At 60.5% G+C, this 461,373-nt stretch carries 367 protein-coding genes, 2 tRNA genes, 20 pseudogenes and 2 riboswitches (2 of these 391 cut by a window edge); of the genes and pseudogenes, 199 read left to right on the top strand and 190 right to left on the bottom strand.

What is annotated here, in order from left to right; genetic code table 11:
* The 3 genes from AB7M32_RS16710 to AB7M32_RS16700 all read right to left on the bottom strand — a co-directional run.
* Positions 1 to 634 carry the 5' portion of an amino acid ABC transporter permease gene (locus AB7M32_RS16710; protein WP_060742708.1) on the bottom strand. Its footprint begins 143 nt before the window's first position, so the window shows 634 of its 777 coding nt (coding positions 1-634); it begins with the start codon at positions 632 to 634; its stop codon lies off the left edge, out of view.
* A 12-nt stretch (positions 635 to 646) separates the two neighbouring features.
* Positions 647 to 1,453: an ABC transporter substrate-binding protein gene (locus AB7M32_RS16705; protein ID WP_454250606.1), complete on the bottom strand. Its 807-nt coding sequence runs from the start codon at positions 1,451 to 1,453 to the stop codon at positions 647 to 649.
* Between the two features lie 76 nt (positions 1,454 to 1,529).
* Complete coding sequence (locus AB7M32_RS16700; protein ID WP_072410018.1) at positions 1,530 to 2,198, bottom strand: GntR family transcriptional regulator; 669 nt, start codon at positions 2,196 to 2,198, stop codon at positions 1,530 to 1,532.
* On the opposite strand from AB7M32_RS16700, the gene AB7M32_RS16695 reads away from it, so the two are divergent.
* Positions 2,197 to 2,319, top strand: a complete 123-nt coding sequence (locus tag AB7M32_RS16695) for a hypothetical protein (protein ID WP_454250605.1) — start codon at positions 2,197 to 2,199, stop codon at positions 2,317 to 2,319. The genes AB7M32_RS16700 and AB7M32_RS16695 overlap by 2 nt on opposite strands.
* A 117-nt stretch (positions 2,320 to 2,436) precedes the next feature.
* On the opposite strand, the gene AB7M32_RS16690 is transcribed toward AB7M32_RS16695, so the two are convergent.
* The 10 genes from AB7M32_RS16690 to AB7M32_RS16645 form a co-directional block, all read right to left on the bottom strand.
* Positions 2,437 to 3,378: a helix-turn-helix domain-containing protein gene (locus AB7M32_RS16690; RefSeq protein WP_454250604.1), complete on the bottom strand. Its 942-nt coding sequence runs from the start codon at positions 3,376 to 3,378 to the stop codon at positions 2,437 to 2,439.
* Positions 3,379 to 3,557: 179 nt separating this feature from the next.
* Entirely contained in the window at positions 3,558 to 4,322 is a 765-nt protein-coding gene (locus AB7M32_RS16685; RefSeq protein ID WP_454250603.1) for a 2-keto-4-pentenoate hydratase, read from the bottom strand.
* Complete coding sequence (locus AB7M32_RS16680; RefSeq protein ID WP_454250602.1) at positions 4,319 to 5,926, bottom strand: bifunctional 3-(3-hydroxy-phenyl)propionate/3-hydroxycinnamic acid hydroxylase; 1,608 nt, start codon at positions 5,924 to 5,926, stop codon at positions 4,319 to 4,321. The genes AB7M32_RS16685 and AB7M32_RS16680 overlap by 4 nt, the downstream gene beginning before the upstream one ends.
* Before the next feature lie 2 nt (positions 5,927 to 5,928).
* Positions 5,929 to 6,792 carry an alpha/beta fold hydrolase gene (locus AB7M32_RS16675; RefSeq protein WP_454250601.1) on the bottom strand — a complete coding sequence of 288 codons (864 nt, stop codon included), beginning with the start codon at positions 6,790 to 6,792 and terminating at the stop codon, positions 5,929 to 5,931.
* Positions 6,793 to 6,818: 26 nt separating this feature from the next.
* Entirely contained in the window at positions 6,819 to 7,421 is a 603-nt protein-coding gene (locus AB7M32_RS16670; protein WP_072410008.1) for an amino acid synthesis family protein, read from the bottom strand.
* Between the two features lie 13 nt (positions 7,422 to 7,434).
* Positions 7,435 to 7,884 (bottom strand): VOC family protein, encoded by a 450-nt coding sequence (locus tag AB7M32_RS16665; protein WP_060742716.1) that lies wholly within the window; start codon positions 7,882 to 7,884, stop codon positions 7,435 to 7,437.
* Positions 7,885 to 7,895: 11 nt separating this feature from the next.
* Positions 7,896 to 8,936, bottom strand: a complete 1,041-nt coding sequence (locus AB7M32_RS16660; protein WP_454250600.1) for a YCF48-related protein — start codon at positions 8,934 to 8,936, stop codon at positions 7,896 to 7,898.
* Between the two features lie 12 nt (positions 8,937 to 8,948).
* Entirely contained in the window at positions 8,949 to 9,743 is a 795-nt protein-coding gene (locus AB7M32_RS16655) for an SDR family NAD(P)-dependent oxidoreductase (protein WP_092445563.1), read from the bottom strand.
* 26 nt (positions 9,744 to 9,769) lie between these two features.
* A complete protein-coding gene (locus AB7M32_RS16650; RefSeq protein ID WP_454250599.1) occupies positions 9,770 to 11,260 on the bottom strand; it encodes an aldehyde dehydrogenase family protein in 1,491 nt (496 codons plus the stop codon).
* Between the two features lie 10 nt (positions 11,261 to 11,270).
* Positions 11,271 to 12,812 (bottom strand): acetolactate synthase large subunit, encoded by a 1,542-nt coding sequence (locus AB7M32_RS16645; protein ID WP_454250598.1) that lies wholly within the window; start codon positions 12,810 to 12,812, stop codon positions 11,271 to 11,273.
* A gap of 273 nt (positions 12,813 to 13,085) precedes the next feature.
* Between AB7M32_RS16645 and AB7M32_RS16640 the strand changes: the two genes are divergently transcribed.
* Complete coding sequence (locus tag AB7M32_RS16640; RefSeq protein ID WP_060742721.1) at positions 13,086 to 13,838, top strand: IclR family transcriptional regulator; 753 nt, start codon at positions 13,086 to 13,088, stop codon at positions 13,836 to 13,838.
* Positions 13,839 to 14,053: 215 nt separating this feature from the next.
* Here AB7M32_RS16640 and AB7M32_RS16635 read toward each other — a convergent pair whose 3' ends face one another.
* From AB7M32_RS16635 to AB7M32_RS16620, 4 genes are all read right to left on the bottom strand, one after another.
* Complete coding sequence (locus tag AB7M32_RS16635; protein ID WP_454250597.1) at positions 14,054 to 15,379, bottom strand: hypothetical protein; 1,326 nt, start codon at positions 15,377 to 15,379, stop codon at positions 14,054 to 14,056.
* 81 nt (positions 15,380 to 15,460) lie between these two features.
* Positions 15,461 to 16,810, bottom strand: a complete 1,350-nt coding sequence (locus AB7M32_RS16630) for an aminotransferase class III-fold pyridoxal phosphate-dependent enzyme (RefSeq protein WP_454250596.1) — start codon at positions 16,808 to 16,810, stop codon at positions 15,461 to 15,463.
* Between the two features lie 11 nt (positions 16,811 to 16,821).
* The gene (locus tag AB7M32_RS16625; protein WP_454250595.1) at positions 16,822 to 18,243 is read right to left on the bottom strand and encodes an aldehyde dehydrogenase family protein; all 1,422 of its coding nucleotides are present in this window, start codon (positions 18,241 to 18,243) and stop codon (positions 16,822 to 16,824) included.
* A gap of 82 nt (positions 18,244 to 18,325) precedes the next feature.
* Positions 18,326 to 19,774 (bottom strand): APC family permease, encoded by a 1,449-nt coding sequence (locus AB7M32_RS16620; protein WP_454250594.1) that lies wholly within the window; start codon positions 19,772 to 19,774, stop codon positions 18,326 to 18,328.
* 479 nt (positions 19,775 to 20,253) lie between these two features.
* Here AB7M32_RS16620 and AB7M32_RS16615 point away from each other — a divergent pair.
* From AB7M32_RS16615 to AB7M32_RS16600, 4 genes and pseudogenes are all read left to right on the top strand, one after another.
* A pseudogene (locus AB7M32_RS16615) lies at positions 20,254 to 21,447 on the top strand (PDC sensor domain-containing protein); the annotation flags it as partial.
* Between the two features lie 102 nt (positions 21,448 to 21,549).
* The gene (locus tag AB7M32_RS16610) at positions 21,550 to 22,305 is read left to right on the top strand and encodes a methyl-accepting chemotaxis protein (protein WP_371857821.1); all 756 of its coding nucleotides are present in this window, start codon (positions 21,550 to 21,552) and stop codon (positions 22,303 to 22,305) included.
* A gap of 101 nt (positions 22,306 to 22,406) precedes the next feature.
* Positions 22,407 to 23,576, top strand: coding sequence for an efflux RND transporter periplasmic adaptor subunit (locus AB7M32_RS16605; RefSeq protein WP_454250593.1), 1,170 nt, complete (start codon positions 22,407 to 22,409; stop codon positions 23,574 to 23,576).
* A 3-nt stretch (positions 23,577 to 23,579) separates the two neighbouring features.
* The gene (locus tag AB7M32_RS16600) at positions 23,580 to 26,675 is read left to right on the top strand and encodes a multidrug efflux RND transporter permease subunit (RefSeq protein WP_454250592.1); all 3,096 of its coding nucleotides are present in this window, start codon (positions 23,580 to 23,582) and stop codon (positions 26,673 to 26,675) included.
* 938 nt (positions 26,676 to 27,613) lie between these two features.
* Here the strand turns inward: AB7M32_RS16600 and AB7M32_RS16595 are convergent.
* The 4 genes from AB7M32_RS16595 to AB7M32_RS16580 form a co-directional block, all read right to left on the bottom strand.
* Positions 27,614 to 28,462, bottom strand: a complete 849-nt coding sequence (locus AB7M32_RS16595) for an ureidoglycolate lyase (protein ID WP_454250591.1) — start codon at positions 28,460 to 28,462, stop codon at positions 27,614 to 27,616.
* 30 nt (positions 28,463 to 28,492) lie between these two features.
* On the bottom strand, positions 28,493 to 29,233 hold the full coding sequence (locus AB7M32_RS16590) for an SDR family oxidoreductase (RefSeq protein ID WP_454250590.1): 741 nt from the start codon (positions 29,231 to 29,233) through the stop codon (positions 28,493 to 28,495).
* On the bottom strand, positions 29,230 to 30,609 hold the full coding sequence (locus AB7M32_RS16585) for an MFS transporter (RefSeq protein WP_454250589.1): 1,380 nt from the start codon (positions 30,607 to 30,609) through the stop codon (positions 29,230 to 29,232). Before AB7M32_RS16585 ends, AB7M32_RS16590 begins: the two co-directional genes overlap by 4 nt.
* A gap of 325 nt (positions 30,610 to 30,934) precedes the next feature.
* The gene (locus tag AB7M32_RS16580; RefSeq protein ID WP_072404995.1) at positions 30,935 to 31,873 is read right to left on the bottom strand and encodes a LysR family transcriptional regulator; all 939 of its coding nucleotides are present in this window, start codon (positions 31,871 to 31,873) and stop codon (positions 30,935 to 30,937) included.
* A 114-nt stretch (positions 31,874 to 31,987) separates the two neighbouring features.
* On the opposite strand from AB7M32_RS16580, the gene AB7M32_RS16575 reads away from it, so the two are divergent.
* The 3 genes from AB7M32_RS16575 (at position 31,988) to AB7M32_RS16565 (ending at position 35,357) form a co-directional block, all read left to right on the top strand.
* A complete protein-coding gene (locus tag AB7M32_RS16575) occupies positions 31,988 to 33,169 on the top strand; it encodes a fumarylacetoacetate hydrolase family protein (RefSeq protein WP_454250588.1) in 1,182 nt (393 codons plus the stop codon).
* Between the two features lie 47 nt (positions 33,170 to 33,216).
* The gene (locus AB7M32_RS16570) at positions 33,217 to 35,001 is read left to right on the top strand and encodes an IlvD/Edd family dehydratase (RefSeq protein WP_454250587.1); all 1,785 of its coding nucleotides are present in this window, start codon (positions 33,217 to 33,219) and stop codon (positions 34,999 to 35,001) included.
* Between the two features lie 137 nt (positions 35,002 to 35,138).
* Positions 35,139 to 35,357 carry a tautomerase family protein gene (locus tag AB7M32_RS16565; protein WP_003200762.1) on the top strand — a complete coding sequence of 73 codons (219 nt, stop codon included), beginning with the start codon at positions 35,139 to 35,141 and terminating at the stop codon, positions 35,355 to 35,357.
* 134 nt (positions 35,358 to 35,491) lie between these two features.
* On the opposite strand, the gene AB7M32_RS16560 is transcribed toward AB7M32_RS16565, so the two are convergent.
* From AB7M32_RS16560 to AB7M32_RS16550, 3 genes are all read right to left on the bottom strand, one after another.
* The gene (locus AB7M32_RS16560; RefSeq protein WP_454250586.1) at positions 35,492 to 37,714 is read right to left on the bottom strand and encodes a TonB-dependent receptor; all 2,223 of its coding nucleotides are present in this window, start codon (positions 37,712 to 37,714) and stop codon (positions 35,492 to 35,494) included.
* Between the two features lie 111 nt (positions 37,715 to 37,825).
* Complete coding sequence (locus AB7M32_RS16555) at positions 37,826 to 38,230, bottom strand: transcriptional regulator (protein WP_454250585.1); 405 nt, start codon at positions 38,228 to 38,230, stop codon at positions 37,826 to 37,828.
* 26 nt (positions 38,231 to 38,256) lie between these two features.
* Positions 38,257 to 39,147, bottom strand: a complete 891-nt coding sequence (locus AB7M32_RS16550) for an HpcH/HpaI aldolase/citrate lyase family protein (RefSeq protein WP_454250584.1) — start codon at positions 39,145 to 39,147, stop codon at positions 38,257 to 38,259.
* A 602-nt stretch (positions 39,148 to 39,749) separates the two neighbouring features.
* Here AB7M32_RS16550 and AB7M32_RS16545 point away from each other — a divergent pair.
* The 12 genes from AB7M32_RS16545 (at position 39,750) to AB7M32_RS16490 (ending at position 55,799) form a co-directional block, all read left to right on the top strand.
* Positions 39,750 to 41,144: an alanine racemase gene (locus tag AB7M32_RS16545; protein ID WP_454250583.1), complete on the top strand. Its 1,395-nt coding sequence runs from the start codon at positions 39,750 to 39,752 to the stop codon at positions 41,142 to 41,144.
* A gap of 14 nt (positions 41,145 to 41,158) precedes the next feature.
* Positions 41,159 to 42,202 carry a PLP-dependent cysteine synthase family protein gene (locus AB7M32_RS16540; RefSeq protein ID WP_454250582.1) on the top strand — a complete coding sequence of 348 codons (1,044 nt, stop codon included), beginning with the start codon at positions 41,159 to 41,161 and terminating at the stop codon, positions 42,200 to 42,202.
* Positions 42,203 to 42,230: 28 nt separating this feature from the next.
* Positions 42,231 to 43,379 (top strand): NAD/NADP octopine/nopaline dehydrogenase family protein, encoded by a 1,149-nt coding sequence (locus AB7M32_RS16535; protein WP_454250581.1) that lies wholly within the window; start codon positions 42,231 to 42,233, stop codon positions 43,377 to 43,379.
* A gap of 45 nt (positions 43,380 to 43,424) precedes the next feature.
* Positions 43,425 to 45,272, top strand: coding sequence for an IucA/IucC family protein (locus AB7M32_RS16530; protein WP_454250580.1), 1,848 nt, complete (start codon positions 43,425 to 43,427; stop codon positions 45,270 to 45,272).
* Between the two features lie 16 nt (positions 45,273 to 45,288).
* On the top strand, positions 45,289 to 46,533 hold the full coding sequence (locus AB7M32_RS16525; RefSeq protein WP_454250579.1) for an MFS transporter: 1,245 nt from the start codon (positions 45,289 to 45,291) through the stop codon (positions 46,531 to 46,533).
* A gap of 15 nt (positions 46,534 to 46,548) precedes the next feature.
* Positions 46,549 to 47,733 (top strand): aminotransferase class V-fold PLP-dependent enzyme, encoded by a 1,185-nt coding sequence (locus tag AB7M32_RS16520; RefSeq protein ID WP_454250578.1) that lies wholly within the window; start codon positions 46,549 to 46,551, stop codon positions 47,731 to 47,733.
* Between the two features lie 1,002 nt (positions 47,734 to 48,735).
* Positions 48,736 to 49,251 (top strand): sigma-70 family RNA polymerase sigma factor, encoded by a 516-nt coding sequence (locus tag AB7M32_RS16515; protein WP_072405012.1) that lies wholly within the window; start codon positions 48,736 to 48,738, stop codon positions 49,249 to 49,251.
* Positions 49,252 to 50,229 (top strand): FecR domain-containing protein, encoded by a 978-nt coding sequence (locus AB7M32_RS16510; protein WP_454250577.1) that lies wholly within the window; start codon positions 49,252 to 49,254, stop codon positions 50,227 to 50,229.
* 99 nt (positions 50,230 to 50,328) lie between these two features.
* A complete protein-coding gene (locus AB7M32_RS16505; protein WP_454250576.1) occupies positions 50,329 to 52,740 on the top strand; it encodes a TonB-dependent siderophore receptor in 2,412 nt (803 codons plus the stop codon).
* Between the two features lie 64 nt (positions 52,741 to 52,804).
* Complete coding sequence (locus AB7M32_RS16500) at positions 52,805 to 53,992, top strand: ABC transporter substrate-binding protein (RefSeq protein ID WP_454250575.1); 1,188 nt, start codon at positions 52,805 to 52,807, stop codon at positions 53,990 to 53,992.
* Positions 53,989 to 55,050, top strand: a complete 1,062-nt coding sequence (locus tag AB7M32_RS16495) for a FecCD family ABC transporter permease (protein ID WP_454250574.1) — start codon at positions 53,989 to 53,991, stop codon at positions 55,048 to 55,050. The genes AB7M32_RS16500 and AB7M32_RS16495 overlap by 4 nt, the downstream gene beginning before the upstream one ends.
* Entirely contained in the window at positions 55,044 to 55,799 is a 756-nt protein-coding gene (locus AB7M32_RS16490) for an ABC transporter ATP-binding protein (RefSeq protein WP_454250573.1), read from the top strand. Before AB7M32_RS16495 ends, AB7M32_RS16490 begins: the two co-directional genes overlap by 7 nt.
* A gap of 25 nt (positions 55,800 to 55,824) precedes the next feature.
* On the opposite strand, the pseudogene AB7M32_RS16485 reads toward AB7M32_RS16490, so the two are convergent.
* Positions 55,825 to 55,917 (bottom strand): annotated as a pseudogene (locus AB7M32_RS16485) (hypothetical protein); the annotation flags it as partial.
* Positions 55,918 to 56,014: 97 nt separating this feature from the next.
* Between AB7M32_RS16485 and AB7M32_RS16480 the strand changes: the two are divergent.
* The 3 genes from AB7M32_RS16480 to AB7M32_RS16470 are packed head-to-tail and all read left to right on the top strand — an operon-like array spanning position 56,015 to position 58,861.
* Positions 56,015 to 56,812 (top strand): MipA/OmpV family protein, encoded by a 798-nt coding sequence (locus AB7M32_RS16480; RefSeq protein WP_454250572.1) that lies wholly within the window; start codon positions 56,015 to 56,017, stop codon positions 56,810 to 56,812.
* Positions 56,812 to 57,498, top strand: a complete 687-nt coding sequence (locus AB7M32_RS16475) for a response regulator transcription factor (protein ID WP_454250571.1) — start codon at positions 56,812 to 56,814, stop codon at positions 57,496 to 57,498. Before AB7M32_RS16480 ends, AB7M32_RS16475 begins: the two co-directional genes overlap by 1 nt.
* Entirely contained in the window at positions 57,491 to 58,861 is a 1,371-nt protein-coding gene (locus AB7M32_RS16470; protein WP_454250570.1) for a sensor histidine kinase, read from the top strand. Before AB7M32_RS16475 ends, AB7M32_RS16470 begins: the two co-directional genes overlap by 8 nt.
* A gap of 33 nt (positions 58,862 to 58,894) precedes the next feature.
* On the opposite strand, the gene AB7M32_RS16465 is transcribed toward AB7M32_RS16470, so the two are convergent.
* The 5 genes from AB7M32_RS16465 to AB7M32_RS16445 all read right to left on the bottom strand — a co-directional run bounded on the left by AB7M32_RS16465 (position 58,895) and on the right by AB7M32_RS16445 (position 65,662).
* Positions 58,895 to 60,169 carry an MFS transporter gene (locus AB7M32_RS16465; protein ID WP_454250569.1) on the bottom strand — a complete coding sequence of 425 codons (1,275 nt, stop codon included), beginning with the start codon at positions 60,167 to 60,169 and terminating at the stop codon, positions 58,895 to 58,897.
* Between the two features lie 247 nt (positions 60,170 to 60,416).
* Positions 60,417 to 61,670 carry an OprD family porin gene (locus AB7M32_RS16460; RefSeq protein WP_454250568.1) on the bottom strand — a complete coding sequence of 418 codons (1,254 nt, stop codon included), beginning with the start codon at positions 61,668 to 61,670 and terminating at the stop codon, positions 60,417 to 60,419.
* Between the two features lie 95 nt (positions 61,671 to 61,765).
* On the bottom strand, positions 61,766 to 63,070 hold the full coding sequence (locus AB7M32_RS16455; protein ID WP_454250567.1) for a CitMHS family transporter: 1,305 nt from the start codon (positions 63,068 to 63,070) through the stop codon (positions 61,766 to 61,768).
* Between the two features lie 142 nt (positions 63,071 to 63,212).
* On the bottom strand, positions 63,213 to 64,538 hold the full coding sequence (locus AB7M32_RS16450) for a dicarboxylate/amino acid:cation symporter (RefSeq protein WP_454250566.1): 1,326 nt from the start codon (positions 64,536 to 64,538) through the stop codon (positions 63,213 to 63,215).
* A 41-nt stretch (positions 64,539 to 64,579) separates the two neighbouring features.
* Positions 64,580 to 65,662 carry a 4-oxalomesaconate tautomerase gene (locus AB7M32_RS16445; protein WP_072405023.1) on the bottom strand — a complete coding sequence of 361 codons (1,083 nt, stop codon included), beginning with the start codon at positions 65,660 to 65,662 and terminating at the stop codon, positions 64,580 to 64,582.
* 167 nt (positions 65,663 to 65,829) lie between these two features.
* Between AB7M32_RS16445 and AB7M32_RS16440 the strand changes: the two genes are divergently transcribed.
* A complete protein-coding gene (locus tag AB7M32_RS16440; protein ID WP_003200706.1) occupies positions 65,830 to 66,720 on the top strand; it encodes a LysR family transcriptional regulator in 891 nt (296 codons plus the stop codon).
* 27 nt (positions 66,721 to 66,747) lie between these two features.
* On the opposite strand, the gene AB7M32_RS16435 is transcribed toward AB7M32_RS16440, so the two are convergent.
* Together AB7M32_RS16435 and AB7M32_RS16430 are read right to left on the bottom strand one after the other, a co-directional pair.
* Entirely contained in the window at positions 66,748 to 67,653 is a 906-nt protein-coding gene (locus tag AB7M32_RS16435) for an EamA family transporter (protein ID WP_454250565.1), read from the bottom strand.
* Positions 67,650 to 68,867 carry an MFS transporter gene (locus AB7M32_RS16430; protein ID WP_454252152.1) on the bottom strand — a complete coding sequence of 406 codons (1,218 nt, stop codon included), beginning with the start codon at positions 68,865 to 68,867 and terminating at the stop codon, positions 67,650 to 67,652. Before AB7M32_RS16430 ends, AB7M32_RS16435 begins: the two co-directional genes overlap by 4 nt.
* 275 nt (positions 68,868 to 69,142) lie before the next feature.
* Between AB7M32_RS16430 and AB7M32_RS16425 the strand changes: the two genes are divergently transcribed.
* The gene (locus AB7M32_RS16425; RefSeq protein WP_454250564.1) at positions 69,143 to 69,601 is read left to right on the top strand and encodes a winged helix-turn-helix transcriptional regulator; all 459 of its coding nucleotides are present in this window, start codon (positions 69,143 to 69,145) and stop codon (positions 69,599 to 69,601) included.
* A gap of 6 nt (positions 69,602 to 69,607) precedes the next feature.
* On the opposite strand, the gene AB7M32_RS16420 is transcribed toward AB7M32_RS16425, so the two are convergent.
* A complete protein-coding gene (locus AB7M32_RS16420) occupies positions 69,608 to 70,483 on the bottom strand; it encodes a LysR family transcriptional regulator (protein ID WP_454250563.1) in 876 nt (291 codons plus the stop codon).
* 142 nt (positions 70,484 to 70,625) lie between these two features.
* On the opposite strand from AB7M32_RS16420, the gene AB7M32_RS16415 reads away from it, so the two are divergent.
* Positions 70,626 to 71,495: an NmrA/HSCARG family protein gene (locus AB7M32_RS16415; protein WP_454250562.1), complete on the top strand. Its 870-nt coding sequence runs from the start codon at positions 70,626 to 70,628 to the stop codon at positions 71,493 to 71,495.
* A gap of 42 nt (positions 71,496 to 71,537) precedes the next feature.
* Here the strand turns inward: AB7M32_RS16415 and AB7M32_RS16410 are convergent, their stop codons facing one another.
* Positions 71,538 to 71,807 carry a YceK/YidQ family lipoprotein gene (locus AB7M32_RS16410; protein WP_092474144.1) on the bottom strand — a complete coding sequence of 90 codons (270 nt, stop codon included), beginning with the start codon at positions 71,805 to 71,807 and terminating at the stop codon, positions 71,538 to 71,540.
* Positions 71,808 to 71,857: 50 nt separating this feature from the next.
* Complete coding sequence (locus AB7M32_RS16405; protein ID WP_454250561.1) at positions 71,858 to 72,916, bottom strand: M28 family peptidase; 1,059 nt, start codon at positions 72,914 to 72,916, stop codon at positions 71,858 to 71,860.
* A 235-nt stretch (positions 72,917 to 73,151) separates the two neighbouring features.
* Here AB7M32_RS16405 and AB7M32_RS16400 point away from each other — a divergent pair, with 235 nt between their 5' ends.
* Positions 73,152 to 74,372 (top strand): multidrug effflux MFS transporter, encoded by a 1,221-nt coding sequence (locus AB7M32_RS16400; protein WP_454250560.1) that lies wholly within the window; start codon positions 73,152 to 73,154, stop codon positions 74,370 to 74,372.
* Positions 74,373 to 74,427: 55 nt separating this feature from the next.
* On the opposite strand, the gene AB7M32_RS16395 is transcribed toward AB7M32_RS16400, so the two are convergent.
* Positions 74,428 to 75,633, bottom strand: coding sequence for a DSD1 family PLP-dependent enzyme (locus tag AB7M32_RS16395; protein WP_454252151.1), 1,206 nt, complete (start codon positions 75,631 to 75,633; stop codon positions 74,428 to 74,430).
* Positions 75,634 to 76,038: 405 nt separating this feature from the next.
* Here AB7M32_RS16395 and AB7M32_RS16390 point away from each other — a divergent pair, with 405 nt between their 5' ends.
* Complete coding sequence (locus AB7M32_RS16390) at positions 76,039 to 76,527, top strand: hypothetical protein (RefSeq protein WP_454250559.1); 489 nt, start codon at positions 76,039 to 76,041, stop codon at positions 76,525 to 76,527.
* Between the two features lie 238 nt (positions 76,528 to 76,765).
* Here the strand turns inward: AB7M32_RS16390 and ydiJ are convergent.
* Positions 76,766 to 79,915: pseudogene (ydiJ, locus tag AB7M32_RS16385) on the bottom strand (D-2-hydroxyglutarate dehydrogenase YdiJ); the annotation flags it as partial.
* Between the two features lie 157 nt (positions 79,916 to 80,072).
* Here ydiJ and AB7M32_RS16380 point away from each other — a divergent pair.
* The gene (locus tag AB7M32_RS16380; RefSeq protein ID WP_454250558.1) at positions 80,073 to 80,975 is read left to right on the top strand and encodes a LysR substrate-binding domain-containing protein; all 903 of its coding nucleotides are present in this window, start codon (positions 80,073 to 80,075) and stop codon (positions 80,973 to 80,975) included.
* Between the two features lie 8 nt (positions 80,976 to 80,983).
* Here AB7M32_RS16380 and AB7M32_RS16375 read toward each other — a convergent pair whose 3' ends face one another.
* From AB7M32_RS16375 to AB7M32_RS16360, 4 genes are all read right to left on the bottom strand, one after another.
* Positions 80,984 to 82,726, bottom strand: coding sequence for an OPT family oligopeptide transporter (locus AB7M32_RS16375; RefSeq protein WP_454250557.1), 1,743 nt, complete (start codon positions 82,724 to 82,726; stop codon positions 80,984 to 80,986).
* A gap of 314 nt (positions 82,727 to 83,040) precedes the next feature.
* Positions 83,041 to 83,448: a VOC family protein gene (locus AB7M32_RS16370; RefSeq protein ID WP_454250556.1), complete on the bottom strand. Its 408-nt coding sequence runs from the start codon at positions 83,446 to 83,448 to the stop codon at positions 83,041 to 83,043.
* A gap of 23 nt (positions 83,449 to 83,471) precedes the next feature.
* On the bottom strand, positions 83,472 to 83,897 hold the full coding sequence (locus tag AB7M32_RS16365) for a YciI family protein (protein ID WP_454250555.1): 426 nt from the start codon (positions 83,895 to 83,897) through the stop codon (positions 83,472 to 83,474).
* Positions 83,898 to 84,051: 154 nt separating this feature from the next.
* Positions 84,052 to 85,071, bottom strand: a complete 1,020-nt coding sequence (locus tag AB7M32_RS16360; RefSeq protein WP_454252150.1) for a substrate-binding domain-containing protein — start codon at positions 85,069 to 85,071, stop codon at positions 84,052 to 84,054.
* Between the two features lie 305 nt (positions 85,072 to 85,376).
* Here AB7M32_RS16360 and AB7M32_RS16355 point away from each other — a divergent pair, with 305 nt between their 5' ends.
* Positions 85,377 to 86,273: a LysR substrate-binding domain-containing protein gene (locus AB7M32_RS16355; RefSeq protein ID WP_454250554.1), complete on the top strand. Its 897-nt coding sequence runs from the start codon at positions 85,377 to 85,379 to the stop codon at positions 86,271 to 86,273.
* Here the strand turns inward: AB7M32_RS16355 and AB7M32_RS16350 are convergent.
* Positions 86,267 to 87,175 carry an MBL fold metallo-hydrolase gene (locus AB7M32_RS16350; protein WP_072405067.1) on the bottom strand — a complete coding sequence of 303 codons (909 nt, stop codon included), beginning with the start codon at positions 87,173 to 87,175 and terminating at the stop codon, positions 86,267 to 86,269. The genes AB7M32_RS16355 and AB7M32_RS16350 overlap by 7 nt on opposite strands.
* Positions 87,176 to 87,198: 23 nt before the next feature.
* On the opposite strand from AB7M32_RS16350, the gene AB7M32_RS16345 reads away from it, so the two are divergent.
* On the top strand, positions 87,199 to 87,522 hold the full coding sequence (locus AB7M32_RS16345; protein ID WP_454250553.1) for an ester cyclase: 324 nt from the start codon (positions 87,199 to 87,201) through the stop codon (positions 87,520 to 87,522).
* Positions 87,523 to 87,570: 48 nt separating this feature from the next.
* Positions 87,571 to 88,821, top strand: a complete 1,251-nt coding sequence (locus AB7M32_RS16340; protein ID WP_454250552.1) for an MFS transporter — start codon at positions 87,571 to 87,573, stop codon at positions 88,819 to 88,821.
* A gap of 76 nt (positions 88,822 to 88,897) precedes the next feature.
* Here AB7M32_RS16340 and AB7M32_RS16335 read toward each other — a convergent pair whose 3' ends face one another.
* A complete protein-coding gene (locus tag AB7M32_RS16335) occupies positions 88,898 to 90,889 on the bottom strand; it encodes a sigma-54 interaction domain-containing protein (protein WP_454250551.1) in 1,992 nt (663 codons plus the stop codon).
* A gap of 184 nt (positions 90,890 to 91,073) precedes the next feature.
* Here AB7M32_RS16335 and AB7M32_RS16330 point away from each other — a divergent pair, with 184 nt between their 5' ends.
* The 3 genes from AB7M32_RS16330 to AB7M32_RS16320 all read left to right on the top strand — a co-directional run bounded on the left by AB7M32_RS16330 (position 91,074) and on the right by AB7M32_RS16320 (position 93,891).
* Positions 91,074 to 92,096 carry a Gfo/Idh/MocA family oxidoreductase gene (locus AB7M32_RS16330; RefSeq protein WP_454250550.1) on the top strand — a complete coding sequence of 341 codons (1,023 nt, stop codon included), beginning with the start codon at positions 91,074 to 91,076 and terminating at the stop codon, positions 92,094 to 92,096.
* Positions 92,093 to 92,884, top strand: a complete 792-nt coding sequence (locus AB7M32_RS16325) for a TIM barrel protein (RefSeq protein WP_454250549.1) — start codon at positions 92,093 to 92,095, stop codon at positions 92,882 to 92,884. Before AB7M32_RS16330 ends, AB7M32_RS16325 begins: the two co-directional genes overlap by 4 nt.
* 80 nt (positions 92,885 to 92,964) lie before the next feature.
* Complete coding sequence (locus tag AB7M32_RS16320) at positions 92,965 to 93,891, top strand: sugar ABC transporter substrate-binding protein (protein WP_060742818.1); 927 nt, start codon at positions 92,965 to 92,967, stop codon at positions 93,889 to 93,891.
* Positions 93,892 to 94,011: 120 nt separating this feature from the next.
* Here the strand turns inward: AB7M32_RS16320 and AB7M32_RS16315 are convergent, their stop codons facing one another.
* Positions 94,012 to 94,887, bottom strand: coding sequence for a LysR family transcriptional regulator (locus tag AB7M32_RS16315; RefSeq protein WP_454250548.1), 876 nt, complete (start codon positions 94,885 to 94,887; stop codon positions 94,012 to 94,014).
* Between the two features lie 99 nt (positions 94,888 to 94,986).
* On the opposite strand from AB7M32_RS16315, the gene AB7M32_RS16310 reads away from it, so the two are divergent.
* Complete coding sequence (locus AB7M32_RS16310) at positions 94,987 to 96,156, top strand: mandelate racemase/muconate lactonizing enzyme family protein (RefSeq protein ID WP_454250547.1); 1,170 nt, start codon at positions 94,987 to 94,989, stop codon at positions 96,154 to 96,156.
* Positions 96,157 to 96,257: 101 nt separating this feature from the next.
* Positions 96,258 to 97,565: a C4-dicarboxylate transporter DctA gene (dctA, locus tag AB7M32_RS16305; protein WP_454250546.1), complete on the top strand. Its 1,308-nt coding sequence runs from the start codon at positions 96,258 to 96,260 to the stop codon at positions 97,563 to 97,565.
* Positions 97,566 to 97,649: 84 nt separating this feature from the next.
* On the opposite strand, the gene AB7M32_RS16300 is transcribed toward dctA, so the two are convergent.
* The 3 genes from AB7M32_RS16300 to gcvA form a co-directional block, all read right to left on the bottom strand.
* Entirely contained in the window at positions 97,650 to 98,411 is a 762-nt protein-coding gene (locus AB7M32_RS16300) for a glucose 1-dehydrogenase (protein ID WP_092165416.1), read from the bottom strand.
* A gap of 34 nt (positions 98,412 to 98,445) precedes the next feature.
* On the bottom strand, positions 98,446 to 99,273 hold the full coding sequence (locus AB7M32_RS16295; protein ID WP_454250545.1) for an EamA family transporter: 828 nt from the start codon (positions 99,271 to 99,273) through the stop codon (positions 98,446 to 98,448).
* 68 nt (positions 99,274 to 99,341) lie between these two features.
* Positions 99,342 to 100,247 carry a transcriptional regulator GcvA gene (gene gcvA / locus AB7M32_RS16290; RefSeq protein WP_072405070.1) on the bottom strand — a complete coding sequence of 302 codons (906 nt, stop codon included), beginning with the start codon at positions 100,245 to 100,247 and terminating at the stop codon, positions 99,342 to 99,344.
* An 830-nt stretch (positions 100,248 to 101,077) separates the two neighbouring features.
* Here gcvA and AB7M32_RS16285 point away from each other — a divergent pair.
* Positions 101,078 to 101,518 (top strand): hypothetical protein, encoded by a 441-nt coding sequence (locus tag AB7M32_RS16285; protein WP_454250544.1) that lies wholly within the window; start codon positions 101,078 to 101,080, stop codon positions 101,516 to 101,518.
* 30 nt (positions 101,519 to 101,548) lie between these two features.
* Positions 101,549 to 104,458, top strand: coding sequence for a DUF4132 domain-containing protein (locus AB7M32_RS16280; protein WP_454250543.1), 2,910 nt, complete (start codon positions 101,549 to 101,551; stop codon positions 104,456 to 104,458).
* Between the two features lie 53 nt (positions 104,459 to 104,511).
* Here AB7M32_RS16280 and AB7M32_RS16275 read toward each other — a convergent pair whose 3' ends face one another.
* A complete protein-coding gene (locus AB7M32_RS16275; protein WP_454250542.1) occupies positions 104,512 to 105,426 on the bottom strand; it encodes a LysR substrate-binding domain-containing protein in 915 nt (304 codons plus the stop codon).
* A 184-nt stretch (positions 105,427 to 105,610) separates the two neighbouring features.
* On the opposite strand from AB7M32_RS16275, the gene AB7M32_RS16270 reads away from it, so the two are divergent.
* The 7 genes from AB7M32_RS16270 to AB7M32_RS16240 all read left to right on the top strand — a co-directional run bounded on the left by AB7M32_RS16270 (position 105,611) and on the right by AB7M32_RS16240 (position 113,657).
* A complete protein-coding gene (locus AB7M32_RS16270) occupies positions 105,611 to 107,131 on the top strand; it encodes an ABC transporter substrate-binding protein (RefSeq protein ID WP_454250541.1) in 1,521 nt (506 codons plus the stop codon).
* A 105-nt stretch (positions 107,132 to 107,236) separates the two neighbouring features.
* Positions 107,237 to 108,154: an ABC transporter permease gene (locus tag AB7M32_RS16265; RefSeq protein WP_064053624.1), complete on the top strand. Its 918-nt coding sequence runs from the start codon at positions 107,237 to 107,239 to the stop codon at positions 108,152 to 108,154.
* A gap of 9 nt (positions 108,155 to 108,163) precedes the next feature.
* Positions 108,164 to 109,066, top strand: coding sequence for an ABC transporter permease (locus tag AB7M32_RS16260; protein ID WP_454250540.1), 903 nt, complete (start codon positions 108,164 to 108,166; stop codon positions 109,064 to 109,066).
* A gap of 16 nt (positions 109,067 to 109,082) precedes the next feature.
* Positions 109,083 to 110,099, top strand: coding sequence for an ABC transporter ATP-binding protein (locus tag AB7M32_RS16255; RefSeq protein WP_454250539.1), 1,017 nt, complete (start codon positions 109,083 to 109,085; stop codon positions 110,097 to 110,099).
* Entirely contained in the window at positions 110,096 to 111,085 is a 990-nt protein-coding gene (locus tag AB7M32_RS16250) for an ABC transporter ATP-binding protein (protein WP_454250538.1), read from the top strand. The genes AB7M32_RS16255 and AB7M32_RS16250 overlap by 4 nt, the downstream gene beginning before the upstream one ends.
* Complete coding sequence (locus AB7M32_RS16245; protein ID WP_454250537.1) at positions 111,082 to 112,506, top strand: M20 family metallopeptidase; 1,425 nt, start codon at positions 111,082 to 111,084, stop codon at positions 112,504 to 112,506. Before AB7M32_RS16250 ends, AB7M32_RS16245 begins: the two co-directional genes overlap by 4 nt.
* The gene (locus tag AB7M32_RS16240) at positions 112,503 to 113,657 is read left to right on the top strand and encodes a M20 family metallopeptidase (RefSeq protein WP_454250536.1); all 1,155 of its coding nucleotides are present in this window, start codon (positions 112,503 to 112,505) and stop codon (positions 113,655 to 113,657) included. Before AB7M32_RS16245 ends, AB7M32_RS16240 begins: the two co-directional genes overlap by 4 nt.
* A 1,039-nt stretch (positions 113,658 to 114,696) precedes the next feature.
* Here the strand turns inward: AB7M32_RS16240 and mdeB are convergent.
* The 4 genes from mdeB to AB7M32_RS16220 all read right to left on the bottom strand — a co-directional run bounded on the left by mdeB (position 114,697) and on the right by AB7M32_RS16220 (position 119,472).
* Complete coding sequence (gene mdeB, locus AB7M32_RS16235) at positions 114,697 to 117,393, bottom strand: alpha-ketoglutarate dehydrogenase (protein ID WP_454250535.1); 2,697 nt, start codon at positions 117,391 to 117,393, stop codon at positions 114,697 to 114,699.
* Positions 117,390 to 117,812: a hypothetical protein gene (locus tag AB7M32_RS16230; RefSeq protein WP_454250534.1), complete on the bottom strand. Its 423-nt coding sequence runs from the start codon at positions 117,810 to 117,812 to the stop codon at positions 117,390 to 117,392. Before AB7M32_RS16230 ends, mdeB begins: the two co-directional genes overlap by 4 nt.
* A 47-nt stretch (positions 117,813 to 117,859) precedes the next feature.
* Positions 117,860 to 118,318, bottom strand: a complete 459-nt coding sequence (locus AB7M32_RS16225; protein ID WP_454250533.1) for a transketolase — start codon at positions 118,316 to 118,318, stop codon at positions 117,860 to 117,862.
* A gap of 137 nt (positions 118,319 to 118,455) precedes the next feature.
* Positions 118,456 to 119,472, bottom strand: coding sequence for a 1-aminocyclopropane-1-carboxylate deaminase (locus AB7M32_RS16220; RefSeq protein WP_060742854.1), 1,017 nt, complete (start codon positions 119,470 to 119,472; stop codon positions 118,456 to 118,458).
* A 200-nt stretch (positions 119,473 to 119,672) separates the two neighbouring features.
* Here AB7M32_RS16220 and AB7M32_RS16215 point away from each other — a divergent pair, with 200 nt between their 5' ends.
* The gene (locus tag AB7M32_RS16215; protein ID WP_454250532.1) at positions 119,673 to 120,182 is read left to right on the top strand and encodes an Lrp/AsnC family transcriptional regulator; all 510 of its coding nucleotides are present in this window, start codon (positions 119,673 to 119,675) and stop codon (positions 120,180 to 120,182) included.
* Between the two features lie 36 nt (positions 120,183 to 120,218).
* Here AB7M32_RS16215 and AB7M32_RS16210 read toward each other — a convergent pair.
* The 5 genes and pseudogenes from AB7M32_RS16210 to AB7M32_RS16190 form a co-directional block, all read right to left on the bottom strand.
* Positions 120,219 to 120,560, bottom strand: a pseudogene (locus AB7M32_RS16210) (ATP-binding protein); the annotation flags it as partial.
* A 519-nt stretch (positions 120,561 to 121,079) separates the two neighbouring features.
* Positions 121,080 to 121,415: pseudogene (locus AB7M32_RS16205) on the bottom strand (response regulator transcription factor); the annotation flags it as partial.
* A 210-nt stretch (positions 121,416 to 121,625) separates the two neighbouring features.
* Positions 121,626 to 122,678 (bottom strand): annotated as a pseudogene (locus tag AB7M32_RS16200) (sensor histidine kinase); the annotation flags it as partial.
* Positions 122,679 to 123,964: 1,286 nt separating this feature from the next.
* On the bottom strand, positions 123,965 to 125,065 hold the full coding sequence (locus AB7M32_RS16195) for a substrate-binding domain-containing protein (RefSeq protein ID WP_454250531.1): 1,101 nt from the start codon (positions 125,063 to 125,065) through the stop codon (positions 123,965 to 123,967).
* A gap of 491 nt (positions 125,066 to 125,556) precedes the next feature.
* Positions 125,557 to 126,057 (bottom strand): Lrp/AsnC family transcriptional regulator, encoded by a 501-nt coding sequence (locus tag AB7M32_RS16190; protein WP_092168820.1) that lies wholly within the window; start codon positions 126,055 to 126,057, stop codon positions 125,557 to 125,559.
* A 119-nt stretch (positions 126,058 to 126,176) separates the two neighbouring features.
* Between AB7M32_RS16190 and AB7M32_RS16185 the strand changes: the two genes are divergently transcribed.
* The 3 genes from AB7M32_RS16185 to AB7M32_RS16175 all read left to right on the top strand — a co-directional run bounded on the left by AB7M32_RS16185 (position 126,177) and on the right by AB7M32_RS16175 (position 129,948).
* Positions 126,177 to 127,211 carry a histone deacetylase family protein gene (locus tag AB7M32_RS16185; RefSeq protein WP_092168823.1) on the top strand — a complete coding sequence of 345 codons (1,035 nt, stop codon included), beginning with the start codon at positions 126,177 to 126,179 and terminating at the stop codon, positions 127,209 to 127,211.
* A 50-nt stretch (positions 127,212 to 127,261) separates the two neighbouring features.
* Positions 127,262 to 128,317, top strand: coding sequence for an ornithine cyclodeaminase (locus AB7M32_RS16180; protein ID WP_092168826.1), 1,056 nt, complete (start codon positions 127,262 to 127,264; stop codon positions 128,315 to 128,317).
* Between the two features lie 176 nt (positions 128,318 to 128,493).
* Entirely contained in the window at positions 128,494 to 129,948 is a 1,455-nt protein-coding gene (locus AB7M32_RS16175; protein WP_092168829.1) for an amino acid permease, read from the top strand.
* A 44-nt stretch (positions 129,949 to 129,992) separates the two neighbouring features.
* Here AB7M32_RS16175 and AB7M32_RS16170 read toward each other — a convergent pair whose 3' ends face one another.
* Both AB7M32_RS16170 and AB7M32_RS16165 read right to left on the bottom strand, forming a co-directional pair.
* Positions 129,993 to 130,523 (bottom strand): DUF2867 domain-containing protein, encoded by a 531-nt coding sequence (locus tag AB7M32_RS16170; RefSeq protein ID WP_092168832.1) that lies wholly within the window; start codon positions 130,521 to 130,523, stop codon positions 129,993 to 129,995.
* A 113-nt stretch (positions 130,524 to 130,636) separates the two neighbouring features.
* Complete coding sequence (locus AB7M32_RS16165) at positions 130,637 to 131,263, bottom strand: DJ-1/PfpI family protein (protein ID WP_092169080.1); 627 nt, start codon at positions 131,261 to 131,263, stop codon at positions 130,637 to 130,639.
* 126 nt (positions 131,264 to 131,389) lie between these two features.
* Between AB7M32_RS16165 and AB7M32_RS16160 the strand changes: the two genes are divergently transcribed.
* On the top strand, positions 131,390 to 131,974 hold the full coding sequence (locus tag AB7M32_RS16160; protein ID WP_454250530.1) for a TetR/AcrR family transcriptional regulator: 585 nt from the start codon (positions 131,390 to 131,392) through the stop codon (positions 131,972 to 131,974).
* 31 nt (positions 131,975 to 132,005) lie between these two features.
* On the opposite strand, the gene AB7M32_RS16155 is transcribed toward AB7M32_RS16160, so the two are convergent.
* Both AB7M32_RS16155 and AB7M32_RS16150 read right to left on the bottom strand, forming a co-directional pair.
* Positions 132,006 to 132,635: a LysE family translocator gene (locus AB7M32_RS16155; RefSeq protein ID WP_454250529.1), complete on the bottom strand. Its 630-nt coding sequence runs from the start codon at positions 132,633 to 132,635 to the stop codon at positions 132,006 to 132,008.
* A gap of 260 nt (positions 132,636 to 132,895) precedes the next feature.
* Positions 132,896 to 133,522 (bottom strand): hydrolase, encoded by a 627-nt coding sequence (locus AB7M32_RS16150; protein ID WP_454250528.1) that lies wholly within the window; start codon positions 133,520 to 133,522, stop codon positions 132,896 to 132,898.
* A gap of 231 nt (positions 133,523 to 133,753) precedes the next feature.
* Between AB7M32_RS16150 and AB7M32_RS16145 the strand changes: the two genes are divergently transcribed.
* Complete coding sequence (locus AB7M32_RS16145; protein WP_454250527.1) at positions 133,754 to 134,650, top strand: LysR family transcriptional regulator; 897 nt, start codon at positions 133,754 to 133,756, stop codon at positions 134,648 to 134,650.
* 258 nt (positions 134,651 to 134,908) lie between these two features.
* On the opposite strand, the gene AB7M32_RS16140 is transcribed toward AB7M32_RS16145, so the two are convergent.
* Positions 134,909 to 135,691: an EAL domain-containing protein gene (locus AB7M32_RS16140; protein WP_454250526.1), complete on the bottom strand. Its 783-nt coding sequence runs from the start codon at positions 135,689 to 135,691 to the stop codon at positions 134,909 to 134,911.
* A 330-nt stretch (positions 135,692 to 136,021) separates the two neighbouring features.
* Between AB7M32_RS16140 and AB7M32_RS16135 the strand changes: the two genes are divergently transcribed.
* Both AB7M32_RS16135 and AB7M32_RS16130 read left to right on the top strand, forming a co-directional pair.
* Entirely contained in the window at positions 136,022 to 137,704 is a 1,683-nt protein-coding gene (locus AB7M32_RS16135) for a diguanylate cyclase (RefSeq protein ID WP_454250525.1), read from the top strand.
* Between the two features lie 304 nt (positions 137,705 to 138,008).
* Positions 138,009 to 138,779, top strand: a complete 771-nt coding sequence (locus tag AB7M32_RS16130) for an alpha/beta fold hydrolase (RefSeq protein WP_454250524.1) — start codon at positions 138,009 to 138,011, stop codon at positions 138,777 to 138,779.
* Between the two features lie 87 nt (positions 138,780 to 138,866).
* Here the strand turns inward: AB7M32_RS16130 and AB7M32_RS16125 are convergent, their stop codons facing one another.
* On the bottom strand, positions 138,867 to 139,730 hold the full coding sequence (locus AB7M32_RS16125) for an alpha/beta fold hydrolase (protein ID WP_454250523.1): 864 nt from the start codon (positions 139,728 to 139,730) through the stop codon (positions 138,867 to 138,869).
* A 176-nt stretch (positions 139,731 to 139,906) separates the two neighbouring features.
* Here AB7M32_RS16125 and AB7M32_RS16120 point away from each other — a divergent pair, with 176 nt between their 5' ends.
* On the top strand, positions 139,907 to 140,299 hold the full coding sequence (locus tag AB7M32_RS16120) for an ester cyclase (RefSeq protein ID WP_454250522.1): 393 nt from the start codon (positions 139,907 to 139,909) through the stop codon (positions 140,297 to 140,299).
* Positions 140,300 to 140,443: 144 nt separating this feature from the next.
* On the opposite strand, the gene treS is transcribed toward AB7M32_RS16120, so the two are convergent.
* Together treS and AB7M32_RS16110 are read right to left on the bottom strand one after the other, a co-directional pair.
* Positions 140,444 to 142,510 (bottom strand): maltose alpha-D-glucosyltransferase, encoded by a 2,067-nt coding sequence (gene treS, locus AB7M32_RS16115; protein ID WP_454252149.1) that lies wholly within the window; start codon positions 142,508 to 142,510, stop codon positions 140,444 to 140,446.
* A gap of 225 nt (positions 142,511 to 142,735) precedes the next feature.
* The gene (locus tag AB7M32_RS16110; protein WP_454252148.1) at positions 142,736 to 143,713 is read right to left on the bottom strand and encodes an AraC family transcriptional regulator; all 978 of its coding nucleotides are present in this window, start codon (positions 143,711 to 143,713) and stop codon (positions 142,736 to 142,738) included.
* A gap of 100 nt (positions 143,714 to 143,813) precedes the next feature.
* Between AB7M32_RS16110 and AB7M32_RS16105 the strand changes: the two genes are divergently transcribed.
* Positions 143,814 to 145,061, top strand: a complete 1,248-nt coding sequence (locus tag AB7M32_RS16105; protein WP_454250521.1) for an MFS transporter — start codon at positions 143,814 to 143,816, stop codon at positions 145,059 to 145,061.
* Between the two features lie 106 nt (positions 145,062 to 145,167).
* Here the strand turns inward: AB7M32_RS16105 and AB7M32_RS16100 are convergent, their stop codons facing one another.
* From AB7M32_RS16100 to AB7M32_RS16060, 9 genes are all read right to left on the bottom strand, one after another.
* The gene (locus AB7M32_RS16100; RefSeq protein WP_454250520.1) at positions 145,168 to 145,536 is read right to left on the bottom strand and encodes an L-rhamnose mutarotase; all 369 of its coding nucleotides are present in this window, start codon (positions 145,534 to 145,536) and stop codon (positions 145,168 to 145,170) included.
* The gene (locus tag AB7M32_RS16095) at positions 145,533 to 146,432 is read right to left on the bottom strand and encodes an amidohydrolase family protein (RefSeq protein WP_454250519.1); all 900 of its coding nucleotides are present in this window, start codon (positions 146,430 to 146,432) and stop codon (positions 145,533 to 145,535) included. The genes AB7M32_RS16100 and AB7M32_RS16095 overlap by 4 nt, the downstream gene beginning before the upstream one ends.
* Positions 146,429 to 147,445 (bottom strand): aldo/keto reductase, encoded by a 1,017-nt coding sequence (locus AB7M32_RS16090; protein WP_454250518.1) that lies wholly within the window; start codon positions 147,443 to 147,445, stop codon positions 146,429 to 146,431. Before AB7M32_RS16090 ends, AB7M32_RS16095 begins: the two co-directional genes overlap by 4 nt.
* 19 nt (positions 147,446 to 147,464) lie before the next feature.
* Entirely contained in the window at positions 147,465 to 148,409 is a 945-nt protein-coding gene (locus tag AB7M32_RS16085; RefSeq protein WP_454250517.1) for a substrate-binding domain-containing protein, read from the bottom strand.
* A 35-nt stretch (positions 148,410 to 148,444) separates the two neighbouring features.
* Complete coding sequence (locus AB7M32_RS16080; protein ID WP_454250516.1) at positions 148,445 to 149,485, bottom strand: ABC transporter permease; 1,041 nt, start codon at positions 149,483 to 149,485, stop codon at positions 148,445 to 148,447.
* Positions 149,482 to 151,026 carry a sugar ABC transporter ATP-binding protein gene (locus tag AB7M32_RS16075; protein WP_454250515.1) on the bottom strand — a complete coding sequence of 515 codons (1,545 nt, stop codon included), beginning with the start codon at positions 151,024 to 151,026 and terminating at the stop codon, positions 149,482 to 149,484. Before AB7M32_RS16075 ends, AB7M32_RS16080 begins: the two co-directional genes overlap by 4 nt.
* A gap of 207 nt (positions 151,027 to 151,233) precedes the next feature.
* Positions 151,234 to 152,652, bottom strand: coding sequence for an aldehyde dehydrogenase family protein (locus tag AB7M32_RS16070; RefSeq protein ID WP_454250514.1), 1,419 nt, complete (start codon positions 152,650 to 152,652; stop codon positions 151,234 to 151,236).
* A 93-nt stretch (positions 152,653 to 152,745) separates the two neighbouring features.
* A complete protein-coding gene (locus AB7M32_RS16065) occupies positions 152,746 to 153,495 on the bottom strand; it encodes a creatininase family protein (protein ID WP_454250513.1) in 750 nt (249 codons plus the stop codon).
* Between the two features lie 51 nt (positions 153,496 to 153,546).
* Complete coding sequence (locus AB7M32_RS16060; RefSeq protein ID WP_454250512.1) at positions 153,547 to 154,872, bottom strand: MFS transporter; 1,326 nt, start codon at positions 154,870 to 154,872, stop codon at positions 153,547 to 153,549.
* 133 nt (positions 154,873 to 155,005) lie between these two features.
* Here AB7M32_RS16060 and AB7M32_RS16055 point away from each other — a divergent pair, with 133 nt between their 5' ends.
* Positions 155,006 to 155,956, top strand: coding sequence for a LysR family transcriptional regulator (locus tag AB7M32_RS16055; protein WP_454250511.1), 951 nt, complete (start codon positions 155,006 to 155,008; stop codon positions 155,954 to 155,956).
* Positions 155,957 to 156,037: 81 nt separating this feature from the next.
* Here AB7M32_RS16055 and AB7M32_RS16050 read toward each other — a convergent pair whose 3' ends face one another.
* Entirely contained in the window at positions 156,038 to 157,204 is a 1,167-nt protein-coding gene (locus AB7M32_RS16050) for an MFS transporter (protein WP_454250510.1), read from the bottom strand.
* A 94-nt stretch (positions 157,205 to 157,298) separates the two neighbouring features.
* On the opposite strand from AB7M32_RS16050, the gene AB7M32_RS16045 reads away from it, so the two are divergent.
* Positions 157,299 to 158,192: a LysR family transcriptional regulator gene (locus AB7M32_RS16045; protein ID WP_454250509.1), complete on the top strand. Its 894-nt coding sequence runs from the start codon at positions 157,299 to 157,301 to the stop codon at positions 158,190 to 158,192.
* 76 nt (positions 158,193 to 158,268) lie between these two features.
* Here AB7M32_RS16045 and AB7M32_RS16040 read toward each other — a convergent pair whose 3' ends face one another.
* From AB7M32_RS16040 to AB7M32_RS16015, 6 genes are all read right to left on the bottom strand, one after another.
* Entirely contained in the window at positions 158,269 to 158,631 is a 363-nt protein-coding gene (locus tag AB7M32_RS16040) for a response regulator (RefSeq protein WP_454250508.1), read from the bottom strand.
* A 23-nt stretch (positions 158,632 to 158,654) separates the two neighbouring features.
* Positions 158,655 to 160,094, bottom strand: coding sequence for an ATPase domain-containing protein (locus AB7M32_RS16035; protein WP_454250507.1), 1,440 nt, complete (start codon positions 160,092 to 160,094; stop codon positions 158,655 to 158,657).
* Between the two features lie 178 nt (positions 160,095 to 160,272).
* Entirely contained in the window at positions 160,273 to 161,562 is a 1,290-nt protein-coding gene (locus AB7M32_RS16030; protein WP_454250506.1) for an NAD(P)/FAD-dependent oxidoreductase, read from the bottom strand.
* Positions 161,559 to 162,305 (bottom strand): amino acid ABC transporter ATP-binding protein, encoded by a 747-nt coding sequence (locus tag AB7M32_RS16025; protein WP_454250505.1) that lies wholly within the window; start codon positions 162,303 to 162,305, stop codon positions 161,559 to 161,561. Before AB7M32_RS16025 ends, AB7M32_RS16030 begins: the two co-directional genes overlap by 4 nt.
* Entirely contained in the window at positions 162,302 to 162,958 is a 657-nt protein-coding gene (locus AB7M32_RS16020; RefSeq protein WP_072405106.1) for an amino acid ABC transporter permease, read from the bottom strand. Before AB7M32_RS16020 ends, AB7M32_RS16025 begins: the two co-directional genes overlap by 4 nt.
* Positions 162,959 to 163,019: 61 nt before the next feature.
* Positions 163,020 to 163,778, bottom strand: coding sequence for an ABC transporter substrate-binding protein (locus tag AB7M32_RS16015; RefSeq protein WP_454250504.1), 759 nt, complete (start codon positions 163,776 to 163,778; stop codon positions 163,020 to 163,022).
* Positions 163,779 to 163,941: 163 nt separating this feature from the next.
* Between AB7M32_RS16015 and AB7M32_RS16010 the strand changes: the two genes are divergently transcribed.
* Positions 163,942 to 164,718, top strand: a complete 777-nt coding sequence (locus AB7M32_RS16010) for an IclR family transcriptional regulator (RefSeq protein ID WP_454250503.1) — start codon at positions 163,942 to 163,944, stop codon at positions 164,716 to 164,718.
* 252 nt (positions 164,719 to 164,970) lie between these two features.
* On the opposite strand, the gene AB7M32_RS16005 is transcribed toward AB7M32_RS16010, so the two are convergent.
* The gene (locus AB7M32_RS16005) at positions 164,971 to 165,936 is read right to left on the bottom strand and encodes a LysR family transcriptional regulator (RefSeq protein WP_454250502.1); all 966 of its coding nucleotides are present in this window, start codon (positions 165,934 to 165,936) and stop codon (positions 164,971 to 164,973) included.
* 295 nt (positions 165,937 to 166,231) lie between these two features.
* On the opposite strand from AB7M32_RS16005, the gene argH reads away from it, so the two are divergent.
* The 12 genes from argH (at position 166,232) to AB7M32_RS15945 (ending at position 179,446) form a co-directional block, all read left to right on the top strand.
* Positions 166,232 to 167,659, top strand: a complete 1,428-nt coding sequence (argH, locus tag AB7M32_RS16000; RefSeq protein ID WP_454250501.1) for an argininosuccinate lyase — start codon at positions 166,232 to 166,234, stop codon at positions 167,657 to 167,659.
* 73 nt (positions 167,660 to 167,732) lie between these two features.
* Entirely contained in the window at positions 167,733 to 168,611 is an 879-nt protein-coding gene (locus AB7M32_RS15995; protein WP_060742901.1) for an amino acid ABC transporter permease, read from the top strand.
* Positions 168,612 to 168,621: 10 nt separating this feature from the next.
* On the top strand, positions 168,622 to 169,386 hold the full coding sequence (locus AB7M32_RS15990) for an amino acid ABC transporter ATP-binding protein (RefSeq protein WP_008001408.1): 765 nt from the start codon (positions 168,622 to 168,624) through the stop codon (positions 169,384 to 169,386).
* Between the two features lie 39 nt (positions 169,387 to 169,425).
* The gene (locus AB7M32_RS15985) at positions 169,426 to 170,250 is read left to right on the top strand and encodes an ABC transporter substrate-binding protein (protein ID WP_454250500.1); all 825 of its coding nucleotides are present in this window, start codon (positions 169,426 to 169,428) and stop codon (positions 170,248 to 170,250) included.
* Between the two features lie 144 nt (positions 170,251 to 170,394).
* Entirely contained in the window at positions 170,395 to 171,237 is an 843-nt protein-coding gene (locus AB7M32_RS15980) for a polysaccharide deacetylase family protein (RefSeq protein ID WP_454250499.1), read from the top strand.
* Entirely contained in the window at positions 171,230 to 172,117 is an 888-nt protein-coding gene (locus AB7M32_RS15975) for a polysaccharide deacetylase family protein (protein WP_454250498.1), read from the top strand. The genes AB7M32_RS15980 and AB7M32_RS15975 overlap by 8 nt, the downstream gene beginning before the upstream one ends.
* A complete protein-coding gene (locus tag AB7M32_RS15970; RefSeq protein WP_454250497.1) occupies positions 172,114 to 173,463 on the top strand; it encodes an MmgE/PrpD family protein in 1,350 nt (449 codons plus the stop codon). The genes AB7M32_RS15975 and AB7M32_RS15970 overlap by 4 nt, the downstream gene beginning before the upstream one ends.
* 69 nt (positions 173,464 to 173,532) lie before the next feature.
* Positions 173,533 to 174,711, top strand: a complete 1,179-nt coding sequence (locus AB7M32_RS15965; protein WP_454250496.1) for an MFS transporter — start codon at positions 173,533 to 173,535, stop codon at positions 174,709 to 174,711.
* Positions 174,712 to 175,030: 319 nt separating this feature from the next.
* On the top strand, positions 175,031 to 175,882 hold the full coding sequence (locus AB7M32_RS15960) for a sugar phosphate isomerase/epimerase family protein (protein ID WP_454250495.1): 852 nt from the start codon (positions 175,031 to 175,033) through the stop codon (positions 175,880 to 175,882).
* A 13-nt stretch (positions 175,883 to 175,895) separates the two neighbouring features.
* Positions 175,896 to 176,948, top strand: coding sequence for an isopenicillin N synthase family dioxygenase (locus AB7M32_RS15955; RefSeq protein ID WP_454250494.1), 1,053 nt, complete (start codon positions 175,896 to 175,898; stop codon positions 176,946 to 176,948).
* 76 nt (positions 176,949 to 177,024) lie between these two features.
* Positions 177,025 to 177,831: an ABC transporter substrate-binding protein gene (locus AB7M32_RS15950; protein ID WP_371857782.1), complete on the top strand. Its 807-nt coding sequence runs from the start codon at positions 177,025 to 177,027 to the stop codon at positions 177,829 to 177,831.
* Between the two features lie 106 nt (positions 177,832 to 177,937).
* The gene (locus AB7M32_RS15945) at positions 177,938 to 179,446 is read left to right on the top strand and encodes an amino acid ABC transporter permease/ATP-binding protein (RefSeq protein ID WP_454250493.1); all 1,509 of its coding nucleotides are present in this window, start codon (positions 177,938 to 177,940) and stop codon (positions 179,444 to 179,446) included.
* Positions 179,447 to 179,541: 95 nt separating this feature from the next.
* Here the strand turns inward: AB7M32_RS15945 and AB7M32_RS15940 are convergent, their stop codons facing one another.
* Positions 179,542 to 179,997: a MarR family winged helix-turn-helix transcriptional regulator gene (locus AB7M32_RS15940; protein ID WP_454250492.1), complete on the bottom strand. Its 456-nt coding sequence runs from the start codon at positions 179,995 to 179,997 to the stop codon at positions 179,542 to 179,544.
* A gap of 93 nt (positions 179,998 to 180,090) precedes the next feature.
* Between AB7M32_RS15940 and AB7M32_RS15935 the strand changes: the two genes are divergently transcribed.
* The 7 genes from AB7M32_RS15935 (at position 180,091) to AB7M32_RS15905 (ending at position 187,815) form a co-directional block, all read left to right on the top strand.
* Positions 180,091 to 181,095 carry an aldo/keto reductase gene (locus AB7M32_RS15935; protein WP_454252147.1) on the top strand — a complete coding sequence of 335 codons (1,005 nt, stop codon included), beginning with the start codon at positions 180,091 to 180,093 and terminating at the stop codon, positions 181,093 to 181,095.
* A 281-nt stretch (positions 181,096 to 181,376) separates the two neighbouring features.
* Positions 181,377 to 182,132 carry a hypothetical protein gene (locus AB7M32_RS15930; RefSeq protein ID WP_454250491.1) on the top strand — a complete coding sequence of 252 codons (756 nt, stop codon included), beginning with the start codon at positions 181,377 to 181,379 and terminating at the stop codon, positions 182,130 to 182,132.
* A gap of 140 nt (positions 182,133 to 182,272) precedes the next feature.
* Entirely contained in the window at positions 182,273 to 183,964 is a 1,692-nt protein-coding gene (locus AB7M32_RS15925) for a thiamine pyrophosphate-binding protein (protein ID WP_454250490.1), read from the top strand.
* 112 nt (positions 183,965 to 184,076) lie between these two features.
* Positions 184,077 to 184,877 carry a helix-turn-helix domain-containing protein gene (locus tag AB7M32_RS15920; RefSeq protein WP_454250489.1) on the top strand — a complete coding sequence of 267 codons (801 nt, stop codon included), beginning with the start codon at positions 184,077 to 184,079 and terminating at the stop codon, positions 184,875 to 184,877.
* 57 nt (positions 184,878 to 184,934) lie between these two features.
* Positions 184,935 to 186,359, top strand: coding sequence for an NAD(P)/FAD-dependent oxidoreductase (locus AB7M32_RS15915; protein ID WP_454250488.1), 1,425 nt, complete (start codon positions 184,935 to 184,937; stop codon positions 186,357 to 186,359).
* Positions 186,356 to 186,697, top strand: coding sequence for a cupin domain-containing protein (locus AB7M32_RS15910; protein ID WP_454250487.1), 342 nt, complete (start codon positions 186,356 to 186,358; stop codon positions 186,695 to 186,697). The genes AB7M32_RS15915 and AB7M32_RS15910 overlap by 4 nt, the downstream gene beginning before the upstream one ends.
* Before the next feature lie 44 nt (positions 186,698 to 186,741).
* On the top strand, positions 186,742 to 187,815 hold the full coding sequence (locus tag AB7M32_RS15905) for a polyamine ABC transporter substrate-binding protein (protein ID WP_454250486.1): 1,074 nt from the start codon (positions 186,742 to 186,744) through the stop codon (positions 187,813 to 187,815).
* Between the two features lie 52 nt (positions 187,816 to 187,867).
* Here AB7M32_RS15905 and AB7M32_RS15900 read toward each other — a convergent pair whose 3' ends face one another.
* Complete coding sequence (locus tag AB7M32_RS15900) at positions 187,868 to 188,617, bottom strand: SDR family oxidoreductase (protein WP_454250485.1); 750 nt, start codon at positions 188,615 to 188,617, stop codon at positions 187,868 to 187,870.
* Between the two features lie 99 nt (positions 188,618 to 188,716).
* On the opposite strand from AB7M32_RS15900, the gene AB7M32_RS15895 reads away from it, so the two are divergent.
* Positions 188,717 to 189,625 carry an AraC family transcriptional regulator gene (locus AB7M32_RS15895; protein ID WP_454250484.1) on the top strand — a complete coding sequence of 303 codons (909 nt, stop codon included), beginning with the start codon at positions 188,717 to 188,719 and terminating at the stop codon, positions 189,623 to 189,625.
* A gap of 52 nt (positions 189,626 to 189,677) precedes the next feature.
* Here AB7M32_RS15895 and AB7M32_RS15890 read toward each other — a convergent pair whose 3' ends face one another.
* Positions 189,678 to 190,571, bottom strand: a complete 894-nt coding sequence (locus AB7M32_RS15890) for a LysR family transcriptional regulator (protein ID WP_454250483.1) — start codon at positions 190,569 to 190,571, stop codon at positions 189,678 to 189,680.
* 121 nt (positions 190,572 to 190,692) lie between these two features.
* Between AB7M32_RS15890 and AB7M32_RS15885 the strand changes: the two genes are divergently transcribed.
* The 4 genes from AB7M32_RS15885 (at position 190,693) to AB7M32_RS15870 (ending at position 193,138) form a co-directional block, all read left to right on the top strand.
* Positions 190,693 to 191,136: a GFA family protein gene (locus AB7M32_RS15885; RefSeq protein ID WP_454250482.1), complete on the top strand. Its 444-nt coding sequence runs from the start codon at positions 190,693 to 190,695 to the stop codon at positions 191,134 to 191,136.
* Between the two features lie 216 nt (positions 191,137 to 191,352).
* On the top strand, positions 191,353 to 191,634 hold the full coding sequence (locus AB7M32_RS15880) for a hypothetical protein (protein ID WP_454250481.1): 282 nt from the start codon (positions 191,353 to 191,355) through the stop codon (positions 191,632 to 191,634).
* A gap of 240 nt (positions 191,635 to 191,874) precedes the next feature.
* Positions 191,875 to 192,462: a DUF805 domain-containing protein gene (locus AB7M32_RS15875; protein ID WP_454250480.1), complete on the top strand. Its 588-nt coding sequence runs from the start codon at positions 191,875 to 191,877 to the stop codon at positions 192,460 to 192,462.
* 376 nt (positions 192,463 to 192,838) lie between these two features.
* Positions 192,839 to 193,138 (top strand): hypothetical protein, encoded by a 300-nt coding sequence (locus AB7M32_RS15870; protein ID WP_454250479.1) that lies wholly within the window; start codon positions 192,839 to 192,841, stop codon positions 193,136 to 193,138.
* Between the two features lie 99 nt (positions 193,139 to 193,237).
* On the opposite strand, the gene AB7M32_RS15865 is transcribed toward AB7M32_RS15870, so the two are convergent.
* On the bottom strand, positions 193,238 to 194,152 hold the full coding sequence (locus AB7M32_RS15865) for a LysR family transcriptional regulator (RefSeq protein WP_454250478.1): 915 nt from the start codon (positions 194,150 to 194,152) through the stop codon (positions 193,238 to 193,240).
* 100 nt (positions 194,153 to 194,252) lie between these two features.
* A complete protein-coding gene (locus AB7M32_RS15860) occupies positions 194,253 to 195,452 on the bottom strand; it encodes an MFS transporter (protein WP_454250477.1) in 1,200 nt (399 codons plus the stop codon).
* Between the two features lie 311 nt (positions 195,453 to 195,763).
* Here AB7M32_RS15860 and AB7M32_RS15855 point away from each other — a divergent pair, with 311 nt between their 5' ends.
* From AB7M32_RS15855 to AB7M32_RS15835, 5 genes are all read left to right on the top strand, one after another.
* Complete coding sequence (locus AB7M32_RS15855) at positions 195,764 to 197,029, top strand: c-type cytochrome (RefSeq protein WP_454250476.1); 1,266 nt, start codon at positions 195,764 to 195,766, stop codon at positions 197,027 to 197,029.
* Positions 197,026 to 197,499, top strand: coding sequence for a (2Fe-2S)-binding protein (locus tag AB7M32_RS15850; RefSeq protein WP_454250475.1), 474 nt, complete (start codon positions 197,026 to 197,028; stop codon positions 197,497 to 197,499). Before AB7M32_RS15855 ends, AB7M32_RS15850 begins: the two co-directional genes overlap by 4 nt.
* A complete protein-coding gene (locus tag AB7M32_RS15845; protein ID WP_454250474.1) occupies positions 197,496 to 199,733 on the top strand; it encodes a molybdopterin cofactor-binding domain-containing protein in 2,238 nt (745 codons plus the stop codon). Before AB7M32_RS15850 ends, AB7M32_RS15845 begins: the two co-directional genes overlap by 4 nt.
* A gap of 148 nt (positions 199,734 to 199,881) precedes the next feature.
* Complete coding sequence (locus AB7M32_RS15840; protein ID WP_454250473.1) at positions 199,882 to 200,994, top strand: alkene reductase; 1,113 nt, start codon at positions 199,882 to 199,884, stop codon at positions 200,992 to 200,994.
* Between the two features lie 342 nt (positions 200,995 to 201,336).
* Entirely contained in the window at positions 201,337 to 202,002 is a 666-nt protein-coding gene (locus tag AB7M32_RS15835; RefSeq protein ID WP_454250472.1) for a polysaccharide lyase family 7 protein, read from the top strand.
* A 472-nt stretch (positions 202,003 to 202,474) separates the two neighbouring features.
* Here the strand turns inward: AB7M32_RS15835 and AB7M32_RS15830 are convergent, their stop codons facing one another.
* Entirely contained in the window at positions 202,475 to 203,257 is a 783-nt protein-coding gene (locus AB7M32_RS15830; RefSeq protein WP_454250471.1) for a DUF4253 domain-containing protein, read from the bottom strand.
* A gap of 216 nt (positions 203,258 to 203,473) precedes the next feature.
* Here AB7M32_RS15830 and AB7M32_RS15825 point away from each other — a divergent pair, with 216 nt between their 5' ends.
* Positions 203,474 to 205,024: a M10 family metallopeptidase C-terminal domain-containing protein gene (locus AB7M32_RS15825; protein WP_454250470.1), complete on the top strand. Its 1,551-nt coding sequence runs from the start codon at positions 203,474 to 203,476 to the stop codon at positions 205,022 to 205,024.
* 157 nt (positions 205,025 to 205,181) lie between these two features.
* Here the strand turns inward: AB7M32_RS15825 and AB7M32_RS15820 are convergent, their stop codons facing one another.
* A complete protein-coding gene (locus AB7M32_RS15820; protein ID WP_454250469.1) occupies positions 205,182 to 206,105 on the bottom strand; it encodes a LysR family transcriptional regulator in 924 nt (307 codons plus the stop codon).
* A 111-nt stretch (positions 206,106 to 206,216) separates the two neighbouring features.
* On the opposite strand from AB7M32_RS15820, the gene AB7M32_RS15815 reads away from it, so the two are divergent.
* A complete protein-coding gene (locus tag AB7M32_RS15815; RefSeq protein WP_454250468.1) occupies positions 206,217 to 207,044 on the top strand; it encodes an SDR family oxidoreductase in 828 nt (275 codons plus the stop codon).
* 57 nt (positions 207,045 to 207,101) lie between these two features.
* Here AB7M32_RS15815 and AB7M32_RS15810 read toward each other — a convergent pair.
* A pseudogene (locus AB7M32_RS15810) lies at positions 207,102 to 207,206 on the bottom strand (transposase domain-containing protein); the annotation flags it as partial.
* Between the two features lie 119 nt (positions 207,207 to 207,325).
* Between AB7M32_RS15810 and AB7M32_RS15805 the strand changes: the two are divergent.
* From AB7M32_RS15805 to AB7M32_RS15780, 6 genes are all read left to right on the top strand, one after another.
* Entirely contained in the window at positions 207,326 to 208,135 is an 810-nt protein-coding gene (locus AB7M32_RS15805) for an isocitrate lyase/PEP mutase family protein (protein WP_454250467.1), read from the top strand.
* Between the two features lie 403 nt (positions 208,136 to 208,538).
* Entirely contained in the window at positions 208,539 to 218,102 is a 9,564-nt protein-coding gene (locus AB7M32_RS15800; protein WP_454250466.1) for an amino acid adenylation domain-containing protein, read from the top strand.
* A complete protein-coding gene (locus AB7M32_RS15795; RefSeq protein WP_454250465.1) occupies positions 218,099 to 235,912 on the top strand; it encodes an amino acid adenylation domain-containing protein in 17,814 nt (5,937 codons plus the stop codon). The genes AB7M32_RS15800 and AB7M32_RS15795 overlap by 4 nt, the downstream gene beginning before the upstream one ends.
* On the top strand, positions 235,902 to 237,278 hold the full coding sequence (locus tag AB7M32_RS15790) for an MFS transporter (protein WP_454250464.1): 1,377 nt from the start codon (positions 235,902 to 235,904) through the stop codon (positions 237,276 to 237,278). The genes AB7M32_RS15795 and AB7M32_RS15790 overlap by 11 nt, the downstream gene beginning before the upstream one ends.
* Before the next feature lie 213 nt (positions 237,279 to 237,491).
* Positions 237,492 to 237,788: an ArsR/SmtB family transcription factor gene (locus AB7M32_RS15785; protein WP_072405141.1), complete on the top strand. Its 297-nt coding sequence runs from the start codon at positions 237,492 to 237,494 to the stop codon at positions 237,786 to 237,788.
* A gap of 55 nt (positions 237,789 to 237,843) precedes the next feature.
* On the top strand, positions 237,844 to 238,854 hold the full coding sequence (locus AB7M32_RS15780; protein WP_454250463.1) for a zinc-dependent alcohol dehydrogenase family protein: 1,011 nt from the start codon (positions 237,844 to 237,846) through the stop codon (positions 238,852 to 238,854).
* Positions 238,855 to 239,017: 163 nt separating this feature from the next.
* On the opposite strand, the gene AB7M32_RS15775 is transcribed toward AB7M32_RS15780, so the two are convergent.
* The 3 genes and pseudogenes from AB7M32_RS15775 to AB7M32_RS15765 form a co-directional block, all read right to left on the bottom strand.
* The gene (locus tag AB7M32_RS15775; RefSeq protein ID WP_454252146.1) at positions 239,018 to 239,806 is read right to left on the bottom strand and encodes a methyl-accepting chemotaxis protein; all 789 of its coding nucleotides are present in this window, start codon (positions 239,804 to 239,806) and stop codon (positions 239,018 to 239,020) included.
* 66 nt (positions 239,807 to 239,872) lie between these two features.
* Positions 239,873 to 240,628, bottom strand: a pseudogene (locus AB7M32_RS15770) (MCP four helix bundle domain-containing protein); the annotation flags it as partial.
* A gap of 310 nt (positions 240,629 to 240,938) precedes the next feature.
* Positions 240,939 to 241,181, bottom strand: a pseudogene (locus tag AB7M32_RS15765) (helix-turn-helix domain-containing protein); the annotation flags it as partial.
* On the opposite strand from AB7M32_RS15765, the gene AB7M32_RS15760 reads away from it, so the two are divergent.
* Positions 241,174 to 241,464: an ABC transporter permease gene (locus AB7M32_RS15760; RefSeq protein ID WP_454250462.1), complete on the top strand. Its 291-nt coding sequence runs from the start codon at positions 241,174 to 241,176 to the stop codon at positions 241,462 to 241,464. The pseudogene AB7M32_RS15765 and the gene AB7M32_RS15760 sit on opposite strands and share 8 nt — an antisense overlap.
* 47 nt (positions 241,465 to 241,511) lie before the next feature.
* Here the strand turns inward: AB7M32_RS15760 and AB7M32_RS15755 are convergent, their stop codons facing one another.
* Positions 241,512 to 242,351: an IclR family transcriptional regulator gene (locus tag AB7M32_RS15755; RefSeq protein ID WP_092198701.1), complete on the bottom strand. Its 840-nt coding sequence runs from the start codon at positions 242,349 to 242,351 to the stop codon at positions 241,512 to 241,514.
* A gap of 240 nt (positions 242,352 to 242,591) precedes the next feature.
* On the opposite strand from AB7M32_RS15755, the gene AB7M32_RS15750 reads away from it, so the two are divergent.
* From AB7M32_RS15750 to AB7M32_RS15715, 8 genes and pseudogenes are all read left to right on the top strand, one after another.
* Positions 242,592 to 242,930 carry a hypothetical protein gene (locus AB7M32_RS15750; RefSeq protein WP_454250461.1) on the top strand — a complete coding sequence of 113 codons (339 nt, stop codon included), beginning with the start codon at positions 242,592 to 242,594 and terminating at the stop codon, positions 242,928 to 242,930.
* A gap of 113 nt (positions 242,931 to 243,043) precedes the next feature.
* Positions 243,044 to 244,435 carry an MFS transporter gene (locus AB7M32_RS15745; protein ID WP_454250460.1) on the top strand — a complete coding sequence of 464 codons (1,392 nt, stop codon included), beginning with the start codon at positions 243,044 to 243,046 and terminating at the stop codon, positions 244,433 to 244,435.
* Between the two features lie 124 nt (positions 244,436 to 244,559).
* The gene (locus tag AB7M32_RS15740; RefSeq protein WP_454250459.1) at positions 244,560 to 245,489 is read left to right on the top strand and encodes a dihydrodipicolinate synthase family protein; all 930 of its coding nucleotides are present in this window, start codon (positions 244,560 to 244,562) and stop codon (positions 245,487 to 245,489) included.
* Between the two features lie 214 nt (positions 245,490 to 245,703).
* Positions 245,704 to 246,945: an OprD family porin gene (locus AB7M32_RS15735; RefSeq protein ID WP_454250458.1), complete on the top strand. Its 1,242-nt coding sequence runs from the start codon at positions 245,704 to 245,706 to the stop codon at positions 246,943 to 246,945.
* A 66-nt stretch (positions 246,946 to 247,011) separates the two neighbouring features.
* Positions 247,012 to 247,161 (top strand): annotated as a pseudogene (locus tag AB7M32_RS15730) (hypothetical protein); the annotation flags it as partial.
* A gap of 259 nt (positions 247,162 to 247,420) precedes the next feature.
* Positions 247,421 to 248,494, top strand: coding sequence for an HlyD family secretion protein (locus AB7M32_RS15725; RefSeq protein ID WP_454250457.1), 1,074 nt, complete (start codon positions 247,421 to 247,423; stop codon positions 248,492 to 248,494).
* A complete protein-coding gene (rbbA, locus tag AB7M32_RS15720) occupies positions 248,491 to 251,235 on the top strand; it encodes a ribosome-associated ATPase/putative transporter RbbA (protein WP_454250456.1) in 2,745 nt (914 codons plus the stop codon). The genes AB7M32_RS15725 and rbbA overlap by 4 nt, the downstream gene beginning before the upstream one ends.
* A 2-nt stretch (positions 251,236 to 251,237) precedes the next feature.
* Complete coding sequence (locus AB7M32_RS15715) at positions 251,238 to 252,362, top strand: ABC transporter permease (RefSeq protein WP_454250455.1); 1,125 nt, start codon at positions 251,238 to 251,240, stop codon at positions 252,360 to 252,362.
* Positions 252,363 to 252,543: 181 nt separating this feature from the next.
* On the opposite strand, the gene AB7M32_RS15710 is transcribed toward AB7M32_RS15715, so the two are convergent.
* A complete protein-coding gene (locus AB7M32_RS15710) occupies positions 252,544 to 252,798 on the bottom strand; it encodes an Lpp/OprI family alanine-zipper lipoprotein (RefSeq protein WP_454250454.1) in 255 nt (84 codons plus the stop codon).
* A gap of 287 nt (positions 252,799 to 253,085) precedes the next feature.
* Here AB7M32_RS15710 and AB7M32_RS15705 point away from each other — a divergent pair.
* From AB7M32_RS15705 to AB7M32_RS15690, 4 genes and pseudogenes are all read left to right on the top strand, one after another.
* A pseudogene (locus tag AB7M32_RS15705) lies at positions 253,086 to 253,184 on the top strand (AAA family ATPase); the annotation flags it as partial.
* A 106-nt stretch (positions 253,185 to 253,290) separates the two neighbouring features.
* Entirely contained in the window at positions 253,291 to 254,043 is a 753-nt protein-coding gene (locus AB7M32_RS15700) for a helix-turn-helix domain-containing protein (RefSeq protein WP_454250453.1), read from the top strand.
* Between the two features lie 130 nt (positions 254,044 to 254,173).
* A complete protein-coding gene (locus tag AB7M32_RS15695; RefSeq protein ID WP_454250452.1) occupies positions 254,174 to 254,335 on the top strand; it encodes a hypothetical protein in 162 nt (53 codons plus the stop codon).
* 88 nt (positions 254,336 to 254,423) lie between these two features.
* Positions 254,424 to 254,960 (top strand): Hsp20/alpha crystallin family protein, encoded by a 537-nt coding sequence (locus AB7M32_RS15690; protein WP_454250451.1) that lies wholly within the window; start codon positions 254,424 to 254,426, stop codon positions 254,958 to 254,960.
* A gap of 203 nt (positions 254,961 to 255,163) precedes the next feature.
* On the opposite strand, the gene AB7M32_RS15685 is transcribed toward AB7M32_RS15690, so the two are convergent.
* Positions 255,164 to 257,536, bottom strand: a complete 2,373-nt coding sequence (locus tag AB7M32_RS15685; protein WP_454250450.1) for a phosphoketolase family protein — start codon at positions 257,534 to 257,536, stop codon at positions 255,164 to 255,166.
* Between the two features lie 362 nt (positions 257,537 to 257,898).
* On the opposite strand from AB7M32_RS15685, the gene AB7M32_RS15680 reads away from it, so the two are divergent.
* Entirely contained in the window at positions 257,899 to 258,462 is a 564-nt protein-coding gene (locus tag AB7M32_RS15680) for an N-acetyltransferase family protein (protein WP_454250449.1), read from the top strand.
* A 70-nt stretch (positions 258,463 to 258,532) separates the two neighbouring features.
* Here AB7M32_RS15680 and AB7M32_RS15675 read toward each other — a convergent pair whose 3' ends face one another.
* The 7 genes and pseudogenes from AB7M32_RS15675 to AB7M32_RS15645 form a co-directional block, all read right to left on the bottom strand.
* Positions 258,533 to 258,778 (bottom strand): DUF7740 domain-containing protein, encoded by a 246-nt coding sequence (locus tag AB7M32_RS15675; RefSeq protein WP_454250448.1) that lies wholly within the window; start codon positions 258,776 to 258,778, stop codon positions 258,533 to 258,535.
* A 293-nt stretch (positions 258,779 to 259,071) separates the two neighbouring features.
* On the bottom strand, positions 259,072 to 266,931 hold the full coding sequence (locus AB7M32_RS15670; protein ID WP_454250447.1) for a calcium-binding protein: 7,860 nt from the start codon (positions 266,929 to 266,931) through the stop codon (positions 259,072 to 259,074).
* 17 nt (positions 266,932 to 266,948) lie between these two features.
* Positions 266,949 to 267,398 carry a hypothetical protein gene (locus AB7M32_RS15665; RefSeq protein ID WP_454250446.1) on the bottom strand — a complete coding sequence of 150 codons (450 nt, stop codon included), beginning with the start codon at positions 267,396 to 267,398 and terminating at the stop codon, positions 266,949 to 266,951.
* A 151-nt stretch (positions 267,399 to 267,549) separates the two neighbouring features.
* On the bottom strand, positions 267,550 to 268,971 hold the full coding sequence (locus AB7M32_RS15660) for an HlyD family type I secretion periplasmic adaptor subunit (RefSeq protein WP_454250445.1): 1,422 nt from the start codon (positions 268,969 to 268,971) through the stop codon (positions 267,550 to 267,552).
* Entirely contained in the window at positions 268,964 to 271,126 is a 2,163-nt protein-coding gene (locus tag AB7M32_RS15655; protein ID WP_454250444.1) for a type I secretion system permease/ATPase, read from the bottom strand. Before AB7M32_RS15655 ends, AB7M32_RS15660 begins: the two co-directional genes overlap by 8 nt.
* A 104-nt stretch (positions 271,127 to 271,230) precedes the next feature.
* Positions 271,231 to 272,640: a TolC family outer membrane protein gene (locus AB7M32_RS15650; protein WP_454250443.1), complete on the bottom strand. Its 1,410-nt coding sequence runs from the start codon at positions 272,638 to 272,640 to the stop codon at positions 271,231 to 271,233.
* Between the two features lie 754 nt (positions 272,641 to 273,394).
* Positions 273,395 to 273,591 (bottom strand): annotated as a pseudogene (locus AB7M32_RS15645) (IS5/IS1182 family transposase); the annotation flags it as partial.
* A 251-nt stretch (positions 273,592 to 273,842) separates the two neighbouring features.
* Here AB7M32_RS15645 and AB7M32_RS15640 point away from each other — a divergent pair.
* From AB7M32_RS15640 to AB7M32_RS15630, 3 genes and pseudogenes are all read left to right on the top strand, one after another.
* Complete coding sequence (locus AB7M32_RS15640; protein WP_454250442.1) at positions 273,843 to 274,487, top strand: hypothetical protein; 645 nt, start codon at positions 273,843 to 273,845, stop codon at positions 274,485 to 274,487.
* 101 nt (positions 274,488 to 274,588) lie between these two features.
* Positions 274,589 to 274,849: pseudogene (locus AB7M32_RS15635) on the top strand (transposase); the annotation flags it as partial.
* Positions 274,850 to 274,891: 42 nt separating this feature from the next.
* Positions 274,892 to 275,038, top strand: coding sequence for a hypothetical protein (locus tag AB7M32_RS15630; protein ID WP_454250441.1), 147 nt, complete (start codon positions 274,892 to 274,894; stop codon positions 275,036 to 275,038).
* 70 nt (positions 275,039 to 275,108) lie between these two features.
* On the opposite strand, the pseudogene AB7M32_RS15625 reads toward AB7M32_RS15630, so the two are convergent.
* The 9 genes and pseudogenes from AB7M32_RS15625 to AB7M32_RS15585 form a co-directional block, all read right to left on the bottom strand.
* A pseudogene (locus tag AB7M32_RS15625) lies at positions 275,109 to 275,312 on the bottom strand (Arm DNA-binding domain-containing protein); the annotation flags it as partial.
* Positions 275,313 to 275,600: 288 nt separating this feature from the next.
* Positions 275,601 to 276,983: a J domain-containing protein gene (locus tag AB7M32_RS15620; RefSeq protein WP_454250440.1), complete on the bottom strand. Its 1,383-nt coding sequence runs from the start codon at positions 276,981 to 276,983 to the stop codon at positions 275,601 to 275,603.
* Between the two features lie 6 nt (positions 276,984 to 276,989).
* Entirely contained in the window at positions 276,990 to 278,681 is a 1,692-nt protein-coding gene (locus AB7M32_RS15615; protein ID WP_454250439.1) for an Hsp70 family protein, read from the bottom strand.
* Between the two features lie 1,135 nt (positions 278,682 to 279,816).
* Positions 279,817 to 279,892: transfer RNA gene (locus AB7M32_RS15610), tRNA-Gly, on the bottom strand.
* A gap of 63 nt (positions 279,893 to 279,955) precedes the next feature.
* Positions 279,956 to 280,516, bottom strand: coding sequence for a CDP-diacylglycerol--glycerol-3-phosphate 3-phosphatidyltransferase (gene pgsA, locus AB7M32_RS15605; RefSeq protein ID WP_092198777.1), 561 nt, complete (start codon positions 280,514 to 280,516; stop codon positions 279,956 to 279,958).
* 32 nt (positions 280,517 to 280,548) lie between these two features.
* Positions 280,549 to 282,372, bottom strand: a complete 1,824-nt coding sequence (gene uvrC, locus AB7M32_RS15600; protein ID WP_454250438.1) for an excinuclease ABC subunit UvrC — start codon at positions 282,370 to 282,372, stop codon at positions 280,549 to 280,551.
* 2 nt (positions 282,373 to 282,374) lie between these two features.
* Complete coding sequence (gene gacA, locus AB7M32_RS15595; protein WP_003200277.1) at positions 282,375 to 283,016, bottom strand: response regulator transcription factor GacA; 642 nt, start codon at positions 283,014 to 283,016, stop codon at positions 282,375 to 282,377.
* Between the two features lie 127 nt (positions 283,017 to 283,143).
* The gene (locus AB7M32_RS15590; RefSeq protein WP_454250437.1) at positions 283,144 to 283,578 is read right to left on the bottom strand and encodes a GNAT family N-acetyltransferase; all 435 of its coding nucleotides are present in this window, start codon (positions 283,576 to 283,578) and stop codon (positions 283,144 to 283,146) included.
* Between the two features lie 7 nt (positions 283,579 to 283,585).
* Positions 283,586 to 284,347, bottom strand: coding sequence for a carbon-nitrogen hydrolase family protein (locus tag AB7M32_RS15585; RefSeq protein ID WP_454250436.1), 762 nt, complete (start codon positions 284,345 to 284,347; stop codon positions 283,586 to 283,588).
* Positions 284,348 to 284,502: 155 nt separating this feature from the next.
* Between AB7M32_RS15585 and AB7M32_RS15580 the strand changes: the two genes are divergently transcribed.
* Positions 284,503 to 284,631, top strand: a complete 129-nt coding sequence (locus tag AB7M32_RS15580) for a hypothetical protein (protein ID WP_454250435.1) — start codon at positions 284,503 to 284,505, stop codon at positions 284,629 to 284,631.
* A gap of 330 nt (positions 284,632 to 284,961) precedes the next feature.
* Positions 284,962 to 286,032: a 3-deoxy-7-phosphoheptulonate synthase gene (locus AB7M32_RS15575; RefSeq protein WP_454250434.1), complete on the top strand. Its 1,071-nt coding sequence runs from the start codon at positions 284,962 to 284,964 to the stop codon at positions 286,030 to 286,032.
* Positions 286,033 to 286,191: 159 nt separating this feature from the next.
* Here AB7M32_RS15575 and AB7M32_RS15570 read toward each other — a convergent pair whose 3' ends face one another.
* On the bottom strand, positions 286,192 to 287,253 hold the full coding sequence (locus AB7M32_RS15570; RefSeq protein WP_454250433.1) for a hypothetical protein: 1,062 nt from the start codon (positions 287,251 to 287,253) through the stop codon (positions 286,192 to 286,194).
* Positions 287,254 to 287,576: 323 nt separating this feature from the next.
* Here AB7M32_RS15570 and AB7M32_RS15565 point away from each other — a divergent pair, with 323 nt between their 5' ends.
* From AB7M32_RS15565 to AB7M32_RS15540, 6 genes are all read left to right on the top strand, one after another.
* Complete coding sequence (locus tag AB7M32_RS15565; RefSeq protein WP_454250432.1) at positions 287,577 to 288,446, top strand: lipase family alpha/beta hydrolase; 870 nt, start codon at positions 287,577 to 287,579, stop codon at positions 288,444 to 288,446.
* 96 nt (positions 288,447 to 288,542) lie between these two features.
* Positions 288,543 to 288,824 carry a peptidylprolyl isomerase gene (locus AB7M32_RS15560; RefSeq protein ID WP_072405155.1) on the top strand — a complete coding sequence of 94 codons (282 nt, stop codon included), beginning with the start codon at positions 288,543 to 288,545 and terminating at the stop codon, positions 288,822 to 288,824.
* Between the two features lie 128 nt (positions 288,825 to 288,952).
* A complete protein-coding gene (locus tag AB7M32_RS15555; protein ID WP_454250431.1) occupies positions 288,953 to 290,821 on the top strand; it encodes an extracellular solute-binding protein in 1,869 nt (622 codons plus the stop codon).
* Positions 290,821 to 291,879, top strand: coding sequence for a microcin C ABC transporter permease YejB (locus AB7M32_RS15550; protein ID WP_454250430.1), 1,059 nt, complete (start codon positions 290,821 to 290,823; stop codon positions 291,877 to 291,879). The genes AB7M32_RS15555 and AB7M32_RS15550 overlap by 1 nt, the downstream gene beginning before the upstream one ends.
* On the top strand, positions 291,879 to 292,901 hold the full coding sequence (locus tag AB7M32_RS15545) for an ABC transporter permease (RefSeq protein ID WP_072405158.1): 1,023 nt from the start codon (positions 291,879 to 291,881) through the stop codon (positions 292,899 to 292,901). Before AB7M32_RS15550 ends, AB7M32_RS15545 begins: the two co-directional genes overlap by 1 nt.
* Before the next feature lie 26 nt (positions 292,902 to 292,927).
* Positions 292,928 to 294,502 carry an ABC transporter ATP-binding protein gene (locus AB7M32_RS15540; protein ID WP_454252145.1) on the top strand — a complete coding sequence of 525 codons (1,575 nt, stop codon included), beginning with the start codon at positions 292,928 to 292,930 and terminating at the stop codon, positions 294,500 to 294,502.
* Positions 294,503 to 294,523: 21 nt separating this feature from the next.
* Here the strand turns inward: AB7M32_RS15540 and AB7M32_RS15535 are convergent.
* The 3 genes and pseudogenes from AB7M32_RS15535 to AB7M32_RS15525 all read right to left on the bottom strand — a co-directional run.
* Positions 294,524 to 294,970, bottom strand: a pseudogene (locus AB7M32_RS15535) (methyl-accepting chemotaxis protein); the annotation flags it as partial.
* 108 nt (positions 294,971 to 295,078) lie between these two features.
* A pseudogene (locus tag AB7M32_RS15530) lies at positions 295,079 to 295,858 on the bottom strand (PAS domain-containing protein); the annotation flags it as partial.
* Between the two features lie 159 nt (positions 295,859 to 296,017).
* Positions 296,018 to 296,233, bottom strand: a complete 216-nt coding sequence (locus tag AB7M32_RS15525; protein WP_454250429.1) for a TIGR02450 family Trp-rich protein — start codon at positions 296,231 to 296,233, stop codon at positions 296,018 to 296,020.
* A 176-nt stretch (positions 296,234 to 296,409) separates the two neighbouring features.
* Here AB7M32_RS15525 and AB7M32_RS15520 point away from each other — a divergent pair, with 176 nt between their 5' ends.
* From AB7M32_RS15520 to asnB, 6 genes are all read left to right on the top strand, one after another.
* Positions 296,410 to 297,825 (top strand): sigma-54 interaction domain-containing protein, encoded by a 1,416-nt coding sequence (locus AB7M32_RS15520; RefSeq protein ID WP_454250428.1) that lies wholly within the window; start codon positions 296,410 to 296,412, stop codon positions 297,823 to 297,825.
* 300 nt (positions 297,826 to 298,125) lie between these two features.
* Positions 298,126 to 299,517, top strand: a complete 1,392-nt coding sequence (locus tag AB7M32_RS15515) for a GntP family permease (protein WP_454250427.1) — start codon at positions 298,126 to 298,128, stop codon at positions 299,515 to 299,517.
* 7 nt (positions 299,518 to 299,524) lie between these two features.
* Complete coding sequence (locus tag AB7M32_RS15510; protein ID WP_454250426.1) at positions 299,525 to 300,301, top strand: 3-hydroxybutyrate dehydrogenase; 777 nt, start codon at positions 299,525 to 299,527, stop codon at positions 300,299 to 300,301.
* 189 nt (positions 300,302 to 300,490) lie between these two features.
* Positions 300,491 to 302,446 (top strand): acetoacetate--CoA ligase, encoded by a 1,956-nt coding sequence (locus tag AB7M32_RS15505; protein WP_454250425.1) that lies wholly within the window; start codon positions 300,491 to 300,493, stop codon positions 302,444 to 302,446.
* A 460-nt stretch (positions 302,447 to 302,906) separates the two neighbouring features.
* Entirely contained in the window at positions 302,907 to 304,259 is a 1,353-nt protein-coding gene (locus tag AB7M32_RS15500; protein WP_454250424.1) for an FAD-binding protein, read from the top strand.
* A gap of 87 nt (positions 304,260 to 304,346) precedes the next feature.
* Positions 304,347 to 306,035, top strand: a complete 1,689-nt coding sequence (gene asnB / locus AB7M32_RS15495; protein ID WP_454250423.1) for an asparagine synthase (glutamine-hydrolyzing) — start codon at positions 304,347 to 304,349, stop codon at positions 306,033 to 306,035.
* A gap of 43 nt (positions 306,036 to 306,078) precedes the next feature.
* Here asnB and AB7M32_RS15490 read toward each other — a convergent pair whose 3' ends face one another.
* On the bottom strand, positions 306,079 to 307,188 hold the full coding sequence (locus tag AB7M32_RS15490) for a PilT/PilU family type 4a pilus ATPase (protein WP_072405166.1): 1,110 nt from the start codon (positions 307,186 to 307,188) through the stop codon (positions 306,079 to 306,081).
* A 132-nt stretch (positions 307,189 to 307,320) separates the two neighbouring features.
* On the opposite strand from AB7M32_RS15490, the gene AB7M32_RS15485 reads away from it, so the two are divergent.
* On the top strand, positions 307,321 to 309,858 hold the full coding sequence (locus tag AB7M32_RS15485) for a PAS domain-containing protein (RefSeq protein WP_454250422.1): 2,538 nt from the start codon (positions 307,321 to 307,323) through the stop codon (positions 309,856 to 309,858).
* A gap of 48 nt (positions 309,859 to 309,906) precedes the next feature.
* Complete coding sequence (locus AB7M32_RS15480) at positions 309,907 to 310,182, top strand: peptidylprolyl isomerase (protein ID WP_019690952.1); 276 nt, start codon at positions 309,907 to 309,909, stop codon at positions 310,180 to 310,182.
* A gap of 124 nt (positions 310,183 to 310,306) precedes the next feature.
* On the opposite strand, the gene AB7M32_RS15475 is transcribed toward AB7M32_RS15480, so the two are convergent.
* The 15 genes and pseudogenes from AB7M32_RS15475 to cobW form a co-directional block, all read right to left on the bottom strand.
* Entirely contained in the window at positions 310,307 to 311,221 is a 915-nt protein-coding gene (locus tag AB7M32_RS15475; RefSeq protein ID WP_454250421.1) for a sugar kinase, read from the bottom strand.
* Between the two features lie 144 nt (positions 311,222 to 311,365).
* Positions 311,366 to 312,584, bottom strand: a pseudogene (locus AB7M32_RS15470) (amino acid deaminase).
* Positions 312,585 to 312,625: 41 nt separating this feature from the next.
* Positions 312,626 to 313,390 (bottom strand): IclR family transcriptional regulator, encoded by a 765-nt coding sequence (locus AB7M32_RS15465; RefSeq protein WP_058543922.1) that lies wholly within the window; start codon positions 313,388 to 313,390, stop codon positions 312,626 to 312,628.
* 140 nt (positions 313,391 to 313,530) lie between these two features.
* Positions 313,531 to 313,920, bottom strand: coding sequence for a RidA family protein (locus AB7M32_RS15460; RefSeq protein ID WP_072405170.1), 390 nt, complete (start codon positions 313,918 to 313,920; stop codon positions 313,531 to 313,533).
* Between the two features lie 42 nt (positions 313,921 to 313,962).
* A complete protein-coding gene (locus tag AB7M32_RS15455; protein WP_454250420.1) occupies positions 313,963 to 314,754 on the bottom strand; it encodes an amino acid ABC transporter ATP-binding protein in 792 nt (263 codons plus the stop codon).
* Positions 314,751 to 315,413, bottom strand: a complete 663-nt coding sequence (locus AB7M32_RS15450) for an amino acid ABC transporter permease (RefSeq protein WP_454250419.1) — start codon at positions 315,411 to 315,413, stop codon at positions 314,751 to 314,753. The genes AB7M32_RS15455 and AB7M32_RS15450 overlap by 4 nt, the downstream gene beginning before the upstream one ends.
* Before the next feature lie 9 nt (positions 315,414 to 315,422).
* The gene (locus AB7M32_RS15445; protein WP_018608019.1) at positions 315,423 to 316,085 is read right to left on the bottom strand and encodes an amino acid ABC transporter permease; all 663 of its coding nucleotides are present in this window, start codon (positions 316,083 to 316,085) and stop codon (positions 315,423 to 315,425) included.
* Positions 316,086 to 316,139: 54 nt separating this feature from the next.
* Positions 316,140 to 316,988 (bottom strand): transporter substrate-binding domain-containing protein, encoded by an 849-nt coding sequence (locus AB7M32_RS15440; protein ID WP_454250418.1) that lies wholly within the window; start codon positions 316,986 to 316,988, stop codon positions 316,140 to 316,142.
* 387 nt (positions 316,989 to 317,375) lie between these two features.
* Complete coding sequence (locus tag AB7M32_RS15435) at positions 317,376 to 317,717, bottom strand: YdcA family protein (protein ID WP_454250417.1); 342 nt, start codon at positions 317,715 to 317,717, stop codon at positions 317,376 to 317,378.
* A gap of 65 nt (positions 317,718 to 317,782) precedes the next feature.
* The gene (locus AB7M32_RS15430) at positions 317,783 to 318,031 is read right to left on the bottom strand and encodes a type II toxin-antitoxin system Phd/YefM family antitoxin (RefSeq protein WP_092255500.1); all 249 of its coding nucleotides are present in this window, start codon (positions 318,029 to 318,031) and stop codon (positions 317,783 to 317,785) included.
* A 64-nt stretch (positions 318,032 to 318,095) separates the two neighbouring features.
* On the bottom strand, positions 318,096 to 319,742 hold the full coding sequence (locus tag AB7M32_RS15425) for a phospholipase D-like domain-containing protein (protein WP_454250416.1): 1,647 nt from the start codon (positions 319,740 to 319,742) through the stop codon (positions 318,096 to 318,098).
* 194 nt (positions 319,743 to 319,936) lie between these two features.
* The gene (locus tag AB7M32_RS15420) at positions 319,937 to 320,494 is read right to left on the bottom strand and encodes a vWA domain-containing protein (protein WP_454252144.1); all 558 of its coding nucleotides are present in this window, start codon (positions 320,492 to 320,494) and stop codon (positions 319,937 to 319,939) included.
* A 101-nt stretch (positions 320,495 to 320,595) separates the two neighbouring features.
* Positions 320,596 to 321,597 carry an ATP-binding protein gene (locus tag AB7M32_RS15415; RefSeq protein ID WP_454250415.1) on the bottom strand — a complete coding sequence of 334 codons (1,002 nt, stop codon included), beginning with the start codon at positions 321,595 to 321,597 and terminating at the stop codon, positions 320,596 to 320,598.
* A 43-nt stretch (positions 321,598 to 321,640) separates the two neighbouring features.
* Positions 321,641 to 325,414 (bottom strand): cobaltochelatase subunit CobN, encoded by a 3,774-nt coding sequence (cobN, locus tag AB7M32_RS15410; RefSeq protein WP_454250414.1) that lies wholly within the window; start codon positions 325,412 to 325,414, stop codon positions 321,641 to 321,643.
* Positions 325,415 to 325,417: 3 nt separating this feature from the next.
* On the bottom strand, positions 325,418 to 326,482 hold the full coding sequence (cobW, locus tag AB7M32_RS15405; protein ID WP_454250413.1) for a cobalamin biosynthesis protein CobW: 1,065 nt from the start codon (positions 326,480 to 326,482) through the stop codon (positions 325,418 to 325,420).
* Positions 326,483 to 326,580: 98 nt separating this feature from the next.
* Positions 326,581 to 326,794: riboswitch (cobalamin riboswitch) on the bottom strand.
* A 178-nt stretch (positions 326,795 to 326,972) separates the two neighbouring features.
* A riboswitch (cobalamin riboswitch) is annotated at positions 326,973 to 327,195 on the top strand.
* Positions 327,196 to 327,296: 101 nt separating this feature from the next.
* Between cobW and AB7M32_RS15400 the strand changes: the two genes are divergently transcribed.
* From AB7M32_RS15400 to cobM, 4 genes are all read left to right on the top strand, one after another.
* On the top strand, positions 327,297 to 327,485 hold the full coding sequence (locus AB7M32_RS15400; protein WP_014338677.1) for a CbtB domain-containing protein: 189 nt from the start codon (positions 327,297 to 327,299) through the stop codon (positions 327,483 to 327,485).
* An 11-nt stretch (positions 327,486 to 327,496) separates the two neighbouring features.
* The gene (locus AB7M32_RS15395; protein ID WP_454250412.1) at positions 327,497 to 328,192 is read left to right on the top strand and encodes a CbtA family protein; all 696 of its coding nucleotides are present in this window, start codon (positions 327,497 to 327,499) and stop codon (positions 328,190 to 328,192) included.
* Positions 328,189 to 328,593: a cobalamin biosynthesis protein gene (locus AB7M32_RS15390; RefSeq protein WP_454250411.1), complete on the top strand. Its 405-nt coding sequence runs from the start codon at positions 328,189 to 328,191 to the stop codon at positions 328,591 to 328,593. The genes AB7M32_RS15395 and AB7M32_RS15390 overlap by 4 nt, the downstream gene beginning before the upstream one ends.
* A 77-nt stretch (positions 328,594 to 328,670) precedes the next feature.
* Positions 328,671 to 329,417 (top strand): precorrin-4 C(11)-methyltransferase, encoded by a 747-nt coding sequence (gene cobM, locus AB7M32_RS15385; protein WP_454250410.1) that lies wholly within the window; start codon positions 328,671 to 328,673, stop codon positions 329,415 to 329,417.
* Between the two features lie 306 nt (positions 329,418 to 329,723).
* Here cobM and nfuA read toward each other — a convergent pair whose 3' ends face one another.
* Entirely contained in the window at positions 329,724 to 330,308 is a 585-nt protein-coding gene (gene nfuA / locus AB7M32_RS15380) for a Fe-S biogenesis protein NfuA (RefSeq protein WP_003182850.1), read from the bottom strand.
* A gap of 115 nt (positions 330,309 to 330,423) precedes the next feature.
* Positions 330,424 to 332,715, bottom strand: coding sequence for a fatty acid cis/trans isomerase (locus AB7M32_RS15375; protein ID WP_454250409.1), 2,292 nt, complete (start codon positions 332,713 to 332,715; stop codon positions 330,424 to 330,426).
* A gap of 155 nt (positions 332,716 to 332,870) precedes the next feature.
* Between AB7M32_RS15375 and metH the strand changes: the two genes are divergently transcribed.
* The 4 genes from metH (at position 332,871) to AB7M32_RS15355 (ending at position 339,609) form a co-directional block, all read left to right on the top strand.
* Entirely contained in the window at positions 332,871 to 336,581 is a 3,711-nt protein-coding gene (gene metH / locus AB7M32_RS15370) for a methionine synthase (protein ID WP_454250408.1), read from the top strand.
* A gap of 126 nt (positions 336,582 to 336,707) precedes the next feature.
* Positions 336,708 to 336,926, top strand: coding sequence for a DUF2970 domain-containing protein (locus tag AB7M32_RS15365; RefSeq protein ID WP_092255470.1), 219 nt, complete (start codon positions 336,708 to 336,710; stop codon positions 336,924 to 336,926).
* 546 nt (positions 336,927 to 337,472) lie between these two features.
* On the top strand, positions 337,473 to 339,131 hold the full coding sequence (locus AB7M32_RS15360) for a nitrite/sulfite reductase (protein ID WP_060738120.1): 1,659 nt from the start codon (positions 337,473 to 337,475) through the stop codon (positions 339,129 to 339,131).
* A complete protein-coding gene (locus AB7M32_RS15355) occupies positions 339,115 to 339,609 on the top strand; it encodes a DUF934 domain-containing protein (RefSeq protein ID WP_058543993.1) in 495 nt (164 codons plus the stop codon). The genes AB7M32_RS15360 and AB7M32_RS15355 overlap by 17 nt, the downstream gene beginning before the upstream one ends.
* Positions 339,610 to 339,850: 241 nt before the next feature.
* Here AB7M32_RS15355 and sohB read toward each other — a convergent pair whose 3' ends face one another.
* Entirely contained in the window at positions 339,851 to 340,882 is a 1,032-nt protein-coding gene (gene sohB, locus AB7M32_RS15350) for a protease SohB (RefSeq protein WP_454250407.1), read from the bottom strand.
* A 226-nt stretch (positions 340,883 to 341,108) separates the two neighbouring features.
* Here sohB and AB7M32_RS15345 point away from each other — a divergent pair, with 226 nt between their 5' ends.
* From AB7M32_RS15345 to AB7M32_RS15330, 4 genes are all read left to right on the top strand, one after another.
* The gene (locus AB7M32_RS15345) at positions 341,109 to 341,819 is read left to right on the top strand and encodes a histidine phosphatase family protein (protein WP_158456672.1); all 711 of its coding nucleotides are present in this window, start codon (positions 341,109 to 341,111) and stop codon (positions 341,817 to 341,819) included.
* Positions 341,820 to 341,870: 51 nt separating this feature from the next.
* A complete protein-coding gene (locus AB7M32_RS15340; protein ID WP_454250406.1) occupies positions 341,871 to 342,188 on the top strand; it encodes an SCP2 sterol-binding domain-containing protein in 318 nt (105 codons plus the stop codon).
* Between the two features lie 214 nt (positions 342,189 to 342,402).
* Positions 342,403 to 344,121: a hydrogenase maturation protein gene (locus AB7M32_RS15335; RefSeq protein ID WP_454250405.1), complete on the top strand. Its 1,719-nt coding sequence runs from the start codon at positions 342,403 to 342,405 to the stop codon at positions 344,119 to 344,121.
* Positions 344,122 to 344,185: 64 nt separating this feature from the next.
* Positions 344,186 to 345,049, top strand: a complete 864-nt coding sequence (locus AB7M32_RS15330) for a LysR family transcriptional regulator (protein WP_454250404.1) — start codon at positions 344,186 to 344,188, stop codon at positions 345,047 to 345,049.
* 215 nt (positions 345,050 to 345,264) lie between these two features.
* Here AB7M32_RS15330 and AB7M32_RS15325 read toward each other — a convergent pair whose 3' ends face one another.
* The gene (locus tag AB7M32_RS15325) at positions 345,265 to 345,507 is read right to left on the bottom strand and encodes a YdcH family protein (RefSeq protein ID WP_454250403.1); all 243 of its coding nucleotides are present in this window, start codon (positions 345,505 to 345,507) and stop codon (positions 345,265 to 345,267) included.
* Positions 345,508 to 345,724: 217 nt separating this feature from the next.
* Here AB7M32_RS15325 and AB7M32_RS15320 point away from each other — a divergent pair, with 217 nt between their 5' ends.
* Positions 345,725 to 346,246: a DUF4142 domain-containing protein gene (locus AB7M32_RS15320; RefSeq protein ID WP_072405190.1), complete on the top strand. Its 522-nt coding sequence runs from the start codon at positions 345,725 to 345,727 to the stop codon at positions 346,244 to 346,246.
* Between the two features lie 99 nt (positions 346,247 to 346,345).
* Here AB7M32_RS15320 and AB7M32_RS15315 read toward each other — a convergent pair whose 3' ends face one another.
* The 3 genes from AB7M32_RS15315 to AB7M32_RS15305 form a co-directional block, all read right to left on the bottom strand.
* Positions 346,346 to 347,131, bottom strand: a complete 786-nt coding sequence (locus tag AB7M32_RS15315) for a pyrroline-5-carboxylate reductase family protein (RefSeq protein ID WP_454250402.1) — start codon at positions 347,129 to 347,131, stop codon at positions 346,346 to 346,348.
* A complete protein-coding gene (locus AB7M32_RS15310; RefSeq protein WP_072405192.1) occupies positions 347,121 to 347,825 on the bottom strand; it encodes a TetR/AcrR family transcriptional regulator in 705 nt (234 codons plus the stop codon). The genes AB7M32_RS15315 and AB7M32_RS15310 overlap by 11 nt, the downstream gene beginning before the upstream one ends.
* Positions 347,826 to 348,074: 249 nt before the next feature.
* Entirely contained in the window at positions 348,075 to 348,263 is a 189-nt protein-coding gene (locus AB7M32_RS15305; RefSeq protein WP_139271671.1) for a hypothetical protein, read from the bottom strand.
* 157 nt (positions 348,264 to 348,420) lie between these two features.
* Between AB7M32_RS15305 and choW the strand changes: the two genes are divergently transcribed.
* The 5 genes from choW to AB7M32_RS15280 all read left to right on the top strand — a co-directional run bounded on the left by choW (position 348,421) and on the right by AB7M32_RS15280 (position 353,999).
* Complete coding sequence (gene choW / locus AB7M32_RS15300; protein WP_454250401.1) at positions 348,421 to 349,269, top strand: choline ABC transporter permease subunit; 849 nt, start codon at positions 348,421 to 348,423, stop codon at positions 349,267 to 349,269.
* The gene (gene choV / locus AB7M32_RS15295; protein WP_454250400.1) at positions 349,266 to 350,489 is read left to right on the top strand and encodes a choline ABC transporter ATP-binding protein; all 1,224 of its coding nucleotides are present in this window, start codon (positions 349,266 to 349,268) and stop codon (positions 350,487 to 350,489) included. The genes choW and choV overlap by 4 nt, the downstream gene beginning before the upstream one ends.
* A 29-nt stretch (positions 350,490 to 350,518) precedes the next feature.
* Positions 350,519 to 351,457 carry a LysR substrate-binding domain-containing protein gene (locus AB7M32_RS15290; RefSeq protein ID WP_454250399.1) on the top strand — a complete coding sequence of 313 codons (939 nt, stop codon included), beginning with the start codon at positions 350,519 to 350,521 and terminating at the stop codon, positions 351,455 to 351,457.
* A 139-nt stretch (positions 351,458 to 351,596) separates the two neighbouring features.
* Complete coding sequence (locus tag AB7M32_RS15285) at positions 351,597 to 352,853, top strand: aromatic ring-hydroxylating oxygenase subunit alpha (RefSeq protein ID WP_454250398.1); 1,257 nt, start codon at positions 351,597 to 351,599, stop codon at positions 352,851 to 352,853.
* A gap of 9 nt (positions 352,854 to 352,862) precedes the next feature.
* Positions 352,863 to 353,999 (top strand): 2Fe-2S iron-sulfur cluster-binding protein, encoded by a 1,137-nt coding sequence (locus AB7M32_RS15280; RefSeq protein WP_454250397.1) that lies wholly within the window; start codon positions 352,863 to 352,865, stop codon positions 353,997 to 353,999.
* An 83-nt stretch (positions 354,000 to 354,082) separates the two neighbouring features.
* On the opposite strand, the gene AB7M32_RS15275 is transcribed toward AB7M32_RS15280, so the two are convergent.
* Positions 354,083 to 354,523 carry a hotdog fold domain-containing protein gene (locus AB7M32_RS15275; protein ID WP_454250396.1) on the bottom strand — a complete coding sequence of 147 codons (441 nt, stop codon included), beginning with the start codon at positions 354,521 to 354,523 and terminating at the stop codon, positions 354,083 to 354,085.
* A 163-nt stretch (positions 354,524 to 354,686) separates the two neighbouring features.
* Between AB7M32_RS15275 and AB7M32_RS15270 the strand changes: the two genes are divergently transcribed.
* From AB7M32_RS15270 to AB7M32_RS15260, 3 genes are all read left to right on the top strand, one after another.
* Positions 354,687 to 355,319 (top strand): TetR/AcrR family transcriptional regulator, encoded by a 633-nt coding sequence (locus tag AB7M32_RS15270; protein WP_454250395.1) that lies wholly within the window; start codon positions 354,687 to 354,689, stop codon positions 355,317 to 355,319.
* 204 nt (positions 355,320 to 355,523) lie between these two features.
* Positions 355,524 to 355,787, top strand: coding sequence for a hypothetical protein (locus tag AB7M32_RS15265; protein ID WP_072339727.1), 264 nt, complete (start codon positions 355,524 to 355,526; stop codon positions 355,785 to 355,787).
* Between the two features lie 9 nt (positions 355,788 to 355,796).
* On the top strand, positions 355,797 to 355,955 hold the full coding sequence (locus AB7M32_RS15260; RefSeq protein WP_454250394.1) for a hypothetical protein: 159 nt from the start codon (positions 355,797 to 355,799) through the stop codon (positions 355,953 to 355,955).
* Between the two features lie 142 nt (positions 355,956 to 356,097).
* Here AB7M32_RS15260 and AB7M32_RS15255 read toward each other — a convergent pair whose 3' ends face one another.
* Positions 356,098 to 356,361, bottom strand: coding sequence for a ribbon-helix-helix domain-containing protein (locus tag AB7M32_RS15255; protein ID WP_454252143.1), 264 nt, complete (start codon positions 356,359 to 356,361; stop codon positions 356,098 to 356,100).
* Between the two features lie 122 nt (positions 356,362 to 356,483).
* Between AB7M32_RS15255 and AB7M32_RS15250 the strand changes: the two genes are divergently transcribed.
* Positions 356,484 to 358,496, top strand: a complete 2,013-nt coding sequence (locus AB7M32_RS15250; RefSeq protein WP_454250393.1) for a DKNYY domain-containing protein — start codon at positions 356,484 to 356,486, stop codon at positions 358,494 to 358,496.
* A gap of 49 nt (positions 358,497 to 358,545) precedes the next feature.
* On the opposite strand, the gene AB7M32_RS15245 is transcribed toward AB7M32_RS15250, so the two are convergent.
* From AB7M32_RS15245 to AB7M32_RS15235, 3 genes are all read right to left on the bottom strand, one after another.
* Positions 358,546 to 359,316, bottom strand: coding sequence for a molybdopterin-dependent oxidoreductase (locus AB7M32_RS15245; protein WP_454250392.1), 771 nt, complete (start codon positions 359,314 to 359,316; stop codon positions 358,546 to 358,548).
* Positions 359,309 to 359,932, bottom strand: a complete 624-nt coding sequence (locus AB7M32_RS15240; protein ID WP_454250391.1) for a cytochrome b/b6 domain-containing protein — start codon at positions 359,930 to 359,932, stop codon at positions 359,309 to 359,311. The genes AB7M32_RS15245 and AB7M32_RS15240 overlap by 8 nt, the downstream gene beginning before the upstream one ends.
* Positions 359,933 to 360,004: 72 nt before the next feature.
* Positions 360,005 to 360,616, bottom strand: a complete 612-nt coding sequence (locus AB7M32_RS15235) for a hypothetical protein (protein ID WP_092170430.1) — start codon at positions 360,614 to 360,616, stop codon at positions 360,005 to 360,007.
* A 218-nt stretch (positions 360,617 to 360,834) separates the two neighbouring features.
* On the opposite strand from AB7M32_RS15235, the gene AB7M32_RS15230 reads away from it, so the two are divergent.
* Both AB7M32_RS15230 and AB7M32_RS15225 read left to right on the top strand, forming a co-directional pair.
* Complete coding sequence (locus AB7M32_RS15230; protein ID WP_072405205.1) at positions 360,835 to 361,530, top strand: heavy metal response regulator transcription factor; 696 nt, start codon at positions 360,835 to 360,837, stop codon at positions 361,528 to 361,530.
* Positions 361,503 to 362,897, top strand: coding sequence for a heavy metal sensor histidine kinase (locus AB7M32_RS15225; RefSeq protein ID WP_454250390.1), 1,395 nt, complete (start codon positions 361,503 to 361,505; stop codon positions 362,895 to 362,897). Before AB7M32_RS15230 ends, AB7M32_RS15225 begins: the two co-directional genes overlap by 28 nt.
* A gap of 20 nt (positions 362,898 to 362,917) precedes the next feature.
* Here AB7M32_RS15225 and AB7M32_RS15220 read toward each other — a convergent pair whose 3' ends face one another.
* Both AB7M32_RS15220 and AB7M32_RS15215 read right to left on the bottom strand, forming a co-directional pair.
* The gene (locus AB7M32_RS15220; RefSeq protein ID WP_454250389.1) at positions 362,918 to 363,676 is read right to left on the bottom strand and encodes an SDR family NAD(P)-dependent oxidoreductase; all 759 of its coding nucleotides are present in this window, start codon (positions 363,674 to 363,676) and stop codon (positions 362,918 to 362,920) included.
* A gap of 64 nt (positions 363,677 to 363,740) precedes the next feature.
* Positions 363,741 to 365,216, bottom strand: coding sequence for an MFS transporter (locus tag AB7M32_RS15215; RefSeq protein WP_454250388.1), 1,476 nt, complete (start codon positions 365,214 to 365,216; stop codon positions 363,741 to 363,743).
* A 348-nt stretch (positions 365,217 to 365,564) separates the two neighbouring features.
* On the opposite strand from AB7M32_RS15215, the gene AB7M32_RS15210 reads away from it, so the two are divergent.
* Positions 365,565 to 366,416: a LysR family transcriptional regulator gene (locus AB7M32_RS15210; protein WP_454250387.1), complete on the top strand. Its 852-nt coding sequence runs from the start codon at positions 365,565 to 365,567 to the stop codon at positions 366,414 to 366,416.
* A gap of 42 nt (positions 366,417 to 366,458) precedes the next feature.
* On the opposite strand, the pseudogene AB7M32_RS15205 reads toward AB7M32_RS15210, so the two are convergent.
* Positions 366,459 to 366,539: pseudogene (locus AB7M32_RS15205) on the bottom strand (hypothetical protein); the annotation flags it as partial.
* Between the two features lie 148 nt (positions 366,540 to 366,687).
* Here AB7M32_RS15205 and AB7M32_RS15200 point away from each other — a divergent pair.
* From AB7M32_RS15200 to AB7M32_RS15175, 6 genes and pseudogenes are all read left to right on the top strand, one after another.
* Positions 366,688 to 366,852, top strand: coding sequence for a hypothetical protein (locus AB7M32_RS15200; RefSeq protein ID WP_170866800.1), 165 nt, complete (start codon positions 366,688 to 366,690; stop codon positions 366,850 to 366,852).
* Positions 366,853 to 367,034: 182 nt separating this feature from the next.
* Positions 367,035 to 367,682, top strand: coding sequence for a hypothetical protein (locus AB7M32_RS15195; protein ID WP_454250386.1), 648 nt, complete (start codon positions 367,035 to 367,037; stop codon positions 367,680 to 367,682).
* Between the two features lie 485 nt (positions 367,683 to 368,167).
* A pseudogene (locus tag AB7M32_RS15190) lies at positions 368,168 to 368,451 on the top strand (integrase arm-type DNA-binding domain-containing protein); the annotation flags it as partial.
* A 311-nt stretch (positions 368,452 to 368,762) separates the two neighbouring features.
* Positions 368,763 to 371,186 (top strand): tellurite resistance TerB family protein, encoded by a 2,424-nt coding sequence (locus AB7M32_RS15185; RefSeq protein WP_454250385.1) that lies wholly within the window; start codon positions 368,763 to 368,765, stop codon positions 371,184 to 371,186.
* On the top strand, positions 371,183 to 372,478 hold the full coding sequence (locus AB7M32_RS15180; RefSeq protein ID WP_454250384.1) for an ATP-binding protein: 1,296 nt from the start codon (positions 371,183 to 371,185) through the stop codon (positions 372,476 to 372,478). The genes AB7M32_RS15185 and AB7M32_RS15180 overlap by 4 nt, the downstream gene beginning before the upstream one ends.
* Complete coding sequence (locus AB7M32_RS15175; RefSeq protein ID WP_454250383.1) at positions 372,453 to 374,696, top strand: DEAD/DEAH box helicase; 2,244 nt, start codon at positions 372,453 to 372,455, stop codon at positions 374,694 to 374,696. Before AB7M32_RS15180 ends, AB7M32_RS15175 begins: the two co-directional genes overlap by 26 nt.
* A gap of 128 nt (positions 374,697 to 374,824) precedes the next feature.
* Here AB7M32_RS15175 and AB7M32_RS15170 read toward each other — a convergent pair whose 3' ends face one another.
* The 13 genes and pseudogenes from AB7M32_RS15170 to thrS all read right to left on the bottom strand — a co-directional run bounded on the left by AB7M32_RS15170 (position 374,825) and on the right by thrS (position 387,880).
* Positions 374,825 to 375,874, bottom strand: a complete 1,050-nt coding sequence (locus tag AB7M32_RS15170; protein WP_454250382.1) for a hypothetical protein — start codon at positions 375,872 to 375,874, stop codon at positions 374,825 to 374,827.
* Positions 375,874 to 377,418: a hypothetical protein gene (locus AB7M32_RS15165; RefSeq protein WP_454250381.1), complete on the bottom strand. Its 1,545-nt coding sequence runs from the start codon at positions 377,416 to 377,418 to the stop codon at positions 375,874 to 375,876. Before AB7M32_RS15165 ends, AB7M32_RS15170 begins: the two co-directional genes overlap by 1 nt.
* A complete protein-coding gene (locus AB7M32_RS15160) occupies positions 377,419 to 378,228 on the bottom strand; it encodes a hypothetical protein (RefSeq protein ID WP_454250380.1) in 810 nt (269 codons plus the stop codon). It lies immediately after the preceding gene.
* Positions 378,229 to 378,239: 11 nt separating this feature from the next.
* Positions 378,240 to 379,676: a hypothetical protein gene (locus AB7M32_RS15155; RefSeq protein ID WP_454250379.1), complete on the bottom strand. Its 1,437-nt coding sequence runs from the start codon at positions 379,674 to 379,676 to the stop codon at positions 378,240 to 378,242.
* 737 nt (positions 379,677 to 380,413) lie between these two features.
* A tRNA-Pro gene (locus AB7M32_RS15150) sits at positions 380,414 to 380,490 on the bottom strand.
* Between the two features lie 90 nt (positions 380,491 to 380,580).
* On the bottom strand, positions 380,581 to 380,937 hold the full coding sequence (locus tag AB7M32_RS15145) for a MerR family transcriptional regulator (RefSeq protein ID WP_003179985.1): 357 nt from the start codon (positions 380,935 to 380,937) through the stop codon (positions 380,581 to 380,583).
* On the bottom strand, positions 380,918 to 381,220 hold the full coding sequence (gene ihfA, locus AB7M32_RS15140; protein ID WP_002553164.1) for an integration host factor subunit alpha: 303 nt from the start codon (positions 381,218 to 381,220) through the stop codon (positions 380,918 to 380,920). The genes AB7M32_RS15145 and ihfA overlap by 20 nt, the downstream gene beginning before the upstream one ends.
* A gap of 3 nt (positions 381,221 to 381,223) precedes the next feature.
* Positions 381,224 to 383,603, bottom strand: a pseudogene (pheT, locus tag AB7M32_RS15135) (phenylalanine--tRNA ligase subunit beta).
* A 35-nt stretch (positions 383,604 to 383,638) separates the two neighbouring features.
* Positions 383,639 to 384,655, bottom strand: a complete 1,017-nt coding sequence (gene pheS / locus AB7M32_RS15130) for a phenylalanine--tRNA ligase subunit alpha (protein WP_092198998.1) — start codon at positions 384,653 to 384,655, stop codon at positions 383,639 to 383,641.
* Between the two features lie 109 nt (positions 384,656 to 384,764).
* Positions 384,765 to 385,121, bottom strand: a complete 357-nt coding sequence (gene rplT, locus AB7M32_RS15125) for a 50S ribosomal protein L20 (protein WP_002553161.1) — start codon at positions 385,119 to 385,121, stop codon at positions 384,765 to 384,767.
* Positions 385,122 to 385,151: 30 nt separating this feature from the next.
* Positions 385,152 to 385,346, bottom strand: a complete 195-nt coding sequence (rpmI, locus tag AB7M32_RS15120) for a 50S ribosomal protein L35 (protein WP_002553160.1) — start codon at positions 385,344 to 385,346, stop codon at positions 385,152 to 385,154.
* Positions 385,347 to 385,406: 60 nt separating this feature from the next.
* Positions 385,407 to 385,958, bottom strand: coding sequence for a translation initiation factor IF-3 (gene infC, locus AB7M32_RS15115; RefSeq protein ID WP_169432615.1), 552 nt, complete (start codon positions 385,956 to 385,958; stop codon positions 385,407 to 385,409).
* Positions 385,958 to 387,880 carry a threonine--tRNA ligase gene (thrS, locus tag AB7M32_RS15110; protein WP_014337550.1) on the bottom strand — a complete coding sequence of 641 codons (1,923 nt, stop codon included), beginning with the start codon at positions 387,878 to 387,880 and terminating at the stop codon, positions 385,958 to 385,960. Before thrS ends, infC begins: the two co-directional genes overlap by 1 nt.
* Positions 387,881 to 388,253: 373 nt before the next feature.
* Between thrS and AB7M32_RS15105 the strand changes: the two genes are divergently transcribed.
* From AB7M32_RS15105 to AB7M32_RS15095, 3 genes are read left to right on the top strand one after another with little or no spacing between them, the layout of a single operon-like run.
* A complete protein-coding gene (locus tag AB7M32_RS15105; RefSeq protein WP_454250378.1) occupies positions 388,254 to 388,556 on the top strand; it encodes a hypothetical protein in 303 nt (100 codons plus the stop codon).
* Complete coding sequence (locus AB7M32_RS15100) at positions 388,537 to 388,818, top strand: hypothetical protein (RefSeq protein ID WP_454250377.1); 282 nt, start codon at positions 388,537 to 388,539, stop codon at positions 388,816 to 388,818. Before AB7M32_RS15105 ends, AB7M32_RS15100 begins: the two co-directional genes overlap by 20 nt.
* A 26-nt stretch (positions 388,819 to 388,844) precedes the next feature.
* A complete protein-coding gene (locus AB7M32_RS15095; RefSeq protein WP_003179963.1) occupies positions 388,845 to 389,057 on the top strand; it encodes a cold-shock protein in 213 nt (70 codons plus the stop codon).
* Positions 389,058 to 389,124: 67 nt separating this feature from the next.
* On the opposite strand, the gene AB7M32_RS15090 is transcribed toward AB7M32_RS15095, so the two are convergent.
* Both AB7M32_RS15090 and AB7M32_RS15085 read right to left on the bottom strand, forming a co-directional pair.
* A complete protein-coding gene (locus AB7M32_RS15090; protein WP_072405214.1) occupies positions 389,125 to 389,439 on the bottom strand; it encodes an I78 family peptidase inhibitor in 315 nt (104 codons plus the stop codon).
* Between the two features lie 154 nt (positions 389,440 to 389,593).
* Complete coding sequence (locus AB7M32_RS15085; protein ID WP_454250376.1) at positions 389,594 to 389,899, bottom strand: hypothetical protein; 306 nt, start codon at positions 389,897 to 389,899, stop codon at positions 389,594 to 389,596.
* 130 nt (positions 389,900 to 390,029) lie between these two features.
* Here AB7M32_RS15085 and AB7M32_RS15080 point away from each other — a divergent pair, with 130 nt between their 5' ends.
* Entirely contained in the window at positions 390,030 to 390,227 is a 198-nt protein-coding gene (locus tag AB7M32_RS15080; RefSeq protein ID WP_092442149.1) for a hypothetical protein, read from the top strand.
* 48 nt (positions 390,228 to 390,275) lie between these two features.
* On the opposite strand, the gene AB7M32_RS15075 is transcribed toward AB7M32_RS15080, so the two are convergent.
* From AB7M32_RS15075 to AB7M32_RS15040, 8 genes are all read right to left on the bottom strand, one after another.
* Positions 390,276 to 391,304 (bottom strand): nucleoside hydrolase, encoded by a 1,029-nt coding sequence (locus AB7M32_RS15075; protein ID WP_072339745.1) that lies wholly within the window; start codon positions 391,302 to 391,304, stop codon positions 390,276 to 390,278.
* Positions 391,305 to 391,334: 30 nt separating this feature from the next.
* Positions 391,335 to 391,739 carry a D-ribose pyranase gene (rbsD, locus tag AB7M32_RS15070; RefSeq protein ID WP_092476886.1) on the bottom strand — a complete coding sequence of 135 codons (405 nt, stop codon included), beginning with the start codon at positions 391,737 to 391,739 and terminating at the stop codon, positions 391,335 to 391,337.
* Entirely contained in the window at positions 391,736 to 392,650 is a 915-nt protein-coding gene (gene rbsK / locus AB7M32_RS15065) for a ribokinase (RefSeq protein ID WP_454250375.1), read from the bottom strand. The genes rbsD and rbsK overlap by 4 nt, the downstream gene beginning before the upstream one ends.
* A 23-nt stretch (positions 392,651 to 392,673) precedes the next feature.
* Positions 392,674 to 393,693 (bottom strand): LacI family DNA-binding transcriptional regulator, encoded by a 1,020-nt coding sequence (locus tag AB7M32_RS15060; RefSeq protein ID WP_092175792.1) that lies wholly within the window; start codon positions 393,691 to 393,693, stop codon positions 392,674 to 392,676.
* 3 nt (positions 393,694 to 393,696) lie between these two features.
* A complete protein-coding gene (locus AB7M32_RS15055; protein WP_060738184.1) occupies positions 393,697 to 394,674 on the bottom strand; it encodes an ABC transporter permease in 978 nt (325 codons plus the stop codon).
* The gene (locus tag AB7M32_RS15050; RefSeq protein WP_454250374.1) at positions 394,671 to 396,224 is read right to left on the bottom strand and encodes a sugar ABC transporter ATP-binding protein; all 1,554 of its coding nucleotides are present in this window, start codon (positions 396,222 to 396,224) and stop codon (positions 394,671 to 394,673) included. Before AB7M32_RS15050 ends, AB7M32_RS15055 begins: the two co-directional genes overlap by 4 nt.
* 54 nt (positions 396,225 to 396,278) lie before the next feature.
* Entirely contained in the window at positions 396,279 to 397,238 is a 960-nt protein-coding gene (locus tag AB7M32_RS15045) for a substrate-binding domain-containing protein (protein ID WP_454250373.1), read from the bottom strand.
* 133 nt (positions 397,239 to 397,371) lie between these two features.
* Positions 397,372 to 397,824, bottom strand: coding sequence for a hypothetical protein (locus AB7M32_RS15040; RefSeq protein ID WP_072405221.1), 453 nt, complete (start codon positions 397,822 to 397,824; stop codon positions 397,372 to 397,374).
* 206 nt (positions 397,825 to 398,030) lie between these two features.
* On the opposite strand from AB7M32_RS15040, the gene AB7M32_RS15035 reads away from it, so the two are divergent.
* Both AB7M32_RS15035 and AB7M32_RS15030 read left to right on the top strand, forming a co-directional pair.
* Positions 398,031 to 398,330 (top strand): DUF1654 domain-containing protein, encoded by a 300-nt coding sequence (locus AB7M32_RS15035; RefSeq protein WP_053121397.1) that lies wholly within the window; start codon positions 398,031 to 398,033, stop codon positions 398,328 to 398,330.
* Between the two features lie 5 nt (positions 398,331 to 398,335).
* Positions 398,336 to 399,025: an endonuclease gene (locus AB7M32_RS15030; protein ID WP_072405223.1), complete on the top strand. Its 690-nt coding sequence runs from the start codon at positions 398,336 to 398,338 to the stop codon at positions 399,023 to 399,025.
* Positions 399,026 to 399,182: 157 nt separating this feature from the next.
* On the opposite strand, the gene AB7M32_RS15025 is transcribed toward AB7M32_RS15030, so the two are convergent.
* Complete coding sequence (locus tag AB7M32_RS15025; protein ID WP_454250372.1) at positions 399,183 to 399,548, bottom strand: SPOR domain-containing protein; 366 nt, start codon at positions 399,546 to 399,548, stop codon at positions 399,183 to 399,185.
* Positions 399,549 to 399,795: 247 nt separating this feature from the next.
* Between AB7M32_RS15025 and csrA the strand changes: the two genes are divergently transcribed.
* On the top strand, positions 399,796 to 399,990 hold the full coding sequence (gene csrA, locus AB7M32_RS15020; RefSeq protein ID WP_003179932.1) for a carbon storage regulator CsrA: 195 nt from the start codon (positions 399,796 to 399,798) through the stop codon (positions 399,988 to 399,990).
* A gap of 193 nt (positions 399,991 to 400,183) precedes the next feature.
* Here csrA and AB7M32_RS15015 read toward each other — a convergent pair whose 3' ends face one another.
* The 3 genes from AB7M32_RS15015 to AB7M32_RS15005 form a co-directional block, all read right to left on the bottom strand.
* The gene (locus AB7M32_RS15015; RefSeq protein ID WP_454250371.1) at positions 400,184 to 400,639 is read right to left on the bottom strand and encodes a DUF2214 family protein; all 456 of its coding nucleotides are present in this window, start codon (positions 400,637 to 400,639) and stop codon (positions 400,184 to 400,186) included.
* A gap of 348 nt (positions 400,640 to 400,987) precedes the next feature.
* On the bottom strand, positions 400,988 to 402,370 hold the full coding sequence (gene cysS, locus AB7M32_RS15010) for a cysteine--tRNA ligase (protein ID WP_072405226.1): 1,383 nt from the start codon (positions 402,368 to 402,370) through the stop codon (positions 400,988 to 400,990).
* A 20-nt stretch (positions 402,371 to 402,390) separates the two neighbouring features.
* Positions 402,391 to 404,091, bottom strand: coding sequence for a glutamine--tRNA ligase/YqeY domain fusion protein (locus AB7M32_RS15005; RefSeq protein WP_454250370.1), 1,701 nt, complete (start codon positions 404,089 to 404,091; stop codon positions 402,391 to 402,393).
* Positions 404,092 to 404,340: 249 nt separating this feature from the next.
* Here AB7M32_RS15005 and AB7M32_RS15000 point away from each other — a divergent pair, with 249 nt between their 5' ends.
* Positions 404,341 to 404,844 carry a peptidylprolyl isomerase gene (locus tag AB7M32_RS15000; RefSeq protein WP_072405388.1) on the top strand — a complete coding sequence of 168 codons (504 nt, stop codon included), beginning with the start codon at positions 404,341 to 404,343 and terminating at the stop codon, positions 404,842 to 404,844.
* Positions 404,841 to 405,611, top strand: coding sequence for a UDP-2,3-diacylglucosamine diphosphatase (lpxH, locus tag AB7M32_RS14995; protein WP_454250369.1), 771 nt, complete (start codon positions 404,841 to 404,843; stop codon positions 405,609 to 405,611). The genes AB7M32_RS15000 and lpxH overlap by 4 nt, the downstream gene beginning before the upstream one ends.
* A gap of 119 nt (positions 405,612 to 405,730) precedes the next feature.
* Here the strand turns inward: lpxH and AB7M32_RS14990 are convergent, their stop codons facing one another.
* The 7 genes from AB7M32_RS14990 to AB7M32_RS14960 form a co-directional block, all read right to left on the bottom strand.
* Positions 405,731 to 407,260, bottom strand: coding sequence for a DHA2 family efflux MFS transporter permease subunit (locus AB7M32_RS14990; RefSeq protein ID WP_092327410.1), 1,530 nt, complete (start codon positions 407,258 to 407,260; stop codon positions 405,731 to 405,733).
* 164 nt (positions 407,261 to 407,424) lie between these two features.
* Positions 407,425 to 408,624 (bottom strand): HlyD family efflux transporter periplasmic adaptor subunit, encoded by a 1,200-nt coding sequence (locus tag AB7M32_RS14985; protein WP_454250368.1) that lies wholly within the window; start codon positions 408,622 to 408,624, stop codon positions 407,425 to 407,427.
* A gap of 15 nt (positions 408,625 to 408,639) precedes the next feature.
* Complete coding sequence (locus AB7M32_RS14980) at positions 408,640 to 410,109, bottom strand: efflux transporter outer membrane subunit (RefSeq protein ID WP_072405231.1); 1,470 nt, start codon at positions 410,107 to 410,109, stop codon at positions 408,640 to 408,642.
* Positions 410,106 to 410,579, bottom strand: coding sequence for a MarR family winged helix-turn-helix transcriptional regulator (locus AB7M32_RS14975; RefSeq protein ID WP_186706617.1), 474 nt, complete (start codon positions 410,577 to 410,579; stop codon positions 410,106 to 410,108). The genes AB7M32_RS14980 and AB7M32_RS14975 overlap by 4 nt, the downstream gene beginning before the upstream one ends.
* Before the next feature lie 238 nt (positions 410,580 to 410,817).
* Entirely contained in the window at positions 410,818 to 414,504 is a 3,687-nt protein-coding gene (locus AB7M32_RS14970; RefSeq protein WP_454250367.1) for a translocation/assembly module TamB domain-containing protein, read from the bottom strand.
* Positions 414,501 to 416,228: an autotransporter assembly complex protein TamA gene (locus AB7M32_RS14965; protein ID WP_454250366.1), complete on the bottom strand. Its 1,728-nt coding sequence runs from the start codon at positions 416,226 to 416,228 to the stop codon at positions 414,501 to 414,503. Before AB7M32_RS14965 ends, AB7M32_RS14970 begins: the two co-directional genes overlap by 4 nt.
* A 65-nt stretch (positions 416,229 to 416,293) precedes the next feature.
* Positions 416,294 to 416,938: a GNAT family N-acetyltransferase gene (locus AB7M32_RS14960; RefSeq protein WP_454250365.1), complete on the bottom strand. Its 645-nt coding sequence runs from the start codon at positions 416,936 to 416,938 to the stop codon at positions 416,294 to 416,296.
* Between the two features lie 176 nt (positions 416,939 to 417,114).
* Between AB7M32_RS14960 and xthA the strand changes: the two genes are divergently transcribed.
* The 3 genes from xthA to AB7M32_RS14945 all read left to right on the top strand — a co-directional run bounded on the left by xthA (position 417,115) and on the right by AB7M32_RS14945 (position 420,288).
* Positions 417,115 to 417,927, top strand: coding sequence for an exodeoxyribonuclease III (xthA, locus tag AB7M32_RS14955; protein ID WP_454250364.1), 813 nt, complete (start codon positions 417,115 to 417,117; stop codon positions 417,925 to 417,927).
* A 200-nt stretch (positions 417,928 to 418,127) separates the two neighbouring features.
* Positions 418,128 to 419,462, top strand: coding sequence for a substrate-binding domain-containing protein (locus AB7M32_RS14950; RefSeq protein ID WP_454250363.1), 1,335 nt, complete (start codon positions 418,128 to 418,130; stop codon positions 419,460 to 419,462).
* A 484-nt stretch (positions 419,463 to 419,946) separates the two neighbouring features.
* Positions 419,947 to 420,288 carry a DUF6124 family protein gene (locus AB7M32_RS14945; RefSeq protein WP_454250362.1) on the top strand — a complete coding sequence of 114 codons (342 nt, stop codon included), beginning with the start codon at positions 419,947 to 419,949 and terminating at the stop codon, positions 420,286 to 420,288.
* A 134-nt stretch (positions 420,289 to 420,422) separates the two neighbouring features.
* Here the strand turns inward: AB7M32_RS14945 and AB7M32_RS14940 are convergent, their stop codons facing one another.
* Together AB7M32_RS14940 and AB7M32_RS14935 are read right to left on the bottom strand one after the other, a co-directional pair.
* Positions 420,423 to 421,661, bottom strand: a complete 1,239-nt coding sequence (locus tag AB7M32_RS14940) for a M20/M25/M40 family metallo-hydrolase (RefSeq protein WP_454250361.1) — start codon at positions 421,659 to 421,661, stop codon at positions 420,423 to 420,425.
* An 85-nt stretch (positions 421,662 to 421,746) separates the two neighbouring features.
* Complete coding sequence (locus AB7M32_RS14935; RefSeq protein ID WP_454250360.1) at positions 421,747 to 422,832, bottom strand: diguanylate cyclase; 1,086 nt, start codon at positions 422,830 to 422,832, stop codon at positions 421,747 to 421,749.
* A gap of 265 nt (positions 422,833 to 423,097) precedes the next feature.
* Here AB7M32_RS14935 and AB7M32_RS14930 point away from each other — a divergent pair, with 265 nt between their 5' ends.
* The 6 genes from AB7M32_RS14930 (at position 423,098) to AB7M32_RS14905 (ending at position 430,242) form a co-directional block, all read left to right on the top strand.
* Complete coding sequence (locus AB7M32_RS14930; protein WP_454250359.1) at positions 423,098 to 424,027, top strand: alpha/beta fold hydrolase; 930 nt, start codon at positions 423,098 to 423,100, stop codon at positions 424,025 to 424,027.
* 152 nt (positions 424,028 to 424,179) lie between these two features.
* On the top strand, positions 424,180 to 425,679 hold the full coding sequence (gene glcD, locus AB7M32_RS14925) for a glycolate oxidase subunit GlcD (RefSeq protein WP_454250358.1): 1,500 nt from the start codon (positions 424,180 to 424,182) through the stop codon (positions 425,677 to 425,679).
* Positions 425,679 to 426,737 (top strand): glycolate oxidase subunit GlcE, encoded by a 1,059-nt coding sequence (glcE, locus tag AB7M32_RS14920; RefSeq protein WP_454250357.1) that lies wholly within the window; start codon positions 425,679 to 425,681, stop codon positions 426,735 to 426,737. Before glcD ends, glcE begins: the two co-directional genes overlap by 1 nt.
* Position 426,738: 1 nt before the next feature.
* The gene (glcF, locus tag AB7M32_RS14915; RefSeq protein WP_454250356.1) at positions 426,739 to 427,959 is read left to right on the top strand and encodes a glycolate oxidase subunit GlcF; all 1,221 of its coding nucleotides are present in this window, start codon (positions 426,739 to 426,741) and stop codon (positions 427,957 to 427,959) included.
* A gap of 88 nt (positions 427,960 to 428,047) precedes the next feature.
* Positions 428,048 to 429,424 carry a 2-oxoadipate dioxygenase/decarboxylase HglS gene (gene hglS, locus AB7M32_RS14910; RefSeq protein ID WP_454250355.1) on the top strand — a complete coding sequence of 459 codons (1,377 nt, stop codon included), beginning with the start codon at positions 428,048 to 428,050 and terminating at the stop codon, positions 429,422 to 429,424.
* A 299-nt stretch (positions 429,425 to 429,723) separates the two neighbouring features.
* A complete protein-coding gene (locus AB7M32_RS14905; protein WP_092199102.1) occupies positions 429,724 to 430,242 on the top strand; it encodes an Hcp family type VI secretion system effector in 519 nt (172 codons plus the stop codon).
* Between the two features lie 336 nt (positions 430,243 to 430,578).
* On the opposite strand, the gene AB7M32_RS14900 is transcribed toward AB7M32_RS14905, so the two are convergent.
* From AB7M32_RS14900 to AB7M32_RS14875, 6 genes are all read right to left on the bottom strand, one after another.
* Complete coding sequence (locus tag AB7M32_RS14900) at positions 430,579 to 430,752, bottom strand: hypothetical protein (RefSeq protein WP_170866801.1); 174 nt, start codon at positions 430,750 to 430,752, stop codon at positions 430,579 to 430,581.
* Between the two features lie 26 nt (positions 430,753 to 430,778).
* A complete protein-coding gene (locus AB7M32_RS14895; RefSeq protein WP_158455372.1) occupies positions 430,779 to 431,021 on the bottom strand; it encodes a hypothetical protein in 243 nt (80 codons plus the stop codon).
* Between the two features lie 65 nt (positions 431,022 to 431,086).
* Positions 431,087 to 432,157 carry a lipocalin-like domain-containing protein gene (locus AB7M32_RS14890; RefSeq protein WP_454250354.1) on the bottom strand — a complete coding sequence of 357 codons (1,071 nt, stop codon included), beginning with the start codon at positions 432,155 to 432,157 and terminating at the stop codon, positions 431,087 to 431,089.
* A complete protein-coding gene (locus AB7M32_RS14885; protein ID WP_454252142.1) occupies positions 432,147 to 434,615 on the bottom strand; it encodes an FtsX-like permease family protein in 2,469 nt (822 codons plus the stop codon). Before AB7M32_RS14885 ends, AB7M32_RS14890 begins: the two co-directional genes overlap by 11 nt.
* A complete protein-coding gene (locus AB7M32_RS14880; protein ID WP_454250353.1) occupies positions 434,615 to 435,283 on the bottom strand; it encodes an ABC transporter ATP-binding protein in 669 nt (222 codons plus the stop codon). The genes AB7M32_RS14885 and AB7M32_RS14880 overlap by 1 nt, the downstream gene beginning before the upstream one ends.
* A gap of 292 nt (positions 435,284 to 435,575) precedes the next feature.
* Positions 435,576 to 437,273, bottom strand: a complete 1,698-nt coding sequence (locus AB7M32_RS14875) for a sulfatase-like hydrolase/transferase (protein ID WP_454250352.1) — start codon at positions 437,271 to 437,273, stop codon at positions 435,576 to 435,578.
* Positions 437,274 to 437,649: 376 nt separating this feature from the next.
* On the opposite strand from AB7M32_RS14875, the gene AB7M32_RS14870 reads away from it, so the two are divergent.
* From AB7M32_RS14870 to AB7M32_RS14785, 18 genes are all read left to right on the top strand, one after another.
* Entirely contained in the window at positions 437,650 to 439,014 is a 1,365-nt protein-coding gene (locus AB7M32_RS14870) for a UDP-glucose dehydrogenase family protein (protein WP_072405253.1), read from the top strand.
* Positions 439,011 to 440,066 carry an NAD-dependent epimerase gene (locus AB7M32_RS14865; RefSeq protein WP_454250351.1) on the top strand — a complete coding sequence of 352 codons (1,056 nt, stop codon included), beginning with the start codon at positions 439,011 to 439,013 and terminating at the stop codon, positions 440,064 to 440,066. The genes AB7M32_RS14870 and AB7M32_RS14865 overlap by 4 nt, the downstream gene beginning before the upstream one ends.
* On the top strand, positions 440,063 to 440,809 hold the full coding sequence (locus AB7M32_RS14860; protein WP_454250350.1) for a sugar transferase: 747 nt from the start codon (positions 440,063 to 440,065) through the stop codon (positions 440,807 to 440,809). The genes AB7M32_RS14865 and AB7M32_RS14860 overlap by 4 nt, the downstream gene beginning before the upstream one ends.
* Complete coding sequence (locus tag AB7M32_RS14855) at positions 440,810 to 441,454, top strand: CpsD/CapB family tyrosine-protein kinase (RefSeq protein ID WP_092327372.1); 645 nt, start codon at positions 440,810 to 440,812, stop codon at positions 441,452 to 441,454.
* Positions 441,455 to 441,474: 20 nt separating this feature from the next.
* A complete protein-coding gene (locus AB7M32_RS14850) occupies positions 441,475 to 442,530 on the top strand; it encodes a polysaccharide biosynthesis/export family protein (protein ID WP_454250349.1) in 1,056 nt (351 codons plus the stop codon).
* Between the two features lie 2 nt (positions 442,531 to 442,532).
* Positions 442,533 to 444,125, top strand: coding sequence for a GumC family protein (locus AB7M32_RS14845; RefSeq protein WP_072405258.1), 1,593 nt, complete (start codon positions 442,533 to 442,535; stop codon positions 444,123 to 444,125).
* Positions 444,122 to 445,225 (top strand): glycosyltransferase family 4 protein, encoded by a 1,104-nt coding sequence (locus AB7M32_RS14840; RefSeq protein ID WP_072405259.1) that lies wholly within the window; start codon positions 444,122 to 444,124, stop codon positions 445,223 to 445,225. Before AB7M32_RS14845 ends, AB7M32_RS14840 begins: the two co-directional genes overlap by 4 nt.
* Positions 445,222 to 446,592 (top strand): O-antigen ligase family protein, encoded by a 1,371-nt coding sequence (locus AB7M32_RS14835; RefSeq protein WP_454250348.1) that lies wholly within the window; start codon positions 445,222 to 445,224, stop codon positions 446,590 to 446,592. The genes AB7M32_RS14840 and AB7M32_RS14835 overlap by 4 nt, the downstream gene beginning before the upstream one ends.
* Positions 446,589 to 447,548, top strand: a complete 960-nt coding sequence (locus tag AB7M32_RS14830) for a glycosyltransferase (protein ID WP_454250347.1) — start codon at positions 446,589 to 446,591, stop codon at positions 447,546 to 447,548. The genes AB7M32_RS14835 and AB7M32_RS14830 overlap by 4 nt, the downstream gene beginning before the upstream one ends.
* A complete protein-coding gene (locus tag AB7M32_RS14825; RefSeq protein WP_454250346.1) occupies positions 447,541 to 448,677 on the top strand; it encodes a glycosyltransferase family 2 protein in 1,137 nt (378 codons plus the stop codon). The genes AB7M32_RS14830 and AB7M32_RS14825 overlap by 8 nt, the downstream gene beginning before the upstream one ends.
* Before the next feature lie 12 nt (positions 448,678 to 448,689).
* A complete protein-coding gene (locus AB7M32_RS14820) occupies positions 448,690 to 449,694 on the top strand; it encodes a polysaccharide deacetylase family protein (RefSeq protein WP_072405263.1) in 1,005 nt (334 codons plus the stop codon).
* On the top strand, positions 449,691 to 450,995 hold the full coding sequence (locus AB7M32_RS14815) for a lipopolysaccharide biosynthesis protein (protein ID WP_454250345.1): 1,305 nt from the start codon (positions 449,691 to 449,693) through the stop codon (positions 450,993 to 450,995). Before AB7M32_RS14820 ends, AB7M32_RS14815 begins: the two co-directional genes overlap by 4 nt.
* 215 nt (positions 450,996 to 451,210) lie before the next feature.
* A complete protein-coding gene (locus AB7M32_RS14810) occupies positions 451,211 to 453,106 on the top strand; it encodes a hypothetical protein (RefSeq protein WP_454252141.1) in 1,896 nt (631 codons plus the stop codon).
* Positions 453,103 to 453,792 carry an N-acetyltransferase family protein gene (locus AB7M32_RS14805; protein ID WP_454250344.1) on the top strand — a complete coding sequence of 230 codons (690 nt, stop codon included), beginning with the start codon at positions 453,103 to 453,105 and terminating at the stop codon, positions 453,790 to 453,792. The genes AB7M32_RS14810 and AB7M32_RS14805 overlap by 4 nt, the downstream gene beginning before the upstream one ends.
* An 82-nt stretch (positions 453,793 to 453,874) precedes the next feature.
* A complete protein-coding gene (locus AB7M32_RS14800; protein ID WP_454250343.1) occupies positions 453,875 to 454,564 on the top strand; it encodes an N-acetyltransferase in 690 nt (229 codons plus the stop codon).
* A 5-nt stretch (positions 454,565 to 454,569) separates the two neighbouring features.
* Positions 454,570 to 455,748: a GNAT family N-acetyltransferase gene (locus AB7M32_RS14795; RefSeq protein WP_454250342.1), complete on the top strand. Its 1,179-nt coding sequence runs from the start codon at positions 454,570 to 454,572 to the stop codon at positions 455,746 to 455,748.
* Entirely contained in the window at positions 455,720 to 456,511 is a 792-nt protein-coding gene (locus tag AB7M32_RS14790; RefSeq protein ID WP_454250341.1) for a carbohydrate deacetylase, read from the top strand. Before AB7M32_RS14795 ends, AB7M32_RS14790 begins: the two co-directional genes overlap by 29 nt.
* Before the next feature lie 145 nt (positions 456,512 to 456,656).
* Positions 456,657 to 457,595, top strand: a complete 939-nt coding sequence (locus AB7M32_RS14785) for an alpha/beta hydrolase (protein ID WP_454250340.1) — start codon at positions 456,657 to 456,659, stop codon at positions 457,593 to 457,595.
* Positions 457,596 to 457,764: 169 nt separating this feature from the next.
* Here AB7M32_RS14785 and AB7M32_RS14780 read toward each other — a convergent pair whose 3' ends face one another.
* Complete coding sequence (locus AB7M32_RS14780) at positions 457,765 to 458,478, bottom strand: FadR/GntR family transcriptional regulator (protein WP_454250339.1); 714 nt, start codon at positions 458,476 to 458,478, stop codon at positions 457,765 to 457,767.
* Positions 458,479 to 458,814: 336 nt separating this feature from the next.
* Here AB7M32_RS14780 and AB7M32_RS14775 point away from each other — a divergent pair, with 336 nt between their 5' ends.
* Together AB7M32_RS14775 and gudD are read left to right on the top strand one after the other, a co-directional pair.
* Positions 458,815 to 460,161, top strand: a complete 1,347-nt coding sequence (locus AB7M32_RS14775) for an MFS transporter (protein WP_454250338.1) — start codon at positions 458,815 to 458,817, stop codon at positions 460,159 to 460,161.
* 28 nt (positions 460,162 to 460,189) lie between these two features.
* Positions 460,190 to 461,373, top strand: the 5' portion of a protein-coding gene (gene gudD, locus AB7M32_RS14770; protein ID WP_454250337.1) for a glucarate dehydratase. Its footprint extends 160 nt past the window's final position; 1,184 of the gene's 1,344 nt are visible here — the first part of the coding sequence; the start codon lies at positions 460,190 to 460,192; the stop codon falls past the right edge of the window.

Raw genomic sequence — 461,373 nt, 5'->3', positions numbered from 1 at the left:
AGTAGATCGCCACCACCAGGTACAGCTCGAACACCCGGAACGTCGCCGACGTGACCATCTGGGTACTGAGCAGCAGTTCCTGGACGCCAATCACGCTGACCAGCGTGGTGTTCTTGAGCATCACGTTGAACTCGTTGCCCAGCGGCGGCACGATGACCCGGAACGCCTGGGGCAGGACAATGCGGCGCATCAATTTGGCGAAGGTCATGCCCAGGGAACGTCCGGCCTCGTATTGGCCCTTGTCCACCGCGCCGATGCCGGCGCGGATGATCTCGGCCATGTAGGCCCCCTCGTTGAGGCCCAGAGCAATGATCGCCGCCTGGATATTGCCGGGGATCACCAGGCCGAACAGGTCGATGTCTTCGAAGCGGAAAATCCCACCGGCGGCCAGCGCGGTATAGAGAAAGACGATTTGCACCAGCAACGGCGTGCCGCGCATCAGCCACACGTAAAAGCGCACCGGCAAATGCAGCAAGGGGTTGCTCGACAACCGCAGCAACGCGGCGGCCAGCCCCAGGGCACAGCCCAGCAGCATCGCCAGCACACTGATCAGGCAGGTCAGCCAGAGCCCGGTGAGATACACCCCACTAGGCTGCAGCAGGTACTGCCAGAACACATCCCAATTGAAATTCATCGATGGTTCACCTCAATCAAGTGTGTCACTGGCGACATGCCATTTGCCGAGCAGCTGGGTGTAGCTGCCGTCGCTGCGCATATCGTTGATCACCTGCTGCACGGCGGCGGTCAGTTGCGGATCGTCCTTGCGAATGCCCAGGCCGGTAAGAATCCGGCTGAAGGCCGGCACCCCTTCCTCAAACAGGTCGGGCGCCATGGTCGCGTAGTAACCGGCGGTTTCCACGGTGGTGCCGTAGGCGTCGACCTGACTGATGCGCAGGGCCTGGAAGGCATCGGTGTCGGTGTTGTAGACCACCAGCTTCATCGCCGGCTTGCCGGCCTTGGCCAGGGTTTCGTTCTCGGCGTCGAGCAGGGTCTTGATGGTGGAACCGTTGAGCACCGCGACCTTGTGCCCGGAGAGATCCGGCAGTGTCTTGAGGCCCTTCGGATTGCCCTTGGGCACCACCACCGCCTGGCTGGAATACATGTAGTTGACGATGTCGATCACCTCTCGGCGCTCGGGCTTGTCAAACAGCTGATCGACAATCATGTCGCACTGGCGGGCCAGCAATGCGGGGAGCAATCCGGAAAAGGGAATGACCCGCCACTCCACCTTCTTGTCACCCAGGCGCTTGGCGATTTCCAGCCCCAGGTCCACAGTCAATCCCTTGGGTTTCTGCGCCTCATCAAAAGACACCAGCGGCGGCGAATCCATGCCTGAGCAGTAGACGAGTTTGTCGACCTTGAGCAAACGCTCCGGGACAACGGGCGCGGCAACCGCCCACTGCGCACAGAAACCCAAGGATAAAGCGGCAACCAACAGGCGAGGCTTATGCATGACCAGACACTCCAGTTCAGTAGGTAACGGGCAGTACTCAAAGTCAGAACACGGGCAAGCTCGAGGCCTGCTCTCGTTATTTTTTCGATTGCAGGAACTCGATCAATTCAGGAACGGTGCCTTCGATGTGCGCACGCACCACCGCCTCGGCCTTCTCGGCATCGCCCGCACGCAGGGCATCGAGGATCAGCATGTGCTCCTGACGCGCACTCAGGGGCTTTTCCACATGCTGCAGCCATAGACGCATGGGCGCTTCGATCAGGGAATAAAGCGCGCTGATCTGCTTGAGCAATCGCGGACGACCGCTGAGGCTGCACAGGTATTCATGGAAGGCGCGATGGCGGCTGACCCACTCGGCGCTTTCCTCGCGGTAGTCGTCCATCTCGTCCAGCAAGCGTTCCAAGGCGGCCAACTGGCGCTCGCCAATGCGTGCTGTCGCGACACGGACCGCCAAGCCTTCCAGGGCGCTGCGCATTTCGAAGACTTCGTGCAGCTCATCGATGTCCAGGCCGCTGACAACCGCCCCGCGATTGGGCCGCAGGGTCACCAGACCCTGGGCATCCAGACGGCGAAAGGCCTCGCGCACCGGCATCCGGCTCATACCGATCTCGTTGGCAATGTCCTCGGCAATCAGCCGGTCGCCCTTGCGTAACCGACCGCCACAAATGGCATCGAGCAGGAAGTTGTAGGCCTCCTCCTCGGCAGTCATGGGCGGGCGTTCAGCGTACGTCGGAGCAAATTGCATGGCAGCACCTTCTGCATTTTTGTATCCAATTATCCATGGATTCAAAAAAGCAGAATGTGTGCCAACTTTTCACGCAATCGTGCAAGCGTTTGATTTGAAGGAATTTGCCGAGAAAAAATGACTGGCTGCCGTGCGTCCTGCCGCACGCTGGACTGTAGCCGTATGCTACCAAACCGCTCAGCGGCTGCCCTTTATGGGTGCAGGATGGCGCTTCGGTAACACCGTAAACGGCGGCTCATCATGCCGGCGCCCTGGGCGTATCCGAGGGTGACTCGCCAAACAGCGCCCGGTAATGGACCGCAAAATGGCTCAGGTGGAAAAACCCCATGGCCACGGCGATCTCACTGACGTTCAGCGCGGCCGCACGGGTCGTGATCAGTCGGCGGCGCACGGCATTGAGCCGCAAGTTGCGCAGGTACTCCACCGGGCGCATCCCGGTCACCGCCTGGAAACTGTTCTGCAGGGTCCTGCGGCTGACCCGCAATTGCTCGCACAAGTCGAGAATGCTCAAGGGCACATCGGCACTGGCGACCACCAACTCCTGGCAACGCTTGACCAGGTAGGCGCTGACGGCAAAATTGCCGCGCCGGCCGCGCACCTCGTCCGAGGCATGGCTGAACAGGTCGAGAAAGGCATTGAGCAGAACGTCTTCGAGGATTTTTTCCGAGGCGGGATTGACCGCGTCCGCCTGTTCCAAAAGGTGACGAAACAGTGGGTGGATGCGTTGTTGCACGCGGCGCAGTACCACCTCATCCACGCTGACCTGGGACACATTCTTCAAACGCTTGAGCTGTTCGCTCGACAGTTCGTAGGCTGCCAGCTTGGCGAACCGCACCGTGTCGACATTGGCCGCGAAGAAATGCGTACCCTCCGGGGCGTGCAAGACGAAGTCTTCGCCATCGCGCAACAACACGACGCTGTGGGCGCCCACCTGGTGCCCCTGGACCACCGGCGCACCACCCAACGACATGGCAATGCACAAGCGCCCTTTTGGCGCGCAACCGTGCTGCACCACCCGTTTATCCAGCACCTCCTGGAAGATCTGGAAACGTTCGGCGCATACCTGGCGCAGCTCGCTGGAAAGACATCCACGCCCGAGCTGATCATAGACTTGTTGCCAGCCCAGGATCGAGCCGGCGTGTTGCTGAGGATCATTGAAGGTACGGACTTCGGCGAACATGATCATTGTTCCTCGGTGGCGCTGCGTTTATTGCCTGGTACGGTTACTCAAGGACATCTACAACCCGTGGCGAGGGAGCTTGCTCCCGCTGGGCTGCGCAGCAGACCCATTTTTGTGAGCGCTTCGCACTCAAGCGGGAGCAAGCTCCCTCGCCACGGGCTCCTTTGGGTGAACAGTGCTTACTGCTGGAAAACCAAAGCCAGTTCCATGCCAAGCATGTACAACCGGTACTCGGCGGCCTTGATCTCCAAAGGTGCCAACAAAGAGCCGGAAAGCACCACCTGACCCGCTTCAACGCACTGCCCGTCAGCCAGCAAGCGCCGGACCAACCAGCACAGGTTGGCCACCGGCGTGTCCTCGCGCGCCAGGACATTCCCTTCGCCGCACGCCCCCCCGTCGCACTCCAGCCGATAGCTCACTTGAGGCAACTGATCGGCCTGGAAACGTACCCGCGACCCCAGGCAATACAGCCCTGCAGCGGCATTGTCGGCAAGAAACGCACCGACGCCGAAACGCCAGCCCTGCCAGCGGCAATCGGCAATTTCGAATGCCGGCGCGACTTCGGAGATGGCGGCGAGGATGTCCTCGTCGCTGTAGAAACCAGGCACCAGCGTACGCCCCAGGACAAACGCCAGCTCGATTTCCAACTTCGGCTGGATCAGCCGTGCGAGCGACACCCCACGGCCGGGTTCCACGACCATGGCATCGGTCAGTGCGCCCAATACCGGCTCATCAATACCGAAACGGTCCTGGGCGGCGCGGCCGGCGAAGGCCACTTTCCACCCGGTCAAGCGCTCACCGCCGGCCTGGCGTCGGCGTAGCGCCTCGCGCTGCAAGGTGTAGCCCGTCGACAGGTCGACGGCCTCTGGTTCCAACGAAGGCAAGGCGTGCACGGCCTGCGCGGCATCGTGAAGCCGGACCAACAGATGATCTTCACGGCTCATGAGAGTTGCTCCGCCAGTTTGCGCAACACGCCTTCGAGCCGCTCGGGTGTGGTGATCGCGGCCACGAACCGATCCGGCCGTACCACCACGACACAATCACGCACCTTGGCAAACCATTCGCCGAGGCGGTTATCGACGTCCTCGACACAAATGGCCCCGCCGGCAGACAAGGGTTGGTTGCGCCCCACGCCACTGCGCGAGCGATTGATCTGGATGAAGCGCGTCTCCCAGCGCGCCCACCAGGCGGCGGTTTCTTCGCTGAGCGGTTCGCTCGGGTCGACCCGATACCCCAGCACCGCATAGGAATGCCCCAGCACCTCGTCCAGGCGTCGGCGCTGGCCCTGGGCATCTTCGATGGACGGTTGGATGAACAACTGCCCGACCAGATCATCCTCATGCAGCTCGGCGCGCTCGTGATACACCAGGCCTTTGGTGATGGTCGCCTTGGGCTTGAACTTGAACTCCAGCAGGTGCGAACGCAGGTTGTCGACGCTGTTGACGGCCTGGAACAACCAGTCCCGCACACCCGCCATCAACGGGTTGGTCAGCCCCAGGACGGCGCCCATGTTGTCGGCCAACGCAATGAGATCGGTCGCATGCCCACGGCGCTCCTGGTCGTAACTGGCCAGAATCGCCGGCGACGCCCGCCCTTGGAGAATCGCGGCGAGCTTCCAGCTGACGTTGGCGACATCACGCAAGCCCGAATTGAGACCCTGCCCGGCCCAGGGCGGGGAAATATGCGCCGCATCCCCCACCAATGCCACACGGCCCTGGACAAAGCGCGCCGCGACCCGGGAATTATGGGTGTAGGCGCGGATCCGGATGATCTCCAGTTGGTCGACCGCATCGCCAATATGCCCACGGATCAAGTCCCGGATCGTCGCCTCTTCGCACATCCGGGCTTCGTCTTCGCCCTCCAGGAGCATGAACTCCCAGCGCCGTTGCTGATACGGCAGGTAGATGCAGACGAAAGGTCGCTGAGGGTCGGCATGCAAGGCGGTATACGGTGCATCGAGGGTGTCGTTGGCCGTATCGATCACCACCCATTTGCGCGGATGGGTCAGCCCCAGCAGTTCAATGCCGAGTTTCTTGCGCACGCTGGAGCGTCCGCCATCGGCACCGATCACGTACTGCGCCTGCAATTGATAGAGCTCGCCTCCGGCATCGCGCACCTGCAAGGTCACACCCTCGGCATCCTGCTCCAGATCGAGCATTTCATGGCCCTGGCGCAACTCGACAGTGGTGTGTTTGCCCAACTGCTCGCGCAATGTCGTTTCAAGCAACTGTTGCATGAAGATGTTGCGCATCGGCCAACCATAGTTCGCCGTGCTCGGCTTGACCTCGGCAAAACAGACGCCTCGCGCATTGTAGTAACGCAGGGGCACGTTGCAGATCATGTCGCGCGCGGCCAGTTCGGCGATACCGATGCCCTGCAACACCCGCAGCGCCTCGTCATCCATGCCCACCGCGCGGGGATACGGCAGGACGCCGTCAGCCAATTCAAGGACGATGCAGTCGATACCGTACAGCCCCATGTAATGAGCGGCCGTGATCCCGTTCGGGCCGCCGCCCACGATGACAACCTGGGTTTTCTCCTGCTTCATCGCTATTCACCGCTTTGTTGTTGTGGTTGTAGGCATTGGTCGTGCAAGTAGTCCATGACGACACGGTTGAACGTGTCCTCCTGGTCGTCATGGACATAATGGCTGGCATCGGCGATTTGCGCTGTATGCACGTGCGGATTGGCCTCTTTCATCGCCGCCAGGGTCGCCTCGGGCAGAAAATCGGAACGCGCCCCCCGAATGAACAACGTCGGGCAATCCAGCGCCCGGATCGCCGGCCACAGATCGGTCGGGGTGATGCTCAGGCGCGCCTGGGCAATGCCAGCCTGATCATGGCGCCAGCCGATGCCTGCCGGGGTTTCCTTCATCGAATGGGTCAACCTGGACGCCAGCCCCTGGGCGGACAGGCCGGGACGTGAGCGGCGCCAGAATTGCGCGGCACTTTCCCAGTCGGGAAACGACAGGGGCGTCTGGCTCATCTCACGACGGATGCGCTCGGCACCGTCGCCGCTGATCGACGAGCCGGGACCGATGTCTTCGATCACCAGGGCTTGCAGGCGTCCAGGATTGAGCCGGGCATACTCCAGCGCATTGGTGCCACCGAGGGAATGCCCCACCAGCACGAAACGCTCCAGCTCAAGGTGCGTGACCCAATCTTCCAGATCGCTGACATAGGCTTCGGTCCGGTAGCTGGAAGCCTCTGCCCAGTCGCTGTCGCCACGGCCGCGCTGGTCCAGGGCATGGCAACAGAATTGCTCGCCCAACGCATTGGCCAGGGACGCCCAGGTCTGGGCATAGGCCCGCAGCCCATGCAGCAACAGCACGGGAATGCCTGACGCGTTGCCCCACGACAAGTAGTGCAGGCGCATCCCCGAACGATTGGTGAAGAACTGACTGTTTGCAGACATTCGTTGGCTTCCCACGTCAGCGCACCTCAATACAGGCCGTCATTGCCCTTGACGTCAGCGGCCTGTAGGCCGCCCAGACGTGCATGCAAACGCCCGCGCGTGGCGAAGGCCCAGATGATGATCAACTCGTCGGCCGAGGGACCATCGCCGAACGACAGGGAAATGCTGTCGTAATGGGAGCGCACATACAGCGCGTCCTTGTGGGCCAGCGGCACGTCGATGGTCACGCCAGGCGCGCCACGCTTACCGGTGGAGGGCACCCAGGACTTGCCACCGCCCAATGCGACACGGATCGGATCCGCCGCCGGATTGGTCAGCAACGCATTGCCGTGCTCGTACTCGCCCTGGCTGCCCACCAGGCACGCCTTGCCGTAACTGACAATCTCATGCTCGCCGGCCAGGGCTTGGATACGCCGACCAAACTCCTGGCCCAGCAAGGGTGACGGCTCTATCAACTCGGCCAGGCTTTCGCTGAAACGTCCCGCGTATGGGTTGGCGATCACTGCCCCAATGGCGTACTTGAACAGCGGCTCGCCATCGGCCAACTGGCCGGTTTCGTTGGCCAGGGTTTCCTCGACGAAGCTGTACCATTTGCGGATGTGGTAACTGGCGAAATTCGCGGTTTTCATCAGACTTGCCTCTTTAAAGTGGGTCGAGATCGAAATGCCGGCTGGGAGCCCCAGCGGCCTTGAAGCGGGCCTTGCCGCGCTCGTCGTCGTGTTCGGACTCGAGGAAAAACTCCATGCGATTGCCATCGGGGTCGTTGAAGTACACGCCGTTGCCAATCTCGTGGTCGGTGATCTTCACCACCTCGACGCCCTTGTTCAGCAACATGCCGTAGAGCTTGCGCAGGGTGGTCATGTCGCCCGCGATCTCCAGCCCGTAGTGCTGCAGCCCCAGGCCGCCCTGGTGGGCGCCGGGCTCTGCGCGGAGCAACGCGATGTCGTGATGCTTGGCACCAAACGCCATCATGATCCAGCTTTCACCCCGGGCGCTTTCATGCATGCCCAGCACATCGGCGTACCAACGGGCCGACACTTCCGGGTCGCTCACGAACAACGACAGGTGAGTACGAACGACTTCGACTTTCATCGCGCGATACCTCAGTTCTTCTTGATGATGGATTGATGCCCGGACTTGATTTGCGCCACGGCGGGCGTCCAGAGCACATCAGCGATTTCACTGAATTCACGCCACTGCTTCTGCCAGCCGTCACCGCCATTCTCGGAAGTGAACAGATGCCCGTACTTGGTGCCGGCGACGATCTGGCGAGGCTCGGCAGGGTTCAAGGCTATCGCCCAGACACAGGAGTTGGGCTGTTGCGGCAGCGGCAGCACTTCCCAGCTGAGGGCGGCATTCCGGGAAACCAGGACCTTGCTGGTGGTGCCCGGGGTGCCGTCGGAGATGCTCAGGTAGAGCGTATCCTCACCGCCCAACGGTGCATTCATGGCGCGCACGTAATACAGGCCGAAGGCCTCCCGGGCGACGATGCCGGTCCAGGTCTGCCCCTCGTCGAGGCTGCGGTAAACGGCGTTGACGCACACCACGACGATGACCTTTTGCCCATGGTTGGGCAGGACCACGATGTTGTGCACGTCCGAGTTGAAGTCCCACAACAAGCGATCATCGACACGGGTCCAGCTCTCGCCACCGTCACGGCTGTGGAACAGCCCACCCTCTTCCAGGCCGAACCAGAGCTGGTTGCGGTCCGTCGGGTCGTAGGCGAAAGCCAGCAAGCGTGGACGACTGACGCCGTCGCAGAACTCCGGGATTTCCACAGGGGCACGATCCCAGTGCTGGCCACCGTCGAGGGTGCGCCACAGCACGGCGCGCGACGGCGCACCGGTGCCCACGAAAATACGCTGTGCATCCTGGGGATCCACCGCCACCTTCCAGACGGTCTGCCCGTTGAACGGCGAATCCACCCGCTGCCAATGGCCGCCGGTATCGCGGCTGATGCACAGGCCGACGTCGGTGCCGGCGTAGATCACCTCGGGCGTACCCGGATGGAAACTCAGGGATCGGGTGATCGCATCGAATTCCAGGTCCTGGCCCAGGCCCAGGCGATGCCAGGTACGGCCATCGTCGGCGCTGCGGATCACCGCTTGCCCTACGGTGGCGACCAAAAGGGTTCCGTTACTCATCACTGCTGCTCCTCAAATGAAGATGCCACGGGTCAAGCCGCCGTCGATGCCAATGGATTCCCCAGTCACGGCGCCCGCCTTGGGGGATGCGAGGAAACCGATCAGCCAGCCCATTTCGATGGGCGCCAGGGTGCGCCGGATCGGCGTCGCGTCGATGTAGCCCTGCTCTACCTGCTCAGGCGTCTTGCCCTGCTTGACCCCTTCGCGCTCGTACAGCTCCTGGATGTGCGGGGTGTCGACCACACCGGGGTGGATCAGGTTGACGGTGATGCCGGAGGGACCCAATTGGTCGGAGAGCGTCTTGGTCATGTGGGCGATGGCCAGGTTGCGCATGCCCGAGAGGACCTTGCTGCCACGCCCGGTCAAGCCTCCGATGTTGATGATGCGACCGAAGCCACCGGCCTTCATGTGCGGGGTTACCGCCTTGGCGCAACGGAAGTAGCCGATCACCTTGGTGTTGAGGTCCGAGAGCAATTCGTCGTCGCCGGCATGTTCGATGTCGTTGCGCACCACGCCGGACGGTGCCGCGGCGCCGTTGACCAGGATGTCGATGCGGCCAAAGTGCTTGTGGGCCGCCTCGACCATGTCGGACACCGCCGACATCTGGTTGGTGTCACAGAACAGCGGTAACACTTCGTTGCCGGTCTCGGCGGTGATTTCCTCGGCAGCTTGCTGAAGAAACTCCATGCGTCGCGCACAGATCACCACCTTGCAACCCTCCTGGGACAAAAAGCGCGCGACTTCCTTGCCAATGCCCATACCGCCGCCGGTGACGATCGCCACGCGGCCTTGCAATTCCAGATCCATAGCAGTTCCTCTTGTGATTATTCGGTTCAGGCCAGATCGACGAAGACACTCTTGGTTTCGGTGTAGGCATCGATCACGTTCTTACCCATTTCCCGTCCCCAGCCGGATTGCTTGTAGCCGCCAAATGGAGAGGCCGGGTCGACGACGTTCCAGCAGTTGATCCACACAGAACCGGCCTTCAACTGCGCCGCCACGCGATGGGCGGAGCGCAAGTCACGGGTCCAGAGACCGGCCGCCAGGCCATAAGGCGAGTCGTTGGCGCGCAGCACCAATTCATCAATGTCGGTCCAGCTCATGACGGTCAGTACCGGGCCGAAGATTTCTTCCCGGGCGACACAGGCGCGCTCGGCGCGGTCGAGAAACACGCTGGGGCGGATGAAGTGGCCGCGCTCCAGGTGGGCCGGCCGATCACCGCCGCAGATCAGTTCGGCGCCCTCTTCCTGGCCCCGTTGCAGGTAGCCGCGCACCGTGCCCAATTGCCGGGCCGAAACCAGCGGGCCCATGCTGCTGGCCGGATCCAGGCCTGGCCCCAGCACATGGGCGGCCGCGTGGCGCTGAAGTTCTTCAAGCACCTGGTCGAGGACGCTGGCGTGCACATACAGACGCGATCCGGCGGTGCAAACCTGGCCCTGGTTGTAGAAAATGCCATCGGCGGCGCCTTTGGCGGCCCGGACGATGTCGGCGTCCGGCAGGATGATGTTGGGGGACTTGCCCCCCAGTTCCAGGGAGACCTTCTTCATGTTGCCAGTGGCCGCCTGGGCGATCAGTCGTCCCACTTGGGTCGAGCCGGTGAAAGCGATCTTGTCCACGTCCGGGTGCTGGGCCAGCGGTGCACCGGTCTGCGCACCCAGGCCAGTGAGCAGGTTGACCACCCCGGCCGGGAAACCGGCGGCCTCGATCAACTGCACCAGGCGAATGGCAACCAGGGGCGTCTGCTCGGCGGGCTTGAGCACTGCCACACAACCGGTCGCCAGCACCGGGCCGAGCTTCCACACGCACATGGTCAGCGGGAAGTTCCACGGCACGATCAGCGCGCAGACGCCCACCGGCTCGCGCAAGGTGTAATTGAGCATCGGCGCGCCACTGGAGGGCGACACCGGCAGCGTGCTGCCTTCGATCTTGGTCGGCCAACCGGCGAAGTAACGAATGATGTTGGCCGCGCTGGCCGCTTCGCCCCGGGCCGCGCCGATTGGCTTGCCGTTTTCCAGGGTGATCAGTTGCGCCAACTCTTCGCGGTGCTGGTCGAGCAGTTCCGCCAGGCGAAACAACAGCAACCCGCGCTGGGCCGGGGACTGCTGCGCCCAGGTCCCCGTGAAGGCCGCGCGGGCGGCAGCGACGGCGGCATCCACGTCGCGTTCGCCACCTTCGGCGACTTCAGCCAGGGTGTGTTCAGTGGCCGGGTTTTCCACGGTAAACCGCCGGCCATCGGCGGCGTCCTGCCAAGTGCCGCCGATAAACAGACGCCCGGGTTGCGACAGGAACTTCTCGACCTCAGGTAACAATTGAATCGGGTTCATATCCACTCCTTCACAGCGCCATTTCGATCAGGCAAGGACCACCGTCGGCCTTGGCGTTGGCCAAGGCGCGTTGCAGCTCACCGTTGGTGTGCACAGTGCTGGCCGGCAAGCCGTAGCCCTTGGCCAGGGCCTTCCAATCGATGCGTGGGCGGTCCAGTACCGTCAGGCTCAGAGCCTCGGGGCCCAGCTCGGTCATGCCGAAGCGGCGCAGCTCGTTCTGCAGGATGGCGTAGCGGTGGTTGGCCGCGATCAGGATCACCACCGGCAGTTGCTCGCGGGCGATGCTCCATAAGGTCTGGATGGTGTACTGGGCACTGCCGTCCGATTGCAGGCAGAACACCTTGTTGCCACGCTCGGCCATGGCGGCGCCAAAGCCCACCGGGATGCCCTGGCCGATGGCCCCACCGGTGTTGGTCAGGACCCGATGCCGGGCGGCATGGGCCGAGGCGGTGAAGAACGGATAGCCGCACGTGCCGCCTTCCACCGAAACGATGCAGTCGTCCGGCAACGATGCCGCCAGCACCTGGCCCACCGACTGCGGTGTCAACGCGACTTCGCCGGGCGGCAGTTCGATACCGGTTGGCGTGGGCACGTAAGCCGGCGCCTCGAGCGCATCGGCCAGCGCAGTGAGCGCCCCGGCAACGTCGTCCCCCACCTCGGCCAGACACAGCAGGCGTTCACGCTCTGCCAGCCGGGAGGCAATGCCTTCGTAGCCGAAGTAGCTGATGGGCTCGGGGACGCCGGCGCAGACCACCGCGTCGTATTGGTCAAGGATCTCGATGGCCACTTCGGGGAAGTAAGGCAGGCGATCCAGGTCTGGCAGGCCACCGCCGCGATAACTCAGGCGCGGAAAGGTCTCGGCGAACAGGCGCACGCCCGGCAGTTGCGCCAAGCGCCCCGCCGCTTCCAGGCCGGCGACGGACAAGCCTTGATCGCCGACGATAAACACTAGGCGCCGACCATCGCGCAATGCCTGGGCGACCGCCTCGATCCGGTCACCGGCAAAACGCCGGACCGGAGCCTGCAATGCTGTGAAGGCTTTCTCGTGCCGTACGGTGTTGGCTTGCAGGTCCATCGGCAGAATCAGGCTGGCGATCTGGCCGTTGGCTTGCCAGGCGGCACGCACCGCCTCCTGGAAATCCTCACCGACGCCCGACGCCGTGCGCGAGGTCCGTACCCACTTGGAAACGCTGCCGGCCAACGCCTGGATGTCGCTGGCCAGCGGTGGATCGTAATTGACGTGCCAGGACGCATGATCGCCGATGACGTTGACGATCGGGGTGTTGGCGCGACGTGCGTTGTGCAGGTTGGCAATGCCATTGGCAAAGCCTGGGCCGAGGTGAGTCAGGGTCATCGCCGGCTTGCCGGCAATCCGGCCGTAACCGTCCGCCGCACCGGTGCATACCCCTTCGAACAAGGACAACACCGGCTTGAGGGCTGGCGCGCTGGCCATGGCTGCCACCAGGGGAATTTCAGTCGTTCCGGGATTGGCGAAGCAGTATTCGATACCGCTTGCCACCGCCGCCTTCACTATCAGTTGCGCACCATTCATTTCCAGCCCTCTTCATCGAGCGTTTGCAGTGGCTGAGATTTATCACACAGCACAATCGACAAAACAAGCTATTTTTATGCATTAAAATCATATTTTGAGATTAATGCATATTTTATGAAGGCAAACGACTGAAAATCCGCTTGTATTTCTCAAGCATTGAGCTACCGTGGCGACGCGCTCCTGAGCGAGTGCGCGGGCTTTTCATCAGCGCCGCGGCTACCTATAGTGCTCACCCAACGACCCCCTACGCGCCATTCCCCCTTTAGGAGCGAAATGAGCAGTCTGAGCAAAATGCTGAGTGTGCTGGACCTTTTCGGCCCGGCCACATTGAAGATCGACCCCGAGACCATCGCCGAGCGCATGGGCCTCTCACGGGCGACCGTGTACCGCTACGTCAAGGACTTGTGCGATGCCGGCCTGCTGGTGCGGGTGGATGCCGGCAGCTATGGCCTGGGGCCACGCATCATTGAGCTGGACTGGATGATGCGGCAGTACGACCCGATCCTCGTGGCAGGCCGCGAGTTGATGCACGAGCTGTCCGACGCCACTGGCCTGGCGGTGTTCGCCAGCGTTTTCTACGACGGCCGCATCATCAACACCTACATCGCCGAACCCAGTGACACCTACCAGTTCTCATTCGGTCGCGGCCAACCACTGCCGTTTTTTCGCGGTGCGCAATCCAAGGTATTGATCGCCTTCCAAAAGGGCCGGCGCCTGCAACGCCTGTTCGAAGAACACCTGGCCAACGACCCCGACAGCGGCCATGACTGGGCAAGCTTTTCCAAGGCCACGAAAAAAATCCGCAAGGATGGCTATTGCATGACCCACGACGAACTCAACCTGGGCCTCACCGGTATCGCGGCGCCGATCGTCAACCCGGAGCTCGACGAGGTGGTGGGCAGCCTTTCGGCCGTGGGCAGCACCCACAGCTTCAAGCTGCTGCGCCAGGAAACCGTGGTTGAAATGGTGATGGATACGACCCGGCGGATTGCCGAGCGGATGCATACCCAGCCTGCCGTCGGTTAGAAACCGGAGGTGCAGCCATATCAGTGTCCTGTGGCGAGGGAGCTAGCCCCTCTGGGCCGATTTACGGGATGACTGCAGGAGTTGAATTCACCCCAAATTCCCTGTGGGAGCGAGCTTGCTCGCGATTGCGGTGGATCAGTTGAGATGGGTGTTGATTGGGCCGCCGTCATCGCGAGCGAGCTCGCTCCCACAGGGTTTATCGAACACCCCCTGCCTCAGAACGGCACGGCCACCGTCACCTGGCTGTACACGTTGGTGCCGTTGCCCGTCACTTGATTGCCCCCCGTCGTTGCATCCCGATCCGGCCGGTAGAGGCCGATCAGCGGGGTGACGATCAAATGCTCGTTGACGGCCCACTCGACATACACATCCAGCTCACGGGCATCCAGGTTCAGGGCGTTGTCTTTACGTACGGTGTTGTAATCGAAGTACAACGCACCGAGGGTCAGGTTCTCCCGCGGCGTGGCTGTAAGGCCGACATGATGAATACCCGTGTTGCTGTTGAAGGGCCCGGCATAATTGCCCGCGACTTCACCCTGGAACCACGTGCCATAACCCGTGCTCTGCCCGGTGAACAGCGAATCCCACTTCTGCGAATAGCGGGTGTAGCGGTACGTCAGCTTGGGTGCCCAGGCGAGATCGGCAAAGGTGTAGCCGGCCTCGGCGTACCAGGCGTTCTGCGGGCCGGCGTCCTTGTCCTGCCAGGCGTATTCGAATGCCAGGCTGGCGTTCTCGATGCCCGCGTCGCCTTCACCACGAATGCTGTAGACGTCCATGCCCTTGCGTTGCTTCTGGAAATCGCTGGCCCACTGGTCGCTCACATCAAGGCCATGGATCCAGGTCAAGCCCAATGTCCCGGCCTTGGCGGTGTAGTCCAGCGTGCCAGCGGCCAGTTCGGTTTCGGCCTGGGCACGGTTGTCGGACTTGAGCCAGACCACACTGCCATGCAGCCCCTCCTGCCCGCCCAGACGCAATACGGCGGTCTGGTCGAAGGCGTGCCGGGCGGCCAGGTAATAGGCACCCCCGCGATTCAAGCGACCATCGGCAGGCCCTTTGCCCAGGTTCGGCCCGTCATCGTTGATCAAGAACCCCCTGCCCAGCTTGACCACCTGCCGGCCGCCGGAAATATCGACACCGTCCTGTCCCAGCACGGGGAACAGATCGGCGGAGCGCCAGCCCAGGTAAGCGTCTTCGATCTTCGTCGTGCGCTCGCTGCCCAGCGTGTTGCCGGCCGCGTCGCCGTCGCCCCAGGTGGCGGAACTGACCAGGCTGAACGCCCCGTAGGCGGTGCCATGGCCGGCCAGGCCCTGGTCGCCGCTGACGCCATACTTGATGAAGCCTTCGCGCCAGGTTGAACCGCCGGGCCGGCCGTCATAGTTCTTGCGGCTGTTGAAATGGCCGAACACCGCCAGCATGTCGGCGTTGAGGTGAGTGTCGTCATCGGCATACAACGCATAGGCCTGGACCTGACTCGCGGCGCAAAAGGCCAGCGTACAGGCAAGGCCACCGCCGAAAAATTCCATACGTGATAGGTTCCGCATGGCGGGAGCTCCTTGTGGTGCGCCTTTGAAGGCTGTCTTTATATTCAGGAGCCGGCGCAGCACGCTGCGCCGGCCTACAGGCTAGCGGCAGTCGGCGAGCGCGCTGTCCAACACACTGACCATCATGGCGGCCTCGTCGGAGGTGAGGGTCAGCGGTGGCGACATCACGATTTTGTTGCCTATCGGGCGCACCAGTACGCCGGCGCGGCGCGCGTGCTCGGCGATGCGTGAAGCCAGGCCGTTGGCCGGGTCAAGCGGCTCGCGGGTAACCTTGTCCGCCACCAGGTCCACGGCGATCATCAAACCCTTGCCGCGCACTTCGCCCACCACGGCATAACGTTCGGTCAGCGGCTGCAGGTGCTCCAGCAATTGGGCACCGACTTTCCCGGCATTGCCCGGCAAGTCCTCGGCTTCGACGATGTCCAGCACCGCCAGCGCCGCCGCACACGCCGTCGGGTGGCCGCTGTAGGTGTAGCCGTGCATGATCACGCTGCTGAAACCCGGGCCGTTCTCGATGGCATCGGCGATGCGCTGGTTGAACACCGTGGCGCCCATGGGGATGTAGCCGGCGGTGATGCCCTTGGCCAGGCACAGTACGTCGGGCGCGACGCCCCAGCCTCGACTGCCGAGCATGCAGCCGGTGCGGCCGAACCCCGTGACCACTTCATCGGCGATCAACAAGATGCCGTGGCGATCACAGACATCACGCAGCCTCTTCCAGTAATGCGCCGGCGGCACGATCACGCCACCGGCACCCTGCACCGGCTCGGCGACCAATGCGGCAATGGTCTGCGGACCCAGCAGCGCGATCTGGTCTTCCAACTGGCGAATACAGTGAGCGGTTAATTCTTCCGGATCGCGGCAGTCCCAGGGGTTGCGGTATAGCCACGGCGTATCGAGCAGATGACAGCCCGCCAACAGCGGCCCGTGGTTGTAGTGATAGACCCCATTGCCGCCCACGGAGGTGCCGCCCACGTGCACGCCATGGTAGCCATTGCGCAACGACAGGAAACGCGTGCGCCCTGGCTCGCCGCTGGCGATCCAGTATTGGCGGGCCATTTTCAGGGCCGTCTCGACCGCATCGGAACCGCCGGAACTGAACAGCACCCGCGCCATGTTTTCCTGGGCGAACATCGACGTCAGCCGCTCGGCCAGGTCGAACACCCGCGGATGGGCAATGCCGTCGAAGGTCTGGTAATAGGCCAGTTCGTCCAGTTGCGCGGCGATGGCCGCCTTCACCGAAGGCCGGTTATGGCCCACGTTCACGTTCCAGAGGCCGCCCACACCATCGAGCATGCGATGGCCCTCGATATCGGTGATGTAGTTGCCGTCGCCACGGGCAATGATCAACGTCTTGGAGCGGTTGGCTGGCGCCGAAGAACTCATTGGGTGCCAGAACTTCTTCTGTGCTGTCTTGTAGTGCTCGTACATGGTTGCAGTCCTCACTCTGTTTCACGCTTGCGTACGTACAACAGCTGCTGGCCGGTAAACTCCAGCAACCCTTCAAGGCCGAACTCGACGCCGAACCCGGACATTTTGCTGCCACCAAACGGCGTATTCGGCTGGATCTGCGCATGGCAATTGACCCAGGCCATGCCGCATTCCAGGCGACTGGCCAAGGCCTGTGCCTGCTCGCTGTCGCTGCCCCAGACCGACCCTCCCAGGCCCATATCGCCGGCATTGGCGCGGCGCAGGACATCCTCGACATCCTGATAGGCGATCAGGGGCAACACCGGACCGAACTGTTCCTCGTCCACCAGGCGCTGTCCGTCGGTCACATCGGCCACCAGCGTCGGCGGATAGAAAAAGCCCGGGCGGTCCAGCCGGGCACCGCCGCACAACACCCGCGCGCCCTGGGCACGAGCGTCCGCCACCAGTTCCTCAACCAGCATCAGCTGTTCGAGGTTCTGCACCGGGCCAAACGTGACCCCAGGCGCCAGGCCGTCACCCACCACCTGACGCCTGGCGATAACGGCCAGGGCCTCGGCAAAGGCCTCGTACTGGGATTGGTGGATGTACAAACGCTTGAGGGCGGCGCAGGTCTGCCCCATGTTCAGAAAGGCCGCCTGGAAAATGTCTTCGGCCACTGCCTCGACCGGCGTGCCGGGCAGCACGATGGCGGCATCGTTACCGCCCAGCTCCAGGGTCAGGCGCTTGAGGTTGCCAGCGGCGCCGCGCATCACGCTTTGGCCGGTGGCGGTCGAGCCGGTGAAGACGATCTTCTGGATGCCGGCATGGGCAGTGATCGCACTGCCAAAACCTTGTTCGCCGGTCACGCTATTGATCACGCCATGAGGGACATGGCGCGCGATGATCTCCACCAGGCGCAAAGTGCTCAGGGGGGTCAGGCTCGACGGCTTGCTGATCACGCAGTTGCCGGCCCGCAACGCCGGCATGATGTGCCAGACGGCGATCATGAATGGCCAGTTCCAGGGTGTGATCGATGCGACGACGCCCAACGGCTTGCGGTGCAGTTCAATACGCTGGCTCGGGGTCTCCTCCACCAACTCTACGGGGATCTGTTGTTCGGCGGCGTAACGCGTCCAGGCCACCGCGCCCATGACTTCGGAGAACGCCAGCTCCAGCGGCTTGCCCTGCTCCAGGACAATCAGCCGGGCCAACGACTCGGCGTCCTGCTCGATGTCCGCCGCGATGCTCAGCAGGCGCTGGCGGCGATCTTCATGGCTGCTGTATCGCCACTCGATAAAGGCCGACTGCGCCGCTTCGACGGCAAGGTCCAACTGGGCCAGGGAACCGGCCGCGCAACGGGCGAACACGGTGCCGGTCGCCGGATTGACCACGTCGAAGTGGCCGCTTTCGCCGTCGACCGGGGCCCCATTGATGAGCATTTGATAATCGTGCATAGCATCTTCCTTTCACGCGCTGCCGGACCGTCCCGAACGACAGCGCAGTTTTTTGTGTGGTTTGACGTGGTCGCGTGGCGCCCTAGAGCTTGTGGCTGCCCAACGCCATGAACCGCTCGGGTGAGGACTTGCGCAATCGGGCGGCGAGGAACACGCCCACAACCAGCGCGACGGGAATGACGGCGCAAAGGCCGTAGGACAACAGCTGGCTGGCGCCGGTCAGCACGTCGAAATGAATCACTGCAAGGACCAGGACCGCCAGCAATGCCAGGCACGAAAAGCCCGGAAGAATCCGACCGCGCCAGAGCCCCAGCTTCAACTCCGGGTGCGAACGGAAATAGACCCATACCGCCGCCGAGGTCAGGGCCATGAGCAGGATCACGCACAACGTGGCCAGGTTGGAGAACCAGGCGAACAATTGCAGGATCGGGTCGGCGTCCAGCGCGGCGAAGATCAGCACCACCACCGCTGCGATCAGGCTCTGCAGGACCGAGCCCATGTGCGGACTTTGGTGCACGCGGTGGGTGGTGCCCAACCGACTGTGCAGCAAACCGTCACGCCCGATGGCGTAGAAATAACGCGCCGCGGCGTTGTGGAACGCCAGCAACCCAGCGTAAATGCTGACCATGAACAGCACACGGATGATCTGGGTCAGGTGCGGGCCGACAAAGTGATCGGACATGCCGTAGATGAACGTGGTGGGATCCTGAAGCGCCTGCAAGGTCGGTACGATCTTGTCCGCGCCAACGCCAACCACCATCGCCCAGACCGACAGGGCATAAAAGCCACCGATCAACAGCACCGAGCTGTAGGTGGCGATGGGAATCGTACGGTGTGGGTTCCTGGCCTCCTCGCCGTAGATGGTGGTGGCCTCGAAGCCGATGAACGCCGCGAAGCAGAACAGCAAGCCGATGGACGGCGTGCCGCTGAACACATGGCTGCGATCGAACGAATCGAGATTGATGCCGCTGTCGCCACCGGTCTTGAGGATGGCGAAATCCAGCGTCAGGATCGCCAGGTACTCGGCAATGACCACCACCGACAGCACCCGGGCCGACAGGTCGATCTTGCGATAACCGAGAATCGCGATACTCGCCATCGCCAGGAGCGAATACGTCCACCAGGGCAAATCCAGGCCAAAGACACTGGCCATCGTGCCGCTGACCACGCCGCCGAACATGCCGTACAGCCCGACCTGGAGAATGTTGTAGGCAAACATCGCCAGCACCCCCGCCGCGCCGCCGGCCAGGCCACCCAGGCCGCGAGAAGTGAAGGCATAGAAACCACCGGCGTTGGTCAGGTGCCGGGACATGGCCGTGTAGCCTGCCGAGAAGGCCAGCAACACCAACAGCGCCAGGAGCAGCAACGCCGGCGTACCAGCGCCGTTGCCCAGCATGATGCCGATGGGGAAGCCACCGGCGATGACGCTCAAGGGGCTCGCTGCCGAAATCACAAAGAAGATGATGAAGCCGACGCCCAGGGCGCCGCGCTTCAACTCCGTCGAGCTGCTGATCGGGAAAGATACGCTCATTGTTCTTGACCTTATTGTATGAGGCAGTTGTTGCTGGATCGGAGACGGCCAGTTTCGCCGACGTCCAAAAGCTTATTGTTCTGCTTGCACGCTGGATTCGATGCTAGGCCCTTGCCAAAACCCTTCGCTATCCCAAAACGGCAGCATCCGAGGCGGCGCCCCAAAACAGGTCAGCCCAATGCTGTAACGCTGACCATGTCCCTGGACCAAACAACAAACTGTAGCGAGGGAGCTTGCTCCCGCTGGGCCGCGAAGCGCCCCCTCTTTTCTGGGCCTGCTGCGCAGTCCAGCGGGAGCAAGCTCCCTCGCCACAGGTTTTGTGTTTTCTTGGCGGAACCGCATTGCCCAACGCCTGGGCATAAAGGCTGCCGATTCGGGATAACCGGCAGGCGCTTCCTGCCGCAAGATAGCCTCGCCCGTCGCTCAAACAGTGCTGGGCACAGAACAATAAAAATCCCTAAGCGCAGGAAAATCTCAGCATGTTCTTCGCTCGTCTCTCTATCCAATGGCGGATCACGCTCCTGAGTGGGCTGTGCCTGCTGGCCGTCGTCGGAGCATTGACCGGTGCCTCCCTGTATCAGAACCAGCAAGGCGCAACACTGCTCAAGCAGCAAAGCAGCCAACTGCTCGGGCGCTCGGCCCTGGAAGGCCTGCAGGCACAGGCCCTGGCACACGGTCAGCGAGTGGAGCGCTTTTTCAGCGAAACCGCGATCTATGGGGAAGGTTTTGCCCAACAGGTCCTGCAACTGCGCGCCCAGGCGTGGAACGGGCGACTGACGCCAGGGCAACTGCGCCGGGACCTGATTGCTGCAACCCGCCAAGCGCTCCAGAACCGCGAAAAAATCCTTGGCTTCTACGTGGTGCTGTTTCCCGACGCGCTGGTTGGTGAAGACGCCGGTTTCATTGGCCAACGCGATCTTGCCGGCAATGAAAAAGGTCGCTTCGCCTTGTACTGGTCGCAAAGCCAACCCGGCCACTTGGTGCAGGAGGTGCTCAGCGAAGCCCAGATCAGCGCCAACACCGCACCACCGGGCAGCGAGCCGGCCAACGCCTGGTACGTCTGTCCGCAGACCCTGGGGCGCACCTGCGTGACAGAGCCCTACGCAATCGAGGTCGAAGGCCAGAAGACATTGATGAGCAGCATCTCCATACCGCTGCTGGACCAGGGCAACGTCATCGGCGTGGTGGGCATGGACATCAGCCTCGATACTCTCCAGCAACTGGCCGCCAGCCTGGCCAACGACCTGTATCCCGGCCACAGCGAGATCAATATTCTTTCCCCGTCAGGGCAAGTTGCCGGCCATAGCGGCACGGTTGACGGCACCTCGGTCGACGTTCGGCAAGCCGTGCAAACCGTTGCCGCCAATAGCCCCTGGCAATTGCAGATACGCGTACCTGAAGCCCTTGTGCAAGCACCAGCCCTGCACATGCAGGCGCAACTGGACGACAAGCATCTCCAGGCCAACTGGTTCAACCTCAGCCTGGGCTTGCTGGCTGCCGGCTTGGGACTGTTGCTCATCTGGCTCACCGCTTACGGCGTGACCCGGCCGCTGCTGAGGGTGGCGCATATGCTCGATGCGATTGTCGAAGGCGACGGCGACCTCACCCGACGCCTGCCCAACGACCGCCACGATGAATTGGGCCATCTGGCCAGGGGGTTCAACCGCTTCCTCGACAAGTTGCAGCCCATTATCCGCGATATCCAGCAAGCCTCCCTGGACACCCGCAACACCGCCGATACGTCAGCACAGGTGGCCCGGGAAGTCAGCGCCGGCATGCAAACGCAGTACCGGGAAGTCGAGCTGGCAGCGACCGCCTTGCATGAAATGAGCACCAGCGCCCAAGAGGTGGCTCGCCATTCCCACCAGGCGGCCGATGCCGCCACCGTCGCCGAAAGCGCCAGCCGATCGGGGCGGGAGTTGTTCGCCAACGCGGTCACCAGCATCGACAGCCTCGACCGGCGCCTGGCAACCACGCTCGAGCAAGTGCAGGCGCTGGCCGGCAACAGTCAACACATCGGCCAGGTGCTGGACGTGATTTGTGCCATTGCCCAGCAGACCAACCTGCTGGCCTTGAATGCCGCCATCGAAGCGGCCAGGGCCGGTGAACAGGGGCGCGGCTTCGCCGTGGTGGCCGACGAAGTTCGCCATCTGGCCAGCAACACCCAGAACTCGGTCGAGCAGATACGCACGGTGATCGAAGCGTTGCAACAGTTGAGCCAGGAGGTCGTGCACAGCACCCAACTGAGCCGCGAACAGGCCAGGGACAGTGTCGCTCAAGTCGAAAAGACCCATGTGGCGCTGCAACACATCACCGACGCCGTGGAAGTGATCGAACACATGAACCAACAGATCGCCAGCGCCGCCCTGGAGCAAAGCGCTGTCGTGGAAGACATCAGCCATCGCGTCAGCGACATTCGCGCAATCAGCGAAACCTTGACCAGCCGGATGGAAGAAGCGTCGCAGGCGAGCCACTCGTTGCATGCCATGGCCAACCATCAACAGCAGTTGGTGGGGCATTTTCGGATCTAGCGGCCTGTGCGCTTACACAATTTCACAGAGCGCCTACAAAGCTTCACCCCTGGCATTGGCTTCGATCCCTACCATGGGCGGCTCAATATTGGGGAAGCACCATGTCCAAGATTCCTTTCGTCACACTGGGTCTGTTGATCGGCGCGCTGCTGCTCAGTGGCTGTGATAGCGCTTCGAACCCGCAAGCCTCCGCCCCGCTGGCAAGCGTGCGTGTCGAAACGGTCCAGGCCCGGCCACTGTCGATCAGTAACGAGCTGAGCGGCCGGATCGCCGCGCCACGGGTCGCCGAAGTCCGGGCGCGGGTCGCCGGCGTGGTCTTGCAGCGGGTGTTTCACGAAGGCCGGGACGTCAAACAGGGCGAGGTGCTGTTTCGCATCGATCCGGCGCCGTTCAAGGCCGACCTGGACAGTGCCGAGGCGGCGTTGCGCAAGGCCGAGGCCAATGCGTTCCAGGCCCGCTTGCAGGCACAACGGTACGCCCAGTTGATCGACGACAAGGCGATCAGTGGCCAGGACTACGACAATGCCAGGGCCAATGTGCGCCAGACGGCCGCGGACGTCTCCGCCAGCAAGGCCGCGGTGGAACGGGCGAAACTGAACCTCGGGTATGCCACAGTGACCGCGCCGATATCCGGGCGCATCGGCCGAGCGCTGGTGACGGAAGGAGCCTTGGTCGGACAGAACGAAAGCACGCCGTTGGCGTTGATCCAGCAACTGGACCCGATCCACGCCGACCTCACGCAATCGACCCGCGAACTCAATGACCTGCGCCGCGCCTTTCGCGCAGGGCTTTTGCAAGCGGTCGGCCAGGGCCAGGCCAAGGCCACCTTGATCCAGGACGACGGCAGCCCTTACCCGCTGCCCGGCAAGTTGCTGTTCACCGACCTCAGCGTCGACCCGAGCACCGGCCAGATCACCCTGCGCAGCGAGTTCCCCAACCCCGACCTGGACCTGCTGCCGGGCAGTTTCGTCCGCGTGCGCCTGGAACAGGCGGTCAACAGCCAGGGCATCACCGTGCCGCAACGGGCCATCTTGCGCGACAGCGCCGGCATCGCCCAGGTGTTGCTGCTGGACGCCGAGCAGAAGGTCAGCCAGCAACCGGTGCAACTGGGCGCCGCGCAAAACGATCGCTGGGTCGTCACCCACGGTTTGAAACCCGGCGACCGCATCGTCATCGAAGGCCTGCAACACGCCCGTCCCGGCGAGCATGTCCGGATCGACGACTCTCCACTTCCCCTCGCCCAGGTTCCCGGGCCACAGGCAGGACACTAAGCCATGCCGCAATTTTTCATCGACCGTCCGGTATTCGCCTGGGTCGTCGCTTTGTTCATCCTGTTGTCCGGTGTCCTGGCCATCCCACAACTGCCGGTGGCGCAATACCCGGTGGTGGCCCCGCCACAAATCGAGATCTACACCGTCTACCCAGGCGCCTCGGCGCAAACCGTGGACGAAAGCGTGGTCAGCCTGATCGAGGAAGAACTCAACGGCGCCGACAACCTGCTGTATTTCGAATCCCAAAGCAGCCTGGGCAGCGCCACGATCACCGCGACCTTCCAGCCCGGTACCAACCCGGAACTGGCCCAGGTCGACGTGCAGAATCGCCTCAAAGCGGTGGAGTCACGCCTGCCGCAAGCGGTCACGCAGCAGGGCTTGCAAGTGGACAAAGTCTCCGCTGGCTTCCTGCTGCTGATCACCCTCACCTCCAGCGACGGCAAGCTCGACGACGTGGCCCTCAGCGATTACCTGGCGCGCAACGTGATGAACGAGATCAAGCGCCTGGACGGTGTCGGCAAGGCTCAATTGTACGGGGCCGAGCGCGCCATGCGGATCTGGATCGATCCGCAGAAACTCGTCGGTTTCAACCTGACCCCGGCCGATGTCAATGCCGCCATCGTGGCGCAGAACGCCCAGGTGTCGGCAGGCAGCCTGGGGGAGTTGCCGAGCCGCAGCACCCAGGAAATCACCGCGACCATCGTCGTCAAAGGCCAGCTCAACACGCCGCAAGAGTTCGCCGACATTGTGCTCAAGGCCAATCCCGATGGCTCGACGGTGCGCATCGCCGACGTGGCACGGGTGGAGATCGGCAGCCAGGAATACCAGTTTTCCACGCGCCTGAACGGCAAGCCGTCCACCGCAGTGGCGGTGCAACTGTCGCCGGGTGCCAATGCCCTGAACACCGCGACCCTGGTGCGCAACAAGATGGACGAGCTGTCGCGCTACTTCCCGGCCGGCGTGGAATACAAGATTCCCTACGACACCTCGCCGTTCGTCAAGGTCTCGATCACCAAGGTGATCTACACCCTCGGCGAGGCGATGTTGCTGGTGTTCGCGGTGATGTTCCTGTTCCTGCAGAACATTCGCTACACCCTGATCCCGACCCTGGTGGTGCCGGTAGCGCTGATGGGCACCTTCGCGACGATGCTCGCGCTGGGGTTCTCGATCAACGTGCTGACCATGTTCGGCATGGTGCTGGCCATCGGTATCCTGGTGGACGATGCCATCGTCGTGGTGGAGAACGTCGAGCGGATCATGGCCCAGGAAGGCTTGTCGCCCAAGGAGGCCACGCGCAAGGCCATGGGGCAGATCACTGGTGCGATCATTGGCATCACGCTGGTGCTGGTGGCGGTGTTCATTCCGATGGCGTTCATGCAGGGCTCGGTGGGGGTGATCTACCAGCAATTCTCGCTGTCAATGGCGACGTCGATCCTGTTCTCGGCCTTTCTCGCCCTGACCTTGACCCCGGCGCTTTGCGCGACCTTGCTCAAACCGGTCGCCCAAGGTCATCACCACGCCAAAAGCGGTTTCTTCGGCTGGTTCAACCGTGGCTTCGACCGCTTCGGCGACCGCTACCAGGGGTGGGTGGCCTATGCGGTGAAACGCAGCGGCCGTTATCTGCTGATCTACGGCGTGCTGCTGGTGGGCATGGGCCTGTTGTTCAGCCGCCTGCCCTCCTCGTTCCTGCCGGTGGAAGACCAAGGCTACACCATCACCGACATCCAGCTGCCACCGGGTGCGAGCAAAAACCGGACGGTGCAAGTGGTGGAGCAGATCGAAGCCCACAACGCCGGCGAGCCGGGGGTTGGCGACAGCACGATCATTCTCGGTTTCAGTTTTTCCGGCAGTGGGCAGAACGCCGCCCTAGCCTTCACCACCCTCAAGGACTGGTCGCAACGCGGTGCCGAGGATTCGGCGGCGTCGATTGCCGACCGCGCCAACCTGGCCCTGGGTCAAATCAAGGATGCCATGGCGTTCTCGGTGCTGCCGCCGCCCGTGGATGGCCTGGGCACCTCCAGCGGTTTCGAGTTCCGTTTGCAGGACCGTGGCGGACTCGGCCACGCCACCTTGATGCAGGCCCGCAGCGAACTGCTCGCCGCCGCCGAAAAAAGCCCGATGCTGATGAATGTGCGCGAAAGCGCCCTGGCGGAGGCGCCGCAGGTGCAACTGGAGGTCGACCGCAAGCAGGCCAATGCCCTGGGCATTTCCTTTGCCGATGTCGGCAGCGTGTTGTCCACGGCGGTGGGTTCGGCCTACATCAACGACTTCCCCAACCAGGGACGGATGCAGCGGGTGGTGGTCCAGGCCGAGGGCGACCAGCGCAGCCAGGTCGAGGACCTGCTGAAAATCCACGTGCGCAACAACAGCGGGAAAATGGTCCCGTTGTCGGCATTCGTCCAGGCCCGCTGGACCCAGGGACCGGCGCAATTGACCCGCTATAACGGTTATCCGGCGGTGAGCATTTCCGGCGAACCGGCACCGGGCTACAGCACCGGGCAAGCCATGGCCGAAATCGAACGGTTGGTGGGCCTGGGGCCGACGGGCCTGGGCCAGGAATGGACCGGGTTGTCCTTGCAGGAACGCTTGTCCGGCAGCCAGGCGCCGATCCTGTTGGGCCTGTCGCTGCTCGTGGTGTTCCTGTGCCTGGCGGCCCTGTACGAAAGCTGGTCGATCCCGACCTCGGTGCTGCTGGTGGTGCCACTGGGTGTGCTTGGTGCGGTATTGGCCGTGTCGTTGCGCGGCATGCCCAACGATGTGTTCTTCAAGATCGGGTTGATTACCATCATCGGCCTGTCGGCGAAGAACGCGATCCTGATCATCGAGTTCGCCAAGAGCCTGTACGACGAAGGCCACGACCTGATCGACGCCACGCTCCAGGCCGCACGCCTGCGCCTGCGACCGATCATCATGACCTCGCTGGCGTTCATCCTCGGTGTGGTACCGCTGGCGATTGCCACCGGTGCCAGCTCGGCGAGCCAGCAGGCCATCGGCACCGGGGTGATCGGCGGGATGATCACCGCCACGCTGGCGGTGGTGTTCGTGCCGGTGTTTTTCGTGGTGGTGATGAAGCGTGTCAGGCGTGTTGATCGGAAGTGAGGCCAGGCCGAGCCACCGCTATCGCGAGCAAGCCCGCTCCCACACTGGATCTTCAGCGGACACACTGTCCGCGTGCATCCGCAATCCCTCTGTTCTGTGGGAGCGGGCTTGCTCGCGAAGAGGCCAGCACATTCAACATCTTCATGGACTGTGACGCCGCCTTCGCGGGCAAGCCCGCTCCCACATTGGATCTTCAGCGGACACACTGTCCGCGTGCATCCGCAATCCCTCTGTTCTGTGGGAGCGGGCTTGCTCGCGAAGAGGCAAGCACATTCAACATCTTCATTGACTGTGACGCCGCCTTCGCGGGCAAGCCCGCTCCCACACTGGATCTTCAGCGGACACACTGTCCGCGTGCATCCGCAATCCTTCTGTTCTGTGGGAGCGAGCTTGCTCGCGAAGAGGCCAGCACATTCAACATTCTTCATTGACTGTGACGCCGCCTTCGCGAGCAAGCTCGCTCCCACACTGGATCTTCAGCGGACACACTGTCCGCGTGCATCCGCAATCCCTCTGTTCTGTGGGAGCGGGCTTGCTCGCGAAGAGGCCAGCACATTCAACATCTTCATGGACTGTGACGCCGCCTTCGCGAGCAAGCTCGCTCCCACACTGGATCGTCAGCGGACACACTGTCCGCGTGCATCCGCAATCCTTCTGTTCTGTGGGAGCGGGCTTGCTCGCGAAGAGGCCAGCACATTCAACATTCTTCATTGACTGTGACGCCGCCTTCGCGAGCAAGCTCGCTCCCACACTGGATCTTCAGCGGACACACTGTCCGCGTGCATCCGCAATCCTTCTGTTCTGTGGGAGCGAGCTTGCTCGCGAAGAGGCCAGCACATTCAACATCTTCATTGACTGTGACGCCGCCTTCGCGAGCAAGCTCGCTCCCACAGGGGCCTGAGGGGCCATAGATCAAACTGTGGGAGCGAGCCCAGCCATCAGTCCGCCTGCACCGTGACCTGACGCTGTTCGCCCAAGCCTTCGATTCCCAGGCGAATGGTCTGGCCCGGTCGCAGGAATACCGGGTCGGGCTTGATGCCCAAGCCGACGCCGGGCGGCGTGCCGGTGGAGATCACATCCCCCGGTTGCAGGCTCATGCAGCGGCTCAAGTAGGCAATCAGTTGCGGCACGCTGAAGATTAGCGTTCGGGTATTGCCGTTCTGGTGGCGGTGTCCGTCAACCTCCAGCCACAGATCCAGCGTATGCGGGTCGGCGATTTCATCCCGGGTCACCAGCCAGGGGCCGAGAGGGCCGAAGGTGTCGAAACCCTTGCCTTTGTCCCAGGTGCCGCCGCGCTCCAGTTGCCACTCGCGCTCGGACACATCGTTGATGACGCAGTAGCCGGCGACATGCTCCATGGCATTGGCTTCGTCGATGTAGCGCCCGCCTTTACCGATGACCACGCCCAGCTCGACTTCCCAATCGGTCTTGAGCGAGCCGCGCGGGATCTGAATGTCGTCGTTCGGCCCGCAGATGGCACTGGTCCATTTGTTGAAGATGATCGGCTCTTTCGGCACCTCCATGTTCGACTCGGCCGCGTGATCGGCGTAGTTCAGACCGATGCAGATGAACTTGCCGACCTGGCCGACGCAGGCACCGATGCGCGGCTGGCCGGCAACGAGCGGCAGGCTGCGCGGGTCGAGGGCGGCGAGCGCTGCCAAGCTGTCCGCGCCCAGGACCTGCCCAGCGATGTCCGGCACATGGCCGGAGAGGTCGCGCAGCTGATTGTCGGTATCCAGCAGCCCGGGTTTTTCCGAACCCTTTTCGCCGTAGCGCAATAGTTTCATGTCGTGCTCCTGCTCAAGTGAAGACCGATTTCAGAGGCTCATGCCACCGTCGATGACGTGAATGGTACCCGTGGTATAGGCAGAAGCATCGCTGCCCAGGTACACCGCCAACTGGGCGATCTCTTCAGTGCTGCCGATGCGCCCCATGGGCTGGCGGTCGAGGAACTGCCGATAGACCTGCGCCTCATCGACGCCCTGTTGCACGGCCTGATCGGCGATGCGCTGGCGCAGCGAAGGCGAGTCCACGGTGCCCGGGCAGATCGCGTTGCAGCGGATGCCCTGACTGACGAAGTCGATGGCGACAGCCTTGGTCAGACCCACCACCGCCGCCTTGCTGGCGGCATAGGCGAAGCGATTGGGCACGCCCTTGACGCTGGAGGCCACCGACGACATGTTGATGATCGAGCCGCCGCCACGGGCCAGCATCCCCGGAAGGAAGGCGCGGATCATGCGGTACATGGCCGTGACATTGAGGTCCATCGAGCGTGTCCAGGCTGCTTCGTCGCATTGCAGTATGTTGCCACTGTGCACATAGCCTGCGCAGTTGAACAGCACGTCGAGCCCGCCGATGCGCTCGCAGGCGGCGCTAATGGCGACGCTCGAGGTGACATCCAGGGGCATGGCGGTGACCTCTTCGATCCCCGCCAGCGCATGGATATCGATGTCCGTGGCAAACACCTCGGCCCCGGCCCGGGCGAAGGCAATGGCGCTGGCCAAGCCAATGCCCTGCCCCGCTGCCGTTACCAGAACGCGCTTGTTCTGCAGGTTCATGCGGTCTCCAGTTGCGCTGACGTGGCGGCGTGCTTGGGGGTCCTGCCGAGCATCGAAGCGGGGATGGCCAGGATCAGCCCGCCGCTGACCAAAAGACACAAGGCCAGTACATAAGTGCCGTTGTTGATATTACCCGTGAGGGTTTCGGCCACGGCGGTGATCATCGAGCCGGTGAAGCCCGACAGGTTGCCGATGGCGTTGATCATGCCGATGCCGGCGGCGGCGGCGACCCCCGACAGCACGGTGCCTGGCAGGGTCCAGAAAATCGGCATCAGGCTGAGAATCCCCGAAGCGGAGACGCTGAGAAAGAGCACCGACAGCACCAGATTGTCAGCGAAGAAGGCACTGAGGATCAGGCCGACGCCGCCAATGAATGCCGGGATCGCCGCATGCAAGCGCCGCTCACCGGTGCGGTTGGAGTGCCGGGCGTTGAGCAGCATCGCCACCACCGCCACCGAATAAGGGATGGCGGTGAGCAAACCGATGTGCAAGCTGTTGGTGATGCCGGTGCTCTTGATGATCGAAGGCATCCAGAACGCCAGGCCATAGAAACCGGTATTGAAGGTCAGCAGGATCAATACCAGCAACCACACCCGAGGGTTGAAGAACACTTCGCTCAACCGCGTGGCCTTGCCTTGGTTGTCGGTTTGCAGATTGGCCTTGAGCAGGGCTTTTTCCGCGACCGTCAGCCATTTGGCTTTGTCGATGTTATCGGCCAGGCAGACGATCACCACGAACGCCATGATGATCGACGGAATGCCTTCGATGAGCAGCATCCATTGCCAGCCCGACAGGCCATGCACCCCTTGCATGCTGTTCATCAGCCAGCCGGAGAGTATGCCGCCCAGGGTCAGGCTGACGGGCAGCGCCAGCAGGAACCCGGACATCACCCGGCTCTGCCGGTGGGTCGGAAACCAGTAGTTAAGGTAGAGGATCACACCAGGGAAAAAGCCGGCTTCGCAGATGCCCAACAGGAAGCGCAGCACATAGAACATCGTGCTCGATTCGATGTGGAAGAAAGCCGCCAGCGGCACGGTGTAGGCCACGGCCATGGAAATCACCGCCCAACTGAGCATGATCCGGGCGATCCAGAACCGTGCGCCAAAGCGATGCAGCAACAGGTTGCTGGGCACTTCGAAGAGGAAATAGCCCCAGAAAAACATACTGGCGCCCAAGGCATACACGGTGTTGCTGAATTGCAGCTCGTTGAGCATGTCGAGCTTGGCGAACCCGATGTTCACCCGATCGAGGTACGCTGCCATGTAGCACAACAGCAACACGGGCAGGATCCGCCAGATCACCTTGCGGTAGGTCCGGTCTTCGAAATCCGGTTCGCAAGCGGCCTGGGCGGGCAACGGCTCGGAGATGGTTTGCATGAGGTAACCCCTGATTGTTTTTATTGGGTCACGTCGAATGATTGACTCATCCGGCGATTGAACGAGGACTCTACTGTCGGGGATCGATTCTTCCCAATGGCATTTTTGGATTAGTCGATAACGTATTGTTATCGAGACTTGGGTTTGGCAAACGGGTTACTGCGTAGCCCAGCGGGAGCAAGCTCCCTCGCCACAGGGTTCAGTGCAAGCTGATCCGCCGCCATCGCGAGCATGTTCGCTCCCACAGGGGCGGGAGTGTGGCGAATCTTTCAGTCAACACAAAACAACTGTGGGAGCGAACATGCTCGCGATGGCGGCGGCACATTCAACCGCTCAGACGGGCGTTGTCCTTGAGAATCTCGGCGAACTCCAGCGCCGCACCTACCAGCGGTTCATCCTTTCGCGTGAGGATGCCGTAGTCCTGCGGCACCAGGTGTAGCGGGGTATCGAGGGTCTTGAGCTGGCCGCTTTCAAGCAACGGATCGACCATGGCATTGGGCAGCATGCCGATCATGGGCCCGCGTTGAAGCACCTGGAGAAAGGTCTGCATGGAAATGGTGTCGATGGTATTGCGCGGCATCCCTACCCCGGCCTCGGCGAAGGCCAGTTCCATGCGCGCACGGATCGGCGTGCCGACCGGGTAGAGAATCCACGGCAGGTCCACCAGTTGCTGCAGGGAGGTCGGCCCGGCGTTCGCCAGGGGATGGCGGTCATTGACCACGATGCAGAACGGTTCCGGGGCCAGGGGTTGGAAGTCGTAGCGCTGTTGCTGGCTTTGCTCGGTAAACCGGGCTACCGCCAGGTCGAGTTTTTTCTCTTCAAGCATCTTCATCAGATGGTTGCTGGTCTGCTCCACCACCTCGATGGACAGCAACGGCCAGCGTTGCTTGATCTGCAGGATCGCCTCGGGCAAGGCCACTGCCGTCGCGGCAAAGATACCGCCGACCTTGAGGTAGCCATGGCCGCCTTCGCGCAGGCTGCTGATTTGCTCGACGAACGAACGTGCATCGTTCAAGGCGATCTGCGCGTAACGCAGCACATGTTCGCCCAATGCGGTGGGCGGCATGCTCCGGGGGCGGCGCTCGAACAGAGCGAAGCCGAGCAGGCTTTCGATTTCCTTGAGCATCTTGCTCACGGCGGGCTGGCTGAGGTTCATCTGCTCGGCCGCCAAATGCATGTTGCAGGTGCGCCCCAAGGTATCGATCAATAACAGATGACGGAATTTGAGCCAGCCGCAGAAGCTGGAAAAAGACAGATCGGACATGGGCAATCCTCGGCGATGCAATAACCGGACGTTATCAGATACTGAATATATCTCATTGGAGTTCATCAACCGCGCGCCCTAGCTTGAAAGCTTTACGAACCAGGAAAACTGCCCATGTCGCTGATGCTTACTCCCGAGAACACCCTGCCCGTCGATGGCGTCGCCGGCACCCTCATCGGTCGTGCCTGGGTGCCTGGCCGTGTCGCCGGGCCTTCACCCGTCGTGCTGCGCAGTGATGGGGTGTTCGACCTGTCGGATCGTTTCGCGACCTTGAGCGATTTGCTGGAAACGTCCTCACCGTTGGCGGCGGTCAGGCAAACGCCCGGCACTTTCATCGCCAGCGTCGAAGCGCTGCTGGCCAACACCGGCATTCATGCCGATCCGGCCAAGCCGTTTCTGTTGCCGCCGCTGGACTTGCAAGTGATCAAGGCCGCCGGTGTGACCTTCGCCGCCAGCATGATCGAGCGGGTGATCGAGGAACAGGCAGGCGGCGACGCGGCAAGGGCCGAGGCGGTACGCGCCACCGTGCACAATGTGATCGGCGATAACCTGCGGGCGATCGTGCCGGGTTCCGAGCAAGCCATGCGCCTGAAAGCCTTGCTCATCGAACAGGGCATGTGGTCGCAGTACCTGGAAGTCGGCATCGGCCCGGATGCGGAGATCTTCACCAAAGCACCGGTCCTGGCCGCCGTGGGCAGCGGCAGCCAAATTGGCATTCATCCGATATCGCAATGGAACAACCCGGAACCGGAAGTGGTGCTGGCAGTAAACAGCCGTGGCCAGATCCACGGCGCCACCCTGGGCAATGACGTCAACCTGCGAGACATCGAAGGTCGCAGCGCGCTGTTGTTGAGCAAGGCCAAGGACAACAATGCGTCTTGCGCCATCGGGCCGTTCATTCGCCTGTTCGACGAGCACTTCAGCCTGGATGACGTACGCGCCTGCGTGGTCGACCTCCAGGTGCAAGGCGAAGATGGCTACCGCCTGCACGGTGCGAGTTCCATGAGCCAGATCAGCCGTGACCCGCAGGACCTGGCAAGCCAGACACTCAACGCCAACCACCAATATCCAGATGGTTTTGTACTGTTTCTCGGTACCCTGTTCGCCCCCACCGAAGACCGCGACCATCCCGGCAGCGGTTTCACCCACAAACGCGGAGACCGGGTCAGCATCAGCAGCCCATTGCTCGGCAGCCTGCATAACCAAGTGACCCACAGCTGCGACGCCGCCCCCTGGACCTTTGGCGTCAGCGCCTTGTTGCGCAACCTCGCCGCCCGCGGACTGCTGGGCCGCTGACGCTACGACCGTGATCGATTCATCCAATTACAAGAGAGACATGAATCATGAGTGACACGCCTAAACGCCGCCTGCGCAGCGAGCAATGGTTCAATGACCCGGCTCACGCGGACATGACCGCCCTGTATGTCGAACGCTACATGAACTACGGCATGACCCGCGAAGAGCTGCAATCGGGACGCCCGATCATCGGCATCGCCCAGACCGGCAGCGACCTGACCCCCTGCAACCGTCATCACCTGGAACTGGCCCAACGGGTCAAGGCCGGCATCCGTGACGCCGGTGGCATCCCCATGGAATTCCCGGTGCACCCGATCGCCGAACAGTCGCGTCGGCCCACCGCTGCCCTGGACCGCAACCTGGCCTACCTGGGCCTGGTGGAAATCCTCCACGGCTACCCATTGGACGGCGTGGTGCTCACCACCGGTTGCGACAAGACCACGCCCGCCTGCCTGATGGCGGCGGCGACCACCGACTTGCCCGCCATTGTCTTGTCCGGCGGGCCGATGCTCGACGGCCATCACAAAGGCGAGCTGATCGGCTCGGGCACTGTGCTCTGGCATGCGCGCAACCTGATGGCCGCCGGCGAGATCGATTACGAAGGCTTCATGGAAATGACCACCGCGGCATCGCCATCGGTGGGTCACTGCAACACCATGGGCACCGCCTTGTCGATGAACGCCCTGGCCGAAGCCTTGGGCATGTCGCTGCCCGGTTGCGCGAGCATTCCGGCGCCCTATCGCGAGCGCGGGCAAATGGCCTATGCCACCGGCAGGCGCATCTGCGAGTTGGTGCTGCAAGACATTCGTCCGTCACAGATCATGACCCGCCAGGCCTTCGAGAACGCCATCGCCGTCGCCTCGGCCCTGGGTGCTTCGAGTAACTGCCCGCCGCACCTGATCGCCATCGCTCGGCACATGGGCGTCGAACTGAGCCTGGATGACTGGCAACGGATTGGCGAGGACGTGCCGCTGCTGGTCAATTGCATGCCTGCGGGCAAATACCTGGGTGAAGGTTTCCATCGGGCCGGCGGTGTGCCCTCGGTCATGCACGAACTGCAAAAAGCCGGGCGCCTGCACGAAGACTGCGCCACGGTCAGCGGCAGGACCATCGGCGAAATCGTCAGCAGCAGCCTGACCAGCAACGCCGACGTGATCTATCCCTTCGATACCCCGCTCAAGCACCGTGCCGGCTTCATCGTGCTCAGCGGCAATTTCTTCGACAGCGCTATCATGAAGATGTCGGTGGTGGGCGAAGCGTTTCGCAAGACCTACCTGTCCGAGCCCGGTGCCGAGAACAGTTTCGAAGCCCGGGCCATCGTGTTCGAAGGACCGGAGGATTACCACGCCCGCATCGACGACCCGGCGCTGGACATCGACGAGCGCTGCATCCTCGTCATTCGCGGTGTGGGCACCGTGGGCTACCCCGGCAGTGCCGAGGTGGTGAACATGGCGCCACCGGCCGCGCTGATCAAACAAGGCATCGACTCCCTGCCCTGCCTGGGCGACGGTCGCCAGAGCGGCACCTCGGCGAGCCCATCGATCCTCAACATGTCCCCTGAAGCCGCCGTGGGCGGCGGCCTGGCATTGCTGCAAACCAACGACCGGCTGAAAGTGGACCTGAACACACGCACCGTGAACCTGCTGATCGACGACGAAGAGATGGCCCGGCGCCGACTCGAATGGACACCGAACATCCCACCGTCGCAAACACCCTGGCAGGAACTGTACCGGCAACTGGTCGGGCAATTGTCCACCGGAGGCTGCCTGGAGCCTGCCACGTTGCATCTGCGCGTGATCGCCCGCAGTGGCGAGCCGCGTCATTCGCACTGAGTCCAAGCGGTCGATTGTTCACGTACGTTGAATTCAGATGCCAATCCAGAAGGATTTATTCCACGGGCATAAAGGAGAAAGATGCGCGCCAGGGGCCATCGCCCCTGCCGAATCTTTCAACCCCACGGAGTCGATCCATGCCATTTGCCAACTACAAATTTCCCGAAGGAATCCTGGACCACGCCCGCAAGGAAGAGATCATCCATCGCACCACGGAAATGTTCGTCGAATACTTCGGCGAAGGGGTCCGTCCATTCACCATGGTCCTGGTCGAAGAGGTGGCAGACGGTGGCTGGGGGCGCGCCGATGAAACGCTGACGCTGGCAAAGATGGGGCTGCCTGCCAAAGGCCAATAATGCTGTTCGCTTAAGGTTGGTCTGGCCACAGGTTCATCGTTTTTCCTAAGTGAACAGCATTACCTTATATAGAAGAGATCGGGAAAGAAAAGTGAGAGGGGTGACCCTGTGCTAGAGCCACCCCTCGCCATGCCTCAGAAATCCACTGTGGCCGACAATTGCAATGTGCGCGGAGAACCTGGGGAGAAGGCGCCGTACGAGGCGACCCCCGACCAGTACTCGCGATCAAAGACGTTCTGAACCGTGGCTCGGAAAGTCGTCGGTCGACCTTCGATCTTGGTGGCGTAACGAGCACCGGCATCGAAGCGGGTCCAGGCATCCAGCTCCTGGGTGTTGGCCTGGTTCACGTATTGGCTGCTGGTGTAGATCGCGCCGCTGGTGAGGGTAAAGCCTTCCACCCAAGGGGTGTCCCATTCAGCCCACAGGTTGGCTTGCACGTCTGGCACGCCCACCGGCTTATTGCCACGGTTGGCCGCTGTGGCGGAATCCGTCAGCTCACCGTCGAGCAATGTCACGCCCCCCATCAAACGTGTGCCGGGGGCCACTTCGCCGAACACGCTCAGCTCCACGCCACGGTTGCGCTGTTCAGCCTGTACGGAGAAAACATTGTTCGCACCGAGTTCGCCACTGGGCTTCTCGATCTGGAACAGCGCCAGGGTGGTCATGAACGTGCCGTGCTCGTACTTGACCCCTATCTCATGCTGCTTGGATTCATAAGGTGCAAACGTTTCGCCGGAATTGGTCGCGTTGGCTGGGGCGGCGTCACCTTTACTCAGCCCCTCGACATAGTTGTAGTACAGCGACACGTCCTCCCAGGGTTTGACCACCACGCCGACCATCGGGGTCGTGGCACTGTCGTCATAACGGGAACTGACCGAGCCAGTCTCGCTGTAATTGCGTGACTCGACGTTCTGCCGGCGCAACCCCAAGGACAGTTGCAGACGGTCATCCAGTACCGACAAGGTGTCGGTCAAGGCGAAACCGGACAATTGCGACTCGGAAACGCGTAACACCCTGGGTGCATCGATGGCCGGCTTGGGCACGTCCACCGGGTGATAAATGTTCGAGGGGATAACTGCCCCCCGGTTGATGCCCCGGGACAGCTCATCCTGATAAGTGCTCGCCATCAGCGTGGTCGTGTGGCTGACAGGGCCGGTGTCGAATATCCCGCGGATCCCCACGTCGGCTGTCGAACGGTCCACGTTGAATTTGTAATACCCCGGCCTGTTGGTGATATCGCCTGCACTATTGATGATATCTGGCACCTGGTCGGACATTCGCTTGACGTCCGAACGACCGCCACCGGCGTGGGCAAACACCGTGACCGCGTCCGTCAGGTCGTATTCGCCACCCAGCAAGGCCGACTGCTCCTTGGTGTCGGACCAGCCCCATTTCTGTGACGCATTGGTACGACCGTTGGGGGCCGATGGGATTTCAACGCCAGGCGCGACGGTGAAGGGTCGCGAGGCGCCGTCAAAGCTCTCTTTCTGGCTGATGAAGTCGAGGTTCAAGCGCAAACGCTCGCCCCGATAATCCAGGGCGATAGCACCGATGTCGAGTTCGCGTTCCTGGTCGTCGATGGCCGTGTCGCCCCCCTCGAGGCTGCCGTTGAAGCGCACGCCGAACTGGTTTTCCGAGCCGAATCGACGGCTGACATCCAGATGCCCGCCCACTTGGGAATCGGACGCGTAGCTGCCGGTAAAGCGCGTCAGGTCTTCGTCCAACGGACGCTTGGGAACGATATTGATCACCCCGCCCACCCCGCTGTTTGGAGAAATACCGTACATCAGTGCACCCGGCCCCTTGAGCACTTCGACCCGTTCGGCGTAGTCGGTGAACACCCGGTAGTTGGGTGCCACGCCGTATACGCCGTCGTAGGCCAACTCGCCGAGGTTGCCCTCGCCGATGGGAAAACCACGGATGAAAAACGAATCGACGATGCCGCCCACCTGCCCAGTCGAGCGCACCGAAGGGTCTCGTTGCAGGGCGTCGGCCACGGTCACGGTTTGCAGGTCGGCCAGGGTCTTTTCGGTGTAGCTGGTCACGCTGAACGGTGTGTCCATCACGTCCTTGTTGCCCATCATCCCCAGGCGTGCACCACGCGCCACCTGACCGCCGGCCAGCGCCGGCGGCAGTGCGCCTGGGTCGTTGTGGGTGCCGCTGATGGTGGTGGCGTCAAGGGTCAAGCCTTGCCCGTTGTCCTTGGAGACGTCCAGGGTTTTATCGGCGGCAGGCGCCTGTTCGGGGGTTGCCGCCCAGGCGGTGGCGCTTCCTGCGACCAGAATGAAACTCAGCGTGGCGCTCCGAATCGCGAGGGATAACGCAGACTCACCACAAGGTCGACGTGCAACAGACATGGCTTAAGGATCCTTTCCAACGAGAGAAAATGGTAATCACTCCTATTGCCAGTCGACCTGCGGAAAAGTATCACCTCCCTGGGATTATTTTTTCAGACTGCACCGGATCCCTCAGGCATACAGGCGTTCCAGCGGTATCGCGACAACGGGCAGGGCCGGGTCGAACGCGTGCCGCGTGGTCTTGTAGGGGAACAGCTCGCCCCGGGCGATGGTGCTGAAAATCCGAGCCACCTCGAACGCCTTACCGGTCTGCCAATGCCGCACACACACCCGCGGATCCGCGTAGTCGAGCTGGATGCACGGGACCCGCTTCAAGCCCAATTGCAACGCCGCATTGAAGCGATGATTGCCGTCCATCACGATGCCTCGCGAACGCTCGACGATGATCGGTTCCAGCCAATGCCCGGCACGGATGATCGACTCCCGCAGCCATTGCACATTGGCCGGATCGACCTGCTCCGATTGCAGCACTTCGCACAGCGGTCGCAGCGCAATTTGATAACCCTGGTGTTCCATGGCGAATCTCCTGGTCGGCAGCGGGTTCAGCAGGCGTCGGCCTTGGCGGGCACCGCGTAGAGGCTGGCCACGTCCAGCAGGCGCTGGGCATGTTCGATGAGCGGCAGATCCACCATCTCGCCGTCCACCTGCACCGCATGGGAGCCGCTGGCCACGGCACGCATCACGCGATCGGCCCAGGCCAGTTGACCCGCATTGGGCAGGAAGGCCCGCTGGACCGTGTTCAATTGCGCGGGATGGATACACAGCTTGGCGCCAAAGCCCAGGGACCTTGCGTAATGCGCATCGTGGTTGACCATCGCCAGGTCGCTGATGGCCGGTGTCACACCATCGATCGGCGCAGGCAAACCGGTCGTGCGCGATGCCAGCACGATCCGATTGCGAGCGAACAGAAACGCCTCGGGCACCTGGCTGCAGTTGATGTCGAGGGAAAAATCCAGCGAACCGAACGCCAGGCGCGACAGCCCGGCAATGCCGGCAATCGCCTCGACCTGCTGCAAGCCCTTGGCCGTCTCGATGATGGCGACGATCTGCAACTCGGGCTGCCACGACAGCAACTGCTCGACCACTTGGCACAAGGCCTCGCCGTACTGCGCCTTGGGCAAGAAAATCCCCGCGCAACGCTCGGGATAGCGCATGTCTCCCAGCCATGTCAGGTCTTGGCGCAGGAAGGTGCTGTCAACGCTGTTCAGGCGGATGTAGCGCTGGCAAGCAACACTCGGCACGCTTTCCTGCCAAGCCCAAATGGCCGCTCGGGCCGCGGCTTTGCTGTCGGGATGAACGGCATCCTCGAGGTCGAGAATGATCGCATCTGGCGTCGCGTCGACCGCCTTGGCGAACCGTTCGGGGCGGTTGCCGGGAACGAACAGGTAGCTGATGGGAAGCGTGGCGACGGTATGGGGACGTTCAGTTGTCATGGAGCTCTCCTGGGGGTGCGTCAATGGTGATCAGCGAAAATTTCATGTACCTCAGGCAGGGAAATCCCGGTCTCGGCTGCGGCCTGTTCCAACGCTCCTTAATTCCTTTTCCATCAAGGCATTAAGGTATTTCTTCAACTGCGCAAGAACGCTTACAAGCACCTGCAAACAAGCGTTTATGCACGCTCGTTCAGCGAGTAATTATTTAAAATTTTTGAAAACCTTACTTGATAATCGTTCGCGTTAGCAATATGGTTCTCGCCATCGAGCTGATGCAAGCCAATCTTCAAAGGAAGTTTTCGTCATCACAGGAAGTGCATAGCAATGATGTCATTTGAATGCCAGTCATTGGCTGTTTAACACGGACCCGCCATCCGTCGATGGCGGCTATTCCGCTCTTCGGACAAACCTTAGGGAATGGGTTTCTTATGCCGTATTTCGTGAAATATTTATTACGTCCGGCCTGATGAATTTATCGTCAGGCTTGGTTTGGCTTACACCGCCAAATACTGAAATTTCTTACGCCTGAAAATTTACATCTGTCTCGACAACAGCGGTTGTCGAACTATGAAAAATGGCATGTTCGACGCCAGGGGTTAACTATGCCTAACGTTTCTACGCCACTATCCAACAACCGAACCAAAGTGCATCAACCCACACTATTGACGCCTCTACTCGACCCGGCGATCGGACAATTTATTCATGATCATCCACAAAGACTTATAGAACTTGTTTCACAACATGGATCGCCCCTCAACCTGATGTGGCCCCACGCATTTAAAGCCAATACGGCAGCGCTGCAGAGCGTGTTGAAGAAGTACGACGTGAATCACCTCATCCTCTATGGCGCCAAAGCCAACAAGTCCCAATGCCTGCTTCGCGCGGCAGAAGATTTAGGCATCGGCGTCGATGTGTCGAGCATCCACGAGCTGAATGCCGCCCGGCGCGCCGGCACGGCGGGAGCGCTTTTGTGCGCAACGGGGCCGGCCAAAACGGCTGTTTTCCACCGGGCACTGGTGGAGGCCGGTTCACTGATTTGTGTGGATTCACTGGAAGAATTCGCTCATCTCAAAACGCTGGTGAAAACCACACGCCCTCCCCTACAGGCCAGGGTTTTACTGCGTTACCGGCCGCTGAGCTGCCTGGCGAGCCGTTTCGGAATGGGCACCGATGACTTGCTGGAGTGCCTGCGACAATTGACCGAAGAAGGCGAACATTTTCACTTCGAAGGTTTCCATTTCCATCTGGGCGGCTACGGGTACGAAACCCGGGTACAGGCCTTCCGTGAGGTGACCGCCTTTGTCGAGGCGGCGCACGAGATGGGCTTGAATCCCAGCATGATCGACATGGGTGGAGGGCTGCCTATTCGTTATGTCGATCCCGAGATCTATAACAGTTTTCTGCAAAACGACAATAAACCCTCTCATTACTACAACCATTCAGTGCCCGAGTCGTTTTATCCCTATGGCGGCAGTTTGACGGCCAGCCAGTGGTTGGAACTTTTCCTGGAATCCGATCATTCATCCGATCATTCCATAGCGAATTACTTAAAGTCGCGCAATATCACCTTATCGTTGCAGCCTGGTCGTAGCCTGGTGGATCAAGCCGCCCTCTCGGTATTTCGAGTGACCCGCACCAAAAAGCTGGCCGACAATAAAACCGTGATCTTCGTCGAGGGTAGTAGTTTCAGTGCGTGTGAAACCTGGTTCGCGTCTGAATATCTGGTCGATCCCATCTTGATAAGCGCAACGCAATCGCCCCACAGCCCGACTCAAGCATATATCGCCGGCCATAGCTGCCTGGATGATGACGTCATCAGTTACCGACTTATCAACTTCGAATATTTACCCCAGCCCGGCGACTTATTGATCTACGCCAATACCGCCGGCTACCAGATGGATTTGCTGGAAAACGAATTCCATCGCCACCCCCTACCCCGTCGATTAATGGCGACTTGTTGTACACAAGGCCACTACGCGTTTTCACCTGACTACTAAAGGGAGTACTTCACATGATACTTAATAAAGTTTCCGATCTGATCGGTAATACCCCCATGCTGGGCATTGATATACCCGACACTCATGCCAGGCTGTTGCTCAAGATTGAAAAGAACAACCCCGGCGGCAGCATCAAGGACCGCATGGCGCGGAACATGGTACTGGCCGCGCTCAAGTCCGGACGCTTGAAGCCCGGCGGCGTGGTCGTGGAGTCCTCTTCCGGCAACACCGGCATCGGCCTGGCCATGGCCGCTGTCGAGTTCGGCCTGCATTTTATCGCCGTGGTCGACCACCACGCCGCCCAGGACAAGATCGCCGTCATGAAAGCGCTGGGCGCCGACGTTCGATTTGTCGCCGGCCACTATCGCGAGGATGAAGTCGCGGTAGTCGAGCGCCAACGGATGGCTGCCGAACTCGCGGAACAGATCCCGGGAGCGGTGTTCATGAACCAGTCGGACAACGCCGCCAATGCCGGCGGCTATAGCGACTTCGTGCGCGAAACCATTGCCCAGGTGGAAGGCAAGGTCGGCGCCTACGTCGGTTGTGTCGGCACCGGCGGCTCAATGACCGGCATCGCCCGCGGACTGAAACTGCACAACCCCGACACCGTGACCGTCGCCGTGGAACCCGCCGGTTCCATTGTCTTCGGTCATCCCGGCTATCCGTACTATCAATCCGGCACCGGTACCCCGGCCGGCGACACCGTGGGCCTGGTGCTCGACTACAGCTGCATCGACCTGGGCGTCCAGGTCACCGATTCCCAAGCCTTCGAAACCGCCCGCTATATCGCGCGCAACCTGGGGCTACTGGTGGGCGGCTCGACCGGCGGGGCGATTTTCAAGGCCTTGGAATTCATTCACAAAGGTGTGCTGACCGGCAATGTCGTGGTCCCGATCGCCGACGGCGGCGAGAAGTACCTGCACACCGTGTTCGACGATCGATGGCTGCAAGAGCGCGACTTGCTCGACCCAGGCGTCGCCGTGCAACTGGACGGCTGGCTGGGCAAGACCCAATGGCTGGAATCCAGTTCTGCGCCGCTGCAATTGAGTGTCGCATGACCCTCCACCCACACAGGAACGCCTCTTCATGAACGTGCTGAAAGTCGCCATTTGCGGCGGTGGCAGAACCGGCCATCTCAATACCGTCCTGTTCAAGCAATTGCCTGATGTCCAGGTGTCGCTGCTCACCAGCAATCAGGACATCGTCGACCACCACGCCTGCCACCCCCCCATGCAGGCGCTGATGCCGGATGGTTCGACGCTGAGCGCGCGGCCGGACCGGGTGACCACCGAGGCAAAAGTCGCCGTCGAGGACGCCGACCTCGTCATCATCACAGTGCCGGCCCATGCCCGGCCGCAGGTCCTGCAGGACATCGCCCCGCACCTGAGCACAACCAAGCCGGTGTACGTCGGCGCCATTCCAGGCTTCTGCGGTTTCGACTGGCTGGCCCAAGCCACACTGGCGGACAAACCAAACCTGGTGATCTGGGGCATGAAGGACGTCCCGCACACGGCGTTCGACCTGAAACCCGGACGCTCGGTAAAGATGGGCGGCGGCAAAAGCCAGCTGTATGTCGCCACCCACGCCCGGGAAACCCAGGCGTCGCGCCAGCAGCTCCAGCAAATGCTCAGCAGGCTGTACGGCCCTTGCGTGACCCTGCTCGACCATTACCTGGAGATCACCCTGACCCCAGGCAATCCGATCATGCACAGCTCGGTGATCTATGGCTTGATCGGCCCTTACGGCCAGTGGCACCGCAAGATCTTCCCGCAACGCCTGTGCTGGTGGACCGAGTGCCCGGAACTGGGCGCCTATTTCCTCGAACGCATGGATGAAGAAAGCCAGAACCTGTGCGCAGTCATCAGCCAGCGCATGGGCGTGGACCTGTCCTCGGTCAAGTCCTTGAAACAGGAGATCGTCGAGGCCTACGGCGAGCAGATCCGCGACCGCAGCAGCATGCTATCGATCCTGCGCACCAACCGGGCCTACAACGACATCCTGGCGCCCATGGTGCCGGCCGACGGCAACCGTCCCGGGTATGTGATCGAGCGCCAGAGCCGAGCCTTCAATGAAGACGTCGCCTATGGCCTGGTCCTGCTGGTGGAAATGGCCAAGCGCTTCGAACTGAAAGTCCCCTACATCGAGGAAGTCCTGCAGTGGAGCATCGCCTACATGGAAGGCTTGCGCGACTCGGCGCTGGACTACTTCCCGACCCACTGGCCGCGTTCGGCCTGAACCGGGCTTCACCCTCTTCTTATTCATCGACGAGCAGATACCGATATGGATGACTTCAAGACACTGGTCACTTATTCACGCAAAAACGCCATGCGACGCTTGGTTCGCTGCCTGTTTGCCGAGAACATCCTGGACCGTTCGGCCCTGAGCTTTTCCGCGGACGGCAGCGAGGCGACCTACCCGTTGAAAAATGCCCGGGCCCAGCTGTTTTTCTCGCAGATTACCCTGGCCCCCGCTGACACCTTGATCAGTGACGGCGACGTGGTCCTGCTGACCGACGAAGGCGTACGCCAAGTCATTCACAGCCATCAGGACTTGCTGGACGTGCTGCGCGACAGCTTCGACTTCGAACCCAGCGACGAAGGCGTGGCCGGCCTCAAGTCGGACATGGAAAACAGCCTGATGAACGATGCCCACGCCCGCCAGCATCGCCAGCAATGGAACGCGCGCCTGGCCCAGGCCGCCGAAAGCCACGGGCTCGCCAGCCTGACCGACTACTTGCGCCGACACACCAGCACCAAGGACGCCGCGATCCTGTTGGACCAATGGGGGTCGCTTGAAGGCCATCCGTATTATCCGACCTGGAAATCCCGTCCAGGCCTCAGCGATGCGGAAGTCGAACAACTGTCCCCCGAGTTCAACGCCCAGGTCCCCCTGCGCATCGCCGCGTTGCGCGCCGACATGGCCAAAAGTGAGAGCATGCCCCACGTCACCAGCTACCACCGATGGTTCGCCAGCAACTTCCCGGCGCAATGGGCACAATGGACCGCCGCCCTCAATGCCAAGGGCCTGGACGAAAACCAATGGCTGCCGCTGCCCATCCATGCCTGGCATCTCCAGGCCTACGTACTCAAGACCTTTGCCGCGGAAATCGAAGCCGGCATCCTGATCACCGAGGGCCCCGACCTCCAGACCCTGCCGACCATGTCCTATCGGACCATGATGCCGGTGCTGGACGCGACTGCGCCGCTGATCAAGTTGCCCATCGCCGTGTGGATGACCAGCGAGCTTCGCAGCCTGCAAGCCAAGTCGATCCACATGGGGCCGCGGATCAGCACGGTAATCACGAAAATCCTCGCCGCCGAAAACGGCTTCGACCAGCGCCTGGAGATCTTCCCGGAAGAGATCGGCGTACGGTACCGCAACGCGATCACCCAGGACGATGCTCCCGGACGACACCTGTCAGTGGTCTATCGCGCCAGCCGGGCGGCTTTCGAACGCAACGACGATTGCCTGCCCATCACCGTGGCCTCGCTGTTCACCCGCCTGCCCGGCGGTCGCCCGCTGTTTACCGATCTGATCGAGCGCGATGGGGCTCGGGCCGATGCCCAGGGCGTTGAAGACTGGTTCCGGCAGTACGCCGCCGTGGTCACCCACCCAGTGGTCGCGATCTACCTGATGTACGGCATCGGCCTCGAAGCCCATCAGCAAAACACCATGGTGCTGTTTGCCCCCGACGGCAAAGCGCGTAGCCTGCTGATCCGCGATTTCGGCGACGGCAGGACCTACGCGCCCCTGCTGGAGGCACGCGGGTACACCTTGCAACCTCATGTGCAGCCGGGCATCTTGCCGACCGTGTTCGTGGAAGATATCGAGCCGGTGCGCATGTTCGTGCTCGACGCGGCATTCCTCACTCACCTGCACGAGATCGCCTTGTGGCTGACACGGGAATACGGCTTGGACGACACACGACTGTGGCGTGTGTTGCGCGAGGAAACCGAGGCGGCGTTCGAAGCCGTGCGCGAGCGTGTCGCCGCGCCATTGTGGGAGGCTGAACGCCAGGCGTTCATCCACGACCCGTGGCCGACCCGGTCGTTGCTGCGCATGCACCTGTTGCAATACTCCAACTATCGTTTACAGCACACGCTGACCAACCCGCTTGCGAGCGTTTAACCACCGAGGCTGAGTCATGTCCCACGCAGGTGCCATCCAGGGTTCGAACGTCAGAATCCTGATTTACCTTCTATTCGCGATCCAGCTCATCTCCATGGGCGCGATGGAAATGAGCGGGCCGTTCTGGCCGGTCCACCTGCGCGGGCTGACGTCCTCGGAGTCGGTCTTCAGCTTCGCCAGCATCGCCGTGTATGTCGGGCCGATGCTGGGCATCATTCTGACCAGCGCCTTCTGGGGTCGTATCGGTGATCGCTACGGTCATAAGTTGATGATGATCCGCGCCCTGGCGGGCCTGTCATTGACCCAGCTCGGGCTGGCGCTGTGCAGCGATATCTGGGTCATCCTGGTGCTGCGCTTCCTGCAGGGCGCCTTTGCCGGGTACATCGCCCCGGCCCAGGCCTATGGCGTCAGCATCGAAGCCCCCTCGCGACGGGCGCGGCTGTTCGCGATCCTGCAAATATCCACCAACGTCGGCTCATTGCTCGGCGCGGTGGTCGGGGGCCTGATCCTCGACTATGCCACCTTCTTCTGGATCAACATCATTGCCTCGGCCCTGTGCGCGGTGTGCACGGTGGTGGCCGCCGTGACCTTGCCGGACGTGCCACCGGTGAAAAAAGCCGCGACCAGCCAGGCCCCGACGACCGTGAGCCGTACCGACAGCGTCTGGCAAGGATCGCCATTGTTGTCGTTGCTGTGGGTCATGGGCATCCTGCTGTTGGCCCGGATGCTGCCACAGACCTCATTCTCGTTGTATGTGAGCTCGGTATTCGACGTCAGCAACTCGGTGGTCGGCCTATGCTACGGCTTGCTGGCGCTGGGTTTCATCCTCTCGGCCACGGCCTGGTCGCGCTATTTCGAGCACCGTACCCAGCAGGACACCTTGCACCGCATCATCTACGTCGTGCTCGGTTGCATCGCCCTGACCGCCCTGGCGGGGGTCACGCGCAATGCCATCGTCTTTGTCGTCGTCTATTTCATCTGGGGGGTGCTGCTGGGGGCTACCACGCCGGTGCTGATGGCGTTGATCTCGAAATCCGCCGACAGCGCGCGCCAAGGCCAGGTGCTGGGCATTGCCCAGGGCACCGCGCAGTTCGCCTCGATCGCGGGCATCTCGGCCGGTGGGTTGCTCAGCCAGGTCTACGGCTTGCAGTACACCTATCTGTTCGTTTGCCTGGCCTATGTGTTGGCACTGATTCCCATCGTCGCCTTGCGGTACTGGCCCGCGAGCCTGCAAGCCAGCCCCGCCCCGCCCGGGGACTGATCAAGGAGTTTCCCTTTGAACATTGAACAACTGCGCGCCGATACACCCGGTGTCGCGCATCTGGTCCATTTCAACAACGCCGGTGCGGCACTGATGCCTGAACCGGTGATCGAGGCCGTGACCAACCACCTGCAACGGGAGGCGCGCCTCGGTGGTTACGAGGCCGCCGGGCAACAGGCCGCGGCGCTGGACAATGTCTACAACGCCATTGGCCGCTTGATCAACGCCCAGCCCGATGAAATCGCGGTGATCGAAAACGCCACCCGTGCCTGGGACATGGCCTTCTATTCGTTGCCGCTGCGGCCCGGCGATGTGGTCCTGACGTCCACCACCGAATACGCCGGCAACTACATCCCCTACCTGCAATTGAAAAAACTCCGCGGTATCGAGTTGCGGATCATCCCCAACGATGAGCACGGCCAAGTGTCGCTGCCGGCCCTCAAGACGCTGTTAGAGGATGATCGCGTCGCCTTGGTGTCCTTGCCGGTGATTGCCACCAACGGCGGACCGGTCCAACCCGTCGAACAGATCGGCGCCCTGGCACGGGCCGCCGGGGTGCTGTTTCTGCTCGATGCCTGCCAGGGGGTCGGGCAAATGCCGATCGATGTGAAACGCATCGGCTGCCACATGCTCGCCGCGACCAGCCGCAAGTACCTGCGTGGCCCCAGGGGCATGGGTTTTCTCTATGTCGAAAAGGCCCTGTGCCAGAACCTTGAGCCGGTTTTTCTCGACCTGCATGCCGCCTCGCTGCAGACACCTGACACGTTCAGCCTGCGTGGCGATGCCAAGCGCTTCGAGAACTGGGAGTGCAACGTGGCGGCCAAGCTGGGGCTCGGCGCGGCGGTGGACTACGCACTGGCCCAAGGCATCGAGCCGATGTGGCAGCGCATCCAACACCTGGCCAACCATTTGCGCGAACGCCTGGCGGTGATTCCGGCGGTCACGCTTCAAGACCAGGGCACGCTCCAATCCGGCATCGTAACGTTCACCCACCGACACGGCAGTGCGACACAGGTCCAGCAATGGTTGGCGGGCCAGGCCAAACGGATCAACGTCAGCACCTCGACGTTCCGCTCGACGATGCTCGACATGCAGCAACGCGACTTGCTGGAAGTCAGCCGCGCCTCCGTACACGCCTACAATACCGAAGCTGAAATCGACACCCTGGCGGCCGCGCTGACGCACCTGCCGCGCACCTGAGGGATGGTTCAGGGCTTTGCTCAAAAACGGTGGAAGCGAGCTTGCTCGCGATGGCGCCGGCACAGTCAACATCCCCGCAAGCTGACACACCGCTATCGCGAGCAAGCTCGCTCCCACAGGAGATTCAGGGTGTGTCTCAAATCTCATAATCATCCCGGAAAACGGTGGGAGCGAGCTTGCTCGCGATGGCGCCGGCACAGTCAACATCCCCGCAAGCTGACACACCGCTATCGCGAGCAAGCTCGCTCCCACAGGAGATTCAGGGTGTGTCTCAAATCTCATAATCATCCCGGAAAACGGTGGGAGCGAGCTTGCTCGCGATGGCGCCGGGGCACAGTCAACATCCCCGCAAGCTGACACACCGCTATCGCGAGCAAGCTCGCTCCCACAGGAGATTCAGGGTGTGTCTCAAATCTCATAATCATCCCCGAAAACGGTGGGAGCGAGCTTGCTCGCGATGGCGTCGGCACAGTCAACAACCCCGCAAGCTGACACACCGCTATCGCGAGCAAGCTCGCTCCCACAGGGGATTCAGGGTGTGTCTCAAATCTCATAATCATCCCCGAAAACGGTGGGAGCGAGCTTGCTCGCGATGGCGTCGGCACAGTCAACAACCCCGCAAGCTGACACACCGCTATCGCGAGCAAGCTCGCTCCCACGGGGGATTCAGGGTGTGTCTCAAATCTCATATTCATCCCGGAAAACGGTGGGAGCGAGCTTGCTCGCGATGGCGTCGGCACAGTCAACATCCCCGCAAGCTGACACACCGCTATCGCGAGCAAGCTCGCTCCCACAGGGGATTCAGGGTGTGTCTCAAATCTCATAATCATCCCGGAAAACGGTGGGAGCGAGCTTGCTCGCGATGGCGTCGGCACAGTCAACATCCCCGCAAGCTGACACACCGCTATCGCGAGCAAGCTCGCTCCCAATCGATGCCGCTTGCGTCGCGAGCAAGTTGTCCTTTAGCATTGGGAATACTTCTCAATTGCAAAAAACGCAGCCATGAGCGAAACCCTGCCCGCGAACAACGACCAGCATCTGCGCGTGATCGAAGACCTGTACGCCGGCCATCACGGCTGGCTGTACAACACGCTGAAGAAGAAGCTGGGCAACGCCATGGATGCGGCGGACCTGGCGCAAGATACCTTCACACGCATTCTCGCCTCCCAAGTCACGGCCATTGACCAGCCCCGGGCCTACCTGAGCTGCGTGGCCAAGGGCATTCTCATCAATTGGTATCAGCGCAAGGCCCTGGAACGTGCCTACCTGGAGGCGCTCGCGCATTTGCCGGCCCAGGAAGTGCCGTCCCCTGAATTGCGCTTTCTGGTGCTGGAAACCCTGCACGAAATCGACGCCATGCTCGACACCCTCCCGGCGCCGGTCAAGCGGGCATTCCTGCTGTCGCAGATCGGCGGCCTGAAATACGACGACATCGCCCAACAGCTGAACGTCTCGCTGATCACGGTCAAGCGCTACATGAAGCAGGCATTCGTACAGTGCCTGATGCTGGTGGAATGAATGCTCACTCGTCGCCGTGAGCCGCCGCTCGACCCCAAGGTCCTCGAAGAAGCCGCCGAGTGGCTGATGCGCTTGAGCGAAAGCGACCTCAGTGACACCGAGCGCGCCGAATGGGAATGTTGGCGGGCCAGCAGCCCCGAGCGCGGTCGGGCCTGGTCTCGTGCGCAATTGCTGCAAAGCAAGCTCGGCGGCTTGCCACGCGCATTGGCGATGTCGGCGCTGGATCGCCCAAGCAGCCCCGAACGGCGCGCGGCCCTCGGCAAACTGGCGTTGCTGCTGGCAGCGGTGCCTGTCGGTTGGGGCAGCTGGAAACTGGCGCAATCGCAGCAGTGGTCCGCCGACTACCGCACCGCCATCGGCGAGCGCCGCGAGTTGACCCTGGCCGACGGCTCTCACCTCACCCTCAATACCGGCACGGCCATCGACGTACTGTTCGACACCCGGCAGCGGCTCCTCCATGTGCGCGAAGGGGAAATCCTGGTGCAGACCGCGCCGGATGCCTCACCACAGGCTCGACCGTTCCTGGTCAGCACCCGCGAGGGCCGGATGCAGGCCCTGGGTACGCGGTTCATCGTGCGCCAACTGCCATCGCGCACCCATCTGGCGGTACTCGAAGGCGCGGTGCGGATTGAGTTGACCGAGGCTCGCCAGGCCGCGCCGCTCATCGTCAACGCCGGACAGCGCACCGACTTCTCGTCCCAGGCCTCCGGCCCGTTGACCCCGACGGATCGCCACGCCAGCGCCTGGACCCAAGGCATGCTGATGGCCGACAGGATGCGCCTGGCGGATTTCGCCGCCGAACTGGCGCGTTATCGCCGGGGCTTCGTGCGTTGCGATCCGGCCATTGCCGAGCTGCGGGTGTCCGGCGCTTTTCCCATCAGCGATACCCAGCGCACGCTCAACATGCTGGTGCAAACCTACCCGGTCCTGGTCACCGGTCATTTGAGCGGTTACTGGGTGACGCTCTCCCCGGCCTGACCCCACAAAAATTATTTGCTGCTCGGGTGATACTTTTTTTGATCTCAACTGGCAAAGAAAGGAATAACCATTTCATCTCGTCCATAGGGTCATCCATCCATGCTCGTTGCACGGCCCCTGCGTCCGGATCGTCCGTCCAAGCCCGTCATGCGCAGTGTGCTGTTGAGCCTTGCGCTGAGCACGGTCACCGGGTCGTTCGCCTTCGCCGCCGTGCCCGCGCAACTGGAAGCCGTCGCTCCCCGCACCTATGACATCGCCCCGGGGCCGCTCGGCCCTGCCCTGTCGCGCTTTGCGGTGACCGCCGGCATTGCCTTATCGTTCCAGCCCTCGATCACTGAGGGCCTGGTCAGCCCGGGGCTTTCCGGCACTTATCCGGCAACGCAAGCACTCACCCATTTGCTGGCCGACAGCGGCGTGGAAATGGTTGCCCGTGACGATGGCAGCTACACACTGGTGCTGCGCCAGGTGTCCCTGCCGCAGATCAGCGTCGACGCCGCCGGCAGACGCAGCAGCGGCCTGCCACCTACCGACGCCAACGGCCAGGTCGCCCGCGGCGCACGTCTCGGCCTGCTGGGCAACGCCGATGTGATGGATGCACCGTTCAGCGTCAGCAGCTACACCTCGACGATGATCAGGGATCAACAGGCGACCACCGTGGGCGACTTGCTGGAGCGCGACGCTTCGGTGCGCTCCACGGGCCAGGCGGGAGGCATCGTCGACTCGTTTTTCATCCGCGGTTTTCCGCTGGGGGAAGGCAACCTCGGGGAGTTGGCTTTCGACGGTGTGTATGGCGTGGCGTCCAATTACCGGGTGTTCACCGATTACGCCGAGCGCATCGAACTGGTCAAGGGGCCCGCCGCGCTGCTGTATGGCATGTCGCCCAACAGCGCCGTGGGCGGAGTGATCAACGTGGTCCCCAAGCGCGCCCTCGACGAGGACCTGACCCGATTCACCAGCCGCTACGCCACGAACTCGCAACTGGGCGGCCACCTCGACGTCAGTCGGCGCTTTGGTGAAGAACGCCGGTTCGGAATCAGGCTCAACGGTAGCCTGCAGCAGGGTGACACGGCCATCGACAAGCAGTCCCGAGACGTCAGTACCGGCGCCATGGCCCTGGATTACCAAGGGGATCGCCTGCGCATGACCCTGGACCTGATCAGCCAGGATGAAAAATTCGACGCCGCCTCCCGCCCTTTCCTGATCGACTCTGGCGTGCAAATCCCCTCCGCCGCCAACGGCCGCACCAGTGTCAGCCAGGACTGGGGGCGCTCCCGGGCCCGGGACAAGTCGGCGTTACTGAGTGGCGAGTACGACCTCAGCGACAATCTGACCCTGTTTGCCCACGCCGGCGGCGGAAAATCCGAGGTCGAGCGCATGTCCGACCAGACCCCGACCATCATCAACGCCGCCGGCGATACGTCGTCGGTTCCCGGTTATTACAAATTCAACGTCCAACGCTACACCGTCGATGCCGGCGCGCGCCTGGGCTTCGACACCGGGCCGGTCAGCCACCGCGCGGTGCTGCAAGTCAGCCGTTATCGCGATGAATTGTCCCGGGGCATTATTTCCGGCCCCGCCATCCTCTCGAACATCTATCACCCGGTCGACCGACCCAGGCCCAACCTCGCCGAACCTCACACGCCAAAAGTCTCCGAGAGCGAACTGTCGGGCGTCGCCCTGGCCGACACCTTGTCGGTGCTCGATGAACGCCTGCAAGTCACCCTCGGGTTGCGCCGGCAAAACATCCAGTCGGACAACTACAACGCCACCGTCGCCACCCCGTCCTACGACAAAACCAAGATCACACCACTGCTCGGTATCGTCGCCAAGCCCTGGGACCATGTCGCGCTGTACTACAACTACATCGAAGGCCTGAGCAAGGGCGACATCGCGCCGTCTGCCGCCACGAACGCCGAAGAGGTTTTTTCACCCTACATCTCCCGCCAGCAGGAGATCGGGGTCAAGGTCGACTACGAACGTTTCATGGCCACGCTGGCGCTGTTCCAGATCAAGAAACCCAGCGGTGAATTGTCGTCCGGGGTGTTTTCGGTCCAGGCCCAGCAACGCAACCGTGGCGTGGAACTGAACCTGTCCGGAGAGATTGCCCGGGGCACGCGCCTGCTCGGCGGCGTGACGCTACTCGATGGGGAACTGACCCGCACCAGCGTGACCGCCAACCGCGGCAATACACCAGTGGGCGTCCCCAAGGTCCAGGCCAACCTCTGGGCCGAATGGGACACCCCGGGCATCGACGGGCTGACACTGACCAGCGGTGCGATCTACACCGCCAGCCAGTACGTCGACCAGGCCAACACCCAGGAACTGGATGCCTGGACCCGCTTCGATGTCGGTGCCCGCTATGCCACGCGCATTGCCGAACGCCCCACGACATTTCGCGCCACGGTGCAGAACGTCTTTGACCGCGCCTATTGGTCGGGGGTCGCGTCCTATGGCGCGTTTTCCCAAGGCGCACCGCGCACGCTGTTGTTATCCGCCACCGTTGATTTCTGAAACCTGCGGGTCGGGGCGGCGACTTGCGCCGTTGTCCGGTCCGGCTTTTGTAAAGGCATGAACCATGGTTACCGTTTTTCGCCGCCCTCACACCCTTGCCGCCCTGCTGTTCGCCGGGCTGCTCGGTGTGTCGTTTCTTTCGCTGACGCCTCGCAACGCCCTGGCCGCCGAGGCGGACCCCGCCCTGGGCAGCGTGACCGACCTGCTCGGGCGCCAGGTCAAGGTCCACCTCCCGGTCAGGCGGGTGATCCTCGGCGAAGGTCGCCAGCTGTACCTGGTGGCGGCGCTGGACACGCAAAATCCCATCGAACGCATTGTCGGTTGGCGCAAGGACCTGATCCAGTCAGACCCGGACACCTACGGCGCCTACCTGCGCAAGTTTCCCGAGATTGCCAAGATCCCGACCTTCGGCGGGTTCGAGGACGGCACCTTTGACATCGAACAGGCGATCTCCCAGCGTCCGGATGTAATCATCCTCAATATCGAAGCCCAGCACGCCACCGAGGATGCGCGCTACATCGAGAAGCTCGACGCCTTGGGCATCCCGGTGGTCTACGTCGACTTTCGCAACAACCCGATGCAGAACACCGAGCCGACCATGCGCCTGTTCGGCCAACTGTTCGGCAAGCAAGCCCGTGCCGAAGCCTTCATCGATTTTCGCAACCAACAGATTCGACGGGTCACCGACGTCATTGAAGCACGCCACCCCGCCCGGCCCAAGGTCTTCATCGAGCGCATCGGCGGTTACACCGATGATTGCTGCCTGAGCTTCGGCAACGAGAATTTCGGCCTGTTCGTCGAAATGGCCGGTGGCGACAACATCGCCAAAGGCATCATCCCCACCACGTTCGGCCAGTTGAATGCCGAGCAAGTGGTAGTCGCCAACCCGGCGCAGGTGGTGGTCACCAGCGCCAACTGGGAAGCCTTTGCACCCGGTGGCCATTGGGTCGGCGTCGGCCCCGGGGCGGACATGGCCCAAGCCAGGAAAAAACTGGCGTGGTACACCCAGCGACCGGCCTACGCCGGCATCAAGGCCCAGGACGACCAGGCGTTCCACGCCATTTGGCACCAGTTCTACAACAGCCCCTATCAGTTCGTGGCCATCCAGCACTTGGCCAAGTGGTTTCACCCGACGTTGTTCGCCGACCTGGACCCGGACGCCTCGTTCCGTCAATTGCACGAGCAGTTCCTGCCGGTCCCTTATGAGCCGGGTTACGCCGTCAGCCTGGACCAGACTGAGGACAAGCCATGACGTCGTTGAACGAAACCCTGATGATGCAGCGTGACACCTACCGGCGCCTGGTGCTGCGCAAGCGGCTTATTCTCGGGGGACTCACGCTGTTGCTGATCTGCAGCGTCCTGCTCGATCTGGCCCTCGGGCCGGCACGCTACAGCCTCGACGAAGTGCTCGGCGCGCTGTTTTCACCGGACAGCGCATCGCCCCAGGTCCGCGTGGTGATGTGGGACATCCGCCTGCCCGTGGCGCTGATGGCCGTTGCGGTCGGCGCCGCGTTGTCGCTGGCCGGCGCGCAGATGCAGACGATCCTCAACAACCCGCTGGCCAGCCCGTTCACCCTGGGCATTTCCGCCGCCGCCAGTTTCGGTGCGGCCATGGGGCTGGCGTTTGGCGTGGCCTTGTTCCCGCTGGCGGCGCAGTACATGGTGCCGGTGAACGCGTTCATCATGGCCATGCTGTCGGCATTGCTGATCCACTTCCTGAGCCTGCGCCGCGGTGTCACCGCCGAGACCATCGTGCTGCTCGGCATCGCCCTGGTGTTCACCTTCAACGCGTTGCTGGCGCTGGTGCAATTCTTCGCCACCGAGCAAGCCGTGGCCGCCGTGGTGTTCTGGACGATGGGCAGCCTGACCAAAGCCACCTGGCCCAAGCTCGGGGTGATCTGCCTGGTGATTCTGGTCACCCTGCCGATTTTCGCCCGGCGCGCCTGGGCCTTGACCGCGCTGCGGCTGGGGGACGACAAGGCCGCGAGTTTCGGCATCAACGTGCGCAGCCTGCGCTTTCAGACGCTGATCATGGTCAGCCTGCTCGCCTCGTTCCCGGTGGCGTTCGTCGGCACGATCGGCTTCATCGGCCTGGTCGGCCCGCACATCGCGCGGATGCTGATCGGTGAAGACCAAAGGTTCTTCCTGCCGGCGTCCTTGTTGACCGGTGCACTGATTCTGTCCGCCAGTTCGGTGATCAGCAAAACCCTGATCCCTGGGGCCATTTTCCCTATCGGCGTGGTGACGTCGCTGATCGGCGTGCCCTTCTTCATATCCTTGATTCTCGGCGGGAAGAAAAACTCATGGTAACGATCCGGCTGGAGAATCTCGGGGCCCGCTATGGCCAGCGCACGGTCATTCACGGCGTGACCACGGCAGCTTTTGTCGGCGGCCAGGTGGTGGCGGTAGTCGGCCCCAACGCGGCGGGCAAATCCACCTTGTTCAAGCGCATGGCCGGATTGATCGACGGCCCCGGGCAGGTGGTCTTGGAGGGCTCGAAAAAGGGACCGCAGGGCATCAGCTACATGCCCCAGGGCTTGAACGCCAGCGCCCGGTTGACGGTGTACGAGTCGGTGCTGCTGGCGCGCAAGCAGCTCACGCCGGGCTGGGTCGTCCATGATGATGAACTGAAGCTGGTGGACGACATACTCGCCGCGCTGGGCATCACTGAGTTGTCGTTCCGTAATCTCGGAGAGCTCAGCGGCGGACAGCAGCAACTGGTGTCGATCGCCCAGACCCTGGTGCGCGAACCGGAAATCCTGTTGATGGATGAGCCGACCAGCGCCCTGGACATGCATCGGCAAGTCCAGGTGCTGAATTTCATGCGGGCCCTGGCGCGCCAACGCCAGGTCATTGTGTTCATCGCCATCCATGACCTGAACCAGGCGCTGCGCTTTGCCGACCAAGTGCTGGTCATCGCCGACAACACCGCCCAGGGCAGCGGCCCGAGCGCCGAGGTGATTACCGAGTCGATGCTGCGCCAGGTCTACAAGGTCGAAGCGCGGATCGAGCAGTGCAGCCGCGGCGAGCGCCACATCCTGATCGACGATATCGTTTGAACGCACAGCCGGGCCTTGCACAAGGCCCAGGACTTACCTGGATAACCAGGCCCACGATCTCGTTCACGTTACGATTGATGTCCTCGGACACCGCGCTCTGCTCTTCGGCTGCGCAGGCCTCAAGGTCAAGCTTTCGACAAATAACCGTAAGTATCCGGTAAGGGAAAACGCTCAACGATAGGCACGCATTTCATCCTGTCCCGTTGGAGCACCCCATGCATTTGCTGCGCTTAGCCGTTTCAACAATCCCGAGCCTGATCCTACTCACTGCGACCACGTCAGCGCTGGCCGCCCAGGCCACCGAACCTGAAACCGCCGAACCGTCTCCATCCTGGGGGCTGGGGTTCGGCGCCATCAGCAGCCAGCAGCCCTATACCGGTATCGATCGCGACAACAAGGCGATACCGCTGATCTACTTCGAGAACCAATACCTGCAGGTGTTCGGCCCCAACGCCGAGGTCAAGTTGTCGCAGGTCGAGATCAACGACACCCAGCAGATCGATTTCAGCCTCGTGGGCCAGTACGATTTCAGTGGCTATGATGTCGATGACTCGCGGGTTTTCGATGGCATGAGCGACCGTAAAAGCAGCTTCTGGGCCGGAGCAAAAGTGCAGTGGCACACCGACTGGGCAGACGCGCACGCCGAGTGGCTGGGGGATGTATCGGGCAACAGCAAGGGGCAGCGTTTCAACCTGGGCCTGGAGCGGACCTGGCGGCTCGATGACCATGTCACCCTCACGCCCCACGTAACGGCGATGTGGCAGGACAAGAAATACGTCGATTATTATTTTGGCGTGCGCGACAGTGAAGCCCGCATCGATCGCGCGGCCTATGATGGCAAGTCCGCCTTCAATACCGAATTTGGCGTCCGGGGAAACTACATGTTCGATAAGCACCACTCTGTGTTCCTCGATATCAAGGCAACCCGCTTCGCCAATGAGATCAAGGACAGCCCGCTGGTAGATCGTTCTACCGACAACAGCGCGCTGTTCGGCTACCTGTACCGCTTCTGATGAGCCGCATTCTGTTGGTCGAGGACCACGAACGCTTGGCCCTACTGGTCAGCACGGGATTGACGAACGCTGGGATCGCCGTCGATGTGATCAACCGCATGGACGGTGCATGGGCGGCCATCCAGCGGGTGCCCTACCAGGCGCTGATTCTCGATCGCGGCTTGCCGGACGGCGACGGGCTTGTCTTGTTGAAGCGCCTGCGCAGCGCCGGGCTTGGCTTGCCGTGCCTGGTGCTCACGGCACGGGATGCCCTGCATGATCGGGTACAGGGGCTCGATGCCGGTGCCGATGACTATCTGCCCAAGCCGTTTGCCATGGATGAAATGGTTGCCCGGGTGCGGGCTTTGCTGCGACGCCCCGTGGACTGTCGCCCACTGGCGCCCAGCCACGGAGACCTGAGCCTGCAACCCGATACCGGCACTATGTGTTGTGCGAATGAAAGCATTACCCTGGCGCCGGCGGAAATGCAGATCATGTTGCTGCTGTTGCGCAAGCCTGGGGAAGTCGTCCGCCGCCCCAGCATAGAGGCGGCGGGCTGGGGCTTGAGCGAGGCGGTCACGCCGAACGCCCTGGATGTGGCCCTGCACCGTATCCGCCGCAAGCTGCTTGCCATCGGCTCCCGCCAACGCATTGTCAACCTGCGAGGTCTCGGTTATGCGCTCCGCCAGGTCGACGTGGTTGAGTAGCCTCAGGTTCAAGGTGCTGCTGGCCTATATTGCCGGCGTGGCGCTGAGCATTCTGTTGATCGTGTCGGCGGCGTTGGCCCTGGTCAGCTCACAGAGCGACATCCTGTCGGTCATGAACATGGCCGAACGCACCCAGGAACTGGCGGAGAAACTCCAGTTCGATGCTGGCGGACGCCCGGTCGGACTCGACCCCAGCGAGGCGGATCGAATCTGGACCTTTGACAGCATGGGACAGGAGATCGGCTACCGTGTGCTGGATGCCTCGGCAAGCGTGGCCCTGGCGTCCACCGACGCGACCTTCTGGCCGGCGAGTGCCTCGCTGCGCCCTCTGGAGCATGAACCGTTCAAGTTCGAGCGCCAGGGCATCTTGATGTACGGTACCACCGCGCCAGTCGAACACGACGGCCAGACCTGGTTCCTGCAGCTTGCCGTCAGCGAACGGTTGATGGACCTCTTTCACGGGGCCTTCGCGCTGCCCTTCATGGGGGCCGGCATCGTTCTGTTCAGCCTGCTACTGCTCTTCGTCTTTGGCGCCTGCGCCTATGTCATCCTGGGTTATACGCTCAAGCCCTTGCGCGAAGTGTCCGAGTCGGCCGCGGCCATCTCGCCTCGCTCGCTGCATTCGCGCTTGCAGGTCAGCAGCGTCCCGTCCGAAATCGTGCCACTGGTGGACAGTTTCAATCGGGTCCTCCAGCGCCTGGAAAATGGCTACCGGATCCAGCAGGAATTTCTGGCCACAGCGGCGCACGAGCTGAAGACCCCGCTGGCGCTGATACGCGCGCAGATCGAATTGATGGCAGACAGTCCCGATCGCAACGCGCTCCTCAACGACGTGGCCCACATGACCCGCCAAGCCCAGCAACTACTGCTGTTGACCGAAACCAGTGAGGCCCAGAACTATAGGTTTGCCGCGGTCGAACTGGCCGATGTTGCAAGGGAGGCCACCGATTATTTGCAGCGCATGGCCGAAGCCGTCGAGGTGCGCCTGGTACTGGCCGAGGATTGCACGGGCGCTGCCCCCTGGCAGGCTGATCGCAGCGCCCTCTTCACCTTGCTGAAAAACCTGCTGGAGAACGCCCTCCAACACGCCCCTCGAGGCACGGAGGTGCGAGTGGACATCGGCAGGGATCACCTGAGCGTACGCGATTGGGGGCCCGGGGTTGATCGGGAGCAACTGCCCCAACTGTTCGTGCGCTTCTGGCGCGGCCCCCATCGCCGCGACCATGGCGCCGGCCTGGGCCTGACGATCTGCCAGGAAATCGCCCAGGCTCATGGCTGGACGCTTTCAGCCATGAGAGCGGAACCGGGCTTGCTGCTTCAGTTGTCTCGACGGGAACACGCCAGCGACCCCGCCCGGGCTTGAACAGAGCGGGGTCGAACCGGGGTGTACCCGGCCTCAGGCGACCCCGCCGTCGGGCACCGCAAGGGGGTCGGCCTGGGTCACGCGGCTTGGCCTTAAGGTCTCGGGCATCGCCAGCAACAAGCCGAATGCCAGCGCGGCAATCGCCGCCAGGGTCAGGAACGCTGCGCTGTAGCCAGCCCCTTGCACCACGAAGCCGGCCAGGCTGTTGCTCAACGCGGCGCCGAGCCCGAACACCGTCGACAACACCCCGAGGCTGACGTTGAAGCGCCCGGTGCCCTGGGTCAGGTCCTTGACCACCAGGGGAAACAGCGCGCCAAACAGCCCGGCACCGATACCGTCCAGCAATTGCACTGCCACCAACCAGTAGGGGTCGTCGGAGAGCACGTACAACACACCGCGGATGGGCAGGATCAGGAAGCCGGCCAGCAGCAACGGCTTGCGCCCCCAGGCATCGGCCTTGACGCCCACCAGCCACGCCATGGGCACCATGACCAGTTGCGCCGCAACGATACAAGCCGACGTCAGCGGCGTGGCCAGGTGCACATTGGCCTGGGCGAGCTTCTGGCTGACCAGCGGGAGCATCGCCGCGTTCGCCAAGTGGAACAGCCCGCAACAGATGGCGAACAACAGCAGCGTACGGTTATCCAGCAGGACCCGCAGCGTCGAGGGGACAGGGCCGTGAACCCGCTGCCCCGCCTCCAGGCCCCGGGCCACGTCATGGTCGATGGCCTGCGCGGACACGCAACCGACCGCCACGATGCTGGCCAATGCCATGGCGGCCATCAGGTAGAACACCGCGATGGGACCGAACAACCAGGCGAACCCGCCCGCCAGCAGCGCGGCGCAGGCATTGCCCGCGTGATTGAATGTTTCGTTGCGCCCGGTGCGCCGTGTAAAGGCCTTGGCGCCAGTTATGCCCAGGGAAATCGCCGCGATAGCCGGCGCAAAGACTGACGCTGCCACGGCGCCGATGGCCTGGGTCAATGCCACCAGGCCAAAGGACGACGTGAACGGAAGCACCAGGCAACCCAACGTCACCACCAAGGCCGCCACGGCCACCACGGCGCGCTTGCTGCGCACCCGGTCGATCAACGCGCCGGCGGGCGCCTGGGCGACGAGCCCGGCCATGGCCGCCACCGTCATCACCACGCCAATGCTGGCCGGGTCCCAGCGATGCACCGCCAGCAGGTAGATCGCCAGGTAAGGACCCAAACCATCGCGCACATCCGCGAGGAAAAAATTCAGGCCATCCAGGGAAAGGTTGTTGCGTCGGTCTCGGTTTCGATCCACAGCGGCCTCGACGGGCATTGCCCCAAAGAAAATTGACGCAATGATGTCGCAAAGAATCGAACCGGGCCACCGTGATGAGCGCGGGGCCACTGAGAAAACCGCGGCGAGGGAGCTTGCTCCCGCTGGGTCGCGAAGCGACCCCAAAACCTGCCGAACGCGTAACACAGACACACCGCACCCGCCGGTTCACGACTGCTTCGCAGCCGAGCGGGAGCAAGCTCCCTCGCCACAGATCCATCGTTTTTTCTTAGGTGGACTGCATGATCTACCAAAGAGCGATGTCGTAGGTAAAGTAGATCCGGTTGCTGTCACGGCCACGGGAAAAGTCCGAGCGATAGACGTAGTTTCGCAACTTCACCCCCACCCCCTTGAACGTCCCCTGCTGCACCACATAGGCGATCTCCGCGTCACGTTCCCACTCTTTGACCGTGGTGTCGGACTTACCGTCGTTACCGCTCAGATAGCGGGTGGAAAACGTCAGGCCGGGCACACCGAGGCGAGCGAAGTCGTAGCCGTAACCGAGCATCCAGGTCTTCTCGTCCTCTTCGATGAACTTGCCGATCCCGACGTTGCTGAAGGAGTACACCGTCGCGCCGCTGATGTAAGGCAGGCCCGCCTCGCCGCTGAGGGTCTGGTAACCGGCGCTCACTGTGTGACCGGCAACGGCGTAGGCCAGCGACCCGCTGAGCATGTCGTTGTCGATCTTGCCGCCGTAGGCCGACCCCGAATCGACGCTGTTGAAGTAGCGCAGGTCGCTGGTCAATACCCCGGCGCCCAGGGGCAGATCATGCTGGATGCCAACAAAGTTCTGTCGATAGAAATTCTCCAGCTCGCCATAGAAGTAACTCAGGCGGATGTGCTTGCCCAACTTGTAGTCGGCACCGGCATAGCTGAAGTCACCGGACTTATCGCCGCCGTAGCCGTCCGGCACGATGGGCATGCTGTCGCTCGAATCCCGCAGCTTGAAACGCTCCAGGTGCCCGCCGGTGACGGTGAGGTTGTCAATGTCATTGCTGCTGATCTGGGTGCCTTGGTAAGTCTGGGGCAACAGCCGCGCATCGTTGTAGACCAACACCGGGGTCTTGGGCAGCAAGGTGCCGTATTTGAGCGTGGTCTTGGCCACCCGGGCCTTGGCGGTCATGCCCGCACTGGCGAACTCGTCGGCGGCGCGACCGTCGTCATGCACCGGCAGCAGGCCGGTGCCACTGCGGCCACGCCCGGAGTCGAGCTTGACCCCGAGCAGGCCCAGGGCATCGACCCCGAAGCCGACGGTGCCCGGCGTAAAGCCTGACTGGTAATCCAGCAGGAAGCCCTGGGCCCATTCGGTGCGCTCACTCTTGGCGGTCCTTGCCGCCCGGGCGCTCATACCGTGCTCGTCGCGGAAGTTTTCGTTGAAGTAGACGTTACGCAATTGCAGCTTCAGCTTGCTGTCATCGATGAAACCTTCGGCGCTGGCCGTGGCCAGGGGCAACAGGCCAAGGATTGGAAGCAAAGCCCCGCGGGTCAGCAAAATGGTCATGTCTGGCTACTCGTTGTTGTTATTGGGCATGCACGCCTGCGCACTCCCCCCTCGCGGGGGGCGTGTCAGGCAGGAAAACAAGGTTGTCGGGGGAATCAGGAAAACAGCGTCAGTGCCCCGGTCAGCAGGGCCAGCGCGGTAATCACCAGGGACGTGAGCACCGCCCATTTGACGGTGGCTTTCTGGAAGTCGCCCAAGTCGCGGTCGACCATGCCCACCAGCAACAGGGTCGAGGCCACCAGCGGGCTCATCAGGTGCACCGGTTGGCCGAGAATGGAGGCCCGGGCAATTTCGACCGGATCAATTCCGTAGGCAGCCGCAGCGTTGGCCAGGATCGGCACGACACCGAAGTAGTAGGCATCGTTGGACAATACGAAGGTCAGCGGCATGCTGGTAATCGCCACCACCAGCGGGAACAGATGCCCCCAAGAAGGCGGAATCCAATCGACCAGGGTTTGCGCCAGCGCATCGACCATTTTCGTTCCGGAGAAGATCCCGGCGAAGATGCCCGCGGCAAACACCAACAGGACCACGGTCATGGCGTTGCCCGAATGGGCGAGAATGCGCTCCTTCTGAATATCCAGTTGCGGATAGTTGATCATCAGCGCCAGGACGAAACCGATCAGGAACAGAATCGCCGAGTGCATGAGCCCCATCACCAGCGCGACCATCACCGCGACCACCAGCAGCAGGTTGACGTAGGCCAGTTTCGGACGCTTGTGTGGCGTCTCCTCGATGATCGCGTTGATGTAGCAGTCACCGCCACCGCTTTGCAGCTGAACGTTGCCGATACGCTTGCGCTCGGCACGGCCCAGCAGGAAGGCCGTGAACACCACCCACATCGCACCGCCGATCATGGTCGGCAGCAACGGCACGAAGTACTCACCGGCATCCAGGCCCAGCGCTGCGATCGCACGGGTCGCCGGGCCGCCCCAAGGGGTCATGCCGCTCATGATGCTCAAGGAGAGCATGGAAATGGTCGCCAGGATCATCGGGTTCATGCCGATGCGCTTATACAGCGGCAGCATCGCGGCACAGGTGATCATGTAGGTCGTCGTACCGTCGCCGTCCAGCGCCACCAACAGCGACAGCAGCGCAGTGCCCACGGCGATTTTCATCGGGTCGCCATTGACCCGCTTGAGGATCTTGCGGATCAGCGGGTCGAACAGACCGGCGTCGATCATCAGGCCGAAAAACAGGATTGCGAACAACAGCAGTGCCGCCGAGGGCGCGACCATTTTCAGGCCGTCCAGCATCATCTTGCCGGTGGTCCCGCCAAAACCGCCGAGCACGGCAAAGACGATGGGCACTACCGTCAGGGCGACGATCGGGGACAACCGTTTGGTCATTATCAGGAAGGTGAAGACCACCACCATGGCCAAGCCAAGTAAAGCGAGCATATGTCAGATCTCTTGTTGTTATGAGTAGCTTGGCAGACACCCAGGCGCACGCTCTCCCACCCGCCAGACAACACGCTGAAGTGTGCCTGGCGTCGAGGTATTTACTGAGCTTGCGCGGTGCTGTCGAGTCAGCCGTGAGCGGCTAGATGTGTTTGGCGACCTTCGTGCCGTCCCAGCTCGAATCCGTCGCCGGGGTCTGTGTCAGGGCGGGTTTGCCATCCAGGGTCTGCAACAGCACTTCGCGGTCACAGGCATTCTCCGAGAGGGAGATCACCACGGTCGCGACGGCATTGCTCGCCAGGCTGGTCAACGCCCGCGCTTCGGACATGAACCGGTCGATCCCGATCAATAGGGCCAGGCCCGCCAGGGGAATGTCGTGGATGACCGTCAAGGTCGAGGCCAGGGCGACAAACCCACTGCCGGTCACACCCGCGGCACCCTTTGACGACAGCAGCATGATCGCCAACATGGTGATGACCTGGGTCAGCGTCAGGTCGATGTTGCAGGCCTGGGCAATGAAGATCGCCGCCAGCGACAGATAGATCGCCGTACCGTCGAGGTTGAACGAGTAGCCCGTCGGCAGTACCAGCCCCACGACCCCTTTCTTGCACCCCAAGGCCTGGAGTTTTTCCAACATCCGCGGCATTACCGGTTCGGTCGAGGACGTGCCGAGCACCACCAGGAACTCTTCGCGCAGGTAACGCAACAGCTTCCACAGGCTGAAACCGTGGGCGCGGCAAAGGCTGCCCAACACCACGAAGACGAAGAAGGCGCAGGCGATATACAAGGTCATGATCAGCTTGGCCAGCGAGCCCAGCGACGTGATGCCGTACTGCCCCACCGTGAAGGCCAAGGCCCCGAAAGCGCCAATCGGAGCGAAACGCATCAGGTAGGAGAAAATCTTGAACACCATGTGCGAAGCTGATTCCAGGACCTCCAGCACAGGCTTGCCGCGCTCGCCCAGGGACGATAGGGCAAAACCGCAGAGCACCGCGATAAACAGCACCGGCAACACCTCACCTTTATTGAAGGCGCCGATGAAGGTGTCGGGAATGATGTGCATGAAGAAGTCCACCACGCTCAGTTTCGCGGCGGATTCGGTGTACTGCGACAGCCCCTGGGTACTCAACTGCGTCGGGTCGATGTTCATGCCCGCGCCGGGCTTGAACAGGTAGACCGACACCAGGCCAATGATCAGGCTGATCACCGTCAGTGCCAGGAACAACAGCATGGTCTTGCTCAACAAACGCCCCAGCGAGCGCTTATCGCTCATACCGGCGATGCCAGTGACAATGGTGCAGAACACCACCGGCGCGATCATCATCTTGATCAGCTTGATGAAGGCATCGCCCAGCGGCTTCAAGGCAATTGCCTGTTGCGACCAGAAGTGCCCGACGACCACGCCCAGCAGCACGGCGCAGATGATCTGGAAGTAGAGCGATTTAACAACTTTCATGGCATCACCCATTTTTAGAATTGTTCTGATGCAAAAGACCCTGGCGGCCGGGGCTATCCGGCCAGCCGTTGGGACGCCGTGGCGTAGACGTAACCCGAGAAAAGCCGGCGCGCGGTACGTACTACCGAAGCCCGAATGGTCTCACCCTTTTCACCGGTGTAGGACAGTACGACATCAATACCGCCGCTTGGGTGTTCGATCCGAACCTGTTGCAAGCGCGGCTCACTGACGTTGCCGAGCAACTGTGCAACGACGCTGCCTTCGGTTACGCACGCCGTGGCCAGGCCGATGGAGCCGGTGATCGCCAGGGCGCGGTGACAGTTGTGCGGCATGAAATAACGCACCTGGACCGTCCCGCCGCACTTGGCCGGAGACACCAGCACCGGCTTGGGAATGACCTTGTCGCTGACATCACCCAGGCCCATCGCCAGGCCGGCTTTCAGCCGCAAGGACTCCAGCCGCTGCAGGAAGGCTTTATCGGCGTCCAGTTCGGCGGGGCTTTCATCGCCGCGTTTGCCGAGCTGGCTGGCCTCGACGATCATCATCGGCATCGCCATGTCGATGCAGGTCACCGGGATGCCGTCGATCAGGTCCAGGGGTTGCCCGGTCGGGAAGAGTTTCCCCGTCTTGCTGCCCGCCGCATCGAGAAACGTCAGTTGCACCGGAGCGGCTGTGCCAGGCACACCGTCGATGGCGGTGTCGCCTTCATAGCTGACCTTGCCTTGCGGGGTTTGCACTTCGGCATTCACGAAAGTCCCGGTGTTGAGGTTGCGAATGCGCACCCGGGTCAGATCGCCGGAAGGCTTGACCAGCCCCTGCTCGATGGCAAAGGGGCCGACGGCGCAGAGCATGTTGCCGCAGTTGGGGGCGGTATCGACACGACGCTGGGAAACCATGACCTGGACGAACAAATAATCGACATCCGCGTCTGGGTGCAGCGAGGGGCTGACGATCGCCACTTTGCTGGTTTGTGGGCTGCCACCACCGATGCCGTCGATTTCCAGCTCGTGGCCGGAGCCCATCAGGTTGAGCAGCAGCTCGTCACGTTCGGCGATGGCGACCGGCAGATCCCAGGCGAGGAACACTGGGCCTTTGGACGTACCGCCGCGCATTAGCACACAAGGAATTCGCTGCATGATCACTAACTCTTGTTGATCAATCTGGATAATTGATGCTCTGGACACAAGAGTGGCAAAGTTTGAAAAGTGTTTCCAATGCAAAGATCAGAGAGATTATTGCGTTTCACAAATGAATTACTTTACGATGATTTGCACAGCGCATCCCCTCTCCGGTGAGGTAGAACATGGAATATGAGCTCCAGGACATACGATCTTTCGTGAAAATCGCCGAACTGGGTAGTTTCCACGAAGCCGCCGATGCGCTGCATCTGTCGCAACCGGCCCTGAGCCGACGGATGAAAAAACTTGAGGAGGGCCTGGGAACCGCTTTGCTTGATCGCACAACCCGCAAGGTCAGCCTGACGAGTGTCGGCCGTGATTTCCTGCCCAAGGCGCGGCGCCTGCTGGATGATTTCGACGACTCGATTCTCAACATCCGCGAGCTGGCGGAGCGGCAGATCGGCCGGGTGACCCTGGCGTGCATCCCCACGGCGGCGTTCTATTTCCTGCCTTCGGTGATTCGCCTCTACAACGAGCGCTACCCGAAAATCCGCATCCGCCTGCTCGACCTCAGCGCCAACGAAGGGCTCGAAGCGGTACTACGCGGCGAAGCCGACTTCGGTATCAACATGATGAGCGGCCAGCACCCGGACATCGAGTTCGTGCCCCTGGTCAACGAACCCTTTGTGCTGGCCTGCCGACGAGACCATGAATTGGCTGAACGCAGTGCGGTCACCTGGTCGGAACTCAGCGACTATCGGCTGATCGGGGTCGGGCGCCTGAGCGGCAACCGCATGCTGCTGGACCACGCACTGTCGGGCCTGAGCTGGCGCCCGCAATGGTTCTACGAAGTGCAGCACTTGTCTACGTCGCTGGGACTGGTCGAGGCCGGCCTGGGCGTGTCGGCGATGCCCAGCCTGGCCATGCCGGCCGGGGATCATCCAACCCTGGTCAGCGTGCCGCTGATCGAGCCGGTGGTAAACCGCTCCCTGGGCCTGGTCTACCGCCGGGGCGCATCGCTCTCCCCGGCCGCGGAGAAATTCGTCTCGATCCTGCTTGAGCAGTGGCCGCAATGAAGCAAGGCCGAATCCCTGGATCGATGATCACCTTGAGAGATTGCCCGCTCGTTCCGAACGCTTGAACAGCGCAGTGAGGGCACGCTGTCCGTACAAGCCGACGCCAAGCCCGGACACGATGAGCACGACGGCAATGAGCTTGTTGAGTGACAGGCGCTCATCAAAAATCAGCACCGAACCCAGCAGGCCGAACACCGGTACCAGGAGCGACAAGGGCGCGACGGTCGACACCGGGTAGCGCTTGAGAAGCGAGTTCCACACCCAGTAGCCGAACAGTGTATTGGGGTAGACCTGGAACAGGATCGACAGGACGGCGCGGTAGTCGAGTTGATTCACCAGCGTGCTGTAGCCCGTCGAACCATTCACCGCGTAATCAAGCGCGAACAGCGGAATGGGCGAAAACGCGCTGGACCACACCAGGAACGCGAAGACCTGCGTAGTCTTGGCTTTTTTGCTGATGACGTTGGCCACACTCCAAGCCACCGCCCCCAGCAGCGCCAGGCACAGCCCCGCCGTGGTCACGGTGCCGTCAGCGATCGAGAGAATGCTCAACAAACCACAGCAAGCGATACCGATCCCCGCCAGTTGGTAGCGGGAAAGCGCTTCCTTGAAGATCCACGAGCCCAGCACAAGGGTGAAGAACGCGCTGAACTGCAGCACCAGCGATGCGATGCCGGCTGAAAGCCCGGCCTTGATGCCCATGTTGACGACACCCCAGAGTCCGATGCCGAAGACCAGGCCGTAGCCGATGATATAGCGCCACTGCACATCGGGTTTCGGAATGAAAAAGATCGCCGGCAGTGCGCAGAGCGTGAAGCGAATACCCGCCAGGATCAGCGGGTCAACGGCGATGAGGCCCAGCTTGATCACTGAGAAATTCACGCCCCATATGGCCGTTATCGAAATCGCGAGTAGCAGGTGTCCGGCTTTCATGCTGATCTTCCAGGCAGGGTCGTTGAAAAATGCATCGAGGCAATCCACAGCGCCAACGCGGCGAGGCTGATCGAGGCGCCCAACAGGCTGACCGCCATCCAGCCCCACAGCGCATAGACCTGGGTCGCAGCGGCCGCTCCCAGCGCGCTGCCCACCGAGTAGAAACACATGTACGCACCGACCATGCGACTTTGGGCGTCGGGCCGCGCGGCGAAAATCATGCTCTGGTTGGTGACGTGCACGGCTTGTACCGCGAAGTCGAGTAGCACCACGCCGCAGACCAGCGCGATCAGGGAGCTCTCGGTAAACGCGATGGGCAACCAGGAGAACGTCAGGAGCCCCAGCGACCAGCCGGTAACCCGTTGCCCCCAGCCCTGATCGGCCCAACGACCGGCGCTTCTGGCCGCCAGGGCACCGGCGACACCCGCCAGGCCAAACAGGCCGATGGCCGTGTGTGAAAGTGACAGCGGCGCGGCGCTCAACGGCAGCACCATCGCAGTCCACAGCACCGAAAAAGCGGCAAAGATCAGCAAGGCCAGCAGGCCTCGGGTCCGTAGCATCGGCTCGGTCACGAATAGCAGGAACAGCGAGCGGATAAGCGCCAGGTAGGGCTGCCGGTCACGGGGCGACGCAGCGGCGGGCACCACGGCCCAGAACACTGCCGCGATGGTCAGCATCAAGCCCGAGGAAACGAAATAAACCCCGCGCCAGCCCGCCAGATCGGCGATCGCCCCAGAGGTAAAGCGCGCCAGGAGAATCCCCAGGACAACGCCACTGGTGACGGTACCCACGGTCTGTCCTCGTTGGGAGGGCGAGGACAGCGCGGCGGCATAGGCCACCAGCACTTGGACGACCACCGCCAGCAACCCCATCACGACCATGGCGCCCAGCAAAGCCAACCAATGCCGGGCTGCGCCGACGGACGCCAGCGCGATGACAGACAACGCCAATTGGGCGAAAACCAGCCGTTTGCGGTCGACCCGGTCCCCCAGCGGGACGATGAACAGCAACCCCAGCGCGTACCCCACCTGGGTGGCCGTCACCACTCCCCCGATCAATCCGGAAGCGACGCCCAGGCTCTCGGCCATCGAGGCGAGCAAGGGCTGGGCAAAGTAGACATTGGCGACGGCCAGTGCGCAGGTCACGGAAAACAATAACGTGAGCGACGGCGAAAGCCCCGATGACCCCGTGTAGGAGCTGCCGAAGGCTGCGATCTTTTGATCTGTCGCTTGAGACTCAAGCGTCGAGGGAAAGATCGCAGCCTCGCTTCGCTCGTCAGCTCCTACACGCCGGCGAGAGCAAGCGCCCTCGTCACCCTGACTTTCCGAAGGCTGCTGGGTGAAACAGTCGGCCTCTGCTGTCATGCACGTCTCCTTGGCGCTAAACTGGTTTCAATTTAAAACCTGACTGAATTGTTGCTCGATCAGGTTTCAATTTGCAACCACAAAATTCCGGCCAACTTGGCAATGCTTTCCAGAGGGTCAATAAAATGGAAACCGCTTCATCGCAAAACAACGAATGCCCGGTCGCCAGGACACTGGATGTAATGGGTGATCGCTGGTCGCTGATGATCATCCGCGACGCATTCGACGACATCCGTCGATTCAGCGAATTTCAAAAGAGCCTGGGCGTGGCCAAGAACATTCTGGCTTCGCGACTCAAAGCCTTGGTCGAGGCCGGCGTGTTCGACATTCGACCCGCCTCGGATGGGAGCGCCTACAAGGAGTACGTCCTGACAGAGAAAGGCTGGGAGATCTTTCCGGTGGTGGTCAGCCTGCGGCAGTGGGGCGAACGTTTCCTGTTCGAGCCGGGGGAAACGCGTTCCGTGCTGTTGGACAACGCGTCCGGGCAAGCTCTCATGCCGATGGAGGTGCGCTCGGCTAGCGGTCAGAAACTCGGGCCGACCGATTGCCACAGGGTAAGACTCATGACCGACGACCTGACGTGAGCGTTCTTAGCCCTGCAAAACCAGGGACATGTCCGGATACCTGGCACACATGAAATCGACAAATGCCCGCACCTTCGGCGCAGCAAGACGTCGGGACGTGTGCAAGACCCACAGTTCAGCTTCTTTTCCCGATACCGTGCCCCACTGGACCAACTCGCCACTGGCCAGCTGGTTCCATGCCATCGACTGTGGGATAAGGGCCGCTCCACCACCGGCGATGGCCGCATCGCGGATCATCAGGAACGAAGAGAACCGCAGCCTGGGGATCGGTTCCAACACCAGGTGGCCGCCATCGAGTGTCCACTGGGTGGGCTCGAAACCGGACGCCACGATGCCGGGAACCGAGCGGATGGCCCCTGGTGCAGGCATTGGCAGCTCAGGCGCGGCCACCACGACCAGCCGGTCCTTGGCGAAACAGCGACCGACTAAATCGCTGTCCGGGCTGGGGTTGATCCGGATGGCGACATCAAATTGTTCCTCGACGAGATCCACCACACGATCCTCCGCGATGACCTCGATCGTGACGTCAGGGTAAGCCGCGCAAAACTCTGCGCCGATGCGTCCCATCGCCAGCTGCGAGAACAGGACCGGAGCAGCGACACGCAAGCGTCCGCGCGGCGTCGATACGCCCTCCTTCGCCGCCGCCATGGCTTCGGCCACCTCGGCCAGCGGCCCTTCGGCCCTGGCCATCAGCAACGCACCGGCCTCGGTAAGCTTCAGGCCGCGGGCGCTGCGCTCGATCAGCCTGACACCCAATTGCTCCTCAAGGTCGGCGATGCGGCGCGACAAGGTTGCCTTGGATATTCCGCTGGCACGGCTTGCCTTGCCCAACCCCTCGTTCGTGGCCACGAGGGCGAAATCGATCAGCGCGTTCAGGTTCATGGTGTTCCACTTTTGCAACGGAGTGTCTACATCCTGGGGTCTTCGATTTATTCCTGCAACACCCTATCGTTTATCCATCGCAACGGGCCGACCAGGTCGTAGCGGACTTTCTCACTTACCCACCCTTTGCAGGAGATTCAAAATGAGCATTCTCGTCACCGGTGCCACGGGCACCCTCGGTTCACTCATCATTCAACGCCTCGCCAGCGCAGGCGCCGAGGTCAAAGCCCTGGTGCGTCAGCCGGGCAAGGGCACTTTCCCGGTGGGCGTCACTGAAGTCGTTGCCGACCTCACCGACGTCCCTTCGCTGCGCAACGCACTGGCATCGGTGCGTACGCTGTTCCTGCTCAACGCTGTGACGCCCGACGAGGTGACGCAAGCCCTCATCACCTTGAACCTCGCTCGCGAGGCCGGCATCGAGCGCATCGTCTACCTGTCAGTGATCCATGCCGACAAGTTCACCTACGTGCCGCACTTCACCGGCAAGCACACGGTGGAGCGCATGATCGAAAGCCTCGACATCCCGGCGACCATCCTGCGCCCGGCTTACTTCATGCAAAACGAATTCATGGTCCAGCAGACGATTCAGGACCACTCGGTGTACTCGATGCCGATCGGCTCGGCGGGCGTGTCGATGATCGATACCCGGGACATCGCCGATATCGCCGCTGCCGAATTGCTGCGTCGCGACAAGGCACCTTCGGCCCTGGATCGGGTCACCCTGGAGTTGGTCGGCCCGCACGCATTGACCGGTACCGCCGTGGCGAAAATCTGGAGCGCCGCCCTGGGTCGCGAGGTCGCCTACGGCGGTGACGATGTGGTCGCCTTCGAAGCACAATTGGCGGCGTACGGCCCTGCCTGGCTGGCTTATGACATGCGCCTGATGATGTCCGGCATCCAGACGTTTGGCATGCAGGCCGCTGAAGGCACCGTGGAACGGCTCCAGGCGATTCTGGGACGCCCGCTGCGCACCTATGAAGACTTCGTTCGCGAGGCTGTCGCGGGGGGTTAAATCACTGGGACGAAGGAGCGGGTTCGAATCATTCAGAGAGGCCTACTCCTCGGCAGGCCTCATATGAAAAATCGTATAGGGCAGAATCAACGTATCGGCCACGACACTGAAAGGCAGGTCGATGATTGCAAACGGTGCCAGCGCGCGTGAATACACATCGTTGTCGTTCATCGAGCCCTTGATGATCTCGATATCGGTCGCCGCGCCGCAATAAGGCTGACGGCCGCAAAGCTGCCCCATGCCAAAGGTTTCGTTGGCCGTCGCGCATCCCCCCAGCAGCGCCATCGTCAAAGCCAGTAACACGATCCGCATGACGCTCTCTCCCCTGGAAAGACGGGACTGTAGCATCGATGGGGGACGACCTATAGGGGGCGGATCAGGTATTCGGTGAGTGTCGCCGCACATGCAACGATCCCCTCATGGAGCACCATTTCAAAGCCATGGGTATTTTCCGTCGGAATGGCGATACAACCCGCCCGAGCAGCCACGCCAGCACTCATGATGGCGCTCGCGTCGGAGGCAAAATCAACCAGGAGCGCTACTTGTGGATGATACCCCGAGCGCTGTGCGGCCTTTATCAGGGCATCCACGACAGAGCGGGTGTAATAGCCCTTCTGATCTCCGGTATTGATAATCGGGTCCGCCGATAAAACCGTTCCGTATTCCTCCAGTACCGGGCCCACCTCGACCGCGATGGTGGTGTCGCCCGGCACGCGGGAAGCGGCATAGAGCGCACCGGCGTTGGATTCCTCCTCAAGCGTCGTGCAGACGAACCAGACATCCTGCTTGAGCGCGTACCTTTTGTTTTTCAACTGCTGCGCTGTGGTGATCACCGCCGCCAATGGCGCCCGGTCATCCAGGAAGTGAGCAGCGACCGTGTCTTTTACCTGGAACGGCCGACGCCAGTGGCGGCTGAGCACCACGCGTACGCCAGGACGGACACCGGCGGCGGCCAGTTCTTCCTGGGAACAGCGGGTGATGACATGGACGTCGCTCCACTTCACCGCTCCCGACAGCACATCCCGCCCTTGGGCAGAACCACCACTGTTGTGCATGGAACCATAAGACAGTACGCCGCAGAGGCATTGGCCATCGCCGAGTATGTCTACCGGACAAACGCCAAAGCAGATGGGCTGGGCACCGCCTAGCGCGACGACTTCAAGGTTACCGTCGGGCCTTACTTTCTTCACGATCATGGCAATTTCATCAAGGTGGGCCATGACCCTGATGGGCTGTGCTTGCGAAGATCCCCGCGTAGCCTTGATCAGGCCCCGGACATTGCCAGCCTCGTCGACAGAAACTTCATCGCAATGTTTGCCCAACTCCCTCAGGCATATTTCCCGGACCTCGTCTTCCTGCCCGCCGGGACCTCGGGCCAGAAGCAACTCTTCGAGCAGGGGCAGAATGTCCATTGAAGACATCGGATCGGTTCCTGTCACAACGCTTGAAAAGCGTAGACTCACTCGCTTGCCGTCCGTTCAAAATCATCATCCGCACAAGCATCGCAGGTCAGTCCAGCCCTGAACGGAACGCAGCGGCTTCTTGAGACGACGACAATGAGTCCCACCTGCCCTCCAGATTTAGCTTGACGCAAGAGATGATGGTCATCATATTTACAAAATATTACGATCATCATTTATACACCGGAGAGCATGTATGGAAGCCAGAACTTCATTGGCGATCACCGGTAGGCAACCGCACGCCTCCACACAACCCCTGACCGGCAAAGTCGTGGCGCTGCTCGCAGGCCTGGCGGCGATCAGCATGCTCTCCACCAATATCATCCTCCCGGCGTTTGCGGCGATCGGTGAAGACCTGGGTGTGACCGCTCGCGAACTCGGCCTGACGCTGTCCAGCTTCTTCATCACATTCGCCTTGGGCCAACTGGTGGTCGGGCCACTGGCCGACCGCTACGGGCGCCAGAAACTGGTGCTGGGCGGCTTGTCGGTGTTCGTGGTCGGCACCGTCATCGCCGGCCTGGCCAGCACCCTCGATGTGCTGATCGCCGGACGCGTCGTGCAGGCGCTGGGCGTGTGCGCGGCCTCGGTGCTGTCCCGCGCCATCGCGCGGGATCTGTTCGAAGGCGAGACGCTCGCCCGCGCCCTGTCGCTGACGATGATCGCCACCGCCGCGGCACCGGGATTTTCGCCGTTGGCCGGCAGCGTATTGGCCGTCACGCTCGGCTGGCGTGCCATCTTCATTCTGGTGGGACTGGCCGCCGTGGTACTGGCGTTTTTCTACGTGCGCGACCTCGGAGAAACCCATCCCGCCGATCGCCGGGCGCCACACTCGGCCAAGAGCGTAGTGCTCGCCTATCGCCGATTGGTACTGGATAAGCGCTTCATCCTCCCAGCCCTCTCAATGAGCTTGCTGATGAGCGGCCTGTTCGCCTCGTTCGCGGCGGCGCCCGCCATCCTGATGCAAGGCATCGGCTTGACGTCGGTGCAGACCGGCCTGTATTTCGCCTCGACGGTATTCGTCGTGTTCGCAGCCGGCATGGCGGCCCCGCGCCTGGCCCATCGTCATGGCGCTCGAGTCATCACGCTCCTGGGCATCGCCTGCGCCATGATCGGCGGAGGCCTGCTTCTGGTAGGTCCGGCCGTGCCTGGCCTGGGGTGGTATGCCCTCTCGATGGTCACCTTCCTTTGGGGCATGGGCCTGGCCAATCCGCTGGGCACGGCAATCACCATGGGCCCTTTCGGCAAAGAAGCCGGGATGGCCTCCGCATTGCTAGGTTTTCTCTCCATGGGCGCGGCTGCGCTGACCACCTGGCTGGCCTCGGTCTTGAGCTTCGCACCGGTCACGACGCTGGGTGGAATCCAGGCGACGGCCTGCCTGATGGCGCTGGTGCTGTTTCTGTTGCGGGGCAAGCTCTGAGCAACCGCTTTGCCGGCCAAGCACGATGGAGGGTTTCCCCCGTGATAAGCGCCAGTCAATACACCGGCCAGGTCTCGACGATCTTGCCTGCGCGCACGGCCAACAAATCGCCAAACTGCAGCAGCACGGACTCAGTCTGGGTCGGCCGTAAAAACACCTGGTCTTCCACGCTCAGTCCCACGGCCGGTGAGCCGTTGACCATTTCCTGGTTGGAACTGCGGCCATAGAGTTCGTTACTTTGCAGCCCCGAGGGGGACTCGAACTCGGCCATCCAGTTGCCGCCATAGATGAAGAAGGTTCCGCGTTGATTCGGGTCCCACCAAGAGAACAAACGGGACTTGTCATCCAAAGCGGGAAAATTGACCGCCCCGGTGCTCTTCAACACCGGCGTTGCGATAAAGGCCGCCGGCACATGCTCGGCCAGCGATGGCAAGTCGTAATGCGTCGGCTTGAGAAACGCCGTCCCCACCGAGACCTCGCTGCTCAAGCGCTCCTGTTCGTGTATGCGGTAGCTGGGGCTGCCGGCGGTATTGAGCGTGAGCCCATCGTGCCAAAGCGCCGGAAAATGCTCACGTACGTAGTTCACATGACCGTTGTAAATGACCATCACCTGGTCGAACAACGCCTGGGACGAACCGAGGACCCGGGGCACGCCCATGCCGACAAACGGGTCATAGCCCATGAAGCCTGAAAATTCGAGATGCTGCGGATGGGCACTGATCAGCCTCAGCATCTCGCCGAGCACCGCGTGGTCAGCGACTCCGCCGCGATGCAGGCCGACATCCAGCTCGATATTGATCCGCATCCGGATGCCCAGGCCCTGGGCCAACATCAGGTAATCCATCAGCCGCTGCGGGGTGTCGAGCAGCCACTGCAATTGCCTGGAAGGGTCAAAGGTACCCTTGTGGGTTTGGTAGAACAGCTCGGCCGAGCGCACCGGCAAAGGCTTGCCGAGCAAGAGGTCGGCCTCGGGAAAGGTCACCGCATCCTGATTGAGGAACGGCTGGTGGAACGACATCAGCCGCTGGCTATCGGTCCGTTTGGCGATGTACGCCAACAACCCCGGTGACGGCAGGGACTTCTCCACCAGGCGCAAGTGTTTGCCGGCACGCTTGACCGATTGCATGACCACATCGATGTTGTGATCGAGCCTATCGAGGTCGATCAGCATCACCGGCCGCATCGGCCCATGGACCTTCAGCTCCTGGTTCAGCGTGTGGAAGTACTCGCTGTAGGGACTGCCCCGGTCGCTCGGACGCAACAGCGCGCCCGCCCCTGCCATCAACGCACCCACTCCCGCGGTGCCGAGCATAAAGGTTCTACGGTTCATCAGGACGCTCCTTCGCGCGCAGTCAGGTGCACGTTACGGCAGCGTTACTCCGGCGTTGAGGTTATGGGAGGCCAGAAAGGGGGCTTTAGCGGCCATGCTTTGCCGATGTCCAAAAGACCTGCCCTCCTGGGTGAGTGGCTGCAACTGGCTCGATCTGTTCATGCCTCCTCTTGGCGCCAGTTTTTCCAAAATATCCTGATGACATATTTGCGTCCGCGATGGCAAGCTTCCGACCGCAGCCCAGCCTCGTATGCAGCCGGGCAAGTCGTTCCTATCCGATGCCCGTCGCCATTCACCTCGGGCCCCATCACCTGTTATCCCAACAAGGATGTCCTCATGAAAATCTCTCTTGGTGTCGTCGCCCTGGCTGGCTGCCTGTCCACCGCCTCTGTCTTGGCTGCCGGCCCGAGCCACAGCGATCTGTTCAAGGCCCTGGCGCAGTGCCAGGCCAGTGCGCAACAGGTGAGCGAGTTCAACGGCCTGGTTGACGCGGAGCAAGTGTCGCTAACCAAGGATGAAGCGCACACCCCGTGGGGCGGTGGCGCCTGGCAAGCTTCCCCGGCGCTGACGGTGCACGGCGTGTCGTCGACCACCCTGGTGATGACCGACCGCTTCAGTTTCTTTCTCCAAGCCAAAAGCAGCAACCCGAAGGCCGACGCAGAGAAGCTCGCCAACGCCCTGAAACTGGAAAAGACGCTGGATACCGACGGCTACGTGGATTACCAGCGCAACCTCGACAATGGCGCGACCCTGCGCGTGGTCTCCACCGAAAACAAGGACAGCGATCTCTACGTGGGTTGCACCTATCAGCAAGACGCATCCTGAGACCAGGCGGTCTCGACAAAGCCTTCACCCGGTCGCAAGTTTGGGCCATACCCAGCCCCCTGTGGAAATTTGTGCCTATCGAAAGGCTCGGGCCTTACCCAGACCCCATGTGGGAGCGAGCTTGCTCGCGATGAGGCCCGCCCTGCCGACACTTCATCGCCTGAGCCACCGCCTTCGCGAGCAAGCTCGCTCCCACAGGGGATCTGTGCCTATCGAAAGGCTCGAGCCTTATTCAGACTCCATGTGGGAGCGAGCTTGCTCGCGATGAGGCCCGCCCTGCCGACACTTCACTGCCTGATCCACCGCCTTCGCGAGCAAGCTCGCTCCCACAGGGGGATCTGTGTCTATCTTTCACCCGCGCCAACAGCACCTGCAGGGGATGAAGCACCGTGACACCCTCTTGCCGCTTCACCTGGCTGCGGCAAGAGTACCCATCGGCAACCACCCTGCCCGACTGATTGAGTTTTTGCAGGAGCGGCTTCCAGGACTGCCCGTAGATGGTGTCGGACGTTCCAGCATTTCGCGCTTCATGCCCGTAGGTGCCCGACATCCCGCAACAGCCGCTGGCTTGCACTTGAAGCATCAGGCCCATGCGCTGGAAAATCTTCTGCCATTGCCCGATGCTGCCCGGCTCATTGGTCTTTTCCGTGCAATGGGGCAGGAAGTGGTAAGGCTCTCCCTCCTCCACTGCTGCATCTTCCGGCAGCGCATCAATCAGCCACTCCTGCGCGAGCAACACCTGGGGAGCGTTGCCGGTATCCAGTGTCTTGGCATACTCCTGTCGATAGACCAGGGTCATCGCCGGATCGAGCCCCACCAATGGCACTCGATACTGCTGGAGGCTGAGCAAGGTCTGGCCGTTGAAGCTGGCGGCCTTCTCGAACGCTCTCAGGAAACCCTGCACCTGAAGCGGTTTGCCGTTGGGCGCGTACGGGGCCAGGAAGACTCGGTAGCCCAGCCTCGAGATCAGCTCCACCCAGTCAACAAGCAAGGGCGTTTCAAAAAACCGGGTGAAAGCGTCCTGAACGAGGATGACACTTTTCTCGCGCTGCTCAGCGCTAAGTGCTTCCAGGCGTTTCGGAGTTGCCACCTCCACGTTCCAGCGCCGGCACACGGCGGCAAAATCCACCAGGCTGAGCAGCGGGCTATCGACCATCCCGGCTACACGTTCGAGCCCCCAGCGGATCGGCCGGGCACTCATCACGAAGTTGTACAGCCGCGGCATCTTGGCGAGATACGGAACCGTGTATTCCAGTGAGCCAATCAAGTAGTCCTTGAGGGGGCGCAGGTAGCGACTGTGATAAAGCTCAAGGAAACGCGAGCGAAACTCCGGCACATTCACTTTGACAGGACATTGGCCCGCGCAGGATTTGCAAGCCAGGCAACCGCTCATCGCCTCGTAGACTTCGTGGGAAAAATCTGGCTGCCCCATCTTCCGGGCCAGGCTATTCACGGCCCGACGCGCAACACCCTGCGCCCCGCCAGCCTCTCGAACCCGCTCGCTGGCCGCCAGTACATCGACACCCTGCTCGCCCTGCAACCTCAACCATTCCCGGATCAGCGAGGCCCGCCCCTTGGGCGAGTGAATGCGATTGCGCGTCGCCTTCCAGGACGGGCACATGGCGTCATCAGGGTCGAAGTTGTAGCACGCGCCATTGCCATTGCAATGAACCGCCGTGTCATAGCTTTGCCAGACACGTTCATCGATGGTGCGATCCAGGGCACCGCGCATGTCCACTTCATCGACGCGGGTCAATCGCGCGCCGGGCACTGTGCTCGGGGTGGCGATCTTGCCTGGGTTGAGTTGGTTGAATGGATCGAACGCCGCCTTGAGCGCTTGCAGTGCAGGGTACAAATCACCGAAGTAATCGGGCACGTATTGCGACCTCAAGCCCTTGCCATGTTCGCCCCACAACAGTCCGCCATACTGTTGCGTCAAGGCCGCGACCGCATCGGAAATCGGCCGGATCAAGGCGGCCTGGTCCGGGTCCTTCATGTCGAGGATCGGCCGTACATGCAAGACCCCGGCGTCGACGTGACCGAACATGCCGTACTGCAGGTCATGGCGATCGAGCAGTGCACGGAACGCCTGAATGAAGTCCGCCAGGTGTTCGGGTGGAACAGCGGTGTCTTCGACAAAGGGCTGGGGCCTGGCCTCGCCCTTGACGTTGCCCAATAACCCCACGGCGCGCTTGCGCATCGCATAGACACGTTTGAGCGCATCCGCGCCGATGGCCAGTGTGTGGCCCAAGCGGACAACGGAAGCATCGCGCTGCAGGTGCAGGACGAACTCATGAACCTGCTGCTGAACCGTCGCTTCATCATCCCCGATGAACTCGATGAGATTGATCCCCAGCGTCGGCGTATCAGGGTCTTCGGGGAAATACTCGGCGACGCCGTGCCAGACAATGTCCTTCATCGCCAGCATCAACACTTTCGAGTCCACGGTCTCGATCGACAGCGGCTGCATTGCCATCAACGCCTTTGCATCACGCAAGGCATCCATGAACCCGGCGTAACGCACGTTCACCAGGATGGAGTATTTCGGGATAGGCAGGACATTCAGTTTGGCCTCGACGATGAAGCCCAGGGACCCTTCGGAGCCGCAGAGAACGCTGTTCATATTGAAGCGCCCATCGGGTTCGCGCAGGTGGGCCAAGTCATAACCGGTCAGGCAACGGTTGAGTTTCGGGAAGGTGTCCCTGATCAGCTCGGCGTGGGTATCGGCAATGTCCAACGCGCACTGGTAGACCTCCCCCACCCGATCCCGGCGTTCGACCAGCGCCGATAACAGCGCGGCGTCGACGGCTGAACTGCTGAGACGATCACCGCCCAGCAACACCGTCGAAAGTTCGAGCACGTGATCGCGCGTCTTGCCGTAGGTGCAACTGCCCTGGCCACTCGCGTCCGTGTTGATCATGCCGCCGATGGTTGCGCGGTTAGACGCCGAGAGCTCGGGCGCAAAGAACAAACCGTAGGGCTTGAGCGCTGCGTTCAACTGATCCTTGACCACACCGCTCTGTACCCTGACCCAGCGTTCCTCGACATTGATGTCCAGGATGTTATTCAGATGGCGGGAAAGGTCGACCACCACACCATCGGTGAGCGATTGCCCGTTGGTGCCGGTGCCTCCACCGCGCGGCGTGAGCACGATTGCACGGTGCGCCGGTTCGGCGGCCAGGCGTGACAGGATCATCACGTCCTGTTCATCCAGGGGGAATACCGCCGCTTGGGGCAGGCGCTGGTAGATGGAATTGTCGGTGGCCAATACCGTCCGGTCGCCATGGTCGCGGGCAATCTCGCCTTGGAACCCCGCCACTTGGAGCGCATTCAGAAAAGCGTCATAGGTCGCTTTCTGGGGATCAGGAGGCGATAACCGGGCAATCATGATGTATTCCTACAGGCTGAAAAGCTAATCTATGCATTCACATTACGTATGCTCAGTACAAGACGTATCGAGCAGCTGCATAAGGTTTTCATGATTCTTGCCTGCCTATACGGTCGGAGCAAACGTAATTCCTGCTGTTTTTGCATGAGCTTTATGAATGAACCCTAGACGCCTGACACCCTCGATGTCGCTGCTGGTTGCCTTTGAGGCCGCCGCACGCCACGGCAGCTTCACCAAGGCCGCGGAAGAGTTGGCACTGACGCAAAGCGCCGTCAGCCGGCAGGTGCAGACCCTGGAGGCGCAACTTGAAATCGAACTCTTCCGCCGCGAAGGCCGAAAGATTGAATTGACCGCCGCCGGCGCGCTGTATCAGCACGAACTGGCGGCCGCGTTGGGGCGTATTCGAAGCGCAACGTTGCAGGCCATCGCCTACAAGAGCGACAGCGGCCCATTGAACCTGGCCGTGCTGCCAACCCTCGGTTCCAAATGGCTCCTGCCGCGGATGCATGAATTCTATGCCAGGCATCCGGACCTGCTGGTGCACATACATTCGAGGATCATCCGCGAGGACGTTCAATCCTCCACCCACGACATGAATGCAATCATCTGCGCGGGTTCGGGGGAGTGGCCTGGCTACATTGCACATCAGTTACTCACGGAAAAGCTGGTGGTGATCGCCAGTCCGACCGCACTGCCCGCGTACCGGGCGATGTCGCCGGCGAACGTTGCCGAGCATGCCTTGCTGAACGTTGTATCAAGGCCGGGCGTCTGGTCGGACTGGTTCGACAAGCACAACCTCGACCACCGCAACATGCGATCCGGCCCGAGCTTCGAACTCACGGCCCACCTGATCCAAGCCGTGTCGGCGGGGATCGGGATTGGGCTGGTTCCACAAATCCTGGTCCAGGATGAACTGAAGAGCGGCGACCTGGTTGCGCTGTTTGAACCAATGGAAAGTGGACGCCGCTATTACCTTGTCTACGCGAGCCGATACCAACACCTGCCGGCGTTGAAGGCCTTCAGTGCCTGGCTTCTGTCGTTGCCGTTTCCTGACAACTGAGGTCGCCCTCACCCATTGCCAAGCATCTGCCACAACGACGCCCCCACCCCGGTAATGCTCTCCCCGGCAATCAACCCCGCCGCCGCGGTAATGGCGAAGCGTTCCGTGAGGCTCGGCCAGCGACAGCTCACCAGCCACGTCAGCACCGCACCGAGCGCCATCATCAGGGACACCGAGGCCGGCAGGACGAAGGCCAGGCCCAAGGCCGCCGTGCTTGGCAGGTAGCGGGCCCGATGCGCCGGCAGCAGGCTGTCGAGGATCCCCAACAACAAACCAACCAAACCGCCGATGAAAATCGCCCAGCGAATGCTCGCTGACAATGAATCCAGGCCCAGGGTCAGGGTTTGCGCCACGGCCTTCCAGGTGGCGACCGCCGGGGCCGGCCACTCTTCGGTGAGCAGCATGGTTTGCGGGTCCGGGATCAGGGCCAGATAGGCCAGCACGCCGACGATGCTACCGATGAAAATGCCCAGGGTCTGGGCGATCAATTGCTTGCTCGGCGTGGCGCCAATCGCCCGTCCGACCTTGAAGTCGTTCATCAAGTCGGTGCACTGCCCGGCCGAACCACCGGCGGTGTTGGCGCTCATCAGGTTGATCGGCACCTGGCCCGGGGCGACGATGCCGAAACTCAGTTGGGACAATTGCCCGATGGCCCCGATCGGCGGAATACCCGTGGCTCCGACCACCCGGGCGGCCACTGCCGCCAGGCAGATCGCCAGGGGAATGGTCAACAAGGCCATCCACGGGTTGATACCGAACAACAGCACTTGCAGGCTGATCACCAAGATGATCGACAGCGCGAAACCGGCGGCAGGCCCAGGCTTGGGTATCGTCCAGATCGCCTCGCCGCCCGCCTTGGTGGACCGGTGCAATGCCCACAAGCGAATCGCCAGTGAGGCCAGGGTCGAACAGACCATCAGGCTCACCCCCGGCCAGAGCAACCACTCCACCAGCGCCGCGAACTGCGGACCGCTGCTGCCGTGCGGCAACTGCACCAGGCCCTGTTCCAACAGCCACGGCGCCAGCCCGCCCCACGCCAGCACAGCACCGAGCAACAGGGTCAGGCCCACGCGAATACCGATGATCCCGCCGAACCCCACCAACAGCAGCGAAGGGTCCGCGGTAAAGGTCAGGCGCTCCAGTTGAGCGCTCGGAGACCAGCGCGGGATGGCCCACATGAAGGTGTCGACCGCCTTGACCAACCCGGACAGCAACGCGGCGCTGAGCAGCACCTTCAAACGCGTCGCGGCTTCGTGGCCATGGTTGTAGATGTGCAGCAGCGTTTCCAGGGTGGCCATGCCTTCGGGAAACTTCAGCGCCTTGTCATTGAGCAGTGAGGGTCGCAGGTACCAGGCGATCCAGATCCCCAGGAAACTCACCGAAAAGACCCAGGCCACCATGGGAATGGCATCCAACTGCTGGCCGGTCAGCAGGGTGTAGGCCGGTATGGGCGCGACCAGCCCACCGGAAATGATCGACGCCGCGGCAGAAGCCACCGTCTGGTTGATGTTGCTTTCGTGCAGTGTCCAGGGCAGTCGCCCCACTGATCGACTGGCCAGGCCTTGCCAGATGCCATAGCCGATCAGCAAGGCAATGATCGACATGTTGAACGACCAACCGATCTTCAACCCGGCGTAGACATTGGAGGGTGTCAGCAGGATACCGAGGACAATCCCCGTGCTGACCGCGCGCGGGCTGAGCTCCCGTTCGACGGCGGCGTTCAAGGGGAATGTGGATGAGGTTGGGTGCATGCGAAGTCCTTATCGACACTGGGTCAGCCGCCAGATCAGGCTGATCCCTGTGGGAGCGAGCTTGCTCGCGATGACGGTGGATCAGTGACAGGGATAGAGACTGACACTCCGCCATCGCGAGCAAGCTCGCTCCCACAGGGTCATGTGAAGCGGCAACTCAATAACTGAACGCAGTATTGGCGCAAGGTTCACATGCCAAAGGGAAACCCTGGCAAGCGTGCTTGCCAGAATCGTCAACCCACGGGCAGGAAGTGAGGCATGTCGCGAGCGCCGCCAAGGGCCAGGCGGCGCATCGCGACCAGGCAGCGTTCGACTTATTGCTGGCCCTCGCAATTGACCATCCAGGCGACTCCGAAACGGTCTTCGAACATGGCAAAGCGTTCCGCCCAGAAGGTCTTGCCCAAGGGCATCTGCACGTGACCGCCCTCACTCAAACGCTCGAACAGCCGCTCGGCCTCCTTCACGCTGTTGACATTGAGGGAAATCGATACGCCTTGTGGCTTGCTATACGGCTGGCCCGGCGGGCAGTCGGACGCCATCAGGCTGAAATTGCCCACGGTCAGGCAGGTGTGCATGATCAGATTCGCGTCCTTGGGCATGCCGACGTCCTCAGGCGCCTCGGCATAGGACATGGAAAACAGATCGCCGCCAAGCACGTCCTTGTAAAACGCAAAGGCTTCCTTGCAGCGGCCGTTGAAGGTCAGGTAAGGGATGATTCTCATGCTGGGTTCTCCTGTCGTCGGCGTCACGATTGACCGGCCATCTGCGCCCGCAAGCGTTCTTCCTGCTCGCGCAATTCGGGGGTAAAGGACTCGCCGAACTCCTCGAGTTCGAAGATCTGGCGGATTTCGATTTCGCTGTCGCTGACCATCGGGTTCGGGCAACGCTTGACCCAGTCGATGGCCTCCTGCAATGACTGGACCTTGAAGATCCAGAAGCCGGCGATCAGCTCCTTGGTCTCGGCAAAGGGCCCATCGACGACAGTCCGGTTCTTGCCGGAAAACTGCACACGCACGCCTTCGGCACTGGGATGCAGGCCCTCACCGGCAAGCATCACCCCGGCCTTGACCAACTCTTCGTTGTAGGCGCCCATGGCGGCCAGCAGCTCTTCGCCGGGCATTTCACCGGCTTCCGACTCCGGGCTGGCCTTGACGATCACCATAAATCGCATGCTCGTATCTCCTGAGAATGGCCGCCCTTGTGGCGGCTCTACGGACTAATCGAATGGCAATGGTCGAAATCGACAGCTCGACGGGATTATTTTTCGATAGATCGCTGGCGGCCTGGGAGCCAAGGCTCCCCTGCCGTGAAGTCACGTCCAACGCTCAGGGATTCCACTGGAATCGATAGATGTCTCGATAACCATTGCTTGGGTCGTACAGGAGCTTCGTCCCGCCGTCCAAGGTGATATTGTCGGCGTTGACCAAGTGAACCGGTGCCACGAAGCCGCTCACCGGCTGGCCAGCCATCAGTCGGTTCAATTCATCGATCACTTGCCAGCCATGCACATTGAGCGGTTCGGCCACGGTGACGGTCTGGTAGTTTTTTTCCTGTATGCGCAAGAACGCCGAAGCGCTACCGTCACCGGCAGACAACAGACTGATGCCGTCGCGGGGTATCGCGGCGCTGGCCAAGGTGGCAACCGCATAGTCGAAATAGATATCGTTGATGGCCAGCGTATGGGTCCAACGCTTGCCATGGCGCTGAAGCAGTTCCGTGGTGATCGCCGGCATCTTCTCGCGACTTTCGGAGATCGCGACATCGCGCACCTCCAGCAACGAGCACTCCCGACAGGCTCGAATGACGCTTTCCATGGCCTTGGCTTTCGCCATCGCGATGCTGTACCTGGAGTCGGTCAGGATCACCACTCCGGCCTTTCCGTTCGACTGCGCCACTGCCGCCATTGCCGTGATGCGAGCCACTTCCAGCGGGTCGGTCGTGACGTTCATGGCCATCGACGTGCCAACAATCGGCCCGGGGCGCTCCCCGGCGTGCCAGCCCACCACCGGCACGCCCTTGTCGGCGAAGACGGCCAGCGCCGCCTTGTTTTCAAGGGCATCGGCGCCACACAGGATGAGCCCATCGGGGTTCGCCGCCAGGGCATCGGCAAAGGCCTTTGCACGGCCGGCCGAGGATCCTGCGCCATCGAATACCCTCAGCGTCCAGCCCATCGCCTTGGCAGCCTCGCGTGCGCCCTGGGCGACGCCTACAATGCCGCCGTTGCGCATATCTTCTGCGACAATGGCGATGCTCTTGCCGCGCTGGGCGCGCGGGCCGGACTCAGGACCGCTCCAGGGAACGGCGCCGAGGGTGGCCTTGGCCACCATTTCCTGCGCTTGGGTCACCGTCACCGTAGTGTCCGTCGCGGCTGGCAGGTTCTGGCCATACCCGGGCATTGCCGTGAAAAGACAGAACATCGTCATTGAAACTCTCCGGAGCAACCGGAACCTGGTCAAACAGGTTCGATCGCCGCGTGAGATGCCGGGTCTGGAGCCGATGGCGCGATCATAATGTGACATGGCGTCTCTTTTTATGGATGCAGCGTTTACGTTCGGTGTCCGAAAGGATAGTCGGCTCTGCTGTCATCGGCCCGAAAGGGAAATAGCAAGTTTGTAACATCCTTCCTGTCCCGGCCCTCACGAGAGATGAGATGACACTTCCTCCATTGCACAGTTTCAAGGTATTCGAAAGCGTGGCCCGCTTGGGCAGCCTGGCGGCGGCCGCGGTGGAGTTGCATGTCACCGTCGGCGCGGTGAGCCAGCAAGTCAAAGCCCTGCAGACCAGCCTCGGGGTGGAGTTGTTCGAAAAGCGCGGCCGTCAGCTGGTATTGACCAGTAACGGTCGCCAACTACAAAAGCGCGTTGCCAACGCCATGAGCGAGATCAGCGACGCGGTGGACGCCTTGCGCAGCGGGAACACGGATGAACCGGTACAGGTCGAAATCACCTTGTCCATTCCCCCGGCCGAAGGCGTGGAATGGCTCACCACGGCACTGCTGCGCTTCATGGAAGCCTCCCGCTCAGTGCGAATGAACGTGATCACCGCAGCGGGCATGCCGCAAGTGGACTGGCGCCGCGCCGATGTAGCAGTGGTCTATGGTGCGCCGCCCTGGCCAGGCTTATGGTGGCGGCTGCTGCATGGCATTTACATGACTCCGGTGTGCAGCCCACGATACTTGCGCGGTACCCAAGCCATTCACGAAGTCGCAGACCTGGCACGGCACCGACTGCTCCACGAAGACGATGGAAGCCAGTGGAAGCAATGGCTAGTCGAGGCCGGCTTCAGCCGTGGCGGCGTCGAGGATATCCACTTCGAAGACTTCGGCATGGTCTTGCAGGCCGCTCGGGACGGTTTTGGTGTGGCGCTGAGCGATGAACTCGTCTCCGCCCGGGACCTCGATCAAGGGCGCCTGGTACGGCCACTGCCGATCTCGGTGCAAGCGGTGCACAACTACTACGTGGCCTGCTCCGAGGCGACCCGTCAACGCCCGGAAATCCGCGCATTCATCGACTGGTTGCTGACCACCAGTGGGCAGTCCGATCAGTAGCCGTAACCCCGGCCGTCGTTGAAACGGATGTTGGTGAGGATGCTGATGTCCTTCTCCACCATATAAAGCTCGGAGCTCTTGATCAGTTCCGGATCGCTGAAGGCTTCACCCTTGGCGCGCCCGGCCTGGATCTGGACCATTTTGTCGCGGATCGCCCGCACATCGGCATAGGTCATGGCCGGTACCTGGGTCGGATCCTCGCCAGCGTGGGCACCATAGATGGCGGTCTGTTGATCAATCACCTTCAGTGTGGCGTCCAGAGAAGCGACGTAGTCCTTCAGGTTCCCCGCCAACAGCCAGGACGGATAGAGGTGGTCCCCGGCCAGCAGGATGTTGTGCGTCTCATCGTAAAGCGCCACTTCGTCCGGTGTGTGACCCGGCACGCTCATCAGGCGCACCTTGAGACCGCCCAGGTCAATCGTCTCGTCTGGCTGTATCAGCCGTGCCACCTTGAAAGGAGGCACGACCATGTGATCGATGTTGCCCAGGTATACCGGCTCCGGTACGTGGTAGAGGCTATCTTTTCCTTTGAACCGACGCGTGAACGGCGTATCCACCAGGTAGATGCTCTGAAAGTTATGCAGCCCGCCGAGGTGGTCGAAATGCAGGTGTGAAGGCAACATCGAGAGCGGCTTGTCAGTGATCCCGCGCGCTACTTCAGTTATGTCTTCCTTCTGGTTCGCCCCCGAATCAAACATCAATGCCTGGTTCGTCCCCACCAGCAGGTAGGAAAAGTTTTTCTGGTAGTAGTGGGGTTCGCCGATGGCGTAGAGGAAGTCCGTCAGCTTGTGTACCACGAATGCCGGACTGGCCGCCTCGGGAACGCCCTGCGCCTGAGTGACGAAGGGAATGCCGAGCAGCGTGAAACCAGCAAGAGCGAAGAGTTTGACGAGCGAGCGCATGGACTGCAGACCTTTTTAATCGAATGGACGGGCGACAGCGCAATGCTGTCGTACCTATCTCACCGTCTACGGTCCCGCCCATCAATGGACGATTTTTAAAGCGGGACACTTCAAGGCAACTAAAGCATCCAGCACGCGTATCGGAAAAAATCGCGGGAGATTTCCTGGGCCTTGCGGTTCATGAGGCACGGATCTCCTTCGCCGAGAACGTCTTCTACGCGTTCGAGGACAGCAGGATCCGCGAGGTCTGGTCGAGTATCGACAAACAAGCGAGCGAAGCTCTGCCGGAAAACCAATCCAAGAGGCAATTGTTCTCGACATCCATTGTTCGACGCACCACGAAGTGAGGACCCTGGCGAGCGCATAGTCTGTGAGCCACCTTGGAGGAGATGGCGATGACACACACCCGCTTTTTTGGAAAAACCGTACTGGCCTGCACGTTCATCCTGGCGATGATCGGTTGGGGAATCGGCTTCTATGGCCCACCGATTTACATGCAGGCGGTCATCGAGCGCACGGGTTGGCCAATCGCCCAGGTCTCGGCTGCCGTGACCTTGCACTTTCTCAGCGGCACGGTGGTCATCGCCAACCTGCCAAGACTTTATGCACGCTTCGGCATCCCCGCCGTCACCTTGCTTGGCAGCATCGTCCTGGGCATCGGCGTGAACCTCTGGGCGCAGGCCAACCAACCTTGGGTGCTGTATGCCGGTGCCGTCTGCTCGGGTATCGGCTGGGTGACATTGGGGGCCGCGGCCGTCAACACTCTCATCGCGCCGTGGTACGTCAAGGAAAGACCCAAGGCCTTGGGCAAAGCCTATAACGGCGCCAGCCTGGGAGGCGTGATCTTTTCGCCGCTGTGGGTGTGGCTGATCGAGCGTTTCGGCTTTGCCCCGGCGGCGGCGCTGATCAGCGTCATCGCCGTGCTGCTCATAGGCGCTTTCGCCTTTCTGGTCTTCAACAAAAACCCACAAGGCCTGGGACAACATCCCGACAATGCAGCCCCGCCGGAACCCGTGCCAATCAGCGCCAATGCTACGCCGTGGACCGCCATGCAGACGCTCAGGTCGGCCAGTTTCCGCACCCTGGCAGCCGGCATGTCCTTGGGGCTGTTCGCCCAGATCGGCTTGATCGCGCACCTGTACTCGATCCTGGTGGGACGCATGGGGGCGTATGACGCCTCATTCGCCATGGGCCTGGCCACCGCCAGTGCGATAGGCGGGCGATATGTCGCCGCACGCTTGATGACCCAAGGTATGAATCGCCGACAGCTGGCTTGCCTCGGTTACACCGTACAGATGCTGGGCACGCTGATGCTTCTGGGCCTGGACCTTCACCCGACAGTGGCCTGGATAGCCGTGGTGCTGATCGGTTCGGGCATTGGCAATGCCACCTCCTTGCCGCCGCTGATAGCACAGGCCGAGTTCAGCCGTGAACACACCGCCAGGGTGATCGCCCTGATGGTTGCGATCAGCCAGGCCACCTACGCCTTCGCCCCGGCCTTTTTTGGCCTGTTGCGTGCCGCCTTCACCGATCCGAATCACGCCATCGCCGCTGTCGTGACAGCGGCAGTCATCGTGCAGGTGCTGGCCATTTTGTCTTTCTATCGGGGCGTCCCCGCTCGCCCCTTCAAGAAAACCGTTTTCTGACCTTCACTTGGCCAGGCAATGCGTTGATCAGGCGGCAAACTGACCGCCCGTTTCGCCATCAGCGCTGCGCCAACCGCTAAGAACGAAACGCATCAACCTTGAGCCCAAATCGACTCATTTTGTTGTACAGCCCGCCACGCGACACATTCAACCGCTGAGCAGCCAGGCGGATATTTCCGCGCGTGTCCTTGAGGGCGGCGATGATGGCATTCATCTCATGAGTGCCCAGGTCCGGAGCCGTCCGCGGCTCAGGCACACCTACCCAAGGCGATGGCCGCCCTCGCTGCCTGATTTCCAGCGCAAGATCGCTCGGCTCGATCAGTTCGGTCAGCGCCAGGTTGGTCGCTCGCTCAATGACGTTTTCCAGCTCACGGACATTGCCCGGCCAGTGATAGGCGCCAAGCATCTCCAGCGCCCCTGGTGAAAGGTCCTGCATCGTCTTGCGTAGCGACCGGGCACACCGCGCGAGAAAATGCCGCGCCAGCAACGGCACATCTTCGCGGCGCATCCGCAGCGGCGGCACCGTCAGGTTCAGCACGTTGAGCCGGTAGTAAAGGTCCTCACGAAAGGCGCCCTCGGCCACCGCCTGGCTCAGGTTGCGATGTGTCGCAGCGATGATGCGAACGTTGACCCGCAGCGATTTCTTCGCCCCCACCCGTGTCACCTCGCCTTCCTGCAGGACACGCAGCAAGCTGACCTGCGCATCGAAGGACATGTCGCCGATTTCGTCGAGGAAGATCGTCCCGCCGTCGGCCAATTCGAACTTGCCCGCCGACCCACCGCGAGCCGATCCGGTGAAAGCGCCTTCGACATGACCGAACAACTCACTCTGCACCAGATCACGGGGAATGGCCCCGCAATTGACCGCCACGAAAGGCCCGCCACTACGGTCGCTGGCATTATGGATGGCCTGGGCGAACAGTTCCTTGCCCGTGCCGCTCTCACCGAGGATCAGCGTAGTGGAGTCGCTGCGACTGGCGATCCGGGCCAGGTGCAGTGCATCCTGAATCGCCTGTGAGCGGCCCAGGATGGTTTCGAAGGTATAGCTGGCCTGGGTGCCGATGATCCGCCGGGTGATTTCCCGGATGCGTCGGTTCTCGCGCAACGAAACAATCCGCCCACCTTGCTCCAGCGGACAGACCGACACCAGACAGGCCAGATGGCTGCGGTCGTGCAGTTCAAAGGTGCAATCCAGGTCCCGTACCCCTTCCCCGCCCCCGAACAGGACCGCATCGGTCAATTCGCTCTTGCCCAGGCTCTTGAACGGACTGCCGAGCAGGTCATGCCCCACGCGAAACAATTGTCGGGCGTAATGGTTGAGCGCCTTGATGCAACCGCGCTCATCCAATACCACCAACCCCTCGTTGAGCACTTCAAGGACGGTTTGTTGCTCCTCGAGCAAGGCTTGCAGTGTCATCTGCCTGGAGACGGCCTCGGCCGCGGCCTGGACGGTGCCCAGCGTATGGAAATGAAACCAGCCCGGCTCCGCCGTCAAGGTCAACATACCCAGCGTCCGGCCCTGGGCATCGCGGATTGGCGCGGCGGCACAATGCATGCGGCGCTGGCGCAGGCCAAGCCCGAAGTTCTCCTCGGCCAGCACATACACCAAACGGTCTTCGACGATCGCCAGACCGGTGCAGTTGGTGCCCTGTACCGATTCCAGCAGTCGACTGCCTATGGGGGTGAGGTCCAGGCCACAGAAGTACAACGTCGTGCCTTCGGCATCGGTCAGGTTGATATGGCCCCTGGGGTTATAAGCGAGCAAACCACGCATGACTTGCGCCGCCGCGGCGATCAGCAGCCGGTTGGCGGCCAGTGTCGCGGTCAGGTCGGCAGGCGCGACAAAACGGTACTCGCCATCTTCCGGATCGAGGCCGGCATTGACGCTGCGCAACCAGGACGCCCAAATCACCCGCCGGATCCCGGCAGGACGATCAATCTCCCCCCGCAAGCACGCCCGCCAGGCCTCATCCAGCGCAGTGCCGGGCCCTTCGTTCAGCGATGCAGGGCCCAGGGTGGTGAGGTAATCGCGGTCTTCGGCGCTCAACGCTGCAGGTTGCTGATCCATTATTCGGCCACGTGTTCATATTTTCGACATGTCAGTATAGACATGTCATTCAAATGAACAGCCATTCAAATTAAAACCTTTAAATATCAATAAGATAACTATTGGCACAGCGCTTGCTCCCTGGATGAACAGACGAGGACATTCTTACCGCCGAGTCGTAAAAACAATAAAGGGAGTCATGTTCATGAGCACATCCAAGATCCTGCGCCTGGGCCTTATCGGCGCTGGTCGCATGGGCAGTTTTCACGGCCTGACCGCCGCCCGGCACATCCCCGGCGCCTGCCTCGCCGCCATCGCCGATCCTACCCCTGGCCAGGCCGCACGCCTGGCAGCAGAACTGGACGTGCCGAAGGTCTATGCCGATCCACAGCAATTGCTGGATGATCCGGACATCGACGCCGTGCTGATTGCCGCCCCGGCACGCAGCCATGCCGAACTGGTGATCAGTGCGGCCCGGGCCGGCAAAGGGGTGTTCTGTGAAAAACCGATGGCCATCACCCTGGACGAAGCTGACCGCGCCATCGCCGCCGCTGCCGATGCACGGGTGACGCTACAAGTCGGCTTCAACCGCCGTTTTGCCAGAAGTTTCCGCACCGCTCATCTGGACGTCGTTGCCGGCCGGATCGGTACACCACAACTGCTGCGCTCGCTGACCCGCGACCCGGCGCTGAACAACCCGGCCGCGGCGCCGCAATGGGTGATCTTCCTGGAAACCCTGATCCATGACTTCGATACCCTGCGCTACCTGAATCCGGGTGCCGAGGCGGTTGAGGTTTTTGTGATGGCCGACGCCCTGATCGCCCCCGCCTACAAGGACAAAGGTTTTCTCGACACCGCGGTGGTCACCATCCGTTTCGACAATGGCGCCATCGCCACGGCCGAGGCCAACTTCCAGGCCGTGTATGGCTACGATGTCCGCGGCGAAGTGTTCGGCAGCGCTGGCATGCTGACCATGGGCAACGTCAACGACTCTGACTTGCTGCGATACCTGGCCGATGGGGTCCAGGCCGACACCCAGCGCATGGACACCGACTTGCTGCGTGATGCCTATGTGGCCGAGCTCAACCACTTCGCCAACTGCGTGCGCAGTGGAGAAAAACCCTTGGCCAGCGGTGAAGACGCGCGTGCGGCACTGGCCATTGCCCGTGCCTGTATCGAGTCCTTCCAGCAAGGCAAGACGGTGCGTGTGCAGGGAGCGCTTTCATGAGTTTCATACCGTTCAAACTAGCGATCAGCGCCGAGATGGTTTTCATCGACCTGCCCTTTATCGAACGGGTCAAACGCATCCATGCGTTGGGCTTCAGCGTCGAGATATGGAACTGGGCGAGCAAAGACATTCAAGCCCTCGCCGCGACCGGCGCGGACTTCACCTCCATGACCGGCTACCTCTCGGGCAATCTGACCGATCCCGAGGCGATCCGGCAGCTGCTCGACAGCGCCCAGGAGTCCTTGGCCGTCGCCGCTCAATTGGGTTGCCCGAGCCTGAACCTGCACGGCACCGGCCTGGATGCCCAGGGCTTGCCGATCAAACCCGTGACCCAGGCCACTGGCCGCATGTGGTTGAGCGCCTGCAAGACGCTGGAAAAAATCGCCCGCCTGGGCGAAGACGCGGGTCGGGTATTCCTGCTGGAAAACCTCAATACCGAAGTCGACCACCCCGGCACGCCGTTCGCCCGCGCTGACGATACCCTGGCGCTGATCGAAGCCGTGGGCAGCCCGCACCTGAAGATGAACCTGGACCTCTATCACGCGCAGATCGGCGAAGGAAACCTGATCGAACTGATCCAGCGCGCCGGCAGCGCCATCGGAGAAATCCAGGTCGCCGACGTTCCGGGACGCATGGAGCCCGGCACCGGTGAAATCCACTATCCCGCCATTGCCAGGGCCTTGTTCGGCATGGGATACAGCGGTGTCGTCGGCCTCGAAGGCTGGGCCAGCGGTGACAGCGAGGTCGCGCTGGAGCGTTTCCGGCAGGCCTTCACGCTTGATGGATAAAGCCGCGCCGAGTTCAAGACGTGCGGCAGATTTTCATCTCCTGGTGACGTACAACTCATAACAACAAAAGGAAAACCATCATGCGTCGTTGCACACTGCTTTTCGCCACCCTGCTGTTGCTGTTCAGCCAATGGGCCGCCGCCGAATACCGTATCGGCGTCAGCATCGCCAGGGTCGACGACAACTTCATGACCTATGTGCGTAACGGCCTGGACGAGGCCGCGAAAAAGGAAAACGTGCAGATCCAGTTCGAGGACGCCCAAGGCGATGTGGTGCGCCAACTCAACCAGGTCCAAGGTTTTATCAACCAGAAAGTGGATGCGGTCATTGTCCTGCCGGTAGACACCTCCGCCACGGCGAACATCACCCGCGCCGCGGTCGAAGCGAAGACGCCACTGGTCTACGTCAACCGTCACCCGGACGAGCGCACCTTGCCCAAAGGCGTCGTTACGGTGGCGTCCAATGACATTGAGGCCGGACAGCTGCAGATGCGCTACCTGGCCGAAAAGCTCGGAGGCAAGGGCAATCTGGCGATCATCATGGGCGACCTGGCGCAAAACGCCACCCACGACCGCACCGAAGGCGTCAAACAGGTGCTCAAGGACTATCCCGGCATCAAGATCGTCGAGCAGCAAAGTGCCGAGTGGCAGCGCAACAAAGGGATGGACTTGACCAGTAACTGGTTGCTGGCTGGCAGTCGGTTTGACGCCATCGTCGCCAACAACGACGAGATGGCCATCGGCGCCGCCATGGCCTTGCAGCAGGCCGGCAAAGCCAAGGGCGAGGTCGCCATCGTCGGTATCGACGGCCTGCCCGACGGCCTGGCGGCGATCAAGCGCGGGATGCTGGTCGCCTCGGTGTTCCAGGACCCCAAGGCCCAGGCGACCAGCGCGGTACAGGCAGCACTCAAGATGATCAAGGGAGAGCCGGTGGAAACGGACGTCTGGGTACCCTTTCAGTTGATCAAGCCTGAGCAGTTGGCGGTGTTTGAGCAACATTATAAGTAGCGACAAGCTCATCATTCCGCCGCGATCTCGACAAGGGATTAGCGGCGATCTGCCCAAACCCAAATCCCATTTCGCTCAGTCCTATTGGGCAACGCAGCGCGTCACATAAAACGCGCCTGGTCACGGCCCTACCCGAGCCCAGAACGCTTCGGCCGATTGACTAAGTGGCGCCGTTGGACGGGTCAGATGAATTTCCAGGGGGATATCCCAGCTTTCGTCGAGCGCCCGGACTAAGCGTCCATCCAGTATTTCCTGTTCGGTAAGGCTCTTGGGCAGCCAAGCCACACCCTTGCTTTCCAGGGCCATGGACATGAGTACCGCTGCGAGATGGCTGCTAAAAAGTGGTTTGAGGTGAAGGTAATCCCCTTTGCCACGCAATCTGTGAGCGACGATACGCCCCAATCCGGACTCATGGGTGTAAGCGAGGTAGGGCAATGCCGCAGGCGAGGTGCCGAAGTTAGCGGAAGCACTCGCAAGGGGAACGAGAACGTCCTCACCCACCTTCTTGCCAATGAACTGATCAGGGGCTAGCAGAGGAGGAACATCGGGATGGCGGTGGCACAGTAAAAACTGAACCTGACCGTGTATGAGCATCTGCTCACAGGCAGCCATGCTAGCCGAATGCAGTTGCACAGCCTCGATGGGAGCACCGCTCTCCGAGCTTCGAAGCCACTTTGGAAAAAATGTAAACGACAGGGAGTGAGTGGCCGCGAATTGAAGCGACTTGGCGGCCATTCCAGCGATCTCTTGAGCCTCGTTGCGCATTCTGTACAAGCGCCTGGCCGCCTCCTGAGCACTTGGCAAAATTTGCCTGCCTGCTTCGGTAAGCGTCGCGCCTTGAGGCGTTCGAACGAACAACTGCACTCCCATCCAGGTCTCCAATGACCGCACCCTGCGACTGAATGCGGGCTGGGTAACGTGCCGCGCCTCAGCCGCCCGAACGAAGCTGCCGTACTCCGCAAGCGCCGAGAAATCTTCAAGCCAAACGAGCTCCAAGGGCCATGCCTCCTGTGCATAGGGTGCGGCATTAATAGCATTGGGCGGGGGGCATCGCAACGAATAACGTGGGGCCATCAACAACAAGAGGAACCCGCCATGCGCATCGTAGACATTCGTGAAAAAACCGTTTCGATTGCCTCCCCAATCGCCAATGCCTATATCGATTTTTCGAAAATGACCTGCTCGGTCGTGGCTGTCATCACGGACGTGATTCGCGAGGGGAAGCCTGTCATCGGTTACGGTTTCAACTCCAATGGTCGCTATGGCCAAGGCGCCCTGATGCGTGATCGCTTCCTGGCACGAATCACGGAAGCGGATCCAGATACGCTCGTCGATCATGAGCACAACAACCTGGATCCGTTCGCCATCTGGAAGACCTTGATGACCAACGAAAAACCGGGTGGCCACGGCGAGCGCTCGGTCGCCGTTGGCACCATCGACATGGCGGTATGGGACGCCGTTGCCAAGATTGAAGGCAAACCGCTGTATCGCCTGCTGGCTGACCGCTACCGTAACGGTGTGGCCGATGACAAGGTCTGGGTCTATGCAGCGGGCGGCTACTACTACCCTGGCAAAGACCAGACCAAGCTCAAGGCGGAAATGCAGAGCTATCTGGATCGTGGCTACGATGTCGTCAAGATGAAGATTGGCGCGGTGCCGCTGGACGAGGATATCCGTCGTATCGAGGCGGTACTTGAAGTGGTTGGGGACGGTCGTCGACTGGCGGTCGATGCCAATGGTCGTTTCGATCTTCAGACCGGTATTGCCTACGCGGAAGCCATCAAGCAGTACAACCTCTTCTGGTACGAAGAGGTCGGCGACCCGCTGGACTACGCCTTGCAGGCCGAGCTTGCCAACCACTATGAACTGCCCATGGCGACCGGCGAAAACCTGTTCTCCCACCAGGACGCCCGCAACCTTCTGCGCCACGGCGGCATGCGCCCTGATCGTGACTACCTCCAGTTCGACTGTGCGTTGTCCTACGGGCTCGTGGAGTACATGCGCACCCTCAAGGTGATGGAGGAAATGGGTTGGTCTTCCCGCCGCGTAGTGCCTCACGGTGGTCACCAGATGTCCCTGAACATCGCCGCGGGCTTGCACCTGGGCGGCAACGAATCGTACCCCGATGTGTTCCAGCCCTTTGGCGGTTTTGCTGACGGCATCCGTGTCGAAAACGGTTATGTCGGCCTACCGGATATTCCAGGTGTTGGCTTCGAAGCCAAATCCGCTTTGTACGCCGTCATGCGTGAGCTGGGCGAAGGCTGATCCCTCTCCTTCTGCGGTCTTTCTGAAAAAGACCGCAGAATCAGGCGTCCGCCACTGACGCAAGCCACATGCCCATCACAAGAATAAAATGAGGTGCTTTCGTGGAAATCTCCAGAACCCGCTGGTACAGCCAGCTGTATGTGCAAGTGCTGATCGGCATCGTGATCGGTGCAGCAATCGGTTACTTCGCGCCCGATATCGGAGCCAAGCTCCAACCCTTCGCCGATGGCTTCATCAAGCTGATCAAAATGCTGTTGGCGCCCATTATCTTCGGTACTGTCGTCGTGGGTATCGCAAAAATGGGCAGCATCAAGGAGGTCGGACGGATTGGCGTAAAAGCGCTGGTCTATTTCGAGATCCTTTCAACCATCGCCTTGGTCGTTGGCCTCATTGTGGTCAACATCGTGAAGCCTGGTGTGGGTATGAACATCAACGCTAGCGCACTTGATGCAAGTGCTATTGGCAAATACAGCCAAGCGGCCAGTGAGCAAGGCGGCATCATTGATTTCTTTCTCAATATCATCCCGCCGACCTTCCTTGGCGCATTTTCCAACGGCGTCATGCTCCAGGTCATCCTGCTGTCGGTATTGATGGGTGTTGCCCTGGTTCAAATGGGCGAAACCAGCAAGCCGCTGATCAACACCATTGACCTGTTCCTGCAAGGGCTTTTCAAGGTTGTTGCAATGGTGATGCGCTTGGCGCCGATTGGTGCCGGTGCAGGTATGGCTTTCACCATTGGCAAGTACGGCATTGGTACCTTGCTGTCACTCGGCCAATTGCTGGTCGCGCTCTACACCACGACCTTGATTTTCATCGTGATCGTGCTGGGTACGGTGGCTAGATGGTCGGGCATGCCACTCATGCAATTCCTGCGTTATTTCAAGGATGAAATCCTCATCACGCTCGGTACCTGCTCCACCGAAGCCGTACTGCCGCGAATGATGGTCAAGCTCGAAAAGCTTGGCTGTAAAAAATCGGTAGTGGGCATGGTGTTGCCAACGGGGTACACCTTCAATGCGGACGGCACCTGCATCTATCTCACCATGGCCGCCATCTTTATCGCCCAGGCGACCAATACACCACTGAGCTTTATGGACCAGATGATTCTGCTGGGCGTATTCCTGCTGACTTCAAAAGGCTCGGCAGGCGTGGCGGGTGCGGGGTTCGTGACGCTGGCTGCAACACTCACAACCATCCACTCCATTCCTCTGGTAGGCCTGGTTTTGCTCTTGGGCATTGACCGGTTCCTGAACGAAGCGCGAGCCGTGACCAACCTGATCGGTAACGGCATCGGCACCATCGCCATTGCCAAGTGGGACAACTCGTTCGATATCGAGGCCTGCGAGCGTGAAATCGCTGCCATGAAACATGACAAGGCGGCAAGAAAGGCATTGCTGGCGCAAAAATAATCCGCAGAGCGTTCCGGTCATGCCGCTTCGAACACGGCATGACCGGTCGTGGTGCAGCGGCAATAATAGGACGCTGTCACCGGTCTACTTCCCTCCGGTCACATCCAGAAAGGTCCCCGTCACAAACGAAGCCTGCGGCCCCGCCAGCCAGAGAATGGCCCGCGCGACCTCCTCCGGTTGTCCGCCGCGCCCCATGGGGATCGTCTCCTTCACCCGGTCGACTCTGCCCGGCTCTCCCCCACTCGCATGCATCTGGGTATAGATATGCCCGGGTCGAACGCAGTTGACACGAATACCCTCCCGGGCCACTTCCTTGGCATAACCGGTCGTGAACGTTTCAACCGCACCCTTGGATGCTGCGTAGTCCACGTATTCATTCGGGCTACCGAGGCGGGCTGACGCCGAAGAGATATTGATGACCGCACCGCCACGCCCGCCATAACGGTAGGCCATGCGCCGGGTCGCGTGTTGCGCGCAGAGCATCGGGCCCAAGGTGTTGACCGCAAAGATTCGCTGCATGCGCTCGAAGCCAAGATCTTCCAAGCGAGATTGGCGTGCCAATATCGAAGCGTTGTTGACCAGCACATCGATTCGTCCGAAGCGCAGGTCAAGGGTGGCGAAGAGTTCGGCGACCTGTGCTGGGTCGGCGTTATCGGCACGCACAGCCAAGGCACGGCCCCCCTTGGCCTCGACTTGCGCTGCCACCGCCAACGCCGACGCCTCATCGGCGATGTAGGTCAGCACGACGTCATAACCTTGCTCAGCGGCCAGCAGAGCGGTCGCCGCCCCGATCCCGCGCCCGCCTCCGGTGATCAGGATCACGGGTTTTTGCGAACGGTCATTCATGGTCAATCCTCACAGCCAAATGAAAAAAGCAGCGTCAGCCGATCACCAGCGTACCGAGCGCAATCACGGCGCAGGCCAACAGCTTGCGCAAGGTCAATGCTTCGCCAAGAAATGCGTACCCGATCAAAGCGGCGAACATGACGCTGGTTTCGCGCAGGGCGGACACCGCTCCCATCGGGGCATGGGCCATGGCATAGATCACGACGCCGTAGGCCAGCAATGAAACCAGCCCGCCAGCGAAGGCCACGGCGATACCTGGCCGCAAGGCAAAGAGGCTTCTGGCATCTCGCAGTCCGATATAAACCAGGGGCATCATCACGCCCCACAACAGGCACATCCAGGCGGTGTAGGCCATGGGCGCCCCGGAGAGGCGAACACCTATGCCATCGACAACGCTGTAAGCGGCAATGAAAAAACCGGTTCCCAGTGCATAGGGCAAGTCAGGCAACGCCCGTTGGCGCCCGGTATACGCCAGCGAGAGGATTCCGGTCGACACCAACGCAATACCTAGCAGCCCACTCGGCGCCACGCGCTCACCCGCGAACAGCGAAGCGGCCAGGACAATCAGGATCGGGGATACACCGCGGGCGATTGGATAGGTCTGGCCCAGGTCGCCAGACTTGTAACTGCGCACCAGGAACAGGTTGTAACCCACGTGCAATACAGCGGAGAGTCCGGCGCAGAACCAGCTTGCACGGGCGGGCGGCGCCAGCAGCGCCGCCACGATGACGCTCGCCAAGGCTATCGCCATGCACATGATGGTCATGGACCACAAACGGTCGGCCCCCCCACGCAGCATGGCATTCCAACTGGCGTGTAGCAGCGCGGCGAACAAGACGAGGCAGATGATGTGTAAGGGCATGCATCATCCTAGACCGAGCGAGTCGCGCTAAAAAAGCGAAGTCTCTTCATCCCTGCATGAAGAAAACCTCATGTATAAGCGTGCTGAGCGTCCAGGGCCTGGGTCACCAGCCAACGACGAAAGCGGGTGATATGAGGCTGAGTCTCGATCCCTTTGGGGCATACGAAGTAATACGCCAGAGGCGATGCGCACGGCAGCTCGAAAAGCCTTTCAAGACGGCCGTCATTGAGTTCGGCTTCGACATGCCCGCTGCGTGCCAGCGCGATACCTTGTCCCAAGAGCGCCGCCTCGATGGTCATATTGGTATCTGCGTAGCGGATGCTTTCCTTCAAGGTCGTGACCTCGACGCCCACCTGGGCAAACCATTGCTCCCATTTCGGTACCAACGCTGCGCCATCGCGCGTCAGCAGTGGATAGCGCAGCAATTCGGCGGCCGTTTGAGGCGTACCAAAGCGTGCAAGCAATGCTGGGCTGGCGACAGGGAAAATCTGCTCGCGGAACAGGAATTCTGAGAACAGCGAAGGGAAATGCCCGTTGCCCAGGCGGATGGCCACGTCCGGGTCTGTCGTCGAGAAGTTGATGGGGCTATCGGTACTGTCCAGGGTAAGCAGGATTTCCGGATGCGCTTGCGCCAAATCAGGAAGCCTGGGCAGCAACCACTTCAAGGCGAAAGAATAGGTCGTGCTCACACTCAGCCGCTGCCGCCCGTTTTGCTCGCGCAAATCGGCCAGGGTGGCCTCGAGCTTCATGAAAAACTCCCGCACGATGGGCGCAAGCGCTGCGCCTGCCGAGGTCAGGTGCAGCGAGTTACCGCGATGAAACAGTTGCAGTCCCCAGAGCTGTTCCAAATGCTTGAGCTGGTGGCTCACTGCGCTCTGTGTGACATGCAACTCCTCTGCTGCCGCGGTGAACGTGGCGTGCCGCGTAGCGGCTTCAAAGGCGCGCAGGCTCGAAGAAGGAGGAAGGTTTCGCATGATGTTCCCTTCTATGAGTAAACGTTCATGCTAACGCCTTTGCATCTGTCGTTGTAGGCAAGCTGAGCAGCGACGGGCTCGCTGGCGCTGGGTCAGCCTGCAGTGTGGTTTTGAATGTGCCGACGCTATCGCGAGCAAGCTCGGCTCCCACAGGGTCTTCCACAGAGATTTCCGGGTGTTTATGGGCCCGCGTTCACCCTTCCCTTGTGCGCGGATGGCGCCAAGTTATTGGCATAAAAATCGATGAAATAAAAATATATTAATACAGCGACAGTTTCCCGACGCGCGGTACCAACGTGCCATTGCTGGCGATTTGAATCGAAGCTCATTATCCGCAGGTAACCCCCCGCTACACGTTAGGCCAGCCCACCTGGACTACAGGCTGTAATCACTCGCATCGCGCAAGGGAGCAATACTGAGATGATGACTGTTTACTTTGTTGTGATGACGATCTGCAGTGGCATTGAAGGCTGTATCGAGGAACGAAAACCAGGGCCTACCTTTGCGACCAGGGCAATGTGTATGGAGACGGCCAGAGTCATGGCGCCGCGCAAAGGTGTGAAGTTCAAATGTCGCAGCGAGCGTATGTGGGTGGTCGAGACGCCGCCAATGGAAGGCTACGGCAAAATCGTCTCCACCAAGAGCACAGTCCAGCCTTAGCATTACGGTTTTTCGCCGACAACAGAAGTTCATCGGCCGCTCGGCACAGGGAGGCTGACCGGCGAATATCGTAAAGATGAAAAGCGAGCGCGGCGCGATGAAATTTACTGCACACAGGGCTATGCTACGGTGCCATCCGCCCGGCTGGCCTGGTTTGCAAGGAATGCGTCATGGAGTTCGTGGTTCATAGCTATTGCCTGAAAGGCGCACGCCAAGAGCCTTTACTGCCCCCTGTTTCCCTGACACCGACCGCGTCGACCTTGACGGTCGCCGAGCTCATTCGCCTGACCGTTGCCGAACAGATCGCCGCGCTGTCGGTCCAGCACTGGCTGGCACACGTGTCGACGCGTGAAGTGCTCGACCGCCAATACCTGAGCGAGCGGGACATTCTTCGGCAAGCCAGTGAAGGCGCGGTGCTCATGCCCCAGGCCAGCGCGCCTGCAGAGCTGGATGTCGACGTTGAGGTCGAACGAGCCTTGAAGGGTTTTGAAAGCCGTGCGTTCCGCGTCCTGCACAACGGCGTCATGCTGCAAAGACTCGATGAGACAATCGAACTGAGTCCCCCTTCCACCCTCGCGTTTATCCGCTTGGTGCCGCTGCTTGGCGGTTGATCCTCGTCACTCACTTCTTCGGACCACATCATGCCGTCACGCCGTCCTGTGCCTGAACAAGCCACACGCCTCGCAGCACTGCGAGCATTCTGTGATAGAGCGCTGGATGACTATCCCGAGCTCAGCCACCATGACGAATTCGAGCCCGATTTCTGGGACGGTATCGACTTCCTGCGCCTGGCCGATGACTGGGTCAGGCAGCACCCCAAGGATGGACCCAAGGCACTGGCTGATGGTTTTGTGTTCCCGACCGTTTGGGACGATCTGGAGGACCGCCGCGATCAACGGCGCTACGGTCTGCAATATCGACTCTGCGATGCCTGGGTCACGGCTCACCCGGATGCCTATGCGCTGGAGCAAATCTGCGCGCGACTGCGGCACATGCTGCAATTTGCCTTCGAGGACAGTGACTATCCACTGCCCACTGACGAAGATGGCCCGGCCTACTACCGAAGAAGTCCGGACCAGGCCTGGGCCTTCCCCGATGTTCACGCTTGCATCCAGCGCCTGAGTGATTACCCGTCCACCCCGGCCTGGCAGACCTTCGCCGAATGGTTGCTGGACGGCAGCTGGAACCGCGAGCAGCCCCCTTCAACGTCGGGTGGTGAACAAAGGAAAATCGCCGATGCGTATATCTACGGGCACAAGGAAATCAGGCGCATCGCTCTGGATCTGATGGAAGCGGGTCGCCTCGATTACCCGCGCTTCGTCCGGGCGGCCAATACCTGGGGCCGCGCCATGATGTTCTACTCAGACGACACCGGACTGGACAGCGATGATGTGGACCTGAATCGGTACGTCGATGAAGATTTCGACGAGGACGACTCAAACGACGATGACCCGCAAGCCCCCGATGATGAGTCATCTCAGCCTGACGACACCCCCACCGAAGTGCCCTCGGAACTGGCGAACTTCACCGCTCGTTACGTCGAGGACGCCCTGGCTGGATTACCCGACAACGCCGAGCGGCTGGCTGACACCTTCCGCTCGGTCGAGGTGTATCAGACCCGCTGGTTGCTGCAGGCCTTGGCGGTCATCGAACGACTGGGCATGACGCCGGCCGACTTTGACAGCTTCGGCGATACGGCCGCGGTGCTCCAATGCTTCCTGCTGCTTCAGGACTTGCCCAAAAACCAATCGGCAGAGCTGCTCGCGGCGTTGTCCGGCTTTTCAAGAAATACCCTGCTGACCGCCCTGCCCTACGCCGGACAAGCCAGCCGGGTGGTGCTCGACGCGCTCGGCTGGAGCGATCTGCAAGCCTTCCAGCGTGAATACCTGAACATTGCCCTGGCACCTCGATCCGGCTGGGGCACCGACCTGCCCAATACGCTGGATGAAACCGTGGGTGTGGTGGACCGCTACCTGCTGGACAAGGCGCTGGCCGAGGCCGACCCAGACCACCTGCGCGAGTACCTCGCGGCGCTCGAACCCTCGCACTGGGCATTTCCCGAGACCCGTGTGCTGCTCGACGCCTACCAGGGCATCGGTCGAGCGGCGCTGGAAAAGAAGTTGACCCGCCATGCACAGGCGGCAATGCGCATCTATGGCTTGCTGCCGGTCACGGATTCGGACGACGTACGCCAGCGCTATCTGACACTCAAGAAACTGCACAAAGAGGTGCGTAAATACGGTGCTGAACGCCAGGCCAACTCCCACGCAGCGGTGCAGGCAGGCCTGGAAAACCTGGCGCGTGTCGCCGGCTACCCCTCGGCGATTCGCCTGGAATGGGCCATGGAATCGGAGATCGCCGAATCCGCCCTGACCGCCGCCACCATCGATGGCTATGACGTCACGCTCGTCATCGACGGCTTGTCACCCACGTTGCACATCTGCAAGGCCGCAAAGACGCTCAAAACCGCACCGCCTGCGATTCGCAAGAACGCAGACTTCATCGCCCTCAAAACGCAGCAGACCCAGCTCAAGGAGCAGATCGGCCGCTTCTGCCGCACCCTGGAAGCGATGATGAGCAGCGGCGAAACCCTGGCCCTGGACGACCTGAAATCGCTGTTGAAAATGCCCGCCGTTCGCCTGCTGCTGGAACAACTGATTGTGCAGGCCGACGATGCTGCGCTGGGCTGGCTCGATGTCGCAACGCTGACGGTGACTGACCTAGAAGGCCGCCAACACGTCGCTGAAAAGAGTCTGCGTATCGCTCACCCTTTTCATCTGTTCACGGCAGGACAACTGTCGGCCTGGCAGAAAGAGGTGGTGACCCATCGCCGCGTGCAACCGTTCAAGCAGGCCTTTCGCGAGTTGTACCTGCTCACACCGGCCGAGCGAGACACCGGCCTGTGGTCCAACCGCTTTGCCGGCCACCGCCTGAAAGCCAAAGTCGCCGCCCGGTTGCTACAGGTCCGCAACTGGTCGACCTCCAGCGTCGAGGACATCTATTACGAGAGCAAAGAGCACGGTATTTACGCCCTGTTCAACTTTCTGGATACCGGTCATTACCTCTCGGAAACAGAACACTTTACCTTCGACACGATTGCGTTCCACCGCGACCACAAAGCCATCCCCCTTGAGCAAGTGCCGCCGCTGCTGTTCTCGGAGGTCATGCGTGACGCCGACCTGCTGGTCTCCGTGGCCCACGCCGCAGACGACTACATCACCAGCCACGAAACCGTGCAACGACGCACCGAACTGGTCGGCGAGCTGATTCAAGGGCTAGGGTTGCGAAACGTTAAATGCGAAGGGCATTTTCTGCACATTACCGGCCAGCGTGCGAACTACCGCATTCATCTGGGCAGCGCCGCCATCCATATCGAACCCGGCAATTACCTGTGCATCGTGCCCGCAAGCAACAACGTCACGGAGTTCTACCTACCGTTCGCCGACACCGACAAGAAAATGGCCGAGGTGCTGAGCAAGATGTTTCTGTTGCTGGATGACATGAACATCACCGATAGCCTGATCCTGGAGCAAATACAGCGCGGCGGCTGATGGTCAAAAAAATCGAATGACGTCATTCAACGTTGACAACACACTCACCCGGCTCAGAGCTTGGCTTTCGCCAGATCCGCAATCAGAAAATCCCTGAATGCACAAACCGCTGCCGGTAAATTGCGTCCAGCCATGCTTTGCAGTTCGATGCGCCGCGCATGCATGCCTTCATCGAGGATCGGCAAACATTGCAGTGCCTTGTCCGCCACCTGCTTGTGCAAGGTCATTTCGCTGGCCAGGCTGATCCCCCCCTCTTCGCGGACGAAGCTATAGAGCGAGGCAACGTAATTAGTGGTCAACACCGGGTCGAACAACAACCCCTGTACACCGCAACAGATGTCGAACAGTTGCCGTATCGTGGTGTCGGCCTTGGGTAACGCAATGGGCCAGGGTTGCAGCTCAGCGAGGCTGACCGCTTCACGCCCGGCCAAAGGATGAGCGTTGGAGACCACGGCAAAAATCGCCCCGCTCAGGACATGTTCGACCTTGATTTCCTTTTGCGGCGTCAGGCTGAAGGTCATCGCCAGATCGGCTTCACCGGAACGAACCTTCTCGGTCGCTTCGGCAGGCGCACAGACCTCCAACGTGAAATGAATACCCTGATACTCACGCCGGAACGCGCTGATGGTCCTGGGCATGTATTCCAGCGCAAATCCTTCCGAGCAGGCCACATGCACATGACCTCGTTGCAGGCCATGCAGCTCGGTAATTTCCAGCACCACCTGCTCGGCCTCAAGCTGCGACTTGCGCGCATAAGCCGCCAGTCGTGCCCCCGCCTCGCTCAGCACCATGCCCCGGGCACGACGCTCGAACAGGTTGGCATCCAAGGCCAATTCAAGCTTGGCAATCTGCCGGCTCACCGCTGACGCCGCGACGTTCAGACGTACCGAGGCTTCGCTGATCGATCCGCATCGCGCCACTTCAAGAAAATAGCGCAGTGCCGTGGACTGCACACCATACAGTTGCATCGGCGCCCCAAGGTTTGCCTTTTCGGCAAAGGAAGTATCGAAATATTATTCTTGTGGCATTGATAGCCTTTCCCTACATTCGTGTCCAGATCAAAAAAAATACGACCTGGTTTTTTACCCTCCTTTACGCGTTTGCGATTCGCTGCCCTTTGATTCAACCACTCTCGCCAACGGAGACGACGGCATGGGCATCAAAGGTTTCGCCTGCATTATCGCGCTGATGGGCATCATCAGCAGTTTTCCGGCTCATGCCGGTAAAGCCAACGACACCCTGGTTTACGCTTCCGACAGCGAGCCTGAAAACATCAGCCCCTATCACAACGATCTACGCGAAGGCGTGATCCTCGGCCGGCTGATCTGGGACAACCTGATCTACCGCGATCCCAACAGCGGCGAATACCAGCCCATGTTGGCCACCCGCTGGACACAGGTCGACGACACCACCATCGACTTCGAGCTGCGCAAAGGCGTCAAATTTCACAACGGCGACGCCTTCACCGCCGACGACGTGGTGTTCACCCTCAACTACGTGGTGTCGCCCGAAGCGAAAGTCGTGACCGTGCAAAACGTAGACTGGATCAAGAGCGCCGAAAAAACCGGTGACTACAGCGTCCGCCTGTACTTGAAGAAGCCTTTCCCTCCGGCACTGGAATACCTGTCCAACGCCGTTCCGATGTTCCCCAAGCAGTACTTCGAGAAGGTCGGCCTGGCTGAGTTCAGCCGCAAGCCAATCGGTACCGGACCGTATAAAGCCGTGTCGGTGGTGGCTGGCGAAGGCGTGACCATGGAGATCAACAAGGACTACTTTCCAGACAGCCCACAAGGCAAGCCCCATATCGGTCACCTGAAATTCCGAGTGATCCCGGATGCAGAAACCCGCCTGGCCGAATTGATGACCGATGGTGTCGACTGGACCTGGCGCGTGACCTCGGATCAGGCAGTCGACCTCAAAGGCATGCCGAACCTGACCGTGACCAGCGGCGAAACCATGCGCATCGGCTTCCTGATTCTTGATGCTCGGGGCACCTCCACTGACAACTCGCCGATGAAAAACCTCAAGGTGCGTCAGGCCATCAACCATGCGATCAACCGCAATGCGCTGGCCACGCAATTGGTGGGTGGCGAAGCCAAGCCCTTGCAGGTTGCCTGTTATCCAGGCCAGTTCGGCTGCGATACCTCCGCGGCCACGGTCTACGACTACAACCCGGCCAAGGCCAAGGCACTGCTCGCCGAAGCCGGTTACCCAAATGGCTTCGAGACCGAAATCTTCGCTTATCGCGACCGTGATTACGTCGAAGCCATCATCGGCAACCTGCGCGCCGTGGGCATCAACGCCAAGCTGCGCTTCTTGAAGTACGCCGCCCTGCGCGATCAGCAACGTGGCGGCAAGGTGCCCATGTCGTTTCAGGCCTGGGGCTCGTTCTCGATCCTCGACACCTCGGCGTCGGCCGGCACCTGGTTCAAGGGCAACCCGGACGACAACATCAAGGATCCGCAAGTCCAGGGCTGGCTGCAGACCGCCGACAACGCCCTCGACCCGCAACTGCGCAAGGACAACTACCGCAAGGCCTTGCAGCGCATCAGCGAACAGGCGTACTGGGCGCCGCTGTTCAACTATTCGATGAACTACGCCTACACCTCCGAACTGGCGTTCACGTCGTACCCGGATGAGCTGCCGCGTTTCGTTCAGTCCAGCTGGAAGTGATCCGCAACCGAGCGGATTGATCGAGAGGTGCCGTGGCTTGCGGACCAACCCGCACCACGGACACCTCCTCACACCTGCCATCCATTGGATATGAGGAAACTTGCCATGCTTGGATTCCTTCTGCGCCGGCTGGGCATCGCTATTTGCGTCGCCATTACCGTGTCGGTGATCAGCTTTTCTCTGTTGCATCTATCCGGCGACCTGGCCACGGCCATTGGCGGACCGGAAGCCACCAGCGAACAGATCGAACAGATCCGCGTGCAATACGGTTTGAACAAACCGCTACCGACCCAGTACTTCAACTGGCTGGGTGATTTGCTGCGGCTGGACCTGGGCAACTCCTTTTTCTTTCAGGAATCGGTCTACAACCTCGTCGCCAGCCGCTTGCCAATTACCCTCGGCTTAGGGGCCATGGCGCTGGGCATCGCCTTACTGGTGGCGATTCCACTGGGCGTGCTGGCCGCGGTCAAACGCGACACCTGGATCGACCGACTGGCCTTGAGCATTGCCGTACTGGGCCAGGCCATGCCCAGTTTCTGGTTTGCGTTGATGCTGATCGTGGTGTTCGCCGTGACGCTCAAGTGGCTGCCGGTGTCTGGCAATTCGACCCTGCTGCACTTCGTCATGCCGGCCATCGCCTTGGGCTACTACGCGACGCCGGCCATCATGCGCCTGACCCGAGCCGGCATGCTTGATGTGCTCAGCTCCGATTACATCCGCACCGCCCGCGCCAAGGGCCTGCGTCCTGCCCGCGTGTTGTTCAAGCACGCACTGCGCAACGCCTTGATTCCGGTCGTGGCGCTGGCGGCGGTGGAGTTCGGTTTCATGCTCGGCGGTTCGGTGGTGATCGAAACCGTGTTCTCCCTGCAAGGCATCGGACAACTCGCCTGGGACGCCATCGCCCGTGATGACTTTCCGGTGGTACAGGCCGTGGTCCTGCTGATTGCGGTGATCTACATCATCCTCACCTTGCTGGCCGATGTGCTCAACGCACTGCTCGACCCGCGCATTCGTGTGCGCTAGGAGGCTTACATGAGCACCCCCACCACCCTCGCGATCAATGACTACCTGCCACCCCCCAGCAGCCTGAGCCGAGTACTCGGCAAGAGCTTTCGCCATCGTGGTTTCGCCATTGGCACGGTGTTGTTGCTGATCATCTTCACCGGCGCACTCTTCGCCCCGTGGCTGGCGCCTCATGACCCTTATGCGCAAGACGTGATGCTGCGCATGAAACCGCCGGCATGGATGGCCAACGGCACCTGGGAATACGCCCTCGGCACCGACAAGCTGGGCCGTGATTACCTGTCACGACTGCTCTACGGCGCACGTATCTCACTGTTCATCGGCATTGCGGCGGCGCTGATTTCCGGCTTTATCGGCACCGTCATGGGGCTGTTGGCGGGTTACTACGGCGGCAAGGTCGATGCGTTCATCAGCTACCTGATCACCACTCGGCTGGCAATGCCGGTCGTAATGGTCGCGCTGGCCTCGGCCTCGTTGATGGGCGGCTCGCTGAAAGTGGTCATCGTGCTGCTCGGCTGCCTGTTATGGGATCGCTTCGCGGTGGTGGTCAGGGCTTCGGTGCAACAGATTCGCGATGCTGAATATGTGGCGTCGGCCCAGGCGCTTGGCTGCTCGACCCTGCGCATTCTGGTCAGTGAAATTCTGCCCAACCTGGTCGGCGCGCTGATCGTCGTCGCGACGCTGGAAATGGCCCACGCGATCCTGCTGGAGTCGGCCCTGTCATTCCTTGGGGTTGGCGTGCAGCCACCGACGCCGTCATGGGGTTTGATGATCGCGGAAGGCAAACCCTACATGTTCTTTTCCCCATGGGTCATCGCCATTCCCGGCGTCGCCCTGATGATTCTGGTGCTGGGCATCAACCTGGTCGGCGATGGCCTGCGCGATCTGATCCTGCCCGACGGTCGCAACTGATTAGAGGAGTCCGGATATGGCACTACTCCATGTTGAAAACCTGCGCGTGGACATCCCCATGGGCAACAGCCCGACGCCGGATGACATGCTGCATGCCGTGCGCGGTCTGAGCTTTGAAGTCGAACGTGGTGAAATGTTGTGCATCGTCGGCGAATCCGGCTGCGGTAAATCCTTGACCTCGCTGGCGCTGATGGACCTGTTGCCACGCAAGGCCAAACGTACGGCGTCCCGGCTGACACTGGACGGTATCGATATGATCGGCCAGAGCGAACGGCACATGTGCGACCTGCGCGGAAACCGTCTGGCGATGATCTTCCAGGAGCCGATGACCTCGCTGAACCCGGCGTACAGCATTGGCGATCAGCTCAGCGAAGTGCTGACTCAGCATCGCAAGGTGTCACGCAAGGATGCCCTGGCTCGCGCCGCGCAAATGCTGGAGAAAGTCGGTATCAGCAATGCCACCGAACGCTTGCGCCAGTACCCGCATCAACTTTCAGGCGGTTTGCGCCAGCGGGTGATCATCGCCATGGCGTTGATGTGCGAACCGGACCTGATCATCGCCGATGAACCCACCACGGCCCTGGACGTGACCATCCAAGCGCAGATCCTGCGCTTGATCCGCGACATTCAGAAAGAACTCGGCCTGGCGGTGATTTTCATTACTCACGACCTTGGGCTGGTGGCACGGATCGCTGATCGGGTCGCGGTGATGTATGCCGGGGAAATCGTCGAAACCGCCCCTGCCCTGCAACTGTTCGAGAACCCGCAGCATCCGTACACCCGTGGTCTGCTGGCCAGTATTCCAATCCCTGGCCGGACCAAACCAGGCGAAGCCCTGGGTTCGATTCCAGGCCTGGTGCCAAGCCTGGTAGGTGAACAGCAAGGTTGCGCGTTCCGCAATCGTTGCGCTCAGGCGATACCGGCCTGCGCGCAAGACATCCCCGAAGTCGAGCAGGACGGTCACATGGCGCGCTGCCTGTTCGCCGCACCGGCCCCGGCACCGATTCGCCTTCTGGAGCGCGCAAGGTCATGAAAAAAGAGATTACGTTAGAGCTGTGTGACATCCGTCGCGAGTTTCGGATCAACAAGGGCTTTTTCAAACCTACCGCCATCCTGAAAGCCGTGGATGGTGTTTCCCTGCGCCTGATGCGTGGCGAAACCCTCGGCCTGGTAGGTGAGTCCGGTTGCGGAAAAAGTACCCTGGCAAAGCTACTGCTCGGTCTGTTGGCGCCGACCAGCGGCGACGTGCTGGTCAATGGCAAACATCTGGCGGCGACGGATCGCAAGGAAATGGCCCGGCACATCCAGCCGATATTCCAGGACCCGTATTCCTCGCTGAACCCACGCAAGACACTGCGGGAAATCATTACCCTGCCGCTGATCGTGCATGACATCGGCAGCCCCGCCGAGCGGCGCAAGAAGACCGAAGCGATGCTCGATGTGGTCGGCCTGCCCAAGCGGGTCATCGACAGCTATCCGAGCCAACTGTCCGGCGGCCAGCGGCAACGGGTAGCCATTGCCCGGGCGTTGATCATGCGCCCTGACGTGTTGATCTGCGACGAACCCACCTCGGCGCTGGACGTGTCGGTGCAGGCGCAGATTCTCAACCTGCTGCAAGACCTCAAGCGCGAATTCGGCCTGACCTATCTGCTGATCAGCCATAACCTGGCGGTCATCGAACACCTCGCCGACCGGGTCGCGGTGATGTACCTGGGGCGCATCGTCGAAGAGCGTACTCGCGAATCGTTGTTCGCTGAACCCGGCCACCCTTATACCCGCGCCTTGCTGGATTCGGTGCTCACGCCCGACCCGCGCCTGGGCATTCCCGAAATCGGCCTGCGCGGTTCCTTCCCCAATCCGATGTCACCGCCCTCCGGTTGCGCCTTCCATCCGCGCTGTCCGAGCTGCTTCGCGCCCTGCAAGACGGCCTACCCGGCCAATGATCCGATTATCGGCGGCAACGTGCGTTGCCACCTTCACGACAATCCCGCCCAAACACTGGAGCTTGTCCACTCATGAGTCGTTCACTGGCCATCAGCAACACCACCGAGCAATTTGATAACGGCGCGTTTTTCAGTTTGCTCGAACGCAGCGTCGCCTTGCACACCGAAAGCCAGGCAACGGACAGTCAACCCGAGTTGTATCGCTACCTCCATGACTTCATCACTCCGCATATCGCGGCGATGGGCTTCAGCGTCAAGATCTATGACAACCCGGTGGCAGAACGCGGTCCTTTCATGATCGCCACACGTATCGAGCATCCGGAACTGCCGACCGTGCTCAGCTACGGCCACGGCGATGTGGTGCGCGGCTATGAAGCCCAATGGCGTGAGGGCCTGTCGCCGTGGCAGGTCATTGCCGAAGGCGATCGCTGGTACGGCCGCGGCACGGCGGATAACAAAGGCCAGCACTTGATCAACCTGACCGCGCTGGAGCAAACCCTCAAGGCTCGCGACGGCAAGCTGGGGTTCAACGTCAAGCTGCTGCTGGAAATGGGCGAAGAAGAAGGCTCGCCGGGCTTGAGCGCGTTCTGTGCCGCCCACAGCGAAGAGCTTGCCGCGGATGTTTTCATCGCCTCGGACGGCCCGCGCCTGGCAGCGTCACGACCGACGATTTTTCTCGGCTCACGGGGGGTATTCAACTTCGAGCTGGTGGTCAATTTGCGCGAAGGCGCCCATCACTCCGGCAACTGGGGCGGGCTGCTGGCCAACCCTGGCATCATTCTGGCCAATGCCATCGCGAGCATGGTCGATGAACACGGTCGGGTGAAAGTGGCGGGCCTGATGCCCGAGACACTGCCTGAGCCGGTTCGCCAGGCATTGGCCGATATTGACGTCGGTGGCGGACCGGGCGATCCGGAAATCGACGCCAACTGGGGTAACCCCGAGCTCTCGCTGAGCGAAAAGGTGTTCGGCTGGAACACCCTCGATGTCATCGCCTTCAAGACCGGCAACCCGGACGCCCCCGTGCACGCGATCCCCGGCAAGGCCAATGCCCACTGCCATATCCGTTTCGTGGTGAACAGCGACTACACAACCTTTATCCCGGCTGTGCGTGCCCACCTGGATGCTCATGGTTTCAGCAATGTCGAGGTCAAGCAAAGCCACATTGAGGTGATGCATGCCACTCGGCTGGACCCGCAAAGTCCGTGGGTCAATTGGGCGCTCAGCTCCTTGGCGCAGACCACCGGCAAAAAACCCGCGCTGCTGCCAAACCTCGGCGGCTCGCTGCCCAACGATGTGTTCGCGGACGTGCTCGGCCTGCCAACCTTGTGGGTGCCGCACTCGTACCCGGCCTGCTCACAACATGCGCCGAACGAGCACTTGCTGGCACCGGTGGTCAAGGAAAGCCTGCAAATCATGGCCGGGCTGTTCTGGGACCTGGGCAACGACGCGGCACGGCTGACTCAGGCACATCAGTTGCGGGAGCAGGCGCAATGAGTGCCACTGCACAACAGGCGCTGGACTGGCTTGCCGACCAGCGCCACGCCATGGAGGCGTTGTTGCAGCGTATCGTCGACACCGACTCCAACAGCTATGACAAAGCGGGCGTCGACGCGGTGGGGGCGCTGCTCGCGGCTGAACTGGAAGCGGACGGCATTGTGCTCAAGCGCACGCCGGTCGATGGCTTTGGCGACGTGATGCTCGCCGAAGTGCCAGGCGAACCTGGAAAGCCGGTGTTGCTGCTGGGCCATCGCGACACGGTGTTCCCCAAAGGCACCACCGCGACGCGCGGCTACAGCCGCGATGGCGACCTCGCCTTTGGCCCCGGCGTCGCCGACATGAAAGGCGGCCTGGTGCTCAATTGCTTCGCCCTCAAGGCACTCAAGCGCGCCGGCCCGTTGCCCTATCCGGTGCAGGTCCTGTACACCGGTGATGAAGAAATCGGTTCCGGCAGCGCCAGGCCCCATATCGAACAGGCAGCCCGTGCCGCCCGCGCCGTGCTCAATACCGAACCTGGTCGGGCCAGCGGTAACGTGGTCAGCGCACGCAAAGGCGGCGCCACGCTGATCATCGAAGTCTTCGGTCGCGCGGCGCATGCCGGGGTCAACCATGCCGACGGCGCCAGCGCCATCGAGGCCCTGGCACGCAAGATCGTCAAGCTCCATGCCTTGACCGATTACTCGGCAGGCATCACGACTAACGTCGGCCTGATATCCGGCGGCACGTCCAGCAACACCGTCGCGCCTAGCGCCTGCGCGCGGCTGGACGTGCGCTTCATCGAACTCAAGCACTGGGATCAAATCCTTACGGCAATCCTGGCCATCGTCGCCGAAGAAGAACTGATCGGCACCCACGCCATCCTCAAGGAAGCGACCACCTTTCTACCGATGGAAGCCCGTCACAGCGAACGATTGCTGCACATCTACCAACAGAAATCCCTGGCACTGGGTTTCAGCGTCGAAGGCGAGTTCACCGGCGGTTGTGCCGACTCCGGGTTCACCGCCAGCCTGGGCATTCCAACCCTGTGTGGCCTCGGGCCGGTGGGTGGCAAAGTCCATACCGATCGTGAATATCTGGAGCTGGACACGCTGGTGCCTCGCGCCCAGGCGTTGGTGGCGACCATCCTGGCTGTTGGCGAGAGCAGTTGAGATAACGGGAGTCCAAAGCAAGAACACGAGCAGGACACACGTCCAGCCTCTATGTAGCTGAACCACCGCTATCGCGAGCAAGCTCGCTCCCACAGGGGGTTGCGGGTGCTCACAACATCTGCACACGACACAAAAACCTGTGGGAGCGAGCTTGCTCGCGATGAGGCCAGCAAGCCCAACATCCATGTAGCTGAACCACCGCTATCGCGAGCAAGCTCGCTCCCACAGGGGGTTGAGGGTGCTCACAACATCTGCACACGACACAAAAACCTGTGGGAGCGAGCTTGCTCGCGATGAGGCCAGCAAGCCCAACATCCATGCGACTGAACCACCGCCTTCGCGAGCAAGCTCGCTCCCACAGAGATTTGCAGGTGTTCACAGCATCTGCACACGACACAAAAACCTGTGGGAGCGAGCTTGCTCGCGATGAGGCCAGCAAGCCCAACATCCATGCGACTGAACCACCGCTATCGCGAGCAAGCTCGCTCCCACAGGGGGTTGCGGGTGCTCACAGCATCTGCACACGCCACAAAAACCTGTGGGAGCGAGCTTGCTCGCGATGAGGCCAGCAAGCCCAACATCCATGTAGCTGAACCACCGCTATCGCGAGCAAGCTCGCTCCCACAGGGGGTTGCGGGTGCTCACAGCATCTGCACACGACACAAAAACCTGTGGGAGCGAGCTTGCTCGCGATGAGGCCAGCAAGCCCAACATCCATGCGACTGAACCACCGCCTTCGCGAGCAAGCTCGCTCCCACAGGGGGTTGCGGGTGCTCACAACATCTGCACACGACACAAAAACCTGTGGGAGCGAGCTTGCTCGCGATGAGGCCAGCAAGCCCAACATCCATGCGACTGAACCACCGCCTTCGCGAGCAAGCTCGCTCCCACAGGGGGTTGCGGGTGCTCACAACATCTGCACACGACACAAAAACCTGTGGGAGCGAGCTTGCTCGCGATGAGGCCAGCAAGCCCAACATCCATGCGACTGAACCACCGCCTTCGCGAGCAAGCTCGCTCCCACAGGATGAAGCCGGTTTCAAGCGTCCCAGGGGGACACGGCGTCAACGTCAATGGCGTAGCGTTCAATGGCCTCGGCACAGACGCTGGCGTCCAGACGCCCCTCATGTACCAGTGAGGTCAGCGCACTCAAGACGATCTGATGGCGGTCTACTTCGAAGAACCTGCGCAGTTGGCTGCGGGTATCACTGCGGCCAAACCCGTCGGTGCCGAGCACGGTGTAGTGGCCATCGAGATAACTGGCAATCAACTGGGGCAAGGCGCGCACATAGTCGGTACAGGCAATGACGGACGCCGAGTCGTGGAGACATTCTTGAACATGACTGCGCTTGGCAGGTTGTCCGGGATGCAGTCGATTCCAGCGCTCCACTTCCCGTGCCTCCCTGGCCAATTCGGTGAAGCTGGTAACGCTCCAGACCTGACTGTCGATCCCCCAATCGCTCGCCAGCAATTCGGCAGCGACAATCACTTCGCCCAGGATGGCGCCGGAACCCAACAACTGAACACGTCCACGCGCCTCCTCGACTTCATGCCGGGCAAACAGATACATGCCCTTGATAACGGCCTGTTCTACACCTTCAGGAAGGTTGGGCTGCGGGTAGTTCTCGTTCATCAAGGTGACGTAATAAAACTCGTCCACCTGACGCTCCAGCATCTGGCGCATGCCGTGATCCAGGATCACCGCGAACTCGCCGGCGAATGCCGGATCGTAAGCCCGACAATTGGGGACCATCGCCGCCATCAGATGACTGTTGCCGTCCTGATGCTGCAGACCTTCGCCACCCAATGTCGTGCGGCCCGCGGTGGCACCGAGCAGAAAACCGCGGGCCCGTTGATCCGCCGCCGCCCAGATCAGGTCGCCGATGCGCTGGAAACCGAACATCGAGTAATAAATGTAGAACGGCAGCATCGGCAAACCATGCACCGAATAGCTGGTCGCGGCAGCAACCCAGGAACTGATCGCCCCTGCCTCGCTGATGCCCTCTTCGAGAATCTGCCCGTCCAGGGCTTCTCGATAACTGAGGATCGAACCAATGTCCTCCGGCTCATAACGCTGCCCCACGCTGGAATAAATACCGATCTGTTTGAACAGGCTGGCCATGCCGAACGTACGCGCTTCATCCGCCACGATCGGCACGATGCGCGGGCCCAGTTGCTTGTCCCGGAGCAAGCCGCTGAGCATCCGCACGAAGGCCATGGTGGTGGACATTTCCTTGCCTTGGGCGGCGATGGCGAACCCAGCGTAGCTGTTTACATCAGGTACGGCCAATGACTCGCTGGTCGAAGGCCGCGCCGGCATGTAGCCGCCCAACGCCTGGCGGCGTGCATGCAGGTAGCGCATTTCCGCGCTGTCGTCGCTCGGTTTGAAGAAGCTCAGGGAGATGGCCTGCTCATCGGTCAACGGCAGGTTGAAACGGTTGCGAAACGCGATCAACGCCTCATTGTCGAGTTTCTTCTGTTGATGCACGGTCATCTTGCCCTGCCCGGCGTCGCCCATGCCGAAGCCCTTCTTGGTCTGGGCCAGGATGACCGTAGGTTTCTTGCCCTCGAGCATCGCGCTTTGATACGCGGCAAAGATCTTCACCAGGTCATGACCACCGCGTTTGAGACGGTCGATCTGCTCGTCGCTCAGGCTTTGGGCCAAATGCGCCAGGGCTTCGTCCTGGCCGAAGAAATGCTCACGATTGAAGCGCCCATCCTTGGCCGCGAATGTCTGGAACTGGCCATCGACCGTGGCCGACAATGCCCTGACCAACGCGCCGTCTTTATCCTGGGCAAACAATCTGTCCCAGTCGGAACCCCACACCAGTTTGATCACGTTCCAACCCGCGCCGCCGAACAACGCCTCGAGCTCGTCGATGATGCGACCGTTGCCACGCACCGGGCCGTCCAGGCGCTGGAGGTTGCAGTTGATCACCCAGACCAGGTTGTCCAGCCCTTCGCGCGCCGCCAGGGTCAACGCCGACATGCTTTCCGGCTCATCCATTTCACCGTCGCCAAACACCCCCCAGACGGTTCGTCCCGAGGTCTCTTGCAGGCCGCGATGCTCCAGGTAACGCATGAAACGCGCCTGGTAGATCGAGCTGATCGGACCGATCCCCATGGAGCCCGTGGGGAACTGCCAGAAGTCCGGCATCAACCAGGGGTGCGGGTAGCTCGACAACCCCCGGGCGCCCTTGGCACGCGCGCCGATCTCCTGCCGATAGTGCTGCAGATCCTTTTCTTTCAGGCGCCCCTCGAGGAACGCCCGGGCATAGACGCCTGGCGCCGAGTGCGGTTGGTAGAACACCAGATCACCGCCGCCGGTCGGGGTGCGCGCCTTGAAGAAGTGATTGAAGCCCACTTCAAACAAATCCGCCGCGCTGGCGTAACTGGCGATGTGTCCGCCCAATTCGCCGTAGGCGTGATTGGCCCGGGCAACCATCGCCAGGGCATTCCAGCGCATGATCGATGCCAGACGCTCCTCGATGGCCAGATCCCCGGGAAACACCGGTTGCTGCTCAACGCTGATGGTATTGATGTAAGGCGTGCCATGGCTGGGCCGCCAACCGATGCCCGAAGTGCTGGCCACAGCCTGCAACATGTCGAGGATCTGTTTTGCCCGGCCCGTGCCGCCGTGGGCTGCGACGGAGAGCAAAGCCTCACGCCACTCGGCCATTTCTTCATCTTCGGCAGCCTGGACCGGCCATTGGGCATGGGAATCGGACAGGTTCATACGCAACTCCTACAGGTGTCGGGTATCACTTCAAGGTGGCGCGAATGGCTGCCTCGGGCGAGGCGTTTTACCTGCTCCATCGCGGCAATGACGGAGCGTTCGGCCGCCTCGTCTGGTGCGACTGGGTAGAGACATGGCTGACCAATGGAAAGGTCGTGCAAGAAGCGCTCATCCAGTTCACCGAGCACCACAAAACAGTAGTCACTCTTGGCCATTTGCACGCCAACGAGCTTGCCAGTCACAGTGCTCACCGTATCGACATGGATCAGCGCGACATTGTCAAAACAACTGAATCCCTGATGGATCAAATCAACATGATCGCTATCGAGTCCGCTCACGATGACCACGATACGCGTACAGCTGGAAGGCTCGCGCATCCACTTCATTGCGTGGGTACGACCCTCGGCGGTTCGGCTCATGAGCGTTGCCTTTCTGGGTTCAACAGGCGAATTGACGAGGACATGGGTTAAATGACGCCACGCGCCTGCAGCACGCTTTTCGCCAGACTCCGGGTCGCCGATAGCACCTCTTCCACCTGTCGATCCATCGCCGCAGTGGATGAGGTTATCGTTCCAAGTTCGACGACGCGCAGCGGGTGACCGCAGACGGATCCCAGCCAGGTCAGGCCAGGCACCGTGCCGACTTCCAGTAAAAAGCTGCCGTGGGGGACGCAGCGCAACAGTTGGCTGGCACAACACGCCTCGCCCCCGACAGACGGCTCCGGGCTGGAGCCGACCCGCAACCAGTCGCCCAGCAAAGCCTCGGATTGCTTGACGGCCAGATAAGCCACTTGGTCCCAGTCATCTATCGTCACGTGCAGCTTGTCGATCATGTACTTGGGCAGCGCGGCGCTGGTCACGATGACCACCCCGGCATCCGCCGAAGGTTCCTTGATCCAGACTGCGGATTGCGATATCGCATGCATGGCGGTACTCCCAGCGGTTGGGTTGCAGCGGCTCGCTCCGAGCGGCGATCCGACGATGAGGCCGTGACATTCAACATGAATGCCAACTGCCCCACCGCTTCGTGAGCAAGCGCTCGCCTACAGGTCACTGGCGTGAATCAGCCGTTGCGGAACAGGAAGCTGTAGGCATTCAGCGCCGGCGCCCCGCCCAAGTGCGCATAAAGCACTTTCGAGCCTTCGGGGAACTCGCCACGGCGGACCATTTCGATCATCCCGTGCATGGATTTTCCTTCGTACACCGGATCGGTCAGCACACCTTCCAGGCTGCCGCACAGGCGAATGGCTTCCAGCGTACCGTCGTTAGGCAAACCGTATTCCGGATAGGCAAACCGCGTATCGAGCACCACGTCTTCTTCGGTAATTTCGCGGCCCAACTCCACCAGTTCTGCGGTATGCCGGGCGATACGCAGAATCTGTGCCTTGGTTTTCTCTGGCTTGGCCGAGGCATCGATGCCGATCACGTTCTTCGAACGGCCGTCCGCGGCGAAGCCGACGACCATGCCGGCCTGGGTACTGCCGGTCACGGAACAGACCACGATGTAGTCGAACTTGAACCCCAGTTGTTTTTCCTGCTCCCGCACTTCCTCGGCAAAGCCCACGAACCCGAGGCCGCCATAGGGATGCTCGGAACAACCCGCCGGGATCGGGAACGGCTTGCCGCCCTGCTCCACGACATCGCTCATGGCCTTTTCCCAACTTGGCCGGATACCAATATCGAAACCTGCTGCGTCAAGCCGCACGTCAGCCCCCATGATGCGCGACATCTCGATGTTGCCCACCCGGTCATACACCGCGTCGGAATAGTTCACCCAGTTTTCCTGCACCAGCACGCACTTCATGCCCAAGTGGGCAGCGACCGCAGCGACCTGGCGGGTCTGGTTCGACTGAATGCCACCGATTGAAACCAACGTATCGCAGCCTTGTTCGATCGCTTCGGGAATCAGGTATTCGAGCTTGCGTGTCTTGTTCCCACCGAAGGCCAGGCCACTGTTGCAGTCTTCACGTTTGGCATACAGCTCGACCTTGCCACCCAGATGTTCACTGAGACGCTTCAAGGGCGTGATGGGAGAAGGACCGAAGGTCAACGGATAACGTTTAAAACGATTCAAGTTCATGACTCTGCTCCTCGATATTGGATATCCAAGCGCCAGACTGAAAGTGAAAAGGGCCACATTCCAGGCTCTTTCAGGAGGGGCTTCGATGAGTTCAATATTAAGAAGAATTCGAAAAATATGTGTTGCAAGTTTCCGCCACTTGGAAAAACATAATTTCCACTAAATCCCATAAAACATATTTTTAATGCGCGGAATTCAGCATGAAAGCAACAAATGCTCACAAGAAGACGACCACTGCGACCCCGGTGCCGCATCCACTGGATCGAACCGACCGCGCGATTCTCAAGGTGCTGCAACGAGATGCCTCGATCTCCAACGTGGCGCTTGCAGAGAAGGTGAAACTGAGTGCCCCGGCTTGCCTCAGGCGTGTCGAACGACTCAAGCAGGTCGGCCTGATCAAGGACATCGTCGCACTGCTGGACAATGAAGCGCTGGATGCGGGGATGGTGGTCTTGATCGGCGTGGTGCTGGACCGTTCCACACCGGAATCCTTCGCCGCATTCGAGGCGGCCGCACAAAAAGTGTCCGGCTGCATGGAATGCCATGTGGTGACGGGAGAGTTCGACTACTTCATGTTGATACGAACCAAGGACAGCAACAGCTTCAACCGGCTCCACGCGGAGCAACTGCTTTACCTGCCCGGGGTTCGCCAGATTCGCTCGTTCATGGGGTTGCGCCAGGTCTTGTCGACCACCCACATTCCCCTTTGAGGCTCCAATCAGACTGGGTAGGCATCGGTTCGGTATTCATCGCTTACTCAGCGAAGCATCGAGCGGAATATCAAGGGTAAAGGTTGCGCCCTGTCCAACCCCGTCGCTGTGCACGGACAAGCTGCCACCCATTTCCTGCGCAGCCAGCGCGCAGCTGTGCAGGCCAAAACCGTGACCGTCTTTGCGCGTCGTGAAGCCATGGGTAAAAATGCGCTTCAGGTGCTCAGGCGCAATCCCATTGCCGTTGTCGGCCACCGTGATGCGCAACACGGCCCCGTCAACGAGGGACGCGCTGAACGTGACGCATGGGCTGCGATCGATCACGCCGTCCAACGCCTGCTTGGCATTGCCGATCAGGTTCACCAGAATCAGCAGCACCCGGTGCCGGTCCAACGGCAGCAGGGGCAAGTCGGCAATGTCCTTGACCATCGTCACCTCCTGGCGCGCCAGTAATCCAGCACTCATGCGCAAGGCATCGTCGATCAACTCTGCAACCGGCACGGTCTCGACAATACTGACGGCAACGGCATAGGACTGCTGGGCAGCGACAATGGTTTTGATGTGGTCAATGCCTTTAGTGAGTTGCCCGAGCTCTTCGATGATGCTCCGTTGCTCTACCGCCACCACCTCCGCCAGCTTGAGCAGGTAGTCAGGCAGCATCTTTCCCTTGTGGTCTTTGGTGAGAAAATCGCTCAGGTCATGGACGTGCTCGTTCATCAGTTGAGCCACCTTGCCCAGCCCCTGGGCCTTGGAGGTGCGCATCTGGCTGCTGACCAGTTCTGCCGATACGTTCACGCTGTTGAGGACGTTGCCGACGTTGTGCAGCACAGTCGTAGCGATTTCGGCCATGCCCGCCTGACGGGATTTTGCGTGCAGTTCGGTTTGTACCTGGCTCATGCGCAGCGCCGCGCGTACGCGAGCCTTGAGTTCCAGCGGCGAAAAGGGTTTGGCGATGTAGTCATCGGCGCCACTCTCCAGCCCGGAGACGCAAGCCTCGCTACCGCCGCGGGCGGTCACCAGGATCACGGGTAAATGAGCAAAACCGGCGCTGGCTTTGATTCTGGCTGTCAGGCCGAAACCGTCGAGCTCCGGCATCATCACATCCGAAACCACGACATCGATGGGTCGAAGCTGCAGCAGCGCCCAAGCCTGCTCTCCATCGGTTGCGGTGGCGACGATATAATCGTCTTGCAAAAGCTCGCTGAGATAGCCCAGCATCTCCGGGCTGTCGTCGACCACCAGCACTCTGGATCGCGAGGCATGTTCCGGGGATTGCTCGTCGTCTACGCCTTGGATCAAAGCCCGGTCATTGCGACTGCCAAGGCGACCGTCATCGAAACGCAGGTGACGCTGCTCGGTTTTGCTTGTCGTGCTCGATGACGATCGCTCGTGCATCGTGCCGGCTTCGGTCGGTACGGTATTGGGTTCGGTCCCCAGCGGAAGTCGGACAAAGAAGCACGAACCCTGTCCAGGCTCGCTGTTGACACCGACTTCCCCCCCCATCAATTCGACCAGATCCTTGACCAGCGCGAGACCGATGCCTGTGCCGCTGTAGTGACGCGTGGCGGAATTGTCGATCTGGGAAAAACGCTGGAACAGCAGCGGGAGTTTGTCAGGCGCAATGCCAATCCCCGAATCCTGCACCGCGAGTTCAAATCGCTCGCCATCGAGCGGAGTGACGGCCAGGTGCACGGTGCCGCCAGCCGGTGTGAACTTGATGGCATTGCTCACCAGGTTGAGAAGAATCTTCTCGAAGTGTTGGGGGTCCAGGAACACCGTGCCGAGCGCGGGATCGATGCTGCAGGTCAAGGTGCAGCCTTTGCCCTCGGCCACCATGGCGGCGTCCTCGGCCAGCACACCCACCACCTTGTTCAAGTCAATGGGCGTTGAGCACAACTCGAACTTGCCCGCTTCGGCCTTGGAGAAATCGAGGATATCGTTCACCCGGTTCATCAAGCGCAATGCGTTGCGTTGGGCGCGGTCGATTTGCACATGCCAGTCCGCCGGCGGGGTGGGCGCCGCCGAGAGCTGCTCCAGCGGGGCGAGAATGAGGGTCAGGGGGGTGCGCAGTTCGTGGCTGACCGTGGCCACGAAATCGCTCTTTGCCTGGTTAGCCGTCTCGGCCTGGTTGCGCGCCTGAATGAGTTCGATGGCCTGCGCCTCCAGCACCTCGGTCTGATGGTGCAGCGCGTCGGTCCGTTCGGCGACCATTCTTTCCAAAGAGGCCTGGACTTGCTGTCGCTCGGCCTCGGCCTCGGCCTCCAACACCCGGATGCGCAGGGCATTCTCCTGGAACACCCGTACGGCGCGGGTCATGATTCCAATCTCGTCGCCGCGTCCGGCGCTGGCGATCTCGGCGTTCAGGTCGCCAGCCGCAAGCCGGCGCATGACCGAGGCCAGGGCCACGATGGGCTGCGCGACAAATCGCGACGTGCTCCAGGCGATGGCGCCGGCCAGCAGGATGGCGACGGTCCCTGCAACTATGGTCGCAAGCATGCCGCGATCATTGTGGACCACGGCGTCGGAACGCGCTTGACCTGCGAAGCGCGCCACCAACAGGCCGGCGCTCCGAGCCTCGTTGCGAACCTGGTCGCGCGCGTCGCTCAAGGCGTTGCTCGCCTGATGGAACCTGGCGAATGCCGCCCGGTAGCCGGCAATCTGCTCGCTGACCGTCAGAGGCGTAGCCTTGGCCTGCAGCCCCACGGACGCAGGGAGAACCCGAGAGAGCCGGGAGAGCTCGTCCAGGATGTGGCCGACAGAGCCGGCAACCTCGGCCGACGGAGACAGGCGAAACGACAAGGTCTGCGCCTCCAGGGTGGCAACACGCTCGGCGAAACGCTTGGACAACGCGGCGGCATTTCGCAGCAAACCGGTCGCTGCCTGAATGTCGCTGGCGTCATGGGCAACCTGTTGTTCCACTTCACCCAACATTGCCTCGAGCCGCTCGGCCGTATCCCCGACGGCGGCGAGATACCGCAAAGCCTCGCCTCCCCGGAGCTTGGGCGCCTCGCCAAGATGCTCGACCGCCGCGCTGGCAGCGTCGAGCGCCGTGGCCAACTGGTCCAGGACCTCCCTCTCCTGCGGTGCTCCCATCAACTCGCGCAATTGTTCGACCACGGGCCGGAGTGCCAAGCTGGCGTTGCGCGCAGTAGTGGCGGCCGTCCCGTCACCGGTCACCAGCATCCTGGCCACATTGGCGGTGATGATCCGTTCGCCGTTGCGCAGGATATCCAGGATGCGATGGGCGCTTTCGATGTCGCTCACCCGCGCCTCGTGCTCAGCGGTACGGGACTCAAGCCCCTTCAACCCATCGGCGATGCCCTGCTCGACGAGAATCGTCGCCTCTCGCATCCGGCTATAGTGGGCCGTCATGTTCTCCGTTTCGCCATCCATGGTCAGGCTCGCCGCCCGCAAGGCGGCGATCGCCGTAGCGAGCCTTTCCAGACTGCCCTTGAGCGATTGCGCCTCTGTCACCGCAATGGCGGAGAGGCCCGCGATAGCCGTCGCCACCATGCCTTCGGCCTGGGACAGGCTTTCCTGGTCGCGGGTGGCGATGAAATTTTCTACCCGCCCGGTGGCCCCGTTGACCGAGGCCAGAATTTCCGCGGAATGGCTGGCGGAATCCACCGCACGTACCATGCCGCGCAGACCGTAGAGGTTCACCAGCGACACCGCCAGCATCAGGAACACCAGCGCGGCGACCGCCAGGCCAATCCTGACGGCAATGGGCCTGTCCGTGGTGGGTCTGAATGTCGACATGGCGCCGCGCCCCCCGTCCGCCATTACTGCTTCGTCACCTCCGGCAAAGGCGTCGGCGGGGCCGTATCGTTGATGGCCGCGTCTATCATCGCCGCAACGGAAGCCTGGTCATAGGAAGGATTGGCGGCGCCGCCCACCGGCATAGTGGCGAGCCAGGCGTCCAGGTCTTTCCCATCGATACGCACCAGCGGCACCTCGACGAACTTCGGCACCTGCTTGCCCGCCAGAATCTGCTGGGCCACCCAGAACCCCACCTGGGAGACGCTTGGGGAGGCGGAGACCGAGACGGTCTCGTAGCCATTGGCATCGCGCTCCTGTTTCCACAGGGCAAGTTCGTCCTGACGATTTCCCATCACGATGATCGGCAAAGGGCGTCCTGCCGCCTTGAACGCCATGGCCGCGCCATAACCGTCGCCCCCTTGAGTCGCGACGGCATCGATGCTGGGCAGCGACGGCAGCGCCAGCGCCACCTCCTTGCGTGCCACGGAAGCGGTCCAGTTGCCGTAGACGGTCTTGGCGAACTTCAGGCCCGGATAGTCGCTGGCGGCCTTGCGAATGCCGTCGCTGATGTTTTTATCGGTGGCATCGCCGGCAATGCCGCGGATCTCCAACAGCGTTCCGTTCCCCTTGAGGCGCTCGGCGATATAATCCATTTCCACGCGGCCCATGGCGGACCAGTTGTAATCCACGGTATAGGCGCAGCTTTCGGTGACGAGGCTGGCCATGACCACCACCACGATGCCGGCGTTGCAGGCGTCGCGGATCACCCCGTTGAGGGCTGTGTCGGACGCAGCCAGGATGACGATGGCGTTCACGCCCTTGACGACCAGGTCCTGGATATGGGCCGCTTGTTCCGACGCCGAGTTGTTCGCGCTGACCACCGGAGCCTCGCGAATCAAGCCATCTTTTTGCGCCTGGGCCGCAATCTCCTGCCAGTTGCGCACCATCACCTTGCGAAAATCGCTGCCCGCGTAGGAATTGCTGAAAGCAATGCTATAGCTTGCGGTAGGGGCGCGGGCGACGCCGCCGTCGGCTGCGTGGACTGGACTGGCGGCAACCATCGCCAGCCCGGTCACATAGCCAGCGAAGCGCCACAAGCTTTTGTGGATCGGTTTGGTGTTCATGTTGTTCTCCATCGTGCTTGGGATTTACCAAAAGTAATCCACCTGCACCTGCCGACAGCCTGGATCGACTGTTTGATCTGGTTTGGAGAAGTCGGCCTGCAGATTGGAGATCGTCGTCCCTGTGAAATTGGAGCAGGTATTCAACTTGAGCTCGTAGTCGAGCGGCCTTTAACGGCCAGACTAAAAGTCTCACGCAAATGCTCACGAACTGACGATGGGTCGCCCAGGGATCAAAATGCGCCGATGGACACCTGTTACCAGATTGCTCATTCGGTCATTCCAACAATGGAACCGGACATGTAGAACCAGACACATACAGACTCCTTCCCTTGGCGGCCGATCACTGAAACCCATACATTGCCTGCAGTGGCAATGAGCATAGTCGCAACGAGCCCGCTTCGCTCGCGGCCGTGGAGGATTTCAGCCAACTGAGCGCCCCCACACGGTCACGCCGGCTACAACATCTGGATGGGCGAGCGCGGCATCAAGCTTTAGTCCCTGCTGGATTTGGGTATTGCTATGCGGTTGCTGGTCTTGACCTCGCGCAAGGCCAGACTGGACTGGATAGAGGCAATACCCACCTGGCGCCGTAGTACCTGCTCGATAAAGTCACTGTAGCTATCAAGATCCTCTGCCAGCACTTGCAGCACGTAATCGGCATCCCCGGTGATCTTGTGACAAGACAACACTTCAGGCAATTGCGCAATCACCGCTTCGAAGGCGTCAGGCGCATGATCGGCGTGGGTGGAAAAACGGATGTGCACGAACGCCATGATATCCAACCCCAGCATTCGGCGATCAAGGTTGGCCTGATAGCCCTTGATCACGCCCGCTTCCTCCATCCTCTTACGCCGTCGCCAGCAAGGCGTAAGGCTTAACGACAGGCGCTCACTGAGCTCGGCGTTGGAAATGCTCGCATCATCTTGCAGCAACTTGAGTATCGCCAAGTCAGTCTCGTCGAGGCTGATACGCTTGGATGATTTTTTCTGCATTTCGCAATTCCTGAGCAAAAACATCCGAAAAATCTAGCAGACCACGAATATAAAGCAAAGAAAGCGCCCCCGTAGCGGAACAGAATATTTGCACTGATTCAAATTGACGGATGCGCAGAATGTTTACAGTTTTCAGTGATTCCCATCGTTTGCACCATGGCACCGAATTGAAAGACGGCGTACTCAAGCCGTCATTCGAACAACCCAGCCGGGCCGATACTGTCCGTGATCGGGTCAAGCAGGTAGGTCTTGGCCTGATCGTCGAACCACGAGCATTTGACCGGGCGTGTTACGTCAATGCGCACAGCGAGCGCTACGTCAGTTTCCTTGAAAGCGCATGGTCACAATGGTGTGCGACTGGGCGTACTCACGATGCCTTGCCGCTGGTATGGCCAGTGCGCGATTTGTCCAACGATCAAGTCCCGACTTTCATCGACGGAAAACTCGGTTTCTTCGCCATGGATGCCGGGTCCCCGATTACTGCGACCACATGGCAAGCGGTAAAGACCAGCGCAGACATCGCCCTCACCGGCCTGGCGCTGATCGATGAAGGCCACGACAGTGCCTTCGCCCTGTGCCGCCCGCCCGGGCATCACGCAGCACGTGAATACATGGGCGGCTATTGCTATCTCAACAACGCTGCCATTGCCGCACAACAGGCCATCACTCAAGGCGCGAAACGTGTCGCGGTACTGGACGTCGACTTCCATCATGGCAACGGCACTCAAAACATCTTCTACGGGCGCAGCGACGTCATGTTCGTGTCGCTGCATGGCGAACCCACGGTGTCTTATCCGTACTACTCAGGTTTCAGTCACGAAGTCGGCGCCGGCCACGGCGAAGGTTACAACCTCAACTACCCGTTGCCGAAAAACACCACCTGGGAAAGCTATCGCAATGCCCTGCTCCACGCCTGCAAGAAACTCCAGCAATTCGCCCCTGAAGTGCTGGTCATTTCACTCGGCGTCGACACGTTCAAGGACGACCCCATCAGCCACTTCCTGCTGGAAAGCGAAGATTTCATCGGCATCGGCGAGCTGATAGCGGGTGTGGGCTGCCCCACTCTGTTCGTGATGGAGGGCGGCTATATGGTCGATGAAATTGGAATCAATGCGGTCAATGTGCTGCATGGTTTCGAGAGCAAGCGCACCTGAACCGTCCCCTGCCCCGCAATGTTTCTACTACTGAACCGGAGAATAAAAACATGACTCTTTTTATAGACGTCGATCATGCCGCACGCCTGTTCGCCACGGTGGGCATCCGCCGGGCAATCCGCGAAATGGCCGATTACATCGAAGCTGACTACTCACGCTGGGCGCAGTTTGATAAATCGCCCCGCACCGCCAATCATTCGGCCAACGGTGTGATCGAGTTGATGCCGACCGACGATGGCCAGCAGTACTCGTTCAAATACGTCAATGGTCATCCGGACAACGGTCGAAGCAACCTGCTGACAGTCATGGCCTTCGGTGTCCTGGCCGATGTCCACAGTGGTTATCCAACCCTGCTCAGCGAACTGACGCTGACCACCGCGGTACGCACCGCAGCGACCTCGGCCCTGGTCGCGAAGTCCCTGGCGCGTCCAGATGCAAGCAGCATGGCAATCATCGGCAATGGCGCCCAGAGCGAATTCCAGGCCCTCGCCTTCCATGAAATGCTCTCTATCAAGGAACTGCGGATATTCGATATCGATCGTGACGCCTCGCTCAAGCTCAAGCGCAACCTGTCCGCATTCCCGGATCTCGAGGTGATTCTGGCCAGCTCTGCACAGGAAGCGGTCAAGGGCGCAGACATCGTCACCACGGTCACCGCCGATAAAGCCTATGCAACGATTCTGACGCCCGAGATGATCGAACCCGGCATGCATATCAATGCCGTAGGTGGGGACTGTCCGGGGAAAACCGAACTGCACGCCGAGATCTTGCGCAATGCCCGGGTCATCGTTGAGTTTGAACCTCAGACCCGGATCGAGGGTGATATCCAGCAATTGGGAGCCGACTTCCCTGTCGTCGAGTTTTTCCGGATTGTTCAGGGCGCAATCCAGGGCCGCGAGAACGACGCACAGGTCACCGTGTTCGATTCGGTGGGTTTTGCCCTCGAAGACTTTTCGTCGCTGCGCTACGTGCTGGACCTGGCGCAGGAGCATGCAATCGGTGAGCGCATCCATCTGGTGCCGACACCCGCCAACATAAAAGACCTCTACCAAATTCTCGACCGGCAACCAGCGATCGCCCCTTCACGCCCGCGCGCAGTGAGTTGAAAGCCATAGGTGATGCCCCTGAGCAGAGTGCCAAGGGGCAACTCCCCCCTGCGAGTACGCGGCAAATCTCGCCGTCCGCAAGCCACCACCGTCAATAGCCGCTGCATCCCTAACAAGTACACAAGACATCCACCTTTCTGCCAAAACTCAAAAACATAAAATCAAGAGGTTTTGTAATGAAATCAATCCCATCAGGGCTGACTGAACAGCCCGCGCTGCAGCGCACGCTCAGCAACCGTCACATTCAATTAATGGCCATGGGAGGTGCCATCGGTACGGGCCTGTTCATGGGTTCCGGGAAGATCATCGCCCTCTCTGGCACGTCGATCATCCTCATCTATATGATCATCGGTCTGTTTGTTTATTTCGTCATGCGTGCCATGGGCGAAATGCTGCTCTCCAATTTGAACTTCAAAACCTTCGCAGATTTTGCCGGTGCCTACCTTGGCCCACGCGCGGCATTCTTTCTTGGCTGGTCGTATTGGCTGAGCTGGAGCGTTGCGGTGATAGGCGACGCCGTCGTTGTCGGCGGATTTTTCCAGTATTGGTTCCCCGATGTACCTGCCTGGATACCGGCCATCGGTATGCTGATGACACTGTTCGCATTGAATGTACTGACGGTCAGGCTTTTTGGTGAGGTAGAGTTCTGGTTCGCGATCATCAAGATCATTGCCGTCGTCACCCTGATTGGCGTCAGCCTCGTGCTGATTGCCAGCTCCTTTGTCTCACCCAGCGGTGTCACTGCCTCTCTGAACCATTTGCTGGATAAACAAGCCGCCTTTCCCAACGGTCTGTTCGGTTTCTTTGCCGGTTTCCAGATGGCAATCTTCTCCTTTGCCGGCACCGAACTGATTGGTACCGCAGCCGCCGAAACCCGTAACCCTGAGAAGACCCTGCCGAAAGCCATCAACTCGATTCCGCTGAGAATCATCCTGTTTTATGTGCTGGCACTGGCCTGCATTATTGCAGTGACTTCCTGGCAACAGGTTTCGCCCAGCAAAAGCCCTTTCGTCGAGCTGTTCCTGGTTGCCGGGTTTCCCGCAGCAGCAGGCATCGTCAACTTTGTGGTGCTGACGTCTGCCGCTTCCTCGGCCAACAGTGGCGTATTTTCGTCTAGCCGCATGCTGTTTGGCCTGGCCAATCAGGACAACGCCCCAGGGATTTTCCGACGTCTGTCGGGCAATAGCGTGCCTCTGCTGAGCCTGGCGTTCACCACATTGCTAATGCTGGTGGGCGTGTTGCTGCTTTTCATCGTTCCTGAAGTGATGACCGCATTCACCATTGTTTCTACTGTATCGGCCATCCTGGTGATTTTTACCTGGTCGACCATCCTTGCCTCGTATATCGCCTACCGCAAAAAGCGACCTGAGCTGCACGCCAAATCGGCTTACAAAATGCCCGGCGGCGTGCCAATGGCGTGGTTTTCCCTGGCGTTTCTGGGCTTTGTTCTTTGTCTGCTGGCATTGAGACCTGACACTCGTATTGCCTTGCTGGTCATGCCAGGGTGGTTCATTTGGTTGGCAATTGCTTATCAGGTGACCGATGCCAGGAAGACAAAATCCGCGCCTGGCAACAGCGAAGGTAACGCGCCTCCCCCGCGCAACATCACGCAGAGCGCGAACATCTCGTAAGCTGATTGCGGATAGATACCGAGAGAAGTACGGGTTGATCCGCCTCAGGGGCAGGTAGCCAGGGGCCAACCGACGCGCGCTGCACGCAGCAGGCTGGCCCTGACAACCAAGCGGTGAAATGGGGCAATAACGAAGATGTAGGCCCGGCCTAGTCGGTTGTGGCACTGGACCACGGTTGAAAAAACGAGTTGGCGACTGCCTTCTGGCTCTGTCTCCCCAGCACATAGGATCGATAGCCGGAAGTCGAGGTGCTTGTCGTCCTCTCCCAACACGATTTCAGTCTGGTTGGTGCTGTAGACCTTGAAGGGTCCAATCCGATGAGCAAGTGATGCCAGATGTCTGGCTGTCTTGAGACCAAAACAAGCAACGGCAATGTCTCGGACTTTCATCAGCCAGCCGATCCAGGATGGCTGGTGAGAGAGGATGAAGCGAGCCAGCAAATCCGGATCGCTGGATGTGCCCGCCGGGAGCCGAATCGCAAAAGCGTCCGCCAGGTCCATCGACTTGTAAAGGTGGGTGATGCCGGACCTCGAAGGGACTGGCACGGACATTATGAGCTCAAATTCTCGGGGCATCGGGGATCTCTCCTGAGTGCTGACGACTGATTGGACGACATGCCATGTCGCGTTTCTGGTTGCGATGGTTTGTCGTGAAACGTTCCTTGTCGCCCTGTGGGTGCGTGCCTGGTTTAGAAGTGGCTGGATGTTGTTGAGGCGCCCACTTTTCCTTGTCGGATACTGAGCCCGATCAAGGCATCATAGTGCGCTTGCTGTCCAGCGGGCAGAACAGGGCACAATGTCGCACGGCGCTTATCGATATCGAACCAGGATTCAACCAACCATCCCACCAGATAGAGCGCCGAAAGGCATCCGCCCGCGGTTGCAATGTTTCCCTGGCATACAAGAGGCTGATCCACGGGCTCGAGCCCCAGTGCTTGCAAGCTCGATCGTGCATCCGGGTGTGTAGTTGCCTGGCCGCTGAGCAGCCCGAGCCGTTCGAGAATGAAAGCGCCGGCACATATGGAGCCGATCCGCTGGCGCCTGGCGTCAAGTTCAAACGACGGCAGGAAATCCGGGGCGGCAAGTGCAGCGGGTACCCCTTCCTTGCCGCTGACGAACAATACCGCGTCGGCACTATTGGCCTCGGAAAGCGGACCGTGCACCGAAACAGGCAGACCGTGCGCCGACCGCACGACAGCACTGGAACCCAATATTCGGACGTGCCAGTCCTCAGTGTTGCGGCCTAGAATGTCCCACATCAGGAACAGGTCGATATCCGTGAATTGGTCGAAAGCAACCAGAACGATTTTCTTCAAGGCGAACTCCATGAAAAGTGCTGGCGTGCTAAACGCAACGGCCATCTTTGCGGGTGTTCGCAGCGTATCAACCGGTTGTGCACCATACACAGTCTGTATGGCACTCACTCTGGAGCGAAATAACGGGTGAAAAAACTAACTCGTCACCATTGGATCGCGGCTGGTTTTGAGGCCCTCGACCAAATAGGGCATGTTGGCGTTTCCGCCGAGAGTCTATCGCGCCGACTGGAGGTGACCCGCGGATCGTTCTATCACCATTTCCGCAATCGCGAAGACTTTGTCCGCACCTTGCTGACCGCTTGGGAAGAAGACTACACGGAGCGCATGCTCGCTTATGCGGCCCAGGGTCGCAGCGCGGGCGAAATCTTGAAACGCTACTTGAGCATTGCCGCGCAGAAACAACCTGGGCGGGAGGTTTCCATCCGGGCCTGGTCGCTGCACGATCCATTGGTAAGCGAGTTTCAGCAACGCGTTGACACAAGACGACTGGACTTCGCGATACAGTCGTGTCGCCGCTTGGTCCCTATGCCTGGCGAAGCGGAAGTGATTGGTCAGGTGGCCCATCTGTGCCTGATTGGCGGTCAACAGGCTGGGCTGCGGCATGATGCCGCTCGCTTCAACCGTTTCCTGCATCGAGCCTTTTCACTTTTCGAAGGGGCTCTTCCACCGTGGCGGGCCGATTCCCGCCCCCAAGCCGTCGATGACATTTAAGACCCCATCGACATGCAGTGCAGCATTCGGCTCAAGCCGGATTGGAAACAGCCAACTTGAGCCCAAACGCGACAAAAACACCGCCCGTGAGTCGGTCAAGCGCCTTCAGGGCCGCCGGGCGCTTCAGGAAGTTGCTCAGCGGCACCGTAGCCGCTACCAGAATGCCGAACCAGGCCAGCGTCAACAGCACGTGTAACACCGCAAGGAAGAAGGAGTAACTGGCCACGCTCGCGCCACTCGGGACAAACTGGGGGAGGAACGTGATGTAGAAGACACCTATCTTGGGGTTCAGCAGGTTCGTTAATAAACCGCGAACAAAGGCGCCACGCGCCGAGGCCGCCATATTCTCGTTCCCCTGCCCTTGCAGCGTTGTCCTGGGTCGCAGCAGCAGTTTTACACCCAACCAGACGAGATACGCGGCACCGACAATTTTCAGCGCAAGGTAAGCCCACTCCGAAGCTTGCAACAGGGCACCGAGGCCCAGTGATACCGCGGCTCCCCACACCAGACACCCGAGCACGATACCTATAGCAGCCATCACCGCCGACCGTCGACCACCGGTCGCTGTAGCGCGAAGCACCATGGCGGTGTCCACGCCGGGGGTCACCGTGAGCACTGACGCGGCAGCGATGAAGGCAAGCAGCAGGGATAGGTCGTTCATTTGGATGTCCAGGGCAGTCGGCAGCCGTACGGTTATCCACTCTAGTTAGCCACTTGGCGTTCGGTCAAACGTTCTGTAACCCGTCGGCCGAGGACCTGCACACCAGGAACATCTGAACTGCGATCCCCAGATCAAAACGACACCACATCGAGTCCGACAATCAGGTTGGCTCACCGCCCGCGTCAAGAATGAAGATGGCGACTTTCGCAAGCGCCACCCCCATCCTGTTTGCAGTTTTGTGAGTTGCGCCAGGGCGCCTTCTACAGCGCCTTCTCGGCGTTAAAACCGTCGAAGTTTTCGAAGACACCCATAAAGCCCGGGACAGCCGACTCCCGTGCCCAGTCGCGCTGGAGCTCGCAGTACATCTGCACACGGCTGATGAGTTTCGCACCCGCCTGCTCGATTCGTCGAAGGGCTGCCTCGTGCGCGGCGACTGACGTGCCACCGACCGCATCGACCGGCACATACACTTCATAGCCTTCCTGGATCGCGTCCAGTACCGGGAACGTCAGGCAGGCTTCGGTCCAGAGCGCGGTCATGATGAGTTTGCGGCGGCCGACGCCCTTGACTGCCTGCTTGAACTCAGTGTCCTCCCAGCTATTGATCGAGGTGCGGTCGTAAGTCGGCAGGTGGCCGAGCACGTCCTGCAACGCTTGGATCGGCGGTTTGTTGCGACCGGTCGCGACGTTGACCGTCGAATGAATGATAGGAAGGTTGTAGTTGACGGCCGCCTTGGCAACGCTGGTGATGTTGAACACGAGCTCGTCACGGGGCATCGAGCGAATCGAGGAGACCTGGATCGGCTGATAATCGATGATGATCAGCGCGCAATTCTCAGGCGACAACAGGTGGTCGGTATGGGGGTTGCGGATAGTCTCGCTTGTCATTGTCTGGTCCTTTTCTCAGTTGTCATACACGGTGCCAGAAAGCCAGCGCGCACTCGGATGGACGGGCATGGCCTTGACGAAGTGTCTACTGATGTTGTCAGTGGACTGGGTGTTTCCAGACAACATGCGCCACTGGCGACATTGCCCGGAAGCGAGGATTATGCTGTTGCCATTTTCGACGCAGTAGTCGCAACAGGCGGCTAGCTGTGTCGCACAAAGAGGAACGCTGCCTTGGATATGGAAGAGCTGCAAACATTCGTGGAAGTGGCTGACGCCGGGGGCGTTTCGCCTGCGGCGCTCCGGCTTGGGGTATCCAAATCGATCGTCAGCCGCAGGCTCGCCCGGCTTGAGGCGGAACTTGGCATCCAGTTGCTTGCACGAACCACCCGCGGGGCCGCCCTCACCGAAGCCGGGGCCACGTTCCGAGATTATGCGGCCAGGGTCTGCGCCGAAATCGAGGCAGCCAGAGAAACGATCCTGCCGACCGGCGCCCTGCGCGGTCGCTTACGCGTCGCGGCGCCGCTGTCTTTTGGCCCTACCCATTTCGCGCCCATGCTCGCGCAAATGGCCCACCGTCATCCCGAGCTTCATATCCAGACCTGCTACAGCGATCGCTTCGTTGATCTGATCGACGAGGGGTTCGATTGCGCGATACGCGTCGGGTATCTCCCGGATTCCAATTTGATTGCGAGGAAAATCGGCCCGATCTACACAAAGCTCGTCGCGAGCCCAGGCTACGTAAAAGCGCATGGGGCACCAGAGACGCCGGACGAGCTCATTGCCCACGAGGCTCTTCTGCAGGGTACCGAAGCGTGGCAATTCATGGTGGGTGACAAGGTCATCACGGCTCGTCCGCAGGGCCGCTTCAAGGCGGACAACGGCATAGCCCTCGTGGCCGCCGCCACCGCGGGACTCGGCATCGCGTACCTACCGGACTGCCTGACTTATGAACATGTGAACTCAGGGGCGCTCGTGCCGATCATGACCCGCTATCCACCACCCCCGGCAGGTGTATACGTGGTCCGTCCCCCAGGCCAGCATCCGGCACGGAAGATACGAATGCTTACAGAGCTGCTGATCGAGTCATTCGGACAGTCTCCGCACTTTGCGGGGCCTGCTCGTATTTGATCGCAGCAACGATCACCACTGGCTGTCCATCTCGTGACTCAAGCGATTGAGGGCTACCTGTCGCCTGCCTCCGCTGACGCCCCTGAACTCAATGGCTTACGGCGGGGAGTGATGCCAACCTGCCTGTACATTTTTTGAGCGTCCGTTGAAACCCTTTGCCTACCTGGCATCAGCGCGGTTATCCACAGACATACTCACGGATTTCTTGGATAACTGGAGCGCTCCTGCCGTAGCGAATCTCTGGAGTCGAGCCCGCCTCTACCGCACACCGTCATCAAAGCATCCAGCCGGGAGATGACCGACCGCGGGCCTTGCATACAGATAGCCTTGCATCAGTTCGATCCCCATGCCTAACAGCGTCGAGCTTTCTTCACGGGTCTCGACACCTTCGGCGATGACCAGGATATCCAGGCGCATGGCGACCAGGATGATGCCTTCGACGATCGCTTGTTTGACCGAGTCTCGATCGATGTCTCGGGTCAGTGCCATGTCAATCTTCAGCACCTGCGGCTGGAACATGGCCAGCAGGTTAAGGCCCGAATAGCCCGCGCCAAAATCGTCGACGGCGGTAATGAAACCCTGACGCTCGTACTCCACGAAAATCGATTTGAGGTGATCAGGGTCTACCACCTTCTCGCCTTCGGTCACTTCGAACATGAGCCTCTCTGGGGGGAAATGGGTCAGGCGCGCCGCTTCAAGGGTGGCCCGGATACACGTCTCTGGCCGGTATACGGCGTTGGGCAGGAAATTGATGCTCAGCAAGCAATCGGGAATGTCCAGCAGCCCCAGCCTTGCGGCTTCTTCGATGGCCTTCACCCGGCAAGCCTGGTCGAATCGGTAGCGGTTGCTGTCGTTCACAAGCCCCAGAATGTAGCCAGCCGATTCGCCGTTGATGCCCCTGACCAACGCTTCATACGCAAATGCAGCACGTGTCCGCACGTTGAAAATAGGCTGGAAGGCCATGGTGAAATCAAACCCCAACGCCTCATGGTTGCGGCATTCGGCGCAGCCGAGCGATTGGAACGGAGGGCGTTTCGTCATGATCAATATTCCGTGGCGGTCGTGATAGATCCCTGCGGGTACAAGGAACTGTAGCCGACACCACTTGCATCGGCGCGGGCCGAAGTTTCTGAAGCACTATAGGCCGGTCCCCAGACGCTCACCTTGATCGGTACGATAGGTATACCTGGCCTTTCCGGCTAAAATGCGTAGATTCCACCACCCGCCAGGGACGAATTCGTCAAGCCGCGTAAAGCCGCGCGTCTTCTCAGCGGATAAACAATCTTTTGACCGTCGAACGGTTTTAGCGTGATACACCTACGCCATTAACCTTACTTGCCGATAAAGATGTGAATCCCATTGGAGCTGACGATGCCCCATCGCACACCCAGACTTCTCCTTGCAGCAGCTACTGCCACGTTGGTCATGTCCGTCACGGCCGCAGTAGGTCCGTTTACCCTGTTCTGGACGAATGAGACGCGTAACGAACGCAACCTGGTAGAAAAGCAGCTGGACAACATTCGCACGGTGCAAAGTTTGCTCGTGGATGCGGAGACGGGCGAGCGCGGGTATGCATTAACGGGGATGGAGACATTTCTGCGGCCTTATTACCTCGCCACGTCGCAGCTTCCCGGCGCGATCAAGCAGCTTCGTGAGAACTATCGAAACGATTCGTCCGCTGAAATTGCCAAGGTGGAGGGCTTCATCGAGAAGTCCGCACTCAAGCTGGACCACCTGGACATGGTGATCAAGCTGCGCAGCACCCAGGGTGCTGCTGCGACGGTGGCGGAAATCGCTACGGGTAACGGCAAGCACCTCATGGACCAGGTCCGCAACCTGGGAGGCGAGCTGATTCAAGCAGAAGTCGAGGAAGTGGCTATTCTGGACAACCAGCTCAACGCCAACTTGCGTTGGGCCGTCGCCGTTTCCATCGCAAGCTTCCTGCTTACGCTTGTGCTGGGCCGTTTCATTTACGTGTCCATGCGTCAGACCATAAAGCGCCAAGCCGAATCGACGGCTAGCGCGCTTTCTTCAAGCACCCAACTGGGCAAAAGCCTGAAAAACCTTAAGCGGCGCAATGCAGAAATAGGCTTGCTCGCAGAAATGGCCCGCCTACTCCAGACCGAGATGAGCCAAGAGGAGACGCTCCAGCTGGTCAGCACTTACTGCCAACAGTTGCTGGAAGGCAGTAGTGGAACGCTGTACCTGTACCGCAATTCGGCTGATGCTTTGCAACCGGCTGCAAGCTGGGGCCACGTCGAGGCTCAATCAGATGTCCTCATCGGCCCCAAAGACTGTTGGGCCATACGGCGAGGCCATCCCCATGTGGTTGAACATCGTCATGAGCTGCGTTGCGCCCACTACTCAGACAAATCAGAGTTCGACGATGGCGACATTCACTGGTGCCTGCCGCTGATAGCCTACGGAGAAACACTGGGGCTCTTGCATATCCAGCATGCTGGCGGGAATAGCGATAAGGAAATCAGCCGCCAGTTTGCGGAAGCTGCCGCGGAGCAAACCGCGCTAGCGCTGGCGAACGGCAGGATGCGCCAGGTCCTGCAAGTCCAGTCGATTAAAGATCCGCTGACGGGTCTGTATAACCGTCGTTTCATGGAGGAGACGCTCAAGCGCGAACTCTCCAAAGCCACTCGAGACGCAGCGGACCTGAGCGTCATCATGCTCGACCTGGACAACTTCAAAAAACTGAACGACATCCATGGTCATGCTGCGGGTGACGCGGTATTGCGAAGCACGGCATCCTTGATCATGAAGTCAATCAGAGCCACCGATGTCGCCTGCCGGTTTGGTGGAGAAGAGCTGATCGTCATATTGCCGGATTGCTCCATTGAAGACGCTCTCCTGCGAGCCGAATCCATCCGGGATTCGCTGGAAAGCATGAGCCCTACGGATGGAATGCAGACGTTCAGCGTTACCGCATCCTTTGGCGTGGCCTCGACGACGCGTAACGGGACCGATCAAGCCCTATTGCTGCAAGCAGCGGACGCCGCGCTGTATAAGGCCAAGCGCGGGGGGAAAAACCGCGTAGCCTCGTAATCGGTCATAGGGAGGAGAGAACGTAAGCCGCCTCAGAAGCGGCGGCCCCTCTTTCTCCAATCGCCGTCGCAACGCCTATATGCCCTTAGGCAAAGTGCCCCTGATGCCCTCACCTCGCACCCTCAAAAAATTTAATTAAAAACAATCACTTATACAAATCTTGAATTTATTCTTAAAAAATATCTTGCGCGCAAACATTTTAGACGATAACTTTATCGCAACTGGTTAGCGCGCAAACAGTTACCGCGCAACACAGCAGCCAAATCTGGCAACCGCCCTTTTCTTCTCTTACAGGTAGTTACTCATGAAAAAGATTCTTTCTGGCCTGGCCTTCGCCACCGCTTTCGCAGCCACTGGTTTTGCAAACGCAGCTGACGTCAAACCCACCGTGGTCTTGGTCCATGGCGCTTTCGCCGACTCGTCGAGCTGGAACGGCGTGGTCAAGATTCTGGAAAAGGACGGTTATCCGGTCATCGCGGCGGCGAACCCGCTGCGTGGCGTCAGCAGTGATGCACAATCGGTGGCAAGCATCGTCAAGAACATCAAGACACCGGTGGTTCTGGTCGGCCACTCCTATGGCGGTGCGGTGATCAGCGAGGCGGCATATGGCAATCAGAACGTGAAGAGCCTGGTGTATGTAGCAGCGTTCACCCCGGAAGCTGGCGAGACCGCGGCAGAACTGTCTGGACGATTCCCGGGCGGCACCCTCGCCTCGGCCTTGTCGACCCCGGTCGAGCTGGCTGATGGCGGCAAGGATCTCTACATCCAACAGGATAAATTCCACGATCAGTTCGCAGCCGATGTTACTGAGGCTGAAGCTCGCCTGATGGCGGCTGGCCAACGTCCCATCACCGTCGCCGCGCTGAACGAAGCTGCCACGGATCCTGCCTGGAAAACCATTCCGTCCTGGTTCGTGTACGGCGACAAGGATAAGAACATTCCCCCTCAGGCCATGGCGTTCATGGCGGAGCGTGCGCACTCCAAGCAGACCGTCGTGGTTAAAGGCGCCTCCCATGTGGTGATGGTTTCCAACCCGAAGGTGGTGGCAAACCTGATCGAAAAAGCTGCGCAATAAACGCAATTGGCAACACGAGGCCCGCGCATGCGGGCCTTTTGCCGTTGCCTGGGTCACATTGAGCTTTTCGCCGGCCGGTCACAATACTCATCGCCCGGAGAAAAAAGCCTCCAATGCGCAAGCCAACTCGACCGGCGCCTCTTCGGCGATGTGATGACCACTGTCAATGCCGGCACCGGTGACTTTCTGTTCTGCCCACGGCGCCCAAACCGCAAGCACATCGCCATAGAGTTCCTCCAGATCATCCTGCAACGACCAAATAACATGGAGCGGGCATTGAAGCTTGCGACCAGCCTGGCGGTCTTCCTTGTCGTGCAGATGGTCCAGCTCGATTCCTGCGCGGTAATCACCGAGCATCCCGATCACGGTTTCGGGGTCGTGAATCGCGGCCTGAAAGTCCTCATAATTTTCTTGCCCCATAGCCTCTGCGTCTCCCCCGTACCAAGCCTTTGGATTCGCGAGAATGGCCCTTTCTGGCTTGTCAGGCTGGGCATAGAAAAACCAGTGCCACCATTTGGACGCGAACCGTGCCCCACATCGTTCAAGCGCTTCCAGGATGGGCACGCCATCCAGAATGGCCAACTTCAGCACCCGTGACGGATGGTCTAGCGCTGCGCGAAAAGCAGTGTAACTGCCTCGGTCATGGCCCGCTAAGTAGAACTTATCGAACCCAAGGCTCTCCATGAGCGCCACGCAATCCCGGCCCTTCGCTCGCTTCGAAAAAGCTTCGTAGCCTTGAGAGTTCGTCGGCTTACTGGACCTGCCAAACCCTCTCAAGTCTGGGCAGACCACCGTAAAAGATCTGGCCAGCAGCGGTGCAACCTTATGCCAGGTGGTGTGGGTACGGGGGTGACCATGAAGCAACAATAACGGCGGGCCAGAGCCACCGTAACGAACGCGCAAAGTCGCCTCGGGCAAGCTGATCATTTCCAGCTGGAAACCTTCGAACATAATCCCCCCGTGATGAATGCTTTTCACTACACACAATAGATCAAGGTAGTGTTCGGGTACCGTTTACGCAGTTATCTTCGCGTTTCGTCCCAAGGGTGAGCCTGACTTTGCTGTCAGCCTGACACTCGCTAAGATCGCAGAAAGGCAAGAACAGACATGCGGAGGAGAATCACCCCATGACCTCGAACCTCGCCGATCTTTATAGCGACTACATCGCCTGCCTGAACGCGCAGGACTGGGAAAATCTGGGTCATTTCGTGCACCCGGATGTGGTTCACAACGCGAGACCATTAGGATTGCATGGCTATCGAAGCATGCTGGAAGCGGATTATCGGGCGATCCCTGACTTGCGCTTTGCAATTGAATTCCTGGTGATCGACCCACCTAAATTGGCGGCTCGCCTGGCCTTCAATTGCACGCCGGTTGGGGAGTTTCTGGGCCTGGCGGTGAATGGGGCACGCATCGCCTTCGCCGAAAACGTCTTCTACGGGTTCGAGGACGGCAGGATTCGCGAGGTCTGGTCGGTCATCGACAAGGCAGCGATCGAAGCTCAGCTCCGATCAGCGTAGGGGATGCCTCAAGGCTGCAGGTTATCCAGGCCTGCTCCCCCATGGGTGACGGAGCAGAGCATAGACAAAGCCTTGACTAAGTCTGACCAGATCTTATGGCATGGCTGGGTGGTTGAGCGATCAACCACCTCGCTTTCCCAAGCCCTAGATCATCGGTGAGCTGCTCACCACCCTTAGCGCCAACCCTTCGAACGCATCCAGCGTAATGGTGAATTCGCCCTCAGGCGTAAGGTCGCCTTCGACCCGCTCATTGATGATGTCGACCACCGGCCCCGGTGCGATATTGGGCAGGTGCAGGGTTTCAGTGATCGGGGTCGAACCGAAGTTCAGCGCGGTGATTTGCGTGCCTTTGCCGGCCGGCAATTCGTGAACCATGATCAGCAGTCCCGGATGCTCGACGTCCGGAATCAATATCTGGCGACTGGCGGCGATGTCATAGGCACGGCGCGCAGCGAGGATTTTGCGCAGCTGCGAGACGAACGAATCCGGATCTTTCAACTGGCTTGGCAAGCTGCCGTATAAGGTCTTCGGACGTGGCATCTGGCCGGCCGACAATGCCGCATCAGGGTTGAGGTCCACCAAGTCGTAGGCACCGCGATGAATCCAGCGCGTGTCGCCGTCGCCCATCAGATGCTCGACCTGTTCGGCCGGCAACGGCAATGCGCCGACCAGGTCCCAGCCAGACAATGCGAACACGCCGGGTTGCATCGCGTTGTACATCACCAGCAGCAGATGAACCTGGCGAATCTGTTGGATATCCGCCGTCGTAATGGTGTCGAGATCGCGAATCCCCAGCGCTGCGGTGATGATGCTCGCGGTGGTGCAGGACACGCCGTTGGTGACGAATTTCAGATTGTAAGGCGCATGCTCGCCAGTGAGGCGTTCGTACATCTGCTCGCGGATGTGCTCGCGCAGGATGCTGCCGGGAAAGGTCTGGCCCTGATAGAGGTAAGTATCGTGCGCGTGCAGGGTCCAGAAGTGCACCAACTCCAGGGTCAATTCATCATGATTCTGCAACGCATGAATCAGCGAGCCTGGATCGATGCCGAGGGTGTGCATCTGCCGCAGCATCAAGCGCAGGAACTCGGCGTCGCCCATCAGCAAGGCGTGCTGGTAGGCGGGTCGGGTGATGAAGTCGTAGGAGAGATCCGCCCCTCCATGGGACATGGCGGCGATATCGTCCACGGTCAGGTTCAGCTCTTGGAAACTGAAGCCGCCGGCCTTGCGAATCGCTCCAGCGAGCAACTGGTTTCCGGTGATCGATAGCGGATGGCTTTCGGACCAGGCGGTACCCTCGAGTTTGCGCTCGACGCCAAGAAATCCGTTGGCGTCCAGACGCAGGATTTTCGCCCCCGAGACATCGATGGCATGCAGCGCGTCCCCGATGATCATCTGCTGAGCGGCAAAGGTCGGGTCCAGCCAGTTCAGCGAAGGTTGCCCTTCCTTGAAGTAATGCAGGTAGACCCAACGGCGCGGCTTGCCGTCAACGCCCATCACCACCGGTGTCGCACTCCAATCGGTTTCCTTGACCCCTGGTTCGAAGAAGATCACCCGTTGCAACTGCCCGACGATGTAGTGCTTGTCCCGCAGAACGTCGACCTGCTGCGGGGTGAGGTTCTGCGCATCGCGCCCCTCGGCAATGTCGGGCAGCAGCGGCCAATCCTCCTCGCGGATCTCCACCATGTGGTAGAGCCCCGGATAATCTTCATACGCCATCTCGGCCAAACGAAAATCCGCGCCTTTGCCGGTATGAGACGGGATGACATCCTCGATGACGACCGCATTGTGCGCGGCGGCCATTCGGGTCAATGCTTGCAACTGCGCCTCGGTACCCAATTGCGGGTCGAGCTCGAAACTGATGCGGTCAAAATTGCCGTCGATCGTAGGTGTGTAGTCAGTGCCCGAAAGGCCACCGGACCTTTTCAAAGGGCCATTGTGGATGCCCTGGATACCGATTCTCGACAGAGCATGCCATAAGGTTTCATCCCCCAGCGCTTCAAGCACAGTGCCATTTTCGCCGGTAACGATGGAGGCCGGATACGCGGTGAACCACACCGAAGCCAATGCCGAGGCATCGCGAGGCCGAGTATGCGCATAGGGCTGCTGCCACATTCGGCCCTGGCCCGAGTAGAGCTTGGCGCGCTTCCTCGCAGCATTGAGCATCGATTGTTCGACCAGCCAGTCGACATGATTTTTCTCGGCTGCCGTCATGGACACAATCACCTCCGTCATGGAAAAAACCGCAGTCGCCCCTCTCCAACCGAGGCGCCGCTCGTTTTCATATGAGGCCACCACACGACATTCGTTGCATCGAATCAGGAGAAAGCCTGCGAGGCACAATCGGCCAGGCCAGAGCGAAGCTCGATCGGTTTCAAACCAGCAGCCAGGGGCTCATCGTCAATGCCGTTGCAGTCGGCCGGACCTACCTGGCGCCATTCACTCCGCGAGCTCACTGCTTCGACGTGTCTGTCGACTGGCCCCTGGTGGCTGGCCGTTGATGCGCTTGAATGCACGGCTGAATGCCGCTTGTGAGGTATAGCCCAAGCGTTGTGCGACGGCATCGATCGACAGGTTGTCCTGCGTCAGCCATTGGCTGGCGATCCGCATCCGCAGTTCGGTCGCGTATCGCAATGGAGGTACGCCAATGGTGGCCTGGAACCGTTGGGCGAACACGGAGCGCGAAACATGGGATTCGGCCGCCAGCTCGGCCACCGTCCACTCGCGCCCGGGTTGGCGATGCAACGCAAGGATAGAGCGTGCCAGGCGCGGATCTCGCAGCGCAGCCATGAGCCCTTGCGCATTTTCCGAACCCTGCTCGACCCAACCCCGTACGAACAAGGAGGCAGCGACTTCCGCAAGCCGAGCCATGATCCCGGCATACCCGATGCGTCCGGCGCAGATCTCACCCTTGATCGAGTCGAGTATCGTTCCCAGCCCTGGATAACGTTGACCACCGGTGTCCGCCACCATGACATTCGGCATCAGCTTGCCTAACGCCCGCATGCCGCCAAGGTCGAACTCCATGCAGCCATAGAACAGGATCGTACTGGGCGTGGAAAGTGTGCTCGGACAAGTGTTCACACCGCTGACAGCCTCGCCCAAGGGGGCGGCATCAAGTTGGTCGATAGGCTGGACCGTGACATCCACGGCGGATAGCAGTTCGTGCCCATGGCCTTGCGGCACCAAGACCGCGTCACCTGCCGAGAGGTGATGTATCGCGCCATCGCCTGTACGCAGGATGGCCGTACCCACCGCCAGATAATGAAAGTAGGCATGGGCCGATTTGTGTTCGAAACCCAAGCCAAAGCTCGGACCCGTTTGAACACGGCGGTACTGAACACCGCGCAACCGCATTCCCGTGAGCAGTTCGCTAATCAGCTCAGAAGACAGAGCGAATTGTGCTGATTCAGTCATGTTAGGTGTTTCGATCAAAAGACTAAGAGTTAGCATCATAGATCATCCTGACGCTCAGCCCTAGAGTGTGTCTCACGATCACTTTCCAAGGATGCTTGAGATGAGTAGCAATGCGTTTGATGCCGCACCTGGCAGCGTCACTGGAGCAGAGCCGGCGGCCCCGGCATGGACGGCGGTTTTTTCCCTGGCCATGGGCGTCTTTGGCCTGCTGACGGCTGAATACCTTCCAGCCAGTTTGCTAACGCCGATGGCTTCGGACTTGAGCGTCTCCGAAGCGATGGCCGGACAGGCCGTGACCGTCACCGCCGTGGTTGCGTTGTTTGCCGGGCTCTTGGTGCCTGGTCTTACTCGCAAGCTTGACCGGCGCACCGTCTTGCTCGGTTTCTCCGCGCTGATGATTGCCTCCAACTTGCTGGTGGCCATGTCATCGAGTCTGGTGGTCCTGTTGTTGATGCGAGTGCTGCTTGGCATCGCGTTGGGCGGGTTCTGGAGCATGGCGGCTGCCGTGGCCATGCGGTTGGTACCGGCGAAATGGGTGCCCCGGGCGCTGTCCATCATCTTCAGCGGCATCGCCGTGGGAACAGTGGTTTCCGTTCCGCTGGGCAGCTACTTGGGCGGTCTCTTCGGCTGGCGCAGTGCCTTTTACGCGGCAGCGGCGGTCGGGGTGCTGACGTTGATCTTCCAATGGTTCACCCTACCCCGCATGGCGCCTCGGAAAATGGCACGCACAGCCTCCGTGCTGGAATTGCTCCGCCGTCCCGGCATTGCCATTGGCATGCTCGGATGCGTGCTCGCGCACACAGGTCAATACGCACTGTTCACCTACATCCGCCCGGCACTTGAAAGCGTTGTACCCATCGACACCGATGGCCTGGCTTTAATCCTATTGGGCTTCGGCGCCGCCAATTTCGTTGGCACACTCGTGGCGGGTTGGCTGATGGAGCGTAGCTTGCGCCTGACATTGATCCTTATGCCGGCCTTGGTAGCCGTGGCCGCGTTTGCCATGATCTCGCTTCCTCTCCAGGCACCGGGACTGGCACTTGCAGTCGCCCTCTGGGGCCTGGCTTTCGGCGGAGTGCCGGTTGCCTGGTCGAATTGGGTGGCCCGCGCGGTTCCGGATCAAGCCGAAACCGCAGGCGGGATGGTCGTCGCCGCGGTGCAGTCGTCAATCGCCGCGGGCGCTGCGCTCGGTGGGTTGGTCTTCGGCTTTGGCGGCGTAATGGGCGTGTTCATCATCGCAGGCGCGGTGATGCTGCTGGCGGCTCTGATGATTGCGCTTCGTGTTCGAGTGGAATTGCCGAAGCCTGCCGGAGGCGAACTTTCAGGACATTCCCGACTTGCGCTTTGAAATCGAATGTCTGCGAGCGCGGCAATTCGGGGCCAGATGCCGCAAACCAGAGTAATCGCCGCGGGGCTGTCTCATTCTTCGCAGACAGCCCCCTACAGACTGCTATTTACACTCGCGGTTGTTGGACACCGTCGCAGGAGAGCAATGCTGTGCTTAGCTTGAAAAGCTCCTTGGACAGTTGCCATTTTCCTTCTACGGATCCTGGCATTGCACACTGATAGCGCCACATCAGTTGTTCCCATTCCTGCACTTTCAGGTTGCTGCCTTCCATGGCCGCCAAGCGCTCAAAAGAGAAGTCATCGCCTGCTTCCAAAAGCATGATCAAGCGATTTTGATAGCGCCAGATGGTCATGTCTTCCACACCCGCCAGGCGCAAATGATTCAACACCTCAGGCCACACCGCCTGGTGATGAATTTCATATTCCGCGATCAGCGCGGGGTCATCCTTGAGATCGAGTACTTGGCAATATCTCATTTTGGGCAGGCCGGGTCAGTGTCCAGTTGTTGGTCGGGCGCAGGGCGAGCGCAATCGATCCGATAAACAAGACAGGCGTTCATACCCATGATCAATTCGGTGCCCTCGCGTATCGATCGAGTCTCATGTTCATCCAGGTACTTGCGAGTCATCGCCCACCACGCGAAGTAATCCGAAGCAAGATTGATCACGGGCCAATCGCTGCCCCACATCACCCGCCGTGTACCAAATGACTCGAGGACGTTATCCATGTAGGGTTGCAGTGCCTGGGCACCGTCGCCTTGCGCGGCTTCAGTGAGCAGGCCCGACAGCTTGCAGTACACATTGGGCAGCGCTGCCAGACGCTGGAGGTCACGGGACCAGGGTTCGGTCTGCCGACTCGCGATATCCGGCTTTCCCGCGTGGTCTATCACGATCCTCAATGCACGATTACGCTCGGCCATGGCCACTACCCCGTCAAGGTGCTTGGGCAAAACCAGGACATCAAGACTGAGATCGTGCTCTACAAGTGCATCTAAAGCGGCTTGAATCTGGCCATCCTCGATCCAATTGTGGGCCGGCAGCGCTTGCAACATGGCACGCACGCCCTTGAATTTGGGGTGCCCCGCCAAGCGTGCTATCTCCCGTACTGCAGTGGTTGACGTCAGATCGATCCACCCCACTACACCCAAGATGCTGTCGTGTCGATCAGCCAACTCCAGCAAGAAATGTGTATCGCCCAAGTGAGGGTTCGATTGAACGGCGACGGTTCCATCGATGCCGCATTCGCGCAGGTGTCCAATCAAGTTGTCAGGCGTGAAGTCCTTGAAGATTGGGGCCAGGTCCGCCGAGGGCCAATCCCCATGGCCGCTGTCGAGGCGCCAGTAATGTTGATGGGCGTCGATGCAAAGCGTCATAGGGCACCTTGGGGCAGTGGCGCATCAGCATCGATCAACTCGCGCGCTTGAAGCGTCTTCCAGAAAGCCTCTGGGATGTCCTGCTCGAACCACGCGATACTCCGGTCGAGTTGCTGCGGCGTGCGTGTACCCACCACACAAGACACCACCGCGGGATGCGCCATGGGAAACTGCAACGCTGCCGCAGGCAGGGGCACCTCGAACTCTTCGCAGACTGTTTTCAGCGCTTGGACTTTCGCGATCACCGCGGCGGGCGCTTCGCCATAATCAAAGTGCGTGCCGCCGGCAAGAATGCCTGAATTGAATACGCCACCGACGACAATTGAATTGCCCTGTCCCAAGCATTTGTTCATCAGTGGTGCGAGGCTTTGCTGATCAAGCAACGTGTAGCGTCCGGCCAGCAATGTGCAGTCCAGCTGGCATTCGTTCATGCTGTCTTGCACGACCTCCCATTCGTTCACGCCCAAACCAATGGCCGCAATCGCTCCGCCCTCACGCAGGCTTTCGAGCGCCCGAAAGCCGCCGCCTCTGGTCAACTGATCCCAGTGAAACTGGTGTCGTTCGCCATGGGTAAGCCGCCCGATATCATGCACGTACAGGATGTCTATCCGGCAGACTCCTAGACGTTGGAGGCTATCTTCATAAGAGCGCATGATTGCGTCATATCCATAGTCGTACACTGGCCGGAAAGGCAGCGGATTGGCCCAGCCATCGTCCCCATTGCGTACTGAACCATCCGCGCGCAGCAGCCGACCGACTTTAGTGCTCAAGATAAAATCCGCTCGCGGGCGCTCGGCTAACTCAGTGCCGACCCGGCGTTCGGAGCGGCTGTATCCATAAAAGGGGGCCGTATCGTAGTAACGGATTCCCCGATTCCAAGCGGCTTGCAGCGTTTGCGTCGCCTGATCCGCGGACACCTCCCGGTAGAGGCCACCCACTTGTGAACACCCCAAGCCAAACACCCCTATTTCCAGCGAGCTTCCGGGAAGCCATCGTTTTTCGGAGATTTTCAAGTTCGCTCACTCCTTCCGATCAGTACAGGACGTTCCGAGCCTCTGCACTGTCGATGTTCGATTTATCGATCAGAAGTACGCCGGTATCGATGTTCTTGGGCACTGCGGTCCCTGCGATGACCTTGGCGACTGCGGTGACCGAATCGAGCCCCATCTTGTAGGAGCTTTGGACGATGATGGAATCGAGGGTGCCGTCCTTTACAAAGTTCTGCAGGTCTTCGTTACCGTCAAATCCGATGGCCATGAGTTTTCCGGCTTTTCCGGCTTGTGCGATACCGCGCGCCATTCCCACGGCCGTCGGCTCGTTGGCCCCATAAATACCTTTAAGATCGGGATTCGACGCCAGCACGTCGGTGGTTTGATTGAGCGCATTGGCCATCTGGGACTGGGAGTAAAACGGGCCCACGATAGTCAAGTTCGAGTGCTGCTTTATGTAGTTTATAAAGCCCCCCACTCGTCCAATCTCGGATCCCGCTCCAGGCACGTAGGACATCACTGCAATCTTGCCTGTCTTTCCCACTTTTTCGATCATGCGCTGCGCACAGAGCTCACCGGCCCTGGTGTTATCCGTCGAGAGAAAAGATTGATAATAAGCATCGCCGTCAGTAGAAATCGTTGAGTCGATGAGTACCACCGGGATATGCGCTTCCCACGCTTGTTTGATTGCAGGCACCAAGGCGTCCGGATCGGCAGCGGCCAGGACAATCCCGGAAACCTTGCGGTTGACCGCGTTGACCACCATGTTCACTTCATCCGCTACCGCCGACTCGGATGCGGGTCCCTGAAAGGTGACCGTCATGTTCGGCAATTCCTTTGCGGCCGCCTGGGCACCTTTTTGAACATTCTGCCAATAGTTGGAGTTTGCACTTTTAACGATAACCGCAATTTCTCCGTTATTTGCCAGCGTGGTGGTGGACGTGAACAAGACAGCCATGACGACCGCAATCAAGTTGAGCTTTTTCATCGAAATCGATTCCTTATTGTTGTCAGTGCTTTGGTTTATCTTTTTCGGTTTCTAAGTTGGTCGACACACACCGTCAGCAAGATGACCAGCCCGATGATGATCTGCTGGGTAAAGCTGGAGACACCCAACATGTTCAAGCCATTGCGCAAAATGCCGATGGTGAACGCACCAATGATGGTGCCGGACACGCTGCCGATACCGCCGGACAAGGAAGTACCACCAATGACCGCACTGGCAATGGCATCGAGTTCATACATGACACCTTCATTTGGCTGTGCGGAAACTAACCGCGACATCAGTACACAGCCCGTCAAACCCGCGAGCACACCGGACAATACGTAAGTGAACAAGGTCACCCGGTTAACATTTACTCCGGACAATCTTGCGGCTTCCACATTGGAGCCGACAGCGTAGATGTGTCGCCCCAGGCGTGTACGGCTCAAGATCATCCAAAGCCCGATGGCCAAGCCGATCATGATCACTACCGGGTATGGAATGCCGGGAAAAATGACATTCGGAAAGCCATTGGCACCGATGTTCTCTATACGAAAAAGCGTTCCATTACCCAGCGTACCGAACCCTTTGCCCAGCCCCGAGACAGGCTGCGCATCCGTCAGACGCAAAGCGAGCCCCCTGGCAACCAGCATCATCCCCAACGTGGCAATGAAGGGTGGAAGCTTCAATCGAGTGATGAAAACACCGTTGATGGCCCCGCACGTTCCGCCTACCAGCAGGCCGACCAGGATTCCAACAGGAATCGAGGCCCCGGCCTTGATGGCCAGCGCATTGGCTACACCTGCCAACGCCAATACCGAGCCCACCGAAAGATCGATACCGCCGGTGATAATGACAGCGGTAGCGCCAAGCCCAAGGAAAGCAATAGAGGTGACCTGCAGCGCCACGCTCATACCGTTGCCCATCGACAAGAACGCCTCGCTGGTACTCGCGAATACGACAATGAGGGCAAACAGGCTGGCCAAGGCGCCGAACTTTTGCAAAAGTTCTTTGCGTCGATCGGTATTGATAGCGTTTGCGGTGACGGGTTCTGCAGGCTTATCGATACTTAGGTCATTCATTTGGAATACCCCGACGCGTAGTGCATGATTTCTTCTTGTGATGTACTGCGGGCGTCAAGTTCGCCGGTTGCACGTCCCTCGTGGAAGACCAGGATTCGATCACTCATACCCAGTAGTTCGGGAAGCTCGGAACTGATCAGAACAATCCCGATGCCTTGCGACGCCAGCTTGTCCATGAGTTGGTAAATGGCATACTTCGCACCGACGTCTATGCCCCGGGTAGGCTCGTCGAAAAACAGAATCCTAGAGTTTCGAAACAGCCATTTACCGATGACCACTTTTTGCTGATTGCCACCCGAAAGATAGCGGGTAACCTGATTGGGCGAAGGGGTGCGGATGCCGAGGCTGTCGATGTAGCCGCGCGCGGCCTTGTCTTCATCCTTGAAGCGAATGAAGCCAAACGCGTTACACACCGCCCCCATGTTTGCCAACGTAATGTTGCTTGCAAGGGACATCTTCAAGGCCAGGCCGTCACTCTTGCGATCTTCTGACAGGTAAGCGATTCCGTGCCGGATAGCGTCCTGTGGTTTTTTGATCGTAACGGGTTTGCCAAAAAGCTCCAGACTGCCTGTGTCCAGAGGATCCGCGCCGAAAATAGCCCGTGCGATCTCAGTTCTGCCTGCGCCCATCAGCCCTGCAAACCCAAGAATTTCGCCCTTGCGAAGCTCGAAATCAATCGACTGGAACGCGCCTTTTCGACTGAAATTACTGACTTTGAGTAATACCTCTTTAGTAGGCACACTCGTTCGCAGAGGAAACTTTTCCTTCAACGACCGACCTACCATGTCAGCGACGATAGTATCGACCGTGGTGTCGCAGAACAGAGAAGTAGACACATAACAACCGTCTCGCATGACGGTGACCCTGTCGACGATATGTTGCATTTCGTCCAAGCGATGCGAGATGTAAAGCATGCCGACGCCCTGCGCTTTCAATTCTTTGATCACTCGAAAAAGCTGTGCCGTTTCCGTTTCAGTCAACGATGAGGTGGGTTCGTCAAGGATTAACACCCGTGCATTTAGCGACAGGGCCTTGGCGATCTCGACCATCTGTTGCTGGGCGACGGAAAGCTTGTTGACCAACTTGTCGGGATCAATATCGACCCCTAAACGTTGAAGACACTCACGTGTGTCTGAAAGCAGTTTGCGCCGATCAATGAAACCCAATCTCACCGGTTCTCTTGCCAAGTACACGTTTTCGGCAACCGACAGGTGCGGTACCAGATTCAGCTCTTGGTGGATGATTGCAATGCCAACCCGCTCGGCATCACTGACCGACTTAAACGTTCGCTCTTCACCCAGGTAGGTAATGGTCCCTTCGTCAGGAGTCAGTTGCCCGCTGATGACTTTCATCAGGGTCGATTTGCCGGCGCCATTCTCTCCGCATATCGCGTGCACCTCTCCTGCATTGAGGCTGAGTGAGACGCCGTTCAGCGCAAGCACCCCAGGGAAACGCTTGACGATGTTTTCCAGGCGCAGACAAGGGAGAGCCGAGGCTGGTTCAACGGCAGGCCCGGCGGCCCGAGAAGACGAGACATTCAAGGTGGCGTTCTCATTTATTTTTATTAAGGTCTACAGACCCATTAGAAAATGCACTCCCCGCAATCTACGCTTGAGAAAAATTATTGGCAAGACCAATTTAGTATTTGCAAAATTGGACAGACCAGTTTGAATTCTGGAAGATCAGGACGATTTCCGTGGTCGAAGTCATCGAACCATCGGAGTCGAACTGATCCCGGAAAAGCCGGGCTAATTCGACACGATACTTTTCGCCTCAAGAAACGCTTCCAGCCCAAGGACGCCGAACTCCCGCCCGACACCGGACTGCTTGACCCCGCCGAACGGCGCAAGCAGCTCTGGTGCGATTCTGTTGATCAACACCGAGCCGGCCTGCAGCCGGGCCGCCAGGCTTCGCGCACGTTCCGGTTGCCGGGAAAACACATAGGCCTGCAAGCCGTAGATACTGGCGTTGGCGATGTCGATCGCCTGCTCTTGCGAGTCATACGCAATGATCGATAGTACCGGGCCAAAAATCTCCTCTTGCGCGATGTCCATGTCACTGTTGACGTCGGCAAAGACCGTGGGCCTGACGAAATAGCCTTTGTCCAGGCCCATCGGTCTGCCCTCGCCACCGGTGATCAGCCTTGCGCCCTGCGTCTGCCCGCGGCGGATGAAACCTTGAACACGGTCGAATTGGGCCCGATTGACCAGGGGCCCGATTACGGTGGTCGGATCCTGCGGATTGCCGACGACCATCGCTGCGACCAGCCCTTTCACGCGGTCAATGATGTCCTCGGCGTGCGCGCGCGGCACCAGCAGACGCGTGCCGGCAACACAGGCCTGACCGTTGTTCATGAACGCCGCATTCAGTGCCAGGGGAATGGCAGTGTCGAGATCGGCGTCATCGAGGACGATAGAGGCCGATTTCCCCGTGAGCGACAGACTCACTCGCTTCATGGTCTCGATACCGGCGCGGGCAATGAGCTTGCCGGTCGCGGTGGACCCGGTGAATGAAATTTTCGCAATGTGTGGGCTGGTGCTGATTTCGTCACCGACATCACTACCGCGCCCCAATAGAATGTTAAAAACCCCCTTGGGCAAATCAGCGCGATGCAACGCCTGGGCAAGCACGTCGGTCTGCAGAGGACTCAACTCGCTCGGTTTGATGACCGAGGCACAGCCGGCCGCAATGGCCGACGCCAATTTGCTGCATATCGTCCCGGCGGTGCTGTTCCAGGGGGCAATCAGCGCCGCGACTCCAACGGGCTCCATCACCACGCTGGCGTCACCGACCGAACGAACCAGGTCATAGTTTTTCAACACCTGCGCCGCATTGGCAAATGACAGAGAAGCGTAGCGACTGACCCATTGCGCACGCGCAAACGGCGCGCCGTACTCTTCGATGGCGGTATCGCGAATTTCATTTGCGCTCGCCAGAACGGCAGCCTGCAACCGCTCGAGCATGTCGATACGCTCAGCCTTGGAGGTGCGGCCCATCGCGACTTGAGCACGCGAAGCCGCCGCGATGGCACGCCTGGCATCTTCACGATCAGCCAAGGTGACCGTCCCGATGACCGCCTCGGTCGCCGGGTTGATGCATTGCACCGTTTCATTTCCCTGAACGCAAACGAATGCTCCGTCAATGTAACTATGATTGATCTTCCACATCATGGCGTACCTGATCGACTGCGGTTTCCCCGCGATGAGCACCAACGCCGGGTATGCCCAGGCGTTGGTCAGGTGGAATAAAACTCGCGCGGCTCAACCCGGCATCGGCTCACGGCTGAAGGCTTGCACCTCCCGCACCAGACTTTGTGCTGCCATCATCACTAGCTGCCGGCCTTTTTCCGGTGACGCTTGCGCCGGGTCCGATCCCATGCGGCCATCCGGATGACGGGCGCGGAAATCGACAGCCTCTCGAATGGGGCCCCAATTGGCGATCTGTGGCGAGTAGTCAGCCGACTTGATGGCGTCAGGATAGGCCCACTGGGTCACGGCAATTTCCGAAGGCGTCGCATGAACGCCGTGTCCTGTCGGGAACTGGTCTTTCGCCAGCTCATTGATGCCTTCCAGATCCCACCAGTTGCACAACTTCAAGGCGAAACCGGCCGGGCGACGTGCAAAACTCGCTTCGGCGTAGAGCTCCGAGAACGCCGCTTCAATCGACGCGATGTTGCCGCCGTGGCCATTGAGAAAAAAGATTTTCTCAAAGCCGTGGGCAGCCAGGGAGCGAGTCCAGTCACCGATGGCGGCGATGAATGTCGAAGGCCTGAGCGAGATCGTTCCCGGGAAACCAAGATGATGCTGGGCCATTCCGATGTTGAAGGTCGGGGCAATCAGGATTTCCGCTGCCTCATGCGCCTGATGGGCGATGATTTCGGGGCACATCCAATCCGTCCCCAGCAGTCCGGTAGGCCCGTGCTGCTCGTTGGAACCAATCGGGATGACGACGGTACGACTGCGCTGGAGAAATTTTTCGATTTCGACCCAGGTCGATTGATGTAAAAGCATCTGCGTTCTCTCTATTGAAAGGTTCCTTGCGGAACACGATGGGTGTGAAGTTCAAAGCGCCCGTTCAACCTGCGGGGCATCCAAAACCCGGGCGCGATGCACCAGCGGTTTGCTTGCGATGATCACGAATGCGGCGCACAGAAACACGCCGCCGACAACGACGATGCCAGGGTTCATGCTTGCCGTTGATGTCTTTGCCCAACCGATCACCGCAGGGCCCCAAAAACCGCCACACAGACCGATGGTGTTGATCAGAGCGATGCCGCCCGCTGCCGCTTCACCCTTGATGAGTTCAGAGGGCATCGCCCACAAGACCGTGTAGGCCATGAACATCATGGCGATCGCCAGCGTCAGCAGAACCATTGATAACATCAGGTTCCCATCGGCAACAGGATACAAAAGTATCAGTATCGCCCCGACGCCTGCCGGAACCGCGCAGTGGTAACGGCGCTCGCCGAAACGGTCCGAGCGGCGCCCGATCCAGTACATGCCTGCTGCCGCTGCCACATAGGGCATGGCGGCGCACCAACCCAGCTGCATCATGTCGTGGATGCCTTGCGCCTTAAGGATCGCCGGGAGCCAGAAGCTCATGGCGTAGATAGAAAAAATGATGCAGAAGTAGGCGCATGCCAGGACGTAGATCCTGCGATCGCGCAACACGGCTCTGAATGAGTGGGAGCCGCCCTGGGAAGCGCCCAGTTCACGCTGCAGCATTTGCTTTTCCTCCACGCTCAGCCAGCGAGCCTCGGCGGGATGGTTGCAAAGGTAAAAATAAGCAAAAGCACCGAGCAACACGCAGGGCAAACCTTCGATCAGGAACATCCATTGCCACCCCGCAAGGCCACCCACGCCTTCGAACGTGGAGATCAACCATGCCGAAAGCGGACCGCCAACAATGCCGCCCGCCGGACCCGCGATGAACACGATCGCAATGGCCCGGGCCATGCGCTTGGGGCCGTACCAGCAAGACAGGTAATAAATCATTCCCGGCGCGAAACCGGCCTCAAAAACACCGAGCAGAAACCGCATGGCGTAGAACATCGGCACGTCGCGCACGAATAGCATGCAGGCCGATGTGATACCCCATAACACCAGAATGCGACTGAAGGTTTTCCTCGCCCCCACTCGCGGCAGCATCAGGTTGCTGGGTAGCTCGAACAGCACATACCCCAAAAAGAACACACCTGCGCCGACACCATAAGCGGCGTCGGACAGCCCAAGGTCGTTTTGCATCTGCAGTTTGGCAAAGCCGACGTTTATGCGATCCAGATAGGCGAAGACGTAGCAAACGAACAAGAGTGGCAACAGGCGCCAATTCAGTTTGCGGTACAACGTTGCGAGGGTGGCATTGTCTGCGGCGGGCACGATGGTCGACATGCGAGTCTCCAACTTTTCTTGTTGAGCTGACGTGTCGAAAGATGTTGCGCCGACAGCGCAAATAGCAGCAAGAGCAACTATGTTCGTGTACCGTTGCCCTACAAGCAACACACAATCTCGACGGACACGGCTCATGCGCGAAATCAACCAGCAACGCTTGCGGTATTTTCATGAGGTGCTGACCCATGGATCGATCCGTGGCGCGGCAGACAGCATCAACACTTCTCCATCAGTGATCACGCGTCAGATCAAACTGCTGGAACAAGAATTGGGCACGCGGCTGTTTGAACGCCAGGCTCGTGGCGTACAGCCCACCGAGGCTGCCGCGCACCTGCTGGAATTCTGGCGCGGCTATCGATCGCACCAGGAAAAGCTTGAAGACCGGCTCCAGGCGATCAAGGGGCTACAGCTGGGACACGTACGCGTCGTCATCAGCGAAGGCTACGTCGATACGTTGGTTGACCACGTGCTCGCGCCGTTCTGCAAACAGTACCCCAAGCTCGATATCAGGCTGGACATACTGCCCGTCGACGACGTCCTCAACGAGATCGCGGAAAATCGCGCGCATATCGGCCTGGCCTACAACCCCCCTCCCCATGCTCACATCGACTATCAAGCGACCTCCCGTCAGCCCGTGATGCTGCTGGTTCGCCCGGACCATCCATTGGCCTTGAAAGGGGCAATGGCAACCGTCGCCGACTTGCTGGACTGCCAACTGGTGCTGACCCCGACCACCTTCGGTATCGGTCATGCGCTGAAAATGCTCGAGTACGCCGAGAAGATCGAGATCCGTCCGGCGCTGGTCAGCAACTCGTTGGCCGCCCTCAAGCGCCTTGTTGCATCCGGCGAGTTTGCGTCGTTGCTGGGCGAGGTGGCGGCCTATCGGGAAATCGCCCAGGGCAGCCTCGCGGCCGTGGCCGTCGACCATCCACTGTTCCAAGGGGTCGAGGCAAAACTGCTGGTCAAATCCGGACGCCCGCTGGCGGCCCCCGCTCAAGAACTGCTGAACTGGATGTTGCAGCGTTTGCCGATGTTCGCTTCCGGGGAAGGACAAAAGCAATTGATCGATTGTGCAGTGGTTTGATTTTGTCTCTGGGGATCCGCCAGTGGGTGTAACCGCTCGATGGCCAAGCAGACTGGCGACTGACGGCTCCTCACATCATCGTCACGCAACCGCCGTTGCAGCCGTTCTGGAACGCCAGGCAAAAACCAGCACCATCAGCAGCCCCAGCCCCGCCATTGCCGCTCCGGCCAGGGAAATCGCCGGATACCCCAACCCGGTATTGATCACCGCTCCGCCCAGCGCCGCACCTATCGCGTTGCCAAGGTTGAAGGCACCGATGTTCACTGCCGAAGCCAGATTGGGTGCGTCCTTGGCGGCTTCCATCACGCGCATTTGCAGCGGAGGTACCAAGGCAAAACTGGCGATGCCCCAGATCAAGATGGCAACCGCAGCCGGCAGCGGCCAACGCATCAGGACGGTGAACGCCAGCAAGACGAGAATCAGCACGCTCAGTGAAACGATCAGGGTGCGGTCTATCGAGCGGTCGGCGGCCTTGCCACCCCACATGTTGCCCAGCGTCAACCCCACACCGAACAGCACCAGCATGGCGGTGATGTAAGCGGTGGACCCGTGGGTCTCGTTACTGAGGATCGGCGCGATGTAAGTGAAGACGGTAAACATTGCACCCGAGCCGACGACGGTCAGGGCCAACGCCCCCAACACCGGGCCACGGCCCAGTACCCGGATTTCAGCCAGCACACCGACGCCTTGCGACATTTTCAGGTTGGGCAAGGCGAACCACAGCGCGGCCATGGTCACCCCGCCGAGGCCGGTGATACCCCAGAATGCCGTGCGCCAGCCGAACAGTTCGCCAAACCAGGTGGCCAGCGGCACGCCGCCGATGGTCGCCAGGGTCAGGCCCATGAACATGGCCGCAACCGCCCCGGCACGTTTGTCCGGGGCGACTACGCTGGCGGCGACGATGGAGCCCACGCCAAAGAACGCACCGTGGTTCAGTGAGGTCACCACCCTGGCGACCATGAGGCTGTAGTAATCGGTCGCCAGGGCTGACATCAGATTACCCAGGGTGAAAATCGCCATGAGTCCGATCAGCAAATAGCGCCGAGGGATCCTGCCGGTGGTCAGGGTCATCAGCGGCGCGCCGAGCAGGACGCCCAGGGCGTAGGCACTGACCAACAGACCGGCGGCGGGAATGGAAACGCCGAGATCCGCAGCGATGCCCGGCAACATGCCCATGGGGGCGAACTCGGTAACGCCGATGCCAAAGGCACCGATGGCGAGTGCGACAAGTGGTGGATTGATACGCATGGTAGGCTCCTTATCTATGCCGCCAATGCTACGATCCAGTCTTTTCAGGCGGTAGATAGCATTTCTGGCAATCACCTTTGCGTAAGAGGCACAAATGGACTTCAACGGCAGGTCAGGTGAAATGAGCGTGTTCGCCACCGTGGCGCAGGAAGGCAGCCTGTCAGCCGCCGCGCGTGCATTGGGGCTGACACCCTCGGCGGTCAGTCGGATCATCGCGCGTACCGAACAACGCCTGGGTACCCGCCTGCTGTTGCGCACCACCCGGGCGATCGCCTTCACCGCCGAGGGCGAGGCTTTCCTGCGCGGCGCCCGGCGTATCCTGGCCGACATGGACGAGGTCGAAGAAGCCATCGCCGACCAGGGCGTACCCAGGGGCCGATTGCGGGTCAGCGCCGCTCTTGGTCATGGGCGGCAGGCCATCGTTCCTTTGGTGGCAGCATTCAGCGCCCGCTACCCGAACATTGTCGTCGACCTCACCCTCGGCGACGAAGTCGTCGACATTCTCGGCGGCCAGGCCGACGTGGCGGTACGCTTCGGCCATCTGCCGGACAGCCCGCTGACCGCTCGCAGGATCGGCGACACCGGCCAGGTCGTAGTGGCATCGCCCGAGTACCTGCAGCGCCACGGTATCCCCCAGGAGCCCGAAGACCTGCTACGACACAACTGCCTGCGCTTCAACTTCCGGCGTGCCGAACCCAACTGGCCGTTCATCCGCGACGCAAGGGAGTTTTCCCTGAAGGTCAGTGGCAACATCGAATGCAGCAGTGGTGAAGCACTGGCACAATTCGCACGAGTAGGTGCCGGCATTGCCCGTATCGGCGAATTCACCGTGAGCGAGGATCTGCAGCGCGGTGACCTGATACCGCTGCTGGAAGCCTGGAACCCAGGCGACCGGGAACCGATTCACGTGGTGTTCGCAGGGGGCTCGGCAATGCCGGCGCGGGTGCGGGTGTTCGTGGATTTCCTGCTGGAACATCACAGGATGTGAGCGGTGGCATCACCGAAAGCGACCGTGATCACACGCGCACCTTTCCATCTGGCAAGCTGCGCCCCTAGATGCCCTATCACTCTGCAACCAGGAGCCTCTTCACCTCGGCGACAATCGAGGCTATGTCGAATGGCTTGGGCAGCACGGCATCAAACAAATCCGATCTCTTCATACCCACGTGAGCCTGGGCGCCGCTCATCAAGATGATCGGCAAACCTTTGACGGACGGCAGGGCTCGCACGGCCGTGGCGAATTCAAGACCATCCATGACCGGCATCATGAAGTCAGTGATGATCAGGGCTGGACGTTCTCTTTCCAGCACTTCCAGTCCCTTTTGACCATTGCTGGCTTTTACGACCATGAAGCCCTCGTCCTCTAGCGCAAAACTGAGGATGTCAGCGATCAAATACTCGTCGTCGACGACCAGGATGGTGGTCATGTTAATTCAACCCGCTCAAAGACTTATGAAATTGAACCAGGCAATGACTCAGCTGCGACTGAAGGTTCATTTTTCAAAGCCTTTTCAAGGAAAACATCTTGATCCCGGATGACCACCTCGAATCGCGAGGGGTCATAAGCGCTGTCTCGTACCTTAAGAATGGAGAGCGTCCTTCTTAGTTCAGAGCGATCCTCAAGGAAGCGCATGAGCATCAGGTTATCGACGATGCTGGACAGGTCCGAGTTCGGTGAACTGACCTCGGAACCGAATAAATCTCGCATCTCCCAAGAGGCGAACACCGTAACGCCCCGGGATCGCAGCTCGTTCATCAGCGCACTGTAGAAATCCGTAATCCGCGCCGGATTTGTCGAAGTCCGCGTCATGCCGCTCAGGCTATCGATGAACAGGCGCTTGATACCCTTTTCCTTGACGATGTTCAGCAGCCGTGCGCCGAGTCCATCCAGCAAGCCTTCGGTGGTGGGCTGCCAGGCAATGCTCAACGCACCGCTTTTTTCCATGTCTTCGATATCGATGCCCAGGGAGAGGCCTTTGAGGCGCAGTCGCTGCGGGCTTTCATAGAATCCAAAATGCAAGCCAGGAGCATCTGTCGTCGACTTGGCGAGGAATTTGAGACCCAGCGTCGTTTTACCAATCCCCGAAGGACCGATGACCAGGGACACGCTGGAGCTGTGCAAGCCCCCGCCCAATATGTCATCCAGGGAATCAATCCCGCTGGCAATACGCGTCATGTCGGCACTGTCGGGGGCGGAAGGACGGCTGTAGAGGCTTTCCAGGCGCGGATAGACAACCAAACCGTCGTCGTTGATTTCACATTCGTGAAGACCGGTCAGCGCACTGCTGCCGCGTGTCTTGCGCAGTTGAATGCGCCGTACAGAACGCGTGCCGAACAGCTCTTCGCCCATTTCGATGACACCGTCCACCATCGTGTGCTCGGGGCTACCGTCGTCGAGCCGCGAACTGGTGAGGAACAACACGGTGCAACCGGCGAAAGCGGCATGTCCCTGCAGCTCTGAGATGAACTTCTTGGTGTCGATAGGCGAATCGGCCTTGGAGCGCGCATTGAGCAGACCATCGACAACCATCACGGTCGCCTTTTGCCGACTGATCTCCCGTCGAAGCAGTTTCACGACTTCATCCAGGCCTTCGTTTTCCAGCGTGTCGAAGGCGCTGACAAATTGGATTTCGGCGCCGACTTTGGATGAGTCGAAAAAGCTCAGCGTAGAAAGAAACTGGAAAAGTCGATCATGTGATTCGGCCAGCAGCGTGGCGACTAAAACACGTCCGCCACTGCGGGCATGATGGAATCCAAGTTGGTTCGCGAGGATCGTCTTGCCTGAACCTGGGCGTCCTTGGATTATGTATGAAGCACCCGCGACCAGCCCTCCCTGGAGCAGCGCGTCGAGTCCTTCGATTCCGCTTTGAAGGCGTTTTAGCTTTTCCACAATGCGACCCTGATCAGAAAAAACAGGCTGTTAAAGCCGAATGGATGGGATGCTAACGCCATTTCCACTCCGGAGCCATTCAGGCTGAATGGAAAGTTGGCTTGGGGTCGCTCGCCTTGGACCGATACGACTCCACCGACAACGCCCGACCGGTACCCGCGGCGTCTTCAATAAGCGCTCAAAACAAGGCATCCAATACCCGGTAATAGCTGATCCCGGCAGCAAGATAAAGCCGCTGCAACGCATGAAACGGAACTCGCCGCAGTGGCATGACCGGGAACGGGAAGTCCTGCGTCGCCCCTGAGAGCTTCGCGGCCAGATGCTTGCCTAACGCCGTGGACAGGGCGATGCCGCGGCCGTTGTAGCCGAGCAAGACCGACAGCCCCGGTGCCGGATCATGCACATGAGGAAGAAAACTTTGCGTCAGCGCGACCCGACCACTCCAGCGGTACTCGACAGGCACATCCGCCACTTGCGCAAACAGCGCCCCCAGCGAACGCTCCAGGTGCGCCCAGTCACGCTGCCGGGAAGGTTCCGAGAACGGTCCTCGCCCTCCCAGAAGCAAACGGCCCTGGGCATCCAGCTTGAAGTACAGCAGCAAACGCCGTGAGTCCGAACAGACCTCGCCACCGGGCAGGATGGTCTTGCGGATCGCCGGCGGGAGCGGACGGGTCGCGATGATGAAGCTGTTGGCCGCGACGACGGTCTGGCGCAACCCGGGCCACAGGTCGTCGGTATAGCCATCGGTGGCCAATAACACCCGTTGCGCACTGACCTTGAATCCTTGCGCGGTGGACAACAGCCAGCCTGATCGCTGCCGCTGCAGCCCCGTGACGCGGCTGTGGCCATGGATCATTGCGCCCTGCCCCACGGCGGCCTTTGCCAGGCCACGGGCATAACTCAATGGATGCAAGCTGCCGGCCCGTGGATCGACCCACCCCCCCAGGTAATTCTCGGTACCGATACGTTGGCTGACCGAGGCCCGGTCCAACAGCTCCACCTTGACGCCTCGGCGTTGCCATTGCTCGGCGCGCTGCTCGATGGTCTTCATCGCGGTGGTTGAACAGGCCGGTTGAATCCAGCCTTTCTGGGTGGCATCACACTCGATCCCGTACTGGCGAATCAGCGCAAACACTTCGTCAGCGGCTGACCCGGCCACCTCGATCATCGCTTCGGCACGGGCCGGGCCAAACTTGGCGAGCAATTGATCCGGGTCGAACTTCAGCCCGGGAATCACCTGCCCGCCGTTGCGCCCCGACGCGCCCCAGCCTGGCTCCCCCGTATCCAGCACACAGACGCTGACACCCGCTTCGGCCAATCGTAAAGCCGTCACCAAACCGGTATAGCCAGCCCCCACGATGGCCACATCCACTTGCTTGTCTTCGGCCAAGGCCGGGGTTTGCACCGCCGGTGTGGCCGTCGCGGCCCAGAGCGAGGCCGGCAGTTGCGGGGCGAAAGGTGCATTCATGCCGGCACCTCCCCGCTGTGGTTGAGCAGTCGGCGAAGAAAGTCCTGTGTGCGAGGATGCGTCGGCGTACTCAGTACTTCCCCGGCGGGTCCTGACTCGACGATCTTGCCGCTGTGAAGAAAACAGACCTTGTCGGCGACGTCTCGAGCGAAGGCCATTTCGTGCGTCACCACGATCATGGTCATGCCCTCATCGGCCAGATTGCGCATCACCGCCAACACTTCGCCGACCAACTCCGGATCGAGGGCCGAGGTTGGTTCGTCGAAGAGGATCGCCTGGGGGTTCATTGCCAACGCCCGGGCAATGGCGACACGTTGCTGCTGCCCCCCGGAGAGTTCATCCGGGTAGGCATTCATCCGATGGGACAAGCCGACCTTTTCCATGAGCGCCTCGGCATTCTTGCGCGCCACCTGAGGGTTCTCCTTCTTTACATAGATCGGCCCTTCCATGACATTTTCCAGGGCCGTGCGGTGCGGGAACAGATTGAAGCGCTGGAAGACCATCGCCACCCGAGTGCGAATGTCGTGGATGCTCCTGGCATTGCGGTCGACACGTTCATCGCCGATCAGGACCTCGCCCTGGTCATAACTTTCCAAGCCGTTGATGCAACGCAGCAACGTGGACTTCCCCGACCCCGAAGGGCCAATCAGGCACACCACTTCACCGCTCTTGACCTGCAAATCGATGCCTTCGAGGACCGGCACGCTGCCGTAACGCTTGTGAATGCCCTTGATCTCGATCATGACGTTCTCCGGGTGCTGAAGCGTGCTTCCAGACGACGCAGCGCAAAGGACAGCGGCAGGCTCATCGCCAGGTAGAGCAATGCCACCAGGGTGTAGACCGTCATGTTCTCGAAGGTCGAAGAGGCGATCAGTTGCCCCGCGCGAGTCATCTCGGCCACGGTGATGGTGGAGACCAGCGACGAGTCCTTGAGCATCATGACCAGGGTGTTGCCGTAAGGCGGCAAGGCGATGCGGAATGCCTGGGGCAGCACCACTCGCCGCATCACCATCGCACCGCGCATCCCCAAGGATTCCGCCGCCTCGATCTGCCCTTGCTGGATCGCCTGGATACCGGCCCGGAAGTTCTCCGCCTGATAGGCCGAATAAGCGATTCCCAGGCCAATGACACCGGCTTGCATGGCCGTCAGTTGAATGCCGAATTCCGGCAGGACGAAATAGATATAAAACAGCTGCACAATGATCGGCAGCCCCCGGATGATGTTCACCACGCTGATGGCGAACAACGCGATCGTACGTATTTTCGAGACCATCATCAGGGCCAGGAGCAGGCCGATCAGCGAGCTGAGTACAAACGACCCGGCCGTCACTTGAAGAGTGACCACCGCCCCTTTGAGCAAGATAGGGAGGAAGTCCAACGCATTCTGGAGAATCATAAAAGCTACCCACGGAACAATGAGTGGACCCGCCCGCCATCGCAGGCGGTCGACAAAACCATCAGTTGAGCTTCCACTTCTCGATGATCCGTTCGAGGGAACCATCAGCCTTGATCGCAGCGATGCCTTTGTTGACCTGCTCCAGTGTTGCGCTGTCGCCCTTGCGCACGATCAGGCAAACGTCCCCCACCACCACCGGCTGATAGCTCTGTACCAGGTGCACCTTGTTCTGGGTGCCCTGGGCCAATTGGTAGGCGACGATCGGGCGATCGGCGAAACCCGCCTTGATACGACCGAGGGCCAGGTCGCGCATCAGGTCGGGGATCGAGTCATAGCCACGGACTTCCTTGAAGACGCCACGCTTGTTCAGCTCATCGATGAACACGGTGCCGACCTGGGCGCCGACAACTTCGCCGGCAAAATCCTCCATGCGGGTGTACGCGGTCTGGTCGTCGGCCTTGACGATCAGCCCCTCGCCATAGGTGAAGACTGGATCGGAATACTGCACCACCTTTTCCCGCGCCGGCGTGCGGAGCATGGCGGCAGAAATCAGGTCGATCTTGTTTGAAGTCAGTGACGGGATCAGCGAGGCGAAGGTGGTCTGCTGGATCTCCACCTCGAAGCCGCCAGCCTTGGCCACCGCCTGCGCGGCGTCGATCATCATGCCCTGAATACTCTGGCTCTTGACGTCGAGAAAGGTGAAGGGAATCCCCGTTGCGGTTGCGCCGACCTTGTAGACGGGCTCGGCGACGGCGTTGGCTGAAGCGATGCCAGCAGCCAGGGCAACAACGAACGTGAGTGCACGAAAGCGAGTAAGCATGGCGTATCTCCCATTGGACGCTTTTATTGTCTTAAGTCCGGTAAGGGTTGCCCCATAGGAATGGCAGGAGGCTCAAAATGACTGTAAAGCGATTTACAAAAATCGTAAAGAGATTTATAAGTATCGAATATCGATACTCAAAGCGCAGAATATAAGGATTTCCATGAGCGATACCCCTCATCCGCTGTTCAATCAGTCATTGGAAAAAGGCCTGGCGGTGCTGCGAGCGTTCAACGCAGCCCGGCGCACGATGAACCTGGCGGATATCGCTCAAGCGGCAGAGATCAATAAAAGCTCGGCGCAACGCATGATCCATACCCTCGAAGAGCTGGGTTATGTGCGCAAGCACCCGCAGACCAAACGCTTTCAGTTGACCCCGAAGGTCATGGAGATCGGCTACAACTACTTGGCCGCCGACACATTGGTGGACGTGGCCAACCCGTTCCTTGCCGAGTTGGCACAGGCTACCGGGGAAACGACTAACCTGACCGAGCCCGACGGGCTGGACATGGTGTACGTGGCACGCTTCGTGGCGCCGAAATTCATCCCTATCCACATGCCCATCGGCAGCCGGATCCCGATGTACTGCACCGGTTCCGGACGGGCCTTCCTGAGTGCCCAGCCCGACGACGAACTCGTTGCCGCACTGCAAGCCAGCGAGCGCAAACGCCATACCCAGTACACCCTGACCGAGATCGACGACATCATCGAGCAGATCGAGACCACACGGCGCAGGGGCTACGCCACGAACAAGGAAGAGTTGTTTCTTGGCGACATGGCCATCGCCGCGCCGATCATTGGCAGCCAGGGCCTGCCGGTCGCAGCCGTGCATGTGGTGGTGCCAACAAGTCGCTGGAGCATGGAGGAAGCCGAGCGCAAGCTGGCGCCTGCAGTGATCGAATGTGCACGGGCGATTCGCTCTTCGATACGAACCCTTTAGCAGATTGACCCCATGGACAGCCGCCGTTTCCCTTGCACAAATCCAACTATGACCGCCGTCACTTAGAGGGTCGGACTGCGCATACTGGATGGGGTGATTGAACCGCAGGATAGTTCAACTGGGCGCCCTTCCAACGGAACACGCCGGAGCAGGTAGCGGTGTTTGAACGAGAACAGCGCCAACGGTGTGATGGTGCAACTTACCTATCACTGGGGTTGCCGCCAAGGTTCGTGAGTGACTACCCCATAAACATCAAACCGAAGCCTTCAGATCCACCCCCAGTGCCTGGGCAAAAGCCTTGACCAAGGGGCTGCGCACAGTGTTGTGACGCAGTATCAGACTGAACGGCGTGACGATGTTGATCAGGTCCGGACACACGGCGCGAAACTCTCCCCGCGCCACCATCGATGCGGCGTAATGCTGGGGCAGGAACCCGAGGAAACGCCCCGTCTTGATCAGCAACGCCACGGCTTCCACTTGGGTGGCCGAGGCGGAAAAGCTGTCGTAGTGCGCAAATTTCAGTTTATCGCGATGAATCGCGTAGCGATGGTTGACGCATTCGTACTCCTTGAGCACATGTTCCCCCATGTCCTCGTCCGCCATGGAGAACAACGGGTGGCCAAGTGCGCAATAGACCTGCGAACGTTCTTCATAAAGTTCGTAGTAATCGAACTCTTCGCGTTTTTGATAAATCGGTACGATCCCCGCTACCAACCGCCCTTCAACGACACCTCTTTCGACTTCATCGAGTTGTGAAGCCTGAAGTTGAAACCGGACCTTGGGCGACTGTTCATTCATTTGCCTGAGCGCAGCAACTAACGGGGAATTATCATCCGAGATAGTATTATCAATAACCCCCACACCAAGATCACCAACAAGTTCGTTTTGCGCTGAACTAAGGCGATCACGAAAGTTGTCGACCGAGGCAAATAAGTCTATCGACGCCTGATACACCAGGCGCCCTTCTTCCGTCAGGTGAAAGCCCTCGCGCCCGCGTGTGCAAAGGCGCATCCCGATACGGATTTCCAAGTCGGAAATCTGTTTGCTGATGGCTGCCAGCCCCACGTTCAGCTCATTTTGTGCAGCACTGAAGCCTCCCGCCTCGACCACGGCCTTGAACACTTTGAGCAATTTGAAGTCCAGCCCGCTGAGGGCCAACGGTGCCCTTTGCGGGGTTCTTGGCGGCGGGTTTCCGGAATTGGAAAGTGGGGTTTCCATAATGCTTATTTACCTCTGGCGCGCTATTCAACAACCTGTGCCCAACAACAAGAACAAGCTGGTCCAATAATAATGAACACAGAAAACCAAGCTTGGCAACCGCCAATAAATCCCGAACGTCAGCGCCAAAACGCTGGTCGCGAAACATCAAAAGCTGACAGTTTGATCAGCGCTCGAACCGATGCAACTGCCCTCTTGAAAACTGCTCTGGCCTGACTTCGCTCGCTGATTTTCGTAGCGACGTCGTGGCCTGGAGTAACTGTTTCAGTTCGCGTAACCGACGAGGAAAACAACAATGTCTCAAACCACCGACCGACTCTGGGGTGCTCGCTTCAAATGCGGCCCTTCCGAAGCCTTGGCGGCCCTGTCCCGTTGCCCTGAGCGCTATTTCCGGCTCACCCCGTACGACCTCGCCGGCTCCAAGGCCCATGCCCGGGAATTGCAGCGCGCCGGACTGCTGAGCGAACAAGAAACCCAGGCCATGCTCGACGCCCTGGAACGCATCGGCGCGGACTATCGCGCCGGGAGCATCGCCCCGACCCTGGATGATGAAGACGTCCACACGTTCATCGAGCGCCTGCTGACCGAACGGCTTGGCGCCCTGGGTGGCAAGCTGCGTGCCGGCCGTTCGCGCAACGACCAGACCGCCAATGACCTGCGGCTGTTCCTGCGTGACCACGTACGCACCGTGGCCGTTGAAGTGTTGGGCCTGCAACAGGCGCTGGTGGAACAGGCCGAGCAACACATCGAAAGCATCTGTCCCGGCTTCACCCACCTGCAACAAGCGCAACCGATCGTGTTTGCTCACCACCTGCTGGCCCACGCCCAGTCGATGCTACGCGACGTACAGCGGTTGATGGACTGGGACGCACGGACGTCGCTGTCGCCACTCGGTGCGGCGGCCATGGCGGGCTCGGCGATCGCTCGCCTACCTCAGCAATCGGCAAAGGAAATGGGCTACAGCGGCGTCTGCGAAAACTCCATCGACGCCGTGGCCAGCCGCGATCATGTCGCCGAGTTTCTGTTCATCGCCAGCATGCTCGGCATCAATATCTCGCGCCTTGCCGAAGAGTTCTGCCTGTGGTCGTCGCGGCAATTTCGCTGGGTCGCACTGGACGATGCCTACGCCACCGGCAGCTCGATCATGCCGCAGAAGAAGAATCCGGACATCGCCGAACTGGCACGAGGCAAGGCCGGTCGCCTGATCGGCAACCTGACCGGCCTGCTCTCCACGCTTAAATCCTTGCCACTGTCCTACAACCGTGACTTGAGCGAAGACAAGAACGGCGTGCTCGACAGCGTCGACACGCTGCTACTGGTGCTGCCCGCCATGGCGGGCATGGTGGCGACCATGAAAGTCAACGTCGAGGAATTGCGCCGCCAGGCACCGCTGGGCTTCACCCTCGCCACCGAAGTTGCCGATTGGCTGGCGGTGCGCGGCGTGCCGTTCAAGGAAGCTCACGAAATCACCGGTGCGTTGGTCCAGGCGTGCGAGAAACACGACATCGAACTGTGGGAGGCCTCCCCCGCTCTGCTGGCGGAAATCGATCCGCGCCTCACCCCAGAGGTACGCGAAAGCCTGACCCTCGAAGCCGCCATCGCTGCACGCAATGGCTGGGGCGGGACCGCGCCACAACAGGTACGCGAACAGATCGGGCGCTTGAAAACCGCCCTCGCCACCCAGCAGCAATGGACCGAGGACTATCAGGGCTTCCGCCTCTGAACAACACACCGAACCTGTGGGAGCGAGCTTGCTCCCACAGCGATAGCGCCGAAACCGAGTACGGAGAAACAACATGAGCCAGACACAGGCAGAACGACTCCAGGCGGAGCGCAAGCTGGCGGAAAACCAGTTTGACATTACCCAGTACGATCATGTGCCCCGGCGCTACTACGGGCGGATCTTCTTCGCCACGCTGATCGTTATCGCCCTTGTTGGCCTGGTGCGCGCCTTCGCCGAAGGCAAGATCGAATGGTCGTACATCGGCCAGTTCCTGACCTCCGAGGCGATCATGTGGGGCTTGCTCAACACCATCGTCATGGCCGTATTGGCCATGGCGCTGGGCATCGTGTTCGGCGTGATCACTGCGATCATGCGCATGTCGGCCAACCCGATCCTGCGCTATGTGGCCGTGACCTATACCTGGCTGTTTCGCGGCACGCCGCTGATTCTGCAACTGCTCCTGTGGTTCAACCTGGCACTGATCTTCCCCACCATCGGTATTCCCGGCCTGTTCGAAATGGACACCGTGAGCCTGATGACCCCGTTCGCGGCGGCCTTGCTGGGCTTGAGCATCAACCAGGGCGCCTACACCGCCGAAGTGGTGCGCGCCGGCCTGCTCTCGGTGGACACCGGGCAATATGAGGCTGCCAAATCGATCGGTATGCCACGTCTGCAAGCGCTGCGCCGAATCATTCTGCCCCAGGCCATGCGGATCATTATTCCGCCGGTAGGCAACGAGTTCATCGGCATGGTGAAGATGACCTCGCTGGCGAGCGTCATCCAATACTCGGAATTGCTCTACAACGCCCAGAACATCTACTACGCCAACGCCCGCGTGATGGAGCTGCTGATCGTCGCCGGCATCTGGTACCTGGCCACCGTCACCGTCCTGTCCTTTGGTCAGAGTCGCCTGGAGCGTCGTTTCGCCCGCGGCGCCGGCAAGCGTTCCTGAGGAGTTCCCCATGAGAAGCATCGTCAAGGCCGTGAGCCTGAATAAATATTACGACCAGTTCCACGCGCTCAAGGACATCAACATCGAAGTCGAGCAAGGCGAAGTGCTGTGCATCATCGGCCCGTCCGGCTCGGGAAAAAGCACCTTGCTGCGCTGCGTCAACCAGTTGGAAAAAATCGACAAGGGCGGCCTGTGGGTCGACGGCGAACTGGTGGGCTACCGGATCGTCGGCAACAAGCTGCACGAACTCAACGAAACCCAGATCGCCCGCCAGCGGCTGTCCACCGGCATGGTGTTTCAACGGTTCAACCTGTTCCCGCACATGACCGTGTTGCAGAACATCATCGAAGGGCCGTGCCAGGTGCTCAAGCGCTCCCCCAAAGAGGCGAATGAGGAGGCGCTGGAATTGCTCGCCCGCGTCGGTCTGGCGGACAAGCGCAACAGCTACCCGATCGAGCTTTCGGGCGGCCAGCAGCAACGCGTGGCGATCGCTCGCGCATTGGCTATGCGTCCCAAGCTGATGCTGTTCGATGAACCCACTTCGGCACTCGACCCGGAACTGGTCGGTGAGGTGCTGTCGGTGATGCGCGATCTTGCGCAGACCGGCATGACCATGATCGTCGTCACCCATGAACTGGGCTTCGCTCGCGAAGTTTCCAATCGCATGGTGTTCATGGACGGCGGGCAGATCGTGGAGGCTGGAAGCCCCGAAGAAATACTAATAAGTCCGCAAAACCCTCGCACCCAAAGCTTCATTTCTGCCGTTCGAACCTAAGCGTCCGTTGACGCTCACAACACTCATAAGAGAACGACCATGAAGAACTTCTTTATCCCCGCAGTACTCGCAGGTGTCATGGCATCCGGCTTTATCGTCGCAGCCGAATTGCCGGCAAGCATCAAGGCCAAGGGCGAAATCGTCGTGGCGATCATGCCGAACTACCCACCGATGGACTTCAAGGACCCGGCCACCAACACCCTCACCGGCTTTGACTATGACCTGGGCAATGCCCTGGCCGAGCGCCTGGGTGTGAAGATCAAATGGCAGGAAACCGGCTTCGAACAAATGATCAACGCCCTGACCACCGACCGCGTGGACATGGTGCTGTCGGGCATGACCGACACCGTAGAACGTCAGGCCAGCGTGACCTTCATCGACTACTTCACCAGTGGTCCGCAGTTCTACACCTTGCAGAAAAACAAGGACACCAACGAGATCCTCGACCTGTGCGGCAAGAAGGTCGGCACCAGCCGCCGCACCACCTTTCCAGCGGAAATCGCCGAGTGGAGCAAGGCCAACTGTGAGGCCGCCGGCAAGCCGGGGATCAACGTGGTCGGCACCGAAGGCTCGGCCGATGCCCGGGCGCAACTGCGTCAGAGCCGCATCGATGCAGCCATGCAGGGCAGCGAAACCCTGCCTTACCTCAAGACCCAGGAAAAGGACATGTACAAGACCGTGGGCCTGCCGATCTCCGAGCAGTACACCGGCATGGGCGTGAGCAAGAAGAAACCTGAGCTCAGTGAAGCGGTGAAGGTCGCGCTGCAAAGCATGATCGATGACGGCAGCTACCAGGCGATCCTGAAGAAATGGGATCTGGAACTGGGGGCGATCAAAACCGTGACCATCAACGCCGGGAAGTGATCGCACAGGCCATTCGATTGCGATGTGGCAACGGGCTTGCTTGCGAGTGGTTCAACGTCAATGTTGCCTGACTCGACGCCATCGCGAACAAGCCCGCTTCCACAACAGCGTCTGGTATCTACGAATAAAGATGGAGCGCAACCGATGCCCTCTTCACCTACCTGGCCCGCGCCGCACAAGGCTTGCCTGGCCCTCGCCTTCGATCTCGATGGCCCGACCGGTGATGCCATGCTCAACGGCTCGATCTGGCGCAAACCCGAGTACTTCGGGTTTGGTGGCTATGGCCCTTACCGGGCCCTACCGCGCCTGCTCGATGTGCTCGACGAGTTCCGGATCCCGACGACATTCTTCGTCCCCGCCTGGGTCGTGGAGAACTGGCCGAGACAATGCCAGGCGATTGTCGAGCGTGGGCATGAAGTGGCTTATCACGGCTACAAACACGAATCCTTTTATGCCCTGACACTGGATCGGCAAAAAGAGGTGATGCAGATCTCCCGCGAGGTGTTCTGGAAACACCTGCACATCCGTGCAGAAGGTTTTCGCACGCCATCCGGCGACTGGCGCGCCGAAACCCCTGCCATGCTGGTGGAAGCCGGCGTGACCTATTCCAGCAGCATGCGCGGCGATGACCGACCGTACCTGGTGGACGTACCGGGTTTCGATACGCCGCTGGTGGAAATCCCAGGCCGATGGGAAATGGACGATTATGCGTCCCTCGCCTACACCCGCGCGCCGAACTTTCCTTCCGGATTGGACCGTACGGCCAGTTACGCGCTGACCCTGGACAACTGGTGCCGCGAATATGACGGCGCGATGGACGAAGGGTTGTGCCTGACCACCCTCTTCCACCCAAAGATCATTGGTAAACCGGGACGCATCCTGCTGCTGGAACAGCTTTTCGAGCACATGCGTCGGCGCGATGACGTGTGGTTCGCCACCTGCCGCGACGTCGCCCACTTCTGGTTGAAGGAGCACCGCCATGGTTGATTCCCCCATCTGGCCGGAAGGCTATCGCTGCGCTGTGGTACTGACCGTCGATTACAACGACATCCACGGCATCCTCACGCAAGCCCCGGAAGTTGCCGGGCGGGACAAAACCTTGTCGGTATGGCGCTACGGTACCCAACGCGGCGTGGCACGCTTGCTCGGCCTGTTCAAGGAACTCGGGGTCTGCAGCAGTTGGTTCGTTCCCGGCATCGTTGCCGAGGAAAACCCAGCGCTCATCCAGGCGATCCAGGGCGACGGTCATGAGATCGCCTGCGCCGGTTACCGTCATCAGGATTACGATGCGCTAGACCTGGACGCCCAGGGCGCCGATGTCGCCAGGGGCTGCGAGACCCTGGCCAGGCTGACCGGCAAGCGCCCGGTCGGCTTTCGAATCCCGGCGGGCAATGGTGCGCCGGGATTCATCGGCGCGTTGAAGGATCAAGGCATCCGCTGGTCCTCCTCATGGCGCGGCGACGACTTGCCATTCGCTCACCCGACCGCGCCCGGTGTCATTGAAGTGCCGCTGCATTATGAGCTGGAGGACGAGCCTTACTTCGCCTTCAACTTGAGCCCGGCGGTGCCACCGGCACAATCACGGATCGCCTCCTACAGCCACACCCTGGGCAACCTGCAAATGGATTTCGCCGGTTTTCACCGATTCGGCCTGTGCTACGTGCTTCGCCTGCACCCGGAAATCATCGCCACGCCGGGACGGATAGGCGTGTTGCGCGCGCTGATCGAGGGCATTCAACAGCACGATGACGTGTGGATCGCCACCGGCGCCGAGGTCGCGCAATGGTGGGCGAACAGCGCGGCGCCGGCGGCTGAGGATCATCCCGCCTCGGTGTACGAGCGCCATTACCGGAATTACGTCTCATGAGCGAACGTTTGCAACGGTTGGCGCAATTCTGTGTCGATCTGCGGTTTGAAGATCTATCGCCTGGGTTGGTAGCGCAAGCCAAGCGACACATTCTCGATACGTTCGGCGCAACGTTGGCTGGCGCCGAGAGCGATGTCACCAAACAGGCACACAAGGTGTTCGCCGGTGAAGCGGGCGAGGTACCGGTTTGGGGAACCGATCTGCAGGTCTGCGCGGGCCCGGCAGCGATGCTGAACGGCATCGCCGCCCATGCGCTGGAGCTGGACGACACCGGTGGTTGCGACCACTCCGGGGCCGTCGTGCTGCCGGCGGCGATGGCGGCAGTTTCGCTGCGCGCACGGCCCGTGAGTGGGCGTGAATTCATCAGCGCCGTCGTGATCGGCTATGAGGTTGGCCGTCGAGTGCTCGAAGCCTGCGGCGGCTATAGCGCCCACAATGGCGCCGGCTGGCACTCCACCGCGACCTGTGGGGTGTTCGGCGCAGCCGCCGCCAGTGCGCGCATCCTGGGTCTGGATACGCGGCAAACCCTCGCGGCACTGGGCATTGCCGGCAGCTTCAGCGGTGGCCTGTGGGCCTTCATTCACGACGGCTCGCACAGCAAGAAGCTGCACAGCGGGCGCGCCGCAGAAGGTGGCCTGTTGGCTGCGCGGTTCACCCAACAAGGCATCAGCGGGCCGACGCAGTTATTCGATGACGTCTGGGGCGGTTTTCTGAACACCCTTGCCCCAGCGACTTCAAGGCCCGAGGCGCTGGATGCAGAGCTCGGCGTGAACTGGAAGCTCGCCCGCTGCTCGATCAAACCCCATGCCTCCTGTCGTGGCACTCATTCGGCCATCGATGCCCTCGGCCAGCTGTTGGAGCAGTTGAAGGTACCCGTCGACCAGGTCGAAAACGTGCACGTCGGGCTGAGCGGTTTTCTTCACGGCATGTGTGGCGGCCGGGATGTCACCCGCCTCGCAGCGGCGCAAATGAGCCTGCCCTATGCCCTCGCCGCGCGGTTGGTGCATGGGCATTGCCGACTGCACGCTTATGACGATCGGCAACGCAATGATCCGCTGGTGATTCAGTGCATGTCGCGCATCCAGCTTGAAGTGGACCCGCGACTGGATGAGGATGGCGAGCCTGTGGTGACGCTGCGGACCGTGGACGGCCGGCAGGCAAGCCTGTGTGTGGAAGTGCCCTTGGGAGCGCCGGGCAATCCACTTGCCGATGAGGCCCTGGATGAGAAGTTCTTCAGTTTGACGACGCGGGTAATGCCGCAGGAGCGGGCTGCGGAACTACTGAAGCGACTGCGACGCATGGAAGACCTGGAATCGATACGTACGCTGGAACGGTGGCTGGGTTGATCATGGTATTGACGGCTCGGGCCTCATCGCGGTGTACGCCAACAATCTGAATAAGGACATTTGCCCCCCGTGGCCACTTACTCCCTCGTTATTCGGCGCTTGATGATCGCTTCGCTGACCATCGTGGTCAGCCGCGCCATTACCAGCCCTTTGCTCACGTTGTTCCTGAGCAACAAGCTGGGCCTCAATCAACAAGATGTCGGCTTGCTGCTGGGCATCGCGGTGTTCATCGCCACCCTGCTGGCCCTGTACGGCGGCTACATCATCGATCGCCTGGAAAAGCGCCGGCTGCTGATCCTGGCGATGCTTTCCAGCGCCGTGGGTTTCGTCCTGCTGACCTTTGCCGAAAACCTCTACCTGACCACCCTGACCGTGGTGATCACCGAAACCGCGTCGGCCCTGTTTCTGATCGGCTCCAAAGCGATCCTCAGCGAAAACCTGCCCATCGGCCAGCGCGCCAAAGCGTTTTCCCTGCGCTACACCCTGACCAACATCGGCTACGCCACCGGCCCCATGCTCGGCGTGGTGATTGCGGGGGTCTACCCGATCGCGCCATTCCTGATCGCCGCAGGCATCGCGTTCTCCAGCATCTTTCTGATGATGGGCATCCCCGGCGATGGAGCGCCGACAGCAGCCATGGGTCCACCGCCCAGTTTTCTCAAGACCCTGAAGACCCTGAAAAACGACCGCACCCTGATCATGTTCACCTGCGGCTGCCTGCTCAGCACCGTAGTGCACGGACGCTTCACGCTGTATCTGTCGCAATACCTGCTGGTCACCCACGACGCCAAGCGTGCACTGGAGATCATGGCTGCCCTGCTCGCCTGCAACGCCATTACTGTCATCCTGCTGCAATACCAGATCGGTCGGTTCCTCGATCGCCAGAAGCTGCGCTACTGGATCGCTGCGGGCACCAGCCTGTTCATGCTTGGCCTGATCGGATTCAGCCTGGCGGACGACATGCTGAGTTGGTGCGTGGCGATGTTCATTTTCACGCTCGGTGAAATGATCATCTACCCGGCCGAATTTCTCTTCGTCGATACCCTGGCCCCGGAAGAACTGCGCGGCAGCTACTACGGTGCCCAGAACCTGGCCGCCCTCGGCGGCGCCCTGAGTCCGGTGATCTGCGGATACCTGCTGATACAGACCCCGGCACCGACGATGTTCTATGCCTTGAGCGCCTTGACTGCGATGGGTGGGCTGCTGTGTTTCATGAGCGGGCGCCGGATGGCGGTCGTGCAGAAGTGATTCATGGAACGGCATCTTAGCTGCAAGATGACTCGGCAGCTGGTCAACGCGCCAGGTTCCGGAGCACCGGATCGATGACTGACGATCAGCGCCGTGGCCAGTGATCAATAGTTTAGAAATCTCTGAACTATCTTTTTGCGCTTCCCTATTCTTTCCGCCAACCGCCCCTCCCTACTATTGACGGCAACAAAGGAGCCTTTCCATAGAGATGCGGCCCGAAGATTGCCTTTTCTGATTGTCACTGCCGTTCGTTGTGCGTTTCGGTTAGCGCCGCAACGTCGCCGTGTCAATCATGCGAAGGAACCTTTGGAGCAGATCGATGAAGCTGGAAATATTCCGAACGTTGTGGGGTTACACCGCGAGCAAGGCACAAGCCCTCGATGAGTTGCTTGAAGCAGGGTTCGATGGCATGGAAGCCCGCCTGCCCATGACCGCCAGCGAACGTGCCGAGTTCGCAGCCTTTCTACGCATCAACAAAGTCAGCTATATCAGCACCATCTTCAGCGCCTACGACGTTCTGCCGGAACAGTCGGCAACCGTCGACGAACACCTTCTGGACCTCGACAAGAAACTCGGCTGGGCGGCTGAGTTGGCGCCGCGCTTCGTCAATCTGCTGGCTGGCAACGACCGCTGGCCGCTGGCCCAGCAAGTCGACTTCTTTGGTCGCGCGATGGACCTCGCGGGCAAGCATGGCCAGGTGTGCGCTTTTGAAACCCATCGCGCTCGCTCGTTATTCAACCCCTGGGTCACCCTCGAACTGATTCGTCAATTGCCGGACCTGCGCTTCACCAGCGACATCAGTCATTGGGTCGTTACCTGCGAGCGCCTGCTCAACGATCCGGAAGACGACCTCAGCGCCTTCGTCGAACGCGTTCACCATATTCAAGCCCGAGTCGGTTATGACCAGGGACCGCAAGTGCCCCACCCCGCCGCCCCCGAGTACAGCCAAGCGCTTGCCTTCCATCAGCAGCATTGGGAGGCCATCTGGCGATCCCAGGAAAAACGCGGGTATCAGGTCAGCACGCTGACACCGGAGTTCGGCGCCGACGGCTATCTGCATCACCTGCCCTTCACCAACGTGCCGGTGGCCGATCTGTGGTCGCTGAACGTGTGGATGGCAAACACCGAGCGCGAGCATTTTCGACGTTTCGCCCGCACCTCAACCCGATAAGGAGTGCTGCCTCATGCCTGACAACACGCCAACGACCGCCAACTTCAATCGCATTCCGGTGGTGGATATCGCCGGGCTGTTCAGCGACGACATCACCCAGCGCCAGGCAGTGGCCGAAGAACTGGGTAACGCCGCCCGCGCAGTCGGTTTCCTGTACATCAAGAACCACGGCATCGAGTCGTCACTGATCGACGGCTTGCGTCAAGCGGCGAAGGACCTGTTCGCACAATCGCTTGAGTACAAAATGCAGCATTACATCGGCACTTCACGCAGCCACAAGGGGTTTGTGCCTGAAGGTGAAGAGGTCTATGCCAAAGGCAAACCGGATCACAAGGAAGCTTTCGATATCGGTTTCGAAGTGGGCGAAGACGATCCACTGGTCATTGCCGGCACGCCATTGATCGGGGCCAACGAATGGCCGGACTTGCCGGGTTTCCGTCCCGCCGTCGAAGCTTACTACGCCGCGGTGTTTGCATTAGGTCGTCGCTTGTTCAAGGGTTTCGCCCTCGCTTTGGGCCTGGAGGAAGACTATTTCGAGGCACTGGTGACTCGCCCACCGTCGAAGCTGCGCCTGATTCATTACCCGTTTGACCTGGCGGCTCAAGACGCGCCCGGCATTGGCGCGCATACCGACTACGAATGCTTCACCATTTTGCTTGCCGACAAGCCAGGCCTCGAGGTGATGAACGATCAGGGGCAATGGATCGATGCGCCGCCCATGGACGGTACGTTTGTGGTCAACATCGGCGACATGCTGGAGGTCATGACCGCAGGTGCATTCGTCGCTACGGCTCACCGAGTGCGAACCGTCAGCGAAGAGCGCTACTCGTTCCCACTCTTCTATGCGTGCGACTTCCATACGCAAATCAAGCCACTGCCGCAGTTTCTTGAAGGCGGTAAGGATTACGAGGAAATCACCATCGGTGAGCACATGTTTGGCCAAGCGTTGCAAACCTATCAATACCTGCGCCGCAAGGTCGAACGCGGCGAACTCAAACTGTACGAGCGCGCGCGCAAGCCATCGAGCTTCGGTCACTTGAAGAGCCAGACGCAGGAAGCGTCCTGATGCAACCCTCGACCCGTTCCAAAACAGCCCTGTTTCAAAACCAGTCCAATCCTACTTTTTCGACGTGGAGTCACCGATGATGCGCAACCCAATGAACATTGCTGTCCGCTTGTCCCTGCTGGCCTTCGCGATCCTCGGTGCGGCAGGAGCCCACGCAGCCACGACGGTGTCACCCGGCGTCCTCAAGGTCGGCATGGAAATCACCTATCCGCCCTTCGAATCATACGACGAACAAAAAAATGTCGTCGGCTCCGACCCCGAACTGGCGCGATTACTCGCCAAACATCTGGACCTCAAGGCTGACTTCGTTGACACCAAATTTTCCAACCTGCTTCTGAGCCTTAACGCCGGTCACTATGACGCGATCATCTCGGGCATGTACATCACGCCCCAACGGCAGACGCAAGCGCAAACCATCCCATACGCCAAGACCGGCGCAGCGATCATGGTGCTGAAGGACAGCCCGCTGAAACCGAAAGTACCGGAAGACCTCTGCGGCCTGAAAGTCGGCCTGGAAAAAGGCACCACTTGGGTGACGCAATTCAACAAACTCTCGACCGATTACTGCGTCCCGAATAACAAGGGCGCGATCATGGTCAGCGAATTCCCGTCCGCACCTGAAGTGACCCAAGCGCTGCTCTCCGGCAACGTGCAGGCTCAGGTGGAGATCGACGGCGCCGCCGGCATGATCGCAGAACGTACCAAAGGCCGGGTTGTGATCAGCACCGAGCACTCGATCTACCAGCAGACACTGGGTATTTACGTCAAAAAGGACAACGACGCGCTCTATCAGGCGCTGCTCAAGGCCTTTGATGCGACGAAAGCGTCGGGTGAATACGCCGCCCTGTTGAAAAAGTACAACCTGGAAGAACCGACTAACTGACTCAGTGCAGCCCTGTGGGAGCGAGGCCGCTCCCACAATCGGCGGCTTTCGCTTGACTGCCCGGCATAGGTGAAGCCTCCGTCGACGCCAGCAGTTGGAGGTACACATGCAATTTGAATGGCCCTACTTTTTTTCTCTGTTTTCGGTCTCGGACTTCTGGAAAGCCTGCATTACGGTGGTGGAACTCAGCACGCTGGCCTGGTTTATCGGCATGCTGCTGGGCTTCCTGCTGGCTTCGGCCAAGCTTTCGGCCACGCGTTGGGTGAGCGTGCCGGCATCGGTTTATATCTGGTTCTTTCGCAGCGTGCCGCTGCTCGTACTGGTGGTGTTCGTCTATAACCTGCCGCAGATGTTCCCGGTCACCCGTGGAGTATTGTCCAATCCTTTCTATTCCGGCCTGTTGGCACTGGTGGTGACCGAGGCGGCGTACATGGCGGAAATTCATCGTGGCGGCTTGATATCCGTTGCCAAAGGCCAGAAAGAAGCCGGCCGTGCACTGGGCATCGGCCTGATCGGTCTGCAGCGCCTGATCGTGATCCCACAGGCGTTCCGCATTTCCCTGCCGACATTGATCAACGAATACATCACCGTGGTGAAACTGACCTCGCTGGTCTCGGTGATTTCCTTGACCGAACTGCTGACCGTGGGCCAGCGTCTTTACGCGCAAAACTTCCTGGTCATGGAAACCCTGTCGGCTGTGGCGGTGTATTACGTGCTGATCGTGACCGTGCTCGGCTGGCTGTTTCATTGGCTGGAGCAACACCTGGAGCTCAACAACCGCAAACCACAAACGCTGGATGACATCAGCCTGCGGCGTCTACGCGCGTCACGGGCAGCGCCCTCTCCGGCAGACGCTCGTACAGCATCAGGGCCTGGCTCGGCCCCCGCACTGCAACTGATCAACATTCACAAGCGCTACGGCCAGCACACCGTGCTCAAGGGCATCAACCTTGATGTCAACGTGGGTCAGGTGATTTCCATTATCGGTCCGTCGGGATCGGGAAAAACCTCGCTGATTCGGACCGTCAACGCCTTGGAAAGCATCGACCAGGGCGAGATCATTCTATTCGGCGAAAGTTATATCCACGCCGGTGACAACACCAACACACAACAAGTACGCCACGGGGTACAACGCATCGGCATGGTATTCCAGAGTTTCAATCTGTTTCCCCATCGCACCATTCTCGACAACGTCACCCTCGCGCCGCGTTATCACGGCCGCGACAAGTCCATCAGCGAGCAGCGCGCCTACGCGCTGCTGGACAAGGTCGGGCTGCTGGCGCACGCGCAAAAGTATCCGCATCAGTTGTCAGGCGGTCAGCAACAACGCGTGGCAATCGCCCGCGCATTAGCGATGGATCCCCACATCATGCTGTTCGATGAGCCTACTTCAGCCCTTGACCCGGAACTGGTCGGCGATGTGCTCAAGGTGATCAGCGACCTGGCAAAAGAAGGCATGACCATGTTGATCGTGACCCATGAAATGGACTTCGCCATGTCAATTTCCGACAGGGTAGTTTTCATGGAGGATGGCCTGGTCAAACTGGATGCGGCACCTGGGATGATCCGAGCCGATCAGTGCGGCGAGAGAATCAAAAAATTCATGAGGGTTTGAACTCGGTGTGATTGGGTCCTGACACTCGAGATGGGATATCCGTCAAGCACGCTGGTTTTCCCACCCACCTTATGCGTTGCGAAGCTGCTGGCGAGTCATTCTGATGGGGACTCATCAAGATCGTCGTCAAGGCTCGCAATGCATGCGTCGAGCAATTCGTGCAATACCGCCACGCGTTCCACGCCGAGTAGACCATTGAGTGCTCGCTGTGCCTCCTTCCACGCCCGCTGGCCTTCGGTTTGCTTTACGCGTCCAGCCTCGGTCGCTTCGACAAGGCGACTGCGGGCATCGCCTCCTGCACCAATCTCCAGCCACCCCTGAGCGGTCAGGGACTGCATGTTTCGGGTCAAGGTCGAATTATCCATCTGCATTTGCCTGGCCAGATCACTCGGCCGAATAGGCCCCAGCCTGACGACATGGGACAACAGTGCGTACTGCGTATTCTTCAGGCCGGACTCGGCGACGTAGCGGTCGTAGTGACGCGTCACCATGCGATTGAGCTGGCGGAGCTTCAGATTGGTGCAGCCCTGTGGCTTGATAGTGTTTTTCATACGGTCTATTGTACCTGCAATACTTGCATATACAATTTTCTTTGCACCGACACTATCTGAAAAGATCGTTCCGACTTGATCAATGGTGAAAATATGAAATATGCATCCTTCGGCAAAACAGGACTGAGTGTGTCCCAGGTCGTGCTTGGGACGGGCAACTTTGGCACAGGCTGGGGCTACGGCGCGGATCCCGATGTCAGCACGGCAATCTTTAACGCCTACGCGGAGGCCGGCGGCAACTTCATCGATGGAGCAGATATCTACCAGTTCGGAGAGTCCGAGGAGCTGCTCGGAACCCTTCTGAAGGGCCGACGCGAGCGTTTCGTCCTGGCGACCAAGTACACCCAAGGCGCGCAGCCAAATGCCGATCGCCTCGTCACTGGCAATAGTCGTAAAGCCATGGTGGCCTCGGTAGAGGCGAGCCTGAAGCGACTCAGAACCGATCGCATCGATCTCTACTGGGTGCATTGGCCGGATAATGTCACACCCATCGAAGAAATTGTCCGTGGGTTCGAAGATCTCGCCCGCGCGGGTAAGATTCTTTATGCCGGCCTCTCCAACTTTCCTGCTTGGCGGCTATCGCGAGCAGTCACCCTCGCCGAACTCACCCACTCGGTGCCGATCGCCGCGGCGCAATTCGAACATAGCCTGGTCCACCGCGACCCCGAGGTTGATCTGTTCCCGGCTTCGCATGCGTTGGGATTGGGTATCGTCACTTGGTCGCCACTCGGCGGAGGCATGCTGACCGGTAAGTACCGCAAGGGCGAGAAAGGACGCGCCGAGGGCCTCGGTGGCAAGGTGTTCCAAGCAGAGAATAGCGAGCAGCGTACACAGGTCCTCGACACGGTCATCGCCATCGCCAACGAACTGGGCGTCAGCCCCGGTCAGGTCGCCATCGCCTGGTCCGGCACGCACGGGTCGTTGCCCATCATCGGCCCGCGCTCGCTTGAGCAATTGACCGACAACCTCGCAGCCCTGTCGGTCGAACTGTCAGCCGAGCAGATTCATCGACTCGACACCGTTAGCAGCTTGTCTCCTTCGATGCCAGCAAGGACAGCGACCCCTTGGGCTTGCGGAGCAGCGCAGATCGTGGCCTGAACGTGGGTGGGTGATGCAAGCCGACGACAAGAAGGCCAGACTCAACTGTATCCCTCACCCACCCTGCCCCCTTATCGCCTGACATGTTCCTGTCAGCCTCCCGTCACCCTGACGTCAGATCGTTGCGCCTAAAGTAACGCCAGGCTTGCTCCCGCGGCGCCAGCGTGAACCCGCGGGAGCAAGCCTGCTCGCTCCCGCAGGAACTTGGCTTAACCAGAGATTCTGCACCCGAGGTTGCCTTTTGTTGGAGCTCTTGTCATCAGCCGGAAGGAGAAACGCAGATGAACCACCCTGACGGGCACGACGGCGCGCTTGATCAATTCATCTGGCCATCGCCAGACGGTATCCTGGACCGTAAAGACCTGTTGCTTCGCCTGCGCGCCGAACAGCGATTCATGGCCGAACAGGACTCTGCATGCAGGCTCGATCAACGAGACTACCTGCTTTCCCTGATCGATTCGGTATCAACACGGGCCGACGGCGCCGCGCAACGCTCAGGTTTCGATGCCCGGCGAATGCGTAGCGTCATCACCGAAGCGGCCACGCGAAGCCATTGGGGCAAGCCTTCAGGCGGACGCCGAACCCAGGGCATCGCCGCACACTGCGATGCGCAGACTTGCATGGCCGCGGTACTCGATGTCGAGCTGAGCGACGAGGGCCGCTTGATTGTGCATGACACGGTGTTTGTCGTTGACCTGGGCGCTATAGAGAACCCCGGTCGCCTGCGCGCCCAGCTTGAAGGCGCGTGCCTGATGGGGGTCGCATTCGTGGCATCTGCTGAATTTGGTGTGACGGCGGCTGATCTGTGCCCGACGATCGCCCACCGACCCCGCTGGCCACTCGTCTCATGGCTGCCAGGGCACATCGCGGTACACTTGATCAACCCAACGGGTGCCCTCCAAGCCTGCCAGCCCAGCCAACTGAGCTACGTACCCATCGTCCGGGCCTTGTGCAATGCGATTTGCAAAGCCTCGGACAAGCGTACCAGCGATTTGCCGCTCAGAAGCCCGTTGCTCGAAAGAATGGGCGGACGTTAAGTCACTGACGGGCTTCAAATCAAACCCAGCGTCAGGGCTTGCAGCGTCGTCGCCGCATGGGTAGTGCATTGCCATTTGGCAATCCGATAGCCATGAAAGCAGGGTAAATTATCTCTTCCAAATACGTGAGGTTTCGCGCCATGCCTTCAACTCCCTGTGTCCCGTCCGGCATCCGTGGGCAACGCGGCGCGGACCTGCTCGTAGAAGTACTGCGCAGCGAAGGCGTTCGCCATGTCTTCGGCAATCCGGGAACAACGGAGCTGCCGTTGCTCGATGCGCTCTCGGGCGTCTCCGATATTCACTACGTGCTCGGTCTCCAGGAGGCCTCCGTCGTGGCGATGGCCGACGGTTATGCCCAGGCATCCGGCCGCCCCGGTTTCGTCAACCTTCATACAGCAGGAGGCCTTGGCAATGCGATGGGCGCTATCCTGAACGCGAAGATGGCGAACACGCCGCTGGTGATCACCGCGGGCCAACAGGATACCCGCCATGGCGTGACCGACCCGCTGCTTCATGGCGATCTGGTCAGCCTGGCCCGACCGAGCGTCAAATGGGCGGAGGAAATCCAGCACCCCGAACATATCCCGATGCTGCTGCGTCGCGCTCTTCAGGACTGCCGCACGGGGCCGACCGGCCCGGTTTTCCTTTCGCTGCCGATCAACGTGCTGGAGCAGCACACCGATGCCGATGCTGGCCAGCCGTCGCGAATCGAACGAGGTGCGGTGACCGCGGCGATTGACCCGTTGGCTGACGCGTTAGCGACGGTTGCTCCCGGCCGCCTGGCGATTATCCTCGGGGAGGAGGTCTTCCAGTCGAATGCGCAAGTGGAAGCGGTGAGACTCGCTGAAGCACTCGGCGCGCCGGTCTTCGGGCCATCCTGGCCCGGGCATATCCCCTTCCCCACCGCTCATCCTCAATGGCACGGAGCCTTGTCACCCAAAGCTGCCGATATCCGCGAAACGTTCGCTGACTTCGATGCGGTCTTGCTTCTCGGCGGCCATTCGCTGATCAGTTACCAATACTCGCAAGGCCCGGCGATTCCCCCTCATTGCCGTCTCATTCAATTGACCGGCGATGGCCACCAACTGGGCAGAGTGCATGGAACGGCGCTGGGTTTGATAGGCGACATCAAGCTGTCCTTGCAGTTGTTGCTGCCGTTACTGGATCAGGCACTGGCCCCGCACAGCCAGGCCATCGCGACGCTGCGAAACGTCGCTGCACACGAGCGCAGGACCCGCCGAATCGAAGTGGCCGAGCGCGCGAAGCGCGAATTCAATACGCCCGTGACAACGCCTTTCGTTGCGGCCCATGAAGCTGTCCGGGCAATCGGCCCTGACGTGTGGATCGTCGACGAAGCGCCGGTCACCATCGCTCATGTGCGTGCGTGCCTGGATTCGCATTCGGCTCGCCAGTACCTGTTTACGCGGAGCGCCATCCTTGGCTGGGGCATGCCGGCGGCTGTCGGTACATCCCTTGGCCTGGACCGCGCCCCAGTGGTCTGCCTGGTCGGCGATGGCTCGGCGATGTATTCGCCCCAAGCGCTTTGGACAGCGGCACACGAGCGTTTGCCCGTCACCTTTGTGGTCATGAACAATGGCGAATACAACATCCTGAAAAACTACGCGCGCAACCAGGCGCACTACCGAAGTGCCGGTACGAACCAGTTCATCGGCATGGACATCCGGGACCCGGCCATCGACTTCCAGGCCCTCGCCTCCTCCCTGGGGGTTGCTTCGCGCAGGGTCGAGCGCGCCAGGGATATTGCTGAAGCGGTCGAGGATGGCATTCGCTCAGGCCGCCCCAACCTCATCGAATTGCCGATCATGGCTTGAAGCTAACGGGCGTTCACCTTTGGCGGCCTCAGGTATGAGGCGGCTGTATTTGTTCAGTGAGCCACTGCAGGGCTAGACTGGCGCCAGCCCCAGTCGTCACGCCGGTCAGCCAATGCATCTCCTTCCGCCAGATACCGCCGAACAGACAACGTTGACCCTCGAAGTGGTGCTGCGTTACCACATGGCGTGGAAACGCCGCGACTTGGAGGCGATTCTCGCGATTTATCACCCGCAAGTGCAGTACAACGATTTCTTCCAGAACCGCAGCATGGGCCTGACCGAGTTGCGCGCTTATATCACCAGCACGTTACCGCGCCATCCCGACGAGTATCTTGAACACAACGACCGCATCCGTGCAGATGGCTGTACCGCATTCATCCAGTACCAGACAGCTCTGAAAGGCAGTGGCGAGCGGGTGGTTTTTCGCACCAGTGAAGCAATCACGGTATGTGATGGCCTGATCCTTCGCATAAACGAATATGCCTCACTGGTGCGCGACAGCGAGCCCCAGACTGGGCGCCACGCGCCCGCCATCAGTAAACTGGGTCTCTCGGCGCGTCAGCTGACGTTCATGGCGCGAGACTTGGCCGACTATTTTACGCGCCAGCAGCCATTCCTCGACCCGGATCTGGACCTTGCACGGATTGCCGGCGCCACCGGGTACAGTCGTAATCAGCTGTCTTACCTACTGAATCAAGTGCTGGGACAAAGCTTCTATCGCTACGTGACCCAAGCACGGTTGGCCTACCTGCTTGAGCGCCTCGTCAATCACGATGAAAACGCGCCCATCGATGCCCTTGCGGCGAGTGCCGGATTCAATTCCACCTCGGCGTTCTACAAGGCCTTCCGTAGTCATACCGGCTGTACACCCAAGGCATGGTTGAAAGCCAATTGCGCGCGTACCCGCAGATAACACAGCCCCCGTCACAGCGCATTAATCTCTGTCGGCAATCAACCGATGGAGCATGGGATGTCTGGCTGGGGTGGTGTGAGTTTGTGGATGGAGCAACTCGGCGAGGCGCTGACGCCGCGCCCGGCGTTGCATCAGGATCTGCAAGTAGACGTTGTGATTATCGGCGCCGGTTACAGTGGCCTCTGGGCGGCCTATTACCTTAAACAGCAAGCACCGCACCTGAACATCGTCATCGTTGAAGCACAGATTGCCGGCTTCGGCGCCTCCGGTCGCAATGGCGGCTGGTTGATGGGCAACCTGCTGGGCGAAGACCGGCTCCTGGGCCCACTACCTGCCGCGCAACGTCACGCAGGCTACCAACTGCTGCATGCAATCCCCGACGAGGTGGTGCGCGTGTGCCACCTCGAAGGCATCGATTGCGAACTGCGCAAAGGCGGCGTGCTGTACTGCGCGGCGCGTTATCCCGAGCAAGAACGGCGCCTGCGCGAACAGCTCGATGCAGTCCGCGGGCAAGGCCTGGGTGAAGACGACTACCGCTGGTTGAGCCCTCAGGCCTTGCGTGAACAGTTAAATGTGGCCCAGGCGTACGGCGCCCTGTACTCACCTCACTGCGCGACCATCCAGCCTGCACGGTTGGTACGGGGTCTGGCCGAAGCCGTCGAACGGATGGGTGTACGCATTTACGAGCAAAGCCCGGTGCTCGACTGGAAGCCAGGCCAGGTCCGAACCGAGCACGGTCGGGTGAGCGCCGATTGGGTGGTACCGGCAGTCGAAGGTTATGCCAGCACCCTGCCCCCGTTGAACAAACATCAACTGGCCGCGCAAAGCCTGATCGTCGCGACTGAGCCGCTCCCGGCCGATGTATGGGCCGAAATCGGCCTGACCCGTGGCCAGGCTTTCAGCGAAAACAGCCGACAAGTCACTTACGGCCAGCGCAGCCGAGACGATCGCCTGGTGTTTGGCGCCCGCGGTGGTTATCGCTTTGGCGGTCGCCTGCGCAGTGACTTCAACCTCACTCAGGCCGAACGAACATTGCGGCAGCACCTGTTTAGTGAACTCTTTCCGATCTTGCGCAATGTGCGCCTGACCCATGCCTGGGGCGGCAATCTGGGGGTTGCCCGGTCCTTTCACCCGCACATGCTCGCCGACCGTCGCCAGCGGATCGCACTGGCGGGTGGCTACGGAGGTGAAGGTGTAGGCGCCAGCAATCTGGGCGGCCGAACCGTGGCGGCGTTGATTCTTGGCCAGGACAACGAACTGACTCGCCAACCCTGGGTTCTGGATGATCGTCCCCTGGCCTCGTTGCCACGATGGGAGCCCGAGCCTCTGCGCTGGCTGGGTTACAACGCCATTATCCAGAGCTTCGTTCACGAGGATCAGGTATTGGCCAACCTCCATGCGCCACGCTGGCGTCGCCGGATGGCTGAAGGGCTGGCCGGTTGCATGGAACGTCTGATGAAGTCCAAGGAGCCGTTTGCATGACGATCGATCATTTTCGCGACACCGCCCGTTTGCCGCTCGGTGAGCCTGGCGCTGTTGGTGTACCGCTGGGCGAGCCGCTTTCACAGGTTGCCACGGCATGCGTCGAGCGCGACGACGGCGTCGAGGCCGGCGTGTGGGAATGCACCCCCGGCCGCTGGCGGCGCCAGATTGTGCAACAGGAGTTCTGCCATTTCATTCAGGGGCGTTGCACCTTCACCCCGGACGGTGGTGAGGCCCTACATATCCAGGCCGGCGACGCGTTGATGTTCCCTGCGAACACGACGGGAATCTGGGATGTACAAGAAACCGTTCGCAAGAGCTACGTGCTGATTTTCTGAACTGCCTTCATCCATAACGCCTAGAACAAAGGTTGAGGTCTCGCATGTTGAAGTCGATCGTTCCGTTTCTGTTGATCGCGTCTACCGCTCAAGCAGCAGACACCGTCAGGATCTACAACTGGAGCAGCTACATCGCTCCAGATACCCTGCAAAACTTTACCACCCAGACCGGGCACCCGACTCAATATGACCTGTACGACAGCAACGAGGTGCTCGACGCCAAACTGATGGCCGGCCATTCAGGCTATGACGTGGTGTTTCCGTCCAACCACTTCATGGCCCGGCAGATCACGGCCGGCGCACTCAAACCGCTGGACCGCGGCAAACTCCCGAACTGGCACAACCTCAACCCGACGCTGATGAAGGTACTGGAGGCCAATGACCCTGGTAACCGCTACGGTTTTCCCTACCTATGGGGCAGCACCGGCATCGGCTACAACGTGGCCAAGGTCAAGGCGGTCCTGGGCGATGTACCGATAGACTCGTGGGACATCGTGTTCAAGCCGGAAAACATGAAGAAACTCGCCCGATGCGGCGTGGCGATGCTCGACAATGGTCCCGAGATCCTTCCCATCGCCTTGAACTACCTTGGCCTGCCGCATCACAGCAAGGACAAGGCTGACTACGAGAAGGCGCAGGCCCTGCTCCTCAACGTGCGCCCCTATGTGAGTTACTTCCACAATTCCAAGTACACCAGTGACCTTGCGACGGGTGACGTGTGTCTGGTCGTAGGATTTTCCGGCGATGTGATGCAGGCCGCAGCGCGAGCCAATGAGGCCGGGAATGGCCAGCAGATTGCTTACGCCATCCCCAAGGAAGGCTCACCGATGTGGTTCGACATGGTCGCCATGCCCGCCGATGCGCCGAATGAAGACGCCGGCTACGAATTTCTCAACTACCTGCTGGACCCCAAGGTGATGGCTGGCATCAGCAATCATGTGCACTATGCCAACGGCAACACCGCTGCCGAGGGGCTGGTCGACAAGGCCATCCGCAACGACCCGATGGTTTACCCGCCTGACAGCGTGATGAAAAAACTCTTTGTACTGGAGGCAATGCCATTGGAGAACGACCGGCTGCGCACGCGGGTCTGGAGCCGGATTAAGAGCGGGCAATGAAACCTGTCGCCGATGAGCAGCCACCCAGATCATCGGCGACATCTCCCGGGCCTCATTCAAAAGCCTCACTTTCCAGAACAACGGCGTCAGCGCCAGCAACAATGCGCATTGGCGAGGCTGGGTCATTCGCTGCACGCCATATCGCTTCAACGACGTCTTGGGCCTCAGTGACGACGGTTGATAGCGACCACTCTGCAAACACCCGCTGCGCCAGATCGGAGTAAGCCTCCGGGATGCTGCCTTGCATCCGTGGTTGTGCATTCTTACCGAAGTCGGTCGAGGGAGCGCGCCCTGGAAGCACCAGGTTCATCCGAACATTAAACGGTTCAAGCTCAAGCGCGAGAGACTCGGTGAACGCATTCACCGCAGCCTTGCTGGCTGTATAGATGCTGAGCAGCGGTAACGACTTTATCGTTACACTGGAGGTGACGTTGACGACAACCCCGGATCTACGCTGCCGAAACTGCGGTAGCACCGCCTGAATCATCGCCATGGTACCAAAGGTGTTGGTCTCAAAAATGCTACGAATCGCGTCCATCGAGATGCCTTCGAGGGCACCGAGTAACCCAATACCGGCATTATTGACCAGCACGTCGATGGGGCCCGCGGCCTCTATTACCTGTTGGATACTGCTCGGATCGGTGACGTCCAGGGCAAGCACGCGCAGGTGCTCGGATGCTTCAAAGAGCCTTTCGTTTGGGCTGCGCATCGTCGCGATAACCTTCCAGTTGTGTTCGAGAAAATATCGGGCGGTGGCCAGACCAAAGCCAGAGGAACAGCCAGTAATCAGCACAGTTTTCATAGGCGTTTCCGTTGAATGATTGACAGGATGACAACGATAGGCTGTCGTACCTGGACTTAATATCATCGCCAGTCCGCTAATCTTTCGCAGGAGTCCGAGATGTTCGATCCGCTCGCGGAGGTAGTCACCCTGCTGCAACCGGGTGCCTCATTTTCCAAGGTCGTCAGTGGTGCCGGAGCCTGGCGTGTTCGCCGCTCGGTGTACGGTCAGCCTTTTTACTGCGCGATTCTTGAAGGTGGATGTCGTTTTTCAGTAGCCGGGAATCCGACGATAAGCTTGAAGACCGGCGACTTCGTGCTGGTCCCGGCCGCCTATGATTTCACGATGATGAGTCTTCAGCCGATGGCAGCCGAAGACACCGATACCGTGCCTGTCGAGATACGGCCGCGTGACATTCGTATCGGCACACCCGATGTCGCGGCTGATGTTCAATTACTGGTAGGTCACTGCACCTTCGGCTCGCCGGACGCTGCGTTACTGGTAGCGCTGCTGCCCCAGCTGATACACGTTCGCGGCGAACGCCGGCTGGCAGTGCTGGTGGAACTGGTTACCGAGGAAGCGCGCGGGCAGCGCCCAGCGCGAGATGTCATCCTGGCACACCTGCTTGAAGTGCTGTTCATCGAAGCCCTGCGTTCCACCGCGACCGAAGCCGCACCGGCCGGCCTGCTGCGCGGACTCGGTGACGAACGTCTAGCTATGGCGATACGCCGAATTCACGAGTTTCCGAACCAGCCATGGACAGTGGTGCAGCTCGCCAGAGAAGCCGCCCTCTCGCGCTCCACCTTCTTCGAACGCTTCAAACAAGCAGTGGGCATGGCGCCAATGAAGTATTTACTGACGTGGCGAATGGCGCTGGCCAAAAATCTGTTACGCACTCAAGACGACAGCATCGCTGAAATCGCACAACGGGTCGGTTATAGCTCCGTGAGCGCCTTCAGCGTGGCATTTACACGCTATACGGGGTTTACACCGGGACGTTATTCGCGGGAAGTAATCACTACTCCATGAGTCCCATGCAACTGGCCGACTGGGTCAACTCTGCATCGGCCCCAACACCATTTTAAGCGTCGGCTAAAAAACGTGACAACGAATGCGAGAGCGCGTCAAACACCAGCGAAACACGCCGCACCCGCTTCAGGTCGTGGTGCATCGCGATCCAGATGTCAACCGGGAAGTCCACTTGCTCGGGCAGCACGCGCACCAGATCATGACGGCGCGCCAGTTGGCTTGAGCACACGCCGATACCCAGACCCGCCCGCAGTGCTGCGAACTGGGCCAGGTGATCGTCGCTACGAAAGACCACCTGTTCCCCGCTACAAAGAAAACCCTGTTGTGCCAAGAACGCCTGCTCAGTCAAATTGCGGTCCGGACCGATGGCAGGGTATTCGCTCAGTTCATCTGCGCATCGAGGCCGACCTCGGTGCTCGAGCAACCCCGCCGTCGCATACAGGCCCACACGCAGGTCACCCACATGGCGAGTGATGATGGAGGCCTCGACGGGGCGGCGAATGCGTACGGCCACATCCGCTTCCTGCAATGCCAGATCCTCCAAGCGATTCGATACGCTCAGCTCGAGCGCCAATTGGGGCTGAGCAGCGCGGATCTCGCACAGCATCGAAGGCAGTACCTCCACGGCCAGCAACTGATTGCTGGTGACCCGTACAATTCCGCCAGACACATTGGCCTGCGCGGATGCCGCGCGGGCAAACGCTTCGGCGGCCAATGCCATCGATTGAGCATGGCCAGTCAATTCTCGGGCGTTATCCGTGGGCATCAATCCCGCTGGCGAACGGACGAACAGGCTCGTTCCCACGCTGCGCTCCAGCGCGTCGATACGTCGTCTGGCGGTGGCTTGAGCGATGCCCAGCACTCGTGCGGCTGCGGACAAGCTTCCCGTTCGAAGAACGGCCAGGAAAACACGCTGGGTTTCCCATTGAAGTTGCGGGAGGTGCATACATTTCCTATGTGCCGGTAGAAAGGTTTGATCAATTTTACTCAAGCCGAATCTTGTGCATGCTTTACCGAAGTGATGCGCGGCTTCAAGCGCCCTGTTGTTCAAATACGAGACTTTACTTATGAGACTTGCCGGTGGTTGCCGTTGCGGCGCCGTATCTTATCGTTCAATCAGCGACCTGCAGGTCGCCATCTATGCTTGTCATTGCCAGACTTGCCAGACCTGGAGCGGCAGCAGCTTCGCGCTGCATGCCATGCTGCCCGATAACGCGTTAATCCTGGAAGGCCAGACCCTCGAATACACCTATGAAGACCAAAGGCAAGCCGCACGTCACTGTCTCTGCGCGACTTGCCATACGCGCATCTATAACACCACTTCGGCCGCGCCTGGTTTCTGCATTCTGCGCGCAGGCACGCTCGACGACAGCGCATCCTTGAGCCCCGTTGCGCACATCTGGGTCAAGCACAAACAGCCTTGGCTGAACCTGCCCGTCAACATCGCAACCTGGCCAGAAAGCCCCACGCCCGAGGCGTTCGCGGCAGCTTTGAACCCGGGGAATCGATGACTGAATTGAGGTATCCAGCCGCTTTGGCAAAATGATTCAGGTAAACAGGCATCTGCCGAAAGCGCGACCAACGCATCATCCAGGCTTGCCGCGGTGTCCGCTTCTGGCCAATTTCTGCCGTTCGTGACGGGCAGCAATCGGCCAGAAGCGGACAGTGGGGCCCAACCTAATGCGCCTGCTCTTGTTGACTCGCGGATGAACAGGAACAGTCACGTTATGAAAAAAATCAAAGAGTTGGATGAGCTAAAAGAGTTGGCTCGATTGGCTACGTACGAAGCTCTAAAAGGGTATGTGGCCGTCCCGGATGAGTGGGAAAAGAACCTGACCCTAGGCACCTTCTTCGACCATGAACACCGGATATTCGAACTCTACGTCGCCAGTGAAGAACCTGAGGGCGCCATCGTGATCAGTTCAGCTAGGGTTAACCGTCTCACTAAATCTGTTCACGTGACAGTGTCCAATCTCGCCAAGAAAATACCACCTCCAGAAATTATCTAAATGCAGGGGTAAGACTGCCTGCTTATTGGCCGGTCAGAGTAGGGACATGACCCGCCAGCGGCAAAACACTTCATAAGTGCACTGCGCGCGCCATGCGACAGACCCACACATGCTGTGGTGCACACAGCCCCCTTACACGATAGCGTCTTCTCTTGAGTTTGATGCCGGCATTCGATTAGATACGAGGCGTAAACGTTGTGACGTGAATAGCACCATCAAACACAAGGGAATAGCACTAATATGGCGCGAATAGAACCCGTTTTCGGCAGCATCAGCAGCGAAATCGAAAACCCATACCAACCGGGCGAAGCCCAACTGATTGACGACGAGGTTGTCACGTTTTCAAAACCCAGGATTTTTGATTTTTCCGGGCGTATTTCTCTGACGCGCTTCTGGCTGATTCGTGTGCCCTTGGTGCTGATTCTTCCGTGCATTTTGCTGGCGTTCTTTATGGTGGGGTTGCGCCATCAACTGGTGGTTTTACTGATAGTCGGTGTCACCGTTGTCGTTCCTGCCATCCTGCTCGACTTGTCTCTACTGGTACGCAGGGCACGTGATCTAGGCTGGAGTCCGATAATATGGGGAATTCTCTGCGTGTTCCCTGTTATCGGCTTTGTGATAACGCTTCCGCTCATTATGCTTCCGGGGCGTAAAGCGATTAATAAATACGGCCCGCCCAATCCACCTCTCTCGACATTGGTAAAACTACTCACCGCGCTGTTGGTGGTGCTGGTGCTTGTAACTTCAACCGTGCTAGTTGCGTATTTTCCCCAATACCACCCACTGGCACTCTACGAGTGGTTCGTTAATGCATTGGTTCAGGCATAACGTTAGCGTACGCGAAGTCCATGCTTCGCCTCATTGCGCGGCGCCCAGTGCTCAGGTGCCGTTGTAGAGAGCGCTGCGCGCACCACGCGATAGCCCTGCGTACGCCGCAGTGATGTCCATTGGGAAAAGAGAACAGATTTATTTCTCTGCTCTAAACGTCCGCTCTTGGCCGTTAGCTGCCGTTCGCCGCTGACCGCCTTCGACCATAGCGGTCTGTTGCCAATGAAAAGTGACAGATTTATTTACTGGAAAACACTGTCCACTTTTTATGAGGTTCGCCACCCCTTGGCTTGGCGCGGCGGAACCGCCGACGCTGGGAACAACCCACTGTGCCTGTAAGTCTACCTCTAACCAATCATTGGTAAGGTACAGCGTAATGGATAAGACAATTACCGTGGATCAACTGGCGACCACTGACCTCAGATCAATCAACGAGATATGGCTCGGCGGGACTCATACCCAGCTATGCCTCTGGCGTGGCACACAAGTCTTCACCCACGAAATGCTCAGCGAAGGCACCCACGATCAGAATGTCCAACGCCTGTGCCTGCAGTTGGTCAACCCTGACGATCAGGCCGCAGTGGCCAGCGTTGAGCGGATCGCGCGCGAACGACTGACAAAGATCGGCAAGGAAGGCGAGTTTTATCCGGCGGAGGAAGCGGACACCCATCAATAGTCGCTCTGCAGCGGTGATAAAAAGAGGAATAACGGCCAATCATGAAGGTCCTCAGCACGTCACTTGAGGATCTGGCGCTACACATCTCGGCGATATCCCTCATTGGGCCATTCGATCAGAGGCGAGAATCTGCGCAAGAAAATCGATGAACACATTGATGCGGCTGGAGCCGCGGTGATTGGGCAAATACAGCGCATTGATGCAACTGCTCGCACTGCCCGGATTGACTTCGTAATGCTCCAGCAACCGTGTCAGTCGACCTGCGGCGACGTCATCGCGCACCAGCCAGTCGGCCAGCAGAGCCACCCCGCCGCCCGCGATTGCGGCCTCGCGCAAGATGTCGGCGTTGTTGCTTTGCAACCGGCCATGCACGTTGAGCTGAAGGGGTTGCTCGTCGCCCTGAAACGTCCAGTGATGATGCGATCCACCGTAATCGAAGCGCAGGCACTGGTGCCCCAGCAAGTCATTAGGATGACTCAGCGCCGCGTGACGGCCCAGGTAATCCGGGCTGGCGACGACCCAGCGCTGGAAGGTCCCTACCCGTTTGCTGACGATGTCCTCGCTGACCACCGACGAGCCGAGGCGCACGGACACATCGATCTGCTCGCTCAACAGGTCACCGACCTGATCGCTCAATGACACGCTGATTTCCAGTCCCGGATGACGGTCGAGCAGCCGGCCCAGATGTGGCGCGATGATTCGCCGGCCAAACTCGACGGGGACACTGATCCGCAGGCGCCCTTGCGCCTCGCTGCCGCGGTCGGCGACCACGGCATCGGCTTCATCGATGGCCTCCAGAATAGCCACGGCTTTTTCAAAATAGGCTTGCCCGGCGACGGTCACGCTGGTGTTGCGGGTCGTGCGGTTAAGGAGGCTGGCGCCCAGCTCGCTTTCCAGGCCCGCCACCTGGCGTGTCACCGAAGAGGTGGAGATTCCGAGTTTGCGCGCCGCAGAGGAATAACCGCCGCAACGCACGGTTTCAACAAACATCTTCAACGCCAGCAATTTGTCCATCAGCGGAGTCCGGTCGAAAGGGAACGGAGCTGATTGTGCATGACCGTTCGCCCGCCGTCTTGCAGGACTGTGCTTCGCCGCGCTCCTCGATGCCTGTTGGTCAGACATCTGCCTTGCGACTCATGAATATCACCAGGGCCAAGGCAGGCAGCAACGCAATCGCCACCGCAGAGAGGCTCCAGCCGAAATGCTCATAGAGCGGGCTCGCCACCAGCGATCCCAAGGCACCGCCGACGAAGATGCTGGTCATGTACACGGCATTCAATCGAGCCCGGCTGTGCGGGTCGATGGAATACACCTCGCGCTGGCCCAGCACCATGTTCAGCTGCACGGCGAAATCCAGCAGCACCGCGCACACGACAAGCCAGATGTAGCCACTGCCGGGCAGCGCTGCAATCAACAAGGAGACCGGAGCCAACAGCAGCGCAACGAGTGTCCCGCGACGGCCATGACCTGCATCGGCCAAGCGTCCGGCAATGGGCGCGGCCACGGCACCGACGGCACCTACCAGCGCAAAGATCGCGATCTGCACCTGGCTGAAACCGTGGTGGCGCATCAGCTCGATGGGCGCCAGGGTCCAGAACAGGCTGAAGCTGGCGAACAACAATCCCTGATACAACGAACGTTGGCGCAGGACCGAATGGCGCCGGGCCAGCGCAAACACCGAGCCGATCAATGCGGCATAAGTCGCCCGATGCGTCGGTACGCGACGCGGCAGCGCAATGGCGGTGATCAGGGCGATAACAGCCATCAGCGCCGCCGCACTGAAGAACACACCGCGCCAGCCGAACACGTCCACCAGCAGGCTCGACAGCGGGCGCGACAGCAGAATGCCCAGCAACAGGCCGCTCATGATGTTGCCCACCACGCGGCCTCGTGTTGCTTCCGGCGCCAGGTGTGCCGCCAGGGGCACCAGGATCTGCACCGCTACCGATGTGAGGCCGATCAGCAGCGACAAGACGAGGAATATCGACGGCGAGTGCGTCAGCCCGGCACACAACAGGGTAACGCCCGACGCGAGGGTGAGGCCCACCACCAGGCGCCGGTTCTCCGCAAGGTCAGCCAATGGCACTAGCAGCAATAAACCCAGGGCGTAGCCGAATTGCGTCAGCGACACGATCAGGCTCGCATTGGTGCTGGACAGGCCAATTTGCGGCGCGATCAATTCGACAATCGGCTGAGCGTAATAAAGATTGGCCACGACCGCGCCGCAGCAGAACGCCAGGAACGCGACCATCAGGCCGGAAAGTGAAGCGGGTTGTTCGGCCTTGGCCGTCGCGGCGGGATTGCCCATGAACATGATGACACCTCGGTAAGTTTCGGGAAGTGATCGTCAGGCTAAGGGCAGCGGCCTGCCCGGAGAATCCATTGATCGGGCAATGAAGTGATGCGCGACACGCAACGCCAGCGGTGTTGCGGTTGGCGCAACAGGCTTTTGCGTGATCCGCTGATACTCCGGCGCATGGGCCTTCTCTACCCTTGGGCACTCGGCGCAGGACTCTCCATCGGCGCCCTTTTCCGGTTGTTCAAGGAGCCGTCAATGACCTCGAATCCATCCTCAATGTCCAGCGCGCGTCCCTCAGGCTTGGGATGCCCATGATCGGCATATCCATGAGGTCCAGACCGTTTTGGATCGGCGCCGCGGTCCTGGCTTCGATAGGTGCGATCGCTGCCACCCTGCTGATGTGGCGTCCGGCGATTGCACCCGTCGAGCGGCCGCGAACCTTCGATTCGGTGCAGTTGCAACGCGGCGCGCGAGTCGTCGAAGCGGGTGACTGCGCGGTGTGTCACACGAGACCCGGCGGCCCATACATGGCGGGGGGACTGCCACTGGTGACGCCGTTCGGCACGCTCTACAGCACAAACATCACCCCCGATCCGCAGACAGGCATTGGCCAGTGGTCACTGCCCGCGTTCGAGCGGGCGATGCGTGAAGGGATCGCCCGCGATGGGCACTTCCTGTATCCGGCCTTCCCGTACGTGCATTACCGGCGCATGACGGCAGGCGATATAGAAGACGCCTATGCGTACTTGATGAGTGGCCCTGCCGTGCACGCTCCAGCCCGGCAAAACCGCATGAGCTTCCCGATGAACATCCGGCCGCTGGTGGCGTTCTGGAATTTACTGTTCCTGCACGGCAAGCCACTGCCCCCCGTGGCGCAGCAATCCGATGCATGGAATCGCGGGCGCTACCTGGTCGAAGGCCCCGGTCACTGCGCAGGCTGTCATTCTCCGCTGAACCTGATCGGCGCCGAGAAGTCCGGCGCAAGCCTGGCCGGCGGTACCGTGGATGGTTGGGAAGCGCCTTCGCTGCTGGGCATGGGCCGTCGTGCAACTGCCTGGCGCTACGATCAGTTGGTGAGCTACCTGCGAGGAGAAGTGGTGGACGGCCATGGAACTGCCGCCGGCCCGATGCGCCCGGTCAGTCTCAGCCTGGCGCGCTTGCCAGTCGGCGACGCACAGGCGATTGCCGAGTACCTGCTGAGCTTGCCCGCCAGAACGGTCACCACCGAGGTCCCAGCTGCAGATGCTCATGCCGGGGCCTCCGATCAGACCACTGGCGCCCTGCTGTTCGCCAGCGCCTGTGCCGGCTGCCATGGGCCAGCTGCACCGATGCGTGAAATCGACGAGCGTCCTTCGCTGGACCGTACGTCATCGTTGCAAGCCCCGAACCCGCGCAATTTCCTGAAAACCGTGTTCGAAGGCGTCCCGGCAACGCCGGGCATGCCGGGACCGATGATGCCGCCGTTTGCCGCCAGCCTCGACAACGATCAACTCATCGCACTCGCTTCGTACCTGCGCCGACAAGCCAGACCCGACCAACCCTGGACAGACCTTTCTTCAACCCTTGAAGCGATACGTCAGGAGACGAAATGACTCAAGTCACGCTTAACGTCAACGGCTCGGCCCGGACATTGGACCTCGAACCTGACATGCCGCTGCTCTACGCGCTGCGTAATCATCTGGGGCTCAATGGCGCCAAGTACGGGTGTGGCTTGGGGCAGTGTGGCGCCTGCACGGTCATCGTCGATGACAAGCCTGTATTTTCCTGCGTGACACCCTGCGCCGGCCTTGAAGGCAAGCGGGTTCGAACGGTGGAAAGTCTCGGTACCGCCGAACTTCCCGGCCCTTTGCAAAAGGCCTTTATCGAGAAACAGGCGGCCCAGTGCGGCTACTGCATCGCCGGTATGTTGATGCGCGCGCAGTCACTGCTGGAGAGCAACCCGCAGCCGGATGAACAGACCATTCGTGAGTACATGGCCGGCAACCTGTGTCGATGCGGCACCCACTTGCGAATCATCGACGCGATCAGCCTTGTCGCCAGGCAAAACGGGAGCGCGCCATGACAGTGGTCAACGAGGTCAATCACAGCCGTCGCGCATTCTTGCGTGGGGGTGCCTTGCTGATGGCGTTTACCCTGGTACCGGTGGCGCGGCGTGCGTGGGCGGACACCGAAGTCGACACGCTGGGCACGGTGGTATTGGCACCGGATCTGCCCGGAAGCCTGCGCACCAATCCCTATCTTGATGCCTGGATCCGCGTCGGTCATGAAGGCATCACCGTCTATACCGGCAAGGTTGAATTGGGCACCGGGGTCAAGACTGCCTTGTTGCAAATTGCCGCTGAACGCCTGGAGGTTTCTCCATCAGCGATCAACCTGCTCACCGCCGACACGGCGCTGACGCCCAACGAAGGTTACACCGCTGGCAGCCACAGTATTTTCGACAGCGGGACCGCGCTGTTCAACGCAGCGGCACAAGTGCGTGGGCTGCTGCTGGAGTCGGCTGGACGTAGCTGGGCGGTTGCGCCAGCACTGTTGACGACCCGGGAGGGCATCATTCACGGTCCCAACGGACAACGAATGGCCTACGCCGACGCTGTCAAAAACGTCGATCTGCACCGCTATGCACAGTCCGATTCGCCAGCACTGCCTGCGACGCCATTCAAGCTGATCGGCCACTCGCTGCAACGCCTGGATATTCCGGCAAAAGTCAGTGGTGGCGCCGCGTTTGTCCAGGACATCCGCCTGCCGGGCATGCTGCACGCTCGGGTGATTCGCCCACCCCGCCCTGGCTGCACGCTACAGGCCTTTGATGCAGCATCGATAGAAGCGCTGTCCGGGGTTGTGCAGGTGATTCGCGACGGCAATTATCTTGCGGTGGTCGCGCGGGATGAATGGCAAGCGATCAAAGCGATGCGCAGCGGATACGAAACGGCGCGCTGGAGCGGTGGCCAGGCAGTACCCGAATCCGCGGACATCCACGCATTGCTCAAACGCCTCCCCTCACGCCCCTACCCGATCAGCCATGAAGGCACTGTCCAGGGTGCGACCGACAACAGCTATCAGGCACGTGTGACAAAACAATACCTGATGCACGGCTCCATCGGCCCCTCCTGCGCCGTGGCCTGGTTCAAGGACGGCACCCTCACCGTCTGGACTCACACCCAGGGCGTGTATCCCCTGCGGACCGGGATCGCCGAAATGGTGCAGCTACCCCCCGAGCGCGTTCGCTGTATCCACACCGAAGGGTCCGGTTGCTATGGCCATAACGGCGCGGACGATGCGGCAGCCGACGCGGCGTTGATTGCCATGCGCATACCCGGCACACCGGTCCGGGTCCAATGGATGCGCGAGCAGGAAAATCTCTGGGAGCCCTACAGCTCGGCGATGGTCACCGAAGTCAAAGCCAACCTGGACGCCCAAGGTCGGTTGCAGGACTGGAACTATGAACTATGGACGACGCCACACAACGAACGCATCGTCAACGCCGGCCGGTTGCTGCCGGCGCGATTGCTGGCTCGACCGTTCGCCTCCGCACCTTCGGTGCCCATCGCTCAACCTGAAGGCGATGGCGATCGCAATGCCGTGCCGCTGTACACGCTGGCCTCTACGCGCATCAACATGAACTTTGTCACGCAGATGCCCTTTCGCACCTCGGCCATGCGCTCGCTGGGCGCGCACATCGACATTTTTGCGATCGAAGCGTGCATGGATGAGCTTGCGTCCAGGGCCAGGGTCGATCCGATAGCCTTGCGCCTGGCTCATCTGGAAGATCCCCGGGCGCGTGCCGTGGTGGAACGGGTTCGCGACGCCATTGGCTGGCAGCAAAAAAACAATGAGCCTGGCGCAGGCATCGGCTTCGCCTTTGCCCGGTACAAAAACATCATGGGCTACTGCGCTATCGCGGTACGACTTCAGGTACATCCGCTGACCGGTGAAATACAGATCGAGCATGTGGTCACGGCGGTGGACGTCGGACAGATCGTCAATCCCGATGGCCTGCGCAATCAGGTGGAGGGCGGGATCGTCCAGTCCACCAGTTGGACGCTGTATGAACAGGTCGCCTATGACGCCGGGGGTATACGCAGCTACGACTGGAGTGGTTACCCGATCCTGCGCTTTTCGCAGGTGCCCAGGAAGGTTGACGTTCATCTACTCGACCAACCGGGACAACCGTTTCTCGGCGCCGCCGAAATCGTCCAGGGTCCCATGGCCGCCGCCATCGGCAACGCCGTGGCGAACGCCACCGGCCAACGCTGGTTGAACCTGCCCCTGACCCGCTCGGAGCAACCGTCCTGACCTGCATTGCGTTGCGCTTCACGCAACGCAGTGTTGGGCGTTCCTCGGATTATCAAGCGCCCTCCCGCCGATTAACTTAAAGCCATCCGGTGCCTGACCCAACGTCCGCCGCCGCCCTGCTTTCTGTACCCATATCGGAGAACACCCCATGACGCAGCACCTGTTCCAACCCATCGCATTGGGCCCCTACACACTCCCTCACCGCGTGGCGATGGCGCCTTTGACACGCTCTCGCGCCGGGCAACCGGGCGACGTGCCAACGGCCATGAACGCCGAGTATTACCGCCAGCGTGCGAGCGCCGCGTTGATCATTACCGAAGCGACGCAAATTTCCCGGCAAGGCCAAGGCTATGCCTGGACACCGGGCATCTACAACGCTGAACAGGTGCAAGCCTGGCGTGCAGTCAGCACCCAAGTGCATGAGAGCGGCGGCCTGATCTTCATGCAGCTCTGGCATGTGGGCCGCGTGTCCCACCCGAGCTTTCAGCCTGACAACGCGCGCCCGGTTGCCCCGAGCGCGTTACCCGTGCCGGGCAAGACGTTCATCGTCGACGCGGATGGCAACGGTGTCTGGAGCGATGTACCGGTGCCGCGTGCACTGCTGGCTCCAGAGATCACCGACATCATCGACGACTACCGCCGGGCCGCGCGCAATGCCCTGGACGCTGGAATGGACGGCGTGGAAATTCATGCGGGCAATGGTTATCTGCTGGACCAGTTCATCAACAGTAACAGTAACCAGCGCGAGGATGCTTACGGTGGAAGCCTGGAAAACCGTGCACGGCTGTTATTGGAAGTGGTCGCCGCCGTAGTCGACGAAGTGGGCGCAGAGCGCGTAGGCGTACGCTTGACCCCGATGGGACGGTTCATGGGCATGGGCGATGAGACACCGCAGGCGACATTCGGCTACATCGTGCGCTCGTTGAACCAATGGACGCTGGCCTATCTGCACCTCGTCGAGCCCGCCGTGGTTGGCACCGTCAAGGACGAGCACTTCGATCCACGCTGGGATGAAATCATCGGTCAATTACGTGCGGCATGGGACGGCGTGTTGATGATCGCCGGTGGCTACGATTCCGAGACGGCGGAACAGGCCTTGATCGACGGCCGCGCGGACATCATTGCGTTCGGCAGAGCGTTCCTGGCAAACCCGGATCTGCCCCGGCGAATTCGTGACGGGTTACCGCTCAATGCACCAGACCCTAGCACCTTCTTCGGCGGCGATCAGCGTGGCTACGTGGATTATCCGACTCATTCCTGAGCTGGGCTTAACGCAGTTGACCGGTCCGAAAGGCGGCCCATGGAGGCCAACTTTATCCTGGCCCGAAAAGTCAGTAGAAGACTACCTGGACGATGCGATGGAATCAGCCGGCAGCGATTGCGCTACGAACTGCCAGGCCCCTCCAGAACAAACTCCATAGCCTGGTTTCAGCTACGGTCTGTTTGATCATTGTCATGTAAACATGGGTATTGTTAGCAATTTGGTGTCCATGACCATTGCAGGGAAGCCCTTCAGGGTTCGCGCTGCCTGGCAAAAGCCCTGTCGATAAGGGCTTTTGCTGTACCTGCAAATCAAACCACGACCTAACAGGAAGCCCATGCCATGATCGATCTAAGCACTTGGAACCTGACCCTCCCGGTCGGCACGCCGGCCCGAGTCATCGAGACCCCGCGCCTGGTGAACGGCTACTCGGATTCGTATTTCCGCTCCGGTAATACGCTGTTTTTCTGGGCGCCGGTGACGGGCGGAACTACGTCCGAATCCGAGTTTCCACGTAGCGAACTTCGCGAGACGTACAAGAACGGTGAACTGCGCAATTGGACTTACCCCGAAGCCAATCACCGGATGACAGCCAGCCTGTCAATCAACCAGGTGCCGTCGGAAGGCAGGGTAGTGATCGGGCAGATTCATATCTACCAGGGCAAGGGCCCGCTGCTGAAGGTCGAGTACGTCTACGATAAGGCCAGGAAGACCGGCAGCGTGATTGCCAACTATCGCCGCAAGCCGGGCAGCGCGGATACCAAGGTGGTGATTGCCGAGAATGTGGAGTTGAACAAGAGATTCACCTACGAGGTTCGCTTGAGCTCGGCGGGCTACCTGCATGTGATTTCGCAAGGGAATCGGTGGGGCACGCAGCTCAGCAAAAGCTGGCAGGGCAAACAATTGTATTTCAAGGCTGGGGCATACACCTTGGATAACACCGGCTACAAGAGCGAAGGCGGACAGGTGACGTTCAACAAGCTGGAGGCCAAGCACAGCAAGGGTTGATTGGGCATGCTCGACTACACCCCAAGCAGGTTATCTAATGGCAGGTGTGTTTGCCGGCGCGGATTGTTTAATTTGCCGCTACCTTCCTGGGAAAATCACGCAAGAAGGACTATGCACAGGGCTATCGGAATGGCTCACGCGATTGAGGGCGCAGAAAGCGAGTATTTGTGTGCCCGCGTCGAGAGCGTGTCTCGGATAGGTGGGGACCCTTTTGGTGCTCATGTATTTTTCAACAAAACTGGCCAAAAGCAGACGTTCACGTGCGGCTCAGGAGTTTCAAAGCGGGAGTAAGGGGTGTCATCACGCTAGTTGACACACCGGTCAATCCGCAGGGGTTACTGCGTGCCATTAATACGATTGAAGAGCATGAGCTTTCTCCATGAGTCGCCCCGCCGCTATTAACCGGCCATGTGATATCTCTGACAGAGAACATGAAATCTAAATCATTAAGCTGTCGCCCAGCATAGGATTGTCACTCCACATAACGCAGCCAAAGATGAGTCCGACCCGAGACCGCCTGAGCGACTGCAAAAATGCGTGCTTGTAGTTCTTCAACGCTCGTGTTGTAGAGCGCGCAAAAGTCTTTCGCAACAAGATTGGCCAGAGATAGGTCAGGCGGCTCAGCACGAATGAAGCCGATGTAAGAGGCACCTACGCCCATTAGCTCATAGCCATGCGCTTCTGAAAAATGACGCGCAACCGCAAAGTTTTTCGCAGGATCTAAATCGGAAGTGAAATAGCCGTTGGGAAAAGCAGCGAGTGCCTGGTAAGACTCCTGAACGGGTACCAAAAGCGCTGACATGGGCTGGTCGATTATCGATACAGGTTTTTCCTGATAACCAATCCACTCCTGCAGGGCCTGCTCATCAAGCGTCAAACCATGAGCACAAGCATCTTCGAAAGACGTAGCTGCTACCAGGTTCGTGAAATTGCGAAGGCAGATTGCGAACTCCGCTTTCGTGGTCGGATAACCTACATATTCACCGTTCTCAAAACATTCTTGAGGCAGCCCCGCGATGTCCTCCTCTGTGGCGTCATCCATCCCTGAATTACTGCGAGCATGGCCCGACGTGTATCGAGCCTGGTGCAGATCATCGAGCGAGAACAGAGGTTTAAAGCCTGGGTGCGACTCAGCAATCTTACGACGAGCCTCGGTCAGATCGTCAAAGCTGGTAATCCCGCTCACACCGTACTCATCACATGTACCTACAGACGGGTTCTCACGCATGCCATTACCGCGAAATTCGATATCCATAAAGCGTGGCCTGCTCCATGTTGTTACTGAATTGAGTGAGTAATCCTAAGCGCTCCAAGATCATCATAGGAAGATCCGCTTCCAAGCTACAACAGGACCAGTAGCATGTTACACAGCTCGAACGACAGCAATCGATTGTTCCAGTTTCCACGGGCCTGGCGAACTAATGATTCAGGCTAGAGTCAACGCCTCTGAATGTCTTAGGAGGATGGATACATGGCCACTACCTACAGCGCCCCTGGGATCATGATCGTCGACATCAGCGGATACGCCGATAATGGCTACGACACGGTTGTACAACCCGACGGCTCAGTATTGGTCGCGGGCCTCACCTATAACCCGCTCGACCCTGATTACGGCCAAGACTTTTCCCTGGCCCGTCTCGATACCGATGGCAGCGTGGACGGCAGCTACGGCAACGCAGGGAGGCTGGTGATCCACAAGCAGATTCCCATCGAAAAAGCCTACGTCCTTCGCGTCCAGGGCGACGGCGCAGTGGTGACGGCCCACGAAGGCCACGATGACACCCCCATCGTCCAGCGGTGGGGCCCGGACGGTAAAGCCGATGCGGTGTTCAACGCCAATGCTCAGGCCAGCCTGTCCAGCGGCTTCGGCCACAAGCCATTAGTGGAAGCCAACACCGACGGCAGCGTGCTGGTGGGGGCTGTCGAGGGCAGCACACTGAGGGTGACGCAGCTGCATGCCGATGGCACACGGGACTTGTCCTTCGGCACAGATGGAATGCTGACGCTACAGCCCCCTGAAGCGCTTTACTCCGTGCGAGGCCTTACCTCCCTGGCGGATGGCAGCCTGCTCGTCCGAACCGCGGGTGGCTTGCTCAAATACACCGCGGATGGGGAACTGGACAGCCACTTTGGCAGCAATGGCATCCTTGAGTTTGCCAGGGGTACAGCCGGGACCGACGTAGCCGTGCAGGACGACGGTAAAATCCTGCTATCCACCTTCACGGTTCCTGTCTATGACTTCTCCCTGCAGCGGTTCAATGCCGATGGTAGCCCCGACCTCAGTTTCGGCAATCAAGGCTCGGTCACCATTGATGTTCCTGGCAATTACGCCGTAGCCAACGCCGTCGCGGTGCAGGACGACGGCCGGATTTTGCTGGGCGGTAGCGCTTTCGCCAATGGCGGCAGTGATTTTGCTGCGATTCGGCTAAACGCCGATGGCAGTCTGGACAGCACTTTCGGCAGCACGGACGGCAGCACGCGTTTGGTGGGTTCGTCCGGCAGCGATGTGTTGAAAGGCCTGGGTAGCGATGAAATCCTGCGTGGCCTGGCAGGTGACGATGTGCTGCAAGGCAATCTCGGCCGCGACTTGCTTTCCGGCGGTGCGGGACACGATGTATTCCGCTATGCCAGCGTCACAGACAGTTTTCGCACCGCTGACAGCAGTGGCAGTGACCGCATACTCGATTTCAATCCTGCCGAGGATCGCATCGACCTCAGTGCCCTGGGTTTCACCGGGATCGGAAACGGATACGACGGCACCTTGTTGATTGGAAATAACGCAGACGATACCCGCACCTATCTGAAAAGCTTCGAGGCCAATGCCGACGGCCAACGCTTCGAGCTGGTAATCGATGGAAACTTTGCCGGACAACTCGACGACAGCAACCTGACGTTCAGCACAGCGAGCGTCGCCCGCTCCAGCGTCGATAGTGCCGCGCTTCCCGGCGATCTTTCCGCGCCTGAACAGGTGGAGCTGACGTTGATAGGCACCGTAGACCCGCATACCGATTACTTGGCCTGATCTGGTTGCGCGGCGCTGTGTGCTAAACACAGCGCCCTGGCTTCTTGCTCGTGCCAGCGTGCTTTGATGCCATCTCGGGAGTGATCAATATCATCCTCAAGCAGACCACCGATGGCAGTTCCGACACCACCCTCGGCCAGTGCTGCCGCAGAAGGCCCTAAGCATCATTATTTTCAACATTGGCTGCGGTGCATTCCCTCAGGACTTCGATGAATGCCTGCAACCCAGATGGGATATGGCGATGTCCCGGGTAATATAAAAACAATCCTGGAATTGGCGGACACCAGTCTTCCAGAACCTTCACAAGGCGCGCGCCAGCCAAAGATCGCGAGGCCACGCGCTCTGGCACGTAGGCGATGCCGAGTCCAGAAATGGCGGCTTCGGCCATAATTTCCGGGTTATCGAGGATCAGCTGTCCTTTGGGTTCGATGACCAATGACTGCCCATGCTTTTCAAACTCCCATCGATAAGGTTTACCACTCGGCATTCGGATGCCGATGCACTGATGTCGAAGCAGATCATCTGGGGTCAATGGGTATGAATGAGTCTCGAGGTAGTCCAGGGAGGCGACGGTTACAAACCGAATATCCGGGCCTATCGGAACGGCGATCATGTCTTGAGGTATTGACTCACCCAAACGGATGCCCGCGTCGAAGCCATTGGCAACGACATCGACCAGGCGACCATCGGTGACAAGATCGACCGACATCTGCGGGAAACGTCGCAGGAATGTCGGCAGGGCATGTTCCATCAAAACGCGGGCAGCCTGATCGCTTGCATTGATGCGCAGGGTGCCACTTGGAAGATCCCGATACTGATTAACTTCATCTACAGCCAGCGCAAACTCTCGCAACACCGGGCTCAACCGGCTCAGTAGGCGCTCCCCCGCTGCCGTCGGAGCGACGCTGCGCGTTGTGCGATTGAGCAAACGAATCCCGAGCCTAGCCTCAAGGGCTCTCATCAAATGGCTCAGCGTGGACGCGGACAAACCCAGCTCATCCGCCGCTTTGCGGAAGCTTCGGTGACCAACGATCAGCGCCAACGCACGTACATCAGTGAGTGACAGGGGGAATTCATTCATGGCTATTTTTCACCAGGTCATCCTCATTCTGCTCGATAGTAGCAGCAGTCCAGGACGCGTAGCGTTAAACCCTCGCAAGCCAGTCCGGCTCGCTCTGAGGAGAACATACCGATGAATAAAACCTGGTTAGTCACTGGCAGCTCGTCCGGCATTGGCTTGGCGGTAGTTGAGCAATTGCTGGAACGAGGGGATCGCGTGGCGGCGACGTTGCGTGAACCTCAAGCACTCAGTCACTTGAAAGAACGCTACGGCGAACGGCTGTGGACAGCGGCACTGGATGTGAACGATACATCCGCCATTCGGAATGTCGTTAACCGTGCATTCACTGAACTAGAGCGCATTGATGTCGTGGTCAGCAGCGCAGGATACGCATTATTCGGCGCCGCCGAGGAATGCAGTGACGAACAAATCGATCAGCAATTGCAAACTAACCTGGTCGGCTCAATCCAGTTGATTCGCGCTTGCCTGCCTTTTCTGCGTCGGCAAGGGGGCGGTCGAATTCTGCAAGTGTCGTCGGAGGGCGGCCAACTGGCTTATCCAAACTTCAGCCTTTACCACGCCAGCAAATGGGGCATCGAGGGTTTTGTCGAATCGGTCGCGCAGGAGGTTGCACCATTTGGCATTCAGTTCACCCTTGTAGAGCCAGGCCCGACTCGTACGAACTTTGCCGCGGCCTTGGTCAGCCCTCCGGTGCTGGCGGAATACGAACAGACGCCTGCCGGCGAGGTGCGTAGAGCGGTCGCCAGTGGTGCTTTCCCCCTGACAGGAGATCCGCAGAAAATGGCCAAAGCCATGCTGGGGATCGCCGAAGCCGAACCGGCGCCAAAACGTCTGCTGTTAGGCAGCGGTGCTTATGGACGTGTCCACGCAGCACTGAGCCAACGAGTGGCTGAGCTGGAGCAGTACAAGGAAATCGCAATGAGCACTGAGATCGAGTGAGTTCCGTTCAGAAAAGAGTTGCAACAGGTATTTGCTTTGCAGAATGCGGCGGCTATAAGGTTTCCAGTTACTAGACAGCAGATCAGTAAGCTCACGCGCCCGCCGCATCGGCAGGCGCGTGAGAACGTCCTTGAGATAGGCATACGGATCAAACCCATTGAGGCACCGCCGTTTCCTACCTCACAGAGGTCCCATACTCAAGCAACCTGCATTGCACAACCGGCCCCTAACACGCCGCTCCTCGCCATTAAAAGCATAACTTTCAAAGGAATTGGATTGTCATGACTGCACTGGATACCGCTTTTCACAATCTGCATCAGAACGGCTTGCTGGTCTTGGCCAATGTGGCCGATGCGGGCGGTGCGCGCATCGTCGAACGCCTGGGCGGCAAGGCGGTAGCAACCAGCAGCGCGGCCATGGCCTGGTCTCATGGTTATCAGGATGGCAACAGGTTGCCTCTCGACCTGCTGAGCACCACCGTCAAGTCGATGGCACGGGTGCTCAGCGTACCGCTCACGGTGGATATCGAAGGCGGCTACTCCGATGACCTGGAGCAGGTCGGTCGAGTGATCAACACAGTCATCGCCGCCGGGGCGGTCGGGATCAACATCGAAGACGGCCTGGGCTCTCCAGAGCTGCTGGGTCGCAAGATCGACGTTGCGAAAAAGGTGGCAAACCAGGCGGGCGTCAAGTTGTTCATCAACGTACGGAGCGACGTCTACCTGAAGAACCTTTTCCCCGCCGAACAACGCCTGGAGGAACTCCTGAAGCGCGCCGCACTGTATTCCAACGCCGGGGCGGACGGCCTGTTTGCCGCTGGCGTGGTCGATTCAAACGAAATTGCCACCCTCTGCCAGGAGACCAAACTGCCAGTCAACCTGCTGTCCCGGGACGGACTGCCCTCCCCCGACGAATTGAAGCGTCTGGGCGTCAGACGACTCAGCGCGGGCTCCAGCATCGCCGAGTTTCTGCACGGCGCCATGGGAGCATTGGTCCGCAGTTTCTTGGACAACGGCCAACTCGACACCCAAACCTTGAAAGCCCACACATACGGCGAATTGAACGCTTTGATGGCGCTGAAAAACGAGTAATGCCTGTTCCTCGGACGAGGCCAAACGCCAGTCCGAGCAGAATTGCATTGCCAGCTCCAACACGTTGCCCAGGTAGACCGAGCGATCAGGCAACGCACGGGCTCAAGCCTGCGCGGCAGCTCTAGCCCGCGGCGGGGCGGGAAACTGATTGCGATATGACATCGTACAACGGATCAAAAAGAGCTTCCCATTCGCAAAAGCGCTGCTATTTTAAATGCGCACCAAGCCCGTCCCATCCCCTCGAAAGACGCCGGAAAACAGTTCCAGCGCGGCCATACCCGGCCGAGGGGCGGCGTCGAGGCTTGTCTGCCGTTGTTTTTCCAAACAGGACCGGTCCGTATCGCGCAGGCCACAAGCTTTGCCGCGTCGACCCAGGGGCACGACCCCTGCACAAGGAGGTGTCATGATCGAACCGCGATGCATTTCGTTGAGTTCCACGCAACAATCCGTCTGGCTCGACCAACTGCTATCGCCCGACACTCCCTCCTACAACATCGGCGTAACCGTGGAAATCCACGGCACGGTGGACCACGCCCTGTTCGCCGCGGCGCTGCAAGCCGTGGTGGCCCAATTCGATGCGTTGCGGCTGATGATCAGCGACCGCGCTGGGCAGGTGCAGCAGCAGGTCGCCGAGCACTTGCAGGTGCCGTTCACCTTCCACGATTGGCGCGGTGAGTCCGAGCACCGGGCCATGGCCGCCATCGAGCAATTGAATCGCACGCCGTTCTCGCTCCGCGGGCAACCTCTGTGGGGCATGGAATGGTTTCAACTGTCCGACACCCATGCGCTGTGGAACAGCCGCTACCACCACCTGATCGCCGACGGCACTTCGGTGGGCCTGGTCGGCCAGGCTGTCAGCGCCGCCTATAACCAACTGTTCGTCGGCGAGCCACTCCAACTGGACCCGGTGTTGGCTCAGGGCTATCGCAACTTTGTCGCCAGCGACCGCGATTACCTCGATTCGGCGCGCCACGCCAAGGCGCGGGATTTCTGGCTGGAGCAGTTCCCGGCACTGCCGGAACCGTTGTTCCAGAGTGCTTCGCCGTCCCGCGATCCGGCCAGCGCCAGCGAGCCGCAGCCCAGTGCCCAGGCGATCTGGACCCTGGGCCACCAGCGCCTGACCCTCATGACCCAGTGGGCAAGAACCCAGGGCGCGACGTTGAGCCATTGTCTGAGCGCATTGCTGGCCGGCTACTTCAGCCGGGTGACCGACCAGCGTGAGCGGCTGGTCATCGGCGTTCCGGTGCACAACCGCAGCAATCCCCTGCAGAAACGGACCGTGGGCATGTTCTCCTCGGTGCTGCCGCTGACGGTCGAGGTCGACCCCGCCGCCAGCTTCGTCGAGACTGTGCAAAAGGTAGCCAGCCAGACCCTGCGCAGCTACCGTCACCAGCGCTACCCCCTGCAAAGCCTGCATCGTGAGTTGCGGGCGCGCGCCGGCCACCCCGGCCAGTTGTTCGAGCTGATGCTGTCGGTCGAACAGTACCCCGGCGACGTCAACCTTGCCTCGGCCCGCTGCGCTCTGCGTACCTGGCACAACGGTTATGAGCGCTATCCGCTGGCGATCTATCTGCGGCATTACGAAGCCCAGGTCGAACCCTTCCTGGAATTCAACTACGACCCGCGACTGTTCAGTGCCGAGCAGATGGCCACGCACCTGCGGCGCCTGGAGTGCTTGACCGATCAGGTCCTCGCCGAGCCAACCCGGGCCCTGGGCGATTGGATGCTGCTGGACACAGCCGAACGGCGGCAGATCCTTGACGATTTCAATGCCAGCAGCCGTGACTACCCGGCCGATGAATCGCTGCCTGCGCTCTTCGCCGGGCAGGTGCAACGGCGCCCCGATGCTTGTGCGCTGCTGGACGGCGCGCAGTCCCTGAGCTATCGCCAGCTCGACCAACGGGCCGGGCGCCTGGCTGGGCATTTGGCGGCCTGTGGGATTGGCGCCGGTGATGCAGTGGCGCTGTGCCTGGCCCGGGGCGCGGCGCTGATCGTGTCGATCCTGGCGATCCTCAAGCGCGGCGCATGCTACGTCCCCATCGACCGAGAGGCCCCGAGGGCCCATCAGGCGCGGGTACTGGCAGACTGTGGCAGCGCCTGGCTGCTGGTGGCGGGTGACGATCGGCCCGCACTGGAAAACGTCCGCTTCATTGACGTTGCAGCGCCAGACCATGTATTGGCTGAATCCCACCCGGCCCGCGAGGCCGGCGATGTCGCCTACATCATGTACACCTCCGGCTCCACCGGAACGCCCAAGGGTGTGCAGGTGCCGCACCGCGCCATCACCCGACTGGTGCGCAACAACGGCTTCGCCGAGTTCACCGCCCAGGACCGCTTCGCCCTCGCCGCCAACCCGGCCTTCGACGCCAGTACCCTGGAGATCTGGGGTGCGCTGCTCAACGGCGGCTGCCTGGTGGTCTGCCCCAGGGAAACCCTGCTGGACGCGGCCCGCTTCAACGAGCACCTGCTGCACCACGAAGTCAGCGTGCTCTGGCTCACCGCCGGGCTGTTCCATCAGTACGCCGAGGCCCTGGCGCCGGCCTTCGGCGCGCTGCGCTACCTGATGGTCGGCGGCGATGTGCTCGATCCGCGGCACATCGAAAAGGTCCTGCGCGATTCGCCGCCCAAGCACTTGCTCAACGGTTACGGGCCGACGGAAAACACCACCTTCACCACCACTCACACCATCACCCTCGAGGACGCGTTGGCCGGTGACATTCCCATCGGCCGGCCCGTGGGCAACACCCAGGTCTATGTGCTGGATGAACAGCGCCGCCCAGTACCAATTGGGGTGGCCGGCGAGCTCTACGTCGGTGGTGATGGGCTCGCCCTGGGGTACCTGAACCAACCGCAACTGAGCGCAGAACGCTTCGTCGCCAACCCCTTCAGCCAGGCGCCCGGGGCACGTTTGTACCGCACCGGCGACCTGGTGCGCTGGCGCGCCGACGGCGTGCTGCTGTTTCTGGGCCGCAATGATTTCCAGGTGAAGATCCGTGGCTTTCGCATCGAGTTGGGAGAAATCGAAGCCCAGCTCAAGGCCCTGCCGGGGTTCCGCGAGGCGGTGGTGCTGGCCGATGCCCAGCAGCGCCTGCTGGCCTACTTCAGCGCCACCGAGGCGCAAGCGCCCAATGCCTTGCGCGCACGCCTGGCGGCCGTGCTGCCGGACTACATGCTGCCGGCGGCTTTCGTCCAGGTGGAAGGCTTCGCGCTGACCGCCAACGGCAAGCTCGACCGCCACGCCCTGCCCGAGCCCGACGAACAGCATTTCGCCCTGCACTGCTACGAAGCGCCCCAAGGGCCAGTGGAAATCCGCCTCGCCGAGCTGTGGGCCGAGGTCCTCGGGGTGCCGCGGGTCGGTCGGCAGGACAACTTCTTTGCCCTCGGCGGGCATTCGTTGCTGGCGGTGCAGATGGTCGAGCAGCTGCGGGCCGAAGGCTGGCAGCTAGACGTGGGGACCTTGTTTAGCGCGGCGAACCTGCTCAATCTGGCATTGCTGCTGGAGAACCCGCTGGGTCCGGCCAAATCACAGGCGCTGCCTGAGGCATCCGCCATCGCGCCGGACTGCAAACGCATCACCCCGGCCATGCTGCCGTTGCTCAGCCTGCCACAGCCTCAGGTCGACCTGATCGTGACGGCGGTGGAAGGCGGCGCCGCCAACGTGCAGGACATCTACCCCTTGGCGCCCCTGCAGGAAGGCTTGCTGTTCCAGCACCTGCTGCAACCGGCCGACGACGCCTACCTGTTACGCGCGACGCTGGCCTTCGACAGCCGCCCACGACTGGACGCTTTCATCGCCGCCTTCGATCAGGTGATCGCCCGCCATGACATCCTGCGCAGCGCCGTGCTCTGGGAAGGCCTGGACGAGCCGGTGCAAGTGGTCTGGCGCGAGGCGCCCCTGCCGGTGGTCTGGCTGGCGGCATGCGACGCCTTCGCCGAACAGCCCCTGGACATCCGCCGCGCGCCCCTGGCCCAGGCCTACGTGCGCTTCGACGCGCCCAGCGGCCAATGGCAGTTGCAGTTGGTCCACCACCACTTGGCCATCGACCACGCCACCCTGGCGCTGTTGTTCGGCGAAGTCCGCACCTTGATGCAAGATCCGGGGCATCCGCTGCCTCCGACCGTGGCGTTTCGCCGGTTCGTCACCCAGGCCCGCGAGCCTCGGCGCCGGGCCAGCGCCGAGGCCTATTTCCAGCGGCTGCTCGGCGGGCTCGACGAACCGACCCTGCCCTACGCGCTGCACGACATCCAGAGCTCGGGCCGCGACAACCGCGAGGCCCAGCGCTCACTTGACCCCGCCCTGGCCCGCCGCCTGCGGCAACTGGCCAAGACCCAGGCGGTGGGCGTCGCCAGCCTGTTCCACTTGGCCTGGGCAATGCTGGTGGGCAAGGCCAGCGGCCGCGACGACGTGGTCTTCGGTACGGTGCTGTTCGGCCGCTTCAGTGCCGGCCAGCAGGTGGAGCAGGCCCTGGGGCTGTTCATCAATACCCTGCCCCTGCGCATCGACCTCGACACGCCCCTATACAGCGCCTTGCGCCAGACCCATGAACGACTGACCGAACTGCTCGCCCATGAACACGCGCCACTGGCCCTGGCCCAACGTTGTACGGCGCTGCCTACCCAGGCAGCGTTGTTCTCAGCGCTGCTGAATTTTCGCCACAGCCAGGCACAACGCTCGGCCCGTCCAGAGTTCGACCTGCCCGGGGTGCGCCTGCTGGGCAGCGAGGAACGCAGCAACTACCCGTTCTGTCTGTCCATCGATGACCTCGGCGAAGGCTTTGCCCTGACCGGACAGGTCCATCGTTCAGTCTGTGTCGACGCGGTCCTTGCGCAAATGATTCGGGCCTTGGAGGTGGTTGCACAGACCCTGGAAACCGCACCGGCCACCCGTGCCTGTGCCTTGGACATCCTACCTCTGGAGCAACGCCAGCAACTGCTGGAAGCGTTCAACGCCACACGGCAGGCGCATCCACGGGACACCCTGCTGCACCAGCCCTTCGAGCGGCAGGCGGCACTGCATCCCGACGCCGTGGCAGCGCAGTTCGAAACGGCCGCGGGAGCCCAGCTCAGCTATGCCCAGCTTAATCAGCAGGCGAACCAGTTGGCCCACGCCCTGCTGACGGCCGGGGTGCGCCCCGATGACCGGGTAGCGATCAGCCTGCAACGTGGCCCAGACCTGTTGGTCGCCCTGCTCGCCACCTTGAAGGCCGGCGCGGCCTACGTACCGCTGGACCCCAACTACCCGCCGGCGCGCCTTGCGCACATGCTCGAAGACTGCGCGCCCCGGCTGGTTCTGAGCAGCCAGACCGTGGCCAGTAGGTTACCGGCCACGGCGGTCGAATGCTGGTGCCTGGATGCAGCGCAGTTGCGAGACCGGTTGGCGACCCTGCCCACGGAAAACCCCAGGGTAGCGGACCTGGACCCAGCGCACCTGGCCTACGTCATCTACACCTCGGGCTCCACCGGCGTGCCCAAGGGGGTGATGATCGAGCACCGCAACGCCTGCAACCTGCTGCATTGGGCGTTACGCAGCTTCGACACCGAGGAATGGCGCCGCAGCCTGTTCGCCACTTCGATCAACTTCGACCTGGCGGTCTTCGAATGCTTCGCCCCGCTCGCCGCCGGCGCGACCCTGCACCTGGTGGAGAACGCCCTGGCGTTGGTGGCCCGCCCCTGCCCGGTGTCGCTGATCAACAGCGTACCCTCGGCGGTGGAAGAACTGGTCAGGGTCGGCGCCGTCCCGGACAGCACCCGGGTGGTCAACCTGGCGGGCGAACCGCTCAAGCCGCGACTGGTGGAACAATTGTTCGCCCGCAGCGCGACGCAACGGGTCTGCAATCTCTATGGGCCAACGGAAACCACCACCTATTCCACCTGGCTGTCGATGGACCGTGCCGGGGGCTACCGGCCCGGCATCGGCCGGCCCTTGGATAACACTCGTGTCTACCTGCTCGACCGTCATCGCCAGCCGGTGCCGTTGGGCGTGGCCGGTGAGATCTACATCGGCGGAGCAGGCGTGGCGCGGGGTTATCTCAATCGTGCCGAACTGACCCAAGAGCGCTTTTTGTCCGACCCCTTCGTCGACGATCCCCAGGCGCGCATGTACCGCACCGGTGACCTGGGGCGCTGGCGGGCCGATGGTTCGCTGGATTACCTGGGACGCAACGATTTCCAGGTCAAGGTACGCGGGTTCCGCATCGAACTCGGGGAGATCGAAACGCAGTTGCTGGGCATGCCGGCGGTGCGCGAAGCGGTGGTGCTGGCGCAGCCCGGCCCTGCCGGTGATCCGCGGTTGGTGGCCTATCTGGTGGCGCAGGTCTCGACCACGCCCGCTCCGGACTTGGCTGAAGTACGCGCCTATCTGGAAAGCCGCTTGCCGGACTATATGCTGCCCAGCGCCTGCGTCGCCTTGGAGCAGTTGCCACTGACGCCCAACGGCAAACTTGATCGCCAGGCCCTGCCGCTGCCCGAGGCGCAGGCCAGCAGTGCCGCCAGGCAGCCGCCGCAAGGGGACACCGAACGGCGGCTGGCGGCCATCTGGAGCCAAGTGCTGGGCGTCTCGGAAATCAGCCGTGACGACGACTTCTTCAGCCTTGGCGGGCATTCGCTGCTGGCGGTGCAATTACTCGAACAGTTACGCCGCAATGGCTGGGACCTGGACATACGCAGCGTGTTCGAACGCTCGACACTGGCCGCCCAGGCCCTGCGCCTGGAAAACCTGGCCAGCGCCCCGGCGCCAGCGCCAAGCGTGAGCGCCATCCCGACCCTTTGCGCCCGCATCACCCCGCAGATGCTGGATCTGGTGACCCTTCCCCAGGCGCAGATCGACCTGATCGCGACGCGAGTGCCCGGCGGCGCCGGTAATATCCAGGACATTTATCCATTAGGCCCCTTGCAGGAGGGCATGCTCTATCACCACCGCGCCCAGCGCGAGGGCGATCGTTATGTGCTGCGCAGCCTGCTGGCCTTTACCGACGAGGCGCGCCTGCAACGTTTCTGCACGGCGCTGGACCAGGTCATCGGCCGGCACGACGCGCTGCGCACCCTGGTGCTCTGGGAGGACCTGGAGGAACCCGTGCAGGTGGTGCTGCGGCAGGTCGCGTTCACGCCTCGGCGCCTGGCGCTGGAGGGTGACGATATCGCGGCGCGGCTGCAGGCCAGTGCCGACCCGCGCCACTACCGCCTCGACCTGCGACAGGCCCCGCTGATCGAGGCCCGGGTGGCTTTTGACCCAGCGCAGGAGCGCTGGCTGTTGCTGCTGTTGCATCACCATGTGGTGGTCGATCACACCTCCCTGGAATTGATGATCGAAGAGATCGCTCTGATCGAGGGCGGGCGCCCGGCGGACCTGCCGCCGCCCACCAGCACCCGAGCCTTGGTGGCCCAGGCCCGGCGACCAGAAGCGGTGGCCTCCGCCCGCGCTTTTTTCAGCGAGCAGTTGGGCGATCTGGATGAACCCACCCAGCCCTTCGACCTTGACCTGCAAACCGATCCCCGCTGGCAGGCCCTGGAACACCAGCAGCCGCTGGCGCCGGAGCTGGCGCGCCGCCTGCGTCGCCAGGCCGAAGCCCACGGGGTGAGCGCAGCGAGTGTCTGCCACCTGGCCTGGGCCCTGGTGCTGGGGCGCCTGAGTGGGCGCGACGATGTGGTCTTTGGCACGGTACTGTTCGGTCGCCTGCAGGCCGGCGCCAACGCCGACCGGACCTTGGGCCTGTTCATCAACACCCTTCCACTGCGGGTGCGCCTGGACGGCGGCGTCCACGCCATCCTGCGGCAGGTCCAGGACACCCTCAACGGTCTGCTCTGCCACGAGCAGACCCCGCTGGCCCTGGCCCAGCGTTGCAGCGCGGTAGCGCCGGGGACGGCGTTGTTCAGCACCTTGTTCAATTACCGCTACAGCCATGCCGGCCAGGCCAATGTGCACCAGGCCATGCCCGGCATGACCCTGCTGCACAGCGAGGAGCGAACCCATTACCCCTTCAACCTGGCGGTGGACGATCTGGGCGAAGGTTTCCAGCTGACCGCCCAGACCCACCCCGACCATGCGCCGGAACGGCTGCTGGGCTTCATGCTGGCGGCCCTGCACGCCCTGGTGGAAGCGCTGGAACAGACCGGCGATGGGCACATCCAGTCATTGGACGTATTACCCGCCGCCGAGCAGGCCCGGTTGAATCACCTCAACCCAGTGCTGTCCGTATCAGCGCCCGACGGCACTCTGCACGGGCGCTTCGCCGAGCAGGCCGCTCGCCGCCCCGACGCCCTTGCGCTGATCGACGAGCACCGCCAACTGAGCTTTCGACAGCTCGATGAACAGGCCAACCGCCTGGCCCATCACTTGCTGGACCAGGGCGTACGGCCCGGGCAACGGGTCGCGGTGTGCCTGGACCGCGAAGCGCACCTGGCGATCGCCTTGCTGGCGGTGTGGAAAGCCGGCTGCGCCTATGTGCCGCTGGACCCTGATTATCCGGCTCCGCGGCTGGCCTTCATGCTGCAAGACAGCGCTCCGGCGGCGCTGCTCACCCAGCAACGAGTGCGCCAGGGGCTGCCGACATTCGACGCCGGGCCGCTGATCTGCCTGGATGCCGTTGGTGCCGCCTGGCAGCAGGCCGCAACCGACGATCCGAACATCGACACCCAGCCCAGCGACCTCGCCTATCTGATCTACACCTCAGGCTCCACCGGCCAGCCCAAGGGCGTCATGGTCGAGCACCGCTCGGTGCTCAACCTCTGGGCCGGGTTGCACCAGCGTCTGGCAGACCTGCCGGTCGGTACGCGCTGCTCGCTCAACGCCTCGGTGGCCTTCGACGCCTCGGTCCAGCAGTTGTGTCAGTGGCTGAGCGGCCACTGCCTGGTGTTGATTCCAAAACGCGTGCGCCTGGACGCAGCGGCCCTGCTCGATTACCTGCAGAGCCGGCAGGTAACCCTATTCGACTGCACCCCGACCCAGTTGCAGGCGCTGCTCAAGCATCGCCAGACGCTGGCCCTGCCCCAGCCGTTGCCCCACCGCCTGCTGCTCGGCGGCGAGGCCGTCCCCGCAGAGCTCTGGCAGCAACTGGCCGGCGAACCCGGCGTGCGGGTGCTGAACGTCTACGGCCCGACCGAGTGCACGGTCGACACCACCAGTGCCTGGCTGGATCAGCATCCGCTGCCCAGCCTTGGCCAGCCCCTGCCCAATACTCAAGTGCACGTGCTCGATCATCACGGTCGGCGCACACCGCTGGGGGTGGTGGGTGAAATCCACATTGGCGGACGAGGCGTGGCCCGTGGCTACTGGCAGCGCGAGGCACTAAACCAGGAGCGGTTCATCGCCGACCCGTTCTCGGCCCAGCCCGACGCGCGTCTATACCGCACCGGCGACCTCGGCCGCTGGGAGATGAATGGCAGCCTCAGCTACCTTGGCCGCACCGACTTCCAGGTGAAGATCCATGGGCACCGCATCGAGCTGGGGGAGATCGAAAGCCATCTGTTGGCGCTGCCCGGTGTTCGGCAAGCGGTGGTGGTCGGTCGCCCCGATCGCCATGGCGTGGCCCGACTGATCGCGTACCTGCTGGGCGACGCGCCACCGACGCCGGCACAAGCACGCACGGCCCTGGGCGAACGCTTGCCCGAGTCAATGTTGCCCAGCGCCTATGTGCGCTTGGATAGCCTGCCGTTGACGGCCAACGGCAAGCTCGACCGCAATGCCCTGCCCGAACCCGATGCCCAGGCGTACGTGCAAACCCGTTACGAAGCCCCCCAAGGCGACATCGAGATAGCCCTGGCGGCCATCTGGTGCGAGCTGCTGAACGTCGAGCGGGTCAGCCGGCACGACAACTTCTTCGCCCTCGGCGGCCACTCGCTGATTGCCATGGGGCTGGTGGAGCGCATGCGCCAGCACAACCTGCGGGTCGACATCAGCCAATTGTTCACCGCACCGACCCTTGCTGGTCTGGCCGCGGCCACTACTCCATTGAAGGAACTGCTCCTGTGACTGCGGATCAATTGCTGGCTCTGCTCAAACACCGCGGCGTGACCCTGTCGTTGCGCGGCGACCAACTTTCGGTGGTGGCCGACGATGAAGTGCTGGCCGACCAGGCGCTGATCGCCCTCCTGCGCAGCCACAAGCCGGCGCTGATCGAAGCCCTGCGCCAGCCTGCGGCGCAGCCCGCCGGCACCAGCGGATTGCCGGCGGGTACCACCGCCATCACCCCGGCGCTGCTCGAGCTCTGCCAGCTCGACGCGGCTCAGATCGAGGGCATCGTCGCCAGCGTTCCGGGCGGTGCCGCCAATATCCAGGACATCTACCCGCTGGTGCCCCTGCAGGCCGGCATCCTCTTCCACCACCTGCTCCAGGAGCGTGGCGATACCTACCTGCTGCACGTGCTACTGGCGTTCGATGACGAACCGCGCCTGCGCCGCTTCATGGATGCTCTCAACCAGGCCATCGCCCGCCACGACATCCTGCGCACCGCGCTGGCCTGGGAAGGTCTCGATGCGCCGGTCCAGGTGGTGTGGCGTCAGGCTCCGCTGACACTGGAACTGTTCAACCCGCCCGCCGGCGACGTGGCCACCGCGCTGCGCACCTGGACCGATCCCAGGGAGCATCGGCTGGACCTGCGCCAGGCACCCCTGATGCGCGCGGTGGCCGCAGCGGATCCGGCAAACGGTCGCTGGCTGCTGCAACTGCTGCACCACCATGCGGTGATGGACCACACATCGCTGGAGCGGCTGGTGAGCGAGGTCGCGGCGATCCAGCAGGGCCGCCTGGCCGACCTGCAACCGCCGCGCCCGTTCCGTGAGTTCGTGGTTCGCGCAAGCCAGGGCCTGAGCGAAGCGCAACACGCAGCATTCTTCACCGAGCTGCTTGGCGATATCGACGAGCCCACCGCGCCCTGCGGGCTGCTCGATGTGCGCGGCGACGGCAGCCAGGTGCAGACCCTGGAAGCGCCACTGGCGCTGGATCTGAGCCGGCGCATCCGCGAACTGTCGCGTCGCCTGGAAGTCAGCAGCGCCAGCCTGTTCCATCTGGCCTGGGCCCTGGTGCTGGGCAAGACCAGCGGCCGTGACGACGTGGTGTTCGGCACAGTGATGTTCGGTCGCCTGCTGGGCGCCGCCGAAGCAGCCACCGCCATGGGCCTGTTCATCAATACATTGCCGTTGCGGGTGCGCCTGGCGGTGCCGGTGAGGCAGGCCCTGCGCGACACCCATGGGTTACTCAGCCGGTTGATCGCCCATGAGCACGCGCCCTTGGGCCTGGCCCAACGCTGCAGTGCGCTGCCCAACGGCACGGCGCTGTTCTCGGCGCTGCTCAACTACCGGCACAGCACGGCCCAGGGGCATGCCCCGGTGCTCGATGGCATGCAGGTTCTGGGCGGTGAGGAACGCACCAACTATCCCTTCAACCTGTCGGTGGACGACCTGGGCGATGGGTTTTCGCTGAGCCTGCAAATCGATCCCCTGGTGGGCGCGGCCCCGGTGCTTGGCTGGCTGCAAACGGCCCTGGATAACCTGCTCGACGCACTGGAAGGTACGCCCCAGCGCCTGGCTTGCCATCTTTCGATACTCCCAGAGGCGGAGCGTGAGCAGCTGCTGCGCACGTTCAACAATACTGCCCGGCCGCTGCCCGAGCGGGACCTGTTGCACCTGGCCCTGGAACGCCAGGCGGAACGCCAGCCCCAGGCCATCGCCGCGCGTTTCGACGCGGCCGATGGCGCCAGCCCGTTGACCTATGGAGCGCTCAACGCCCAGGCCAATCGCCTTGCCCACCTGTTGCTGGGCGCCGGCGTGCAGCCGGACAGCCGGGTAGCGATCTGCCTGGAGCGTGGCCCGCACCTGCTGGTCGCCCTGCTCGGCATCCTCAAGGCCGGCGCGGCCTATGTGCCGCTGGATCCGGCGTACCCGCGCGAGCGGCTGTCGCACATGCTCGAAGACAGCGCGCCCCAGGCGTTGCTGACCACCACCGCACTGCAAGCCAGCGTGACGGCACCGGCGGGTTGCGCCGCCCTGTGCCTGGATGATTCGCAGACCCAGGTCCGTCTGGCCGAGCAACCGGCCGACAATCCGGACCCGGCGCGCCTGGGTCTGACCGGCGCGCACCTGGCCTACGTGATCTATACGTCGGGTTCCACCGGCCTGCCCAAGGGCGTGATGATCGAGCATCGCAATGCTTGCAACCTGTTGCACTGGGCGCTGCACGCCTTCGACGCCGAAAGCCTGCGCGACAGCCTGTTCGCCACCTCGATCAACTTCGACCTGGCGGTCTTCGAGTACTTCGTGCCCCTGGCCGCCGGCGCGACCCTGCACCTGGCCACCAATGCCCTGGCCCTGCTCGACCGTCCGGTGCCCGTCACACTGATCAACAGCGTGCCCTCGGCGCTCGATGCGCTGGTGGGGGCCGCGGCGATCCCGGCCTCGACGCGGGTGGTCAACCTGGCCGGCGAACCACTCAAGCAGGACCTGGTGCAAAGGATCTTCGACCACAGTGAAGTGCAGCGCCTGTGCAACCTGTATGGACCGTCGGAAACCACCACCTATTCGACCTGGGTGACGATGGACCGCGCCGAAGGCTTCGTGCCGGGCATCGGTCGACCGCTGGACAACACCCAGGTCTACCTGCTCGATGCGCACCGGCAGCTGGTGCCCCGTGGCGTGGTGGGCGAGCTGTACATCGGCGGCGCCGGTGTCGCTCGGGGTTACCTGAACCGGCCGGCGCTGACCGAAGAGCGTTTCCTCCCGGACCCCTTCGCAGCCCAGCCCGGCGCGCGGATGTACCGCACCGGCGACCTTGGTCGCTGGACCGGAGATGGGCAACTGCTCTACCTGGGGCGCAACGACTTCCAGGTCAAGGTGCGCGGCTATCGTATCGAACTGGGCGAGATCGAAAGCGCCCTGGCGCGTGTCCCGGGGGTGCAGCACGCCGTGGTCGTGGCTCGTCAGGAGCCGAGCGGCGATGCGCGGCTGGTGGCGTATTGGGTGGCCCAGCCGGAAGCGGCGCCTGACGAGGCAATACTGCGCGACGCCCTGGCGGCGGTACTGCCCGAGTACATGCAACCCAGCGCCTACATGGCCCTGCCCGTCCTGCCACTGACGCCCAACGGCAAGCTCGATCGCAGCGCGCTGCCGGCACCGGAACAGGCCGCCAGCGGACACTTCGAAGCGCCCCTGGGTCCGCTGGAAAACCAACTGGCGACGATCTGGGGGCGCCTGTTGGGCCGACCACGGATCGGCCGCGACGAGCATTTTTTCCAGGCCGGTGGCCACTCGCTGCTGGCGGTGCAACTGGTTTCCCAGCTGCGTCAGCAATTGCGCGTCGAACTGCCTTTGGCCAGTGTGTTCGATCACCCGACGCTGCAACGCCAGGCACGGGCTATCGAAGCCCTGGGCGCAGCCGGGCTCCAAGGCGCGGCGCCGATCCCGGCCGGTCCACGGCCGGCGCGGCTGCCGTTGTCGTTTGCCCAACAACGCCTGTGGTTCATCGCCCACCTGGATGCCCAGGCCAGCGCGGCCTACCACATGGCCGGAGGCCTGCGGCTGCGCGGCGAGCTGAATGAAGCGGCCCTGGGCGCCGCGCTGGCGCGCATCGTCGAGCGGCACGAAGCCTTGCGCAGCCGTTTTGTGTCCGACGGCGGCGAGCCGTGCCAGGTGGTGGATCCCGGGCATTCGCTGGTGATGCCGTGCCACGACCTGCGGGATCAGTCGCCAGCCCAGTTGCAGGCTCATTACATCGCTGAAGCCCAGGCGCCTTTCGATCTGGCCGGCGGCCCGCTGTTTCGCACCCGCCTGTTGCGCCTGGCCGAGCAGGAGCACGTCCTGCTGGTGACCCTGCACCACATTGTCGGCGACGCCTGGTCCCTGGGCGTGCTGACCCGGGAATTGAGCGAGCTGTACCGGGCTTTCTGCCGGGGGCAAGCCGATCCGCTGCCACCGCTGGCCATCCAGTACGCCGACTACGCCCTGTGGCAACGCTCCCCGCGCCAGGCGCAACGCATCGCTGAACAGTTGAACTACTGGCGCACCCAGCTGGCCGACGCGCCCCCTTCGTTGAACCTGGCCCTGGACCGGCCGCGCCCGGCCCGACAGGACTTCACCGGTGCCAGCCTGGAGCTGAGCATCGACGCCGCGCTGGTGCGGTCCCTCAAGCACTTGAACGAACGCCATGGCACGACGTTGTTCATGACCGTGCTGGCCGCCTGGTCGGTGGTCCTTGGCCGGTTGTCGGGGCAGGATGACCTGGTCATCGGCTCGGTGCTGGCGAATCGCACCCGTGCCGAGGTCGAGCCGCTGATCGGCTTCTTCGTCAACACCCAGGCCTTGCGGGTGCGCCTCGACCGGGTCAGCCAGGTCGGCGAGCTGCTGGCCCAAGTGCGACGCACTGCGCTGGATGCCCAGGCCCATCAGGACCTGGCGTTCGAGCAATTGGTGGAAGCCTTGAACCCGTCGCGTTCGTTGGCTCACAGTCCGATCTTCCAGGTCATGCTGGCCTGGCAGAATGCTCCGCAGCCGAGCCTGGCCCTGGGCGACCTGGAAGTGACCCCGCTGTCCACCGATGAGGACAGCGCCAAGTTCGACCTGACCCTGAACCTGTATGAGCGCGATGGCGCGATCGGCGGTCGGCTGACCTACGCCACGGCACTGTTCGACCCCGGCACCGTGGAGCGTCATTGGCAGGCGCTGTGCGCCACGTTGCAGGCGATGGTCGAGAACGACCAGCTGCCGCTCCAGGCGCTGTCGATCCTCGGCGCGGATGAACGTCGGCAGGTACTCCACGGATTCAATGAAACCACCCGCGATTACCCTGCCGACGAGCCCCTGCACCGTCTGTTCGAGGCCCAGGCCCAGCGTCGGCCCGACGCCACCGCGGTGCAGGACGGCGACCACTTGCTCAGTTACCGCCAGCTCGACCAACAGGCCGAGCAGCTGGCGCACTGGTTGGCCGAGCACGGCGTCACCCCGGGTGCCCGGGTCGCCCTGAGCCTTGCGCGCGGCCCGCGCTTGGTCACGGCGGTCCTGGCGATCCTGAAAAACGGCGCGACCTACGTGCCCATCGACACCGCCACCCCGCCGCAGCGTCAACGCGCGTTGCTGGACGACTGTGCCAGCGCCTGGCTGCTCTGTGACAACCCGGACGCGTCGGTGCAAGGTTCCGGCTACCAGACCTTGTGCCCTTGGGATCGCCTTGCGACCGCGGGCGAACCCACCCCGCCGCGTCAGCCTGTGACAGTGTCGAACGAGGCGCCGGCCTACATCATGTACACCTCCGGTTCTACCGGAACGCCCAAGGGCGTGCAGGTGCCGCACCGCGCCATCACCCGACTGGTGCGCAACAACGGCTTCGCCGAGTTCACCGCCCAGGACCGCTTCGCCCTTGCCGCCAACCCGGCCTTCGACGCCAGTACCCTGGAGATCTGGGGTGCGCTGCTCAACGGCGGCTGCCTGGTGGTCTGCCCCAGGGAAACCCTGCTGGACGCGGCCCGCTTCAACGAGCACCTGCTGCACCACGAAGTCAGCGTGCTCTGGCTCACCGCCGGGCTGTTCCATCAGTACGCCGAGGCCCTGGCGCCGGCCTTCGGCGCGCTGCGCTACCTGATGGTCGGCGGCGACGTGCTCGATCCGCGGCGCATCGAAAAGGTCCTGCGCGATTCAGCGCCCAAGCACTTGCTCAACGGCTACGGGCCGACGGAAAACACCACCTTCACCACCACCCACGCCATCACCCTCGCGGATGCGTTGGCCGGTGACATTCCCATCGGCCGCCCCGTGGGCAACACCCAGGTCTATGTGCTGGATGAACAGCGCCGCCCAGTGCCGATCGGGGTGACCGGCGAGCTCTACGTCGGTGGTGATGGGCTCGCCCTGGGGTACCTGAACCAACCGCAACTGAGCGCAGAACGCTTCGTCGCCAACCCCTTCAGCCAGGCGCCCGGGGCACGTTTGTACCGCACCGGCGACCTGGTGCGCTGGCGCGCCGACGGCGTGCTGCTGTTTCTGGGCCGCAATGATTTCCAGGTGAAGATCCGTGGCTTTCGCATCGAGTTGGGAGAAATCGAAGCCCAGCTCAAGGCCCTGCCGGGGTTCCGCGAGGCGGTGGTGCTGGCCGATGCCCAGCAGCGCCTGCTGGCCTACTTCAGCGCCACCGAGGCGCAAGCGCCCAACGCCTTGCGCGCCCGCCTGGCGGCCGTGCTGCCGGACTACATGCTGCCGGCGGCTTTCGTCCAGGTGGAAGGCTTCGCGCTGACCGCCAACGGCAAGCTCGACCGCCACGCCCTGCCCCAGCCCGACGAACAGCATTTCGCCCTGCACTGCTACGAAGCGCCCCAAGGGCCAGTGGAAATCCGCCTCGCCGAGCTGTGGGCCGAGGTCCTCGGGGTGCCGCGGGTCGGTCGGCAGGACAACTTCTTCGCCCTCGGCGGGCATTCGTTGCTGGCGGTGCAGCTGGTGGAACAGCTACGGGTACTGGGCTGGCCGCTGGATGTACGCACGCTGTTCAGCGCCCCCAGTGTCGCCGCGCTGGCCGACTGCCTGGCACAGCGCTCGGCGCTCCCGGGCCTTGAGCTTGCATCACCGCAGGCGACGATACCCCCTGGCTGCAGTCGTATCGTACCTGAGCTGCTGCCCCTGGTGGAACTGACCCAGGCGCAGATCGACGCCATCGTGGCCCAGGTCGAGGGTGGCGCTGCCAACGTGCAGGACATCTACCCCCTGGCGCCTCTGCAAGAAGGCTTGTTCTTTCACTACCTGCTGCAGGAAGAAGGCGACACCTACTTGCTGCACACCACCCTGGCCTTCGACGACGAAACCGGCCTGGACGGTTTTTGCCAGGCGCTGCAACAGGTCATCGCCCGCCACGACATCCTGCGTACCGCCCTGGTCTGGGAAGGTCTGGAACAGCCGGTGCAGGTAGTCTGGCGTGACGCGCTGCTGCCCATCGAGGTGCTGCCTATCACCGAGGCCGACGCCCTCGCTCAGTTGCAGGCGCACACCCATCCACGGCAGCGCCGCCTGGATATCCGCCAGGCGCCCCTGCTGCGGGTGGTCAAGGCCTTCGACGCCGCCGGGCAACGCTGGCTGCTGCAAGTGCTGCACCATCATCTGGTGCTGGACCACACCACCTTGGAGCGGATGGTCGAGGAAATCGTACTGATCCAACAGGGTCGCGCCGCGCAACTGCGCAAGCCGGTGCCGTTCCGGGCCTTTGTGGCCCACGCCCGGCACGGCCAGGACAGCGCCCGCCAACAACGGTTTTTCGAAGCCATGCTGGCGGACGTCAGCGAACCCACCGCGCCGTTCGGCCTGCTCGACGTGCAGAACACCGGAGCCCTGGACGAAGCCCGGGGCGTCCTCGATCCGACGCTGGCGCTGGCCCTGCGGCAAACGGCACGCCGCCACCAGGTGAGCGTCGTCAGCCTGTTCCACCTGGCCATGGCGTTGGTATTGGGCAAGGCCACGGGCCGCGCCGACGTGGTGTTCGGCACCGTGTTGCTGGGTCGTCTGCAGGGGATCGAGGGGGCGGACCAGGCCTTGGGGGTGTTCATCAACACCCTGCCGCTGCGCATCGGCTTCGCGCAGACTTCGGTAATCGACAGCCTGCAGCGCACCCATCAGGCGCTGCTGGGCCTGCTTGAGCATGAGCACGCGCCGCTGACGCTGGCCCAGCGCTGCAGTGGCGTGCCGGCGGGGACGCCGTTGTTTTGCGCGTTGCTGAATTTTCGCTACAGCCTGGAGGACACGCCCCACCAGCGCGTCGCTGGCATGCAGGTGCTGAGCACCGCCGAGCGCACGAACTACCCCTTCACCTTCTCGGTGGACGATCTCGGCCAGGGCTTTGGCATCACTGCACAGATTGCCGGTTCGGTGGGTGCGCAGCGGGCGCGGGGGTTCTTGGAACAAGCCCTCGCCAGCCTGGTGCAAGCCCTGGACAGTAGCCCGCAACGTCTGGCCCGGACCCTGGATGTGCTGCCGCCAGCGGAACTCGCGCAACTGGCCCGGTTCAACGCCACTGCGCGTCCCCAGCCCCAGCGTGCCCTGCTCCACGAGCGCTTCGAGGCCCAGGCCCGGCAAACCCCGCAGGCCTTGGCAGTGCACTGCAAGGGCCGCCGGCTCAGCTATGCCGAGCTCGACCGCCAGGCCAACCACTTGGCGCGGCGCCTGCAAGCGCTGGGCGTCGGACCTGACGCGCGGGTCGGCATCCATCTGCGCCGCACTCCGGAACTGATCGTCGCCTTGCTCGCCGTGCTCAAGGCCGGCGGTGCCTACGTGCCGCTGGACCCGGCCTATCCGGCGCAGCGCCTGGCCTACATGCTCGACGACAGCGCCCCGCTGGCGCTGCTGACCCTGGCCGACGCGCCGCTGGAACTGGCGCTGGCCGACGATTGCCACCGCGTGAACGTCGATGAAGTGCTGCGCGGCAGCGAAACCGCGACCAGCGACACGCCGCTGGCCCTAGGGCTGGAAGGCCAGCATCTGGCCTACATGATCTATACCTCCGGCTCCACCGGGCAACCCAAGGGCGTGATGATCGAACACCGCAACGCGCGCAATTTCCTCGACTGGGCCCTGGGCAGTTTCACGCCGCAAGTGCTGAGCCAGAGCCTGTTCAGCACCTCGATCAACTTCGATCTGTCAGTATTCGAATGCTTCGCGCCGCTGTCCTGCGGCGGCACCCTGGAGCTGGTGGACGATGCCCTCGCCCTGCTCAACCAGCGTCCGGAGCTGAGCCTGCTCAATACAGTGCCCTCGGCCCTCGATGCGCTGTTGCGCGCAGAAGCCCTTGGGAACTCGTTGGAGAACATCAACCTGGCTGGCGAGGCGCTGCCCCGGACCTTGGTGCAGCGCCTGTTCGAGCAGAGCCGCGTGCGTCAGGTCAACAACCTCTATGGCCCGACCGAGACCACGGTCTACTCGACCTGGGCTGCGATGGACCGCGAAGTCGGCTTCGTCCCGCACATCGGCCGGCCCATCGACAACACCCAGGTGCACGTCCTCGATGACGCCATGCAGCGGTTGCCCGTAGGCGTACCGGGCGAGCTGTACATCGGCGGTGCTGGCGTTGGACGCGGCTACCACCGACGACCCGACCTGACCCGTGAACGCTTCCTCGCCGACCCCTTCAGCGACCAGCCCGGGGCGCGGCTGTACCGCACCGGCGACCTGGGCTTCTGGGACGTCCACGGCCAGCTCCACTACCTGGGGCGCAATGACTTCCAGGTCAAGATCCGCGGCTTCCGCATCGAACTGGGGGAGATCGAAAGCGCCCTGTTGGCGCTGCCGCAAGTGGCCGCGGCGGCAGTCCTGGCGGTCCCGCGCAATGGCCGCGAGCCGGCGCTGGTGGCTTACGCCGTGGCCAGTCCTGGCCACGGCCCGTTGGCGCCGGCGGCCCTGCGCGACGCCCTGGCGAACCGGCTGCCGGGCTATATGGTACCGGCGGTCATCATGCCGCTGGACGCCCTGCCGCTGACACCCAACGGCAAACTCGACCGCGGCGCCCTGCCAGTGCCCGGTGAGGAGGCTTGGAGCGGCCAGGCCTACGAAGCTCCGCGGAGTGAGCAGGAAACCCTCATGGCCGCTATCTGGCGCGACCTGCTGGGGGTCGCCCGGGTCGGCCGGCACGACAACTTCTTCGAATTGGGCGGCCATTCACTGCTGGCAGTGCAATGGGTCTCGCGGGTGCGCCAGCGCCTGGGTCTGGAATTGCCCCTGGCGACCCTGTACGCGAATCCGACCGTTGCTGCCCTGGCCCCACTGATGGCGGGCGCGGCGCGCTCTGCCCTGACGGCGATCCCGGTATTGCCGGACACTGCCGAACGGCCGCTGTCGTTCGCCCAACAGCGACTGTGGTTCATCAGCCGCCTGGACGCCCAGGCGAGCGCCGCCTACCACATCAGCGGCGCCCTGGCCCTGGATGGCGAACTCGACGAAGCCGCCCTGGACCAGGCCCTGACCCGGATCGTCGAGCGCCATGCGGTGCTGCGCACCCGGTTCGTTGAACAGGACGGCGAAGTCCGGCAGGTCATCGAGCCAGAGCCGCGCTGGGGATCCTCGCGCCTGACCCTGGAAGCCAAGGACGACGCCGGCCTACGGGCGGCCCTGGCCATCGAAGCGGCGCAACCGTTCAATCTGAGCGAAGGGCCCTTGCTGCGGGCTCTACTGGTGCGGCAGCAGGCCCAGCGCCATGTGCTGCACCTGACGTTGCACCACATCATCGCCGACGGCTGGTCCATCGGCGTGCTGGTGGACGAACTGTCGGCCCTCTACAAGGCCTTTCGCCGGGGCACCCCGGACCCGCTGCCGGCCCTGGCGATCCAGTACGCCGACTATGCCGCCTGGCAACGCCAGTGGCTGGCCGGCGAGCGCGGTGCCGAACAGTTGGCCTACTGGCTCGCGCACCTGCACGATGCACCAGCACGCATCGACCTGCCCAGCGACCGGCCGCGGCCGCCACGCCAGGACTTCAGTGGCGCGCGCCTGGCGGTCGCCCTCGATCAATCCACCAGCGCCGCGCTCAAGGAACTGGGCCGGCGCCACGGCACCTCGCTGTACATGACCCTGTTGGCCGCCTGGGCCGTGGTGGTCGGGCGCCTGGCCGACCAGGAGCAGGTGGTGATCGGAACACCCGTGGCCAACCGCACCCGCGCTGAAGTCGAGCCTCTGATCGGCTTTTTCGTCAACACTCAGGCGCTGTGCGTCGACCTGCGCGGGGAACCGGACGTTGGCCAATTGCTGGCCCAGGTCCGCGAACATGCCCTGGGGGCCCAGGCGCACCAGGACGTGCCGTTCGAGCACGTGGTGGAAGCGCTCAATCCGCCGCGCACCTTGGCCCACAGCCCAGTGTTCCAACTCATGTTCGCCTGGCAGAACGCGCCGCGCGGCTCCTTGGACCTTGATGGCCTGAGCCTGACCAGTGTCGCCGGCGAGCAAGTCACCGCGCCGTTCGATCTGTCCCTGGAGCTGTACGAGGCCGATGGACGCATCCTCGGAGGACTGAACTACGCCACCGCGTTGTTCGATCCCGCCAGTGTGCAACGGCATTGGGACTATCTGGCCAATGTGCTGCGCCAACTCTGCCTGGACGACCGCCAACCAGTGACGCGGCTGTCGCTGGTGGACGACAAGGAGCGCGAGCGCCTCTGGCACCAGCTCAATCCGGTTCCAACGCCGTTCCCCGAAGCCGGTTGGGTCCATCGGCCGTTCGAACGCCAAGCACGGCAGCAGCCCGAGACCCTTGCCGTGGAGCTGCACGGACGCGGTTTGAGCTATGGCGAACTTGATCGCCAGGCCAACCACCTCGCCGCGCAGTTGCTGGAACTGGGCGCAGGCCCGGGCCAACGGATCGCCATCCACCTGCCCCGCAGCCTGGAAATGATTTTGGCCCTGCTGGCCACGCTCAAGACCGGCGCGGCCTACGTGCCCCTGGATCCCAGCCAGCCCATCGCCCGCCGGCAGGCTATCGTCGACGATTGCCAACCCTGCCTGCTGCTCTGGGATGCCCAGCGCGTCGAAGCCCTGAGGCTCGGCGAGCGCTGCCCGGCGCTGTCGGTTCGCCTGGCGGCCACCGTGGGTCCGGCGTCCGTCCTGCCGGAACTGGCGCCGCCGCAGCCGGATGACCTGGCCTACGTCATGTACACCTCCGGCTCCACCGGAACGCCCAAGGGCGTCGCTATGGGCCACCTGGCCTTGGGCAACCTGTTGGCCTGGCAGGCCACCCAAGCGCTGCCCGGTCCGGCGCGGACCCTGCAATTCGCCGCGCTGGGCTTCGACGTGGCGTTCCAGGAGATCTTTTCCACTTTGGGCACCGGGGGCACCCTGGTGCTGCTGGACGAGACCCAGCGCCTGGACCTCGCCGGCCTGCCACAATGGCTGGCGCAGGCGCGGATCGAGCGGCTGTTCCTGCCCTACATCGCCCTGGCGACCCTGGCCGACAGTTGGGCCGAGGCGCCACTGGCGTTGCCGATGCTGCGGGACGTGATTGTCGCCGGCGAAGCGCTGCGCATCAACGACGCCCTGCGCGCGCTGTTCGAAGCCCATCCCCAAGCCCGTCTGCACAACCACTATGGCCCCACCGAAACCCACGTGGTTTGCACCCACACCCTGGCCGGTGATCCTGCGCTCTGGCCGGACCTGCCGGTGATCGGCCGGCCAATCGCCAATACCCAGGTGTGCCTGTTGGACGGCACCGGCCAATGGGTACCCCAGGGCGCGGCCGGCGAACTGCATGTCGCCGGCGTGGCCCTGGCCCAGGGTTACCTGAACCGGGCGCAGCTGACCGCCGAGCGCTTCATCGAGCACCCTTTCGACACCACTCCCGGCGCGCGACTGTACAAGACCGGCGACCTCGCACGCTGGACCGCCGAGGGCACCCTGCAGTACCTGGGACGCAACGATTCCCAGGTCAAGATCCGCGGTTACCGGGTCGAACTGGCCGAAGTGGAAAGTCGCCTCGATCAGTTGCCCGGCCTGCGCGAATCGGTGGTGATTGTTCTGCCGGGCGACAACGGTCAGACGCGTTTGGTGGCCTATTACAGCGCCAGCGAGACGCTCTCGCCGCTGACCCTGCGCAGCCAACTGAGCGAGCGCTTGCCCGAGTACATGCTGCCCAGTGCCTTCGTGCAACTGCCGGCACTGCCGATCACGGCCAACGGCAAGGTTGACCGTCAGCGCTTGCCGGCGCCCCCCGCCGATGCGTTCGCCCAGGGTCAATACAGCGCGCCCCAGGGCGAACTGGAAACCATCCTGGCAGCGATCTGGAGCGAATTGCTCGGGGTCGAGGCAGTGGGTCGTGACGATGATTTTTTCGCCCTGGGTGGGCACTCGTTGCTGGCGTTGCGCTTGCTGGCCAAGGTGCGCCATCGACTGGGCCTGGAAATGCCGCTCTCGGCGGTCTTCGCCCAGCCACGCCTGCACGCACTCGCCGCCGCCCTGGGTAACGCCGGGCGCAGCCGCCTGGGGCCGCTGCTGGCCAGTGACCGCAGTCAGCCGCTGCCGCTGTCGTTCGCTCAGCAGAACCTCTGGCTGATCCAGCAGCTCAATCCGGATTCCACCGCGGCCTTCAACATGCCCGCGGGCCTGCGCTTGCGCGGCCACCTGGATATCGAAGCACTGCGCCGGTCGCTGGACCGCATCGTCGCGCGGCATGAAAGCCTGCGTACCCGCTTCGTCAGTGTGGCGGGACAGGCGCGCCAAGTGATCGATTTGCCCCGGGCGCTGGACCTGACAACCCTGGACCTGAGCGCCTCCGGCGCGGCGGACTGGCAGTCGATCTGCGCCGAGGAAGCCGCTCGCCCGTTCGACCTCACGCGCCAGTGGCCGATCCGCGCCAGCCTGCTGCGTCTGGACCACGACGACTACATCGTCCTTGTCACGCTGCACCACCTGGTCTCGGACGGCTGGTCCATGGGCATCCTCACCGACGAGTTCTCCCGCCTGTATCAAGCGTTCAGCCAGGGGCGGGTCGATCCACTGCCGGCCCTGGATCGCCAATACGGTGATTACAGCCTCTGGCAGCGCGATTGGTTGCAAGGCGACGAACTGCAACGCCAGCGCGCCTACTGGACCCGCCATTTGCAGGACGCACCGACCTGCGTGGCCCTGCCCACCGACCGGCCGCGGCCGGCACGGCTGGACTACGCCGGCGCCAGCCTGCCGGTGCGCATCGACGCTGAGCTGACCCACGGCCTCAAGGCCCTCGGCCAGCGCCACGGCACCACGCTGTACATGACCGTGTTGACGGCCTGGGCGGTGGTGGTCAGCCGGTTCTCGGGCCAGGACAGGGTGGTTATCGGCTCGCCGGTGGCCAACCGTAACCGGGTCGAGCTGGAGCCGCTGATCGGTTTCTTCGTGAACTTCCAGGCGCTGTGCATCGAAGTGGGCGACGCCCCGACGGTGGACACCCTCCTGGCCCGGGTCAAGGACCTGGCGCTGGCCGCCCAGGAACACCAGGACCTGCCGTTCGAACAGGTCATCGAGGCGCTCAATCCGCCACGTTCCCAAGCCTACAACGCCGTGTTCCAACTGATGCTGGCCTGGCAGAACGCCCCGGCGGGCGAACTGGACCTGGGCAACGGCTTGCATCTGGAAAGCGTCGGTGCGCCGGTGACCACGGCCAAGTTCGATCTGGCGCTGGATGTACACGAGGTGGACGGCGTGATCGAAGGCGGCTTCAACTACGCCACCGCGTTGTTTGACGCCGATACCGTGGCTCGTCACTGGCAGGCGCTGCTCTCGGTGCTACAGGCGATGGTCGCGGACGACCGTCAATCGGTGGCCGACATCGACCTGCTCAGCCAAACCGAACGCGAGCAACTGCTCCATGGCTTCAACCCCGCCGTGGCGCTCCCCACGACCAATGGCGAGCGTCTGCACCAGCGTTTCGAGGCCCAGGCGGCTCGCCGCCCGGATGCCGTTGCGGTGGAGTACGGTGAACAACGGCTCAGTTATCGAGCGCTCAACGAGCGCGCCAATCGCCTGGCCCATCGCTTGCGTGGGCTGGGGGTCGGCGCGGACAGCCGCGTGGCAATCCATGTCGAACGCAGCCTCGACATGCCCGTGGCCATTCTCGCGACCCTCAAGGCCGGCGGCGCTTATGTGCCGCTGGACCCGGTCTACCCGGCCCAGCGCCTGAACTTCATGTTGGACGACAGCCAGCCGCGGGTGCTGTTGACCCTGGCTGATCTGCCGGTTGAACTGCACGTACCGGCCGGTTGCGAAGTCCTTTCCCTGGACCCGGATCGCGGCGGCTGGCGCGACCTGCCCTGCACCGATCCGGCAGCCGATCCGCACGCCAGCGACCGCGACCTGGCCTACATCATCTATACCTCCGGCTCGACCGGCATGCCTAAGGGCGTGATGATCGAGCACCGCTCGGTGTTGCGGCTGTTCAGCGCCACCGATGCCTGGTTCGGCTTCGATGAGCGAGACGTCTGGACGCTGTTCCACTCCTACGCCTTCGACTTCTCGGTCTGGGAGCTCTGGGGTGCGCTGCTGCATGGCGGCCGGCTGGTGGTGGTGCCTTACCTGACCTCCCGCAGCCCCGAAGACTTCTACCGGCTGCTGGTGGAGACCGGCGTCACCGTACTCAACCAGACGCCCAGCGCCTTCTACGCCTGGATGAAGCAGACCCGCGCCGAACCCCATCGCCTGCGCTGCATCATCTTCGGCGGCGAGGCTCTCGATGGCGCGGCGCTACGGCCTTGGTTCGAGCGCCCGGACAGCCAGGGCACGCAGTTGGTGAACATGTACGGCATCACCGAGACGACGGTGCATGTCACCTACCAACCCATCGATGCCGCCCACTGCCACGCCGGGCTGGCCCCCATCGGCCGGCCGATCCCCGACCTGCGGGTCTATCTGCTCGATGAGCGGGGCGAACTGGTGCCCCGCGGCGTGGTGGGCGAACTCCACATCGCCGGGCCGGGTCTGGCTCGCGGCTATCTCAACCGTCCAGCGCTGGACGCCGAGCGATTCCTGCCGGCGCGCTTCGCCGGTGGCGAGGGCGAACGCCTCTACAGGACCGGCGACCTGGCGCGTTGGAGCAGCGACGGCACCCTGTACTACCTGGGACGCAACGACCAGCAGGTCAAGGTGCGCGGCTTCCGCATCGAGTTGGGGGAGATCGAAGCACGCCTCACGGCGCTGGACGATGTGCATTCGGCACGGGTCCTGGCACGCCAGGACGAACCCGGCGATCCGCGGCTGGTCGCCTATCTGCTCGCCGAACCGGGCCGCCAGCTGGAGCCAGCGTCGCTACGGTTGGCACTGGCCGAACAGTTGCCAGCACACATGGTGCCCGGCGCCTATGTGCAACTGGAACGATGGCCGTTGACCGCCAATGGCAAGGTCGACCGCGGTGCCTTGCCCACACCTGACCAGCACGCCCTGCAGCAGCGTCCCTACGCTGCGCCCCAAGGCGCCACGGAAAGTCTGCTGGCACAACTCTGGGCACGGTTGCTGGGGGTCGAGCAGGTGGGTCGCGAGGACAATTTCTTTGCCCTCGGCGGGCATTCGCTGCTGCTGGTGCAAATGCTCGACGCCCTGCGCGAACAAGGCCTGGGTGTGTCCGTGGGCGACTTGTTCAACGCCGCGGACCTGGCGGCACTGGCTCGTGAAGTGCGGCCCCTGGATGCCCAGGACGTCGACCAGCAGGCTCTACTGTGTATTCGCGCCGGCACGGACCAACGGGCCCCGCTGTTCTTCATCCACGAAGGCACCGGCGAGGCGCTGCCCTACGCTCGCCTGGCCCGCTACCTGGACCCCGCCCTAGGGATATACGCGGTGCAAGCCGCCGCCGAACTGGAGCAAGGCATCTGCAACGAGACGCTCGCCAGTCGCTACATCGCACTGCTGCGCAAGGTCCAACCTCAGGGCCCATATTGGCTCGCCGGCTGGTCGGCGGGCGGCCTGCTGGCCTATGAAATGGCCCGCCAACTGCGAGGCGAGGATTGTCCGGTGGCGTTCGTTGGCTTGATCGACAGCAGCCAGCCGGGCGCACTGCGCGCCGCGCCGGTGACCCTGGACTTGGACGAAGACGCATTGCGCCAGCAACTGCTCGCTTATCTGACCCAGCAATGGCGCAATGGGGCCGACCAGGAACCGGGCGACGCCTGGCACGCTGGCCTCGACCTCGATGCGCTGATCACCACAGCCCGGGAACGCGGCTGGCTGCCCGGCGGCTTTGACCGCCAGGCACTGGACCGTCGCGCCCGCCTCAACCTGACCCTGCGCAACGCCATGGTCCGCTACAGGCCGGCGCCCCTGGGCCTGCCGGTGCACTTGTTCAGCGCCACTTCGCCTGTGCCGGGCTTGTCCAGCCCGAACGGGCTTGGGGCCGATTGGCAGGCTCTGCTGGGCAACGATTTGGTGGAGCAACGCATCGAGGGTGATCACTGGTCGATCATGCGTGACCCCGAGCCGCTGCAACACCTGGCCCAGGCGCTGGAGCAGGCCTTGAGCCAGGCCGAACGGGATGCCGACGAACCGCGCGGCGGCCGTAGCGGCTTTGTCTTGCAGACCGGCGCGGCGCAGGCGCCTTGCCTGTTCATGATCCCCGGTGCCGGGGCTAACGTCGCCAGCTTCGTGCCGCTGATCCAGCAGCTGGATGTGCGCTTGAACGTGGTCGGCCTGCAGGCCCGCGGCTCCGACGGGCGTTGCGAGCCCCACGGGACGGTGCAGGCGGCCGCCAGCGCCTATGTGAAGGAGATCCGCAGACAGCAGCCGAATGGCCCGTATTACTTGCTCGGCCATTCGTTCGGCGGCTGGCTGGCCTTCGAAGTGGCGCGTCAGTTGCTAGCCGAGGGCGCGTTGGTGGCGCCGGTGGTGCTGCTCGACAGCCGCGCGCCCGGTCCGCGCCTGGCCAGCGGCGCGCGCCACGCCCTGGCCCGTTACGTCGGCTTGCTGGAGATGGATGCCGGGCGCGACCTGGGCCTGGACATCGACCGCCTCGCCAGCCTCGAAGTCGACGAGCAATGCGCTCAACTGCTGGCGAGCATGCAAGCGGTCGGGCTGATGCCGGCGCAAGCCCGGGCCGATGCGTTGCGCGGGCCGCTGCGGGTGTTCCAGGCCAACCTGGCGACGCAGTACCAACCAACACCGCCCTACCCTGGGCCCGTGGTGCTGGTCGAGGCTGGCCAGCACAGCGCCGAACCGGACGACCCGGCGCGACGCTGGGAAGCGTTCGCCCCCGACTGCAGGCGACAAGTGCTCGAGGATTGCAATCATTTGTCGATTCTCAAGTCCCGCGCGGCGCCGGCTCTCGCCGGTTTGCTGCGGCACCATTGGCCCGCGATCGAGGCGCTGCCGAACCATGACGATTGAACCTTCGCTTCGCCCCTGGCTGTGGGCCTGGGGCGCCCAGGTCGCGTCCACCCTGGGCTCGGCCCTGGCGGCATTCAGCTTGGGGATCTGGTTGCTGCAGCAACACGGCAGCGTCACCGACTATGCCTGGGTCATCGCCCTGTCAGCCTTGCCCGGCCTGCTGCTGGCGCCGCTGGCCGGGTGGCTGGTGGACCGCTGTGAAGCGCGTGCCTTGCTGTTGGGCGTGGAAGTCTGTAGCGGCGCGGCGGCGCTGGCGCTGTGGTGGCTGTTCGAATCCAACGCCCTGGACCGCTGGCAGGTGTACGCCTTCGCCGCGGTGAACTCCAGCACCCTGGTGGTGCGCATGCTGGTGTGTCAGGCGGCCATCCCGCGACTTCTGCGCAGCCCCCAGGCAATCGGCCGGGCCAATGGCCTGATGCAATTGATGGTGGGCTTGCCACAGCTGATCGCCCCCACCCTGGCGGCGCTGCTGTTGGGCAGCGTCGGGGTGACGGGGGTGCTGTTGCTGGACCTTGGCGCCGTGCTGTTATGCGCCACCGTTCTTATCTGGATCGGCCTGTTCGTCAGCGCCGTGCGCGGCACCGGCCAGGGCCGCGTCGACTTCGAGGGCGGATCATCGGTGGTCCTCGCCGTGCTGCGTGGGCGTCCGGCGTTGTGGGCGTTGCTGGCCTACCTCGGGCTGGAGCACTTGATGCTCGGCCTGGCCTCGGCGCTGTTGTCGCCACTGGTGCTGGAACGTCACTCGGTGCTGGTGCTGGGCACGCTGATGACCTGCGGCGGCCTGGGCATGCTCGGCGGCTCGCTGTGGGTGGTGGCCCGGCCACCGGTGCGGCTGATCCGCACTGTATTGCTGGCCGACCTGCTGCTCGGCGCCGCCGTCCTGACTATCGGCGCCAGCGCTTCGCCGGTGGTGCTGTATGTGGCCGCCTTCGTCGCGTTCGGCTGCTTTTCCCTGAGCACCAGCAGCGACCAGAGTTTCTGGCAACGCAGCCTGCCCGCCGACGCCCTGGGCCGGGTCTTGTCGGCCCGGCAAATGGTGTGCCTGCTGGCAATGCCCATTGGCGCCCTGGGCGCCGGCGCATTGGCCGACGGATGGGCGATCACATTGATGAGCAAAGCCGGAGAGTGGCAAGCCAGACTGGCGCCGCTGTTGGGAACGGGCAAGGTGGGTGGCCTGAGCCTGCTGTTTGCCGTGGCAGGCCTGTTGTATGTGCTGCTGGCCAGCCTGGGGCTGGCCTTCGGCCCCTTGCGGCGCTTGCAGCCGGGCGTGCCCCTATACGGCGAGACAAGGCGCGGAGCCGGGTTGACGGCTGCAGGCAGCGGTGATGTTCTCGCCGGGGCTCCACGTTTGGAAGAACAAGGATGACGCGCCACAACAACGGTCGCTAACCGGCCACAAGCAGTCGCTCAAGCATGTACCGGGGGATGTCTACCAGAGCGGAGTAGTCCAAGCAGTCATTCAATGCTTCCACAAAAATCAGGGTCGATTCAGCTGGATGCGTTTTTTGATTTCAAACCTTTGCGCTGGGTAATCGATTACTTATTGAACATTTCGTAAAAAAACGTAACATTGCCGCCCATGATACTCGAACAGCTCAAAGCCCTGGGCAATGACACTCGCATGCAAATGATGGAGTGGCTCAAAGACCCACTCAGTAATTTCCCCCCTCAGGATCATGGCGATCCTGCGATAGGCGTGTGCGTCACCCATTTGCAGCACAAGGCCGGGCTTTCACCTTCTACCGCGTCTGCACATTTAGCTATCTTGCAACGTGCAGGCTTCGTGCTGACCACCCGCATCGGAAAGTGGACTTACTACCGGCGCAATGAGCAGGCGATTGATGACTTTGCGGCTAGGCTGATCATCGAATTGTAATTTTTAAACTTTCATTTCGTTATTTCGCGTAATGAGAAAATATGAGGAAACCCCTATGAGCAGCAAAACTATCTTCGTTGAACCCGGTGGCGGCTATGAAAAGGTTGTGATTGGCAGCAGCGAAGTCCGAGCCGCAGCGCGTGGCGAAATCACCGTACGCCTTCATGCCAACTCGCTCAACTACCACGACTTTGCGGTGGTCAGCGGTATGTGGGGCCCTAGCGAAAAACGCATCCCCATGGCCGATGGTGCGGGTGAAGTCATTGCTGTCGGCCCAGATGTCACTGAATTCAAGGTGGGTGACTCAGTCGTCAGCACCTTCTTCCCGGAATGGATCAACGGTGCACCACTGGTTGAAGGCTTTGTCAGCGTGCCCGGTGATGGCATTGACGGCTACGCTCGTGAGCAAGTGACGGCCAAGGCCACATCGTTCACCCTCGCGCCTATTGGCTACAGCCATGCTGAAGCGTCGACGCTTACCACCGCCGGCCTTACGGCATGGCGCGCCCTGATGGCCGATGACTCACTCAAGCCGGGCGACACCGTGCTCGTCCAAGGCACGGGTGGCGTTTCAATTTTTGCCCTGCAGTTCGCTAAAATGGCCGGTGCCACCGTTATTGCGACCTCTTCAAGCGACGAAAAACTTGAACGTCTGAAAGCGCTAGGCGCTGATCATGTGATCAATTACCGCAAAGACCTCAACTGGGGCGAAACTGCACGCGCGCTAACGGGTGGCCGTGGTGTTGACCACATCATCGAAGTCGGCGGCCCTGCGACGCTTGAGCAATCGATGAGTGCAGTTCGGGTTGCTGGTCACATCTCCGTCATCGGCATATTGAGTGGCGTAAGCGGTGCAATGAATTTTGTACCGGCACTGATCAAGCAAGTGCGTCTGCAGGGTGTATTGGTGGGTAGCCGCAGCCAGCAGCAGGATATGATCCGAGCCATCAATGCTAATGGCATGCGCCCGATTATCGATCGTCATTTCCCTTTGAGCGAGATTGTCGAAGCGTTCAAGTATCAGGAAACCAACCAGCATTTCGGCAAAATTTGCCTGGATATCTAAGCACGCATGCATGGGCATGGTCCGTATGCCTCTCTCAAGGATGTGGTGCCACGTCTGCCGACGCAGCGTACGAGAGAGATTGGCCCCATGCCGCCTGTCACAATTGGCAGCAAGGGGTCTTTTTCAGCCGGCCACCACAGGCGGTATAGCCCTTCGCCTACCCTCAGACCTTGAAGCGCGCCACTAGATGATTGAGTTCAATCGCCAGGTTGGCCATTTCACTGCAGGCGCCGGCGGTCTGGCTGGCGCCTGCCGAGCTCTGGATTGAAAGTTCGCGGATACTGGTCAGGTTCTGGTCAGCCTCGCGGGCCACCTGGGCTTGCTCTTCGGAGGCGGTGGCGATCAGCAGGTTGCGTTCGTTGATGTGGGCTATGGTCTCGGCGATCTGCTTGAGCGAGAGGTCGGCATTCTGCGCCACCGAGATTGAACTGCTGGCCATCTGCGCGCTGACGCTCATGGCGCTCACCGCGTGGGTCGAGTCGGTCTGGATCGCGCTGATCATCTGTTCGATTTCCTGCGTCGACTGCTGGGTGCGATGGGCCAATGCCCGCACCTCATCGGCCACCACGGCGAAGCCACGGCCTTGCTCCCCGGCCCGAGCGGCTTCAATGGCCGCGTTCAGCGCCAGCAGGTTGGTCTGCTCGGCAATGGCTCGAATCACCTCGACCACCTTGCTGATGTCCTGTGCCCTGCCTGACAAGGCCTTGACCTGTTCACCCGTGGTGGCCACGTTGTTGGCCAGACCTTCGATGGCTTTGAGGGTTTGCGCCACGTTCTCGATACCCGAGCGGGTGAACTCCATTGATTCGCGGGAAGATTGGGCGGCGGCTTCGGCATTGCGTGCCACCTCGTCCACCGCGGCACTCATTTCGGTCACGGCGGTGGCGGCCTGATTGACCTCGTCGTTCTGCCGCACCAGACCGCGGCTGGCGTCTTCGGTCACTGCGGTCATCTCTTCAGATGCCGACGCCAGTTGGGTGGAGGAATCAGCGATGCGGGCGATGGTTTCCCGCAGGTTACCCTGCATCTTCGCCAGAGCGGCCAGCAGGCGGCCGGCTTCATCGCCGCCACTGATCGAGACCTCTCGGGAAAGGTCACTGCCGGCGATGCGCTCAGCCACGGCCAGGGCATCGCTGAGGGGCGACGTGATGCTTCGGGTCAACATAGCAGCCAGCACCACGGTGAGTACCACGGTTAACACCAGCAGGCCAATTACCAGCGTCACGCCATTGCTATAGGTGGCTGTGGCGTCCAGCCCCGCACGCTTGGCGCCCTCTTCATTGAAGTTCGAGAGATTGTCCATCTTGTCCTGCAGGGCGTTGGTCATAGGGCTGATGCGGGTATTGATCAGGGTGACGGCTGCGGCATTGTCACCACTGCGCAGCATCGGTTCCAGCTCATCCAACAGTTTGAAGTACTGCTGCACATCGTTGGACACCGCCAGGTAGAGCTCACGCTCAGTCGGCCCCGTAATGAGAGGTTCGTAATGGCTGACAGCGTCCTGCAGCGTGCTGCGGTAGCCGCTCAACGCCGCAATGCGGGTTTGGCGCTGTTGTTCGTCGGTGATCACGGTGATGCGAATACTTTCAAGCCGCAGGCGCAAAATGCCTGTCTGCATCTTGCTGGCCTCGCGGATGCTCACCATCCAGTTGGTTTCAACATCCTGCTCCGAATCTCGAAGCTTGCCCATCTGCAATAGGGCGACGATGCCTAGGGCAAAAACCACCAGGACAATGAGTGAGAAAAACGTGGCAAACCTGGGGGCGAGGTTCATAGTCCTGATATTCATTTTTATTCTCTTGAAAAAGGTCGGAACGATGCTGCTGTCATTCCGGGGTATCGACCAAGACGCTTGGAAATACAAACCACCCGACAAATGGGCTAGCGCAGCCTCTGGCAAAACGTATGCGTGCGCGCAACACATCTTGTGTAGTGACACGGACGTCGCATGGGGCAGACGTCGTTGCGAAGGGGATTGAGCTCTGTCGCTTCAGTAGCGTTCGCCGACGACGTCAGGTCATCACTCAGTACCCGATCAACCTGTAAGACGAGGGGCCCGGAGGGCAGTCACCTCCGGGTTCCTTTCATTTTTCCCGTGCGCGCTTGGCGTCTCTCGAGGAAGGCGCTCCGAAGCGCCGGGCATATTCGCGGCTGAATTGGGCGACGCTTTCATAGCCGACTCGCAACGCGGCGGTGTTCACGTCTATCCGCTCGGTCAACATAAGGCTATGCGCGGCTTGCAGCCGTAGCGATTTTTGATACTGAATGGAGCTCGTGCCTGTCAGCTTGCGAAAGCGGTGATGCAGCGTGGAGCTGGCCATGCCGGCCGCGAGCATGGGCGCAACGCCATGGATGACGGTACGCAAGGTCATTCTGCCACTGATCTCGCCAGGGCTGGTGTCGGGCGGCTTGTTCGCGTCCGCCACCTCACTGGATGAAGTGGTGGTGACACTGTTTCTCGCCGGCCCCGATCAACGTACCCTGCCCCGCGAAATGTTCACCACCGCCCGCGAAGCCTTGAGCCCGGTGCTGCTGTCGGCCACCACCATCATGGTGTTGTTCGCCACGTTGTTGCTGCTGTTGTCGCGCTCGGTGACTCGACGCTCCTAACCCCGGCTACAGGCGCCGGTAGGTGGAAGTGTTCTCGTTTGCCGTGATCAAAGGCTGGAGTTCACGCTTCCGCTGGCCTGGAGCGCTCGACCGATATTCTTTGCTGCTGCCATCGTCAATGACAGCGCTCGGCGTTCGAGTTCTTCAATGGAGCAGCGCACTGCTGGCGCTGCGATACTGATTGCCCCAACAGGGTAGCCGTCGATATCCAGCACCGGAACGGCCAGGATTCGAAGCCCTTCGGCGAACAGCGAATCCGTAATCAAGTAGCCGTCCTTTCGAATTTGCTCCAATACCTCGGAAAGCGGCTTGGCGAGCGTCTTGCTGATGAAGGGCGTAGCTGAAGAACGCGCCTCGATACGCGCCACTTCTTGCTCGGACAGAAATGCCAGGATCGATTGACCAATCGCTGTCTGACAAGCCGGGACGGTCGTCCCGATACGAATATCCACCCCAAGCCGCGTAATGCCGGCCCTTACACGCTCCAGATACAGCACGTCTGCGCCCTGCAGAACGGCGAAACTGGCCGCTTCACTGGTTTCGCTGACGAGCCCCCTCAACACAGGACGGACCAGACTGCGCAGGTCTGTGTGGGCAATTGCATGAAAACCCAAGTTGAGGATCTTGAGTGTTAAGGAAAATCGCTTGCTTTCAGGTATTCGTGAGACGTACCCGAGATCCACCAGCGTATTCAGCATGCGGTAGGTGGTACCCGGATCGAGATCGGCCTTTTCAGCGATCTGGCTCAACGTGAGCTCATCGCTTTCCGCAGTGAAGGCTTCCAGAACGCGGAATCCCTTGGCCAGTGACTGAACAGTGCTGCGTTGATTTTTATCTTCGTCAGCGGCGTTCGAGGTTTGGTTTTTTACTGGGATGCGTGGAGCCATGCTCGATTTCTACCTGATGTGATTGTGTTTTTCGGAATGCGAAAAAAATATCAAAGGAGGATAGCACTCGAAGGTGGTTTGTCCCACCTCGGATTCGGGCTGCCTGAGGAAGGCATGAAAAAACAATAATGACGAACGAGCCCCAAAAAAAAGGTTGGGCTCCGAAGAACAGTGGTGGTACTGTATTTGAAAAGAAGAAAAAATTTTCGCAATCCGAAAAATAAAAAGGTGCGAATAGAAATGAAACCCTCTGTTCAGCAATATGCCCGCTCCGCCGGTGCCAGATTCCATGATCAAGGCACTCGTGTTGAAGCCGGTCTCTCTGTGATCCGCTCATGGGGAGCGCCCGTTACGATAGGTTCGTATCCTCGGCCCACTCTCATTTGCGCTCAATTCAACAACGCGGCCTCCTTTGATGAAGCGCGTTACTTCGGTCAGGCCGATAATGTGCACTCGGGGTTTTTAACGCCACCCTTGAGTCACGCTTTCATTTCATCATTTAAACAACTTTCCGGCCATTTCCACTGCCGGCGTGGTTTCGTCTATCAAGTGGGCGTTTCCGAAAAACTGATGATCTAGTAATAAACATCGGCTGGCGCTGACCAGCTCAAACGGCTACGCCATTGCACTGTGTTCCTCACTGCGAGCTTCGTTCGCCCCGAATAACGCAAACAATAATAAAAGGAAGAGCCATGTTGATGCAGAAAGTTGAAACTGAGCCCTCGCCAGAGAAAATAAATAGCCAGGCGAATATTAGTGCTCGCTTAGAACGGCTTCCCATTACCAGGCAAGTGTTTTGGGCCAGGAATATTATCGGCGCCGCAACATTTTTTGATGGTTACACAGTCATTGCCATCGCCTACGCAATGCCGGTTCTGGCCAAGGAGTGGAGTCTTAGCGGCACGCAGATCGGCATGATCCTTTCTGCCGGTTATTTGGGACAGCTGTTCGGTGCTTTGATCTTTGGATGGCTGGCCGAAAGAATCGGACGCATGAGGGTCCTGACATTCACCATTTTGCTGTTTGTTTCGATGGACGTGGCCTGCCTGTTTGCGTCCAGCGCCGCGATGATGATCGCTTTCAGGTTCATACAGGGCATCGGTACGGGAGGTGAAGTACCGGTGGCGAGCGCATATATCAATGAGCTGATTGGATCTAAGAAACGAGGGCGATTCTTTCTTTTGTATGAAGTCATGTTTCTGCTGGGCTTGGTAGGGGCGGGGATTATTGGCTACTTCCTCGTACCGATATACGGCTGGAAAGCGATGTTCGCGGTAGGCTTGGTCCCTGCGATACTGTTGATCCCGCTTCGTTTCTTCCTGTTTGAATCGCCGCGCTGGCTGGCGTCCAAGGGTCGTCTGGACGAGGCTGACCGGATTGTCACTCGCCTCGAACACAGCGCTGTTAAAGCCGGCAAGACGCTGCAACCTGCAGTCGAAGTCCCGCAAATGCATGGGATAAATAACAAAGGCGGCTGGAGAGAGCTTTTCAAAGGCATCTATTTCAAGCGCTCACTCGTTATTTGGGCAATGTGGTTTGGCTCCTATATGGTCGCTAACGGGCTTATTACCTGGTTGCCGACGCTCTATCGTCAACATTTCCATCTGCCACTTGAAACCAGCCTGGCCTATGGCTTTATGACCTCAGCCGCAGGTGTTGTTGCCGCCGTGATATGTGCGTTGCTGATTGATAAAGTGGGCCGACGTCGCTGGTATATGGGTGCCTTGTTCCTCGCAGCCATACCGCTGGCAATATTGGCAACGACAGGTGCAACTGCGCCGATCAAGATATTGGTGCTGGCAGGACTGGGATATGCATTGGTCCAGACAGTGACTTTCTCGCTCTATCTTTATTCGGCGGAACTTTATCCAACTCGTCTAAGAGCCTTAGGTACGGGTGTAGGCAGTGCTTGGCTAAGATTGGGTTCGGCACTGGGACCGATCATTGTAGGCTACACCGTTTCTGGCTTGGGTGTTCAATATGTGTTCGGTATCTTTGCGGTCGTCTTATTGATGACAGCAGTGATCACTGCTTCTTTCGCCATTGAAACCAAAGGCCGAATTCTGGAGGACCTTTCGCCATAATCTTCCACGCTAAATAGTTCAATCGACGGTATCTGACTCAGTAGTAAACCCAGAACACATCAGAGTGTGTTTTGCGCCCGCGCATGCGTTAGTTGCGAAACTTAACTAAACCAGAGGTAATGAAATGAGCACTAAAAACACTATCGACCTTAAAGGCCTCGTTCCTGCTCCTGTCACGCCGTTCACTCGTGATGGCGAGGTTGATTACGCAGCTATTCAGAAACTGGGGGCCTGGCTTGGCAGCTTTGAAGGTGTAAAAGGGCTGGTTGTTCTGGGCCACGCAGGTGAAGGCACCTTCCTGACCCAGGCAGAACAAGGCCGCGTCATCCAGGCTTTCAAGGAGTCGGTAGACGGTCGTCTGCCAATCATCGCCGGCATCACGGGCGAAGGTACCCATGTTGCTGCTGAAGAGGCCAAGCGCGCCGTCGCCAACGGTGCTGCTGCCGGCCTGGTTTATCCTTCCCACGGCTGGCTGCGTTTCGGTTATCAGAAAGGCGCGGCTCAGGACCGCTATAAAGCGATCTATGAAGAAAGCGGTATGCCATTGATCCTGTTCCAGTACCCAGACGTGACCAAGGCGACCTACGACCTGGAAACTCAACTGGAAATTGCCCAGCAGCCTGGCGTGTTTGCCATGAAGAACGGTGTTCGCAACATGCGCCGTTGGGACACCGAAATCCCGGTCATCCGTCGTGAGGTTCCCGATCTGCAAATCCTGACCTGCCATGACGAATACTTGCTGCACACCATGTTTGACGTGGACGGCGCACTGGTCGGCTACGGCAGCCTGACTCCAGAGCCTCTGATCGAACTGATCGCCGCCGGCAAGCGTCGCGACTACCCGGCTGCTCGTGCCATTCACGACAAGCTGCTGCCGGTCACTCGTAATGTCTACCACCGCGGTTCCCACATGGAGGGCACCGTGGCCCTGAAGCATGGCCTGGTTGCCCGTGGCATCCTGGATCATGCCACCGTCCGTTCCCCACTGCTGCCACTGGCCGAGGGTGCCGACAAGGAAATCGCTGACGCGCTGCGCAGCGCTGGCCTGATCTGATCCTGAGCCAAGCCGGCACCGTGCTTTGAAGGGGCCGGCTTTCAGGTGAGGTACATACCAAGGGTTTGTTCATCAGGCCCTTGGCAACACTCGATTCGGATATTTCTCCACCTACGATCGACGATCCGTTTTCCCGGGACAGCGGCATTTCGCCCGTTCGACTCGTGATGACAGCCCGACATTGCCCTTCAATAAAAACAACAGGGGACAGGTCTTGAACATTCACACCAATCGCACAACTCGTGTGCTTTTCATTCCAGCGCTAGTTTTACCTTTCAACGCATTGGCTCAGGGTCTGGTGGATGACACTACCGCCACTCTGAACTTCAGGAACTTCTTTTTCGAGCGAAACTTCACTGCACCAGATGTTGCGCAAAGCCAGGCTCGTGAGTGGACGCAAGGTTTCATCTTCGATCTCAAATCCGGCTTTACCCAGGGGACTATAGGGTTTGGGGTTGACGTGCTTGGGAAATATGCTGTGAAGCTTGATGGCGGCGCAGGAAGGTATGGCGCGCTGCTGCTGCCAAAGGATGCTGATGGTGATCCCGCGGGAAGTTTCGGGAGACTTGGCGTTGCGGTTAAAGCGAAGCTCTCGAATACGGAAATAAAGGTCGGCGAATGGATGCCCAATTTCCCCATTGTCACCGTGGATGATTTCCGCGCATTGCCACAGACATTTCGCGGTGCCCAGATTGCCTCGCAAGAAATCAAAAACTGGTCTTTTTATGCAGGTGAGTTGAGCAAAACCAGCTTGCGCAACGACTCTTCCATGGAAGACCTTTCGTTTGGATCGGCTCGATCAGACGCCTTCGATTTTCTTGGTGCCGACTACCGTTCTACTTCCAAAAATACAACCGTCAGACTTTGGTCTGGCGAGTTGAAAGACATCTATGAACAGCACTACCTCGGACTGAACCAAAAATGGCCACTGACTGGAAGGGTATCGGTTAACGCCAATCTAGGCTTTTTCTGGGGCAAAGACTCAGGAAGTGCGAAGGCAGGTCAATTGGATAACCGCACCGCTTCAGCTCTGTTGAGCCTCAACATCGCTGAGCATGCGATAAGCCTGGGGCTGCAAAATGTCTCGGGGGAAACCGGTTGGATGCGCATCGGCGGGACCGGCGGTATCTATCTGGCCAACAACACCTTCAATCATGCGTTCGACAACCCCCGTGAACGTTCCTGGCAAGTGCGCTATGACCTCAATTTCGTAGGCTACGGCGTTCCCGGTTTGAGTTTCATGACGCGTTACGTTCATGGTGACAACGTGGAACTGAAAAATGTCGATGATGGTTCAGAGTGGGTACGAGAATCCGAGCTCGGCTATGTGGTTCAAAGCGGAACTCTCAAGTCTTTATCTGTTCGTTGGCGAAATTCCAGCGTTAGGCGAAATTACAATGCCAGTGATTACGATGAAAACCGCTTGATACTCAGCTACCCGTTAAACATTCTCTGAAAGGTAAGTGTCCGCGCATGGCGGAACTCTGACTTTCGGAGCACCCGCTTAAAGGGTTCGTCCGGCAGCGAGGTGTTGAAAGGCTTGGGTACCGATGAAATCCTGCGCGGCCTGGCTGGTGACGATGTGCTGCAAGGCAATCTCGGCCGCGACTTGCTCTCCTGCGGTGCGGGAAACGACGTATTCCGCTATGCCAGCGTGTTTTCTTACCACTGACAGCAATGACAATGACAATGACAATGACAGTGACCGCATACTGGTGAGGAAGCTTCGGATGGCCTACCCCTCACCGCCTTCCTCAATCCTTGATCACCCGCCCCCCACATCAGCAGTCTACCTTTCAGCATCAGATGTCGCCGCGCTACCAAATCTCTTCCTTTTTAAAAGCGGATCGTTAACGCAGATCAACAAGAGCTTCTTACTCCAGCCCTATCATCTCCCAGCGCCAACCTTCGCTGAGACCTGAGGGGCAGGGATGAACAACGTAACCGGCAAGTGGCTTAAACGAGGAGCTCTGGGGAGCCTGGTTGTCCTGGGCATTTTGGGTGCTTGGTACATCTTCAAACCCGCCCCTATAGACCCTGATTTCGCCAGCGGTAATGGGCGGATTGAAGCCACCGAAGTGGATGTAGCGAGCAAGCTGGCCGGACGTATCGATACCATTCTGGTCGCTGAAGGTGAACAGGTCCGCTCAGGGCAGGTGCTGGCGCGCATGGATACCCAGGCGTTGCGGGCCGAAATTCTCCAGGCCCAGGCCCAGTTGCAGCGGGCCCGTACCGTGAAATTAACGGCGGCAGCTCTCGTAGCTCAACGGGAAAGCGAAAAGATCACCGCACGGGCAGTGGTTGCCCAGCGCCAAGCCGAACTGATTGCCACGCAGAAACGCTTCGCCCGCACCGAGATTCTGGTGCAGCGCAACGCCCTTGCCAGGCAACAACTGGACGATGATCGCGCGCTGCTGGACAGCGGCCATGCGGCGCTGGCAGCTGCCAACTCACAGGTATTGACGGCCCAGGCGGGTATTGAAGCAGCTAAGTCACAAGTGGAGGAGGCCCAGGCCAGTATCGAAGCGGCAGCGGCGACCGAGCAACGCTTGCAGGCGGACTTGGCCGACACCGAACTCAAGGCGCCTCGGGATGGACGCGTGCAGTACCGCATCGCCGAAGAAGGTGAGGTAATTCCTGCCGGGGGCAAAGTCCTGAACCTGGTGGACTTGAGCGATGTGTACCTGACGTTCTTTCTACCAACCGACCAGGCCGGTCGCGTGGCCATTGGCGACGAGGTGCGTGTGATCATCGATGCCGCCCCGCAATACGTGATTCCCGCCAAAGCCAGCTATGTGGCCAGCGTCGCGCAGTTTACGCCCAAAACGGTTGAAACGACCAACGAACGGGAAAAGCTGATGTTCCGTATCAAGGCTCGGATAGACCCTGAGCTGCTGCGCAAGCACCTCAGCCAGGTGAAAACCGGCGTGCCGGGCGTAGCCCATGTTCGGCTCAATCCTCAAGCCCAATGGCCAGCCGAACTCGAACTCAAGGTGCCCCAATGACGGGCGAACGCACTTGGGTCGCACGCCTGCAGGACGTGGGGCTGCGGTACGGCAAGACCATAGCCTTGGACAGCATCACTCTGGACATTCCTGCCACCGGCATCGTCGGGCTGATCGGCCCGGACGGCGTCGGCAAGTCCAGCCTATTGGCGTTGATTGCAGGCGCACGGGTCATGCAGCAAGGGCATCTGACCGTGTTGGACGGCAATATAGCCGACGCCCGTTATCGTGAAGCTCTGTGCCCGCGTATCGCCTACATGCCCCAAGGCCTAGGCAAGAACCTTTACCCGACACTGTCGGTATTCGAGAACCTGGATTTTTTTGCTCGCCTGTTCGGGCAAGGCCAACGAGAACGTAGACAACGCATCGATGCCTTGTTGACCAGCACCGGGCTGACGCCTTTTGCCGGGCGCCCCGCCGGTAAACTGTCAGGTGGAATGAAACAGAAACTGGGATTGTGCTGTGCGCTGATCCACGATCCCGACCTGCTGATCCTTGACGAACCCACCACTGGCGTCGACCCCCTCGCCCGTAACCAGTTCTGGGCGTTGATCGCCGAGTTGCGGGCACGACGGCCTCATATGAGTGTCTTGGTGGCCACGGCCTATATGGAAGAGGCTGAACGCTTCGACCATTTGCTGATGATGGACGCAGGCAAGGTTCTGGCCAGCGGTTCACCTGCACAGATCCGCCAGCGAACCGAATGTCAAAACCTGGAAGCGGCCTTTATCGCCCTGTTACCGCAAAGTCGCCGGCGTGGCCACGAACCGCTGGTGATCACACCTCGTGTCCAATCCACAGCAGAGGCGGTGATTGCCATCGAGGCCAGGGAACTGACGTGCCGCTTCGGTGCGTTCACCGCTGTGGACAACGCCAGTTTCCGCATCGAACGCGGGGAGATCTTTGGTTTCCTTGGCTCCAATGGCTGCGGCAAATCCACCACCATGAAAATGCTGACCGGTTTGCTTGCGGCCACTTCGGGGCAGGCCTGGCTGTTTGGCAAGCCGATCGACCCGAATGACCTAAAGACTCGGCAGCGTGTCGGCTACATGTCCCAAGGCTTTTCCCTCTACACCGAGTTGACGGTCCGGCAGAATCTGGTGCTGCATGCACAGTTATTTCATGTACCTGCGGACGAAGTTGGCAGCCGCGTCGCCGAGGCCGTCGAACGTTTTGGCCTCAAGCAAGACCTTGACGCACTGCCTGATCGGCTGCCGCTGGGTATCCGTCAGCGCCTGTCGCTGGCCGTAGCGCTGATTCATAAACCCGATGTGCTGATTCTCGACGAACCGACCTCCGGCGTAGACCCCATTGCGCGGGACGCTTTCTGGCAGCAGTTGCTCGACCTGTCGCGCAATGACGGCGTGACCATTTTCATTTCCACGCATTTTATGAACGAAGCGCAGCGCTGCGACCGGATCTCCTTTATGCATGCCGGGAGGGTGCTGGTCAGCGGCGCGCCCGGGCAATTGGTCATCGATCGCGGGTTGAACAGCTTGGAGCAGACCTTTGTTTCCTACCTCGAACAAGCCGCCAGCGACGAAGCGACCGCGAAACAGCGCGAGGAGCCGAGCACACAACCGCCGTCCCTCGAAGCCCCCCACGTTGCTTTCTCAAAGACTCGCCGCAATGGGTTCAGTAGCCTGCGAATGTTCAGTTACGCCCGGCGCGAGACTATGGAGATTCGCCGTGACCCGATCCGCCTGACGCTTGCGGCACTGGGCACGGTATTGCTGATGTTCATCACGGGCTACGGCATCAGCCTGGACGTTGAAGACCTGTCATTCGCGGTGCTGGACCGCGACCAGACCACCACCAGCCAAGCCTATGTGCGCAGCTTTTCCGGTTCGCGCTATTTTATCGAACAGCCTGAGCTGCATGATTACACCGACCTGGAGACTCGATTGCAAAGCGGGACGATCACCCTGGCGCTGGAAATCCCGCCAGATTTCGGGCGCGACCTCAAACGGGGTGCACAGCCAACCGTGGCCGCCTGGGTGGACGGTGCAATGCCCATGCGAGCACGCACGATAGAGGGCTACGTGAACGGCCTGCACAACGGCTATCTGGCAGAACTTGGGTATAGCGGGACGACCCTTGCCAACGTAGAAGTGCGTTACCGCTACAACCCGGATGTGGAAAGCTTGCAGGCCATGGTTCCGGCGATCATTCCACTGTTGCTGATGATGATTCCGGCGATGCTCACCGCATTGGGTGTCGTACGGGAAAAAGAGATGGGCTCGATCATCAACTTGTATGTCACGCCGGTGACACGCCTGGAATTCCTGCTGGGTAAACAGTTGCCCTACGTTGCCATGGGCATGTTCAACTTTTTACTGATGTGTGCCTTGGCCGTCTGGGTGTTCGCCGTGCCACTCAAAGGTAGCCTTTGGGTGCTGAGCCTGGGCGCGTTGCTGTACATCGGCACTTCCACGGGGTTGGGCTTGTGGATGTCGACCTTCATGAACAGTCAGATTGCGGCCGTGTTTGGCACCGCCATTGCTACCCTGCTGCCGGCCATTCAATTTTCCGGATTAATCAACCCGGTGTCTTCGCTGGAGGGCTTCGGCGCGATGGTCGGCAAGGTCTACCCTACCGCACAGTTCCTCACCATCAGCCGAGGGATCTTCTCCAAGGCTCTGGATGTGCAGGCGCTGGGACCGTATTTCCTGCAACTGCTGGTGACGGTACCGATCCTGATTGGCCTGAGCGTGCTTTGCCTGCGCAAACAGGAGCGTTAGCCATGCACAGCCTGATGAACATCCTGCGCCTGGGTATCAAGGAATTTCGCAGCCTGTACCATGACCGAGCGATGCTGATCCTGATCATCTGGGCGTTCTCGTTCGGCATCTACACCGCAGCCTCGGGCATCCCCGAGGCTCTGCACCATGCACCACTGGCCATCGTCGACGAGGACCACTCGCAGCTATCAGAACGATTGAACGCGGCTTTTCAACCACCCTACTTCTTGCCTGCCGCGGACATCACCGGTCAACAGGTCGATGCTGGGATGGACGCCGGGCGCTACACCTTCGCCCTTGATATTGCCCCAGACTTTCAGCGTGACGTTCTCGCTGGACGCCGTCCCAGCCTGCAGCTCAACGTCGACGCCACACAGATTGGCCAGGCTTTTTCCGGCGCAGGTTATATCCAGACCATCGTTGCCACTGAAGTGGCCGAATTTGTCCGTGGCGTGCGCGACACACCGCGCCCCCCGGTGTCCTTGGCCATGCGTATGCAGTTCAATCCCAACCTGACCCAGGCCTGGTTTACCTCAGTGATGCAACTGATCGATTACGTCACCATGGTGTCGATCATCCTCACGGGCGCCGCACTGATTAGAGAACGTGAACACGGCACCCTTGAACACCTGCTGGTGATGCCGCTGCGCGCGTTTGAAATCATGACCGCCAAGGTCTGGTCCATGGGCCTGGTGGTACTGGTGGCCACCGCCTTCGCCGTGGGGGTGGTCGTTCGAGGCTGGCTGGAGGTGCCCATCAATGGCTCGATCGGGTTGTTCCTGCTGGGAACCGCATTGCATTTGTTCGCGACCACCTCCATCGGCATTTACTTGGGCACGGTGGCGCGTTCCATGCCGCAACTCGGGCTGCTGAGCATCCTGATCCTGATTCCACTGCAGTTGCTTTCCGGAGGGGCAACCCCTCGTGAAAGCATGCCGGAACTGGTGCAAAACCTGATGCTGGCCGCTCCTACTACGCACTTTGTCAGCTTCGCCCAGGGCATCCTGTATCGCGGCGCGGGGCTGGCGATTGTCTGGCCGCAGTTCCTGGCGATTACGTCTATCGGTGCACTGTTTTTCTTCGCTGCGCTACTTCGGTTTCGCCGAGCGATAACGCAGATGGGCTGAGTTCGGGCAGCCCCCTCCTTCCAACCCCGACATACAGCGGCAGCGGCTAATGCCGCTAACGCCTGTACAAAACAAGTACCCAAGCAAGACGCCTTTGTGCCACCCCCCAGCCTCCTTCAATGGGCCCCACTCATTCATCGACTATCCGCCAATTCGTGGCATCCAATACCAAACGATCCGATCACTTTCGAGGCGTTTTTTCGTTCATCCGGCTGACGCGGATAGTCGCCTCTTCGGCGGTACGTTGGGCCTGGTTGGCGATCGCTTCAGCCTGGTCTGCTTTCAGGTAGGCCTCATCGGCCCTGAGTCGAGCGGTCGCGGCGTTATTCTCTGCCGACTCCAATCGCGCATCGAGCTCCTGAGCGTGCTTGTGGCTGCAACCGGCGCTCAGCGCCAAGGCAAAACCCAACAATGCGGTGGGCAAATACTTTTTCATGATGATGTCCTCTGTAGTCGGAGTCCGAAAGTCTTCCGGCTGACCCAATATCAAGCGCCTACGTTTACCGACTCTGATCTTTGTCAACCAAGGGTCGGAACAATCACCGTCCCCGAGCCTCACTTTGATCTTTTTTGATTTAGGTCAATGTCGTTGCAGCGTTCAAGCGTAGAAAAAAGCACACCGGGCACTCGCGGCCGGGCCGATCTGACGGAGATTGTTCTTTCCTGAGGGACAAGGTCAAAATTCGCGCCTAGGCGCGTGCAACCCAAAATTGTCGAAATGTCATCGGTGTCTGTGCCGCCCGCGCACATAACCTGTTCGAACAAGCCCGGCAGGCGGCGCCCTGCATCACTTTTATTGACGAGCTCGATTCGCTGGGAAAACGCGCGGTGCGGGCGCGTGAGGTGAAATCTGACATACCGCCCGAGCGAAAAAGAAAGCGCAACGGTTCAGGCCTTCTATTATGGATCCAATTAAAAGGAATTTCCCATGGCCAAGTTTGAAACACGACTTCTGCACGTGCATGCCCTCGAGACCGCTTGCTCGAACTGCTGTGTGCTCGATTTGTGCCTGCCAAGCAGTCTGACGGGGGATGAAGTCGAGCGCCTGGACACCCTGTTCGTCCAGCGGGTGAAGGTCAAGAAAGGAACGACCCTGTATCGCATCGGCGACCCACTGCGCTCGTTGTATGCCGTGAGGTTGGGCTTCTTCGAGACCAGCGTCCTTTCAATCGACGGCCGCGCCCAAGTCACCGGTTTCCAGATGCAAGGCGAAATGCTTGGCCTCGACGCCATCAGCACCGATCACTATACCTGTAACGCGATCGCGCTGGAGGACAGCGAAGTCTGCGCGCTGCATTTTCGTCATCTGGAAAACCTCGCCCACGATTTACCCTCGTTGCAGCACAACCTCAACAAGCTCCTGAGCCAGGAAATCGTGCGTGACCACAGCATGCTGTTGATGCTCGGCAACATGAATGCCGACGAACGCCTGGCGGCTTTTCTGTTGAACCTGTCGCAACGGCTCAACATGCGCGGCTATTCCTCACAGGAATTTGTCCTGCGCATGAGTCGCGAGGCCATCGGCTCGTACCTGGGCCTGCGCATGGAAACCATCTGCCGTTGCATCGCCCACCTGCGTCAGGAGGAACTCGTGGACATACATGGACGCAACGTCACGATCCTGGACTTGCCCGGTCTCAAGCATAAGGTCGCCGGCTGTCATCGGTGTGCCGAGTTGTAATGCCTGGTTTTCATGACCTCTGATCTACATCAATACCGCCCAATGCCTACAGGTCGACATTAAGACGCAGCGTTCGAACCTTTACATCAACGAAGGTGACCGAACCACCCATCTCATGGAGGCCTTGATCATGACAACCCAACTGCAAGGAACAAAACCGGGCATCGCAACCGTAACACCTCATCCTTTGGCCGGTGGTTTGCACAAAGTCCAGCCCATGCGCCTGTCGCTGGGCTTGCCGATCGCGCTGTTCGCCGGCTGGCTGCTCTGGTCTGGCCAGCTCCCCTTGTAGTTTCGCAAGCGTGCATTGAACCGTCCGGCAACGGTGCCTGGCCATTGGGCCAGGCACCCGCACGGACATCACCCAAGAGGAATATCCAATGTCCAATTCAGTGAAGAAAATGCCGGTCCACACCGACGACAAAGCTCAACATCCAGCGCGAACCAATACCTGGCATCCGCTGGAAAAACTGCGTCAGCAAGTGGATCACTTGTTCGAAGACTTCAACCGCGGCACAGCGGTATCACCCTTCAGTCGTGGTTTGTTCGATGTTGAACCTTTCTGGCGCCACGATTTTTCCACCAGCCTGCCGGCCGTGGACATCAGTGAGAAAGAACAAAGCTTTGAAATCACCGCTGAGCTACCAGGAATGGATCAGAAAGATATAGAGATCCGCCTGGCTAATGGCAACCTGATCATCAAAGGCGAAAAAAAAGAAGAGAAGGAGGAAAAGAAAAAGGGTTATCACTTATCCGAACGCCATTACGGCTCGTTCGAGCGCGTGTTCAACCTGCCAAAAGGCATCGACAGCGACAAGATCGAAGCCCAGTTCAGCAAAGGCGTGCTGACGCTGACACTGCCGAAAAAACCGGAAGCGCTTAATGCGGAGAAGGTCGTGCCAATCAAGGCTGACTGATTGTTTGAACCTGCCCCTTGTCGATCCTCGGCAAGGGGCTTATTCCAGGCCCGCGCATCGTGTTCCAGCAGATACTTGCGGGCGAATACCGTGGTGCCGGGTTGAGGATCAGCAACAGACGTTGATACCGACTCATGATGGATCTCCCAGGTTAAGGCCCGTACGCCACGACGCACCGTCGATGCCGTGATAAGTACCGGCTGTCATGGCGGCGCAGGCGTCCAGCGCCAATCCAGCACCTCGGGCAAGTCCTGTCCATGTTCGATCACGTAAAGCTGATGCCTTTCCATGGTTCCCCAATAACGATTACGGGCGCTTTCCACCAACGGCCGCAGCCGCGGCACACGCTGGATGACGTCCAGGGCCAATCGATAACGATCGAGCTGGTTGATTACCAGCATGTCGAACGGCGTGGTGGTTGCGCCCTGCTCCATGAAGCCGTGGACATGGAAGTTATCGTGGTTATGGCGTTTGTAGACCATCCGGTGGATCAGCGACGGATAGCCATGGAAGGCAAAAATTACCGGCTTGTCCACGGTAAACAGCTCGTCGAACTCTGCGTCCGACAGTCCATGGGCATGTTGTTGCGGCGGCTGCAGCACCATCAGGTCCACCACATTGATAACCCGTACGCGCAGGTCCGGCACGTATTGGCGCAGCAACGTCACGGCAGCTAGGGCTTCCAGGGTCGGCACATCACCGGCACAAGCCATGACCACGTCCGGGTCTTCATCTTCCTTGCAAGCAAAGGCCCAACGGCCAATGCCGGCCATGCAATGGCGAATGGCCGAGTCGATGTCCAGCCATTGCCATTGCGGCTGCTTGCCGGCCACGATCACGTTGATGTAGTTGCGGCTCTTGAGACAATGGTCAGTCACCGACAACAGGCAATTGGCATCGGGGGGCAAATAGATACGCACCACGTCGGCACTTTTGTTTGCCACCAGGTCGAGGAACCCTGGGTCCTGGTGGGAAAAACCGTTGTGATCCTGACGCCAAACGTGAGATGTGAGCAGATAGTTGAGCGACGCGATCGATGCGCGCCATGGGATCTGGGCCGCGGTCTTTAGCCATTTGGCGTGCTGATTGAACATCGAGTCGACAATATGGATGAACGCCTCATAGCAGGAAAACAACCCATGGCGACCGGTCAGCAAATAGCCCTCCAGCCAACCTTCACACACGTGTTCACTGAGGATTTCCATCACCCGACCGTCGCACGCCAGGTCCGTATCGCCCGTTTCAAGAGCCGCCATCCAGGTCTTGCCACTGACTTCGTACACCGCATCAAGGCGATTGGAGGCGGTTTCGTCGGGGCCGAACAGACGAAAATTGCCGGTCTTGAAGTTGTGCTTCATCACATCGCGCAGGTAACCGCCCAGCACCCGGGTGCCCTGCGCCTCAATGGCGCCAGGTGCGCAAAACTGCACGGCATGATCGCTGAACCTAGGCATCTCCAAGGGCTTGAGAAGCAAGCCGCCATTGGCATGGGGGTTTGCGCCCAGACGACGGTGGCCCGTCGGCGCCAACGCGGCGATGTCAGGCTGCAACGCGCCGTTGGCATCGAATAACTCCTGTGGCCGGTAGCTCTCGAGCCACTGTTGCAATTGCATCAAATGCTGTGGCTGTTCCAGGTGACTCAGCGGGACTTGGTGGGCGCGATAGGTACCCTCCACCTGCAGGCCATCGACGAACCTTGGACCGGTCCAGCCCTTGGGCGTGCGCAACACCACCATCGGCCAGAGCTGGCGCTCCACGGCAGCTCCCGTCGAGTCCATGCGGGCCTCGCGCTGGATTTCGCGAACCTTGAGTAGCGTGTCGTCGAGGGTCCTGGCCAACTGCTGGTGTACGGCCTGCGGGTCGTCACCTTCGACAAAATAGGGATCGTAGCCGTAGCCATACATCAGGGCGGACAGCTCGTCCTCACTGATACGCGAAAGCAGCGTGGGATTGGCGATCTTGTAACCGTTGAGATGGAGAATCGGCAGGACGGCGCCGTCGCGCGCGGGGTTGAGAAATTTGTTGGAGTGCCAGCTCGCCGCCAGCGCACCGGTTTCGCCCTCACCGTCGCCGATGACACACGCCACGATCAACTCAGGATTATCGAATGCTGCCCCATAGGCATGGGCCAATGAATAGCCCAATTCGCCCCCCTCATGAATGGAACCGGGGATTTGTGCAGACACATGGCTGGACAACCCGTACGGCCAGGAAAACTGTCGAAACAGGCGCAGCATGCCGTTCTCGTTCTGCTCGATCGCGGGGTAGCACTGGGTGAAGCTGCCCTCCAGATAGCTCTGCCCAACGATGGCCGGGCCGCCATGGCCTGGGCCCGTGACAAGGATCATATCCAGATCGTGGGTCTTGATCAGATGGTTAAGGTGCACATAAATCAGGTTCAACCCCGGCGTCGTCCCCCAATGGCCGAGCAGACGCGGTTTGACATGGCCAAGTTGCAACGGCTCGCGCAGCAGGGGATTGTCCTTGAGGTAGATCTGTCCCACGGCCAAGTAGTTGGAAGCACGCCAATAGGCATCGATACCTTCCAACTGGTCGGGGCTTAGAAAATCACTCATCGCATCCTCCAGATAACAGGGGTGGCGGCGTTTCCTGCCGATCGCAACCGTCGTCGAACGGCATGCCAAGAGTGATTCTGAGGCGCTGCAATTGATCTGGACTTGACTTACATCAGAACCAGGGACGCCAGCGTGATAAAAGGCGCGGCCTGGGTCGCGCCGTCGGATCAACTTGCTCCGTACTTGCTGGACGCGAGCCCGAGCCCATGCGGTTTGTTTCTGAATCAAGTGCAGCGCAATCGACGGTTGGCTACGCCGGGGCTGATCGAGATCAGAATCGATGGCCACCACGGGCGTAAAACAGCCTGGAACACGAAGCCTTTTGGCGCACCGCATGCCTGTACCCGATGGAGGATTGATCCATGCTCACAGTCAAAGACCACAACGAACGCGCCGCCGGCCTGTATGCCAGCATCAGTGGCAAGCACTGGATTCAGGCGCTTAAAGACGGCCGGCATGTACTGATCCGGCCGCTACGGGAGGAGGATCGCCAGCGTGAATATGACTTCATCAATCGCCTGTCTCCCGAGTCGCGGCACATGCGTTTCCTGTCACAGCTCAATGAGCCGAGCGCGGCCCTGCTGGATCAATTGATGAATGTGGACTGCAAGATGTACCTGGCCTACATCGCCCTGATCCATGACAACGGTCAGTTAATCGAGATCGGTGTCAGTCGCTACTGCGCTACGTCCGAACGCGAATGCGAGTGCGCGGTGACCGTCGCCGATCAATGGCAGCGCCTGGGCCTGGGTACGTTATTGATGGAGCACCTGATCGACGCGGCACGTAAAAACGGCTACCGGCAGATGTACTCCGTCGATGCCGCGAGCAACGCCGCCATGCGGAAGCTGGCCCATAATCTGGGGTTCGAGACCCGTACCGACCCTGACGACACTCGGCAGGTCATCCACCGTCTTTATCTCTAGCCAGGACTTTGGGCGGGCGCACATTCCATGCCCCCCGCAGGAGTTACCGTCATGCCCGCGGCTTTATCGCCTAGACGCTGCAAGACGCCACTAGCCACAGAGCTGGTTCCACGGCACCGAGAATCAACGCCATTTGTGCCAGCGTCGCCAGGTTGGCCAATATTGCGGCCGCGCTGAGAATCACCTTGTAGATCAGATCACGTTTGCTGCGCGGTAGCTTCTTGAGCACGCTCTTCGCCGAGGCCCTGACGGCTTCGTCTGTTCCATGGATACGTGCCGCGAGCAGCAGCACGAGCGTGGCATCAGTGAGGTTCATGGCGAGACCCAATAAAATTCGCACCGCAGTGTACCGATACTTTCCTTTTTCGTACCAGCATGCGCATCCAACAAAACGGCACCAAGACAAATCAATATTCAGATTGCACTGCTGACACCTGCCGCCGATTAACTCCATAGGCTGATGTAAATCGGCTGCAGCCGTGTCGGGATGAGTTCAACTCATTCGATAGGCTGAAGCCGAGAATTGCAAAACTGTCCCCGCCAACGTACCTGCGCGGGAGCAGCTTATTTAAGTACCGCTTCAGTGTGACAGGAAACGGCTACGGCAACTTACTTCCAGTTTGCTGCCAGTACCGAGTCAAGCTGAGCTCGCTGATCCGTGGTAATGGTCGTTTCAGCACCTGGAACCACACCAAACGAAGCCATCGTGTCGACCAGACTCTGAACTTGACTATCAAGCAACGTTTTGCCGTCAGACAATTTCAGGGCCTCAATGTGATAAACACTGCCTTGATACCAGTTACTGACAGTCAGTTTCTCATCTCCGCCAACGATGCTCACTTCCAAATCAGACCCACTCCGGCGGAACCAAAGGTCTTGAGGGCTAAGATCCGCCCCAAGCGCTAAGGTATCGCTCATTCCGTAGCCTGGATCATACTCATTGACGGTGTCTTGACCATCTCCGCGGTTAAACAGATAGGTGTCCGCGAAGTATCCGCCGGTCAATGTGTCGTTCCCTGCCCCTCCCGCCAACGTGTTGTCTCTTGAGTTGCTAGACACCTGAATCACGTCGTTCCCGGCCTCACCGAATAACCGGTTAGTGCCGGCTCCGCCGTCAAGCGTGTCGTTGCCAGCACCGCCATAGATGTTGTCATTGCCGCTCGAGCCCGACAGGCTATCGGCTCCTGCGGTGCCTACCTGGCGTAGGCCCTTGGCTGCGATATCCGCCAGAGCCCATGACGTACCGTCGGCAAATTCGACACGCTCAAGCACGCTCTGTGTCACCACAGAAGCACTCGACGTCGTCCCGTCAAACCAGCCTTTAACTTTGACCTGGTCTATACCGTTGCTGTGCATGAACACGACGTCCGCCCCTGACTTGTAGGCTTGGATGTCGCTAGCCAGAATCCCTGCTCCGAACCTCAAGGTGTCGATGCCACCATAACCAGGATCGTACTCCGAGATCGTATCCTGACCGTCTCCCAAGTTGAAAACATAGGTGTCTGAGAAATAGCCGCCCGTTAGGGTATCGTTACCAGTGCCGCCAACCAGAAGGTTATCCCTTGAATTGGTTGCAACTTGGATCAAATCGTTGCCAGCATCACCATACAGTTGGTTAGTTCCACCTGCCGCGTCGAGTGTGTCATCCCCACTTCCGCCGTGGATAATATCGTTACCATTCCAACCGAGCATCGTGTCGGCGTTTTCCGTGCCCGTTTGATTCAATCCTGTCGCAACCATGTCGGACCAAGTCCAATACGTGCCATCGGCAAACTCGACACGTTCAATAACGCTTTGACTGACGGAGCTTGTATTCGAGGCAACGCCATCGAACAAACCTTTGACCGTCATCTGATCAGTCCCGTTACGATGAAAGAAGGTCAGGTCGGAACCGGTTCTGCGCGTGAGGATATCACTGGCTTGAATTCCGGAACCAAACCGCAAGGTGTCGATGCCGCCATAACCCGGATCGTAGTCCGAGATCGCATCCTGACCATCACCCAAATTGAACAGATAGGTGTCAGTGAAATAGCCACCGGTCAACGTATCGTTACCGGTCCCACCGGCCAAGGTGTTGTCCCTTGAATTATAAGTGACCTGGATAACATCGTCGCCTGCATCCCCAAACAACTGGTTGGTACCGGTTCCGCCATCTAGGGTATCGTTTCCGCTACCACCGTGGATGATGTCGTTACCGGACCAGCCGATCAGAGTCTCGGCAGCCGCTGTACCGACTTGATTCAGCCCCGTCGCGACAATATCCGCCCAGGTCCAGAACGTACCGTCCGCGAACTCCACGCGCTCAAGGATGCTGTTGATCGCCACACCTGCGCCGGAAGTTGCCCCGCTGAACCAGTCCTTAACCGTCACCTGATCCGTACCATTGCTATGCAGGAATACGAGGTCAGAATTGACCCTGCGGGTGGTGATGTCACTGGCGAGAATGCCCGCACCGAAACGCAGCGTGTCGATTGCTGCATTGCCCGCGTCGTAATCCGTAATGGTGTCTTTACCGTCTCCCAAATTGAACACGTAGGTGTCGGTGAAGTTGCCACCGGTCAAGGTGTCATTACCGCTACCGCCGACCAACGTATTTCCCTTCGAGGTGGTAGCGACCATGATGGTGTCATCCCCCGCATCACCGTAGAGCTGGTTCGCACCTGCGCCGCCTGACAGAGTGTCGTTGCCGTCCCCGCCCTGGATGATGTCATTACCGGACCAGCCGATCAGAGTCTCGGCAGCCGCTGTACCGACTTGATTCAGCCCCGTTGCAGCGATATCCGCCCAGGTCCAGAACGTACCGTCCGCGAACTCCACGCGCTCAAGGATGCTGTTGATCACCACTCCTGCGTCGGTAGTTGCCCCGCTGAACCAGTCCTTAACCGTCACCTGATCCGTACCATTGCGATGCATAAACACTACATCAGCACCGGACTTGTGGACCTGAATGTCGCTGGCGAGAATGCCCGTACCGAAACGCAGCGTGTCGGTTGCCGCATTGCCCGCGTCGTAATCCGTAATGACGTCTCTACCATCTCCCAAATTGAACACGTAGGTGTCAGTGAAATAGCCACCGATCAAGGTGTCATTACCACTACCGCCGACCAAGGTGTTTCCCTTCGACGTGGTAGCGACCATGATGGTGTCATTCCCCGCATCACCGTAAAGCTGGTTCACACCTGCGCCGCCTGACAGGGTGTCATTGCCGCCCCCACCGTGGATGATGTCATTACCGGACCAGCCGATCAGAGTTTCGGCTGCTGTGGTACCGACTTGATTCAGCCCCGTCGCGACAATATCCGCCCAGGTCCAGAACGTACCGTCCGCGAACTCCACGCGCTCAAGGATGCTGTTGATCACCACTCCTGCGTCGGTAGTTGCCCCGCTGAACCAGTCCTTAACCGTCACCTGATCCGTACCATTGCGATGCATAAACACTACATCAGCACCGGACTTGTGGACCTGAATGTCACTGGCGAGAATGCCCGTACCGAAACGTAGCGTGTCGGTTGCCGCATTGCCCGCGTCGTAATCCGTAATGACGTCTCTACCATCTCCCAAATTGAACACGTAGGTGTCAGTGAAATAGCCACCGGTCAAGGTGTCATTACCACTACCGCCGACCAAGGTGTTTCCCTTCGACGTGGTAGCGACCATGATGGTGTCATCCCCCGCATCACCGTAGAGCTGGTTGGCGCCGGCGCCGCCCGACAGGGTGTCATTGCCGTCCCCCCCCTGGATGATGTCATTACCGGACGAGCCGATCAGAGTCTCGGCAGCCGCTGTACCGACTTGATTCAGCCCCGTCGCGACAATATCCGCCCAGGTCCAGAACGTACCGTCCGCGAACTCCACGCGCTCAAGGATGCTGTTGATCGCCACTCCTGCGTCGGTAGTTGCCCCGCTGAACCAGTTCTTAACCGTCACCTGATCCGTACCATTGCTATGCAGGAATACGAGGTCAGAATTGACCCTGCGGGTGGTGATGTCACTGGCGAGAATGCCTGCGCCGAAACGCAGCGTGTCGATTGCTGCATTGCCCGCGTCGTAATCCGTAATGGTGTCTTTACCGTCTCCCAAATTGAACACGTAGGTGTCAGTGAAATAGCCACCGGTCAAGGTGTCATTACCACTACCGCCGACCAAGGTGTTTCCCTTCGACGTGGTAGCGACCATGATGGTGTCATCCCCCGCATCACCGTAGAGCTGGTTGGCGCCTGCGCCGCCCGACAGGGTGTCATTGCCGCCCCCACCGTGGATGATGTCATTACCGGACCAGCCCATCAGAGTCTCGGCAGCCGTTGTACCGACTTGATTCAGCCCCGTCGCGACAATATCCGCCCAGGTCCAGAACGTACCGTCCGCGAACTCCACGCGCTCAAGGATGCTGTTGATCGCCACTCCTGCGTCGGTAGTTGCCCCGCTGAACCAGTTCTTAACCGTCACCTGATCCGTACCATTGCTATGCAGGAATACGAGGTCAGAATTGACCCTGCGGGTGGTGATGTCACTGGCGAGAATGCCTGCGCCGAAACGCAGCGTGTCGATTGCTGCATTGCCCGCGTCGTAATCCGTAATGGTGTCTTTACCGTCTCCCAAATTGAACACGTAGGTGTCAGTGAAATAGCCACCGGTCAAGGTGTCATTACCACTACCGCCGACCAAGGTGTTTCCCTTCGACGTGGTAGCGACCATGATGGTGTCATCCCCCGCATCACCGTAGAGCTGGTTGGCGCCTGCGCCGCCCGACAGGGTGTCATTGCCGCCCCCACCGTGGATGATGTCATTACCGGACCAGCCCATCAGAGTCTCGGCAGCCGTTGTACCGACTTGATTCAGCCCCGTCGCGACAATATCCGCCCAGGTCCAGAACGTACCGTCCGCGAACTCCACGCGCTCAAGGATGCTGTTGATCACCACTCCTGCGTCGGTAGTTGCCCCGCTGAACCAGTCCTTAACCGTTACCTGATCCGTACCATTGCTATGCAGGAATACGAGGTCAGAATTGACCCTGCGGGTGGTGATGTCACTGGCGAGAATGCCCGCACCGAAACGCAGCGTGTCGATTGCTGCATTGCCCGCGTCGTAATCCGTAATGGTGTCTTTACCGTCTCCCAAATTGAACACGTAGGTGTCGGTGAAGTTGCCACCGGTCAAGGTGTCATTACCGGTCCCTCCGGCTAAAATATTGTCCGTTGAGTTGTAGGCAACCTGGATTACATCTTCACCCGCCTCACCAAATAGCTGGTTCTTACCAGTTCCACCATCAAGGGTATCGTTTCCACTACCACCATGGATGATGTCGTCACCGCCGTCACCATAGAGAGTGTCGCTGCCGTCGTCCCCTCTCAAGCTATCATTACCACCTTGGCCGTGCAAAGTGTCATTACCCAGCCCCCCTACCAACGAGTCAGCAGCAGCGGTTCCTGGCAGAAGGTCGTCCCCCTCAAATCCATTCTGGGCCATGGTGCTAATGAAATCTGACGTCCACACAGTTCCATCAGCGAAGTTAACTTGCTGAACTTGGTAAGAGAGACCACCCGAGGGCTCAAAGTAATATTTTATCGCTAGACGGTCTGTTGCGCCCCTCAAGGAAATAACTAAGTCTGTGCCAGATTGGCTGAGTATAATATCCTCAGGAGTAATGCCATCGGTAAATGTAATGGAGTCGAATTCGGCGACGCCTGATTGAGGATTATTAATTGTATCCTGTCCCCAATCCCTGCCGAATCGGTAAGTATCTGAACCTTCGCCACCCTCTAGGAAATCGTTCCCAACTCCTCCTATCAAGACGTCATTGCCAGTGGTTCCGTAGAGACTATCATCACCCTCGCCACCTGCAAGCGCATCATTTCCATCACCACCGTTGATTAAATCTTGCCCCTCCCCCCCATCAAGAAGGTCATCATTAGCAAGGCCGTATAACTTATCATCGCCCAACCCCCCTTTGAGGGTATTGATAGACGCATCACCCCAGATGACATCATTTCCATCGGTTGGGCGTTGTACGATCGTCTTTATTTGGTCAATTGTCCAAAAGCTGCCGTCAGCGAATACGATTTGATCGACTGCGTAACCATGATTCGCGACAGTATCCTCGTCAAAATAACTCTGTACTGTAACTGAATCCGACGTACCCTTTATCTCCAAAATCAAATCATAGTAGTTGCGCCGCACTATGATATCCGCAGCGGTTATGCCTGGGCCAAATAGCAGCTTGTCAATTTTAGAACCACTTACGTCTTGATCGGCATTGAAAACAGTATCTTTTCCGTCACCCCTACCGAATTCGTAAACATCAGCACCATCCCCTCCGGCTAGATAATCTTCACCGGTACCACCTGACAGATGATCATTACCAACCCCCCCGTAAATTCGATCATCGCCACCGAAACCATACAATGAGTCGTCTTCGGAGGTACCATTGAGAACGTCTTTGCCGGAGCCACCTAACAATCCTTGCTTGCCCAGGGTGCCCAGCAAACTATCAAATACCGGATCTCCTACGCTAGGAGCACGCTGGAGTTGATCAATCAAGTCGAGCCCAAAACTACCGAGTTCGGAAATGCTTTTTCCGAATTCGGTGACCAATACAACTCCAGCATCCTGATCCGCATCAAACTGAGCTTTTAGCTTTGAAACTATGGACGAAACATCTAAAACCACCCCACTTTCGGTCAAGCCGATATTGACGCCATCAAACAACGACGAAAAATGGGTTTGAATCATCAGCTTGCCATAGACAGCCGACATTAGATTATCAAAGGACTGGAGCAAAATAGCTGCTGCGGGGCCATGTGGATTTGGATCGCGAGTACCCCAGCACCAAGTACCGAGATAACTTTCTCCCAAGAACGCTTCTAAGGTTGCTAGCTTTCGTGCATCGCCTATTACATTGCCATAAATTTGCGTCGCACTTCGGCTATTAGGATCCAACCCTTCAACCCCGGCCCATCGGTAAATAATTTCCAACATGATATTCTGACGCTGCGAAGCATCATCTTCGATGGCGAAGGCTTTAACCAAACCTTCTAACTTTCCAGACGAATCCCTTGCCATGGCTTGACGCAAGCTATGGACGTTTCCAAATCCTTCCAACTCAGGTAATGCGTTGATTTCAGCAGACACCTGGATCAAATGACCGTCCACGGTGTTCTTTCCGTCCACGTCAAACCAAACATCATTTACAGAACGTACTGAGCCGTCAGTCCTCGTGTAGGTACCAGTCTGTCTGTGTTCATTACCATTACCATCCACCACTGCGCTTGGCACTTCACCGTTAGCATCTAACTTACCAGGCTCAAGAAAGTTTAATGACATTGATGCGACTTGGGCTTGCTCCAACGTATATAACTCACCCTCTTGAACTACGCCATCTGAGTTACGATCATTCCAAACACTCAGCTTTGCATATGCGGAATCTCGAGCATCAAAAATACCATCTTTATTTTCATCAAGGTCGGCTAGAGCAAGGAAACCATTCGCAGCTTTTTCGCCAGAAGAAAGCAGTGTATTATTACCGAACAATTCAGAGCCGTTGTCGATTTGGCCATTATTATTCCGATCCCAAACTAAAAGACCATCATCTTTACCTGCCCAAGCGGAGTGCTCTCTGAAGCCATTCGCGTCCAAATCAAAGTAAACGCCCTGGGACTCTGATGTCGTCTCTACTCCGTCACCGTCCAAGTCCAAGATCAACGGACTTCGGGTGATCTCTGCCGTATTGAATCCTGCCTCAAGCATTGCTTTGAAACCATCATCAAATTCGGTAGCTTGTGCACTGGCAGGCAAGAACGCGTCAAGGGCAGCGCCAAGAAAATCTTTGAATGCGGTCTCTTCCTCCGGACTCCAGAATGACGAACCCGTCGCCCCACCTGAACTGCCCTCATATTTTAGCGAGCCATCCAACCCCAATTGAAAACTAAAGGTTCCAAGCTCATTCGTTTCCGCATTTGTGCCAGATATGTCAATTTTGAACCCTGAACTTCCTCCCTGGACGGTATAGCTGCTGCCATCTTCCCCCGTAAATGTGTATTGCAGATCAGTATTTATTCCATCGGCAGATTGTACAGTTTTCACCTGAATCGCCTGTTGATTGGCGCTATCATAATAAGAAATGCTAACGCCTCCTTTTCCATCAGGTGTTACTTGGACATCCCCTGTGTACGTATTTAAATCTGATGTAACTTCAATGTGCGCAATCCCAGCCCCGTCGGTTGACGCTCTAAACTTCCATCCTACATTATCAAATGAACCGCTTGTTTCCCCCGCTAAAACTCCTTTTGAATCTGTTGAAAAGCTGAGATATTGGGCACCTACTCGATCTAGATCCTTCCAATAAAGCCCTAAAGAGGACTTCCCCTCACTATCAACTGACCAGACCATACCAAATTTTTCATTAAACCCGGCCTTATATGTCTGGGTGAATTTTTCGCCAAATTCAAAAGATGCTTCTACAGAGGCTGGCATATCATTATTTCCTTGAACTATTTCGCGTTCGGGTTGGTCATATTTAGGATTGCTCGTATAGCTTCATCAGACGGAGCCCCTGCGATATTAGATAGAAACCACCGTCCTTTTACTTCTCGAAAGGTAATCCACAACCCAACTACCACCCCGTCATCTCGCTCGATCAAATATGAGCGATTATCAAATATCTCGCCCCTTATTTCTTTAATGCCTCGATGCACCTTGTAAGTTTTTTGCCCCCCCAGCCAATTGGTATATGCCGCTTCGCTCTTCTCTAGCAACTCCGTTTCTTGTTTTACCCAAGGAGCGAAATGCCCGGAAAATATTTTTGGCCAGCATCCGCCGGAAAACTCGGACTCGATACACTTCACGTAGGAGCTTTCAAAAGCATCCTTATCTCCAATCGGCTCACCTGCATAGCTGAGCGATGAAAACATAGCAACACTGCAAAAAAGTATTTCCTTCATTGTCTCTCTCACGCCTCAGAAATTCATATCAAACTTTGTTTTATAGAATACAAGCAAAACCGAGCCGGCACCGTCCCATCGCAATGCAACATGCTGTCCACTCTTCTATCGTACAACTTAAGCTGGCGACAGCTCTCTATAGACACTTCACTTAGCGCTCCCGTAAGCTCTGACTAGCCGCAATCTGCAACGGACTTAGAAAGTACTCAATTACCCTACGCTGATCCGTTTTCACTTCTGCGGTGACTGCCATGCCGGGCGATAACTTTACATCCTGTCCTTTCACCCTTATACGATCCGATTCAAGCCGGATCTTACCGCTGTAAATCAAGCCACGTTTTTCGTCTTCAACAGCGTCATCAGAAATACTTAAAACCTCACCGGTAACTGCCCCATATTTGGTAAATGTAAATGTCTCTACTTTTACCGTTACGGCCTGCCCTGGATGAACAAACCCAACGTCCTTGTTTTCAAACATGGCTTCAACCTCAACCGGTTGCCCCGTAGGTACAATCGTCAACAGCGGCTGTGCCGATGTCACCACCCCGCCCACCGTATGCACATTCAACTGCTGCACCGTCCCATCTACTGGTGCCTCCAGTGTCGTCAACCCATCCTGATATTCAGCTTTGGCAAAATCCTGCTTCAATGACGCCACCTTCTGATCCGCTTGCTGTAAAAGATCCAGCATAGACCGTCGGGTTTGCGCCACCACGCCAGCTCTCCTGCGTTCAGCCTCCTGCCGCGCCGCTGAGGACTGCAACAAGCTGGCTTGTTGCACGCTCAACTGACGCTCAATGTCCAACCGCGCCTGTTCCTTTTCCAAGTAGGCATGGCGAGCGATGTACTGCTTCTCTAGGAGATGCCGATAGTCATCGGCGAGCTTGGCGACGATGGGTAGGGTCTTCTGCAAGCTGGCGACCTGACCCCTTGCCGACTGTATGTCGGCTTGGCGCTGAGCGATCTCGGCTTCAGCAGTCTCCAAGCCGCTGCGATACTCTTGGTACTGGCCTTGCAGCCAGCGCTCCGCAGCCAGCACATGCTCGGGATCCGCGCCCCGAATCGCACCATTCAGAGTTCTTGGCGCTCGCTGGTGGTCAATGGCATCAAGCATGGCGCTTGCCCGAGCGCTGTCGATGCGGGCGGCTAACAGGTCGCTTTGCACACGGCCCACATCCGCCTCCGCGGCAGTAGAGTCCAGCTCCAACAGCAACTCACCGGCTTTTACCGTCTGACCATCGCGCACATGAATGGCTTTGACTACAGCCGTTTCACTGGATTGGATAACCTTGCTCTTACCACTTGGAATGATTTTGCCAGTGGCTGTCGCCACTACATCAATCTTGCCAATACACGCCCAAGCCAAGGCTAATGCAGCGAAACTCATGATTGCCCACATGAACACACGAGGCGCCGGATGTGTCGGACGATCCTGTAGCTCAAGAGAGGCCGGCAAAAACTGTATCTCATGAGCCAGGCGCTTCGGCGCATCCATACTTCGGCGGGCCTTCCAGGATTCGCGTAAGACGTGCCGATACCGTCGCAACAAGCCTGTCGTTTCAGCGTTAGACATTGCTGGCTCCTTGCTGCAACCGATACAAACGTGAGTAATGCCCAGCCTGGTGACTCAAAAGTTCGGTATGACTGCCCTGCTCGACAATCTGGCCGCGATCTACCACGACAATGCGATTGGCATCCCGCACGGCTGAGAGCCGGTGGGCAATGATGATGACCGTGCGGCCCTTGCAGATGTCCTTCATGTTCTGCTGCACAACGCGCTCCGACTCATAGTCGAGTGCACTGGTGGCTTCGTCGAAAATCAGGATCCTGGGGTTACCCATCAATGCGCGAGCAATGGCGACCCGCTGCCGCTGACCACCGGACAGCGAGGCACCATGCTCACCCACCACGGTGTCATAGCCTTCGGGAAGCTCCAGGATGAACTCGTGGGCGCCTGCGAGCTTGGCCACTTGGATAACCTTTTCCAGCGGTACTCCGGGATCGGCAAGTGCGATGTTTTCACGGATGCTGCGAGCGAACAGCATGTTGTCCTGCAGCACCACACCAATCTGCCGGCGCAACGAAGAGACGTCTGCCAGCGCCAGATCCATACCGTCCACCAGTACGCGCCCCCGCTCCGGGACATACAACCTTTGAAGCAGGCGGGTCAAAGTACTCTTGCCAGAGCCTGAGCGTCCGACGACGCCGATCACCTGTCCCGCCTCAATGCGAAGGCTCACTCCACGCAGGATCTCCGCCCCATCAGGTCGATAGCGGAAGTGCACCTGATCGAACTCAATGTGCCCCCGAATCGGGGGCAGCGAACTACGCGTCGCCTGAGCCATCTCGGTGCGAGTATTGAGGATGTCACCCAGGCGCTGCACGGAGACGCCGGTCTGTTGGAAATTGGTCCACAGTTGCGCAAGACGCATGATTGGTTGCGCTACACGACCAGCCAGCATGTTGAAGGCAATCAGTTGACCTACCGACAACTGCCCGTCGATGACCAACCGAGCGCCCACCCACAGGGTCGCCACCGTGACCAACTTGCCAATCAGTGACACGCTTTCGTTAGCGATGGTAGACAGCGTCTGGGTTTTGAAACCAGCCGCCACGTAACCGGCCAGTTGGTTGTCCCATTTACGGATGGCCTGGGGCTCGACGGCCATGGATTTAAGGGTATCGATACCATTGACGGTCTCGACCAGAAACGCTTGGTTCTCGGCGCCCCTGGCGAAGCTATCGTTTAACCGTGAGCGCAGTACGGGTGTGATCAGCACCGACACCAGAATATAAAGCGGCAACGACGCCAGGACGATGAGGGTCAACCAACCGCTGTAGTAGAACATCACCGCCAGGAACACGACGGAAAAGAGTATGTCGAGGACCAAAGTGATCGCATTACCGGTGAGGAAGCTTCGGATGTTCTCCAACTCCCTGACCCGCGCCACGGAGTCGCCAACACGCCGGGCCTGGAAGTAAGCCAGGGGAAGCGTGATCAGGTGCCGGAACAACTTGGAGCCCAACTCCACGTCAATGCGACTGGCCGTATGGGCAAACACATAGCTGCGTAGCCCCGTCAAACCCGACTCAAACAGCATGACCACAGCCAAACCCACTGCAATGACGTCAAGGGTGGTCAGACCGTGGTGCACCAACACCTTATCCATCACCACTTGAAAGAAGAGCGGCGTCACCAGCGAGATTATCTGCAGCACGAACGAAACCAGCATGATTTCGCCAAGCAGTTTTCTGTACTTAACGATGGCTGGAATAAACCAGGTGAAGTCGAATCGAGAGGATTCGCCGGGCATATTTGCCTGCGAGCGAATCAGTAGCAATTGGCCCGTCCAGCGAGATTCAAGCGCCTCAAAAGTAATCACTTCTGGTCGCTGCACAGCTGGGTTATGAATCAACACCTTGCCTTGGTCTAGGCGCGCGATGATGAAAAATGCCCCATTCACATCAGTAGCGATGGCTGGCAACGGTGTGCGATGAAGTCGGTCGACGGTGGTGCTCGCGGCCTTGGCTTCGAGACCAAGCTTACGGGCCGCTAACACCATATCCGCCTGACCAAAGAGGTGACCGACGCCCCCAAACTCATGAGCGAGTTGCTCGGCGGAAGCCGCGACTTGATGAAACCTGGCAAGCATCACAAGAGACGCTAAGCCGGTGTCAAATTGGGGCGCATTTTCAGGCGTTGATTCGCCCGCTTCGCTTTCAATCATTGCGGTTACAGATTCCTTGCGCAGGCGACAGCCCGAGCCTCTGGCACGATAAAACCATGGTTAAGAAAACATCTATGCCTGGGGAGGCATCAAACAGAATCCATTCAAACTCCCGGAGGAAGGAAATCTCGCTCCGGCACGTAATCCTGCTTCAAATAGACAGATAAGGATTTGAGGTCATCAACGCTTAACGTCCCTGCGGCCTGCTTCAGCTTCAGGTTGTCGATAATGTAGTCATAGCGCGCGTTGTTATAGTCGCGAACCACTGCATACAATTGCCTCTGCGCAGTCAGCACATCCGCGATATTTCGCGAGCCGATATCGACTCCGACTTGATTGGCCTCGACTGATTTTCTGGCAGAGACGATGCCTTGGCGACGTGAAGCAATTTGCGCGATGTCTGTATTTACACCCCTGAACGCGTTTCGAGTATTCAATACGATCTCACGACGTCGATCTTCCTTTTGGTCCTGACTTTCCAAAAGCCGCTCAACCGACTCTTTAACTTTGGAGCGGGTCATTCCGCCTGAATAGATTGGAATATTCAGCTCAATGCCGATGCTGCTTTGCGAAACATTGTCACGATAGCCATTGCGGCCAAAGTCGGTAGGGTTGCTGTAACCGAAACTGTCGTTGTCACCCTTACGGTAAGAGGCTACGGCATCGATCGTAGGTAAGTGGCCTGCTTTTTGTTGCTTGAGTGTTTGGGCGGCGGCTTGCTCCGCTTGCTCACTGGCTTGGAGCTGCAGATTCTGACGAACCGCTGTGTCGACCCAGGACTGCGCCTCATTAGGCACTGGGGATTCGACCGGGAGTTGATGACCGATTCCAGAAATGGTTCTGTAGGATTGGTTGGTCAAACGACCCAATGCTTCATACGCATCGTCAACCTTTCGCTGCACAACTTGCCGATTCGCCTGCACATTGTCATAGGCTGCTTGAGCGTCATACACATCAGTGATGCTTGATGCTCCGTCTTCCAACCGGCCTTGCGCCTGGTCACGCTGATGGAGCAAAGCGGCTTCCTCAGCTTGGACGGCAGCCAAAGCATCAAGCTGACGCAGTGTCTCGAAATACGCTTGCGCAGCAGTCAACGCCAACGATTGCACCTTAACCGAAAGCTCCAACTCTGCTTGAGCGACACTCGACTCTGCCGCCTTCAATTGAAACCACCGGTCAATGCGAAAAATTGGCTGACTGAGATTGGCGCGAAACGTGGTCCCGCTGCGCTCTCGACTGAGGGAGGGTTCGTCGCGCTCCAAACGAACTGTTTCTGAGGTTGCACCAGCCGTCAAATTGGGCAGCAGACCGGAGCGCGCTTGGGGTACCGCTTCGCGCTGAGCCAGATAGGCGTGGCGAGCCGCAGCCAGTTGTGCATCGTTTTTAAATGCAGACTGATACACACCAATAAGGTCGGCGTGATCCGAAGAAGAACTATCAAAAGACAAAGCTAAAGAGCTCAATGTGCAGCCCGCAACAAGTACACATTGGCAAACCGAGTTAATGAGATTCATTACTTCTTATCCAGGAAGCGATCAACTTAAACTTCATTCCATTAGCTCGGCTTAATGCCTTAAAACTTTACTTTTTCCTACATCTAGAAAAGCCCGTTCCCTGGCATTCGCGCAAAACCAAGGACCCAATCTTTTCTGGCATCTGAGGCTTAAGCGCTATAAATTTTCATGTGCGCTCAGCATTTCGCTATAAACTAAATAACAAAAAAGTCTAAATAATTTATAGATACGCTACACCAGACACCTTAGGAAAAAGCAACGCCCATTCGTCAGGAAGGATTGTTTTTAAGCCAAATATTCCAACGCCATATGCGGCGGTTATCATCGAAATAACAAGCACGTAGGCACCGCGCTTAAGTCAACCTAATACTTAATATTTGGGCATAGGTGGCTTTCTAACAAAGATATCAAAAAGCCATCATTCAATCTATGTGTCTTACAGTCGTGAGTTTCCAGAGCAAAGCGGCTGTCTAGGACAGTTCCGCCAACTGCGCTTGCTTGAAATCCGATAAGTCTCTGATTATAAAAATATTTTTGTATAGCCCTGTTGGACCCGTATCGGGTTTCTGTTCCAGAGGAGGCCACGCAAGACAAGTCAATATTCGACCAACGGCAGGATTTGAGGTCTAAACGGCGAGATTCGCGCCACTTTTGGCATCGACACGCTCAGGGTTGCCAGAGCTACCATGCCCTCGCATGTCGTGGATAGTCAGAGGTAATGCTGCATCTCGGGGGGCTATTCTCCTGTTTGTCCCCGCCACTCAGAGCGAATTCCATAGCAGTAGCCAACGATCATGCGGATCATCAGCTCAGGATTAATCGAAGGACGTCAAATCGACTATAGAACTCAGCGGGGTGAAGGCGCAGCTCGCTCAGATCGATACACTGATTAATGCAGCGCAGAAGGTAATTGGCGGAAATGAGACACTCAAGGTTCAACCAGTAAAACAGCCGCTACCGCCTACTTGATAACCGTCCCATCATTCCGTGCGATCGCCCGCCGGCCGATGCAGAAATCTTGCTGTCGGTCAGACAGCGGAGCTAATTTTTAAACCGAACCGGCCGATACTAGCCGGCGGCCGGCCAAAAAACGCCAGGCAGTTTGTCTAGACCATCCCCAACAGCTGATGCAAAAAGGCCAATCTGTGTACCTACATCGTTGGAGCTACACCCTATTAACTTGTCTGTTGCCACAGTTAAGCTTGGCCAGCACACTGCATATAGATCCTCGTGCCGAGAGCCTTTACCAAGAAGCGGTCCCGTACCTACTACAAGCGAATGACAAGCTCGAAGCAGTGACAGCTGATACCCCAACAACAAGCGAAGAGGAGAGGCAGCGCTCCCTAACCCTAGCCGAAGAAGGAGGCGCACTACTCAAACCTGCCTTTACTTTGCTTGAACAAGCAGCGGCCCTTGATCATCCCGTAGCCCAATATCGTCTCGGATTGATTTACGCAATGCTGTCTCCGAGCGAAGTGATCAAAGAGAAAGCTTGCCCCTTGTTCGAACGAAGTCTCGCCCAAGGCTTCGCTCCGCCAGCACTTGAAATTGCCTCCTGGTGCTTGGCGTTTACCGATACGCCCGAGTACCAAAAAGCCTTGCAGGCCATAGAAACCAGCATGCCACTCTACGAAAAGTATTTTCCACAACCTGTTGTCCGACTTGAATGCAAGCCTGAGGAACCTGTGGGTTTCGCCATGCAATGGGGCAACGCTCGTGATTATCAAGCTGAAATCTACCGCCTACAGGGCGACAGCAATCGTGCGCGTCGCTTGGAGTATTACCAGAAGGCTATCGATACCAATGACTGTTACAAGGCAATACGACGCATGGAATATCTTAAATAGTCTCCCGCCCGTTACTGGTTCCAATGCATGGCGGTTGTGTAGTGGTCTAATGAAACCGGACACCCATTTAGGCGAGGATGCTCGCCAGATAGAGGTGTCTGATGACCAAGCAACGTCGTTCCTTTTCAGCTGAATTCAAACGCGAGGCCGCAGGCCTCGTGCTCGATCAAGGCTATAGCCATATCGAAGCCAGCCGCTCGCTCGGGGTGGTCGAGTCCGCATTACGTCGCTGGGTTAACCAACTCCAGCAGGAGCGCAACGGCGTGACTCCGCAGAGCAAAGCGCTGACGCCCGAGCAGCAGAAAATCCAGGAACTGGAGGCTCGAATCGCCCGACTTGAGCGGGAGAAATCCATCTTCCAGTGGGTGCTCCAGTAGCCATCCCGGTGTGACGATGTCGCCACGATGAATCAAGACGCAGTGCGCCGCTACAAGATCGGTGTCACCGAGGATCCGTGGCTGAAGACACAGAACAGAGAGAAAACGAGCCAGCCTGGAATGAACGGCGTGCTCAGCTCCGGCCACACCAACCGCAAGTTATCGATGGACTGAGGACTTACATCGCATCGACGTTAAAACAACGCTCAGGGGTACTTTGCGGGGGCAACAGTTTGGCATTGAGCTCAAGGCGTCGTTGATCGCGGGGATCGATACACTTCGCGACCAGCGCCCTGGCGATATCATGCAGAGCGCGAGCATCGCGTAGACCTACTTCAGGAAAAGTACCGAGCGAGATACGAGGCTGTTTGCCCGCCCAAGAAAAGCGGAAGTGCCAGCTCTTGGTGCCTTTCGTATTCACGAAAAGCGCAAGGCCATTAAAGCATGCATTTGCGGATTGGTTACGCGAGCACTTTCCTGCGCTTCACCCAAAGTGGTTCAAGGCGGAATGAGCTCTGATGTCGGGCAGGCTCAAACCAGGATCGCGAACTGCCGCTAGCAGTGGAACCTGACGAAGCTTTCAAGCGCCACGCGCGACGTGACGAGCTTGTTTTCGACCTTGGCATCGTTTGCGTATCCCAAGCTCATCGCACGCACTATGATCTTGTCTTCGGGCCAGTTCAGATTCTTCGCCATCAGTTGGCGATACAGGTTGAACGCCGCCCGCGGAGATGTATCAGTAAGCGACACCTTTCATACGAAAGTACACCGTCGCAGCCATCACCAGCACCACAATCACAACCACAAGACCTTGGTGTTGCAGCTTGTGGCAAAGCCGCCCGACCCAAAGTTTAACGGCGCGCAATGCTCGGGCCCACATGGAAACCTTACCGCCGCTCAGCGCTTGATTCGTGAAGAAGAGGATGCCGAGGAACACCGTTATTGCGCCTCCCCACCGCAGCCATGGAGCGCCGCCGGACCATATGTACGCCAAAGCTGCGGGCACTGCGCTAGGAAGTATGTGGCGCAGCAAAAGCAGCCCGGCGCCCTGTCGGTACCAACGGCGAGGGATTAACCACTGGCTGAGCAGCACGTCCAACCGGACCGCTGCCAGCGCCACCAGCGCCCATATTTCGTAAGCCTTCATGCCGACCCAGTTCACTACGATCATCAGCACCGGCATTAAAACCGCCGAGCCTGGTCCATCCCTTCTGATCAGACCGGTGAACACCGACGTGAAAAGCACCACAGACAGCGCCGCCCAGAGGAATAGGTAGATGCCTCGATAGCTTGTAGGGGGTAGCCAATCCCGCCAGTTGTCAAGTGGTTGCAACCCAAACTGCTCGGGCACCTCTGGATACTGATATTCGACCGCTTGAGCGAGCTGGACAAAACGTTGCCAGTCACCGCTGTCAAAGCCATCGGCCAATTCACGGCGGTGAACGTCCGCCATGGGTTTCAGCAGCAGAGCGGTAGGCTTCCCGTGAATTTTATCGGTGTCGAACCTGGCAAGCTCCGCCCGCACCGTCTCGGCAAAGGCTTGCGCCTCGCACCGTCTGATCAGGCGGTCCCAGCGCCAATATTCACAAGGCAGCGTGGCCTGGGCTTCATCCCACCCCATGACCTTGCACACCCCATCGAAAAAGGCAGGCGACCAGCCTTCCGCGGACTCGAGCCAGTCCAGAACGCTCTGCTCGAACTGCTGGCGGCGCTCGAACGGCAGTAGCCAGTCACTTGCCAGCCAAACGCGAAGCGCGTCCATTACCTGGCGGTCCCGGCCCTCGGCCAACCATTGCTGCATCTGGTCAAGGGACGGTTCCGGCGGGCTGATGGGCATTGGGACGTCGATATCGTCCAAAGAAATGGCGAGCGTAGGCGCCCGCGCAATGGGAGATGAGTCCGGGGTTGGCTCGACGGCTAGCGAGGCATAGGTGCCTTCATCATCAGCCTGAGCGCGCCACTGTACCTCGGCCAGCGTAGCCTCGTACGCTTGCCGTAGACGCTGAAACTCATCAGGATTTTCATCAGGACGATGGACTTTGAGCAGCCGTGCATAGGCGCGCTTTATACTGCGTTCGTCCGCGTCGGGGGCAAGGCCCAGCATTTGCCAATGGCTCATAATGACTTACCTCTCCATCTCGAAGTGGGCAAGGCGCAGGCTGATGTCGCCACGGGCTTCACGGATTCGGTGTTCGTCTTGGGTGTCAAGCAATTGCTGGAAGTGGTTCGCCAGCACGGCAATATGGTCTCGCCCGTCGCCAAGGCTTTCCTGATATAGGCGATCTAGCCGAGCCAGCAGCAGCGTATTGACCTGCTGGTCCCGTGGATGCACTTTCAATGCTTCAAGGGCGGCCAATCGTCGGGCGATTTCTTCAGGGGCCAGTACGCCAGGGTTGTTTTCGATGACCAACCGGCGGGTTTCGCCATTGATGGGCAGATGCACCTGGGCTTCGAGCAGACCGTTGTTATCGTAAGTAAAGCGCACATCCAGGGTGATCTCCCCGGCCTTGCGCGGTGGCACCGGAATTTCCAGCTCACCGAGAAAAATATTGTTGGCCACCAACCGGCTTTCGCCCTGGTAGATACCCAGCCTGACCACTTTTTGGTTGTCGCTGAGGGTCGACACGTTACGGGAGCGACTCACCGGCACCACCGTGTTGCGCTCGATGATAGGCAAGTAGTGACCGCTTTGGTACTGGTTGCCCAGCTGTACCGAGGTTTCGATGCCCAAGGTGTAAGGGCATACATCGGTCAGCACCACTTCTTCCAGGGAAGCATCGCGTGCTTTCAGTGCCGCCTGGATAGCCGCGCCCTGCGCCACTACCTCGTCCGGATTGAGCTGCATCGCCGGGATCCGCCCGAACAGCGTCGCGACCAACTTGCGCACCAGAGGCATACGCGTGGTACCGCCGACCAACAGTATTTCGTCCAAGTCTGCGACTTTGATCCGGGCATCACGTAGCGCGCGTTCGATCGGCGCGCGCAGCCGATCCAGTAACGGCTGGACGATGTCCGTCAGATCGCTCTGGGTCAGTTCCAGACTCCACTCACGTGTCTGCTCGCGCAGCACAAAGCGCGCAACCGGCGCCTGACCCAAGGCATGACGAACACGCTGCGCCTCGCGACGCAATCGCTGCGCCATGCCTGGCTGGGAAGTGTCAGGGAGATCGCGGGTATCGATACTGGTGATGAAATGCTCGACGAGTCGGTCATCAAAATCTTCGCCACCAAGGAAGTTGTCGCCGGCACTGGCGCGCACTTCCATGACTCCTTCGAACAGCTCCAGAATGGAGACGTCGAAGGTGCCGCCACCCAGGTCGAACACCAGGAAGGTGGCCTCGTCCCGCTGTTGCAGGCCGTAGGCCAACGCCGCGGCTGTGGGTTCGTTGATCAATTTTTCGACCTTCAGGCCCGCCAGCTCTCCAGCAATACGCGTGGCCTTGCGCTGGGCATCGCTGAAATAAGCCGGCACACTGATCACAGCTTCGAGAACAGGCACGCCCAAGGCTCGCTCGGCGTCAGCCTTGAGACTGCGCAGCAGCATCGCCGAAAGCTCCTCCGCGCGGTAGGCCCGCCCGCCCAGCAACGTTTCACGGGCACTGCCCATGTATCGCTTGAACAATGACGCGGTGAGGTGCGGGTGGGTGTGCAGCCTTTCGCGAGCGATATCGCCGGCGATCAACTGGCCATCGTCGTCGAGGCCAACGACGCTCGGGGTAAGAAGATTGCCCAGGGCATTGGGCAGTAGCCGGGCGTGTTCGCCGTCCCAGCCCGCCACCAGGCTGTTGGTGGTGCCCAGGTCGATACCTATGATCACTGTCACTTTTCCTTAGTTGACGCGGTCGGCCAGCAGAGCACCGCATCGCGGCTCAGTCAATACTGATGCAGACGCGGTTCGAGGATTCATGGTCGGGGGTATCGGCGGCGTGGGCGATGGCTTTAGGGGCCGGGAATTAGAGAGAGGGAATTTGACGAAGAAGCGACGCTGTGCTCATCCTCCCAATCGGAAGCTCCTTCCTACACTGTAGTCCAGCAAGAGCATCAGTACCCACTACGCTCAATGCCTTGAACGCATTGATCGGGACGGGTGGCTGACAGTGTTCCAATGAACGGGCACAACTCATGCCCGAGAAGGATCAGAGCGACATCACGGTGGTCACATAGCCCCCTGCGAGCACAGGCTTGCCGGCATTATCCAACAATTCATAGCGCTGATGTAATAACGCCCGCCGACCCTACTGTCGGCAACCAGTCTGGCAGAAACACCGGCCCGATCTGCTGTGACGGTGTTCTTCGTGGCGAGCGGGGTTACGTCGAGCTGCACTTGGACATTTATTGAATTCAATTGCGGAACTGTAAGCAACGCGGGACTGACACCCAGGTTCGACAATGTTTCCCGTGAAGTGGATCTCCCCGCGACAGCTAGGCAGCTTGGAGCTGGAGGTCGATGACGAGGCGAACCTGACACGCTTACGGTTGCAGCTACCGTCCAGGAACTGAAGTGTTGCGGTTTCGGGCTGAACAGGCCTGACAGGAGCGAAGTACGATCTGCCCGTACGGTGGGTGCGGCGAACAGACCCTCAGACGCCGACTGTTCCAACCTCAACGCCAGCCACAATATTGATCATCCTCTGAATCGCCATGCCCTGAATCATCTTTGGTTTTGTAGGCGCATCGACTGTTTTTGGCCAATCCTGTTGAAAAAAAGGCGACCATGGTTTCCGCAGCAGAAAAGTATGCGTCCGAGATTGAAATCTTTATTTTCGGCAGAGGCTTCCGCTCAGATTTCACGTAGCAGGGTGAAAAAGAGGCGTTTTAACCCGCCAATGACCAGGCTGTTTGGGCGCGCCGACTTTCTCAAAACAATCGGCGGAAGGCAGCCTTTTCGAATGAGCGCAGGCATTTCTCACGCAAAAAAAAGCCACTCATCTGAGTGGCTTTTTTCTGAATCTTGGAGCGGGAAACGAGACTCGAACTCGCGACCCCGACCTTGGCAAGGTCGTGCTCTACCAACTGAGCTATTCCCGCGTCTTGGTGTGGCGCATTCTATAGGTTCAGATTCCGCCGTCAACCCTTTGATTCAAAAAAGTTTTATTTCGGCTCTACATCCGTCCGCAGATGCGGCCAGGCGGCGCGCAGGTATTGAACCATCGACCACAACGTCAAGCCTGCGGAAATGAGCAGCAGCGCATAGCCCAACAGCACCCAGAAGCTGAAATCCGACGGGTTGGCCAGCAGGATCACCAGCGCGAGCATCTGCGCGGCGGTTTTCCATTTGCCGAGGTTCGACACGGCAACCTGGGCGCGGGCGCCCAGCTCGGCCATCCATTCACGGAGCGCCGAGACGACGATTTCGCGACCAATGATCACCGCCGCCGGCAAGGTGAGCCAAAGGTTGCCATGTTCCTGCACCAGCAGCACCAGGGCCACCGCGACCATCAGCTTGTCGGCCACCGGATCGAGGAAGGCACCGAACGGCGTGCTCTGCTCCAGGCGTCGGGCCAAATAACCATCCAGCCAGTCCGTCGCGGCGGCGAAGGCGAAGACCGAGGCGGAGGCCACGTAGCTCCAGTGGTACGGCAAATAGAACAGCAATATGAAGATCGGGATGAGCAGGACGCGTAGGACGGTAATCAGGTTTGGGATATTCATCGGCACAACTGGCTACGAGGTTGACGGGCATTCTACTCGCTATGCAGGTTTGCATAAATCGACTCTGCGAGCTTTTTACTGATACCGGGTGCTTTGGCTATCTCCTCGATGCTGGCACGAGACAGTTCCTGCAATCCACCAAAATGTTTCAACAAGTCGCGACGGCGCGTCGGGCCGACGCCTGCCACACCCTCAAGTGTAGACGTACGGCGCGTCTTGCCACGGCGGGCACGGTGTCCGGTGATGGCGAAACGGTGGGCTTCGTCGCGAATCTGTTGGATCAGGTGCAGCGCTGGCGAATCGCCCTTGAGGGTGAATTCATGGGCGGCATCGTTCAGGTACAAGGTCTCGAAACCGGCCTTGCGCGTCGCGCCTTTGGCCACGCCGAGCAGGATCAGGTCGGGGACCATCAGCTCATTGAGCACATCGCGGGCCATGGACAACTGGCCTTTGCCGCCGTCCACCAGGAGGATATCTGGCAACTTGCCCTCCCCGTCCTTCAGCTTGCTGAAGCGTCGCATCAACGCCTGATGCATCGCCGCGTAGTCATCGCCAGGCGTGACGCCTTCGATATTGTAACGGCGGTAATCGGACTTGATCGGGCCTTCCGGACCGAACACCACGCAGGAGGCCACGGTCGCCTCGCCGCTGGAGTGGCTGATGTCATAGCACTCCAGCCGTTGCGGCGGCTCATCCAGGTTGAGGACATCGGCCAGGGCATCGAACCGCGCTGCCACGTGTTGACGGTTGGCCAGGCGCGCGCCCAGGGCCTGTTCGGCGTTGGTCACGGCCAGTTGCTGCCAACGGGCACGGGTGCCGCGAACGCGGTGGCTGATGGTCAGTTCACGACCGCGGAGCTTGTCGATGGCCTCGATCAGGGCCGGGAAGTCCTCATGGACCACGTTGACGATCAACTCGGCAGGCAAGTCCCGTTCCGGACTGCTGATGTAGTACTGGCCCAGGAACGCCGCCATGACCTCGGACACGTCTTCCTCGATGCCCACTTGGGGGAAGAAGTTCTTGCTGCCCAGCACGCGACCGCCGCGCACGCTGATCAAGTGCACGCAGGCGCCGCCCGGGTTGATGAACGCGGCGACCACATCGACATCGCCACTGCCGCCTTCCATGCTTTGCTGGTCCTGCACACGACGCAGCAGACCGATCTGGTCGCGCAACTCGGCGGCGCGTTCGAATTCAAGGTTGACCGCCGCGTCCTCCATGGCTGCCGACAGTTCATCGGTCAGCGCATTGCTGCGGCCCTCCAGGAACATCACCGAGTGGCGCACGTCCTCGGCGTAGACCTGGGGCTCGACAAACCCCACGCAAGGCGCCTTGCAGCGCTTGATCTGGTACTGCAGGCAGGGCCGGGTGCGGTTCTTGTAGTAGCTGTCTTCACATTGGCGAACGAAGAAGGTCTTCTGCAGCAGGCTGAGGCTTTCACGAATCGCCCCGGCGCTGGGATAAGGGCCGAAATACCTGCCCTTGGCCTTCTTGGCCCCCCGATGAATGCTCAGGCGCGGAAACGCCCCGTCGGACAGAAACACGTAGGGGTAGGATTTGTCGTCACGCAGCAGGATGTTGTACGGCGGGCGCCATTCCTTGATCAGCGTCTGCTCGAGCAGCAGAGCCTCGGTTTCATTGGCGGTGATCGTCGTTTCGATTTGCGCGATGCGCCCCACCAGAGCAGAGGTCTTCGGGGCCAGACCGGTCTTGCGAAAGTAACTGGCCAGGCGTTTCTTGAGGTTCTTGGCCTTGCCGACATACAGCAGGCGCGCCTCGCTGTCGAACATGCGGTACACGCCGGGGCGACCGCTGCAGGTGGAGAGGAACGCGCTGGGATCAAACAATTCAGTCATTTTCAGGCGCTGGCATCGACCATGCCGTGGCGCACCGCCAACAGTGTCAATTCGACGTCGCTGCTGATCGAAAGCTTCTCGAAGATACGGTAACGGTAGGTGTTGACGGTCTTGGGGGACAGGCACAGCTTGTCGGAGATGATCTGTACCTTCTGGCAACCGACAATCATCAGGGCAATCTGGATTTCCCGTTCCGACAGCGCATCGAAAGGCGAATCGTTGGTCGGCTGGAACGACTTGATCGCCAACTGCTGGGCGATTTGCGGGCTGATGTAGCGTTGCCCGGCAAAAACCAGACGAATGGCCTGGACCATTTCGTTCAAGCCAGCGCCCTTGGTGAGGTAGCCCGCCGCGCCCGCTTGCAACAGCCGGGTGGGGAATGGGTCCTCTTCGCAGACGGTTACCGCGACCACCTTGATGTCCGGGTGGCTGCGCAGCAGTTTACGCGTGGCTTCAAGACCGCCGATGCCAGGCATCTTGACGTCCATCAACACCACGTCGGGTTTCAATTCACGTGCCTTGATCAGGGACTCTTCCCCGGATTCAGCCTGACCAACTACCTGCAGGCCGTCGATGTCAGCCAGCATTCGTGTAATGCCCGTACGGACGAGATCATGGTCATCGACCACTAACACCCTAATCAAGCAGACACCTCACGATTTGGTCTTATTTGGGTTGCACAACACCTTAGCAAAAAAGCATCCCGCAGACCTAGCGCAAAGGGACAGATAAAAGTTACAACGCATCTTTATCGGCACGACATCCGAGGCGTCAAGCACCGACGTCTCGCTGCATCCTCAGGAAACACTCGTCCTCGCCCACGACACGCAGGCCCATGCGTTCATACAACGACCTGGCGGGATTGTCCTTGAACACCGTCAAGCGCAGCGCCGGGCGACGTTCCAGCTTCACCAGGTCCCAAACCTGTCCGATCGTCCAGGTACCGGCGCCTTGCCCGCGGAACGCCTCGTTTATCTGCAGCTCACGGATATACAACGCCCGGGCATCACGGCTGAGGCTGACAAAGCCCAGCGCCTGGCCTTCACGACTGATTATCCAGTTCTGGCGAATGATCCAGGCCAGGTCGAACGCTTCGTCCTGCCAGAGCAAATCATGCCTGAGGTAATAGGCAAGCATGTTGTCGCAGGTCAACTGCCGGGCGAAGTCGATATCCCCGTTCGTTGCAGCACGCCACTCAAAGCTCATGAAGACCTCATTGAAGCGCTGTCACCGGCACGACTTGCCCGCCCCAGCCGTTGACGTCGCGGCGGGCAATCACCAACAGCTCGCCCGTACCCGGCGCCGCCGTGAGCAGTGAACCGTCCGGGCCCCAGATGGCACTGCGGCCAGCCGACTCCCAGCCTCCGGTGGCGCCGCCATGATTAGCCATCAGCACGGTCATGGCGTGCTGCCGGGCATAACCTTGCAACAACGTCGTATCGGGCATGTAGCCACCCTGGGTGATCAACACCCCTGCTGCATAGAGCGTAGCGCCCTGCCCGGCTGCCGCAGCCGCATGACTGGCGTGGGAAAAATCGGCACACACCGCCAGGGCAATGCGATCCTGCCCCACTGTCAGCATCGAGCCACCGTGGCCCGGGGCGAAGGCGACTTCTTCCCCTGGGTGCAGATGCTGCTTGCTGTAGACCCCGAGGGAGCCGTCGGCACCCAGGACCAACGCGCCGATCAACACCGGAGCGTCGACCGACAGCCGAATGGGCATACCCACCACGGCGGTCAGGCCGAGCGCTTGGGCCTGGTCACGCAGCGGTTTCAGCACGGCATCTTCCGACAGGATCGCCAGATCCGCCGCCAGGCTGCGTTCGTAGCCGGTGAGCGACAGTTCAGGGAATACCAGCAACTGCACTCCCTGCTCAGCGGCAGCCTCCATGAAACGCTGATGACACGCGAGGTTGGCGCGAAGGTCTCCCGCGACGGAAATCGACTGGGCGGCGGCGAAGACTGGAGCGGTCATGGGGTCATCCCTGGGAGCGGTGCAAACCTGAAGTTTGTCATAAAGCCAAGCGGACTCAAGCCGGGGCGAACAATTGCATGCCCCCGATAGAATTTTCTGATTGAACCGCCGCCCTGCCCTCTAGTAAGCTCAGTGCCATTCATCGGAGACAGACCATGTTCAACGCCCTCTCACCGCTTGACACCGCCAGCGCCCAGCGCTCGGTTGCGGCTGCCCGGGCGAAAAGCGTTCAAACTCCGGTCAGCTTTTATTTTGGGTATTGGTTTAGCCACTGGCGCGCCTGATACCCAACCGGCGCCCACTTTAAAACGGGTCGCCTTCCAGAGTTTTCCAAACCCCCGGTCGGCCTCCCGACCGGGGGTTTTGTTTTTCCGACCCCCTACATTTGCAGCACCAGACAACTTGAGGATTGAGCCATGAACTACGCCACTTATTACCGTTACGACAGTTTTTCCGCCTGGCGATTTACCAGCCACCGCTCGGGACAGCCTGCCGCCTCCGATCGGTCACCTACCGGTGGCAAGCCTCAATTGCGGGCCCGTACGGCCAATTGTCGAACACCCCACTAGGACCGGCGCGGGAACGAACCCGCTGCCCGTCCAGGAAGCCAGATCATGAATTCGTCCGTCTCTGCTTTGCCGCTGTCCACGCTCAACCCTGCCAACGAAGCCCTGACCCTGCGTCTGCCGAGCTCGTTGCAACTCAAGCATCAATTGCCGCTCAGCACCGCGTTGAGCCACCAAGTGAGCCTCCATCGCCAGGCCATCCGCGCGATCCTCAACGGCGAAGATGCCCGCCTGCTGGTCATCGTCGGCCCCTGCTCGATCCATGACCCCAAATCCGCCCTCGAATACGCCGCCAACCTGGCTCGCGTGGCCCACGAAGTGAGCGACAGCATGCTGTTGGTCATGCGCGCCTACGTGGAAAAACCCCGCACGACTGTGGGCTGGAAAGGCCTGGCCTACGATCCCGGCCTGGATGGCAGCGACGACATGGCCGCCGGCCTGACCTTGTCCCGGGAGTTGATGCGCGAAATGCTGCAACTGGGCCTGCCCGTCGCCACCGAACTGCTGCAACCCATGGCCGCCAGTTACTTCGATGACCTGCTCAGTTGGGTCGCCATTGGCGCTCGCACCACCGAATCGCAGATCCACCGGGAGATGGCCAGCGGGCTGGGCATGCCGGTGGGGTTCAAGAACGGCACGGACGGCGGGGTCGGCATTGCCTGCGACGCCATGCGCTCAGCGGCCCACCCCCATCGGCATTTCGGTGTCGACAGCCAGGGCCATCCGGCGATCATCCAGACCCCAGGCAACCCCGACACCCACCTGGTGCTACGCGGCGGCCATCGCGGGCCGAACTATGATCGCCAGAGCGTCACGCAGATACACAGCGACCTGACCCGCCTCAAGATACCAGCCCGGATCATGGTGGACTGCAGCCACGCCAACAGCGGCAAGGACCCGCTGCGTCAACCGCAGGTGTTCAATGACGTGCTGGACCAACGGCTGCAAGGGAACCGCTCCCTGATCGGCATGATGCTCGAAAGCCACCTGTTCGAAGGCTGCCAGTCGCTGGGCCCGTCGATGCGCTACGGCGTCTCGGTCACCGATGGTTGCCTGGGCTGGGAGTCCACCGAGCAACTGTTGCGCGAGGCCCATCGCAGGTTGCAATTGCCAGCCTGAGGTCCCGAACCCACTTTCCCCTGGAACCAGGGGACAGCATGGGGCCCTTTGTGGGAGCGAGCTTGCTCGCGATGGCGTCAGTTCCACCAGCCTTGGTGTTGCCTGACACACTGTCATCGCGAGCAAGCTCACTTCCACCAGGGTTGCGCGAGACTTCGCTCAGCCTGACGCGCTGGAACGCACCCGGACCGTCACCCACTCGGAGCGCTGGCTGACGTCATCCAGGCGCTCGACCTGATAGAACACGCTCACCGACCTGTCGCGCTGGTCCTGCCAGTAACTTGTGGGAATCACAAACATGAGCGGTTTACCTGCCGTGGCCTCGGTGATTTCGCGCTCAAGCACATAAGCGGAGCTGCCATTGCACTGCAACCAGACCAGCTCGCCCGCCTCAAGCCCGAGATCATCGATGACAATCGTCACCCCCTCTTGCGTGTCGTCGATCTCCAGCCAACCGTCGTTCATCTCCCGAATCTGAAGGGCCTTCAAGGCAGGACGCTGCAGTGGCCCGATGTGCAACGACAAGGGCTCAGCCCGACGCACCGAGTGTCCACGCCTGACGACATAGGCCAAGGTCAGGTCGTGTCCAGAATGGGGCGCGATCAGCGAATGATCGATCCAGAGCGATACCTTACGGCCAACCGCATGGGCTTCTATGTCCAGCACATCACGCCACAGCGCTTTGAAATCCTTGCTGGCCGTCAGGATCAGACGATCGCCGACGGCCATCCTGGCGTAGGGCCGAATGCTCACCCACGTGCCTTCAGGCACCCGGCTCGGATCGAGGCTGCCCCTCACCGCATCGTTGGCAATGGCAGGCAGCAGTTGCGGCGATGCATCGCCGATCTCCAGTTGCAGGTGTTCCGAAAACAGTGTGGCCGGCAACCGCTTGCCCGTCACCTGATAGGAGACCTCCAGCGACCCACCGTCCAACTCGGCGATATGCGGTTCGCGCACGACGAACACGACGTCTCGCCCCACTTGCCGCTCCGTGACGAACCCGGCCACTTCATGCCGGTAGGGTTCGCCATCGTTGTTGAGGCCGTGCCAATGCAGCAGCACCTCATCCCCGCAGGTCATCATGGGATAAGGCTTGACGGTCACCACGGCGTTGCGCCAGGCGGGGTTGATCACCCCGTCCCCGGCCGCTGCCAGGACCGGCGGCGGCAGCCTTGTTGCTGGGGTTGAACGGGATCGTTGAAGCGATGGATAGGTGATCATGTACAGGCTCCAGTCCTTGGATGAAGACACCGTTTGAATAACGGCGCCCGGCGGAGCCATTAAAACCCGATCGTGCCAAACCCACAGCCAGACAAGACGACAGCGCGAGTGGTCCCTGGCGCTCGAATCTGTAGCTGCAAACGACAGCAGTTATAGGAGACCTCCTACATCCTCAAGTACCGCCGGGTTACTTCCCACTCTTCCCACTTTTTTTATTCCGGTTTCCCTGGATCAGGGCGGTTTCTTCCTACACCGCACAGGATGAGCCTGCATTAGAGTGAAGTCGCAAATTCAAGGTGAACCTCCTCGAAAAAGGTACGAACATGCAACGGAATGCAACCACTCAATTTCCCATCCTGCTGGTCCATGGGTTGTTCGGGTTTGACAAGATCGGCGGCTTCGAACTTTTCCATGACATCAAACAGGCCCTACGCGCAGGCGGTGCCCGGGTGTTCATCCCGTACTTGTCGGCCACCCACTCCAACGAAGCCAGGGGTGAACAACTGCTGGTTCAGATCGATCGGGTTCTGGCCGGTACCGGTGCCACCCGGGTCAACCTGATCGGCCACAGTCAGGGTGCACTGGCCGCCCGGTATGCCGCCGCGCTGGCACCCGACAGGGTGGCCTCGGTCACCTCGATCAGCGGTCCCAACCATGGCTCCGAACTGGCCGACTTCCTGTGCAAGGCCCTTACTCCCGGACGGCTGCCAGGGCACGTGGCAAGGGGCGTCGCCACGCTGTTCGCCGATTTCATCTCGCTGCTGGACGGCCAGGCGCAGCTATCGCCAGCCGCTGTCGCTGCGCTGTCGGCGCTGAGCACTGAGGGCGTAGGCGCCTTTAATGACAAGTACCCCCAGGGTCTGCCGAAGCACTGGGGCGGGAACGGTCCGGACCGGGTCAACGGCGTGCGCTACTACTCATGGAGCGGCACGTTGCCAGAGGCGACGGATAAAGAACGGGAACCTTTGCAGGTTTTCTGCCGCGCCTTTTCTGAATACTTCATCACCGAAGCCGGGCAGAACGACGGCCTGGTCGGGCGCTTCAGTTCGCACCTGGGCAAGGTCATTCGCTCCGACTATCCCATGAACCACATGGAGGCTATCGGCCCGGGAGGCGGCAAGGCATGCCAGGGGACAGACCCCGCAGCGCTCTACCTGCGCCACGCCGAACGCCTGCGCAAAGCCGGCCTTTGATCGCCAGACCCAAGGTTTTGACGCAATTTTGACAACACCCCGTCAATGAATCCGGTAGGCTCAACACCTTTAAATACATCGAAAGGAATTTGCCCCATGGCCAAAGCCACTGCCCGCCACATCCTGGTTTCCACCGAAGACAAGTGCAACGAACTCAAGGCCCAGATCGAAGCCGGCGCCGACTTCGCCGAAGTGGCCAAGGCCAACTCCTCCTGCCCATCCAGCCGCCAGGGCGGCGACCTGGGTTCGTTCGGCCCGGGCCAGATGGTCAAGGAATTCGACACCGTGGTGTTCAGCGCACCGATCAATACCGTCCAAGGCCCGGTCAAGACCCAGTTCGGCTACCACCTGCTGGAAGTCACCAGCCGCCAGGACTGATCCCGATTTATCGGCATAACGGCCCGCCCTTCGGTGGGCCGTTGTGTTTGGGTCTCGCGAGGGACTGGCGATTCAGGCGCCGCTCGCGTACAAATCGTGTCATCGATCACCCGGCTCTAAGGCTGACAATGCGACTGGCGTTCCCTTCACTGCTATTGATTGCCGTGGTCCTGCTGACAGGCGCCACCGGCGTCGATGCAGCACCGCAACATGCCCTGACCGTGTATGGCGAGCCCGCCAAATATGCCGAAGGCTTCGGCCACTTCGCCTACGCCAACCCCCAGGCCCCAAAAGGTGGGACCATGCGCCGCTCGGCCGTGGAGATTGGCCACTTCGACCACATCCTGCCCTATATCGACAAAGGCATCGGCGTCAGCCAGATCGACGGAATGCTCTACTCGCCACTGGCCCAGCGCTCGCTGGATGAGCCCTATACCGTCTATGGCCTGGTGGCGCAGAAGATGGAGCGTGCAGACGATGGCCTGTCCTTGCGCTTCTACCTCAACCCCAAGGCCCGCTTCGCCGATGGCAAGCCCATCACCGCCCAGGACGTGCGCTACAGCTTCGAGCTGTTGATGACCCAAGGCAGCCTGCGCTATCGCACTCAGTTCGCGGCGGTCAAGGACGTCGTGGTCGAGGACGAGCGCACCGTGCGCTTCAACTTCAAGAACAACGAAAGCCGCACCCTGCCTCTGGACATCGCCACCCTGCCGGTCCTTCCCGAACATTGGTGGAAGACTCGCGACTTCGCCAACGGCGGCGGCTACGAGGCGCCACTGGGCAGCGGCCCCTACCGGGTGAGCAAAGTCGACTCCGGGCGCAGCATAACGTTCGAGCGCAATGCCGATTGGTGGGGCAAGGATTTGCCGGTCAGTCGCGGGCTCTACAATTTCGACCATTTCAGCATCGAGTATTTCGGCGACACTGACGTCGCCCGCCAGGTGCTGCGCGGCGGCGCCTATGACTACAATCGCGAATTCTCCGCCACCGGCTATTCCATCGGCTACGACGGCCCGGCCCTGCAGGACGGTCGCCTGCAAAAGGCCCACCTGGCCAAAGAGGCCCCCCAGGCCGCCCAGGGCTTTGTCTTCAATCTGCAAAAACCGCAGTTCCAGGACCGCCGCGTGCGCCAGGCCCTGGCCATGCTCTGGGATTTCGAATGGAGCAACCGCCAGATGATGCGCAACGTCTATGTGCGTCAGCAGAGTTACTTCTCCAACACTGACCTTGCCGCCCGAAAACTGCCCGACGCCGGCGAGCTGGCGATTCTGGAGCCTTTGCGCGGGCAGATTCCCGACGAAGTCTTCACCCAGGTCTTCCAGGCCCCGAAAACCGATGGCAGCGGCGTGATCCGCGACAAACAATTGCAAGCCCTGGCCTTGTTGGAACAGGCCGGCTGGAAACCCGACGGCGACCGCCTGGTGAATGCCGAGGGCGAACCGCTGAGCTTTACGTTCCTGAACAGCCAGAACGGTATCGACCGCCTGCTGCTACCCTACAAACGTACCCTGGCGCAAATCGGCATCGACATGAGCATCCGCCGCATCGACGCCTCCCAGTACGTCAATCGCCTGATGAGTCGCGACTACGACATGATCATCACCGGCTACCCCGTCAGCACCTCGCCGGGCATGGAACTCTACAACTACTTCGGTTCGGCCGCCGCCAACGATCCGGGGGCCAACAACTACATGGCCTTGAAGAACCCGGCGGTGGACGCGCTGATCGATGGTTTGGTCAAGGCCAGCACCCAAGCCGACATGCTGCGCCATGCCCACGCCCTGGACCGGGTGCTGCAATGGAATTACTACTGGATCCCCAACTATTACCCGCCGGGCAGTTCGACCGTGTGGTGGAACCGCTTCGGCATGCCCAAGGTTCAGGCCAGCAATGACGAAGCCATCGAAAGCTGGTGGGAAGTGAGCACCACACCGTTGACCAACGAGCAGATGCGCGCTGAACGCATCAGGCGCGGCACACCCGGAGGGCCGCATTGATGTGGGCTTATATCGCGCGGCGCCTGCTGCTGATCATTCCCACGCTGGTGATTATCCTGCTGGTGAACTTCGTCATCGTACAGGCCGCACCCGGCGGGCCGGTGGAACAGGCCATCGCCCATCTGCAAGGCATCGGCGGCACCAGCGTCGGCGGTTCGGGCAGTGAGATGAGCGGCCATTCCCGCGCCAGTCGCGGCCTGGACCCGCAACTGATCAAGGACATCGAGAAACAATACGGCTTCGATAAACCGGCCCACGAGCGCCTGTGGCTGATGCTCAGCAGTTATGCGCGCCTCGACTTCGGCAAGAGCTTCTTCCGCGGCGCGACGGTCACCGACCTGATCCTGGAAAAGATGCCGGTGACCATTTCCCTTGGGCTCTGGGCGACTTTGATCACCTACCTGGTGTCGATTCCCCTGGGCATTCGCAAGGCCGTGCGTCACGGCTCGGCATTCGACGTGTGGAGCAGCACCGCGATCATCATTGGCTACGCCATGCCGGCGTTCCTCTTCGCGATGTTCCTGATCGTGGTGTTCGCCGGCGGCACCTCCCTGAACTGGTTTCCGGTGCGCGGGCTGGTGTCGGACAACTTCGAGTCGCTGTCGGCGCTGGGCAAGATCGCCGATTATTTCTGGCACTTGGTACTGCCGGTCACCTCGCTGGTGATCGGCGGCTTCGCCACCTTGACGATCCTGACCAAGAACTCGTTCCTCAATGAAATCACCCGCCAGTACGTGGTCACGGCGCGGGCCAAGGGCATGAGCGAACAGCGGGTGCTCTACGGTCACGTGTTCCGCAATGCGATGCTGTTGGTGGTCTCCGGCATTCCCCAGGCGTTCATCAGCGTGTTCTTTGCCGGCTCCTTGCTGATCGAGGTGATCTTTTCCCTCGACGGGCTGGGCCGCATGAGCTACGAGGCCGCGGTATCCCGGGACTACCCGGTGGTGTTCGGCTCGCTGTTCATCTTCACGCTGTTCGGCCTGCTGATCAAACTCATCGGCGACCTCTGCTACACCCTGGTGGACCCGCGCATCGACTTCGCCGCGAGGAACGCCTGATGTTCAAGCTTTCCCCCTTGGGCCGCCGACGTTTCGAGCGTTTCAGGAAAAACCGTCGGGGCTGGTGGTCGCTGTGGCTGTTCATCGGCCTGTTCATCCTGAGCCTGGGCGGCGAGTTGATCGCCAATGACAAGCCATGGGTGGTGAGCTACCAGGGCTCGCTGTATTTCCCGGTATTCAAGCGCCACACCGAGCAGGAGTTTGGCGGGCAACTGCCGTTCCAGGCCGACTACCGCAGCAGCTACGTGCAGAACCTGATCCACAAGGACGGCGGCTGGCTGTGGTTTCCACCGATCCCGTTCAGCGACGACACCCCCAACTACGACCTCAACCAACCCGCCCCGAGCCCCCCCTCATCGGTGAACTGGCTGGGCACCGATGATCAGTCCCGGGACGTGCTGGCCCGGGTGATCTTCGGCGCGCGGGTGTCGATCCTGTTCGCCCTGGCCTTGACCGCCATCAGTGCGCTGATCGGCATCGCCGCCGGTGCGTTGCAGGGGTATTACGGCGGCTGGGTGGATCTGCTCGGACAGCGCCTGCTGGAAGTCTGGTCCGGGCTGCCGGTGCTCTATCTGTTGATCATCCTGTCCGGCTTCGTCGAGCCGAATTTCTGGTGGCTGCTGGGGATCATGGCGCTGTTTTCCTGGCTGGCCCTGGTGGACGTGGTCCGCGCCGAGTTTCTGCGCGGGCGCAACCTGGAGTACGTCAAGGCCGCCAGGGCCCTGGGGCTCAGTGATCGCAAGGTGATCGTGCGGCATATCCTGCCCAACGCGATGAACGCGACCCTGAGCTACCTGCCTTTCATCCTCACCGGGGCGATCTCCACCCTCACTGCCCTGGATTTCCTCGGTTTCGGCATGCCGGCCGGTAGCGCCTCCCTGGGCGAGTTGATCGCCCAGGGCAAACAGAACCTGCAAGCGCCATGGCTGGGGCTGACAGCGTTTTTCACCCTGGCGCTGATTCTTTCCCTGTTGGTGTTTATCGGCGAAGCGTTGCGAGACGCGTTCGACCCACGCTCTTGAAAACAACCATGAAGCGGACCCTTGAGATGAGCGACAACCTGATCGAAATCCGCGACCTGAGCGTGGCCTTCAACGACCAGACGGTGGTGCGCAACCTGTGCCTGGATATCCGCCCCGGCGAGTGCCTGGCCCTGGTGGGCGAGTCGGGCTCCGGCAAGTCGGTGACGGCCCATTCGATCCTGCAATTGCTGCCCGAGACCGGCACCCGCACCACCGGTAGCATTCGCTATCGTGGCCAGGAACTGCTGGGCGCCGACGCCAAGACCCTGCGGGAGTTGCGCGGCAACCGCATCGCCATGATCTTCCAGGAGCCGATGACCTCGCTGAACCCGCTGCACAGCGTCGAGAAGCAGATCGGTGAAACCCTGATGCTGCACCGGGGCCTGGGTGGCAAGGCGGCGCGCCAACGCATTCTGGAACTGCTGGCCCTGGTGGGCATTCAGAAACCCGCCGAGCGGCTCAAGGCCTACCCCCATCAACTGTCCGGCGGTCAGCGGCAACGGGTGATGATCGCCATGGCCCTGGCCTGCGAGCCGGAGCTGTTGATCGCCGACGAACCGACCACCGCCCTGGACGTGACCGTGCAACGCAAGATCCTGCTGTTGCTCAAGTCCTTGCAGCAACGGCTCGGCATGTCCTTGTTGCTGATCAGTCACGACCTGAATCTGGTGCGCAGCATCGCGCAACGGGTGTGTGTGATGAAGGCCGGGGAAATCGTCGAGCAGGCGCCGTGCGAAACCCTGTTCAGCGCACCGAAACATCCCTACAGCTGCGTGCTGCTGCACGCCGAACCGGAAGGCGAAGCCCTGCCCCGGGACGAGCGCGAAGACGTGTTGCAGGTGCGGGACCTGCGCGTGAGCTTTGCCCTGAGCGGCGGGTTGTTCCGGCGCAAGGAATACTTGCGCGCCGTGGACGGTATCAGCCTGAGCGTCCAGCGCGGCAAGACCCTGGGCATCGTCGGCGAATCCGGTTCCGGCAAGTCCACTCTCGGCCAGGCGATCCTGCGGCTGATCGAATCCGAAGGCAGCATCCACTTCCAGGGCCAGGCCCTCGAGCAGTTATCCCATAAGGCATTGCGGCCGTGGCGCAGGAAGATGCAGGTGGTGTTCCAGGATCCGTTCGGCAGCCTCAGCCCGCGAATGTCGGTGCAGCAGATCATCAGCGAAGGCCTCGAAGTCCACAGCCCATCCAGCCCCAGGGAGTGTGAGGCACGGGTGATCCAGGCCCTTGAGGAAGTCGGCCTCGATCCGCAGAGCCGCCACCGCTACCCCCATGAGTTTTCCGGCGGCCAGCGCCAACGCATCGCCATCGCCCGGGCCCTGGTGCTCAAGCCGGCCCTGATCCTGTTGGACGAACCGACCTCGGCCCTGGACCGCACCGTGCAGAAACAAGTGGTCGCGCTGCTGCGCCAGCTCCAGGAAAAGCACGGCCTGACCTACCTGTTCATCAGCCATGACCTGGCGGTGGTCCGCGCCCTGGCCCACGACATGATCGTGATCAAGGATGGCAAGGTGGTCGAGCAAGGCGCCAGTCACGACGTGTTCGATTCACCCCAGCATCCCTATACCAAAGAACTGTTGGCGGCGGCACTTCCCAGGTAAAGGTCGCCGCGACTCTAGCGCTCAACTGTCGCGGCGCTGATCCAGCGTTTGGGCAAATTCGCCAATGGCCTCCACGACCTGCTGCGCCCCTCGGTGGATGTCGAGGATAACGGTGCCCGCCTGGTTCGCCAGCTTCACGCCCTGCTCCGCCTTGAGGGTGCTGGACTGCATGCTGGTCACCGCCTGCCTGGCGAGGTCGCGGTTCTTGCCGACGACTTCGGTGATGGCCACCGTGGCCTGGCTCGTGCGCCGTGCCAGGTTGCGCACTTCATCGGCGACCACGGCGAAACCCCGCCCCTGTTCCCCGGCGCGCGCCGCTTCGATGGCCGCATTGAGCGCGAGCAGGTTGGTCTGTTCGGCGATCCCCCGGATGGCATCGACGATGCTGCCGATTTCCTCGGACTGGGCACTCAGCGCACTGATTCCCGTGGCCACCCGCTGGAGTTCATCGGCGATGCTTTGCACCACGGTGACCGTTTCCTGGACAACCGCCGTGCCAAGCTGGGTGTGCTCGTCGGTCTGCCGGGACGTCTCGAAGGCCAGCCGCGCCGCGTTGGATTCGCTCTGGCGCTGCTCGACCTCGCGGGTGTGATCGGTGGCGAACTTGACCACCCCATACAATCTTCCCTGGGTGTCGTAGAGCGGGTTGTAGGTTGCCTGCAACCAGACCGTGGCGCCTTGTTTGTCGATGCGCTGGAACAGGCCGGTCACATACTCTCCCCGATTCAATCCAGCCCAGAACCCGCGATACGCGTCACTCTGGAACTCACTGGGCTTGCAGAACAGGCGGTGGTGCTGACCGCAAACCTCCTCCAGGCGATAGCCCATCACCTTGAGGAAATTCGCATTGGCATTCACCACCTGACCATTGAGGTCGAACTCGATGACCGCCATGGAGCGGTCGATCGCGTGCCTGAAGCTGGACTCGGTCTGGCTCCGAAGGACACGTTCACTGATATCTCGGGCCACTTCAATGACACGTTGCAGCTTTCCCTCCTGGTCCAGCACCGGAATGTAACGGGCCTCCACCCACAACCAATGCCCATCGCGGGCCAGGTGCAAGAACTGTGCATCGACACTCAGGCCTTGCCCCACCTGTTGCCACACAGCGGCATATTCCCGACTGCGCGCGTAGGCCGGCTCGCAGAACATCTGATGATGCTTGCCCTGAATGTCGTCGAGGGAATAGCCCAGCATCTTCAAAAACAACGCATTGGCGCCGAGCACCTGCCCCGCCGGATCGAGTTCGATAATCGCCATTGCCTGATGGAAAGCGGCTCGCTCGGTCTCGAGAATAGCCCGCCGGGCCTGGATCGGGTGCAAGGTTTCCTGATACTTGCGGGTGCGAATGAACATGGATACCACTCCGGAAACGTAAGTGCTTGGCCGCAGCCAACTGAAGGCACGATGCCTTGTTTGCTAGAGAGGAATCATTAAGCCACTATCCTTCAATAAATTGTACAATTTTATTTTCTTGTATAAGAAATAGCGAAGCCGGAATATTCATCCAACGGCTTAGTGCCAACCGATTTTCCAGCGCTTGTCATCGCGCAACTCTGACCAGTCGAACAGCTCCACGCGCCCGCTGCTCACTGCCTGAAGTTCAACCTTTACAGGAGTTCCCGCCTCGTCGCAGATCAATTCGGTGACCAGAAAATGCTTTTCCCGATTAACTGGCGCGCAGGCCGTCCATTTGGAGAGCTTCAATTTCCGGGGATTGAATGTGTTCACGTGTTCTCCACAAAAGCCAGGAAACCCAAGCAGGATCATGTACAAAAATAGCTAACCGTACAAGTTGAGCCCGAAAATAACGGTGGCGCTTCGATCCTGGGACTTCCCCCGGCATAATGCGGCTCTTGGCACCCACCCATGGCTGCCGGCAAATCCCTCCTTTTCTGGAAATGCCGATGAACCCCACCGAAAGTCTCAAGGATTACAAGCGCGTGCGCACGCTGGCGATCCGTTCGTTATTCGAGATCATCGAGCAGTCCAGCGAAGGCACGGTGATTGTCGACCGTGACGCGAATATCGTCTGGATGAACGAGCGCTACGCCCGTCGTTTCGGTCTGAACTCGGCGCAGGAAGCGATTGGCCGGGCCTGCGAGAGCGTGATTCCCGGCAGCCTGTTGCGCGAAGTGGTGCGCACCGGGCGCCCGATCCTGCTGGACATGCAGGACACGCCCAAGGAGCCGCTGGTGGTGATGCGTCTGCCGATCCATGACAACGCCGGCGCGGTGATCGGCGCCATCGGTTTTGCCTTGTTCGATGAGTTGCGCAGCCTGTCGCCGATGCTCAAGCGCTACCTGAGCATGCAGGAAGAACTGGCCTCCACCCGCTCATTGCTACGGGCGCGGCAAACCAAGTACAACTTTGCCCATTTCATTGGCACCAGCAGCGCCGGCCTTGAGGTCAAGCGCCGTGCCCGGCGCAGCGCCAGCGCCGATTCGCCAGTGCTGCTGCTCGGCGAAACCGGCACCGGTAAAGAGCTGCTGGCGCAGGCCATCCACAGCGCTTCGCCGCGGGCGCACAAGGCGTTCGTCAGCATCAACAGCGCGGCGATTCCTGAATCGCTGCTGGAGGCCGAGTTCTTCGGCACCGCCCCCGGGGCCTTTACCGGGGCCGACCGCAAGGGCCGAGCCGGCAAACTGCAGATTGCCCAGGGCGGCACGCTGTTCCTCGACGAGATCGGCGACATGCCGCTACCGCTGCAAAGCAAATTGCTGCGCGTGCTTCAGGAAAAAGAGTACGAACCGGTGGGCTCCAACGAGGTGCTGCAAAGCGATGTGCGCGTGATCGCCGCCACCTCCATGGATTTGGAAGCAGCCATCAAGCGCGGCGAGTTTCGCGCCGACCTGTATTACCGCCTCAACGTATTGCCGATCCAGGTCCCACCGTTGCGCGAACGCCTGGATGACCTGCCCGCCCTGAGCGAGGCGATCCTCGAAGAACTCCGTAGCCAGCACGAACTGAACCGCGATGCATTGGACCTGCTGAGCCAACACGCCTGGCCGGGCAACATCCGCGAACTGCGCAACGTGCTGGAACGGGCCGCGTTGCTCAGCGACGACCTGGTACTGACAGCGGCGGACATCCGTCCGGCCATCGGCACATTCACCCCCGTCACCCGCACGGCGAGCCCGAGCCTTGAGCCGCTGCCCCATGAAACCTTCAGCCAGGCCAGGGCGCGTTTCGACCGGCACCTGATCGAAACCACCCTCGCGCAATGCGGCGGCAAGGTGGTGGAAGCGGCCGAGCGGTTGGGGCTAGGGAGGTCGACGTTGTACAAGAAGATGGTGGCGTTGGGGATTGCCGATTCTCAATAAAGAGACTCATTTCTCAAAATATAGACTGCCGGTTTTGGAGCGCTTTGCGCTCATCGCGAGCAAGCTCGCTCCCACAGGTTACGGGGTTCTTTTGAGTTACGCGCTCAACTGTGGGAGCGAGCTTGCTCGCGATGAGGCCAGCCCATCCCATAAAAATCTCCAAACAGAGACAGAACCCTCGCTCCACTCCTACAAAACCAAACAATTTCCTTAAATTTCAGCAAGTTACACACCTGGCACAAAACTCGCTAAAGCCTCTCCACAGCTTCATCACAACAATAACAATCCAGGAGACACACCATGAGTGTGATCATTGCCTTGGCAGCCCTCGCGCTGCTGATGGTTGCCGCCTACCGTGGCTACAGCGTTATCCTCTTTGCCCCCATCGCCGCCCTCGGTGCCGTCCTGCTCACCGACCCGTCCGCCGTCGCCCCCGCATTCACCGGGGTGTTCATGGAGAAAATGGTCGGCTTCATCAAACTGTATTTCCCGGTGTTCCTGCTCGGTGCAGTGTTCGGCAAGCTGATTGAGCTGTCGGGCTTCTCCCGCTCCATCGTCGCCGCGGCGATTCGTTTGCTGGGGACGCGCCAGGCCATGTTGGTGATCGTGCTGGTCTGCGCTCTGCTGACCTATGGTGGCGTGTCACTGTTCGTGGTGGTGTTCGCGGTGTACCCGTTTGCCGCCGAAATGTTCCGCCAGAGCAATATTCCCAAGCGTCTGATCCCGGCCACCATCGCCCTGGGTGCGTTCTCGTTCACCATGGACGCCCTGCCCGGCACGCCGCAAATCCAGAACATCATCCCCAGCACGTTCTTCAACACCACCGCCTGGGCCGCACCATGGCTGGGGGTGATCGGGACGATCTTCGTGTTCAGCCTCGGAATGCTGTTCCTGCAACGCCAGCGCAACAAGGCCCAGCGTGTGGGCGAAGGCTACGGCACGGCGCTGCGCAACGAGCCGGAAACCGCCGAAGACATCAAGCTGCCGAACCCTTGGATCGCTGTTTCGCCATTGCTGGCGGTGGGCATCATGAACCTGCTGTTCACCCAGTGGATTCCACAGTGGTACGGCAAGACCCACAGCCTGGCGCTGCCGGGCATGGCGACACCAGTGACCAGCGACATCGCCAAGCTCACCGCGATCTGGGCGGTGCAGGCGGCGTTGCTGGTGGGCATCATCATGGTCTTGCTGTTCGGCTTCCGGGCCATTCGCAGCAAACTGGCCGAAGGCAGCAAGAGCGCCGTGGGCGGTGCGTTGCTGGCAGCGATGAACACTGCTTCGGAATACGGCTTCGGCGCGGTCATCGCGTCCTTGCCGGGCTTCCTGGTGCTGGCCGACTGGCTCAAGAACATTCCCAACCCGCTGGTCAACGAAGCGGTGACGGTCACGCTGCTGGCGGGCATCACCGGCTCCGCGTCGGGCGGCATGAGCATCGCCTTGGCGGCGATGTCTGAAACCTTCATCAGCGCCGCCCACGCCGCCAACATTCCCTTGGAAGTACTGCACCGGGTGGCCGCCATGGCCAGCGGTGGCATGGATACCCTGCCCCACAACGGCGCGGTGATTACCCTGCTGGCGGTGACCGGGCTGACCCACCGCGAAGCCTACAAAGACATTTTCTGCATTACGCTGATCAAGACCCTCGCGGTGTTCTTCGTGATCGCTGTGTTCTACGCCACTGGCATTGTGTGAGGTTCCCATGACAACTGCTCTTTCGGGCAAGACCGCCCTGGTCACCGGCTCTACCAGCGGCATCGGCCTGGGCATCGCCCTGAGCCTGGCCAAGGCCGGCGCCAACCTGATCCTCAACGGCTTCGGCGATGCCTCGGCGGTGATCGCCGAGGTGAAACAGTTCGGCGGCAAGGTCGGCCATCATCCGGCCGATGTCAGCGACCCGGCGCAGATCGCCGACATGCTCGCCTACGCCGAGCGCGAGTTCGGCGGCGTGGACATCCTGGTGAACAACGCCGGGATCCAGCACGTGGCCGCCGTGGAAGATTTCCCCGTGGAGCGCTGGGACTCGATCATCGCCATCAACCTGTCCTCGGTGTTCCATGCCAGCCGCCTGAGCCTGCCGGGCATGCGCGCCAAGGGCTGGGGACGGATCATCAACGTCGCTTCCGTGCATGGCCAGGTCGGCTCGGTGGGCAAGGCAGCGTATGTCGCGGCCAAGCATGGGGTGATCGGCCTGACCAAAGTGGTCGGCCTGGAGACTGCCACCAGCAACGTGACTTGCAACGCCATCTGCCCGGGCTGGGTGTTGACGCCACTGGTGCAAAAACAGATCGACGACCGCATTGCCGCCGGCGTTGATCCGCAACAGGCGCAGCATGATCTGTTGGCCGAGAAACAACCGTCCCTGGAATTCGTCACCCCGCCGCAACTGGGAGAACTGGTGCTGTTCCTGTGCAGCGAAGCCGGCAGCCAGGTGCGGGGCGCGGCGTGGAATATCGATGGTGGGTGGTTGGCCCAGTAACACCCTCCTCTGGCGAACGCGTTTAGTGTGGCGAGGGAGCTTGCTCCCGCTGGACTGCGAAGCAGGCCCAACAGGCGGCCGCTACGCAGCCGAGCGGGAGCAAGCTCCCTCGCCACAGAAGCGGTTCTCGCCATAAATAACGCCTTGTGCTGCAATGTTTACAAGCCCGAAAAAACAAGAGGCACCCCCATGTCCGACCTCCTCTGGCAACCCAGCCCCGAACGCATCGCCCAGTCGCGCATGAACGCCTTTCGCCGGTTCGTCAACGCGCGGCATCACCTGCAACTGAACGACTACCCCGGCCTGCACGCCTGGAGCATCGACCAGCGCGAGGCCTTCTGGCAGGCCATCGTCGACTTCTTCGAGATCCACTTTCACCACGCTCCCGACGCGGTACTGGTGGAGGGTGCGCAAATGCCCAGCGCCCAGTGGTTCCCTGGCGCCACGCTGAACTTCGCCGAACACCTGCTGCGCCGCCGCGATGACGCCGTCGCGGTGGTGGCGCTGGCCGAAAACGGCGACCAGGAACAATTGACCTGGGCCGAACTCGCCGCCCATGTCGCCGGCCTGCAGAAAAGCCTGCAAGCCGCTGGCGTCACCCGGGGCGACCGGGTCGCCGCCTGCCTGCCCAACACTTGGCAGACGTTAGTGGGCATGCTCGCCAGCACCAGCCTGGGGGCCATCTGGTCATGCTCGTCACCGGACTTCGGCACCCAGGGCGTCATCGACCGGTTCGGCCAGATCGAGCCCAAGGTACTGATCACCTGCGCCGGTTATCGCTACGCCGGCAAGGTCATCGACCAGCGGGCCAAGGTCAATGAAATCCTCGAACGGCTGCCGTCGCTGGAACAACTGATCGTGTTGCCTTATGCCCAGCCTGACGCCCGCTTCGAGGACTTCAAGACCCCGGCCGCGGTCGCGTTGTGGAACGACTTTTATCAACACGGCGGCGAACCGGAATTCGTCAGCGTGCCGTTCGACCACCCGCTGTACATCCTGTACTCCAGCGGCACCACCGGCGTGCCGAAGTGCATCGTCCACGGCACCGGTGGCGTGCTGCTGCAACACGTCAAGGAACATGGCCTGCACGTCGACCTCGGTCCCGAGGATCGGCTGTTCTACTACACGACCTGCGGCTGGATGATGTGGAACTGGCTGGTATCGGCCCTCGCCGTCGGCAGTGCGGTGGTGCTCTATGACGGCTCACCGTTCCATCCTGGCCCCGAGCGCCTGCTGGACCTGATCGACCAGCAGCGCATCAGCGTATTCGGCACCAGCCCCAAGTTCCTGGCCTCACTGGAGAGCCAGGGCTTCAAGCCTCGGCAAACCCATGACCTGGGCAGCCTGAAAACCATCCTGTCCACCGGTTCGGCGCTGGCGCCCCATAGCTACGATTTCGTGTACCGCGACTTCAAGCCCGACGTCTGTCTGGCCTCGATGTCCGGCGGCACCGACATTGTGTCGTGTTTCGTCAACGGCAACCCACTGTCACCGGTGCGTCGAGGCGAGATGCAAGGCAAGAGCCTGGGCATGGCCGTACAGGTCTGGAGCGAGGCCGGCCAAGCGGTCATCGGCGAGAAAGGCGAACTGGTGTGCACTCGGCATTTTCCGGCCATGCCCATTGGTTTGTGGAACGACCCGCGGCAGGAGAAACTTCGTGCGTCCTACTTCAACCAATTCCCTGGCGTATGGGCCCAGGGTGATTACGCCGAAGAACTGCCCCACGGCGGCGTGTTGATTCATGGACGCTCCGACGCCGTGCTCAACCCCGGCGGTGTACGCATTGGTACGGCGGAGATCTATCGGCAGGTGGAAAAGGTCGAGCAGGTGCTGGACAGCGTCGCCATCGGCCAGCAATGGCAGGGGGACGTGCGGGTTGTGCTGTTTGTGCGCTTGCGGGACGGCGTGCGACTGGATGAGGCCTTGAAGCAGCAGATCCGCCAGGTCATCCGGGCCAACACCACGCCAAGGCATGTGCCGGCGAAAATTGTGGCGGTGACGGACATTCCCCGGACTATCAGCGGCAAAGTCGTCGAGTTGGCAGTGCGCAATGTGGTGCATGGGCAGCCGGTCAAGAACACCGATGCACTGGCCAATCCCGAAGCACTGGAGCAATTTCGCGATCGCCCTGAACTGACGGCCTGAGTTCGTTGGCCCGGTGTTGCCATCGCACATAAAACCCATTAATACCGCCTCAAATCATGCACGAGCAAATATCACTGCGCATCTAAAAATACATAAAATTATTTCAACTTGTGCCGCAGAAATATTTAAAAAATGGCGCAAAGGAGATACTCGAAGGAAATGTAGCCCACCCACCAGACACACCCATATAAAAACAACCCTTTAGAAAAACAAAGTACCAGTTGAGCACTTGACAGTTTCACCGGATGACAAGCAAAACTGAATTTTCCCACAATAAAAAACTTGATCAGACCGACACCTACCACCCCCCATACATGGGAAATATCCGGTTAAAGATTGCGCCCACTTAAAAGCTTTACGAATAGCAAAACAAGCCTATAGACTTTAAAGGATAAAGCTAATCGCGAAAGCGCCTCCCAACTTAAATTTCATTCAAACAACCCAGCGTAGAGTCCAACTCATGAACCATCGATATTTTGGTGACGCCCTCATAAGCAAATATGAGGACATCACCATTATTTTTCCTGACGACAGTGCTTATGAGAAGACCAGGCAAGTCTATAACAGGATGCATGACCTTTATCCGTCAATGATTATTCAAACCCTGAACCGAGCAGCATTAAAGGAGATCGTCAGCTTTGTCACGGCCAATGGCATAGAACTCGCTATCAGGGGGGGCGGGCACCACATTGCAGGCTTCGGCTCCACGCAGGGAGGCATACTGCTCGATTTCTCACCTTTCAACGATATCGTGATTGATGGAATCCATAAAATTGCCCGCGTCCAGCCGGGGGCACGGTTAAAGGATGTGGATGACGCACTTTGCCAACATGGGTACGTCATACCTACCGGCACGGTGAGTGATACAGGTATTGCTGGATTGACGCTGGGCGGTGGTATTGGCTGGCTACTGGGAAAGTACGGCTATACCTGTGAGAATCTTGTAGGCGCAGATGTACTTTTGGCTACAGGGGCTCTCGTAAGGGCCGAAGATCCGGGGCATGAGGATTTGTTGTGGGCGTTGCGCGGCGGAGGCGGAAATTTTGGTATCGTACTTGAATTCAGGTACAAGCTATCGAGACTGCCTTCCGTTTATTGCGGCACCCTGGAATTCACTGGAAATGATGTCGAAGCCGCATTGAGCGACCTGTTTAAATATCTGGACAATCACTGCCCGTCCAACTTGGTTGTCGCTCCGATTCTTCATCGCCATAAAAACTCAATGGAGTGCATGCTCTCCATCGATTTCTGTTTAAGCGACTCAATCGATTACTCAGAAATCAAAAATCTCGAAGAATGCTTGAGCCAGACTATCAAGCACACCTATCTCACCAATGACTTTCTGACATGGCAATCATGGTCTGATGAGCGTTTTGCTCAACCAATGAGAGGCTACTGGAAATCAGTGTGCCCCGAAATCATGGGAGAGAATATTTCGCATTTGTTAACGGATTGGCAAAAAAAAATCCCAGGACCTAACTGCAGTGTGATGATAGAACATCTGAACCCATCCAGAAGAGAAAAATCCGGCGTGGAGTCAGCACTTTCGATAAAAACAATGAACTATGGAATTTTATTTTCTGCTCGCTGGACGTCCTCATGCGATGACGCCAAATACGTGAGCTGGGTCAAAAGCGCCGCGAGCTCGATAACTGGCGCTGCGAGAGCACTTTCATACTCAAATTACACGCTCGATGAAGAAAACACCCAGTTCTCAGTATTTTCGAATAGCGATAACAGGCTATCTTTCACAAAGAAAAAATATGATCCACTGAACGTATTCCGCCGCAACCACAATATTACAAAAAAATAAACCACTTCCTCCAAACTTTGCCCAGCTGATCCATTCATTCAGCACCCCCCTATAAAACCAAAAAATCTCGACATAAAGAGCACAACCATGTGTGGAATACTCGCTGTATACTCCCCAGCCGCCGACATCCAGTCCGTACACATAGATAAAGCACTTGCAGAACTAAATCATCGCGGTCCTGATTTCAGAAACCGCTATATATCACCCGATAGAAAAGTCGCCTTGGGGCATACATTACTGGCCATTGCCGACGCACCTGAAAACAGTCAGCAACCGATTGAATTCGAGCATCTTCGGATGACCTACAATGGTGAAATATATAATGTTGCGCACGTCAGACAGGCCCTGCGATCGAAAGGTGCAACCCTCACCACCACTTCTGATAGCGAAGCACTGATCAAGGCCGTGTACTATTTCGGATTGGAATATCTGAGCAATATCACAGGCTGTTACGCGTTCGTCATCCATGACAGTAAACTGAACAAGGTTTTTTTTGGACGCGACCCCTATGGAGAGAAACAACTGGTCTGGACGACAACCCCTGCCGGGCTGCTGGCCATTAGCTCGGAATCCAAGGCACTGAAACACATTCCAGGGGTCGCACTTAACACCAACACCACGCGCATTTGGCAAGACTTCATTTTCGGATTTTACTCCCCTCGCAGTGAAACGTACTTTGACAACGTGCACAATGCGGAGCCAGGTACGATTTATGCTGTTGATCACGATGGCAATGTCCGTGAACATCTAAGAATCAAATCAACATCAGCCGTCTGTTACACAGATGAGAACCTGCATATGGCATTGGCGAATGCGGTTAAAAGCCAAATCCCTGACAGGTTTTCGCCTGCTGCCATCTTATCGGGTGGATTGGACAGTAGTATCATCACGACGCTGCTCGACAAAAGCGCCTCCAGCCTTCAAGCATTCACGGCCTATTACCAGGGCACCGAAAGCGAAGACTTCAGCAGCGCAAAAAAATTGACAAGCATATTAAAACATACAACTTTACAGCCTATCTGCGTATCAAGCGATGACGGAAACCATCTATTCTCTAAGGTCACACATTCTTTGGAGGAACCCTTACTAGATCAAGTCTATATTTCTCAATACTTGCTTTACAAAGCAGTGTCCGAAAAAGGTCTTCGAGTTGCTCTTAATGGTCAAGGTGCAGACGAATTCTGGTGCGGCTACAACCAGCATTACGACTTCCCAATGCAAAGTGAAGCGATACAAAAACACCGGTGGCATGACTTCTACTTCAAGAAAGCTATCGAATCAGGGCTCGGACTGCTTCTTACCGAGTCGGAAATTAAAACGCTTATTGAAGAGCATTTGCCTGACACATCGGGGAAAGAACCGCTAGAAGTGCTGACTCAATTTTCAATAGAGAACCATCTTCGAGCAATGCTCTGCCATGAAGACAGGCTTTCGATGGCCTCCTCCGTCGAGGTCCGTCTTCCCTTCCTGGACAGACATGTCATTAGTCTGGCGTTAAGTCTGGCTGCAAAGGACAAAATAGTTGATGGCGTAGAGAAAATGCCCCTGCGCAGGGCATTCACCAACGAGCTGCCTCGCGAAATAGCCCAACGACGCAAATTGGCGTTTCCTGACGCGCCTGAGCAAAACTACACGCACATCCTGACATCACACAGCAACCAAGAGCGTTTCAACGGATTTTTCTCCCAGGCTGACTTCAAGAAGTTCCAGTCGCAAGGAAAAAACCTATGGATGCTATTTGGGGTAAATGCGTTTCATAACTCGTTCAGTCATTGACCCTGCACCTCCAATATCCAACAACGCACGGATGAAGCGCTTATCAGTCCATCAGGCCCCATTCGCCCGACGGCGCTTGGGGCTGCGGTGATTCTTCGGCGTGCAATTTCAACTTCAGCCGCAGGTTGTTCACCGAGTCCGCGTGCTTCAGTGCTTCCTCTTCTTCAATCACGCCCTCGACGACCAGCGCGTAAAGCGCGTAGTCGAACGTTTGCATCCCCTGCTCCACAGACTTTTCCATAATCCCCTTGAGTTCAGAAAACTGATTGCTCCGGATCAGATCGGCCACCGTGGGCGAACCCAGCATGACCTCCACCGCCGCCCGCCGCTGGCCGGTGCGGGTGCGTACCAAGCGTTGGGAAACGAACGCCTTGAGGTTGTTGCCCAGGTCGTTCAACAACTGCGGCCGGCGCTCTTCCGGGAAAAAATTGATCACCCGATCCAGGGCCTGGTTGGCGTTATGGGCATGCAAGGTGGAAATCACCAAGTGCCCGGTATCGGCAAACGCCAGGGCATGCTCCATGGTTTCCCGATCGCGGATTTCGCCGATCAGCACCACGTCCGGCGCCTGGCGCAAAGTGTTTTTCAGGGCCGCATGAAAACTGCGGGTGTCGACACCGACTTCCCGTTGGTTGATGATGGATTTCTTGTGCCGATGGATATACTCCACCGGGTCCTCAATGGTGATGATGTGGCCGCTGCTGTTGCGATTGCGGTAATCGATCAGCGCCGCCAGGGAGGTCGACTTGCCCGAACCTGTCGCGCCCACGAACAGCATCAACCCTTGTTTCTGCATGATGCTGTCCAACAGCACCCGGGGCAGTTTCAGGTCTTCGAAGCGCGGGATGTCCAGCTTGACGTTGCGGATCACCATGGACACGTCATTGCGCTGCTTGAAGACATTGACCCGGAACCGCCCGACGCCGGCCAGGGAGATCGCCAGGTTCATTTCCAGTTCCCGATCGAACTCAAGGCGCTGTTCGGCGTCCATCAAAGACTCGGCGAGCCGGGCAATGTCGCCGACCTTGAACGCTTCGTGCCCCAAGGGCTTGAGCACGCCCTCGAAACGCGCGCACGGCGGCGCCCCCGTAGACATGTAAAGGTCGGAACCATTCTGGCTCGCCAGGATTCGCAACAACGGATCGATTTCCATGGACTGAAACTTCCGCGAGACATCAATGAAACAAGTTGAGCCGAACATGAAACCCTTCAGACCCGCCCGCACTTACTTTCCTCAAAGGATAGTAGACGCCGTGGTACAGACACGACAGCCAGGGATTGCGTGATGAACGCGACACCCGCCGGCAGCGATGCCCAGCGCCTGATCAGCCAGGTGGACTGGGCCCAGACCCCATTAGGAACGGCCCGGAACTGGCCTCCGAGCCTGCGCACCGCCGTGGACATCGTGCTCCATTCGCCCATGCCAATGGCCTTGCTGTGGGGCGCGCAACTGACCCATCTCTACAACGACGCCTTCGGCCGACTGACCGGTGACAAGCATCCCCGGGCGTTCGGCCAGCCGACCCATGCAGCATGGCCCGAACTCAAAGGGGCAACCGAAGAGATTTACCACCGCGTATTGCAAGGCCAGACGCACACCTGCCGCGATCAGCACTGGCGCGTGCCCTTCGCAGGTCGCCTCTGCGATATCTGGCTGGACCTGACCTACAGCCCGGTGCATGACGAAAGCGGCAGCGTCGCCGGCATCCTGGTCACCGCCATCGAGACCAGTGAACGCCGCCGCCTGGCCATGGAATTCGAACGGCGCTCCGAGGCCAGCCTCAAGGCCCAGCACGAAAGCGAAGAGCGTCTGCAACTGGCCCTGGCCGCCGCCGACGCGCTGGGTACCTGGGATTGGGACATCAGCGAAGACCGCTTCATCGCCGACGCGCATTTCGCCCTGTTGCATGGCGTCGACCCGAACCTGTCGCGCCAGTTGCCCATCAGCGCCTACCTCGAAGGCGTGCATCCCGAGGACCGGGCGATGGTTGCCCGCAGCATCAAGCACTGCATCACCCATGGCACCGAATACGCCGAAGAGTACCGGCTGTTGCAGCCCGACGATGAATTACGCTGGGTGTACGTGCGTGGCCGTTGCTACAAGGACCGCCACGGCCGGCCCAAGCGTTTCCTTGGCGCGGCCCTGGACCTGACCGAACGCAAGCGTACCGAGCAAGCCCTGCGCCAGAGCCAGACCGAGCTGCAGTTGATCATCAACGCCATGCCGATCCTCATCAGCTACGTGGACCGCGAAGAGCGCTTCAGGCTGAACAACAGCGCCTACCTGGACTGGTACGGGCTGACCCCGCAGGAGCTCTACGGCAAGACCATCCGCGAAGTGCTCGGCGAAGAGGCCTATGCCGCTCGCGCCCAACAGATCGCCGATGCCCTGGCCGGCAAGCCATGCAGCTTCACCGTGCAGATGGACCATCGCGACGGTCGCCCGCGCCATTCACTGATCAACTACTTGCCTCGCCACGGGGCGGACGGGGCGGTGAACGGTTTCTACATCTTCGTGATCGACGAGACCGAGAGCAGGAAAACCGAGGAAGCCCTGCGCAACCTCAACGAAACACTGGAGGAACGGGTCATCGCCCGGACCCAGCAACTGGCCGAAGCCAACCACCGCCTGCAAAGCGAGATGTTCGAACGCGAGCGCGCCGAAGAAGCCCTGCGCCATGCACAGAAAATGGAGGCCGTGGGCCAACTCACTGGCGGCATTGCCCATGACTTCAACAACATGCTCACCGGCATCCTCGGCAGCCTCGATCTGATGCAACGCTACATCGCCGCCGGCCGCACCGCCGAGATCGGGCGCTTCACCGAAGCGGCGGTGTCGTCGGCCAACCGCGCCGCGGCCCTGACCCATCGGCTGCTGGCGTTTTCCCGCCGCCAGTCCCTGGACCGCAAGCCGCTGGACGCCAACGAGCTGGTACGCTCGCTCGAAGACCTGCTGAGCCGGACCACCGGCGATCACATCGTGCTGCGGCTGCAACTGACCCACGATCTGTGGCCGGTCAGCACCGATGCCAGCCAGTTGGAAAACGCCCTGCTCAATCTGGTGATCAACGCCCGCGACGCCATGCCCGACGGCGGCGAATTGATCGTCGAAACCGCCAACGTCTATCTGGACGGCACTGACATCAGCACCCTCGAACCGGTCAAGGCCGGCGACTACGTGATGATCGCGGTCAGCGACAACGGCAGCGGCATGACCCCCGCCGTGCTGGCCAAGGCCTTCGACCCGTTCTTCACCACCAAGCCCATCGGCCAGGGCACCGGCCTGGGCTTGTCTATGATCTACGGGTTTGCCCAACAGTCGGGTGGACACCTTAACCTGGACAGCGTGCCGGGCCAGGGCACGCGGGTGCAGTTGTACCTGCCGCGCTTGCACGTTGCGCCGGCCCAGCAATCCACCACGGCGGAGACAATCGACGTACCGCCGGCCATCGCCGGGGAAACCGTGTTGCTGGTGGAAGATGAACCGGCGGTGCGCATGCTGGTGCTCGACCTGTTGAAGACCTTGGGCTACACCGCCCTGGAGGCCCAGGACGCCATGACGGCCCTGCCCATGCTGGAATCGGAGCAGCGCATCGACTTGTTGGTGACCGACGTCGGGCTGCCGGGCATGAATGGCCGGCAACTGGCGGAAATCGGCCGCCAGCACCGCCCGGGGCTGAAAGTGCTGTTCATGACCGGTTACGCGCAGAAAGCCGCCGAACGCCAGGGGTTCCTCGACCAGGGCATGGACATGGTCGCCAAGCCCTTCACCCTCGATCTGCTGGCCAACAAGATTCGGACGATGATCAACCATGACTGCTGACTTGAGGCATAATCGCCGCCCCGTCGCACCGTTCAGGTCACCGCTGCAATGAAAGCCCAAGCCCGCCATATCCTGGTGAAAACCGCCGAAGAAGCCGAACAGCTCAAGCAACGCATCGCCAAGGGTGAAGCCTTCGATGTGCTGGCCAAGAAATACTCCACCTGCCCCTCGGGCAAACGCGGCGGCGACCTGGGCGAAGTGCGGCCGGGGCAGATGGTCGGTGCGATCGATGCGGTGATCTTCAAGAAGCCCTTGCGGGTGGTGCATGGGCCGATCAAGAGCAAGTTCGGTTACCACCTGGTGCAGGTGTTCTACCGGGATTGAAACCGAGCCTGGCGCTTGTGGGAGCGAGCTTGCTCGCGATGGCGGCGACACAGTCAATATTTCTGCAAGCTGAGCCACCGCTATCGCGAGCAAGCTCGCTCCCACTGGTTTTGTGCCCACTTAATTATTTTGGCATCAACGCCCCCGGCACCTGGATCACCCGGCTCGCCAACAGATGCCCCGCCTCGGCCGCCTCCGCCGGAGTACCACCCAGCAAGCGGCTCGCCAGGTACGCGGCACTGAACGAATCTCCCGCCGCGGTGGTGTCCACCACACACTCGACCCGTTGAGCGGGAATCTCATAAGACTTGCCATCGCAATGAATCAGACACGCCTCGGCACCGCGCTTGAGCACCACTTCCGGCGTGCCGAACTGCCCATAGGCGGCGAATACCGCGTCAGTGTCCGCATATCCGAACAGTGCCTGCTCGTCTTCCACCGTCAGCAGGGCCAATTCCACGTAGGGCAAGACGCTGCGATACGCCGCCCGCGCCGCCTCGATCGAGGCCCAGAGTCTTGGCCGGTAATTATTGTCGAACACCACCTGGGCCCCACGGCGACGGGCCTCGACCAGGGTTTCGATGAGCCTGGCGCGCCCCTGCTCACCGAGCACCGCCAGGGTCACGCCGCTGAAATACAGCACATCGTAATCCGGCAATGCCGCCAGGATCGGCGCGGCGGCCGGGGTGGTAAAACACTCGCGCACCGCCGCCTCGTTGCGCCAGTAGAGGAATCGCCGCTCGCCCGCCGCATCGGTCTGGATGCAATACAGACCGGGCAGGCGTCCAGGCAAGCGCTGGACCCGTTGCAGACCGATGTTTTCTTCGGCCCAGCGCTCACACATGGCATCGCTGAAACTGTCGTCGCCCAGGGCGGTGACGTAATCCACCGCGCCCCTGTCACCCAAGGCGCGGGACAGGTACACCGCGGTGTTCAGGGTATCGCCGCCGAAGCTTTGCAGCAGGCTGCCGTCGGCACGTTGTTGCAGTTCGATCATGCATTCGCCGATCAGGGCGATGCGGGGTTTGGGGTGGTTCATGGGTGATCCTGATTGTTCGGTGGTGTTTGGCAGGCCGCTATCGCGAGCAAGCTCGCTCCCACAGGGGGATCGAGGCTCCCACAGAGTCAGCAATCCTCTGTGGGAGCGAGCTTGCTCGCGATTGCCGCGACTCGGTCTTAAGCCCTAGAAACAAGTCTCCATGCTCTCGACCACCCGCAACTGCTCATCCACTAGACACCCCACCCGCCATTTATCGAACGTCAGGCACGGATGCGAAGTACCGAACGAAATGATATCCCCCACCCGCAACTCAACTCCCGGTGCCACCGTCATGAACGCATGCTGGTCCATCACCGCCGCCACCTTGCAGCCGCTGACATCGTCCCCCGCCACCGAATCCGATCCTGGCTGGTAGCGCTTGAGCGGCACCGGCAATCCGGCGTCGTAGGCCACATCGCGCTTGCCCAGGGCGATCACCGCGAAGCCCGGCTCCGGCAGCGATTGCACATGAGCCCAGACTTCCAGGGCCGGACGCAGGCCTTCGTGCAGGTCGCTGCGGCGCTCCAGCACACAGCACTGGGCTTCTTTGTAGATGCCATGGTCATGGGCCACGTAACTGCCGGGACGCAGCACGCTGAGGAAACGCCCATGGGCATTCTGGGCTTCGAAGGATTCGGCGATCAGATCGTACCAGGCCGAGCCCGAGGCGGTGATGATCGGTTTGTCGATGGCGAAGGCACCGCTGTCCTGCAACTGCACCGCCAGCCGTACCAACGATGCGGCGAATGCGCGGATGCCACTGATGGCGTGGTCGCCATGGATCACCCCTTCGTAGCCTTCGATACCGGTCAACGCCAGCGCCGGTTGACTACGAATCGCCTCGGCCAGGGCCAACACCTCAGCCTCGGTCCGGCAGCCACACCGACCACCGACCACGCCGTACTCGATCATCACGTTCAGCTTCATACCGCGCGAGGCGAAGAACGCCCCCAGGTCCGCGACGTTGTCCGGATGGTCGACCATGCAATGGAATTCGAACGCCGGGTCAGCCAGCAGATCGGCGATCAGCGCCATATTTGGCGCGCCCACCAGTTGGTTGGCCATCAGCACTCGACGAACGCCGTGGGCGTAAGCGGCACGGGTTTGCACGGCGGTGGCGAGGGTCAGGCCCCAGGCACCGGCATCGAGCTGGCGTCGAAACAGCGCCGGGGGTCATGCTGGTCTTGCCATGGGGTGCCAGTTCGGCGCCACTGTCGGTGACGAACGCTTGCATCCAGCGAATGTTGTGCTCCAGCGCCGCGCGGTGCAGCACCAACGCCGGCAGGCTGACGTCCTTGAGCAGATGAGCGCCGACGGTGGCCGCACCCTTCTCTACGCCAGCATTGGGAATGACAGAAGACATGTTCGTACTCCTCGCACGCGGCCGCTCGCAGCCGCGATTATCTATTCATTGATGCGCCGGGCCAGGTTGTTGGCGCTTTCGATCAGCACCCGTCGGTAGTCGGCGTAATTATTCTTGGCGTCGGCCCGTGGGGCGACGATGCACAGGGTGGCGATGGCCACGCCGCCGGGGTCTTTGACCGGTGCGGCGAAGCAGTGGGTGAAGGTGTCCGCGACGCTGTCGAAGGAGAAGAACCCATCGAGGCCGGCCTGGCGGATTTCCTTGAGGAATTGCTCCAGGGGCAAGCGCTCGCCGTCCGGCAAAATGAAGTCGTCGGGGTCGATCAGGTCGACGATCTGTTGATCACTCAAATGCGCCAGCAGCAGGCGCCCGGACGCCGTCCACGGGATCGGCGCGTTTTCACCGATGTCCGATGAAATGCGGAAATGCCGCTCGCCTTCCTTCATCAGCGCGACGGTGTATTTGCGCCCGTTGAGCAGGCACATCTGTGCCGTTTCGCGGGTCTGGCGCACGATCTCCTGCAAGGCCTGGTCAGCCTCACGGCTCAGGTCGAAATGCCGCAGGTGCGCCTGCCCGAGGAAATACAACTGACGGCCCAGGTAGACGTGACCGTCCTTGCCCACCGGCTCGAGGATGCGGCGCTCCAGCAGCGACGCCACCAGTTCATAGACCGTGGACTTGGGGCTGCCGATGCCGCTGGCAATATCGTTCGGGCGCAGCGGCTGGCCGATTTCCTTGAGGAAATCGAGGATATCGAACGCCCGATCCAGTCCCCGGGCCCGGCGTTTGATGGTGTCTTCGGTCATTTATTGCATTCCCGTTCATTGGTCGTAGGAGCTGTCGAGTGTAACGAGGCTGCGATCTTTCCCCAGTCAATTGAGTCTTGAGCGAAAGCCCGGCAGATCAAGATCAAAAGATCGCAGCCTTCGGCAGCTCCTACAACGGTTCAGGCCTTTTTCTTGTAGGCGACGCAATCGATCTCAACCTTGCAATCGACCATCATGCTCGCCTGCACACAGGCCCTGGCCGGGGCGTGTTCAGGACTGAAGTATTCGCTGAACACCTTGTTGAAACTCCAGAAATCCCGCGGGTCTTCCAGCCACACGCCGCAGCGCACCACGTCCTTGAGCTCATAACCGGCCTCTTCGAGAATGGCGACCAGGTTCTTCATGGTCTGGTGGGTCTGCTCGACGATCCCGCCGACAATGATCTCGCCGTTCACCGCCGGCACCTGGCCGGACACGTGCAGCCAGCCATCGGCTTCCACGGCGCGGGCGAATGGCCGTGGCTGGCCGCCGCCTGCGGTGCTGCCGGTGCCGTAACGCGTAATGCTCATGGGTGTTTCTCCTTGCTTGGATAGATTAAAGATTCAACTGAATTAAAAGCGGGTGTTCTTGAGAAACTCCGCCAGCCGCGGCGACTGCGGTCGCTCGAACAATTCCTTCGGTGGCCCCTGCTCTTCGATGCGCCCCTGATTCATGAACACGATCTTGTCAGAGACCTCGAAGGCAAAGCGCATTTCGTGGGTCACCAGCAGCATGGTCATGCCGTCCTCGGCCAGGCCCTTGATCACGTTCAGCACCTCGCCGACCAGCTCCGGGTCCAGGGCCGAGGTGACCTCGTCGAACAGCATCAGGCTGGGGTTCATGGCAATCGCCCGGGCAATCGCCACACGCTGCTGCTGGCCGCCGGACAACTGGCCGGGGAAGTGATTGCGCCGCTCCAGCAGGCCGACCCGCTCCAGCCATTTCTCTGCCAGGGCCACCGCTTCGTCCTTGGGCAGTTTTTTCACCTTGAGCAGACCCAGGGTGACGTTCTGCAACGCGGTCAAATGCGGAAACAGGTTGAACTGCTGGAAGGCCATGCCGGTCATGGCCCGGTGCCGAGCGATGACCTTCTCGGGGTGGCGCACGCGCTTGCCGTCGATGTCGTCATAGCCGATGGATTCGCCGTCGAGCATGATTTGCCCGCCCTGGAACTCTTCGAGCATGTTCACGCAACGCAACAGCGTGGTCTTGCCCGAACCGCTGGAGCCGATCAACGTGACCACGTTGCCGCGCTGCATGCTCAGGTCCACGCCCTTGAGCACTTCCAATGGACCGTATTGTTTGCGCAGGCCGCGAATGTCCAACAACGGTTGAGTGTTGGAAGGAGTCGAAATATCAGTCATGGCAAGGCCACCCGCTTTTCAATGTGCCGCCCGAGCAATTCGATGGCGTAATTGATGATGAAAAAGAGAAACCCGGCGAACAGGTAAAACTCCAGGGTCATGAAGGTCCGGGCGATGATCTGCTGGGTGCTGAGCAACAGTTCGGCGACGCCGATCACCGACAACAGGGTCGAGGCCTTGACGATCTCGGTGGATGAGTTGACCCAGGTCGGCAGGATCTGCCGCAACGCCTGGGGCAACAGCACATAGCCCAGCGACTGGTAGAACGTCAGGCCAATGGCCTGGCCCGCCTCCATCTGCCCACGGGGCAGCGCCTGCAAGGCACCGCGCACGATCTCGGCCACATGGGAGCCGCAGAACAGCGTCAGGCCCAGGACACCGGCCTGAAATGCGCCGATCTGCCAGCCCAGGGCCGGGGCCATGTAGAAGCAGGCCAGCACCAGCACGAACACCGGCGTGCCGCGGATCAGGTCGACGTAGAAGCGAAACGGCGCGCGCATCCAGGTCCGCCCATAGGTCAGCACCAGGCCGGCCACCAGACCGATCAGCGTGCCCAACACAATCGCCAACAGCGAACACTGCACACTGGTCAGGAAACCGGCCCACAGGGTGTCCCGGGCGACCCATAACTCATGCAACCAACTGGGTGATTCGTACATGGGAGACTCCTAACGGCGGATCGCCAGGCGCTGCTCGAAATACCGCAGCACCATGGCAATGAGGTAACAGGCCGCGACATACAGGGCCGTGGTCACCAGCCAGGTTTCGATCACCCGGTAGCTCTCCACGTTGATCTTGCGGGCGTAATAGGTCAGCTCCGGCACGGCGATCGCCGCCGCCAGGGAGGTGTCCTTGAACAGCGAAATGAAGTTGTTCGACAAGGCCGGCAACACGTTGCGCAGCATCACCGGCACGGTGACGTAGGCTTTCACCTGCCACTCGCCCAGGCCGATGGCCAGCCCCGCTTCCCTCTGCCCCTTGTGAATGCTCAACAGCCCGCCGCGGAACACTTCGGTCAGGTAGGCCCCGGCGTACAGCGAGAGGGTGATGACGAACGACGGCAGCTTGTCCAGGCGGATGCCCAGGCTCGGCAAGGCGAAGTAAATCAACAGGATCAGCACCAGGATCGGCGTATTGCGGATCACCGTGACATACACCGACGCCAGCACCCGCAGGACCCGATGCTTGCTCAGCAGCGCGAACGCCATCGCCAGGCCGATCACGCAACCGATGGCGATCGACACCAGCGCCAGGGAAAGCCCCAGGCCGAGCCCCGCCAGCAAGGTGTCGAAATCGCGCCAGACGGCGGCAAAGTTCAACTGATAATTCATGGTCGGCAGTACCTTCGACGGGGCGCCCGAAAATGGCGCCCCGGGCTCACGGGATCATTTGAATTCAACAGGGAAACCAATCGCTGGCGACGGCAGGTCCACACCGAACCACTGCTTGAACGATGCGGCGTAGGTGGGGAATTCCACGCCGGTCATGGCTTCATGCAAGGTGGTGTTGACGAAGTTCAGCCAGTCCTGGTCGCCGCGCTTGACCGCACAGGCATAGGTTTGCGGGCTCCAGGCATAGGCCGGGCTGCGGTAGCGCCCAGGGTTCTGCACCATCAGGTACTTGACCGAGGATTGGTCGGTGGCGGCGGTATCGGCGCGACCGGAGTTCACCGCCTGGTACATCAGGTCGACGCTGTCGTACTGGTCGACCTTGGCCTTGGGCAGCGCCTGGTGCACCAATTCTTCGGCGTAGACGTTCTGCAGCACCGCCACGGTGACGTCATCGCCCGCTGCCTTGAGGTCTTCGATTTCCTTGTACTTGCTGTTGGCCGGCAGCAGCAGGCCGACGCCTTCGCGGTAGTACGGCAGGGTGAACGCCACTTGCTGGGCGCGACTGGCGGTGACGGTGATGAACTGGCAGCTCATGTCGACCTTGTCGGTCAGCAGGTTGGGGATCCGCGCATCGGACGACTGCACCACGAACTCGACCTTCTCCGGGTCATTGAACAGGCCCTTGGCGACCATGCGCGCGATATCGATATCAAAGCCCTGCAACTTGCCATCCGCTCCCTGGAAGTGCCACGGCGCATTGGTACTGCCCGTGCCCACGATCAATTTCCCCCGCTGCAGCACGCTGTCCAGCTTGCTGTCGGCCGCCTGAGCGACACCCACGGCAGCCACCGTGGCCGCGAAGAGAAAAACACATGTTTTGAACAAGGAAGGTCGGCGTTGCATGGCAAGCACTCCAGAGTGAGTTTATTCCGCTATACCGGTACATGGTATGTAACAACGGAATAGACAGCAGAAAGTGTGCCACAGGCTTGGAGCGCATGGGTGAGTAAAATGGAAAGTCAGGGAAATCAGGGAGATGGGAAAACAGAGGCAATGGATGGGTGCTTGGAACCGTGCCGCGATTGCTACCGTTGGCCACGGCGAGCGGGTAACAAGGCCCCATGCCGGGTACTCGGCGCACCTGGCGCACTGAAACGGAGCCACCTGAAGTTGTAACCTGTGGGAGCGAGCTTGCTCGCGATGGCGGTGTATCAATCAATGTTGAGGTTGACTGACCTGACGCTATCGCGAGCAAGCTGGCTCCCACAATTGTTCGGCGGTGTGCCTGGTCTATTTGCGCTTGTAGCTCTTGCTGCCGCCTGGCGTGAGGCAATAGACCCCGCCCCGGGGGCCGACGCAGTAATTGCCACTGCCGCACTGGCAACCGTCGGCGGACTTGAGCAGCGACTGCGGGCGCGCCTCGTTCCGAAGCCCCAGCACAGCGGAACAGGACTTCTTCGAAGCGCTGATCGAGCCGTCATTGCAGAGGAAGGTATCTCCGTCACACCCGGCGATCCCGCCCTTGCGGCCGGAACACGGTTGATTGGCGGCGATGGCCGAAGTACCCAGGGCCAACAACAGGATCGCGACACAGGTGCGAAGTAAAGCGGACGTTCCGTGACAGAGGTTCATGACAGCTTCCTGGCTGATAGATGGCTCTATGCTAGCACTGGAAAGAGCTCCACAAACGCTCCAACTCATAGGTCATCGAGAGAAACCTTGATCGTTGGATCGTTTTCACGCTCGCGGCAAAGAGCAGCCAACTCCATGTCCTCAAGACGGTCCATCATGGCTTCATATTCCCTGGCAGGAATGCAATAGAAAACAGGCTCGTTTCGGTTGAGGATGGCTACAGATAACCCTTCACCGGCAGCAACGGTGCCCATTGGGTTTTTCTTGAGCTCAGAAATGCTGGCAACGACTTGGGAAAGCACGATATGTGTCATGAAATAACCCTTGAGTACTCTTAATAGCGCAAAAAATAGCACTCTAAAACACCCTTACCACTGCTCAGCGCCCGCAAAACCTCACCCTGGACAACATCCGCAAATCCCCCTCGCGGTAATAGTCATCACTCCAGCTGTCATCCACCGCCAGTGGCTTGACCTGCTTGAGGGCGAGTTTTTTCGCGAAGTAACGAAAGCGGTAATGCTCATAGAAACGCAGCAGTTCCAGCCCGTAGCGGTCGGCCAGGTCGGTATCGCCCTGAATGATCAGATAGTTCTCGTCGTTGCCGCTGCTGGCGGCGGCGCTGAGGTTGTGGCTGCCGCTGAGGATGGTCGGCGAATCACTGGTGAAGTCGGTGACGATGGCTTTGGTGTGCACCAGTAGATTGCCCTTCTGGCCTTTCATGTTTTCCCGCAGCCAGCCTTCCAGACCGGTGTTGAGCAGCGCGGTGGCGGCGAATTCGGCAGTGCGGTCGGCATGAAAACCGGTGATGCGGCTCTTGGTGTTTTGCAGGCCGTAGCGCAACACATCGTCATTGGGCTGGCCGAGCAAGGCGTCGAGGATGCGGTCGGGCAACACAAAGGCGGTGACGAACAACAGGTCCTTTCGCGCCCCCTTGATGATGTCGACGAAACGATCCAGATCGCCCTCCCCGGTGCGCGGCGAGAACCCGGCGAACAACGCTTCTTGCGGGGCCATGGCATTGTTCAGGGTCAGCCACTGGCGAGTGGCATCGACGTCCTGAGGCGTTGCCCAGATTTGCTCGAATACCTGGAGATAGCTGCTGCTGATCCGAGGGTCGTCCAGCACATGCACGACGTTGGCCTGGCGGTAGACCCCGTTGGCGGTGAAGTTGGTGCTGCCGCACAGCACGGCTTCAGGTCGCAATGAGCCGCTGGCCTCCACCTTGCTCAGCACAATGAATTTGTTGTGGAAAATGTTGTGGGTGATCCGCCCACGCTTGTTGGCCGCCGGCATGTTTTCGAGGCTGGCTTCGTTGCGCGCCGTGGTGTCGTCTCCCGGCTCGGCGTGATACAGCACCCGCACCTTGGCGCCGCGAGCGTGAGCGGCAGTCACCGCGTCGACGATCACCGGCAATTCGTATTCATAGATGGCGACGTCCAAGGCCCAGCGGGCATCCAGCGCCCGGTCGATGAAACCGGTCAAGCGACCCAGCAAGCCGTTTTCCAACCAGCGACGTGGTGCGTCGGGCCAGTCATCGATGGACAGGTGCTTGTTGGCATCGAGCAGCGCGTCCACTTCGGGAAACTTGCGCTGGAACGCCTGGCTGGCGGCCACGGCACGGTTGAAGATGACCCGCTGGTTGGCCGGCTGCCCGTCGTCGCTGGTGACGGTGACGGCCAGGGATTCGCCCAATTGCGGTGCATCGGGGCTGCCATAGGCCAGGTGCACGCGATAGTGGATCGTCACGCCGGGGTTGACGGCGTAGTCGGCCCAGCGAAATTTCTGCAGGGGTGCCTTGTCGCTGGGGGTGGCGTGGAACTGGGGAAACGTGTGGGCCTTGTCAGGGAAGGTCAGGCTGTTGAACAGGAACAGCCAGGGCTTGTCGCCCTGCTGTTTCTCGATGGCAAAACCCAGCAAGCCCTTGCGCCGGGATTCGGCCAGATCCATGGCGAGCAGCACGCCGTTGGTGCCGGCATAGGCCTTGACCCGAAAATCGTCCTGGGGGTTGGTGACGAGTACGCGCATGGTTCACTCCTGTGACGGGCTGCTTGAGCATAGTGCAGTGATGCGGGTCAGGTGGGCAGGTCATGGGAACCGAGGGGATGCCATCGCGAGCAAGCTCGCTCCCACAGGGGGCCGGGTGTTCATCATTCATGTATTCACAAAACAGTGTGGGAGCGAGCTTGCTCGCGATGGGGCCCTGACAGTCACAGAGCCTTTCAATCAGCCTCATCGATATGCCGATACTCAGCCCCCAACCGCCCCGCCAACTGCCGGGCCCGGCCCAAGCGAATCGGGCCGCGCTCGATGTCGATCAACAGGCACGGGCAATCCAGGGAGGGCAGTGACGGTCCCTCTTTGACACGCCCATCGGTCATCACCAACACCCGCTGTTGCTCCGCCGGGAAGCGCTTGCGCCGGGCCATCAACCAGCGTCCGGCCTCGTTCAGCGCCGCCAGCAACGGTGTACCGCCGCCGGCACCGAGTCCCTCGAGCCAATCCCGCAGCCCGGCTGAGGCTTTGAACCCTTGCACCTGCCAAGTCGGAACGGTACCGCTGGCGGTCAACAACGCCAAGCGGGCCCGCTGCCGGTAGGCGTCGTCGAACAGTTGCGCCAACAAGCCTTTGCCGTCACTCAAGGCGCGATGACGACGGGTCGAGGCCGAGGCATCGACGATGACCAGCCACAACTCTTGGGGCGAGCGCTGGCGGCTGTGAAAACGCAGGTCTTCCCGCAGGCGTGGACGACCATTGAGCAACGTTTCCGGCCAGTTCACCGCACCGCTGGCCGCCACTTTGCTGCGGCCCTGGCGGCCCTGGTCGAGTCGCCCGGCACGGGGTCTGGCATTCGCCCCCGCCGGCGAACGGGGGCGAATGCCTAGGGCTTTTTTGGCCAGCTCGGCACATCGCGTCGGGCCCCGGTTGGCAATGCCCGGGCCGGCAGGTCGCCCCATTGGCCTTGGCCGTCATTGGATTCAGTGGTTTTTTCCGCCCCCGCCCCGGTCGGTGCCTGGGACGGTGCCGGTGCCGAATGCCCGCGGCGCCGATGGCGCAAGGCAAACTCGGCGACCGCATCGATGTCCTCATCGGCAATCCCGGCAGCGCCGCGCCAGGCCGCATGAGCCCGGGCCGCCCGCAGCCAGACCAGGTCGGCGCGCAAGCCATCGACCCCGGCGGCAAAACAGCGCTCGGTGATCTGCGCCAGCGTCCCATCATCCAAGGCGATCCCGGCCAAGCGGCTGCGCGCCTGTTGGCAACGTTCACGCAGCTGCTGTTGGGCGTTCTCCCACTCCGCGCAGAACGCCGCCGGATCACTGTCGAAATCCAACCGCCGCCGGATGATCTGCCCGCGCTCAGCCGGTGCGGTGTGGCCGTCGAGGGCGACGTTCAGGCCGAAACGGTCGAGCAGTTGCGGACGCAGCTCGCCCTCTTCCGGGTTCATGGTGCCGATCAGCACAAAGCGCGCCGAATGCCGATGGGAAATGCCGTCGCGCTCGATCAGGTTGGTGCCACTGGCGGCCACATCCAGCAGCAGGTCCACCAGGTGGTCGGGCAGCAGGTTCACCTCATCGACATACAGCACGCCACCGTCGGCCTTGGCCAGCACGCCGGGAGAAAACTGCGCGCGCCCTTCCCCGAGGGCCACGTCCAGATCGAGGGTGCCCACCAGCCGCTCTTCGGTGGCACCGAGGGGCAAGGTGACGAACTGACCGCTGGCCAGCAGGTCCGCCAGGCCCCGGGCCAAGGTGGACTTGGCCATGCCACGCGGGCCTTCGATCAGTACACCGCCGATTTTCGGGTCGATCGCGGCCAGGCACAGGGCCAGTTTCAGGTCATCGGCGCCGACTACGGCGGAGAGCGGGAAATGGGGTTGGGTCATGGTGAATGTCTCATGAATGTGCGAGGTTCCTGTTGCCCTCATTTCAGCCATCCTCCTCGATGTCCAACAACAAATTCTCCAACGCCTCGCGATACTCCCCCGGGTCCTGCCACATCCCCCGCTGCTGCGCTTCGAGCATGCGCTCGGTCATGTCCCGCAGGGCGTGGGGGTTGTGCTGGCGGACGAAGTCCCGGGTGTCCGGATCGAGCAGGTAGGCATCGGCCAGCAAGGCGTACTGGTGGTCGTCGATCAGCTGCGTGGTGGCGTCGAAGGCGAACAGGTTGTCCACCGTCGCGGCCAGTTCGAACGCGCCTTTATAACCGTGTCGCTTCACGCCGTCGATCCACTTCGGATTGGCCGCGCGGGAGCGGATGACGCGGTTGAGCTCTTCCTTCAGGGTGCGAATCCTGGGCAAGTCCGGCTGGCTGTGGTCGCCATGGTAACTGGCCGCCGCGACTCCACCGAGGGTCTCCACCGCCGCCAGCATGCCGCCCTGAAATTGGTAGTAATCGTTGGAATCGAGCAGGTCGTGCTCGCGGTTGTCCTGGTTCTGCAGCACCGCCTGCACCTGGCTCAAGCGCCGGGAGAACGGCTCCCGGGCGGCGGTGCCTTCATCGCTGGCGCCGTAGGCATAACCGCCCCAGTTCAGGTACACCTCGGCCAAATCCTCGCGGCTCTGCCACAAGCGACCGTCGATCGCACCCTGCACACCCGCGCCATAGGCACCGGGCTTGGCACCGAAGATCCGCCAGCCGGCCTGGCGTGCCGCCGCTTCCGGCTCCAGGCCCGACGCCAACAAGGCTTCGCGTTCGCCACGGACCTTGGCCGCCAGAGGGTTCATGTCGTCCGGTTCATCGAGGGCGGCGACGGCCTGCACGGCGGCATCGAACAAGCGGATCAGGTTGGCAAAGGCATCCCGGAAGAACCCGGACACCCGCAGCGTGACATCGACCCGCGGCCGGTCCAACAGGCTCAGCGGCAGGATCTCGAAGTCATCGACCCGCTGGCTGCCCGTGGCCCACACCGGACGCACGCCCATCAGCGCCATGGCCTGGGCAATATCATCGCCACCGGTGCGCATGGTGGCGGTGCCCCACACCGACAGGCCAAGCTGGCGCAGGTGATCGCCATGGTCCTGCAAGTGCCGCTCAAGGATCAGGTTCGCCGACTGGAAACCGATGCGCCACGCCGTGGTGGTGGGCAGGTTGCGCACGTCCACCGAGAAGAAATTGCGCCCGGTGGGCAACACATCGAGGCGCCCGCGACTCGGCGCACCGCTGGGGCCGGCCGGCACGAAGCGTCCGCTCAAGGCGTCGAGCAGGCCATGCATTTCCGCCGGGCCGCAGGCGTCCAGGCGCGGCGCCACGACGGCTCGCAGGTTTTCAATGATGCTGCCCACCACCTCCCAACCAGGCGCGTCGAGCTGCTCGACCGCGCCGTCCAACGCCTGCTCGATCAACTGCGCGGCGAACAGCTCCAGGCGCTCGCGGGTATCGCCGGCGGTGCGCCAAGGCTCGGCGCTGACCCGGCGCAACGCCTCGGGACAGTCGCCCGTCCAAGGCTCGGCCAGGGCACAATCCAACGGATCGAAACCCAACCCGAACGCCTTGGCCAGCGCCCGCAACAAGCTCGACTGTGCGCCTTTGCCGTCGCCCCGGGGGATGCGCAGCAACGCCAACAACGTGTCGATGCGCAGCCGCCCGCTGGGCGACTCGCCGAAAATGTGCAGGCCGTCACGGATCTGCGACTCCTTCAAGTCACACAGGTACGTGTCCAGGCGTGGCAGCCAGATCGCGGCGTCAGCATCGCTGTCGAGGCCGGCATCCAGTTGCAGTTCGCGGTCGATGTGGGTCTCGCGCACCAGGTTGAGGATGTCCCGTTGCAGTTCCCTGGCGCGACGCGGATCGAGCAATTGCGCCTCGTAGTACTCGTCGGCCAGCAGTTCGAGGTTACGCAGCGGTCCGTAGGTTTCGGCCCGGGTCAGCGGCGGCATCAAATGGTCGATGATCACCGCCTGGGTGCGACGCTTGGCCTGGGCGCCCTCGCCCGGATCGTTGACGATGAACGGATAGATATTCGGCAGAGGCCCCAACAGCACGTCCGGCCAGCAATTTTCCGAGAGCCCGACACCTTTGCCCGGCAGCCATTCAAGGTTGCCGTGCTTGCCGACGTGGATCACCCCGTGAACGCCGTAGGTGTGGCGCAACCAGAAATAAAACGCCAAGTAACCGTGGGGCGGCACCAGGTCCGGGTCATGGTACACCGCGCTCGGATCGACCTGATAACCCCGCGCCGGCTGTATGCCGACGAAGGTCAGGCCCAGGCGCAGGCCGGCGACCATCAGGCGGCCGTCGCGGAACATCGGGTCCTGCTCGGGCGAGCCCCAACGCGCCAGCACCGCTTGGCGATTGGCCTCAGGCAGCGCATCGAACATGGCCAAGTAGGCATCGAGGGCCAGGCTTTGGTGGCATGGCCGCAGGTCGAGGCTGTCCAGGTCGTTGCTGACGCCGCCGAGCAACTGCTGGATCAGCGCGCTACCGCTCCCAGGCAATTCGGCCGGCAGTGGATAGCCCTCCGCCTGCATGGCCCGCAGGATATTCAAGGCCGCCGCCGGCGTATCCAGGCCGACGCCATTGCCGATGCGTCCGTCCCGGGTCGGGTAGTTGGCGAGGATCAGCGCCACACGCTTCTGCCCATTGGGCAGGCGCGCCAGGGTGGTCCAACGCTGGGCCAGCTCGGCGACAAAATCCATGCGTTCGGGTACGGCGCGATAGCAGACCACGTCGCTCTGGCTGCGCTCACTGCGCCAGGCCAGGTCCTTGAAACTGATGGGGCGGCTGATGATCCGACCATCCAGTTCCGGCAAGGCAATGTGCATCGCCAGGTCTCGTGGGCCCAGGCCCTGCTCGCTGGCGCGCCAGCCCGGTTCGTTGTCCTGGGCGCAAATGGCCTGGATCACCGGGATATTGCGGCGAAACGGCCGCAAGTGCGGGGCTTCAGGGCTGGACTGGGCGAAGCCGGTGGTATTGAGGATCACCCCGGCCTCTACCTCATCCAGCCAGTCTTCGACCAAGGCCAGGCAACCAGGCTCCTTGAGGCTCGCCACGGCAATGGGCAACGGGTTGAGCCCCGCCGCTTGCAGGCGCTGGCAAAACACGTCGATGAACGCAGTGTTCGCCGCTTGCAAGTGGGAACGATAAAACAGCACCGCCGCCACCGGTTGCCCGGCGTTCCACTGGGTTTGCCAATCGCCGAGGCTGGCGCTGGTTTTTTCCGGGTGATAGATCGCCGTGCGCGGCAGGGTCTGCGGCTCGGCCCACGGATAATCGCGGCCGAACCATTGACTGCCGAGGTTGTGAAACAGGTCCAGGGCATTGCCCAGGCCGCCCTGGCGCAAGAACTGCCAGAGCCGGTCGCGGTCTTCGAAGGCCACGTTGCTCAGGTCGCTGAGTTCCGGGTCCGGACGATCATCCCCCGGCACCAGGATCAGCTTCACACCGCGCCCGGCCAGTTCCATCAGGCGCTCGATGCCGTAGCGCCAATAGCCAATGCCGCCGTGCAGCGACAGCAGGATAACCTTGGCGTGGCGCAGCACATCTTCGAAATACAGATCCACCGAGGCGTGGTTCTGCACCTGCATCGGGTTGGCGAGGCGAAACTCGGGATAATCCCCCGGCAACTGCTTCGCCGCTTCGGCCAGCAGCGCCAGGCTGGAGTCGCCGCTGCACAGGATCACCAGCTCGGCGGGGGTTTGCCCCAGGTCGGCTATGTTGTCATCCGACACGAAACCGCCGGGCTGAGTCCTGAGCAGGTGCATGGCTTAGGCGCTGAGAGCGGCGCGCAACTGCGCTTCAAGCAGCGACGCATCGAGCGCCTGGCCGATCAGCACCAGGCGGGTCACCCGCGCTTCATCGGCACCCCACTGGCGGTCGAAATGCTTGTCGAATCGCGTGCCAACGCCTTGGATCAGCAGGCGCATCGGTTTGTTCGGGATCGCCGCGAAACCCTTGACCCGCAGTACACCGTGCTGGACCACCAGTTGCGTCAGCGCGTCCAGCAACAGGCTTTCGTCGGCTTGGGGCAGCTCGATGGAGATGGAATCGAAGGCGTCATGATCGTGGTCGTCATCGTCGCCATCGTGGTGATGGTCGTGATGGCTATGGCGGCCGTCGATGTGCTCTTCGGAACCGGCGCCCAGGCCGATCAACACGTCCAGCGGCAGGCGACCGCTGCTGGCTTCAATGACCTTGACCGCCGGTGGCAGCTCTTCGGCGACTTCCAGGCGAACCTTGGCCAGGTCTTCAGGGCTGATCAGGTCGGCTTTGTTGAGGATCACCAGGTCGGCGCTGGCCAATTGGTCGGCGAACAGTTCGTGCAGCGGCGATTCGTGATCCAGGTTCGGATCGAGTTTGCGCTGGGCATCGACCTGGTCCGGGAAAGCGGCGAAGGTGCCGGCGGCCACGGCCGGGCTGTCGACCACGGTGATCACCGCATCGACCGTGCAGGCGCTGCGGATTTCCGGCCATTGGAAAGCCTGGACCAGCGGCTTGGGCAAGGCCAGGCCGGAGGTTTCGATGAGGATATGGTCGAGGTCGCCACGCCGGGCCACCAGCTCGCGCATCACCGGGAAGAACTCTTCCTGCACCGTGCAGCACAGGCAGCCGTTGGCCAGTTCGTAGACGCGGCCGTTGGCCTCTTCTTCGGTGCAACCGATGGAACACTGCTTGAGGATCTCGCCGTCGATACCCAGCTCGCCAAACTCGTTGACGATCACGGCAATGCGCCGGCCTTGGGCGTTGTCAAGCATGTGCCGCAGCAAGGTGGTTTTACCCGAACCGAGGAAGCCGGTGACGATGGTGACGGGGAGTTTGGCCAGTGTTTTCATCGGATGCCCTTTGGCAAGGTGGCGGGCAAACCGGACGACAACCGCGGGCACAGGTGTGCACGGAAGATTTCGCCACCGGATCACCCCGCCCGGTTGTAGTGAGAATCTGTCTCGAGGCAGGTCTCCTGGCTGACGGCGGGCCAGTCTTCCGACTGGCGATGGCTGCGCCTTCCCGTGCGCCCTGGATAAAGGGCATGCACAGTGGCCTTGCAGAAACCTCACCGTTCACAGTTGCGGGGGCAGCCGCGGCTTGGACCGCGTTCCCTTCTTAGCTTCGGCGCAGACCGAAGAACCTCGAAGGCGCAAGGCTACGCAGGGTGTGGGGGCGGGTCAATCTCCACAAGGAAGTTCTGCGGTGTCCTTACCACCGCCATCGCGAGCAAGCTCGCTCCCACATTGGATCCCGCAGCCCTCTGTGGGAGCGAGCTTGCTCGCGATGGGCTGCGCAGCGGCCCCCTGTGCATTGACGACTCCGCCCCACCCATGCTCTCCTGTGCGCCTAGTTACGGGTGCCCTTCACAGGGTGAAACGGGAAACCGGTGAATCGTGTGCTTTACTCCAAAGCCACGTCAGTCCGGTGCTGCCCCCGCAACGGTAAGCGAGCGAAGCGTCTGAACCACTGTGTCCCCGGACATGGGAAGGTGACGCTTGCAGGCAAGGCTCAGCCCCTGCCCCTCGCGAGCCCGGAGACCGGCCCATGACTCAAGCATCAACAAACCCGCGGTGGGCGGGCGCTGTTCGAACCTTGGCGGTCTTTCGCCCGGGGTCTCATTGCGCTCGCATCCCCCATGGAACAAAAACAGAGGGAAGCGCCATGTCGACCATCAGCAGCACCGCCCGCACCGCCAGCAGCACCACCACCCTGAGCCAACGCCTGAGCGCCGCGATCCTGGCTTCGATCCTGGGCGCGGGGCTGGTCTATTTCGCCGGTTTCTCCCACATCGAAGCGGTGCACAACGCCGCCCACGATACCCGCCACAGCGCCGCCTTCCCGTGCCATTGAGAACTGACGACATGATCAAGCGTATCGCGCAGACCGCCGGCTTCAGTGGCTTGCTGGCCGCCCTGCTGCTGACCCTGTTGCAGAGTTTCTGGGTATCGCCGCTGATTCTCCAGGCGGAAACCTTCGAGAAGGCCCCGGCGACCGAGGTCCATGAGCACACCGATGGTGTGGCCCACACCCATGATGCCGAGGCCTGGGAACCGGAAGACGGCTGGCAGCGCGTGCTGTCCACCACCGGCGGTAACCTGGTGGTCGCCGTGGGTTTTGCCCTGATGCTGGCGGGCCTGTACACCTTGCGCGCACCGACTCGCACCTCCCAGGGTCTGCTCTGGGGCCTGGCCGGTTATGCCACTTTCGTCCTGGCACCCACCCTCGGCCTCCCCCCGGAATTGCCCGGCACCGCAGCGGCCGACCTGGCCCAGCGGCAGATGTGGTGGATCGGCACCGCGGCGTCGACGGCGGTGGGCATTGCCCTGATCGCCTTCGGTCGGCATTGGCTGCTCAAGCTACTGGGCGTGGCGACGTTGCTGGTGCCCCACGTCATCGGTGCACCGCAGCCCGAAGTCCACTCGATGCTGGCGCCCGAAGCGCTGGAAAGCCAGTTCAAGATCGCCTCGCAGGTGACCAACATCGCCTTCTGGCTGGCCCTGGGCCTGATCAGCGCCTGGTTGTTTCGCCGTGACGGTCAAGCCCACCACGACGCATGAACACTGGGGCGATGCTGGTGGTCGGCCTCGGTTGCCAGCGCGGTTGCCCGGCCAACACGCTGCGGGCCTTGCTCGAACAGACGTTGTCGGCCCACGGCATCACACTTCACCAGGTACGGGCCCTGGCCAGTATCGACCTCAAGCGTGACGAGCCCGGGCTGCTGGAACTGGCCGGGCAACTGGCCCTGCCGCTGACCTGCTTCAGTGCCGAACAGCTGGCCGGTTACGAGCGGCGGCTCAGTCATCGTTCCGAGATCGCCTTCGAGCGAACCGGTTGCTACGGCATCGCCGAAAGCGCCGCCCTGGCCTTGGCCGACCAATTGGGCACGACGCCCGCAACGCTGCTGATTCCCCGCCAGAGAGGCCCCAGGAGCACGCTGGCATTGGCGGTTGTGGCGTAAACCCCGATAATCGCCGTCCAGGATCATGAGCGATCTTCATCTGGGCGACGCTCACCCACCTTCCACAGGAGCCGGTCATGACCGTGTACTTCATCGGCGCCGGCCCCGGCGACCCGGACCTCATCACGGTCAAAGGCCAGCGACTGATCCGCCAGTGCGCGGTGATCATCTACGCCGGCTCGCTGGTGCCGACCGCCGTCCTCGAAGGCCATTGTGCCGAACAGGTGATCAACAGCGCCGAGCTGCATCTGGAACAGATCATCGAATTGATCAGCAGCGCCCATCTCAAGGGCCAAGACGTGGCCCGGGTGCACTCCGGCGACCCGAGCCTGTACGGCGCCATCGGCGAACAGATTCGTTGCCTGCGGGAACTGGACATCCCTTTCGAAATCATCCCGGGCGTGACCGCAACCTCAGCCTGCGCCGCCCTGCTGGGTGCCGAACTGACCTTGCCGGACATCTCCCAGAGCCTGATCCTCACCCGTTATGCTGATAAATCCCCGATGCCCGCTGGGGAGGAACTGGGCAACCTGGCACAGCATGGGGCGACCATGGCGATTCACCTGGGGGTCAATCACCTGGAAAAAATCGTCGACGAGCTGCTGCCCCATTACGGCGCGGATTGCCCGATTGCGGTGATCCACCGGGCGACGTGGCCGGATCAGGATTGGGTGATGGGGACGCTGGCAGATATTGCCGAGAAGGTGCAGGCCAAGGGTTTCCGCCGAACGGCGCTGATCCTGGTGGGAAGGGTGCTGGGCAATGATGTGTTCAGCGCATCGTCGCTGTACCGCGCCGGGCATGCGCATCTCTATCGGCCCTGACACAATCGGCAGAGCCAACCTGGGAACCCCTGTGGGAGCGAGCTTGCTCTCGATAACGACGGCACATTCAACATCATCGCAGGCTGCACCACCGCTATCGCGAACAAGCTCGCTCCCACAGGGGCGGTGGGCACAGGCTGACGACTGAAACTAGTGTGGCGAGGGAGCTTGCTCCCGCTGGACCGCGAAGCGGTCCCCAGGCAACTCATGCGCCCATCACGAAGAGCGCATCGGTTGCCTTGCGATTGCTTCGCAATCGAGCGGGAGCAAGCTCCCTCGCCACACACTCTCCGCAGCGAACACCTATCAGTAGTAGGCGTTTTCTTTCTGCGTATGGTCGGTCACATCGCGCACACCCTTGAGCTCTGGAATGCGCTCGAGCAAGGTGCGCTCGATGCCTTCCTTCAAGGTCACGTCAGCCTGGCCGCAGCCCTGGCAGCCGCCGCCGAACTGGAGCACGGCGATGCCGTCTTCCACCACGTCGATCAGCGAAACCTGGCCGCCGTGGCTGGCCAGCCCCGGGTTGATCTCGGTTTGCAGGTAGTAGTTGATGCGCTCGTTGACCGGGCTGTCGGCGTTGACCATCGGCACCTTGGCGTTCGGTGCCTTGATGGTCAGTTGGCCGCCCATGCGGTCGGTGGCGTAGTCGACGACCGCATCATCCAGGAAGGCTTCGCTGAACGAGTCGATGTACGCAGTGAAGCTCTTGAGCCCCAACGCGGTGTCTTCGGGTTTTTCTTCTCCCGGCTTGCAGTAGGCAATGCACGTCTCTGCGTACTGGGTGCCGGGCTGGGTGATAAAGATGCGGATCCCGATCCCCGGGGTGTTCTGCTTGGACAGCAGGTCGGCCAGGTAATCGTGGGCGGCATCGGTAATGGTAATGGCGGTCATGGAAACTCCTCGCAGGCTTGCCGGCAGTTTACGCCAATCATCGCGCCGGACAAAGTCCTAGTATTTTTGTCAGGAAAGCGTCCGACGGCACGGGGTTTGCCGCCGGACAAGCCGATCAGAGGTTCTGGTAGCGATTCATGTCCAGCACACCGCTTTCCACGGGCTCCGTTTCCTGGATGTACTGGCTCAGGTCATGGAAGTAATACCAGAACTGCGGGTGACTGCGGCGAATCCCCCAGCGCTCGACAATCCGCTCGAACGCCGGCCCATCCTGGGCGCCTTGCATGGCCTCGACGAATGCCGGCACTTGCCCGGCCGGAATGTTGAACATGAAGTTCGGATAGCTGCTGAGCACGCCCGGGTAGACCGTCAGCGTGTCCAGCCCCGGCTGGTAGCGCCGCTCCTCACCCAACAGGAACGCGACGTTGCTGTGGGCACGGTTGCGCAGCAGGCTGTAGATCTCTCGGTAACCGCTGGCGGTTTCTATGCGCAACAGGGTCGCTTCCGGCAGTTGATCGATCACCTTGAGCCCCGCCGCTGGGCGCGACACCAGCCGACTGAGGGCCTGCTCGGCGTTTTGCAGCGTCGGGTCGATGTTCGGGCGCGAGCAGTAGGCGCCGTCGCAGCGGTTGATCGGATCGGGGTGCGCGTTCAGATCGCCATAACGGGCCAGCAGTTGCTGGGCGAAATCACCCTTGGGGTCGCGTTCGTCAAGCTTGAGGGCGGTCGGCTTGTCATCGTCGATGGCCTCATAATCGAGCCACATCTTGAATTTGCCACCGGCCTGGTACCAGTCATCGAGGTAGCCTTCCCGGGAGTCGGCCGGCATCAAGCGCAGGAAGTTCTGCTCAGCACCGTTGCGGATCAAATCGAAATACAACCGGGTCTGGGCCTGGTGGGAGACGTTGCCGAACACGTCGAAATTCACCGCCAACTGATAATAGGTGCGCTCCAGCAACGGGAAGTCGAACAGCCACATCGTCTGCGGCACCTCCCCGATCAGCCCCTTGGTGACCGAAGCGCTGTCGAAATGCCGGAAAATGCTCAGCAGCGCGTTGTCGTTGCCGGCCCACAGCGTCGACCAGCTCGGTGCCGGCAACTCGGCATAGTTGTCGCGGCGCAAGGCCTCGTACTCGTTGCGCTTGTCACGGTAATCGAGCCACAGGCTGACGACGCTGCCCACGTCGTCGTTCTGCCCCGGCATCGCCAGCAGCGGTGTGGCCTGGCCGCGGTAGTTCGGGTCGGTGATGTACAGGTCGTGTTCGGGGGCCTGGAACAGCGCCCAGAAATTGTCGCGGATCACGTCCGTGGCGATCTGGCCCCGACACACCGGCCCGCGAATGAACGTACGCACGAAGTACTCGGCGTTATCGAGCATGAATTGGTAGCGGGCCTGGGCCGGAATCGCTTCGAAGGTGGAAAACGGGTTGGCCCGGCGCTCCGGACCGTAGCCCGGTAACGCGGTGACCTGCCACTTGCCGCTGTAGAACAGGCTCTTGATCCGCGCCATCTTCGCCGCGCTCAAGCCGTAGGTGATGTGGGTCTTGTGTACGATCACCCCTTGCACCGGCCAGAGCCGATAATAGACGCGGGTGCCGGGATCGTCGTTCGGGCGGCGGGTGTTGATCAGGTCGATGGGCTGCCCGGTGGGCGTACGCGAACGCACCCATTGGAAGAAATGCCCCGGCTCGCCGTCCTTGAAATAGATATGCGCCAGGAACCAGTGTTCGAACAACCAGCGCCCCACCAGGCTTTCCCGGGCACCGGGGGCGTTGAGCAGGTTTTCCCACTGCACCACTTGCAAGGCTTCGGCGGCGCTCGGGGCCAAGGCCTGCTGGTCGATGGGGGCGCCGGCGGCCAGCCAGCGCTGCAAGGTCTGGTATTGCTGGTCGGTCAGGCCGGTGACCGCCAGCGGCATGCCTTCGCGGGGATGCGCAGCGGCGTATTCGTCGAACTGCCCCGGCACCGGGCAGGTGTTGTCACGGTTGAGCCCAAGCACGATGTCTCCCGGCAATTTGGCGTTAGGCTGCAATGGCGTACGGTGCCCCAGTTCCAGCATCCGCGCCATCAACGCGGCCTGGCTGCCTTGGGCGTCGAGCACCGAATAGAAACCTTTGCGCTGCCAGGCGCGCTGGCCGGAGGCATCGTAGAACAAGCGCGTCGGCTCGGCCGCCTGGCGCCGCTCGCCGTCATACACCGAGAGCTTGCTCGCGCCCCGGGCCACGCCTTCGCCACTGCCCAGGTTCAACTGGCAAGCCGAGTCGTAGCAGGCATGACAGGCCACGCATTTTTCCGTGAAGATCGGCTGGATATCGCGGGTGTAGGACAGCGCTGGGGCGGGATCCCTGGCCACTGCATTGAAAGACAACAGCAGCAACAGACTGCCGAAGAAGACGCGGTACGGCATGTCGCGGGGTCCTGAAGGAGAATCCGGCGATTCTACCGGGCCAGCATCGCCTTGCAAACATGAGCGATATTCATGCAAAAGCCCCTCATGATCAAATCCTGCGCAGGTTTGCTATCATCCCGGCCTTCGTAATGGTCTTTTTTCCAGGTAGTCCTATGTCCGATCGCAGCGCTCGCCTTTATCTTCTCCAGCAAGCCCTCAAGGAACGCATCCTGATCCTCGACGGCGGCATGGGCACGATGATCCAGAGCTACAAGCTCGAGGAACAGGACTACCGCGGCAAGCGCTTTGCCGACTGGCCGAGCGACGTCAAGGGCAACAACGATTTGCTGGTGCTCAGCCGTCCCGACGTGATCGGTGCCATCGAAAAAGCCTACCTGGATGCCGGCGCCGACATCCTGGAAACCAACACCTTCAACGCCACCCAGGTGTCCCAGGCCGACTACGGCATGCAGGGCCTGGCCTACGAGCTGAACCTGGAAGGGGCGCGCCTGGCCCGCCAGGTGGCCGACGCCAAGACCCTGGAAACCCCGGACAAGCCGCGTTTCGTCGCCGGTGTGCTCGGCCCGACCAGCCGCACCTGCTCGCTGTCGCCGGACGTGAACAACCCCGGCTACCGCAACGTGACCTTCGACGAACTGGTGGAGAACTACACCGAAGCCACCAAGGGCCTGATCGAAGGCGGCGCCGACCTGATCCTGATCGAGACCATCTTCGACACGCTGAACGCCAAGGCGGCGATCTTCGCCGTGCAAGGGGTCTACGAAGAGCTGGGTGTCGAATTGCCGATCATGATCTCCGGCACCATCACCGACGCCTCCGGCCGCACCCTCTCCGGCCAGACCACCGAAGCGTTCTGGAACTCGGTGGCCCACGCCAAGCCGATCTCCGTGGGCCTGAACTGCGCCCTCGGCGCCAGCGAACTGCGCCCCTACCTGGAAGAGCTGTCGAACAAGGCCAGCACCCACGTATCGGCCCACCCCAACGCCGGCCTGCCCAACGAGTTCGGCGAATACGACGAACTGCCGGCCGAGACGGCCAAGGTCATCGAAGAGTTTGCCCAGAGCGGCTTCCTGAATATTGTCGGCGGTTGCTGCGGCACCACCCCGGCGCACATCGAGGCCATCGCCAAGGCCGTGGCCGGCTACGCGCCGCGGCAGATTCCAGAGATCCCGCGGGCTTGCCGCCTGTCGGGCCTGGAACCGTTCACCATCGATCGCAGCTCCTTGTTCGTCAACGTCGGCGAGCGGACCAACATCACCGGTTCCGCCAAGTTCGCCCGGTTGATCCGCGAAGACAACTACACCGAAGCGTTGGAAGTGGCCCTGCAGCAGGTCGAGGCCGGCGCCCAGGTGATCGACATCAACATGGACGAGGGCATGCTCGATTCGAAGAAGGCCATGGTGACCTTCCTCAATCTGATCGCCGGCGAACCGGACATTTCCCGCGTGCCGATCATGATCGACTCCTCCAAGTGGGAAGTGATCGAAGCCGGCCTCAAGTGCATCCAGGGCAAGGGCATCGTCAACTCCATCAGCATGAAGGAAGGCGTCGAGCAGTTCATCCATCACGCCAAGCTGTGCAAGCGCTACGGTGCCGCCGTGGTGGTGATGGCCTTCGACGAAGCCGGCCAGGCCGACACCGAGGCGCGCAAGAAGGAAATCTGCAAGCGCTCCTACGACATCCTGGTCAATGAAGTCGGCTTCCCGCCGGAAGATATCATCTTCGACCCGAACATCTTCGCCGTCGCCACCGGTATCGAAGAGCACAACAACTATGCCGTGGACTTCATCAACGCCTGCGCCTACATCCGCGACGAATTGCCGTACGCGCTGACCTCGGGCGGCGTATCCAACGTGTCGTTCTCGTTCCGTGGCAACAACCCGGTGCGCGAGGCGATCCACTCGGTGTTCCTGCTGTATGCGATCCGCGCGGGCCTGACCATGGGCATCGTCAACGCCGGCCAACTGGAGATCTACGACCAGATCCCGGTGGAACTGCGTGACGCCGTGGAGGACGTGATCCTCAACCGCACCCCCGAAGGCACCGACGCCCTGCTCGCCATCGCCGACAAGTACAAGGGCGACGGCAGCGTCAAGGAAGCGGAAACCGAGGAATGGCGCGGCTGGGAAGTGAACAAGCGCCTGGAGCATGCGCTGGTCAAGGGCATCACCACCCACATCGTCGAAGACACCGAAGAATCGCGACTGTCGTTCGCCCGGCCGATCGAGGTCATTGAAGGCCCGCTGATGGCCGGCATGAACATCGTCGGCGACCTGTTTGGTGCCGGTAAAATGTTCCTGCCCCAAGTGGTCAAGTCCGCCCGTGTGATGAAGCAGGCCGTGGCCCACCTGATTCCGTTCATCGAGGCGGAAAAAGGCGACAAGCCGGAGGCCAAGGGCAAGATCCTGATGGCCACGGTCAAGGGCGACGTCCACGACATCGGCAAGAACATCGTCGGCGTGGTGCTCGGTTGCAACGGCTATGACATCGTCGACCTGGGCGTGATGGTGCCAGCGGAGAAGATCCTGCAGGTGGCCAAGGAGCAGAAATGCGACATCATCGGCCTGTCCGGCCTGATCACCCCATCCCTGGATGAGATGGTGCATGTGGCTCGGGAGATGCAGCGTCAGGACTTCCATCTGCCGCTGATGATCGGTGGCGCCACCACCTCCAAGGCCCACACGGCGGTGAAGATCGAGCCCAAGTACAGCAACGACGCGGTGATCTACGTCACCGACGCCTCCCGCGCCGTGGGCGTGGCGACCCAGTTGCTGTCCAAGGAACTCAAGCCGGCGTTCGTCGAGAAAACCCGCCAGGACTACATCGAGGTACGCGAGCGCACGGCCAACCGCAGCGCCCGCACCGAGCGCCTGAGCTACCCCGCCGCCGTGGCCAAGAAGCCACAGTTCGACTGGAGCAGCTACCAGCCGGTCAAGCCGACTTTCACCGGCGCCAAGGTGCTGGATAACATCGACCTGAACGTCCTGGCTGAATACATCGACTGGACACCGTTTTTCATCTCCTGGGACCTTGCGGGCAAATACCCGCGCATCCTCACCGACGAAGTGGTCGGCGAAGCCGCCACCGCGCTGTACGCCGATGCCCGGACGATGCTGCGCAAGCTGATCGACGAAAAACTCATCAGCGCCCGCGCCGTGTTCGGCTTCTGGCCGGCCAACCAGGTGCATGACGACGACCTGGAAGTCTACGGCGACGATGGCAAGCCACTGGCGCGCCTGCATCACTTGCGCCAGCAGATCATCAAGACCGACGGCAAGCCCAACTTCTCCCTGGCCGACTTCGTCGCGCCCAAGGACAGCGGCGTGACCGACTACGTCGGCGGCTTCATCACCACCGCCGGCATCGGCGCCGAAGAAGTCGCCAAGGCCTATCAGGAGGCCGGCGACGACTACAACTCGATCATGGTCAAGGCTTTGGCCGACCGCCTGGCCGAAGCCTGCGCCGAATGGCTGCACCAACAGGTGCGCAAGGAGCATTGGGGTTATGCCCGGGACGAGAGCCTGGACAACGAGGCGCTGATCAAGGAGCAGTACACCGGCATCCGCCCTGCCCCCGGCTACCCGGCCTGCCCGGATCACACCGAGAAAGCCACTTTGTTCCGCCTGCTCGATCCCGAGGCCAGCGAACTGAAAGCCGGCCGCAGCGGCGTGTTCCTCACCGAACACTACGCCATGTTCCCGGCGGCAGCGGTCAGCGGCTGGTATTTCGCCCATCCCCAGGCGCAATACTTCGCCGTGGGCAAGATCGACAAGGACCAGATCCAGAGCTACACCGCGCGCAAGGGCCAGGATTTGAGCGTGACTGAGCGTTGGCTGGCACCGAACCTAGGCTACGACAACTAATAAGCGCCTTTAAAAGATCGCAGGCTTCGCCAGCACCTACAGGGTTTGTGTGTTCCCGTAGACGCTGACGAAGCCTGCGATCTTTTTTTGTCTATGCTTGTTCCAAACACATCAGACGAGGGATTTATGGACGATCCAGTCGACAACAAGCCGCCGACCCTGTTGCAGATGATGCACAGCGTGCTGGCCGCCGCCTTCGGCGTACAGAGCGGCAAGAACCGCGCCCGGGATTTCACCCACGGCAAGCCGAGTCACTTCGTGATACTGGGGATCACGTTCACGGTGATTTTCGCTTTGACGCTGTTTGGCATCGTCAAGCTGGTGGTGCACCTGGCGGGGTTGTAACGCTCTCCAACACAACACACGACCTTGTGGGAGCGAGCTTGCTCGAGATAGCGGTGGTTCAGTCGGATTGAGGTCGACTGGTACACCGTTATCGCGAGCAAGCTCGCTCCCACAGGTTTTTCATCGCCAGGGATTAACCGTTTACTGGTGACTGACCCAGAACACCGCGGTGCCCACCACCAGGATAATCAGGAACAAAATGGCCCAGGCATCAACGGTACTGTCGCTTTTCCTTGCTTTGGTCGGATTGCTCATTGCATCGCCTCTTGTCGGTTTTGTAGGTGATTGCATAGGGACTCGACCACAGTTAAGACGATGATTGCCCGCACGACAAATGTGGGTTAGGCAATAATCAATCTCATTAGTCGATTTGGTTCTTTACATATACTCAAACATCACTTTTGCGCATAACTCAAAACAGGTATCTTGCACCGGCTCCTCTAGGAGTGCGCGGCCGTGCGCGCAGAATTGCCGAGGCAGAACCCGATTCCAGCGAGCCAACATGCAGCTGTTTCTGATCGGCCCAAGCCTGAGACCGAGACTTATATGTACGTATATGACGAGTACGATCAGCGAATCATCGAGGACCGCGTCAAGCAGTTCCGTGATCAGACCCGACGCTATCTGGCAGGCGAGCTGAGTGAAGAAGAATTCCGCCCTCTGCGCTTGCAGAATGGCCTGTATATCCAGCGCTTCGCTCCGATGCTGCGCGTGGCTGTGCCTTATGGCCAGCTGACTTCGCGCCAGGTGCGCAAGCTGGCGCAAATTGCCCGTGACTATGACAAGGGCTATGCCCACATCAGTACCCGACAGAACGTCCAGTACAACTGGCCGGCCCTGGAAGATGTGCCCGAGATCCTGGCCGAGCTGGCCACCGTGCAGATGCACGCGATCCAGACCAGCGGCAACTGCCTGCGCAACGTCACCACCGACCAGTTCGCCGGTGTCGCGGCCGACGAGTTGATCGATCCGCGGCCCTGGTGCGAAATCGTTCGCCAGTGGACGACGTTCCACCCGGAATTCGCCTACCTGCCGCGCAAGTTCAAGATCGCCATCAACGGCTCGAGTTCGGACCGTGCGGCCATCGAAGTCCACGACATCGGCCTGGAGACGGTCTACAACGCAGCCGGCGAGCTGGGCTTCCGTGTGCTCGTGGGCGGCGGCCTGGGACGTACCCCGGTGGTCGGCGCGTTCATCAACGAGTTCCTGCCATGGCAGGACCTGCTGAGCTACCTCGACGCCATCCTGCGGGTGTACAACCGCTACGGTCGTCGTGACAACAAGTACAAGGCGCGGATCAAGATCCTGGTCAAGGCCCTGACGCCTGAAGTGTTCGCCGAGAAGGTCGAAGCCGAGATGGCTCACCTGCGCGGCGGCCAGACCACCCTGACCGAAGCCGAAGTCCACCGTGTGGCCAAGCATTTCGTCGATCCAGACTACAAGGCCCTGAGCAATCAGGACGCCGAGCTGGCTGCCCTCGACAAGGAACATCCTGGCTTCGCCCGCTGGCGCACCCGCAACACCCTGGCCCACAAGAAGCCGGGTTATGTCGCGGTGACCCTGTCCCTGAAGCCAACCGGCGTCGCACCGGGCGACATCACCGACAAGCAACTGGACGCCGTGGCCGACCTGGCCGAGCGCTACAGCTTCGGCCAGCTGCGCACCTCCCACGAGCAGAACATCATCCTGGCGGACGTTGAACAGAGCCAATTGTTCACCCTGTGGGGCGAGTTGCGCGAACAAGGTTTCGCCACCCCGAACATCGGCCTGCTGACCGACATGATCTGCTGCCCGGGCGGCGACTTCTGCTCCCTGGCCAACGCCAAGTCGATCCCTATCGCCGAATCGATCCAGCGTCGTTTCGATGACCTGGACTACCTGTTCGACATCGGCGAGCTGGACCTGAATATTTCTGGCTGCATGAACGCCTGTGGTCACCACCACGTCGGCCACATCGGCATCCTGGGCGTGGACAAGAAAGGCGAAGAGTTCTACCAGGTCTCCCTGGGCGGCAGCGGCAGCCGCGACGCCAGCCTGGGCAAGATCCTCGGCCCGTCGTTTGCCCAGGATGACATGCCTGACGTGATCGAGAAGCTGATCGACGTGTACATCGAACAACGTACCGCGGACGAGCGCTTCATCGACACTTACCAACGTATTGGCATCGACCTCTTCAAGGAACGCGTCTATGCAGCGAATCATTAAGAACAACGAGGTCATCGACGAAACCTGGCACCTGTTGCCCAAGGACGCGACCCTCGATGGCATCTCCAACTGCGACGACCTGATTGTGCCACTGGCGCTATGGCGCGATCATGCCCATGCCCTCAAGGCCCGCGACGGCGGCCTGGGTGTGTGGCTGGACGCCGACGAGGAAGCGGAAGAAATCGGCGAAGACGCCAACCAGTTGCAAGTCATCGCCCTGAACTTCCCGGCCTTCACCGACGGGCGCAGCTACTCCAACGCCCGCCTGCTGCGTGATCGTTATGGTTTCAAGGGTGAGTTGCGGGCCATTGGCGACGTGCTGCGCGACCAGTTGTTCTACATGCGCCGCTGCGGTTTCGACGCCTTTGCCTTGCGCGCCGACAAAGATCCTTACGAAGCCCTCGAAAGCCTCAAGGACTTTTCGGTGACCTACCAGGCTGCCACTGACGAGCCGCTGCCACTGTTCCGTCGTCGCTGAAACAGCCCCATGAAAAAGCCCTGATCCGGGTGCGCCGGTTCAGGGCTTTTTTGTTTTCGGGGCCTTTCCACCTCTCTCCCACAAAGAGATAACTGTGAACCCGAAGCTTCAGCCCGCCTCAGCCCCCTGTGGGAGCGAGCTTGCTCGCGATAACGCTGGGTCAGCTTGCATCCATGTTGGATGTACCGCCGCTATCGCGAGCAAGCTCGCTCCCACAGGGGGGTAGGCACTATTTTTGCGATTACCAGAACCGCTGCTGGGTCAGGCGGCTCCACCAACTGAGCAACACGCGATCCACCGAACCGCTGGCCGCCATGCCAATGCGTTCCTGCAGGCTTTTGCGTTCGGCGTAGTGCAGGTGGTACAACTCGGCACCCTTGGCCCGTTCGGCCAGATACTCGTCACTGGTTTTCAGCTCGTCCACCAGATGCTTGCCCAGTGCCGCGACACCCAGCCAGACTTCACCCGTTGCCACTTCATCGATGGCCAGTTGCGGGCGATAGTTGGACACGAAGTTCTTGAACAGTTCATGGGTGATGTCAAGGTCTTCCTGGAACTTCTCCCGGCCTTTCTCGGTATTTTCGCCGAACACCGTCAACGTGCGTTTGTACTCACCGGCCGTCAACACTTCGAAATCGATGTCATGTTTCTTCAGCAGACGGTTGACGTTGGGCAATTGCGCAACGACGCCGATGGAGCCCAGGATCGCGAAGGGAGCGCTGATGATCTTCTCGCCGATGCACGCCATCATATAGCCGCCGCTGGCCGCCACCTTGTCGATGCAGACGGTCAGCGGCACGCCGGCCTGACGGATCCGCGCCAGCTGCGACGAGGCCAGGCCATAGCTGTGGACCATGCCACCGCCACTTTCCAGGCGCAGCACCACTTCATCCTTCGGCGTCGCCAGGGTCAGCAGCGCGGTGATTTCATGACGCAGGCTCTCAGTGGCCGAGGCCTTGATGTCACCGTCGAAGTCCAGCACGAACACCCGGGGCTTGGCCGCCGGCTTGTCCTTGTTTTTCTTCCCGGTCTTTTCTGCCTTGCCTTCGGCCTTGCGCAAGGCCTTGAGCTGATCCTTGTCCAGCAACGTCTGTTCGAGGCGCTCACGCAACCCCTTGTAGAAATCGTTGAGTTTGCTCACCTGCAACTGGCCGGTCGACTTGCGCCGCCCCTTGCTGCGCAGCGCAGCAAAACTGGCCAGCACCACCAGGATGGCGATCACCAGCGTCACGGTCTTGGCCAGGAAACCGGCGTACTCGATGAAAAACTCCACAGCAACTCCTTAAATGCGATGCGCCATTGAACGCAGGCGCGTGACAGTCCCAGCATACCCATGCGCCTGCGTCGCGACCAGCCAAGAAACCTATGGTTACCTTGACGCGAGCCAGGCCGGACAAGGCTGCAACAGGCATTTCAAACAAGCGTATGTTTTTTCATTGACAGCTCACCGCCATCCCCATAACCTCGCCAAACCTTCAACGTACCGGGATGACGCGGACGTGGGCAGTATCTATCTGATTCGACATGGCCAGGCCTCCTTTGGTGCGGACGACTACGATGTCCTTTCGCCCAATGGCGTACGCCAGGCGCAAGTGCTCGGCGGCCACCTCGCCGAGCTCGGTGTCGTATTCGACCGCTGCCTCTCGGGCGACCTGCGGCGCCAACAGGATACCGCCGTCGGTGCGCTGGGTCAGATGTCCGCCGCCGGCATGCCGGTCCCCGAATTGGAAATCGATCCGGCGTTCAACGAGTTCGATGCCGACGCGGTCATTCGCGCCCTGTTGCCGGACATGCTCCCCCAGGAACCCGAGGCGTTGCATATCCTGCGCAACGCCGCGCAGAACCGCGCCGAATTCCAGCGTATCTTCGTGCTGATCGTCGAGCGCTGGCTGAGCGGCCAGTATGACCCGCCCGGTCTCGAAAGCTGGCTGGGTTTCGTCGAGCGGGTCCAGGCGGGCCTGCAACGCATCCTGGAGCAAGCCGACAACACCCACAAGATCGCCGTGTTCACCTCCGGCGGCACCATCACCGCCCTGCTCCACCTGATCACCCGGATACCGGCCCGACAGGCCTTCGAACTGAACTGGCAAATCGTCAACACCTCGCTCAACCACCTGAAGTTCAGGGGCCGCGAGGTGGCCCTGGCTTCCTTCAACAGCCATGCCCACCTGCAGCTGTTGAAGGCCCCGGACCTCATCACCTTTCGCTGAGTCCGGATTACTGTAGACCCTTGCTGTACCACCCAAATAAGGATCGAAACCATGACCTCCGTAGCCGACGCCGTACAAGCCATGAAAGCCAAGTTCAACCCAGCCGCCGCTGCCGGCCTGGACCTGGTATTCGGTTTCAACATCACCGATGAAGACAAGCAATACGCCCTGATCGTCAAGGACGGCACCTGCGAACTGCAGGAAGGTGAGAATCCCGACGCCAACTGCACGCTGATCATGGACAGCGAAACCCTCAAGGGCATCGTCAGCGGCGAAACCGATGGCATGCAGGCGTTCATGGGCGGCAAGCTGCGCGTTGAAGGCGACATGATGCTGTCGATGAAGCTGTCCGAGCTGTTCCCGGCCTGAGATTGAGTTCGCCTCCTCGCGAGCCTCTCGATTGCAAACGAATCCCGCCCCCGTGGCGGGATTCGTGTTTTTCCCCCTCCTTGATTTCCCACCGCACACAACCTTGACCCCTGTCAGTTCCCGCTCGTCCTTCAACCGCTAACGTGGCGCTTCCATCAAGGCCAGGGACGGCTCATCGGGAGCCGTGCCTGCTCATCTCAAGGAAGAGAGACTTATGCCCCCACTGAAAATCGTTCTGCTGTCCAGCGCATTCAACGGCTTGACCCAACGCGCCTGGCTGGATCTGCGCGAGGCCGGTTATCGCCCCAGCGTGGTGCTGTTCACCGATGCGGTCTCGGTCTGCCGGCAAATCGAAGAAAGCGGCGCCGACCTGGTGATCTGTCCATTTCTCAAGGACCGCGTACCCGAGCAGTTGTGGCGCAACCCACGGCGCCCGGTGGTGATCATTCATCCCGGGATTGTCGGCGATCGCGGTGCCAGCGCCCTGGACTGGGCGATCACCCGGCAACTCGAACGCTGGGGGGTCACCGCATTGCAGGCGGTGGAGGAAATGGATGCCGGGCCCGTGTGGGCCACATGCGAATTCGACCTGCCCAGAGGCCTGCGCAAATCCGAGCTGTATAACGGCCCGGTCAGCGACGCCGCCATTCGTTGCATCCGCGAGGTCGTGGAAAAATACCGGGGCGGTTGCGTCCCGGTGCCACTGGACTATGGCCGCCATGACGTGATCGGGCGCCTGCAACCGAACATGACCCAGGACGATCGCAGCTTCAGCTGGCATGACAGCAGCGGCTTCATCAACCGTTGCATCGACGCCGCGGACGGTCAACCCGGTGTGCTCGCAAGCCTGGCCGGCGAACAGTTTTACCTGTACGACGCCCATCCGGACGTCCGCCACGGCCTGCCCGGCGAGCTGTTGGCCGTGCGTGACGATGCGGTGCTGGTGGCGACGGGGGATGCCAGCCTGTGGATCGGCGCACTGCGCCGCAAACCGCAACCCGGCGAACAGACCTTCAAGCGCCCGGCGCGCCATGTACTGTCGAACCGCCTCGAAGGCATCCCGGTGCTCGACAGTTCCCTGGCCCGGCAGCCGTTCAGCGACGAGCCCTATCAACCCATTCGTTACCGGGAATGTGGCCATGTCGGGGAGCTGACGTTCGAGTTCTATAACGGGGCGATGAGCACTGAGCAATGCCAGCGCCTGGTGGCGGCATTGCGCTGGGCCAAGTCCCGGGACACCCAGGTGCTGTTGATCCGTGGTGGGCGCGGCAGCTTTTCCAACGGCGTGCACCTGAACGTGATTCAGGCCGCCGCCGAACCGGGCCTGGAAGCCTGGGCCAACATACAAGCCATCGACGACGTCTGCCTGGAGTTGTTCAGCGCCCGGCAACTGGTGGTCAGCGGCCTGACGGGGAACGCCGGGGCCGGCGGTGTGATGCTGGCCCTGGCCGCCGATATCGTGCTGGCGCGCCGTGACATCGTTCTCAACCCCCATTACGCGACCATGGGTCTGTACGGCTCTGAATACTGGACCTACAGCCTGCCCCGCGCGGTCGGTCCGGACATGGCCTGGAAACTCACCCAGGACTGCCTGCCCATCAGCGCGTTGCAGGCGTTGCGCTACGGCATGGTCCAGGAGATCGGCCCGCGTTGCCCCGACGAGTTCGGCCTGTGGCTGCTGCAGCGAGCCAACCGCGCGCTGCTCGATCCGACCTATGAAAGCATTCGGATGCGCAAGGCCGAACGGAGCCTGTCGGCGATCCAGGCGTGTCGCGATGACGAACTCGCTCAGATGCGTCGCGACATGGTGGAGGATCGCCACGGCTTCGCCGATAAGTGCCGTCGTTTTGTCCTCAAGCACAAGGCCTGCGGTACGCCCGAACGCCTGGTTGCACCCTGGGCGCGGACAAGACAGGCCCAAGCCGTCCAGTAATTCCCGGTATCGGGGAAGGCTTGGCAGCTCTTACAATGCCCGCCTCTCCCGCATCGGCCTGAACATGGACATCGACCTCGCCCGCACTTTCCTGGAAATCGTCCGCCACGGCAGCCTCGCGGCAGCAGCCGAAAAGCTGCACGTGACCCAGACGGCGATCACCGCCAGGGTCCAGAAGCTCGAAAGCCAGCTCGGCTGCGCGCTGTTCGTGCGCAACCGTGCCGGCGCGCGCTTGACCGCCGACGGCGAGGCCTTTGTGGTCTACGCCAACCAGTTGGTGCAAACCTGGGAAGCGGCCCGCCGGGACCTGCCGCTGCCCGAGGGCTATCGCAACGTCCTGCACCTGGGAGGCGAGGTCAGCCTGTGCAACCCCTTGATGCTCGCCTGGGCCGGAGCACTGCGCCAGAAGATCCCCGGTCACGCCCTGCGCATGGACATCCGCGACGGCGAGAAGCTGCTGCAACAGTTGGAACTGGGCCTGCTGGATGCGGCGGTGGTCTATCAACCCGAATATTGGCCACGCCTGCAGGTAGAACAACTGCTGGAAGAAAAACTCATCCTGGTGCGCCTGGCCGCCCGTCCCGAACCCTACGTGTATATAGACTGGAGCGCGGACTTCCGGCGCCAACACGACACCGCGCTGCCAGACAAGGCCAAGGCCGCCGTGACCTTCAACCTCGGTCCCCTGGCCCTGCAATACATCCTGGAAAACGGCGGCAGCGGCTACTTCCGCACGCGGGTGGTGCAGAGCTACCTGGACAGTGGAATCCTGGAACGGGTGCCCAAGGCACCGGAGTTCAATTACCCGACCTACCTGGTCTATTCCCGTGATCGGGACTCAGCGGCGTTGCAGCAGGCATTCGACGTGCTGCGAGAAATCGTCAAGACCGGCAGCGATTGGTCGCAGCGCTGGGATCCATTGACCTGACAGCTGCGCAAGCGAGACTTGCCTGGGGTGAGGACCTGACAGGGCCGGGGATTGCTCCCGCTTTTCGGGCGCTGGCGAAGCAGGCGATCTTTCTCTTGCGACTCAATCGCCGGTGGAAAGATCGCAGCCTCGTTGTACTCGGCAGCTCCTACAGTCGCAGCCCAGCGGGAGCAATCCTGGCCACAAAAGCCCTTCGCGATACGAAGGATCGGGTTCTATGGCTCGCTCTGCATGTGATCCACGATCTCGTCCTTGATCAGCAATCGCTTCTTCTTGAGCGTCTCCAAGACGTCAGCGGGCAGAGCGGCGGAGGACGGCTTCTCGGCCTCGACCACCTCGGCATCAAGTTGGGAGTATTTTTGAAGTAACGAGTCGAGCCTTGGATTCTCGCTGCGTTTTTGCTGGATTTGATCTTTTGTGTAGTTGAGATCCTTGCACAAATCGTGAGACACCGGCATGGAACACCTCCTTTGATGGATCGGTGGCAGGCGTCCTTTCAACGCCCGTCGATTATCAGGATGGCCTCTTGAACGGGGTTCTGTCGACCGCCAATCCGACCAGCGGTGACCGTTCGTCGTACCGGATCGCTTGGCAATCAAACCTTTACCTGGGCACAACCCTCCATTGATCAGAGACGACAAGAATCGCTCGTTCAACCTGTATGGAGACTTACTCATGGACAAATTTATCCTGCGTCAACTCGGCCTGGCAGTTGCTCTGAGCACTAGCATGGGCATGGCCTGGGCCGCGACTTCCAACGACTTCGTCGATGACGCGGCGGTCGGTGGTATCGCGGAAATCGAAACCAGCAAACTGGCCTTGGAAAAAAGCCAATCGGCAGACATCAAGGCGTTCGCCAACAAGATGATCACCGACCACACCAAGGCCAACGAAGAGCTGAAGGCGCTGGCGAAAAAACATGACATCGAAGTGCCCGACGACACCACGTTGATGAAGAAAGCCAAGGCGAAGATTCTCGAGGTGCGCGATGAGTCCTTTGATGCGGCCTTCGCCAACAACCAGGTCAAGGCCCACGAAGAAACCATCGCCCTGTTCAAGAAAGAAGCCGAGACCGTTACCGACGACAAGAAAGCTGGCAACACCGAACTCAAGGCGTTCGCCCAGAAGATGCTGCCGGACCTGCAACACCACCTGGATGAAGCCAAGAAACTTCAGGCGGCCCATCCCAGCAAGTAACGGTAAACCCGCCCCTTGAACCGCCATAGGGCTCGCTCAAGGAAAAACGGCGCTTCTCCCAAGAGTGGAAGGCGCCGTTTTCGTACCCCGGCCTTTTTATCAGGCCTCAAGCCCCTTGCGCGCAACCGCAGCACCTGCCTGCAGCGCCCTTCCCACCTGTTCTTCGAAATCCCCCCGGCTCATCACCTGCAAGGCGGCGGCCGTGACCCCCCGGTAAGCCACCAAGGCGTCGATCATCTGCTGGGCGTCGTGGCTCGCCAGCAACTGGCTGCTGTTGACCACGACACTTTTCGCGGCCAACTGTGCGATGTCGCCAGGTATGCCGGCCAGCATCGCCTGGTGGGCCAGCGCCGTCATCAACAAGGCCGGAAAGGCCGGGCCAGTGCCCGAGAGCGCGGAGAGGTAATCAATGAAATCTTCTTTTTCGACCTCAGCCGCAGTGCCCACACATTCGAACAGCTGCTGCACGAGGCTTTTCATCGTCGGCGCTATCGCGCCAAAACCATACCAAGGCGTAAAGGACTGCCCGATTTCCACCGCCGCGTTGGGCATCGCCCGCACGACCGCTGAAGTCGAGGTCTGCGCGACAATCGCCTGCGCCGTGATCCCGGCCATCAGGGAGATCACCGTTTTACCCGTCGCATTGATGCCCAGGCTGGGGAAATGCTCGGGGCGGACGGCGATGATCACCAGGTCGCTGCGATCCACCAGGTCCTGGTTGTCCGTGATCAGGCAAGCACCTTGTTGAGCCAGCGGGTGGTTGCCCGAGCGATTGGAAATGATCAGGTTGCCCGCTGGCACCAGCCCCTTCGCCAGGACTGCCTTGGCAATCGCGCCGCCCAACCAACCGGTGCCGCCAATGATGCCAACGGCCTCATTGATCATCGCCGTGACCTTCGAACGTGTCGGTCAGGGGCACAAAGACCCCGGGCTCTTTTTCGGCATAACCGAACTTCCCGTAGAAACGATCCAGCTCCCGCTGCTTGGGGACCTTGCCGGTGAAGATGCTCACGTAATGCGGGATGCGCTGGAAGCGCACGGTGATCAACTCTGTCGTGTTCATGGTGATGTAGCCGATCTGCGTCAGATAGATCGTTCGCGCCCGGGCATCAGCCCCTTGGTTGTCGTAGCCAAAGCGCTTGAACATGTTCGCCAGGGCGTTCATGCGCTGCTCGTCCACCACAGCCACCTCTTGGGCCACCTCAGCAGACTGAAGCGCCCAGCTGCGCACGGCGAACTCGAATTGCGAGTCGAACAATTGCGGGTTGAGCCAGCACTCGAACACATTCAGGATCGCCTCGGAAATGCTTTCGGCATAGCTTTCACTTTGCCGTATCAGCCCCCCCGTGTTGGTCTCCCGCCAACGCGACAGCAAAGCAGCCAGCAGTTGCTCACGATCCTCGAAAAACCAGTAGAAGCTGGTGCGCGACAAACCCAGGCGCTTGGCCAGTGGCATGACCCGGACCGCATCGATACCCGACTCTTTCAGGGCCACGTAGGCCGCCTCCAGCCAGCCCTCCGGCGAGCCCCGCCAGCCTGCGTCCTGGGCCTTACTACGGGCCTTCCCTACCTGCGGCATCGTGCGCCTCCTTCTTCAAATACGTGATAGAAATGTACTCTGACGACCTTTAAATGTACACACGAGTACATTTTGTTGACTTGACCGTCATGAGCACTTAAAGTCCAGCGTCATGAAGATCCAACCACCGCGCCCATCAAACAAGCCGGGCCCAGGCATGAAACAACATGTCCGTGAGGCGCGCCGGGTTGTATCTCCAAAAAGGCAAGGACTCTAAAACAACAACAACGAGCCGCCATTATGATTTTTTTACTGAACGCCGCTGAAAAAACCTTCGCCATCCGGCCAAAGAATGCTGGAACGCCTGCCGTCGTCATCCCCTTCATCTGTCACCCACTGCCCAAATTCAGATAACTGCCAACGCGAGTTCAGCGCGCAGGCGCCCTGTGCTGCCCGAACGCTTGGCCCACAGATATCAACCATTTGAAGCGAGGTCATCGATGCTCCAGCCAGGACAGAACCTAGCCACCGCCAGGTAATGCATCGCCCAGCGATATCAGGATTTCAAACCCGCCGTGCGATGGATCAGCCATACAGTCCTGTGCCCGGGTGGTTGCGTTCGCGAGTCATTTCTTCCATCAGCCGGATTAGTGATATGTGGATTACACAAGAGAAACTTCCCTTGGGCGAGATCATTGCCCGGTATGTCGATTGGTTGACGCAGCATGGCGCAGACATATTCGACGCTATATCCCTGGCGTTGTCCGGGACCATCACTGCGTTGACGCACGCCCTTCTGTGGTTCAACCCCCTGGCTTTGATCGCGATATTTGCACTCTTGGCTTATTACATCCAACGCAAGGTCAGCCTGACACTTTTCGTCGCCTTTTCATTCCTGCTGATATTCAACCTCGGCTACTGGCAGGAAACCATGGAGACCCTGGCCCAGGTGACATTCGCCACATTCGTGTGCGTGATCATCGGCGTACCGCTGGGCATTGTCGCCGCGCACAAGCCGATGTTCTATACCCTGATGCGGCCGGTACTCGATCTGATGCAAACCGTACCGACCTTCGTCTACCTCATTCCTACCCTGACTCTTTTCGGTCTGGGTGTGGTCCCGGGCCTGATCTCCACGGTGGTGTTCGCGATTGCCGCGCCCATCCGCCTGACCTACCTGGGCATCCGCGACGTTCCGGACGAACTCATGGACGCCGGCAAAGCCTTCGGCTGCTCCCGCCGCCAACTCCTGTCGCGTATCGAACTGCCCCATGCGATGCCAAGCATCGCGGCCGGTATCACCCAGTGCATCATGCTGTCGTTGTCGATGGTGGTGATCGCCGCGCTGGTGGGTGCCGATGGCCTGGGCAAACCCGTGGTCAACGCACTGAACACCGCCGATATCGCCATGGGTTTTGAAGCCGGCCTGGCGATCGTGCTGCTGGCCATTATCCTCGACCGAATCTGCAAACAACGGGAAACCGTGAAAAGAGGTGACGTATGAGCATCATCCGTTTTGAAGACGTCGACGTCATCTTCTCTGCCCGTCCGAAGCCCGCCCTGGATCTGCTCGACCAAGGCTTTTCGCGGCCGGAGATTCTTCAGAAAACCGGTTTGATCGTCGGTGTGGAGAAAGCCAACCTGGAGATCAACAAAGGTGAGATCTGCGTGCTCATGGGCCTGTCCGGCTCCGGCAAATCCAGCCTGCTGCGCTGCATCAACGGGCTGAACACCGTCAGTCGCGGCAAGTTGTTCGTCGAGCATGAAGGACGGCAGATCGACATCGCCTCCTGCTCCCCCGCCGAACTGAAGATGATGCGCACCCAGCGCATCGCCATGGTCTTCCAGAAGTTCGCCCTGATGCCTTGGCTGACGGTGCGCGAGAACATCAGCTTCGGCCTGGAAATGCAGGGCCGGTCGGAAAAGGAATGTCGCAAGCTGGTGGATGAGAAGCTCGAGCTGGTGGGCCTGACCCAGTGGCGCAACAAGAAGCCCGACGAACTGTCCGGCGGCATGCAGCAACGGGTCGGCCTGGCCCGCGCTCTGGCGATGGACGCCGACATCCTGCTGATGGATGAACCGTTCTCGGCCCTCGACCCGCTGATTCGCCAAGGCCTGCAGGATGAGTTGCTCGATCTGCAGCGCAAGCTGCACAAGACCATCGTCTTCGTCAGCCATGACCTGGACGAAGCCCTGAAGCTGGGCACGCGGATCGCCATCATGAAAGACGGCAAGATCATCCAGTACAGCAAGCCGGAAGAGATCGTACTCAACCCGGCCGACGACTACGTGCGCAACTTCGTCGCCCACACCAACCCATTGAATGTACTGTGCGCGAAAAGCTTGATGACCCCACTGGACCAGTGCGTTCTGGCCTGCGAAGAATATTGCCTGGATACGGCTCAAAACCTGTGGATGGTGGTGAACCCGCAGCGTCATCTGACCAGCATTCGAAAAAGCGCCACCACCGCACACGTCCAATCATGGAATCCGACCGAGCGAATCGACACCTTGGCGCGACAACCGACTTGCGTGCCGCCGATCACCACCATGCGCGACGCCCTGCAGATTCGCTACGAAACGGGCCATCCATTGATCGTGCGGGATGAGACCGGTACCGTCCTGGGCATTCTGGGCGACGGTGAACTGTATCGAGCACTGTTGGGGCACAACCTGTCACACCCTGTGCTTGCTGAACCTGCAAGAGAATCTTCGGTGGCTTGAGTCACCAGGCACGGCGTTGGAACACACCTATGCAACCCAGCGATATCGATAAAAAGGTCAAGGGCTATCGGCGGTTGATACCATCGATGACGGCGTTGCTGGAATTCGAAGCCGTGGCGCGGCTGGCCAGTTTCACCCTGGCCGCCCAAGAGCTGGGCGTGACGCAGGCCGCCGTCAGCAAACAGATCCGGTTGTTGGAAGATACCCTGGAGACCAAGCTGTTCCACCGCCTTCATCGGTCGATCAAACTGACGCACGAAGGCTATGTCCTGCACCTGGTCGTCGCCGAGTCCATTCAGCGCATGGCCAGTGTCTTCGACAAAATTGCCGAGGGCATTGGTGAGCAGGAGATCACCATCGCCTGCACGGAAGCGTTTTCTCACTTGAGAATACTCCCCCGGTTGATTGCACTGCGCACCCTGCAACCGAAGTTGAAGTTGCGCTTGCTGACGCAACAAGTCTCGCCCAGTTCATACCGCGATGACGTCGACCTGGCCATCCGTTTCGGCAATGGCAAATGGGAGGATGGCAGTTCGGTTTTCCTGTTCGATGAAGAAGTGTTTCCCGTTTGCGCGCCGGCCTGGCTTGCCGCCAACGCAGCCCCTTCATCCGTTACCGATTTCCTGGACACGGCGCTGATTGATTCGGATTCCACCCTGGAAGGCTGGATGACCTGGAACCGGTGGTGCCGGGAACTCGGCGATATGCGCCCCAAGCTCAACTATTCATTTCGCTGCAGTTCCTATAACGATGCGATCGAGGCGGCTATCCAAGGCCACGGCATTGCACTGGGATGGAGTCGGCTGATCGCGCACCGGCTCAACAGTGGTGAACTGATCAGAATCACGCCCTACGTGGTCAAGCCAAAAGACGCTTACTACCTGGTTATTCCGGCCGGTCGGAAACCTGAGTCCATCACCCAGGCACTGATCGACTGGCTGCGCGATGACAGCCTTCTAAACCATTGATTAAATAGAGGTTAAAGACCACTTTTACGCATAACGCAAAGTTATGCGAGCGTGAAAATAAAGCGCGTTGACGGTCTTATCCCACCTTTCCAAACTGTACTCGCCGCCTGATCAACTTTGCGTTTGAGCGAGACCCACAATGACAATTAATACCGTGAAGACCCACCGCGAACTTCTGACCGACCGCACGCCGGGCCATGGTATGCCTGGCGGTTTGTTCGGTCGCCAGGATATTTTTGAAACCGACGTCGATATCTTTTTCACCCAGCATTGGATTCTGGTGGGGGTCACCAGCGACGTCCCCGAACCCGGTGATGTTTCCACCCTCGATATCGGCAAATCCTCCATCCTCCTGGTACGCGACGATGATGAACATGTGCAGGCGTTTCGCAACGTTTGCCGGCACCGCGGGGCGCGCTTGAAACAGGCTGGCAAGTCAACAGTGGGCATGCTGGTCTGCCCCTATCACCAGTGGACCTACGACCTGGACGGTAGCCTGAAACATGCCGCGCACATGGGCCAGGACTTCGACCCACGCTGTAAAAGCCTGATCCCGGTGCACACTCGGGTGGTCGGCACCCATGTCTTCGTCTGCCTGGGCGACGAACCGCCCGAAGACATCCTGTACCTTGACCAGGTCATGACACCGCGTTTCGCCCAATATGACCTCACCCATTCCAAGATCGCCTACGAATCGGAAATCATCGAGAACGGCAATTGGAAACTGGTGATCGAGAACAATCGCGAGTGTTATCACTGCGCCGCCACCCACCCGGAATTGACCGCCTCTTTCCTGCCCGAAGATTTCGGTTTCTGCACCGACGGGCTGGGGGAAGATTCACTCCAGGCGCTGGCGGAGTATCACCGCCGCAATGCCGAGACCAAGGCCAACTGGGAGCGCGAAGGTTATATCTGCGATGCCGTCGAACACCTGGGCGAAGACGCCGTGACCCAGTTCCGCTCGCAGCGACTGGCCATTGCCGGCAACGGCGAATCCCAGACCCTGGACACCCGCGTAGCGTGCACCCGGCTGTTTGGCGAGCTCACGCGCCGCGACTTGGGCGACGTGCATTTTTGGACACACAACTCGTGGACCCACATCATGAGCGACCATGCCGTAGTCTCCTACATCATCCCTCTGGCGCCCGATAAGACCCTGGTGCGCACCAAATGGCTGGTCCATGCCGATGCCGTCGAAGGCGTCGATTACCAAGTGGATAAGCTGACCGAAGTCTGGGTCGCGACCAACCTGCAGGACGCCAGCCTCGTCGGCATCACCCACAGCGGTACCCAGGATCCTGCCTACACGCCCGGGCCGTTCTCGGCCTTCACCGAAACCTATGTCGACCAGTTCTCTCGCTGGTACGCGGCGCGCCTGGCCGCCCATGGCGTGTGAGCAATGATCATGACGACTTACGAAAACCCGACGCGCCCTGGACATGCCAGCGTGGTCCAGCGCTTTACCGACCCTGCCACCTGGAGCACGTTCGGCGCGCAATGGCACAGCGGCGAACAGAAAACCCTGCAATGCTGCGCTGTGCGCCAGGAAACCCATGACGTCAAAAGCTTCATTTTTCGCTGTGCGGACTTCAGCGCCCTGAGCTTCGAGCCCGGCCAATTCATCACGATCTCGCCGGTGATTGGCGGGCAGACCATTGCCCGCTGCTACACCCTGTCGTCCGCCCCGACCCGGCCGTTTGCCTTTTCCATTACCGTCAAGCGCGTACCGGGGGGCGCGGTGTCGAACTGGCTGCACGACCACCTCAAGCCCGGCGACAACCTGAAGGCCTGCGGCCCGGCGGGCAGCTTCACACCAGTCGGCCATCCGGCGACCAAGTTGCTGTACCTGTCCGCCGGTTCCGGCGTAACGCCGCTGATGTCGATGACCCGGGCCGCCTGCGACATGGCCGGCAACCTCGACATCGTGTTCGTCCACAGCGCCCGCACGCCCGCCGACATCATCTTCCATGGGGAACTGACGCGCATGCAGGCCGCCATGCCGGGGTTGCGGGTCATCAGTGTTTGCGAAGGTCTCGGCGACACCGCTCAATGGCAGCAACCGATAGGCCGGCTCGACTTGTCGTTGTTGAGCCAGCACGTGCCGGACTACAAGGAACGGGAAATCTTCACCTGCGGTCCCCAGGGTTACATGGAAGCGGTCAAGTCGCTGCTCAGGGAAGCGGCATTCGATTTCGTCCACTACCACCAGGAAAGCTTTGACATCGCCGCACTGAATGAAGAACCGTTGATCGAGCAAGCGGCTTCGCTCAATCAACCGGACGTCTTCACCGTGACCCTGTCGCGGTCAGGCAAGACGTTCAGCATGCCGGACAATCAGACCGTGCTGTCTGCCGCCAGGAAAGCCGGCGCGATCGTGCCCTCCTCCTGCAGCCAGGGTATTTGTGGCACCTGCAAGACGGCCCTGCTCCAGGGCACGGTGGACATGCATCACAACGGCGGTATCAGGCAACGGGAAATCGACAAAGGCCTGCGCTTGCTGTGCTGCAGCAAACCCACCTCAGACTTGGTCCTTGATCTTTAGCCTTGCCTCAGGCACCAGCCGCTTGCGCCAGTGGTTGATGACGCCGCTGGCGCAAACGGTCGTCGCCTGATGGGCCAGGCGACCTAGCCGACTTTCACATTCATGGTGATGCGCGCCGTGAAGACTTTCACGCCACCCTCGTCGAAGATCTCGACCGGGACAACCTTGTCCCCCGAGGTCTGCCAGTCGATGTCGCTGCCGTCGGCAATGGCGTGGATGGACGTCTTGGCCTTGGCCAGGTATTCGACGGTCATGCCTTTGGGGATCCAACGAGCCCCGCCAGGGATGGACACCTCGGTCATCATGCCGCCCGCCAGTTCCGCCGCGTTGCACAACGCGATCGCGTGAACGGAGGCCAAGTGATTGGTGATTTCCTTGCGGAAGGGCACCTTCACCTCGCTGCGGCCGGGGGTCAACAGCGAAATTTCCGGGTTGATGGTGGCGAAGTACGGTGCCATCTGGCAGGCCATACTGCTGAAAGCGGACGGACCAACGCTTTGGTACATGCTGAGAGTCTGGCTCATGGGGTATCCCTGGTCAGGTGGGCTGGAGACATGAACAGAACATTACTCTTTTACAGAATATTGTTCTGTTACAGAACAGTATTCTGTAGATGCCGTCCCTGTCAATCGCTCGTGCCGGGCCTTCGTTTCAATTACCATGGCCACTTTTTGCCTGGGCCGAAAAATGGAACCTGTCGATCTCCTCGAGCGCTGCTACCCAGGGCGTCGTGCCGAGTCCAAGCGGCACATCCTTCGATGTGCCCTGGCGCTGTTCAACCAACAGGGCATAGAAGCGACCACCATCGATATCATCCGTGCCGAAAGCCAGATGAGTGTGGGGGCCATTTATCACCATTTCGAAAACAAGGAAGGCTTGGTCGCGGCGTTGTACATGACCGCCCTGGACGATCAGGCGCGGCTCAGGGACAGCTACCTTGGCGCTGTCACCTCGACCCAGGAGTGGGTGCATGCCCTGGTGTTCAGCTACGTGGATTGGGTGGTCAGCCAACCCGATTGGGCGCGGTTCCAATACCAGGCGCGCTTTGCCGTCGCGCGCAGCCGCTTCAACAAACGGCTCGCCGAGGCGAATCTGGCCAGGAACGCCGAGCTCAAGAAATGGTTCAGCGACCCGGCCCACCGGCAGGATTTGCAGGACCTGCCTTTCGAGCTGATCCCGTCACTGATCATCGGTTCGGCGGAGAGCTACTGCCGCGCCTGGCTCTCTGCCCGCGTCAAACGCAGCCCTGAAGGCTACCGGCAGCAGTTGGCCGAAGCCGCCTGGCGCGCCGTTGGCATTCACCCCAGTGCCTCGTCGTGAGCGACTGATCCATCCGAACAGACTCACTGCATAGCTTCCCAGCCTCAGTTACGCAAAGCGACGGCTCGACGGTTCATCAATTTCGTCAAGCGCACCTCTGGGCTCAGCGTTTTTCTGCGATCTATCTCAAAAACGGCCAATAACGGCCGATACCCAGGATAAGACCCCGCCACTTGGGGCGCAGGACAGAACGGTAGGTCAGTCATGACAGAGATTTATTTGCTGATAGCGCACGGCACGGACCAGGGCGAGGCTTACGTACTGGGCTGGTTCGACGACCGGAGCAAAGCCCGGGAAGTGGCCGAGCAGAAAGAATGGGAAGCGTACCGCGCCAGCCTGAAGGAGAAACACCCATGGTCCGGCCACAAGCCGCTGGCACCGGACCAGACGGACTACCGCCGCTACTGGATCAAGACCATTTCAAAATTCGAACATGTGCCAGTGCCAAGGTCCTTTGCGGTCCATTGATCATCACGCATGAATATTCGACGAAACGAGCGCTATCGGTGGCGGTCTAGACGATTAAGCCCATCCGATGAGAGCGTTCTTATGTTGAAATTCCTTGGCGGTACCGTAGGTATCATTTTCCTGATTGGCCTGATCGTTGTGATTGCGCTGTTCAAGTTCATTTTTTGAGCGTGGCAGCGACGACCAGTGGCTTGGCTCTGTAGGAGCTGGCGAAGCCTGCGATCTTTTGATCTTTCGCTTGGGATTCAAGAGTCTGGAGAAAGATCGCAGCCTCGTTGCACTCGTCAGCTCCTACACGGCCGCTACAGGCTCAGTGGGGTTGACTCCGTAAATTCGCGGACCTCATCCTCACCTTTACTTTGGCCTGTAGGGATTCAAAGTTGTCGCCACCCACTGGAACAGTAGGAGCCGACTCCCCCCCGGCTGATACCAAACCACGCAAATGATGCCGATTCTGATCTTTGCGAATCAGTTCTCGTACATATTCACTACGGGTACCGTAACCTCGCTCGCTGACTTGATCATCCACGTAGGATTTGAGAGCGTCCGGCAGGGAGATTTTCAGAGTACTCATGCCTTTGCCTGCTTTGACAAAATTTGCCGAAGTTAACACCCTTGCGCCTGCCTCGCCAATGTCGAGTTCGCTGCAAAACTTGTCGTCTTTGGCCAACCATGAAACGTGCAGATCGCAATGACATGACAGACATAGAGACTGCTATTGCTGACTGGGAACCGCTGAACCTTGAATGGCATCGAGGCTTCGCATTCATGGACGGTGTGCTGCTGGGCGATGGGCAAGTGCCTGATGTGTACATCATGCTCAACCTTCAAGGCACACGACCCAGCGAGTTGGCACAATGTGCCAGCGCGGGGCACTATCCGCCCTCGCCCTTGCTGGCCGGTCAGCCGGTTTGGCGGCATCGACGCAACCCTTGGATCTTGCGCGGCCCCCTGCGTGATTACTACCTGCTTCCGGCCTACCGGGAGCGCCACGGCTACCACACACTTCAGCCCCTGCCGTTTCGGTTCGACAAGGGCCTGGAAAGCCTCGGCCACCAGTACTGGCGTGACGCAACCGGCGCCTATTGGTTCGGCGAGTACGCGATCACCCAAATCCACGAGGCACAACCTAACAGGCTGGCCCTGTTGGCATCGTCCCCAGCCTCGGTCACTTCAGCGTCCGCCCTGTTCTGCGACGGTGCGCATCTCTTTTTGAAGGGGCACATTATCGCCAGCGCCACGGCGCGGGTGCGCTATTGCAACCACCCGTCCTATCGAGTGATCGACGATCAAGTCTATAGGGGCTTCAAGCCCCTGCACCAGGAGGACGGCACGCCGCTGCCGGTCGCCAACCCGGACAACTTCCGGATGCTCGCCCAACGCTGGGGAACCGATGGGCAGTCGATCATCGTGCAAGCGCAGCAAGGCTCGAGCGTTTCATACGAGTACTTCTACCGCATCGACAATGCCGACCTGGCGACCTTCACCGTGCTTAACGAACGCTACGCCAAGGACAAGCAACGCGCCTATTACCTGACTGGAAAAACCATTCGCTACGCGGGCGAGTTCCACCTGCTGCAGTGCTGGCAGCCGGCGTTCGATGAATGCGGTCGCGTGGTCAGCGCCAGCGAATACGAGGATGAGTATTTTGCCGTGGACGACCAGTATGTCTATGCCGCCGGGACCCGCCTGCGCGATGCCCATGGCCCGAGCTTTCGTCACTTGGGGTTCGATTATTACCGTGATCACCAACACGTCTATCGAGGCCGGAAACGCCTCGATGTCGACGTGGAAAGCTTCGTCGTGACCCAGCTCTTTCACCATGACCAGGATTACTCGCCCGTGCTGGCAGGTGACAAGCACGGCCCGCTGGGCTCTGGCGGCATCATCGATGCGGCCATGCAAGAGGCGTGGGCGCCTTACTTCGAAGCCCATCCGCAGTTGGAAGGTTATTGGTGGCACCGTTTGCAGGCACGGCCTGAAGCCGCGCAAGCGCACACGGAAACGCTGGCGCTACAGGCCATCGGTCTCGGTTTCGAACTGGGCGACCAGGTGTATTTCCATGGACGCGTGATCAACGGGCTGGACGCAGCGAGTTTCAAATTGCTGGACACGCATCTGTGCGGCGATGCCAACGGCTTGTATCTGATCCCATTCCATAACGCCGACACGGAAGTCCCCGAACGTTTTTCCACGGAATCGGCGGAACATTTTCGCTCACTCGGCCCACCCTACCTGACCGACGGCAAGACGGTGTTCTGCCACCGGGTTTTTTACCATCCCCCGGAACCGATTCGTAAGGCACAAACGGCCTCTTTCGAGTCCTTCGGGCATGGCTGGGCGAAAGATCAGGACACGGTGTATTACTACGGCGAGGCGAAAAAACGTCTACATCCGTCGGATACCCGCATTCTCGGCACTTACGCCGTAAGCCCTACGCTGATCTTCTCGGAAGGCAAGCCGCTGGACGTGGCGTTCGACCCCGACGAGGTCCGCGTGCCCCATCCCGACTTCCTGCAACTGGGCACGCGCAAGTTGTTCTGTCACCGACGCCCGTTGAGCGCCAAGCGTATCGACCTGGCCACCCTCGAATTTCTGAATGAGCGCTACGCCCGTGACAGGCATCGGGTCTACCATTACGACGGTTATGCGACGCTGAGCGAGGTCGATGAAGCGCAGTATCGGGAATCGCTTGGTCTGCCGGCGTGACCGAGGGTATCGACTGTAACCTTTTCCAGTTGTTCACACGTTTGCTTCATCAGATCCCGCTAAACCAGTTATAGCCCTGATCTTCCCAATACCCGCCTGGATTATCATTACTGACGAAAATCTCAACGATATGCTTGGGATTTTTGAAGCCCAGCTTGGTCGGCACTCGAACCCGGAGTGGATAGCCATACTCCGGCGGCAACGCGATTTCGCCGTAATCCAGTGCCAGAAGCGTTTGCGGATGCAATGCCGTCGGCATGTCCAGGCTGGAGTAATAACGGTCAGCACACTTGAAGCCGACAAATTTAGCCGTGGTGTCGGCCCCAATGTGTTCCAGGAAGGTTTTCAGCGGCACGCCACCCCACTGCCCGATGGCGCTCCAGCCCTCAACACAGATCAGACGCGTAATGTCAGTGCGCTGCGGCAATTTACGCAAACCTTCGAGGGTCCACGGCGCCTTGTCCCGTACTCGTCCGGAGACGGCCAGCGAATAATCGGGCAGGTCCACTTCCGGGATATCGTCCTGACCGTAGAATGCATTGAATGGAAATGGCGTGGTCATTTGCGCCTTGGTGAAGGTCGGCGCCAGTTTCTGCCCGCTGAACAGCCAGGCCTGAACCCGGTCGTTCCAGCGCGACATAGCCCACAGCACCTTATCGACCTGATCGCCGTCCTGCAGGTTACAACCGCTCAACATCGCCATCGCACCGACGGTCAAGCCACCCCGGAGAAAGTTCCGGCGCTGGATATTTTCCAGCTGAAGCTGCTGTGCGGGCTCAAGCTTGATGCGCTGAATCGCGCGCTTTTCGGGCTCAATCATGGTCGGTTTTTCCGCTTTCAATGGGCCGTACGCCACCGGTGATCATGGGCAGCAAGGTTTTCGGCACCAGCATCACCAAAGTCAGATGCACAATCACGAACGCGCCAATCACCGCCATCGCCGCGAAATGCACGTACCGGGCAATGTCGTAACCGCCCAGGAGCGCGACCAGTTCTTGCAGTTGGATGGGCTTCCAGATCGCCAGCCCCGAGACGACGACCAGTACACCTGCCGCCAGCACCATCCAATACATCAAGCGCTGCACCGCGTTGTAAACGCCCTTCTCGTGCACCAGTCGAAAACGCACTGCATCGGTCAAATCATGTTTTAGCGCTGGGAGGCTGATCGGCAACCAATCACGTTTGAAATGGCGGCTGATCAAGCCGTACAGCACATAGACAAGGCCGTTGATGAACAGCAGCCACATAAACGCAAAGTGCCAGGCCAGTGAGCCGCCAAGCCATCCGCCCACCGTCAACGCCACCGGAAACTTGAAGGCGAACAACGGAGAGGCGTTGTAAATCGCCCAACCGCTCATGAACATGCAGGTCATGCCGACGGCGTTGAACCAATGGGTGAAGCGGACGGGCCAGGAATGGATTGATTCTTTACTCATGTTTTTCCCACTCAGAAATCATCCGTGCGCTGGAGCGATGCCGGACCGCGTCGCTCCAACCTGTTCAGGTGATTACATCGGTGGCTGGAACCCATCCTTACCGACGGCAATACCGCGTGCGGTTGTGCCGCCCTCGGCCGGGAACACGACAATTTTCGCGCCTTTGACCAACTCATTGGCTTTGCCTGGTTCTACGTAGGCGATGGGTACATCTTGCGGCACGACGAGTTGCTTCTCGCCACCCTTGTAATTGACGGTCAGCGTGCGGCCATTGGCTTTGGACAATTTGCCCACGGTGCCGTTGGTCATGGTGCCTGTGCTGCCATCCGCATTTTGCCAACCATAGTGACCTTCACCGCTGCCCTTGAGGCTGGACTCGAATACGGTGACTTCCAGCGCCTTCAGCGAACCGTCGGCCTGTGGAATGGCTGCAGAGCCCACGAAGCTGTCGGCTTTGATCGAATCGATATCAGTCTTTGATACCCGGTTGATGCCGGTCTTGTCAGTCAGACCTATGGTCTGCTGTGCGCCGGAACGGGTGGTGAAGGTCAGCGTGTTGTTGTTGACACTTTCGACGGTGCCCCGCAGCGGCTTGATCACCGGCATATCGGCCGCAGTGGCCATGACAGCAGCGCTGAGCATCAGCAAACCGAAGGTGGTGGACAGAGCAGTCTTGAGCTTCATTGCGACAATTCCTCACGGGTTTAAGTGCCGCTATCCTCACCCCCGGATCGGGACCTCACGATGACCGCCGAATGACATTTCTGTCATTCGCAACGACGCCTTTACGAATGACAGAAATGTAACCGACTCAACCTTCTCAGCTGGTTACACTGCAATCCTGAGAGACCGATACCGCGGGTTGAATCCCGTTATAAAAGAGACCCGAGCGCCCCCTGACGATGCATATCCTGCTGATCGAAGACGACACCAAAACCGGCGAGTACCTGAAAAAGGGACTTGGCGAGTCCGGCTACAACGTCGACTGGACCCAGCACGGCGCCGATGGCTTGCACATGGCCCTGCAAACGTCCTACGACCTGATCGTGCTGGATGTGATGTTGCCCGGCATCGATGGATTTCAAATCATCGAGCTATTGCGCGCCAAGCAAGATGTGCCGGTGCTGTTTCTCACCGCTCGCGATCAGTTGCATGACCGCATTCGCGGTTTGGAACTGGGCGCCGATGACTATCTGGTCAAACCGTTTTCCTTCACCGAATTGCTGTTGCGCATTCGCACCATCCTGCGCCGTGGCGTGGTTCGCGAAGCCGATCATTTTCACATCGCGGACCTGGAGCTGGACCTGGTGCGTCGCCGCGTCACGCGGCAGCAGCAAGTGATTGTGTTGACCAACAAGGAGTTCGCCCTGCTGCATCTGTTTCTGCGCCGCGAAGGCGACGTCCTGTCCCGGGCGCAAATTGCTTCGGAAGTCTGGGACATGAATTTCGACAGCGATACCAACGTCGTGGACGTAGCCGTCAAACGCCTGCGCAGCAAGGTCGACCAGCCCTACCCGATCAAACTGATCCATACCATTCGCGGTATCGGCTATGTGTGCGAGGTGAGGCCATGCGGACCCGACGCCAACCATCCCTGACCCTGCGCTCGACCCTGGCGTTCTCGCTGGTGGCCATGCTCGCCGTGGCCGGGGCCGGGTTTTATTTGTACCAGTCGATGAAAGCTTCGGTACTGATCTACAGCGATCATGCAGTCATGGGCCGTCTGGACCACTTTCGTAAATTGCTGCATTACGAACTGGCCATCGAGCAGCTGCGTGACAGCCCGCAGATTTTCAAGAACATGCTCGACAGCGAAGACGATATTTTTATCATCGAGGAGCCCGGCCAGCAGCCGGTGATCCTGGTCAATCCATTGAACGTCACGCTGCCCGATCTGCCCGTGATCGGCCCAGAAGCGAAGCTGAGCGTCAACGACCTGCGCAGCGGCGTGACCGACTCCGGAGCACCGCTGCGCGCCGCCTCCGTACAAACCACCTCGGGCGGGCGTGAAGTTCGCCTGACTGCCGCGCACATCATGGGCAAGGAAATGGCCATGCTCGCGGCGTTTCGCGAACGTATTTACCTGGCCGTGACCTTGGCCTTTCTGCTCACGGCGGTGCTCGGTTACGTACTGCTGCGTCGCGGTCTGCGCCCGTTGCGCAAAATGGCCGCGCATGCGGCAAACATAACGCCTGAGCGGCTCGATAGCCGGATGGACAGTGCCGACACACCGGTTGAACTGCAACAATTGAGTGACGCCTACAACGCGATGCTTGATCGCCTTGCCAAGGGGTATCAACGACTGACGCAGTTCTCCGCCGACCTGGCTCACGAAATACGCACACCGGTGGGTTCGTTGATGGGGCACTGCCAGGTCGCCCTGCGCCAGCGCCGTAGCGAGGATGACTACCAGGCGCTTATCGCCTCGAACCTTGAGGAACTGGAGCGTATTTCCCGGATCGTCGAAAGCATCCTGTTCCTTGCTCGCGCCGACGAAGCGCAATCGCTGGTCGAGCGCCAGCCACTGTCGCTGCATGACGAATCACAGCGCATCGCGGGTTATTTCGAAGGTCTGGCCGAAGAGCGGCATATGACCCTCAAGATTATGGGCGATGGCACCGTGCACGCGGACCCTTTGCTGCTGCGCCGAGCACTGAGCAATCTGGTCGCCAACGCGATTCGCTATGCAGACGAAGGCAGTGAAATTCTGATGCGCGTCGTTGCAGTCGACGGCGGATGCCGAATTGAAGTGGAGAATCAGGGTCCCGTGCTAAGCGACGAAACCCTGCGCAAACTGTTCGACCGTTTCTACCGCGGCGACGCGTCCCGCCACCAAAGCTCCGACTCATACGGCCTCGGCCTCGCCATCGTCATGGCGATCATGCAATTGCATGGCGGTACTGTGAGTGTCGAACAACCCAAGCCCGGGACCATCCGCTTTTCGCTTTTATTCCCCACTGCCTGAGTAATACAACCGGACATCGCTTAGATTTGTGAGAGGCCACCGTCGACCATCAGTTCCACACCGTTGACATAACTGGCGTCAGCGGAGGCAAGGAACAGTGCGGACGACGCTATTTGTTCCGGTTGAGCCATGTAGCCCAGCGGCACGATTTGTCCTACGTGATTTCGGAGGGCTTCGATCTGGCTCTCGTCCATCTTCAGTCCGTTGTCCATCAATGGCGTCCTGGTAAAGCCAGGGCTGAGCACGTTCGCGCGAATTTTTCGGCCTTTGAGTTCATTGGCCCAAGTACGCGCAAATGAACGCACCGCAGCCTTTGAGGCATTGTAAAGACTCAGACCTTCCATCCCGTTGCTGGAACAAATTGAAGCGGTCAGCACGATTGACGAACCATCCTTCATCAACGGCAACAGCGTCTGAACGGTGAAAAATACGCCCTTCACGTTTATATCGAACATGTTGTAGTAAGCGGCCTCAGTCGTTTCGCCCACGGGATTTTTTTCGCAGATACCGGCATTGGCAAACACCGCGTCGAGTTGACCGTCCCGGCCTTCGACCAATGCCTTGAGCGAATCGAGATCGGCCTGCTGAACGACATCGGACACCACTGCCACGGCATTCTCGCCCAGGGCGGTAACCGCAGCGTCCAACGTCGCCGCCGAGCGCCCAGTGATATAGACGCGTTTGGCGCCCTCGGCTAACAGCGCCTGGGCAATCGCAAAGCCGATTCCAGTCGAGCCGCCGGTGACGACCGCTACTTGATTGATAAATTTACCCGTCATGTCTTGTCTCCTAAGGAACGTATCTAGGGTGAGTTGAAGATTTGGCAACTGCTCAGCGCTGGCGTCAGTCACGGTTCGGGCTGATCGAAACGCCGAAAGGAGCAGCCGCTTTTGTTGAACGAGGCATCGAGGCATAAACGGACAGCAGCGCTGAAACGACCAGGCAAGCAGCGATGCCCAGCAGGGTGGCAATGAACCCGGTGGCAAGCGAGGAAGGGCTTTGTGCAGGGGCAGCCAGTGCGTAAAACACCCCACCGAGCACCGCCACCCCAAGCGCGGCGCTGATCTGCAAGGCTGAATTGACTACGCCGGAGATCATTCCCGACCCGCCTGGCGGTGCACGATCTATCACGGTTCGAATAAGGGTTGGCAGCGCCCAGCCCTGGCCAAACCCGAGCAAGCCCACCGCCAGGATCACCAACGCCAATCGAGGGCTCTGCCCTGTCGGCGCCGCTGCGACCGCCGCGCTCAGGATCAGGCATCCCAGGACCTCGAGCATCATGCCCATGGCGGGTACAAAACGGCCGAACAAGCGGATGGCAAAGGGCGTGGTCAAAGGACCAATCAGAAAGCCCACGCCGAACGGGACGAACATCATTCCCGAGGTCAATGGCGTTACACCTAGCGCGTCCTGTAGATAAATTGAAAATGTCAGGAAGAATGCCGATACCACGTAGAAGAACAGTACGCCCGTCAGTCCGGCCACCAAGCCGCGTGCTCGACTGAGTTGCGGACTGACCAAGGGCGTGCCGCCCCGACGCTCCAGCGCGATCTCGTAGCGCCAAAAGGCAGCAGCGGCTAGTGGCGAGCCGAGCAGCAACAGACAAAGCCACCAGGGCCAACCTGCTTCCCGGCCTTCAACCAGCGGTACCACCAGCAGCCCGACCGTCAGCGCACACAGCAGTACGCCAATGCGATCCAGCGGCACCGGAGTTTGGCTCCGGGTATCGGGAAGCAACCGTATCCCGCCCATAAACACAGCGATGACGATGGGCAGATTGATCAAGAAAACTGCACGCCATTGCAGGCCCCAGACATTCATCGATATCAGCCAGCCCCCCAGTGCCTGGGCGACAACCGCCGCGAAGCCGATCGTTGCGCCATACACCGCCAACGCACGCGAACGCTCATGCTCCGGGAACAGGCTGTGGATGGACGCCAATCCCTGCGGTGCCATTGCCGCAGCGCTCAAACCTTGCAACACACGTCCGCCGATCAACATCGTCGGCGAGCTGGCAAGGCCACACATCAAGGAGGCAGCGCCGAAGCCGGCCATGCCCGCAAAGAACACCCGGCGACGGCCAAACAGGTCACCCAGCCGACCGCCCGTGATCAGGAAGACGGCGTAAGTGGCGGCATAACCCGAAATGACCCATTCGACCTGCGCCGGTGTAATCGCCAGGCCGCTACGAATGGAAGGCAACGCCACATTGACGATGAAAAAATCCAGCGGCGGAAGAAAGGCGCCGACAAGAAGAACAGCGAAAGCAAACCATCGGCGCGATTCGGCTGCTGGGGCGCGATCCAGTTTGGATGTCATTGGGCAACTCCAGAAAGATACGACTAGCGCAGGCTGGCTTCATGTTCACTCAGGTGCGCTGCCTGACAGATGAAACGGCAAGCCTCAGGGTTTGTTGCCGTCATTGAGGGTCTATTGTCGAAGTCAACGACTGACGGCGGCACTGCCAGGGATGCACATTCCTCGTGCATTTTTGTAAGGCCGCCACCCGTTATGCGGCGCCCTCAGGCTGGGGCAAAAGCCGACTTGAAATGTTCGCTTCCAGCGATAGGCATATGCGGCATCTTCCGCCCGCTCTGTTCCGCCATGGGGTTGCAACGGGACTGCCGTTGCTGCATCTTCGCCGTTCATTTTTGTAGGGGGTGAGCCATGGACTGGAACGACTTACGCGTCTTTCTGGCGATTGTCCGCACCGGCTCGCTGGGCGCTGCCGCGAAGCAACTGGGCGTTAGCCACCCCACCGTAGGACGGCGGCTTCACGTCCTTGAGCAGCACAGCGGGCAGGTTTTTTTCCGCCGCACCGGGCAAGGTCTTGTGTTGACGGACAGCGGTGAAAAAATTCTGGGGCTGGCCGAGGAAATGGAGCGAAGCGCTCTTTCCATTGAGCGGCACCTGGCGGGCGAAAGCGATCAACCTGAGGGCCTGTTGCGAATTTCATCGGCGGACTGGTTCGCCTGCTATGTGCTCGCGCCTGTACTCGACGAAATGTCGCAAAGGTACCCGCTGATCGTTCCAGAGGTGATCCCCGGGCATCGCCTGTTCGATCTGACTCGCCGCGATGCGGATATCGCCTTTCGCATCGTGCCGTTCACCGAACCGGACATCGTTCAGCGTCGATTGACGACACTCAGCTACGGACTGTACGTTGCCGCGCACTTGCCCTTCTCCCCCTCGGAAGATGGAAAAGGCCTCGGGTTGATCCTCATGAACACGGCGCAAGCTCACTACCCCGACGTGCTTTGGCTACAGCAGATGTTCCCCCACGCCAAAACCGTGTTCACCAGCAGCAGCCGTACCGTTCAGGCGCAGATGTGCGCCCGCGGATTGGGTGTGGCGGTCTTGCCACGGGTGCTTGGCGATCAGTTGACCGCCCTGAGATTGCTAGACGTCGGCAGTGAACCACCCGGACGCGATATCTGGATGGGCTATCACCACGACATGAGGCAGATGGACAGGCTCCGCGCCCTGGCGGATCTCGCGGGTGAAATGATTGGTACGTAGGGTCTCGCTTTGCGAGGGTCAGTCTCAATAAGCAGTGATCGTCCCCCCGGCGATAGCACCCCTCCAGACAACGTTCATCGAAAGCGCAACATCAGCGCCCTCGCCTGCTGCGTTGGCGAGTGCTCGACTTTTAGCTGCTCGCTCGAGCATTTTTTCAAGCCCTGCCGTAGCACAAAGTAAGCGCACAATGATGAACACACTTTCATCGAAAGCACCCTTCGACGCGTCTATTCTGCGGGTTCCGACATAGTGACTACAGGAGTAACCCACCATGTTCTCGCACGAAAGTATCCCGCTGATCATCATCTTCACCATCATGCTGCTTGGCGTACTCGCCGCCGTCCTCCATCCAGTACATGCGCTCGTCACCTGGCTTCGGAGGCGGAATGAAGGGTCTTCCCGTCGGCACGCGCAAAAAAAGATTCGCGTTGAATGACTCCTCTACAGGTCCGGCTATGTCGGGGCGTTCTTTCGTCTGTATGAATCCCCAGTAACATCCCACCTCGCTCCGATAGTAGCCTCTTGCCCTCACGCAACGGATTTCCCCCGGTCTTTTGCCTACAAACCCAAGGACTGGGATTGCGCCAATCTCGGCGCGTTTATGACTTGGAGGTCAATGTGGCAGAAGGTAAACCGGAACCCCGCTATCAAATAGGTCCTGCGCCCGAGCTTCTACAAGAAATTGGCCAAATAATGGTTGCCTATTCCGAATGCGAACGCTCGATCTTCGCCATCTTCAAGGGCGTGATGTCGCTTGACGAGCAGGACGCTTACTTGCTCGTCAAGCATGCGAACCTAAATGCAGAAAAAATGCTCAGCATTATCCGCGTCCAAATTCAGCGCATAAAGCCGGATTGCTTAGAAGGGCCATTATGCGAGGCCCTTGAAATTTTTAAGCGTTCCATCGAGCACAGAAATATTGTTGCGCATTGGCAGTGGGCCTTGACGGATGGAACCTCTGGCTTGGCGTTCAACGCCTTGAAGGCTAAGCCTGGAGAGTTGCTGAATGGACGCTCCTACGAACTTGAAGAGCTAAAGCTCACTGCGTGGCAGTTAGCAAAAGCAGCGATACTCTTAGGAACCGTCGCAGTGAGCATGTTTGAGGTTCGCCGAACCCTGCCCACAAACCCAGGCTGGAGCCCTAACTATTACTCGAACCGAGACAAGCAAGATGAGTTGATAGTGCAGTCCGCCATTGACCTAGTGCGGGAGCATCTGGACCTGATGGACAAATCGATGAATCAGTCTGGGCCGTCAACATCCTAAGAAACACCTCAGCAATGACGTCCTCATCTATAAATCATTAGGGCCCTGTGCCGAACGTCTCTGCATCCTCGCCAGGCAGGGTTTGGGTGAGCCGTCCGGCCAACTTCCATCACGACCAATGTCACCGCGCTGTGGCTGGTCGACCGACCACCCCGAAATCATCGGGTCGGAGGCAATCCCTGACCTGAGTATCAGCGAAATCAACTGGGTAGTTTTGCGTTTTTTTGCGGCACAAAAAAGCCGATCTATTTGATCGGCTTAACTGACTAATTTACCTAGTAAATATGGTCTGGACGGAGTAATTCGAACCCTCACCCATAGCACCCCATCTCCTTTTTCATACTTCTTAAAAGCTTCCAAAATTTTACTTTGGATTTTTCTAAGCTGTATTTACTTGAGTCCAGCGGTGTTCCGCTCTACGAGAGTCCAGTAACGCCCATCAAGAGCGGACGTTTTTGTGGGGGGAAGTAGAGGGAACCCATTTCATAGCCAAAATCACCATCAAACAACTCGAGACACTGACCGCGGAAGATGCCGGCCGACTCACCCGGGTGGATGGCAATCTCGCCGTTCGAATCTCCGTACATGAGGATGGTATATCAGTCAGCTTTTTCTATTGCTATCGCTGGGGCGACCAAAACAAAAAGAGCACGCCTGCGGAACCTAGCCGCGCAATTCCCTGACGGACATCCGCAAGGCCCGAAACCTGGCCCGAGCGCTCACCGATGAGCAGATTAATCCCAAGAACACAAGGAAAACCGCCAAGTCATAGGCACACGCCGCGGCTAGTCGAGAAGAAATGACCAACGCAACAATCCTAGCTTCGGCGAACGGGGCTAGCATCATTGGCTAGTGAGCTTCCACTTCTAGCCGATAGCTGCCCACACTGAATCGCAGCGATCAGCAATGGAGCGGGATGATCTGCGCGCTTCCTGCTGAAAAGCTGCTTTTGATGATTGTAGCTATTCGTGCGCCAGCAAAATTTTCCAATCAATAACGTTCCTCAGCCCATGGTTCTCGTAGGGCAATTATCGGATACTGCCATTGCGCCGGCACCCACTTTCAAGGTTGAAACGACTCATGGCAAGGAAGAAGGCAAAAAACTCCACAAGTAACGGCATCCTGATCATTTTCGCTCTGGCCTTCGGCGCAGTCGCATCGATCCCGAAAAATGCTTGGATCGCCATTGGTGTTACTGCTTGCATTGCCGCGTTTTTTTGGCTGCTGGTTCGTCGCTCAAGGCGACAGGCCGAGAAATTTTCAGTGGCCGTTTCGGAGACGGAACGTCTGCGAGAGCATCAACGGTCAGGCCCCACTTTCTCTATGCGAGAGGTTTCAGGGAGCCATATGGGCACAGAGGAAACCTCTGATTTTTACACTGTCCAACTCGGCTCAGCATCTTCAAAGTCGTTCAAAATTCCAAATGCGAGCACGCAAAAACCTGATGTTCGCTGGGTGCCCGCAAGTGAATCTGTCACCGTTTCCGGTTTTTTAATTCCGGGTGGCATGTTCTATATGGGCAGCGTGCTAGGTGGCCGGCACGATGCCGAAGAACCTTCACTGATAAACCCCAAACTCCGTATCGCAAAGACACACGTCGATCTAGAAGAACGGCTGATGTCCTATTGGCCTAGTTTTCACTCCATCACGTCAGAGGCTCGCCGTGGATACCTTCAATGGCTGGAGGGCGGCCGTCGTTACCCACTGGCAGACACCGGCTACGTATTTTTGTATTTCTATGGTCTAGAGCGTCGAGCACTCGTTGACGCAGTGAGTGACCCGGGCGTTAAGGCTGAGCTTCCTTTGATCGTAGAAGAAGTCCAGCGCCTATTGAGTATCTACGGGGAAAATAGGTCGTTCAGGGGATATGCGGAAGGTTTTCTGGATTACCTGAGCAACACCAAGATCGATCCAGACCTTTACCTTGGCCCACCTCCCAACGTTGTCGCGTATAGCTACGAGATGCCACTGCCACTGCGCGTAGGCCTGGGGCAATTCGCTTCCAACAAGCGCCCCCTTGATGCCGATTGGGCATTAGCCTGGGCGCTAGCTGACCCCAACATCAGCAAACGCACGCCCGTGACTCGCTGCAAGGATGTCTTTTCGAGACTGTTCAAGCTTAAGTACACAAGCGCCCATCCTAAGGGTCTTGTCCTAGCGCAGAACAAGACAAAACTTAAAACCAGCTATCGGCCGGCCTCCGCGGTCTTAATGGCCCCCACGCTTAGCTTGGGTGACCTTCCTGATGTCCTGGCCACGTCAGGTACACGAAAAAACCTGCAGTTGCTGGTTGAGCTATGCACTAGCGAGCTTGAACCCTACAGCCGATATTTGGGCCGCAACCCTGATAGCGCAGAAGCTCTCGAAGGTCTTTTGCAACTTCCCGTCGCTCTCTGGCCGACGGCAGCCCGTACAGAATTGGACGAGCTTCAATTCAGAATTGGCGACGACCTGATTGTCATGAGCTTTGGCGAACTCGCAGGCCGGTTCAAGAGCGCCGGCGCCCTGTCCCGCGACAAAGTACTTGCACTTGCCCGCGCGCTGGAATCGCTTCACATCGGTATTGAACCCGACGTACTGGCTGGCAGTAAGACACCGAAAGCAGAAGATCAAATCGCGCTGTTCGTGACTCAACCAGAAGACGGGTCACTGCGAGCTTCTGCAGCCTACAATGCTGCTTCGGTGACGCTCGACCTTGCTAGTGCTGTGGCTTCTGCCGATGGTGATACCTCCACTGAGGAAGTTACGCTTCTTGCTCAACACATCGACTCCTGGAATCACCTGAGTGTGGCACATCGCAAACGCCTTAAAGCACACCTGCGAATCCAGATCCAGCAACCACCAACGCTGGCCAGCCTAAAGAAAAAACTCGACCCACTAACGGTCGAAGCCAAACGCACGATTGCCAGCTTCCTGGCCCATCTGGCGCAAGCAGATGGCATCGTCAGCCCATTGGAAGTGAAACTTCTTGAGCGCGTTTACAAGGCCCTGCAGCTGGACAGTCAGTTGCTGTACAGCGATCTCCACGGTGCTGCATCTGGAGCAAGTATTGCCTTCGTAAAACCCAAAGCCGGGATTCCTCGTTCCGAGCCTGGAACCCCGATCAACTCCACTGCAAATCAAGGGTTCGTGCTTGATCACGAGCGCATTGCAGAACTGCAACGAGAAACCGCAGAGGTCTCCGCCCTCCTTGCCAAAGTCTTCACTGATGATCAGGTTGACGAACCGGAACAGTTGATCGATGTGGCAGAATCAGTACAAGAATCGAGTGCAGACATTGATGGTCTCGATTTGGAACACTCTGCATTCCTTCGGTTGCTGATCTCACGCCCTGAGTGGAGCCGCTCCGAACTTGAAGCTGCCGCCAGCGACATGGAGCTGATGCTCGATGGTGCCCTGGAACAAATTAACGACATGGCTTTTGAACGTTTCGACATGCCCGTCACTGAGGGTGATGACCCTGTCGAGATCAATACAGACATTCTGGAAGAGTTAGCCCTATGAGCACTATCAGAGCCAAGGATCGCGATGCGGTCATCCAGTCGCTACGCGCAGGCGTCGTTCCTCGCATGGGCCAACACCTGATTCAGGTTGGCCGGGTAGGCGAACTAGATGCACTGATCAAGGACGTCAATCGCCTGGTTGAAAGTGGATCGGCATTTCGAGTCGTCATTGGCGAGTACGGTGCAGGCAAGACGTTCTTTCTGAACCTGGTACGAGCCATCGCTATGGAGCGTAAACTTGTCACCATGCATGCCGACTTGAACCCAGATCGCAGATTACATGCCACGGGTGGGCAAGCACGCTCGCTTTACTCCGAGTTGGCTAAAAACATGTCGACGCGTACGAAGCCCGACGGTGGGGCTATGCAAGGCATTGTTGAGAAATTCATCTCTCAGGCCAAAACCGAAGCCAAGGCAGCGGGTACGGACAGCGAGACTGTTATTCGTGCTCACTTGGCCGAGCTGACCGAGATGGTCAACGGGTATGATTTTGCGGAGGTGATTGCCGCCTATTGCCGAGGTTTCGAAGAAGGCAACGAGCAGCTCAAGGCCGACGCCATCCGTTGGTTGCGTGGAGAGTTCACCACTAAGACTGATGCCCGAGCAGCCTTGGGCGTACGAACCATCATTGATGATGCTTCCGTCTACGATCAGCTCAAGCTCCTGTCGAGATTCGTCAGACTTGCAGGTTTTGGCGGTCTGATGATCTGCCTCGACGAACTGGTCAACCTCTACAAACTGGCCAATACCCAAGCTCGTAATGCCAATTACGAACAGATCCTCCGTATCCTCAACGACTCTCTGCAGGGATCGTCCGAAGGGCTTGGTTTCGTTTTAGGTGGCACGCCTGAGTTTTTGATGGACACTCGTCGGGGGCTATTCAGCTACCCTGCCCTGCAATCTCGATTGGCCGAGAACTCGTTTGCGAAATCAGGATTGGTGGATCTGTCTGGGCCGGTGATTCGTCTGACCAGCCTGACCCCGGAAGACTTCTACGTACTGCTTCAGAAACTTCGTCATGTATACGCTGGTGGAGATGCTGAAAAGTACTTACTGCCCGACGAGGCGCTCCCATTGTTTATGGCGCATTGTAATCAGCGTTTGGGGGAGGCCTACTTCCGTACGCCCCGCACCACGATCACAGCGTTCATCAACCTGCTAGCCATCTTGGAGCAAAACCCAGGCGCCGATTGGCGGACGCTGCTTGGAGCTGTCGAGGTCGCTCGGGACTCAGGCGGCGAAGACGATACCAAAGTCGATGCGGACGATGAACTTGCCACCTTCACACTCTGAGTCATCGGGTTTCGACCAACTTGACTCCCGAATCCAGCGATGGATTTGGGCGGAAGGCTGGACTTCTTTGCGCGACGCCCAGGAATGGGCGGTTCCTGTGCTGGTGGATGCCGATCAGGATGTCATCATCGCCGCAGCAACAGCAGCTGGCAAAACCGAGGCTGCTTTTCTTCCCATCCTCACCAATCTGCTGAATCATGATGACCCACCTGGTTCGGTGCTGTATATCAGCCCACTCAAGGCCTTGATCAACGACCAGTGGGACAGATTAAGCCGTCTTTGTGAGCAGCTTGAGATTCCCGTAGTGGCTTGGCATGGAGACATCTCCTCAAGCAAAAAACATCGTTTCTTGAAGTCCCCTGAGGGGGTGCTTCTGATCACTCCTGAATCCCTTGAAGCCCTGTTCGTCAACCGCGGTTCTAGTCTTGGCGGGGCATTCCAGCACCTGCGTTATATCGTCGTGGATGAGCTGCATGCGTTTATCGGTAGCGAACGAGGCAAGCAACTTCAGTCGCTAATGCATCGGGTTGAACTTGTTGCCGGCCACCGTCTCCCTAGAGTCGGGCTCTCAGCCACCCTCGGCGATATGAAGATGGCGTCGGAGTTTTTGCGTCCAGGAAATGCCGATGGCGTTACCGTCATTGAATCTAAAAGCTCCAATCAGACTCTCCAGGTGCAAGTTCGTGGTTACATTCAGCCACCCATGAGCGAGCTCAAGAAGAAGCCCATAAAGCTTTCTGAGCAAGAGGGAAATGAAGACGAGACAGAGAACGAGGCAAGCCCAGACTTCGCGATCGCTGATCATCTTTACAAGGTGTTACGCGGCAGTAATAACCTAATTTTCCCAAACAGTCGGTCGCAGGTTGAATGGTACGCAGATCAACTGCGTCGGCGCTGCGAGAGAGACGGCGTGCCTAACGAATTCTGGCCTCATCACGGTAGCCTTTCAAAGGACTTACGTGAGCAAGCTGAGCATGCTCTCAAGGCAGGGACTCACGCGGCATCCGCGATTTGCACTACGACGCTTGAGCTCGGCATAGACATCGGCAGCATCAAAACAGTCGTGCAGATTGGTGCCCCACCATCGGTAGCGAGCCTGCGACAACGTCTAGGGCGATCGGGAAGGCGCCCAGGAGAAAAAGCAACGCTGCGCGTTTACTGCAAGGAATCGCCACTCAAAGATGGATCGAGCCTCTCGGATCAACTGCGCCAAGGCTTGGTCCAAACCATTGCCATGGTTCGATTGCTGGCCAAGGGGTGGTTTGAACCTCCCAGGGCTCAAGGCATTCACGCATCCACCCTTGTTCAACAATGTCTTTCAGTGATTGCCCAGTGCGGCGGTGCATCTGCCGCAGATCTCTGGAAAAGTTTGATTGCTGAGGGAGCATTTCCAAAAGTTGAAAAACCAGACTTTGTGAAGCTGCTCAAGGCGCTCGGAGAACACGAGCTCATTGTTCAGGACAGCTCAGGATTGCTGCTTCCTGGGACGGTTGGAGAGCGATTGATCAACCACTATGAGTTCTACAGCGCATTCACCAGCGACGAAGAATTTCGCCTTGTATGCGATGGTAGGGCACTGGGATCTGTGCCGGTAAGCCGTCCACTAACCAAGGATCAGCGCATTATTTTCGGAGGCCGGAGGTGGCAGGTTCGTGATGTTGATCTCCAGGCCAAAGTCATCATCGTTTCAGCCGCACGCGGTGGTGCCCCTCCTCAGTTCGACGGTCTGGGTGCGATGGTGCATGACAACGTACGCCAAGAAATGCGAGCCGTCTTGGCAGACACACTCCCCTGCCCCTTTATTGATCAAGGGGCTCAAGAGCTTCTCGACGAGGCTCGAAAGACATTTGTTTCGCTGGGCCTTGGTAAGCGCTACATAGTTGAGTCGGGCGGTAAGTGTTATCTGATGAGCTGGCTAGGTGATCATGCCAACGATGCACTGCGCTTGTTACTCAATCATGTCGGCCTTTCTTGTGATAACGCAGGCCTTGCCATTGAGGTTGACGCCGACATCGGTCGAACCCAAATGGCGCTGAAGGAAGTCGGAAGCCTGGATGCCGCTGATCTAGACTCGATACTTTCGGAAGTAGAAAACATGCTGCGCGAAAAGTGGGACTGGGCGCTGCCGCAATCCTTGCTGATGAGGTCGTTTGCTTCCATATCGCTCGATATCTCGACCGCAATTCTTTTTGCACAGAGTCATTCCGTGGAAAAATAAGCGGAAGAAACTGCGCTGAATTGCGCCGACGCAACTACGCGCGAACACTGCAATGATCACTACCGGCCCCGCTGCGCTTAATCCTGGTCTGTTTACACGTATCGTAAACCACGGTGCCGACGACACACTTAACGTCTAACTTCTACCTTGTAGAACAAACTCTCCATCATCAAGCGGCGCCGATCGGACATCACTGCACCTTGAATTTGACTCGCCAATCGCACGTAAATTTTACACTCTCGCTGCTTGGCTAAATCAGAGATGGGGCGCGCCGCCTGAAGAAAATCCTCGTACGAGCGAGTGGTGTTTGCCATCAACGCAGTGAAATTTGGCAGCGCTTCGGCATCAGCCTGTCGTGTTGGCGGCCAGGCAGGTTCAAAGCTCAGTGAGTCCTCCTTCAAGTACACTGTAAGGAACATCTCTGCCTTGCCGGCTTCGTTCGCCCAGCAAGGCGGCAGATCGCCTCCCTTGCCCTTGTTCAGCTTGTTTTGTAGAAACTGAACCTGCCCTTTCAAGTCATTGTTAGTTTTCTGTAGCGTTGTTGGATTTACACCTTGCTTCTCGGCCTGGGTATAAGCTTCAGCATTCTTCACAATTTCCGAAATCTGCTCCGACGTCGGATTACCTTCTTGCCCCAACGCGGTCTTCAACAATTGCTCAGTTGCCTTGAGAGCACCTATTCGTTTGATGACGTCCGTAGGCTGAGCATCCTTTTCCTCGTCAGGATTGACCACGAGCTTTTTTAGCTGGTCATAGGACATCATTGTTTCAAGGATTAGGCGCTTGGCATCTTCACTCTTATTTTTGCTACCAGCCTCCTGCAAAGCCTTATCGATAGCTGCGAGCGCAGTAAGCTGTTCATCTTTCTGAGTCAGTAGCACCTTGAGACGGCCAGCTTCCTCTTTTGCCTTGGAGGCATCGACGAGCTTCGAAATGATCTCGTCCGGATTTTTCACCTTAAGGGAAACCATTCGCGCCTTGAGTTCATCACTCGCGAGCTTGATAGCCTGTTCACGCTCATCGAAATTTTGATAGGCGGAGATTTCGCGCGCCATCTCTCTATTCTTATGCGTGAGCTCCCAAACCTTATACCCCATCAGCAAGAGCAGAATGAAACACAAAATGATCCAGATTTCGGTAAGCGACAGCTGAAACACCTGATCATTTTTAGAACTCATCAGGCAGTTCTCACATCAGCCGCAGTCACGTTGTCGAGTGCCAAAGTCGCATTGGCAATCGATTCGAGTGATGGCCCAGATGCTTCTTCGCTAACGCCTAGGGCACGCATTTGGGGATTGTTGATGAGATCAATCTTGCCCATCAGCTCATCCAGCAATTGAGAATGGGATGTCTCGATGTTGCGGTTGTTCGATTCAACACTGGCAGCCAGTGTCTTATGCATATCATTACTGGCTACGACAGCCTCTATCAACGGCATCAGCGTCGAGCGTAAATTTTCTGCAAGGGCTTCATTATTTTTAACAGCACAATCACTGACGGAATTTAGTGCTCCCACCACTTCATGACTCAAACGCTCCACAGTAGTGTTGTCTCTGACCACGGTGCGCAATTCTTCAAGCTCCTCGACAATTTTCGCGAACACCTGTTGGTTAGTTTTCATGTCCGCCATGAAGTCCTCTCGTTGATCCTCCAACGAGTCCAGATAGTCCTTTTGAATACGTTCCACTCGATCCATGACGTCACTACCCTGTGACTTCATCGATTCCGCCAAGCGCTCCTGGCTTTCTATGATCGAACCTACCGCAGCGACGGCCTGCCCTATCGTTTCAGTTTTTGTGTTCAAGCTGCGAATCGCTGTGCCTACCATCCGAGCGGCAGCCTTGACGTCGAGGGCCAATGTTGAGACCCCTTCGTTCAGGGTATCGGTGGTTCCGGACAGCGTATCAATAGCGGGGTTAAGTTTTTGAGCGAACAGGTTATCCGGGAACAGGGTTTGATCGAGTCGCGCCTGTGCTTTTTTACCGAAATCGAGTGCATGAGACTCCATGCGATCGAGCGTCTGCTCGCTCTTCTCGGAAAGACCATTGATGGTGGTCAGTAAATCGGCGCTGGCGTCGTTGGCTTGTTTAAGGATGCTCTCGAAAGCTTCATTGCTTTGACGGGTAGCGTTGGCGAAAAATACATCCATAGCATTGGTACTGTGCTGAGAGATCGCGGTGATTTGCTCATGGACGCTCTGCACTGCTTCCTTGGACGCGGCCATAACTTGATCTCTGAACACCTCCAACTGCTGACTTGCGGCATCAAAAGACATGGTCAGGTTTTCAGCCGATTGAACCGCGCGCTCTTCAACACTCCTGACTGCGTCATTTGTATCAACTTTGAAACCCGTGTGTAGCACCCTGGCCAGCATACCAATGGCTGTGCTCACCATCGCGGCGCCAAACCGAACGGCCATTCCATTGAGATTCTCACCAATGGAATTAATATCGAGGAGACAGATAATGATGCTGCCAACAGTGAACAAGAACCCCAGGTAGTACACCGAGTCCGCAAATTTCGCGAGGGTGAGCTGGACGTTCCACTTCTCCCGTACGCGGTAACCTACAAACCAATAACAACACATCACGAGCAATGGAAGCACAAAGCCGAGCCAGAAAGGCTCGTTGAGTAGGAGGCTGGTTACGGCCAAAGTAGCCTTGAGTATTACCGCCGCAATGAAGTAGGTTTGCACCCGGCGCACGTGCTTGTTGAAGTCCAATTACAGCCCCTCCATTGCAGTAATTCCCTCAACCGAAGCCCCGTTGGCCTCGAAATATTGAGCCCAGAAATTGCCAAGCTCGTTGGTTTGTGGCGTTTTCTGCTCGTTTGCCAGCAAATTGATGGACACGGTGGCTCCGTTTAAGCCTGGCGCTTGGGCGTTGCGACCATAAGGAGAATTGGCAAACTCTGCATAATTGTGTCGTTTATTTTTGTACATTGAGAAATCAGGCATGTTGGCCAACATGTCCGAGTAGATGACAAGCTTGCGGTCACCTTTTACGTTGGCATGATCGAACCCATTGATGCCTACCAGTTGAAGCATCTGAAAAATGGGTGACAGCTTGCTGTGTTCGTCGAGTGGGATATGGCGCACAACGGCATCGAGCGGCTTGGCGAACTTTTCATTGAAATCCCTATCAACAAACTTCTTGGTCGCCGTGAGTTGACTGCGATCGCCCCACTGACCAGGGTTGCAACGTTCGAAGATAGGCTTTTCGTTTTGCTCAAATTTTTCCCCGAGCAAAAACACAGAAAGCAGGTGCCCTTCAGGCACCTCGTTCACCACCATCGTCTTGAGCCGCTGGGACAAAGCAGCCTTCTGGGTGAAAGGGAACGGCGAGGTGTTATCAATTAACACGACATATTGGCCTTTAGGGCCGTTACTGGGGCAAAGGGTCTCCTTGTCCAGGGTTTCGTGGTTCATTTTGTAATAGCCAATCCCGCCGAGCACCAAGGCGACTGCAACGCCAATCACGCCGCCCCAAACCCATTTCCCGGTGTTACTTTCACGCTTGGCATAAACCGACATCACAAATCCCCTTATACCAAATCCTGGAGCGGCTGAAGCTGGTTGTATTGCTGATTGAACGAGGATTGGACTCTTGCCCGGATCGGCTCAACTTCAGCGACCAATTCACGCAGAAGCTGCTCCTGTGCATCCAGTCGCAACTCATCCTTTTGAACACTGAAATCCGGCATGTCCAGGGGGCCAAATGTCACTGGATGGTCGAAATAATCAGGTGGTTGAACATCCGTAGGGCGCGCCATCATATTTTCGTTCTGGTAGTAGCGGGTTAGGCTCTGCAGCGTTTCATCGGCCATGACCAGCGTTTCGGATACCTGTTTTTTCACTATCGACTTCTGGTTCATATTGAACTTGAAAGCTTTGATCGCCTTTTCAGCTGCCTGCACGCCGCTATCGATTTTCAACAACACTTCGGCCTTCTCGACTTCCAGCCTATCTCGCAAGCCTTCGATCAATTCGATATAGCGGCGGTGAGCCTCAGCATATTGACTCCATACCCCCGCATACCCCGGATAGCGATCCGTGAAGTTGTAGCCCTCCCAAACGCCGACACAGCCAAACACAATCGTCCCGAAGAACAGAATCAATGACTCGAAATCCTGAATGGGAAATATGCCTGTGCGAAGGCTTTGCCAGACCAGAGGGAAGGCGTTTTGACTTCCGCCTTCATCCACGGCCAGCACATAACGGAAATAGGAGATCAACACCCCCAATCCAATCATGACGGCTACTGCCAAAGCGAAAGAGACCCAGCCCCAAAACTTGCGTGTTCCCCTGACGTGGTTCTTGTTTCTGAAACCAAGCCCCGCGAGAAAACACGCAAGTACGTTGAAAAACGACAACATGAAGGCCATCGTAAAACCGCTGAGCAAACCCCCCTCCAGTCCTGAGCCGAAGAACGTGGCATTTAGCGCGCCTTCTAGGACGCAACAGCCAAGCACGACCATCAATTTGAAAAATTGGCTACCACCAGTGGGGCATTTTGCAGGGATGCTGGGCAGGCGGTTTTCGCTACGAAAATCGCTGAGGATCTGAAATTTTGTTTTTGTGTCAGCTGCGAAATCCTTCATACGCCCGTCTTCACGAGTAAGGTGATGATCGGACGCACGAACAAACTCGTTCCCTAACTCGATGGCGCGGTTCATATCCAGCGTAATGTCGATCGAGTCCAGGCGATTCTGAATTTGCTTAACACGCTGCTCGCCATACTTCACCGTTTGCTCTCGCATCCGGCCAAGCTCCGCACGGATGGCGTGCTCGGCAGCGGTTAATTGCGTATCGCCGCTCCTCGGGATGCCTTTCGCGCCGTGTTCTCTAGCGATTTTTTGAAGATCCAGCTTTTTCTTGAGCTTCTCAGGGTCAATCTTCGGAATGAGCGGTTCGCTATGCTCTGTTTCCTGGCTCGAAAAAAGGGAAGCAATAAAAGCAAAGAATCTTTTGAAAAAATGCATTGAAGACATCCATGCGCTTTGTTAATCAACGATTTATGACATTCATATGCGCAAGCGTGCTACGCAGCCATGAATTGCCGTTTTTATCGTTCTGGAGGGTGAGTTCAGGAGGAATCGTCGTCCGTAACGTGCAGCCGTATCAAATAGCCATCAGGGTGGCGAAATGATGACTGCACCACTGCTCCTTAGCAAGCAGGAACGAGTAGTTGCGGACTAACGGCCGGGCTAATAGGCAGCTGCTAGTCAAGGCAAGAATTCTTACTCGGCTGGAGGCCCAACCAGGTTGGATCATCCGCGCAGTACTAGAAGGGTCCGAACTATTCGCCAAGCAGCCTCAACTTGTAGGCCGCTGCCACGCCTTTGAAGCTAGATTGTTCATGATGGACTATGACCTACGCAGTCTAGTCCCCCGACGGCTATACGATCCCAGAGCCGCCCAAGCCTAACTACCGGGTATGCAGGATGACCCGAGCGACCTGAGATAAACAAGCTGATGGTTGACCTGTATGTAGTTCTCAATCAGCCAAAAAAATAACCTTAAACACTCAAAAACGTTAGGACCTGAAGAGGAAGACCAAACAACATTGGTAAAGAGACCACGCGTGAGCGCCAAAGACTGCGTCCGCCCACGCGGAAGCCGCGAGGATTCCACCCAGAGCCAGCTGTTTTGTGGGGGTAACAACTACCAAACATAAAAAAGGGTCGCGAGATAAAATCTCGCAACCCTTTGAATTATATGGTCGGGACGGAGTGATTCGAACACTCGACCCCTAGCACCCCATGCTAGTGCGCTACCGGACTGCGCTACGCCCCGACTAGGCGTGAATCTTGTTCCGCTTCTCAACGGAACGCTCAGGAATATATCGCAAGCTTTTGAAAACTGGAAGTATTTAAAGCAGAAATTTTATTTCTTGAGCACCACCAGCACATCTTCAAGCTCGGCGATCATCTGGCGGATCATTTGTTTGTACTGGGTTGTATCGTCCTTGGCCTCATCACCGGAGAGGCGCAGGCGTGCGCCGCCGATGGTGAACCCTTGGTCGTACAGCAGCGCGCGGATCTGCCGGATCATCAGCACGTCTTGTCGCTGATAATACCGGCGGTTTCCGCGGCGCTTGACCGGGTTGAGTTGAGGAAACTCCTGCTCCCAATAGCGCAGCACGTGCGGTTTTACCGCACACAGCTCGCTGACTTCACCAATGGTGAAGTAGCGTTTGCCCGGGATGACGGGTAGTTCGTCGTTATGACTTGGTTCCAGCATAAGCCTCAACTCGGGCCTTCAACTTCTGCCCTGGACGAAAGGTGACCACACGGCGAGCCGTGATCGGGATTTCTTCTCCCGTTTTCGGATTGCGGCCAGGCCGCTGGCGTTTGTCCCGAAGGTCGAAATTGCCGAAACCGGACAACTTGACCTGTTCGTTGTCTTCCAGAGCGTGCCTGATTTCTTCGAAAAACAGTTCGACCAATTCTTTGGCCTCCCGTTTATTCAGGCCCAGCTCCTCATACAGACGTTCCGCCATCTCAGCTTTCGTCAGAGCCCCCATACGTCACTTCCTTAACGTGGCGTTCAACCTGTTTTCGAGCGAGGTGAGGATATTCTGCGTTGCGGTATTCACCTCATCGTCATTAAGAGTGCGCGATGGATGCTGCCAGGTCAAGCCAACTGCAAGGCTTTTTCTATGCGGATCAATACCTTTACCCTGATACACGTCAAATAGCCTGAGGTCCGTCAGCCATTCGCCTGCATTTTCACGTATTACGTCCAGTACAGCACTGGAAGCAACGTCACGGTCAGCCAGCAACGCAAGGTCACGACGCACTTCAGGAAAGCGCGATAACTCCTGGAATTTCGGCATTTTCCCTTGGGCCACTTCGGCCAGAACCAGCTCGAAAACGAAGACTGGACGATCGAGGCCCAGGGTTTTCGACAGTTCCGGGTGGATGGCACCGACATAGCCGACTTCACGCCCGTCTCGTTCGATGCGTGCGGTCTGCCCCGGATGCAGCGCCGGGTGCTTGCCTGGTACGAAAGTGAACGCGTCGAGCGCTCCGGCGAAACCGAGCACGGCTTCCACGTCAGCTTTGACGTCGAAGAAATCGACGACATCGCGACCTTGCGCCCAGCCTTCCGGCAAGCGACTGCCGCAGACGACACCGGCCAGCATCGGCTCTTGCTTCAAGCCGTCCAGTTGACCGACGAAGCGCAGGCCGCTTTCGAACAGACGCACGCGATCCTGCTGGCGGTTGAGGTTGTGCTGCAGCGATTTGACCAAACCAGGCCACAGGGACGAGCGCATGGCCGCCATGTCGTTGGAAATCGGGTTGGCCAGCAACAGCGGCTCGACACCAGGGCTGAACAGCTCGAACTGGCGCGGATCGATGAAGCTGTAGGTGATCGCTTCCTGATACCCACGAGCCACCAGCAGGCGGCGCAGTTCCGGCAGGTCGCTACGGGCTTCGGCCTTGGCCTGCGGGGCCAGGCGCGCTTGCGGGTAGCGAACCGGCAGACGGTTGTAGCCATACAGGCGGGCCAGTTCTTCGATCAGGTCGACTTCCAGGCTGATATCGAAGCGATGGCTTGGCACTTCGACGCGCCACTGCCCTGCCCCATCGGCGCTGATGTTCAGGCCGAGGGCGCTGAGCAGGCGTTCGACTTCAGCCGGGGCCATTTCCATGCCCAGCATCTGGGTGATGCGCTGGGCACGCAGGGTGACCGCGTGCAATCTTCGGCAGGTGCTGTTCGCTGACGGTCTCGATGATCGGGCCGGCTTCACCGCCAGTGATCTCCAGCAGCAGGCCAGTGGCGCGCTCCATGGCTTCACGGGCCAGTTGCCAGTCCACGCCACGCTCGTAGCGGTGCGAGGCGTCGGTGTGCAGGCCATAGGAACGCGCCTTGCCGGCGACGGCGATCTGGTCGAAGAACGCGCTTTCCAGGAATACATCGCGGGTCGTGGCGGATACGCCACTGTGCTCGCCACCCATTACGCCGGCAATCGCCAAGGCGCGGACGTGGTCGGCAATCACCAGGGTGTCGCTGCGCAGGGTCACTTCCTGGCCGTCGAGCAGCACCAGCTTTTCACCCTCTTCAGCCATGCGTACGCGGATGCCGCCGTTGATTTCGGCGAGATCGAACGCATGCAGCGGTTGCCCCAGCTCCAGCATCACATAGTTGGTGATGTCGACAGCGGCGTCGATGCTGCGCACGTCGGCGCGACGCAGACGCTCAACCATCCACAGCGGTGTTGGCTTGGACAGGTCGACGTTGCGGATCACGCGGCCCAGGTAACGCGGGCAAGCCGCCGGCGCCAGGACTTCAATCGAACGCACTTCGTCATGCACGGCCGGCACGGTCGCGACCACCGGACGCGTCACGGGGGCGGCATACAACGCGCCGACTTCGCGGGCCAATCCGGCCAGGGACAGGCAGTCGCCACGGTTCGGCGTCAAGTCGACTTCGATGCTCGCATCGTCCAGCCCCAGGTACTCACGGATGTCCTGGCCCACCGGCGCATCAACCGGCAGTTCCATCAGGCCATCGTTGCCCTCGCCGATCTGCAGTTCGGCCTGGGAGCACAGCATGCCGTTGGACTCGACGCCACGCAGCTTGGCTTTCTTGATCTTGAAATCGCCCGGCAGCTCGGCACCGATCATGGCGAACGGGATCTTCAGGCCTGGGCGCACGTTAGGTGCGCCGCAGACCACCTGGAAAGTCTCCGCGCCATTGCTGACCTGGCAAACCCGCAATTTGTCAGCGTCCGGGTGTTGCTCGGTGCTCAACACCTCGCCCACCACCACGCCGCTGAATTCTCCGGCGGCCGGCGTGACGCTATCGACCTCAAGACCGGCCATCGACAGGCGAGCGACCAGCTCGTCCCGGCTTACCTGCGGGCTTACCCAGCCGCGCAGCCATTGTTCACTGAATTTCATCCTGCTCTCCTAATAGATTCGTTACGGACTGCGACCTAGCGGAACTGCGCAAGGAACCGCAAGTCGTTGTCGAAGAACAGGCGCAAGTCATTCACACCGTAACGCAGCATGGCCAGGCGCTCGGCGCCCATGCCGAAAGCAAAACCCGAGAATTCTTCCGGATCGATACCGGACATACGCAGCACGTTCGGGTGAACCATCCCGCAGCCCATCACTTCCAGCCAGCCAGTCTGCTTGCAGACACGGCAACCTTTGCCGCTGCACATCACACATTCCATGTCGACTTCAGCGGAGGGCTCGGTGAACGGGAAGTACGAAGGGCGGAAACGCACCGCCAGTTCTTTTTCGAAGAACACCCGAAGGAATTCTTCGATCGTGCCTTTCAGGTCGGCGAAATTGATGTCGCGATCGACCAGCAGGCCTTCGACCTGGTGGAACATCGGCGAGTGGGTGATATCGGAGTCGCTGCGGTACACACGGCCTGGGCAAACGATGCGGATCGGCGGCTGCTGCGATTCCATGGTGCGGACCTGTACCGGCGAGGTATGGGTGCGCAACAGCATGTTCGCATTGAAATAGAAGGTGTCATGCATCGACCGGGCCGGGTGATGGCCTGGGATGTTGAGTGCCTCGAAGTTGTGGTAGTCGTCTTCGACCTCAGGGCCTTCGGCAATGCCGTAGCCGATGTGGGTGAAGAACTGCTCGATGCGTTCCAGGGTCCGGGTCACCGGATGCAAGCCACCGGAAGTCTGGCCACGGCCAGGCAGGGTCACGTCGATGGACTCGGCGGCGAGCTTGGCAGCCAGATCCGCCTCCTCGAGCAATGCCTTGCGCGCATTGAGGACTTCTGTGACACGCTCCTTGGCAACGTTGATCAGCGCACCGACCTGCGGACGCTCTTCGGCTGGCAGGTTCCCCAGGGTCTTCATCACCTGAGTCAACTCGCCCTTCTTGCCAAGGTAGTGAACCCGGATTTGCTCCAGGGCATTGATATCTTCAGCGCTTTGCACAGCCTCTAGTGCTTGAGCGACCAGCGCGTCCAGGTTTTCCATGTACAGACTCCAGATACAAAATAGGGGAAGAGCTTTAAGGCTCTTCCCCTATTTATGACGTTTGACACCAGGGCTCACAGAGGTGAGCCCGGGTGACTGCCGGGGGTACTTAAGCCAAGGTGGCTTTAGCTTTCTCGACAATCGCAGCAAACGCCGCTTTTTCGTTCACTGCCAGATCAGCCAGAACCTTACGGTCGATCTCGATGGACGCTTTTTTCAGGCCAGCGATGAAACGGCTGTAGGACAGACCGTTAACACGAGCACCAGCGTTGATACGAGCGATCCACAGAGCGCGGAACTGACGTTTTTTCTGACGACGGTCACGGTAGGCGTATTGGCCTGCCTTGATTACCGCTTGCTTGGCAACACGGAATACGCGGGAGCGCGCGCCGTAGTAGCCTTTAGCAAGTTTCAGAATTTTTTTGTGACGCTTACGGGCAATGACGCCACGCTTTACACGAGCCATGAGTTACTTCCTCTATTCTTGATCCAAAAATTAACGAAGGCGCAGCATGCGCTCGACTTTTGCCACGTCAGACGGATGCAGCAAGCTGCTACCGCGCAGTTGACGCTTACGCTTGGTCGACATTTTGGTCAGGATGTGGCTCTTGAAAGCGTGCTTGTGCTTGATACCGTTAGCAGTTTTCAGAAACCGCTTAGCAGCACCACTTTTGGTTTTCATCTTTGGCATGTTCGGATACTCCGCATTCAGTTGATAAACATAATCGCAAGGCCTGCCGTGCCCTGGTGATTACTTCTTCTTTTTCGGGGCGATGACCATGATCAGCTGGCGTCCTTCCATCTTAGGATGCTGTTCGACCGAACCGTACTCGAGCAGGTCTTGTTCAACCCGCTTGAGGAGTTCCATCCCCAGCTCCTGGTGGGCCATCTCACGGCCGCGGAATCGCAAGGATACCTTGGCCCTGTCCCCATCACTCAGGAAACGTACCAGGTTGCGCAGTTTTACCTGGTAATCCCCTTCCTCCGTCCCTGGACGAAACTTGATTTCTTTTACCTGAATCTGCTTCTGGTTTTTCTTCGCCGCGGCAATCTGCTTCTTCTTCTCGAAGATCGACTTGCCGTAGTCCATCACCCGGCAAACCGGTGGGACTGCGTCCGCGGAAATTTCTACCAGATCAAGCTTTGCTTCTTCAGCAATACGAAGCGCTTCATCAATCGAGACGATGCCAATCTGCTCGCCGTCAGCGCCAATTAACCGAACCTCGCGTGCCGAGATATTCTCGTTGATCGGGGCTTTCGGTGCAGCTCGTTTATCTTGTCTCATTTCACGCTTAATAATAATTACTCCAAATCTGGGCGACCACGCCGGGAAACCGCTTGCGCGAGGAACTCAGCGAATTCGGCGACGGGCATCGAGCCCAGGTCAGCACCTTCACGAGTACGCACAGCGACAGTCTGCATCTCGACCTCCCGATCTCCAATAACCAAGAGAAAGGGAACCTTGAGCAAAGTATGCTCGCGGATTTTAAAGCCGATCTTTTCATTTCTCAAGTCGGACTTGGCACGAAATCCGCTTTGGTTGAGAGTTTTTTCGACTTCAGCGGCAAAATCTGCCTGTTTATCAGTGATATTCATGATCACTGCCTGGGTCGGTGCCAGCCACGCAGGGAACGCACCCTCGTAGTGTTCGATCAGAATCCCGACGAAACGCTCGAACGAACCAAGGATCGCGCGGTGAAGCATGACCGGGTGCTTGCGGCTGTTGTCTTCGGACACGTATTCGGCGCCCAGACGGATCGGCAGGTTAAAATCGAGCTGCAGGGTACCACACTGCCAGACGCGACCTAGGCAATCTTTCAGCGAGAACTCGATCTTCGGACCGTAGAAAGCCCCCTCGCCCGGTTGCAGATCATACGCAAGGCCCGCGCTATCGAGGGCGGCGGCCAGGGCCGCTTCGGCGCGATCCCACAGCTCGTCGGAACCAACGCGCTTTTCCGGACGAGTGGATAGCTTCATCTCGACTTCGGTGAAGCCGAAGTCCCGGTAGACGTCCATGGTCAGCTTGATGAAGGCGGCGGATTCGGCCTGCATCTGCTCTTCGGTGCAGAAGATGTGCGCATCGTCCTGGGTAAACGCACGCACGCGCATGATGCCGTGCAGCGCGCCCGACGGCTCGTTGCGGTGGCAGGCACCGAACTCGGCCAGGCGCATCGGCAGCTCGCGGTAGCTTTTCAGGCCCTGGTTGAACACCTGCACGTGGCATGGGCAGTTCATCGGCTTGATGGCGTAGTCGCGGTTTTCCGACTGAGTGGTGAACATGTTGTCGGCGTAGTTGGCCCAGTGCCCGGATTTCTCCCACAGGCTGCGGTCCACCACTTGCGGCGTCTTGATCTCCAGGTAGCCGTTCTCACGCTGGACCTGGCGCATGTACTGCTCGAGCACCTGGTACAGGGTCCAGCCGTTCGGGTGCCAGAACACCATGCCCGGGGATTCTTCCTGGGTGTGGAACAGGCCCAGGCGCTTGCCGATCTTGCGGTGATCGCGTTTCTCAGCTTCTTCGATGCGCTGGATGTAGGCCGCCAGTTGCTTCTTGTCCGCCCAGGCGGTGCCGTAGACGCGCTGCAACTGCTCGTTCTTCGCATCGCCACGCCAGTAGGCGCCGGACAGCTTGGTCAGCTTGAAGGATTTGAGGAAACGTGTGTTCGGCACGTGCGGACCGCGGCACATGTCGACGTATTCTTCGTGGTAGTACAGGCCCATGGCCTGCTCGTCCGGCATGTCTTCCACCAGACGCAGCTTGTAGTCCTCGCCACGGGCCTTGAAGACTTCGATGACTTCGGCGCGCGGAGTAACTTTCTTGATGACGTCGTAATCTTTCTCGATCAGCTGCTGCATGCGCTGTTCGATGGCGGCCATGTCGTCTGGCGTGAAAGGACGCTCGAAGGCGATGTCGTAATAAAAGCCTTCGTCGATGACCGGCCCGATGACCATCTTCGCGCTCGGGTACAGCTGCTTGACCGCGTGGCCAACCAAGTGCGCGCAGGAGTGGCGAATGATCTCCAGCCCCTCTTCATCCTTGGGCGTGATGATTTGCAGCGTGGCGTCGCTGTCGATGACGTCACTGGCGTCGACCAGTTTACCGTTGACCTTGCCGGCCAGGGTGGCCTTGGCCAGGCCCGCGCCGATGGATGCGGCAACCTCGGCTACGGAAACCGGGTGATCGAACGAACGTTGACTGCCGTCGGGAAGAGTAATAGTTGGCATGGCGCCTCCTCTCCTAGTGGTGACCCCTACCAAAGGTCACGTGGGTTGGGATGAGCCAGTACAAGATCCAGTCCAGGCCATTCAATGACGAACGCCTGCCTTACAGCGGCAGGAGCCTTGCGGCCAACCGGGAAAACCGAACCAGAGTGACTGGGATTCAAATCAGGGTTATTCGGACTCTTTGCCACCGGGACGAACAATCATCCGCAGCCTGGAAATAGCCGAGCCCGGCATGCTAGCACAGATGAACGGTCATCGATGCACAAGGCTGTCACAGGAAGGCAAATCGTCCGCTTTTATGCCAGAGTGCTGAACTTGATCGGCCCTAGAGCCCTCGAATCACAGAACATCGACCCAGAAGGAGCATCCCCGCATGCGTCTCAATACCCTGTTCGCCGTAGTCGCCCCCATTGTTCTGCTGCTGCCGTTGAGTGCCCACGCCGAATGGCCGAAGGGCGAGCGGGATAAATACATGGCCCAGTGCACACAGGCGGCTACCCCGCAGATTGGCGCGGCGGCAGCCAAATCCCACTGCGCCTGTGGCGCCGACGCCATCAAGTCCTACCCGGCGCGTGATATCCAGGCGCTGATGGACAACAAGGCCACCCCTGAACTGCAGCAGAAAGCCCTTGGCGAGATCGCCAAATGCAAGGCCAATGTGCCTGCGAAAAAGTGAAAAACTGGAGCCTTTAAAGCCATCCGGGGCTGATAAAAAGCCCAAAAAAGCGTTTTTTTGTACTATTTATGCAGGTTTTACAGCTTTTTTTATCGTCTTTACTTTCGGCTCAAAGCCTTTAAAACCGGGCCTTTCAGCGGGTAAAGGCGATAAAGTAAACACGACTGATTGGCAAACAGCGCCTGCGGGGGGCTCCCAAATCGAACATTTCGACTATGATACCCGGGTGTGCCCAGTTGGCCTGAGCAGCACAGTACACTGAAAATATATGTTTCTTGGAGATACACCATGTCTAATCGCCAAACCGGCACCGTTAAATGGTTCAACGATGAAAAAGGCTTCGGCTTCATCACTCCTCAAGGTGGCGGTGACGACCTGTTCGTACACTTCAAAGCTATCGAAAGCGACGGTTTCAAAAGCCTGAAAGAAGGCCAGACCGTTTCCTTCGTGGCTGAGAAAGGCCAAAAGGGTATGCAAGCTGCACAGGTTCGCCCAGAGTAATTTCTCGGCGCACAAAAAAACCCCGTCCATGTGACGGGGTTTTTTATGGGCGATTGAAAACCCTCAATCAGCCACAGTTCACCCGGTTGATCACCAGGTTGGCATCGGTATTGAGGTTCAGGCGATCGGAGCGGTACTCGAGCGTGACCATGTCGTTGGGCTTGAGGATCCGGGCATTCTGCGCGCCGGCACGGGTACGGGCCTGCTCCAGCAACTGTGGCGAGGCCTTCTTGCCGATGGCGAACTCGGCGGCCTTTGCTTCGCAGCGGCTGTGACCCGTTTCGGTCGCCACAGGTTCGGGGGTCGATTCAGAGGTGCTGCTGCAACCGCTCAAGAACATGGCGGCCAGCAAAGTACTCAATGACGCGAGCTTCCAAGGCATGAAGCCTCCTTTTTTCGATGAATAAACAGAGAGCGTGCGACAGCCCAAACGGCGCTTGGTTTCAACACCGCAACCATCAGGCCGGGAAAGCTGGCAGTTTGCCTGAGCCCACTGCCCTGTTCAGGCCTGAATCGTGACTGGATATGAACGCGGTTCAATAAACGTCAATGTAATCGAAGGGCGGATTGGGCCAGTTGTCCTTCAGCGCGTTGTAGATCTGCATGACCCAGACCTCGTCGCTGGCAGCGACCCGGCCGACGTACCCCGAGCCCTTCGCCCACGTTTCGAGCCGAAACCGCAAGCCGTCGATGTCAGCGCCACCGACCACACCCGAAGACAAATAGGCGATGCCGTCCTTGGTCACGCGCAGTTGGGTATGCTCATCGTCACTGGCCGAGGCCAGCAATTGACGAACCGCCTCGACGGTCAGGCCATCAGGAGCGTTCAAATCTATCTGCACGGCGAAGCTCCTTTGAAAAATAAAAGAACAAGTGTCGCACAGCCCTCCCCCCAATGCCTAAGTCGCAGTGCCAAATCCCGGGCAAAAATGTTTAACTCAGCCTACAGACCTTCAACTCGCGAGCCCGACCATGAGTACCGTCAGTATCGAAGCCACCATCAATGCCAAATGGTCGGAGGGCCACAGCTCCTATAGCCCGGGCAGCCCGGAGGAGCTGGCAATCATCAGCATAGAATTGTTGGTGAAAGAGCTGGGGATAGAAGTTGCCCGCAACTTCATCCAGCAGACATTCGAGCGCTACCCGAGCATCGTCGACGCCGTGGATTGAAACACGCGCCCACAGGTCCAGCCCGGGGGCGCGCTATAGCCAGACAGATTACTTCAGGCGCGCCAGGCGCTCGGTCAGCAGGTCAAAGAACCCCTGGGCATCACCGTTTTCCACCCAGAACGCGTTCTTCGGCGCCTTCAGGCCGTCGTACCAGTCGACGATGGTCTGCCCGAACGTCGGGCCCTCGCGACTGTCCACGACAACATTGACCGAACGGCCAGTGAACAATTGCGGCTTGAGCAGGTAGGCAATCACGGTCGCGTCATGCACCGGCCCGCCCGTCATGCCGTAGTGCTCCATGTCGCCCTTGACGTATTCGTTGAGGATATCGCCCACCAGCTTGCTGGCATTGTTATTCAGCGCCGCGATCTGCTTCAGGCGTGCCTCGCTGGTGAGAATCTTGTGGGTCACGTCCAACGGCAGGTAGGTCAGCTTCACGCCGCTCTTGGCCACCACCTCGGCCGCCTGCGGATCGGCGAACAGATTGAACTCGGCCACCGGCGTGATATTGCCGCCGTTGAAGTGCGCACCGCCCATGATCACCACTTCCTTGATGCCCTGGACAATGTCCGGCTCCTGGACCAACGCCAGCGCCAGGTTGGTCTGCGGCCCCAGCATGGCAATAGTGATGCTGTGGGGCTTGGCCGCCTTCAGCGTGTCGATCAGGTAGTTGACGGCATTGCCTTCGGCCAGACCCTTCTTCGGCTCGTGCACCGTGACACCCGACAGGCCTTCCTTGCCATGGATGTTTTCTGCGTAGATGGGCGTGCGCATCAAGGGTTTCGGCGCACCGGCGTAGACCGGCACGTCTTCGCGCCCTGCCCACTCACGGGCCAGGCGAGCGTTGCGCGAGGTCTTGTCCAGGCGCACATTGCCGGCGACGGTGGTCAGCGCACGGATATGCAGCTCCTCGGGCGACGCCAGGGCGAACAGCAGAGCCACCACGTCGTCGGCGCCTGGGTCGGTGTCGATGATCAGGTCGATCTTTTCCGCCGCCTGGGCGCTCGTTGCAGTGATCAGTGACAAAAGCAGCAGACTCCGGATCAGTTGATGCATTTTCTCAGCATAGCGGTGCATAGCGCACTCCTTGTGCAGGGTTGAACAGGGTTAGAACGTCACTCCAGCGACCAGCACGATATTGCAGTATGGCGAGCATTCGCCTGTGCGAATGATCGCCCGCGCCTGTCGGCTGATAACCTTGAATTGCTCATGGCTGACCAACGCCCGCTCACCCAACGCCCCCTCGGCATTCAGCGTCTCCAGGGTTGTCAGAGCCAACGGCTGCTTATCGAGGATTTCCTCGGCCAGGACATGGCTTTCCACCTGCATTTCGCTGAGCACCACCTTCAAGGTGCTGACAAAATCAGGAATGCCATGGGTCAAGGCCAGGTCGATCAATTCGACCTGGGGCGGCACGGGCAGGCCGGCATCACCGATGACCACCTTGTCGCCATGGCCGAGGGAAGCGATCAGTCGGGACAGTGCCACATTCAATAACGGCGTCTTTTTCATGATTTGAAAGCCTGTACTTCCAGCAACGTGGGGATTGAAGGTTGCGCGCCGGCGCGGGTGACCGACAGCGCGGCGGCGACCTGGCCGAAACGAATCGCATCGACCTCGCTTTTGCCGCTGGCCAAGGCTGCCGCGAAGCCGCCGACAAAGGTATCTCCGGCAGCCGTGGTGTCCACGGCCTTGACCCGCGGGGCCGGGAAATGCTCGAAGCTGGCGCCGTTGGCGAACATCAGCCCCTGGGCCCCCAGGGTGACGATCACCTTGCCGGCACCGGCGGCGATCAAATGCGCGGCGGCGGCCTCTGCGGTTTCCAGGGAATCCACTGCCAACCCGCTCAGCACCGCTGCTTCGCTTTCATTGGGAATCAGGTAGTCGACGCAGGCGTACCAGTCGGCGGGCAGCGTATGGGAAGCAGGCGCCGGGTTGAGGATGACGATTTTGCCCAACTCACGCCCGCGCTTGAGGGCATGGCCGACGGTGGCATCCGGCACTTCGAGCTGGCAGATGATGACATCGGCGCCTTGCAGCACGTCATCGACACCGTCCAGGACCTCGGCGGTGAGCGCACCGTTGGCGCCGGCGACGATAACGATCGCATTCTGGCTGTTGTCGTCGACGACAATCAGCGCCACGCCGCTGGAGCCCTCTTCCACGCGGACCGCCTGGCAGTCGATACCCTCGGCCAGCAACGCGCCGCGCAATTGCTCGCCATAGGCATCGTCGCCCACGCAGCCGACCATCGACACCTGCGCCCCCAGGCGCGCGGCGGCTACCGCCTGGTTGGCGCCCTTGCCACCGGGGATGGTGGCGAACGACTCGCCGATCAAGGTTTCACCACCACGGGGCAAGCGCGGCGCCCGGGTTACCAGGTCCATGTTCAGACTGCCTATTACCACTACTTTTGCTGGCATACATCACTACTCATCAATTCGGTTCAGCGGTATTGGGCGAATGTACCGGACAGCGGTGCAGTCGACTCTCGCAAGACAATACTCGGCGTCACGATCCGCTGGTCGGTGGCAAGGCCCGGCGTAGCGATACGCCGCAGCAACACTTCGGCCGCCATCTCCCCGAGCTGCAGGATCGACTGCCCCACCGTGGTCAACGCCGGGTAGACATAGCGGCTCATCTGGATGTCATCGAAACCGATAACCGACAGTTCGCTGGGCACACGCACATTGCGTTCAGCCGCGGCGCGCAGTACACCGATGCCGATCATGTCGTTGGCCGCGAAGATCGCGCTGGGCGGTAGCTGTTCAAGCAGTTGCGCGGCGGCGCGGTAACCGCCGGTACTGGTGAAATCGCTCTCGAGCATGCGCTCGACAGGCAGCTCGATCCCGGCCTCTTTCAGCGCCCGGCAATAACCGGCCAGGCGCATTTGCGCCACGCTGGTATCGGCCGGGCCGCCGATGAAGGCGATATCGTGGTGACCCAACTCCAGCAGGTGCCGGGTCGCCAGGTAGGCGCCGTATTCATGATCGATGCGCACCAGGTCCGCGTCGACACCATCGAGCCCGCGGTCGACGATCACCATGGGCGTGCGCACGCTGGCCAGGCCCTCGGCCAGGCCGACATCGCCTCCGGCGGAGGCGAAGATCAGGCCATCGATGCGTTTTTCCAGCAGCACCCGCAGGTAACTGCGTTGCTTGTCCGGGTTGTCGTCGGAGTTGCACAGGATCACGCAATAGCCGTTGCGCTCACAGTAATCCTCGATACCCCGGGCCAACTCGGCAAAGTAAGGGTTGAGGCTGTTGGGCACCAACAGGCCGATGGTCGCCGTGGTCTTGGCCTTGAGCGAACGGGCCACGGCGCTGGGCACATAGTCCAGGCGCTCGATGGCCGCCTCGACCTTGAGCCGCACCTCTTCGCTGACCGGCCGCGTCTTGTTCACCACGTGGGACACGGTGGTGTAGGAAATCCCCGCGAGCGCTGCTACATCCTTGATCGTCGCCATGGTTCAGCCCCGCCGACTGGCGCGCTGACTGCGATAGGTATCGAGCACGACCGCTACCACGATCACCGCGCCGGTAATGATGCGCTTGGTCGGTTCGGTAGCGCCGATCTGCGCCAGGCCCGCCGCCAGCACGGAGATGATCAACACGCCAAAGAAGGTACTGATGACCGAGCCGCGCCCACCCATCAGGCTGGTACCGCCGATGACCACCGCCGCGATCACCTGCAGTTCCAGCCCTGAGCCAGCGTTCGGGTCCGCGGCCTCCAGGCGGGAAATCTGGAACAACGCCGCCACGCCGGCCAGCAAGCCCATCAGGCTGAACACCAGGATCTTGTACGGTTTTGGATTGATGCCGGCCAGGCGCACGGCTTCTTCATTGGTGCCGATGCCGATCAGGTAGCGACCGAACACGGTGCGGGTCAGTACCGCCTGGGCAATGAAGATCACCAGCAAGGCGATGATGAACGAGGGCGAGATACCAAAGGCGATGGGGTTGGACAGCCAGGCGAACGAGTCGCCGATGTAGGCGGTCCGGGAACCGGTCATCTGGTACGCCAGGCCCCGGGCCATTTCCAGCACGCCGAGGGAGACGATGAACGATGGAATCCGCCAGGCAACGGTGATCGAACCGGTGACCGTACCCGCCAGCGCCGCCACGGCCATGCCGAGCAAGGCCGATGGCCAGACACTCCAGCCCCAGCCAAGTACGGCCACGCTGACCGTCGATGCCGCCAATGCCAGCACCGAGCCCACCGACAGGTCGATGCCGCCAATGATCAGGATGAACGTCATGCCGACCGCCAACACCATCAGGTCGGGAATCTGGTTGGCCAAGGTGCTGAACGTGTCATAGGACAGGAAGTGGCTGCTCAAGGTCGAGAACAGCGCGACCATGGCCAGCAGCGCGCCGGCCAAGCCCAGGTAGGTTCCGAGGCCATAGAAGTTGCCACTCGATTTACCGACGGCAGATGCGGTTTTCATGAAAAATCCCTAGGCGCTGCTTCGTTGAGCAACGCATCACGTTTCTGGTAGCCGGCGAATGCGGCGGCAAGCAAGTCATCCTGGGTCCAGCTGTCGCGCTCGAAGGTGTCGATCAGGCGCCCGGCGGACAGCACGCCGATCCGGTCGCAGATCAACATCAGTTCCCGCAGGTCACTGGACACCACGACCAACGCCTTGCCCTGACGAGTCAATTCGCCGAGCAGCGCATAAATGTCGAATTTGGCGCCGACGTCGATACCACGGGTCGGCTCGTCGAACAGCATGACCGCGCAATCGCGTTCGAGCCAACGACCGATCACGACCTTCTGCTGGTTGCCGCCCGACAGCTCGGACACCAACTGGGTCGGACTGGAACTGCGAATGCGCATGGCATCGACCTGGCGTTGCGCCAAGGCCAGTTCGGCGCTGCTATTGACCAGGCCGGCGCTGGAAATCTCCGGCATGTTGCCCAGGGCAATGTTGGCGGCGATGGACTGCGTCAGCAGCAAGCCTTCGCCCTTGCGGTCTTCGGTGATCAACGCGATGCCATGGGCCACCGCATCGGACGGCGAGCGAATGCTCACCACCCGGGCCGGCGAACCCAGCGCCACCGTGCCGCTGTCGGCCGGATCGGCACCGAAGATCAGCCGCAACAGTTCGGTGCGCCCTGCCCCGATCAGGCCGGAGATGCCGAAGATCTCGCCGCTGCGGACTTCGAAGGACACGTCGCGAACCTTGTCGGAACGGGTCAGGCCTTTAACGGTCAACGCCGGCGCGCCGATCTGGCGTGGGCCAAGGTCGATATGTTCGCCCAGCTCCCGGCCGACCATCAGGGTCACCAGTTGCTCGCTGTCGTAGTTGGCCATCGGTTCGACACAGACCAGGTTGCCATCGCGCAGCACCGCAATGCGCTGGGCGACCCGCGCCAGTTCTTCGAGGCGATGGGAAATGTAGATGATCGACACGCCACGCGCCTGCAAGCGGGTGATCTGCTCAAAGAGCATTTCGACTTCGCGAGCCGTCAGCATGGCGGTCGGCTCATCGAGAATCAGCACATGGCAATCGCCAATCAGGTTGCGGGCGATCTCGACCATCTGTTGGTGACCGATCCCCAGCTCGCCGACCAGCGTGTCGGGATCGATCGCATCAAGCCCCACCTGGGCCATGGCCTCGATGGCCGCCTTGCGCAATTGCTTGCGACTGATCCAGCCGCCGTGGCTGGGCAGGTTGTCGAGGAACAGGTTTTCAGCCACGGACAGGGTCGGCAGCAGGTTGAGTTCCTGCATCACCATGCGTACGCCCAGCTCTTCAGCCTGGGTCCGGCTGCCGGGACGATAATCCTGCCCCTGAAATTGCATCTGCCCGGTCGTCGGCGTCACCAGCCCGCCGATGATCTTGGACAGGGTGCTTTTGCCGGCGCCATTTTCACCGGTCAGCGCCAGCACTTCACCGCGCATCAACGTCAGGTTGATATCGGCCAGTACCGGCTGGGCATAGGTCTTGCCGATACCGCTGACGCACAGGACAGCGTTCGGGTCGCGAACGGACATAACAAACTCTCCAATGCGCTCGCCCGGTGGGCGAGCACCGTTGTGTCGCCAGGATTACTGCTTGGTCACCAGCTCGACCGGAGTTTCGATAACGCCGTTGGTACCGCTGTCGACTTTTTCGCCCTTGAGCATCTTCAGCGCTGTTTCGATGCCGAACACGGCCTGCTTGGCGGCGAACTGGTCGGCGGTCGCCAGGACACGACCGTCCTTGAGCATTGGCTTGATGGCGTTGATGTTGTCGTAGCCAACCACCTGCACTTTGCCCGCCTTGCCCGCCGCGCGCACGGCCGATACGGCACCGACCGCCATGCTGTCGTTACCGGCCAGCAGTGCCTTGATGTTCGGGTATTCGCTGAGCATCGACGCGGCAACCTGGTTGCCCTTGTTGATTTCCCAGTCGCCGGATTGCAGGGACACGACCTTGACCTGCGCCGCCTCCATCGCATCCTTGAAGCCCGCGGTGCGTGCCTGGGCGTTGGTGGTGGTGGAGACACCTTCGATGATGCCGACTTCGTCACCGGCCTTGAGTTGCTTGGCCAGGTACTCGCCCACCAGCCGCGCGCCCTTGCGGTTGTCAGGACCTACGAACGGCACGTTGATGTTCTTGCTCTTGACCACGGCCGGATCGAGTTGGTTATCGATGTTGATGACCGTGATGCCGGCATCCACGGCTTTCTTGATTACCGGCACCATGGCCTTGGAATCCGCTGGCGCGATGATCAGGGCATCGACCTTGGACACGATCATCTGCTCGACGATGCGGATCTGGTTGGCGGTGTCGGTTTCATCCTTGATCCCGTTGGAGATCAGATCGAAATCGGCGGAGTGTTCCTTCTGATAGGCCTTGGCGCCGTCTTCCATGGTCAGGAAGAATTCGTTGGCCAGGGATTTCATGACCAGGGCAACCTTGGGTTTTTCTGCGGTCTGGGCAAATGCCGAGGAGAGAGGCAACGCAGCGGATGCGGCCGCGAGCATGGCAACAGCGAGAAGGCGTCCAGCGAATGGCAACTTCATGGGTTCACTCCGATCTTATGATTATTGTGAGCAAATCAATGCACGGAACGCCGCGCAAACGTTTGCGTGAAGTGAACTATGGTAAGGCTTCGCAGATTTGTCAACGTTGCGGTTTGATCCGCAACGTCGAAGTTCAGACCGTCGTGTTGACCACCGAACCCGAACCGGCGCCCTTGGCCAGCTCCGTGACCAGGCGACCGGTGACTTCCAGCAAAGCGCCACTGGTGTCGGCGATCTGCCCTTGGATGGCCATGACCGCCGAAGCCTTGGCTTCTTCCGTTGCATAGTCGCGCGCTTCTGCAGCGGCCAGTTGCTGTTGCTGCTCCCTGAGCTGCTGCTGAAGCTCTTGCATCCGCTTGAGCAGAACCTGGACCGCCACGCTCTGGGTGCTACCGGCCTCCTGCGCCTGGTCGGTTGCTTCAGCGCCAGCGCCCATACCCGTGCGGACCTTGCCCGAGGCTTGAGTTGTACCCAGGGCCTCATCGGCGGCCTGAGCTTCTGCCTCGCTCAAAGCTTTCAGGGTGGCTGCGGATTTTCCGCCGATGGTCACCGCTGCCGCATTGGGAAAGCCGATGGAAAACGACATATCAAAACTCCATGAAGGGGGATTCCTAGGTAAGGACATCGCCCGCCGAAGCAATTTCTTTAGCGCCCGCTGAAATCAGTCAATAGCTTCGCTCCCCTGAACGGCTGCCACCTGTTGACGCAAGCCAATAAAAAATTCCTTTCTCCTACACCAAAACGGAAAAAGTGCTGTCAGACGATCTTCTTGAATTTTAAGTAGTTGCGTAAATGCCTACGGTTAAATACTGTATGCCCGTACAGCTTAATAAGGATAATCCTGTGGCCACCCCCTCCGCTGCAACTACTCCCTTAGATTCCTATACACGACTCGGCCTTCGGGTCTCGAAAATCATCAACGCTCCCACCGCGCAAAAAGCCAAGGCCGCGCTGATCTTCCGCCTGCCCGACGAGCCGGTGGATGAGTGGGAACGTCTCCTGGAAGAAATCGACGAGAACGACAACGTGACCCTCGCCTATCGCGACGACGGTGGCGTGCAGGTTTTCTGGGTTGTGCCGAAGGAAGATTGAGCCTGATGAGTGTTCGCTGTTTAGCTTTTTTGCTTGTGTTCATCGCCATGGGCGCACAGGCCGGTGCCCCGCGCACCTTCAACGAAGCCAAGAAAATCGCCTGGAAGCTCTACGCCCCGCAATCCACCGAGTTCTACTGTGGCTGCAAATACACCGGCAATCGCGTGAACCTGGCCGCCTGCGGTTATGTCCCGCGCAAAAATGCCAGCCGTGCCGCCCGCATCGAGTGGGAGCATATCGTTCCGGCGTGGCAGATCGGCCATCAGCGTCAATGCTGGCAACAAGGCGGTCGCAAGAACTGCACCCGCTATGATCCAGTCTATCAACGGGCCGAGGCCGACCTGCACAACCTGGTGCCGAGCATCGGGGAAGTGAATGGCGATCGCAGCAATTTCAGTTTCGGCTGGCTGCCGGAGCAAAAGGGCCAATACGGCTCATGCCTGACCCAGGTGGATTTCAAGGCCAAGAAGGTCATGCCTCGCCCTTCCATCCGGGGGATGATCGCCCGGACCTATTTCTACATGAGCAAGCAATATGGCCTGCGCCTGTCGAAACAGGACCGGCGCCTGTATGAAGCCTGGGACAAGACCTACCCGGTCGAAAGCTGGGAACGTCAGCGCAACCAGAGCGTGGCATGCGTCATGGGACGTGGGAACGAGTTCGTGGGACCGGTGGACATGAAGGCCTGCGGTTGACCTTGCACTTGTGAACAGCACAAAACCAACTGTGGGAGCGAGCTTGTTCGCGATAGCGTTGGATCAGCCAGCGTTGATGTTGACTGACATGCCCCTATCGCGAGCAAGCTCGCTCCCACAGGTTTTGTGGCTTGGCTGACTTTTTTGGGCTGCCCGATTATTGGGCCGTCGGGTAATCCACCACCAACGTCTCGATGTTGCGTTTCTTCGCGCGGACCAGGGCGGCCGTGACCTGCTCCTGCTTGGCCTTGGCTTCGGCCTCGGAATTCAAAGGGCCGACCAGGACGCGTTCCTTGCCGTTTTCCCGCACCACCGTTGACATGAAGCTGTGCTCGATGAGCCAACCGGTCAGGTCGCTGACAGCCTGCGGCGTCTGGCCACGAACCTCGACGGCCCACTGCGGCGCGGCAGCGACGGCCGGTGCGGAGGTCGCGGCGGGCTTCGGCTTCGGTGCTTCGACATCCCGCCCTTCACCGCACCCTGCCAGCATCCATACCGCGATAACCCAAGCCAATTTACGCACAACGTTTCCCCCGGAAGACATGAGGCATGGATTTTAGCATCCGTGCCCGTCAAGATCGCCGCAAACAATGCTCAAAACACGAGAATCCTGCCCGGCGTCTCTGTATAGTCGCACCCTGGGAATTAATGCTGCATCTGCACGTCAGAAAGAGGCACCCACATTGTGACACTTAGCACTAATCTATAAGCAGTACCGACATCTGCACTGTCTGAATCAGGTGCCCTATAAAGCAATCAAGGAGAACACCATGCTGATACTCACCCGCAAAGTCGGTGAAAGCATAAACATTGGTGACGACATCACGATCACCATTCTGGGCGTTAGCGGCCAACAAGTACGGATTGGCATCAACGCCCCGAAAAACGTTGCGGTGCATCGTGAAGAGATCTATCAGCGTATTCAGGCCGGCCTTACCGCCCCTGACAAGCCGCAAACTCCCTGAACATTGCAGCAGTCCGCAGCCAGCCCGTTTGCATCGTCGCAATGGCTGGCTAAAGATTCTGGCCGACTGCGCCGCCCCCTGCCCCACCCCGCCTTCTTTCGCCCCGTCTGTGAATCGATACTAATGGCATGGCGCTTGGCATGGCTGTCAGACGTTTCGTTTTAATGATGACGAAGCAGGCGTTCGCGGCCGGTCAGCCCAGGCCCACGCCGCGTGCCATGCCTGTGGCGGCGACGACCATCAAGATCAGCAACAAGGCTTCGATGTGGCTGATTCGTGCGAGGCGGCCGGCTTTCGAAGGATCGATCGCCCCCCCTTTACCCAGTGCCATCCGCCATTTGATCAGGGCGATCATCGGTACGATCTCTAGCAGCAGAATCAGCAGCAGCAACGTCATCTTCAAGTGAAAAAGCGGTTGGTGCAGGTAATAGTCCGTGCCTTTTTCGTACCCGCCAAAAGCGCGCATCCCACCGGTCACCAGCAGCACCAGCGCCGACAAGCCCCACAGGTTGTCAGCCACCAAGACACTCCGCACCGCGCCCACACCGCCCGCCAGGCGCCGCAACGCCGTACCGCGGGTCAGCACCGCCCAGAACCCGAGGGCGAACGCCAGCAGATGAATTGCCGCAAGCGACCAATGAGCCAACATGGAAGACTCCTGACAGTGGGAACGTCGAATCGACCAGACAGTACTAGCTCATAAAGGAATGATTGCCAGGCTGAGCACAAAAAAATTGTGGGATTTTCAATGCATGCGATGCCTGTGGACCGCTCAAAAAACTATGGGAGCGAGCTTGCTGGCGATGGCAATCTTTCATTCAACATTATCGTTGACTGATCCGACGCTATCGCGAGCAAGCTCGCTCCCACAATTGGATGAATGCCACCGGCCCCGTGGGAGCGGGCTTGCCCGCGAAGACGGCGGCTTATTCAACATCTCAGTGACAGAGACACCGCTTTCGCGAGCAAGCCCGCTCCCACATAGACCGGGGTGGACTCAGTCCGCCAATCGCCAGGTCGTCCCGCCCTTCCCGTCTTCCAGCACCACGCCCATGGCGGTGAGCTGGTCGCGGATGCGGTCGGATTCGGCCCAATCCTTGTTGGCCCGCGCAGCCAGGCGTGCCTGGATCAATGCCTCCACCTCGGCGGCGTCCACGCGGCCTTCGGCACCGGCCTGCAGGAAGTCATCGGCTTCGAGCTGCAACACACCCAGCACGCTGGCCAGTTCTTTCAAGCGGGCCGCCAGGCCAGCCGCGGCATTGAGATCGCTCTCACGCAGGCGGTTGATCTCGCGCACCATCTCGAACAGCACCGCGCAGGCTTCCGGCGTACCGAAGTCGTCGTTCATCACTTCGGTGAAACGCGCCACGAACCCTTCGCCACCGGCAGGCGGCACGGCGGGCAGGCCCTTCAACGCATGATAGAAACGCTCCAGGGCACCCTTGGCGTCCTTGAGATTGTCTTCCGAGTAGTTGATGGCGCTGCGATAGTGGCTCGACACCAGCAGGTAACGCACGACTTCCGGGTGATACTTGTCGAGCACGTCACGGATGGTGAAGAAGTTGTTCAAGGACTTGGACATCTTCTCGCCGTTGATCCGGATCATGCCGCAATGCATCCAGGCATTGGCGTAGGTCTTGCCGGTGGCCGCTTCGCTCTGGGCGATTTCGTTTTCGTGGTGCGGGAACTCCAGGTCGCTGCCGCCGCCATGAATGTCGAAGGTCTCGCCCAGGCAGCAGGTGGACATCACCGAGCATTCGATGTGCCAGCCCGGACGCCCGGCGCCCCATGGCGACTCCCAGCTCGGCTCGCCCGGCTTGGCCGCCTTCCACAGCACGAAGTCCAACGGGTCCTGTTTCGACTCGTCGACTTCAATGCGCGCGCCGATGCGCAGGTCTTCGATCTTCTTGCGCGACAGCTTGCCGTAGCCCATGAACTTGGCGACGCGGTAGTACACGTCGCCATTGCCCGGTGCGTAGGCGTAGCCCTTGTCGATCAAGGTCTGGATCATCGCGTGCATGCCCGGAATGTGGTCGGTGGCACGCGGCTCCATGTCCGGTTTCTTGATATTCAGGCGCGCTTCATCTTCGTGCATCGCGGCAATCATGCGCTCGGTCAACGCTTCGAACGACTCGCCGTTCTCGTTGGCGCGGTTGATGATCTTGTCGTCGATGTCAGTGATGTTGCGCACGTAGGTCAGGTCATAACCGCTGAAACGCAGCCAGCGGGTCACCAGGTCGAAGGCGACCATGCTGCGACCATGGCCGAGGTGGCAGTAGTCGTACACGGTCATCCCGCAGACGTACATGCGCACCTTGTTGCCATCCAGCGGCTTGAAGACTTCTTTGCTCTTGGTGAGCGTGTTGTAGATCGTAAGCACGGTGCTTCCTTAAGACTTGATCACTGGCCCCACGAATCACGCAGGGTCACGGTACGGTTGAATACCGGCTGGCCTGGTTTCGAGTCCTTGATATCCGCGACGAAGTAGCCTTCGCGCTCGAACTGGAAACGGTCTTCCGGCTGTGCCTTGCCCAGCGAGGGTTCAGCACGACAACCGGTCAGCACCTGCAGTGAGTCAGGATTGATGTTGTCCAGGAAACTCGCGCTGTCTTCGGCCTTCTCCGGGTTCGGAGAGCGGAACAGGCGATCGTACAGACGCACTTCGCACTCGACGCTGGCAGCGGCCGGCACCCAGTGGATCACGCCCTTGACCTTGCGACCTTCCGGGTTCTTGCCCAGGGTGTCGGGGTCGTAGGAGCAACGCAGCTCGACGATGTTGCCGTCGGCGTCCTTGATCGCTTCGTCGGCACGGATCACGTAGCTGCCGCGCAGACGCACTTCGCCGTTCGGCTCCAGGCGCTTGTAGCCTTTTGGCGGCTCTTCCATGAAGTCATCGCGGTCGATGTAGATTTCACGGGCGAACGGCAGTTTGCGCACGCCGAGCTCTTCTTTTTGTGGATGACGCAGCAGTTCGAGGTTTTCAACCTGGTCTTGCGGGTAGTTGGTGATCACGACCTTCAACGGACGCAACACGCACATGGCGCGCGGGGCATTCGCATCCAGATCCTGACGGATGCTGAACTCGAGCATGCCGAAATCGACCACACCGTCGGAACGGTTGGTGCCGATCATCTCGCAGAAGTTGCGGATCGACGCCGGCGTGTAGCCACGACGGCGGAAGCCCGACAGCGTCGACATGCGCGGGTCGTCCCAACCGTTGACGTGCTTCTCGTCCACCAATTGCTTGAGCTTGCGCTTGCTGGTGATGGTGTAGTTCAGGTTCAAGCGGCTGAATTCGTACTGGCGCGGGGTGGCCGGCACGGGCAGGTGCTCGAGGAACCACTCGTACAACGGACGATGGCTTTCGAACTCCAGGGTGCAGATCGAGTGGGTGATGCCCTCGATGGCGTCCGACTGACCGTGGGTGAAGTCATAGTTGGGGTAGATGCACCACTTGTCGCCGGTCTGGTGGTGATGGGCGTGACGGATGCGGTACATGATCGGGTCGCGCAGGTTCATGTTCGGCGAGGCCATGTCGATCTTGGCGCGCAGCACCCGTGCGCCGTCCGGGAACTCGCCGGCGCGCATGCGGGCGAACAAGTCCAGGTTCTCTTCCACGCTGCGCTCACGGAACGGGCTGTTCTTGCCCGGCTCGGTCAGGCTGCCGCGGTACTCCTTGGCCTGCTCGGGGGTCAGGTCGCACACGTAGGCGTTGCCGGACTTGATCAGTTCCACCGCCCAGTCGTGCAACTGGTCGAAATATTGCGAGGCGTAGCGCACCTCACCGGACCATTCGAAACCCAGCCACTTGACGTCGCTTTCGATCGCGTCGATGTATTCCTGATCTTCCTTGGCCGGGTTGGTGTCGTCGAAACGCAGGTGCGTGACGCCGCCGAACTCCTGGGCCAGACCGAAATTCACGCAGATCGACTTGGCATGGCCGATGTGCAGGTAGCCGTTGGGCTCCGGCGGGAAACGAGTGACGATCTGTGTGTGCTTACCCGAGTCCAGGTCCGCCTGGATGATCGGGCGCAGGAAATTGACCGGCACGGCCGGGCCGGTCTTGGAATTCGAGGTAGGGTCGACAGTGGGCTTGCTCATAGGATCCTTGAACAGACAAGTGCGCGGCCGGGTGCGGCCTGATAAATCAAAGCCCGTATCATAGCCGATGCTGTCAAGTACCTGACAGGCCAGGCCGGCAAACGATTGAATTTAATCGACGGCCAGATGAAAAACAGCCTCGAAATTCGTGCCCGGCACGCTAAACTGCCCAACCTGGCCGATTGCAGCCAGACCGGTTGCGGGCGTTTGTGCCCCGAAACCCACGAATTCCTTGAAAGAGTACCGACCATGAGCAAAGTCAAACTGACCACCAACTTCGGTGACATCGTTCTGCAACTGAACGCCGAGAAAGCGCCGCTGACCGTGGCCAACTTCATCGAATACGTCAACGCCGGCCACTACGAAAACACCGTGTTCCACCGCGTCATCGGCAACTTCATGATCCAGGGCGGCGGCTTCGAACCGGGCATGAAGGAAAAGAAAGACAAGCGCCCGAGCATCCAGAACGAAGCCGACAACGGCCTGCCGAACAAGAAGTACAGCGTTGCCATGGCCCGTACCATGGAGCCGCATTCGGCCTCCGCGCAGTTCTTCATCAACGTGGCCGACAACAGCTTCCTGAACCACAGCGCCAAGACCGTACAGGGCTGGGGCTACGCGGTGTTCGGTGAAGTGATCGAAGGCACCGACGTGGTCGACAAGATCAAGGGCGTCGCCACCACTTCCAAGGCTGGCCACCAGGACGTCCCGGCAGACGACGTGATCATCGAGAAAGCCGAGATCATTGAGTGATATTGCTGATTTCAGACTTGCATCTGGAAGAGGAGCGCCCGGACATCACCCGGGCGTTTCTGGATTTACTCGCCACACGCGCCCGCTCGGCGCAAGCGTTGTACATCCTCGGCGACTTTTTCGAAGCCTGGATCGGCGACGATGCCATGACGCCGTTCCAGCGTTCCATCTGCCAGGCCCTGCGCGAATTGAGCGACAGCGGCACGGCCATCTTCCTGATGCACGGCAATCGCGACTTCATGCTGGGGCAGGCCTTTTGCAAAGCGGCCGGCTGCACCCTGCTCAAGGACCCGAGTGTCGTGCAGCTCAATGGCGAACCGGTGCTGCTGATGCATGGCGACAGCCTCTGCACCCGCGACGAAGGCTACATGAAGCTGCGGCGCTGGCTGCGCAACCCGGTCACGCTGTTCATCCTGCGTCACCTGCCGCTGGGCAGCCGCCAGAAACTGGCGCGCAAACTGCGCAGCGAAAGCCGCACGCAAACCCGCATGAAAGCCAATGACATCGTCGACGTCACGCCTGAAGAGATCCCGCGGATCATGCAGCATTACGGCGTGAAGACCCTGGTCCACGGCCACACCCACCGCCCCGCCATTCACAAGCTGCAACTGGGCGAACACGCCGCCCGGCGCATCGTGCTGGGGGATTGGGACAAGCAAGGCTGGGCCTTGCAGGTGGATGAGCAGGGGTTTGCGTTGGCGCCGTTTGGGTTCGCCCCGCCGCCGCTGTTATCAGCGCCCGACACAATCTCCAGCAGCCCAACCTGAATTCCCCTGTGGGAGCGAGCTTGCTCGCGATAGCGGTGTTTCAGTCAACATAAAAGTTGACTGTCATGTCGCCATCGCGAGCAAGCTTGCTCCCACATTGAATTGTATTGACCTTTGGATCAGTGCCCCGCCGACGCAGGCCCTGCCTTCGCCGCAAACGGCGGCTTGGCCAGCCACACCAGCAGGATCAACCCCATGAACGCCCACCCCAGCAGCGTGAAGTAATCCACGGTGGAGAGCATGTACGCCTGGCTGTTGAGAACCTGCTCAAGCCGGGCATAGGCCGGGGCGCTCGCGCCTCCAAGCTGGTTGAGCGCCTCGCGGGTGGCCGGCTCGAAAGTGCTGATGCTTTCGCTCAGGTAGGCGTGATGCTGGTCGGCCCGGCGGATCCAGATCCAGGTGGTCAACGATGCGGCAAAGCTGCCGCCCAGGGTTCGCAGGAACGTCGCCAGCCCCGCGCCGTCGGCGATCTGATGCGGCGGCAGGTCCGACATCAGGATGCTCAGGGTCGGCATGAAGAACAGCGCCACGCCGATGCCCATGAACAACTGCACCAAGGCAATGTGCTGGAAATCCACCTCGTTGGTGAAGCCGGCGCGCATGAAGCAGCTCAGGCCGATGGCCAGGAACGCCAGCCCCGCCAGCAAGCGCAGGTCGAACTTGTGGGCGTACTTGCCGACGAAGGGCGACATCAACACCGGCAGGATGCCGATGGGCGCCACCGCCAGCCCGGCCCAGGTGGCGGTGTAGCCCATCTGGGTCTGCAACCACTGGGGCAGGATCAGGTTGATGCCGAAGAACCCTGCGTAGCCCCCCACCAACACGATGGTACCGATGCGGAAGTTGCGATAGGCGAAGAGCCGAAGATTGACCACCGGGTGCCGGTCGGTCATCTCCCAGATCACGAACACCGCCAGGGCAATGACCGAAATCACAGCGCCCATGATGATGAAGTTCGACTCGAACCAGTCCAGGTCGTTGCCCTTGTCGAGAATCACCTGGAGCGCACCGACACCGATGATCAGCGTGATCAACCCCACATAATCCATCGGCTGATGGCTGGTGACCACCGGCCGCGCCTTGAGTTGCTGGCGCACCACCATCACCGCGAAGACGCCGATGGGCACGTTGATGAAGAAGATCCACGGCCAGCTGTAGCTGTCGGTGATCCAGCCGCCGAGGATCGGTCCGGCAATCGGCGCCACCACCGTGACCATCGCCAGCAACGCCAGGGCCATGCCCCGCCTGGCCGGCGGATAGACGGCAATCAGCAAGGTCTGGGTCATCGGGTACAACGGCCCGGCCACCAGCCCCTGGATCACCCGAAAGCCAATCAGCTCCGGCATCGAGGTGGAAATGCCACACAAGAATGAAGCGAGCACGAACAGCATCGTCGCCCACAAAAACAGCTTCACCTCGCCGAACCGACGACTGAGCCAGCCGGTGAGAGGCAGGGCGATGGCGTTGCTCACCGCGAACGAGGTGATCACCCAGGTGCCCTGCTCCGAGCTGACGCCCAGGTTGCCGGAAATGGTCGGCAGGGCGACGTTGGCGATGGTGGTGTCGAGCACTTGCATGAACGTCGCCAGCGACAGCCCGATGGTACTGAGCAACAGGCTGGGCGGCGTGAAGGACGCGTTATTGCTCATTGCGAAAATCCTATGAAGCGGAGGAAGCGAAATCCCTTAGGACAAGGCCCAACCCCTGTGGGAGCGAGCTTGCTCGCGATAGCGGTGTATCAGTCACCACCGATGCTGGCGGGTCCAATGCCATCGCGAGCAAGCTCGCTCCCACAGGTTCATCCCATAACTGACTAACGCTGCGCGGTCTTGCTCGCCGCGGCACTGTTGTCGTGGATCAGCCGGGTGATCATCGCGTCGGCGTCGGCCAGTTGCCGGTCATAGACCTGGGTGCTGAACGAGGCTTTCTGCGGCGGCTGTTGGGCCAGCACCGGGCCGCTCTGGTCGTGCAGGTTGACGCTGACCTGGGTCGACAGGCCGACTCGCAGCGGATGCTTGGCCAGTTCTTCGGCGTTAACATGAATGCGCACTGGCACCCGCTGGACGATCTTGATCCAGTTACCGGTGGCGTTCTGCGCCGGCAGCAAGGCAAACGCACTGCCGGTCCCGGCGCCCAGGCTGTCGATGGTGCCGCTGTACTTCACATCGCTGCCGTACAGGTCGGCCTCGATGTCCACCGGCTGGCCGATGCGCATGTCACGCAGTTGGGTTTCCTTGAAGTTGGCGTCGATCCACAGCTGATCCAGCGGGATCACCGCCATCAACGCCGTGCCCGGCTGCACCCGTTGGCCCAGTTGCACGGTGCGTTTGGCCACATAGCCGGTGACCGGTGCGATCAAGGTACTGCGGGCGTTGGTCAGGAAGGCCTGGCGCAATTGCGCGGCGGCAGCTTGCACGTCGGGATGGGACGACACCACGGTATCGTCCACCAAGGCGCTGGTGGTCTTGAGCTGTTGCCGGGCATTGGCCAGGGCATTCTGCGCCGAGGTCAGGTCATCCCGGGCGTGGGACAGCTCTTCCTGGGAAATCGCTCCACCGGCCGCCAGGTTCTTGCGTCGGTTGTAGTTTTCCTGGGCCTTCTGCACTTCGGCCTCTTGGGCATTGACCTGCGCCCGCATGCCATCGACGTTGCTGTACAAGCCACGCACCTGGCGCACGGTCCGGGCCAGGTTGGCCTGGGCACTTTGCAGCCCGACTTCGGCGTCGTTCGGGTCGAACTGCACCAGCACCTGGCCTTCACGTACCAGGTCGCCGTCATCGGCACCGATGCTCACCACCGTGCCGGTCACCAGCGGCGTGATCTCCACCACGTTGCCGTTCACATAGGCGTCGTCGGTGCTTTCGCTCCAGCGGCCATACACTTCATGCCAGCCCCACACACCCAGGCCCGCGAGAATGACGATCAGCGCCAGTGCCAACAGCATGACCTTGCGCTTGCGTGGGTTACCGCTGTCTTGTGTATTTTCGGATTGAGTCGTTTCGGCAGTCGCCATGACAAGTACCTCGAATCAGTGGGTCGGCGTGGCAGGGGTCGGCGTGGCCGCCGCCAGGGTCTGGGCTTCGAAACCACCGCCCAGGGCCTGCATCAGTTGAATCGACAAATCGATCTGCTCGGCATTCAGGTTCGCCAGTTGGCGCTGGGCCTGGAGCAATTGCTGCTCGATGCTCAGCACGTCCAGGTAATTACCGATGCCCGAGCCGTAGCGCTGGACCACGGTGTCGTAAGAGTTCTGTGCGATGTCGGTGGCATGTTGCTGGGCACCGATCTGGCGAGCGATGTCGCGCAACTGGTTGATGGTGTCGCTGACATCGCCAAGGGCCGTGACCAGGCTCTTGTTGTACTGCGCCACCGCCAGGTCGTAATCGGCGTCCCGGGCATCCAGGTCCGCCCGCAGGCGGCCACCGTCGAAGATCGGCAACGACACGGTTGGCGCCACATTGAAGAAGCGGCTAGGCGAACCGAACATCGCATCGCCGAGCAATGACTGCACCCCTGCCGCCGCGCTCAGGTTGAGGTTGGGATAGAAGTTGGTCTTGCCGGCCTCGATGTTCTTGCTGGCCGCCTCGACCCGCCAGCGCGCCGCGACCAGGTCCGGACGACGGCCCAGCAACTCGGCCGGGAGGTTCGACGGCAAGGCGACCGCGCTGGCTTGCAGCACGTTGGGCCGGGCGATTTCATTGCCGCGATCCGGACCCTTGCCCAGCAACACCGCCAGGGCGATCTTGGCGCTTTGCAGGCGTTTTTCTGCGTCGATCAAGGTCGCATCGGCGCTGGCTTCCAGGCTTTCGGTCTGCTGGAACTGGTACTCGCTGTCGATCCCGGCGCTGAGGCGGCGCTTGCCCAGGTCGAGCATCTGCCGGGTGCGCTTGAGGTCTTCGGCGGCCAGGTCATGAATGATGTGGGCCTGGCCCAGATCGCTGTAGGCCCGGGCCACATCGGCGGCCAGGGTCAGTTGCGCGGCCTGGCGATCGATCTCGGCGGCGCGGGCCTGACCCAGTGCGGCTTCCCAGGCGGCACGCTGACCACCCCAGAGGTCGAAGTTGTAGTTGAAGTCCACACTCAGCGAACGCAGGGTGCTGTACGCCCCGCCCTGCCCTTGCGGATCCTGGTCACGGGCCAGACGCGAACGGCTGACGCTGCCACTGGCATCCAGGGTCGGCAGGCGCGCCGCATTGGCGGCATAGGCCGCGGCACTGGCTTGGTGGACCCGGGCGCTGGCGACCTGCATGTCCGGGCTGTCGCGCAGGGCTTCACGGATCAGGCCGTCGAGCTGCGGATCACCGAGGCTTTTCCACCAGTCGTTTTTCGGCCACGCGGCCGGCGACAGCGTGACCCCGGTCAGGGACTGTCCAGCCTGTAGGCTCTTGGCCTCGAGGCTGACACCTTCGGTCTTCAGGCCGCTGTAGCTGGCACAGCCGGCGAGGCTCATGGCCAACAGCACCAGGCTCAAGCGGGTACGCAAGGTTTGACGTTTCATTTCTCCCCCAATCGCAACACGGTGATGGGATCACCGGCGGCGAGCAGTATTTTCTTGAGGATGTCTTCGAGGGTTTGCAGCTCCTCGCGGCTGATGGCGCCGGCCAACTGGTTCATGGCGTCGGCACCAATGAACGGCAGGCGATCAGCGAGTGCCTGGCCGGCTTCGGTCAGCACCAACTGCACCTGGCGCCGGTCCTCTGCCGAGCGCTGGCGGACCAGGAAACCTTTCTGCTCCAAGCGATCGAGCATCCGCGTCATCGAGCCGCTGTCCAGGGACAGGTAGCGACACAGCTCCACCGGTGTGTCGATGCCGTGCTGGGCCATGATGATCAACACCTTGAACTGGGCGGCGGTAATGCCGACGGGCTCCATGTGGGTGTCGATGATCCGGTCCTTGAGCAGCGCGGCGCGGCCGAGCAGCATGCCGAGGTGGCAATTGTGAAATTCGTCTGGGGTGAAATGCTTCATCTGAGCACCGTTTGCTGCCTAGGCAGTGAATGTATGTCGAGATATTACTGCTTAGGCAGCAAATGTCAAACAAATAGTTAGCTTGCTATGCACGACCAGACAAAATGCAGACATTACTGTGGGAGCGAGCTTGCTCGCGATGGCGGTAGGACATTCAACATCGTCGTTGACTGACACGCCGCTATCGCGAGCAAGCTCGCTCCCACAGGGGATTGGCCCTATGGGGTTTGGGGAAGGGTTAGAAATCGCGCTTGTAGAAGATATCCAGCGAACTGGCGACGCCGCTGGCGGCTTCGAGGTAAACCTTCTTGCTGAGCTTGTAGCGCAGGGCGATGGTGTTGGCCGGTTCGAACACGCCGACGCCGTAGCGCAGGCTGAGTTTTTCCGAGAGGTTGCCGCTGGCGACCACGCTGGTGGTGTTGCCGCTGCCTTGGGTGTCGAGCTGGAAGTCATCGATGCCCAGGTTATTGGCCAGGCTGCTGGTCACGCCCGAGCTGCCCATCAGCCCCAGGCCCAGCGCCGCCTGGGCGAGCATGTTGTTGTCCTCGCCCGTGGTGCTCAGGGGCCGGCCCAGTACCAGATAGGACAACGCCTGCTCCTGGCTCATGGCCGGCTCCGAGAAGATTTGCGTGGTCGGTTGCTCGGCGCTGCCGCTCAAGCGGATGCCGGCGATCACGTCGTCGGTCTGGCGAATCGCTTCGATGTCCAGGTAGGGCTGGTCGATGGGCCCGGCGAACAGCAGCCGGGCCCGGCGCACCGTCAGCCGTTGCCCGTAGGCCCGATAGCGGCCGTCGTTGAGCCACAGTTCACCGCGGGTGTCCATGTTGTCGCCGATGTGCACCTGCCCTTGGACGTTGGCCGTCAGGCCGAAACCCGAGAACGCAAGTTTGTCCTGGCCGACGATCACGTCGATGTCCATCGCCATGGCTATCGGTGCCTTGCCCTCCTCGGTCTGGTGGCCGACGATCACCGTGTCATCCGACACCTTGACGGTGGACGGCGGCAGTTCGCGGACGGTGATCTCGCCCTTGGGCACCAGGACCTTGCCGGCAATGGAAAGCCGCTCGCCCTGCATCGTGATGTTCAAGTCCGGGGCGACATCGAGCACTGCGTACGGTTCGACGGTGACCGGCAGTTGCGAGCCCTTGAGCGCCAGATTCAGGGTCAGGGCTTCGCCCCAGCCGATGTTTCCGATCAGGCTGCCTTGCCCGCGCTTGCCGCTTTTCCAGGCGCCGTCGAGCCGTACCGTTTCGCCGGCAATCATCGCCCGCACCTGCAGGGCTTCGAGGCTGATCGGCAGTTCCGGGCCGGAGACTTCGCCGTCGCTGAGCACCAGGTTGCCGTTGACCTGGGGCGCGAGCAAACCACCCGACAACGTCCCGCTGCCGCTCAGGTGACCGGTGAGGGTTTCCACCATCGGCACGAACGGCCGGGCCACGGACAGGTCCAGGCCGGTCAGGCGGAACGAGCCGCTCAAGGGCTTGCTGGCCGGCAGCGGATTGATCTGCGCCTGCAGCACCAGCTCGCCGAGTTTGGCGCCGACGAAATTCAGGTCGGTGTCGATGCGCTTGGGGGTCAGGCGGCTATCGAGCGTCAAGGTCTGGTAGGGAAAGTCCAGCCATTGCGCCTTGTCCCCCGCCTTGTCACGGATGCGCAACGTACCGCCACTGGCGTCCACCAGGACCCGGCCATTCGGGCCGCTCGCCGGCAGGTCCAGCTGCAGGTCCGCATTGAGCCGGCCCTTCCAGGCAAAATCCTTGGGCATCCACTGGGCCAGGCTTTCGATGGGGAATTGTTTGAGGTGATAGCGCAGCTTCGGCTCCGGCATCAGCCGCTGGTCTTCACCGCACAGGCTGGCATCAAAGGAACGCCAGCAGTGAGCGCCGACGTTGAGCGTGCCATCGACCAGGCGTTCCAGTTTTGCCGGGGCTTGCAGGCGCCAGGCTTGACCGCCGGCCTGCACCTCGCCGCTGGCTAGGCGCCCGCGCCAATTGCCCTGGTCGAGGGCGCCGTCGAGCGCCAGGGTCGTGTCGAGTTGCGGCCCTTGCAAGTCCAGGTTGAGTGTTTGCCGTTTGATGTCGCCCTGCCCGCTGACGGTCAACACGCCCAGGGACGTTTCGCCGGCGCGGATGCCGCTGGCCTTGAGGTCGAGCTTGCCGCGCTGGGCGCTGTCGAGGGTCGCGTCCAGGTTCAGGCTTTGCAGGCGATTGTCCTGCAACGCCAATTGCGTGCCTTGCAGACCGAGCTTGCCTTGGGGCGCCTTGAGCGTGCCGGCGACATCGACCCGGCCAACGACCTGGCCACGCAACTGCGGCCAGAGCTGGGCCAGGCGGGCGAGCTTGATGTCGATCTGGCCGGTGAGTTTCTGTTGCAGGCTGCCGGTGCCGTTGATGCGGTTATCCCCCAGGCGGATGTCCAGCGCGCTGAGGTTCCACTGCTCGCCGGCACCACTGGCCTTGGCCTGGAACAGCGCCGGTTGGCCGCGCAGCTTGCCCTTGAGATCCAGGTCCGCGTCGAGCTCGAGGCGGTCGTTCTTCATCGCGCCTTTGCTGCGCAACGGCCCGGCCAGGGTGCCGGGCAGCTCGCCGAGCCAGTACGCCGGGTTGATGGCCGACAGTTGCAGCGCCGTGTCCCAGGCAATGCCGTCGGCAAATTGCAGGCTCAGGTGTCCTTCGGCCTTGCCCTGCCCCGCGGCGAGCTTGAGTTGCGGCAGATGGATTTGCGCCAGGTTGCCGCTGAACGGGCTGTCCAGGCTGAAAGCCCCGGCGGGGCCATCCAGCGCGGCCTGGAAATTGCCCAGGTAGTTGCCATCGGTGTACGAGATTTCGCCATTGAAGCTGCGCAACGTCACCTGCGGCTCGTCGATCAGCGGATACAGGCGATGCCAGGGGAAATCCAGCCAAGCGACTTTCGCCTCGGCGCTCAAGCCGTCGCGCCAGTCCACTTGTCCGCTGAGTTTCAGGCTCTGCTGATTGCCGGCGTCCAGATCCAGGCCGGCGATCCGTGCGCCATTGGCGTCCACGGTGCCTTGCAGCAGCAATGCCACTGGCCCGTTTTCGGCGGGCAACGTCGCCTTGCCAAGCAATTGATAGCCACTTTTCAGATCGCCTTCGCCGGTCAATTCCAACTGATTGAGCAACAGCGTGTCTGGAAGATCGGCGCTGGCCCTGAAACCGTCGGCGGTGATACGCACCTTGGCCGGCAGGTTGTCCGCCAGCGGTTGCAGCTCACCGGTCAACTGGCCTTGCAGGTAGCCGCTACTGTCGGCCTTGAGGTTGAGGGTCTTGAGCAGGTTGCCGTCGACTTTCAGGTCCAGGGCCCAGGGCGTGGCACCCGGCGCAGGCAAGGTCAACCGGCCTTCGGCATTCAACGGCCAGTCGCCGCCGGGCTTGAGCAAGCCGGACAGCTTCAGACCCAGCTCGTCGCGCTGCAATTGCACCGAGTCGATCTGCAGGCCCTCGGCGGTCCAATGGGCAACCAATTGCAGGCCCTTGAGTTGCTCGCTGCCGTTGAACGACAGGCTGCCAACTTGCACATCGCCCAGTTCGATCGCGAGCGGCAAATCCAGGTCCGGCAAGCTGATCGGGCCGCTGCTCGGCTCATCGGCCGAGGCGGGCAACTGCAAGGCCACCTGGTCGGCCTTGAGCTGTTCGATGCACAGGGTCATGCGCGCCAGGCACGACGGCGACCAGGCGAATATCAATCGATCCATCGCCACCCGACTGTCGCCCTGCTGCCACAGCAGGTGATCGGCGCTCCACTGCCCGCCCAGCCGGCCCTGGAAATTCTCCACGGTCAGCCCCGGCACCAGGCCGAGAGCCCAGCGGCTGCCAAATGCCGTGCCCAGCACCGCGCCCAAGGCCAGCACGAGCGTCAGCAGCCCCCCGGCGAGCGCCAGTAGCGTTATCTTCACACCACGCGTCACAGCTCAGGCCCCATGGAAAAGTGCAATCGAATACCGCCTTCATCGTCCATCGCATGGGCCAGGTCGAGGCGGATCGGCCCCACCGGCGACACCCAGCGTACGCCGACACCCACGCCGGTCTTCAGGCTCGGCAGCTCAAGACTGTTAAAGGAGTTGCCCTGGTCGATGAACGTCGCCACTCGCCATTTTTCCGCGATGGAATACTGATACTCGAGGCTGCCGGCGACCATGTAGCGACCACCGATACGGTCACCCTCGGAGTTTTCCGGCGACAGGCTCTGGTAGTCGTAACCCCGCACGCTCTGGTCGCCACCGGCGAAAAAGCGCAGGGACGGCGGAATGGATTTGTAGCCATTGGTGGCGCTGCCGCCGATTTGCGCCCGCGCCAGCAAGCGATGCTTATCGAACACCGTGGTCAGGCCCTTGACCATGGCGGTGCCGTATACAAGGTTATTGTCCGAGCCCAGCCCTTCCTTGGCGACCTTGGTGTCGAACTGCAAACGGTAGCCGTTGTGCGGGTCGATGCGGTTATCGCTGCGCAGATAGGAATAGCTCACGCCCGGCATCAACAGCGTGCTCAGGCCCGCATCGTCGCCGAGGCGGTACTCCTCGCGCTGCCACTTGAGCGACACCACCCGCTGCCAACCGCTGGGCAACTTGCTGTGCCATTCCGGGCCCACGGTGAGCAGTTTGCTGAGGCTGTCGGTACCGGCCAGTTCTTCATATTGATAACCGCCGGCGTAGCGCATCTTGTCGGTCAGCGGCGGGTCCAGCGGCACGTCGTACCACAGGCCGACGTTTTGCCGGGGCGCCGAAACTTCCGCTTCCCAGCCATAGCTGTGGCCCTGGGGGTTGACCCAGTGGCGCGTCCAGTTGGCTTTGGCCCGGGGGCCGACATCGGTGGAAAAGCCCAGGCCAAGGCCCATGGTGCGCGGCTTGCGCGTATCGAGCTTGACCGCCACCGGAATGACATTGTTGGTGGCGGCGGTGGGGGCCGCATCCACCCGAACGCCTTCGAAATAGCCGCTCGATTGCAAGGCCTGGTTGAGTTCGGCAATCAGCTCGGAGTCATACGCCGTGCCGGCCTTGAACGGCACCATGCGTTGCAGCAGGTCTTCGTCGAACGGCGTATCGCCCTCGAAGCTCACCGTGCCCAAGGCATAGCGCGGGCCACTGTCGTAGACCAGCTCGATGTCGGCGATGCCCGCCTGGGGGTCCACCAGAAGTTTCTGCTGGGTGAAACGCCCGCTGAAATAACCATAGCGCGAGGCCTGGTTCTGGATCACCCGCTTGGCGTCTTCATAGCGACCATGGTTGAGCACCGCGCCGGGCTTCAGCGCGGCGTTGTCGGGCACGCGAAAAGCCTTGAGCGAAGCCGCCGGCCCATCGATGCGCACGGTGACGTTGCGCAGGTGCACCGGCTCGCCGGGGTCGATGGTCAGCACCAGCCGTGGATCCTTGCCGCCCTTGACCGCGCTGTCGATCTGCGGCTGGTAGTAGCCCAGCGCCTGGGCGGCCTTGCGCGCCTGTTCCTCGGCACCGCGACTGAAGCGCAGCAAGGCCTCCTCGTCACGATCCCCCACGCCACCGATGTAACCTTCGACGTTGGCCTTGAGTTCATCATTGGACGGCTGGACGCGTACTTCCAATTCACTGTTTGCCAGCGCCGCGCAGCTGAGGGACAGCAAAAGCGCGCCACCGGTCATTCTTCCTGGGAGGTTCATGGCGCGGATGCTATCACGAGCGTAGGTGCCTGATAGAGCCGGACATTTCCTAAAAGTTCGCCCGACTATGCCCTTGCGCTTTGCAGAATCTGCGGGTTGGCGTGGAAGAACACATGCTCACGGATAGGTCCTACCGCAACTTCACCGATTTCCTCGTACCCCTGGCGTTTATAGAACTCAAGGTAACGCGGGTTGCCGGTGTCCAGCACCACCCCTTGGGAATGCTCGTCCACCGCACACCAGTTATGGACCGCCTCAAGCAACTGCTCGCCGAAATGCTGGCCTTGGAACTGTGGGTGCACCCCCAGCAGCGGCAATACATGGACCGCATCCGACGGCAGGCAGGCCAGCACCGCCGCGTGGTACTCCAGATAGCGCCGGGTGCAGCGAAAACCGGTGCTCAAGACCATGCGCAGGCGCCAGGCCCAGCTTTCGGTGATTCCCAGGCGCCGCTGCGGCGGGGCGATCAGCGCGATGCCAATCAGGCGGTCGTTGACCAGCAGGCCGATGGCCGGCAGGTCCTGGAGAAAATGCTGCTTGACCAGCTCACGCACCGTGGCCCGTACCCGCTGCTCATAACCGGGACGCTCGGATTCGAACAGGTAGCTGAAGGTAGGCTCGTGGCGATAGGCCTGGTACAGCAACGAACGGGCTTCACGGGAGTAACCACTGTCGAGCATATGGACGTCGGCGATGGCGGTTTCAGGCATGGTGTTGGATCTCCTGGGGCGAGGCTCGATGAGGCCCTGCTCTTATGAGTACGAACCCGATGGGGTCGTGATCGTTCCTACATGCAAAGGACATTAGCAGCGCATTTGTCCTACTGCCACGCTGGCTCCCTTCCCACATGTCAGCTAGCATCGCAGTTTTGCCAGGACAGCCGACCATGAAGATCGTCTCCTTCAACATCAACGGGCTGCGCGCCCGCCCCCATCAGCTGGCGGCGCTGATCGAGAAGCACCAGCCGGATGTGATCGGGCTGCAGGAAACCAAGGTTCACGACGAACAATTCCCCCTGGCCGAGGTGCAGGCCCTGGGTTACCACGTGCATTACCATGGGCAAAAAGGCCACTACGGGGTCGCCCTGCTCTCCCGCCAGGCGCCGCTGAGCCTGCACAAAGGCTTCGAAAGTGACGACGAGGACGCCCAGCGTCGCTTCATCTGGGGCACCTTCGCCGATGCTAACGGCATGCCGGTGACCATCATGAACGGTTACTTCCCCCAGGGTGAAAGCCGTGACCACCCGACCAAATTCCCGGCCAAGGAGCGTTTCTACAACGATTTGCAGCAACTGCTGGAAAGCCGCTTCAGCAACGACCAGCCGGTGGTGGTGATGGGCGATGTGAACATCTCCCCGGAAGACTGCGACATCGGCATCGGCCCGGACAACATGAAGCGCTGGCTGAAAACCGGTAAATGCAGCTTCCTGCCGGAAGAACGCGAATGGATGGCCCGCCTGAAGAACTGGGGCCTGGTGGACAGCTTCCGCCACCTGAACCCGGACGTCACCGACCGTTTCAGCTGGTTCGACTATCGCAGCCGCGGTTTCGAGGACGAGCCCAAGCGCGGCCTGCGCATCGACCTGATCCTCACCTCCCACGGCCTGCTGCCACGGGTCAAGGACGCTGGCGTGGACTATGAGCTGCGGGGCATGGAAAAACCGTCGGACCATGCGCCGATCTGGTTGCAGTTGAGCTGATCGCGTCACACCACCCCCTGTGGGAGCGAGCTTGCTCGCGATAGCGATCCAGCTGTCACATGTGATCTTGAATGTGCCGCCGTCATCGCGAGCAAGCTCGCTCCCACATCGGATTCGGTGCTCCGTCGCACCCCTGTCACCTTTCAGTAACCTGACTGACTTAATCTTCCGGCACTTCCTCGGGTTCAGAAGGTGCCGGCATGCGGCTGTGTGTTGTGGTTTTCATGGGCCTCTGGCTGCCGTTCGTGGCATGGGCCGGCTATTTGCCCATTCCCGAACAGGGCCCAGCCTTGCGCCTCCAGGGCTCCAATACCATCGGCGCGGCGCTGGGGCCGGCCCTGGTCAGAGGCTTGATGGAAGATCAGGGCCTGCTCAGGGTCAGCAGCGAAATCACCGGGCGCGACAACGAGCAGCGCATCGTCGGCCAGACCGCCGATGGCCGGCGGGTGGCAGTCGACATCACGGCCCATGGCTCCAGCACCGGTTTCGTCGCCCTCAAGCAGGCCAGCGCCGACCTGGCGGCCTCTTCCCGGCCAATCAAGGACAGTGAACTGAAGGAGTTGTCGTCCCTGGGCGACCTGAAAAGTCCTACCGCCGAGCAGGTCATCGCCATTGATGGTCTGGCGATTATTCTTCATCCGCAAAACCCGTTGCGTCAGCTCGACACCGTGCAACTGGCGCGAATATTCAGCGGCGAGGCTAAGACCTGGGAAGCGGTGGGCGGCGTTGGCGGGCCGATTCAGCTGTATGCCCGGGATGAACAATCCGGCACCTACGATACCTTCAAGGAATTGGTGCTTGGCCGACATGGCAAGCGGCTGGATCCCACAGCGCGACGCTTCGAATCCAGCGAACAGTTGTCCGACGCCGTCAGCCAAGACCCGCAAGGCATCGGTTTCATCGGTTTGCCCTACGTACGCCAGGCCAAAGCCCTGGCGATTGCCGACGGCGATTCCCAACCGATGTTGCCGCAGAACCACCTGATCGCCACCGAGGACTACCCCTTGTCCCGCCGGCTGTTCTTCTATTTACCTCCCTGGGAAACCAACCCCTGGGCCACGGCACTGGTCGAGTTCACCCAAAGCGACAAAGGCCAGGCCATCGTCGCGGCCAACGGGTTTATCGCCCAGACCGTCCAGGCCATGGCCGTCACGCCTAATGCACTGATGCCCGAGGGGTACCAGGCCCTGAGCCGCCACGCCCAACGCTTGACCGTGAATTTCCGCTTCGAAGAAGGCAGCGCCAGCCTGGACAACAAGGCCCACCAGGACCTGAGCCGCGTGCTCGACTATATAAAGCAGCACGGCAAAGCCGACCGACGCGTGACCCTGGTAGGTTTTGGCGACGCCAAGGATGACCCGGCGCGGGCCGACCTGCTGTCCAAACTGCGAGCCATGGCGGTGCGCCGTGAACTGGTCAAATACGGCGTGGCGTTGCGGGAAGTACGAGGGTTCGGCGCCTTGATGCCGGTGGCGGCCAATAGCGAGGATGAAGGCAGGGTTCGGAATCGGCGGGTGGAGGTCTGGGTGTACTGAACCCGCCAAGCGGCGCAAACCACTGTGGCGAGGGAGCTTGCTCCCGCTCGGCTGCGCAGCAGTCGTAAAACCGGCTGGCGCGGTGTTGCTGGAAAACCGCGTCAACCGGTTTTGGGGCGGCTTCGCCACCCAGCGGGAGCAAGCTCCCTCGCCACAAAAGCTCAGCGTTTATCGCGCTGGCTTCGGCGTAGGACCAAGCTCCGTCGCCTTGCGCCATTGCCTACAACTACGCCAGAATCCGCCGGCTTGTACGCCTTAGGGCCGGGTTTTACTGTTCTCCGGTCGCTGAAAATCAGCGATCGGGTTTGGTAGCCCGGGTAAAACTAAGGCGCACAGCTCCGGCATTTATTATGGCGGCTGTGCGCGGGGCGCCCTTGTGGCGCGCTGGGTTTGCCTTGGTACCCGGTCTACCAACCTGCGTATAGCCGCCACCTAATGTTTGGTAGCAAAAGGTTGCGGCTCCAATTACCAAGGAGTTTCATCCATGTTCAAGCCAACACCGAATCCACCGGACACCGATCCCACATCAAAAGCATTCGACAAAGCCGCCGAGCGCGCCCTCGACTACTACCTCAAGCCCAAGACCACCAAAGCCGAGGCTGACCCCGGCCAACTCTTCACTGTCGTCAACGGTGTCGACACCGAATCCCTGCTCGCCAACCTCAGCGAAACCCTGGCCTCGGCCAACGCCATGCTCAGCGACCAGGCCTTCGACCTGGAAGGCTCGAGGCGCCACATTGCCCTGGGCATCCAGCAATTGATCGAATTGAGTGGACAGCTGGCAAACCGCGCGCTGGACAACGTCGACACGCGTCCGTCGACATAGCGCATTTCCCTGTGGGAGCGAGCTTGCTCGCGAAGGCGGTTTGCCAGCCAACATTTGATCGACAGACAGATCGCTTTCGCGAGCAAGCTCGCTCCCACAAGGTTTCGAGGCGTTCGACGTTCCGGCATAGTGCGTTAGCGCCCCGCCAACTCCATGATCATCCGCGACAGCAGATAAATCCTGGGCACCACGCTCTCGACTTCGGCGTATTCCTCCGGCGTATGAATGTTGCCGCCGACGATGCCAAAGCCATCCAGCGTCGGCGTGCCGACACCGGCCGAGAGGCTGGCATCCGCCGCACCGCCGCTGCCTTCCTCGGTGAGTTTGCGCCCCAGTTCGCCATAGATACCTTGGGCCATGGCCATCAACCGGTCCGACTCCGCCGTCTGGGGCATCGGTGGCAGGCCGCGCTTGAGGCTGGTGGTGACTTCGGTGTCGGCGATCAACTTGTCCTGCGAGACCCGGGCCAGGTCTTTTTCGATGCGGTCGAATTCTTCCGGCACCGCCGCCCGCACATCGGCCTTGGCGCTCGCCTGGTCGGGAATCACGTTGGTCCGGTCACCAGCGTTGATCACCGTGAAGTTGATGGTGGTTTTCTTTTCCGCGTCGCCGAGCTTGCCCAGTTGCAAGATCTGGTGTGCGGCCTCCATCGCCGCATTGCGCCCCAGTTCCGGCGCGACGCCGGCGTGGGACGCTTTGCCCTTGACCTCCACCAGCGCCGTGGCACTGCCCTTGCGCCACACCACCAAGCCGTCGGCCGGGCGACCCGGTTCGAGGTTGAGGGTCACGTCATGGGCCTTGGCGGTCTTCTTGATCAGGTCGGTGGCGGCGTCCGAGCCGGTTTCTTCGCTGGCGTCGAGCAGGAAAGTAATCTGCGCGTAGTTCTTGAAGTCCAGGTTCTTGAGCACCTTCAAGGCGTAGATCCCCGCGACGATGCCGCCCTTGTCGTCCATCACTCCCGGCCCGTAGGCGCGACCATCCTTGATATGGAACGGGCGTTCGGCGGCCGAGCCCTCCTTGAACACCGTGTCCATGTGGGCCATCAGCAGGACTTTCGCTTTACCGGTGCCCTTGAGGGTCGCCAGGATGTGCTGGGTACCGTCCGAGTTCGGCACCTTTTCGATGGTCGCGCCCAACTTTTTCAGCTCGTCGATGGCAATGTCGCCGACCTGGGTCAGCCCCGGCACGTACCCGGAGCCGGAGTCGATATTCACCAGCCGCTCCAGCAACTTCAGGGCCTCGCCCTTGTACTGCTGCGCGTCGGTCAGGATTTGTTGATGGGGTTGGGCAAAGGCCATGGGGGTGAAGGCGCCAAGGGCCAGGCTCAGGCCGAGGCTGACGGCCAGACGGGAGCGAACAGCGGTCATCGTCATGATTTCATCCTTGTTCCGTATCGAGAGAATGCCATGGGCACCCTACCCGACAATGAACCAAGGCTCTAGGCAGCAAGAGGCCATCTCAGTCAGAAACGGTCGACGCTTCCAACAGTGGTCGATGGCGGTGGCAAATGACCCGGTTGCGCCCGCTGGTCTTGGCTTCGTACAGCGCCTGGTCTGCATCGTTGAGCCAGAGAGTCGCGTCGGCATAAGCCGGGTTGAAGACCGCGACGCCAATACTCAGGCTCACTTTCAGCGCCGGGTCCCGCTCGTAGCTGAGGGTCGCGAAGCGCTCGCGCAAACCGTCCATGGCCTGCACCGCGTTGTGTTGGGTCACGTCCGGCAAAATCACGCCGAACTCGTCGCCACCATAACGCCCGACAATGTCGGCGGAGCGCAGGTTCTGCCTGAGCAGCTTGCCAAGCTGACGCAGCACGATGTCGCCGGCCCCGTGGCCATAGGTGTCATTGATGATCTTGAAATGGTCGATGTCGATCAATGCAATCGCGCCACGGGGCGTCCCGTCTGCTGGTTGGCGCACGCAACGCTGGAATTCCTCGTTGAGGCGATCTTTCCAGGCGCCATGGTTCAGCAACCCGGTCAGGCTGTCGGTACGACTCAGGGCCAGCAGTTCACGTTTTTGCCGGCCCAGGGTGTGGGCCTGGCGAAAGCAGATCCAACCCAGTGCCATCGGATACAGGCACAGCAGTGGCAGACACGCGTAGATCTGCGCCGGGCTGGTCATGGGCACGCTGGTCAGCGGGAAGATCACCGTGCCCACCGCGATGCCTGCCACCTGGGCTATCACCCCAACGAGCAGGAAACGCAGGCCACCGATGGCGACGTTGTTCATCGCCATCATCGCCAGCGTGACGGCCGTGGGCAGCGGGTTGAAGTGCATCGCCACGACCCAGAAGCTGCCGAGAAAGGCATCGATCAGCAGATTGCGGTGTTCGGCGTGGTAAGGCACCGCGCTGCGGCGGGCCCACCAATAAGACAGGTGCGGCCAGAGCAGGCCGTTGAACAGCATGAAGCCCCAGACCCAGGGTGCCGGATCGAGGGGATAAAGTGCGGCGCTGACCAGCAGCAACCCCAGCGTCAGGCCCAGGGTGCGCGATACATAGAGCCTCCTGGCCAACGACAGTCCCTGTTTTCCCGGTTTTTGCATGGACGCCTCTGCACCGCGGGTTCCCGAGCCATCGGGACGGGGTTGCCTGGAGTCTAACAGGGCGGCATCAAATAGCCACTAGTGATGCAGGGGTATTTATTCACATTCAAATGCGAGACTCTGCTGGGATTTTGGCTATATATGACAAGGAAATCCGTAAGCCTTCGGAAAGGAGGCCCCTGGGTAACGATGTTCCGGCTTCAAGCTTCATTTATCACCGACTGATCCGTTTGATCATTCTGTCGCAGCCCATGGAGGGCAAAACATGCTGGTGTTGTGGGTAGTTCTTGCTGTACTTATCGCCTGGAGCTGGTTGACGTATCCCGGCATCGGCCATGTGATCTACGACATGAACATGGCTTTGGAGGCACGCCTTTACCGGTTGCGCAAAATCACCGTGCCCATCAGCGAGATGACCGTGTCGACCTGGCAGGGCGGGCCTTATGAAGCGTCCGCCAGCATCCTGATGCTGCACGGCTACAGCGGCGACAAGAACCTCTGGCTGCGTGTTGCCCGGCATTTTGTCGGTGATTACCGGGTGGTGATCCCTGACCTCCCCGGCCATGGCGAAACCGGCTTCAAGGCCGGCGGCGGCTACGACATCCCGACCCAGGCCCGGCGGATCATCGAGTTGCTCGACGCCTGCGGCCTGGACAAGGTCCATGTGATCGGCAATTCCATGGGGGGCCATCTCGCCGCGTGGCTGGCGGCCACTTCGCCTGATCGCGTGCTGACCCTGGCGCTGCTCAATCCGGCCGGCGTCACCTCCCCCCAACCCAGCGACATGGACCGCCAACTGGCCGCCGGTCGTAACCCGTCCCTGGTGCATTCGCGGGAGGAGTTCATGCCGTTCTACGCCATGACCATGGCCTCGCCGCCCTGGGTACCGGGCATGGTGATGGCGGCCGTGGCCGAGCGCTATGTACAACACCGCGAAGAACTGGCGGAGATCTACACCGACTTTCGCGCCAGCCCGTCGATGGAGCCCCACCTGGCCGATATTCGCGCCCCTTCGCTGCTGCTCTGGGGCCGCCAGGACCGGGTGATCGATGTCAGCAGCGTGCCGGTGTGGAGCAAGGGCATCGCCGACTTGCGCGTGGAAATCTGGGACGGGATCGGCCACCTGCCCATGATCGAGCAACCGGGGAAAACCGCTGCGCTGTACCGTGGTTTTCTCAAGGGTTTGGGGCAGTAACGGCGATGTATAAAACAACATGAACCCAAGGTGGGAGCGAGCTTGCTCGCGATAGCGGCGACACATTCAACATTGGGGCACGCTGACCCACCGCCATCGCGAGCAAGCTCGCTCCCACAAGGATTCGTGGCCGACCGAGGGGTATCGATTTCATGAACATCCTCTACGACGAACACCTCGACGGCTCCTTGCCGAAGGTGGACAAACAGGTCCTGCTGCAAGCCCTCCAGGCACAGATTCCAGACCTGGACATCCTGCACCGGGAGGAAGACCTCAAGCCCTACGAGTGTGATGGTTTGTCGGCCTATCGCACCACGCCCCTGCTGGTGGTCTTGCCCAGGCGGGTCGAGCAGGTGCAAGCGCTGCTCAAGCTCTGCCATGAACAGAACGTCCCGGTGGTCGCCAGGGGCGCCGGGACCGGTCTGTCCGGTGGTGCCCTGCCCCTGGCCAGTGGCGTGTTACTGGTGATGGCGCGGTTCAACCAGATCCTGCACATCGATCCCGACGCCCGTACCGCACGGCTTCAGCCGGGTGTGCGCAACCTGGCGATCTCCCAGGCAGCGGCGCCGTTCGGGCTGTATTACGCACCGGACCCTTCGTCCCAGATCGCCTGTTCCATTGGTGGCAATGTCGCGGAAAATGCCGGCGGCGTGCACTGCCTCAAGTACGGCCTGACGGTGCACAACCTGTTGAAGCTGGAAATCCTCACCGTCGAAGGCGAACGCCTGACCCTGGGCAGCGAAGCCCTGGATTCGCCGGGCCTGGACTTGCTGGCACTGTTCACCGGCTCCGAAGGCTTGCTCGGGGTGATCACCGAAGTGACGGTCAAGCTGCTGCCCCGGCCCCAGGTCGCCAAGGTGCTGCTGGCCAGTTTCGATTCGGTGGACAAGGCCGGGCGGGCGGTGGCCGACATCATCGCCGCCGGCATCATTCCCGGTGGCCTGGAAATGATGGACAACCTAGCGATCCGCGCCGCCGAGGACTTCATCCACGCCGGCTATCCGGTGGACGCCGAAGCGATCCTGCTGTGCGAACTGGACGGGGTCGAGGCCGATGTCCATGACGACTGCGAACGGGTCCGTCAGGTGTTGGAGCAGGCCGGGGCCACCGAGGTGCGCCAGGCGCGGGACGAGGCCGAGCGGCTGCGGTTCTGGGCCGGGCGCAAGAACGCCTTCCCGGCGGTGGGTCGCCTGGCGCCGGATTATTACTGCATGGACGGCACCATCCCCCGACGCGCCCTGCCCGAGGTGCTGCAACGCATCGCCAGCCTGGGTGCCGAGTATGGCCTGCGGGTCGCCAATGTGTTTCACGCCGGCGACGGCAACATGCACCCACTGATCCTGTTCGATGCCAACCAGCCCGGCGAACTGGAGCGTGCCGAAACCCTGGGTGGGAAAATCCTCGAACTGTGTGTCCAGGTAGGCGGCAGCATCACTGGCGAGCACGGAGTTGGCCGGGAAAAAATCAATCAGATGTGCACACAGTTCAACAGCGACGAACTGAACCTGTTCCACGCGGTAAAAGCGGCGTTCGATCCCCAAGGCCTGCTCAACCCCGGCAAGAACATCCCGACCCTGCACCGCTGCGCCGAGTTCGGTGCCATGCACATCCATGGCGGGCAGTTGCCGTTTCCCGAACTGGAGCGTTTCTGATGAGCCGCGAAGCCGACCAGGACGCCAGCGACCTGTTGCTCGAACAGGTCAATCGCGCACGAGCCAACGCCACGCCGTTGCGCATCCAGGGTTCGAACAGCAAGGCGTTCCTGGGGCGGGAAGTGGCCGGCGAAGTGCTGGACACCCGCGTGCACCGTGGCATCGTCCATTACGACCCCACCGAGCTGGTCATCACGGCGCGGGCCGGCACCCCGCTGCGAGAACTGCTCGCTGCTCTGGAGGCCGCCGGGCAACGCCTGCCCTGCGAACCGCCGGCGTTCGGCGATGACGCCACGGTCGGCGGCATGGTCGCCGCCGGGCTGTCGGGGCCGCGTCGCCCCTGGGCGGGTTCGGTGCGTGACTTCGTCCTGGGTACGCGCCTGATCAGCGGCCACGGCACATTGCTGCGTTTCGGCGGCGAGGTGATGAAAAATGTCGCCGGCTATGATCTCTCGCGCCTGCTGGCCGGCAGTTTCGGCTGTCTGGGCGTGATCACCGAAGTGTCCTTGAAGGTCCTGCCCAAGCCCCGTCACAGCCTGAGCATCCGTCTGGAACTGGGCAGCGCCGAAGCCTTGGAGACACTCGCCGAATGGGGCCGCCAGCCCCTGCCCATCAGCGCCGCCAGCCATGACGGCGACTGCCTGCACTTGCGCCTGGAGGGGGGCGAAGGCTCGGTCAGTGCCGCTCATCAACGTTTTGGTGGCGAGGTGATCGACGATCGATACTGGACGGCACTGAATGAACATCGGTTGGCATTTTTCGACGAAGGCTTGCCGCTGTGGCGCCTGTCATTGCCCAACCACACCGGCCCCCTCACCCTGCCCGGCGCTCAACTGATCGATTGGGGTGGCGCGCAACGCTGGTTGAAAACCGAGGCTGGCACGGTGCAAGCCCTGGCCCATGAAGTGGGCGGCCATGCCACCTGCTATCGTCAGGGTGCCAGCGACACACCGTTCCAGCCACTGGCCCCGACGCTGCTGCGCTACCACCGGCAACTCAAGGCCCAGCTCGATCCCCTGGGACTGTTCAACCCTGGTCGAATGTACCTGGAGCTCTAGCATGCAGACTCGGTTCAGTGAGGAAAGCAAAAACCTGCCCCGCGCCGAAGAAGCCGAACGGATCCTGCGCAGTTGCGTGCATTGCGGCTTCTGCAATGCCACCTGCCCCACCTACCAATTGCTCGGCAATGAACTGGACGGCCCGCGAGGCCGCATCTACCTGATCAAGCAAGTGCTCGAAGGCCAGCCGGCGACAGCCAGCACCCAGTTGCACCTGGATCGCTGCCTGTCGTGTCGCAACTGCGAGACCACTTGCCCGTCCGGCGTGGATTACCACAACCTGCTGGATATCGGCCGGGCGGTGGTCGACCAAGCCGTGCCGCGCCCCGCCGGCCAACGCGCACTGCGCCTGGGGTTGCGCAGCCTGGCCGTCAGTCCCGAACGGTTCAAGGCCCTGCTGCGCCTTGGAGCGGTCTTTCGTCCGTTGCTGCCGACGCACCTGAGCGCCAAGTTGCCCCGTCCCGCTCCATCCCACAGCGACCGCCCACCCCTGCGCCATGGGCGCAGGGTATTGATGCTCGAAGGCTGCGTGCAACCAGGCCTGTCGCCCAACACCAACACCTCGGCAGCGCGAGTGCTGGACCGACTCGGCATCAGCGTGATCCCTTGTGCGCAGGCCGGCTGCTGCGGTGCGCTGGATTATCATCTCGATGCCCAGGCCACCGGACTGGACCGCGCCCGACAGAACATCGACGCCTGGTGGCCGCACCTGGAGCACGGCGCTGAAGCCATTGTCCAGACCGCCAGCGGTTGCGGCGCCTTCATCAAGGACTACGGGCATCTGCTGGAGCATGACCCTGCCTATGCCGCCAAAGCCAAGCAGGTAAGCGAACGAGCGCTGGACCTGGTGCAAGTGCTCGGCAACGAACCGCTGGAGCAGATCTGCGCGGCCAGGAACCAGCGCATCGCCGTCCATTGCCCGTGCACCTTGCAGCACGCGCAGAAACTCGGCGGCCGCATCGAAGCGCTGTTGACGCGGCTGGGTTTCAACCTCACCGAGGTGCCCGACGGCCATTTGTGTTGCGGTTCGGCCGGCACCTATTCGCTGACCCAGCCGGCCTTGGCGCGGCAGTTGCGCGACAACCGCCTCAATGCCCTGGAAAGCGGCCAGCCGGAGATGATCGTCACGGCCAACATCGGCTGCCAGAACCACCTCGACGGTGCCGGTCGCACGCCCGTGCGGCACTGGATCGAGCTGGTGGATCAGTCCTTGGCAGAATGAAGTCCTGAAGATTCTTCGTTTGCCGGGGCCGGCGAAGGCTGCGATCTTTCGCTCAACTTTCCCACAGCCTTCGCCAGGAATTCTCACGATGAGCTTCGTCAGCCCCGACCTGATCCGCCAACGCTTCTCCAGAGCGATGTCCGACATGTACCGCGACGAGGTGCCGCTGTATGGCGCCCTGATGAACTTGGTGGAACACACCAACGCCCAGGTGCTGGCCGAACAGCCGCAGTTGGCTGCACACCTGCGCAGCACCGGCGAGTTCGAGCGCCTGGACCTGGAACGCCATGGCGCGATCCGTGTCGGCACCGCCGCCGAACTGGCGACCCTGGGGCGACTGTTCGCGGTCATGGGCATGCAGCCGGTGGGCTACTACGACCTCACGCCGGCCGGAGTGCCGGTGCATTCCACAGCGTTTCGCGCCGTGCATGAAAGCGCGTTGCAGGTGAGTCCGTTCCGAGTGTTTACCTCGCTGCTGCGACTGGAACTGATCGAGAATACCGAGCTGCGGACCTTTGCCGAGTCGGTGTTGGCCCAACGGCAGATCTTCACCCCCGGCGCCCTGGAGCTCATTGACCTGGCCGAGCGCCAAGGTGGCCTGACGCAAGCCCAGGCCGAGGACTTTGTCCTGCAGGCCCTGGAAACTTTTCGCTGGCATCACAGCGCCACCGTCACCGCCGAACAGTACCGGCAGCTGAGCGCCCAGCATCGCCTGATCGCCGACGTGGTGGCGTTCAAGGGCCCGCATATCAATCACCTGACGCCGCGCACCCTGGACATCGACATCGTCCAGGCACGGATGCCCGTGCATGGCATTACCCCCAAGGCCGTGATCGAAGGTCCACCCCGTCGCCAATGCCCGATCCTGCTGCGCCAGACCAGTTTCAAGGCACTCGACGAACCTGTCGCCTTCACCGACCAACCACAGGCCCAAGGCAGCCACAGCGCCCGCTTCGGCGAAATCGAACAACGCGGCGCCGCGCTCACGCCCAAGGGCCGCGCGCTCTACGACCAATTGCTGAACGCCGCACGCGATGCGCTGGGAGCGTTTCCCAACGAAGCCAACGCCGAACGCTACAACGGGTTGATGGCCGAACATTTTGTCGCATTCCCGGACAACCACGATGAGTTGCGCCAACAGGCGTTGGCGTATTTCCGTTATTTCCCGACGCCCAAGGGCCTCGCCGCCAAGGGCGCCCTTGAGCCAGCAGCGTCCCTGGAACACTTGCTCGAACAGCAATACCTGCGCGCCGAGCCCTTGGTGTACGAAGACTTCCTGCCGGTCAGCGCCGCCGGCATCTTCCAGTCGAACCTCGGCGATGCCGCCCAGAGCCATTATGCCGGGCAGTCCAACCGCCAGACCTTCGAAGCGGCGCTGGGGCGAGCGACCATTGATGAGCTGGGGCTGTACGCCCAGACGCAACAGCGCTCCATTGATGAATGCAGAGCTGCGTTGGGCGTATAGGAACGGACTGAAAGTCGGCCATGTAAGAAGTTGCGCTACGGATCGGCCACAAAACTCGATAACGAGCCGCCCCGCCTAAGGAGCCGCCGTGCCAACCCGAGGCGCATACAGATAGCATTGCTCCGAGCGACATCTTGCGCACATTCCGCCCTGCCGGAGCTACGAACTCATACAGGAATTATATAACAGACTGATTTGTATCGTTTTTTTATAAATGGCACAGCTCTTGATAACCGTTTGGCCACCTCGGACAACTGCTGTCCCAGGCCATTTTAGTAATCCAGGAAGGAGAGCGTCCATTGGCTACCCCCGCGTATATGATCATCAAAGGCATCAAGCAAGGTCTGATCACGGCTGGCGCGTTTACGGCCGACTCGGTTGGCAACTTCTATCAGGAAGGTCGCGAGGACCAAATCATGGTGCAGCGCTTCCAGCACCAAGTGACCATCCCGCGCGATCCTCAATCTGGCCAGCCAACCGGCCAACGCGTGCATCACCCCCTCGTCATCACAAAAGTGTTCGACAAGGCCACGCCGCTGCTGCAAGCGGCCCTCACCAGTGGTGAACTCCTTGAAGAAATTGTGATTCACTGGTTCCGGACTTCGGCGGCGGGCACCCAGGAACACTACTTCACCACCACGCTGTTTGACGCGATCATCGTCGAGATCAAAGATTACATGTTCAATTGCCAGGATCCGGCGAATGCGCATTTCACCCATCTGGAGGATGTGCACTTCTCCTATCGCAAGATCACTTGGAATCACGAAGTCTGCGGCACGATGGGCTCCGATGACTGGCGTGTCCCCGTCGCCGGTTAAATACACACAGCCGTCAACACATCGGCCAGGTCTGCTGTCCGATGTGCATTGAAGTAAACGGTGATACGCCCTGAGAGGTGTTCGCCCAGTGCGACGGCCTCGGCAATCCATGCACTGGTAAAGAGCCTGACACTGGGCGAACAGGCACAATAATAATGGAACTTTCAGAGTATGTCCGCGAGGCTGTTTAAATAATTGTTCATTATTGAAACTATGCCGGTTGTGTAGGAGCTGTACAAACAGTTATACAAAACATGCGCAGATGTAAAAGCTATCCACACAGAAAATTAATTGGCATTACAAAACTCTTTTTAATACCGGCGGGCGTGAAGTACTTCAGCCACGCCGTCCGGTTTTTTGCGCATCGGTGTCCCCCGCTTCAGGGTCACCGTGTTGCTGTTTGCGCTTGGCCGGGTCATTGGGTCGCAAGGCATCGTTATCGCGTTCCACTTCGCCGGGCAATGCTGGCGCGTCCGGGTTAGGTGGGGTTCGATCGGGGTTGTGCTTCATGGCGAACTCCTTGGATCTTTCGGTATTCAGGCATCGGGGTCGGCGACTTCTTCAGCGACATTGGCATCGGGAGAGCGCTGGTGCAGTTGCTCGGCCTGGTTCTTCAAATCCTGCCAACGCGCCAGATCGATGGCACCCCGGCCGAACAGGTCATTGGCCACCCGCATCAGCTCGGTGAAGTGGGCGTCGGGGGACTGCTGCCAGTAGGCCTTGTCTTCGAATAACTGCTGCCAGTCGGCCAGCGACGGAAGTTTGAGGTCATCGCTCATGGCGGGCTCCTGCAAGACATTCATCAGTTATGAGGGTCGACGTTCGCGGGGAGTTCCGACGATTCTCAGTAGCCGGTCATTTCCAGGTAACCCGTGCCGCCCTGGTTGCCACTGAGTCGTACCGGGCCTTCCCAATAGGGAATGCGCAGGTCCATCCAGGCGTTGGGATTGAGTGCCTGGGTGATGACGTCGAGTTGCTTGCCGGGAATCTTGATGGCCCAGCGTACCGGCATCGAACGCCCGGCGACCTTGGCAGTGTCCAATGGCACGAGGCTGATCTCCCCGGCATGCAGGGTTTGCGCCCGTCCCAGGGCATCGATCCAGGTGCCTGTGAGGTAAGGCGCGCCGTCCTTGTGGCGCATGCGATAGAGCATCAGGTGCTCGCCATTGTCCAGGTGCAGGGAGAACCAGTCCCAGCCGGTCTGGTTGGCGGTCAGGGGCTGGCTGCTCCATTCGCGGTCGAGCCAGGCCGGACCGCTGACCGCGAAACGCTGACCGTCGATTTCCAATTCACCGCTGGCCTGGAAAAACGGCTGGCTGTAGTAGTACGACGCCTGCCCCTGTTCGGATTTCTGGCTGAAACCTTGATCGCCCTGCAGCACCAACGGGCGGCTCGACGTCAGCCGCAACGCATAGCTGAAGCGTCGGTCGTGCGCCTTCAATTGCATGTCCGCCAACGGCTCGGCCGCAGCAGCCTGGCTGGTGAATTGCCAGTCGTCGATCCAGGCATCGAAAGGCACCGCCTGCACCCCGGCCTGCCCCACTCCGCCTCGGGCATAACGCTCGGCGGCATGGTGCACGGTGGCGGAAGTGACCGCCGCATGGCCGAGCCAGATCGTCTGGTTGCGCCAACCGCTGGCCTGGGGCACGGCATCCAAGGCGCTGCGAAACAGCGTCCATTGCACACCGAAATCCCGACCCTGGGCATCCTTGAGGTTGGCAGTGACGTACCACCACTCGATACGGAAACCGTCATGAATGCCGTGGTCAGCCGGAAAACTGAACGCCCGCCCAGGCACGACGGGCGTGAACGCGACAGCCTGGGCGCCGAGGCCGGCAAAGCCCTTTTGTGGTGGCGCTGAGTCGTCACAACCGCTGAGCAACACCAGCAGCAACACGCCAACGTTAATCTTCATGGGCAAAGGTCCTCAGCAAATCCGCCGGTTGCGTGCGGTACAACGCATACAGCGGCCAGGCCGATGCCAGGAGCGTGGCGAGCATCGCCAGGGCCAGCAACTGCACCAATTGCAACGGGAACACCCGCAACGGCAGGCGCCAGCCGAAGGCCTGCACATTGATCACTGCGTCCAGGCACCAGGCCAGGGCAATCCCCAGCGGCAAGGCCAGGACCAGGGTCAGCAGCGCCAGCAACCAGGTCTGGCCGAGGTTGAGCAACATCAATTGCCGACGCGTCACCCCCAGCGCCCACAGCGGCGCCAACTGGCCGAGACGACTCTGGCTCTGGGTCAGCAGGCTGATGAACAACGCCACCCCTGCCACCGCCAGGGTCAGGCTGTTAAGGGCGGCGGTGGCGGCGAAGGTGCGCTCGAACACCTGGGTCGACCAGCCCTTGAGCCGGGCCTGATCGACGATGCGGCTGTCATCCAGGCTGAACCGGCCCTGCAACGCGGTCAGTAGCGCCGGGATCGCGGGCGGTTCGATGCGCAGGTTGAAACGGTTCGGCGTCAGCTGCGGCCAGTGCGCCAGCAAATGATCGGCATTGACCAGCACGTGGCCCTTGGGATTGCCGTAGTCGGCGTAGATACCGACGATGCGCAGTGCCCAGGGTCCCTGTGGCGTCGGCAGGGTCAACTGATCGCCGATCCTCACCTTGAGGCGCCGGGCCAGTTGTTCGCTGAGCATGAGGCTGTCGGCGGCGGCCAGCTGCTCCCAGGGCTTGTCGCCGGCCGATTCCAGTAGCGGCCAATGCTGGCGATAGTGCGGGTGATCGATGATGCCATGGATGTCCGTCGGCCAGCCCTGCAACGGGATCGAGACTTGCCAGAGGGGAACGACGGCAGTGATCGCCGGTTGTTGCTTGAGCCAGGTGTGCAGTTGCTCCGCCTGGACCGGAGTTTGCGGGTTGATGTACAACTCGGCGGTCAGCCGTTGTTCGAGCCAGTTGCTGAAGGTCTGGCGGAAACCGGCGGTCATGCTGCCGGCACCGATGTTCGCCGCCAAGGCCAGCAGCAAAGCCATCAGCGCCAGGCTCAGCGTCGGCAATTGCTGGCGGCAATCGGCGAGAAACCATTGCCCGAGCACCGAGCGGTTGCGGCGCAGTAGCTGCTTCAGCGCACTGCTGAGCAACACCGGCAGGGCCAGCGCCGCCCCCAGCAACAAGGCGGTCATCAGGACAAAACCGCTGGCCAGGCTGTCGCCCCAGACCAGCGCCGAGGCGGCAATCAACGCCGCCCCTGTCGCCACCCAACCCTGGCGTCGCAGCCAGCGCCCATGGGCCTGGTGCCAGGCCTGGGGATTGGCCAGCGCCAGCAGGGGCAAACGCGCCGCCCGCAACAGGCTGTCGGCCCCGGCCAGCAGGGCGCCGAGCAGGCTCAGGCCGACACCGCTGAGCCACCACCCCAGGCTGAGGTTCAAATGCCCGGCCACCTCGGCACCGTACAAACCCCGCAGGCTCGCCGCGACATCCGGCAACAACAGGCCCGCCAGCCAGTAGCCGCTGAGTACCCCGGCGATCCCGCCCAGTAAGGCCAGTGCGCCCAGCTCAATTGCCAGACTGGTGACCAACACCCGCGCACTGACGCCACAGGCCCGCAGGGTTCGCAGCAGGCTGCGGCGCTGTTCGAGGGCAAGGCCGATGGCGGCGTGAACGATGAACAGCCCCACCACGAACGATAAAAACCCCAAGGCGTCGAGGTTCAGGTGAAAACTTTCGGTCAGGCGCGACAGATTGTTTTCTTCATCGGCACGCGTCAATTGCAGCCGATCACTGAAGGCCTCCGGCAGCGCGGCGTTGAACGTGGCGGGCAACAACAACCGCGACAGTTGGTCCGGCAACCCGAGTACCGCTTGGGCAAAACCGATGTCCATCAACAGCACGCCCGGCGCCATGTCCACTTGGACATGCAGAGGCGGCAGCGGTTGCCCATCGACTGTACGAGGCCGGTCGCCCTCGCCCAGCCCCAAGGCCTGCAAGGTCTGCGGGGCGACCCACGTGCGACCGGGGTCGGTAAAAAACTCGACCACTTCGCTCATGTCCCGCGCCTGCCCCGCCAGGGCCGCGCCGGGTGGCAGCGACACCGGGTCGATGCCCATCAGTTGCAGACGCTGATCCTCGTGCCCTTTGAGCAGCACCCGGGCCTGCAACACCGGCGACACCGGCCAGCCTTGGCGCCGCAAATCGACAAACCATTGCTGAGGGAAGGTACCGCCACCGGGGGCATTGAGGCTGGCCTGGGGTTGGCCGCTGATCAATTGGCTGGCCCGGGCGTAGCTGTCCCGGGCCTGACTGTTCAGCGCTTGCACGCCGGTAAGCAGGCTGGTGGCGAGCCAGAGGCCGGTCAGCACGCTGAAGAATTGCACCGGGTGTTGGCGCCAATGGCTGAGCAGGACCTTGAGGGTCTGACGAAAGATCATCACCCCTGGGCCACCTGCGCCAACCGTCCGCCGTGCAACACCACGCGTTGGGCCAGGCGAGCCGCCACCCGGGGGCTGTGGGTCACCATCAGCAGACTGGTGGGGCTGCCCTCCAGCAGTTCCAGCAACAGTTGCAGCACTTCGTCGCTGGTGGCTTCGTCGAGGCTGCCGGTGGGTTCGTCGGCCAGCAACAAGGGCGGCCGCGAGGCCAGCGCCCGCCCCAGCGCCACTCGTTGTTGCTGGCCGCCGGAAAGCTGTTCAGGGTAACGCCGCAGCAACGCTGCAAGTCCGAGCCGCTGCACCAGATGGGCTTGCCAGGCCGCGTCATAGCGGCCGCACAGGCGCGCCTGGAACGCCAGGTTGTCTTCCACCGACAAGCTGCTGATGAGGTTGAACTGCTGGAACACCAGGCCGATTTCCGTGCGTCGCCAGTTCGCCAGCTGGCTTTCGCTCATGCCATCGAGCCGATATTCGCCACTGCGGATGCTGCCGCGATCCACCTGGTCCAGCCCGGCGACCAGGTGCAGCAAGGTGCTCTTGCCACTGCCGGACTCCCCCATCAGCGCCAGACTGCTGCCGGGCATCAGGGTCAGGTCGACGCCCTGCAGCACCGGCAACGGGCCTTGGGGCGTGGGGTAGCTTTTATAGACATCGCGGACTTCAAGCATGAACAGGCTCGATGAATGAACGTGAGGCTCAGAATAGCGGAATTAGCCGCAATGCCGGCCCAGGCGAGAGCTCGCGAAGGCGGTGTATCAGCTGGCAGTGATGTGGATGGGCAGGCCTCATCGCGAGCGCGCTCGCTCCCACAGGGCTCTGCGGCGTATGTGCATTTTGTGGCTGCCGAAAACCCATGTAGGAGCGAGCTTGCTCGCGAAGGCGGCGTCATAGTCGATGAAGATGTTGGATGTGCCGGCCTCATACGAGCAAGCCCACTCCCAAAGAGCTCAGCGTATAGGGTCAATGCCCCACCGCCATTTCAACCTGGCCGGAATGCGGGGTCACGATGCTGTTCAGGTCGATATGTTTCCACGCCGGTTTCGCCCCCAGCCGCGCGTTGAAGCGGTAGTTGAAGGTGAAGTCGTCATCGGTCGGCTGGCTCAGGGATTTTCCATAGGCCGATTCGACCCCGACCGGGTCATAGCCCATCAACTGCAACAGCGTCGGGAAGATGTTGTAGTGACTGGAGCGGTCCTTGTTCCGAGCCCAGGCATCGCGCCAATCGAGGGCCTGCAATGAGCGGCCCTGGATCACCACCAACGGCACCAAGCCTTCTTCGGCCACCGGGTCGCCGCCGCAGTGGGTGTTAAGCCCGGGATTGCCGCGCTCGTGCAGATCCTGGCCGTGGTCGGAGGTGTAGATCAATACGGCATGACTCAAATCGGCCCGTTGGAAGACTCGCTTGAAGAACTCGCCGACATTCCACAGCAGGGTGTTCTGGTAGGCATTGCGGTACAGCAGCCAGTCATCTTGCTGGCCATTGAAACCGTCGCGCCTGCCGGTATCGGCCACTTCCTGGAACTGCCCGCGCGGCAAGGCTGGGCGATAGTTCATGAAGTCGTCGGGGTATTTGTCGTGTACTGGAAAATGCGCCCCCACCTTGTTGATCACCACCAGTTCGGCCTGGTGGTCGCCCAACAGTTCGATCAACTTCGCCGCCGCCGCCATGTCGCGGTCACGCACGCTGGTCTGGTCGAATTGAATGAATTCGTCGATGTCCTGTTTTTCCAGGTCGGTCATCAGGTTCTGCAGATTGCCCCCAGTGCGCTGGGCATCGATGTAGACGGTGCGCAAGCCGGCTTGCTTGGCGTACTGCCAGATCGACGGCCCGGTGCTGTTGATGCGCATGTAGTCGGCGCGAGTACCGCCGTAGCGCAAGGTGACATTGGTGTCGGCGCTGCAGTTGGCGATGGAAGCCGCGTAGCCGAAATTGAAAATATCCACGCCCTCGGGCGGCGTCTTCAGACCGCTGTGCACGCCAGATGGCGTGTTGATATCCAGGTAATTGCCGCCAATGCTTTCATCGATGATCAACACGATGTCTTGCTCGATCAAAGACGATCGCCGCGTCAGGGTGACCGGTTCCCGGGGACCGATGGTGCTGTGCAAGGACTCGTAGGCGAAGAGATTCAAATAGGCCAACGGCGTGTACATCACCGGCAGGCCCCGCGCCCCCTCGCCCGCCCGCACGAACAACACGCCACTGAGCAACACCACGCCCAGCACGGGCGCGAACACCGGCAGATAACCGGGCACTCGCAACGCCCGCCGAGGCTTGAGGGCGATACCGAACAACAGCAACAAGCCGCCGATCACCGCTTTGATGATCACCTCGCGATACTGATAGGCCGCTTCCTGGATGAACCCTCCGGAGTACACCAGCGAGACGAACTGGCTGTAGGTCAGGTAACTGTCCGTGACCTGGGTGTACACCTCGAAAAAAACAGCTGAAACAAACAGCGCCAAGGCAAACACATGCCTGACCATCGTCTGGCGTATGTAGGCGCACATCCACAGCGCAACCACCAACAGCACGAACATGGCGCCGAACAGCAAGGTTGCCAAGCCCAGGCCCAACGCATCGAGACGGTCGAGGTAATAGGCGTACCCCTTGAGCAGGTACAAAAACAGCAGCAACTCCTTGAGGTAGCGGGCCATGTTTTCCTCGACCGGATCGCGGTGTCTAAAGCACTTCGTTCCTGCACGTTAGCAGCCGATTTTCAAAGCGCAAGAAATGCCTCCACTCAACCACGCGTCAAAAAAAAGTTGCCCCAAAAACGACACGAAAATAGGTAACAAAATATAAAAATCTATGGATAACGACCGTTTATCGCTTTGTTAAACGCTCTACACCCCCAGTAAAACAGCCACTTTGCTAGATCAGTCAATGACTTGATATCAAAAGGCCCGATTTCACTTGAATTGCCAACACTGACAACTGTCATTTTGCTGACACGCTTTTCTGAAGCTGCGCTATACCCCTCTAAACAGTTTCATCCGAGTTACATCATTCGGTCTGCGAGGCGCGCCAAAAATGGACGTGAGCGTATTTGGTACGGGGTATGTCGGGTTGATTCAGGCGGCCGCAATGGCCGACGTCGGACACCGCGTTTTGTGCATCGACATCGACCCGAACAAGATCCGGCAACTGCAACAAGCCGTACCCACCATCAGCGAGCCGGGGTTGTCCAATCTGCTCGAAGACAACATCAAGGCCGGACGCTTGTCGTTCAGTTCCCAGGCCAGCGACGCGGTGAATCACGGCGAGCTGATTTTCATCGCCGTCGGCACCCCCGCCGATGAAGACGGCTCGGCCGACCTGAGCCATGTACTGGCCGTCACCCGGCAAATCGCCGACTTCATGGACAGCGACCGCACCCTGGTCATCAAGTCCACGGTGCCGGTGGGCACCGCCGACAAGGTGGCCGAATGCGCCCGCCAGGCGTTGGCCCGGCGCGGCCTGAAACAGCTGAACGTGCGCGTGGTGTCCAACCCCGAATTTCTCAAGGAAGGCAGCGCCCTGGCCGATTGCATGCGGCCGGACCGGATCATCGTCGGCACCGCCGACCCGGTGGCCCGCGACCAGATGACGGAGCTCTACGCGCCCTTTTGCCGCAACCACGAAAAACTGATGTTCATGGACAACCGCAGCGCCGAACTGACCAAGTACGCTGCCAATGCCATGCTCGCCACCCGCATCAGCTTCATGAACGAACTGGCCAACCTCACCGAACGGCTGGGCGCCGACATAGAAGCGGTGCGCAAGGGCATCGGCTCGGACCCGCGCATCGGTTATCACTTCATCTACCCCGGCTGCGGTTTCGGCGGTTCGTGCTTTCCCAAGGACCTGCGGGCCCTGCTGCACACCGCCGAACAAAGCGGCATGCCGCTGCGCCTGCTGCGCAGCGTCACCGACGTCAACGACAGCCAGCGGCACATCCTCTTCGAGAAACTGGCGAAGCAATTCCCGGATGGCCTGGCCGGCAAATCGATTGCCATCTGGGGCTTGGCGTTCAAGCCCAACACCGACGACATGCGCGAAGCCCCCAGTCGCTACCTGATGGAAGCGCTGTGGCGCGAAGGCGCCCGGGTCCAGGCCTATGACCCGGAAGCCATGTCCGAATGCCGTCGCCTCTACGGCTATCGCAAGGACCTGAACCTCTGCGCGACCCGCGATGACACCCTGGAAGACGCCGACGCCTTGGTGATCTGCACCGAGTGGAAGAACTTTCGCGTGGTGGATTTCGACCTGCTGGCCAGCAAGTTGCGCGCCCGGGTGATCATCGATGGCCGCAACCTGTACAACCCCGAACACCTGGCCGCCGCCGGGCTGTTGTATCGCGGTATCGGGCTGCGCCACACCGTGCCCGGCACCCCGGCACCAGGGCCACAGGCGTGAACATCCTGGTCACCGGCGCAGCCGGTTTCATCGGCGCCCATGTCGTGTTGCGGCTGCTGCGCGACGGCCATCGGGTGTGCGGGCTGGACAACTTCAACGACTACTACGACCCGCAGCTCAAGCACGACCGCGTGGCCTGGGTGAACGACCAGGTCGGCACCTTCCCCTTGGCGCGGCTCGACCTGGCCGACGCATCAGCCATCGACGAATGGTTCCAGGCCCGGCGCCCGGACGTGGTGATTCACCTCGCGGCCCAGGCCGGCGTGCGCTACTCCCTGGAAAACCCGCAGGCCTATGTCGACAGCAACATCACCGGCTTCCTGAACATCCTGGAAAACTGCCGCCGGTATCCGGTCAAACACCTGATCTACGCCTCCTCAAGCTCGGTATACGGCGCCAATCCGCGCACGCCTTATTCAGTGCAGGACAACGTCGATCATCCGCTGTCGCTGTACGCGGCCAGCAAAAAATCCAATGAACTGATGGCCCATAGTTACAGCCACCTGTTCGGTATTCCCTGCACCGGCTTGCGGTTCTTTACGGTATACGGCCCTTGGGGCCGGCCGGACATGTCGCCGATCCAGTTTGCCCGCGCCATCACCGAAGACCGTGTGCTGCAGCTGTTCAACCACGGCGAGCACCAGCGGGATTTCACCTACATCGACGACATCGTCGAAAGCATCGCCCGCCTGATCGACCATGCGCCCCAGGTCACACCCTTGCTGGATCACGAACAACCGGGCCCGGCCACCAGCCGCGCGCCCTGGCGGATCTACAACATCGGCGGGCAACACCCGGTGGCGCTGCGCACCTATGTGGCGCTGCTGGAAAAACACCTGGGACGCACCGCCCGCGTCGAACTGCTGCCCCTGCAAGCGGGCGATGTGCTCAACACCTGCGCCGACGCCAGCGACTTGGCGCGGGCCACCGGCTTCAAGCCGGGCATCGAACTGGACGACGGCCTGGGCCGCTTCATCCAGTGGTTCCTCGAGTATTACCCACTGCCTGCCCACGCGCCGCTTGCGGCCCAATCTCAGCGGAGGAGTCTATGACCCGACATGAGCAAATCATTGCGATCAATGCCCCCGGACGCGATAAACGTGTCGATCCCGAGCACCGCAGGCGCCTGGACGCGGCCATTCACCGCCAAGGCCGTGGTTGGTTGACCGGGCGCGACGGCGGCCGGCCCTGGACAGTCTCGCGCACCAATCGAGTGGTGGCCAGCCTCGGCGCACTGGCGATCCTGGTGGTCTTCTGCCCGCTATTGCTGGGCCTGGCACTGCTGGTCAAGTTTTCCAGCCCGGGCCCGGTGCTGTTCATACAGAAACGCACCGGCTATCGCGGCCGGGTGTTCGGCATGTACAAATTCCGCACCATGGTCGCCGACGCCGAAGCCCTCAAGGAATCGCTGCGCCACCTCAACAAACACGGCGCCGATGCCATCGATTTCAAGATCGACAACGACCCGCGCATCACGCCCATCGGCCGGTTCCTGCGCCGCAGCAGCCTCGACGAACTGCCGAACCTGATCAACGTAGTGACCGGCGACATGCGCCTGGTGGGCCCGCGGCCGACCTCGTTCAACGCCTATCGCTACAAGGACAACCATCTTGTGCGCCTGAGCATCTACCCCGGCATGACCGGCCTGTGGCAGATCTCCGGGCGCAGCAATATCGACTTCGACCAGCGCGTGGAATTGGACCTCAGCTATATCGCTGAACAAAGCCTGTGGCTGGACTTGAAGATCCTGATGCTTACCCCCTTCAAAGTTTTCAGCGGCCACGGAGCGAGTTAAATGGACGGTTCAACGAATATCCTGACCATAGCCAGCCCGAGCGAGACCAACCTGACCTCGACCGTGCTTGACCCTTCCCTGCGGACCCTGCTCTTGACGTCCGCCAACACCGGCACCGGAACCAGCACCAGCGCCATGGCACTGGCCGCTCAGCTGGCGCAGATGAGCAACGGTCGCGTCTTGCTGGTGGATGCCAGCCAGTCACCGCGCAACCTCAGCCAGCAACTGGCGTTGCACAAGGAGCGCGGCTTCACCGACCTGTTGTTCAACAGCCTCGCCCCGCCCCTGTTGCAGGACTGCGTGGTGCAGGCGTCCAGCCTGCCCTTCGACGTGCTGCCCCACGGTCGCCTGGGCCGCAATGCCGAGCGCTTGAGCCCCGAGCGCCTGCGCCCGCTGTTCAGGCAATTGGCGGCGCAATACCGCTTTGTGGTGATCGACGCCGACGCGGTGTATTCGGTCAGCGACACGCTGGTGCTCAGCACCCAGGTGGATGGCGTGGTGCTGGTGGTGCGCGGTGAAGACACCCGCTGGGAAGTGGCCCAGGCCGCCCGCCAGCGTCTGTCCCAAGCGGGCGCGAAAGTGGTCGGCAGCGTGTTCAACCGCCGCAAGTACTACATGCCCAAGTGGCTCTACAACAACCTGTAAGCCTGCAAAAGGATGACGAGATGAACGCCAGAATGCTTGTCCTGCTGTTGCTGCCGCTTGCCGGTTGCTCCAGCACCAGCGATACCCGCTCGATGCCGGTGCAGATCCTCACGGCCGCACCGGCCAACGCCCAGGCCACCGACATGCCCAAGGTCGAACAGACCCTGCGGCCCCAGGACGTACTGGATGTGATCTTTCACATCAGCACCACCGGGCCCCAGGCCTATCGGGTGCAGGCGGGCGACCAGGTGGCCCTGAACTTCACCGCCGCCAGCCAGCTCAACGGCACGCAACAGGTGATGCCCGACGGCAGCATCGAACTGCCGGGGGCCAACACCTCGGTGAAAGTCGCCGGCCTGACCACCGACGAAGCCCGCCTGGCGGTCCAGCGTGCCTATGACCAAAAGATGCTGTTCCAGCCCAATCGCAACCAATTGACGGTAATGGTGACCAGCCCGCTGAGCAGCGAGACGAACCTGCGCAACACCCTGACCCACCCGGCCACCGGCATGAGCCGGGAAATCATCGTGGGCCGGGATGGTTACGCAAGCTTCCCGGAAATCGGTTCCGTGCCGCTGCAAGGCATGACCGTGACCCAATTGGAAACCTTCCTCAACGAGCGCTACGCCCAGTTGCCAGGCCACATGACCGTCGACGTGCTGCTCAAGTCCACCGCCGGCAACGAGATCTATGTTCTCGGTGAGGTGGCGCAGCCTGGTTCCTACCCGATCCGCCGGCCGATCTCGGTCCTCGAGGCCCTGACCCTGGCCCGTGGCACCAACGTCAAGGCCCGGCTCGACTCGGTGGTGATCATGCGGCGCAACGGCAACCAGGTCGAAGCCCGCCACTATGACGTGGAAAAAGCCCTGAGCGGCGATGCCTCGCAGATCGCCTACCTGCAGCCGGAAGACATGCTGTACGTGCCCAAGACCGGCCTGGCCAAAGCCGGTGAAATGGCTCGGCAACTGGCCGACGTGGTGCTGTTCCAGGGCGTTGGCGTCAGCTTGGGCTACCGCCTCGATAGCAAAGGCGACAACAGCAGATCCAGCACCAACACTTCTGCAGCAGGTAATTGATCATGAATCCCAAGGAAAATTATTTGCATGAGTTCTTCAGGATCTTCTTCGCCAACAAGCAGTGGGTGAAGCGCGTCTTCCTGATCTTCGCCGTGATCGCCCTGGTGCTGCCGTTGATGCTCAAGCAGAGCTTCGACATCACCGCCCAGGTGATCGTCCAGTCGAAAAAACTCTCCCAGGGCGACGCCACCACGTCGCTGAACCAGGAAAACGCCACCTTCATCCCGCCGTCCCTGGCGGACATGGAAACCGAGAGCAATATCCTGCGCTCACCGGCGTTGATCCGACAGACCATCAGTGCTCTGCGCGACCAGGGTGACTACACCCCAAGCCCGGGCATTCTCAACAAATGGGTGAGCGAGCCGCTCAAGAAGTACATCACCCAGCCCCTGCGCGAGTACGTCATCAACCCGCTGCGCGATGGCTTGGGCCTGGAGGTCGATCCGGTGCGCGACACCGTGCTCGATACGCTGACCGATGAGGCCATCGAAAACCTGAAGATCGAGACCCTGCCCGGCTCCAACGTCATCTCCATCGTCTACAGTTTTGGCGACCCGGCCCAGGGCACCCGCTTCGTGGCACAGCTGCTGCAGAACTACCTCAGCAACCGCCAGGACCTGCAATCGATCGAACTGCCGCAGACCTTCTATGAGCAGAAGAAAGCCCAATACCAGACCCGTCTCGACGGCCTGGAAGGCACTCGGCTGGGGCTGCTGGAAAACATCGGCTCGTCCGACCCCAAGGAAGAAATCACCTTCCGCCTGAACGCCATCAACACCGAAGAACAGGCCCTGAACCTGTACCAGGATCGCCTGCTGCAAAGCCAACGCTGGCTCGATTACCTCAAGACCAGTCTGGCAGCGGCGAACAGCTCCCGGTTCAATGACTACACCTTCCCGTTCACCTTCACCACTACCGTGGACAACATTGCCTTCGAGGACCGGGAGATCAAACAACTGGGTGAGCAACTGACTAGCCAAGTCAGCCGCTACATGAATGACCTGGCGATCTTCCAGCCCAGCAGCGAACCGATGCTGCTGGCCCGGGAACAGATCGTCCGCACGCGCCAGCAGTTCCTCAAAGTGGTCAACAACCGGATCCAGGAACGCACCACCGATCTGGCAGTGGTCAGTTCGGTGATCAATCAGAAAGTCGAACGCATCGCCGCCTTCAAGGAGCGCATCCATCAGTTGCAGGAAACCCAAAGCAAGCTGCGGCAAATGGACACCGAGATCAACGCCTTGCACGCGGCCTTCTCCACCTACGCCCAGCGCTTTGCCGAAGCCAGCACCGCGCGCTCGCTGGACAACGATCTGTCCAACGCCCGGGTCCTGAGCCCGCCGTTCGAACCGACCGCTGCGGCCTTTCCCAAACCGATGCTGATCATTGTCTTCGGCATGTTCAGCGGCCTGCTGCTGGCGATCGCCCTGGTCTATGTGCGTGAGTTCTTCGATCACCGCTTCAAGCACCCAGCGCAAATCACCCGCCAATTGGATGTGCCGGTGCTGCTGGTGATCAACGAACAGTCCCCCGAGCAGGTCAATCCGCACCGCAACTGGAGCCTGCCCAGCCTTGTCCATTGGGTGCGAAATTGAACGCGCCGTTCGACCCGCCCCGCCACAGCGGCCCCCTGTCGATCATTCATCTGCTCGACAGCGGTGGCTTCTATGGGGCCGAGCGGATGCTTCTCGATCATTGCCTGGCAACGCCCGGACAGCATCAGGTGCTGTTCCTGGCGGCGCCGCCGACGTTGATCACGCGTTTTCGCCAGGCTGGGGTCGATTGCCGTCACTGCGCCAGTTGGGCCGAGCTGTTGCAGCACCTGCGCCAGCGCCGGGACGAGCGGCCGCTGATCAACACCCACAACTTCAAGGGGCTGTTGTTCGGCTGGTCGGCGGCCACGCTGTTGCGCCTGCCGTTGGTGATTACCCAGCATGGCTTCACGCCGCGCAGCCCCAAGCAGCGTTTCTACACCTGGCTGAGCCTGCAACTGTGCCGCACCGCCTCGGTCAAGCGAGTGGTCTGCGTGGCCGAAAGCATCGCCACGCTGCACCGCCGGGCCAGCGTGCGGGCGGAGAAACTCGACGTGATCCCCAACGGCCTGCCAGCGGCCAGCACACCACTGGCCCACCGTACCGACCAGCAACGCTGGCGGGTCGGCTACGTCGGCCGGCTGAGCAGCGAGAAAGGCCCGGACCTGTTCCTGGACGCCATGATCCCCCTGTGCCAGCGGCATTCGTCGCTGCACGCGGTGATGCTCGGCGACGGCCCGGAACGCCAGACGCTGCTCAAGCGCATCACCGACGCCGGGCTGCCCACGCGCATCGAATTACCCGGCTACCAGACCGACATGAACGCCTGGTGGAGTCGCCTCGACGCGCTGGTGATCAGCTCACGCACCGAAGGCACTCCGATGATTCTGCTCGAAGCCATGCAGGCCGGCGTGCCAGTGGTGGCGTTCGGTGTCGGCGGCATTCCCGACGTGTTGCAGGACCGCCATAACGGCCTGCTCGCGGCACCGGCCGACAGTGCGGACCTGGCGGCGCAGATCGAAACGCTGTTCAGCGAACCGCCCCTGGCGCGGATCCTCGCCGACAACGCACGCCGCACCCAACAGGATCGCTACGACCTGCGCACGCTGGCCGAACGCTGGTCGCAGCTTTACATCCGCACGGCACGGGAGGCTCGCTCATGATTGTCCCACTCTCGATCATCAGCCTGCTGGGCCTGGTGTGCCTGGCGTTGCTGGCCAGCCCTTATCCGTTCCTCGCCCCGGGCGCGGTGCTCGGCCTGGTCGGCGTCGCCGTGCTGTACCGCAAGCCCGGCTGGGGTTTGCTGGGCATTGCCGCGCTGGTGCCATTCGAAGGCCTGTTCAAGGACAGCGCGTTTTCCGGCAGCAAGTTCTTTGGCCTGGCGCTGATCCTGATCTTGATGCTGCAACTGGCCCTGCACCAGATTCCCGCGACACGCTTGCGCAGCAATATCTGGAAGCCTCTGATCGGCTTCATGGTGCTGTATGGCCTGAGCCTGTTGCTCTCGGAAAACATGGACCTGTCCCTGACCCACCTGCGAGAGCTGACGGTGGGGCTGATTCTATTCGTGATCACCCTGCTGATCGGTCGCGAACTGAATCTGGACCTGTTCGCCCGCCTGATGACGGTGAGCGTTTCCACCACGTGCGTGCTCGCGATGTTCTCGGCCCAGTATCAGGATCAGGGCCGCGCATCCGGCCTGCTGGAAGACCCCAACGTCTTTGCGCTGTTGATTGCGTTCACCGTACCGCTGGCCTTGTGGCTGGTACTGCGCAGTCCGAACCTGTTGCACAGATTGTTCTGGAGTGCGGGGTTCATTCTATTGCTCGGCGGCATGACCAAGACCGAGTCGCGCTCCGGACTGGTGGTGCTGTTGCTCAGTCTGGTGATCGGCTTGTACCACTATCGTGCGCAGCTGCCGCGCATCCGTCCGCGGCACCTGGGCTTCGCCATGCTTGGGCTGGCACTGTTGATTCCCCTGGCGGTCGCGGTGATGCCCGCCGGCTACGTGGCACGCATCCAGTCGTTGAGCATCCTCAGTGCCGGCGTCAATGCCCACAAGGACGAATCCCTGGGCCGCCGCGCCTCGTACATCCTGGTCGGCAGCCAGATGATCCGCGAGAACCCGATACTCGGGTCGGGGCCCGGAACCTTTCCCCTGCACTACGCCCCCACCGGCTATGCCAAAGCGTTCTCGGCCAACCGCAAGCTGGGGGACCTGTATCGCCGGGCCCATAACACCTACCTGGAAATCTTCAGCGAAATCGGCGTGCCGGGCGGGCTGATGTTCGTCGGCATGCTTGGCCTTGGCCTGTACAACCTGCTGCACGCCCGTCGGCTCTGGCTGCAGCGCCGCGACTGGGCGCAGGCGGACCTGCTGACGCACCTGGGCATGAGTTTCCTGTCGCTGGGGCTGTTCCTGATGTTTCTCAGTGCGCCGAACCACAAGTTGCTGTGGATCATGCTCGCCCTCACCAGCGTGTTGCGCTACGAGGCCGAACAGGCCGCGCCACAGGAGGCTCGTCCATGAATGGCGTCAGTATTGTGATCCCGATGTACAACGAGGCCCGGCACATCGGCCGCACCCTGCAGGCGGCCCAGGAAGCAGCCCGCCAGGCGCAGTTGGAGTGCGAGTTGATCGTGGTGGACAACGGCTCCGACGACCACGGCCCGCGCATTGCCAACGAGCTGGGCGCGCGGGTGCTGATCGTGCCCGGCGTGCACATCGGCGCCCTGCGCAATCGCGGCGCCGCCGTCGCCAGGGGCGAATGGCTGGCGTTCATCGACGCCGACATCGAGATGCCGCCGGACTGGCTCAAGCTGTTGCTGGAGCTCGAAGGCCACCAGGGCGACGTACTGGGCCTGGACCTGGACACGCCCCGGCAGGCACCGTGGTTCGCCGAAGCCTGGCAGCGCCGCAGTCAACGTTCGGGGTCACGCCTCTTGCATCGGGTGCAGTGGCTGCCCAGCGCCAACCTGTTGATGCGCCGCAGTTGGTTCGAACGGATCGGCGGCTTCGATGAAACCCTGCGCACCGGTGAAGACAAGGATTTTTCCCTGCGCCTGCGCCAGGCCGACGCGCAGTTGCTATTGGTCAACGAAAGCGTGGCCCTGCACTGGGGCTACGAAGGCAGTTGGCGCGAGTGGATGAGCAAGGAGCTGTGGCGCCAGGGCAGTCATCTGCAATTGCTGCGCAGCCATGGCCCGAGCCTGCGCCTGCTGCGCTTCCCGGCCCTGTCCGTCGGCGCTTGGTGCTTGGACCTGCTGGCCTTGCTCGCGGTGTTCCAGGGGCAGTTGCACCTGGCGCTGATGCTGTTGCTGGTCACTGCGCTGCCGCCTCTGCTGCTGAGCCTGCGCCAGAGTCGGCGCGACCCGTGCCTGACCCTGCAATTGTGGGCTTTGCATGGGGTGCGCCTGCACCTGACCGGCGCCGCCTTGCTGCTCAACCTGTGTCATTGGAACGTCAGGAGACCTGCCCGTGGCTGAGTTCATTTATTGGTCGTGCCTGCTACTGCCGGTGTACGCGTACCTCGGTTACCCCTTGATGCTGAGCCTGCTGGCGCCGCTGTTTCCGCTACGGCGCTACGGCAAGGCGCTGCCGATGGACGTGAGTATCGTCATTGCCGCCCACAACGAGGCGCGGCACATCGAGGCGAAGTTGCGGACCTTGCTGGCCCAGGACTATCGAGCCCATTCACTGCAGATCATCCTCGCCAGCGACGGCTCGACCGACGACACCGTGGCCTGCGCACGCCAGGTGATCGACCCGCGCATCACCGTGCTCGACCTGCCGCGCCAGGGCAAGGCCGCCGCCCTCAACATCGGTGTCGCCCACAGCCGCGGCGAGATCCTGGTGTTCACCGATGCCGACAACCAATGGGCCGTCGATACCCTCGGCCACCTGCTGGCGCCGCTGGGCGATCCGGAAGTCGGCGCCTGTGCCGGGCACATGGAAATCCCGGTGCCGGGCAAGGGCCTGAGCCTGGGCGACAGCCTGTATCGCCATTACGAAGGCTGGTTGCGGCGGGTGGAGAGCCGCACCGGTTGCATGGTCTCGGCCGACGGTGCCCTGCTGGCTTTGCGTCGGGCGCTGTTCCAGCCGATCCCGGCCCAGGTCAACGATGACTTTTTCCTCAGCACCTGCGCGCCGGCCGCTGGCAAGTCCATCGTCTACGTGCCAAGCGCCCGGGTGACCGACCAGGGCGTGGACGAAGCCGATAAACAGTTTCGCCGGCGCCAGCGGGTCACCGTTGGCGGGTTGCAAAGCCTGGCCCAGCGCCGGGAGCTGCTCAACCCGTTGCGTCATGGCCTCTATGCCATCGGGCTGATCAGCCACAAGTTGATCCGTCGCCTGGCGCCGGTGTTGCTGTTGCCCCTGTTGCTGAGCAATGCCTGGCTGTGGAACGACCATCCGTTCTATCGCTTGAGCCTGGTGGCGCAGTTGCTCGGCTACGCCATGGCACTGATCGGGTTGATGGACGCCGGCCACCGTTTGCCCCGGCCCTTTCGCCTGGCGGCGTTCGTGTTGGTGACACTGGCGGGCATGAGTATCGGGCTCTTGCAGTTCCTGCGGGGTCATCGCTACAGCCAATGGAACCCCGAGCAGAATCGCTAAGGAGAAGAGCCGATGTCGATCAAACAAGTCTTCAAGCGCACCGGCGGCTGGCTGTACCTGAACACGTCCCTGGGTCGCCACCCCCTGCGTGGCGCCGGCGTGATCCTGATGCTGCATCGTGTCCTGAACAACGACCGCGCCGCCGAATTGCCCCATCGCAACGAGCTGTGCGTGGGGCCCGACGCGTTTGAACATTTGCTGATCTGGCTGCTACGGCATTTCGAGTGTGTGCCGCTGATGAGCTTGTTGCTGGCCGATCCTGAAAGCGTCCCGAACCGCCCGCGGGTGGCCCTGACCTTTGACGACGGCTGGCGCGACAACGCCATGAATGCCTTTCCGCTGCTGCGCCAATACCAGGTGCCGGCGAGCATTTTCCTGTCCACCGATTTCATCGGCAGTCGCCAGCACTTCTGGTGGGAAAGCATTGGCGAGACCCTTTGGGGCAGCCATGGCCAGGTGGCCCGGCATTCGTTGATCGAGCACTTGCAGCACGCCGGCCGCCCGTTGCCGGTGCTGCTCGATGACATCGACGACGAGCGTCGCAGCCTGGCGTTGCTGCATTACCTGCAAAGCCTCAAGAGCCTCGATCCACACACCTTGAGCGAACTCACCGACGCCTGCCCGCAGGGTTCCCAACCCCAGGCCCTGGACTGGTCCCAGGTGCGCATGCTCGAAGATTCCGGCCTGATCCGCTTCGGCCCCCATGGTGCCAGCCACGCGATTCTGACCGGGCTGGACGACCAGCGCCTGCACGAAGAACTGACACGCAGTTGGACCGCCCTGGAAAACGGCTGCGCCCAGCCCTTGCCGGTTTATTGCTACCCCAACGGCGATCACGATGCCCGCGTGCGCCAACAGGTGGCGGCCCACGGTTTTAGCTTCGCCCTGGGCACCGAGGCGGGGCTGTATCGCCCCGACGGCGATCCGTTGAACTTGCCGCGCTTCGGCGTCAGTCAGCGCAATGCCCAACATCCTGAATTGCTAGCCTGGCGCATTCGCCGAGGGACACGCCCATGAGCCGTGCTCATTACCTCAAGCATCTGGCTCTGAGCATGGGCACGCGCCTGGCGATGATCGGCCTGCGTCTGCTGCGCAATGTCCTGCTGGCACGGATTCTCGGGCCCAGCGAACGCGGGTTGTTTGCCTTGCTCAGCACCCTGCCGGACCTGATCAGCGCCGCCACCAGCGGCGGCCTGAATTCCGCCGTGGGTTATCAGGCGGCGCAGCAGCGCTCGATGGGTCTTTTGCTCAGTCAGGTGCTGGTCTTCGGTTGCCTGTTGGCCGGGCTGCTGACCGTGCTGGTGGTGGCACTGGTGCGCGAGTTCGGCGGTGAACTGGACATCACCACGCAACTGGGATTGCTCGCCTGGCTGCTGTTGCTGGCCGTGCCGCTGACCGTGCTCAAGAGTGGCCTGCTGACGCTGCACAACGCCTCCGGTGGCGTGGGCGCCTTCAATGCCTTGCGCCTGCTGGAATCCCTGGCGCCCCTGCTGTTGTTTATTGCGCTGTTCTGGCTGTGGAAGGACGCGGCCCTGGAAGCGGCGCTGATCAGTTGGCTGGCGGGCCTGAGCCTGGTGGTGCTGGCCGGTTGGGTCTGGCTGCGCCGGGATCAGGACATCACCCTGCAATGGGATCGCGCAGGCCAGAACGAGCTGCTGCGCTACGGTGCCCGCAGCCACCCGGACCTGTTGTTCCAGCAAGTGATACTGCGCTCGGACTACCTGTTCATCGGCGCCTTGCTGGGCAGCACGGCCGTGGGTCACTACGCCATGGCCAGCGCCGCCGCCGAACTGCTGCTGATCGTGCCGGAAGCCGTCACCACACCACTGATGAAACGCCTGCTGCAACAAGACAGCGACATGCAGCGCCTGACCCCCCTGGCCCTGCGCCTGACCGCCACGGTGATGCTCGGCGCTTGCCTGAGCATGGCGTTGATCGGCCAATGGCTGATCGTCACCTTGTTCGGCGCCGACTACCAGCCGGCGTATCCCGCCTTGCTGGCGTTGCTGCCGGGCCTGTTCGGGCTGTGCTACGCGAGCATCCTGCGCCTGGATCTGCTGGGCAAGGACCGACCCGGCACGGTGTCGTTGCTGATGGGCCTGGGCGCGCTGTTGAACCTGGCGCTGAACCTGATCCTGATCCCCCGCTACGGCATCGTCGGCGCTGCCGCCGCGTCGTCAATCGCCTACCTGGGCGTGACCCTGGCGCTGCTGGCGATGTACTGCCGCCTCAGTGGCGTGGCGCTGTGGCAGACCCTGATCATCCTGCCCAGCGATTTGCTGCCGATGCGCCAGATGCTGCTGGGGAAATCGGCATGAGCATCGCTGTCCGCCAAACCGCCATCGCGAGCAAGCTCGCTTCCACAGGGTGCGGGGTTGTCCTTGTGAAGGCGGTGGCTCAGCTTGCATCCAGGGTGAATGTGCCGCCCTCTGTGGGAGCGAGCTTGCTCGCGACGGGGCCGGCGCGGTGGCGGAGGAAGGTGGCTGCCGGCCTGTACCTCTGGGGCCTGGCCTTCTTGGCCCATGGCGCGGCCATGCAATGGACCGGCATCCGCGATGGCAGCCTGTACCTGCAGACCGACCGCCCGGACTACGTGACCGTGCGCTGGGTACCCGCCTGGCAGGCCGACGCCAACACAGAACACCTGTACCTGCTCGACGGCCAAGGGCGCCTGGTGGGTGAACGCCTGATCAAGGCCGTCCAGGAACGTGGCGAGCAGCAGTGGCCTTTGCTGCCGGGGGCCGCCAGCTATCGCCTGGAAATTCCCGGCTACAGTTTCCGCCGCTACACCGTCGAACACGACGCCCATACCCGGGCGCTGTTCGCCCCGGCCAAGGTGCATTTCAATGCCGAAACCCACGACGGCGATGAGTTGTATTTCAAGGTTGCCCCTGGCGAACAGGCCGTGCTGGCGGGCAAGTTCCACGGCGGCGTGCGCAGCCTGCAAGCCCGGCGCGTCGCCGATGGCAAACAGGTGCAGTTGAACCTCAAGCCGTATCCGGCCTATGGGCAGTTCGATCAAGTGGCATTGCCCGTCGCCAATGTCGAGCAAACCTGGCGCCTGCAATTGCAGGGCAACGGCAAGGCGGCATTCTGGCTGGATGGCACGGCGAACCTGTTCGCCCAAGACCCAGGGCATTTGCAACCGCTGCGCCAGGACCCGGGGCAGGTACGTCTGAAACTCTATGACGACGTCCTGGGGATAACCCCGAAGCTGGGGGTCTACCTGCCCTACGTCATGCCCCCGCCATCGGCCTACCCGGTGATCGAAGCCCTCAAGCCCCAGGCCGCCAGCTACTACAGCCTGGTCGACATCACCGCAGACAGGCCGGACCATGAAAATCAGTTTCGGCGCCTGTACCAGGACCGCTTCGGCATCACCCGGGACATCACCCTGCTGGCCGGTAGCGCGCGCAAGGCCGACCTGCGGGCCGACCGCGTCAGCAACAACGGTTTGCAAGCCTGGCTCATGGCGACCCGCGCCTTGGGCGGCAAAGGCATCCACTACCTCAGTTTCGCCGATGAGCCGAACCTCAACTACCCGGATTTCGCCAGCTACCAGCAGGTGTTCGAGAGCATGGCCAATCAGGTTCGCGCCATCCCCGCCAATGCCCGTGCCGGGGTGCGCATTGCCATACCGGCCAGCTCTCGGTTCACCAATGGTCCTTTGGCGGAAAACGCCGCTGAGCGGCGCGGGATCGATTGGGCGCGGCGCTTGCTGGCCAACTACGGCGACCAGATCGACGCCCTGGCCTGGCATGAATGGATGATCCGCGATCTGTTGGCGACCCGGGTTTATCGCAACAGCGTTCGCCGTGCAGCCGGCCTGGTGGGGCTGGACAGCAAGGGCCGGCCGAACAAGGCCTTGCTGCTGGACCAGACCAACATGTCCAGCGGCTCGAGCCTGAGCCCTTACGACCAGGAAACCCACTACGCCGCCCTGTGGTGGACGTCCGTGGTCATCAACGCCTCGGCCGACGGCTGGCTGGAGATGCTCAACTGGTTCATGCTCGCCGACGAACCTGAATACCCCAAAGGCATGGTGCGAGTGCTGGACAGCCAGCGCTTCGAACTCAAGCCGGTGGGTCTGGCCCAACAGTTCATCCAACAGCATTGGCTCGACCAGGTGCTACGCCTGGATAACGACGCCTTCGAAGTCGACGTGCTGGCCATGGCCACCGACGCCAGGCGCAGCCTGCTGGGCGTGAACAAAAGCACGCGCCCGCAACAGGTCAGCCTGGACGGTGGGCCCTGCCCCCAGGCGAAAGCCGAACTGGTGTATTTCGGCCCCGACAACCAAAGCCGCAGCGCCCCGTTCAACTGCGAGGCCGGGCAGATCCGTTTTCTCCTGCCAGGAGAAACCGTGTTCGCCCTGGGCTGGACCGCCCTCTCTTTCCCCCACCCCGCCACCCGTCAGGAGGCACCATGAGCGTTCTGCAAGCATTACGTGATGGCATTCAGAAAAAAGGCCTGCGAGCCGTCCTCAAACAGCTGTTCAGGCGCTACGTGTTTTTCCACACCCGACTGGTGTGGCTGGAGCACGATGTGCGGACCCCACTCCCCCCGCATAACCTCAAGCCCTACCCACCGATGCGCCTGGAGTTCATCACGGTCGACAATGCCGATGCTTTTGCCCGGCACTTCGGCGACCGCGTCGAAACCATGCGCGAGCTGGCGGCCGAAGGCTACACAGGCTTGATGTACCTGGACGCTCAGGGCGACACCGTGGGTTTCGCCTGGGCCAGCACACGAGACTACTTCGACCGGCATTTCTATCGCTGCAACTTCCCGATCAAGCCTGGTGAGTACTTTCAGTTCGGTGGCGAGATGATCCGCGCCTACTGGGGCTCCAGTATGTCGGCGGACATGCAGGTGCAAATGTGGAAAATCATGGTGGACAAAGGTTGCGACACAATGGTCGATGTCTGCGATTTGCAAAACACCCCGGCGATCAAGATGCACCTGCGCATGGGCTTCCAGGAACGCGGCAAGATCACCCACGTGTATCGCCTGTTCGGTCGCTGGCGGTTTTTCCGCGACACCTTCTACCACGGCTCGGTACTGGACGCCTTCCGTAAACCGGCGCCACCGCTTGCATCGACTGCGCCGGCCTGATGTCCATGGCGCGCTAACCATCCCATCGCGAGCAAGCTCGCGACGGGGTCTTTTCCCAACCCGCCCCTCGCCAGGAGGCACCATGAACATTCTGCAGAAATTGCGTGATCGCATTCGGAAAAAAGGGCTGCGCACTGTTCTAAATCAGCTGTGCAGACGCTACGTGTACTTCCACGAACAGCTGGTGTGGATGGAGCGCGATCTGGTCAGCCCGATACCGCCCAATAACCTCAGGCCCTATACGCCGTTGCGCCGGGAACGCATCACCATCAGCAATGCCGATGCCTTCGCCACCTACTTTGGCGACCGCGTCGAGACCATGCGCGAACTGGCTGCCGAAGGCTACGCCGGGCTCATGTATCTGGACGACAAGGGCGACACCGTCGCTTTCATCTGGGGCAGTACACGGGACTACTTCGACCGCCATTTCTTTCGCTGCTGGTTTCCGGTCAAACCGGGCGAGTTCTTCGAGTTCGGCGGTGAGCTGTACCGCGCTTACTGGGGGACCCAATTATCGGTGGATATACAGCTGGATCTGTGGAAAGCCATGGCCAAGCAAGGTTGCGACAAAGTGGTCGATGTCTTCGAGCTGCGCAACATTCCAGCCGTCAAGCTACACCTGCGCATGGACTATCAGGAGCGCGGCCAGATCACCCATATGTATTGCTTGTTCGGCCGCTGGCGGTTCTTCCGTGACACGTTCTATACCGGCTCGATCCTGGACTCTTTTCGTAACCCGGCCAAGCCGGTTGCATCCACAGCGGCGGCCTGACGTCCATGACAATCCGGTTCCAATGGTGTCGCTCCCTGGGCGCGGAGGACTTTCCTGTATCAGCTTATGAACAGCTGCGAACCCAGGTGGCCGACGCAACCCCGTTCAATACCCTGGCCTGGCTGCAAGCGGCGGAATTTGCCCTGTTGCCTGATCAGCAATTGCATGTGTTACTGGGCTGGCAGGACCTAGACCTGTCGCTATGCCTGCCCCTGGTTTCGGGATATGAGCGTATCGGCGGACTGCGGTTCCGGGTGTTGCATCACTTGGGTTACCCCTTGGCCGACCGCATCGCCCTGCTGGCGCGCCTGGACACCGAAGGTATGGGCCAGGCGCTGATGCAGATCCGTCAGCAAGTGCCCCACGCGATGTTGCAACTCAATGAAGTGGTGGAGCCGGTCGGCGAGCAAAGTGTCTTGAGTGCCTGGATGGCAATGAGCTCGACCGGAGAGCGACGACTCAGTTGCCGGGTTCCGGTGCACCTGATCAGCGAAAGCGACCATCAGGAAATCTCTGGCGATCCACGCTACAAGTTGCGCCGGGCGCGCAAGCGGATCGCCGCTTGCGGTGCCGAAATCCGCCGTGTGACACCGGACGCCATCAGCATGGGGCAGCTGTTGCGAGCCCTGGCCGACGTCGAGGCCGCCAGTTGGAAAGGCGAGGAAGGTGTCGGCATCTTCGCCGACCCCAGGCGCCGGCAATGGATGAACCATGCCTTCACCGCCCTCGCCGCCCAAGGTCTGGTACGGGTGGTGATGCTGGAGCTGAACGGTGAATGCATCAGCTATCGCCTCGGCCTGCTGGACCAAGGCCGATTGTATGACTACAACCTCGCATTCCTGCCGCAGTACGCCGACCTGGGCAGCGGCCGGGTATTACTCGAAGAGTGGATTCGCTGGGGGCTGGACGAAAACTGGCGATGGATCGATGCGTCACGGGTCAGTCTCGACAATTCCAGCCATCAATTGCACGAACGCATGACCGGACAATTGGAGCACTGGCGTTGGAGTTTTTATTCCTGGCAACTCGGTGGCCTGATCCTCGGGCTCGCCCTGCGACTCTGGAAAAGTCTTAAACCCTGGCTTCGTAAACACCCTCGCCAAAAAAACACGGCAACGGATTCATCCTCTACCCCCAAGGAACAGAAGATCTCACATGCCCCGCCAAGTGATCATCAACGCTGACGACTTCGGGTTGAGCCGCAGCGAAAACACGACAATCGTTCGAGCCTTCGAAGCAGGGCTGATCAGTTCCGCCACCATCATGGCCAATACGCCGGGCTTCGAACAGGCATGTGTATTGGCCCAACAGCCCCGGCTCAAGGGACGCATCGGCCTGCATATCAATCTCAGCCATGGGCAGCCGTTGAGCCAGGCCATACAGTCGCGCCCGGCGTTTTGCGATGCGGACGGCCAGTTCAGCTTCAGCCTGTCACGCTATCGTCTGCATCTGGGCTCAAAGGACCTCGCCGCCATACAGGACGAACTCCAGGCGCAATGGCAACGCTGCCTGGACCACGGTTTGCGCCCAAGCCACCTCGACTCCCATCAGCACGTGCATAACATCTGGCCCATCGGAGCATTGGTGGCGCGCTTCGCTGCGCGGCAAGATGTGCCCATTCGCCTGGCGCGCAACCTGGGAACCAACCTGAATGTCCCCAAGCGCATCTTCAAGACCTTACTCAACCGCCGCCTGCGTCGCCTATGCGGCGCGACGGCCGACTATGTCTGCACGCCAGCCGACTTGCAGCACGCCGCCGCACCGGATCATGGTTTGCTGGAAGTGATTGTTCATCCCATGCAACTGAATGGGGATTTCGGCGACACCTACCTGGCACCTGGCTGCTCGTTGACCCAGGTGCTACATCAGCGCCTGGCGGGGGTGCCGAAGGTGGGGTATGGCAACACTGAGCGGACGGTTGAACTGGTTGAGCTTGAGAAGGCGTAATCCCCCCTGTCATGGAGGCTTGATCGTGGGGGGATTTTCTAACGTCGAAAAGCGCACTTCAGACGAATGACAGTCGCAAATCCCTGCGCCGCTTTCGGAGAATCTGCTACAAGGCATCTTCGGTTTCGACTAGCGAATGGCATCGATGTCTTCACTCTTACTTTCTGGCCTGAAACGCCGCTGGTTGGTCTGGCTGTGCATGATCGCATTGGTGGTCGGCCTGCCGGTGGGCTGCGCTGTGTTGCAGCATAAGGAGCGGGAACTGGTCTTTCGCATCGAGCCGGGGACGGCGAGCTGGTTCAGTGGGCTGCCCAGCGGCGTGCAGGAGTTCGACCTCAAGCCAAAAAGCTTCAAGGCCGGGGAAAACATCCACGGCTGGTGGTGGCCGGCCGAACGCAAGAACGCGCCGGCCATCCTGTATTTGCATGGTGTGCGCTGGAATTTGACCGGCCAGTTGTTTCGTATCCAACAACTGCGGGCGCTGGGCTATTCGGTGCTGGCCATCGACTACCGGGGCTTTGGCAAAAGCCATGGAGAGCTGCCATCGGAAGCGAGTGTCTATGAAGATGCGCGCATCGCCTGGGAGCGTCTCGAAGTGCTGCAACCGGACCCAGGCCTGCGGCTGATCTATGGTCACTCCCTGGGTGGCGCCGTCGCGGTGGACCTCGCTGCGCAGCTCGGGCAGAAGGCGGCGAAGGATGGCAAAGCGCAGGTCCGGGGCCTGGTGATCGAATCCACGTTCACCTCCCTGGGCGATGTCGCCACCTCGATGGCGAATACATCCCTGCCGGTGCGCTGGCTGCTGTCGCAGAAGTTCGACTCCATCGACAAGATCGGCGAGATCAACATGCCACTGCTGATTGTCCATGGCGCCGCCGACCGCTACGTGCCGCCACGCTTCAGTGAGCAACTGTTCAACGCCGCCCGGGAGCCCAAGCGTCTGCTGCTGGTACCCGGGGCAACGCATAACAACAGCATGAGCCTGGCGGGCAAAAACTACCGGCAGGCGTTGGATGCCCTGATGAAAAGCGCTCCCGCCCCCATGGCCGGAAACGCCTCCGCCGGCCCGGTCAAAGCGGGCTGAGCCACGGAAATATCCACGTCCCTCTTGTGGGAAGCGGTGGGTCAGTGATGGAAATGTTGGGTGTGCCGCAGCCATCGCGAGCAAGCTCGCTCCCACAGTTGAGAACACCTCGAAAAACTGTGGGGGCGAGCTTGCTCGCGATGGCGGAGGGTCAGGCGACGATGAACCGTCAGGATCCCGCGCCAAACCGGTCACGGCTGTTGGTCAGGTGCAGCCACATGGCGGCGCGGGCGGCGTCCGGGTCCTGGCGCTTGATCGCGTTGAAGATCGCCTCGTGCTCAAGGTTGGCCAACTGCGCCAGCTTGCTTAGATCGGCCTGGCCGCGCTCGGCCACGTTCACGCGGGTCCTGGGAATCATCGCACTGCCCAGGTGCTGCATGATTTCGACAAAGCAGGCGTTGTCCGTGGCTTCGGCAATGAGCAGATGGAAACGCCGGTCGGCTTCGACACAGCTGTCGTTGTTGTTGGACAACCGCTGATAGTCATCCAGCGCCTGGCGCATCTGCTGCAACTGGTGGTCGCTGCGGCGCTGGGCGGCCAAGGCGACGGCCTGAGTCTCCAAGCCCAGGCGCAGTTCCAGGATCGCCCGCACTCCTGCGGCGGTGTCGACATTCAGGCGCAACCCTGGCTCGCCGGTTTGCGCCAGCACGAAGGTGCCGATGCCGTGGCGGGTCTCTACCAGCCCCGAAGCCTGCAACTTGGAAATCGCCTCGCGCACTACCGTCCGGCTGACGCCATGGGCCTGCACGATGGCGCCTTCCGATGGCAGCTTCTCACCCGGTTTCAACTGCCCCAGCAAAATGCTCTGGCTCAGCTTCGTCACCAAGTCGTGGGCCAGGTTGTGGGTACGCTTGCGCAGGGGCGCGTCGGTATCTTGCGGCATCGCCGGGGTTCCTTGAAAACAGGCTGACTGATCGTATCACCAGCGGGCGTCGGAAATCTCATCATCAAGCCATCAACTTGTATGACAACACTCAAGATCAGCCCACCTCAGCAAAGATAGCCGGTTCAAAAAACGGCTCCGCGCAAGCCGGACAGACGCTGGATAAAATCGTAATTAAGGATAAATCCCAACAAATACGGCATAAAAAAGCCTCTTACCTAATCCAATGATGCTGAAAAACTGCTTGTCATCCAAAAAAATCAGGTTGTATGATGTCTATCAACATCGGCACATGCACGATGCCCCGCATAAAAATAACGAGTGGGAGAAAAACCAGTGAACACATCCAGCCTCAAGGCGAATGCCGGCGCGGATCCGGTGCTGCTGTCGGCTATCGCCAAGGTCAAGCGCCACATCCTGCCGCTGTTCGTCATCATGTTTATCGTCAACTACATCGACCGCGTGAACATCGGCTTCGTGCGTGCCCACATGGAGCACGACCTGGGTATCGGTGCTGCGGCCTATGGCTTTGGTGCCGGCCTGTTCTTCATCGGCTACGCGCTGTTCGAAGTACCGTCCAACATCTTGCTGCAACGAATCGGCGCCCGCATCTGGCTGACCCGCATCATGCTCACCTGGGGCTTGGTGGCGGCGGCCATGGCCTTCATCCAGAACGAAACCCACTTCTATATCCTGCGCTTTTTGCTGGGCGTGGCCGAAGCCGGGTTCTTCCCTGGAGTGATCTACTACTTCACCCGCTGGCTACCCGGCGTCGAGCGTGGCAAAGCCATCGCCATCTTCCTCAGCGGCTCGGCCATCGCGTCGCTGATCTCCGGCCCGCTGTCGGGGCTGCTGCTGCAAATCAACGGCCTGGGCATGCACGGCTGGCAGTGGATGTACTTCATCGAAGGGATGTTTTCCGTCTGCCTGTGTGTCTTCGTCTGGTTCTGGCTGGACTCCAAGCCCCATGACGCCAAATGGCTGAGCCGTGAAGAACAGGATGTGCTGGTCAAGGCCATCGACGATGAACAGCGGGCACGGGAAGCCGCCTCGCCGATCAAACTGTCCATCGGCCAGTTGCTCAAGGACCGCCAGATCATCCTGTTTTGCCTGATCTACTTCTTCATTCAATTGACGATCTATGCCGCCACGTTCTGGCTGCCGAGCATCATCAAGAAAATGGGCGAACTGAGCGACATTCAGGTCGGGCTGTTCAATTCGATCCCGTGGTTGCTGTCGATCGTCGGCATGTACGCCTTCGCCTCGCTGTCGGCCAAGTGGAAATTCCAGCAGGCCTGGGTCGCCACCGCCCTGTTGATCGCCGCGGCGGGGATGTTCATGTCCACCACCGGCGGACCGATTTTCGCCTTCGTCGCCATCTGCTTCGCGGCCCTGGGCTTCAAATCGGCGTCGTCGTTGTTCTGGCCGATTCCCCAGGCTTACCTGGACGCGCGGATCGCCGCCGGGGTGATTGCCCTGATCAATTCGGTGGGCAACCTCGGCGGGTTCGTCGCCCCGACCACGTTCGGCCTGCTGGAAGAGCACACCGGCTCCATCCAGGGCGGCCTCTATGGCCTGGCGGCCACCTCGATCATTGCCGCGATCATCGTGTTTGCCGCACGCAACACGCCCAAGCCCAAAGCCGTGACGACGCCGGTCGATCCGGCTGTCAGCCACGTCTGATCATTCGATTGTCCAAGGATTAGTACAGATGAGCCTTCCAGAAACCAGCAAAGCCCCGATCATCACCAGCATGCAGGTCGTGCCAGTGGCCGGCCATGACGGCATGCTGCTGAACCTCAGCGGCGCCCATGGCCCGTTCTTCACCCGCAACATCGTCATTCTCAAGGACAACGCCGGCCACACCGGCGTCGGCGAAGTGCCCGGCGGCGAGCGCATTCGCCAGACCCTCGAAGACGCCCGCTCGCTAGTGGTCGGCAGCCCCATCGGCACGTACCAGAAGATCCTCAACACGGTGCGCCACGCCTTCGCCGACCGCGATGCCGGCGGCCGTGGCCTGCAGACCTTCGACCTGCGCATCACCATCCACGCGGTCACTGGGCTGGAAGCGGCGTTGCTGGATCTACTCGGCCAACACCTGGACGTACCGGTCGCCGCCCTGCTCGGCGAAGGCCAGCAGCGGGACGAAGTGAAGATGCTCGGCTATTTGTTTTATGTCGGTGATCGCCAACAGACCGACCTGGCCTATCGCAGCGAACCGGACGCCGACAACGACTGGTTCCGCGTGCGCCACGAAAAGGCCCTGGACGCCGACGCCGTGGTCCGCCTGGCCGAAGCGGCCCAGGCCCGCTATGGCTTCCAGGACTTCAAGCTCAAGGGCGGCGTGCTCCAAGGCGACGCAGAAATCGAAGCGGTCACGGCCTTGGCCGAGCGCTTTCCCCAGGCCCGCATCACCCTGGACCCGAACGGCGCCTGGTCACTCAAGGAAGCGATCCGTCTGTGCCGCGACCAACACAAGGTGCTGGCCTATGCCGAGGACCCTTGCGGTGCCGAGAACGGCTATTCGGGGCGCGAGGTCATGGCCGAGTTCCGCCGCGCCACGGGCCTCAAGACGGCGACCAACATGATCGCCACCGACTGGCGCGAAATGGGTCACGCTATCACCTTGCAGTCCGTGGACATTCCCCTGGCCGACCCGCATTTCTGGACCATGCAGGGTTCGGTGCGGGTGGCGCAAATGTGCAATGAGTGGGGCCTGACCTGGGGCTCGCACTCCAACAACCACTTCGACATTTCCCTGGCAATGTTCACCCACGTGGCCGCCGCGGCACCGGGCGACATCACTGCCATCGACACCCACTGGATCTGGCAGGACGGCCAGCGACTGACCAAGGCGCCCTTGCAGATTCAGGGCGGCTGCGTACAGGTGCCGAA

Source organism: Pseudomonas sp. R151218B TE3479 (genome assembly GCF_053629195.1).
Note: the sequence above shows the minus strand (reverse complement) of the source record. Positions and strands in the feature narration are given on the sequence as shown.

What these genes read in the sequence shown, in the direction of transcription:
- AB7M32_RS14935 (WP_454250360.1), bottom strand. Translation starts at nt 422,832, where the DNA reads ATGCAAAAACCGGGAAAACAGGGACTGTCGTTGGCCAGGAGGCTCTAT.
- AB7M32_RS15825 (WP_454250470.1), top strand. Translation starts at nt 203,474, where the DNA reads ATGGCCACTACCTACAGCGCCCCTGGGATCATGATCGTCGACATCAGC.
- AB7M32_RS15840 (WP_454250473.1), top strand. Translation starts at nt 199,882, where the DNA reads ATGACGCAGCACCTGTTCCAACCCATCGCATTGGGCCCCTACACACTC.
- AB7M32_RS15260 (WP_454250394.1), top strand. Translation starts at nt 355,797, where the DNA reads ATGAATATTCGACGAAACGAGCGCTATCGGTGGCGGTCTAGACGATTA.
- AB7M32_RS16560 (WP_454250586.1), bottom strand. Translation starts at nt 37,714, where the DNA reads ATGTCTGTTGCACGTCGACCTTGTGGTGAGTCTGCGTTATCCCTCGCG.
- AB7M32_RS16180 (WP_092168826.1), top strand. Translation starts at nt 127,262, where the DNA reads ATGACTCTTTTTATAGACGTCGATCATGCCGCACGCCTGTTCGCCACG.
- AB7M32_RS15090 (WP_072405214.1), bottom strand. Translation starts at nt 389,439, where the DNA reads ATGCCTTGGAAGCTCGCGTCATTGAGTACTTTGCTGGCCGCCATGTTC.
- AB7M32_RS15750 (WP_454250461.1), top strand. Translation starts at nt 242,592, where the DNA reads ATGAAACCCTCTGTTCAGCAATATGCCCGCTCCGCCGGTGCCAGATTC.
- AB7M32_RS15915 (WP_454250488.1), top strand. Translation starts at nt 184,935, where the DNA reads ATGTCTGGCTGGGGTGGTGTGAGTTTGTGGATGGAGCAACTCGGCGAG.
- AB7M32_RS16535 (WP_454250581.1), top strand. Translation starts at nt 42,231, where the DNA reads ATGAACGTGCTGAAAGTCGCCATTTGCGGCGGTGGCAGAACCGGCCAT.
- AB7M32_RS16225 (WP_454250533.1), bottom strand. Translation starts at nt 118,318, where the DNA reads ATGCATGCGATATCGCAATCCGCAGTCTGGATCAAGGAACCTTCGGCG.
- AB7M32_RS14900 (WP_170866801.1), bottom strand. Translation starts at nt 430,752, where the DNA reads ATGAAGCACAACCCCGATCGAACCCCACCTAACCCGGACGCGCCAGCA.
- AB7M32_RS15210 (WP_454250387.1), top strand. Translation starts at nt 365,565, where the DNA reads ATGGACTGGAACGACTTACGCGTCTTTCTGGCGATTGTCCGCACCGGC.
- AB7M32_RS16435 (WP_454250565.1), bottom strand. Translation starts at nt 67,653, where the DNA reads ATGAAAGCCGGACACCTGCTACTCGCGATTTCGATAACGGCCATATGG.
- AB7M32_RS15365 (WP_092255470.1), top strand. Translation starts at nt 336,708, where the DNA reads ATGGACGATCCAGTCGACAACAAGCCGCCGACCCTGTTGCAGATGATG.
- AB7M32_RS16380 (WP_454250558.1), top strand. Translation starts at nt 80,073, where the DNA reads ATGAACCCTAGACGCCTGACACCCTCGATGTCGCTGCTGGTTGCCTTT.
- AB7M32_RS15145 (WP_003179985.1), bottom strand. Translation starts at nt 380,937, where the DNA reads ATGCTGGAACCAAGTCATAACGACGAACTACCCGTCATCCCGGGCAAA.
- AB7M32_RS15485 (WP_454250422.1), top strand. Translation starts at nt 307,321, where the DNA reads ATGAACGCGACACCCGCCGGCAGCGATGCCCAGCGCCTGATCAGCCAG.
- AB7M32_RS15680 (WP_454250449.1), top strand. Translation starts at nt 257,899, where the DNA reads ATGCTCACAGTCAAAGACCACAACGAACGCGCCGCCGGCCTGTATGCC.
- AB7M32_RS16500 (WP_454250575.1), top strand. Translation starts at nt 52,805, where the DNA reads ATGGTTACCGTTTTTCGCCGCCCTCACACCCTTGCCGCCCTGCTGTTC.
- AB7M32_RS15820 (WP_454250469.1), bottom strand. Translation starts at nt 206,105, where the DNA reads ATGAATGAATTCCCCCTGTCACTCACTGATGTACGTGCGTTGGCGCTG.
- AB7M32_RS14830 (WP_454250347.1), top strand. Translation starts at nt 446,589, where the DNA reads ATGAATGGCGTCAGTATTGTGATCCCGATGTACAACGAGGCCCGGCAC.
- AB7M32_RS16015 (WP_454250504.1), bottom strand. Translation starts at nt 163,778, where the DNA reads ATGCTTACTCGCTTTCGTGCACTCACGTTCGTTGTTGCCCTGGCTGCT.
- AB7M32_RS16240 (WP_454250536.1), top strand. Translation starts at nt 112,503, where the DNA reads ATGAGTGCCACTGCACAACAGGCGCTGGACTGGCTTGCCGACCAGCGC.
- AB7M32_RS16335 (WP_454250551.1), bottom strand. Translation starts at nt 90,889, where the DNA reads ATGGATCAGCAACCTGCAGCGTTGAGCGCCGAAGACCGCGATTACCTC.
- asnB (WP_454250423.1), top strand. Translation starts at nt 304,347, where the DNA reads ATGTGTGGAATACTCGCTGTATACTCCCCAGCCGCCGACATCCAGTCC.
- pgsA (WP_092198777.1), bottom strand. Translation starts at nt 280,516, where the DNA reads ATGAATATCCCAAACCTGATTACCGTCCTACGCGTCCTGCTCATCCCG.
- AB7M32_RS14845 (WP_072405258.1), top strand. Translation starts at nt 442,533, where the DNA reads ATGAATCCCAAGGAAAATTATTTGCATGAGTTCTTCAGGATCTTCTTC.
- AB7M32_RS16215 (WP_454250532.1), top strand. Translation starts at nt 119,673, where the DNA reads ATGAAAGCAACAAATGCTCACAAGAAGACGACCACTGCGACCCCGGTG.
- AB7M32_RS15335 (WP_454250405.1), top strand. Translation starts at nt 342,403, where the DNA reads ATGCCCCCACTGAAAATCGTTCTGCTGTCCAGCGCATTCAACGGCTTG.
- AB7M32_RS15775 (WP_454252146.1), bottom strand. Translation starts at nt 239,806, where the DNA reads ATGACCGCAGTGACCGAAGACGCCAGCCGCGGTCTGGTGCGGCAGAAC.
- AB7M32_RS15925 (WP_454250490.1), top strand. Translation starts at nt 182,273, where the DNA reads ATGCCTTCAACTCCCTGTGTCCCGTCCGGCATCCGTGGGCAACGCGGC.
- AB7M32_RS15865 (WP_454250478.1), bottom strand. Translation starts at nt 194,152, where the DNA reads ATGGACAAATTGCTGGCGTTGAAGATGTTTGTTGAAACCGTGCGTTGC.
- AB7M32_RS14800 (WP_454250343.1), top strand. Translation starts at nt 453,875, where the DNA reads ATGAACATTCTGCAGAAATTGCGTGATCGCATTCGGAAAAAAGGGCTG.
- AB7M32_RS16650 (WP_454250599.1), bottom strand. Translation starts at nt 11,260, where the DNA reads ATGAACCCGATTCAATTGTTACCTGAGGTCGAGAAGTTCCTGTCGCAA.
- AB7M32_RS15040 (WP_072405221.1), bottom strand. Translation starts at nt 397,824, where the DNA reads ATGTCGTTTTCCATCGGCTTTCCCAATGCGGCAGCGGTGACCATCGGC.
- AB7M32_RS15375 (WP_454250409.1), bottom strand. Translation starts at nt 332,715, where the DNA reads ATGCCGTACCGCGTCTTCTTCGGCAGTCTGTTGCTGCTGTTGTCTTTC.
- AB7M32_RS15715 (WP_454250455.1), top strand. Translation starts at nt 251,238, where the DNA reads ATGCACAGCCTGATGAACATCCTGCGCCTGGGTATCAAGGAATTTCGC.
- AB7M32_RS15455 (WP_454250420.1), bottom strand. Translation starts at nt 314,754, where the DNA reads ATGACTGATATTTCGACTCCTTCCAACACTCAACCGTTGTTGGACATT.
- AB7M32_RS15465 (WP_058543922.1), bottom strand. Translation starts at nt 313,390, where the DNA reads ATGACCGAAGACACCATCAAACGCCGGGCCCGGGGACTGGATCGGGCG.
- AB7M32_RS15200 (WP_170866800.1), top strand. Translation starts at nt 366,688, where the DNA reads ATGTTCTCGCACGAAAGTATCCCGCTGATCATCATCTTCACCATCATG.
- AB7M32_RS15415 (WP_454250415.1), bottom strand. Translation starts at nt 321,597, where the DNA reads ATGACCCAACCCCATTTCCCGCTCTCCGCCGTAGTCGGCGCCGATGAC.
- AB7M32_RS15255 (WP_454252143.1), bottom strand. Translation starts at nt 356,361, where the DNA reads ATGAGTACTCTGAAAATCTCCCTGCCGGACGCTCTCAAATCCTACGTG.
- AB7M32_RS15890 (WP_454250483.1), bottom strand. Translation starts at nt 190,571, where the DNA reads ATGCACCTCCCGCAACTTCAATGGGAAACCCAGCGTGTTTTCCTGGCC.
- AB7M32_RS16010 (WP_454250503.1), top strand. Translation starts at nt 163,942, where the DNA reads ATGAGCGATACCCCTCATCCGCTGTTCAATCAGTCATTGGAAAAAGGC.
- AB7M32_RS16190 (WP_092168820.1), bottom strand. Translation starts at nt 126,057, where the DNA reads ATGCAGAAAAAATCATCCAAGCGTATCAGCCTCGACGAGACTGACTTG.
- AB7M32_RS15075 (WP_072339745.1), bottom strand. Translation starts at nt 391,304, where the DNA reads ATGCACCGCTATGCTGAGAAAATGCATCAACTGATCCGGAGTCTGCTG.
- AB7M32_RS15105 (WP_454250378.1), top strand. Translation starts at nt 388,254, where the DNA reads ATGCGTCTCAATACCCTGTTCGCCGTAGTCGCCCCCATTGTTCTGCTG.
- AB7M32_RS15950 (WP_371857782.1), top strand. Translation starts at nt 177,025, where the DNA reads ATGATGCGCAACCCAATGAACATTGCTGTCCGCTTGTCCCTGCTGGCC.
- AB7M32_RS15805 (WP_454250467.1), top strand. Translation starts at nt 207,326, where the DNA reads ATGACTGCACTGGATACCGCTTTTCACAATCTGCATCAGAACGGCTTG.
- AB7M32_RS15050 (WP_454250374.1), bottom strand. Translation starts at nt 396,224, where the DNA reads ATGTCCGTTCGCGACCCGAACGCTGTCCTGTGCGTCAGCGGTATCGGC.
- AB7M32_RS15310 (WP_072405192.1), bottom strand. Translation starts at nt 347,825, where the DNA reads ATGCCGCAGGTAGGGAAGGCCCGTAGTAAGGCCCAGGACGCAGGCTGG.
- AB7M32_RS14960 (WP_454250365.1), bottom strand. Translation starts at nt 416,938, where the DNA reads ATGCCTGAAACCGCCATCGCCGACGTCCATATGCTCGACAGTGGTTAC.
- AB7M32_RS16655 (WP_092445563.1), bottom strand. Translation starts at nt 9,743, where the DNA reads ATGGATCTGGAATTGCAAGGCCGCGTGGCGATCGTCACCGGCGGCGGT.
- AB7M32_RS14990 (WP_092327410.1), bottom strand. Translation starts at nt 407,260, where the DNA reads ATGAGCAATAACGCGTCCTTCACGCCGCCCAGCCTGTTGCTCAGTACC.
- AB7M32_RS16105 (WP_454250521.1), top strand. Translation starts at nt 143,814, where the DNA reads ATGAGTAGCAATGCGTTTGATGCCGCACCTGGCAGCGTCACTGGAGCA.
- AB7M32_RS15955 (WP_454250494.1), top strand. Translation starts at nt 175,896, where the DNA reads ATGCCTGACAACACGCCAACGACCGCCAACTTCAATCGCATTCCGGTG.
- AB7M32_RS14790 (WP_454250341.1), top strand. Translation starts at nt 455,720, where the DNA reads ATGCCCCGCCAAGTGATCATCAACGCTGACGACTTCGGGTTGAGCCGC.
- AB7M32_RS16095 (WP_454250519.1), bottom strand. Translation starts at nt 146,432, where the DNA reads ATGACGCTTTGCATCGACGCCCATCAACATTACTGGCGCCTCGACAGC.
- AB7M32_RS16365 (WP_454250555.1), bottom strand. Translation starts at nt 83,897, where the DNA reads ATGCGATTTATGGTGATCGTCAAGGCCAGCCCGGAGTCGGAAGCCGGT.
- mdeB (WP_454250535.1), bottom strand. Translation starts at nt 117,393, where the DNA reads ATGAACCTGTCCGATTCCCATGCCCAATGGCCGGTCCAGGCTGCCGAA.
- rbsD (WP_092476886.1), bottom strand. Translation starts at nt 391,739, where the DNA reads ATGAAAAAGACGCCGTTATTGAATGTGGCACTGTCCCGACTGATCGCT.
- AB7M32_RS15695 (WP_454250452.1), top strand. Translation starts at nt 254,174, where the DNA reads ATGACAACCCAACTGCAAGGAACAAAACCGGGCATCGCAACCGTAACA.
- AB7M32_RS16255 (WP_454250539.1), top strand. Translation starts at nt 109,083, where the DNA reads ATGGCACTACTCCATGTTGAAAACCTGCGCGTGGACATCCCCATGGGC.
- AB7M32_RS15425 (WP_454250416.1), bottom strand. Translation starts at nt 319,742, where the DNA reads ATGCGCGTACTCGTCACCAACCCCCAGGACGATTTTCGGGTCAAGGCC.
- AB7M32_RS15660 (WP_454250445.1), bottom strand. Translation starts at nt 268,971, where the DNA reads ATGTCTAACGCTGAAACGACAGGCTTGTTGCGACGGTATCGGCACGTC.
- AB7M32_RS14820 (WP_072405263.1), top strand. Translation starts at nt 448,690, where the DNA reads ATGTCGATCAAACAAGTCTTCAAGCGCACCGGCGGCTGGCTGTACCTG.
- AB7M32_RS15910 (WP_454250487.1), top strand. Translation starts at nt 186,356, where the DNA reads ATGACGATCGATCATTTTCGCGACACCGCCCGTTTGCCGCTCGGTGAG.
- AB7M32_RS16635 (WP_454250597.1), bottom strand. Translation starts at nt 15,379, where the DNA reads ATGCGGAACCTATCACGTATGGAATTTTTCGGCGGTGGCCTTGCCTGT.
- AB7M32_RS15985 (WP_454250500.1), top strand. Translation starts at nt 169,426, where the DNA reads ATGAAGAACTTCTTTATCCCCGCAGTACTCGCAGGTGTCATGGCATCC.
- AB7M32_RS14805 (WP_454250344.1), top strand. Translation starts at nt 453,103, where the DNA reads ATGAGCGTTCTGCAAGCATTACGTGATGGCATTCAGAAAAAAGGCCTG.
- AB7M32_RS15545 (WP_072405158.1), top strand. Translation starts at nt 291,879, where the DNA reads ATGTTCAAGCTTTCCCCCTTGGGCCGCCGACGTTTCGAGCGTTTCAGG.
- AB7M32_RS16045 (WP_454250509.1), top strand. Translation starts at nt 157,299, where the DNA reads ATGGACTTCAACGGCAGGTCAGGTGAAATGAGCGTGTTCGCCACCGTG.
- AB7M32_RS16070 (WP_454250514.1), bottom strand. Translation starts at nt 152,652, where the DNA reads ATGTGGAAGATCAATCATAGTTACATTGACGGAGCATTCGTTTGCGTT.
- AB7M32_RS15015 (WP_454250371.1), bottom strand. Translation starts at nt 400,639, where the DNA reads ATGTTGGCTCATTGGTCGCTTGCGGCAATTCATCTGCTGGCGTTCGCC.
- AB7M32_RS14940 (WP_454250361.1), bottom strand. Translation starts at nt 421,661, where the DNA reads ATGACGATGACCGCTGTTCGCTCCCGTCTGGCCGTCAGCCTCGGCCTG.
- AB7M32_RS16340 (WP_454250552.1), top strand. Translation starts at nt 87,571, where the DNA reads ATGACACACACCCGCTTTTTTGGAAAAACCGTACTGGCCTGCACGTTC.
- rplT (WP_002553161.1), bottom strand. Translation starts at nt 385,121, where the DNA reads ATGGCTCGTGTAAAGCGTGGCGTCATTGCCCGTAAGCGTCACAAAAAA.
- AB7M32_RS16400 (WP_454250560.1), top strand. Translation starts at nt 73,152, where the DNA reads ATGGAAGCCAGAACTTCATTGGCGATCACCGGTAGGCAACCGCACGCC.
- AB7M32_RS15725 (WP_454250457.1), top strand. Translation starts at nt 247,421, where the DNA reads ATGAACAACGTAACCGGCAAGTGGCTTAAACGAGGAGCTCTGGGGAGC.
- AB7M32_RS14965 (WP_454250366.1), bottom strand. Translation starts at nt 416,228, where the DNA reads ATGAACCTCCCAGGAAGAATGACCGGTGGCGCGCTTTTGCTGTCCCTC.
- choW (WP_454250401.1), top strand. Translation starts at nt 348,421, where the DNA reads ATGTGGATTACACAAGAGAAACTTCCCTTGGGCGAGATCATTGCCCGG.
- AB7M32_RS15630 (WP_454250441.1), top strand. Translation starts at nt 274,892, where the DNA reads ATGAATCAAGACGCAGTGCGCCGCTACAAGATCGGTGTCACCGAGGAT.
- AB7M32_RS15185 (WP_454250385.1), top strand. Translation starts at nt 368,763, where the DNA reads ATGGCAAGGAAGAAGGCAAAAAACTCCACAAGTAACGGCATCCTGATC.
- AB7M32_RS15935 (WP_454252147.1), top strand. Translation starts at nt 180,091, where the DNA reads ATGAAATATGCATCCTTCGGCAAAACAGGACTGAGTGTGTCCCAGGTC.
- AB7M32_RS16675 (WP_454250601.1), bottom strand. Translation starts at nt 6,792, where the DNA reads ATGTCTGCAAACAGTCAGTTCTTCACCAATCGTTCGGGGATGCGCCTG.
- AB7M32_RS15700 (WP_454250453.1), top strand. Translation starts at nt 253,291, where the DNA reads ATGGCCAAGTTTGAAACACGACTTCTGCACGTGCATGCCCTCGAGACC.
- AB7M32_RS16420 (WP_454250563.1), bottom strand. Translation starts at nt 70,483, where the DNA reads ATGAACCTGAACGCGCTGATCGATTTCGCCCTCGTGGCCACGAACGAG.
- AB7M32_RS14850 (WP_454250349.1), top strand. Translation starts at nt 441,475, where the DNA reads ATGAACGCCAGAATGCTTGTCCTGCTGTTGCTGCCGCTTGCCGGTTGC.
- AB7M32_RS16590 (WP_454250590.1), bottom strand. Translation starts at nt 29,233, where the DNA reads ATGAACCTGCAGAACAAGCGCGTTCTGGTAACGGCAGCGGGGCAGGGC.
- AB7M32_RS16670 (WP_072410008.1), bottom strand. Translation starts at nt 7,421, where the DNA reads ATGAAAACCGCGAATTTCGCCAGTTACCACATCCGCAAATGGTACAGC.
- AB7M32_RS16370 (WP_454250556.1), bottom strand. Translation starts at nt 83,448, where the DNA reads ATGAGAATCATCCCTTACCTGACCTTCAACGGCCGCTGCAAGGAAGCC.
- AB7M32_RS16540 (WP_454250582.1), top strand. Translation starts at nt 41,159, where the DNA reads ATGATACTTAATAAAGTTTCCGATCTGATCGGTAATACCCCCATGCTG.
- AB7M32_RS15830 (WP_454250471.1), bottom strand. Translation starts at nt 203,257, where the DNA reads ATGGATATCGAATTTCGCGGTAATGGCATGCGTGAGAACCCGTCTGTA.
- AB7M32_RS16275 (WP_454250542.1), bottom strand. Translation starts at nt 105,426, where the DNA reads ATGCAACTGTATGGTGTGCAGTCCACGGCACTGCGCTATTTTCTTGAA.
- AB7M32_RS16595 (WP_454250591.1), bottom strand. Translation starts at nt 28,462, where the DNA reads ATGAAACTATTGCGCTACGGCGAAAAGGGTTCGGAAAAACCCGGGCTG.
- AB7M32_RS16245 (WP_454250537.1), top strand. Translation starts at nt 111,082, where the DNA reads ATGAGTCGTTCACTGGCCATCAGCAACACCACCGAGCAATTTGATAAC.
- AB7M32_RS15320 (WP_072405190.1), top strand. Translation starts at nt 345,725, where the DNA reads ATGGACAAATTTATCCTGCGTCAACTCGGCCTGGCAGTTGCTCTGAGC.
- AB7M32_RS14860 (WP_454250350.1), top strand. Translation starts at nt 440,063, where the DNA reads ATGACCCGACATGAGCAAATCATTGCGATCAATGCCCCCGGACGCGAT.
- AB7M32_RS15650 (WP_454250443.1), bottom strand. Translation starts at nt 272,640, where the DNA reads ATGAATCTCATTAACTCGGTTTGCCAATGTGTACTTGTTGCGGGCTGC.
- AB7M32_RS16475 (WP_454250571.1), top strand. Translation starts at nt 56,812, where the DNA reads ATGAGCCGCATTCTGTTGGTCGAGGACCACGAACGCTTGGCCCTACTG.
- AB7M32_RS15590 (WP_454250437.1), bottom strand. Translation starts at nt 283,578, where the DNA reads ATGAGCTTTGAGTGGCGTGCTGCAACGAACGGGGATATCGACTTCGCC.
- AB7M32_RS15785 (WP_072405141.1), top strand. Translation starts at nt 237,492, where the DNA reads ATGATACTCGAACAGCTCAAAGCCCTGGGCAATGACACTCGCATGCAA.
- AB7M32_RS16515 (WP_072405012.1), top strand. Translation starts at nt 48,736, where the DNA reads ATGAGCGAAACCCTGCCCGCGAACAACGACCAGCATCTGCGCGTGATC.
- AB7M32_RS15285 (WP_454250398.1), top strand. Translation starts at nt 351,597, where the DNA reads ATGACAATTAATACCGTGAAGACCCACCGCGAACTTCTGACCGACCGC.
- uvrC (WP_454250438.1), bottom strand. Translation starts at nt 282,372, where the DNA reads ATGACTGAATTGTTTGATCCCAGCGCGTTCCTCTCCACCTGCAGCGGT.
- AB7M32_RS15180 (WP_454250384.1), top strand. Translation starts at nt 371,183, where the DNA reads ATGAGCACTATCAGAGCCAAGGATCGCGATGCGGTCATCCAGTCGCTA.
- AB7M32_RS14880 (WP_454250353.1), bottom strand. Translation starts at nt 435,283, where the DNA reads ATGCTTGAAGTCCGCGATGTCTATAAAAGCTACCCCACGCCCCAAGGC.
- AB7M32_RS16445 (WP_072405023.1), bottom strand. Translation starts at nt 65,662, where the DNA reads ATGCAGCGAATTCCTTGTGTGCTAATGCGCGGCGGTACGTCCAAAGGC.
- AB7M32_RS15510 (WP_454250426.1), top strand. Translation starts at nt 299,525, where the DNA reads ATGACAACTGCTCTTTCGGGCAAGACCGCCCTGGTCACCGGCTCTACC.
- choV (WP_454250400.1), top strand. Translation starts at nt 349,266, where the DNA reads ATGAGCATCATCCGTTTTGAAGACGTCGACGTCATCTTCTCTGCCCGT.
- AB7M32_RS15845 (WP_454250474.1), top strand. Translation starts at nt 197,496, where the DNA reads ATGACAGTGGTCAACGAGGTCAATCACAGCCGTCGCGCATTCTTGCGT.
- AB7M32_RS16135 (WP_454250525.1), top strand. Translation starts at nt 136,022, where the DNA reads ATGCCCCATCGCACACCCAGACTTCTCCTTGCAGCAGCTACTGCCACG.
- cobM (WP_454250410.1), top strand. Translation starts at nt 328,671, where the DNA reads ATGACCGTGTACTTCATCGGCGCCGGCCCCGGCGACCCGGACCTCATC.
- AB7M32_RS16495 (WP_454250574.1), top strand. Translation starts at nt 53,989, where the DNA reads ATGACGTCGTTGAACGAAACCCTGATGATGCAGCGTGACACCTACCGG.
- AB7M32_RS15045 (WP_454250373.1), bottom strand. Translation starts at nt 397,238, where the DNA reads ATGAAGTTGCCATTCGCTGGACGCCTTCTCGCTGTTGCCATGCTCGCG.
- AB7M32_RS16490 (WP_454250573.1), top strand. Translation starts at nt 55,044, where the DNA reads ATGGTAACGATCCGGCTGGAGAATCTCGGGGCCCGCTATGGCCAGCGC.
- AB7M32_RS15435 (WP_454250417.1), bottom strand. Translation starts at nt 317,717, where the DNA reads ATGAACCTCTGTCACGGAACGTCCGCTTTACTTCGCACCTGTGTCGCG.
- gcvA (WP_072405070.1), bottom strand. Translation starts at nt 100,247, where the DNA reads ATGCGAAACCTTCCTCCTTCTTCGAGCCTGCGCGCCTTTGAAGCCGCT.
- AB7M32_RS16570 (WP_454250587.1), top strand. Translation starts at nt 33,217, where the DNA reads ATGAGTGACACGCCTAAACGCCGCCTGCGCAGCGAGCAATGGTTCAAT.
- AB7M32_RS16585 (WP_454250589.1), bottom strand. Translation starts at nt 30,609, where the DNA reads ATGCAAACCATCTCCGAGCCGTTGCCCGCCCAGGCCGCTTGCGAACCG.
- AB7M32_RS16020 (WP_072405106.1), bottom strand. Translation starts at nt 162,958, where the DNA reads ATGATTCTCCAGAATGCGTTGGACTTCCTCCCTATCTTGCTCAAAGGG.
- rpmI (WP_002553160.1), bottom strand. Translation starts at nt 385,346, where the DNA reads ATGCCAAAGATGAAAACCAAAAGTGGTGCTGCTAAGCGGTTTCTGAAA.
- AB7M32_RS16705 (WP_454250606.1), bottom strand. Translation starts at nt 1,453, where the DNA reads ATGCATAAGCCTCGCCTGTTGGTTGCCGCTTTATCCTTGGGTTTCTGT.
- AB7M32_RS16685 (WP_454250603.1), bottom strand. Translation starts at nt 4,322, where the DNA reads ATGAGCCGTGAAGATCATCTGTTGGTCCGGCTTCACGATGCCGCGCAG.
- AB7M32_RS15325 (WP_454250403.1), bottom strand. Translation starts at nt 345,507, where the DNA reads ATGCCGGTGTCTCACGATTTGTGCAAGGATCTCAACTACACAAAAGAT.
- AB7M32_RS15960 (WP_454250495.1), top strand. Translation starts at nt 175,031, where the DNA reads ATGAAGCTGGAAATATTCCGAACGTTGTGGGGTTACACCGCGAGCAAG.
- AB7M32_RS16005 (WP_454250502.1), bottom strand. Translation starts at nt 165,936, where the DNA reads ATGGAAACCCCACTTTCCAATTCCGGAAACCCGCCGCCAAGAACCCCG.
- AB7M32_RS15945 (WP_454250493.1), top strand. Translation starts at nt 177,938, where the DNA reads ATGCAATTTGAATGGCCCTACTTTTTTTCTCTGTTTTCGGTCTCGGAC.
- AB7M32_RS14815 (WP_454250345.1), top strand. Translation starts at nt 449,691, where the DNA reads ATGAGCCGTGCTCATTACCTCAAGCATCTGGCTCTGAGCATGGGCACG.
- AB7M32_RS16600 (WP_454250592.1), top strand. Translation starts at nt 23,580, where the DNA reads ATGCCGCAATTTTTCATCGACCGTCCGGTATTCGCCTGGGTCGTCGCT.
- AB7M32_RS15275 (WP_454250396.1), bottom strand. Translation starts at nt 354,523, where the DNA reads ATGAGCCAGACTCTCAGCATGTACCAAAGCGTTGGTCCGTCCGCTTTC.
- AB7M32_RS16620 (WP_454250594.1), bottom strand. Translation starts at nt 19,774, where the DNA reads ATGAGCGTATCTTTCCCGATCAGCAGCTCGACGGAGTTGAAGCGCGGC.
- AB7M32_RS15565 (WP_454250432.1), top strand. Translation starts at nt 287,577, where the DNA reads ATGCAACGGAATGCAACCACTCAATTTCCCATCCTGCTGGTCCATGGG.
- AB7M32_RS15515 (WP_454250427.1), top strand. Translation starts at nt 298,126, where the DNA reads ATGAGTGTGATCATTGCCTTGGCAGCCCTCGCGCTGCTGATGGTTGCC.
- nfuA (WP_003182850.1), bottom strand. Translation starts at nt 330,308, where the DNA reads ATGACCGCCATTACCATTACCGATGCCGCCCACGATTACCTGGCCGAC.
- AB7M32_RS16690 (WP_454250604.1), bottom strand. Translation starts at nt 3,378, where the DNA reads ATGTTCGCCGAAGTCCGTACCTTCAATGATCCTCAGCAACACGCCGGC.
- AB7M32_RS15240 (WP_454250391.1), bottom strand. Translation starts at nt 359,932, where the DNA reads ATGAGTAAAGAATCAATCCATTCCTGGCCCGTCCGCTTCACCCATTGG.
- AB7M32_RS15655 (WP_454250444.1), bottom strand. Translation starts at nt 271,126, where the DNA reads ATGATTGAAAGCGAAGCGGGCGAATCAACGCCTGAAAATGCGCCCCAA.
- AB7M32_RS15575 (WP_454250434.1), top strand. Translation starts at nt 284,962, where the DNA reads ATGAATTCGTCCGTCTCTGCTTTGCCGCTGTCCACGCTCAACCCTGCC.
- AB7M32_RS15760 (WP_454250462.1), top strand. Translation starts at nt 241,174, where the DNA reads ATGCCGGCCGCGAGCATGGGCGCAACGCCATGGATGACGGTACGCAAG.
- AB7M32_RS16285 (WP_454250544.1), top strand. Translation starts at nt 101,078, where the DNA reads ATGGAGTTCGTGGTTCATAGCTATTGCCTGAAAGGCGCACGCCAAGAG.
- AB7M32_RS15400 (WP_014338677.1), top strand. Translation starts at nt 327,297, where the DNA reads ATGTCGACCATCAGCAGCACCGCCCGCACCGCCAGCAGCACCACCACC.
- AB7M32_RS15355 (WP_058543993.1), top strand. Translation starts at nt 339,115, where the DNA reads ATGCAGCGAATCATTAAGAACAACGAGGTCATCGACGAAACCTGGCAC.
- AB7M32_RS15745 (WP_454250460.1), top strand. Translation starts at nt 243,044, where the DNA reads ATGTTGATGCAGAAAGTTGAAACTGAGCCCTCGCCAGAGAAAATAAAT.
- AB7M32_RS16060 (WP_454250512.1), bottom strand. Translation starts at nt 154,872, where the DNA reads ATGTCGACCATCGTGCCCGCCGCAGACAATGCCACCCTCGCAACGTTG.
- AB7M32_RS15095 (WP_003179963.1), top strand. Translation starts at nt 388,845, where the DNA reads ATGTCTAATCGCCAAACCGGCACCGTTAAATGGTTCAACGATGAAAAA.
- AB7M32_RS15030 (WP_072405223.1), top strand. Translation starts at nt 398,336, where the DNA reads ATGAGTGTTCGCTGTTTAGCTTTTTTGCTTGTGTTCATCGCCATGGGC.
- AB7M32_RS16265 (WP_064053624.1), top strand. Translation starts at nt 107,237, where the DNA reads ATGCTTGGATTCCTTCTGCGCCGGCTGGGCATCGCTATTTGCGTCGCC.
- AB7M32_RS15080 (WP_092442149.1), top strand. Translation starts at nt 390,030, where the DNA reads ATGAGTACCGTCAGTATCGAAGCCACCATCAATGCCAAATGGTCGGAG.
- AB7M32_RS16695 (WP_454250605.1), top strand. Translation starts at nt 2,197, where the DNA reads ATGGCAGCACCTTCTGCATTTTTGTATCCAATTATCCATGGATTCAAA.
- AB7M32_RS16410 (WP_092474144.1), bottom strand. Translation starts at nt 71,807, where the DNA reads ATGCGGATCGTGTTACTGGCTTTGACGATGGCGCTGCTGGGGGGATGC.
- AB7M32_RS14785 (WP_454250340.1), top strand. Translation starts at nt 456,657, where the DNA reads ATGTCTTCACTCTTACTTTCTGGCCTGAAACGCCGCTGGTTGGTCTGG.
- AB7M32_RS15475 (WP_454250421.1), bottom strand. Translation starts at nt 311,221, where the DNA reads ATGAACCACCCCAAACCCCGCATCGCCCTGATCGGCGAATGCATGATC.
- cobN (WP_454250414.1), bottom strand. Translation starts at nt 325,414, where the DNA reads ATGCACCTGCTCAGGACTCAGCCCGGCGGTTTCGTGTCGGATGACAAC.
- AB7M32_RS16460 (WP_454250568.1), bottom strand. Translation starts at nt 61,670, where the DNA reads ATGACCATTTTGCTGACCCGCGGGGCTTTGCTTCCAATCCTTGGCCTG.
- AB7M32_RS15920 (WP_454250489.1), top strand. Translation starts at nt 184,077, where the DNA reads ATGCATCTCCTTCCGCCAGATACCGCCGAACAGACAACGTTGACCCTC.
- AB7M32_RS15450 (WP_454250419.1), bottom strand. Translation starts at nt 315,413, where the DNA reads ATGTACGAATCACCCAGTTGGTTGCATGAGTTATGGGTCGCCCGGGAC.
- AB7M32_RS16660 (WP_454250600.1), bottom strand. Translation starts at nt 8,936, where the DNA reads ATGAGTAACGGAACCCTTTTGGTCGCCACCGTAGGGCAAGCGGTGATC.
- glcD (WP_454250358.1), top strand. Translation starts at nt 424,180, where the DNA reads ATGAACATCCTCTACGACGAACACCTCGACGGCTCCTTGCCGAAGGTG.
- AB7M32_RS15360 (WP_060738120.1), top strand. Translation starts at nt 337,473, where the DNA reads ATGTACGTATATGACGAGTACGATCAGCGAATCATCGAGGACCGCGTC.
- AB7M32_RS15855 (WP_454250476.1), top strand. Translation starts at nt 195,764, where the DNA reads ATGAGGTCCAGACCGTTTTGGATCGGCGCCGCGGTCCTGGCTTCGATA.
- AB7M32_RS16325 (WP_454250549.1), top strand. Translation starts at nt 92,093, where the DNA reads ATGAGTTTCATACCGTTCAAACTAGCGATCAGCGCCGAGATGGTTTTC.
- AB7M32_RS16150 (WP_454250528.1), bottom strand. Translation starts at nt 133,522, where the DNA reads ATGACAAGCGAGACTATCCGCAACCCCCATACCGACCACCTGTTGTCG.
- AB7M32_RS16140 (WP_454250526.1), bottom strand. Translation starts at nt 135,691, where the DNA reads ATGACGAAACGCCCTCCGTTCCAATCGCTCGGCTGCGCCGAATGCCGC.
- AB7M32_RS16025 (WP_454250505.1), bottom strand. Translation starts at nt 162,305, where the DNA reads ATGATCGAGATCAAGGGCATTCACAAGCGTTACGGCAGCGTGCCGGTC.
- AB7M32_RS15975 (WP_454250498.1), top strand. Translation starts at nt 171,230, where the DNA reads ATGGTTGATTCCCCCATCTGGCCGGAAGGCTATCGCTGCGCTGTGGTA.
- AB7M32_RS14980 (WP_072405231.1), bottom strand. Translation starts at nt 410,109, where the DNA reads ATGAAACGTCAAACCTTGCGTACCCGCTTGAGCCTGGTGCTGTTGGCC.
- AB7M32_RS16645 (WP_454250598.1), bottom strand. Translation starts at nt 12,812, where the DNA reads ATGAATGGTGCGCAACTGATAGTGAAGGCGGCGGTGGCAAGCGGTATC.
- AB7M32_RS14795 (WP_454250342.1), top strand. Translation starts at nt 454,570, where the DNA reads ATGACAATCCGGTTCCAATGGTGTCGCTCCCTGGGCGCGGAGGACTTT.
- AB7M32_RS16375 (WP_454250557.1), bottom strand. Translation starts at nt 82,726, where the DNA reads ATGCACCCAACCTCATCCACATTCCCCTTGAACGCCGCCGTCGAACGG.
- AB7M32_RS14855 (WP_092327372.1), top strand. Translation starts at nt 440,810, where the DNA reads ATGGACGGTTCAACGAATATCCTGACCATAGCCAGCCCGAGCGAGACC.
- AB7M32_RS15395 (WP_454250412.1), top strand. Translation starts at nt 327,497, where the DNA reads ATGATCAAGCGTATCGCGCAGACCGCCGGCTTCAGTGGCTTGCTGGCC.
- AB7M32_RS14985 (WP_454250368.1), bottom strand. Translation starts at nt 408,624, where the DNA reads ATGGCGACTGCCGAAACGACTCAATCCGAAAATACACAAGACAGCGGT.
- AB7M32_RS16220 (WP_060742854.1), bottom strand. Translation starts at nt 119,472, where the DNA reads ATGAACTTGAATCGTTTTAAACGTTATCCGTTGACCTTCGGTCCTTCT.
- AB7M32_RS14780 (WP_454250339.1), bottom strand. Translation starts at nt 458,478, where the DNA reads ATGCCGCAAGATACCGACGCGCCCCTGCGCAAGCGTACCCACAACCTG.
- AB7M32_RS15445 (WP_018608019.1), bottom strand. Translation starts at nt 316,085, where the DNA reads ATGAATTATCAGTTGAACTTTGCCGCCGTCTGGCGCGATTTCGACACC.
- AB7M32_RS15835 (WP_454250472.1), top strand. Translation starts at nt 201,337, where the DNA reads ATGATCGATCTAAGCACTTGGAACCTGACCCTCCCGGTCGGCACGCCG.
- AB7M32_RS15000 (WP_072405388.1), top strand. Translation starts at nt 404,341, where the DNA reads ATGAGCAAAGTCAAACTGACCACCAACTTCGGTGACATCGTTCTGCAA.
- metH (WP_454250408.1), top strand. Translation starts at nt 332,871, where the DNA reads ATGTCCGATCGCAGCGCTCGCCTTTATCTTCTCCAGCAAGCCCTCAAG.
- AB7M32_RS15880 (WP_454250481.1), top strand. Translation starts at nt 191,353, where the DNA reads ATGAAAAAAATCAAAGAGTTGGATGAGCTAAAAGAGTTGGCTCGATTG.
- AB7M32_RS16525 (WP_454250579.1), top strand. Translation starts at nt 45,289, where the DNA reads ATGTCCCACGCAGGTGCCATCCAGGGTTCGAACGTCAGAATCCTGATT.
- AB7M32_RS15990 (WP_008001408.1), top strand. Translation starts at nt 168,622, where the DNA reads ATGAGAAGCATCGTCAAGGCCGTGAGCCTGAATAAATATTACGACCAG.
- AB7M32_RS15220 (WP_454250389.1), bottom strand. Translation starts at nt 363,676, where the DNA reads ATGACGGGTAAATTTATCAATCAAGTAGCGGTCGTCACCGGCGGCTCG.
- AB7M32_RS15055 (WP_060738184.1), bottom strand. Translation starts at nt 394,674, where the DNA reads ATGAAAACCGCATCTGCCGTCGGTAAATCGAGTGGCAACTTCTATGGC.
- pheS (WP_092198998.1), bottom strand. Translation starts at nt 384,655, where the DNA reads ATGGAAAACCTGGACGCGCTGGTCGCTCAAGCACTAGAGGCTGTGCAA.
- rbbA (WP_454250456.1), top strand. Translation starts at nt 248,491, where the DNA reads ATGACGGGCGAACGCACTTGGGTCGCACGCCTGCAGGACGTGGGGCTG.
- AB7M32_RS16085 (WP_454250517.1), bottom strand. Translation starts at nt 148,409, where the DNA reads ATGAAAAAGCTCAACTTGATTGCGGTCGTCATGGCTGTCTTGTTCACG.
- AB7M32_RS14950 (WP_454250363.1), top strand. Translation starts at nt 418,128, where the DNA reads ATGCGGCTGTGTGTTGTGGTTTTCATGGGCCTCTGGCTGCCGTTCGTG.
- AB7M32_RS16175 (WP_092168829.1), top strand. Translation starts at nt 128,494, where the DNA reads ATGAAATCAATCCCATCAGGGCTGACTGAACAGCCCGCGCTGCAGCGC.
- rbsK (WP_454250375.1), bottom strand. Translation starts at nt 392,650, where the DNA reads ATGCCAGCAAAAGTAGTGGTAATAGGCAGTCTGAACATGGACCTGGTA.
- AB7M32_RS15500 (WP_454250424.1), top strand. Translation starts at nt 302,907, where the DNA reads ATGAACCATCGATATTTTGGTGACGCCCTCATAAGCAAATATGAGGAC.
- AB7M32_RS16310 (WP_454250547.1), top strand. Translation starts at nt 94,987, where the DNA reads ATGCGCATCGTAGACATTCGTGAAAAAACCGTTTCGATTGCCTCCCCA.
- AB7M32_RS16580 (WP_072404995.1), bottom strand. Translation starts at nt 31,873, where the DNA reads ATGTCCGATCTGTCTTTTTCCAGCTTCTGCGGCTGGCTCAAATTCCGT.
- AB7M32_RS14975 (WP_186706617.1), bottom strand. Translation starts at nt 410,579, where the DNA reads ATGAAGCATTTCACCCCAGACGAATTTCACAATTGCCACCTCGGCATG.
- AB7M32_RS16575 (WP_454250588.1), top strand. Translation starts at nt 31,988, where the DNA reads ATGTCGCTGATGCTTACTCCCGAGAACACCCTGCCCGTCGATGGCGTC.
- AB7M32_RS16080 (WP_454250516.1), bottom strand. Translation starts at nt 149,485, where the DNA reads ATGAATGACCTAAGTATCGATAAGCCTGCAGAACCCGTCACCGCAAAC.
- AB7M32_RS16610 (WP_371857821.1), top strand. Translation starts at nt 21,550, where the DNA reads ATGCAAACGCAGTACCGGGAAGTCGAGCTGGCAGCGACCGCCTTGCAT.
- AB7M32_RS15245 (WP_454250392.1), bottom strand. Translation starts at nt 359,316, where the DNA reads ATGATTGAGCCCGAAAAGCGCGCGATTCAGCGCATCAAGCTTGAGCCC.
- AB7M32_RS15235 (WP_092170430.1), bottom strand. Translation starts at nt 360,616, where the DNA reads ATGAAGCTCAAGACTGCTCTGTCCACCACCTTCGGTTTGCTGATGCTC.
- AB7M32_RS14810 (WP_454252141.1), top strand. Translation starts at nt 451,211, where the DNA reads ATGCAATGGACCGGCATCCGCGATGGCAGCCTGTACCTGCAGACCGAC.
- AB7M32_RS16130 (WP_454250524.1), top strand. Translation starts at nt 138,009, where the DNA reads ATGAAAAAGATTCTTTCTGGCCTGGCCTTCGCCACCGCTTTCGCAGCC.
- AB7M32_RS15800 (WP_454250466.1), top strand. Translation starts at nt 208,539, where the DNA reads ATGATCGAACCGCGATGCATTTCGTTGAGTTCCACGCAACAATCCGTC.
- hglS (WP_454250355.1), top strand. Translation starts at nt 428,048, where the DNA reads ATGAGCTTCGTCAGCCCCGACCTGATCCGCCAACGCTTCTCCAGAGCG.
- AB7M32_RS15895 (WP_454250484.1), top strand. Translation starts at nt 188,717, where the DNA reads ATGTTCGATCCGCTCGCGGAGGTAGTCACCCTGCTGCAACCGGGTGCC.
- AB7M32_RS15670 (WP_454250447.1), bottom strand. Translation starts at nt 266,931, where the DNA reads ATGCCAGCCTCTGTAGAAGCATCTTTTGAATTTGGCGAAAAATTCACC.
- AB7M32_RS14875 (WP_454250352.1), bottom strand. Translation starts at nt 437,273, where the DNA reads ATGGCCCGCTACCTCAAGGAGTTGCTGCTGTTTTTGTACCTGCTCAAG.
- csrA (WP_003179932.1), top strand. Translation starts at nt 399,796, where the DNA reads ATGCTGATACTCACCCGCAAAGTCGGTGAAAGCATAAACATTGGTGAC.
- AB7M32_RS16250 (WP_454250538.1), top strand. Translation starts at nt 110,096, where the DNA reads ATGAAAAAAGAGATTACGTTAGAGCTGTGTGACATCCGTCGCGAGTTT.
- AB7M32_RS15815 (WP_454250468.1), top strand. Translation starts at nt 206,217, where the DNA reads ATGAATAAAACCTGGTTAGTCACTGGCAGCTCGTCCGGCATTGGCTTG.
- AB7M32_RS16100 (WP_454250520.1), bottom strand. Translation starts at nt 145,536, where the DNA reads ATGAGATATTGCCAAGTACTCGATCTCAAGGATGACCCCGCGCTGATC.
- AB7M32_RS15175 (WP_454250383.1), top strand. Translation starts at nt 372,453, where the DNA reads ATGAACTTGCCACCTTCACACTCTGAGTCATCGGGTTTCGACCAACTT.
- AB7M32_RS16450 (WP_454250566.1), bottom strand. Translation starts at nt 64,538, where the DNA reads ATGGGTGATGCCATGAAAGTTGTTAAATCGCTCTACTTCCAGATCATC.
- AB7M32_RS15305 (WP_139271671.1), bottom strand. Translation starts at nt 348,263, where the DNA reads ATGACCTCGCTTCAAATGGTTGATATCTGTGGGCCAAGCGTTCGGGCA.
- AB7M32_RS15265 (WP_072339727.1), top strand. Translation starts at nt 355,524, where the DNA reads ATGACAGAGATTTATTTGCTGATAGCGCACGGCACGGACCAGGGCGAG.
- glcE (WP_454250357.1), top strand. Translation starts at nt 425,679, where the DNA reads ATGAGCCGCGAAGCCGACCAGGACGCCAGCGACCTGTTGCTCGAACAG.
- AB7M32_RS16530 (WP_454250580.1), top strand. Translation starts at nt 43,425, where the DNA reads ATGGATGACTTCAAGACACTGGTCACTTATTCACGCAAAAACGCCATG.
- AB7M32_RS15675 (WP_454250448.1), bottom strand. Translation starts at nt 258,778, where the DNA reads ATGAACCTCACTGATGCCACGCTCGTGCTGCTGCTCGCGGCACGTATC.
- treS (WP_454252149.1), bottom strand. Translation starts at nt 142,510, where the DNA reads ATGACGGCAGCCGAGAAAAATCATGTCGACTGGCTGGTCGAACAATCG.
- AB7M32_RS15225 (WP_454250390.1), top strand. Translation starts at nt 361,503, where the DNA reads ATGCGGACCCGACGCCAACCATCCCTGACCCTGCGCTCGACCCTGGCG.
- AB7M32_RS16480 (WP_454250572.1), top strand. Translation starts at nt 56,015, where the DNA reads ATGCATTTGCTGCGCTTAGCCGTTTCAACAATCCCGAGCCTGATCCTA.
- AB7M32_RS16465 (WP_454250569.1), bottom strand. Translation starts at nt 60,169, where the DNA reads ATGCCCGTCGAGGCCGCTGTGGATCGAAACCGAGACCGACGCAACAAC.
- AB7M32_RS15430 (WP_092255500.1), bottom strand. Translation starts at nt 318,031, where the DNA reads ATGACACATATCGTGCTTTCCCAAGTCGTTGCCAGCATTTCTGAGCTC.
- argH (WP_454250501.1), top strand. Translation starts at nt 166,232, where the DNA reads ATGTCTCAAACCACCGACCGACTCTGGGGTGCTCGCTTCAAATGCGGC.
- xthA (WP_454250364.1), top strand. Translation starts at nt 417,115, where the DNA reads ATGAAGATCGTCTCCTTCAACATCAACGGGCTGCGCGCCCGCCCCCAT.
- AB7M32_RS16345 (WP_454250553.1), top strand. Translation starts at nt 87,199, where the DNA reads ATGGACGGGCGACAGCGCAATGCTGTCGTACCTATCTCACCGTCTACG.
- AB7M32_RS15035 (WP_053121397.1), top strand. Translation starts at nt 398,031, where the DNA reads ATGCCTACGGTTAAATACTGTATGCCCGTACAGCTTAATAAGGATAAT.
- AB7M32_RS15340 (WP_454250406.1), top strand. Translation starts at nt 341,871, where the DNA reads ATGACCTCCGTAGCCGACGCCGTACAAGCCATGAAAGCCAAGTTCAAC.
- AB7M32_RS15005 (WP_454250370.1), bottom strand. Translation starts at nt 404,091, where the DNA reads ATGAGCAAGCCCACTGTCGACCCTACCTCGAATTCCAAGACCGGCCCG.
- AB7M32_RS16355 (WP_454250554.1), top strand. Translation starts at nt 85,377, where the DNA reads ATGACACTTCCTCCATTGCACAGTTTCAAGGTATTCGAAAGCGTGGCC.
- AB7M32_RS15885 (WP_454250482.1), top strand. Translation starts at nt 190,693, where the DNA reads ATGAGACTTGCCGGTGGTTGCCGTTGCGGCGCCGTATCTTATCGTTCA.
- AB7M32_RS16125 (WP_454250523.1), bottom strand. Translation starts at nt 139,730, where the DNA reads ATGTTCGAAGGTTTCCAGCTGGAAATGATCAGCTTGCCCGAGGCGACT.
- AB7M32_RS16260 (WP_454250540.1), top strand. Translation starts at nt 108,164, where the DNA reads ATGAGCACCCCCACCACCCTCGCGATCAATGACTACCTGCCACCCCCC.
- AB7M32_RS15580 (WP_454250435.1), top strand. Translation starts at nt 284,503, where the DNA reads ATGTTCAACGCCCTCTCACCGCTTGACACCGCCAGCGCCCAGCGCTCG.
- AB7M32_RS15860 (WP_454250477.1), bottom strand. Translation starts at nt 195,452, where the DNA reads ATGTTCATGGGCAATCCCGCCGCGACGGCCAAGGCCGAACAACCCGCT.
- AB7M32_RS16065 (WP_454250513.1), bottom strand. Translation starts at nt 153,495, where the DNA reads ATGCTTTTACATCAATCGACCTGGGTCGAAATCGAAAAATTTCTCCAG.
- AB7M32_RS16440 (WP_003200706.1), top strand. Translation starts at nt 65,830, where the DNA reads ATGGAATATGAGCTCCAGGACATACGATCTTTCGTGAAAATCGCCGAA.
- AB7M32_RS15280 (WP_454250397.1), top strand. Translation starts at nt 352,863, where the DNA reads ATGACGACTTACGAAAACCCGACGCGCCCTGGACATGCCAGCGTGGTC.
- AB7M32_RS15460 (WP_072405170.1), bottom strand. Translation starts at nt 313,920, where the DNA reads ATGAGCATTACGCGTTACGGCACCGGCAGCACCGCAGGCGGCGGCCAG.
- AB7M32_RS16295 (WP_454250545.1), bottom strand. Translation starts at nt 99,273, where the DNA reads ATGCCCTTACACATCATCTGCCTCGTCTTGTTCGCCGCGCTGCTACAC.
- AB7M32_RS15560 (WP_072405155.1), top strand. Translation starts at nt 288,543, where the DNA reads ATGGCCAAAGCCACTGCCCGCCACATCCTGGTTTCCACCGAAGACAAG.
- ihfA (WP_002553164.1), bottom strand. Translation starts at nt 381,220, where the DNA reads ATGGGGGCTCTGACGAAAGCTGAGATGGCGGAACGTCTGTATGAGGAG.
- AB7M32_RS15740 (WP_454250459.1), top strand. Translation starts at nt 244,560, where the DNA reads ATGAGCACTAAAAACACTATCGACCTTAAAGGCCTCGTTCCTGCTCCT.
- AB7M32_RS14870 (WP_072405253.1), top strand. Translation starts at nt 437,650, where the DNA reads ATGGACGTGAGCGTATTTGGTACGGGGTATGTCGGGTTGATTCAGGCG.
- AB7M32_RS16510 (WP_454250577.1), top strand. Translation starts at nt 49,252, where the DNA reads ATGCTCACTCGTCGCCGTGAGCCGCCGCTCGACCCCAAGGTCCTCGAA.
- AB7M32_RS15540 (WP_454252145.1), top strand. Translation starts at nt 292,928, where the DNA reads ATGAGCGACAACCTGATCGAAATCCGCGACCTGAGCGTGGCCTTCAAC.
- AB7M32_RS15790 (WP_454250464.1), top strand. Translation starts at nt 235,902, where the DNA reads ATGACGATTGAACCTTCGCTTCGCCCCTGGCTGTGGGCCTGGGGCGCC.
- AB7M32_RS16550 (WP_454250584.1), bottom strand. Translation starts at nt 39,147, where the DNA reads ATGACAACTGAACGTCCCCATACCGTCGCCACGCTTCCCATCAGCTAC.
- AB7M32_RS16300 (WP_092165416.1), bottom strand. Translation starts at nt 98,411, where the DNA reads ATGAATGACCGTTCGCAAAAACCCGTGATCCTGATCACCGGAGGCGGG.
- AB7M32_RS15900 (WP_454250485.1), bottom strand. Translation starts at nt 188,617, where the DNA reads ATGAAAACTGTGCTGATTACTGGCTGTTCCTCTGGCTTTGGTCTGGCC.
- AB7M32_RS15215 (WP_454250388.1), bottom strand. Translation starts at nt 365,216, where the DNA reads ATGACATCCAAACTGGATCGCGCCCCAGCAGCCGAATCGCGCCGATGG.
- AB7M32_RS15100 (WP_454250377.1), top strand. Translation starts at nt 388,537, where the DNA reads ATGTGCCTGCGAAAAAGTGAAAAACTGGAGCCTTTAAAGCCATCCGGG.
- AB7M32_RS15940 (WP_454250492.1), bottom strand. Translation starts at nt 179,997, where the DNA reads ATGAAAAACACTATCAAGCCACAGGGCTGCACCAATCTGAAGCTCCGC.
- AB7M32_RS15850 (WP_454250475.1), top strand. Translation starts at nt 197,026, where the DNA reads ATGACTCAAGTCACGCTTAACGTCAACGGCTCGGCCCGGACATTGGAC.
- AB7M32_RS16050 (WP_454250510.1), bottom strand. Translation starts at nt 157,204, where the DNA reads ATGCGTATCAATCCACCACTTGTCGCACTCGCCATCGGTGCCTTTGGC.
- AB7M32_RS15665 (WP_454250446.1), bottom strand. Translation starts at nt 267,398, where the DNA reads ATGAAGGAAATACTTTTTTGCAGTGTTGCTATGTTTTCATCGCTCAGC.
- AB7M32_RS16640 (WP_060742721.1), top strand. Translation starts at nt 13,086, where the DNA reads ATGAGCAGTCTGAGCAAAATGCTGAGTGTGCTGGACCTTTTCGGCCCG.
- AB7M32_RS16040 (WP_454250508.1), bottom strand. Translation starts at nt 158,631, where the DNA reads ATGACCACCATCCTGGTCGTCGACGACGAGTATTTGATCGCTGACATC.
- AB7M32_RS16415 (WP_454250562.1), top strand. Translation starts at nt 70,626, where the DNA reads ATGAGCATTCTCGTCACCGGTGCCACGGGCACCCTCGGTTCACTCATC.
- AB7M32_RS16555 (WP_454250585.1), bottom strand. Translation starts at nt 38,230, where the DNA reads ATGGAACACCAGGGTTATCAAATTGCGCTGCGACCGCTGTGCGAAGTG.
- AB7M32_RS15930 (WP_454250491.1), top strand. Translation starts at nt 181,377, where the DNA reads ATGAACCACCCTGACGGGCACGACGGCGCGCTTGATCAATTCATCTGG.
- AB7M32_RS15870 (WP_454250479.1), top strand. Translation starts at nt 192,839, where the DNA reads ATGGATAAGACAATTACCGTGGATCAACTGGCGACCACTGACCTCAGA.
- AB7M32_RS16270 (WP_454250541.1), top strand. Translation starts at nt 105,611, where the DNA reads ATGGGCATCAAAGGTTTCGCCTGCATTATCGCGCTGATGGGCATCATC.
- AB7M32_RS15160 (WP_454250380.1), bottom strand. Translation starts at nt 378,228, where the DNA reads ATGTCGGTTTATGCCAAGCGTGAAAGTAACACCGGGAAATGGGTTTGG.
- AB7M32_RS14895 (WP_158455372.1), bottom strand. Translation starts at nt 431,021, where the DNA reads ATGAGCGATGACCTCAAACTTCCGTCGCTGGCCGACTGGCAGCAGTTA.
- AB7M32_RS14890 (WP_454250354.1), bottom strand. Translation starts at nt 432,157, where the DNA reads ATGAAGATTAACGTTGGCGTGTTGCTGCTGGTGTTGCTCAGCGGTTGT.
- AB7M32_RS14930 (WP_454250359.1), top strand. Translation starts at nt 423,098, where the DNA reads ATGCTGGTGTTGTGGGTAGTTCTTGCTGTACTTATCGCCTGGAGCTGG.
- AB7M32_RS15390 (WP_454250411.1), top strand. Translation starts at nt 328,189, where the DNA reads ATGAACACTGGGGCGATGCTGGTGGTCGGCCTCGGTTGCCAGCGCGGT.
- glcF (WP_454250356.1), top strand. Translation starts at nt 426,739, where the DNA reads ATGCAGACTCGGTTCAGTGAGGAAAGCAAAAACCTGCCCCGCGCCGAA.
- AB7M32_RS16155 (WP_454250529.1), bottom strand. Translation starts at nt 132,635, where the DNA reads ATGAACGACCTATCCCTGCTGCTTGCCTTCATCGCTGCCGCGTCAGTG.
- AB7M32_RS15290 (WP_454250399.1), top strand. Translation starts at nt 350,519, where the DNA reads ATGCAACCCAGCGATATCGATAAAAAGGTCAAGGGCTATCGGCGGTTG.
- AB7M32_RS15780 (WP_454250463.1), top strand. Translation starts at nt 237,844, where the DNA reads ATGAGCAGCAAAACTATCTTCGTTGAACCCGGTGGCGGCTATGAAAAG.
- AB7M32_RS15555 (WP_454250431.1), top strand. Translation starts at nt 288,953, where the DNA reads ATGCGACTGGCGTTCCCTTCACTGCTATTGATTGCCGTGGTCCTGCTG.
- AB7M32_RS16170 (WP_092168832.1), bottom strand. Translation starts at nt 130,523, where the DNA reads ATGCCCCGAGAATTTGAGCTCATAATGTCCGTGCCAGTCCCTTCGAGG.
- AB7M32_RS16320 (WP_060742818.1), top strand. Translation starts at nt 92,965, where the DNA reads ATGCGTCGTTGCACACTGCTTTTCGCCACCCTGCTGTTGCTGTTCAGC.
- AB7M32_RS16405 (WP_454250561.1), bottom strand. Translation starts at nt 72,916, where the DNA reads ATGTCTTCAATGGACATTCTGCCCCTGCTCGAAGAGTTGCTTCTGGCC.
- AB7M32_RS15170 (WP_454250382.1), bottom strand. Translation starts at nt 375,874, where the DNA reads ATGAGTTCTAAAAATGATCAGGTGTTTCAGCTGTCGCTTACCGAAATC.
- AB7M32_RS14945 (WP_454250362.1), top strand. Translation starts at nt 419,947, where the DNA reads ATGTTCAAGCCAACACCGAATCCACCGGACACCGATCCCACATCAAAA.
- AB7M32_RS15060 (WP_092175792.1), bottom strand. Translation starts at nt 393,693, where the DNA reads ATGGCGACGATCAAGGATGTAGCAGCGCTCGCGGGGATTTCCTACACC.
- AB7M32_RS16545 (WP_454250583.1), top strand. Translation starts at nt 39,750, where the DNA reads ATGCCTAACGTTTCTACGCCACTATCCAACAACCGAACCAAAGTGCAT.
- AB7M32_RS15620 (WP_454250440.1), bottom strand. Translation starts at nt 276,983, where the DNA reads ATGAGCCATTGGCAAATGCTGGGCCTTGCCCCCGACGCGGACGAACGC.
- AB7M32_RS16185 (WP_092168823.1), top strand. Translation starts at nt 126,177, where the DNA reads ATGTTTACAGTTTTCAGTGATTCCCATCGTTTGCACCATGGCACCGAA.
- AB7M32_RS15755 (WP_092198701.1), bottom strand. Translation starts at nt 242,351, where the DNA reads ATGGCTCCACGCATCCCAGTAAAAAACCAAACCTCGAACGCCGCTGAC.
- AB7M32_RS16230 (WP_454250534.1), bottom strand. Translation starts at nt 117,812, where the DNA reads ATGAGCCGAACCGCCGAGGGTCGTACCCACGCAATGAAGTGGATGCGC.
- AB7M32_RS15995 (WP_060742901.1), top strand. Translation starts at nt 167,733, where the DNA reads ATGAGCCAGACACAGGCAGAACGACTCCAGGCGGAGCGCAAGCTGGCG.
- AB7M32_RS16280 (WP_454250543.1), top strand. Translation starts at nt 101,549, where the DNA reads ATGCCGTCACGCCGTCCTGTGCCTGAACAAGCCACACGCCTCGCAGCA.
- AB7M32_RS15585 (WP_454250436.1), bottom strand. Translation starts at nt 284,347, where the DNA reads ATGACCGCTCCAGTCTTCGCCGCCGCCCAGTCGATTTCCGTCGCGGGA.
- AB7M32_RS15440 (WP_454250418.1), bottom strand. Translation starts at nt 316,988, where the DNA reads ATGCAACGCCGACCTTCCTTGTTCAAAACATGTGTTTTTCTCTTCGCG.
- AB7M32_RS16110 (WP_454252148.1), bottom strand. Translation starts at nt 143,713, where the DNA reads ATGACTGAATCAGCACAATTCGCTCTGTCTTCTGAGCTGATTAGCGAA.
- AB7M32_RS15480 (WP_019690952.1), top strand. Translation starts at nt 309,907, where the DNA reads ATGAAAGCCCAAGCCCGCCATATCCTGGTGAAAACCGCCGAAGAAGCC.
- AB7M32_RS15905 (WP_454250486.1), top strand. Translation starts at nt 186,742, where the DNA reads ATGTTGAAGTCGATCGTTCCGTTTCTGTTGATCGCGTCTACCGCTCAA.
- AB7M32_RS16030 (WP_454250506.1), bottom strand. Translation starts at nt 161,562, where the DNA reads ATGAATGCACCTTTCGCCCCGCAACTGCCGGCCTCGCTCTGGGCCGCG.
- AB7M32_RS16625 (WP_454250595.1), bottom strand. Translation starts at nt 18,243, where the DNA reads ATGCACGATTATCAAATGCTCATCAATGGGGCCCCGGTCGACGGCGAA.
- cobW (WP_454250413.1), bottom strand. Translation starts at nt 326,482, where the DNA reads ATGAAAACACTGGCCAAACTCCCCGTCACCATCGTCACCGGCTTCCTC.
- AB7M32_RS16350 (WP_072405067.1), bottom strand. Translation starts at nt 87,175, where the DNA reads ATGCGCTCGCTCGTCAAACTCTTCGCTCTTGCTGGTTTCACGCTGCTC.
- AB7M32_RS16665 (WP_060742716.1), bottom strand. Translation starts at nt 7,884, where the DNA reads ATGAAAGTCGAAGTCGTTCGTACTCACCTGTCGTTGTTCGTGAGCGAC.
- AB7M32_RS16425 (WP_454250564.1), top strand. Translation starts at nt 69,143, where the DNA reads ATGGAAACCGCTTCATCGCAAAACAACGAATGCCCGGTCGCCAGGACA.
- AB7M32_RS16605 (WP_454250593.1), top strand. Translation starts at nt 22,407, where the DNA reads ATGTCCAAGATTCCTTTCGTCACACTGGGTCTGTTGATCGGCGCGCTG.
- AB7M32_RS14885 (WP_454252142.1), bottom strand. Translation starts at nt 434,615, where the DNA reads ATGATCTTTCGTCAGACCCTCAAGGTCCTGCTCAGCCATTGGCGCCAA.
- AB7M32_RS16120 (WP_454250522.1), top strand. Translation starts at nt 139,907, where the DNA reads ATGACCTCGAACCTCGCCGATCTTTATAGCGACTACATCGCCTGCCTG.
- AB7M32_RS16195 (WP_454250531.1), bottom strand. Translation starts at nt 125,065, where the DNA reads ATGAACACCAAACCGATCCACAAAAGCTTGTGGCGCTTCGCTGGCTAT.
- AB7M32_RS16680 (WP_454250602.1), bottom strand. Translation starts at nt 5,926, where the DNA reads ATGAAGCAGGAGAAAACCCAGGTTGTCATCGTGGGCGGCGGCCCGAAC.
- AB7M32_RS16390 (WP_454250559.1), top strand. Translation starts at nt 76,039, where the DNA reads ATGAAAATCTCTCTTGGTGTCGTCGCCCTGGCTGGCTGCCTGTCCACC.
- AB7M32_RS16565 (WP_003200762.1), top strand. Translation starts at nt 35,139, where the DNA reads ATGCCATTTGCCAACTACAAATTTCCCGAAGGAATCCTGGACCACGCC.
- AB7M32_RS15250 (WP_454250393.1), top strand. Translation starts at nt 356,484, where the DNA reads ATGACAGACATAGAGACTGCTATTGCTGACTGGGAACCGCTGAACCTT.
- thrS (WP_014337550.1), bottom strand. Translation starts at nt 387,880, where the DNA reads ATGCCAACTATTACTCTTCCCGACGGCAGTCAACGTTCGTTCGATCAC.
- AB7M32_RS15490 (WP_072405166.1), bottom strand. Translation starts at nt 307,188, where the DNA reads ATGGAAATCGATCCGTTGTTGCGAATCCTGGCGAGCCAGAATGGTTCC.
- AB7M32_RS15330 (WP_454250404.1), top strand. Translation starts at nt 344,186, where the DNA reads ATGGACATCGACCTCGCCCGCACTTTCCTGGAAATCGTCCGCCACGGC.
- AB7M32_RS16055 (WP_454250511.1), top strand. Translation starts at nt 155,006, where the DNA reads ATGCGCGAAATCAACCAGCAACGCTTGCGGTATTTTCATGAGGTGCTG.
- AB7M32_RS15270 (WP_454250395.1), top strand. Translation starts at nt 354,687, where the DNA reads ATGGAACCTGTCGATCTCCTCGAGCGCTGCTACCCAGGGCGTCGTGCC.
- AB7M32_RS15690 (WP_454250451.1), top strand. Translation starts at nt 254,424, where the DNA reads ATGTCCAATTCAGTGAAGAAAATGCCGGTCCACACCGACGACAAAGCT.
- AB7M32_RS15875 (WP_454250480.1), top strand. Translation starts at nt 191,875, where the DNA reads ATGGCGCGAATAGAACCCGTTTTCGGCAGCATCAGCAGCGAAATCGAA.
- AB7M32_RS15505 (WP_454250425.1), top strand. Translation starts at nt 300,491, where the DNA reads ATGTCCGACCTCCTCTGGCAACCCAGCCCCGAACGCATCGCCCAGTCG.
- AB7M32_RS15570 (WP_454250433.1), bottom strand. Translation starts at nt 287,253, where the DNA reads ATGATCACCTATCCATCGCTTCAACGATCCCGTTCAACCCCAGCAACA.
- AB7M32_RS15155 (WP_454250379.1), bottom strand. Translation starts at nt 379,676, where the DNA reads ATGCATTTTTTCAAAAGATTCTTTGCTTTTATTGCTTCCCTTTTTTCG.
- AB7M32_RS15550 (WP_454250430.1), top strand. Translation starts at nt 290,821, where the DNA reads ATGTGGGCTTATATCGCGCGGCGCCTGCTGCTGATCATTCCCACGCTG.
- AB7M32_RS15970 (WP_454250497.1), top strand. Translation starts at nt 172,114, where the DNA reads ATGAGCGAACGTTTGCAACGGTTGGCGCAATTCTGTGTCGATCTGCGG.
- AB7M32_RS16505 (WP_454250576.1), top strand. Translation starts at nt 50,329, where the DNA reads ATGCTCGTTGCACGGCCCCTGCGTCCGGATCGTCCGTCCAAGCCCGTC.
- AB7M32_RS16630 (WP_454250596.1), bottom strand. Translation starts at nt 16,810, where the DNA reads ATGTACGAGCACTACAAGACAGCACAGAAGAAGTTCTGGCACCCAATG.
- AB7M32_RS16700 (WP_072410018.1), bottom strand. Translation starts at nt 2,198, where the DNA reads ATGCAATTTGCTCCGACGTACGCTGAACGCCCGCCCATGACTGCCGAG.
- AB7M32_RS16330 (WP_454250550.1), top strand. Translation starts at nt 91,074, where the DNA reads ATGAGCACATCCAAGATCCTGCGCCTGGGCCTTATCGGCGCTGGTCGC.
- AB7M32_RS15685 (WP_454250450.1), bottom strand. Translation starts at nt 257,536, where the DNA reads ATGAGTGATTTTCTAAGCCCCGACCAGTTGGAAGGTATCGATGCCTAT.
- AB7M32_RS15315 (WP_454250402.1), bottom strand. Translation starts at nt 347,131, where the DNA reads ATGATCAATGAGGCCGTTGGCATCATTGGCGGCACCGGTTGGTTGGGC.
- AB7M32_RS15980 (WP_454250499.1), top strand. Translation starts at nt 170,395, where the DNA reads ATGCCCTCTTCACCTACCTGGCCCGCGCCGCACAAGGCTTGCCTGGCC.
- AB7M32_RS14835 (WP_454250348.1), top strand. Translation starts at nt 445,222, where the DNA reads ATGATTGTCCCACTCTCGATCATCAGCCTGCTGGGCCTGGTGTGCCTG.
- AB7M32_RS16455 (WP_454250567.1), bottom strand. Translation starts at nt 63,070, where the DNA reads ATGCTCGCTTTACTTGGCTTGGCCATGGTGGTGGTCTTCACCTTCCTG.
- AB7M32_RS15710 (WP_454250454.1), bottom strand. Translation starts at nt 252,798, where the DNA reads ATGAAAAAGTATTTGCCCACCGCATTGTTGGGTTTTGCCTTGGCGCTG.
- AB7M32_RS15520 (WP_454250428.1), top strand. Translation starts at nt 296,410, where the DNA reads ATGAACCCCACCGAAAGTCTCAAGGATTACAAGCGCGTGCGCACGCTG.
- AB7M32_RS15230 (WP_072405205.1), top strand. Translation starts at nt 360,835, where the DNA reads ATGCATATCCTGCTGATCGAAGACGACACCAAAACCGGCGAGTACCTG.